This window comes from Microbulbifer flavimaris (genome assembly GCF_001641755.2).
GTDB classification, from domain to species: Bacteria; Pseudomonadota; Gammaproteobacteria; order Pseudomonadales; family Cellvibrionaceae; genus Microbulbifer; species Microbulbifer flavimaris.
In genome coordinates, this window is the sequence record NZ_LRFG02000002.1 from 519,042 (window position 1) to 980,414 (window position 461,373).

Here is a 461,373-nt window from a genome sequence, read left to right on the forward strand (position 1 = left end):
GGGCCAGCCGACTCCCTCCCCCCTTGCCGGGGGAGGAGAAGCCCCTCAGCCCTTTCCTTCGACCAAATCTGGACCAACAGTCACAGCTTTTCACCAGCGTTGGCGAAAACCGCAAACATTGCTACCAGTCTTGATATCCCCCTGCCACAGGGGGGAGTCAAAGGCGCGGCCTCTGCGCGACAATACGCAGTTACGACAAGTTTGCGCACAGTGGAGCCCATCATGCGGCAGCTTTACCTTTTGGCCCTGACTTTTGCCTGCCTGTCGGGCATTGCGACGACAGCATCAGCCAGCGAACCGGAGCGAGTAGAACCACCCTTCTGGTGGGCGGGCATGGCAGAGCAAAGCCTGCAGCTTTTGGTGTACGGACGGGATATCTCCCGGCTACAACCCGAGACGGACTCCGCGGATGTGACAGTGCTTGGCACTGAAAAGGTAGAGAACCCCAATTACCTGTTCATCAACCTCAATATTGCCGCCGATACCGATCCAGGCACCTTCACAATCGCCCTGAAGGAAAGGGGCAAGGCGCGCTTCCACTTCAGTTACACCCTGCGGCCGAGAAACCCCGGCTCCGCCTCCCGGCGCGGTTTCGACAGCCGGGATGCCATCTACCTGATTACCCCGGACCGCTTTGCCAACGGCAAACCGGAAAACGACAGCACGGCGGACACCCTGGAGGGCCCCAACCGGCAGCATCCCGGTGGTCGCCACGGCGGTGACATCGCCGGGATGCAGCAGCACCTGGATTACATCGCCGACATGGGCTTCACTGCCATCTGGCCCAACCCACTGGTGGAAAACAACCAGCCCACCTACTCGTACCATGGCTATTCGGCCACCGATCATTACCGTATCGACCCGCGTTTTGGCTCCAACGAAGAGTTTCGCAACTTTGTCGCTGCCGCAGGTGCCAGGGGCCTGGGAGTAATTCAGGATGTGGTGCTCAACCATATCGGCAGCGGTCACTGGTGGATGGAAGACCTTCCCGACGGTGACTGGCTCAATGGCAAGGGCATCAAAAAAGGCGAGTTTGAAATCACCAACCACAGCCGCTTTACCCCCGTGGATCCCTACGCGAGTGAAGTCGACAGGCGCGGCTTTTTGGACGGGTGGTTCGTGGATTCCATGCCGGACGTGAATCAACGCCATCCACTGGTGGCAAATTACCTGATCCAGAACACACTCTGGTGGATCGAGTACGCGGGCCTGAGCGGTATCCGCGCAGACACATACGCCTATTCCGATCCAGCGTTCCTGCAACAGTGGGCCTCAAGAATTCACCGCGAATACCCCAACTTCAATATCGTCGGGGAGGAGTGGACCCGCAGCCCTGCACTGGTCTCGCACTGGCAACTGGAAGAGGGTGAGGCAGTGACGGGAGGCCGCCTCAAGAGCATGATGGACTTCCCCCTGCACTATGCGCTGCGTGAGGGGCTGGCGGACAGTGAGAGCTGGAACAGCGGCCTTATCACCCTGTATGAGGGCCTGGCCCACGACTTCAAATATCCGAACCCCGATCGGCTCGTTATCTTCGGCGGCAACCACGATACCAGCCGCCTGTACAGCCAGCTGGATAAAGACCTGGACCTCTACCGCATGGCGGTCGCATACATTGCCACCATGCGCGGCATCCCGCAGTTTTTCTATGGCGACGAGTTGCTGTTTGAAAGCCCCAAGCACCGGGATGATGGCATCGTACGCAGCGACTTCCCCGGCGGCTGGCAGGGCGACAAAACCAATGGCTTTACCGGCTCCGGCTTGAGCGAGGCCCAGCGCCAAGCCCAGTCTTTCACCAGGGCGCTATTCACCTGGCGCAAGGACAACCCGGTGATCCACAGCGGGGCCCTGATGCACTTCGCCCCGTTGAACGACACCTATGTCTACTTCCGCTACAACGACGACAAGACCGTAATGGTGGCAATGAATAAGGGCCAGGAACCATTCTCCTTGCCCGCCGGCCACTTTTCCGAAGCAGTTAAAGACAAAAAGTCTGCAACTGACGTCATCAGTGGAGAGCAACATGCAATCGACAACCTGGTGATTCCTGCCCGTGGCGTGATGGTGCTGGAACTCAAGTAGACCGGGACAAATACTGTTGACCGATGCCGGGCTCCGGATCGGTTTACAACCTGTAGATCAATGGAGTAAAGCCCCGCAAGAGGGTAATAACCATAAGAGGCAATGATGATAGCCAAACCCCTAATGCGCACGTGCGCACTGATTGGCCTGGTAGGTGCTGGAGTTTTCCAGGCCGCTGTGGCCCGTGACTATATCGAACACACCCTGGACGGTGACGTTCTGAACCTCAGGCTCAGCGACGCGCAGGTGTCACTCACCCCGCTCAACGACGCGGCCATCGAGGTGCATTATCAACGCGAGGGCGTCAAACAACTGCCTTCGTTCGCCATTGCCTCGAATGATCATGCAGACGTCGATACTCACCTGGAGGAAACTCCTGATCAACTGATTTACGAACTCGGCGACCTCACCGCAGTGATCCAGAAGTCGCCGTTTGCGATTCAGTATTTTCGCGGTGAGGAGCCGTTGATCCAGGAGGAGAGCGGCTTTTTCGCCACCGAAACCATCCGCGGTTTCCGCTTCACCCTGGAAGAGGACGAGAAGCTGATTGGCGGTGGCCAGCGGGTGCTGGGTATGGATCGCCGCGGTAAGCGGCTGCCGCTGTATAACCGTGCTCATTACGGTTACACCACTGAATCCGAGCAGATGTATTTCAGCCTGCCGGCGGTCATGAGCAGTAACAAGTATGTGCTGCTGTTCGATAACAGCGCCACCGGCCACATGGACCTGGGTGCCAGCCGCGCGGACCTGCTCCAGTTCGAAGCGATGGCTGGCCGCACCGCCTACATCGTGGTGGCGGGTGAGAGCTATCCAGAGCTGATCGAGAACTACGTCGACGTCACCGGCAAGCAGCCACTGCCGCCGCGCTGGGCACTGGGCAACTTTGCCTCCCGCTTCGGCTACCGCAGTGAAGAGGAAGTCAGGGCGACGGTCGACAAGTTTGCCGAGGAGGATTTCCCTCTCGATGCCGTCGTGCTCGACCTCTACTGGTTTGGCCCCGACATCAAGGGCCATATGGGTAACCTGGACTGGGATCGCAATACCTTTCCGCAGCCGGAAAAAATGATGGCCGATTTCAAGGATCGTGGCATCAACACCATCCTGGTCACCGAGCCATTTATTCTCACTACCTCCAAGCGCTGGGACGAAGCGGTGGAGAACAACGTACTGGCCAAAAACCTTGCCGGAGAGCCCAAGCGCTTCGATTTCTATTTTGGCAACACTGGCCTGGTGGATGTTTTCTCCGGGGAGGCTGGCGACTGGTTCTGGAATGTCTACGACGGCCTGCTGAAGCAGGGGGTCGGTGGCTGGTGGGGTGACCTGGGTGAGCCCGAAGTTCATCCTTCCGACACCGTACACAAGATTGGTATGGCCGACGAAGTACACAATGCCTACGGTCACACTTGGGCGCAGCTACTGCACGACAAGCAGACAGCCCAGTACCCCGAGCGCCGCCCGTTTATCATGATGCGCGCCGGCTTCCCCGGTTCACAGCGCTACGGCATGATCCCGTGGACCGGCGATGTGGCCCGCGAGTGGGGCGGCCTCAAGCCGCAGGTAGAACTCGCCCTGCAGATGAGCCTGCTCGGTTTCGGTTACACCCACTCCGATCTGGGCGGCTTTGCCGGTGGCGAGGAGTTTGATCGAGAGCTCTATATCCGCTGGTTGCAGTACGGTGTCTTCCAGCCGGTCTACCGCCCCCACGCGCAGGATCACATTGCGTCAGAACCGGTCTTCCACGATCGCAAAACCCGCGATATTACCCGCGAGTTCATCAAGCTGCGCTACCGCTTGTTGCCTTATAACTACACGCTGGCGTTCGAAAACAGCCAGACCGGCCTGCCACTGATGCGCCCGCTGTTTTTCTCCGATGAAAGCAACCTGGAGCTGATCGACTACAAGGACGCCTACCTGTGGGGCAACGACTTCCTGGTAGCACCAGTTACCGATGCCGATATCGATGAGGTGACAGTGAAGCTGCCCGGCGGTGTCTGGTTCGACTACTGGAATGACGAGCAACACAGCGGCAACGAAACAAAAGTCGAGGTAGACCTGGAGACCATCCCCGTGCTGGTCAGAGCCGGCGCCTTTATTCCCACCATCGACGATATTGCCACTACCCGCGACTATTCCAGCGAACAGCTGACGCTGGATTATTACGCCCACCCCACGGCAGTAGAGTCGGAGAGCTATGTCTACGAAGATGACGGCAACACCGTCGACGCCTTCAACCGCGACCGCTACGCCAAGCTGAAGTTCTCTGCCAGGCGCGACGCCGACGGCATCCGTTTCGATTTCCATCGCGAGGGCGGTGGCTACGAGGGCGAGCCGTCACAGCGTTCCATCAGCCTCAATATTCACAACTGGACCGTGCCCGCCTCTCAGGTACAGCTCGGCGATCGGGCGATCGAAATCCATCAACGGGAAAGGGATTTCGAGCGCGCAACCGAGGGGGCCTGGCTGGACGCGCGCGCAAACCAGCTGCATGTGAAATTCTCCTGGGGTTACAGCCCCCAGTCACTGATGGTCAGCCACTAAGAATTCCCTGCCCTTCCCCTCGCGGGTGAAGGGCGCATGAGAAAATTGCAAAGGAAGGATAATGAAACTCAAAACCCTATTTGCCGCCAGCCTGATGCTCTCTGCGCTGGGCTGCAGCCAGGAAGAGCGCCCGGGCTCCGACGCGCAAAATGCACAGCCGCAGGCGGCACCCGAAGCGGTGACGCTGGTGGCAGAAAAACCGGTGATCTACCAGGTGATGACCCGCCTGTTTGGCAATACCAACGCGACCAACAAGCCCTGGGGCACCCTCGAAGAAAATGGCGTTGGCAAGTTCAACGACATTACCCCGCAAGCCCTGGAGGAAATCCGTGCGCTGGGCGCCACCCATATCTGGTACACGGGCGCCCTGCATCATGCACTAGTCGGTGACTATACCGAGTACGGTATCAGCAACGACGACCCGGACGTGGTCAAGGGCCGTGCCGGCTCTCCCTATGCGATCAAGGACTACTACAGCGTCAACCCGGACCTGGCGGAAAATCCGGCCGAGCGCCTGCAGGAATTCCGCGACCTGATCCAGCGCAGCCACGATGCGGGCCTCAAGGTCATCATCGATATCGTGCCCAACCATGTGGCCCGCGCTTATCAGTCCCTTGACAAGCCCGAGGGCGTGCGTGACTTCGGCGCCGATGACGATAAGTCCGTGACTTATGCCCGTGACAACAATTTCTATTACGTGGTGGGTGAGGACTTCAAAGTACCGGTGGGCGACGACTACCAGCCCCTGAACGGCGAGGCCCACCCGCTTGCGGATGGCAAGTTTGAAGAGAGCCCGGCCAAGTGGACCGGCAATGGCGCCCGTGCCCCGCAACCGGATATCAACGACTGGTACGAAACCGTCAAGATCAACTTCGGTGTGCGCCCGGATGACAGCAAGGACTTCCCGGAACTGCCGGAAAGCTTTGCTGAAAAGGGTTATGAAGAGCATGCAGCCTTCTGGGCCGATAAGGATGTACCGGACTCGTGGGAGAAGTTCCGTGACATCACCCACTACTGGCTGGATATGGACGTCGACGGTTTCCGCTACGACATGGCCGGCATGGTGCCGGTGGAGTTCTGGAGCTACCTGAACTCCTCAATCAAGTCCCGCAAACCGGAAACGCTGCTTCTTGCCGAGATCTATACGCCGGAGCGCTATCGCGATTACATCCACTTGGGCAAGATGGACTACCTCTACGACAAGGTGGGCACCTACGATGCCCTGCGTGCGGTCATGGAAGGCAAGGGTGAGATGGGCAAGGTTGTAGAAGTCCAGGAAAGCCTGACCGACATCGCCCCGCATATGCTGCGCTTCCTGGAAAACCATGACGAGCAGCGCATCGCCAGCCCGGAATTTGCCGGCAACGCCGAGATGGGCAAGCCGGGCATGGTGGTCTCCACCGCGCTGTCCGCCGCACCCACGCTGGTCTATTTTGGCCAGGAGCTGGCCGAGCCCGCCAGTGAGGATGCCGGTTTCGGCAAGGCCAGTCGCACCACCATCTTCGATTACTGGTCAGTACCCACGGTGCGCCGCTGGGTCAACGAGGGTGCATTCGATGGTGGGCAGCTGACTGACGAGGAAAAATCACTGCGTACCTTCTATCAGAAACTACTTAACTTCTCGATCGAGAGCGAGGCTCTTCGCGGCCAGTTTGCCGACCTTCACGAGTTCAATCGCGAGCAGGGCAAGGGCTACGGGGAGCAGCAGTACGCGTTCGCCCGCTGGTCGGACAATGAGGAGCTCGTGGTCGTTGCCAACTTCTCAGGCCAGGAAAAGGATGTGACCCTGGGCTTGCCGGCTGAGCTGGTGACAGCGTGGAAGCTGGATGACGGTAGCTATCGCCTGGTCGATCAACTGGATGAAACGACCGGGGCAGAGCTGGTCGTGAGCGAGGGCAAGGGCACCATTCAACTGCCGCTGGCACCTCTGGCAGGATACATCCTGAAAGTGCAGCGCTAGCACTGCTCTCCCTCTGCCGGAAATACGGGGCACCTGCCGGTGCCCCTGACTTTCGCTTGGCTACATCTCTCAGTGCCCCGGAGCACCCACCAAGCCCCCAAACACTCACTCTCCGCAGTGCTGTTCAAATCTTTTCCAGACCAGCATCTCGATCGCGCTCAGGCCAAGTCCGCTCACCATTGATTTCCCTCAAGGTCGACCCCACCTCTTGAGGCAGAATGGACCCCAAGTTGTCACGTGAGCCGGACATAATAGCCCTCACAGGCAGTCCGCTCCGCCGGCCTGAACCGGGCCGGATAGCTTTTTTATTTTCTTGCGTTGTAATCAGGAGGAAACATGCAACAGCAATCCACGATCTTTGTCGTCGTCGACCCCAATGATGAGCGCCACGTGGCTCTCGAGCGGGCAATTACCATCGCCGGGCTGCGCACGCCACAGCCACGGCTACAGATATTTGTCGCTGTCGACGGCGAAGCGGTGGATACCCGCGCGGTCAACGATCACCTGTTTCGGGACGAGTCCTGGTTCCGCGAGCAGATTCGACAGCCAGTGGCGGCAGCCGGCCTGGAGTGCGAAATTCAGGTGTGCTGGTCCAGTGACTGGCAGGGGGCCATCATCCAGGAATCCCGTCGCTGCAATGCGGAAATGATCTACCTGCCGGTGCACGCCAAAACCAGCCGCCGCTTCACCTTTGCCGAATCCAAGTGGCAGGTGCTCAAGCAGGCCCGCTGCCCGGTGGTGCTCATTCGCCCCGGAGCCAAAGCCCAGCGCAAGGTGGTACTGGCGACGGTGAATTACCAGGCCAAAACCGACAAACAGCGCCAGCTCAACCGCCAGATCACTGAACGGGCCCGCTATATCGCCGCCTGTTATGGAGCCGAACTGCACCTGGTGAATGCCTTCCTGGATTCTATGCTCTACCCGGACCGTGGCGCCTTGGCCAAGCTGGCCCGCAAAACCGGCGTACCTACCGAGCGCATTCACGTACAGCGTGGCTATACCAATGAAGTGGTGTCACGAGTCGCTGGCGAGGTCGATGCGGACCTGGTGGTGATGGGTACCCTGAACCAGTATGGAGAAACTGGGTCGCTGCTGCGCGGCAACACTGCAGAACGGGTGATCGGCGGCGTGGAAGTGGATGTGATGGTGTGCAATGAATTCACCAGCACAGAGGGCGTGGCAGATACCACCGCCCACAATACGGAAGAAAAGTTGACGGCCGTCAACTGACCGCCGCCATCGCATGAACGGGGAGCGCGGCCTTTTAGCCGCGCTCTCTTTCCGGAGCCAGGAGCACGAGCTCGAATCTGGTATTCAGCTTCACCTTGCCATCGCGAACAGTCACTCTTTTGTCGGAGTAGTGATCCCTCAGGCTGGTGCCGTCGGCAAAGACACCTTTCACCGAAACAGTCTTTGGCCCCCGCGGCGCATCCAGTGCTACCACTACTGAACTCTCACCCTCCAGGTTACGAGTGAAGGTGTAGGGTATTTTTGCAATCATGCGGTGCTCACCGGCCCCTACTGCAGGATGCGCCTGGCGGAACTGGCCCAGTTTCTGCCAGTGGGCAAGCAGTTCCCGTGTCTCCTCTTTCTCCAGATCCTGCCAGTTCATGGCACTGCGCAGCTGGGCGTCGCCCTTGGCTTCAGAGACGTTCAGCGGCCGCGCCAGTTCGTCACCGTAGTAGATCTGTACTGCGCCCGGCGCCAGCATCAGTTTGGTCGCCGCGGTGCGCGCCTGCTTTCGGTCACGATCGAAGGAGTTCATGTCGTCGTGGGAAGTCAGGTAGTTAAGCAGGCCAAGGCCGTCGAGGGGACCACCGTTCAGGTTCTCCGAGTAAGTGGAAAATAGGTCTTCCCAGTCTTGACCAGCACGCTGGGAGAAATCGAAATTGATCAGGCTGTCAAAGCCATAGCGGTAGAAGTCCACTTTGCGATCACCGAAGTCGTAATCGCGACCACGTGTCACACCAAAATCATTGGCGCCAAAACCGTAGACTTCGCCCACCATAAAGAAGTCATGATCGTCGAGTTCTCTCTGCGGATTTTCCGCCCGCCACTGTGCCAGTGCGTGACTCGCCTCTTTTTTCAGCAGCGTCCACACCTCTGGCTCCACATGCTTGGTGGTGTCGACGCGGAAGCCGTCCACACCGTAATCACGCACCCAGTCGGTGGCCCATTTCACCAGATAGTACTTGGGTGCACGGGGATATCCGGTACGCTCGAAAAACGCATCCAGCTCCGCCAGTTCTTGCTCCAGCCGTCCTTCGCGCTCCCACTTCTCCACCAGGTGCGGCGGCAGCTCAACCGGTTGCTCGCTCTCGGTCAGGATGTCCGGCAGGTTATCGACCAGAGTACAGCTGACGGTGCCGGCAAAGCCGGTCCAGTCACACACAGGAGTCGGGCGCACCCAGGATTTCGGAGCCAGTGGATCCTGCTCGGTCACCGGCCCGGTGTGGTTGATGACGATATCCAGCAGTACGCGAATACCGCGGTCACGCGCTTTCTCAATCAGCTCGGCCAACTCCGCCTCGGTTCCAAAGTTCCGATCAACCGCGGTCCAATCTCTGGGCCAGTAGCCGTGATAGGCATAGGTGCGCCCAGTGCCCTCATCGGTGGAGCCCTGGATCTGCTCGTATACCGGTGACATCCAGAGGGCGTCGACCCCCAGGTCATTGAAATAACCGGCCTCGAGTTTCTCGATCACGCCCCGGAGGTCACCGCCCATAAAACCGCGCAGGGGGTCGGCGTCATTTTTGCGGCCATAAGTGAGGTCATTGTCCGGATTGCCGTTGGCAAAGCGGTCCGGGAGCATGAAGTAGACAGTGGCGTTGCGCCAGAACGGCGCGGTTTCCGCCTTGCTCTCGGCCGACACGGCGGGAAGGCTTTGCGAAGCGGCCAGTAACAGGCCGGCACAGAGGCTGGTCAGTTTTCTCATTATGGGTCTTCTGCTCTCTCATATATGGCGGTGATGGGCGTTCCAGCACTGTCGCGCCCATAAATTGACCAGCCTACTGTAAACACCAGCCAGCCTATCGCATCCCCCGCTGTGGGGGCGTAGGAGGGTATGCCTTCGCGGGGCTAAGATGACCGCTTTGTCATCTTGAGATCCCCGCCATGCTTCGCCTGAATCGAGTCCAGCAAACCTCGGCAATGCTTCTGAGCCTGATTTTGCTTCTGGGCACGGGTAGTGCCTCGGCCGTAAACACTACCGCCAGCACACAGGTGCAGATACTGCCGCCCGTCCAGATGGGGCAGCTTGAGCGGGAACGGACTATCCGGGTGTATTTACCGGCCGGTTACCACACCTCCGGGCAACGCTATCCCGTCCTCTATATGCACGACGGCCAGAACCTGTTCGATGATGCCACGGCCTATGCCGGTGAGTGGGGCGTGGACGAAACCCTGGCCGCACTGCAGGCCGATCGCGGGCTCGCGCTGATCGTGGTGGGAATCGACCACGGCGGGGAAGCCCGCATCAACGAGCTCAAGCCATTCGATCACCCCGAGTACGGCCCCGGTGAGGGCGAGGCCTACCTGCACTTCCTGGTAGAAGAGCTCAAGCCACGCATCGACACTGAATTCCGGACACTGGCAGATCGGCAGCACACGGCCATTATGGGCAGCTCCCTCGGCGGCCTGATCTCGCACGTGGCCATTACACGCTACTCCGGGACCTTCAGTCGCGCCGGTATCTTTTCCCCCGCTTACTGGATCGCTCCAGAATTTTACCAGGAAGCCCGTCATCCCCTCCCGGCAGATAGCCGCCTTTATCTGCTGATGGGTGGCCGTGAGGGGGATGAAATGGTGTCCAATTACCGACGCATGACCGCGCTGCTAAAGGACACCCAGGACGCAGCCATTCTCCACCGCCTGGTGCCCTCGGGTGAGCACACAGAGCAATTCTGGCGGAACGAGCTCAAAGCAGCGATCGAGTGGCTGCTTTTCCACGAGAAGTCCCCGCGCTGACTGCATCGACTCAGCTTTTGCGGACTGAAGAGCCAGCCGTAACGCGGCTCCGAGCACAGTCTCCCCGACAGCTGCCCGCCACCGGGAACATTGTGCTGTAATGCGGTCTAAAGGTGCTGCAAGATGGCATATTGTTGCACCGAGCTATCGTTAAAAGGTCGACATCGCAACTGACCAGATAAAGCTGAGGAGACGGGGAATGTCGCAAGAGCAGTCAAGCAGGGGATGGATACTGGGGCTGGTTGTCGTGGCCGCCATTGCAGCTGGCGCTTATTTCCTTCTACGGGGTTCGCCAGAGCCAACGCCGCCCCCGGCGCCGGTTACCGAACCAGAACCGGAACCCGCCCCGGAAGTTGATCTCGAGCCGGAGCCTGAACCAGAGCCCGTACCCGAGCCGGCACCGGCCCCGGAACCGCAACGGGAGCTGCCCCCGCTCAACCAAAGCGATCAAGCTGCCCGGGGCGACCTGCTCAGCCTTGCACCTGATGGAGCACTGGGCCGATGGATCGTGTCAGATGAGGTAGTGCGCAAGTGGGTCGCCGCGGTGAATGCCGCATCCAGCGGCGAGATGATGGCCAAGAACCGTCCCTACAATAATCCTCCCGGCGATCTGGCCATCTCTGAGGAGGGCCCGACTGGCATGGTCCTCTCGGAAGAGAATTACCAGCGCTATGACCTGCCGGTGCGACTGTTCGCCATGGCCGATACCGGCAAGGCCATCAAACTTTACCAGTTCTGGTATCCGCGCCTGTCCGAGGCTTTTGGCGAGCTTGGTATGCGCGACAAGAACTTCCACCAGGTATTCCTGAAGGCCATCGACGTCGCCCTGGCCGCACCTGAGGCTGACCAGCCGATCCAGCTGGTGCGACCGTCGGTGTATTTCAAGTTCGCCGATCCGCAGATGGAAAAATTACCCGGGGTGCACAAGCTGATGATTCGTATCGGGCCGGAAAATGCCGCACGGGTGAAGGAGAAGCTGCGCGAGCTGAAGGCCGCGCTGGACAACATGCCGAAGCAAAACCAGTAATGTGAAGCGTGCCGTACTGGCTTGGCCGGCAGGCTCTGGCGGAAGCAGCGTCAGAGCCTGTCTGGCCCCCCTGCCAGCTTCTCACAGACTAGCTGGCCAACTTTCCGGCCCCACTGCTCATAGACACCCGGCCCCGGGTGAAATCCATCGCTTGCCATCAGGGTTTGGTCTGCAGAGAACCGCAGACTGAGAAATTCTACGTTGTTCTCTCCTCCCGCATCATCAAGAAGGCAAGCGTCCAGCTGGGTCGCTCTGCGCCCCAGGTACCAACGCAACGGTTGCGGCAAGGCGGGAAAGTCATGCACCGGCGGCAGACCGGAACAGACAATAAGCCGGGCACGGAAACGCGACCTCAGAAGCGCCCGCAACCGGCGCTGCTGCGCCCTCCACTGCTCTACCTGCAGCCCACTGGTCACATCATTTACACCGAGGGAGGTAATGACAACATCAAAGTCCCTGGACTCCATCTGCTCCACGGTCTCGATGGCTTCAGCCGTAGTCGCACCGGTGCGCGCAACCAATGCCCAATCGAGCCGATAAAAGGGTGATAGTGCTCTGATCACCTGCCCGAGCAGTGCCTCTGACTGGCTCGATGCTCCGACCCCAGCCGCGGCCGAATCGCCCAGAACCAATATACTCAGTTCCGCCCCCACACCCGAGCGTCCCCGGCGAGCTCCGCCCGGCTCAGGCAGGCGCGGTGTTCGCCTGCGCACCCACTGCCCCTGCAACAGAAGCAGTGGACCAAGCATCAGCGTGAGCAGCGTATCAGTGGTCATTTAGTTGCGTCCTGTCGGCTTGAGCCTGCCTGATGGCGCCCAAGAGAACTTCCCCTCATTAGCACCCCCGGGAGTTTACTCCAGCAAGTCCGACTTTAAGCGGACAAAAACTGACGGGAAAACTCGCAGGCTCTCCCAGCATCAATCACTGGGTTGCGAAACCAGGTCTTTTCACTGCGGTTGCAAATCAAGGCGAAAATACCGGCAGGCCGGATATCTCAATTCAGGCTCGCCAGAAATTTCTCGTGATCAGGAAGAGACTTCACTGTTCCATCGATGAGGGTGCGGAGGCTACCCATCAGGTCGCGGAGCTGTTCTTCCGAGAGATTGTCCGCAATCGTATGGTGATCCTGCGGGAAGATGCCCTGCCCGATCATCACCTGCTGCCAGGCCACCTCCGTAAACAGGTCATCATAGTCACGGAAGACCTTGCCCGTACGACGGAAAAGCTCAATTTTATGCTCCAGTGTTTGCGGAATGCTCATCGATTCACATTCTCGCCAGAATTCACTATCCCGCCGCTCATTGAGCTTATAGTGCAGGATGATGAAATCGCGAATCCGCTCAATCTCCACTTGCGACTGACGATTGAATTCAGACACTTCCTCCGGCTTGATGCCTTGGTGCGGAAATGACTTGATCAAGCGCGTCGCAGCGGACTGAATCAGATGGATGCTGGTCGATTCGAGCGGCTCGAGGAATCCACTGGACAGCCCGATGCTGACCACGTTTCTATCCCATTGCTTCTCCCGGCGCCCGGTGCGGAACGGTATAACCCGTGGTTCGGCCAGGGCCTCGCCATCCAGGTTCTTCATCAGCACTTCCCGCGCCTCATCATCACTCCAGTGTCTGCTCGAATAGACAATACCGTTACCGGTGCGGTGCTGAAGTGGAATACGCCACTGCCAGCCTGCGGCATGGGCGATCGACCGGGTATAGGGCACGATTGGCTTGCTACCGGCGCTGGGCACGGCCATTGCCCGGTCGCAGGGCAACCACTGTGACCACCCCTCGAAGCCGACCCCTAACGTTTTTTCGATCAACAGCGCAGCCAATCCGGTACAGTCGACAAACAAATCTCCCGACACGCTCTGCCCATCTTCCAGAAGAAGACTTTCTACAAAACCGTCCTGCGGGCGCACCTGAACACTCTTAACGGTCCCCTCGATGCGTCCTACACCTTTGCTCTCACTGTAATTCCGCAGGTACTGGGCATAGAGCCCCGCATCGAAATGGTAGGCATAGGAGATCCCGGGCAGGTTGGTACCTTTGATTTGTGCCAGATGCGCAAATTTGTTGTGAATGGCCGCCTGATAATTCAGGGAATAGTCCCAGAGGCTGGATTCATCGCCACTGGCCCGGCTTCGGCGCCAGAAGTGGTGAAAATCACAGAAGGGAAAGTTCTTACCGATGCTACCAAAAGCGTGCATGTAGCTATCGCCCTGACGCAGCCAGTTTTCAAACTGGATTCCCAGCTTGATCGTGCCCCTGGTGGCCTTCAGGAAATCCCGCTCATTGATACCAAGCGCCTGGTTGAAATTGATGATTGGCGGAATGGTGGCCTCGCCGACACCGACTGTGCCGATCTTGTCGGATTCCACCAGGGTGATATTGAGACTTTTACCGAGGACCTTCACCATCAGCGAGGCTGTCATCCAGCCGGCAGTGCCTCCACCCAGGATGACGAGGTTTTTAATATTCTGGTCGCTCACGATTTCCACCTGAAATACATATTTCGAATCAATGACTCAAGGCTAGCGAATTCCGCACAGGAGCGGTACCAAGATCCGAAATTTCAAAATCTGGAATTAGAAATAAAAAAGCCCTTGTAATACTGCTATTACAAGGGCTTTAGGTGGCTTAACGCCTAACTACCGGAATTACAGCTCGTAGCTGAAGCCCAGCAGGTAGATGCTGCCGTAGCTCTGGTAGTCACGAACCTGCAGAGAGTTATCGCCACTCAGGGTGGTGAAAGGCTCATCGGTCAGGTTCTGACCCTGCAGGTATACAGACAGACCTTCCAGGCCGCTGATGCCGGCTTCGGCGAAGTCGTAACCCAGCTGGACGTCGACGATGGTTTCACCAACCACGTCAACCTGCTGGGTGTCGAAACCTACACCGTAGACTTCGCCCTTGAAGTCGTCACGCTTGCGCATGCTGGCACGGGCGGAGAAGCCGTAGTTTTCGTAGTAAGCGGTCAGAGTCTGGATGCTCTCGGACAGGCCGGGCAGCTGGTAGTCGTTGCCATTCTGGTCCTGAATGTCAGTTTCCAGGCCGGTGTGGCTGGCCAGCAGACCGAAGCCGTCCAGGCTCTCGGAGAACATGTTGAACGGAAGCACTACAGACAGCTCGTAACCCTGCAGGGTGCCGCCACCGGCATTTATCTTGCCGTAACCGGTTGCGGTGGTGTTCTCAGGAACGATACCGGTCTCCGGGTCTGCTACACCTGCCAGGTCGACAATGTAGTTGTCGTCGAAGTGCCAGTTGCTGAGATCCTTCCAGAACAGCGCCGCCGAGAAGTAACCCTCTTCACTGAAGTAGTTCTCGTAGGACAGGTCAAGACCAATGGCTTCCTTCGGCTCAAGCTCCGGGTTACCACCGCTGACGCTCCAGAAATTGCCATTCTCATCAGGACGAGCGTTTTCGCCGCCACCGAAATAGTCAACCAGGATAGAAGCGTTCATCTCATCCATGCGAGCGCGGGAGATGGTCTTGGCGGCACCGAAACGAACTGTCTGCTGCTCGTCGATGGCCAGGGCCAGGTTCAGGCTCGGCAGGAAGTGGCTGTAATCGTGGGTGATATCGGTGGGAGAAGTCACCACCAGGCCATCGATGATCTGACCAGCTGCACCCTGGGACTGCTGCTCGGTGTAGACATAGCGCAGGCCAGCGTTACCGGTCAGCGGCAGGCCGGCCACTTCAGTCTCGAAGCCCGCCTGGGCGAATGCTGCGGTCACTGCCTCGCTCACAGACCAGGACTTGGTCAGGTGGCTGGTGTTGGTCAGGGACTCTGCCAGCAGGCTGTAGTAGCCGTCTTTGAGCATGGCAGCTGCGTCATAGGCGATCATGTCACCCATGCCGATGAAATCCAGTGACGCTGTACCAAGACGGTACTGCTCCGGCACTTCCAGCATTTCCGGGAAGTTGCTCAGGGTCATGAAGTAACCCTCAGACTTCTTGGTCTTCTCGCGGTCGCGGTAAGAAACACCGTAGGAAATTTCATTGACGATACCGGCTTCCACCATCTGGGTAGCTGCCAGTTTCAGGGAAGTCAGTTCATCATCGATTTCCGGGGTGTTCAGGAAGCCGTCCTGTCCGGTGTTTTCCAGCGGAGTACCGGTGATGCCCAGGCTGTCGTTCAGCGCTGCGCTCCAGCCCCAGGTCAGCGGACCGCCCAGCTGGATCAGGCTGTAGTCACTGTAATCCAGGTTGTGGTCGAACTTGGCACCAGTGTTGCCACCGTCGAAGGTGTAGCTCAGGTCGTCGGCGACACCGGCGTCGTTACCGCGGCCGGTACCGGCGTAGCTTTCGAAGCTCCAGATGTCACGCTCTACGGCTGAGTAGCTGGCATCGAACTCGAGCTGCAGGGTGTCGGAGAAGTCGTACTTGGTGTTGAAGCCGAAGTTGTTCAGCTCTGCTGCACGGGTCTCCAGATCGTTACGAACGACTACGCGCTGCCCTTCTGTGGTGGCGCCAGTGATGAAGCCGCTGGACGGATCAACAGTGGCGCTCTCCGGGCTGATGGAGCCCTGGCCCCAGGCAAACGGGATCTCGATACCGCGCAGGATCTTCTCGTCGGAGAAGTCTACGTACAGGGCATCGAAGGTCATGTTCAGCTTGTCATTCGGCTGCGCCTCAACCACCAGCATTACGCTGTCGCGATCCAGAACGGAGGAGCGCACGAACGGCTTGGCACCACCTAGGATGGAGTAAGTGTTGCCATCTTCAGCAGTGAATTCCGGGTAGCCCCAAGCATTCCAGCGCTCTTCCTGGTTCGGGGAGCTCATGGTGTTGAAGGCGAACGCCACACCAATGGTGTCGTCGGCGAACTGGTCGATGTAGGAAACGGTGGCGCGGTGGCCCTGGTCCTCACCATCGGGATTCAGCTTGTCGAAGCTGGTCATCTCGTACTGGGAGTTCACCTTGATGACACGCTCACCGCGCTCCAGCGGCTTGACGGTCTGCATGTCGATCACACCGGCGATGCCTTCAGCTTCGATGCTGGCAGTCGGGGTCTTGTAAACGGTCACACCGCTCATGATCTCAGACGGGTACAGGTCGAATTCCACACCGCGGTTGTCGCTGATGGAAACCTGCTCACGGCCATTGAAAGTGGTGGCACTTTCGTTTTCACCGAAACCACGAATGGAAACGCGGCTTGCGCGGCCGTCCAGGCGCTGAGCGGCCAGGCCGGGCAGGCGGGCAATAGACTCAGCAATAGAGGAATCGGGCAGCTTGCCGATATCTTCGGCAGAGATGGCCTCAACAACGGCCTTGGCGTCGCGCTTGGTGTCGATGGAGTCCATCACACTCTTACGGAAGCCGGTTACGGAAACTTCTTCCAGCGACGCTGCTCCTTCCTGTGCTTCCTGTGCGAAAACACCGACGGAGGTAACGGACGCTGCGATCGCTGCGGACAGCAGGGCTGGCCGGAAGCGCTTGTTGGATAGACTCATCATCTTCTCCCTGGACTTATCGTTATGGTGAGACCCTGCATCCTAGGCCCGCCTGATGTCCATATCATCCTCCCCCCATGGGGGAGGAGGTGGGAGGAGTCGCGCCGCCCCACAAGGGGGCGACCAGCACCACTCTAAGTCTTTGATTTGTTAAAGGTTTCTGTTTTTAAGCTCAGTTCTCTAGTGCCGCCGCCGCGCCGATCAATGCCTGGTAACCGGCATTGAGGGCGTAGAGGGGCACCGTTTTTATCCATTGCTCCACCCGCCCCTTGGCGAGAAAGCGCTGTTCAAATTCACTCTCCGGCAGCAATTCCGCGATGCGCGGCAGGATACCGCCGCCGATAAACACACCACCGCGGGCGCCCAGATACAGGGCGGTATCGCCGGCCACGCTGCCGAGAAAGTTGAGGAAATCCAGCAGGGTTTCCCGGCACAGGGCGTCGGAACCATCCAGCCCGCGCGCGCTCACATCCTGCGGCTGCAGATCCTCCGGCGCGCGACCGTGCATCTCACACACCGCGCGGTACAGGTTGACCAGGCCGCTGCCGGACAACACCCACTCGTTAAATACCGGGCGCTGGCTGCGCATCATGATCTGCAACAACTGCAGCTCCCGCTCGCTGACCACACCGAGGTTGGCGTGCCCGCCTTCACCGGCGATCACCTGCGGCTTGTCACCGGCAAATGCCAGTCCGGCCACACCGAGGCCGGTGCCCGGGCCGAGCACTGCCATCGGGGCGCCTTTCATTCTCGGCATATCCCGCAGTACGGTGTAGTCATTACTGCTGAGACGCGGCAGTGACTGCGCCAGCGCGGCAAAATCGTTGATCAGCAGCATCTGCTCCAGCCCAAAGGCAGACTGGAGCTCCTCGGCGCAGATCTGCCAGCCGAGATTGGTCATGATTACCCGGCCACCGGCGGCGTTGTGCTCTACCGGCCCCGCTGCGGCAATGCTGGCGCGCTGCGGCCGCGGTTGCTCGAGGCCGTCGAGCCAGTGCTGCAGGGCACCGGCAAAGCCGTCGAAGCGCTGGCAGTCCACCACTTTCAGCGCTTCCAGCGCGTAGCCGCCCTCTTTGGGTACGGCGATGGCAAAGCGGGCGTTGGTGCCGCCGATATCCGCTACGATGCTTGTCATGGCTTCTTGCTAATCCTTACTCACACTGCCTGTCACTGACTTTGCCCGGACACACGGGCGCTGCTGCCCGATCCGGCAAAGGCCGCGCAATTTACGCGGCTTCTGGTGAAAAATCCACCACCCCCAGGGGGCGTAGGCGCCAAAATTTGCTACCCCTTGACCGCACCGGAGGACAGACCGGAAACAAGGAAGCGCTGCAGGGCCAGAAACAGGAGGATCACCGGCACGGAAACCATGATCGAGCCGGCGGCAAAATAGCCCCACTCGGACGAATAATCGCTGACGAAAAACCGCAACCCCACCGGCACGGTATAGAGCGATTCATCGTCCATGAAGATGGAGGCCAGAATGAATTCATTCCAGGCGGTCATGAAAGAGAAAAGCCCGGTCACCGCAATCGCTGGCCGCGCCAGCGGCAGGATAATGCGATAGAAAATGGTCATCCGCGACGCGCCTTCCAGCAGTGCCGACTCCTCAATCTCGTAGGGCAAGGTGTCGAAGTAGCCTTTCAGCATCCACACGCAGAACGGCAGTGCGGTAATGGCGTAGACCAGGATCAAGCCTAGCCAGGAATTACCGAGCCCCAGCCACTGCACCACGATGACGTACAGGGGGATCAACATCAGCACCGCCGGGAACATCTGCGATACCAGGAACAACATCAGGCCGCGGTTGCGGCCCGGGAACCTGAAGCGGGAAAAGGCGTAGGCGGCGGTGCAGGAGAGCACCAGCCCGATCACCGTGGTGCCACCGGCCACCACCAGGCTGTTCAGCAGCCAGCGTATAAAAGGCTGCTCAGTAAGCACCGCGCGGAAGTTCTGCAGTGACCACTGCTCCGGCAGCGGCACCAGCGCCGCCATCTGGGCCCAGAAGCCCATATCCCGGGTGTCCTGCGCCAGCTGCAGGGACTGCTGGCCAGAAAAAGCGAGACTCACCACCCACAGCAGCGGATAGATCACCACCAGGGAGGCAAAGACCAGCAGGGCAAAGCGCCAGCTCAGCACATCCCGCAGTGCGCCCCGCAACACCCCCTGCGCGCGCTCGCGGTACGGCAAATCCAGCTCGGCCGCCACGGGCCTGCCCTGCACTTGGGAATTGCTCATCGGGCCGCCCCCCGGCCAGTTTCAAAAGCCCCACTGACCCGCGTCTGCCAAACGGCGTACATAAACAGCAGCGCCAGCACCACGATGGAATAAGCCGCGGCGTAAGCGTACTGGTATTTCTCGAAGCCGATGCGGAAGGCCTTGGTAATGAGAATATCGTTGGCGCCCGCCGGCGCACCGTCACTGACGAGGTAGATAACGTTGAACATATTGAAGGTCCACACCACCGACAAGATCACTGCCGGCACCAGCACGGGCCTCAGCAGTGGCAGGGTGATAGCGCGGAACTGGTACCAGCGACTGGCGCCCTCCACTCGCGCGGCCTCGTACAATTCGCGGGGAATGGCCTGCAGCCCGCCGAGGATGACCACCATCATGAACGGGATGCTGAGCCAGACATTGGTCACCAGCCCGGTGAAGAAGCTGGTACCCACGGAATCGAACCAGGCCACCGGGGCGAAGCCGAAAACCTGCAGCCCCTGGTTGATCACCCCGAACTGCGGGTGGAACATCCCCTTCCAGACAAGGGCGGTGATGTAATTGGGGATCGCCCACGGCAGGATCAGGATCAGGCGGAACCAGGTGCGACCGAATATTGGCTTGTTCAGCGCCAGTGCCAGCAACAACGCGAGCCCCACCGAGATGACCACATTGCTGGCGGTCCAGCAGACGGTCATGAAAAGGGTCCAGTAGAAGTTGTCGTAGTTGATGCTGCGCTGGCCACTCTCCCCATAGAAGAGATTCCAGTCGCCGAGGATCGACAGATAGTTATCAATACCGAGCCAGCGGGAAGCCAGCGGTGCGCTCTCGTTCAGCAAGGTGGTATCGGTAAACGACAGCAGGAAACCGTACAGGAGGGGAAAGAAGACCAGCAGCAGCATGCCCAGCGCTGCGGGCAGGATATAGAGGTAAGCGGTGCGATGCTGGCGCCAGCTACCGGCAATGGTCTCGCGCTGGCGCCACAGCGCCATGACCGCAACCAAAACCGCCAGCAGCAGGGCGAGCGACAGCCACAACGGCAACTCTTCGGACTGCGCGACCCGGCGCTGGGTATTCTCCAGCGCAGCCAGGTCCTTCGACAGCTGTTCCTGCAGGCGCTGCAATTCATCTGCGGGTTGTGCCGCCCCTTTCACCACTTTTTTCAGCACCGTTTCCAACGGCTTCCACAGCAGAGTCATCGCCGGGTGATTGGGGATCGGCACTGCCGTATCCAGCTGGCGACGGAAGGCCATAGTGACCGGATCGCTGGCGAGCTGAGGATTATCAAACGCCGCCAGGTTGGCCGGCAGATGGCCGCCCTCGAGGGCCAGCCGCTCCGCCGACGCCGTGGAAGTCAGGAAAGCCATCAGGCTCACTGCCGCCTGCTGCTGTTTGCTCCAGGGAGAGAGAAACAGCCCCTCTACCGCAATCCAGGGCGAGAGTGGGCGCTCACCCACCAGCCTGGGCAAGGGCGCCACACCAAAATCAATGGACGGATCAATTTCTCCCAGCAGCCACGGGCCGCTGATCACCATGGCCGCTCGGCCCTGGTTGAAGAGGTTGGTCACCAGGGTGCTGTTGGGCTCCTCCGGCAATACCCGATCATGGCGAGCCCAGCTCTCCAGCAACTCGAGGGAGCGAATGTTGGCCTCGCTGTCGAGGGCCAGCTCGCCGCTGTTATCGAATGGCCCCCTGCCCAGAGCGTTCATCAGCGCACCGTGGAAGAAAGGCTCCGTATAGCTGTAGGCGAGCCCGAAACGGCCACGCTCGCGACTCGTCAGCTGCTGTGCGCGGTCAATCATTTCCGCCACCGTGGCCGGCGGAGCGGACACCAGCGCGCGGTTGTAGATGAGCGCAGTGCTTTTGAAATTGAGCGGCAGACCGTAAAGACGCCCTTTGTAGCTCATGGCATCCAGCAGGCTCGGCGGGAAACGCTCCAGCACCCCTTCCGGCAGCAATGCCTCCATCGGCGCGATCATATGCCCGGTCTCCGACCAGCCGCCGATGCGATCATGGGCATATATGAAGAGATCCGGCCCCTGACCGCGGGGGAGGGCGGCAGAGAGCTTGTCGGGAAAACTGCCAAAGGGCACGGCGAGGGCGCGCACCGGCGTCTCGGGATGCGCGCGGTTAAATTCCTCCAGCAGCGCGTCCAGTGCCTGCCTCTCGGCACCACGATAGCCGTGCCAGAGCAGCAGCTCACGGGAATCCTGTGCGCCGACCTGCAGCGCACCGAGTCCCAGCAGCAGCCCCAGCAGCGGGGCCAGCAGACGCACCATCACGGGGTAATGAGCTCCGGCTGAGGGACAACCGCGGCACGCACTTCGCGCAGGCGCTGGCGACTCCGGGCATCGAACAGGTAGAGCGCAGCGGGATCAAAAGCCAGCGTCAGGCTCTCACCCGGGGTGAGCGCTCGCAGACCCGGCAGCCGCGCGACCAGGCGCTCGTCATCCTGCCCCAGGTGCACGAGCATTTCCGCTCCCAGGGTTTCCACCATCTCCACCGGCGCAGAGAGCCGCGGCCAGTGCGCCGGCGCCTCGGCGGCGGGACAGAGGGCTTCCGGGCGCACGCCCACCAGCAACTCTGCCCCGAAGCGGTCGAGCCCCTCGCGGGGAACGTGCATCAGGCGGTTTTCGAGGGCGTGCCCCAGATTGCGCACCGGCAGGATGTTCATGGGCGGCGAGCCCATGAAGCCGGCCACGAAGACATTGTCCGGATCGCCGTAGAGCTCCATCGGCGTGCCCACCTGCATCAGCTCACCGCCATTCAAAATGGCGATGCGGGAGCCGAGGGTCATGGCCTCTATCTGGTCATGGGTCACATAGACGGAAGTGGTGCCGAATTCCCGATGCAGACGGCCAATACTGGCGCGCATCTGTACCCTCAGCTCCGCGTCCAGGTTGGACAGAGGCTCATCGAAAAGGAATACCTGCGGATCCCGCACCATGGCGCGGCCCAGGGCCACGCGCTGACACTGGCCGCCGGAAAGCTGGCCCGGCTTGCGTTCCAGCAGGTCGGCAAGGCCCAGGGTTTCCGCCGCGGCCTCTACGCTGGTGCGGATCTGGCTTTCCGGTTGCTTGCGCACTCGCAGGCCAAATGCCATGTTCTCGAACACGGTCATATGCGGGTAGAGGGCGTAATTCTGGAAGACCATCGCCACATCGCGGTCTTTCGGCGGGACGTCATTGACCTTGCGGTCGCCAATCAAAAGTTCGCCGGCGGTCACCGACTCGAGCCCGGCGATCATGCGCAGGGTGGTGGACTTGCCGCAACCGGAGGGGCCGACAAGCACCATAAACTCCCCGTCCCGGATATGCAGATCGAGACCGGGCAGCGTCGGCGCACTATCGGCGTAGCGCTTCACTACGCCCTTGAAGTCAATACTGGCCACGGCAATACCTGTCACGGGCCCGCGGTCCGTCGGCAAGCGGCATCTGTCGGCTGGAAACGGTCATGGGCTTTTAGCTTTAAAGACTTGTTGTTGTCCGGTGCTCTGGGCAGTCCGGGCCGGTATTCATTCTCGGTCAGCCCCCCTGCTGGCGGCATCACCCCCTCCCGGGGCGTAGCTGGGCGGAATCGAACAATAATTGATCAACCCGTAAAAAGCAAAATGCGCCTCGTCCGACCGGTCATAGTCTACGCGGTCCGGCAGGCCCAGGCCTGTTCCTGTGGGGCAGACCGTGCCGGTCAAGAGAGCTTCTTCAGAAATACGCCGATCTCGCGCTCCACCTGAGCATCCCCCTTCTCCCGGGCGACTTGCAGCCCCCGCTCAAAAGCTTCCCGCGCCCTGGCTGTGTTACCGAGCGCCGCATGGCTGCGCCCCAGCAGTTTCCAGGCTGCCGAGTGATCCGGCATCTGTTCAACGCACACCGCCAGATGTTCAGCCGCCTCGCGGTATTCCCGCTCATTAAACAGCGCACTGCCCAGCCCGAACCGCAGCAGCGGCGCATCCTTACCCTCTGCCAGTTGTTTTCGCAGTCGCTCGATGATCGGATTGGTCATGGGGCCTCGCTCTGGTTCCGCGCTAGAATTTGCCAAGAATAACGCACAACCGGGGATCTCCATGAGAAGACTGTTTATGCCGCTGGCACTGGGGCTCGCCCTGAGCGGCACCGCTGCCGCACAGGAAAACACAAACCTGGAGCGCATGCTGGCGCAGACCGAAGACAAGGTCATCGAGTGGCGCCGCCATATCCACCAGAATCCGGAACTGGGCAATCGCGAGTTTGAGACGGCCAAGTATGTGACCAGGCATCTGGAGTCGCTGGGCATGGAAGTGGAGACCGGCATCGCCCATACCGGTGTCGTCGGCCTGCTGAAAGGCGGCAAGCCCGGCCCCACCGTCGCCCTGCGTGCCGATATGGATGCACTGCCCGTGACCGAAGAGGTGGACGTGCCCTTCGCCTCCAAAGTGACCACCGAATACAACGGTGAAGAAGTGGGCGTGATGCACGCCTGCGGTCACGACACCCATGTGGCGATGCTGATGGGTGCTGCGGAGATTCTCGCCGGCATGCGCGACGAGCTGCGCGGCAATGTGCTGTTCGTGTTCCAGCCCGCCGAAGAGGGTGCCCCCGAGGGCGAGGAAGGCGGTGCAGAGTTGATGCTGAAAGAGGGCCTGTTCAAAAAATACAAACCCGATGTGGCTTTCGGCCAGCACGTGACCTCCAGCCTGCCGGTCAACGTGATCGGTTACCGCTCCGGACCGCTGATGGCGAGTTCAGACAGATTCCGCATCATGGTTGAGGGCCGCCAGACCCACGGTTCCCGCCCCTGGGGCGGCGTCGACCCCATCACCACGGCAGCACAGATCGTGATGGGCGTGCAGACGATTGTCAGCCGCCAGATCGATATCACCAAAGAGCCGGCGGTGGTGTCCTTTGGCAAGATCGACGGCGGCGTGCGCAACAACATTATCCCGGACAATGTGGAACTGGTGGGCACCATCCGCAATTTCGACATGGATAACCGCCAGCAGATCTTCGAGCGCCTGAAGATCACTGCTGAAAACATCGCCCAGAGTGCCGGCGCCAAGGCCGATGTAACCATCTTCGAGGGCTATCCGGTAACAGTGAATGATCCGACTCTCACCGAGATGGCGGTGCCGGCGCTGCGTGAGGTGGCGGGGGAGCGGAGAGTGATGGAAATACCGAAGATCACCGGTGCGGAAGATTTCTCCTTCTTCGCCAACGAAGTCCCGGGTTTTTATTATTTCCTTGGCGTAACACCCAAGGGCACCGACCCTTCCAAGGCTGCCAGCAATCACTCACCGCGTTTTTATGTCGACGAAAAAGCGCTGAAAACCGGCACCGAGGCTCTGACCTTGCTGGCTCTGACTTACATGGCTAACAACAGCCAGTAAAGACTGGCCTCACTAACGAACCTCGAACAAAGAAAAAGCCACCGCAGTCCCCCGCGGTGGCTTTTTTATTTCACGAGCCTGTCGCCCTGTCGATAATCAAACGTCAGGCCGTGCTCTTCTGCGACGGGCGCCGACGCCGGCGTCGCGGCGTATCCTGGCCACCGTTGCCTGAGTGGCCACCGCGATTCCTGTCACTGCGACTGCGGTCTGCGCGACTGCTGCCGTTACGAGACTGGTTGGAACTCTTGCCGGCTCCGTTTCCACCATTACCTCTCGCACCCCGCCCGGCCTGCCCACCACGGGAACCGACCTTGCCAGACTCAGGGACCACATGATCCGGCTCAAAGCCGTCGATTTCCTCGCGGGCAATCGGCTTCTTGATCAGGCGTTCGATGTCGCGCAGTTGTTTGATCTCATCGGCACTCACCAGTGAGACCGCCTGCCCGCGGGCACCGGCGCGGCCGGTACGGCCGATACGGTGTACATAATCCTCCGGCACATTCGGCAGATCGAAATTCACCACCTGCGGCAACTGATCGATATCGATACCACGGGCAGCGATATCGGTTGCCACCAGAATCTGCACCTTGCCGCTCTTGAACTCTGCCAGTGCTTTGGTACGAGCATTCTGGCTCTTGTTGCCGTGAATGGCTGCGGCACGGATATTATCCGCTTCCAGCTGCTTCACCAGCCGGTTGGCGCCATGCTTGGTACGACTGAATACCAGCGCCTGATGCCAGTTATTTTCGCGGATCAGGTGGCTCAGCAATTTCTGCTTGCGGGCCTTGTCCACCGGATGCAGCTTCTGCCGCACAGATTCGGTAGTGCTGTTGCGGGGGCTCACATCGATTTCTACCGGATCATTGACCAGCCCTTTGGCCAGCTGGCGGATCTCCGGAGAGAAAGTTGCAGAGAACAGCAGGTTCTGACGTCTGGCCGGCAACACCTTCAGGATGCGCTTGATATCGTGGATAAAGCCCATGTCCAGCATGCGGTCGGCTTCATCGAGGACCAGCGCTTCCAGTTTGTCGAACCGAATCGCACGCTGGTTGTACAGGTCCAGCAGGCGACCTGGAGTGGCGACCAGGATATCGGCACCGCCGCGGAGGCGCTGCATCTGCGGATTGATCTTTACTCCCCCAAACACCACCGAGTGGCGCAGCGGCAGGTACTTGCTATAAAGCTGCACATTGTCAAAGACCTGTGCCGCCAGCTCACGAGTCGGCGTCAGCACCAGCGCGCGCACCTGGTTATTGCGCGCCGCGGTGCCCTGGGATAGCCGGTGCAGCAGCGGCAGGGTAAAACCGGCGGTCTTGCCTGTGCCGGTCTGGGCGGCGGCCATAATGTCGCCTCCGCGCATCACTGCCGGGATAGCCTGACCCTGAATGGGTGTGGGTTTCTCGTAGCCCTGCTCGGCCACCGCACGGGACAGCTCCGGAGCCAGTCCCAAATCTTCAAACAACATAAATTTCCTCAGGCCACATTTGCTCGCAGCCAAAGTGCCCCGCCAAGCAGCGGAGAAAGAATGAATCAGAGAAGCCGGGCGCTCTTGCCCGCTCTGCCGTCAAATAGCGGCCATACCGAGACCGAATCGGTGCGGCATTCAGTAGGGGTCCGGGGAGACTTCGTGGAGTGTTCCAGGGAGGGTACCGCCGGGTCACGGCGGTCTACAGATGACGCAGCTGACCTGTGGTCAGCGCGGGCACTATAGCACAGCCGCCCCGACTGCAAAGTTTTATTTTTTCTTTGACGGTCACCGCTTAGAAGCGGGACCACATAGCGAGGGACTGGTTAGTACCTAACGGCCTTGGCAGTGCAGCCTCAGCAGCTTAGTTTTCAGTCGAGACCGCAAAGCGGTCGGGACAGTAAGAAAGTTGATTTTTAACAACTGAACCAAGAAAAATTGCCAAGAATTGGCAGGGAGGTAGATATTATGTCTACCCATTATTATTGCGAAAACTATGAGCCGGAGACGGTCACTTTAGATGACGGCCGCAGCGTACAGATTCGTGCGGTTTGCCAGACCGACGGCCAGCTGGAAAAACAGTTGTTCGAAAGTCTTTCGCCCGAATCCCGCCGCGATCGCTTTATCGGTGGCAGCCACAAGGTCAGCAAACAGCTGTTATCGCTACTGACCGAAAATGATCACGATACGCATGAGGCCCTGATCGCCGTCACCGATGTCGATTCCAATCCCAAGGCGGTGGGGGTAGCCCACTACGCCTGTGACCCCGGCGGGCACTCCTGCGAGTGTGCTGTCGTGGTAGCAGACGACTGGCAACATCACGGGCTCGGCTCAATCCTGATGCAGCGCCTGACAGATATCGCCAAGCATCATGGTCTCGACCAGATCTATTCCATCGACTCGGCAGAGAACCATGCAGTAGAGCACTTGGCGAAGTCCCTCGGATTTCAATGTAAAGCTGATCCCAGGGATTACACGCTGCTGACTTACAGTAAGTATCTGCACCCGGATTACCTGGTAACTCGCCAGGCGGCATCCAGTGCGGCTTATCAGCGCTAAGGCAAGTATGTAAATGAAGACAACAGCCAGCGCCCATCCACGTCGCGGTGACGCGCTGGTAAACCCAGGTGAGGAAGATACAGACCGCAGTGAAAGAAAGGAGTTAATAAGGGCCCCAATTCCGGGGCCTTTCTATAAGCGAAAGACTGCGGCTCTAGCCAACCTCAGCGAGATTGCCCTTGCTCTCCAGCCACTGCTTGCGGTCCCCCGCGCGCTTTTTCGCCAGCAGCATATCCATGATCTGGTTACTGTCATCGCCGGCATCCACATACAGCTGCACCAGGCGACGGGTGTCCGGATCCATGGTGGTTTCCCGCAGCTGCAGCGGGTTCATTTCACCGAGGCCCTTGAAGCGGGTGACCTGCACTTTGCCCTTTTTCTTTTCCGCGCTGATGCGGTCGAGGATGCCCTGCTTTTCCGCTTCATCGAGCGCGTAGTAAACATCCTTGCCAATATCGATACGGAACAGCGGCGGCATGGCCACATACACATGGCCATTGGTGACCAGGGCACGGAAATGGCGCAGGAACAGCGCGCACAGCAGCGTGGCGATATGCAGGCCGTCGGAGTCGGCATCGGCGAGGATGCAGATCTTGTTGTAGCGCAAGCCCTCGAGATCATCGCTGCCCGGGTCGACCCCCAGAGCAACGGCGATATCGTGCACCTCCTGGTTGGAAAAGATCTCACCGGAGTCCACCTCCCAGGTATTCAGGATCTTGCCCCGCAGGGGCATGATGGCCTGGAAGTCGCGGTCACGGGCCTGCTTGGCGGAACCGCCGGCGGAATCACCCTCCACCAGGAACAGCTCCGAGCGGCTGGCGTCGCCGCTGGCACAGTCAGCCAGCTTGCCCGGCAGCGCAGGTCCCTGCGTGACCTTTTTCCGCGCGACTTTCTTGGCGGAGCGCAGGCGCTTCTGGGCGTTACTGATGCAGAGCTCGGCGAGCCGGTCGCCCTCTTCCGTGTGCTGGTTGAGCCACAGGCTGAAAGCGTCCTTGGCCACACCGGAAACGAATGCCGTCGCCTCGCGGGAGGAAAGTCGCTCTTTGGTCTGGCCTGAAAACTGCGGATCTGCAAGCTTGGCGGAGAGCACATAGGAGCACTGCGCCCAGATGTCCTCGGGGCCCAGCTTGACGCCGCGGGGCATCAGGTTTCGGATTTCACAGTACTCGCGCATGGCCTCCAGCAGGCCGGTGCGCAGACCGTTCACGTGTGTGCCGCCCTGGGCGGTGGGGATCAGGTTGACGTACGACTCCGCCGTGACCTCGCCGCCCTCGGACAGCCACTGTACCGCCCAGTCGGCGGCCTCGGTGGAGGCAGAGAAACTGCCCACAAAGGGTTCGCCTGGCAGGACTTCCCAGCCCTGGTTGGCAGCGGCAAGATAATCTTTCAGGCCGTCTTCGTAGTACCACTCGTCGGACTCGCCGTCCTGCTCGTTGATGAAAACAACCGTCAGGCCCGGGCAGAGGACCGCCTTGGCGCGCAGCAGGTGGCGCAGGTGGCGCACGGAGAACTTGGGCGAGTCAAAATATTGCGGATCGGGCATAAAACGCAGGCTGGTGCCGGTGGTGCGCTTGCCGCAGGTGCCGATCACTTCCAGATCCGAGGCCTTGTTGCCGTTCTGGAATCCCATGCGATAGACCTGGCCATCCCGCTGGATGGTGATTTCCAGCATCCTGGACAGGGCGTTCACAACAGAAACCCCAACGCCGTGCAAACCGCCGGAGAACTGGTAGTTCTTGTTGGAGAACTTGCCGCCGGCATGCAGCGTGGAGAGGATTACCTCCACCCCCGGGCGCCCCTGTTCGGGATGGATATCCACCGGCATACCGCGACCGTCGTCACTGACCGAGAGGGAGTGGTCCTTGTGCAGCACCACCTCCACCTTCTTCGCATGACCGGCGAGCGCCTCATCCACACTGTTATCGATGACCTCCTGGGCCAGGTGGTTGGGGCGGGTGGTATCGGTATACATGCCCGGGCGCTTGCGTACCGGGTCCAGTCCCGTGAGGACTTCAATATCTTCGGCAGAGTAATTGGCCATATTGTTATTTGTTTACTGCTGGTTGAATAAAAAATCGATGATGGCTTGGTGGTAGCGCTCAAAGCCCTGGAAGCTGTGATCGCCCCCCTCTTCGATGGTCTGGTGCTGATCCCGGTAAAAGGCTTCAGCCTCGCGACTGTCCAGGGTCTCGTCACCGCGCTGGGCGAGCAGCCAGTAGCGCCCCTTCAGCGGCCCGGAAATCTGCTGCTCCAATTGGCGCATGGTATCAACGTCCGCCCGGGTAAGGCGATACTCTCGATCCTCACCGCTGTATGGATGCAGTGTCTGTCCGAGATAGGCGGGCATAAAGCGCGCCGGATGCACCGCCGGGTTCACGATCACTGCCGGCAGACGATAGCGCTCACCGAGCACCGTGGCCAAAAAGCCCCCCATGGAGCTACCCACCAGCCCAATGGGTAGTCCCGCTTGCTGCTGGCGAAACCGTTCCAGCAATGTCGTCAGCGCTTCCATGGCAATGCCCGGGTGCGGTGACAGGTGTGGGGCGCAGAAGGTGACCTGTGGCTGGGCATCCGCCAGCCAGGCGCGCATCTGCTGGCACTTGAAAGACTGGGGAGAGGAAAGAAAGCCGTGCAGGTAGACCAGTAGCGGCCGCTGCTTGAGTTGTGATTCTGACATGGCCGGGGATTATATCCCGCCCACAGGGATAACAAAGCCCGGGGCTCAGATCCCCTTTGCTCCGGCGTCAGCGCAGGCTTTGATCGAGGCTGTCAAAAATGCGCCGGATATCCATGCGCATATCGGCCCAGAAGGCCGGCGGACTGAAGCGCTGCAGGCGTTCGCCGCCGGCACCGGCCAGGGTGCCACCGAACTCCCGGCGGTCGCGGAATTGCAGCACCGCATTGCCCTGACGATCGTAAAGCGTCCCTGCCAGAGTGCCGTAGGCGACGCTCTCGCTGAATACCTGTCGCAGACGGGTGGTCTGCTCCAGGGGCGCGGGCAGATAGAAGTTGTCCAAACGCAAGCGCAGCGTGTAGTCCGCCGTGCGGCTGTCGGGGGTCAACCGTCCGCCACGGCGGCCCAGAAACCGTTCGGCAAAGGCCTGCTCCATCACCTCCTGCAGTCGCGCGCGATCGCCGCTGCTCAGCTCGCGGTTGCGCAGTCCCAGAGGCTGCATCGACGAGGGTCTCTGCCGGCGATAGTCGATCTCCAGGGGGGCCACATAGACCCTGGCTCCACTCAAATCGAGGGCGAACACCGCGCTCACCTGATCCAGGCTGCTCGAGCGAGGCTGGAGCCCGTCAGAGCGCCCGCGGGGACCGGCATCCCCGATCATGGTGAGATGGGCAGAGGGGGCGGAGGCAGTCGCCGATCGCGACGTGGGTTCGGTGGCACAACCCGATAGCAGCGCCACTGTCGCCGCAGCGAGGATTCCGGAACCCACCCTGATCTTATCCAGCACGGTATCAGCGCTCCCATCAAAACGGCATTTAAATCATTGTAGGGCTTAATGCGCCAATCCACAGGCGAGGGAGGTTCGACGCGCGCGTCCAGGGGCCGTCGCCACTGTATCGGGGGGATCACAAAAAGGGGGAAACCGGGGGGCTCCGGCGCTTGACCGAAGGGTATCAATAACCGCCAGAAGTCAGGTCCACGCTGTACTCGGACACAACGACTCGCTCGACCCCGGTTTCATAGGAGCCATCATCGAATAGATCCAGCCAGCGATAACCGGGCATCTCTTCATCAACGGCGAAAGGACCACTGCCGGGGGTGAACTGTACTGACGTGGAGGGGGTGGCATGGAGACCGATGTGGCCGATGTGGCTGTCGAACTGCTGGTGCACATGGCCCCACACGATAGCGCGGACCTGGGGCGCTGCACTGACCACTTGCAGGAAGCGCTCGTGGCCCTGGCGCAGCATGTGGCCGTCGATCCAGTCGCTACCCACTGGTACCGGCTGGTGGTGCATCAAAATCAGCACCGGCCGCTCCGGTTCGCGCTGCAACAATGTCGCCAGCCGATCCAGCTGGCTCTGCGCAAGGCCGCCGCAAATCTGGTTCTCGACGCTGGTATCGAGCAGCAACAAGCGCCAGCGCCCCAGGGCAAGCTCCTCGGCGAAGCGCCCCGGTGCCAGCTGTTCCATGCGCCTGACCGCGTCATGATTGCCCGGCAACCAGTGCCAGGGCTTTTTCACCGATTCCATTCTCCTGAGGAAGCGGCGGTAGGCGGCCTCGGAGCCGTTGGCGGTGATATCGCCGGTGGCCACCAGCAGCTCTGCCTGCACCTGATCCCGCTCTATGCGACGCAGGACCTCATCCAGGGTGCGCCCGGTATCCAGCCCCAACAACTGGTAATCCGGCCGACCGCCGATATGGGGGTCAGTAAATTGGACCAGTCGATGTACGCGCCCTTTAGACTCTTCACTCACTTGTTTTACTCGCTTTTCAGTTCCCTCTGAGTGCCGCCCGGGGCGGCAGGAGGGAAAAGCGCAACTGGCTCCGCCCTCCGCACCGACAGCAGTCCCTTAAAGCCGCCGGCCATCCAATACCAATTCAAATTCAGTGCGACCATTGGCCAGGCAGTGGCCGAGCCATTCTCCCAAAAAGCGGTTGGCCTGCTGTCGCTCGTCCGCGCCCTCCATTCTCGCGCCCGGCCCCTGCTGGCCTTGCTTTCCGTGACCTCGATGCCCCTGGCGGGCAGCCATCGCCACCGGTTCCGGCAACGGGCCGCGCCCATCCACAGCTACTACCTCTGCCATACGGGCATCGTGGTAGAGCCGCACCGTCAGTCTCGGCGGTGCCATCCAGTGCTCCCCACCCGAATCCACCGTGGCGCTCAGGCTTACCTCCGTGGTGTAGCGGGAGCGCTCGAGCACGGCCAGTTCCAGAGCGCCGTGGGGCATCTGGTAGCGCCAGTGCCCCCTGGTGGGCAGCTCCGGCAGCAGCTTGCAAAGGCGCAGGTAGTTGGCATCACAGTCGGCGTGGTACGCCGGCAGATCCACCGTGTAGGCGGAGTTTGCGCGACTTTTGCGTACCAATTTGTCGACTTTGCGCTCAATGGTCGCCAGTTGTTTCCGTGGGGTCATTATTGACACTCCGGTTGGCTTGCCGCCGTGATTCAGATCTCAGTTTATGTGCGCGGCACCGTGTTTCAGCGCCCGGGCACCTCGTTGTGTGCGCCCGCACGCAATCGTGCTCGGTGACGCTCCAGCCACTGCAGGCTGATGATACTGGCGGCGTTATCGATGGGTGATCCCTCCGGCTCCCCTCCCTCCATGGCCGCGAGCACCTGCTCACAGGGCAGGACCCGCAGGCGTATATCCTCGTGTTCATGGGACACGCCAAAGTGGCCGCCCGCTTCGCTCAGGTCCACCAGGGCGCAGAACAGGTGCATGCGCTCGCTGCTGCCCCCGGGGCTGGGCAGGTAGCTGCGGATATAGCGCAGTTCCTCCACCGCGATTCCGGCTTCCTCCAGGACCTCCCGGCGGGCAACCTCCTCGAGCGTTTCGCCCTCTTCCACCATACCCGCCACCACCTCCAGGCACCAGGGGCCGCCGGCGCGCTCCAGCGCCCCGATGCGGAACTGCTCGGTCAGCGCCACCATGTCCCGTTCGGGATCGTAAAGCAGCACCCCCACTGCCGGGTCTCGCACGAATAGTTCACGCTGCATCTCGTCGCTCCAGCCACCCCGGAAGAGACGGTGCCGGAGTTTCAGCCGCAGCATGGTAAAGAAACCTTTGAAGACCGATTCCCGCTCCAGCACCTCTACCGCTGCTCGGGAAAAAGGCGGGCTGAGATCAGCGGGTTCCTGTCGACTTTTTTCCTCTACATCCCGATTCATGGCATTACGTCCGTTGCTGGCGTTTCGATTATTGGATTCTGCATGTCAGTATGGCGGGAAGCGGTTCAGTATCAGGGCAGCCTCGTTGTACAGGCGCTGCTGTTGCTCCTCCGGGCTGCGTGCGCCCATAGCGCGGGAGGGGATGCTACCCCGCCAGAGCGGCACCTGTTCCGGACTCAGCGCATCAATCACGAGGTGAACCTGCCGATACTGGCGCACATTGAGTGGCACCTGCCAGCCGAAACCCAAGGGGCCATGGCCTCCGTAGACGCCAAAACGATCTTCGTAGACCGCGACGCGCTCGGTCCCCTGCAATTGCACACGAACCAGGAAATCAGCCGCATCGGCGCTGGCGGCTGGGCGATAGCGCAGCTGCAGCTGTCCCTCAACCGCCTGGCGGGCGCGCTTCAGCTCCAGCGGCGCAACCGGGCCGCTGGCCAGGGGATCCAGTAGGTAATAGGTCTGCAGGCGGGAAAAATTGGCCTGGGGGTCGTAGTCGACCGCCACTGGCGGCGCCGAAGCGCAGCCGGCCAGCCACAGGCAGGCTGCTGCCAGCAGGGCCAGGGCGGTCCGCGGCGACCAGCTGGTACCGGCCGCCGGCTCAGCAATGACAGGGTTTCGAAAAAGCATCGGGGATCTCCTACGCACACTTCAGCTTAAGGAGCTCCGGCATCCCTGTCCGGGTTTGGGGCATTGTCCGGTTTTCCGCACCGGCAGGCAAAAGGCTCAGTAAGCGGGGGGCACATCTCGCAGCAGTTCCTGCACCGCAGTGTTCAGGACCCGGCGCCGCTCGTCGCGGTTCTCTGGACGGGCCAGCAACTTGGTGGCGTTACCGCCCCAGATCACCCGCCCACCGAGGCGACCCAACCCCAAAGTCAGCGTCACCCGCGGTGCACCCACCTGACTGGGCAGTTCCACCACGCCGCGCTGGGCATTGGAGTCAAACTGGGCATCCCAGCTGGAGTTCTCGGAATCGCTCGCGAACTCCTCATCGACAATGGCGACCTGGTAGTCCATCACCATGTCCGCCGCAGTGGGGTCCTCCACCAGACGGTAGCCCCGCGACTGCATCAGCGCGGCAACGGTGGCGCGCAACTCCTCGTCCAGTTCCACCAGCTGCGCCGCAGCCCCCGGGGTTTCACTCAGCGAGGACTGGCCCCAGGCGTAGGTGGAAAAAGCCACAGGCGCCTCTGCAGGCTGCACCCGCTCTACATCCATGGTTTCGCAAGCCAGTAGCGCCAGCGCGCCAAGCGCCAGAACGGCCAATCGACCGAGGGTTCCAAATTGCATAACGCTCTCCCTGTGTGTTCCTTGTCTCAAGCATCCAGTGACACTGCTCATGGGTTAGGTTGCAGTGTCATTTTGTCGGCGCTTCGCTGGCATATAGTTCTATTTTAGGACGCCAACCAAGCCACTCGGGTTCCGGTTCGGGATACAGTGGGTAATGACTGCCGGATTCCACCTCCCGCCCCATGGCCGGCCGCTCCGGTGTCGCAAACGCGATACCGCCATCCAGCAATGCCCGCGCCGACTCGGTATGGACTGTGATTCCGGTTCTCAGTCCGAAGTTCATATCGATGCCACTGGCGTTCCAGAATACCGTGTGCTCGCGCACCAGTGGGCGATAACGCGGTTCGATATAGACGTAGATGTACACCCGGTCCGCCAGCTCCCCCAGCGCGTAGCCGGTGACCTCGCCCACCTGCACCTGACGGTAGTAAACCGGGCTCCCGGTGCGCAGGGAGCCCCGTCGCGGCGCATTGAGAATGACCGTCAGCCCCGGGCGCATCAGGGTCTCCGCCAGATCCTGCCGGGGTGGCTGCAACTCGGCGGAAAACTCGGTCTGCGGCGCCCCCAGTCCCGGCTCGATGGCCAGGTAGCGGCCGGTGATCAGAGTGTCCACGTTGGCGACATTTTCCAGCCCGATTTCCGGCCCCACCACCCAGAGGCGAGCGCCCTCCCGCGCAAACTGTTCGGCGCGGTGAAACAGCGTGGCCCGCGCCCGCACTGTCGTCAGGTCCCGACCCAGCCGCAGGCGCCGTACTTCGCCCACCTGAATGCCGCGATAGCGAATGGCCGCCCCCTCCTTGATCCCCTCGGCCGAGGGCAGCTCGATGGTGATATCGAGCCCTTCCTCGAAGGCGTCTTCGCGACTCGGGTACAGTGGGAAGGTTTCGCCGCTCTTGGCCGGCGCAGAGTTCTCGCGCGCGCGACGGCTGCTGCCAAACGCGATCCCCCCGCGCACCAGTGACAGCAGGGAGTCCGCCTCCACCTCGAGCCCGGACAGGCTGGCACTGGCGCGCAGGCCGCTCACATTCCAGAAGCGCGTGCGGCTGTGCACCAGGTGCGCATAGCGAGGCTGGATGACCACAAATACCGTGACGCCGGAACCATCCCGGTTGAGCTCCAGGCCCTGCACGCGCCCAACCTCGATGCGGCGAAAGTAGACGGAAGCGCCCCGCTGCAGAGAGCCGGGGTCGCGGGCATTGAGCTTCAAATGCAGACCGGGTACACGGGGATCCCGCTGTGGCGCGTCGGCATAGGCGGAGAACTCCCGCACCGATCGCTCCCCACGCCGCAGGTCTACCTCGATGCGATTGCCCTCCAGCAACTGGCTGAGCCCGGAGGAGATATCGATGGTGGGCGAGGCCATCCAGAAACGGGTGTTGTCAGTGAGCAGGTCGTCGGTGATGGGGTCCATCAATACCTCGACCGCCATGCCGCTCAGGGTTGGCCTTGCCTTGGTATCGCTGACCTCGCCAACCTTGATGCCCTGATAGACCACCGGGGTACTGCCCGGTGTGACATTGACGCCTCGATCGAAATTGAGGGTAATGGGAATCCCCGCGTCGGCGTCGGCGAAACTGTCGTAGAGTGAAAATTCCTGGCCGTTCTTGGCCAGCGGTGACTGGCGCTGCTTTTCGGGCGTATAGAAGCTGACCCCGCCGGCGAGCAGGGATGCGATGGACTCCACATCCACCTTCACCCCACTGATGCCGCCCTCGATCGAGACACCCGAGCTGTTCCAGAAGCGGCTGCCACGATGCACCAGGTGGGCATACTTCTTGCGGATGAACAGCTCGATCTCCACTTCGGTATCGTTATCCGAGAGCCGGTAACTCTCGACCTCACCCACCTCCAGTTGTCGATAGTAGACCGGCGAACCCCGGTTGAGGGAGCCCAGTCGCGGGGCCCGCACCAGAACACGCAACCCCTCCCCCGACACCTGCGCCGGTGGCTGCGCGAGGGCGACGAACTCCCGCTGCGGGGCACCTGTACCGGGTTCCACGGCGATATAGTTACCCGACACCAGGGTCTCGAGACCACGGATCCCGGTGACCGAAAACTCCGGCCTCACCAGCCAGAAGCGACTGCCCCTGACCAGCAGGAATTCGGCACTCCGGTTGAACTCCACCTCGGCAAGCACCCCGTCGGCACCATCCAGCTCTTCGGCTCCCGGCACCAGGCGAAACTCCCGCACGACACCGATATCGACACCCGAATATTTCACCACCGTCTTGCCCTGCACCAGGCCATCGCCAGACGGGAAGAGGATCTCTGCGCGGATATCCCCCTGGGTAACGTCCTTGTACAGAAGCCAGACGGCGATGATGGCCGCAATCAGTGGCAGCAACCACACCAGCGGCAGGCCGCGGCTGCGCTTCAATTGCGCCTCGGGAATCTGCGACTCAGCCATCGCCCACCTCTTCGGCAGGCTCTCGGTCTCCCCCCGCACGCCAATCCTCAACCGGTTCTGAATTGCGGCGATATCGGGCATCCCAAAGCAGGCGCGGATCGAAGGTGCGCACCGCCATCATGGTCACGACCACCACAGTGGCAAAGGCAGTGCTGCCGGGACCGGCACGCACCTCGGCAATAGCGCCCATATTCACCAGCGCCACCAGAATGGAAATCATGAACAGGTCCAGCAGGGACCAGCGACCGATGGCCGCCACCACCCGGTAGACACGCATGCTCTGCATCGGGTTGCGCGGCCCGCGCCACTGAACCTGCAGCAGCAGGATCACCAGCCCCACCAGTTTCATCACCGGCACCGCAACACTGGCGATAAACACGATCAGGGCGATGCCCCACAGGCCATTGGCATAGAGCTCCAGGGTGCCGCCAATAATCGTGCTCGGCTCCCCAGAGCCCAGGTAAATGACCGTCATCACCGGCAGGATATTGGCGGGCACCAGCAGGAAGGTACCGGTGAGCACCAGCGCCCAGGTCAACATCAGGCTGCGCTCAATACGATCATGCACGGTGGCTCCACAGCGAGTGCAACGGCCGCGAGTCTCCCCGGGTGGCAATCGCATCAACTGGTGGCAACACAGGCAGGTGCAGAGGCCATTTTCCAGTGCGGCTTCCGCACGGCTCACGAGGTCACCTCTCCGGCCTGACTGGCCGCAGCCGCGGCCCGGCGTCGCGCCATGCGCCGCCACACCGATTGCTGGTCGAAGGACAGTAGCGTCAAGTTGGAGAGCACCATCAGGCCAACAAAGCAGTAGAGCCCGCTCTCCACCACCATCTTACCCAGGCTCTGCATCTTGATCAGAGCCACCAGCACACCGAGCATATAAACATCCAGCATGGCCCACTCCCTGATGTGCTGATACCAGCGCACCGCCCGGGATACCGGTCGATCCAGCGCTCCCCAGAGGCAGCCGAGACTGATAAACGCCAGCAGCAAGAAACGGGTAAATGGCGCCACCACACTGCAGAACAATACGAGAGAAGCCAGCCAGATGTAGCCGGCTTTAAACAGGGAGAAAACACCATTAAACAGCGTGTTTTCCGAGCCGACGATAATGATGGAGAAGTTCAGCAGCGGCAGGGTGGCGGCGGGAATGAAAAGCAGCAAGCCACTGATACTGAGCGCCGCTGTGTAGTGAATGCTGCGGGCAGGGTTGCGATTGATCAACGCGGCGCAGCGGGGGCAGACCAGCTTGCCACCGGGCGGGGCGGTGCAGTTGCCGAGCAACAGGTCGCACTCGTGGCAGGCTCGCTGCCAGCCACTGGCGGAATCGGTAGCACCCTGCTGCATCGGTGAGAAACACCCATTCGAATCGTTCGTGCATCCAAACGCAGGGCGGCGGCGTCTATAGAGGGACCACAAGCCGCCAACTGGCGTCGCCTGTGTCTCCCGGCCGCCCCCGCAGTGAGTAACCGCACATTCATGTCGGTTCAACGAAGATATACCAAAAAGGGGGCTCCGTCGCCTCGACGCCCCCACAGGTGGGGGGTACACTCTCGCGACTTGAAGGCCCGCCAGCGGGCCCGGCCAGTGGGGAGACTGGCATGTTTGAGACCGCATCCACCACAGGAAGTAGAGATCAATGAAAAGAATTGAGTCCACCCGCAGGCGCAGCAACAGCGCCCGTCGCCCCCTGAAATCACTGCTGGCGGCCGCCCTCCTGGGCCTCAGTGGCATGCAGGCCCAGGCCGACACCCTGTGGGAGATCTACCTGCAGGCACTGGACAACGACCCGCAACTGGCGGCGGATCGCGCTGCCTTTGAGGCTGGCCTGGAAGCCAAAAACCTGGGCCGCTCCGCGCTGCTGCCGCAGATCAATGGTAATGCCGAACACAGCAGCACCAGCTCCAACTCCACCCAGTTTGATTACACGTTCGGTCCGAACAACGTGATCTCCATCCCCAACAGTCGGAATACCGACGTCGATGATGAGGTGTACTCTGCACGACTGGACCAGGCCATTTTCGACCTGCCGGCCTGGTTCGGCTACCAGCAGGGCAAGTCCGTCAGCGAACAGGCAGCAGCAGAGTTCAGTGCCAACCAGCAGGAGATGATGCTGCGGGTGGCCACCACCTATTTCAATGTACTGCGCGCCTACGACGTCCTGGAAGCCGCCAAGGCGGAGGAGGAAGCCCTGGCCAAGCAGCTGGAGCAGACCCGCCAGCGCTTCGAGGTGGGCCTGACCGCGATTACCGATGTGTACGACAGCCAGGCGGCCTACGAAAACGCCGTCGCCCGCCGCCTGACCGCGGAAGACAACCTGCTCAGCAATTTCGACGCCCTGTCGATTCTCACCGGTACCGAGCACGACCAGGTGGCACCACTGGAGGACGGCTTTACCGTCGCCCCGCCGGAACCTGCCGAGCGCACCGCCTGGGTGGATTTCGCGTTACAGAACAATTTCGACCTGAAAGCGGCCAGCCTTGCCGCAGATGCGGCGCGCAGCAGCGCCCGCGCCGCGGCGGCCGAGCACCTGCCGACGCTGTACGGTTCCGTGAGCTACTCCGACTTCAGCCGTGAAGGCAGCTCGTCAACGTCTGTGCCCGGCGAACCCACGGTTGAACTGCCGATCAACACCTCGACCGAGAGCACCGTCACCGCACTGACCCTCAACGTGCCGATCTTCACCGGTGGCCGCCTGAGCGCCAGCCGCCGCGAGGCCCGTAACCTGTCGTTCCAGGCCCAGGACCTGCGCAACCTGGTACAGCGCAACACCATCCAGGATACCCGCACCCTGCACCGCAACCTGGTGACCGACGTGTCCCGGGTCAGAGCGCGGGAGCAGGCGGTGATTTCCGCCCAGGCGGCCCTGGAAGCGAACCAGGCGGGCTACGAGGTGGGCACCCGCAATATCGTCGACGTGTTGCTGGCCCAGCGGACCCTGTTCCAGTCCAAGACGGACTACGCCAACGCCGTTTACGACTATATCGACAATACCCTGCGCCTGAAGCGCGTGGCCGGCTTGCTGGCCCCAGCGGACCTGCAGGAGCTGGAAGCGAAGCTAAACCCGGCGACCCCGGTTGTCCGGGTCGGCGAGGCCGCTGCCACTGCAGCCGAGCCAACCAAGTAACGGCGCAGTGCGGCTGGCGATCAAACGCCAGGAACCAAAAGCGGGGCCCAGGCCCCGCTTTTTTGTTTCGCTCACTGACAGCTATTCAGCCTCCCCATTCCCGGCGATCAGAGCTGCACCGCCAGCGACTCGATTTCATCCACCAGCCGCCCCAGGGCACCGGAATTGGCCTCAGCGACCCGGCGACCGGCCGCACCATCCTGGCGCCGCTTCTCCGGATCCTGCAGCCACTCCCCCACGCTATCGGCGATCTCCTGTGCCGACTCGGCCACTCGCAGCGCCCCCGCGTCCATCAACAGCTCTGCCACCTTGCTGAAGTTGTGCAGGTGGGGACCACATACCACCGGGACGCCCCAGGCAGCCGGCTCGATCATGTTATGACCGCCCACCGGCACCAGGCTGCCGCCGATAAAGGCAATATCAGAGGCACCGTAAAAGCGCAGTAGCTCACCCATGGTGTCTCCCAGTAAAACCTGCTCGCCGGCGCTCACCCGTCCGCCGTCACTGCGACGACGACAGACCAGTCCACGGTCACGGCACAGCCGCGCGACGCTGTCGAACCGCTGTGGATGTCGCGGGACCAGCACCAGCAGCAAATCCGGGAAACGCTCGCGCAGGAGTGCGAAGGCGTCGAGGAGCAGCTCATCCTCTCCCTCATGGGTGCTTGCCGCCAACCAGACCGGGCGATTGCCACTGCCCCGCCACTGGTGACCGATGGCCTGGGCTTCGCTGGAAAGCCCGAGATCAATGGTGAGATCAAACTTGATATTGCCACTGGTGAGCAGACGCTCCTGCGGCAGCCCCAGGCGCACAAACCGCTCGGCGTCCGCAGGATACTGGGCGACCACCCGCGTAAGCCGGTTGAGCATGTTATGCGTCAAGCCCCGAAACCGGCCATAGCCTTCCGCCGACTTCTCACTGAGGCGCGCATTGGCCAGCAATACCGGAATATCCCGCCTCTCACACGACCGCAGCAAGTTGGGCCACAGCTCTGTCTCGATAATGATCAGCAGCCGCGGGCGCAAGCTTTCGAGAAAGGGCCGCAGACACTCCGGAAGGTCGTAGGGCAGGTAGAAGTGCAGCAGGCGCCCACCCAGTTTTTCAGCCAGAGCGGCACTCACGCGCTCGGAGCCCGTGGGCGTGGTGGTGGTAACCAGCCACTGCCAGTCCTGATGTCGACTGGCGAGGGTTTCGATCACCGGCACCGCGGCGAGGGTTTCCCCCACGGACACCGAGTGTACCCAGACCAAGGGGCGCTGACTCGCGCGCGGTGGAACCTGCCCCAGACGCTCGCGCCAGCGCTGTCGGTAGGCAGGCATGGAGCGTCCCCGCCACCAGAGGCGCAGTAAAATGATCGGCAGAGCGAGGCGCAGGAGCCAGGTGTAGAGAAACTGCATGCAGGCGTTGTGTACTCGGTTGAAAGCGCGCAAAGAGCGGCATTTTAACCGCCCGCGACCAATGCGTCGCCTGTGTCAGCTGTCGCCAGGGGCAGTCAGTCGAGAATAGCTGAGCCGCAGGGCGCAGGCAGGGTTCAGGAGTGTGCGCGGCGGTAAAACTGTGACTCTGCCCCCAGCACACCACAGGCCATGCCGGCAGAGCGACAGGCCCGCAGCCAGGCGCGTGAGCGCTGGCGGCTGGCGGCGACACTCAGTACGCAGGTCAGAGAGGCGGTGACCAGCTGCAGAAGGGCTGATGCAAACACATCGATGCGGCCGCGACCTGCCAGCAGTTTTTGCTGGGCCAGGGTGATGCCGACTGAATACTTGCGGCGAGACAACCAGCGCAGGGTGGCGCGGCACTCGGGTATATCCTCGTATACCACCGCTTCCGCACAATGGAGGATGGAGACCCCCTGCAGCGCTGCCGCAGTGAAGAACATCACGTCTTCGCCGCCGGCGAAGGGGCGCCCCTCGTCGAACCGCAACTGCAGCCGGCGAACCTCGGCGAGCGGGATCAGCACGTTATTGGTAGCGCAATACGGCAGGCGCTCGCCTGTGCGACGGCGTTTACGGGAAAAGAACATGGTGTAGTAATCAGGTGCCGATGCCGGCAGCAGGCTGATTACGCTGCCGCAGACCACGGTGTTTCCGCCCGCATCCTGCGCGAAGCCGAAGAGTTTCTGCAACCAGTCGCCAGCCACCCATTCGTCGTCGTCAATAAACACCAGGTAGTCGGCGCCCTTGGACTGCGCCTCATCGAGGCAGCGATTGCGCGCAAAGGGGATGCCGCGCCGGGGTTCGGCGGCGTAGTGAATCGGGAGCGGGAAGTCGGGCTGCAATCCCTCAACCAGCGGACGGGCACTTTGCGCGGGATCGTTGTCGACCACCGTCACCGATACCCTGACCCCGTCCGGCAATTCCGTGTTCGAGAGGCTCTCCAGTGCGCGGCGCAGCTGCTCCGGCCTGTGGCAAGTGCAGATACAGATATCCAGCAGTGGTTGCAACGTTAACTCCTGTCACCAGCCAAGCCACGGGAAGTGAGCCCCGATCGAGATTTTGGCAGCCTATACCCCCCCGGCGGGGATGTCTATAATACCCGGCTTTGCTTCGCCATTGGTGACACCGGCTTGCGCCGTGGCTGACCAATAGCGAAGCCCAGAGGCGTCGTCAGGACCAGTCCGGACACGCGCCAAACGCTAGCGCAGGATCCATCTCGCGCAATGTGCTCATTGTGAGGCCCCGATGAAAGTCATGCAGTTGCTGCCAGCGCTGAACTCCGGTGGTGTCGAGCGCGGTACGCTCGACCTCGCCCGCGCACTGGTGGCCGCAGGCCATGAATCCGTGGTGGTCTCCAGCGGCGGTCGCATGGTCGAGCAACTGGAAATCGAGGGCTCCCGGCATCTCGCCCTGCCGATTCACCGCAAGTCCCTACTCAGCCTGCGCCAGGTGCGCCCGCTGCGAGAGCTGATCCTGCGCGAGCAACCGGACATCCTGCATGTGCGCTCGCGGGTGCCCGCCTGGCTGACTTACTTCGCCTGGAAAAAGCTCCCCGCCCGGACCCGACCGCGCCTCGTGAGCACGGCCCACGGTCTTTATTCGATCAATCGCTACAGCGCCATCATGGCCAGTAGCGAGCAGGTTATTGCCATCTCCGAGTGCGTGCGCGACTACCTCACGTCGAATTACCACCGCTACCTGCAGCGGCCGCCGGAAATCATTTACCGTGGGGTCGACACCGCGGAATTCTCCCCCGAACTGACACCCCCCCGGGGTTGGCGGGAATCCGTGGAGGCTGAGTTCCCGGGATTGCGCGACCGTCGCTGGCTCCTGCTGCCGGGCCGGCTGACCCGCTGGAAAGGTCAGGAAGATTTTCTGCAGCTGCTGGCCGACCTGGATCGCGACGACCTGCACGGGGTAGTGCTGGGAGGTGCAGAAGCCAATAAGCAGCACTATGCAGAGGAACTGCGCCAGCGGGCGCTGGAGCTGGGCCTCGGGGAGCGTGTTTCTTTCGTTGGCCAGCGCAGCGATATCCGCTACTGGTACAGCGCCTCGACCCTGGTGTACAACCTGTCCAAGCGCCCGGAGCCCTTCGGTCGCACCGTGATTGAGGCGGCGGCCATCGGCACCCCGGTGATCGGCTACGATGTTGGTGGTCCGGCGGAGTCACTGAAGGCCTGCTTCCCGGAGGGCCTGGTCCCAGACGGCGACATTCAACAACTGAAAGAAAAAACGCTCGAACTCCTGCAGAGTGATGCTCGACCAGTTCTGCAAAGCGAATTCACCCTGCAAACCCAAGCCGAGCGAACCATCGCGCTCTACGCTCGGCTGCTGGCCGAAAAAGGGGGAACCGCGTGATCGACCTCAGTGGCCTCAGCCCATTTGCCAGCGGCGGCAACCGCCACTGTTACCGGCACCCCGGAGATCCACACAAATGTGTCAAGGTCATGCGCGCGGGCCGGATCGAGGAACTGCGGAATCGGGCGCCCTGGTACAAGCGCCTGGCGGGCGACAGCCGCTTTGACGACAACCTGCGCGAACTTGCCGGCTACCGGCAGCGAGCGCTGCGCGGGGCGGGCGATGAGAGCCAGGCCTGGCTACACCTGGCGCGCTGGCATGGCATTCAGGAGACCTCCGAGGGCCCCGGTGCGGTGACGGAGCTGATTGTCGATGAGCGCGACCAGCCGGCAATCACCCTGGAGCGCTACCTGCAGCAGCACGGTCTCGACAAACCCATTGAGGGGGCGCTCGAACGCTTTTCCCAGTGGCTGTTTGAAACCGGCATCCTGACCAAGAATATCCTGCCTCACAACCTGGTCATCCGCGATGAGCAGGGCCAGCCGGAGCTCTGCCTGATCGACGGCATCGGCTGCGCCGCCTTCCTGCCACTGGCGGAATATTTCCCGCGTTCCCGCAGGCGCTATATCCAGCGGCGGATCGATCGCATGTGGCGGCGCATCCGCTGGGAAATCTCCGACCGCAATATCACCTGGAAAGAGGCAGAGCGCAGCAGCCAGTAAGCGCTCACAGGTCAAAGCACTCGCAGGTTGAGAGTCTTGCGGCCACCTTCGATTGCCCGGACAGCAACTGCCCGGCAGATCAAACAAAATGGCCTCGCCAGTAGCGGGGGTCCATAATATTCAGTTCATGAAGGCTTGAATTGGTGCGCTTTGAGGGGCTTCCCACAAATATGATCTTGCCCGTGATAATGGCCGGCGGTTCCGGCTCCCGTCTGTGGCCTCTCTCCCGGCAGCTTTACCCAAAGCAGTTCCTGCCACTATCTGGCGAGCAAACCATGCTGCAGGAGACCTGCGCCCGGCTGTCCGGCCTGCAGCACCTACCTCCCCTGATTGTCTGTGGCGAGGAACACCGCTTTACCGTAGCCGAGCAATTACGCGCAATCCATCAGGACCACGGCGGTATCGTTTTGGAACCCGCCGGGCGCAACACCGCACCGGCAATCGCCCTGGCGGCGCTACAGGCCCTCGCCTCCGGCGAGGGAGACCCGCTGCTACTGGTGCTGGCGGCAGATCATGTCATCCGGGATCTGGACGCCTTCACGAAGGCCATTCAAAAAGCCTGCGAATCCGCGCAGCAAGGTGAGCTGGTCACTTTCGGCATCGTGCCCACCGCGCCGGAGACCGGCTACGGCTACATTCGCCGCAAAAACAGCAACGGCAATAACAGGCTCGACGCCTCGAGAGTGGAGCAATTCGTTGAGAAGCCCGATTGGGAAACCGCACAGAAGTACGTACAGAGCGGCGATTACTTCTGGAACAGCGGTATGTTCCTGTTCCGGGCCAGCCGCTATATCGAGGAACTGGGCCGGCACCGCCCCGCCATCCTGAGTAGCTGTGAGCGGGCCATGGCATCCGCGGCGGTGGATGTGGATTTCGTGCGCCCGGAGCGATCCATTTTTTTGCAGTGCCCGGATGACTCCATCGATTACGCCGTCATGGAAAACACCGCCGATGCGGTGGTGGTTCCGCTGGACTGCGGCTGGAGCGATCTCGGATCCTGGTCGGCCCTGTGGGAAGTCTCGGACAAGGATGACAACGGCAACACCGCCAATGGCGATGTCATGCTGTACGACAGTCGCAACTGTTATGTGCAGAGCGACCACAAGCTCATCGCCGCCATTGGCCTCGAGGACCTGGTAGTGGTCGAGAGCGACGACGCCATCATGGTGGCCGCCAAGGACCGGGTGCAGGACGTCAAGAAGGTAGTCGAGAGGCTGAAGGCAGAAAACCGCCCGGAGGCCATGGTGCACCGCAAGGTCTATCGTCCCTGGGGCTTCTACGATTCGGTGGACGCGGGGGAACGCTTCCAGGTCAAGCGGATTGTGGTGAACCCCGGGGCACAGCTGAGCCTGCAGATGCACCATCACCGCGCCGAGCACTGGGTGGTGGTCTCCGGGACTGCGCGGGTGACCTGCGGCGATGAGCAGCGCCTGCTCAGCGAAAACCAATCCACTTATATCCCGCTTGGCGTCAAGCACCGACTGGAAAATCCCGGTGCCATTCCCCTGGAGCTGATTGAAGTGCAGTCGGGCTCGTATCTGGGGGAGGACGATATTGTGCGTTTTGAGGACAAGTACTCGCGAAGCTGAACAGACCCGCGGTCAGCGCTTTCGCTTTAGGGAGCCGCTGTTAACAAAGAGCGGCGTCAATGCAGTGTTTCGAGGAACCGCTCGACCGCTGCAGCCCACTGTCCACTGCCGTGGGCCAGCTTGGTCGCGTTTTCCCCCATGCGCCGTCGCAGGTCAGCATCACCCAGCAGGGTAAGGATCTGGGCAGTGACATCGGTCTGGTCGCTCGCATCGCAAAGCAGGCCCGTCTCTCCCTCGATCACGGCATCGGCTGCGCCGCCCTCGCGCCCCGCCAGCGCCGGCACTCCGTACCAATTGGCCTCACGATAAACGATTCCGAAGCCCTCGACCGAGTCTCCCTCGCGCCGGGCGGGCATCAGGAACACCTCTGCGCGGGCAAACAGGGCCGCTTTCTGTTCCTCGCTCACAGCGCCGGCAAAGTGCACACAGTCGGCGACTCCCTCTGCCGCGGCCAGCGCCTCGAGCCTGGGCCGATCATCCCCCTTGCCGGCGATGATATAGAGTACATCCGGGTGCTGCTCGCGCACTTCCGGCAGCGCCCGAATCACCGCATCAACGCCTTTGCGCGGCTCCAGGCGCGCAAGCGTCAACAGCACCGGCGCACGCCCCGCAATCACCTGGTCCGCTGCGGCAAGTTGCTCCTGCTGTGCATCCGGCTGCGGACCGATGGGCGGATTGATTACCGTCAGGCGGGCGCTGTCCCCGAGATAAGGGCGGGCGAGATCGGCGGTGTAGGCGGAGTTGGCGATGACCACATCGGCCGCGGATAACGCCTGCCGGATACGCGCGCGCTTGGCATCACTGGGGCGGGCGGGAAATTCCATACCGTGGGCCAGCACCACCAGAGGCACATCCAGGTCGGCAAGCAGCTCGGCACTTTTCCAGGAATCCGCGAAAACGCCCTCGATGCCCCCCGCGCGGACCGCGGACCGCACGGCCCGAGCCTTGCGACGGCGCCGCCAGGATTTCACACCGCCAAAGAAACGCACCTGGTAAGGGCCGCTGACGGTGTCCTCAGCCCCTTCGACACGATCGGCCAACACCAGTACCTGATGCCCTGCACCGCCGAGATTACTGGCCAGCCCTTCCATGAGCATCTCGATTCCGCCCCGACGCGGCGGGAAACACTGGGTGGTAATCAGGATCATGCGTACCTCAAGAAAGCGGCTTCAATCTGTCAGTCGGTCACACCGACGCAGCAGGGCCCGGGCGCAGAGCACCTCCTGAGCGAGGGGTTCCCGCGGACCTGCCACGGGAATCGATACATCCTCAACCCTGTCCGTCAGCTGCTCCTGATCCACCAGACGCTGCACGGCGGCACGCACCTTGTTGGCTGGCCGACGGCTCGGCAAAGGAATCACGCCAACGCGCGCCTCGCTCTGCAGGGCCTCGAAAATCATCGACACACTGTCGCCGGTCACCCAGACCTGCTCCGCCTGCGCCAACTGCTCTGCCAGCCAGCCCGGCGGGCAATCCCGCCAGTGGCAGATCTCGCCCGCAGCAGCGGGCAGGCCAGACAGCGTGCCTTCGGGCGTGCGCCGACTGTCGGACAGGGTCCAGTCGAGAGGTTCAGCCAGCAGGCGCTGCAGGTGCTGGCGCACATCACTCGCGTCCCAGCTGAAGTGCTTGCTCGGCCCTCCAAGTAAAATTAGCCCCTTTCCCGGGCGGCGACGCCCGCGCGGCAGGGGTTCGGTCAGTGCCCCCTGGCTGAGGATCACATTCTGCAGCGGCGGGGGTCGATCGTGCTCAGGGATGATGGCGAAATCGAACCAGTGCAGAGGCAACGAGGGGCGCATCACCACCACACTGCGGCCGCCGAAATAACGGCGTGCAAACAGGACCGACCAGTGACTGCGGTGCCCGGCGCCGACGATGAAATCCGGTTGCGGAAGCGACGATAAATGTGGGTTGAGACCCCGGCGCAGGAGGGTGCCGAGCTTGGCGGCGGGTATGTCGTGGCAGTCCACCTCGCGCCCGCAGGCACGCAGACCGCTGACCAGCGCCGCTGTCTGTTTTTCATGGGCGCGATTACCGTCGAGAAAACGCCAGACCGTCAGCCGCACTTGGGAAACCCCGACTCTAGAGATAGGTATTACGCCGCCTCGGGCGCCGGCGCTCATGCTAACCGATCACCCCGGAGGATTGAAGCCGCCGCAGCGACAGGTCACCAGCGTCACAGCGTTACTATCTGGTCCCGCAGGCAGCTCGCACCATTGCCCGGGCGGTGAACAGCCCGACCCCCTGCAAATGGACGCGCTCTGGGCGCCACCGCTATAATCGCTCCCCTTGAGTCGAGACTATACCGAGACTAGCAAGTCGATAGCCGAGCCCTTAACGGGTCCATGATTTCCCGAGCCCGCTCTCCGGCGAGCCGCTCACCAGATTACCCAGTGTTACCCACCTTATGCGTATCATCCACGTCGATAACCATCAGCAGCGCAAGTACGGTCACACCTCCGTCAGCTGGGCACTCAAACTGTACACGGGACTGGTTCGTGCGGGACACAACGTCCTCGCCTTCAGCGACCGCGATGTAGCCGCGTTCGAGGCACCCTTTCGTATCCGGGAGCTGGTCAGCCGCAAGAAGGTCAACCAGCGCCTGCTGCAGAGCGTGGAGGCCTTCGAGCCGGACCTGGTGATCCTCGGTCACTGCGACCTGATCGACAACGAGACCTTTGCCGAGATCCGTCGGCTCCGCCCGCAGACCGTGATCGCCGCCTGCAATAACGATCCGCTGTTCGTGCCGAGGAACTCGGACAACATCGCCAAACGCTGCGAGATCGCCGATGCCATGTTCGTCTCCACCGGCGTTGAAGACCTGAAGCGTTACGAGGGCAAGCGGGCGAGCCTCTGGCACATGCCCAACCCGGTGGACCCCTCGGTGGAAACCGCAGACTGCAGCGCCCACAGCGACCTGGAGGTGGACCTGCTGTTCTGCAGCAAGGCCCAGGCCTACACCGAGCGCGGCAAGATCGTGCAGTACCTGAAAGAAAACCTGCCGGCGGATCTCAATTTCCGCACCCCGGGCATGTACGACCAGCCCACCCTATGGGGTCGCGACTACGACCATATCCTCGCCAACAGCAAGATGGGCCTGAACCTGAACCGCCAGGAGGGCTACCACTGGTATTCCTCCGCGCGCATGGCGCAGCTGGCCGGCAACGGTCTGCTGGTATTCACCCATGCGGGGGCGCGCTTCGAGGAGTTTATGCCGGCGGAGACCCTGGTCTATTTCGATAGCGAGGAATCTCTGTTGCAACGGATTGTCGAATTCCATTCCGACGACGACAAGCGTCGCGACTGGGCCGGCCGCTGCCGGGAGTTCTTCCATCGGGAAATCAATAACACCCTGTACGCCCAGTACATTGTCGAAACTTCCATGAACCTGCCATACAGCCACAATTATGTCTGGATCAAGTAGTACCACCAATCCACTTCGCGGACTCTATCGCCAACCCGACTCCCGCTGGGTTTCCGGGTTGATCACTTTTACCGGCGTCAGCCTGCTGCTGATGCTGATCGGTTTCCACCTGCTGCCCAACGTGGGCCGCATCCAGACCATCTTCTATCTGACCCTGCTGCCCGCCACCCTGCTGTTACTGGGCTGGCGGCGGGACTGGAGATTTCTGCGCTCCTGGCAGTTTGCCTGCTTTATCAGCGTACCCGTGGTGCTGGCGGTATCGACCCTCTGGGCAGACAACTCGACAGCCACGGTAGAGCGCGATGTCAGCTTCTACTTCAAGGTGCTGGCCTACTTCTTTCTCTTTTACTGCGCCCTCTACCTGGTGATGGAGCAGCGCGGCGAAGAGATGCTGCACCGGTGGTTGCGCTGGCTGATCGCGCTCGGCACGGTTTCCTGTGCCGCTTCACTGGTGGTGTATGGCCTCGATGGTGGCTTCAGCAAGCTCTATCGTATCGGCGGCATTTCCATGCAGAACAATATCGACAAGACGGCCATGCTGTACGGCTTTCACGTCATCTTCTGCTGCTACGGCCTGTCCCTGGACTCGCGTCGCTGGCGCGCACTATCGTGGCTGGGACTGGGCCTCGGCTGTGCCTATATCGTCGTTTCCCAGACCAAGATCCCCATCGTGATGGCCGCCTTTGCCATCTGCCTGGCGGCAGTCGTAAGTCGCTCCGTGGTGCTGCGTGTGCTGGTGCTGCTGGGGGCGGTCGCAGTCCTGCCTGCAGCCTATCTGCTGCTGTATGGCGACCTGCCGCTGTTGCACCGCAGTAATGCCTACTCAATCCGGCTGGAGCTGTGGGCCAAGAGCCTGGAGGGTTTCCTGCAGTCGCCGTGGATCGGCAGCGGCCTGGTGCACAAGCAGTTCATCGAGCTGCACACTGTACTGCCCCACCCACACAATTATTTGCTGGACGTGGCCCGCTTCGCTGGCCTGTTGGGAGTCGCGGCCTGCGTCTGGCAGGGTGTCGCCATCGCCTGGATCGGCCTGCGTAAAGACCAGCTGCTTAGCTGGGTGCCGGGAATGTACCTGATCTGGTTCGGCTTCGGCGTCATCGCCATGCTGATCTATGCCCAGCAACCGCTGGTAAAGCCCAGCTATATCTGGATCTTCTACTGGATCCCGCTGGCTGTACTGCTGGTGCGGGACCAGCTGACCGCCCCGAGAACAGAGACAGCGCGCAGCCAGGAGGCACGCCTGTCACAAACTAGCAATCACGCAACGTTAGAGTCGCACGGATGAATGTAACTGTATTTGGCACCGGCTATGTAGGCCTGGTGCAAGCTGCTGTGCTGGCGGAGGCCGGCAACAAAGTGGTCTGCATCGATATCGATGAGGACAAGATCACCCGGCTGAAGCAGGGTCATATTCCCATCTATGAACCGGGCCTGGAGCCGATGGTGAGAGAGAGTATCGCTACCGGCAATCTCTCTTTCTCCACCGATGCCGCTGTTGGTGTGGAGCACGGGGAATTGATCTTTATCGCCGTGGGCACCCCGCCGGATGAGGATGGCTCTGCGGATCTGCGCCATGTACTCACCGTGGCTGATACCATCGCCACCGACATGACAGTGAAGAAATACATCATCAACAAATCCACCGTTCCGGTGGGCACTGCCGACAAGGTGCGCGCGACTGTCACCAAACGCCTGACGGAACGCGGCCTCGCTGAATTGCCCTTCGATGTGATCTCCAACCCGGAATTTCTCAAGGAAGGCTCGGCCGTGGCGGACTGCATGCGTCCCGACCGCATCATTATCGGCACTTCGGAAAGAGAGTCCGAGCAGAAGCTGCGCCACCTCTATGCGCCCTTCAACCGCAACCATGAAAAAATCCTGGTGATGGATGTAAAGAGTGCGGAGCTGACCAAGTACGCCGCCAATTGCATGCTGGCCACCAAGATCAGCTTTATGAACGAGATGGCCAATATCGCCGACAAGGTGGGGGCCGACATCGAGGCAGTGCGCCGCGGCATCGGTTCCGATCCGCGCGTAGGCTACCAGTTTATCTATGCCGGCATCGGCTACGGTGGTTCCTGTTTCCCGAAGGACGTAAAGGCCCTGATCTCCTCAGCCGAACAGCTGGGCCTGTCGGCGGAAATACTCGCGGCGGTGGAATCCCGTAACGAGCAGCAGAAACACTACATGGCCGAGAAAGTGCTCGAGCATTTCGATGGCGACGTACAGGGTAAGGTGTTCGCCCTGTGGGGACTGTCCTTTAAGCCCAATACCGACGATATGCGCGAAGCCCCCAGCCGCGTGCTGATGGAACGCCTGTGGGAGAAGGGAGCCCGGGTGCGCGCCTTCGACCCGGAAGCCATGGAAGAGTGCCAGCGTATCTATGGCGACCGCGAAGACCTGGAACTCTGCGGCACCAAGGAAGCGGCCCTGAAGGGCGCCGACGCCCTGATCGTGGCCACCGAGTGGCAGCAGTTCAAAGCGCTGGATACCGCCGAAGTCAAAAACCTGCTGAGAGCACCGGTTGTCTTCGATGGCCGCAACCAGTACGAGCCGGAGGAAATGGAAGAGGCTGGCTTCTGCTACTACTGTGTTGGCCGGCCCGACACCAGCGCCTGCTGATTTCTGGTGTTTCGCGATCATCGATTAGCCCGGGTTTTTCCGGGCTTTTCTTTATCTGAATTTCTGAAGGGATGGCCCGGTGGCGGCGAGGCGCCGGGGGCGACCTCTCGAAAACGCATGAATACATCCCTGTAGCTCCGCTGTGACATCCCTGTCACAGACGGTTTCGAAAGGTCGCCCCCGACACCCCGCCTTCGATTCGAAATTGAGCGCACCACTCCACACCTGCAAGATGAAAACGCCACAACCGAACCAGACCGGTAGAGATACAACTCTCTGATCGGACCGGTCTGTAGTTGCTTGAAGAGTTTGCCCTTCGGAGCCACTGAACGATAAATCTAAGGCAGAGTACCGGGTGACTGGTTTCGAAACCGTCGGCGACAGGGACGTCGCCGCCGGAGCATACAGGGACGTACTTGTGCGTTTTCGAAACCAGTCACCCGGTGCTCAGCCGCCACAAAGCGCGCTTGCGGCCCCGGGGAGCAGTAGGAGATCTTCGAGGCTCAACCGCTGAGGAAGCGAGCCTTCCAATCCTGTTGAAACATCCTGCTCGGCACGCCTAAACAAAAAAGCCCGGAAAATTTCCGGGCTCTCGAATAGATCCAAACAATGATCAGGCGATCTTCGCCGTCACCTCCGGCGGCTGATCGACTACATCGGTCAGCCACCCGCGATGCGCCGCGCTGCGACCCTGCACCACGTCAAAGTACAGCTCCTGCAGGCGCCTGGTGATGGGACCGCGGCGGCCCGCTCCGATAGTGCGGCCGTCCAGCATGCGGATCGGCAGTACCTCTGCTGCGGTGCCGGTGAAGAAGGCTTCATCGGCGATATAAACCTCGTCGCGGGTAATACGCTTTTCAACCACCTGATAGCCACACTCGTGCGCAAGCTCGATGACGGTGCTACGGGTGATACCGTCGAGGCAGGAAGTCAGCTCGGGGGTATAGATCACGCCGTCGCTGACGATAAAGACATTCTCGCCACTGCCCTCGGCCACGTAGCCCTCGGGATCCAGCAGCAATGCCTCTTCACAGCCGTTGCGGATGGCCTCCTGCAGCGCCAGCATCGAGTTGATGTAATTGCCGTTGGCCTTGGCCTTGCACATGCTGATATTCACATGGTGGCGGGTGTAGGAGGAGGTATTTACCTTAATGCCCAGCTCCCGTGCTTCGGGGGTCATGTAGCTGGGCCACTCCCAGGCGGCCACGATTACATGGGTCTGCAGGGAATCGGCGCGCAGGCCCATACCCTCAGAACCGTAGAAGACCATCGGCCGCAGATAGGCTTCGCTCAGGTTATTCTCCCGCACCACCATGCGCTGTGCCTCGTTGAGGGTCTCAGCGTCATAGGGCATGGACATGTTCATGATCTTGGCGGAGCGAAACAGGCGCCGGGTGTGATCGTGGAGACGAAAGATACTGGCGCCGGCGTCTGTCTCGTAGGCGCGTACCCCCTCAAACACCCCCATCCCGTAATGCAGGGTGTGGGTCAGTACGTGAACGCGGGCATCCCGCCAGGGAACCAGCTCGCCATCAAACCAGATAACGCCGTCGCGATCGGCAAAAGACATGAGAAACTCCTACAAATCCGCAAATCGGATTCCTGAAAAACAGTTTATGCACAAAGCACAGCATCCGCAGAAGCGCTCACGCTTCAGCCGAAGAGCTGTTGCCAGTTTGTAGAAACGGTCTTTCTTTCCGCTTTGAACTGGTCACCGTCTACCACTCCCGGCAGCTGTTGTAATGCCAGGCGGTGACCCTCAGATCGGTAGGCTTTGTAGGCGTCGATCAGATGTCCGGCTTGGTGGGCCGACATCAGGCCTGCCTCATCGAGGCTTTCGAGGATGCGAATGTTATCGGTGTACCGCAGTATCGAAGGGGCTTTATACGCCCAGGCCAGAGCAGCATATTGAACCATAAACTCGATATCGACAATACCGCCCGGGCCCTGCTTCAGATCGAATGAATCCTTATTGCTCTTATCCAGATGCGCGCGCATTTTATCGCGCATCGCCACCACTTCCTCTCGCAATTTCTGCTCGTCGCGCTGCGAACAAAGCAAGTCGAGGCGCAGCTGGTCAAAATCGCCGCTCAGGCGCTCACTGCCGGCCACGGGGCGCGCTCGCACCAATGCCTGGTGCTCCCAGGTCCAGGCACTCTCCCGCTGGTATTTCTCGAACGCCGTCAGCGAGGTCACCAGCAGACCGGAATTACCCGAGGGCCGCAGGCGGGTATCCACCTCGTAGAGCGGACCGCTCAGGGTGCGGGTCTGCAGGATGTGGATCAGCCGCTGCGCCAGGCGGGTGTAGAAGCTGAGGTTGTCGATGGTCCGCTCGCCGCCGGTCGTTCCCTGGGGGTTGGCGTCATGCACGAAGACGATATCCAGGTCCGAACCATGGCCCAGCTCCAGACCGCCCAGCTTGCCATAGGCAATGATGACAAAGCGCATATCGTCGGCGCTGGCACCTTCCGGCTCGCCATGTTTCTCCACCACCTGCTGCCAGGCGAGTATCAACGCCTGCTGCAGGATGGCCTCGGCGAGCCAGGTCAGGGAGTCGCTCACCTTCATCAGTGGCAGCGCGCCGGTGACCTCCTGGGCCGCGATACGCAGCGCCTGCCCCTGTTTGAAATGGCGCAGGGCTTCCATCTGCGCCTCCAGGTCCTCCGGGTCCACCCGCAGCATTTCCCGGCGCAGCTCATCGGCAATTTCTGCCGCCGACGAGGGCGCCAGCAGGCGGCGACTGTCCAGCAGCTCGTCCAGCAGGATGGGATGGCGGGCCAGCTGGTCGGCAATAAAGGGGCTGGCACTGCAGAGCCGCAACAGCTGGCTCAGCACCGGCGGGTTCTCATTGATCAGTACCAGATAAGCACTGCGGCGCAGGACTGCGCGCACCAGCGGCAAGACCCGCTGCACCGCCAGCAGAGGCTTATCTTCCTGAGCCGCCGCCGCCAGCAGCAGTGGCATAAACTGGTCGAGCCGCTCCCGCGCGGCATTGGGCAGGGCACGCACCATGGGCGAACAGTGCAGCTCTTCGATGGGCTGCAGGGCCTCCTCGGCGGGCTCAAAACCGGCGCGTTGCAGGCTCAACAGGTTGACCTCGCGGCTCGACTCGTTGTCGCAACTGGCCCAGAGCCCCTCCCACTCCTCCGCCGCGCTCGGCTCGGCGATTTCCTCCGGCGGCGCAATGACGATATCGAATTCCCGCTGAATGAGCTGACGCGCCTCGGCCAGATCATCCACTAGCGCCGGCCAGCTGTCCCGGCCCAGGGCATAGGCCAGCGCTGCGCGATGTTGGTTTTCTGCGGGCAGGGTCTGAGTTTGCTGATCGCGCTCCGCCTGCAGCGCGTGCTCCACCCGCCGCAGCAGTGTGTAGGCCTGTGCCAGCGCTCCGGCGACACCCTTTTCCAGGTGGCCGTCCCGCTCCAGCAGGGGCAGCAGCTTGAGCAAGTTGCGCTCTCGCAGGGCGGGCTCACGGCCGCCCCGGATCAACTGGAAAGCCTGGGCGATGAATTCCACCTCGCGGATACCGCCGCGGCCTAGCTTGATGTTGTCCTCGAGTCCACGCGCCCGCACCTGTCGCTGGATCAGTCCCTTCATCTCCCGCAGGGCATCGATGGCACTGAAGTCGATATAGCGGCGATAAGTGAAGGGACGCAGCATTTCCATCAGTTCCGCACCGAGCCCGGCGTCGCCGGCCACCGGTCTCGCCTTGACCATGGCGTAGCGCTCCCACTCCCGCCCCTGGGTCTGGTAATAGTCCTCCATGGCGGCGAAGTGGCTCACCAGCGGCCCGCTATCCCCATAGGGACGCAGGCGCATATCCACGCGGAAGACAAAACCGTCGGCGGTCATGGCGTCCAGGGATTTGATGATGCGCTGCCCCAGGCGCTGGAAAAACTTCTGGTTTTCCAGTGCTCTCTCGCCATCGGTTTCGCCGGGCTCCGGATAGGCAAAGATGAGATCAATATCGGAGGAGAGGTTGAGCTCCCGGGCACCCAGTTTGCCCATGCCCAGCACCACCAGGGACTGCGGGTTGCCCTCGCTGTCACGGGGTTCGCCGTAACGGGCCACGAGGTCGCGATGATGCCAGTCGAGGGCAGTCTGGATACAGGTCTCGGCCAATTCGCTCAACCGGCCGCACACGCGGGGAATCTCCCACTGCCCTGCAAAGTCACGCCAGATCGCCTCGGCGGTCACTTGGTTGCGAAGGCGCCGCAGGGCACGATCCAGATCCGCCTCCTCGTCAATGGTGCGCATCCAGTCCGCATCGAGACCCAGGTCGTCACTCTCGAGCAGTTGCGGCAGCAGATCCGGCTGGCGACAGCACTGCTGTGCAAAGAAGTCCGAGCCCACGAGGCTGCGGGCGACAGCGAGCTGCGCCCCGGGAGCGCCCAGGGCCCGGGACACCCTGTCGACCCGCTCTTCACCCGCCGCCTCACACCAGCGCTGCCAGCGCTCCTCCAGCAGAGACTGCAAATCCGCGGGACAGTGGGCGGCGTCGAACATGGCGTGAATCATCCTTAAAGCATGGCCGGAAACAGAAAATTTGGGGTGCTGTGGTCGTGGCCGTCAGAAGGCAATATCCGGTGGCGGTGCCACTCGCAGCACCTCCGCCACCGTGGTGATGCCGGCAGCGACCTTTCTGGCACCGGAAAGGCGCAGACTGTTCATTCCCTCGCGCATCGCCTGGCGGCGCACCCCCTGCAGATCGCAGTCCGCTGTCACCAGTCCCTGGATCGACTCGGTGAATGGCAGTATCTCGTAAATCCCCTGGCGGCCGCGGTAACCGGTGTTGCGGCATTCGAGACAGCCCTCCGGGCGGTACACCACCCCGGGCTTGGGCGCTTTCCAGGGCTTGGTCAGGGCCTGCCAGTCGTCATCGCTGACACTGTCGGGCTGCTTGCAGGCCGGGCACAGGGTGCGCACCAGGCGCTGGGCCATCACGCCGAGTACGGAGGATTTCAGCAGGTAATGGGGTAACCCGAGATCCAGCAGGCGAGTCACCGCGGTGGGCGCATCGTTGGTATGCAGTGTGGAAATCACCAGGTGACCGGTGAGCGCTGCCTGCACGGCCATCTGGGCCGTTTCCAGGTCGCGGATCTCCCCCACCATGATGATGTCCGGGTCCTGTCGCATCAGCGTGCGGATACCGGCAGCGAAATCGAGACCGATAGCGTGGTGTACCTGGGTCTGGTTGAAGCTTTCCTCCACCATCTCAATCGGGTCTTCGATGGTGGAGACATTCACTTCGCTGGTGGCCAGCTGCTTCAGCCCCGTGTAGAGCGTGGTGGTTTTACCGGAACCAGTGGGACCGGTCACCAGCACGATGCCGTTGGGCCGGCCCAGCATCGTCTGCCAGCGGGCCAGGTCCTCGCCACCGAGACCCAGGTCGCTATAGGAGCGCGCCAGCACCTCCGGATCAAAGATCCGCATCACCAGCTTCTCTCCGAACGCAGTGGGCAGGGTGGAGAGACGCAGCTCCACCTCGCGACCGTCCGGGCGCTTGGTCTTGATGCGCCCGTCCTGCGGTTTGCGCTTTTCCGCCACGTTCATGCGCCCGAGAATCTTCAGGCGGCTGGTAACGGCGGCATTCACCTGGTCCGGCAGGTCGTGGATGGGGTGCAGCACGCCGTCGATGCGGAAGCGGATGCGGGCCACTTCCCGCCGCGGCTCGATATGGATATCACTGGCACGCTGGTCGAAGGCGTGCTGTAACAGCCAGTCGACGATATTGACGATATGCTGGTCATTGGCCTCCGGGTCCTTGAGACTGCCCAGCTCCAGCAGCTGTTCGAAGTTGCCACTGGAGGAGCTGCCCTTGAGACCGCTGGCGCCGGAGATGGACTTGGCCAGGGAATAGAATTCGACGCAGTAGCGCTGGATGTCCGCCGGGTCCGCCACCACCCGCTGCACCGAGCGGCCGCTGGTATGCTCCAGCTGCTCCTCCCAGCCGTGGGTAAACGGCTGCGCCGTGGCCACCAGCAGGGTGTCCTTGCTGGCCTCGACGCAGAGAATCTGGTGGCGCTTGGCAAACTGGAAGCTCATCACCTCGGTAATGGCCGCCACGTTTACCTTCAGTGGATCGATATGAAACAGGCGGTGTGAAGCGCTATCCGCCAGCCACTGGGTCAGGGTCTCGCTGTCCAGGAGCCGCCCGGGTGACTTCAGGTTCTCCAGTTCGCTGCTGGCGATATAGGAAAGCGGGTGCATCTGTGCCTGCTCGGCGGTGCGCGGCGTGCCGATCAGCCGGTTGGCATCGGTGCGGCTCACATAGCCCTCGGCCACCAGGTCCTCGAGCAACCCCGCCAGATCCAGCAACCTGTCCGCCAATTTGCTTACCGCCATAGGAAACACCCATCTTCTATTCTTTTGCTTGGAAGCCCCGGGTTTGCCTTACCCCGGGCGAAGCCGACGGGGCATTGTAGCCCCTATGGCGGCACACAGCAGTGCAATCTGTCCACCGGTTACCGTGATCACCACCGTTTAAGGTACCATGCGCGCCATCCCGATCCCGAGCCAAGGAGCTGACCATGGCCCTGACCAACATTGCCAACCTGTTTGGCCGCTCTCCGATCAAACCGATCAAAGAGCATATGGCGACCGCCCACGAGGCCTCCGCCGACCTGGTTCCCTTCTTCGAGGCCCTGATTCAGGGCGATCTGGCCAAGGCCGAGGAAATTCAGAAACGTATTTCCGCCGCCGAAAACCGTGCCGACGATATCAAGCGCGACCTGCGCCTGCACCTGCCGGACAGCCTGTTTATGCCGGTATCCCGCTCCGACCTGCTGGAGCTGCTGCACGCCCAGGACAAGATTGCCAACACCGCGCAGGATATCGCCGGCCTGTCCATCGGTCGCAAGATGGAGATCCCCGCCAAGCTGCACAACCAGATGGCCACCTTCGTCGAGAGTGCCGTCGTTACCTCCGCCCAGGCACTGCGGGCCATCAATGAACTGGACGAGCTGCTGGAATCCGGCTTCGCTGGCCGCGAAGTGGACATCACCCAGCGCATGACCGAGGAGCTGGACGACCTGGAGCGCAAGTCCGACAAGCTTGAGGTGGAAATTCGTGCCGCACTGTTCGAGATCGAGAAAGACCTGCCGCCGGTGGATGTGATCTTCCTCTACCGGGTCATCGAGTGGATCGGCGACCTGGCGGACTGCGCCCACGGCGTAGGCAACCGACTGCAGTTACTACTGGCGCGATAAGGGGGAAGTACGATGGAGATTATCAGTCAGTACGGGCATATCTTCCTGATCATGGCCTGTGTATTCGGCTTTTTTATGGCCTGGGGCGTGGGCGCCAACGATGTCGCCAACGCCATGGGCACGTCAGTGGGCTCCCGCGCCCTGACCGTCAAGCAGGCGATCCTGATCGCCATGATCTTCGAGTTTGCCGGCGCCTACCTGGCTGGCGGCGAGGTGACCTCCACCATCCGCAAGGGCATCATCGACTCGGAAATATTCTCCACGCAGCCTGAACTGCTGGTATACGGCATGCTGTCGGCGCTACTGGCCGCCGGCACCTGGCTGTTGATCGCCAGCATCCTCGGCTGGCCGGTCTCCACCACCCACTCCATCGTTGGTGCCATCGTCGGTTTCTCCGCCGTAGGTATCTCCGTCGACGCGGTGGCCTGGGGCAAAGTGGGCAGCATCGTCGCCAGCTGGGTAGTATCCCCCGTTCTGGCCGGCACCATCTCCTTCCTGTTGTTCCGCAGTGTGCAGCGGCTGATCCTCAACACAGAGGATCCTTTCGCCAACGCCAAGCGCTACATCCCCTTCTACATGTTCGCGGTGGGCTGGATGATCGCCATGGTCACCCTGACCAAGGGCCTCAAGCATGTGTTCAAGGACGCCAATATCCAGCTGAACTTCCTCCAGGATGCCGGCATCGCCGCCATTGCCGGCCTGGGCGTGATGGGGATCGGCATCGTGATGCTGAAGCGCGTCAAGCGCGATCCCAGCCGGGAGAAGGACAACCGCTTCTACAACGTGGAGCGGGTCTTCGCCATCCTGATGGTCTTCACTGCCTGCGCCATGGCTTTTGCCCACGGTTCCAACGATGTAGCCAACGCCGTCGGCCCGCTGGCGGCGGTGGTGAACACCGTACAGATGGGGGCCGTCACCGCCAAAGCCACCATGCCGTCCTGGATCCTGCTGCTGGGTGGTGCCGGTATTGTGGTGGGTCTCGCCACATACGGCTTCAAGGTCATGGCGACCATCGGCCGCAAGATCACCGAGCTGACGCCGAGTCGCGGTTTTGCCGCCGAGCTGGGCGCGGCGGCCACCGTTGTACTGGCCTCCGGCACCGGCCTGCCAATCTCCACCACCCACACCCTGGTCGGTGCGGTGCTGGGTGTAGGCCTGGCGCGGGGTATCGGCGCGCTGAACCTGCGCATGATAACCACCATCGCCGCATCCTGGGTGGTTACCCTGCCCGCCGGCGCCGGTCTCGCCATCCTGTTTTTCTTCTTCTTCAAGGGCATCTTCGGCTAGCCGCCGACCCCGCAGCCCTGTTAAAAAGGGGGAGCGACGCCAGTGCGTCGCTCCCCCTTTTTTTTACTCACTTTCCGGGACAGCCAAGACAGGACAGGAAATAGCCATGCAACTGCCCATATTCCAGGCGGACGCTTTTACCAGTGCAGTTTTCGGCGGCAACCCCGCGGCGCTGGTGCCACTGGAGCAGTGGCCTGAGGATCAGCTACTGCAGCAAATCGCCGCCGAGAACAATCTGTCCGAGACAGCATTCGCCGTAAAGGTGGACGGCGGATTCGAGCTGCGCTGGTTTACCCCCGTAGCGGAAGTGCCGCTGTGTGGCCACGCAACCCTCGCCGCAGCGCACCTGCTGTGGACCGAGCGAGGTTATCCAGCGGATGCGATTCACTTCTTCACCCAAAGCGGGCCTCTGGTTGCCAGGCGCGAGGGCAACCTCATTGCCCTGGATTTTCCGGCACAGGCACTGCGGGCAGTGGACGTGGAGTCGCCCTTTGCCGAGCCTTTTGGCGCAGCCCCCTGTGAAGCCTTCGCCGAGAATACCGACGGCGGCAAGCTGCTGCTGGTTTTTGCCGACACGGCGACAGTGGCCGATCTGCGCCCGGACTTCCGCGGCGTGGCGGCCCTGCCCCATCAGGGCGTGATCTGTACAGCGCACGGAGAGGACTGCGACTTTGTCAGCCGTTTTTTTGCCCCCAATGTGGGCATCGACGAGGACCCGGTGACCGGCTCCGCCCACACGCTCCTCACCCCGTTCTGGGCCGGTCGCCTTGGAAAAAAAGTGATGCGGGCGAGGCAGATCTCGGCCCGTGGGGGAGAACTGGAATGCGAACTGCGGGAGGATCGGGTCATTCTGCGGGGCGCGGCGGTCACCTACCTCCGCGGCGAAATTGTCATTGCGCGCTGACGTGAGCGGTTACCAGTAGTGATAGTGAAGCCGCTCCTCCTTGTGTGGCCCGGCGATGGTCCAGATCAATTCGATTTCACTACCGTGTAGCAACAGGTCCGCGGTGTAGCGATCGCGCCCGCACAGGTGCGGTGCCACCTGTCGCAGGCCGTGCGCGGTCACCGGTTCCAGTTCAAACAGCAGCACCGGCTCCTCGCGTCGCTGATGTTCCAGCCGCACACGGTGCTCCAATCGGCCCCAGCGATAGCGATTGCGCATCGGCAGTTTCAGGCCATCACTGCGGGTAAACTGCGCTGCTTCATCAAACAGCAGCAGCTCACCACAGCGTGACACCTCGACCTGGCCGCGCCCGTGTCCACGCCAGTCGGTTCCCGAGCCGGCACCATTGCTGGCGGTGAAGCTGAGTTCCGTGATTTTTGCAAGGCGAAACCATAACGCCTCGATGACTTTACGTTGATCAACCACCGGTTAGGAAACCATGTCGCTTCTGATTTTCGTCACTGTACTCTGGGCCTTTTCATTCAGCCTGATCGGTGTATATCTCGCCGGCCAGGTGGACAGTTATTTCGCCGTGCTGACCCGCATCGTGTTGGCGGGCCTGGTCTTTTTACCGCTGTTCCGCTGGCGCGGCTGTGACCGTCGCACGGCGCTGACGCTGGTGATTATCGGCGCCGTGCAGCTGGGGTTGATGTACCTCTTCTACTATCAATCTTTCCTGCTGCTGAGTGTACCCGAGGTTCTGCTGTTCACGATCTTCACCCCCGTGTATATCGCAGTTTTTTACGACCTGCTGGAGCGCCGCTTCTCGCCCTGGAACCTGGCCGTGGCCGCGCTTGCTGTGGCCGGAGCCGCAATCATTCGCTGGGACCAGCCCGCCGGCAGTTTCTGGCGCGGTTTTCTCATCGTCCAGGGGGCCAACATCTGCTTCGCCCTTGGCCAGGTTGCCTACAAACAGTTTATGCAGCGCCGCCCCGGCCTGCAGGCCCATACAGCTTTTGCCTGGTTCTACGTAGGGGCGGGCATTGTGGCCCTGTTGGCGTGGCTGCTTCTGGGTGAGCCTGACTACCCCAGCACCGCCGTGCAGTGGACAGTACTCCTCTGGTTGGGGCTGGTCGCCTCGGGACTGGGCTACTACCTGTGGAACCAGGGCGCCACGCGTGTCTCGGCCGGCACCCTGGCAGCCATGAACAACGCCCTGATTCCGGCGGGGCTGCTGGTAAATCTGTTAATCTGGAACCGGGATGCAGACCTCGCGCGGCTCGGCGTGGGTGGCGCCATCATCGTCACTTCCGTGCTGTTGAGCGAATGGCGAGTCCGGCAAAACAAACCCGGGAATACACAATCGGCAGGGAATCCTCATGGCTGACACGCTTCCATCTCTTAAGCAGCAACTGGCACAGTTGGTGGCGGCCCCCAGCGTCAGCGCCACCGATCCAAAGCTGGATATGGGCAACAGGGGTGTTGTGGAGCTGCTGGCGGCCTGGCTGGAAACCCTCGGCTTCAAGGTAGAACTGATACCTCTCCCGGACCAGCCCCACAAAGCCAACCTGATCGCCACGCTGTCCGCTGGCGGCCCCGCCGACGGTGGCCTGGTCCTAGCCGGACACACGGACACCGTGCCCTATGACGAGGGCCGCTGGAAGACAGACCCTTTCACCCTGGATGACCGGGATAACCGCTTCTATGGTCTCGGCAGCACCGACATGAAGGGTTTTTTCCCCATCGCCATCGAGGCAGCCAGGAGCTTTATCGACAAGCCGCTGCGCCAGCCGCTCATCATTCTCGCTACCGCTGACGAAGAAACCTCCATGGCCGGCGCCCGCGCCCTGGTGAAAGCCGGTCGGCCAAAGGCCCGCTATGCGGTAGTTGGTGAGCCGACCGGGCTGAAACCCATCCATATGCACAAGGGCATGATGATGGAATCGGTGCGGATCACCGGCCAGGCCGGCCACTCCTCCAATCCGGCCCTGGGCGCCAATGCCCTCGAGGCCATGCACGAGGCGATTGGTACGCTATTGCGAGTGCGGGCGGAGTGGCAGGCCCAATACCGCAATCCCGGCTTCGCCGTGCCGGTGCCAACCATGAACCTGGGCTGTGTTCACGGCGGGGATAACCCCAACCGGATCTGCGGCCATACCGAGCTGCAGTTTGATGTGCGCCCCCTGCCCGGCATGCACCTGGACGATCTGCGCGCGGAGCTGGACCGGCGACTGCACGCCGCGATTCAGGATGAAAAACTGACGCTCGATTACGGGCCGATTTTTCTCGGCACCGAGGCTTTCGCACAAGACCGGGAGTCAGAACTGGTCAGGGCCGCCGAAAAGCTCACCGGCCACAGCGCCGAGAGCGTCGCCTTCGCCACCGAGGCGCCCTATTTCAAGAGTATGGGCATGGATACGATCGTGCTGGGCCCGGGAGATATCGACCAGGCGCACCAGCCGGACGAGTACCTGGGGCAGGACAGGATCCAGCCAATGGTGCGGGTACTGCAGGGATTAATCGCCAAGTTCTGCCTGTGAGGATATAGTTTCCGGCTCGCACTTGCCCGAACCGGAATCGAGGAACCTCTGTTCCGGCCGGGTATCGATAAGGAAAATCAGATTGAGCGACAATAAAGCCCCTTTACACTGGTTCCGACACGCCGCGCCCTACATCAATGACCTGCGCAGCCGCACGCTGGTGATCGCTATTCCAGGCGATGCGCTGGAACACAGCAATTTTCGCAGCCTTATTCACGACATGGCCCTGCTGGCCAGCCTCGGGGTACGGCTGGTCGTTGTCCACGGTGCGCGCCCCCAGGTGAATCGTGCGCTGGCGGATCGACAGCTCGAGCAGCGCTTTCATGGTCGCAACCGGGTAACCGACCGCGAGACCCTGGAGGTCATCAAGGCCGCGGTGGGCAAGCTGCGTTTCGATATCGAGGCGGCTTTCTCCCAGGGGCTGCCGGACTCCCCCATGGCGCGCTCCGCGCTAAAAGTCATCTCTGGAAATTTCGTCACCGCCCGCCCGATCGGCGTGCTCGATGGGGTGGATCTCGGCTGGACCGGTCGTGTACGGCGAATGGAGGTCAACACCATCCGCCGCACCCTGGATCAAGGAGGACTGGTGCTGCTGTCACCACTGGGAACCTCACTCACCGGGGAATCGTTTAACCTCAATTACCTGGATCTGGCCGCCGAAGCTGCGCGGACATTGCAGGCCGAAAAACTGGTGATTTTTCGCGAGTCGCCACAACTGCAAGTAAACGACGAGCCGGTGCAGGAACTGAGCCTGGTCCAGGCAGAGCAGGCCGTCGCCAGCACCGACAGCGACGCCCTGCGCTGTGCAATCCGCGCCTGCAATGCCGGTACTTCCCGCACACATTTACTCAGCTACGCCCAGGACGGCGCTCTGGTACAGGAGCTCTTCAGCCGTGAGGGGACCGGGACCATGGTGTACCGGGATAGCTACGAAGTGGTGCGACGGGCGCGCATTACCGATGTGGGTGGCATTCTCGGCTTGATCCGGCCGCTGGAAAAGCAGGGCATACTGGTGCGCCGCTCCAGGGAAAAGCTTGAGGCAGAAATCGAACATTTCACCCTCGTGGAAGTGGACGGCACACCGGTGGCCTGTGCCGCGCTTTACCCCATCTCCGATCCGCAGGGTACGACCGTTGCGGCGGAGATTGCCTGCGTTGCGATCCACCCGGACTTTCGTGGCGGCGGGCGCGGGGCCAAGCTGTTACACCATCTGACACGCCAGGCCAGTGTGCTGGGGATCCCCGAGCTGTATGTTCTAACCACCCAGGCGGAACACTGGTTTATTGAGCAGGGATTTGAGCAGGTGGCGGTGCCGGACCTGCCTGCGGCACGACAGTCTTTGTATAACATTCAGCGCAACTCCCGGGTTTTGCGCAAGGTCCTTTGATTGGGCAACGCACTTGCCTCAACCCTCACGCAACGAAAGAAGCATCCTAATACACCCATAAATAACCAGACTATTTGCGAAATCATCCCGCCAGCGGCAGTTTTTTGTTAAGCTGTCGCACCTGTTTTACTCACCTTGCCGGATGAATTGTTATGCCTGCTTATCGCTCCCGCACTTCCACCGCCGGACGCAATATGGCCGGTGCCCGCGCCCTCTGGCGGGCCACCGGGATGAAGGACGACGACTTCCAGAAGCCGATCATCGCCGTCGCCAATTCTTTTACACAGTTCGTGCCCGGGCACGTACACCTGAAGGATATGGGGCAACTGGTCGCCCGCGAAATTGAGCGTGCCGGCGGAGTGGCCAAGGAGTTCAATACCATCGCCGTGGATGACGGCATCGCCATGGGACACGACGGCATGCTCTACAGCCTGCCAAGCCGCGAGATCATTGCCGACTCGGTGGAGTACATGGCCAACGCCCACTGCGCCGATGCGCTGGTGTGTATCTCCAACTGCGACAAGATCACACCGGGCATGCTGATGGCAGCCATGCGCCTCAACATTCCGGTGATCTTTGTTTCCGGTGGCCCGATGGAGGCCGGCAAAACCAAGCTGGCGGACCACAAGCTGGATCTGGTGGACGCCATGGTGATCGCAGCCACTGACTCCGCCAGTGACGAGGAGGTGGCCGAGTACGAACGCTCTGCCTGCCCAACCTGTGGTTCCTGCTCCGGTATGTTCACGGCCAACTCCATGAATTGCCTGACCGAGGCGCTGGGCCTGTCCCTGCCCGGCAATGGCACCATGCTTGCCACCCATGCGGATCGCGAACAGCTCTTCCTGCGTGCCGGGCGCGAAATCGTCAACCTGACCAAGCGCTATTACGAGCAGGATGACGAATCGGCGCTGCCACGTAGTATTGCCAACCGGGCCGCATTCGAAAATGCCATCGCCCTGGATATCGCCATGGGCGGCTCCACCAATACCATCCTGCACCTGCTGGCCGCGGCCCAGGAGGGGGAAGTCCAGTTCGACCTGTCGGACATTGACCGCATGTCGCGCAAGATTCCGCAGCTGTGCAAGGTGGCACCCAACACGCAGAAATACCATATCGAGGATGTACACCGGGCCGGCGGCGTGATGGCCATCCTCGGGGAGCTGGAGACGGCTGGACTGATCGATGCATCGCTGCCCACCGTCCACAGCAACTCAATGCGCAGCGCCCTGGACCAATGGGATATCCGTCGCACTGACGACCCGGCAGTGCACGAGTTCTATCGGGCCGGTCCCGCCGGCATTCCAACGCAAACCGCTTTCAGCCAGGACTGCCGCTGGACCAGCCTCGATGGCGATCGCCGCAGCGGCTGCATCCGCTCCGTGGAGCATGCTTTTTCCAGCGAGGGCGGGCTCGCGGTGTTGTTTGGCAACCTCGCACCCGGTGGCTGCGTGGTCAAAACCTCGGGCGTGGATGAATGCCTGTGGCAGTTCGAGGGGCCTGCTCACATTGTCGAAAGCCAGGAGACGGCGGTGCGGCACATCCTTGATGGCGAAGTGAAAGGCGGTGAGGCGGTCATCGTGCGCTATGAGGGCCCCAGGGGCGGTCCGGGTATGCAGGAGATGCTGTACCCCACCAGCTACCTGAAATCCAAAGGGCTTGGCCAGTCCTGCGCCCTGATCACCGACGGGCGCTTTTCCGGCGGCACCTCGGGCCTGTCCATCGGCCATGTATCACCGGAGGCGGCTTCCGGAGGCAACATTGCCCTGGTGCAAAACGGCGACACCATCCGTATCGACATCCCTCAGCGCAAGATTGAGATTGTCCTATCTGATGAGGAACTCGCACAGCGACGGGCAGCCATGCAGGAGAAGGGATCCCAGGCCTGGAAACCTGCGGAAAAACGTCCGCGCAAAGTCAGCACCGCACTGAAGGCCTACGCGATGCTGGCCACCAGTGCCGACCGCGGTGCAGTGCGCGAGATTGACTGAGCCCTGAATTCGAGGACTCAGACAGTAAGGCGGCGCACTGCGCCGCCTTTTTTTGTCAATAAAACTTCTGCTCGCTAGGACTTCACTCGGCCAGTTTGAACCGAATCCGATTGCGCACACCGTGGCGTATCACCGCCCTGCCATCTTCCATCTGTGGACGATATTTAAAACGTTGCACAGCTGCCAGTGCCGCGCGATTGAAAATCTCTGTGGCATTGCCTGCTGAATCGTAACCACCAATAACCACCGCGTTCTGCACGCTGCCACTCTTTCCGATACTGAATTCCACCACCACGTAACCCTCAATGCCCCTGCGCAGTGCCGAGGCAGGATAGCGGGGAGCGGGCTTGAATATCGGCACCGGCCCACTGGTAGATAGCACGGGCCCCTCGAACTCTCCGCCCGGGACAGGCGCGGCGATTTTGACCACTGATGTACTCTCCTCCACCCGGGTACGGTTTTTTAGCATGGGGGGTGGCTGCTGGGGGTCCTGCACCCTCACCGGGGGTTCGAATTTCTGCACCGTCGGCTTCAGGTCTGGCAAGTGAATATTCTCGACTTTAACAAAGTCGTCGGTGTCCGGTTCCGTATATTTTTTTGTGATCAACTGACTCATGGCCAGTAGCAACAGCAACGTGACAATCGCGGCCAGCATCCAGTTGGATAGCGAGCGCAGCAGGGGCTGGAAAACGGTGAAAACGGTGATGGGATTTCGCAGATAAGCTCTGTCCATAACACCTCTCCTCATTATTTTTTGGGGTGTCAATTGCGGCTGCCGGAGCGGCCGGATATGGAAAAGCTGATCAGCTACTTTAATTTATTAGTCGAAACTGGCGAATTTGCAAATAATTCTCAGTCAGAAGGTGGAAATCTACCAGGTCAAAGCCCTGATCCTCACCTTCATTGCCCGCACAGGCAAAAAAAAGGCCGCACTGCGTGCGGCCTTTTTTGCGAGAGTCCCTCCGGCAATCACATTACCAGCTGGTCCTCACGCTTCTTCTCGTTCTCTACGTAAGAGATCCACTGCTCGGCGAACTTCTTGGAGCGCTCGTCCTTCAGCGCTTTCTTCAGCTGCTTGAGAGCCTCGTCGTACTCTTTCTGGTTGGCATGCGCCATACCCAGCACGATGTACAACTGATCCGGGCGCTTGAGGCCGCCCTTGTTCAGTGCACGCTTGGCCATCGTTACGGCTTGCTCATTCTTGTCCAGGTCCAGGTAAATACCGGCCAGACGGGAGTAGAGCTCACCCTTGTCGGACAGCTTGGCCGCACCTTCGAGCTGCGGAATTGCCTTCTGCAGCTCCTGCGCCATCTGGTATGCCTGAGCCAGGGTTTCCAGGTTCTTGGAAGTGCGCTCGATCTTCTTCTGGTCGAGGCCCTTCTTGATCACCTTGGCACCCTTGTAAGGCATTTCGTTGCCCATGAAGAGATAGGCCATGTTCAACAGCTCTTTCTCTTTCTCCAGGGCACCCGCGATGTAGGCCGCCTCCATCATGTGCAGCTGGTCTTTTTCACGCTTCAGCTCACCGTACATGCCAGAGAGCTGCTTGTAGTACTCCCCTTTCGGGTAGTGCTTGACCAGCTTCTCCAGGATATCGGTAACCTTCTTGTAGTCGTTCTTCTCAAAATAGAAGTAACGCTGCAAGCCGTACCAGTTCTCCTTGGGCACCTTGCCCTCGCTCTCGTACATCGACACCGCTTTGTTGATGTCAGCGAGAGCCTTGCCTTCCTGGCCAGCCTGGTAGTAGACCTGGCCACGCAGGGCGTAGTCGGGGGCACCGACATTATCGGCACGGCTGAACCACTGGTTCAGGTAGTTGAGCGCGCTGTTCCAGTTTTCGGTAACGAAGTAGAGCTGGGCAATGGTCTTGAGCGTGTTCAGCTCGACGCCCACCGGGATGTTCTCCACACCCTGGGACAGTACTTTCTTGTACGCGTTGATCGCGTCTCTGTACCGCTCCATGCTGTAGTAGACAAAGCCGTAGAAGTAGTACATCTGCGCACGCTCGTACGCGTTGTACTTGTCAGCGCCGGCTTCCATGTCCCGCAGGGCCTGCAGGGCCGCGGGCCAGTTTTCAGCGTCGGCTGCTTCCTGGACCTTACCGAGCTTCTTGAACACGTTCTCCCGCATCGCCGGGACCTTGCGTGTCTCCTCGCTGCTCTGTGCCTCCGCCTGGGCGAAGGGCGCGGAAACGCCTACCGCTTCCAGGACGGTAACACTGACCGCGGGAGCCAAGACCAAGGGCAGCGCCACGGACGTTCGCAAGACGAATTTGGAGAATCCCTTCGTCATGGTCGTCAACTTCATATGCTTCCCCTTTAGTTCTCGGCCATATTAAAGCTGATTTTGGTCTTCACTCCGGGGACCTCAATCGGCTCACCATCGACCACCCGCGGCTTGTACTTGTACTTCAATGCAGACTTGATTGCCGCACGATTGAAGATGGTGGTCGGGCGGCCGTCATTGGTGAAGGCTTCCACAACCCGCGCATCTCGCACAGAGCCATTTTTGGTTACGGTGTATTCGACAATCGCATAGCCCTCGATTCCGCGCTGCAGAGCGCGACGGGGATACTGCGGCGCCACTTTCACGATGGGCAGGTAATCACCCTCGCTGGCGAAGCCGCCGATTCCGCCAACCTGTATACCACCACCGGTACGCGGTGCGGACATATTGATGGTGTCGTCCAGGTTAGGATCGTCGAACTCAGGTTCCGGCATTTCGGGGGGCGGCTGCTCCGGCTCCTCCGGCTTGTCCGGCTTGCTGGTGTCGTACTGGGTTTCGATCTTCTGCTCCGGCATGACGATGTCGGCAACCTTGATCTGCTCCTCCTCTTCGGGAGCACCGAGGTTGGCCTCGATCAGCGCATGCATGGTGAAGATCAGGGCAAAGGTGGTGGCGACTGCCAATACACCCGCCCCTAATAATCTTACCGGGTTCATAGCTGTTAACTCTTTTCTGTCGCGACCGAAACTTTCTCGATACCGATTCTCCTGGCGGCGTCCGCAATCAGGGCAACCTTCTCGATACTTGCTTCCTTATCGGGCTGAATCACCAACCAACCCTTGGGGTTTTCGGCATACAGACGCTCGAGGGTGACCTTCACCAAGCGATCATCTACCTGCTCTTTGGCAATCCAGATTTCGTCGTTTTCGTTAATCGCTACCAGAATAGAGGCGGCTTTGAGTTCTGCGGTTGTCGCTTCCGGCTTCAACACGTCGACGCCCGGCTCCTTGATAAAGGTCGCGGTGACGATAAAGAAGATCAGCATGATAAACACCACGTCCAACATGGGCGTGAGGTCAATTGCTCCAGCTTCTTCTTCTGCCGTTTTTTGTCTCTTGCTCATAGCAACTCTCTTAGCGAACTTCCTCGACGGAGCCCCTGCGGGACTCCGCGAGAGTTTCTGGCTTGGCTAAACCTTCACAGCAAATAAGCTACGCCTCGGCCTGGCTCATTGCCTTATGCGGTGCCTTAGTGATCCATCGTCAGATGGTCTTCCAGCAGCTGGGTTTCGCGCTCCGCTTTACCCTGGAGGTAAGTATTGGCAAACACGCCAGACAGTGCGGTCACCATACCCGCCATTGTCGGGATGGTAGCCATGGATACACCACTGGCCATCTGTTTGGCATCACCACCACCGGTAATCGCGAGAACTTCGAACACATTGATCATGCCCCAGACCGTACCCAGCAGCCCGAACAGGGGCGCCAGTGATACACAAGCCTGAATCATGTCCATGTTGTCCTGAATCTTCTCGGATACCCGGGAGATCAGCGCGTAGCGGATCTGGTGCGCACCCCAGGACTTGCGCTCGGGGCGCGCCTCCCACTGGTCGAGGGCACCTTGCACATCACCCTTCAAGCTCTTGTTGAAGTAGAAGATGCGCTCAAAGATCAGCGTCCACATAAAGAAGGTCAGGATGGCGATCAGAAGCAGTACTGGCCCGCCCGACGCCATAAAGGCGTTGACGGCGGCCCATGCGTCATTTAATGCGTGCATGTTGCCGCCTCCTCTTATTTACGCTCGGCGTTTTCCGCCACGATACCGGCACTCTGCTCTTCCAGAATGTGCAGGATACGCTTGGCGCGGCCGTTAACGATGGTGTGCATCAGTACGGTCGGGATCGCCACACACAGACCCAGTACGGTAGTTACCAGAGCGGAGGAAATACCACCGGCCATGGCTTTCGGGTCACCGGCACCAAAGATGGTGATTGCCTGGAAGGTGATGATCATACCGGTCACGGTACCCAGCAGACCCAGCAGCGGGGCGACCATGGCGATGATCTTCAGCAGGTTCAGGCCGGACTCGATCGCCGGGCGCTCCTTCAGGACCGCTTCTTCCATCTTAAGCTCGAGAGTTTCACCGTCCACGCCCTTGTTCTCTTCGGCAACGGCCAGAACACGACCCAGCGGGTTGTTGGTGTTCGGGGTGTCGGAGCGCAGCTGGGCGTTCACGCGGCTATTTACACCGGACAGCACGATCAGACGCCAGATAGCCAGCAGCATGGCGATCACACCAACAGCGGTGATGATATAACCAACGATCTTACCCTGGTGCCAGCGCTCAACAATGCTCGGGCTGTTGATCATGGCCTTCAGCAGGGAGCCACCGGTAGGACCAGTCGGGTCAACACCGAAAGCGGAGAAGCCGGTAGTGGCATTCTGCAGGTCTTGTGCCATGGACAGGTACTTGCCATCGGGCTGACGGATCAGCTCGGCCATTTTGTTGGCATCGGTCATTTCCAGGTACTTGCCGTTGGAAACCAGGTTGAAGTTACCAACGCGGACAACTTCCTGCTCCACCTGCTCACCGTCGGGCTTGATCACGGTGCCGTTGAACTTGACCACTTTGCCGGATTCAACGATTTCACGCTGCATCTCGTACCACAGACGCTCGATTTCCTCGATAGTCGGCAGCTTGGTCTGGGAGTTCATCTTCTCGATCAGGGTATCGAGGAACTCGGTACGGCCCGGGTACTGTGCGGAAACGATGGAGGACTCCATGTTGCCGCGCAGGTCGCCAGCGGTGGAAGTCATGTGACCGAACAGCTCTTTCAGGGAGCCCATGCGCTCGTCCAGCTGGTCGCGCTTCTGCTGAACCATCACTTCCTGCTCCTGGTACTTGGCTTCCAGGCGCGCGGAACGCTCTTCTTCGGCAGTGCGGGTTTGCTTGGCCTGGTTCAGCAGGGACTGCTGATTGGCCTTCTGGCGACGGAACTCCGCTTCGCGCTTTTTGTGCTCGGCAGATTCGGCGATTTTGGATTGACGCACCATTTGCAGCAGCTGGTCCAGGGACTTGGCTTCTTCCTGGGCCACTGCAGTGCTGTTGATCAGACCTGCCGCCAGTACTGCGGCCGTCATGGATACTAGGCGTTTGGCGATAGTGGTTTTCATTGCGCAGCCTCCGGAGCGTGGATCGGCATTGTCATGATGTCTTGAGTGGCCTGCTTACGAGCAATCTTCAGACCATTCTGAATGGCGCGGCGGTAGTCGCCAGCGTCGATCTCAACCCACGCTTTCTGCTCTTTGTCATACGCCAGGGAAACCTTGGAGTCAGTAGTCTGGGCAACCAGTGCGATACGACCGATTTGCAGAACGTTGACTTCGCGATCCTGACCGTCCACAACCAGGGTATCCCCGTAGCTGTCGATCTTACGCGCGTATTCGGCTTCAAAGTTGTACAGCTCCAGCACCTGACGGAATTTCTCCGCAACGGTGACGTCGGAACGGTCCATATTGTTCTTCACGCCCTGCAGGTTCGCCATGCGCTCTTCCAGCTTGAACGGTGCGTCCAGCTTGATGAACTGCTCCAGGCCGTCGAGCATGCGAAGAATCAGCGGCTGGATCTGGCGCTCGATCACGGTGACGTTCTCGATGGACTCATCCAGGTCCTTGATGACCGCCAGCTGGTTGGCCAGCTGCTTTTCGAGCTGGGCGTTGTAGACGCGCAGACCGTCGATCTCTTTGTTTACCACCTTGAAGTCCTGCAGCAGGCTGGTGGTTTCTTCGGCAATCTTGTCGATGCGCTTTTGGGACGCCTGAGCGGCAGCAGTTTTCTGCTGGCCAACAGCCAGGACGTTGTCGAGTGTATCCGCAGTGGCTACGCTGCCATAGAGTGCGCCGGCAGACAGCGCAGTGGTCAGCGCCACAGCCATGAATCGCTTGGTTTTCATTAGACCCCCCAGTGGGTTCAATATTTCACAACATGGTCGCGATGGTTTAGCTGCCACAACGCGGTGTGATTTTGGTTTGAAGACAGCTAAGAGCCGCACATTGTAAACAGCCGAATTGATTATTCAAATGCCGATTGACAGTCTCGGCCCGCGTGTGTAGCCAGGTAACACTTGGGTAACAAACCCGGGTCTGATGCACACAATTGCGGCGGTGCTCAATGTGAAAGCAGTCACGAAAACTATCAGAAAGGTTAAAAGTTGATCAAGTAGATTTTATTTTGACCTGTCGTACTGGACTAAGCAGTAGTTGTATTCGTCCCTGTCCGACGCCGAGTAACAATCCCGACGGGTTTCTGACCACCCACCCGCAAATTCCGGGAAGAAGGCATCGCCTTCCACGTCGGCATCCACTTCCGTGACATAGAGCCGCTTTGCCAGCGGCAAGGCTTGGCGGTAGATCTCCGCCCCCCCGATCACCATCACCTCCTCAGCGCCGCCCAGCCGGGCCGACTCCCCAGCCAGCCGCAGGGCCTCCTCCAGGCTGGTGACGACAGAGACACCCTCCGCGTGCCATTCAGCGTTGCGGGTGATGACAATGTTTAGCCGGCCGGGCAGCGGTCGACCGATGGATTCGAAGGTCTTGCGCCCCATGACCACAGGCTTCCCCATGGTCACTCGCTTGAAAAACTTCAGGTCGCCGGAGATGCGCCAGGGCAGGGCGTTTTCGCGGCCGATGGCGCGATTGCGCGCCATGGCGGCGATCATGGCAATGGGGACATCCTTCATCTATATAGCCACCGGTGCCGGGATATGGGGATGGGCCTCGTAGCCCTGAAGCTCGAAGTCCTCGAAGCGGAACGCAAAGAGATCATCGACCTCTGGATTGAGCCGCATCTGCGGCAGCGGCAGCGGCTCCCGTGACAGCTGCTCTTCTACCTGCTCCAGGTGATTCAGGTACAGGTGCGCATCGCCAAAGGTATGAATGAATTCCCCGGGCTGCAGATCGCAGACCTGCGCCAGCATCAGGGTCAGCAGGCTGTAGGAGGCGATATTGAACGGCACCCCCAGGAAAATATCGGCGCTGCGCTGGTACAGCTGGCAGGACAGCTTGCCGTCGGCCACATAGAACTGGAACAGGGCGTGACAGGGCGCGAGAGCCATACGGCCGGCGGCGGCATTATCCGCCGGGGAAACGCCCTCATCCGGCAGGTCCGCCGGGTTCCAGGCGCTGATGATCAGGCGGCGGGAATCGGGCCGGGTCTTCAACTGCTCCACCAGCTCCGAAATCTGGTCAATCTGGCGGCCGTCCGCTGTCGGCCAGGAGCGCCACTGGTGACCGTAAACAGGACCGAGATCGCCACTTTCGGTCGCCCAGCCATCCCAGATGCGCACGCCGTGTTCCTTCAGGTAGCCGATATTGGTGTCGCCTTTCAGGAACCACAGCAGCTCGTGAATGATCGAGCGCAGGTGGAGCTTCTTGGTGGTCACCAGGGGAAAGCCCTCGGCGAGATCGAATCGCATCTGGTAGCCGAACACGCTGATAGTGCCGGTGCCGGTACGGTCGCTCTTGCGGGTGCCGTTGTCGCGCACATGGCGCATGAGTTCGAGATACTGCTTCATCTTTATTCAGGTTCCACTCTTGGCCGCGGTGCGCCCTTCGGGCAGCGGCTGGGTACGGTAGCTCCACACCAGCAGGGCAATACCGGCGGCGATCATGGGTAAACTCAACAACTGGCCGCGGGTCATCCAGCCGAACAGGTCGAAGCCGATGTGGCCGTCCGGCTCGCGCACAAACTCCACCAGGAAACGGAACACACCGTAGAACAGCACGAACATACCGCCCACTGCCAACCGCGGTCGCGGCTTGCTGGAGAACCACCACAGTATTGCGAACAGCACCAGGCCCTCGAGAAATGCCTGGTAAAGCTGCGACGGGTGGCGCACCAGTTGCTCCGGATCCCGCGGGAATATCATGCCCCACGGCGCATCCGTGGGGCGCCCCCAGAGCTCCTGCCCGATAAAGTTGCCGAGCCGCCCGAGACCGAGGCCAATCGGCACCAGGGGCGCCACGAAATCAATCAGCGCGGGGAAAGTGGTGCCGATCTTGCGAGCATAGATAGCGGCGGCCAGCATCACACCGATGAGGCCACCGTGGAAGCTCATGCCCCCCTCCCAGACTTTAAACAGCGACAGAGGGTCGGCGACAAGCTGTGGGAAGTTGTAGAAAAACATGTATCCGAAACGACCACCGACCACCACACCGACAGCGCAATAGAGGATCAGGTCCTCCACCTCAGACTTGATCACCGGCGACCAGGACTTGCGGCTGCGGCGCAAAGCCAGCCACCAGGCGGCAATAAAACCGCCGAGGTACATCAGGCCATACCAATGCACCTTGAGCGGGCCGATGGCTACGGCGACGGGATCGATCTGCGGATAGGGAATCATCGGCTGTTCACTATGGTTGGCGTGTAGAATCAGGCGGAAATCTTACCAGAAGCCCGCAGCCGAGTAATGGCCTCACAGTCGCCCGCGCGACTGGCTATCATTCCCCCTCCGGAGCGAAAAGCCTGACGACCTATGTGCCTGCTGCTGTTTGCCTACCACTGCCACCCGAACTACCCGCTGCTGATGCTGGCCAACCGGGACGAGTTCTATCAGCGCCCCACTGAAGCAGCCGCCCCCTGGCCCGGGGGCCAGATGGTAGCCGGGCGGGATCTGGAGGGCGGTGGTACCTGGGCGGGGATTGCACCCGGCAGGGTGGCGGCGGTGACCAATATCCGGGAACCCCATATCCCCGGCCCACCCGATGCCCTGTCGCGCGGCGATATCCCGCGGGGATTCCTGCAGGGCGACAGCGCCCCCCTCGACTATGCCAATTCACTGCAGAGCGACCGCTACCGGGGCTTCAATACCGTCCTGTTCCGGCTGGGCGCGGATGACGAACTGGTCTGCGCCGGCAACCGACACCAGCCGTTTCGCTTCGCCCCCGGGGTTCACGGCATTTCCAATGGCGCCCCCGATGCCCCCTGGCCCAAGGTGGAGCGGGGACGCGCCGCCCTGGCCGAGCTGCTCAATGGCCGGGGCCCCGACCTCAGTCACGACAGTTTTGTCGAGCGGGCCATGGAGCTGCTACGGGATGAGCGGCCTGCGCCCCGCGGGGAACTGCCGCACACCGGCGTCGGCACGGACCTGGAGAAGGCCCTGTCGCCGATTTTTGTCCGCATCGAGCGAGGGGACTTCCCCGGCAGCATCGCCGGCGAGGCTCCCGGCCCCTATGGCACCCGCGCCAGCACAATAATTGCCGTCACCCGGGATGGCACTACCCAGCTCTGGGAACAGACCTATCAAGATGGCAAGCCCGCCGGCCAGATCCGCCAGTTCACCCTCTCCGCGACTCAGCAGGGCCACCTGTGACCAGTATTTCCCAGCCGGGCCATGCATTTTCCTAGGGTGAAATGATTCCAGCGCCAAGCAAATTTCGCATTTGTTGCCATACTTACTTTCACGGGTCCGATTTGGTTGAGTTTCGTGCCGCCAAGCCGGCCCATATAAGGAAAGTCGCGCGGGACGCATGACAATGGCGAGCCGTCGATAGATATCGACGAACAACAGGACCGGCTCGCCGCAGGTTGGGAAGGTATGAACGATCTGGCGCCCGGCTTCTAATCATGGATTCGCAGACCGGGCCCTGCAGCATCGCTGAGGTACCATGTCGTATTTCAACCCAGAGCGCCGCAAACGCAAGTCGCCTTTACCGCTGCTGATTCTCGGCAGCCTGTGCGTTTTTGCCCTTTATTACGCCTTTAGTGCAAACCAGAAAACCGTTCCGGTGCTACCCGAAAATGCGGTAAAGCAACACCTGATCCGCTGGCTGGTGGACAACCCGGAATCCTGGCCCGCACAGGACCCCATCTTCAACCCGGCAGCGGTCAAGCGTATCTATGAACGCACCGACTACCGGCTGCTCTGGTTCGACAACTACAGCCTGAGCGACACCGCCAATGACCTCATCAAGCAGCTGACTGCGGTCAGTTCCGGCAACCACAGCAGCATGGTGGGCTATCGCTATCACCTGGGCTATTTTGACCGCACGCTGCGGGATTCCCCCCAGCGGTTGCAAATGGCCGCCGTGCTGGACGTGCTGCTGACCGACGCTTTCGTGTCCTATGCCCAGGATACGCAGCTGGACAAGCTCAAGCCCCGCAGCCGCCCCAAGCGCGACGTCACTCCGGTAAGCACCCTGGAGACGGGCTTCCGCCTCGCCAGCCACCGCGTGGGCCGCCAGGGCTCCCCCAACCCGAGTGGGCGCCAGTATTTCCGTGGCTACAATCGCGCCGACACCAGCGGCAATAGCCGCTATCGTCGCGACTCGAACATCGACCGGTCGCAGCACTACTCCGGCAGCAACCGCTCTTCCTACCGCGCGCTGCCGCGCCCCTCTTACCGCAGCAACGCCACTGCGCGCCAGAACAACACCCGCTTTGCGCCCGGCGGCCTGCCGCCCCGCAACGGCTACCAGCGCTACCTCCGCAATGAGGGGGGAATGCCCACGGTGGGCCGGGTTCCGGAAAACAGCGAGGGACCCTATTACCCGGGCAATGACCCCTTTGGCAACGATGCCTCTGCCCTGCGCTATGAGCTGGATCGCTACCGTCAGATCGCTGCCAGTGGCCGCTGGCGCCCGATGCCCCGGGGTCCGGCCATGACCATCGGCGCCAAGCACCCCCACGTGGCCCTGCTGCGCGATATGCTGACCCTGTACGGGGATTACCGCGGCTACTACGGCTATGGCGGCGAACGCGACAAGTTCGATCGCGGCCTGCACGAGGCAGTCCTGCGCTTCCAGGAGCGCCACGGCCTCAAAGCCGACGGCATTGTCGGCCGCGAGACCCGCAAGCGCCTCAACCTGTCACCAACCGCGCGGATTCGCATTATCGAGACCAACATCCGGCGCCGGGAGAAGCTGCCGGCCGAGCTTGGCGAGCGCTTTATTCAGGTCAACATTCCCGCGTACCGCCTCAAATATGTGGAGAACGATCGCGTGCGCCTGTCCATGAAGGTGGTCGTGGGTAAACCCAAGCACGCCACACCGGAAATCAACACCCGGGTGAGCCGGGTGGTCTTCAACCCCACCTGGACGGTGCCGCGCAGCATCCTGGTCAAGGACATTCTGCCCAAGGCCAAGGCCGACCCCGGTGGTATGCAGCGCATGGGTTACCGGGTCGTAAACGGCAGTGGGGACCACCTGCCACTGACCCCGAAGAACCTGTCCGCCGCGCGCCAGGGCTCCTACCTCATGCGCCAGCTGGGTGGCGGGGAGAATATCCTGGGCAGGGTCAAGTTTGAGATCCCCAACAGCGATGAGATCTACCTCCACGACACCCGCGCCCGCAGCCTCTTCTCCCTCACCGAGCGGGGTTACAGCCACGGCTGCATCCGCCTGGAAAAACCCCGCCACCTGGCCGAGGCCCTGCTGAGCCCGGAGGGCGACTGGGACCAGTGGCGCATCGACCAGTTGACCGTGGGCGATGAAACCACCGAGGTGCGCCTCAAGGAGAACGTGAAGGTGTATCTCACCTACTGGACCGCCTGGGTGGACGGCCAGGGGCGCCTCAACTTCCGCCCGGACATCTACGGCAAGGACGGGTTGTCCGCCAACCAGTTCTGAACCCGTTGCCGGGGCGGAGCGCACGATCCGCCCCGGCGCCGATATTCCCACCGCTCGCCCGCCCTGCGGGCAACCCATCGCGCAAAAGACTTGGGGCCACCCCGGTCACAAGTTACTACTGTGAGCACGGCAACCCGTCAGCCTGACGCTTTCCGACTCACAGGGGTAAGTTATGGGTGTTGGCAATTCCCTCAATCACTTCCAGGTGCGCTCTCAGCATTGCAGTGCGGCGGCCCTGGCACTCTTCTTCCTTCTCGGCACAGAACCGCTGGTCGCCGGTGAGACACCGGAACCGGGGGCAGCGGCAGCGACAGAACTCACCAGTCCCGACCCGTTTACCCCCTACGGTCGCCAGCATGCGCTGATGCGCGAAGAGCTGGCCCGCTACCAGGCGCTCGCCGGGGGAGACCTGTGGCAGCCGCTGCCCAAGGGCCAGACACTGGCGCCCGGAGCCCGGGAACCGCGAGTGCTGCAGCTGCGCAGCCTGATGATGCTGTATGGCGACCTGCCCCTGCATGATCACGATGGCGGTGATGGCCGGCATGCCGATGAGTACGACCCCGACCTGCAGGCTGCGGTGCGCCGCTTCCAGCGCCGTCACGGCCTCAGGGAAGACGGCCTGGTGGACGAGCGCACCCGCGCTCGCCTGAATGTCGCGCCAGCCGACAGGGCCCACACCCTGGCGGCCAACCTCAGCCGCCTGCAGCAACTGCCCCGGGAACTGGGGCCCCGCTACATCCTGGTCAACATTCCCGATTTCAGCCTGAGACTGATGGAACAGGGCCGCGAGCAGTACCGCATGCGCGTCGTGGTGGGCAAGCCCAAACACGCCACACCACAGCTCTCCACCCGCATGACCCGCGTGGTCTTCAACCCCATCTGGCGGGTACCCCCCAGCATCGCCCTGAAGGAGCTGCTGCCCAAAGGCAGTGCTGCACTGCGTGCAAAGGGCTTCCGCCTTGTCAGCCACAGCGGCCGCTCGGTACCGTTCACCTCCGGTAATATCGCCGGTATCCGGCGCGGCAAGGTCAGCCTGCACCAGCGCGGTGGACCGGAGAATGCGCTCGGCCGGGTGAAGTTTGTGATTCCCAACCGGGACGCGATCTTTCTCCACGACACCAACAGTAAACACCTGTTCAAGCGCCCGCAGCGGGCCTTCAGCCACGGTTGTATCCGCCTGGAAAAACCGCTGGAGTTCGCCCGCATGATGCTGCTGGAACAAAACGAGTGGCAGCCCGCCCGCGCTGAACAATACCTCAACAGCGGCCGCACCCGCGCCGTTACCCTGAAGAAGCCCCTGCCGGTCTATATCGCCTACTGGACGGCCTGGGTGGACGAGGACGGCTTGCTGCAGTTCCGCCCCGACATCTACGAGCGCGACGGTAATAACAGCCAGAGCGCCAGTGAAAAGAGTGCGGGGCCGGAGCAAGACCAACCGGGGTGATGAGCCATGTCGCGCAAGCCATGCCGCTGGCATTTACTGGCGGCGACTATCGCAATCTCCATCAGCGCCCTCAGCGCCAGCTGGGCCGCGGAGCCTGGCGAGGGCACGGAAGAGCCAGCCCTGGATCCGGGCGCCGCGGCTCCTGCGCTGCACTCTGCCGCGGAACGCTACCGTGCCCTGATGGATCGCTGGAAGCCCCCCACCCCGGGACAACCCCTGTCACCGGGTGACCGCACCCCGCGCGTGGCAGAACTGCGGAACATCCTGAAACTCTATGGCGACTACCGCGGCACACCGGGCCCGCTTGCCGCCGACAGCCAGCCCGACTCCCAGCGCTACGACAGCGCCCTGTCCCGCGCGATCGAAAGCTACCAGCGGCGCCACGGCCTGGAGGTCACCGGTGATGCGGACCCCGCCACACTGGCACAGCTGTCCGTCTCACCCGCAGATCGGGCCGGGCAGCTGGAGGTGAATGCCGCGCGCTGGCAAAAACTGGCAAAGGGGACAGGCGACCGCTACCTGCTGGTCAATGTGCCCGCTTTTGAACTGCAACTGGTGGAGAAAGGCCGGGTAACCCTGCGCATGAAAACCGTGGTGGGCAAGACCAGTACACGCACGCCGATGCTGCGCAGCCGCGTGACCAATGTGGTCTTCAACCCCACCTGGACGGTGCCGCGCAGCATCCTCCTCACCGACCTGCTGCCAAAAGCGCGCAATAACCCGGAGGCCATGCACAAGCGCGGCTATCGCGTGGTCAATTACGGCAGCAGGGAAACCCGTCCGATCTCGCCGGAGACGATTTCAAGTGCCGCCGAGGGTCAGGCTACCCTGCGCCAGATCCCGGGGCACGGTAACTCTCTGGGGCGGGTCAAATTCGTGCTGCCCAACAAGCAGGCCATCTTCCTGCACGATACCCAGGCCCAGAGCCTGTTTGAGCATAACGAGCGCGCCTTCAGCCACGGCTGTATCCGCCTCAAGGAACCGGAGGAGCTGGCCTATGCCCTGCTGCGCCCCCAGGGTTGGGACCGCACGCGGGTAGCAGAAGCCACCACCGGTGACGAGACCCTCAACATTCGTGTCGAGAATCCACCGCGCCTGTTTATTTCCTATCTCACCGCCTGGATCGATGCCGACGGGCGCCCGCATTTCCGCCGCGACATCTATCAACAGGACTCCCGCGAGGCGCCAGAGAACGCCGGAGACCGCCGGGGAGAGTAGCGCCGCGCGCCTGTAAGCCGCCAATTCACTCGCTTACCGCCAAATTGAGTGCCTCCCGCACAAAATAAAACCCAGCAGTCACAGAAAAATGGAATTTCAGCACGAAAGGCCTAAATGACAACGTTGTCGCGGAAAATGGACCTTATTTCGACTGAAAAGCATCAGATGAGTCGGCAGCCCTTAGCCTAAAAGAAAAAAATTCCAAGGCGAGGGTTCAATCAATTCCTGATTACCGCTCTACGGTTTGTAACCAATGGTTATTTTTTGTACATTGACTCCCGAGCCCAACGGCAGTAACGCCACAGAGGGCTTGCCACGAGAACACCGAGAGGCGGAGATTAGGTTATGAAACAGGAAATGAAAAATCCTTCCAGACGTCGATTCCTGGCTGTGACAGGTGCAGCAGCAGCAACCGTCGCCGCCGGACCGACTTTCGCCAAAGTAGGCAACGCGCGTACCCTGAAGATGCGCAACCTGCACACCGGCGAGCGTCTGAGCGCAGCTTACTGGTCTGGTGGTAGTTATGACAGCGCTGGCTTGAAGCAATTCAACCGCCTGCTGCGTGACCACCGCGCCAACGAGGTAACACGCATGGACCCGAAACTGTTCGACATCGTGTACAAGCTGAAAGAAAAGCTGAACTTTAACGGCGAAGTGGAGATCATCTCCGGTTACCGTTCAGCCAAGACCAACGCCAAGCTGCGTGCCGCCGGCCGCGGTGTTGCCCGCCGCAGCTACCACACCCGCGGCATGGCACTGGACATCCGGATGCCGGGCATCAGCACCACGCGACTGAAAAATGCCGCGAAGGCACTGCGTGCAGGTGGTGTAGGTCACTACCCGAAGAGCGGCTTCGTACATGTGGACACCGGTCCCGTACGTAGCTGGTAAGCACCGCGGCCGGCCCGAGGGTCGGCTCCGCAACCAAAAAACCCCGGCAACAGCCGGGGTTTTTTGCTTTTCGCACAGGAGATTACGACCCATTACTGGTCCCGTACAGAGACCGGCGTCATGTCCTCCTCCGCAGCCGGCACCTCCACGGTACCGCTCATCAGGCCCGCGAGCGCCTCAAGTAACTGCCGCGCTTCGCCCAGTTCCTCCAGCTTGGCCAACTCGATGGGATCCTCCATCTTGAGCAAAAGCTCTTCCAGCGCTACGAAGCGTTCGGCCAACGCTTCCTGTTGGTAGCGATCCAGTAACAGCACAGAGAGCCCTGGTCCGCTCGCAGGCTGCCAGTTGGCCTGCAATGTCCTCAAGGCGGCCAGTATCGCCTGTTTGGAGTCCGCAGCCCGACTGCTCTCCACATCACTCTCGGAGCTTTCCGGCAGCCGGCGCAGCAACTCCTCATCCAGGACCTGGGTGTGGATCGCGCGAATCTGCTGGAGTCGCGCCACCGGGTCGAGTGCCAGAAAGGGACGAGAGAGATCGTTGGCCCCGTAGGGCAGACGCCGAGCCAGCTTGTCGAAATCCTCCGCCAGCGCCTCGGCCATCAGTCCGGTCAGCGCACGACGGCGGTTGGCGGCCAGGGCCTCGGGCTTTTCCCCAGCACTCACCGCGGTGAAATCACTCGCAGCACGCTCACTGGTCGGCCCCCAGAGCATCACCTCCAGCGCGTGAAAGCCGGTGCTGGCCTCTTCGTGCGCCGTGAGCCGGTGCTGGCGCCGGAGATTGGCGAGGGTCAGTTCCACCGCCGTGTCGTTGACGATGCCGCTCTCGGAGTACCCGGGCACGGTATCCAGGTAGCCCGGCTGCGCGGGCCAGCTGTCCACTGCCAGCAGGAGCTCACGGCCCTGTTCACGCATTGATGCGGGCGCGAAAGCGAGGCGAATGTAGGGCAAAGCCGCAGCAAACTCCCGGTGGGCATCGAGCCAGGCCAGCTTGGCGGCTTCAAGGTGGTCTTCAGAGGGCTTCTCCAACAGGGTCGCCACGGCACGGTTCAGGGCCTCGACCGCCGCCTGAGTGTCGGCGACCTGGGCCTGACCAGCGTCCCATATGGCGCGGGAAAGGGATTCCGCAGCCTGCGGGTCAACGGCCTCGACCGCCGGACCAGGTGTCTCCTCCGGCGGCGTCTCATCAGTTCGCTTGGCCTCGCAGGCACCGAGACCAGCCAGCGCGACCAACAACAGCGCCGCGCGGGCGCCCCCAATCATCGCTCTTATCACAAAATTCCCCAGTCAAGCCAAAACACGTTTGCCCCCGGACACACAACCGCGGACCGCGGGCAACTCACTCTTCCTCACGCAGGCTGATAATGGGCCAGCCGCGCTTCTCGGCCTCTGCCCGCAGCCGCGGGCAGGGATCCACCGCTACCGGGTGGTCCACCTCCTGCAACAGCGGCAGGTCATTGATGGAATCGCTATAGAACCACTTTTCGTTACCGCCAAACTCGGGGTTGTGGGCGAGCCACTGGTGCAGACGCACCACCTTACCCCCCTGGTAGCAGGGCTCACCGACAACCTTGCCGGTAAACCGGCCCTGCAATTCCTCCGGTTCGGTGGCCAACAAGCTGTCCACACCGAGGCGCTGGGCAATCGGCTCCACCACAAACCGGTTGGTAGCGGTAATGATCATAATATGGTGGCCCTGGCGACGATGCCGACTGATTAACTCTTCTGCGCGTGGCAACCAGATTTCACTGACCACTTCCTGCATGAACTCCCGGTGCAGGTTATTCAGCTGCGCCCTGGTCATCTGGGCCAGGGGCTCGAGGGCGAATTCGAGATAGGCGAAAATATCCAACTCGCCGCGCTGGTAGTCCCGGTAAAAGCGGTCGTTGGCGGAACGATAGCGCTCGCTATCGACATGCTCTCGCTCGACCAGAAACTCGCCCCAGGCGTGATCGCTGTCGCCGCCAATGAGGGTGTTATCCAGGTCAAAAATTGCCAGCTGCACGGCCGTGCCCCCTTTCAATATAGATGCAATGTGTGGTTTTTTCCGCCGGCGCGGTGTGCACCGACGGCGGCCATTTTACCCTCCCAGGGGAGTCCGCACACGACCGCAGTGGCGAATTGCCGTAATACCGTCGCTGTGGAACAATGCGGGACAAGTATGCGCGGCGGCAGGCCGTGCGACAGAGATATCGAGGACAGTATTTTGGGCGACGGTAAGCCGGCATCCGCCGGACGCAAGAACCGCCGCAGGTCCGCCAGGCCATCGAACCGCAATGATGCGCCCGCCAACAGCGGCCGCAAGAAAGGCGGACGCGGTGCCGACAACAGCAGCAACATCGATGCCGAGGGCTTCCGCCCCAATGTCGGCATCATCGTGTTGAACGACCGCGGCCAGGCGCTGTGGGCGAGACGGATCGGCGGCAAAGACGCCTGGCAGTTTCCCCAGGGCGGCATCAACCCGGGTGAGAGCCCCGAGCAGGCGCTCTATCGCGAGCTCTACGAGGAAATCGGCCTGACCCGGGACCAGGTGAGTCTGATCGCCTGTACTCGAGGCTGGCTCCGCTACCGGCTGCCGCAGCGACTGGTGCGCAGACGCTCCGAACCGCTGTGTATCGGCCAGAAACAAAAGTGGTTCCTGCTGAAGCTGGAGGCGGCGGAGAGCTCAATCAGCTTCAATAACGGCTACAAACCCGAGTTCGATCACTGGCGCTGGGTGAGTTACTGGCACCCGCTGACCAAAGTGGTGACCTTCAAGCGGGAGGTATACCGTCGCGCGCTCACCGAATTGGCGCCACAGCAAATACAATTGGAGAAGCGCTGGGAGCGGGAACAGGACTAGTCCCGCGGCACTTCCCCTACTCCATCGTTGGCGAGGACAGGCCTTTGCTCGGATCACTGCGCAGCATCGTTCAGGAAGTCAACGCGGCACGTGACCTGCCCGCAGTGCTCGACATCATCGTGCACCGCGTGCGCGAGGTCATGCAGACCCGCGTTTGCTCCGTTTACCTGCGCGACAAGCAATCCGGCTCCTATGTGTTGATGGCCACCGAGGGCCTCAATCCCGACTCCGTCGGCCAGGTCAGCCTGGAACCCGGTGAGGGCCTGGTGGGCAACGTGGTTACCCGGGAGGAACCCATCAACCTGGAGCGGGCCGAGGCCCACCCCGCCTACCAGTATTTTCCCGCCACCGGCGAGGAGCGCTTCAGCGCCTTTCTCGGCACCCCCATTATTCACCACCGCAACGTGCTGGGCGTGCTGGTGGTACAGCAAGCCGAGCAGCGCCGTTTCGACGAGGGCGAGGAAGCTTTTCTCGTCACTCTGTCTGCGCAGCTGGCCGGCGTCATCGCCCATGCGGAGGCGACCGGCGCACTGGCCACCATTGGCCAGCAACGCCGCGAAGCCAAGTTCACCGGCATCGCCGCCTCCCCCGGTGTCGCCATCGGCAGCGTCCACATCGTCGCCCCGCCGGCCAGCCTTTCCACTGTGCCCTACAGCTGCTGCATGGACGTGGAAACAGAGCTGGAACTCTTTCACCAGGCCCTGGTGGCCGCGCGGGAGGAGATCCGAGCGGTGGGTGAGCGGCTGAAGGACGAGCTCAACCGGGAGGAGCGCGCGCTGTTCGATGCCTATATCAGCATGCTCGACGACAGCTCCCTGGCGGTGGAGGTCTGCGACCGCATCCGCGGCCAGCAACTCAGCGCCAGCCGCGCCTGGGCAGAAGTGATGCTGGAACATGTGCGCCGCTTTGAAGCCATGTCCGACTCCTACTTCCGCGACCGCGCAGCGGATGTGCGCGATCTGGGCGGGCGCGTATTGATGCACCTGCGCCAGCAGCAGCAGAGCGAGCGGGACTATCCGGATAACGCCATTCTGATCGGGGAGGAGCTGACCGCCGCTGCGCTGGCAGACGTGCCACGGGAAAAGCTCATCGGCCTGGTTTCGATCAAGGGCTCCGCCAACAGCCACGTGGCCATTATCGCCCGCGCCATGGGATTGCCAGCGGTCATGGGCGCCCAGGAGCTGCCGTTTGAGCGCATCGACGGTGCGGAACTGGTGGTCGATGGCTATCGCGGTGAACTGTACGTACACCCCTCGACAGAACTGCGGCGCCGCTACGACTCCATCGTTGAAGAAGAGCGCGAAATCGCCCGGCACCTGGACCACCTGGCCGGCCTGCCCGGGGAAACCGCCGATGGGCACCGGGTGCGCCTGTGGGTAAATACCGGGCTGATGGCGGATGTGGTGCGCTCGCTGGAGCGGGGTGCCGAGGGGGTGGGCCTCTACCGCACGGAAGTGCCCTTCTTGCTGCGCGATCGCTTTCCCTCCGAGGAGGAGCAGCGGGAGATCTACCGCGAACAGCTGGAGGCTTTTGCACCGCGCCCGGTCACCATGCGCACGCTGGATATCGGCGGTGACAAGGCGCTGGCTTACTTCCCCATTGAGGAAACCAATCCGTTTCTGGGCTGGCGCGGTATTCGCGTCACCCTGGACCATCCGGAGATTTTCCTGGGCCAGGTCAGGGCCATGATGAAAGCCAGCCTCGGCCTCGACAACCTGCGCATCATGTTGCCCATGATCAGCGGGCTGGGCGAACTGGAGGCAGCCCGCAAGCTGGTGGAGCGGGCGCACCGGGAACTGGTGGACGAGGGCTACCGGATCGCCATGCCCCCCCTGGGAATCATGATCGAAGTGCCCTCTGCCGTGTACCAGGCCCGCGAACTGGCCGAACGCGTCGATTTCATGTCCGTGGGCAGCAACGACCTGACCCAGTATCTGCTGGCGGTGGATCGCAACAATAGTCGCGTGGCCAACATCTATCACGCCCTGCACCCGGCGGTGTTGCGCGCATTGCATCACGTGGTGCAAGCCAGTCACGTGGCCAATACCAAGGTGGGCATCTGCGGTGAACTGGCCGGGGACCCCGGCGGCGCGCTGCTGCTGGTGGCCATGGGCTACGACGTCCTGTCGATGAATGCCACCAACCTGCCCCGGGTGAAGGCGGCCCTGAGGGCGGTCACCAAGACCGATATGAACCACCTGCTCGAACAGAGCCTGAACCTGCAGTGCCCGGAGCAGATCGAGGAGACCCTGAGCAGCTACCTGAAGCGCGTCGGCCTCAAGTCACTTTTGCAGCCGATGTAGTTGCGGCCAGGCAGAATCCCTCCCGCAGCCTGCAAACCCCTTCAGACTGCGATAAAAAAAGCCGCACAGTTTCTGCTGCGCGGCTTTTTTGTTACCGGGACGGTCATCAGGGATGATCAGTCCTCCGCTTCCTCGCGGTAGGCATCGGCGTCCAGCATGTTGTCCAGTTCGCTGGTATCGCTGGGCTTTACGCGGAAGAACCAGCCGTCATCGTAGGGAGAGCCGTTCACGGTTTCCGGTGCGTCCTCGAGATCCTCGTTGATCGCAACCACTTCGCCGGAGATCGGGGAATAGATATCGCTGGCCGCCTTCACGGACTCGACAACACCGGCCTCATCACCAGCGGCCAGGGTAGCGCCCACTTCCGGAAGCTCCACATACACAACGTCGCCCAGTGCATCCTGGGCGTGATCACTGATACCAACGGTGACGGTACCGTCCTCTTCCAGCCGCGCCCACTCGTGACTGGACAGGTATTTCAGTTCGCTGCGAATCTCGCTCATTCTGTGTTCCCTCGATTAAGCTCTCTTGAATTGAGTTGTCAGCTGCAGGGGCGGGTGAGCTCTGGTTACGGCCAGCGCCGCGCCCCTGACAACGCGAATATGGTTTCAGATTACGGATTTCCCGTTGCGGACAAAGCTGGGCTTGACCACCTTCACCGGTACCAGTTTTTTGCGGATCTCCACCTGGGCTGTGTCGCCCACGGCCACCGGTACCCGCGCCAGGGCAATAGAGTAGCCCAGGGTTGGAGAGAAGGTTCCGCTGGTGATGATACCGCGGTCTTCCGTGCCGTCCACCACTACCGGCTGACCTGCACGCAGGACGCCGCGCTCCTCCAGGACCAGGCCCACAAGTTTTTCCTTCGGCCCATCTGCCTTTTCCTGCTCCAGCGGCTTGCGGCCGATAAAGTCACGCTCTTCGGGCTTCCAGGCAATGGTCCAGCCCATATTGGCCGCCAGCGGCGAGGTGTCATCGTCCATCTCGTGACCGTACAGGTTCATACCCGCCTCCAGGCGCAGGGTATCCCGCGCGCCCAAGCCACAGGGGGCAACACCGGCGTCCGCCAGCGCCTGCCAGAAACCGGGGGCGTCGTCGCCCGCGAGCATGATCTCCAGGCCATCCTCACCGGTATAGCCAGTGCGCGCCACGAACCAGTCGCCGCGAGCCACGCTCTCGAACACTTTCAGGCCGTCGATGATCGCGGCCCACTCGATCCCCAATACGGCCTTGGCCTTCTCCAGTGCCTCCGGGCCCTGGACAGCCACCATGGCAAGCTCCGGGCGCTCGGTCAGGGTCACGTCAAAATTCTGGGCCTGCTGCTGCATCCACGCCAGATCCTTATCCCGCGTTGCACAGTTCACCACCACCCGGTAGCCCGGGTCCCGCAGGTAGACAATCAGGTCATCAATAACGCCACCGTCCTCGTTCAGCATACCGGTGTACAGTGCCTTGCCTGGCTTGCCATCGAGCTTGGCCACGTCGTTGGCCAGCAGGTAGCGCAGGTAGTCCCGCGCGCCGTCGCCGTCGATATCGACCACGGTCATATGGGACACATCGAACATACCCGCAGCAGTGCGCACCTTGTTGTGTTCCTCGAGCTGGGAGCCGTAGTGCAGAGGCATATCCCATCCGCCGAAATCAACCATTTTGCCGCCCATGGCGACATGAGTGTCATACAGAGGCGTTCTGTTTCCCATCTTTTGTTCTCGAATCAGTGGCAAATAAAGCCGCGTATTCTACCGGCGCGGCGGCCAGCCTTTCCAGACGGCAATCTTCTGCAAGCCTAGCAGGCGCCGGGATGAAAACCTGCGCCAATCCGGGATCACCGACAAAACTGCTTGCAGTGCCGATGGCAGCGGGGAGAAGGCTTTGTCGAAGCGGCAATCCGGTATATAACGCGCCCCCTGCGCAGCCGGCGGTTGCCGCCCTCCCGCCCTGGAGTTCTCTTTGACCACAACGCTCGATCTGGCCCCGCCAGCACCCAACCCCTCTCTGGAGGAACCGGTGCTGGAGAGCATCGCCGGCGCCCTGCGCACGGACGGTTATATTGTGCTGCGCGCCCCACTGCCACCGGCCCTGCTGGGTGGCCTGCTGCGCCATTTTCGCTCCATCGACGACCGCCGCTTCAAGCGCGCGGGTATTGGCCGTGAGGACGAGCACCAGCTGGACCGCACCATTCGTAGCGACCGGGTTTTCTGGCTGGATCGGGGTAACGCCTACGTGTCGGCGTACCTGAACTGGATGGAAGAATTGCGGCTGGGCCTCAACCGGCAACTGATATTGGGCCTGTTCGATTACGAGTGTCACTACGCCTTTTACGACCGCGACACTTGCTACAAAAAACACCTGGACGCCTTTCACGGCAACACCAACCACGTACTCAGCACCGTGCTGTACCTGACCCCAAACTGGCAGCCGCGCGATGGCGGCGAGCTGGCGATCTACCCCTCGGTGATCCACGGCGATCCGGAGGCGGAAGCCCCGCTCCTGAAGGTGGCGCCGCGTTTTGGCCAGATGGTGATTTTCCTGAGCGAGGAGTTCCCCCACGAAGTGCTGCCGGTGCAGCGCCCGCGCTACAGTGTCACAGGCTGGTTCCGGGTCAACAACAGCACCGCCGCGCACCTCGACCCGGCACACTGAGTCATCCGCTCTTGTCCGTGGGCGGTTCCCGATCTGCCGACTCGCGCGGATCCTCCCCTGACGAAGTCTCCTGTTCACCCGAATCGTCATCGGGCTCCTGGGCGGTCTCATCCACTTTCAGGCCATAGCGCTTGGAACGCCAACGCCACAAGCGGCGGGCCAGGGCCTGGCGGTCAGCCGTCTTGTCTGCCTCATCGATAATCTCCTCGCCCAGCAGGGTCTCGAGCAGATCTTCGAGAGTCACCAGGCCTTCCAGGCTGCCGTATTCATCCACTACCGCGCTGATCTGCACTCGGCGGGCGAGCATTTTCTGGAACGCCTGGTAGATGGTGGCCGTCTCCGGCAGCATCAGCATATCCCGGCGGAATTGCGCCAGCTTTTCGTCGCGATCACCTTTGGCGTAAGCCAGCAACAATTCCTGCTTCAATACAAAACCGACAACGCAGTCGGGGTCGTTGCGCTCGTAGATGGGAATACGGGAGAAGCGGCTCTTCTCCACATCGTCGTAGGATTGTTCCACGGTGTCGTCCCGGGACAGGGAATAGACCACCGTGCGCGGGGTCATCACCTCCCGCACCGAGTGATCACGCAGGGTGAAGAAAAGGTTGCGCAGGATATTTGACTCGCGCTCTTCCAGCTGCCCTTCCGCCTGGCCGAGCTCTGCCATCACGGCAAACTCCTCGCGGCTGAAGCCGGTCAGTGTTGGACCGTGAGATAAACCGCGGGTCATCCACTCGGACATCTTCACAAAGGGGAACAACACCCACACCATAAAGCGCACCGTATAGCCGGTCACCGGTGCCAGCTGGCGCCAGTACACTGCCCCCAGCGTCTTGGGAATAATCTCCGAGAAAATCAGGATCAGCAGGGTAAGCACCGCCGAGATCAATCCCAGGTACTGGCTGCCAAACACCGCCGCAGCCTGGGCGCCGGCACCCGCCGCGCCCACCGTGTGCGCCACGGTATTGAGGGTCAGGATCGCCGCCAGAGGTGCATTGATATCATCCTTGAGACGGCGCAATACCCGCCCGGCGCGGTGCCCTTCCCGTTCCAGCAAACTGATGTAGGGCTTGGTCACGCTCAGGATGACGGACTCGGCGATGGAACACAGGAAGGAAAAACCCAGCGCAATCAGCACATAGACAATGAGCAGAGTCATGGAGCTTTCGTCGTTCCTCTCACTTCAGAAAAATTGCGGGTACCGCCAAACAGGCAGTAGAGCAGCGTCAGCAACAGACCGCTGACAAAGCCTCCCAGATGCGCCGCATTGGCCACGCCGACACCGAATATCAGGGTGAATAACCCGGAGGCACAAATGAGCAGCCAAGCGACTGCCAGTGTCACGATGCCCGGCGGCACATCGTGCCAGGCCGGTGCCATTCGCTGCAGCACCAGCACGGCGCCCACCAGACCGTAGACCACACCGGACATTCCACCGAATACTGTCTCCGGGGACCAGAGGTACTGGGCCAGGTTGGATACCGCAGCGCTCACCAGCACCAGAAGCAATAGCGGCAGGGTACCAGCGCGGGCCTCCAGGGAGCGGCCCAGAATCCACACACCGAGGGCATTGAACAATGCATGGGGCAGGGAAAAGTGCACCACCGCCGGCGACCACAAGCGCCAGAACTCACCGCGGGACCAGTGCCACGCCAGAGTGGAGGAAGCCAGCTCGAAATCCTCTCGCCGGTCGGGAAAAATCACCAGCCCCTGCACCAGGTTTTCCCGCAACAACAGCCAGCCGATAAAGCACAGGCCGATCAGCAACAGGCACAGGGGGGTTGTCCGCAGGGGCCAGTTCGGCAGTGGCGAGGGACTTACGGCATCCACTCTCACCTCTTCACCGGGCGGCGCGTGCCCCGGCTCCTCCCTCACCCCATCCGGTTGGGGAGGAACGTCGACCGATACTGAAGATTGCTCCGCATCGGCGGTCTCTGCCGCGGGCTCGATGCGCACGTCGGCGAGCCGGATTTCCCCGGCATTCCAGCGCTCCAGCACAGGGAGCAACAGCTGCTCGAAGCGCGGGTCCGGCGCCCAGAGCACCTGCCGGTTGTTTTCTTCGGTGATACGCAGGGGCAAGCGGGCGCGCGCGATGAATTGCGCCAATTCGCCGAGGTCTTTGTCGATGGGAAATTGATAGACAGCGGTCCAGTCGCTCAAGAGTCAGTCCGGGCCTTTACAGAATTGAGGCGAAAGCTCGATGACGAGCGCTGCCAGCGATATTGGGTTCGCCCAATGAAAAAACAAGCGCCTTGGCCGGGCTCATACCGCCATCGCGCGCAGGATGATCCTTTTTTTCAGCAGCGGGCTGGCATCCACCATACTCAATCCGGTATTGCGCAGCCAGCGCCAGTGCAGTTCGCCCGCGCCAAACAGCGATTTGAAAGTGCTCATCGCCTTCAGGGTCGCCGCGTTATCACCGCGACGGCGGCGCTGGTAACGGGCCAGCACGGAATGGTCAGATGGCTCCAGGCCACGCTTGAGGGCACGCTGGATTTCCTCGCTGAGAACACGCACATCCTGCAACCCGAGATTGACGCCCTGGCCCGCCAGGGGATGAATGGTGTGAGCCGCATCCCCCACCAGCACGGCTCCGGGGCCATAATACGCCTCGGCATGGCGCCCGCGCAGGGGAAAAGAGAAGCGCTCGCTGACCGACTCGATCGGGCCCAGGCGGCTCTCGAACGCCTTTTCGAGATTGAGCGCGAAGGCCGTGTCGTCCAGCATCAGCAGCTCGCGCGCCAGGTCATTGTCCGCCGACCAGACCACCGCGCAGTGATGCTCGTCGCCGAGACCGGCAAGCGGCAGAAAGGCGAGCGGGCCGGTGCGCAGGAAGCGCTGCCAGGCGGCATGTCGATGCTCCTGTGCACAGCGGGCCACACAGACCAGAGCGGTCTGGTGGTAGTCAGTATCCTTGCAGCGGATGCGCAACAGGTCACGCACCCGTGAGCGGGCGCCGTCGGCGCCGATCAGCAAGCGGGTCTCCACGATCTCGCCCCGGTCCTCGAGGCCTTCCACCAACTGCTCATCCCTGGGGCGGGACTGCAGGTGCCAATGGCCACAGTCGCGCCACCAGCTGTCGAGCCGGAAGCCGTCGATGAGCTCCACATTGGGCAGGGCCTCGAGCCGCGTCCGCAGCGCCTCGCTTACCACGCTGTTCTCGACAATATGACCGAGATTGGGCTGGTGTACATCGCGACAGCTGAAGCTGACAGAGCCGGTGCCCTCGGCATCCCAGACACGCATATCCGTGTAGGGGCAGGCCCGCACAGCAATGATGTCATCCCAGACGCCAACTTCCGCCAGCAGTTCCTGCGAGGCCTGGGTCAGGGCTACCACGCGGGGGTCGTAGTGGTCCGCCGGGACTGACGGGCGCTCAGCAGAGGCTTCCAGCACGGCGATGCGCAGTTGCGGATGCCGTACAGCCAGGAGCGCAGCCTGGGCCATGCCCACCATGCCGGCGCCGACGACAGCGATATCCAGACGGTTTCTGTTCATATTCTGACCATTTCGCGATTCTTGGCGCGTAATTGCCGCTGTTAACTGCACACCATTCACCTGGTAATGATACCCGGCCGACAGCGGTGCGGATTATTAAAGCCCAAAACCGGCTGCCTGACTCAGAAAACTGGCCCGCACCGGAGGCGCAATAGCGAGCCCCAGCAGGCCTAGCTGACGTGAGCCCCGAATCAGCGGATTACCCGAGGCAAACAACGGCGGGATCCGGTCGCTGAAACCAATGGTCAACTGCTGATCCAGTTGCCGCTCGCGGCCATAGCCTTCCAGTAAGTCTAGTGCGCCTGTGGAATCCTGCGCCAAAGACTCGCTACGTCGGTGTGACAGCGCTAGCGCGAGCGCCTCACAGTCCCGCAGGGTCAAATTAAAACCCTGTCCGGCCACAGGATGCAGAAAATGCGCACAGTTGCCCACCAGGACCAGGTGACGGCGCCACTGCTCCCGCGCCACACTGAGACTCAGGCGGTAAGAGGCCACCTCGCCGCTGCGCACCAGGCGCCCGGCCCGCCAGCCAAAGGCCCGCTGCACACGCGCTAGGAATGCCTTGCTGTCGAGGGCACAGAGGGCGTCTGCATCGGCCTCATCACAGGTCCAGACCAGCGCGGCACGGTGGGCGCCCTCCCGATCCGGTAATGGCAGCAAGGCCATGGGGCCGTTCTCGGTAAAGCGCTCGTAGGCCACTCCGCCGTGATCCCGCTGCAGACCGAGGGTAGTGACCAGGGCCTTCTGCCGGTATTCGACCCGCTCCGTCTCGATCCCCAGCTGCCGACACAGCGGCGAGTCGACACCGTCCGCCGCCACCAGCAGAGCGGCCCGCAGGTGCTGCTCTGCCCCAGCGCCATCCCGCCAGGACAGTCGCGCCCCGCGCTCATCAAAGCGCACCTGCCGCACCTCTGCCGGTGCAACGGCCTCAATGGACGTCTCCGCCATTGCCCGGTAAAGCACCGGGCCCAGGGCCGCGTTCTCCACTACGGCGCCAAACATGCCGTCGAACCGGGCGCGATCCTCCAGCGCCGCATCCAGCCGGGCGCCCAGGCCGCGCCCGCGATCACTGACATGGATCTCACGTATCGGCGCACAGTATTTTTTCAGTTCCGACCAGAGTCCGAGCTGTTCCAGCATTTGCAGGCTGCCGGCCGCCAGTGCCGTGGCACGGGTGTCGAAACTGGGCAGCGTCAGTCCGGTGCCGTTGCCGGGTAGCGGTTTCTGCTCCAGCAGCACCACCCGAAGATCGGGGCAGTACCGGGCGAGCATCAGCGCCAGGCTGGCACCCGCCATGCCACCGCCGACAATGGCGACGTCCACGTGCCGCTCCCCCGTGTTTGCGCCCGCGTTTGCGTCCGCTCGGCGGCTGTTTCCCATGTCCGCTGACTTCACCAAAGTGCCTCCTGAAACTCCCCCTGCCCCATGGCGTGCTCGATATCCGCCACCGTTTTCGGCGCCGCTGCCGATAGCACCCGCGCGCCGTCTTTGAGCAGGGCGACGTCGTCCTCGATACGGATGCCGATACCGCGGAACTGCTCCGGCACATCGGCATTCACCGGAATGTACAGCCCGGGCTCGATCGTCATCACCATACCCGGCTCCAGTTGTCGCCACTGCCCGTGCACGCGGTAATCCCCCACGTCGTGGACATCCATACCGAGCCAGTGCCCGGCCCGGTGCATATAGAACTGACGGTAAGCCCCCGACTGCATCAGCTCGCCCGGGTCGCCCCTGAGCAAACCCAGATCCACCAGCCCGCGGGTAATCACCTCGACACTGGCCATGTGGGGCTGGTCCCAGTGGTTGCCGCTGCGGACCTCTTCAATGGCCGCCAGCTGTGCCGCCAGCACCACCTCGTACAGGGCCCGCTGCGCGCCGCTGAAACGACCGTTTACCGGATAAGTGCGCGTGACATCGGCGGCGTAGCCGCGATATTCACAACCCGCATCCACCAGCACCAGGTCACCATTTTTCAATGCCATGTGATTGCTGCAGTAATGCATCACCAGCCCGTTGGTGCCACCGCCGACAATCGAGGGGTAGGCGGGCTCACGCGCGCCGGCGTCGGCGAAGGCATGGAGAATTTCGGCCTCGAGCTGGTACTCAAAAATTCCCGGGCGGCAACGGCCCATCGCGCGCCGGTGTGCCTCTGCGGTAATTTCCGCGGCCCGGGTCATCAAGCGAATTTCTGCGGCACTCTTGAACAGGCGTAACTCGTGCAGCAGGTGATCGAGATCCACCATCTCCGGCGCCCCGCCACTGGAGGGCGCCTGCTCGATCCCGCGCAAATAGCCCTGCAGTCGGCGATCCAGTTGCGGGAAGCGCCCCATGGTGAAGTAAATCCGCTCGCGGCCCTCCAGCAGCCCCGGCAGAATGTCATCGAGGTCGCCAATGGGAAAGGCATCGCAGAAACCGCATTCATCGGCGGCCCGTTCGGGACCGAGACGCGGGCCATCCCACAGCTCCTTCTCCGCATTGCGCTCGCGACAGAAAAGTATTTCCTCGCCGGATGCACGCCCGGGTGCGAGCACCAGCAGCGCCTCCGGCTCACGGAATCCGGTCAGGTAAAGGAAGTCGCTGTCCTGGCGAAAGGGGAAATAGGTATCACGGGAGCGCAGCTGCTCCCGCGCCGCTGGCACGATGGCGAGACTCCCCTCCGGCAGGCTCGCGATCAGCCGCGCACGGCGTCGTGCGTATTCCGCCTTGCCGATACCCATCAGTGCAGCGTGGCCCCTTTGCTGCCGCCAGCGGGCCGGGGCGCGGTCTCGGTAAAAATATTCATCACGGCCACGCGGAGGAACTCCTCAACTTGCAGCAGCTGGTTCTCCGTCTCTTCGCCCTCGGTAGCAGTATCGGCGTCCACCTGGCTGATCGCGCTGATATCATCCAGCGCCTCTTTGCTGGTGGGCGGCAGGTCTCCCTGAAAGCCGCCGACCCCGAAACCATGCAGGAAGCCCTGACACCACTGGGCCAGGGACAACGTGCGCTCGGTAATGCCGGTGTCCTCTGACAGCAGCAACTGGAAGTCGAAATTGCGATCCTCCAGCTGCGCCAGGCTTTCATCTGCGACCCGCTGAAACTCCGCGGACAAATCCGCGGGCACCGCATCCAGATCCAGTAGCTGGCCCAGCTCATCCTGCCAGCGCCCGCGATCGGGGCGGGCTCCTGCGGCTAGCACTCCACAGACGAAACCGTGTAGCTCACTGGGACTGGTATGCCCACCAGCGGCGAGGATTCCGTTGGCGAGTTTGTCGAATTCACTGAGGTTACTGGTCATCGTCACTGCCCGACTCTTGCTGAGACGCAAACACTGTACAGAGTTTGCGCAAACTGTCTTTTTCTGCCGCAATTACCCCGGATGTGGGCGCAAATGCGGCGCAGATAGGGAATGGGTGCACAAATTTGTGATTGGCCGCTCTGGCAGGGCAATTGACCCTCTCATGAGCCGGCAATATAGTAGCGGAATCCCTCGCAGTCTGTCGTGTTGCATGCATAAGTGGGTTGCTGACATCCAGCAGCCCTGGCGCCACGAAGTGCGGTGTCGGATCGGGACACCTCGAGGCGCAGTCAAAAAACGCAGGATTTATGGATAAGTTACAAGCGTTAGAAAGCACCGTGGAGTCGCTGATAACCCGCTGTCAGCAGCTGTCCGAGGACAACCGCGCGCTGCGCCAGCAGGAAGCCGACTGGCAGCGCGAGCGCCAGCGCCTGATTAAAAATAATGAAGTTGCCCGCACGCGGGTAGAAGCCATGATCAATCGCCTCAAGGGGCTAGCGCAAGATTCCTGATGGGTGACTCAGCCACAAAATCCGAAACCGTCACGGTCTCCATTCTCGACAAGGAGTACCGCGTGGCATGTGCAGACGACGAGCGCGCCGAACTCGAGGCCTCCGCACGCCTGCTGCATGAACGCATGACCCGAATCCGCGCCAGTGGCTCAGTGATCGGTCTCGAGCGTATCGCCGTCATGGCTGCACTCAACATCGCCCACGAACTCATCCAGGCCAAGGCAGAGTTGACCCGCGTTCCGCTGGAACAGGAAATGCTTGATCGCCTGCAGGACAAGGTCCAGTCCGCACTCTCCTCCATCGACACGGAAAAGGACTGACCAGCCGTCGAGTTGACAAACGGCGAAATCCTCGCGGGCTGAAAGCTGCGGCCTTAGCCTTTTAAAGGCATGAGGGTTATACTGCGTTTAAGCCCTGAGGTGTTGGCCAGTTGACAATGTCCTGAGCCGATACTTTTACCCTGGAGGTTTCCAGCGGATGTTGGTGTGCAAGTCCGCCATGCAGCGGAAAGCCTTATGCATTCCGGAGACCACCACCTTGAACTTAACGGTTCAAGGCTACGTCATCAGCCGCACGCTCGGGGTGTCCTAATTAAAGCGGTTCTTCCAATACAGAGAAAACACCGCAGCCGGGTTCCTCGCCAACCGTGTCAAAGATTACCGACCGCAGCGCCGACTTCCTCTCCGGCATTGATGCCTCCAGAATCGAAAGCAAGCCCCAGTTGAGGCGCCACATGCGCGCCGCCCGCAGGGCACTGGACGCCAATCAGCAGAGACTCGCTGGCCAGGCCATCGTCAACCGACTGAGTCACCACCCGACACTTCTGCGCGCCCGGCACATCGGCCTGTACTGGCCGATGGATGGCGAAGCGGACGTGCGCGGACTGGTGCAACGCTTTCCCGAAAAACGCTTCTACTTACCCGTCCTGCCCCACGCGCCGCACCCTCAGTTGCGCTTCGTGCGCTGGCACGGCCGGGCCCTGACCTATCGCAACCGCTACCATATTCCGGAGCCGGTGCGGGGCCACAGTCATCCGCCCGAGCAGCTCGACCTGGTGCTGATGCCCCTGGTGGCTTTTGACCCCAGCGGCGCCCGCCTGGGGATGGGGGCAGGCTTCTACGACCGCACCTTCGCCATACAGCACCTGCTGCCCGGGGCCGGCCCGCGCCTAGTGGGCATCGCCCACCAGCTGCAGTGCGTGCCCCGGTTGCCCACGGACAGCTGGGACATCCCGCTGCACGGCGTTGTCACGGAGAGTCACAGCTACCGCTGCCGCTAGACTCCACCGGCCGACAGGGAAACCCGCAGCCCAGATACAAAAAAGCCGAACGCTCGCGCGTTCGGCTTTTTTGCTTTGCGGTGGAGGCGTCGCGCTTAGCGCGTTACGACTCCCTGTTGCAGCGCTGCCGGGGGTTCCGCTTCCTCCGAGGAGAAAACCTCGGTGAGACCGGTACTGCTCAGCAGCACGCCCGCAACAAAGACAACCACAGCGATTGTCAGTGCATCGGGTTTCATGGGGACCATCCTGTAAGTAGGTATTGTTCTTTTGTTATGAGCATTTCACCCCGGGTTGGACTCCCGCTGACACGGAAGTTCCACAGCGGATGAAAATCTTGACCAACGGTGAAATAGTAACCGATTCTCGCTTAAATTTTGAGACACTTGTCTCATTTTTACTCACAATTATTCGACATCTGTGAATTGATGGTCTACCCGAGGGGTGTCCGGGGCCTTCCCGCCTGCCCCAACTGTCCTGGCTGCCCGACCAGTCAGCTGGCCAGAAAGAAGCTGTAGGCCGGGTTGTCGGTCTCGTCCCAGAAGGGGTAGTGCAACTGCTCCAGCAGGGTCCGCAGCGCCTCGCGCTCCTCCGACGGCACCTCCATCCCCACCAGCACGCGCCCATAGGCGGCCCCGTGGTTGCGGTAATGGAACAGGGTGATGTTCCATCGCCCCGCCAGCTGCTCGAGAAACTTGCGCAGCGCCCCGGGTCTCTCCGGGAATTCGAAGCGATAGACCACTTCATCGGCCAGTCCCGGCGCCCGACCGCCGACCAGGTGGCGAATATGGAGTTTTGCCATCTCATTGTCAGTCAGGTCCGTCACCCGATAACCGCCGTCGCTGAGGCGGCCCAGCAACTGGTGGCGATCGGCATCGGCGGCCACCTGCAGGCCAACGAAAATGTGTGCCTCGCCGCCATTGGCGTAGCGATAGTTGAACTCGGTAATAGCGCGGTCGCCGAGATCGCGACAGAACTGCAGATAGCTGCCCGGACGCTCTGGAATGGTCACCGCCAGCACCGCCTCCCGTTTCTCGCCGATTTCAGTGCGCTCACTGATATAGCGCAGGCGGTCGAAATTGGTGTTGGCACCGCTGCAGATGGTCGCGAGCGCCTGGTTACTGCCGCCCTGCTCCTGGATGTACTTCTTGAGACCCGCCAGCCCCACGGCCCCGGCCGGCTCGGCGATGGAGCGCGTGTCCTCGAAGATATCCTTGATGGCCGCGCAGACCTCATCGGTGGAGACTGTGATCACACCGTCCACGGTTTCCCGCAACACCCGAAAAGTCTCTTCACCAATCTGCGCAACCGCCACACCATCGGCGAAGAGCCCCACCTGCGGCAGACGCACGCGCTCACCCGATTCCAGCGCCACCTTGAGGCACGCGGCCTCCTCCGGCTCGACGGCAAAGACCTTCACCTCAGGGCGCACGTACTTGATATAGGCCGCCATACCGGCGGCCAGGCCGCCGCCACCAACCGGGATAAATACGGCATCCAGATGGCCGGGATGCTGGCGCAACAGCTCCATTCCCACCGTGCCCTGGCCCGCAATCACATCTGGATCATCGTAGGGGTGGACGAACACCAGACCGCGCTCTTCCACCAGCTGCCTGGCCAGCGCGGCCGCCTCGTCAAAGGTGTCGCCATGCAGCACCACCTCGGCGCCGCGCATGCGCACTGCATTGACCTTGATCTGCGGGGTGGTGGTGGGCATGACGATGGTGGCCCGTACCCCCAGCTGCGCCGCGCCCAGTGCCAGGCCCTGGGCATGGTTGCCCGCAGAGGCGGCTATCACCCCCTGGGCGCGCTGCTCCGCGGGCAGCTGCAACAACTTGTTGTAGGCACCGCGCACCTTGAATGAAAAGACCGGCTGCAGGTCCTCGCGCTTGAGCAGAATGCGATTGCCAAACCGGTGTGACAGCTGGCGCATTGGCTCCAGCGGGGTCTCGGTGGCGACATCGTAGATGCGCGCGTCTAAAATGCGCTTGATATAGGACTTGGGCATGGCGAAATTCAGCAGCCGTCTTTGTCAGATAGTGGTCGGTAGACAGGCACGGCCACAGACCCTGCCCGGGCTCGCCAGTCTAATCCTCCGCCAGCAGGATTGCCACCAAAAGGCTCAATCGGCGAGAGTTTTTCTCATCAAAAGCGCGATTTCCAAGAAAACATTGCACAGGACCAACAGCACCATGACCCAGGACGAACTGAAGCGCGCCACTGCACGCGCCGCGATCGACTATATCGCCCCCAAACTGGAGGCAGATGGCATCGTCGGCGTCGGCACCGGCTCCACCGCCAACTTCTTTATCGATATGTTGGCGGAGATCAAGGGGCGCTTTGACGGTACTGTGGCCAGTTCAGAGGCCTCCGCGGAGCGCCTCAAGTCCCATGGCATTCCGGTGTACGATCTCAATGCAGTGGATGGTATCCAGGTCTATGTCGATGGCGCAGACGAGGCCAATGCGGCGCTCGAGCTGATCAAGGGTGGTGGCGCCGCATTGACGCGGGAAAAAATCGTCGCCGCCTGCTCTGATGAATTCGTCTGTATCGCCGACGAGAGCAAGTGGGTACCCGTGCTGGGCACTTTTCCGCTGCCGGTGGAGGTCATCCCCATGGCCCGCTCGCTGGTGGCCCGGGAGATCGTCAAACTGGGTGGCGACCCGATCTACCGACAGGGTGTGACCACGGACAACGGCAATGTCATCCTCGACGTGCACAATCTGCATATTACCCAGCCCAGGGCCCTGGAAGAGGCAATCAACAACATCACCGGCGTCGTCACCAATGGCCTGTTCGCCCACCGCCCCGCAGACCTCCTGCTGCTGGGCACCGCCGCAGGAGTCAAGACCTTCACCGCCTCCTGAGGGCGCCCAGCCCGGGGGCAACGCCTGGCCAAGAGGGCCCATTCACAGACTGAGATTCGCCGGTAGCGAGAGACATGCAGCAAAACAATAACAATTGCCCGATCACAAGAGTGCTCCTGTTACTGCTGGCCGGCAGCCTGGCCGGCTGTGCCACCAGTCCGCCAAGCAACCCGGACGATATCTGCAGTATCTTCCGCGAGAAAAAGGGCTGGTACGGCGCAGCCAAGGATGCAGAGGAAAAGTGGGGGTCCCCGGTGGCTACCACCATGGCCTTCCTGCATCAGGAGTCGCGCTTTGTCCACGACGCCAAGCCGCCGCGGACCAGGATTTTGTGGATTTTCCCCGGCCCACGCCCGTCCGACGCCTACGGCTACTCCCAGGCCCTCGGCACGACCTGGCGCGGATACCAGCGCTCCACTTTCAATTACGGCGCCGACCGCGATGACTTCGACGACGCCATCGACTTTGTGGGCTGGTACAACAACACCAGTGCCCGCCAGTGCCGCATACGGCCTGACGATACCTATCACCTGTACCTGGCCTATCACGAGGGCCACGGCGGCTTTAATCGCCGCAGCTTCCGCAACAAGACCTGGCTCAAGCAGGTGGCCAGGAAAGTCTCCGCGCGATCACAGAAGTACCAGCGGCAACTGGCCAGTTGTGAAAGCAGTCTCACGCGGCGAAAAAAATTCCTGGGGATTTTCTGAGTCTCAGGAACTCATCGGCATAAGTGGCGCCCAATGACCCATTGGGGGCCTAAAAACTGTCTACCCTGACGGGACGAATCCCCACTTTTGCCCGGCAAAAGTCCGGCGTTTGCAGACCTGCCGCAGCGGGCACTCTCGCCATCCCCTAACTTCACCGAAGCCCAGCCAAAATGCTCCGAGGAGAGACGCCCATGAAAACCTCCCCTATTCTGTTCACGTTCCTGGCACTGCTGTTTGTGATTCCCCTGGCACAGGCCCAGGGCACCGCGCAGCCCGCTGCTCAGGCAGCGGCGAAATATACCCAGCCGCAACTGGAACAGTTTGCCAACGCCTACCGTTCAATCGTGATATTGAGCCAGGAGTACGCGCCTAAGCTGAAGGCCGCCGCGGACATCCAGGAGGCCGAGGCCATCAACCAGGAAGCGCAGGGCAAGATGGTCTCCGCGATTCAGGATGCGGGGCTGTCAAAAGAGGAGTACCAGCAGATCGCCACCAGCCTGAAATCAGACCCATCACTGGTAGAGCGGGTGAACCAGATCCTGCAGGAAAAGTCGGCGCAGGACTGACTATTCGGTTTCCGGGAAATATCGTATAGAAAAGCCGCGACTCCGGTCGCGGCTCCATGACGCTTCTACAGTCCTCACTCGAGGGTCACGTCCAGAACCTGGCAGATCTCTGCCAGGTGATCCCGCACCCAGTCCCGATCAAAAGACCCCCAGTCGTGCAGCGTGTAATAGCCGTCGTTGTTACGCACCCCCTCCTGCACGAACTCCACCTGCGTGCCATGCCCCGGCAGGCCTTTGGCAATAATGTCCTGCACCGTTCGCCGCGGCCAACCCGTCACCTCTTCCAGCGCGGGGTTGTTCGGCTTTGGCAAAGACTCGATCAGGTGGGCAATCAGCATTCTCCGGCAAATCGTCGGATTCAACTGGCTGGACAGTTCTGCGCTCATTCACGGCCTCTTGATATCGGTATCCGGATGCGGTCTTTGTACCACAGGGATGCCCCCTCCTCACCTCGCAGGCGCCAAACCTGACTTTCCCGCCCGCATTGCGCATAATCCCCTGACTCATCGGCACCAGCGCCGGGATGACAATAACAGCGAGGGCAACGTCGTGGATTCCGAAAACGCTACTGTCCCAGTAAAAGAACCGGGCATACTTGCCGCCGCCATCCGTGCCCAGTTGGCGGGAGCGGATGCCGCTGGCCTGGACAGCGGCCAGCTGTTGCGCGATGCGGGCATCGACCCGGCGGTGCTCGACCAGCCCGATGCCCGTCTCGGGCGCGAACAGGTAGCGCGGCTGCTGCGCCTCGAGTGGGATCTGCTCTCCGACGAATCCGGCGGTTTCCTCGCCCGCCCCTGGCTGCCCGGCACCTTCGCCATGATGGGCCACGCCTGTGTGAGCTGCCCCAACCTCCGCCGCGCCCTGCTGCGATCCAGCCGCTTCATCTCCATGGTCAGCGACGACCTGCAGATCAAATTGATCGAGGACGGAGAGGAAGCCCGGCTGATGATTCACCACGGCAACCAGAAGAACCTGCCCAACCAGATCTTTGTAGAGTCCCTGGCGGTTATCTGGCTGCGCTTCTTCAGCTGGCTGATCGATCGCACCATCCTGCTGGAACGCGTTCACCTGGCTTTCCCGCCGCCGGACTACAACGAGGACTACAGCGCAATGTTCCCGTGCCGGCACTACTTTCACCAGCAGGAAACCTGCCTGGTATTCAATACCCGTTACCTGCAAATGCCACTGGTGCGTGACGAGCAGCAACTGAGCGAATTCCTGGGCCGTGCGCCTGAGTGCCTGCTGACACAGTACAAGTCCGACAACAGCTTTACCGGTCGTATACGCCGCATGCTGATGGGGCAGCACGGGATCGAAAACCTCTCTCTCGATGATGTCGCCGAGCGACTGTTCACATCGCCGCAAACCCTGCGCCGCCGCCTGAAAGAAGAGGGCAACAGCTGGCAGGACATCAAGGATTCCGTGCGTCGGGATATGGCGGTTTACCAACTGAAAAAGCAGGAAACGGCGGTGGCCGAAATTGCCGAGCGGCTGGGCTTTTCCGAACCCAGCGCCTTCAACCGCGCTTTCAAGAAATGGACCGGCCTTGCCCCCGGCGCCTACCGGGAGAAATTCCGCGGCTGAGCGGATTCACCGCAGGAAGTTAACGTCGCCCAATAAAAAATCCCCGCCGTAGCGGGGATCTTTCATTCGCAGGCAATACTTTTTACTCGAAGGTCACCACCCGCACCGTGATTCTGCGGTTGCGCTGTTTGCCCTCGTCGGTGGCGTTATCGGCAACGGGTTTTGCCGAGCCCATCCCGGTAGCAGTAATGCGATTGCCATCGATACCCTTGTCAATCAGCATTTGCCGCACCACTTCCGCGCGCTGTTGAGACAGCGCCTGGTTGCGGATCTCGTCACCCTCGCTGGAGGTGTGCCCCTCGATCGCGACCGTCATACCGCTGCTCTCCTGCAGAATGCTCGCCAGCTCGTTGACGTCGGGAACCGATTCGCTGGTGGGTCGGGCGCTATCCTGGGCAAATTCAATCGTAAGGGGGAATTCCCGATTTGGGTCCCGGGCATCGCTCTTCAGGTAATCGCGGAAGCTACTGGCGAAACCGTCGCTGCTCGCCTGCCCCTCCATCCGGTCGCCACTCATGTCGCGGTCTTCACCGGTCATCACCTGTTTTTCCTCGAGTATCACTGCGCTGGGCTCCTCGTCATCCAGCGCCTCCCGCTTGGCACACATGTTCAATGCGTAGAGCGCGGCGAGCGCAATGAGAATTGGCCAGAACCATTTGGCAAAACCGGAACGGCCCGACTCCGCCTTTCTGACTTTCTGTGGACGGGGTTCCAGCGGCTCTGTGTGACCGTGGGTTTCCAGCGATGCACCCAGATTGCTGAAATCACTCACGCCGATTTCTTTCAGAAGGCCATCGGGAATCTTGTCCTTGATGTATTCCTTCTGACCGAACAGGAACGAGGCCAGGCCGCTGACATCGAGGTTCTTGCTCTTGACCAGTTTACCCAATAGTGACATCGCTACCGGCCCCAGCAGCTTCATCAGGCCACTACCGGTCTTGCCGTCCAGGTTGAGGGCGCCGGCGAGCAAGTCTACGGCGTTATTGGACTTGCCACCGAACAGCACGTCGAGGAGGCCCGCCCCCTTTTCCTGCAGATTGCTTACCCTGGCGGGATCCTGAAAAACATCAGAAATGGAAGAAAAGTCGAAGTCCTCGCTTTCCGTCACATGCTTGAAAACACTGGCCATTCCGGCCTTGCTGGTGGCCTTATTCAGCATGCCGGCAAGGAGGGTGGAACCACCGGTCCTGACTGCCTCCTGTTGCTGGTCCCCGGGCAACCCGATGGCGTTACCCAATGCCTCCAGCCCCTTGGAACCCAATTGGTTCAGGGCCATATCCAGGAAATTATCAGCCATGATGCAACCTCGTCGCTTAAAACCTCTAAACCACTTCCATCAGTGTAAGACAGGGTGGCAGCACACTTAGTCCTTATCTGAATAAGAAGCTCGTACACTGTTCCTCCAGGCTCTGCAGCGTCGCTCTATTGTTCTAACGGAGATTTACGCGCCGCAAGCGGATCCGGTGCCCCGGTGTCACCGGTGCTGTCGCCTTTGATCATTGCGGGGGGCACTCGCCCAGCTATGTTAGGGACACAAACAGAATAAAGAGGCTGCAACCATGACCCGAGAAGCGTTTATCTACGACGCGATCCGCACCCCACGCGGCAAGGGCAAACCCGGCGGTGCACTGTACGAGGTGAAGCCGGTTACCCTGCTATCCAGCCTGCTGCGGGAGCTGCAGAGCAGAAACCAGTTTGAAACCGCCACCGTCGACGACGTGGTAATGGGCTGCGTCACCCCGGTCGGTGACCAGGGTGCGGACATTGCCAAGACTGCCGCGCTGGCCGCCGGCTGGGACTGGGATAACGGCGGCGTGACTTTGAACCGTTTCTGCGCCTCCGGCGCCGAGGCGGTCAACCTGGCGGCGGCCAAGATCCGTTCCGGCTGGGAGGAGCTGATCGTTGCCGGTGGTGTGGAATCCATGTCCCGCGTACCGATGGGCAGCGACGGCGGCGCCTGGGCGGCGGATCCACGCACGGCGCTGGATACCGGCTTCGCCCCGCAGGGGATCGGTGCCGACCTGATTGCCACCCTGGCCGGTTTCAGCCGCGAGGATGTAGATGCCTTCGCACTTGCCTCCCAGCAAAAAGCCAGCGCCGCCTGGTCGCGCAACGCCTTTGAATGTTCGGTTGTCCCGGTGCGCGACCAGAACGGACTGCTGATTCTCGATCGGGACGAGTTGGTGCGCCCGGACACCTCCATGGAGGGCCTCGCACAGCTGAGGCCGGCCTTTGCCGGTATCGGCGAATTCGGCTTTGATGCCGTGGCCCGCCAGCGTTACCCGCAGGTGGAGCGTATTAATCACGTGCATACCGCCGGCAATTCTTCCGGCATCGTCGACGGCGCCGCCGCGCTGCTGGTAGGCAGTGAGGAAGCCGGTCAGCGCCTGAACCTGAAGCCCCGCGCGAGAGTCGTCTCTGCCGCCGTGGTGGGCACCGATCCCACCATCATGCTCACCGGCCCCGCACCGGCCACCCGCAAAGCCCTGAAGCTGGCGGGCCTCAGGGCCGAGGACATCGACCTGTTTGAGGTCAACGAGGCCTTTGCCGCGGTTGTCATGCGCTTCCAGCGGGAACTGGATGTGGATCCGGAGCGGATCAACGTCAACGGCGGCTCCATCGCCATGGGTCATCCCCTCGGCGCCACCGGCGCCATACTGATCGGCACCCTGCTGGACGAACTGGAACAGCGCCGGGACCGCTACGGGCTGGTGACGCTGTGCGTCGGCGGCGGTATGGGTGTGGCCACCATCATTGAACGGTTATAGGCGGGGGAAAAGAATATGAAATCCATTTGCATTGAAAAAGACAGTGACAATATCGTCCACCTGGTCCTCGACAATCCCAACGCTTCCGCCAACGTGATGGACGGCGACTTTACCGACTCCCTGCGTGAGGCGGTCAAGCAACTGCAGGGCGAGGACTACCGGGGCATTATCCTGCGCTCGGCCAAATCCACTTTCTTCGCCGGCGGCGATCTCAACGGTCTCTATGCGGCCAGGCGTGAGGATGCCGAGGCGTTTTTCCACGAATGCGAGGCGCTGAAGGCAGACCTGCGCTGGCTGGAAACCCAGGGCAAGCCCGTGGTGGCCGCCATCAACGGCGCCGCGCTCGGCGGTGGCTGGGAACTGGCCCTTTCCTGCCACCATCGCATCGCCCTCGACGACCGCAAGGTGAAAATCGGGTTACCGGAGGTGACCCTCGGCCTGCTGCCCGGCGGTGGTGGCTGTGTGCGCATGCCGCGACTGCTGGGCCTGCAAAACGCCCTGCCCTACCTGATGGAAGGCAAGCAGGTGAGCCCGCAGCAGGCCCTGGACGCAGGCCTGATTCACCAGCTGGCGGCCAGCCCGGAAGAGCTGCTCGACCACGCCCGCGCCTTTGTGCTGGCCAATAGCGAAAGCGACGATCCGGTCCTGCAACCCTGGGACCAGCGCGGTTATCGCATGCCCGGCGGCGATCCGCGCAATCCGAAAAATGCGCAACTGTTAGCAGCGGCCCCGGCGATGCTGGTTGAGAAAACCAGGGGCTGTTTCCCCGCGCCCGAGGCCATTCTCAGTGTGGCGGTGGAGGGTGCGCAGGTGGACTTCGAGACCGCCACCCGCATCGAGTCCCGCTACTTCGTCGAGCTGGCCTGCGGCCAGGTGGCCAAAAACATGATCGGCACCTTCTGGTTCGGCCTCAACGCCATCAAGGCCGGCGCCTCGCTGCCGGAATCGGTGCGCAACATGAAGACGGACCCGGTGAAAAGGATCGGCGTCCTCGGTGCGGGCATGATGGGAGCGGGGATCGCCTATGCCTGTGCCAGCAAGGGCGTCGAGGTGGTTCTCAAGGATGTGTCGATGGAAGCGGCGGAGAAGGGCAAGGGCTATACGGAGAAATCCCTGCAGAAGCGCCTCGCCCGCGGTCGTATGGACCAGGCGCGTATGGACGCGATACTCGGCCGCATCCAGCCCACGGATAAGGCAAGCGATCTCGACGGTTGCGAACTGGTAATCGAGGCGGTGTTCGAGGATCGCAAACTCAAAGCCAAAGTCACTGAAGAAACCGAGGCCGTACTGGCCGGGAGCGCCCTGTTTGCCTCCAACACCTCCACCCTGCCCATCACCGGGCTGGCGGAGGCGTCGAAAAGACCGGCGCAATTTATCGGTCTGCACTTCTTTTCCCCGGCGGAGAAAATGCCGCTGGTGGAAATCATCTGCGGGGACCAGACCAGTGAGGAAACCCTGGGCCGCGCTTATGCTTTTGTGCTGCAGATCGGCAAGACGCCCATTGTGGTCAACGACAGCCGTGGCTTTTTCACGTCGCGGGTTTTCGGTTGCTTCACCAACGAGGGTATCGCCATGCTCGGTGAGGGCGTGAACCCCGCCACCATTGAAAGCGCCGCCGCCCAGGCGGGCTTCCCTGTCGGACCGCTGGCGGTCAGCGACGAAGTGTCTCTCACCCTGATGAGCAAGATCCGCCAGCAGACCATTGCGGACCTCGAAGCCGAGGGCAAGAGTGCGCCCTCCCATCCGGCAGATAAGGTCATCGACCATATGCTGGAAGTGGGCCGCGCCGGCAAGGCTGCCGGGGGCGGCTTCTACAGCTACCCTGAGGACGGGCCAAAACACCTGTGGAAGGGGCTGGCAAGGGAATTCCCGTCGGAAGAGCAACCACCGTTTGAGGACGTGTGCGAACGACTGCTGTTTGCCATGGCCGTGGAGACCATCCGCTGCTACGAGGAAGGCGTGTTGCGCAGCGTGCGCGAGGCCAATATCGGTTCCATTTTCGGTATCGGTTTCCCACCATGGACCGGTGGTGCGCTGCAGTACGTCAACCAATATGGGCCGGCAGAATTCGCCGCACGCGCGCGGGAACTGGCCAGCCGCTACGGCGACCGCTTCAACCCTCCGGCGCTGCTGCGTCAGCTGGAGGAATCCGGCCAGCACCTTGCCGACGAATAAACACAAGATAACGGACAAAACCGGAGGGGCCGCACCGTGGCCCCGCAACTGTGGAGAACAGCGATGATCCCGAGAACCGTCTTCACCGAGGAGCACGAACAGTTCCGCGATACCGTGCGCAAGTTTCTGGAACATGAGGTTGCTCCCCACCATGCCCAGTGGGAAAAAGAGGGTCAGGTAGACCGCACCCTGTGGACCAAGGCTGGCGAGATGGGTTTTCTGTGTCCGCAGGCACCAGAGGCTTTCGGTGGCCTGGAACTGGACTTCGGCTACAACGCCATTGTCGACGAGGAGATTGGCCGCACCGGCTTCACCGGTATTGGCTGGGGCCTGCACTCCGATATCGCCGTGCCCTACATCGTCAACTACGGCACCGATGAACAGAAGGACAAATACCTGCGCCGCTGTATCAGCGGAGAGGTCGTCACCGCCATCGCCATGACTGAACCGGGTACCGGTTCCGACCTGCAGAGTGTACGCACCACCGCCGTGCGCAACGGCGATCACTATGTGCTGAACGGCTCCAAGACTTTCATTACCAACGGCCAGCATGCCGACCTGGTGATTGTGGTGGCCAAGACCGATCCCAACGCCGGTGCCGCCGGAGTGAGCCTGCTGCTGGTGGAAGCAGACAGCCCCGGATTCAAGAAAGGCACCAACCTGGACAAGGTGGGCATGAAAGCCCAGGACACCTCGGAGTTGTTCTTCGACGACGTGCGTGTACCGGCAGAGAACCTGCTTGGCGCCGAGGGCCAGGGCTTTATCTACCTGATGCAGGAATTGCCGCAGGAACGGCTCAGCGTCGCCATCAGCGCCATCGCCAACGCGGAGGCCGCCCTGGGCTGGACTGTGGATTATGTGAAAGAACGCAAGGCGTTCGGTCGCCCGGTTTCCAGCTTCCAGAATACCCAGTTCAAGCTGGCGGAGCTCTCCAGTGAATGCACGGCCATGCGTGTGTTTGTGGACCGCTGCCTGGAGCTGCACTATAGCAAGCAACTGGATGTGGCCACCGCCGCCAAAGCCAAACTGCTGGCCACAGATTTCCAGTGCAAACTGCTGGACGAGTGCGTACAGCTGCACGGTGGTTATGGCTACATGTGGGAATACCCCATCGCCCGCGCCTGGGCCGACGCCCGCGTGCAGCGCATTTACGCCGGCACCAACGAGATCATGAAGCTGATTATCTCGCGGGAAATGCTCAAAGACGGTTAATACCGTCCGCAGTGATCTAAAGGTGAAGACCAGGTTTCGCAATACACCAATGGATGCCGGCCTTCGCCGGCATGACGGGGTGATTGGTCGCACTTGCTGGCTATGGAGAAAAGCTTGGCGCTCAGCCAGGTCGTCGTCCCAGCGTAGGCCGGGACCCAGCGACACCCTGGCCGGCAACAGCGCTCTTCACTATCGGCATTACAGGTCGCACTGACGGGAAAACCCATCACGGAATTAAACCATGTTGCCAGATTCAGGCCCGCTTGCGGGCCTCAAGGTGCTCGACTTCTCCACCCTGCTGCCCGGCCCCTACGCCACCCTGTTGCTGGCGGATATGGGCGCCGACGTGCTGCGTATCGAATCTCCCCAGCGCCCGGACATGCTGCGCGCCCTGCCACCCTATTTCGGTGAGGGGAAGGATCAGGTGTCCGCGGCCCACGCCGGCATCAACCGCAACAAGCGCTCCCTGGCTCTGAACCTCAAAGACCATCGCGCCGGCGATATCGTGCGTCGCCTGCTGGCGGAGTACGACATCGTCATCGAGCAGTTCCGTCCCGGTGTGATGGAGAAGCTCGGACTCAGTTACGAGACGTTGCGGCAAACTCGTGAAGACCTGATCTACTGCTCGATCACAGGCTACGGCCAGTCCGGCCCGATGACGCAGCGCGCCGGCCACGACATCAACTACCTGGCCCTGTCCGGTCTCGCCAGTTATTCCGGCCGTGCCGACAGTGGCCCCAGCCTTTCCGGCACCCAAGTTGCAGATATCGCCGGCGGGTCCCACCACGCGGTCATGGCTATTCTCGCCGCGGTCTACCGCCGCCAGAACAGCGGCAAGGGCAGCCATATCGATATCAGCATGACCGACTGCGCTTTTGCCCTGAACGCCATCAGCGGCACCAACGCGCTGGCAGGGGGTGATCTGCCGGGGCTTGAACACGAACTGCTGAACGGTGGCAGCTACTATGATTACTATCGCACTGCCGACGGCCGCTACCTGTCTGTCGGCAGCCTGGAGCCGCAGTTCGCAACACGCTTCTTTGAAGGCATCGGCGAGCCGCAATGGGTCGAGCGGTTGATGGCCGACGAGCCGCCGGGGATTCTGAAGGCGGATATCGCCGGAGTCATTGCCAATCGCCCCCTGGAGCAGTGGGTGCAGGTATTCGCAGACATCGATGCCTGCGTCGAACCGGTGCTGGATTTCCAGGAGGCGTCAGACAGCGCCCTGGTGCGGGAACGAAAGATGATTTGCCACACAGACCTGGGCCATGGCGAAACAGTCGAACAGATCAACACACCGTTTTGTTTCGACGGCCACAAACCGGACTACCATGCGCCGGGGGCTCCACTGGGCCAACATTCGCGTGACGTGCTGCTGGGACTCGGCCTGGAGGACACAGAAATTGACTCACTGCTGGCGGACCAGGTTATCGCCTGACTGGCTATAGCGTGCCTGCCGAGGAAAAGGATGCCTTCACCAGTCCATGGCTCACCGTAAACCGCACCTGCCGGAAAAGATCTGTCCCGTCTGCGGGCGGCCATTCCGCTGGCGCAAGAAGTGGGAGAGAGACTGGGATGCAGTGATCTACTGCAGTGAGCGATGCCGCCGGCAGGCGCGCTCATCCGGAAGAGACCCATCGCGTCCCGGGGACTGTGATTCATGAACCTGGTCTGGTACCGCAATAATCTCCGCAGTATCGACAACCAACCCCTGGTAGAGGCCTGCCAGAGCCAGTCCCCGGTGGTCGCCCTCTATTGTTTCGATCCCCGCCAGTTTGAAAAAGACCGCTATGGTTTCATGCGCACGGGAAAATTTCGCGCACGTTTCCTGATTGAAAGCGTACAAACCCTGCGGCAGCAGCTGGCACAACTGAATATCCCCCTGCTCATCTACCGGGAAAAGCCGGAATCCATCCTGCCAAGGCTGGTACAGCAGCTCGGCGTCGAGAAAATATTCCTGCAGCGGGAATGGACCCGGGATGAAGAGCACGTACTGGGCTGCGTACGCCGGGCAGAGGGAATGAGCGCCGTCGAGTTTTACCAGGCCCTGGACCAGTTCCTCCTGCACCCGGATGACGTTTCCTTTGCGGTTCCGGCCGATGTGCCCCGCGTATTCACCAAGTTTCGCAAGCACGTGGAAAAAGAACTGAAGGTGCGCAAACCCCTGTCAGCCCCGTTGCCGCGCCCCACAGAAAACCTGGCCTCAGCAGAGCCGGCACGAAAAGAATCGTCCATACCCGACCTGGAGGGCCTCGGCCTGAAAGCGTTCACCTCCGACCCGCGCTCCGCCTTTCCATTCCGGGGTGGTGAACTGGCCGCACAGGAGCGCATTGACCAATACTTCTGGCAAACGGAGAACCTCAGGACATACAAGCACACCCGCAATGGGCTGGTGGGCACCGAGTACAGCTCCAAGCTCTCCCCCTGGCTCGCCAATGGCAGCCTGTCCGCACGGCAGGTCTACTGGCAGGTAAAAGAGTTCGAACGGCAAGTCGTCGCCAATGAAGATACCTACTGGCTGGTGTTTGAACTGCTGTGGCGGGATTTCTTTAAATACGTGTCACTCAAACACGGCGACCGGATCTTCCAACTGGGTGGCATCCTGCAGAAAGACTACGAGTGGCAGCATGCCCCCGCAGAACTGCAGCGCTGGATAAACGGCGAAACGGAGTATGACTTCGTCAACGCCAATATGCGCGAGATCGCCGCCACCGGCTGGATGAGCAACCGTGGCCGCCAGAACGTTGCCAGCTATTTTGCCCGCGAACGACAGCAAGACTGGCGTACCGGCGCCGCCTATTTCGAGAGTCTGCTACTCGATTACGACGTACACAGTAACTACGGCAACTGGATGTACAACAGCGGTGTCGGTAACGACCCTCGCGACCGCCACTTCAACATCAATAGCCAGGCGGAGCGCTACGACCCCGAGCATGCTTTTCGCAACCTCTGGCTGAAAGAATCCAACGGATAAACCTTAAACGGTAAAAAATGAAAACCCTGCGACTAATCCTGGGCGACCAGCTCAACCACAAGCACAGCTGGTACAAGAACGACAGTGACGAAACCCTGTATTTCATTGCCGAGATGCGTCAGGAGACCGATTACGTCAAACACCATATCCAGAAAGTGGTGGCCTTCTTCGAAGCTATGGAGGCCTTTGCCGGTTGGCTACGGGAGCAGGGCAAGAAGGTGGTCCACTACAAGCTGGACGGCAAGAACAATACCCAGAAGCTGGGCACCAATATCGCGGCGTTGATTAAAGAGCGCGGTATCGAGAAGTTCGAATATCAGCTGCCGGATGAATACCGGCTGGACCAGCAGCTCAAGCAACTGGCGGACGATCTCAGCGTCGAGTGCGAGGCCTTTGACACCGAGCACTTTATCACCAGCCGCGACGAGCTTGCAGAGTTCTTCGACGGCAAGAAGTCCCTGTTGATGGAAAGCTTCTACCGACATATGCGCAAGAAGCACGATGTGTTGATGACCGAGAATGACAAACCCCAGGGAGGCAAGTGGAACTTCGATCAGAGCAACCGCAAGAAATGGAAGGGACAACCGGAAATACCCCACGAGAAGGGCTTCCGCAAGGACGTGCGCAAGACCGTCAAACGCATCGAAGCTGCCGGCGTTGAGACGATCGGCAATATCGACCCGGATAACTTCAACTGGCCCACCACACGGGCAGACAGCCTCAAGGTCCTGCGTCACTTCTGCGAGCACTTGCTTGTGCACTTCGGTGACTACCAGGATGCCATGGATCCGGAGGAAACCTACCTGTTCCACAGCCGCCTCAGCTTTGCCATGAACAGTAAATTGCTCCACCCGACGGAAGTGATTGAGACAGTGATCGACTATTGGGAGAGCAACAAGTCGACAATCTCTCTCAACGAAGTGGAGGGCTTCGTGCGACAAATCCTCGGCTGGCGAGAATATATGCGGGGCATCTACTGGAAAGAGATGCCCGGTTACGCCCGCTGCAACCGGCTGGACAACCAGCAGGACCTGCCGGACTTCTACTGGACCGGTGACACAGAGATGAACTGCCTGCACCATGCCATCAAAAACAGCCTGGACCAGGCATACGCCCACCATATCCAGCGCCTGATGATCACCGGCAATTTTGCCCTGCTGCTCGGCGTCCACCCGGATCAGGTGGAGGAATGGTATCTAGGCATCTACATCGATGCCATCGAATGGGTGGAAATGCCCAATACCCGCGGCATGAGTCAATTCGCCGACGGCGGCCTCGTGGCCACCAAGCCCTATGTCAGCAGTGGTAGCTATATCGATAAGATGAGCAACTATTGCAAGGAGTGCCGCTATAAGGTGAAGGAAAAAGTCGGAGACGACGCCTGCCCATTCAACAGCCTTTACTGGAATTTTCTCGCAGAAAAGCGGAAAAACTTTGAGGGCAACCAGCGCATGGCAATGATGCTGAGCACGCTAGACAAGATGGACAAGGATGACCTGGATGATTTGCGCAAGCGGGCACGCAAGGTCAAACGCAATCCGCAAGAATTTTGACACTGCATTTCTTCAGCCGAAACTGGCGGGCTATACTCTCCACACCAACCACCCAACAGCAAGTTCGCTCACCTGAAGAAAATGGTCACCTCAGCCCATGCAGCAATCCCAGCCCAACAATCCCCTTCACGGCATCAAGCTTTCGACGATCGTTGAAGAGCTCCAGGAGCACTACGGCTGGGAGGGACTGGCGCAGCGGATCGATATCAACTGCTTCAAGAACGATCCCTCCGTGAAATCCAGCCTGAAGTTTCTGCGCCGGACCCCGTGGGCACGCAGCAAAGTAGAGGCCCTGTATCTGGCGACCTTTACCAGCGATAATCCCTGGAAGAAAGGCTGATTCATGTACTCTCTGCGGAGGTAATAGCAGGCAGCGTACTAACAGCGGTAGCCACCGACGGCATAAGCTCACTTCACTATGTCACCACTTCCTAATCCGACCACAACACCAGGACGACTCATCCGTGTCATTACTATTTGAAGAGATCGACAGTCAAGCTTCCCCCCTGGGAGAGATCTCCCTGCGCCGGCGCCGTATCCCGGCGCTGGGCGACCGCGACATCTATGAGGTCAAGCTGGGTGACGAATTCCTGATGTCGAGTATGTTTGTCGAGGCGGAAGAGGCCCTGTCCACACTGGGCCTTGCGGCAGTGCAGGGTGAAGATCTGCGCGTAGTTGTTGGTGGACTGGGCCTGGGTTATACCGCTGTGGCGGCATTGAAGGACCAGCGCATTTCCGAGCTGCTGGTGATCGAGGCCCTGGAGACGGTCATTGGTTGGCATAAGGATGAGCTGGTGCCGCTGGGGAAGATCCTCAATGCAGATGCGCGCAGTCGCTACGTGCACGGCAGCTTCTTCGATCTGGCTACAGCCATGGAAACCGGTTTTGACCCGGATAGCGCGGAAAAGAAGTTTGATGCCATTCTACTGGACATCGACCACTCCCCCACCGAATACCTGAATGAGTCCAACGCGGGTTTTTATACCACCGAGAATCTGGCGCGGATGGCAGAACAGCTAAAGCCCCAGGGTGTATTTGCCATGTGGTCGCAGAACCTGCCGGAAGAAAGCTTCGAGGCACTGCTGAGCACGGTCTTTGCGACAGTCAAATCCCATGTGGTCTCTTTCTATAACCCGTTCCTGAGTGGTGAATCGACAAACTCAGTTTATGTCTGCACCAAAGAGGCTTGATAACGAGCCAGCGACTGCTCGCCGCAGATGTGAGTCTCACGTGTTTTTCACAATGGGGCACCCGCCTCCTGGAACTGCAACTCCGCAAGGCGCTTGTACAGCGGCGAAATCTCTATCAGTTCTGCGTGCTTCCCCTGCGCGACTAACTGCCCACGATCCAGCACCGCAATGCTATCCGCATGCAGAATCGTGGCCAGCCGGTGGGCAATGATGATGGTGGTGCGGCCTTTCATCAGGGTCTGCAGCGCCTGCTGTACGTGGTGCTCACTCTCGGCATCCAGCGCACTTGTGGCTTCATCGAGGAGCAGAATTTTCGGGTCTTTCAGGATCGCGCGGGCAATAGCCAGGCGCTGTTTCTGGCCGCCGGACAGGCGCGCGCCCTGCTCTCCCAGGTGACTGTCGTAGCCATCCGGCAGCTGCTGGATAAACTCGTGGGCGTGGGCGGCCCTGGCTGCCGCAATCACTTCCCCATCGGTCGCATCCGGCCTGCCATAGCGGATGTTGTACCAGACATCGGCAGTAAACAGCGCCGGTTGCTGCGGCACGACTGCCAGTTGCCGGCGCAGGGTTCCCGTATCTATCTGTCGCAAATCCACACCATCCAGTGTGATGCGGCCGCCCTGAGGGTCGTAAAAGCGCTGCAGTAGCTCCAGCAGTGTTGACTTGCCCGCGCCGGAGGGGCCAACCAGGGCCAGGCTCTTGCCCGCTTCCACCAACAGATTTAGCCCCCTGATTGCAGCCTGATCTGGCCGGGAAGGGTAACTGAATTCCACGGCCTCAAATGCCACCTCGGCTTTGGCATCGTGCGGGAGCTGCTCGGTTACCGCCTCGTCCACACTCACGGGGATATCCGCCTCCACATTCAGCAGATCCACCAGCCGCTCGGTAGCGCCCGTGGCGCGCTGCAGCTCACTGTAGACCTCGGAAATGGTCGCCACGGCGGAGCCCATCAGCATGGCATAGAAGACGAAGGCGGCCAGGTCTCCGGCACTCATGCGGCCGGCAATCATGTCATTGCCCCCCACCCACAGCAGACCACTGACAGCACCGAACATCAGCAAGATCACGGTGGCGATCAATAGCGAGCGCTGGCGGATGCGCCGCCTGGCGACCTGGAATGCGGTTTCCACCTCGCGACCGAAGGCCTGCTTTTCATGGTCCTCGCGGGTGTAGCTCTGCACCGTCTTGATGTGCTGGATGATCTCACCGGCATAGCTGCCCACATCGGCAATCGAATCCTGGCTGGCCCTGGCCAGCTTCCGCACCCGACGACCGTAGAGGACGATGGGCAGCAGCACCAGCGGCACGCCCACCAATACCATCAGGCTCAGCTTGAGGTTGGTAAACAACAGCAGGGCCAGCGCCCCGACAAACATCAATGCACTGCGCAGGGCCATGGAAAAGGAGGTGCCAATGATATGCTGCAACAGAGTGGTATCAGTGGTGAGGCGGGACATGATCTCGCCACTGCGGTTGGTCTCGAAAAAGCTCGGGTGCAGGGTGACGATATGATCGAACACCGCCTTGCGCAGATCCGCCACGACTCGCTCACCCAACCAGGACACGAGATAGTGGCGCGCATAGGTGCCCACCGCCATCAGCAGGGCCAGCGCCATCAGCACCAGTACGGCATTCCCCAGCGCTGCGCTCGAACCCGCCATAAAACCCTGATCGACCAGGACCCTGATCCCCTGGCCGATGGAAAGGGTGATACCCGCCGTAAAGACCAGTGCCACACCCGCGGCGAAGAGGACTGCTTTGTAGGGCCGGATGAATTGCCACAACTGCGCCATCATCTCGCCGAAGCTCATGGTGGACGAGCCCCGCACAGTCGATTTTTCGAGCGGGTTGGCCACGTTGGGTTCTGCGGTCGTCGACATAGATTCCTACTGGTTACAGCGTGGTATTTGAGTGTGAGGCCTACCGCGGGTCTGAGTCGCAGGGCCATTCTTGCAGAATATGTATGGCGGTATTGACTTCGACCGCTTTACTGGGAATCAATAAGTCAGCCTGAAGTGCGTTTGACAGCCTGTGGCGTCAAACGTTGATCCGCTGGCGTTGTTTCGCCCTCTGTACTTGAAGCCGTAAACTTCCTCAAAGGAGAGCAATCGTGAAGCCACTGCTCGGCGGCTGCGCCTGCGGCCAGGTGCGCTATGAATGCACAGAAGGGCCCCTGGTCCAGTTTATCTGCCACTGCCGCGATTGCCAGCACACCAGTGGCGGCGCATTTATGGCCTTTATCTTCGTTCCGAGGGACAGACTCACCTACCTTTCCGGCAGCCTGCATCACTATGACGTGAGAGCCGAAAGCGGGCGCGAGTTGCGGCGCCAATTCTGCAGCGCATGCGGATCACCCATATCGGCGTATTGGCCCGGCGCCCCGATGGTCGAGCTACTCACCGTAGCTAGCCTCGATGACCAGAGTATTTTCACCCCCAGCCACGAGCTGTGGATGTCCCGCGCCGAGGACTGGCATCCCGTCCATCCGGAAACCATCAAGTTCAGCGAGGGGCCCGATGAAGAGCTGGTGCGTGAGCCCGTGCGGGCTTACTTCGCTGCGCGCGAAAAATAATGGCTGGAACGCATAGAACGGAATGGCTTTGGTATGGGCTGTGAGACGACTGATGACTTCCATTGATTGCCTGGGCGCCGCCAAACCGCAGCTGGTTTTGTATCTGCCCCACCGTCCCAATGCGCTGGCTGAGCTCATCAAATCACCCGGCAGCCGAGAACTGATGGACGCCAATTCCAACCATTGGCGCAAGATTGTGACGCTGCTGGCCAAGGTGGCGAGCCCCAATGCCGACGACTGGCGCCGCTTTCGGGATGAAGACCTGTTTGCGCACACGGCGCTCTGCTTTGCCCCTGCACTCACCGCCGGTGACAGCTGGCACTGGATCGGCGGGCAGCAAAACCTCAAGCGATTTAACCATCTGAGCCACAACGCACAGCCACTGCCGGATTGCGCATGTGTTCACGTCGACGCCGAAAAACGCCTATTGCTGACGCCCTATCCTGACTACCGGCAGCTCAGCAATGCAGTGGTCAATCACATCCGTACCTTCCTGGGTGAGCGCAGTTTCTACGGCAACTGAACGCTTTTCCACTACCGTTTGATCTCGCCAGTGACTACCTGAACATCAATTCCGGATTCACCATCGACTTCATCTCCAGAATGTTGCCATTGGGATCTTCGATAAAGAATGTCTCCTGCTCATACTCATCCCCCACAAAGCGCCGGTAGGGCTTGTCCAGATATTCCAGCCCGGCGGCCTCGATACGTTTTTTCAACGCCTGTAACTCGTCATCCGGCAGGTGTATGCCGAAATGAGGAACCGCAACGGCGCCCATATCTACATCGTGGCGAACGTTGGGTAATCTCTCCTCGCTCTGGTGCAGGGTAAGCTCATTGCCCCAGAAATTGATATCTACCCAGCGACCCTCTTCACCGTTACCGGGTTTGCAGCCCAGAACATCGCAATAGAAGGTTTTGGCTTTCTCCAGGTCGCCAGCGGGGATCGCAAGATGCAGACAATTAGATTTCACGGGGCCTCCTGTCGTTTATTATTCTTGACCTAGCAAAAGATCAGCGCTCGGTAATGGCGCAAGAGTATTTCCTGGGCTCGAAAAACCAATCATAGGGGAAGCTACCAGACTTCGCTCCTCTCCCCCAGCAAATCCCCCTGCAAAGTAACCGCCTAAGAGGAATAGCGTGCCGGATACTGTTTCACTGAAGCGATCACTCTCCCTGCCCGTAATCAGCTTTTACGGTATCGGCACAATTATCGGCGCCGGGATTTATGTCCTGATTGGCGAGGTAGGCGCTGCCGCAGGGCTATCCCTCCCTTATGCCTTCCTGCTCGCGGGCGTTATCGCGGCCTTTACTGCGCTGTCTTATGCGGAGCTGTCGTCACGCTTCCCCGTCAGTGCCGGCTCCGCAGCCTATATCTGGAAAGCCTGGCGCCGACCCTGGCCGGCCCAGGTGGTCGGCAGCCTGGTAGCAATCACCGGTATTGTCTCGGCCGCAACGATCGCCAATGGCTTTACCGGCTATCTGGGGCTCTTTATCGAGCTTCCCCACGCACTCGCCATTACCCTGCTGGTCGCTTTGCTGACGCTGATCGCGCTCTGGGGCATCAACGAATCCGCGCTCACCGTGACACTGGTGACATTGGTTGAGGTGGCAGGGTTACTGTTCGTGATCTATGTGAGCCACGATGCACCGCCAGCCAATGCGTGGAGGGAGATCTTTGCCCTGCCGGAATGGAATGCCCTGCCCGGGTTGCTCGTGGGCAGCTTTCTCGCCTTCTATGCCTTTATCGGTTTCGAGGATATGGTCAATACGGCGGAGGAAGTGAAGAATCCGCGCAAGTCATTACCGCGGGCGATCCTCATCGCAATCACTGTATCGACAGTGCTCTACATGACGGTGGCAGCGCTGGCCGTACGGATCCTGCCAGTAACGCAACTGGGGCAAAGTGACGCCCCACTGGCAAGCATGGTGACACAGGCAGGCTACTCGCCGGCTTTTATCGGCGTGATCAGTCTGTTTGCGGTCGTCAATGGCGCGCTGGTTCAGATCATTATGGCATCGCGCCTGTTGTATGGAATGGCAGTGAAGAACATGGCCCCGGCGATCTTTGCCCGGCTCAACGCCAGAACCCGGACGCCGATCTTGGCCACACTGTTGATCGGCGCGGTGATCCTGGCGTTTGCACTATGGCTACCCCTGGCCACACTGGCAAAGATCACCAGCTTTATCATGCTGTTGGTATTTTGCCTGGTAAATGCCGCGCTGCTGACCATCAAAAACCGGCGGGAAAAACCGGAAAATGCAGTGATCTGTTATCCGGCCTGGATTCCCGTCCTGGGTTTTCTGTCCTGCCTGGCGCTGATGATATTTGCAGTTGCCAGTTAGCGCAGCCCGGCCATCCGGTTACTGGATCATCTTGCGCAGCGAGCGCTCAATCTGACCGCCGCAATAATCTCTACCGTATTCCTCGCGCTGTCGTTCCAGAAAGTGCTGGATTGCTTTGCGGGATTCCACTCTCTGGCAGAGGGCGGCAATATGAGGGGCGTTTTCCCCTAGATCACTTTTCAATTCCGGGAAGGAGTAAACAAGCATTCCGAACAGCGCCGTAGTGGCGATATCGGCCACCGAGATACGGCTGCCCAGCAGGAAGCCCCCTTCCCCTTTCAGGCCATGGGCCAATCCCGTCTTTTCGAAGACTCGCATCCAGTCGGGTAAGCGGCTGTTGCGGAAACTGTCCCACGCGCCTTTCTCCCACATCACCTGACCGTTGCTGTTGGTGATTTCAATAAGCACATCATTGCAGTCAAGGATGGTTTTCAGGGCCAGCGTCAGAGTTTCGGCGCGCCTGGGCAGGTAGTCGTACTGATGCCCCAGATGCATAAGGCAGGCGGGCATCTGCGCGAAATAGGTTTCGCTTTTGCATTCATACAGATAGGGCGGGGCCATGCCGGGATTGTGGAGTTTGAGGCTGCGCTCCGGATAGATCTCCGAGGCGTCGCGCCGCTCGTACTGCGCACCCACTTCTTCCAGCATGAGCAGAATGAAGTTAGCGCGAAAGGGCAAATCCCAGTAATAGAGTTTGTAGTCCACAGAGCTCCTCCCCTAACCCTTCTCAAATCCAGTGCTTCCCAAAGCCAGCGCTTATCAGAAGACTGGACGACCAGTCCCATTTAAACCGTCCACGTTGCCGGCATCAGGTTGACCATCAAACCAGCCTCTGCGGTTAGGTTAGTTTCCCAAGCAGTCAGATGCCCGAAGGAAATTTGGCAACCCGTTTCTCAAGTTGCCACATTACTGGACCTTTTCATTCTGTTTGAAGGCGCGTGAAAGGCTGGTCACAAATGTGAAATAAATTGGAAAATGCGTCACAGATCCGGTAAATTCCGCGCTCATTTTTTAACCAGCTGTAGGCGGCACCTGCCCGCAGCCCCGGCGGGGTCCACCCTGCACTCCGATTTGCTGTCACCGAGGTACCCCGTGAACCTGTCGAAGTCCCTTCTTTTTGTAACTGCCGGCCTGGTATCCCTGACCGCCCGCGCCGAGATGCTCTGGAATGACAACAGCCTGAGCCTGCTGTACGGCGAGGACTACAAGGTCCACTACAGCCTGGACTCCGACGACTCCAGCCGCACGGTGATGACCTATGAGCATGTCAGCGGCCACAGCTGGGGCGACCTGTTCATGTTTGCCGACTACCTCAGTTCCAACGAGGGTTCAGAAGAGCTCTACACCGAGGTATCGCCGCGTCTGAGCTTGGGGAAACTGAGTGGTCGCGACCTGTCCTTCGGCCCGGTTAAAGATGTACTGGCGGCTGGCACCCTGGAAATTGGTCACTTCGACGACCCAGACAACCTCACTGTCACCGGCCCGAGCTTTATGAACAAGCTGGCTGGCGTTGGCTTTGACCTGGCGATTCCAGGCTTCAGCTTCTTCCAGGCCAACGTCTACCACCGCGACAACGACGACAAGGCGGCGAACGAGCAGCTCACACTGGCCTGGGGTCTGCCGTTCTCACTCGGCGGCGAGAGCTTCCTCTATGACGGTTTCCTCGACTGGGCCAGCGCTTCTGCCGATGCGCACCCGAGCCTGAACTTCACCTCGCAACTCAAGTACGACCTGGGTGCTCGCTGGGGCCAACCGAAAGCGCTGTATGCGGGTATTGAGTACGTGCACTGGAACGACAAGTTCGGCATCAAGGACGGTACTTTCGGTATCGATTCCAACGAGCGCAATGTGAACCTGCTGGTCAAGTACCACTTCTGATTCCCGACCGCTGACACTGGACACGAATATGACTGACATCCGTACTCCGGCATCTGCCAGCTCGCCCGCCCCGAAATCCGCGGCGCAGCCCCCCCTCCTGGAACGGCTGTTCAAGCTCTCTGAGCGGGACACCAACGTGCGCCAGGAAGTGATCGCCGGTGTGACCACCTTCCTGACCATGGCCTACATCATCTTCGTCAACCCCAACATCATGGCCGCGGCGGGCATGGACAAGGGGGCGGTATTCACGGCGACCTGCCTGGCAGCGGCCATCGGCTGCCTGATCATGGGTCTCTATGCCAATTATCCGTTTGCGCTGGCACCGGGTATGGGACTGAATGCCTTCTTCAGCTTCGTAGTCGTGGGTGAGATGGGTTACAGCTGGCAGGTAGCCCTGGGTGCGGTATTTATTTCCGGCGTGGTGTTCCTGCTGCTCAGTATCTTCAAGGTGCGCCAGTGGATCATCGACAGTATTCCCATGTCATTGCGCCAGGCACTGGCTGCTGGCGTGGGCCTGTTCCTGGCCATTATTGCCCTGAAAAGTGCCGGCATCGTGACTGCCAGCCCGGCCACCCTGGTGACGCTGGGCGACCTCACTTCCAGCGATGCCATCCTCGCCGGGCTGGGCTTCTTCGTCATTTCAGCCCTGGCCTATCGGCGCATGCTGGGCGCGGTGATGATCGGCATCCTCGTGGTGACCGTGATTGCCCTGCTGATGGGCAAGGTGGAATATGCAGGCATCCTGTCCGCACCGCCGAGTATGGCCCCGACCTTCCTGCAGCTGGATATTGCCGGCGCCTTTGAAGTGGGCATGATCAGCGTCATTTTCGCGTTCCTGTTTGTGGACCTGTTCGACACCGCTGGCACCCTGCTGAGTACTGCGGACCGCGCCAAATTGCTGAATGAGAAAGGCCAGCTGCCCGGTATGGGCAAGGCGCTGATGGCAGACAGCTCCGCATCTACAGTGGGCTCGCTGCTGGGCTCCTCCACCACCACCACCTACGTTGAGAGCACCGCGGGTGTCGCCGCCGGCGGCCGCACCGGCCTGACGGCCGTGGTCTGCGCGGGCCTGTTCCTGCTGGCCCTGTTCTTCTCGCCGCTGGTGGGGATGGTGCCGGCCTATGCGACTGCTGGCGCGCTGCTGTATGTTGCCGTGCTGATGACTTCCGGCCTGTCATCCATCGACTGGGACGATATCACCGAGGCCGCACCGGCCGTAGTGGCTGCGGTGATGATGCCGCTGTCGTTTTCCATCGCCAACGGCATTGCCCTGGGCTTTATCGCCTACGCCGTGATCAAGACCCTGAGTGGCCGCAGCAAAGATGTCAGCATCAGTGTTTACCTGCTGGCGGCACTGTTTACCGCCAAGTTCATGTTCTTCTGAGGGAGCGCTGTTATGGGTATCAACGTGAAAAAGCACTTTATCAGCGCGCAGCAACTCCTGACGGACTCCTACGCGCTTGCGGGAAAAATCTTCCAGAGCGGTTTTCGCCCCAACTACATCGTCGGTGTCTGGCGCGGCGGTGCGCCGGTGGGCATCGCGGTGCAGGAACTGTTGCATGTGATGGGCGTGGACGCAGACCATATCGCCATCCGCACCTCCTCTTACACCGGTATCGGCCAGCGCGACAAACACGTGCGCGTGCACGGCCTGACCTACCTGATCAAGCGCCTGGAATCCCACGACAACCTGCTGATCGTTGACGACGTGCACGATTCCGGCCTGAGCATCGACCAGACTATCAAGGACCTGCACGCGGCGTGCAAGAAAAACACCCCGGAAATCCGCGTGGCCACGCCCTACTACAAGCCGGAGAACAACAAGACCGAGCGCGAGCCCCACTACTACCTGCACAAGACCAGCGAGTGGCTGGTGTTCCCGCACGAGATCGACGGCCTGTCCCGCGAGGAGATTCTCGAGTACAAGCCGGAGCTGGCGCCTTATATCGACCGGATTGCTACTGCGGTCTAACCTCTTGGACCAGAGGGGCCACATCCGCGGCCCCTCCCTTCCCGCAATCCAGCACGAGTATTCTCATCCCCCGGCGTGCACAGCTGCCAAGCAGTCCCAGAGCGCCTTAACGATCCGCGACGGCTTCGGCGATATCCGCTGAATCGCCACAAAATCACACTGGTACTGATAGCGCTGCGGGCAGATCGCACGAATCTCACCCTTCTTCACAAATGACTCCGCATAGTGATCCGGCAGGTAGCCGATATAGCGGCCGGACTGCAGGCAGTGGACGATGGCCTCCTGGTCGTTGACGGTGATATCCCGCTCCAGCCCCAGTTTGTTGCCCACTTCCATATTTGGTGAGTGGTAGCCGAGGCCGGCATATTTGCAGTTCCTGATGGCGTCATCGTCGATGGAGATATCCGCAGTCTCGAACAGCGGGTGACGGTAACCGCAATAGAGATACATCTGCTCGTAGAACAGGTGCTGGTAGTCGAGACTGGGTGAGGCCCGATGAGTGGGGATCACTCCCAGCTGAAAGCGCCCCTCCATCACCCCGCGCTCGATCTCGTTGGTGGGCTCGATATGGATATCCAGGCTCACTTCCGGTGCCAGGTCATCGAACTGGCGCAGGGCCTCGCCGATCTGGGCGGCAGGGTTGGTGACCATCTTGTCGAACAGGGCGATGGCAATATGGCCGGTCATACGCTTGTGTACATCGGCCACCTCGCCGCGGAACGTCTCCAGGGAGGCGAGCAGTTTCAATGTCGCCTGGTAGATCTGCCGCCCCTCCTCGGTCAGGGCAAAACCGGCGCGGCCGCGCCGGCACAGGGTCACCCCCAGGCGCACCTCCAGATCCTTGATATGACGGCTGATGGTGGAGCGCCCCACGTTCAGCTCCAGCTCCGCAGCCGAGAAGCCCCCGGCCTCCGCTACGGCACGGAAGACCCGCAGCAACCGCAGGTCGATATCACTCAGCTGGCCCAGCAGGGCGGCCTGTTTGCGTCCCATCGGTCATCTCTCAAAACATAGTTTCATAAATATGAAACCAAACGTCGATAAATTGCAATTTATGCAACTTTGAAGCTCACCTAAAGTCACTGCCATTCCACAGTCATACCGAGTGTTTCCGGGAGAATAAGAATGAGTGACAAGTTCGCCGGGCTGACCCAGGCACAGCTGGACGCCCACTGGATGGCCTACACGGGCAATCGCCAGTTCAAGAAGGATCCGCGCATCATCACTGGTGCCGATGGCTGCTACTACACCAGTGCCGACGGCCGCCGCATTTTCGATGGCCTGTCCGGCCTGTGGACCTGCGGCGCGGGCCACAACCGCGCGGAAATTGCCGATGCGGTCAGCGAACAGTTGCGCACCCTCGACTACTCGCCCGCATTCCAGTTCGGCCACCCGAAGGCCTTTGAACTGGCCGAGCGCATCACCCAGTTCATGCCGGAGGGACTGAACCGGGTGTTTTTCACCGGCTCTGGCTCCGAATCCGCCGAGACCTCGCTGAAGATTGCCCGTGCCTACTGGCGCAAGAGGGGCATGCCCACCAAGACCAAGCTGATCGGCCGCGCCAAGGGCTACCACGGAGTGAACTTCGGCGGCATTAGCGTCGGCGGCATTGGCGCCAACCGCGCCCTGTATGGGACCGCCGTGGATGCCGACCACCTGGCCCATACCGTGCTGCCGGAAAATCGCTTCAGCAAGGGCATGCCGGAAGAGGGTGCCCACCTGGCCGATGAACTGCTGGAGCTGATCGCCCTGCACGATGCCTCCAACATCGCCGCAGTGATCGTCGAGCCCATGGCCGGCTCCGCCGGTGTTCTGCCGCCGCCCAAGGGCTACCTGCAGCGCCTGCGTGAGATCTGCGACCAGCACAATATCCTGATGATCTTCGATGAGGTGATCACCGCGTTTGGCCGTATGGGCGCCGCTACCGGTGCCGAGGCCTTCGGTGTTACTCCGGATATTCTCAACACCGCCAAGCAGCTGACCAACGGTGCCGTGCCCATGGGTGCGGTAATCGCCAGGCAAGAGATCTACGACACCTTCATGGAACAGGGTGGCCACGACTACCTGCTGGAACTGCCCCACGGTTACACCTACTCCGCCCACCCGGTAGCCTGTGCCGCAGCGCTGGCTTCCCTGGATATCCTGGAAAAAGAAAACCTGTTCAGCCGCGCTGGCGAACTGGCTACCGTGCTCGAAGAGCGTGTACACCAACTGAAAGGCCTGCCGCTGGTCACCGATATCCGCAACTGCGGTGTCGCCGCCGGCCTCACCATCGAAGCCGCACCGGGCGAACCGCTGCTGCGTCCCTACCAGATCGCCATGAAGATGTGGGAGAAGGGCTTCTATGTGCGTTACGGGGGCGACACCGTACAGCTGGGCATGCCGTTTGTCGCCGAGCCGGAGGAAATCGATCGCCTGGTGAGTGCGCTGGGTGACTGTATCAAGCTGGTGGCCGACAGCCAGTAAGCAGGCGCTAAAAGTAACCGGCCACCCCGGACACTGATACCCAGATTTCAGGGGGTCGAGCGCTTTTTATTTCAGACCACCGTCGTCATCCCGGCGCAGGCCGGGATCCAGTGTAACGAAGCTAAATGCCAGCGGGCATTGGATGCCGGATCAAGTCCGGCACGACGAGAAACAAATTTTATAGATCTAAAAAATAGAGAGGTTTACTCATGAGCATTGTGGGTCATTACATCAACGGTCAGGTCAATGAGGCCGCCGAGCGCACCCAGGACGTATTCAACCCGGCCACCGGGGAGGCGACCAAGCAGGTCGCCATCGCCGCCAAGGAAACCGTCGAAGAGGCCATCGCCGCGGCACAGGCCGCTTTCCCCGCCTGGCGCAACACGCCGCCGGCCAAGCGCGCCAAGGTGATGTTCAAGTTCAAGCAGCTGCTCGAGGAAAACGCGGAACAGATCTGCGCGATGATCGGCGAAGAGCACGGCAAGATCTCCCACGACGCCATGGGTGAGCTGACCCGCGGTATCGAGAACGTGGACTTCGCCTGCTACGCACCGCAGATGCTGAAAGGTGAGCACAGCCGCAATGTGGGCCCCAACATCGACTCCTGGAGTGAAATGCAGCCCTTGGGCGTGGTGGCCGGTATCACCCCGTTCAACTTCCCGGCCATGGTACCGCTGTGGATGTTCCCGCTGGCTATCGTGTGCGGCAATACTTTCGTGCTGAAACCGTCCGAGCGCGATCCGTCCGCCGCTATCTACCTGGCCCAGCTGCTGCAGGAAGCCGGCCTGCCGGATGGCGTCCTGAACGTGGTCAACGGCGATAAGGTTGCCGTAGACACCCTGCTGACTGCACCGGAAGTACAGGCGGTCAGCTTTGTCGGCTCCACGCCGATTGCAGAGTACGTGTACTCCACCGCCAGCGCACACGGCAAGCGCTGCCAGGCTCTCGGCGGTGCCAAGAACCACGCCATCATCATGCCCGATGCCGACATGGACAACGCCGTTGCCGCATTGACCGGTGCTGCCTTCGGTTCCTCCGGCGAGCGCTGTATGGCTCTGTCGGTTGCCGTCTGCGTGGGCGACGAGGCTGCGGATACGTTCATCGAGAAGATGAGCGGCGAAATGCAGAAGCTGAAAGTTGGCGCCTACAGCGATAGCAGCAACGATTTCGGCCCGGTGATCACCGAAGCACATATGAACAAAGTGAACGGCTATATCGCCAGCGCTGAGGAACAGGGTGCGACCATTGTGGTGGACGGCCGCAACCCGAAAGTGAAAGGCTTTGAAAACGGCTTCTTTGTCGGCGGTACCCTGATCGACAATGTGAAGCAGGGCATGACCTGCTACGAAGAGGAAATCTTCGGCCCGGTACTGCTGGTGGTGCGCGCCAAGAGCATGGAGGAGGCCATGCAGATGATCAACGATCACGAGTATGGCAACGGCACCTGCATCTTTACTCGCGACGGCGAGGCAGCGCGCTACTTCAGTGACAACATTCTCGTCGGCATGGTGGGTATCAACGTACCGCTGCCAGTGCCGGTTGCCTACCACAGCTTCGGCGGTTGGAAGCGTTCCCTGTTCGGTTGCCTGAGCGCTTACGGCCCCGACGGTGTGCGCTTCTACACCAACCGCAAGACCATCACCCAGCGCTGGCCGTCCAGTGGCGTGCGCGAGGGTGCCCAGTTCTCCTTCCCGAGTAACTGATCCCCGCACAGGGCTGAACTGCGCTCCCCTGGACCTTCCGGGGGAGCGAGCCCCAACCGAGGGTTTTAACATCAACAGCCACCATTTTGCCCTCAGCAACATTCCCCAGCTGAAGTGGTAGCGCTTGATATTGCTTGCCTGGAAGCTTTCCAGATCAGCAACGACCCGTTGCTACCCGTCTTTTTCAAATCTACCCCCGCACTCAGACCTCTTCTGAAACGCCTCCTTTTATGCATAAGAATAGAAATTTTTAGTATTTCACGGTTATAACGTCAGGCCCGTAGAATCCTCGCCCCGCAAAAGACCTTTTACCAAGCACCAGGCCCGAAAGTAGGATCAATGAGCAAGAAGATCGCCCAGCTGTCTGCCGCAGCACTCTCCGCAGCCGCACTGTTTACCGTGTACTGCGCCGAAGCCACCAATGGTTATTTCGTTGAAGGGGTAGGCCCGAAGGCGCAGGCAATGGCAGGCGTTGGCGTGGCCCTGCCACAGGATGCGCTGGCCGCTGCCAACAATCCGGCGGGTACTGATGGGTAACCGACTGGATGTGGGTTTCACCGTATTCAGCCCCGATCGCAGCGCGCGCATTCGCGGCAACCTGGCCGGTGCGGACGGCGATTACGATGGCAATGAGAAGAGCGATTTTGTCATTCCGGAGTTCGGCTATACTCGCATGCTCTCCTCACAACTGAGCTGGGGTGTTGCGGTTTACGGCAACGGCGGCATGAATACCGGCTACCGGAGCAATCCGTTCGCCGCTTTCGGCTCCAGCGGTGAAGCCGGGGTCGACCTGAGCCAGCTGTTTATCACCCCGTCACTGGCCTACCGCCCGACCCCGGATCACGCTTTCGGTATCGCCACTACCTTCGCGGTGCAGCGTTTTGAGGCCACCGGATTACAGGCCTTTGATAACCCGTTTGTTTCCGCCAGCGCGGGTAATGTTACCAATCGCGGCCATGACACCGCCCACGGCTGGGGAGTGAAGCTGGGCTGGATCGGTCGCCTGCGCGAAGACCTGAGCCTTGGCCTGACATGGTCTTCCCGTATCGAAACCGGAGAATTCGAGCGCTACGAGGGCTTGTTTGCCGACGGCGGCGGCTTCGATATTCCGGAAAACTACGCGGTCGGCCTGAGCTGGAGCGCCACACCGCGCCTGACCCTGGCCGCCGACTGGCAGCGTATCCTGTACAGCGATACCGGCTCCGTGGGTAATTCCCTCAGCCTGCTGTTCCAGGGCAAACCGCTGGGTGCCGATGGTGGCCCGGGTTTCGGCTGGCAGGATGTTGAAGTCTCCAAGCTGGGGGCAGCCTTCAGGGCTACTGATGACCTCACCCTCCGCGCCGGTATCAGCCACGCCGAGCAGCCGATTCCGGCAGAGGAGGCCTTCATCAATATTCTCGCCCCCGGCGTGATCGAAGATCACGTCAGCATTGGTGCTGACTGGCGCACGGCCCTGGGAGAGTTCACCGTGTCCTACGCCCATGCTTTCGAGGAGTCCGTACAGGGAGACAACTCCATCCCCGCTGCCTTCGGCGGCGGTGAAGCGGAGCTGACCATGAGCCAGGATATCCTGCGTTTCGGCTGGTCCCGCAACTTCTGATTCAGGCAAGGCCGCCTATCGGCGGCCTTCGATCTCGCCACAGATACACCCGAGCAAAGGGCAGATAAACCGGCTCATCCAAGCGCAAGTGAGAGCCCGCCTCTTAACTACCCACCTACCAGGCCCACACCTTCTCTTCAGAGTCAGCCCGCAGAGACTCCATCGTTACCGTCCTTTCCGTAGCTTCCATGGTAGCGGCTCGAATGTATGCGCAATTCGACAACCTCGAAGGCCTAATCCACTCGTGATATAAAAAACCCGAATGTAGCCCGGAGGCACCTCTCCAGTACCGCTGGAATTGAGGATGGACCGTCCATAGTTGACGACCAAGGGCAAAGCACCTCGAGACCCAGAACATAAATCGAGCGCTATATCGTCACCAATGAGCAGGCACTCAGCCCAGACTCTTCTGATAGCGATACTGTGTCGGTAGGGTCACTAAAGATCGCCCCAAAAGGCGGTAACAACAATATTCTGCAATTAAAGGACACATTATGATCGACTTTGAAAACAAAGGATTCTTCAAGCTAAAGCAGAATGCTGCCTTCGCGGCGAAAGTGGCACCACTGCTGCTCGATGGCGAGGAAGTGCTGGATTCCTTCAAGTCATTCCGTGATGGAGTGGTATTTACCAGCAAGCGCATTATTGCTGTTAACGTGCAGGGTCTCACGGGTAGCAAAAAGGATTTCACATCCCTGCCCTACAAAAATATCGTCGCCTACTCTGTGGAGTCATCCGGAACTTTTGACCTGGACTCAGAGTTGGAGATCTACTTTTCTTCACTCGGCAAGGTGAAATTCGAATTTACCGGCAGCACCAGGATGTTGGATATCTGTCACTATATTTCCAGGTTTGCACTGTAGTGGATCAGCGTGCTTTTAATCATACAAAGTGTGCAGGAAAATGCTTTGCCTGCCGATCTCGTGCAGCATGGCCAGCAGGCGGTACGGTATCGTTGGCGGTGATCGCCTTCGTGGTGATCAGTGCACTGGCGAACAATGTGGCCGCCTCGGACGACAAGGGGGGTAGTGATCATCCCCCCCTGCGCGTCCATAAAGCGGATGGAAACAGTTTTTTCTTATCCATCCCGGTGGAAGGCTCGCATCTCCAGATAGTTCCCGTACTGTCTGACACGGCAAGAGCCATGGGTGAGTGGGCGAAAATCCCGGCTGCACTTGCTGTCGTCAATGGTGGCTTTTTCTCCGGTGACAGGGCTCTCTCATTTGTTGCCCATCGCGGCCAAGTACTCGCAGAAAATGCCAGCTCGGTGAATCGCGGGGGCACCACATATCCTGTTATGCGCAGCGCTTTCTGGGTCGACCGTAGCGGTCAGCCAAAACTGGGGTGGATTTATCATCATCCCGGCGAATCGATTCCGCGGCAATACCGGACGCCACTGCCCTACTCCGGAAGCGATGATGCACCGTTGACTCCCCCCGCCCGTGCAAATGGACGTTCCCTTGATCTCGACTGGGGTATTGGCGGTGGACCACGCCTGCTCAAAGATGGCAGACCCTACCTGACCTTTCAGGAGGAAATCTTCTGGGGATCGGGTTTGCGGCTGGATGATCGTCGCCCCCGGACGGCAATTTGTATCACCAGCAAACAACATACCCTGATTTACGTCACGCGGAGCGCACGACTGGATGAACTCCCAGATAGACTCCTTCAGGTGGGTTGTGTCAATGCAATGAATCTCGACGGCGGCGGCTCCACAGCGCTGTACGTTAACGGTGAGAAAATCTTCGACCAGGGCCGGGCAGTGCCTGCTGTACTCATGCTCAGCAAGCGATCTACTGGCCGGAAATCCACGACAGAAAGGTAAGGCCTGCAATGCGCCTGATTCTTAGCCGCAAAGGTTTCGACTCCTCCGCCGGCGGCTGTCCGAGCCCGATTTTTCCTGACGGCACCCTGTACCCTCTGCCCATCCCCGATGCCAAATCGCGCATTCAGTACGACCAGATCCAGCATGGTGGCACCGATATCGGCGAGCTGGTGAATGACTTGACCCGGGGGCGCTATACCGGAAAACAGACAGCACACCTCGATCCGGATATGTACCCGGAGGCACTGGCGCGGTCACTGGAGTGGAGGCCATTGCTCGGCCAGACCGGCGCGGCGCAGGGACATTTGCGTCGCCAGGGTGTACAGATTGGAGACCTGTTTCTGTTCTTCGGACTGTTCAGACCCGTCGAATGCTCACTTGGCCACTGGCGGTTTGTAAAGAATGCAGCCGCACGGCATATCCTCTGGGGCTGGCTGGCAATCGGTGATATTCAGCAGGTGGATGAACTTAGCGAGACGAGTCTCCCGTGGGCACGCTACCATCCGCACTTTCAAATTGGCCCCGATCGCGCCAACACCCTGTATCTGGCAGCCGACCAGTTCAGGTTACCACGAGCCAAACAGTTCTTGCCGGGAGCCGGTATTTTTCCATCGGTATCCCCCCGCCTGGTACTGACAGCCCCGGATTCCTCCAAGCCTTCGCTCTGGCGGCTACCGGCATACTTTTTCCCCTTTCCGGACCGAACTCCCCTCAGCTATCACAACAAATGCGAGCGCTGGCTGCCTGGTGCAAGGAACCGGACACGGGGGTTCTGCCAGCTACAAAGTGCGGCAAGGGGGCAGGAATTCGTGCTCGATGCAGACCAATACCCGGAGTGTCGACAATGGATCTCCGGCCTGATCCGTCAGTTTGGCAGGGCGACAGTGGGTGTGTGATCTTGACACCTGAACACCAATTTCCGGAAAAGTAGTTTGTTTATGCGCCAGATAATCCGCACCCCCTCGCAGCAACAGGCGGCCACTGTGGAGCACAAAAACGCCGTGTGATACAACAAAATTAGAATAATGATCACAGGGATTACGCGCATGGATGAACGCTATTACCGGAGTCGACGGAGCCGAAGCGCTTACCGGCTGCTCATCGTATTGATTTTACCCCTGATCTGCTCTGCCTGTGGGCCTGACAATCCATCCGGAAGCACAGAGCAAGCAAAAGTTAATCCAGTGGTCGCCCAAGTTGGCGATAACGCCATCACTTTGGCGGAGGTGGACCAGAAAATCCGGCTCGAAAGGCACGACCTGGCCATCGCCGAATATGAATTGCGCTTCAACACCCTGAAGTCACTGGTGGAAAAACAGCTGCTATCGGCCAGAGAAGCAGGGAACGGTGGGGACAAGCCAACTGTTGACTGGCTACTACCCTACCCCCAGCCGCCCAGACTCACGATCAGCACCAGCGAGCGCAGACTGCGAGGCAATCCCGATGCGCCAGTGATTCTTGCGCTTTTCTGTTCTTATCAATCTGTGCACTGCGCTTCCACAAATCTCGTGATGCGCGAATTGCTCAATCGTTACGCTGGCTGGCTTTCGCTCGTACCTTTTGACTTCCCCATGCACTACCACCGGCAGGGCAAACGGGCCGCGCAGGCTGCTCGCTGTGCAGGGGACCAGGCAGCACCATGGTCATACGCAGATGGCCTCTACGCACGAGCCAAAACACTTGAGGAGAAGAGCTACCCGCTACTTGCCATTCAACAGGGTTTCCATGAAGGCGAGTTTACAAGGTGTCTGAAAAAAGCGGTATTCAGCGATGACATAGAGCAGGATATTGCATTGGCTCGCGATCTGGGGCTTCAGAGTGTCCCGGTTAGCTTTGTGAACGGGCTCTATATCAAGGGCCCCAAAACGCTGGACCACTACGCCATGTGGGTTGATCAGGAGCTCCTGCGCCTGGGGCACGATCCCGCATCACCCCACCCGCAAGCTGCACGCTGGCGACGTTCAACTGAAGGTATCCCCGAGACAGAGCTGCCCCTGGAGCTGACCGGGACCAGCGTCGCTTCCCGGGCGGATCAATCATCCGCGCTGATCCGTGTCCGGGGCGCGCAGGCCAAGTCGTTCACTCCCGGAGATACCCTCATGCCCGCAATCACACTCGAGCGCGTGCATGAACGCCACGTGATCCTGGACGTGGATGGCCGCCGGGAGCGCCTGATGCTGCGTGGATCGGACGGCGATTATGTACATGTACCCAAGACCGGCTCCACAGAGCGGGATGAGGAAACCCTGCGCCGCATTGAGCAGCCCGAAGGGGAGTCACGCAAGCTCGTTGCCCCGTCTGGGGTCTTACCGCTGGGGCAGCAGTGGCTGCAGGAACAGCTTCGCAATCGCGAGGACCTGGAGCAGAAGTTCGTCGAGGCCGAACTTGTGGTGGACGGCTACAATCTGCTTCGGCTTGAGGGTATTGAGAGTAATGAGTTCTTCACTGCCCTGGGGTTTGAGGAGGGAGACGTGGTGGTAAGGGTGAATGATACCTGGGTGCACAGCGGCCAGAATCAGCTCTGGGACGCATTGACCAGCGGTGAAGTCATTGATGTGACCTTTATGCGCAACGGCCTGCCCCAGCGTCTCCAGTATGTCGTCGAGGACAAGGGCTACTTTGAACAGCCCTCAGAAGGCGACAAGGACAGCAGCAGTGGCGACTCTGACTGAGCCTTGTCTGGTTAATTATCCGCTGCCACGGTTTTTCCGCTCCTAAAATGAGTAGGGCCCCGGCAGGGGCCCTGTTCACCGCGCTTCAGTTACTTGTCCGGATTACCGTTCCACATCAGGTCTGCCACGGTATTCTGGCCCTGGATGCTGGGGTGGAAGCAATCGCCACCATCGATATCATCCTTGCCAAACTGGAAGGTACCCACATTGGCCTGGTCCTGCCCGGAGTATTCCGCGACTACTTCAACGCCATTGAGGCCGTTATAGGAAGCAGCCTCCTGTTGCAGCACTTCGTTGTACAGCTGCTGCGCTGCCTCGATACCGGCGGAGCGGGTCGCAAAAGATTCACCGTTCATAGTGCCGCCATCCGTGGCGATCCGGCAAATACCAAATGACGACCAGGCGTTTTCACAGTTAACGCGCCAATTGCCGCTTTGCTTGGCAAGGCCTGCGGCCCGCAGGTCCTGAACCCGTGGTACCGATCCCAGCACGACTGTTGAACCCGCGGGAAGCCCGTTTACCAGCTTGTCGAGTCCCGCCTGTACCGCCCCGCGCCATTCGCTTTCGCTATAGAGTGGGTCCGTACAGTTGGCCGGGTCAATACAATCCCGATTGCAGATATCGTTGCCTCCGAGCACCACTTCAACATGATCCGCGACCACGGTTTCCGTGAGAATACGGTCAGCCTGCACACTGAAACTATCGCTGCCACCGCGCATCTCTGCACCGGAACGGGCGGCATTTTTGTTGGCCGCAACATTGGGGTCCAGCGCCTTGTACTTGTCATGGACACTGTTGACACTGCTATCCCAGCCATCAAACCAACTGTGTTCCGGTTGATCGCCTCCCAGCAGGCAGAAAAATCCGCCAGTGAAGAAGGTATTGCCGGTACAGTCCGCTGCGAACCCCATGGTAATACTGTCACCGGCTGCTGTTCCCTTCGCGGGTGCGGCAGAGGTGTTCAGGGATAACAGCGCAGTGGTCACAGCGAGGGAAATTAACAGACTTGCTTTCTGCATGATGTTTTCTCCGATCATCGGTTTTTATGCTTTTATTTTTCTTTAGCGGCGAACCGTAAAATATTAGCGGCGCTAAACCCGAATAAATAAAACAATCGTGCTGACCAGAGAGTCGACCATGCTGAATTGAGATCGGCCTCGCAAACCTGTCATCAGATACGTTAAGTTGATAGACGCAAAAATTTGAATTCAGCGCCAACTTGGCCGCAACATCCCCACCCAAAAGAAGAATGACCTGCCAACCGCGCGAGTCACGGTTCCAAGGTCAGTGGTACATGCAGGTAAAGAGAGTCGGCGAAACAGGCGGCATAAAAAAGCGCCCCATGAAGAGGGGCGCTGCAGGCCTGGTTGCAGGCCGGGGAAATTCGTCTGAAGTTCACATACCTCAGGCTGTCAGAGCTGTTGATTGCCGAGCTGCTCCTTGCGCGCCACGGAAAGATAACCCAGATAGCGGTCCCGGATCTTGCGGACATACTGGACCGGTTCGCGGCCGCGCACATAGCCGAAACGCGCCTGGCGATAATATTCCGGCTTGCTGAGCAGGAGCATCGCTTCCTCGACATGCCCAAACCAGCGATCCGGGTCCTTGCCGAGACTCTGTGCGAGCTTGCGCGCATCGCGAACATGTCCGTGACCGGCGTTGTAGGCCGCCAGGGTGAAATATATTCGCTGATCGAATTCGAGGCGTTTGGGAAAGCGATCCTCCAGCCAGTCCAGATAGGTAACACCCGCACGGATATTATTTTCTGGCTGGTAGAGGTCGCCAACGCCCAGCTCCCGCGCAGTGCGGGGCAGCACCTGCATCAGTCCGCGGGCATCGGCGAAGGATCGCGCCCGGGGATCGAATTGGCTTTCCTGATACATCTGTGCCACTACCATACGCCAGTCGCGATCCAGCTCGGAGGCATACCGCTTCACAATCGGATCGTATGGCGACAGCCTTTTGGCACTGCGGAGGCGATCCTGCAATGGTTCATGCCTGCGCTTGCTCTCTTTGAAATACTTGTTATAGGTGACGTTAAAGAACAGGCCACGGTATTTTGCGTTGAGGAAGCCGTTCAGCTTTTGCAACAGTTCCGATTGGTCATTGCGCACAGCCCAGGCGATATCCTGCTTTCCCGGAAGGGTCCCCACCACGGTAAAGTCATCGCGATAAGTGCGTTCAATATCAACCAGATGGGAATCGGCCACTGTAAACGGATAGTCCCCATTAGCGACTGCCTCTATCAGGTGCTCGGTGGTTGCACCCTCTACGGTGACAAGCTGCAGAGGCTTCTCTTGATTCTGGGCGAGTGTTCGCAGGTTGTCGTGATAACTGGTCAGAGGATTGACTGCAACCTGCGCTCCGGCCAGCAGTTCCTCTACACGGGTGGGGGAAGCTTTACGGCTCGCATGCGATGCCGCCGCGATAATTTGCTCCTCAACCTGCATATAGGACCGGGTGAAGGCGAGCCCCTGCTCACGACGCGCATCGGTGACGGTCAGGGATGCCGCCACCATATCCCCTAACCCCGCATTCAGCGCTTCCGCCAGGTCAACATCAGGGCCTGGAACAACCATACTGAGTCGTAGCCCCTGCTCTTTGGCAAATCGCTTCAGCAGGTCGTAATCAAACCCCATCAGCTCACCCTTCCACATAAAGTAGGAAGCCGGATGGTTACGGGTAAGGACTCTTAACGTGCGACTCTTTTTGATTTCTTCCCAATCTCGCAGGGGTCGTTCACGCAACTGGTCGGCGATCAGGTGCTCCTCGGTGAGAAACTCATTGAGAGCTTGCTCCAGATCGGGGGCTTTTTTCCGAACCGCCCAGGCAATGGCTCTCTGGGCATGCAGAGTTTCACTCACTGCCAGCTGCGGGTAATAGGGCAGCAGGGCATCAGCCAGGTTGCTATCCACCACGGTGGCGGGATACTCGCCAGAAGCGACCGCGCCCAGCAGGGAATCGTGATCCACCGGTTCGTCGAGATAGCGAATTTCAAACCGGCCGTTATTCGCCGTATCGTCGCCTGTGGCGGATGGAGAGTCACTTTTCTGGACTGCGGAAGCCAGTGAGTGCGCGAAGGCACTGCCACGCCGCACGGCTACCAACAGGGGCTCATCATTTCCTGCCGCTTGCATATCGGCACGAGTGACCAGCAATTCACGGACATATTGAAGCGGGCGGGTGAACGCCACTTCCTCGGCACGAAACTCCGTGCGGGTGAAGTTGATGGCAATGACATCACCGCGCCCTTCCGTCAGCGCCGGTATCAGGTCAGCGAAGCTCTGCACGTATACCCACTGGGGCTCGAGACCGCGGCTACGCGCAAATTTTTCCGCCAACTCGCGCCAGGTACTGCTGGGGAGGCCGTCCCGCGGCAGGGACAGGTCGGTAAGCCCGACCGGTGCCAACAGGCGCAAAGTCCCGTGCTCGCGAATCGAAGCGAGGTCACCTTGCTCGGTATAGTTTTCAAAAGCTGGTGGCTGCGGCTCTGCTGGCTCCACTGCTGGCGTCATTTCCTCTATACCCACCTGCGCGGACTGCCCTTCCTGCCCAACTTCACGGTCGCTTTTCCCACAAGCAACCAGAGTGAGCAGCGCTGCCATCAAGACAGACAGGAGAGTTATGCCTCTAGCAAACTTTCGATCCTTCACGGTTTCGCCTTTATGTTTATCGGATGCATTGTTTTTTGGAGTACCCATTAATGCACTACGGAAGAAATTGTGCAACGTCTCACAATTTTGCTGCCAAGTTTCATCTGGCATGTAAATTGCGGGGAACGCCATACAGACTATAAAAATAAATGTTGCGCTAGACGTCCTTTACTGGTCGGACAAGTACCCTCGCGACGAGTGGAAGGTGCTGCAGGTTGAATAAAAAAGTGGCTTTTCTGGTCGCGGATGTTACTGATCGGCTGTTCCATTCGCTTCACCGACCACAACAAAAGAGCTCACTCCACTTGTCCCTGCAAGCAGTGCACTAATCACTTTGCTGCAACTATTTTCCACCGATCCACGATCTTATTGAGGCACTACAGGGAGGCCTCAACATGATTCGGATTTGTTTACTGCTGGCAACACTGTTCCAGGTTGCCTGCGCATCAAACAATGCAGTGGAAGCGAGCCGCCAGGCTGGTATTGAGCCGGCGGCGCTACTGCAGGCGCCAACAACTTTGCTCGAAACTGCCAACGAGGAGGGCTCGGCAGGTAACAGGCTTTTTCTGGTAAGCGAAGAAATGCGCAGCTATCTACGGTCCAAGGCGAGGGGCAACAGCCCGGTGGAGCGCATGAATGCCGTACTTCAAGATCTGAAGACCCGCGGTGCCTATCTGCAGTACGACCTCAATCGAACGACTTCGGCAGCAGAGGCTTTTGCCCAGCAGCAAGGGAACTGCGTTTCCCACGCCGCGATGATCGTCGCCATGGCACGCCACGTCGGCCTCGAGGCCTATGTCAATCAGGGGGCGATCAATAGCAGCAGCCAGTTTTCGGAATCAGACAGCGGCGTGCGGTTTCGACAGAACGTGTCCCATATCAATGCCGTGGTGGTCATCGACGGCAGGCCATTTATCATCGAGCAGGACTATCGCATTTACCACGGTAAGAACCTGCACCGCCTGAGTGACCGGGAAGCCAAGTCCTTGTATCTAAACAACCTCGCCATGGAGGCCATGCTGCGGGATGAGATGGAGCTGGCTTTTGTGCATATGCGCAATGCGATCAACCTCGATGACGACTCCAGCGTTCTCTGGGGTGGACTCGGCACGGTCTATCGTCGCCTGGGCGCAATGCGACTCGCCCAGCAGAGCTTCATCCACGCGCTCAATCTCAATCCGCAGGACGGTATCGCACAGAACAACTTGCGCCTGGTGCAGAATCGCCTGCAGACGCAAGAAGCCTATGCGGACAGCCAGCTCTCCAGAAACAAAGACTCTAGCGCGCCCCATGCCGAGATGGAGATACAGCTGCTGGCGCAATAAGATCGTATGATAGGATTCAGGCGTTAGTGCTCAGGGCTGAGCGGTTACCAGCTCACGCTGCTCAGCCGTTACCTGCTCTGGGACCCCATCCCGGAAGGTGAAATAGGCCTCTGTCATCGCATCGGGTGCCTCGAGCTGGGGATAGTGCCCGATACCGCTGAGCTCGGTGATATTCGGCTTGTCAATCAACTGCCGAAAGCGTGCCACCATATGGGCGCCCGAGATGGGGTCGGCAATGCCGTTAACCAGCTTGACCGGCACATTGGCTTGCTGCAGTGCCCCCACCCACCGCGCTCGATTTTTTCGTCGCTGGGTCATATAGCCAATCAAGCGATGCATCACTCGATCACCGTTATTACAGCGGATCAACTCCCAGAAGCTCTCGATTTCCTGTTCAGACGGCGGCGTCTTTTCGCCAAAGATTTCCTGCAGATTGCTGGCCAGCTTTGCCTTGCTGGTAAGCCGGGAAACCAGCGGCCCGAGAGGCGACAACAACAAGCGCTGAATAAGCGCCGGACGATGGGTTTCCGGAAACAAGCCGCCATTCAACAGACAGACCGTCTGGATGCGAAGCCGACAACGACCCTGCCTGTCATCCTCACGCCTGCTGTTATCCCGAGCCAGCAACTCCTGGGTGACAGTGGCCCCGTAATCATGCGCGAGAACATGGTACTCCTGTATACCCTCACTGGAGAGCCAGGCCTCGATCAGGTCCGCTTGTTGCGCAATCAGGTAGGCGCAATCCCGGGGCTTGGCGGAGTCGCCGAACCCCAGCATATCCAGGGTGTAGAGCGAATAGCGTTCGGCCAGCGGATGCCAGACCTTGTTCCAGTCCCAGGACGACGTCGGAAAGCCATGTATCAACAGTAGAGGTGGCGCGCCCTCCTGGCCGCCACGACGAGTAAAGATCGAGCGGCCGGAAAAATTGAAAGTTGCACCTGCCGATCGCCAATCATTCAAATCGATCATCCGCCAGATCCCTCTCAGGCCTTTGCTGCATCATCAGCGAGTATTCTGCCTGTTAAGGTATCACAACAAAAAGCCCCGCACTCTCGTGCAGGGCTTAACTAACCACGGAACAGGATCGGGGGGGTTAACCTTCCTTTTGTGCGAGGATAGAAGTCTTTTGCTTCTTCTCCACTCCTTCCATCTCCACCAGCATATCCTTGATCTGCTTGTACTCGTCCTCATCGGTGAGGTCCATCAGCAGGGGCTGGGCAACCTGGGCGAAGTATTCCGCATCTTTTTTCTGGTACAGCTCCATGGCCAGCCACTGGGCGATATGGACCTGGCGCGGGGCGCGCAGATAGGCCTGCTCCAGCATCTCCAGGTATTTGTCACGGGGGTAGTCCAGCATTTCCATGCTCATGGCCAGTCCGTACCAGTGAGACGCAGTGTCTTCGTCGTTGTTAACAAGGTGTACAAACTTGTCGCGCGCCTTCTTCAGCTGATCACGGTCCCGCTCCGGTCCCGGCGTATACATCTGCCGGTTGAGCACCAGCCAGGCATCCGCTTTCTGGAACCAGAACTTGTTGCGGTCGTGCATGGGGATAGTTGAGAGCAGCTCCTCGGCGAACTCGAAGTCCCCTACCTGTATTGCCGCTTCGGCATAGGTAACAGTGAGCTCGGAGCTCTCCAGGCCCTCGGCCTGTGCGTACTGCAGCAATGCACCCAGGCCATCCGGATTGTAGCCCGACATCACCAGGAAGCGAGCCACCTCAGCCACCGCAGTGCGCGGGGAAAGCTGGCGCATGTCCGGGCTGACTTCCTTGAAGTCAGCCGGTACAGCACCGGCCGCCATCTCGAAGCTGCCGTCCTGGAACAATGCGTTATAGCGCTCTTCTACCTGCTCCAGCGTCACGCCGAAACTCTTCTCCAGCGCTTTTACCGGATCGTCTCCTCGGTTGTACGCTTTCACATAATCCTTGAACTGCTCCACCTTGCCGCTTTCCATCAGCAGCCAGTGCGTCAGCATCCACCCGCTGGCATAGACACGACCTTTCTCTTCATCCGGGGTATTGATCACAGTGGCACGCAGCAGCTCTTCCAGCGGCATCGGCGCGGTATAGATCAGGGTCAGGGCCCGTTCCTGGGGAATGGCACCCAGCTGATAACGCCCCGCCTCGGGAAAGGTCATGGTGGACATGAACTCGGCAAAACCCTCGCTGTACCAGTAGGGGTAGTGCACGGTGTTGCCGTTGTAACTCAGGTAGTGGGTGTACTCGTGAAAAAGGAATTCACGTGCTTTCAGCTGGCGCTTGCCGCTGCGGCCATCCAGATTCACCAGTGCATAGCTGCCCTGGGCGGTGGTGTCGAACAGGCCATTGGTGATTTCCGCCAGCTCGGGACCCACCAGCCCGGCGTAGGTCGTGCGGTCTGCTGCGGCATAGATGGTGAGCTTTTTGCCCCGGTCCTCTGTGTGCAGAAGCTTCAGCGCAACGGCGCGGTAGCGCTCCAGATCGCGGGCGAGGGTATCGATGGCTTCCGGGTCACCATTGGTGACGATACGGAAGTTCTCGGTGTCCACCTGGTACCAGGCATCGTCGGCCAGCTCCCGCGCGCTGCAGGCTGAAAGCAAAAAAGCGGAACAAATTACCAGCAGTGTGAGCGTTCGAGAAACCATATTCTGACCACCAGGGTTTGTTTCTTCTATGCCCTCCCTGGCCAGGATGAAGCCCACACATTACAGGTTTTGATTGATCAAAAAAAGAACAATTTTAGACGAGAACTGCACATCCGTCGGACTTTTTCCGACTGCTCAGAGGATGACAGTCCCGGCCACAGGGCAGATACGGGCCCCGCGACTTCGGCAAGAAGCTGACTGAACAGTTACAATCCGTTCAGCTCCCGCGAATGGAAGAGAGATAGAAACACCATGAAGCACACCGCCCTGCGCAGCCTGCTGGCGCTACCCCTCGCGGCCTTACTGGCCTGCAGCCCCGCCGAGGATGCGAACAAGCCATCCAGTAATGAGGAGATGCAGACCGCCACCGAAGTCCCCGAGACAGCCGAAGCGGAGGCACCTGAGAGAGCCGCCGGAATCCCCGACGAGGCTCCCGCCGGACGCCTGCCGGAGGGCGTTACACCGACCGCCTACCGGCTGGATCTGCTGATCGATCCGCGCGAGGACGATTTCTCCGGCAGTGTAGCGATCGATATCGACCTGGATTTCGATGCCAAGCATGTCTGGCTGCACGGCAAAAACTTACAGGTCAGCGCCGTCACTGCGGTGCTGGAGGATGGCAAAACGGTGGACGGCCAGTACAGCGAAGTGCTGGAAAGTGGTGTCGCCAGGGTCAGCTTCGCCGAACCCCTGCCCGAGGGCGCATTTACCCTGCGAATGGATTACAGCGCGCCGTTCGATCGCAACCTGGCGGGTCTGTTCAAGGTGGAAGAGCAGGGCAATGCGTATGCGCTGGCCAAATCCGAATCCATTCAGGCGCGCAAATACCTTCCCGGCTTCGACGAGCCCGGCCTCAAGGCACCGTTCGATATTACGCTGACCGTGCCGCAAGGCTATGCCGCCATCAGCAACGGCGCCGAGATCAAACGTGAGCCCGCGGGCGAGGGCCTGGAGAAGGTGACTTTCGCCACCACGCGCCCCACGCCCACCTACCTGCTCTCACTCTCTGTTGGTCCCTTCGATATGGTGGAGCGCGCGGCTATTCCGCCGAGCCAGTACCGCACCAAGCCCATCCCCCTGCGTGGCTTTGCCCGCAAGGGGCGCGGACAGGATATGAGTTACATCCTCGATATCACCCCGCGCATGGTGGAGATTTTTGAGAACGAGCTGAAGCGCCCCTACCCGTTCGAGAAACTGGATATTATCGCTGCACCGCAGTGGCCCAGCGGGGCGACAGAACTCTCCGCCGCCATCACCTACCGCGAACAGCGCATTCTGGTGGGGAACGACCCGGCACCCGGCGCACGACTGGCGCTGCTGCAGATCCACGCCCACGAAATCGCCCATATGTGGTTTGGCAATCTGGTGACGCCACCCTGGTGGGATGACCTGTGGCTGAAAGAAGGCTTTTCCACCTGGGGTACGCCGCTGGCACTGACCATCATGGAACCGGAGGGCGGCCACGAGCTCAATGCTGCCGAGGAAGCGATCAGCGCCATGCAGCTGGACTCCCTGGCCAGCACCCGCGCCATCCGTGAACCCATCGAGGACAATAACGAGATCCGCAACGCCTACGACGCCATTACCTATGACAAGAGCCTCGGCGTCATTCATATGGTGGACCAGTATTTCCGCCCGGAAAAATTCCGCCCGGCACTGGGCCGCTATATCGAGACCTTTGCCGATGGTGTCGCCAACTCTGAGGATTTCTATCGCGTTATCGGTGAGGAGACCAATACGCCAGAACTGACCGAAACCTTCCGTAGTTTTGTGGAGCAGAAAGGTGTGCCGCAACTGGATGTCACACTGGAGTGCGGTAACGGCGCCGCCCAGGTCAATATCAAACAGCAGCGCTACAAGCCGCTGGGCTCACCCATCGAGAGTGTCGCCACCAAATGGACCATCCCCGTGTGCCTGCGCAGTGATGCCGGCCGGCAGTGCGTAATGATGGAAGAGGCAGAGCAGACCCTGGCCATCAGCGGTGGCATCTGCCCCGAGTGGCTGCTGCCCAATGCCAAGGGCAGCGGCTACTACCGCTGGACTCTGTCACCGGAGCAGTGGCAGTCCCTGTTGGCGACTTTTGATGAGCTGACCCCCACTGAGGCGATGTCCGTGATCGACAGCGCCTTCGCCGCTTTTGAGGCGGGCACCCTGCCGGAAGCGACACTGATTGAAGTAATGAGGAAGTCGGCCAACTCGGATCGCCGCCAGGTGGTCAGTGCACCGCTGGGCCACCTGGAAAAATACCGTCGCAACTATGTGGATGATGAGCAACAACAGGCTTTCCTTGATTTCCTGCAATCCCTGTATCAGCCCGTACTGCAGCGCACCGAAGGAAGTGACGACAACGACGAGAAGCTTCTGCATAGTGAGCTGCAGAGCTTTATGGCCCTGACAGGGGATGACCCCGACACCCGCAAAGCCCTGACCGACAAAGCCATTGCTTTCACCGGCTTCAAGGGCGAGCAGGATAAAGCCGCGCTGGACTCCGACCTCTATGAGGCGGCCCTGACCGTCGCAGTTCAGGATGCCGGCGCCGACTTCCTGCCACATCTGGTGAAGATTCGCAGCGAGATCGACGACCCCCGCTTTGAGAACGCCAGCGCCAACGCCATCGGTGGCAGCAATGACCCCGAGCAACTGGAGCAGATCCACGAACTGGCACTTGGGGATGCGATCGGCCCCCGGGAAACCTTCGGCCTGTTGCTACATGCACTGGCCCAGCCTGCAGTGAAAGACCAGCACTGGCAGTGGTTGCAATCCAACTTCCCCACGATAGTGAAGAAAATCCCCGCCCAGTGGCGTCGTCGCACGCCGGGATTTGCACGCGCCTTCTGTGAGCCGGAGAAACTGCAGCAGTTGCAACAGCTGTTCGAGACACACGGTGCGCAGACTCCAGGCTACCGCCGCAGCCTGGACCAGACCGGTGAACAGATACAGCTCTGCATCGCCCTGAAAGACAGGGGTAAGGCGCTAGTCAATGCGCTGGCGCAGTAAGGAGGCACAGGCTGGATGCCGGCCTGCGCCGGCATAACGACCCCTATCCCGTCATCCCGGACTTGATCCGGGATCCAGTCCGCGGAAACCGATCTCCCGCGCAAAACTGGATATTGGCCTGTGTCGGCGTGACGAGCCTCATCCCATCATCGCCAACCTGACTAGGGGCACGGTTGCGGGGGCTGTCAGTCGAGTTCGACACCGCCAGCCCGCAGGGCGTCAGCCAGCGGTGCGAGCTGCTCTTCGTATTTACGCCAGTGTGCTACGGCCCGCTTGTACAGTGGCTGGCGCACCTGGGCAGAACTGGCAGTGGCTACCGCACTGCGATTCTTGTGGAATTCGCCACAGTCGGTTTCCCATTCCATCCCCGCCGTCTTGACCAGGGCCCTGGCTTCAAGATCGAAACCCTGCACCAGTTTTTCGTAGGACTGGAAGCGGATGCGATCACCCAGTAATTCTTGCCAGTGACGCTTGAGACGGTCATAGGCGAGGTAATAGGCGGCCAGGTCCTCAAAGCTGTACGAGAACGGATAGCCCATCTTGAACAGCGTCTTGTACATGGCAAAGCAGGCATCCAGCGGGTGGCGCTCCATCCAGATCATGGTAGCGCCGGGCATCGAGCGGGCAATCAGGCCCGCGTAGAGAAAATTCAGTGGCGTTTTGTCGATATGCTTTTCGGCACCTGAGGCAAAATTACTCAGCCGCCCGAGGTAACTGCCGGCAATCTTTTCCGGAGCCCAGTGGGCGGTCTCCTGTACCAGTCGCTCTTTCGGCAGGCTGCTACCGGCGAGCACCATCAATGCCATGGGGAGATCGGTGATCTCCCCGAAGCTGTCGCAGCGGCTGTGGCTGGAGAGAATGCGATCGACCAGTGTGGTCCCCGAACGCGGCAGACCAAAAATAAACACTGCTTCCTGCCCGGCGCTGGAATCGCAATTCACTGGTTCAAGACGGTTGTGATGCTCCGCAATAAGCGCCAGTGTTTTTTGATCTGACTCCACTCGATATTTCAGCATCGAGCGACGTTTCTCGGCACCCAACTGGAAATGCCGGAATGCCTGTTCGTACTCCCCGAGATCCTCGAACTCCTTGCCCAGTGCATAGTGAAGCTTCAAGTGCTCCATGGCCGGGAGTTTCTGGTTACGCAAGGTTCGCTGCAGCTGCTCGATATGGTTACTGTCAGCTGTTACCCGGCGCAGACCACTGAGTACGAGCAGTGCCTGTGCATCGTTGGGATCCTCCGCCACCAGGTCTTCCAGCACCTGCTCCGCTTCACTCAGCTCACCGATGGCGAGCAGGTTAACACCGAGATTGTAGCGGGCATCGCGATTACCCCCGCTGGCGAGCGGCCGATATATCCGCACCGCCTCCGCCTGTTTCTGTACCAGTGCATACAGTTCGGCACAGAGTCCACTGTGATGGTCATTCCCCCGGGCAAGCCGCGCATACTGATCGAGGAGGGCACTGGCCTCCCCATGTTCGCCAGTATAAATCAGGGTGCGTATAGCCAGGGGAAACAGGCCCACCTCCCGTGGATAGCTGGAAACTCCCTCGCGCATTATCGCAGCCGCATCGGCAAACATACCTTTTTTCAGCGCCTGATTGGCACTGTCAATGAAGGCTGCGGGGGTTTTATTTTTTTGGGTTTGTTCCACAAGCATATTGTTTCCCGGCAAAAAAAAGGGGCGCGAAGCGCCCCAGTTATAACAGCAAACGAGAGACTCAGAAAGTAATGCGCAGATTCGCACCAATGGTTCTCGGCATGGTCAGGAACTGCTTGGAACCATTACCGAAGTACTGCTGGGAGGGATCCGTGCCCATGTACTCCTCCTTGAACACACCAGTGGTACCCTCCTCATTGGTCAGGTTTTTCGCAAACAGGGTTGCGGTCCACCAGTCACCGGCCAGCCCCACATGACCATCCAGGAGCGAAAAGCCATCCAGCTCAGCAGCAAAGCGGGCGCTATCACTGGCAGCATTGGTGGCATCGGACTGGTAGTAAGCGGCCAGGCGGCTGACAAACTCCACATCACCGGCGCCGATAGGTGTGCTGTAGTCCAGTGCGGCAGTAAAGGTGCTCTCCGGGGTGCCGGGCAGGCGGGTGCCCGCGCTGGCAATCGGCCCATCGTAGCCGGGCGGCGTGAAATCGGAATCCAGTTCCGCATTGACATAGGCGTAGCCCAGGGTGTAGCTCAACTGGTCAGTGAGATCACCCTGCAGTTCAAGTTCCAGACCGGAGGTGCTGGCCGCATCTGCATTGCCTACCGCAAAGAAGCCCCACCAGCGCGAAGCGGTGTTCACCTGCACGTTATCCCAGTCGACGGCGAAGGCCGCGACGGTATAGCTAAATGACTCGGTCGTGCCTTTGATACCCAGCTCATAGTTGAGCACTGTATCCGACTCGTAAACCGACCAGCCCGAGTCCTCGCCAAAGAATCCCTCCGTGGGAACTGCGTTGGAACCTCCACGGCGGTAGCCTTCGGAAACCGTGGCGTAAGCCATGGTATCTTCACTGATGTCGTAAGAGGCGTTGACCTTGAACAGGACACCGTCGTCTTCCGTAACATTGGAATCGCGGAGCACCGGGAAAATGGCCCCAGAGCCATAGGCCGGGAAATCCATGTAAACCGACGACTCATATTCATTATCGAACTGGCGCGCACCGAGGGTCAGGTGCAGAGCATCGAGATGCCAGGTTACTTCCCCATAAAAGGCCAGCTCAGTGAAACTGTCATCCCGGGCGTAATCCCAGTCCTGGTCGCTGGCAACAATGCCCGGGCCCCAGGCTGCATCTGCCCATTGCTGGAAGCCGCGCACATAACTCTGCTGTGCCCCTGCGGTCTCCTGATCCATGTAGAAGGCACCGACGATCCAGTCCACGTTGCCCTCGGTATTGGATACCAGGCGCAGTTCCTGGATAAAGGCACTGTCTTCGTACTGGCGCACGGCCTCAGCCATAGGCCGGTTGTAGTTGTAATAGTAATCAGCAATCCAGCCGTTCTGGGCATAGAAGCCGGTGTTTTCAGAAATGGAGTCACCGGTGTGCTCGTAGTCGGAAGTGGAAGATGTCAGGGTGGCAAAGCCCAGGTCCACTTCGGCTTCAAGACTGGTCAGGCTGGCCTCGCGACTGGAGGGCTCCAGCTGGATGGAACCGTTTTCGTAATCATCATAGGACTGGCCCCAGCCATCCTGGCCGACGGTCTGCTGGCGGCGACCACCGATATCGTCCTCCTGCATCATGTGAGTCAGTAGGACCTCCGATGACTCGGTGGGACGCCAGAGGGCAGCGACTTTGCCGTAAGTGATTTCCACTGTATCGGCATCTTCCACAGACTTGTAGCTGGCATCGGGAGACAACACGCCGCTGGGGGCAGTCGGCACGCCGTTGCCGTCGAGTCGATAGACATTCACGTAATCGACGATACCGGCGTTATCGACAAAGCCACCGGACGCGCGAATGGCGAAATTATCGGAGATGGCAAAGTTGGCCACCATATCACTGGAGTAGTTGAGTCCATCGGAGCCGGCGGTGGAGGAGACTCCGGAACTGATATCCGCGGAGAAGCCCTCGGTGCTCGGTTTACGGGTGATATAGCGCACGGTGCCGCCCAGGGAGCCGGAGCCGTACAGGGTGCCCTGCGGACCGCGCAGCACTTCCACCCGTTCCAGGTCCTTGAGCAGGAAGTTGGCGTAGACCGGCGTGCTGTTCACATAGGTGGAGACAGTCGGTGCCGCTGCCACGGAATAATCACCCAGGGCGGCGCTGTCCACGTTGAGGCCGCGAATCATGATGCCGTTGATCACGCCGGAATTGCGGTTGCCCCGGTCGACTACCGCCACACCCGGGATATTGCGCATCAACTCGGCCTGCTCGGTAATCTGCGCCCGGGCCACATCCTCGCCGGAAACGGCGGAGATGTTGTAGGGCACGTCCTGGATGGTGGTTTCGCGGCTGGTGGCGGTGACGATGATCTCTTCCATCATCTCCCCATCCTGCGCGGTGGCGATCTGGGGCAACGTCAGTACATAACCGGTGGAAACGGCGGCAACCGCAGTTGCCAGCGCCTTTCTGCTGAACCCCTTTTGAGATTGCTCTTTCATGGTTCCCTCTGCTCTTTGCTATCCGGCCGTACCGCGCCGTTTTATGTTATCGGACAATGACTATCGCGCGTACTTGTTTAAAAAATTAGGGCCAGCCGACGCGCACTGACTGGTCCAGAAACTTCATTCACATCACTCACGATCAATCGGGGACTTTCAGCACTCCCAGCTCCCTGTAGGCTGCCGACTCTGCACCCTGCTCGTATTGCGGGAAGCGGACCTTGCCATCGCGGAAGCTCTTCAGCGTCTGTCCCAACCCTTTCATGCCGCGTTCGCGCACGCGCTGGACTTTGTCCAGGTCCACTTCGAAGGCAATGACTTCCTCATCCACAGAAGCCTCATGCACGGTCTCACCCTCCGGCCCCACGATAATCGAGCGCCCCACGCCCTGGGCGCCGCAGGAATTCACGTCTACCACGTAACACTGGTTGGTGATGGCGCTGGCGCGGACGATAGAAAGCTCATCGACGCGGTCGATAGTGTCGGTCTTGGTGGGGTGGATAATGATTTCAGCGCCCATCCAGGTCAGGGCCCGGGTTGTCTCCGGGAACCACATGTCGTAACAGATGGAGACTCCGAAACGGCCCACCTCCGGCACATCGAACACTACAAACTGATCACCGCCGGTAACGCCCTTTTCGTAGGGCAGGAACGGGTAGATCTTGCGATAGCGCGCCACCACATCGCCGTCCGGGTCGATGACCGGCGTGGTATTGAAGACGGCGCTGCCACATTTCTCGTACATGGAACCCGGCACCAACCAGATGCCCAGTTCCCGCGCACTGCGACAGAAAGCCTGCTCCTCCGGTGACGGCAGCTCCCGTGCGTGTTGCACTCCCACACCGCGCAGGGCCAGCTCCGGCAGGACCACCATCCGCACCCAGGGAAAGCGCAGCTTGGTTTTCTGGATCCGCTGTAGCAGCAATTCCAGGTTGTCGGCTTCGGCCAGCTGAAGCTGTAAAGCCGCGATTCCAAAGTGTTTGCGTGGATTGTTCATCGCCTGAAAATTCCTGCTTGTCGCTGCCGCTTTTCAGGGGGTTCGGCCCCCGCGTTTTTTTATCTGGATTTATCTTGGCGGAATGCCCACTGGCCCAATAGGTCCAGATGAGCCCCGACGATGAGTCCAAAGCCGCTTTTCTGGTCCCACACCCCGCCTGCTGTCCGGTTGGCACCATGGTCCCTGGCCATCTGGCCCTATCCTCACACCCCCAATCCGTTAGCGTTGCGCCAGGTGATAGGAATACACTGACCTCTCTGGACTACAGGAAGCAGTGCCATTGAGAGAGGCCTCGACAGATAACAGGGCAGAGCCCAGCCGGAGACAAGATGAGCGAAAATGCAGAGAGCTTGATCGACCGCGGTGAATTCACTCCTGCAAAGGGGATATTTGCCGGCGCACCAACTGTGAGCGCCCAGGGCTGGGCTGCCAGCATCCTGCTGGCCTTCCTCTCCTCAGCGGGCCTTTACTACGTCAACATCGCCCCGGTCATCTCGAATGCACTGATGTCTGGCGCGGGGCTGTCGGCAGCAGAGTCCGGAGATATCCTCTCGGCCAATTTCTTTGGGGCCGCACTCGGGGCTTTCGGTATCACTTTCCTGATTCGCTTTATTCCGCGCTGGAAGCCCGCAGCCTGTGCGCTCCTGCTGTCATCCATTGGCCTGGACCTGCTGACCATTTCTTTATCCGCTCCGGAGTCACTGGTTCCGCTGCGTTTCGTTCATGGGGTGTTGGGGGGTAGCCTCGTGGGCCTGGGTTTTGCGGTCATCAGCCGCAGCGGGATTGCTGGTCGCGCGTTCGGGATGTTGCTCGCTGTACAGTATCTGGGCGGGTTCATCGGTATCATCACCCTGCCTTCACTGGTGCCACAGTTCGGCGCTTACGTACCGTTCTACGCGTTGATTACCTTCAGCACCTGCACACTGTTGATGGTGATCTTCCTTCCCGCCTATCCCCTGCCTGCCGGAAAATCGACTCGTTCCATCCTGCCGAAGAAGCTTGTTCTCCCGGTTACGCCAATCCTGCTGACCCTTCTGGCACTGTTCTGTTTCCAGCTGGCCAACATGGCGCTGTTTGCATTTATTATTGACCTGGGCCACGCTTTTGGCCTCACCCCGGGCTATGTCGACCTCACCGTGGGCTGGGCGAGCTTCATCGCCATTTCAGGCGCCATACTTGCGGCGCACACAGGCGATCGCTTCGATCTCACGCGCCCCCTGGCCATCGCACTGGTCGCAACTGTGGCAGGTATTGCTTTGTTCCTTGCCAGCGCCAGCCCACTCGCCTTTTTCGCCGCTAATGTCATCACCGGCATTACATGGGCTTTCTGCGTGGCCTACTTGTTGACGATGGTGTCTCGCTTTGACGCGGCAGGGCAGATGGGAGCTTTCGGCGGTTTCGCTTCTAAAATGGGGCTGGCATCCGGGCCTGTCATTGCGGGCCGCCTGCTCTCAGGAGGGGGGGACTACTCTCAGCTCATCATCCTGGCATCCGTGTTGCTGCTGGTTTGTTTCGCGGCTTTACCAGCAGCGGTCAAACTGGACCATGCCGGGAACAACAGCGGTGCAGAAACCTAAGGATCTTCCCATGGTGCTTCCCGGGGGCCAACCCCCGGAAAGCACCACGGCTTTCATTGCTCAACATAAGTTGGTATCAGGAAAGGTGGGGACCGGGGCAGGCTGTTCACTCCCGAGCGAGGATGCCGGTATCGATCAGCTGGCCACTCTCGCCAAACCACTTGATCAGGTGGCCGTCCACCACCACGTGGAAACTGGCCGCGCGGCCGTAGGACCAGTTGCGCCACTGGCGCACCCACATATCACCACTCAGCCACCAGCGGCCGGTGTCTGTCTCGTCCACGTCCACGTCGTTGCGCGCATAGCCGAGCAGGGTACCGTCCTCCATCACCTGCACCCGGTAGGATTCGCCCAGTGCGTTGGTACCCAGCAGCACGGCACCGGGGAACTCTCGCTGCAGGTCAGCGGCGTACAGCCGCCGGCCGCGGGCATTGGCCAGCGTCTCTTCACCTGCGGAAACTTCGCCGTTGATCAGCTGCGCGAGGATACGCACCCCGGCCTCAATACGGTCCGCCTCGATGGCCGCATAGCCGAGGCGCAGCGCGTTGGAGTCCTTGACCACTTCCAGTAGCAGACCCTGCTGCTCGGCCTCTTTCTGCACCTGTTCAGCGCTGACATGCTCGGGCAATTCCAGCCAGCAGGCGGTGCCGGAACTGGCGCGGCGCGCCTGTAATTTGGGCAGGTGATGCATCAACGCCTCACCAAGGGCAGTCCAGCGCTCGCGCAACTGGCGGGTAATGCGGAAGATGGCCGCATCCAAGTGACCGGAGGCAATAAATTTTGCCAGCAGGCGCTGGTTGATGGCCGGCACCCGCTCCCGCAGCGTATAGCGCAGTGCCCGCAAACGCTGGATCACCGGCTTGGGCGCCACCACGAATGCCACCTGCATGCCGGGGTCGATGACGCGGGGGAACTGATACAGATAAATCACAGATTCGCCACCGCCCAGGCTTTTCAGTGGTGGCAGTGGATTGCCGTGATAACAAAACTCGTGGTCACAGTCGTTCTCGATAACCACTGCACCCTGATCCGCGGCGGCCTGCAACAACTGCCGGCGCCGCTCGAGACTGGTAGTCACCGCGGTGGGATTGTGGGCACTGGGCTGCAGGTACCAGCAGTGGCTGCTCTCCAGCACATTGTCGAGCAAAGGTCCGTCTGCATCCTGGGCAACCCCTTCAATGGCCGCGCCCGTGCGCCGGAAGATTTCCTCGGTCTCACTGCAGCCGGGTGACACCATCCCCAGCTTGCGGTTATTACCCAGCAACAGCTGCCCCAGGAGGTAACAGGCCTGTGGCAGGCCACTGGCCAGCAGCACCTGGCCCGGGTCCACATAGATACCCCGGCGTGGCAGCAGGCGTGTACAGATCTGCTCTACCAGCTGGCGATCATCTTCATTGCCGCCCAGGGTGGCCCACTGGGCCACCTCGCGGCCGGTGTAGATATCGCGAGTGCACTCACGCCACTCGGCGCCGGGAAACAACCGCGGGTCATATTCGTTGCTGACGAAGGGAAACGGGTACTGCAGCCAGTTGGCGGGGCGCACCCGCAGGGCGCGTCGACTGACGGAAACCGGGTTGCAATGTTGCCGCCAGAAGCTGCGATCAACCTCGCTGCTGGTCGAAGCGGGCAGGGCCTCACTGTGACTGATGACACCCTGCTCCTGCACCGCGCTGCTGACAAAAAATCCACTGCGCTCCCGGGTGATCAGGAAGCCATCGTCCACCAGTTGCTGATAGGCAAGCACGACCGTATTGCGAGCCACCCCCAGCTGTTCCGCCATGCGACGGGAGGACGGCATGCGATGGCCGGCGGGAATACTGCCGGAGAGGATACCCTGGATAATTTTTTCCCGGATCTGGGCCTGCAGGCTTTTCTCAGTCTGCGGGTCCAGAACGATCAGCGATTCGGCCATGACGGGCTCTTGATGGTGTGGGACACCCACTCAACGTGACGGGTATCTCAATTTATTATGCGCTGATAATGCCTTTAAGGCCGCGACCATGGCAAGCGACAGACTAGGCGGTGGTATGGCTCTCCGCCTCCTTGAAGCGCTTGCGCACACGGAAAGCAAACCAGATCAGGGGAAGCCCGAGGGCAATGGCATAGGCCCCGATCAACCACACCAGCGCCAGTGCCCCGGCACCTGGATTGACCAGGATGGCGATACCAAACAGCACCGACAGCATGCCCGCAGCGATCAACAGCCACTCACCGCGAATCTCCTTGCGCAGCCGAACAGCGCCGACGATCTCGAACAACCCGCGCACCAGAGCCCAGGCACCGATGAACAGCACCAGCACCAGTCCGGTTATTTGGGGATAAATAAATGTGATGATGCCGGCGGCCACACTCACCAACCCGACCACGATCAGCCACCACATGGGCGTCGATTTATGCCGGCCCTTGACTGCGGCAATGAGTGCGATGAAACCATCGAACAGGGCATAGACCCCAAACAGGATCACCAGGGTCAGCAGCGTAAGGCCGGGCCAGATGAAGGCCAGCAGACCGAAAATCACCGCGGCGACACCGCGCAGTAGCAGCAACCACCAGTTTTCGGCCAGCACACTCAGAATCGGCCGCTCTGGCAGTGGATAGGGCTCGGCAGGCATCGGGGAATCTCCGCGTTATATAACCCAGATACCCGAAGTGTAGACGGCGGCGCCAAAATACCCCCGCAACAAAAGAAGAGCGGCCCGCGGCCGCGACCACAGTCGACTCTGCAAAGACTGTGGTCGCGGCAACGGGCCGCTTGTTTTCAGTGTAGACACGGGCAGACCAGGCGGTCCACCCGGATAAAACTACGCCATGGACTTGATCACGCCGCGCAGCTTGTCGACGATGGCGTCAATTTCGTGCTCTTCAATGATCAGCGGCGGAGACATGCACAGGGCATCGCCGATGCCGCGCGCCATCACGCCGGCGTCCCAGGCAGCGGCAGAGGCCTTGGCCCCGAACTTGCCTTTCAGCTCCGCGGGTGCGCGCAGTTCGATCGCGCCGACCAGGCCGTAGTTGCGGATGTCGATCACGTTGTCCAGGTCCGCCAGGCTGTGCAGGGCGTTCTCCCAGTGCTTGCCAATATCGCCCGCGGCGCGGGTGAGCAGGCCCTCGCGCTCGTAGATATCCAGGGTCGCCATACCGGCCGCACAGGCCACCGGGTGCGCGGAATAGGTGTAGCCGTGGAAGAACTCCACCATGCCTTCCGGAGCCGCGTTCATCACGGTGTTGTAAATATGGTCCTGAACGAACACAGCCCCCAGCGGTACAGTGGCGTTGGTGATGCCCTTGGCGGAGGTCATCATGTCCGGAGTCACGTCCCACTCGATGGAGGCGAACGGGGAGCCGGTGCGGCCCCAGCCGGAAATCACTTCATCAAAAATCAGCAGCAGGTCGTGCTTGTCACAGATCTCGCGGATGCGCTTCAGGTAGCCCTTGGGCGGCAGCACCACACCACCGGCACCGGAGAAGGGCTCAATAATCACCGCGGCAATCTGGTCCGCACCGTGGAAAGTCACGAGACGCTCCAGGTCCTCCGCCAGCTCAATGCCGTGCTCCGGCAGGCCGCGACTGAAGGCGTTGCGCTCGATATCCAGGGTGTGGCGCATGTGGTTGGCCTTCACTGGCTGGCCAAAGGACTGGTAGTTGGGTGCGATGCCGCCTACGGAAATACCACCGAAGTTGACCCCGTGGTAACCCTTCTCGCGGCCAATGAACATGGTGCGGCTACCCTTGCCGCGCGCACGCTGGTATTGCAGGGCGATTTTCAGAGCGCTCTCCACTGCCTCGGACCCGGAGTTACCGAAGAAGACCTTGTTCAGGCCGTCCGGCGTGTGCTTTACCAGGCGCTCTGAGTATTCGAAGCTGAGCTCATGTCCGAAATTAAAGATCGAGCTGTAGTCCAGCTTTTTGGCCTGCTGGTGAATGGCGTCGGCGATCTCGGAGCGGCAATGACCCGCATTTGAGCACCACAGGCCGGCGGTGGCATCAATAATCTGACGGCCACTTTTCTCCATCAGGTAGATGCCTTCGGCGCGCTCGACAATGCGCGGCGCTGCCTTGAAGGTGCGGTTCGGGGTGAACGGCATCCAGAATGCGTCAGTTTTCATTTCGGACATGGTCTTTACTCCGGGTTTTCCCTTTGCGTTATTTCGTGGCGCAGTCACTGTGCGCCGTTTCATTTCAGTGTATTTCAACCGCCACCCTGGATTGAGTTCAGTGGCGATCACTGTTTTTTTCCGTCACCCCGTACTCGCTCCGGGATCAATCACATTGCCTCTGCCGACTAAAGCGAGACTGGATACCGGCCTGCGCCGGTATGACGATAGGCTGATAATCGTCACCCCGGACTTGATCCGGGGTCCAGCTCATCGCAGTTCCGGCGGGTCCGGTCAGGCGCCGAAACAGCAGTACTTGGTTTCGTAAAATTCCGCCATACCCTCGACACCGCCCTCGCGGCCGATACCGGATTCCTTGCTGCCGCCGAACGGTGCCACGGTCGTGGAGAAGACGCCCGCATTGCAGGCCACCATACCGTATTCCAGCGCTTCCACCACCCGGTTGGCTCGACGGATATTCTCGCTCATCACATAGGCCGCCAGGCCGTAAGGCGTATCATTGGCGCGGCGAATCACGTCGTCCTCATCCGTGAACTTCTGTACCGGCGCCAGCGGGCCGAAGATCTCTTCCCGCGCAATACGCATCTCGTCGGAGACGCCGGTAATCACGGTGGGGGCAAAGTAGTTCTCGCCCTCTGGCAAAAAGTCACCGCCAAACTCAACTTTGGCGCCAGCCCCGGCGGTTTCGCTGACCAGTTGTGCCACACGCTCTGCCGCACGACGGTGAATCAGTGGGCCCACAGTCACACCCTCGTCACAGCCGTGCCCCACTTTCATTTCGGCTACCGCCGCATGCAGTTTCTCCACAAATGCGTCGTGAACCGATTCATGCACATAGATGCGGTTGGTAGACACGCAAGTCTGGCCGGCGTTGCGGAACTTGGTGGCAACACAAGCGGACACCGCGGTATCCAGGTCGGCATCGTCGAACACGATAAAGGGCGCATTGCCGCCGAGTTCCATGGACATCTTCTTCACCCCGCTGGCGCACTGGGCCATCAGGATCTTGCCCACGGCCGTGGAGCCGGTAAAGGTGAACTTGGCCACCTGCGGGTGCTGCGTCAATACCTGGCCCAGTGCCGGGGCGTCGGATCCCACCACCATGTTGATGGTGCCGGCGGGCAGACCGGCGCGGGTGGCCAGCTCACACAGGGCCATGGCCGACAACGGCGTCTCACTGGCCGGCTTGATCACCACGGTACAGCCGGCTGCCAGGGCCGGGGCCGCCTTGCGGGTAATCATGGCGTTGGGGAAGTTCCACGGGGTAATGCAGGCCACCACGCCCACCGGCTGGCGAATGGTCTGCAGACGCATGGCCGGATTGTGGGTGGGAATGGTCTGGCCGTAGGCGCGGCGACATTCCTCCGCATACCACTCGATATACGAGGCGCCATAGAGGATCTCTCCCCGGGCTTCCGCCAGCGGCTTGCCCTGCTCCAGGGTCAGGATGAGCGCCAGATCGTCGATGTTGTCCAGAATCAGCTGATGCCAGCGCTTCAACACCGCCGCGCGCTCGCTGGCAGTCTTGCTCTTCCAGGTGGGGAAGGCTGCGGCGGCCGCCACCACGGCCTCCTGCGCATCGGCAGCAGTACCATCAGCGATCTCAGCCAGCAATTCCCCACTGGCCGGGTCCCGCACGTCGATACGCCCCGCCGCATCGCGCCACTCGCCGTTGATATAGTTCTGGGTTTTCAATAACTGCTTATCGGTCAGCTGCATCTGTGCGCTCCCTGTATTCACTGGCCTTTACCTCTATAGCCGGGATTCTGCAGCCGGCTGCAGCCGGAGAATAGTCATTTTTCTCCAACTAAAATTTACCTTTCTCAAACTTTACTCTAAGCTCGATCCGGCGCGGGCAAGTTGCCGCGAAATAGCAACGAGGAGTCGCGAAATGAGCGTAAAAACAGCCCTGGGCGGGCGGGTCAGCGATATGGACCTGCGATTGCTACGGGTGTTCCGCGAGGTGGTTCGCGCCGGTGGCCTGGCACCGGCAGAAGTCGCCCTTAATATCAGCCGCTCCACCATCAGTCTGCACCTGTCGGACCTGGAATCGCGTCTCGGCATGCAACTGTGCCTGCGCTCCCGTGGCCGCTCGGATTTCAAGCTGACCCCGGAGGGCGAGGCGCTCTACCAGGCAATCAGTGAGCTGGATGGCCACCTGGCCGCCTTCAGGAGCCAGGTCAACGCCATCCAGTCACAGCTCACCGGCAGCCTGCGTATCGTGCTGCCGGACGATGTGCTGGAGATGCCGCAGCTGGACCTGCCGGCCACCATTGCCCGGTTGCGCGAGCGCGCCCCACAACTACAGCTGGATGTGCAGCTGGCGGCACCCCAGGAGCTGGAACTGGAAATCCTGGCCGGCCGTGCCGATGTGGGCATCAACCCCCTGCACTCCCACCGGCCGGGGCTCGAATACAAACCGCTGTTCCAGCACCAGTCGCGGCTTTACTGTGGCAGCCAGCATCCACTGGCTAACAAGAAAGAGGTAAGTGAGGAGTTACTCACTGAGCAGGAACTGGCCGCGCCCAGCCACGCAGTGCTCTCCGGTGCTGCCCACCTGTATCGGCTGTTCCCGCATAAGTCGACCGCCAATCATATGGCGGCGCGCCTGGCGATGCTGCTCTCCGGAAAGTTTGTAGGCTTTCTGCCGGAGTACCTGGCCCGGCGCCATGAGGATACGGGTCAACTGGTGGCCCTGCGCCCGGACCGCTTCCACTACCAGATCCAGAATGCCGCCACCTTCAAGCGCAGTGCGGCGGATCATCCGGCGGTGCAGTTATTCCTGAAGGCACTGGTGGTCAATTCCTGATCGGAGCGGAATGCAGAATCAATTAATGCGTTGGAGCAATGCGCTGGACCTGTGAAGCACGCCGTGCGGCCGTCAGGGTGTTCGCCCGCGAGATTTGTAAAATGCCAGTCGCTGGGCTAAAAAGCGCCCTTGCCACCCCTGTTCCCCCTGTAAAAACAAAAGGCTTCCGCAGATGCGCCTCCTGACCGCAATCCTGACCCTACTGGCTTCGGTTTACACCTTCGCTGCCGATTCCGACCGACCTCAGTTCACCTTTACCGCCATCCCCGATCAGAACGAAGCGGAGCTGGTGCGGCGCTTCCAGCAGGTGGCCGAGTACCTGGGCGAAGAGCTTGGCGCGGACGTAAAGTACATTCCGGTAAAAAGCTACCCCGCGGCCATTACCGCATTTCGCAACAATCAAGTGCAGCTCGCCTGGTTCGGCGGACTGTCTGGCGTACAGGCGCGCAAGGCGGTACCCGGCTCCGAGGCTATCGCCCAGGGTTACGAGGACCAGTTTTTCAAGACTTACCTTATTGCCCACCGTGATGCAGGTCTTGAGGCCTCCGATGAATTTCCCAAAGCGATCGCGGGCAAGACACTGACTTTCGGCTCCAAGGGGTCCACGTCCGGACGCCTGATGCCCGAGTTCTACATCCGTGAGGCCTTTAACGAAGCCCCACGGGAGGTGTTTTCACGGGTGGGCTTCAGCGGCGACCACAGCCGCACCATTGCGCTGGTGCAATCCGGAGCCTATGAGGTGGGCGCGGTCAACTATGCCGTGTGGGACAAGGCGGTTGCCAGCGGCGAGGTGGATACGGATCTGGTTTCCGTTATCTGGACCACGCCGACTTATGCCGACTACCAATGGACCGTGCGCGGCGATGTCGACGAGCAGTTCGGTCCCGGATTCAAAGAGAAACTGACCCGGGCGCTGCTGAACCTCGAGGACGAATCAATCCTGCAGAGCTTCCCACGCTCCGGCTTCGTACCTGCAGACAATGACACCTACCAGGCGATTGAGAACACCGCCAAATCCATTGGTCTGCTCGACGACTTCTGATGACCATTCTGGTTGAGCTGAGTCAGTGCCGGCTGACTTATCCCAGCGATACCATGGGTGAAGCCGACTGGCTGGCTCTGGAAGTCGACCACCTGACGGTCCGGGCAGGCGAGCGGATTGCCCTGCTCGGCAAGAGCGGTGCAGGCAAGAGTACACTGTTGCGCCGCCTCCGCCGGGAGCTCGCCGGACAGACGAGCTGGTGCCCGCAGGAACCGGGCCTGGTGCCACAACTGAAAGTTTTCCATAACATTTTCTCTGGTGCACTGGACCGACACTCGGCACTCGTAAACCTGAGAAACCTCCTGCTGCCATCCCGCCGCCATCAGACCGAAATTGCACGGCTTGCAGAACCTCTCGGTATCGCCGATTTACTCTGGAGCAAGGCGGGAGAGCTCTCCGGCGGTCAGCAACAGCGGGTCGCCCTGGCCCGAGCCCTGTACCAGCATAAACCGCTACTGCTGGCGGACGAGCCGGTTTCCGCGCTGGACCGCATACAGGGAGAGGCCATCCTGAGACAGCTGCTGCAGCGTCATACCACCAGCATCATTGCCCTGCACAATGCACCACTGGCCTTGAACCTTTGCGACCGGGTTATCGCGCTGCGGGACAGGCGAGTACTCTTCGATCTCCCCACCAGCGAAGTGCATCCGGACAATATCCAGCGGCTCTACCAATGAGCACGGCAATCGGCTTTCTCACGCAAACACGCAGCCTGCGAAAACTGACCTTTTACTTTGCGCTGCTGGCTGTGGCGTGCCTGGCACTGGCGGATATCGATATCAGCACCGGAAGCCCCGGGCACGAGCTGTGGCTGATGGGCAGGGGATTACTAACCCCACAGGTACCGGACTGGCAGCAGTGGCTGGATGCGGTGATCTATACGCTGACCTTCTCCCTGCAGGGCGTGGTGCTCGCGGCCGCTGTCGGTTTCCTGTTTGCCGTTTACTATCACCTGACTTGGGTGCGGGTTGTGGCGGCACTGCTGCGCTCTGTGCACGAGGTGTTCTGGGCGCTGATCTTTATCCAGATCTTTGGCATTTCGACCCTTGCCGGTGTGCTGGCCATCGTGTTGCCCTTTAGTGGCACCATGGCCAAGGTCTATGGCGAACAGCTGGAGGAAATCGATAGCCGCCCGGCGAGGGCGGTGCACGACCGTGCGGAAAGCGGGCTCAGCCACTTTTTCTATACCCGCCTGCCACTTGCCCTGCATGCAATGCGCAATTACACCGCCTACCGGATGGAGTGCGCCATCCGCTCCTCGGTAGTACTCGGCTTTATCGGCCTGCCGACTCTCGGCTTTCACCTGGAGACGGCCCTGCGCACCGGCGAGTACTCCGCTGCCAGCGCCCTGCTTTTCACACTCCTCGCACTGATCTATTCCCTGCGCTACTGGTTTCGGGCAAGGCTGCTCTGGGTACTGGTGCCACTGGCGTTCTTTGTGCGCCCCGTTTCCGGGGACTGGCACAGTGCCAACTTCGCGCAGTTTCTCCGCGACTGCATCCCGGCCCCGCTGCGTGAAGACTGGGCGCTGGAGAAAAGTGGGCGCTGGTTGTTGTGGCTGGGCGAGCAGATCGGCGCCGGAGCGTGGAATACCGTGCTGTTGGCCCAGATCGTCCTGGTGCTGACCGGACTGTTCGCATTACTGACTTCCACCATGAACTCCTCGCACTTTGTCTCGGGCTGGCGGCGCCGGCTGGGAGACGGCTTTTTGCTGGTACTGCGCTCACTGCCGGAGTACCTGCTCAACTTTATTTTCCTGATCGTGCTGGGCCCCTCTATGTTGCCGGCCATCCTGGCCATGACATTGCATAATGGTGCCATCATCGGCCACCTGCTTGGCAAGCACAGCGATGAAGTGGCACCGGCTGTGATGGAGTCCGGCCCGCTCAGTCGCTTTGCCTACTTTTATGTGCCCACCCTGTACCAGCGCTTTCTCGCCTACTGTTTCTACCGCTGGGAGATCATTATTCGCGAGACCGCAATGCTTGGTGTGCTGGGGATTCCAACGCTCGGTTTTTACATCGACTCGGCATTTGAATTCCTGCGATTTGATGTGGCTCTGATCCTTATTGCCGCCAGTGCCGTGCTGACCCTTTGTGCGGACTCTATTGCCAGGCGTCTGCGACGGCAGTTTCTCCCCGCTTATTGAGGCGGCACAATAGGAGCTTTTGCCGGGCCTCTGAATCGCAGAGTCCAGGCACATTGAACAGGTGAAAGACAATGCTCAGGCTTTTTACCCTCGGCTTCCTGTTAGCCCAGATACAGATCGTCACTGCTATGGAAGTTTCCGCCGGCAAACTCGAGACACTGCCGGATTTCGAGTTCCGTGGCATAGCACCCCGCCCGGTACATATATGGCTGCCCGATGGTTATCCCGATCAGGCGCCTTATGCTGCCCTTTACATGCATGACGGCCAGATGCTGTTCGACGCCGACACAACCTGGAACAAACAGGAGTGGGGCGTCGACGAGGTAGCGTCTCAGCTACAGGCAGCGGGCGAGACGATCCCCTTTGTCGTTGTGGCGATCGAGAATGTGAGCGAGACACGTCACGGCGATTATTTCCCGCAGAAGGCCCGGGTATTGATGCCGGCCGCCGAGCGGGCGAAAGAGCACCCCTTCAATCAGGCAGAACTGCGGGCCGACCGGTATCTGCAGTTTCTCGTCGGGCAACTGAAGCCCTATGTCGACACCCACTATGCGGTTGCATCCGACCGGGCGCATACCGTCATTGCCGGCTCCAGTATGGGCGGCCTGATTTCGCTCTATGCAATGCTTGAGTATCCCCAGGTATTCTCAGCAGCAGCCGCCATCTCCACCCACTGGCTCGGTATCAAGCCTGATGACCAGCTGCCAGTGGCCGCCGCAATCCGCACCTACCTGAAGGAAAACCTGCCGGCGCCGGGCAGGCATCGCTTTTACTTTGACCACGGCACCGAGACACTGGACGCCCACTATCCGCCGTTACAGGAGAAAGTGGACACGATCATGGATCAGGCGGGCTATCGGAGCCCCGCCTGGCAGACACGGGTATTTGACGGCCACGCCCACGATGAAAACTCCTGGCGGGCCCGCCTGGCCGAACCGCTGCGGTTTCTTCTCGGCCGGGATCAACAAGCCACCGATGCAAAATAAACGCCCCGGAGAATTGCAGAAATGAGCCAACAAACACCGGTCACCACCTATTACCTGGAAATGCCCGATCCGGAACAGCTACGGGGAAAACCGCAACCACCCGAGCTCACGGTAAATGAGGCGGTGCTCAAAGAGTTTCGCTTTAATCGCTACCTGTACCAGCTCGTTGGGGAGCCGTGGCAGTGGGTGGACAAGCTCACCCTCTCCGACCAGGCATGGCAGGAATACGCGGAGCGGGACAGCCTCCGTACCTGGGTGGCGTATCACCGGGGGGCCATTGCGGGCTATTACGAGCTGGAGCGACAGAGTGACGGCAGTGTCCAGATCGCTTACTTCGGTTTGGCACCACGTTTCGTGGGCAAGGGGTTCGGCGGCTACCTGCTGACACATGCCCTGCAGTCTGCATGGGCATGGGATAGACCCCGCCGGGTTTGGGTGCATACCTGCAGCCTGGATCACCCGGGGGCATTGGGCAACTACGAGGCCCGCGGCATGAAAGTCTATAACATCGAAGAGGATTAGGCCGCGCGCCCGACGCAGCGCGCGGGCAATACAGGAGCGGCCTCTCGACCATTGAGTGGTCCCGAGCCATACACTAGGCGTTGAAATATCGAGTAAAGCCGAAGCGATGACGCAAAAGAGTAATGTAGTGCTCCTGGTGCCGGGTATCTTTGATCGCGGCCGGTCCATGCACCGGATGCAGGCGGCCCTGCAGGGCGAGGGTTTCTCGGCTCACTACATCCACCTGCGTTACAACTCGGCCTGGTACGGGGTGAAGTACTTATCCCGACAGCTGGAAGAGCGCGTCAGTGAGTTCGTGCAGCCCGGACACACCTTTGCACTGGTGGGCTTCAGTATGGGCGGTATCATCTCACGCCATTTTATGCAGGCGCGCGGCGGGCTGCCGCAGGTGCACAAGTATATCTCCATCGCCACTCCCCACCGGGGCAGCCTGTGGGCCAACCTGCTGCCATATCCCGGAGGTCGCCAACTGAAGATTGGCAGTCCCCTGCTGGCCGAACTGAATAGCGGCCTGGAGCAATTGCAGACCACTGATCCTGTCTCTATCTGGACCCGCTATGACGCTACGATCCTGCCCCACAGCAGCGCACTCCTGCCCCTGGGAGCCCACTATGAGGTCCCGGTAAAGCTGCACCGCTGGGCAGCACTGGATACCCGGGTCATCCAGCTTGTGACCCGGGAGTTACAACAGTCCATGGAACGCTGACAGGGGCCCACAAACTCGAGCGCAGGATTAATCCGGCGACTGATCCAGATCAAGCGATGGTCCGCCTGCTCGGGCTATAAAGTACCCGTGCCCCGTTGCCGCCCTGCGCTCCGTGGCAGTTACAGGAGAAAAACTATGAAGATTCAGAAGAATATGGGCGCGCTTGATCGCGGGCTGCGCCTGGCGGCTGTGGTCGTGATAGCGACGCTCGTCGTTACCGGAACTGCCACCGGTGTCACCGCCCTGGCCCTCGGCACCCTGGCAGTCATATTTACACTGACCAGCTCTGTGGGCACCTGCCCGCTATACCTCCCCCTCGGCCTGAATACCTGCGGGCGTTAAGGCTTTCCATGGGGCCGGCCACGAGCCGGCCCGTGTCGTCAGTTCCCCCCTTTCAGCCCCTCTGGCCCAATCGGCGTCATCGTTCTGGTGCTAACGCATCGGCTTCGTGGACCGCATCTTGTTATTGCTCTGTGCACCGAACCGCCCATCCAGCCTGCTGACTGTATCCAGTCCTGCGCTTAGCGGCGATTGCAGTCGTGCCATGTCGACAACAAGATAACGGGAACACGACCATGCTTCATTTCTCAAGTCCAGGCCGCCGGCCGGTGACATCTGCGCTGCTGCTTGCAGGCGGGCTACTACTCGCTCTGCCTGCCTACAGTGCCACCATATTCTCCGATGACTTTAGCGATGGCGACATCAGCGACTGGTCTACCAGCGGCAATGTGGATGCCTATAACAATGAGTCGATTCGCCTGCGGGATACCTCGACTGCGACACGCGGCCTTTCCACTGCCGGCTTCTCCTCAGTCTCCGTAGATTTCGCCCTGTCCGCATCTTCGCTTGAGAACGGTGAATTCTGCTACGCCGAAGTATCCACGGATGGTGGCAGTAGCTGGAGTAGCGTGCTCACCGTCGAAAACGGCCAGGACAACGGCACCATCTTTACCGGGAGTGGCTCACCGGCCGGAATCGATAACAATACCCAGGTCCAGGTCCGCTTTCGCGGCACGGGCTCGACGATAGGCGACTACTGTTATGGGCAGTCGGTAACTGTCAGCGGCACCAGTGGCGCCACCACCGAACCGGATATCAATGCTCCCGCCAGCCTCGACTTTGGCGATATTGCTCCGGGTAATACCAATACCCTGGGTGCAACTATCAGTAATACCGGCACCGCTGACCTGGTGATCAACAATGTCAGCGCACCATCCGCTCCCTTCAGTATTGCCAGCAACAACTGCGGCACGGTAAGTCCGTCCGCCAGCTGTCAGCTGACCATTGATTTCTCTCCGTCGGCAGATGGCAGCTATAGCAGCAGCATCAGCATTTCCTCCAATGATCCCGATGAGGGCAACGTGACCATCGCCCTGTACGGCAGCGCCAGCAGCGGCGGCGGTGGAGGAGGAGGCAGCGTGGAAAATTTCGATCCGCTCAGTGGGAGCGGCGCTGTCAGCCGCGGTGCACTGTCATTCAATACTCTCATCAACGGCAGCGACCCGGGTCAGCTGGTGAATTACAGCCACTATGCACTCCCCGCGAATGCCGCCATGCCCAGCAACCAGTTTGAAGGCAGCCTGGAGTTATTTGGCGAAGCAACCGGTGGCGCCTTCGACGAGCAAAAAGACACTTACCGCTACACCAGCAACCAGGACAGCACTCGCAAGCACCTGCCGGAATTCGATTTCGAACTGGTACAGACCGGTAGCCATATCTTCCCGGTCCAGCGGGGCTCCATCGCCAGCAGTCACCCGGAATGGGAATACATCCTCACACCCGGACGCGTGTGGGACGAGAATGGCGATAACGGCTACAGCCGTGTTGCCCTGCCGTTTGCATTGCAGCAGAAGAATGCCAACTGTATCCACAACGGCATGATGACATTTTTGTTCAAGGATGACGGCTCTGTGTCCGACGTGGCTTACCAGATCGCCGGGGAGACCTGCCTCTACTTCCAGGTGGACATGTGGGGCCAGCTGGACGCGAGCTATACACCGCACAGCGTCAATAATGCTGCCGCTCTGACTGCCGACTACCAGGCAGAAGTGAACGGACGCATGCCGGTCAAACCACTGAGCGCCCTGGCCCAGGACTACCCCGGCACCGACCCGAGCAAGTTCTCGCTACCTTCGGGTAAGGATGCAGCCAGTATGTCACTGGTGGGTTTCGTCATCGATGGCACCCACTACACCGGGGGTTGCGTATCGCGGCAGGGAGATTATCCCTACTGCGAGTCCATGCCGGTGCCGTCCTATTCCAGTGCCAAGTCAGTATTTGCCGGCAGCGCTCTGATGCGACTGGAAGAGAAATACCCGGGCACCTTTGGCCAGATCATTGGCAACTACGTTCCCGACTGCGCGAGTAACGGCAACTGGGATGACGTGACGTTCGAGAATGCCCTCGATATGTCTACGGGCAACTACAAGCTTGCCGGTTACATGAGTGACGAGGGCGCCAGCCACACGAACGATTTGTTCCTGCCGGAGGACCATGCGTCCAAGATCAGCTACAGCTGTACTGAATATCCGCGCAAGGCCACACCGGGTACCAAGTGGGTCTACCACACCTCCGATACCTACATTCTCGGCCGTGCCATGAACCAGTATGTGAAGGGTATTGAGGGCAGCAGCACGGATATCTTCACCGATATTGTGATCGACGAGGTACTGGCTCCGCTCGGCATCAGCCCCACCGCTCACTTTACCCGCCGCACTTACGATTCGGTGCAGCAGCCGTTCGCCGGCTGGGGGTTGATGTGGTTGCGCGATGACGTGGCCAAGATCGGCGGTCTCTACCGCAGTGGCAGCCAGTCGGTGCTCGATCAGGCGGAACTGGATGCGGCGCTGCAGCGCAACGCCGCGGATCGCGGCAACGACCCACTGGCGGACTACAAGTATAAGAACGGCTTCTGGGCCCACGAGATCAGTGCCAACCTGCCCGGGTGCAGTGGTGAGCTTTGGCTCCCGTTCATGTCCGGTTATGGAGGCATCAGCGTTCTGGTTTTGCCCAACGACACGCTCTACTACTACTTTGCCGACGACGATGCTTACACGTGGATGGACGCAGCCGTGGAATCACACAGTATCCGCAGCCTGTGCCAGTAGACTGATTTTCACACCTCCTCACAGGATAAATCAGGGGCGCATAGCGCCCCTCTTCTAAAAAAACCTACTGTCGATCGTCGACCGCACATTCTTGCCAAATACAATCCCGAATCACTGCGAGAAGAACCATGAAACCCCTCAAATCCCTGGCTACCCTGATGATGGTGTGCGCGTGCACGTCCTCACAGGTCAAGGCAGACACCCTGATGCAGGACAATTTCCAGAATGGCGATCTCGCCGGCTGGTCCACCAGTGGCACTGCCTACGCCAATTATTATTACGGCAACTATTCCCTCGGTCTGCGTGGAGTCGGCAGTAGTGCCAGTTACGCGCTATCTACCGTTGGATATGTGAACGTCAATATCTCCCTCGACATTTCCGCTTACGCACTGGAATACGGTGATCGCTGCATCGCTGAGGTTTCCAACGACGGCGGCAACACCTGGGTCAATGCCATAACGCTGTACAACGGGCAGGACAACAGTGCACTTTATAACGCCGCCAGTGTACCCATCGATGCGGATAACAAGAGTTCGCTATTGATCCGCTACCGCACCAGCGTCAACCAATACTATGACTACTGCTATGGCGACAATGTCTTGGTCACCGGTGACGTGGACACCAGCGGTGGCGACGACCCCGGTGGTGGCAATGACGACTTTTACGACGAGCTGACCGGCAGCGGCAGTGTCACCCGCACACTGCTGAGTTACAGCACTCTTATGAGTGGTGGCGATCCGGGCACACGTATCGATCTTTCCGGCTATGCATTGCCCGCCGATGCCGCCCATCCGCAAAATGCATTTGCCGGTACCCTGACCCTCAATGGTGAGGCCAGTGGCGGCGGCTTTTTTGAGCACAAGGACACCTACAATTACACCGGGGCAGCGGACGACACCCGCAAGCACCTGCCGGAATTCTCCTTTCAGTTTATCCAGACCGGTAGCCATATTTTCCCACTTGAGCGGGGCTCCATCGCCAGTACGCATCCCGACTGGGAGTACGTCCTGGCTCCAGGACGCGTATGGCAGGAAAACGGCGATAACGGCTACAGCCGGGTAGCAATCCCCTTTGCGCTACAGCAGCGCAATGCCAATTGCATGCATAACGGCGTGATGAGTTTCCTGTTCCGGGATGACGGCGCTGTCTCCAGGGTGGCCTACCAGATCAGCAGTGAGACCTGCCTGTACTTCAAGGCTGACTGGTGGGGCCTGCTGGATGCGAGTTACACCCCGGAAAGCATTGCCGGGCAGAGCCAGCTGATTGCCGACTACCAGGCGGAAATTGCCGCGCGCCTGCCGGTGAAGCCGTTATCCGCACTGAACACCGATTACCCTGGCACGGACTACACCTCTTTTGCCAGCCCCAGTGGCACCGATCCCAGCCATATCAGTACTGCCGGCTTCGTCATCGACGGTACCCATTACCGCGGGACATGCACTACCCGCAACGGGGATTACCCCTATTGTGAGTCGCTGTTGCTCCCGTCCTATTCCACGGCCAAATCACTGTTCGGTGGGGTCGCCATGATGCGACTGGAAAAGCAGTATCCGGGGGTACGCAACACCATCGTCAGCAGCTATGTAAGCAGCTGCAATAATGGCACCTGGAGCGATGTCACCCTGGACAATGTCCTCGACATGGCTACGGGCAACTACGACAGCAGCAACTACATGGAGGATGAAGGGGCGGCGCACACAGACAACCTGTTCCTGGTGGATAGCCACGCAAGCAAACTCAGCTACAGCTGCGGTCACTATGCCCGGAAAGCGGCGCCCGGCAGCCTGTGGGTCTACCACACTTCCGATACCTACATTGCCGGTTCGCTGATGAATGCCTATCTGCAGAACCAGCAGGGTGGTGATGCCGATATTTTCACTGACACATTGGTGGAAGATTTGTTGAAACCCATTGGCGTCGGCCCCACCGGGCAGTACACCCGCCGCACCTATGACACTGTGGCGCAGCCATTTACCGGCTGGGGGCTGATGTGGCTACCGGACGACATTGCCAAGATCGCCAGCTTCGTGGGCATCGACGATGGCCAAATCGGTGGGCAGCCTATGCTTGATGCTGCACAGCTCGATGCCGCGTTGCAGCGCTCGCCCACGGATACCGGCACGGTGCCTCTTGCCGACTATCGCTACAACAACGGCTTCTGGGCACATAATGTGGCCGGAAGCCTGACTGGCTGTAGTGGTGCACAGTGGATACCCTTCCTGTCCGGTTACGGTGGCATTACGGTAGTGCTTCTGCCCAACGACAGCGTCTACTACTATTTCAGCGACAACGATACTTACTACTGGCTGGAGGCAGTGCAGGAGGCCCATGGTATTCGCAGCGCCTGCCAGTGACTTTGCCAGCGGCAGTATTCAGCACTCAGATTCCTGTCTGCTGCATAACAAAAGGGGCGATCCATGGATCGCCCCTTTTTTATGTTGCCGGTTTTACCTGGCTACTACGCCTTTTCCTCATGGAATGGCTTGTGCAGTTCCACCGGCTTGGCCTGCTTTTTCCGCAGGCGAATATTGAGCATCTCCACACCCATGGAAAACGCCATGGCAAAGTAGATATAGCCCTTGGGCACATGCACCTCGAAGCCTTCCAGAATCAGCGTGAAGCCAACGAGAATCAGGAAGGACAAGGCCAGCATTTTCACCGTCGGGTGGCGTTCGACAAATTCGCCAATTGGCCTGGCCGCCACCAGCATGACGATCACCGCGAGAATAATGGCGATGGCCATGATGGAAATCTGGTCGACCAGGCCTACCGCCGTAATGACCGAATCCAATGAAAAGACAATATCCAGAATTGCGATCTGTACCAGCACCATACTGAAACTGGACACCTTTACGGCCCCCTCGCTGCCATCTACCCCCTCGAGGCTGTGATGAATTTCATGGGTAGCCTTGAACAACAGGAACAGGCCACCACCCACAAGGATCACATCGCGCCCCGAGATCTCGTGCCCGAACACACTGAACCAGGGCTCTACCAGCCCCATAATCCAGACAATGGAAAACAGCAGGGCCAGGCGCGTGATCATGGCCAGCGCCAGTCCGATAAACCGGGCCGGCTCACGCTGGTGCGGAGGCAGGCGGCCCACCAGAATGGAAATAAAGATGATATTGTCGATGCCGAGGACAATCTCCAGCGCCGCCAGTGTCGCCAGCGCCACCCATGCCTCGGGGCTTGCCATCCACTCAAACATTCGGAAGTTCCTTTTGCCGCCTTTGCTTCAGAGCGGCCTATTCTACGGCGACGATTCCAGCCAGGCCATGGCCTCACTTTCCTCTTCGAAATAGCGCGCTTCGCCGCCGATAAACCAGGAACCCACCTTGGCGGCCAGTTGCTGCCAGCGCTGGTTGCCAAGAATGGCTACTTTGCGGAATTCCCGACCGTGCTTCAGGCCGAGCTTGAGATCATCCCAGGCGGCCCGGGCTTGCCAGCCCTCGAGTTCGCGCGCATCGAGAAATACATCAATTTCGGGATCTTCGATGCCCTCCATGGCGGATTCCAGCATCGGCGCCAGGGACTGGTAGTCCTCATGGGTCAGTTTGCCGTGTACACGCAGGCTCAGGAAGAACTGCTCGCCGGTACGTTCCAGCCCGATCGCCAGGCCGTGTCTCTTGATGGTCATTACGCTCTCCATATCGATTGCAAGGGACTGGCTGGAGTATAAGTGGCGGGGAGTGCGGGGGAGGCGCTGCAGACAGAGTGGGGGAGGAAGCTAACGCCCGCGAAGTGGGTGGCGGGCGCCGGCGACCGGGTCAATGGCTGAGAATATCGACAATCTCGCGGGTGTGATGCATCAGGCGCACGATTTCTCCCTGGATGCTGATGGTGACGATCCCGTGCCGGTCTACCGGCTGGACGATGACGCCGTGGCGGTAGATCTCATGTTCGAGGATATGCCCCTTGCGCAGCTTCTTCTTCCAGCCAGGGGGCAGATCGCCACCGTTTTCGACTTTTTTCTGCAGCCCCGGCGGAAGGTCGTTGCCCGGTTTGGCCAGCACAGCGCTGGCTCCGGCAGCCAGGGAAATACTGATAACTGCTGCAATCGCAGGTTTGATCATGATGGCTTCCTCGCTCAATCAATCTGAGAGGTAATATTCGATCGTGGAGACCACCCGCACCTTTTTTATTTGCGGGTTGTTCTTGTCCCGATCACTGATGCTGAACTGCCCCTGAGAGGCACGCTTGATCTTCCCCAGCACGCTATCGGATCCTCGGCGAACTTCTGTGCGACCTGTCGCGCCTCGTTCGTGGCCTGCTCGATCATTTCCGGCTTGATGTCATTCAGGCCGGTAAAAATATATTCGACCTGACCCTGGTAGTTGTTCTGTGAGAAAGCGATGCCCTCACGCCCCAACTGCGCCAATTGATCCATCACCGCGCGCACCTTATCAACCTGCCGGGAGTACACCGTCACCGTCTGCAGGGCGGTATAGCGAAACTCGGGCCGTGCACCGGAGCTGTATTGCTGTGCCAGCCGGTCTGTCACCGCCGGCAGGGAAGCTGAAATCTCGCCGGCGGAAATGCCCTGCTCACCGAGAAAGCTTTCGATGCGCCCACTGCTGGCCGCGATCTGCCCATATAGCTCCTGCAGGTCATTGCTGGCAGCCGTGAACTGGATCGGCCAGATGACGATATTTGCGGGAACCTCCCGCTCAGCCAGCCCCTTGGCGGTCACCGTGCGCTCATAGCCCTTGAAGCGCTCCACCGCCTGGGTGGCAGACCAGCCCAGGATGGCCAGGCCCAGCAGCAGACCCGCACCCACAAGAAGCGCGGGCAGAGTATTTTTTGTTATCGTCATCGGAATTCTCCAAACTGCAGGCAGCCACTTTAGGCGCGCCAACCTAACCGTTTCTGAACGGTTGTGGTGGCTGGGCCCTTATTCGGCCGGCCGCGACTTTCCACAGTGCCAGCAGTAATCAAACGCTGCCCCGTTGTGCTCCCCACAACCGCGACACTGCCAGTCTGTATCGGGCCCCGGGTCCTCCCGCAGCAGTTGCAGTGCCCGCTCGTAATCCCGCTCCCGCTCGAGCCACAGCTCCGCCCACGCCTGGTGCGGTGCCAGCTCCCCGGTAGCTCCCTGGGCGTATTCGTTCTTGAGGAAAACCGCAATACCTGCGATCTCCAGCTTGCTCTTGGCCAGTTCGACCAGCAGGCGATTTTCGTGGGTGTAAATGAGTTTCATAAATAAAAAAGGGCCGCTGTTGCGGCCCTCAAGATACGTAGAAACAGGATGTCTGAAAAGGTAGATATCAGGAGATATCAATCCAGGTGGATTTCAGCTCGCAATACTTGTCCAGCGCATGCAGGGACTTGTCGCGGCCGTTGCCGGACTGCTTGAAGCCACCGAACGGCACCGTGATGTCGCCGCCGAAATAGTTGTTCACCCATACGGAACCGGCGCGCAGGTCGCGGGCCATACGGTGGGCACGGCTGATATTGTGGGTCCAGACACCGGCAGCGAGGCCGTAGATGGAGTCATTCGCAATCTGCAGTGCCTCCTCCTCGGTCTCGAATTCAATGACGGCCAGTACCGGGCCGAAAATCTCTTCCCGGGCGATGGTCATATCATTGTTCACACCGCGGAAGACCGTGGGCTCGTAATAGTGGCCGCCCTCGACCGCGCTGGAAGCCGCGCCACCACAAACCAGCTGGGCGCCCTCCTCTTTACCCTTGGACACGTAGTGTTCAACGGTATCGAACTGGTTCCTGTCGATCAGCGCCCCCATGACCGTATTCGGGTCCTGCGGGTGGCCGGGCTTGAAGCGCTCGCTGGCCTTTTTCACCTTCTCGATAAAGTCACCGGCGATGGATTTCTCCACCAGCAGGCGGGTGCCGGCGGTGCAGGTCTCGCCCTGGTTGAAGAATACCGCCAGCGCCGCCGCCTCGGCCGCCTTGTCCAGGTCCGCATCGGCAAACACGATGTTGGGACTCTTGCCGCCCAGCTCTAGGAAAGTGCGCTTCAGGTTGGACTGGCCGGAGTACTCGGTCAGGGTCTTGCCAACCTCGGTGGAGCCGGTGAAGGTCAGGCAGTCGATATCCATATGCAGACCCAGGGCCTTGCCGAGGCTGCTGCCCGGCCCGGGCAATACATTCAGTACGCCGTCCGGCAGGCCGGCCTCTTTCGCCAGGCCGGCGAGCTTGAGCGCGGTCAGCGGGGTGTTGGAAGCGGGTTTCAGGATCACGCTGTTGCCGGTGGCCAGCGCCGGGCCCAGTTTCCAGCAGGTGGTGGACAACGGGAAGTTCCACGGCACGATGGCAGCTACCACCCCCAGTGGCATGCGCTGCACCAGGGCCAGCTCGTCGGGACCGGTGGGCGCGACTTCGTCGTAGATCTTGTCCACTGCTTCACCGCTCCAGCGGATGGTGGTCACTGCGCCGGGCACATCCACATTCATGGTGTCGCTGATGGGCTTGCCGGCATCCAGGCTCTCCAGCAGGGCGATTTCGTCCCGGTTGGCCTCGATCAGCTCGGCGAAACGCACCATGACCTTCTTGCGTTCCATTGGCGGCATATGGGACCAGACGCCGGACTCGAAGGTCTTGCGGGCGACTTTGACCGCCAGCTCGGCATCTTCCGGACCACAGCTCGCAATCTGGGCCAGCTCGCGGCCATCGGCGGGACTGCGGGTCGCACGGGTCTCGCCGGACAGGGCATCCACGTACTCGCCGTTAATGAAGGCGCGGCCTTCGATCTGGAGGGATTCGGCCATCGCCTGCCATTCCTGCAGGGTCTGGGGGGTCTTATTTTGTTCCGACATGGCGCACCTCACGGTTAAAATTGAAGGATCATTCGGTTTATACCGAAAATGTGATCACAAATCAAAGAGCTCGGCATTGTAACGCGCAACCACTGCCACTGCGAAGCCGGGAATGACGGATACTGCGCCTTGAAAAGCTCCAGACTGTCGCGCAACCAGGCTCACTGACCGGTGGCAACTGCCTCGAAGGTGCCGGTCTCGCGGTTCTTGCACGCCCCCGGGATGGTGAAGACCCGGTTGTGGAACGCGATATAAAAGCCCGCCGGCAGCAGGCGCGCAGCCAGCAAGGCCTCGGTGACGTTCTGGCGAGCATCGGAGTCGATAAAGCCCATGGGCTTCATGGCGCCGGTAAAAACGACGGCGACCGGTGGCGTGCCCAGCTTCTCGAAGCAGTAGTCGGCGCTGTTGGACATGGTATCGGTGCCGTGCAGGATGACGATGGGGTCGCCGGTTTTCGCGGTGCGGGCCACCGCGTCGGCGATCTGCTGGCGGTCCGAATCGTCCATCTCCAGCGAATCCTTGTTCAGGACACTGTCCAGTTCCAGATGGGTGTAGGGCAGGCGCAGGCTGGCGATCAGTCCATCGCGGATGATGGAGGCGCGGTTGCGCAGGGTGCCGTCCTCCTCACAGTAACTCTTCTCGATGGTGCCGCCGGTGGTGAGGATACGGACGGTCTGGATGGGATTCAGGTCAGTCATCGCGCCACTTCTCTATCGTTTCCCTGGTGCGCCTTTTGGGCGCTGAAATTGGATGGTCAATGGCCGGAGGGTATTCCGGCCGGCGGCATCATAGTTGGCCAGCCCGTTGCTAACAATGGTAGCGCCCGCGGGCACCCGTCGCGGCAAAAGCACGAAGCGACTCAGGCGACGCTCGTTTCGACTCGCAGCCAGTCGTCCTCCAATTGCAGGACAAGGCGGTCACCGTGCAGCAGCTCCCCCACACCCGCCGGCGTACCGGTAAGGACGATGTCACCGGGTTCCAGGGTGAAGTAGCTGCTGGTATAGGCGACGAGGTCGAGGATTGGCGTCAGCATATGGGCAGTCTTGCCCCGCTGGCGGATTTGATCGTTCAGCCACAGGGTAAACGTCAGCGCATCCCAGTCCGGAAGCCAGTCCAGTTTCACGAACGGCGACAGGGGGCAGGCGCCATCGAAGGCCTTGGCTTTCTCCCACGGGTGGCCATCCGCCTTGAGCTGCGACTGCAATTCCCGCAGGGTGAGGTCCAGGGCCAGGCCCAGCCCGGCAATGGCGCCGGGCACCTCGACCGGATTGGCACCGGAGAGTTTCTGCCCCACCAGCAGCGCCAGCTCGCCCTCGAAATGACAACTGCCCCGCCCCGCCGGCAGGTGAATGGGTTCCGCCATCGCCACGGCAGCGGTGGCAGGTTTGATAAATAAAAGGGGCTCTTCGGGAATCGGGTTGTCGAGCTCTGCGGCATGCGCTGCGTAATTACGTCCTACACAGACTATTTTTCCAGTGGGCAGGTGACATTCACTGCCGCAGGTATATCGATGTTGGTACATACTACCGGCCCCATTAGGATGAACATTTCGTGTAAAGCTTTTACAGCCCCGTGTGTTATGATCGCGCCCTCGCCGGACTCCCGGTTGAGCGTACTGAATTTTGCTCAGGGGCGGATCGAACCCTGCCCGAATACGCTGCGGCAGGCACCTCGCATTTGATCATTCGTTGCCGGGATCGCCAGCCGAAACCGCAGAATCCAGCGCTTTTACTTTCTCCAAAACCGTTGCCCATAGTAGAGAGTGTTTATGGCTCCGCAAATCTCTTTGCAAAAAGACAAAATCCGTATTCTGCTGCTGGAAGGTGTGCACCAGTCTGCGATCGACCTGCTGGCTTCCCGCGGCTACACCAATGTGGAGTACCTGAAGACTTCGCTGCCGGAAGAGCAACTGATTGAGAAAATCGCCGATGCCCACTTTATCGGCATCCGCTCCCGCACCCAGCTGACCCGCAAGGTACTGGAGAGCGCCCCCAAATTGATTGCCGTGGGCTGCTTCTGTATCGGCACCAACCAGGTCGACCTGAAAGCCGCCACGGATCTCGGCATCTCGGTCTTCAACGCGCCTTATTCCAATACCCGCAGCGTAGCGGAGCTGATTATCGCCGAGACCATTCTGATGCTGCGCGGTATTCCGGAGAAAAATGCGGTGTGCCACCGCGGCGGCTGGCTGAAATCCGCCGCCGGTTCCTTTGAGGCCCGCGGCAAGACCCTGGGTATCATTGGTTACGGCGCCATTGGCTCACAGCTGTCGGTAATGGCCGAGGCCATCGGCATGCGCGTGGTCTTCTTTGACGTGGTCACCAAGCTGCCCCTCGGCAACGCCACCCAGATCCATTCACTGGACGAGCTGCTCGCGCAGTCCGACGTGGTCAGCCTGCATGTGCCGGAGCTGCCGTCGACGAAGATGATGATCGGCGCCGAACAGCTGGAGAAAATGAAGCCCGGGGCCATCCTGCTGAATGCCTCCCGCGGCACCGTCGTGGATATCGAGGCACTGGCGGCGGCACTGAGAAGCGGTCACCTGGCCGGCACCGCCATCGATGTCTTCCCGGTAGAACCCCGGGGTAACGAGGATGAGTTCCAGTCCCCGCTGCGCGGCATCGACAACGCGCTGCTGACTCCCCATATCGGCGGCTCTACCATGGAAGCGCAGGAAAATATCGGCGTGGAAGTGGCCGAGAAACTGGCAACCTATTCCGACAACGGCACCACTACCAGCTCGGTGAACTTCCCCGAAGTGGCACTGCCTGGCCACGCCGGCGTGCACCGCCTGCTGCATATCCACCAGAATGTGCCCGGCGTGCTCAGCGCCATTAACCAGGTGTTCTCGGAAAATGCCATCAACATCTCTGCGCAGTTCCTGCAGACCAACGAGACCCTCGGCTACGTGGTGATCGATGTGGATGCCGAGTACTCCGATCTGGCTCTGGAGAAGATCAAGAAGGTGCCCGGCACCCTCCGCTGTCGCGTGCTCTTCTGAGCGGCCGGCGTCGTTGTAGGCCCCGGCATCTACGCCGGGGCCTCCACTAAGGGCACTGACCCGCGCGGATTTTGCGAGTAGAATCCGCCGCGGCGCCCCATCCGCGCGATCCGCGGTGGCGCCCCTCCCTGTTGACCCAGACCAACGGCCAAAAGCCGCGAGCGACCTGTGCCCCATAAAGATTCTGCTGCCGCCGGCCTGCTTGCCGGTATCACCGCCTTCCTCATGTGGGGACTGGCGCCGCTGTACTTCAAGCTGCTGGACGGCATTTCCGCACCGGAAATCCTCGCCCACCGCAGTATCTGGTCACTGGCCCTGGCGCTGATCATTCTGGTGCTCATCGGCAAAATGCCGGACTTCATCGCCACCCTGCGCGATCGCAAGCGCATGGGGACACTGGCGCTTTCCACGCTGCTGATCGGCAGCAACTGGCTGGTGTTTATCTGGGCAATCACCAACGCGCACCTGCTCGATGCCAGCCTGGGTTACTACATCAACCCGCTGATCAACGTACTGCTGGGCGTACTGTTTATGGGAGAGCGCCTGCGACCGCTGCAATGGCTGGCGGTGGCGCTGGCGACCATCGGGATCGGCCACGAGCTGTGGCAATTCGGGGAGTTGCCGGTGGTGGCGCTGTTCCTGGCGCTGTCGTTCGGCTTCTACGGCCTGGTGCGCAAGCGCGCGCCGGTGGAGAGCCTGACCGGCCTCGCCATGGAAACCCTGTACATGCTCCCCATCGCGCTGCTCTACCTGCTTTGGAGCGACAGCCCCACCAGCAACCTTCTCGACAACAGCCTGCAACTGAACGGCCTGCTGCTGCTCGCCGGCCCGATCACGCTGCTACCGTTGCTGCTGTTCAACATCGCCGCGCGTCGACTGAATCTGTCCACCGTGGGCTTCCTGCAGTACCTGGCGCCAACGCTGATGCTTCTGCTAGCCACGCTGGTGTTCGGAGAGCCCTTCAATGAGGCCAAACTGGTGACCTTCGCCTTCGTCTGGATCGGCCTCGCCCTCTACACCACCGACGCGCTGGCACAGCGTCGCAAGACGCGGGCATTGCGGCGGGCGGCGCTCTAGTCGCCTCGCAGGAGAGACCTGTCCATTAATGTTTGACGGGAAAACCGGGACGGCTGGGGCTCAGCCGGATACTGCAAAATAAGCAGGGCACCGCTCACCGCCGGCTGCGGGGCAACTCCGTTAACCAGTCGTCCAGGGCCTTCAGGATCTGGTGACGAAAGGGTTGGGTCTCATTGATCATCTGGTGGCGGGCGCCACGGATAATCACCCGCTTGCTATTGGGGAACCGATCGCGGATCACGCGCATGTTGTAGCGCCACGAAACCGTCTCATCATCTGTGCCCTGCAGTACCAGGATGCGCTTATCGTTGCGCGCCGTTTTCGGGAAGGCATGCAGCCAGTCCACCATCGCGCCCAGCCAGCGCATCGACATCACATGGGACTGTAACGGGTCTCGGTGAGCCTGACGGCGGGCAAACTCCGCATCGTGAGTATTGATATTGAAACCACGGTTGGGCGCGACCATAAAGAAACGGCCCAGGTAGAACATCCACTTCCGCAGATGCCAGCGGGCCGGCCGGACCAGCGGTGCGAGCAGGAAGACCTTCTCAAACGGCTGCCAGGCGCTGTATTGCAGATACGCCAGCAACGCCGCCCCGCCTGTGCTCTGCCCCATGGCGTGCCAGGGCCCCGGCAGTTTGTCCCGGGCAATAGCCAGCAGGCCACTTAACACCTGCCGATACTGCAGGAAGGTATCGATTGCCACCGGTTCACCACTGGAAAGACCGTGACCCGGGAAATCGAAAATGACCACATTCAGGTTTCTCTCAAGGCCAAAGCGGATCGCCGCACCGTAAATGCCGGTGTGATCAAAGTAGCCGTGGCAGATAAAGAGGGTGCCGCGCGGCTCCTTTACCAGCCAGTACTGGGAAACCAACTCGAATCCCGCCGCCATAAAAGTGCCGACGCCGGTCTTCTCTGCCAGCGGGAAGTGCAGGTTGTAGAAACTGCGGTAGTCCTGCAGTTCAGGCAGCAGCGATTCCTCACCGCTGAAATCAAGGCGGGGCAATTGATCGCGCAAAGCCGTAAAGTCCGGTCGCTTCAGGACCGGGCTGTGCTCCAGGGTGGACAGTTCGCGCATTAATTCCATGGCGCCAATAGTACTGCATTTTGCGCCAGGAGTTCGCACATGAGAACAACGGGCATGGGCAGCCCGGGACTGATAGCGGGTTTGTCAGTCAGCTACAGGGTGGCACTCAGAGCGGCACATGAAATCGGCCAGGATAGATGAAGGGCGAGAGGAAGAGCGGAATGTGAGGAAGACAACCGGGAAGAGGGAGCCAGACTACCCTCGCCGATGCCGGGGGAGGCCCACCCTGTGGTAGGCCCCACCCAGGCGGTTCGCTTTACTTGATCTGCGGATCCAGCTCACCAGCCTCGTAGCGCTGATACATGGTTTCCAGGCTCACCGGGCGGATCTTGCTGGCATTGCCAGCGGTGCCGAATGCCTCGTAACGCGCCACGCAGATATCCTTCATAGCGGTCAGCGCCGCTTTGTAGAATTTGCGCGGATCGAACTCGGAAGGATTCTCGGCCAGGAATCGACGAGTGGCACCGGTGGAAGCCAGGCGCAGGTCGGTATCGATGTTGACCTTGCGCACCCCGTGCTTGATCCCCTCACAGATCTGCTCAACGGGCACCCCGTAGGTTTCCGGAATCTCACCGCCAAACTCGTTGATCACTGCCAGCCACTCCTGCGGCACTGAGGAAGAACCGTGCATAACCAGGTGGGTATCGGGAATCCGCGCATGGATTTCCTTGATACGGTCAATGGCGAGAATGTCCCCTGTCGGCGGACGGGTAAACTTGTAAGCACCGTGGCTGGTACCGCAGGCAATGGCGAGGGCATCCACTTTGGTCTTGGCCACAAAGTCCGCCGCTTCTTCCGGGTCCGTCAGCAGCTGGTCGTGAGACAGCTTACCCTCGGCGCCAATGCCGTCTTCCTCGCCAGCCATACCTGTCTCCAGAGAGCCCAGACAGCCCAGCTCGCCTTCAACGGAAACACCACAGGCGTGGGCCATCTCTACGGCACGACGGGTCACGTCGACGTTGTATTCATAGGAAGCCGGTGTCTTGCCGTCTTCCTGCAGGGAACCGTCCATCATCACCGAGCTGAAACCCAGCTGGATAGAGCGCTGGCACACCGCGGGACTGGTACCGTGATCCTGGTGCATCACCACCGGGATTTCCGGGAATTCCTCGATCGCGGCGAGAATCAGGTGGCGCAGGAAAGGGGCACCTGCGTACTTCCGCGCACCCGCAGAGGCCTGCACGATCACCGGGGAGTCGGTCTGGCGGGCCGCCTCCATGATCGCGCGCATCTGCTCCAGGTTATTGACGTTGTATGCGGGAACGCCGTAATCGTGTTCGGCGGCGTGATCCAGCAATTGGCGCAAGCTGATGAGTGCCATGGAAAATACCTTTCTCGTCTAATTGTAAATTCTGATTACGTTTTTTATTTCGCCCCAGCGGCGCAGGCCACTGAGACGGTATCTGGGTCAATCGTTGGCGCGGGATTCCAGCATCGCCACCGCCGGCAGCTTCTTGCCTTCCACGTATTCCAGGAAGGCGCCACCACCGGTGGAAATATAGGAGACCTGCTCGGCGATGCCGTATTTATCGACTGCTGCCAGAGTGTCACCGCCACCGGCGATGGAGAAGGCGTCGCTCTCGGCAATGGCTTTGGACAGGCGCTCGGTGCCACCACCGAACTGATCGAACTCGAATACGCCTACCGGGCCATTCCAGATAATGGTCTTGGCATCGCGCAGGATCGCCGCCAACTGCTCGGAGGACTGCGGGCCGATATCGAAAATCATATCGTCACTGGCCACCTCATCCGCAGGCTTGGTCTCGGCTGCAGCGGACTCACTGAACTCCTTGCCAGTGACCACATCCACCGGCAGCGGAATATCGCACTGCTCCATCAGTGCCTTGGCCGTATCGACCAGATCATGCTCACACAGGGATTTGCCAACCGGCTTGCCACTGGCGGCGAGGAAGGTATTGGCGATACCGCCACCGACGATCAGCTGGTCGACCTTGTCGGCCAGGGTCTCCAGCACCGTCAGTTTGGTCGACACCTTGGAGCCGCCGACGATAGCGACCATCGGCCGCGCCGGCTCAGCCAGAGCCTTCTCGAGCGCGTCCAGCTCTGCTGCCAGCAGCGGACCCGCACAGGCGACCGGCGCAAACTTGGCCACGCCGTGCGTGGAGGCCTGGGCGCGGTGCGCAGTGCCAAAGGCATCCATGACGAAGATATCGCACAGCGCTGCGTAAGCGCGGGCGAGCTGCTCGTCATCTTTCTTCTCGCCCTCGTTGAAGCGCACATTCTCCAGCAGGGCGACAGAACCGCTCTCCATCTGGACACCGTCGCGCCAGTCCTTGATCAGGGGAACCTCACAGCCCAGCAGCTTGCCCAGGTGGGCCGCCACCGGCGCCAGGGAGAACTCCTCGGCGTACTCGCCCTCCGTCGGGCGCCCCAGGTGCGACATCAGCAGAACACGAGCACCGGCATCGACGGCTTTGCGGATGGTGGGCAGCGCAGCACGAATCCGTGCATCGGACGTCACGACGCCAGCCTTAACCGGCACATTCAAGTCCTCGCGAATCAGCAGGCGCTTGCCCGCGAGATCCAGATCCGTCATCAGCTTGACCGCCATCACCAGTCCCCTCTGTTTTTGATAAACGATAAAAATTGGGCGCGGATTATAACAAGCGGAATGGCCCGCGCCGACCGGGAATTTAGCTGATAACGTTGTCAATAGCGATGAAAATTCTTTGCTGGCAAATTGTTTTCACGCAAGGCATCTCTTACCCTGTTTTTGTAATTTCACTACAACGCATATCCTGTAATTTCACTACATAAAACAGCGGAGACACTCTGGCAATGGGCAAGCGCAACAAGGTGCATTTCACTGGTGCGAACGGCCAGAGACTGGCGGGCATTCTGGAACTTCCAGACGGCGAGCCCCGCGCTTATGCACTGTTCGCACCATGCTTCACTTGCGGCAAGGATGTGCTCGCAGCATCGCGGATTTGCCGGCGCCTCGCAGAGCAGGGACTCGCGGTACTCAGATTCGATTTCACCGGCCTGGGAGACAGTGAAGGGCAATTCTCCGACACCAACTTTTCCAGCAACGTCGACGATCTGCTGAGCGCCTCAGAGTACCTGAAGCAGCAGCACCATCCGGTGGAACTCCTGATCGGTCACAGCCTTGGTGGTGCCGCGGTACTGGCAGCAGCCAGTCAAATTCCAGATGCCCGGGCCATCGTCACCATTGCCGCACCGGCGGACCCGGATCACGTCATCAAGCAGTTTGCCTGTGCCGTGGACACTATCGAGGAGCAAGGCGCGGCCGAAGTGAACCTCGCCGGACGCCCCTTTGTAATCAAACAACATTTTATCGACGACCTGGACCAGCGGGAGATGGGCTACATTCGCGAGTTGGATCGGCCGCTGCTCATCTACCACTCGCCGCTGGACCAGACCGTCTCCATTGATGAGGCCGCCGAAATCTATAATCGGGCCATGCATCCTAAAAGCTTTATCAGCCTCGATGAGGCCGACCACCTGCTCACCCGCCGCGACGATGCGCTGTTCGTTGCGGACACCCTGGCAGCATGGGCCGGGCGCTACCTGAGCGCAGATCAAGATGGAGAGAACTGATGGCGGGACTGGAAGAGCACGCCGCCTCTTGCCCCTACTGCGGCGAACCCATCACGCTTCTGCTGGACATGTCCCAGGGCTCCCACGATTACGTCGAGGATTGCCAGGTCTGCTGCCGCCCAATCAACGTCTCTGTCACGATTGACGGGGATGGCTCCGTATCAGTCACCCTGCAGGACGAAAACAGCGCGCTGTGAGCGCCTGCCCAGCCTGGCTCACTATCCCAATTGCAGCGCCCCCAGTAATGCCACTACATGCCCTCAACGCGCCAATTGAATATTCCCCTCGCCAACAATAAGAAAAATAATTTATTCTCCCTGCTGTCTTGAGTCACCCGGCTGGAAGCCCTGAAACCTTCGGGCAGCCAGTACCGCAATCAGCAGGAGACAATATGAAAACCGGAATCCACAGGACAGCACGGCTGCTGGCGACCTGCCTGGCAACATTAATTCTTGCCCTCGACGTATCCGCCGCAGCCGGGGAGAGAGAAAGCCGCTGCGAATTTCCCGTATTGCGCCCTGCCGAGAGACCGGAAGCCGTTGGGTTTTCCAGCGCGGGGCTGGCCAGGGTGGACCAGCTGATTGAGCAGGACATTGCTGAGGGCTTTCCCGGGGCCGCCCTGCTGATCATCAAGGACGGTCGCATTGTGAAAAACTCACAGTATGGTTTTCGACAGAAGTTCGACGGAGACAGACTACTGGCGAACCCGGCAAAAGTCGGCCGGAATACGCTGTTTGACCTGGCCTCGAATACCAAGATGTATGCAACCAATTTTGCCCTGCAGAAACTGGCCAGCGAGGGACATCTGGATTTGCAGGCCCCTGTGCAAAAATACCTACCGGAGTTTGCAGACCAAAAAGGCGACCCCATCCGCGGCAAAAATAAAGTGCGCGTAATGGATTTACTAAACCACTCAGCGGGTTTCTCCCCCGACCCTCAATACCACAACCCCAAAGTCGCGAAGGCATTGTTTTCCCAGGAGAGAGACAAGACCCTGCGCTTCATGCCCCTGTCACCATTAAGCTATGAGCCCGGCACCAAGACAGCCTATAGCGACACCGATTACATGCTGCTCGGCCTGCTGGTGGAGCGCATCACAGGACAACACCTGGATACCTATGTAGAACAACAGATTTACGCACCGTTGGGGCTGGAAAACACCAAATTTAACCCATTAAAAAAGGGCTATGACGTCAGCCAGTTTGCCGCGACTGAACGGATGGGCAACACCCGCAATGGGTCCATCGACTTCCCCAATATCCGCAGGCATACCCTCATTGGTGAAGTTCATGACGAGAAGGCGTTTTACTCTATGGGCGGCGTGTCAGGACATGCGGGATTGTTCTCTACTACCAGTGATCTGGCCGTACTGCTGCAGGTGATGCTGAACGGTGGCGGCTATGGCGATGTATGCCTGTTCGACCGCCCGACCATCCAACGCTTTACCAGCCCCTCTCCGGCAAATGCCACATTTGGTCTCGGCTGGAGGAGAAATGCCAACGAGGATATGCAATGGATGTTCGGAACTCAGGCGAGTGCAGAGGCTTATGGGCATACCGGCTGGACCGGAACCCTGACACTAATCGACCCGACATTCGATCTTGGCATCGTGCTGCTCACCAATAAAAAGCACTCGCCGCTCGTGGAGCCGGAAAAGGACTCGAACCGCTTTGCAGGAGATCTTTTTGCCACCGGTCGCTATGGTGCCGTGGCAACCGCAGTCTACGAGGCATTGCTGTCCGGAATTGATGAGCCTGGAAAATAATTTCGACAAACCGGGAAGGACAGGGCCTTCCCGATTGTTCGCCCGACCGATAAAATCCGCGCTTTCCAGAAAATCCCTTTGCCACCCACACTTTCCGGAGTACCCCCTGATGGAACAGGCCGCGAGCGATATCGTCTTCCAGAGCTACGGACGCTGCTGTAACAGCGAGCAATTTTTTGTCGACTTTTATGGTCGCTTTATGGGCACGTCGGACGAAATTCGAGCCCTCTTTGCGGAAACCGATATGAAGCAGCAGCGCCACCTGTTGCGCAACGGCATCATGCAGCTGGTTTTGCACGCTCGCGGCATGCCCGATACCAAGCTGCGCGCTCTGGGAGAGAGCCATTCCCGTCGCGGATACGGTATTCGGCCGCAGTGGTACAGCCTGTGGCTGCAGGCACTGCTGGATACGATTCGCGAGCACGATCCGGAGTTTGACTCAAGGGTGGAGTCGAGTTGGCGCGAAGCCATCGGGCCCGGTATCGAAGTGATCCGCAACGCTTATTAAAACTCCGAGGTGAAGCGCACCTCTCAGCCGTTCCGCTCCCGCGCTCTCCATCATCCGGCCGATGCACAGTCGGCCATTTGCCACCCCTCCTTACGCCCTGTATAAAGTTCAGGCACCTGTGATCATTGCCCGCTCCGAGGTTCCGCAGGCAAGCTATTACTTTCTGCCGGTGGCAGTGCGGATGATCCAGTTCCGAGCACAGCAAGAATAAGGAAATCCCATGAAAACCGTACGTCCGTTCTGGATCCCGGCGGCGCTCACACTCGCGTTGTCAGCCTGCGGGGAGCCTCAGCAGCCCGGCAGTGATTCCAGCCAGGCCTCAAGTGCCCCCCAGCCCCCGCTAACTGCCAGCCAAACCACTACCTCTCCGCTAGAAATCCCTTACCAGAAATTCACTCTTGATAACGGCCTGCGAGTAATCGTGCACGAAGACCGCAAAGCACCCATTGTCTCTGTGGGTGTCTGGTACCACGTGGGGTCCAAGGACGAGAAGCCGGGACGCACGGGATTCGCGCACCTGTTTGAGCACCTGATGTTCAATGGCTCGGAAAACTATAACGACGAATTCTTCAAGCCCTTTGAAGCTGCCGGCGCCACCGGCATGAATGGCACCACCTGGCTCGACCGTACCAACTACTTTGAGACTGTACCCAGCAATGCACTGGATATGGCGCTGTGGATGGAATCAGACCGTATGGGCCATCTGCTTGGCGCCATTACCCAGGAAAAGCTGGATGAACAGCGCGGGGTGGTGCAGAACGAAAAGCGCCAGGGACAGAACCAGCCTTACGGTAAAGTCTGGGAACAGATGCAGAAGGCAATTTTTCCCGCGGGGCACCCCTACTCCTGGACCACCATCGGCTCAATGGACGACCTGAATGCAGCCTCCCTGGAAGACGTACATAACTGGTTCAAGCAATATTACGGTGCAGCCAATACCGTCCTGGTGCTCGCCGGTGATATCGATGTAGCAACCGCGAAAGAGAAGACCCAGAAATACTTCGGTGATATCCCCGCCGGACCACCACTGATCAAGAAGGAAGCCTGGATTGCCAAGCGTGACGAATCCAAGCGCGAGAAGATGTTCGACCGGGTAGCCCAGTCTCGCATCTACAAGGTCTGGAATGCGCCATACATGGGTCATGAAGACACCAATGCACTCTCCCTCGCAGCGTCCGTTCTGGGTTCCGGCAAGAACTCCCGCCTCTACGAACGCCTGGTCTATAAAGACCAGATCGCTACCAGTGTGCAAACGGCATTTTATGAGTTTGAACTCGCCTCAGCTCTGCAGATCATTGCCGATGCCAGAGCGGGGGTTGAATTATCCGAAGTAGAAGCGGCAATTGAAGAGGAGCTCGCGCGCTTTCTTGAGGAAGGCCCGACCGAGGAAGAACTTGCCCGGGTCAACATGAGTGAGTATGCCGAAACTGCCCGCAACCTGGAACAGGTCGGCGGCTGGGGCGGCAAGGGTGTGATCCTGGCCCGCGGTGAGCTTTACCACGGCGACCCCAATGCCCTGTTGAAAGATATTGACGAGAAACGACAGCTTTCTCCGGAGCAAGTCCGCACCGCAGCGCAGGAGTGGCTGGCCACAGGCGACTATAACCTCGAGGTCCACCCCTTCCCCGAGTACAAGGTAGCCAGTGAAGGGGCAGACCGATCGAAATTACCCGACACCGGCGAATTCCCGACAGTGCCATTCCCGCAGCTGCAGACTTCAGAGCTCTCCAATGGCCTGAAGGTCGTACTTGCCGAGCGGCACTCTGTACCGATGGTCAACATGCACTTGATGTTCGATGCTGGCTACGCGGCAGATCTGGGACAGACCCTCGGCACCGCCGGATACACCATGTCGATGCTGAAGGAAGGGACCAGTAACCTCAGCTCACTGGAAATCGATGCTCGCCAGGAAATGCTCGGCGCGCGCATCTATGCCAATACCCAAATCGATGTCTCCAACGCGGGCCTCGAGGCACTGACCAGCACTCTGGATGAATCCGTCAAGTTATTCGCCGATGTGGTGATCCGGCCCTCTTTTGCTGAGGAAGAAATCGAGCGCAAGCGCACTCGCTGGCTGGCGATGATCGATCAGGAAAAGACCCGGCCACTGCAGATGGCACTGCGCACGCTGCCACCTCTGCTCTACGGTGAAGATCATGCTTATGGTGTGCCACTCACCGGCAGTGGTACCAAGGAATCGATCAGTTCGCTGACGCGAGAGGACCTGGTAAACCACCACCAGACGTGGATCCGTCCAGACAATGCAACCATGGTGGTTGCGGGCGATATCACCATGGATGCCCTGGTCGAAAAGCTGGAGCAGCATTTCGCAGACTGGCGCGCACCGGACATCCCCCTGCCGCAAAAGAACCTGGCCAGTGTCTCGCTACCGGAAGAGCCCCGCGTATTCCTGATCGATAAACCCGACTCGGAGCAGTCCATCATCATCGGCGGTCTGCTGGGCTCTTCTGACAGGATTGCCGAGAGCGAGGCCCTGGATATGATGAATGACATCCTCGGTGGCACTTTTACTTCACGCATCAATATGAATCTGCGTGAAGATAAAAGCTGGGCCTACGGTGCATTCTCCTTCCTGATCGACGCAAAGGGCCAACAGCCGTTCCTGGTTTACGCACCGGTACAGACGGATAAAACCAGTGAGTCGCTGCAAGAACTGCAAAAGGAACTGCGAGGTTATATTGGCAACGCACCCGCGGAGATGGCGGAGCTGCAAAAGGTCAAGGACAAGCGGATCAATGAGTTACCGGGACGTTTCGAGACCATCAATGCCATCCTCGGCGCAACCCGGGAGATGATCACCTACGAGCGCCCGCTGGATTATATGGATGGCTATGCAGAGCTGATCCGAAACGCCGACCTGGACACCATCCATACACTGGCCCGCGAAACCATCAAGCCGGATCAGTTCACCTGGGTGATTGTCGGCGACAAACGAAAAATCGCTGATGATATTCGCGGACTGGACATTGCCCCGATCGTCGAGATCGATGCAGACGGTAATCCAGTAAAAGAAGGCGACTTGGCCAGCGGCCAATAAGTTCTTTCACTATTCTTGAGCATGCTGCCGGCAAAAGCCGGCAGCATCACCTTTCCCCCTCCACTGCACGACAACCCCAGCTTTCCTTCTCTTAGGCCTGCTTCGGCTCCGCAACCCGCTAATCTCAGCCGTTCGTCATTGGCAGCCGGGCGTAATTGTGTGCATTGATTTCAATGCTTGAAGGTCGAGCACTCTTGAGGATTTAGAGTGGGCAGGAATAACAGGCACAAGTGTACCAATCAACATTCGTGGATCTACTTTCTTAACGAGTTCAACGGCACATTCCGCAAGGATTACCACGCCAATGTTATGGTCATATTTCAGGCTTGCAAAACGCTTCACAGGTTATGAAATTATCCGGCACCACCTGGAAAAACAGTGCTAATTTCAGGGCTCCTCCACCAGAGGTCTGTGTCCAGGAACCCAGATTACCCGCTGGGCAAAGGGGCACTGTTGGTGTGGTCAACAATAAATCATCATAAAGCCCACTCCGGAGCTATTTTCTATGAGTAAACTTTTCTCCGTGTTCACTGCCAGTGCGCTGGCCCTGGCAGTATCTGCGCAGGCCTCCGCCGCCGCAGATGAGCGCTACATCGTCAAATTCCAGGCTGGCAAAGGCGCCGCCATCAAGTCTCAACTGCAGAAGGCCGGCGGCCGCCCAGCGCTGTCACTGAACAAGCACAATGCGGTTGCCGCATATCTCCCGGAGCGCGCCCTGCGCGCCATGCAGAACAACCCCAATGTTGAGTACGTTGAAAAAGACGCCAAACGCTATCTACTGGCCCAGGAAGTGCCTTTCGGCATTCCCATGGTGCAGGCGGACCTGGTCAGTGACATGTCCGCTGGCAATCGTACTGTCTGTATCATCGATTCTGGCTACGACATCAGCCATGAGGACCTGTCCGGCAATGCCGTAACCGGCAGCAATGACAGCGGCACTGGCAACTGGTACGAGGATGAGAACGGACACGGTACCCACGTGGCCGGCACCATCGCTGCGATCAACAACAGCGTCGGCGTTGTGGGTGTGATGCCCGGTGCTAATGTCAATCTGCATATCGTCAAGGTATTCAATGCTGACGGCTGGGGCTACTCTTCCTCCCTGGTTGCTGCCGCTGACACCTGTGCCGCTAACGGTGCCGATGTCATCAACATGAGCCTGGGCGGGTCATTCAAGTCACGGACCGAGGATCAGGCCTTCGGTAACCTGCTCAGCCAGGGGGTACTCTCGATCGCTGCAGCCGGTAATGACGGCAACACCCGCCACTCCTATCCGGCCTCCTACGATTCCGTTATGTCTATCGCGGCTATCGATAGCAACAAGATGATCGCGGACTTCTCCCAGCAGACCAACCAGGTCGAACTGGCAGGTCCCGGTGTGGACGTACTGTCCAGTGTTCCGGTGGGCAGCGCGACGGTAAGCTCGGTGTCCGTGGGCGGCAGTGCCGTGGATTCATCGGGAATGGAAGGCAGCCCGCTGGGATCGGCCTCCGGTGCACTGGTTGACTGCGGCCTGGGCGAGTCTGCCTGTACCGATGCTGCCGGGGAAATCTGCCTGATCTCCCGCGGCAATATCAGCTTTGCCGACAAGGTTTTGAACTGTGAGGCCGGCGGCGGCGTAGGCGCCATCATCTACAACAACGAGCCCGGCATGCTGTACGGCACCATGGGTGAAGTTGCCACCAGTATCCCTTCAGTGGGCATTTCTGATACCGACGGCGCTGCGCTGATGGGCCAGCTGGGCACCTCCGCCACGGTTGCGGTCGAGGCGGGCGACTATGCCTACTTTAACGGCACCTCCATGGCCACCCCGCACGTGGCTGGCGTTGCAGCCCTCGTCTGGAGTCACTTCGAAAGCTGTTCCGCCAGCGATATTCGCTCGGCCCTGAATGCCTCTGCGGAAGACCTGGGCGCAGCCGGTCGCGATGACGCCTACGGTTACGGCCTGGTTCAGGCCAAGGCCGCCTTTGACTACCTCACCGCCAATGGCTGTGGTGGTGGTGATACCGGCGGTGGCGACACCGGTGGTGGCGGCGGTAACGGCGGTGGCAACGGTGGCGGCAAGCCCAAGAAAGGCTGATCGCTGTTGATCTCAGGATCACAAGGGGCCCTCGGGCCCCTTTTTCTTTTGCCTCTATCCTCGCAACGCCGTTATCTCTCCCGTTTTCTCTCCCGTTATCTCTCCCGTTATCTCTCCCGTTATCTCTCCCGTTATCGCGCCCGGACATCCACCCACCGAAAAAAGTTTTCGTCCGGTGCATCCATTCGGCATCCTCACCGCATCCTATCCATAACTGAGAACACAAGTGGATTTATCTGTCATGTGGAAACCCCTGTTGATGGCCGCGGCCCTGAGCGCCAGCGGTGCGGTGAGCGCCGATAACCTGCAGTTCGGCAGCGACGAGAGCGACAACTGCAATATTGATATCCAACACACTGTGCGACTGGGTCCGTCATTCATCGATGTGCGGGAGAGTACTGATGCACCCGACGTGCTGTTCCACTACGAAGTGCCTGGCGCGCTGCTGGTGGATGGAGAGACCATCGCACTGAACGACGAACAGCAGGCATTGATGGCCCGCTACTACGGCCAGATGCATGAGGCCAGCCGCAACCTGAGCCTGATTTCGCTGCTGGCCGTGGATGTCGCGCTGCACGGTGTCAGCATCGCGCTGACCACACTGGCGGGTCTGGACCACCCAAATGCCGAGGAACTGCGCCTGACCATGGCCGAGGTAGAGAAGCGAGCTTATCAGCGCTTCAGCGAACAGGATGGCGTTTACACACTGGGCACTGACGGCGTGGAAGATTTTGTCGAAGAGACGATCGGCGAGGACCTGGAGCCGCGCTTGGAGAAAATTGCGATGGATTCCGCCGGGACCATCGCCTGGAATGCGCTGAAAGCCGCCCTGACCGGTGGCCGCAGCATCGAAGCTCAGGCCGAGCAGGCAGCGGAAGCAGCAGAAGGTGCCATCGAGGAGAAAGCGGAAGCACTAGAAGCGATGACCGATAGCCTCTGTCGTCAGATGGAGGCCATCGACCAGACCGAGACAGAAGTCCATGCCGCCATCCCCCAACTGGCGAACTACGACCTGATTCAACTGGACTGATTTTTCATAGACCATCCGATCTTGACCCCTTCGGCCGCCCTGCGCGGCCTTTTTTTCGCATAAAAAAGGCGCCCCCCTATTCAGTTCAGGGGCGCCTTTTCTGCTTGGGATTCTCGTTCGATCAGATCGGGGAACCCGGCGGCATCGACTTCAGCTTCTCCCCTTCGGGTTCGAGCCTCCCTTCATTGAAGGCTGCGATACGCTGGGCCTGATAGTAATAGTGGGCACTGTAATTCTCGGGGTCATCGCCAAACAGTTTCATGCGCCCGATCCCCTGCAGCAAGCGTGTGAGCTCCATACTGGCGCTGGCCCGTACCGACTCCGGCGCTTGAGCATTGCCGCTCAGTGTCATCAGCTTGTGCACGTAGACATGATTCACCCGCTGGTGGATGGCTGCCTCCATGCCACTGTACTTGCCGGACTGCAAAGCCTTCTCTGTCAGCTGACCGAGCACTGAGGCGAAACCCGGCTGCCGATCGCTGCGGGCAGCCTGCTGCTGCAATCGCGCCGCACGCTCCGGGTTTAACAGGATATCCAGCGTATGACCGGCAGCGGCCTCGGCTGCGGCAATAGCGTCGAAGGTGACCCCGGTATAAGCGGGGAAGCTCTCTCGAGTCCGTGCATAACCATAGGCTTTGGGGGGAAGCAGATTCAGCACCGGCTCCGGCAAGCGCAGGAATTGCGGCTCAAGACTGCCTAACAGGGCGTCGATTGCCTGCTCCTGCCGCTCGGCTGGCACCATGGAGTAGCTCGCCTGTGCAGCGTCGTTCTGCAGATAGTCGTAGTCCAGGCCGCCGATCAACTTGCCTACTGCCTCCGCTTGATAGCGATGGCCGTAGTAAACCGGAACCAGGGTCTCCTCCAGCGCCGATCGGGGTGTATCGGGTCGATTGGCTGCAGTGGAGAAGTTTTCCAGAGCATGGGCGCGCAAGCGGGTCATGCGCTCGAATTCCTGCAGCGGGTCAGCACCGTTATCCCACAAATGAGAGGCTGCGTGGGCGTTATTGATGGTGCGCGAGTCCGGGTCTGAGATAAAACGCAGCCCCTCCTCTTGCGCTAACCTCAGCACGCTTTCCAGGTAGCCTGTCTCGCTTTCACCGCTGCCGTAACCGTACATGATGGCCAGTTTGTCCCAGCGGCCGATACCGGAGTCGTACGCCTCAGCCAGATCCAGCTCGCCGTCGTTCAGGGTCACCAATGGTGCCGGGTAATCCATCACCGAGGCCCGGCCCGCCGCACTGGCGGCAAAGTTGTGTGCCAGCCCCAGCGTATGCCCCACTTCATGGGCGGAGAGCTGGCGAATGCGGGCCAGCGCCATCTCCTTCAGTGCCGAGGTGTCCGCCTCATCCCCGGCATAGGGCTGCAGCAGGCCCTGGGCAATCAGGAAATCCTGGCGCACCCGCAGGGAGCCCAGAGTGACGTTGCCTTTGAGGATTTCCCCGGTGCGGGGATCTGCGATGGAGTATCCATAAGACCAGCCCCTTGTGGACCGATGCACCCAGTTGATGACGTTGTAACGTACATCGAGCGGGTCAGCTCCCTCTGGTAACAGTTTTACCTGAAAAGCATTTTTAAACCCGGCGGCCTCAAAAGCCTGGTTCCACCAGCTGGCCCCCTCGATCAGGGCACTGCGCACGGGCTCCGGCACCCCGGAATCCACATAGTAGATAATGGGCTCCAGCGGCTCATCGCTGCCGGCCTTCTTCTCCAGCCGGTGGCGGTAGATCAGGCGCTGATCCATGGGCTCGTCGATGGCCGTCGCATAGTCGCGATAGGTCATTGGAAAGTAGCCACTATTGCTGTGGAAACGGCGCGGCTGGTAATTCTCATCCGGCAGCTCCACCAGGGAGACATGCTGCCTCAGGGTCACCAGTGCCGCCGTAGGCACGACTTCTCGCACGTATTCACCGGAAGAGGTCCCGGCAAAAGTCAGGCTGGCCTCGAACTCGCTGTTTTTGGGGAAGTTTTTGGTGCGGGGCAGGTAGACTGCGGATTTGCCCTGGTCGAGGGAATAGCTCCCCTGGCCGGTGTCCTTCAGACGCGTAGCGATGCCGTGCTGATCACTCAGCAAGAACGGAGTAAAATCCACCAGGGCGCTACCCTGCTCTCCCGCCAGAACATCGAAGCCCCACAGTACCGACGAGGCAAAGGCCTCCTCAACGGCCCTGCGCTCGGCTGCATTGTCCGATTTTGCACGGAAACGGGTGTTCAGCTGGTGCAACAGGACCTTGTTGCCAACTCGCTCAAAGCGCACCAACCGGGTATCGCCCACCTGGTTGCGATCCAGCCCCACCGGGTTGGAGCCCAGCCCCTGGGCGAGCCCCGTCAGCAGCAGCAGCTCGCGATCAAACGCTTCCACCTGCAGCAAGACCCGCCCGCTGGCATTGTCCCAGTAGAAGTCATGGTAACCCTCGTGCCGTTCCATACCTTCCGTATATTCAGCAATACTGCCTGCCTGGGCCACGGCTCCCGTAAGCATCAGCACCAGTGCCCACAACGTGTTGCGCATGCGCATACACCCTCTCCTCGGTTCTCAGTTATTTATCCGGGCCAGTCTGGTACCCCGGCTCCCGTCAGCTGGCCGACAAGACTACCAGCTTCGCGGGCAAACGGCAGGACCAGCAGCATCAGCACCAGGGTCGCAGGCAGAAGCTATTGCGGCATCTGCGCAGGGCCCGCCCTGCGTGCAACGCTGCTTTGTGATTTAATCGGGCTCTCAAGAGTCTCTGAGTCCAATAGAAGTCATGCAACTGGAATTTATTACCGCAACTCTTTTCAATATCGGTGTCAATATCCTTTATACCGTCCTGGCACTGTTCATCGGCATGATCTCGCTGATCATCATCGATAAAAAGCTGCTGCGGCATGTGGATATCGAAGGGGAGCTCAAGAAAGGGAATATCGCCGTGGCCATTTTTGCCTCGACCATCCTTGTTTTTGTGGCCTTTATTATTTCCTTTGGGCTCAAGGGCTGAGCGCGATCGTCATGCGCACCTGGCTCCTCCTCAGCCTCGTCACCGCCGCACTGATGGCCCCGCACCTGGCCCTCAAGATGGGCGGGTACTACGATCGCTCTCCCGACAAGACGGCCGAAATGCTGACTGCAGAGCGGATGACTGCCACCGCATCAGGACAGCAACACCAAGATAGCCAGCGCGGCGTAGTGCGGGTTCAGGGTAGTAGCGAGCCGCTTACGGAAGACTTCCTCCATCGGGCCATCGCAACCCGAAGTGAGGAGGACAGTGCCTACGTATCCATCTGGCACTGGCGGGGCATTCGGGAGGCGACCGCCTCCGCGCGGGGCCTGGACCAGAAGCACCATTTTGCCAACAGCTACCTGGTGGGCTTCCAGCCCTTCAAGACCCGCGAACTGTGGGTGCCCCTTTATACACTGGCGACCCGCAAGGAGTACCAGTACGACCACCTGCAGTACGCCGGGCTGGCGGATATCTGGCAGACCTCACGGCAGGCTTTTTTCCAGAAACGAGGCGATTGCGAGGACCACGCCATCCTCCTCGCCGATTGGCTGATCAACCTTGGAGTCGATGCTCGTGTGGCCATGGGTACCCTGAAGGGAGAGGGGCATGCCTGGGTAGTGGCGATCGTCAACAACCGGGAATACCTGCTGGAAGCCACCAGCAAGCGACGCCAGAGCAGCTGGCAAGCCATGCCCCTGGCGGCGCTGGCGGAGGGATACGAGGTGGAGTTCCAGTTCAACCGGCACTTCTTCTGGGCCAAGCGCAGCAAAGAGCCCACCCGAACATACCGGGGCAATCACTGGGTAAAGAAGTCACAATTTATCCGGGGATAACCCAGCCCCCACACAAAGCATTGTAAGCACACCTTTTCGGATACCCACTCGTAAAGGAGGCCAGAAGAAGCTGGCCCCTGCTCCCAATGTTACTCAGTCACAGAGACTTCAGTCCCTTTGAGCGGCAAGCCCTCGACGGCCAGGGCTTCCCCCGAATCAGCTCGATTCAGCTCGATCTCTTCAAGCTCCAGCTGGTAAGTCCGGGTTACCGTCGTCGAGCCACCACCGCCACCGCTGCCGGAAGATTCACTACCGCCACTGCCACCACCACCGCATGCGGAGAGTGCAACAGCGAATAGCATCACCAGCCCGGTTCGTATAGTTTTAAGAGCCATTGCTATTCCTCCTTAAGGCGCCAGATCGTAAGCGATGATGAACTCATGCTCACCTGCCGAAAGCTCCAGGGGGTCACCCGTAATCATCAGGTTCAGGCGCCCATCATCCAGATCATAACTCCCTTCACCGAGCAGCTGATCCCCTGTATCGACAGCGCCATCCCGATTCACGTCCAGATACCAGCGGACTTTCTCCACACCGGTACTTTCATCACCCGTACCGGAGGCCTTGAACGTAATACTGCCGAGGGTCGTCTGCAGGTTGGTTGTCAATTGGAAGACCTGGAGCACCACATCCTGATCGCCCTTCACTGCACTTGATTGCTCAAGGGAAAGCGAACTTGCCGTCACACTCGCATCAAGGGTATCCCAATAGTTCGGGTCCAGAGGCTTGGAATCCTCATCATCCGCAACGCCATCGCCATCATCATCGGTATCCGCATTATTGCCAATGCCATCCATGTCGGTATCGACGGTCTCCTCCGGATCCAGAGGCAGGTCATCGTTGACATCTTCTACGCCATCATTGTCATCGTCAGTATCGGCATTGTTACCAATACCATCACCGTCAGTGTCTGCGGACTCTGACGGATCAAGAGGGAAAAGATCCTCAGAATCTTCTACACCATCATTGTCGTCATCAGCATCGGCATTGTTGCCGATACCATCAGAATCAGTATCTTCCCACTCGAGAGGGTCCAGCGGGAATGCATCTAGATCATCTTCTACGCCATCACCGTCATCATCAACATCACGATTGTCCCCGACACCATTCCCATCCGTATCCATGGATTCCGAGGGGTCTTCAGGGAATGCATCGAATTCATCAGCCACGCCGTCGTTGTCATCATCACCATCTTTGTTATTACCGATGCCATCACCGTCGGTATCCTGAATTTCTGTCGGATCAACCGGTAATGCATCGAGGGCATCAGTGACTCCGTCACCATCCAGGTCAACCTGCCCTGACGCACCTGCACCAAGCAGAAAAGCACCGTTAATGGTATTCACCAGCACATTTCCAGAGACATCACTTATGCTGACTCTAAGATTGACCTCCTCTGCAGAATTGAGCGCGGGAAGCGATGCTACATAACGCTCTGCTACCAACTCAGCCGGTAGTACCTGCCAACTACCATCAGAAAAACCAAGCTCTAGAGAGACCGCTTCCAACACCGAAGGTGACTCAACCGATAAGTGTAACTCAGAGACACCCTCTGCATAGGTGGAAAGCTCAGCACCTTCCCTCAGTTCCAGCATCGTAATTCGTGGAGTTTCAGACAGGGTAAGATTCGTTGTCGTCAACTCCGCGGTGGACTGATGCTGGCTACCATTCAGGTAGTTTGGATACTCGAAACGGACACTCAGAGCTGAACAACCGGTAAGCGAAAAAAGAAGCCCACTGGACAATGCACCTGACCCGGCAACCCATCCGTTGTCTAAGCATGTAGCAATATACGAGATGTCTTGGGGGTAATGGTTACCCCAGCTATCCATCACGGATGTCATGGATGCATAACCATTTAGATCAGGCTTGACCGAAACGACATTTTCCCGACTCTGCAACTCTGCCGACCAGAATCTGAACCCCTGACCCAGGATTATTGTTCCATGATCCCGCTCCACAATGAGATCGACCCGATCAATATCTGAATCACTTCTCCTGACTTTTCGGTAGCTTTCCGGTGAAAATGACAAGCCAGCGGTGTGTGCAAGGTTGTCAAAACTCTCATTCATTATCCTTAACTCAGGAAAAATAAGAGATGTATAGGGATTAACTTCATTGCCATTGAAGGTCAACAATAACGGCCCGTAATTGGCAGGCCCAACGCCGCCAGCGCCAGACACACCTCCTTGCACATAGCTCATCCCCATAAAAGTGAGCGAAAAGCCGGAAGCATCCCAACCGGGCCCATTGATCAACATCTTTGAGCCACTACTTTCTGGGAGTATGAAATCGACTGAAGTACTCAACCCCCTCTGATCTGATTTCAGCAAAAAAAAGTTTCGATCGGATGGACTACGATTCGGCTCTTCGAACAGCCCAAAATATTGAACACGGAACCCCTCTGTCAGCCCCACCATATTATGCGGAGCCCAGTCGCCCCCATATCCCACATTCCATAGCATGGTTTCGGGAGATGCCTCATGGGTTATCTGTAGTTTTTGCTCGAAGTACTGCAGAGGTGTACCACTTGGCATAACCGGACGATTGACGCTGTAACCAATATTTCCTGATTCAACGACAATCGGACCCGTTGCTGCCGAAATATTTTCCAATCCATGCAGCACTGACCAGTGGTCAACATTGAAGAGGCCTTGTAGCGGCGCATCCCGCACGGGAATGTAGAGCGCGGGTTCCTGACTCTCATAGCTATCGGTATATCCGGAGTATTCATGAGCGTCGTCGAAGAGCTTTGCCCAGTAGCTCCAGTAATCACCAGGTAGCCAGTTTTCCTGTAGCTTCAGCACCTCGGCACGATGAAAAGCGACAGGGATAGAAACGGAAGCGGCACCGGAAGTTACCGTGAGTCCTGAGCTATAGACTTCTGCAATATCATCCGGGATAGCTACTTGCCCGAGATTCACGTCCACAGACGCTGTCACGACCTGTTCTTCACCCGGCCCTACCTGTACTGGTGTCGGATCGCTGTTGACAGTTACCCCGGAAGGGAACCCACCCTGATCGAAAACGGAAAACTCCTGCGCCCCAGCCAAACTCCGAATCGTAATGGACCTGCTTTTCGATGAACCAGGTGCCTGACCAAAGTAACCCAGGTACAGTGTTGGAGGACTGACGAGATAGGTTGCCTGAGCAGCGAGCGCCACCTGTAATTGCCCATTACCGATTGCTTCGACCGAACCGTTCGCTACATCTGTATTATTGATGAGTAGAGCTTTGATTTCGGCTGAGGAAAGTTCAGGGTATAGCTGGCGCATCAGAGCGGCCGCACCGGCAACATGGGGAGCGGCGAAGGATGTGCCACTAAACCGGCCGAAAGTACCCGCCAGGTCGGTCGTTTCAATATCAACGCCCGGAGCAGCCAGCTCGGGCTTGACGGACGCCACACCCATGTCGGCATTTCCAGCAAACAGCCCGCGAGAGCTCCAGGATGCCACATTGCCATTCGAGTCAATAGCGCCGACTGTAATCACTTTATTGGCCGACCCGGGCGCATTGATCGTATTCACTCCATAAGCACCGTCATTGCCTGCTGCGGCAACAACAATTACGCCCGCATCCATAGCCAAATCGGCGGCCCTGGAAAGGCTCGACGTGCTTCCAGTCCAGCGTGAACCCAAGCTCAAGTTAATAACATGGGCAGAGTCGTCTGTAAGTGGATCACCATCGGGGTCGATCGCATGCTCCATCGCTGCAATTATATCGCTCTCGTAACCCCAGCCTTCCGCATCCATCGACTTGTACGCTAGAATTTTTGCGTCTGGCGCGACCCCTGTTAATGAACCACTAGCTGCTGCTACACCTGCTACCGCTGTTCCATGGGAATTGTCATCCATCGGATCGGCATCGTTATTAACAAAGTCATAACCGCCGATAACCTTACACATGGAACCCAGACAGCCACCGAGATCAGGATGCGTATAATCGATTCCTGTATCGATGATTGCAATCGTTACACCGATGCCGGTAACCGTCCGGTTCTGGGCGTCCTGCATCGCCCAGACAGTTGGCGCTCCCACCTGCTCGACGCTTGCATCGCCCAAAACTTTAAGACGTCTGTCTAGAGTGACGCCACTTACATCGGGAAGGGAGGCGATCTTCTTTACATCACCAGCGCGAATGCGAGTGGCGATGCCGTTTAAAGCCAGGGCGAAGTTTCTCTTGCTGGAGGAAATTAGCTTTTTCTGTTGAAGCTCACTGACAAATTGTCCGTGCTGAATCTCTAGATCTCGCCGAGCTTTGCTTGTTGCGGTGGCTTGTGCAGCCCGGCTGTGTCCCTGAGCCCTCTTTTCTGCAAGCACGGACAGAGCCGGTTTCTGTTTGAAATGGATTATGACCGAGACTTCTTCATCTGGTCGAAATTCCGCCAACCTCTTGGGTTTCTGCAACTCGGCATCAGACTGAGACGACTTTGCTGGTTCTGCAGTCTGCAGACGCTGCCCGCTTGGCTTAAGATCCGATGCAGTACAGACAGGAATCGCGATTGTAGAAACCGCGGAAAGCAAGATTGCTACAGCCAAGTTTCTGGCCATAAATCCCCCAATGTAAATTTTATTCTACGCCTGCCAAGCACATGACAGCCCCCAAGCGAGACTGATAGTACTACACTATTTCTCCGTCAAGCCGGTAGATTTGTGGACTGCATCACAGTAATGGCGCATGTCATGCACATTTGGATCACTAATATCCCCTGCGTCCGCTGCAATGGTGATAGTAGCGAGCCGCACGAGGCTTGCCGCTCCGTCAACTAACATCCCATTCTGGCCACCGGCATATCGAGCGCCCAATGTTGAAAGGAGCTCAAGCTCACCCGTAGGACTACCCCATCGTCCAATAACAAAAAAGCCGGCATCCAGGGATGCCGGCCAAGCAACGACCATCAACGAGGAGAGATTGTTAGAATTTTGCCGAGACCCCGGCAAAGATTCGACGACCGAACTGGTGAACGTCTCCCGGAAGCGCCTGCTCACCCCACTCGATGGATTGTTCTTCATCGGTCAGGTTTAACAGGTTCATAACGAGCGATACGTTGTCGGTCAACTGGTAAGAGAGATTGGCATCCAGCTGCCCGTACCCATCACGATACTGATCCAGCTCATTACGCCTGGTGCCGGTGTAGTACCGTGAGCGGTAGTTGTAAGCGAGCCGTGCAGATACACCGTAGTCCTCGTAATAAGCAGTGAGGTTGTAGGTATCCTTGGAGTTGGCCGGCAACTGCTTTTCAATACCGGCAGCCCGCTCTTCTTCTGTCTCCAGCATATCGGCATCTGAGTAGGTGTAGTTCGCCAGTACACCAAATCCATTACCAAAGTCATGCTGGAAATTCAGTTCTATACCCTGGTTGACACCGCCGATGCCATTTACCGGGATGGTGATGCGGTAATACCCGGGCCCATCTTCGCCGATGAGATCCTCGCCGACATCGGCAGTATCGATATAGGTATCGATGTCTTTATAGAAGTAGGCAACGGATACGATTGAGGAATCAGTGAAATAGTATTCGGTCGACAGGTCGTACTGTGTTGCGCGATAGGGCTCCAGATCCGGGTTGCCGCCGCTGCCAAAGCCATCGTACCCGGGCACCCAGATACTGTTGGCGAAACCACGGGTCATTTTCAGGTTGTCGTAATCCGGACGCGACAGGACCTTGGCCGCAGCAAAGCGCATCACCACATCGTCATTGATATCGTAAGCCAGATTCATGCTAGGCAGCACATTGGAATAATCGTTATCGATTTCAGCCGGAGTCATGGTCCAGGTATCGGGGTTCCAGGAAACAGGCTTGAAGAGCTGGAAGCCGATGCTGGTACCGCTGGTTTTGGCATAGCGCAGGCCGACATTACCGTGCAGCCTTTCATAATCGAAGTTGCCCTGCACGTAAGCGCTTGCTACCTGCTCCTGCAGCTCAAAGCTGTAATCAGGACGATAATTCGAACGGTACGTGGGCGTCTCCGCGGTCCAGGCTTGCCAATTGGCATAATTGAATTCATACAGGCCCTGCTGAGAATCGCTTGACCCTTTGAAGTCATCCGCTACAGATCCGTTGGCATAATTGTCGAGAGTTGTGATCCAGGGATCCAGGAACACGATCCAGACATCTTTATGGAGATTGGAGTCCTTGTTGTGGTCGCGATACTTCGCACCAATGTCAACAGAGGTGAACCATTGGTTGTCCAGCTCCAGATTCAGATCAAGCTGTGCGTAATTCTCTTGCTCGGAGTTATCGAAGATATTGCGATGGGTATACATCGTCGCATAGTCGGCGGGAGCAGGCGTATAAGTAAATGCATAAGTCGGCTCACCGCGAAGGTCAAATGAGGCATCGGCACTGGCCTCAAACTCAATCTGGTCATCGAGGATGTCACCCTTCGCTGCAGTCGTCCCCAGCTGAGCTGTCAGCGTATATCCCGCACCCTCGTATTCCAGCTTGAGGTTGTGTGCCCGTGTCTCATACCCACCTGTATTATTATTCGTGCTATACCACGATTCTTCCCGTTCACGGCCACTATTGGCATCAGCTGACAGGGAACCGGCAACCAGGACACCATCGACCAGAACGGGGTTCTCAATACCAGCTCCGGACGTGGCACCCAGAGTTCGAACACCATTGGTGATGGACTGATTCATCCGGTCCACCTGAGAGAAAAGATTGGTGAATTCGATGTTCAGGCTGTCAGTCGCTTGCCATTCCAGATTTGCGCTGACCGTCGATAGATCCTTTTCAGACTTGTAGCGGGTCGAACGGATGTTGTTGGGCAGGTAATACTGCAGGTTCCCATCTGCATCATTGACCGGCTGGTAGCCCTGATAGCCCAGACCATTGGTATCCCGCTGAATGCGGTTGTCCTTGCGGACGTAGCCCAGGTTGAAACCAAAGTCTCCCGCCTCGTTCTTCCAGTTATAAAAGCCGGACAGCGACGGGCTATTTTCCCCACTCGCTTCCTGATACATGTTCTTGACCGAGAAGGCGATGTGGTTCGATGCTGTTTCTAGGGGGGACCGGGTTTTGACGATCACCGTGCCGCCCACGGAACCCTCTTCAATCTTGGCCTGGGCGGATTTGTGTACCTCAAGTGTATCGATCAGCTCCGAAGGCAGCAGCGAGTAATTGAAGCTGCGGCTGGGCGGGTTGAGCACGCTCGCAGAAGCTTCCGCAGTGGCCACATGCTGGCCATTGAACAGCGTCATATTCAGGTGGGGAGCAGTGCCGCGGATGCTGACACGGTCCGCCTCACCCTCGGACTTCTCCACCGACACGCCCGCTACCCGCTGCAAGGCATCGGCAACCGTCTGGTCAGGGAACTTGCCCACGTCCTCGGCAGAAATGGCATCCACCATGGCATCCGCATTGCGTTTGATATCGAGGCTTTTCTTGACCGAGCCCCGGTAGCCCGTGACCTCGACTTCCTCGATGGCCGCTGCCGAAGGGGTGGTGTCGGTGTTGCCTTGCGCAAACGCAGGAAGCGCTGCCAGGGTGCCAATTGTAAGCAGGGAATAATTTGCGAGACGTATCGCACGTTGCAGTTTGTTCATGGACCACTCCGCTTTTTATCTAGTTGTGGAGGGCAGCCGAACCAATCCGCCCGACACAAATAAACTATTCCCACAGGCACCTTCCGTCAAGAATTATTCATTCTGGATCACTGCTTGTGAATATTTTGGCGCGTAAGTCAACCCATGGAGGCCTCAGGTGACAGTTTATTCGCCCCTGCCGCCCCGCAGCCGCGACAGGGGACACTAAAAGCCGTGCCGGGGAGGGCTCAAGTTGGGGCCGAACAACTGAGACAGACCAACACTCCTATGCTCATTCACCTGCTGGATCAGCGACCTCACCAACCTGCCGCGTCCACCACTTCGTGGCTGTCAACAGCGATACCGCGGCACGTGTCACTCCTGTAGTTAGCAGTTTCCTCTGCGATTTTCTGGGTGCGCACCGAGCTTCATGAGTGCGACGCCACAACGTGGGTTTGTCTCGGCTGCCAGTGGCCGATATGATCAATGAATAAATCGAAAAAAGGGACCGACCGTGAAAGGACGGAGTCTGACGCTGTTACTTCTCACTCTTGGAGCTTCCATGCTGGCCTCTGCCGATTGTGGCTTGTCGGCACCAACCAAAAGCTGTGAACCGATAGATGAGCTGTTGGCGGGAGCCGACGCTGGATATCCAATTTTAAACAGCGTCATGGCCGATCCAGAGCGATATCGGGTTCAGATTCTCTATACCCGGGTAGATCGCGACCGGAACAACAAACCGGTGTTGCGTAGCTATCAGTCCGGGCTAGACGCAAACCGTTACTTCTATCCAGCGAGCACGGTAAAACTGCCAATTTCGCTGCTGGCACTGGAATGGCTGGCTGAGCAGGACATTGATGGCCTGACCTCTGAAACCGGCATGCTCACAGATGCGGCCACACCAGCCCAGACTACCGCGCATCGCGACCCCACCGCAGAAAACGGCATTCCCAGCATCGCCCACTACATCAAAAAGATTCTTCTAGTCAGCGATAATGATGCCAGTAACCGCCTGTATGAGCTGCTGGGGCAGGATTACATTAACCAGAAACTGGCAGCCAAGGGGCTGAAAAACACACTGATCAATCATCGGCTGAGTACACGGATTTCCGAGGAAGAGAATCGTCAGTACAACCCGATTCGGTTTATCGGGCCTGAGGGGAACACCATCCTTGCAATTCCGGAGCGACGCAGCGATTACAGGTATATCAACACTGCCCGACCCGAGCTGGGACAAGCCTATATCAGTGCTGGCGAAAAGATCGAGGCACCGATGGACTTTACCAGCAAAAACCGCCTTGCCCTGGCCGATCTCGATGGCATCGTGAAGCGGCTGATTTTTCCACAGCTCTTTGCTGAAACGGAGCAGTTCCATCTGCGCAAAGAAGACCGGGCTCTGGTAATACGCTACATGTCGACACTGCCACCGCACAGCAAAAGCCCCAAATATGACTCCGGGGAATATCCAGAAAACTATTCAAAGTTTTTGATGTTTGGCGGAGAAGCCCGGAACATCCCTGACCACATTAAGGTGTTCAATAAGTCCGGCTGGGCATATGGGCATGTAGTTGATTCAACTTACATCATCGATCTCGAAAACCAGGTGGAATTCTTTCTGTCGGCCGTCATCTATGCCAATGAGAACGATACACTCAATGACGATGAGTATCAGATAGACGAGGTGGCTAAACCCTTTATGCGGGAGCTGGGCACCTTCATTTATCAGCATGAACTGGAACGCAGGCGCCCGAACAAGCCTGACCTCACCGCGATACGGGAAATCACCGGATCGTAATAAAGGACGCGATCATTCAACCGCAGATAACCGGCGATCGCGCCGGTTTTTTGACCCACGCCCTGCACGCCGCAGGGCATGCCCACCCAAGGCCGCCGGCTTGCCGCGGATTGGATACACTGACCTGAACCCAAGCACCAAATAACACCTTATCCGGGTGAATAATGCGGAGTGATCCACGACAAACGCTGGCTGCTGGAGAATCAAGGCGACAGGGCTTCGACACCCGGACAGGAACAACCCTAGAAAGGATTAATCGTATAGCCCTGCTGCTGCAATAGCGCGTGTGCTGTCATGGCTGAAAGTGCCATTTCGACTTCTGGCAACAGATCTTTAGGCTCGATGCCATGGTAGGCGGCCGACTGGCCACAGAGGATTACCCGGACATTGTTATCTGTCAGCCGAGCGAGCAGAGGCGCGTTGGGGTTGGCAGTTTGATACCTGTCCGCATACGCCGACTCATTCAGGAGATCAAAGCCAGCTTTACCATGCACCACCAGCGCCAGGCGAATCTTCTCCGGATCAATGCCCGCGCGAACATGCATATTCAGGAATCGCGCCAGGCTCTCAAATTTCCGGTTCTGCTTTTCCTGCCCACCCTCTTCAGCCACATCAAAGGCGACCATAAAGGTTTCCTTGCCGGACAACGGCTGGCTTTGCTCGACTTTGGCAACCGGGCCATAACCCTCGATAAGCGGTCCCGTTGTGAATTCGGCTGCGGTCGTAGACATGGCAAGGCTGGCGTATAGCGCCAGGGCAGGAACTTGTTTCAGGATCAGTTTTCGGGCCGGCATGGCTTCCCCTCTGGTTTATTATTTTTGGGTCGGCGGATTAGTAACTTCTCAGTAAGACTAAATCGGAATAGCTAGGGGCAGCAAATGCCAGCGACGGGTGCATCAGCGGCTGTTGAACTCACTGAAGCGCGCCTCGAGTGCCAATGCCAGGTCCACATGGCCTTTGGCATGTAGCAATTCAACCACGCACTCGGCTGTACAGAGCCCGCCGTCGCGCTGGTTTCTGCGCAGCAGGTAGGTGGACACACTCTGCGGCTTCAGGCTGACTTGCGGCGCAGACTGGAGGTAGGGCGTGCGATTGAACATCTTGCGGGCTTCCTGCCAGGTGCCATCCAGCAAAATGAAGTGCTCAAATTCATCGACGTGATGAGTCTGCTGGCCGGATTCTGTAGCGGGATACACCAGTGCCACCTGTCCGGCCGCAGCCAGGCTCTGCAGTTCAAGCGCTGGGTTCTTGCGCTCCCAGACAATCCGCTGCACCAGCATGCCTGCCGCAGCCATGGCGACAGAACCGGTATTCGTTGGCCGGTGGAGTTCCCGCTCGTGGGTGAGGAGGTAGATCTTCACAGAAATGAATTGTGGTTATTGGCGAGCCAAGGGTAGCGACTCAGCGCAATCCTACTGCTGCAGCGTTTTGGCGACATCCAGCATCCGGTTAGCAAACCCCCACTCATTATCGAACCAGATCAGCACCTTCACCAGCTTGCCGCCGGCAATCCGGGTCTGGCTGGCATCGACGATGCCGGAGCGGGGGTCGTGGTTATAGTCGCAGGAAGCGAGGGGCTCTTCGGTGTAACCGAGCACTCCGGCAAAATTGGTCTCTGCCGCCTTTGCCAGGACGCTATTGACCTCAGCCTGGGTGACGTCGCGGTGCAACTGTACAGACAGATCGATCGCTGACACATTGACGGTGGGAACACGCATGGCCTGGGCTTCGAAACGTCCGGCGAGCTCCGGGAGAATGCGCTCGATACCGCGGGCCAACCCGGTATCCACCGGGATAATGGAAGTGACCGCGGAACGGGTCTTGCGCAGGTCCGTGTGGTGGTAAGCATCGCTCACCGGCTGGTCGTTCATCGCGGCGTGAATGGTGGTGATCACCCCCGCATCGATACCGAAGGCTTTATCCAGCGCGGCAATCACCGGCACACTGCAATTGGTGGTACAGGAGGCGGCGGAGACAATCGTTTCCCGACCTGTCAGCACACTGTCGTTCACACCGTGCACGATGGTGGCATCCACATTGCGGCTGGCGGGCTGGGAAAACAGGACTTTTTTAGCCCCGGCTTTGAGGTGCAGTTCAGCCTTCGCGCGCTCGGTAAAACTGCCGGTGCATTCCAGCACGATATCCACAGCGCTGGCGGACCAGTCCAGCTCTTCCAGCTGCTCACGGTGCGTCACCGCGATGCGGTCGCCGTTAACGACCAGCGTGTCGTTTTCCACCGAGACGTCGCCGGCAAAGCGGCCATGGACGGAATCGTACTTGGTGAGGTGGGCAATGGTGGCACAGTCGGCCAGCTCGTTGATGGCGACAATCTGCATCCGGTCGCGCGCACCGGATTCGTAAAGGGCGCGCAGCACAGAACGGCCGATGCGGCCATAGCCGTTGATGGCAAGTCGGATAGTCATTGCGGGTCGGCCAACTTCGGCATCAGCTCTTCACCTCGGATACCGGATCCCGGCCTGCGCCGGGATGACAACTTCAGGGTTGTGCGTCGCGCCGGCGCAAGCCGGCGCCCAGTGACAACCATTTACTTCAGCAGCTTCTCAACAGAAGCGACGACGTTGCCGACCGTGAAGCCGAACTCCTTCATCAGCGCGCCACCCGGAGCGGACTCACCGAAGCTGCTCATGCCAACGATGTCGCCGTCGAAGCCAACGAACTTGTACCAGTAGTCGCGGTGCGCCGCCTCGACCGCTACACGGGCGCGGACATTGGAGGGCAGCACGGACTCACGGTAGGCCTCGTCCTGCTCCATGAACGCCTCGGCACAGGGCATGGAGACCACGCGGATCTTGCGATCAGAGAGCTGCTTTCTGGCCTCGACTGCCAGCTCCACCTCGGAACCGGTAGCGATAATGATCGCCTCAGGCTGGCCCTCGCAGTCGGCCAGCACGTAGCCACCGCGCTCGACCTGCTGCAGCTGGCCGGCGTCGCGCGGCTGCGGGGCCAGGCCCTGGCGACTGAATACCAGCGCGCTGGGGCCGTCGGCGCGGCTGATGGCCATCTTCCAGCTTACCGCAGACTCGGTGGCATCACAGGGGCGCCAGGTGTGCAGGTTGGGCGTGGAACGCAGGGCCGTCAGCTGCTCCACCGGCTGGTGGGTCGGGCCGTCCTCGCCCAGGCCGATGGAGTCGTGGGTGTAGACGAACACCACGCGCTGCTTCATCAGTGCCGCCATACGCACGGCATTGCGGGCGTACTCCATGAACATCAGGAAGGTTGCGCCGTAGGGGACGAAGCCGCCGTGCAGGGCGATGCCGTTCATGATCGCGCTCATGCCAAACTCGCGCACGCCGTAGTAGACGTAGTTACCGGAGGCATCTTCCTTGCTGACACCCTTGGAACCGGACCAGATGGTGAGGTTGGAACCGGCCAGGTCAGCGGAACCACCGAGGAATTCCGGCAGCAGCGGGCCGAAGGCATTCAGGGTGTTCTGGCTGGCCTTGCGGGAAGCGACTTTCTCCGCATCCTGCTGGCACTGCTTGATGTATTCGTCCGCCTTGGCAAGGAAGTCTGCCGGCAGCTCACCGCTCATGCGGCGCTCGAATTCCGCTGCCAGCTCCGGGAACTCCTCCCGATAATCGGCGAATATATCGCGCCACTCTTCTTCCTGCGCCTCGCCCTTGCCGCGGGCACTCCAGCCCTCATAGATTTCTTCGGGAACTTCGAAAGGCGCGTGATTCCAGTTGATCGTCTCGCGCACCAGGGCAATCTCGTCATCGCCGAGCGGGGCACCGTGACACTCCTCGCGGCCCTGCTTGTTGGGGGAGCCGAAGCCGATCACCGTCTTGCAGCAGATCAGGGTGGGCTTTTCGGTCTCCGCGCGGGCCTCTTCAATCGCCGCCTTGATGGCAGTGGAGTCGTGTCCGTCGACGCCGGCAATCACATGCCAACCGTAGGATTCGAAACGCTTGGGGGTATCGTCGGTGAACCAGCCCTGCACCTCACCGTCGATGGAGATGCCGTTGTCATCGTAGAAAGCGATCAGCTTGCCCAGCCCCAGGGTGCCCGCCAGGGAACAGGCCTCGTGGGAGATACCCTCCATCAGGCAGCCATCGCCGAGGAAGCAGTAGGTGTGGTGGTCCACCAGCTCATAGCCAGGCTGGTTGAACTGCGCCGCCATGACTTTCTCGGCCAGTGCCATGCCCACGGCGTTGGTGATGCCCTGGCCCAGCGGACCGGTGGTGGTCTCTACCCCGGGGGCATAACCGTACTCCGGGTGACCCGGGGTCTTGGAATGCAGCTGGCGGAAGTTTTTCAGCTCCTCGATCGGCAGCTCATAGCCGCTGAGGTGCAGCAGGGAGTAAAGCAGCATGGAGCCGTGGCCATTGGACAGCACGAAGCGGTCGCGGTCGGCCCAGTCCGGGTTGGCCGGGTTGTGCTTCAGGTAGTCGTTCCAGAGGACTTCTGCGATATCCGCCATGCCCATGGGGGCGCCGGGGTGGCCACTGTTGGCCTTCTGCACGGCATCCATGGACAGGGCGCGAACGGCATTGGCCAGCTCGGTGCGAGACGGGGTACGGGAAGTCATAGGGCTCAACTCTCTGGATCGGTTTGCGATGCAGGGCAACCCTGAAGATAGGCCAGACAGCAGCATTGAGGCCTGGCAGCAACGACAGGAATTGACCGGCGGTCTCGAAAAAGGAGGCGTATTTTCCCGCAATCAACCGCAGGGCGCAAAGGCAACCGGGCTTTTCGCGGCAATTTGACGCAACAAAGTTGCTCCGGCTTCCTGCCAGCAAGAGGCCGGAACTACATCAACACTTTTTTATACAGCTATATCAAAAGATTTTGATATAGAGGGCGAGCGCTGCTAAACTCGCCGCCATGTCATCCTCGCAGACTTCACCTGACGCACCGGAAACCCTTTCCGATGACCGGATCCCGCAGCTGGCCGCGCGCCTGAAGGCGGCGGGGGACCCCTTGCGCCTGGAGATTCTGCGACTGCTCAGCCAGGACTCTTACAGCGTGCTGGAACTGTGCCGGATCTTCGACTTGCGCCAACCAGCGCTCAGCCACCATCTCAAGGTACTGGCGCAGGCGGGCCTGGTGAGCAAGCGGCGCGAGGGCAACAATCTGTTTTACCGGCGCAGTGGCGACGGGCTGGAGGCGCTGTTTGGCAGCCTCGACCGCCTGCCGCTGCCAGCGGCACGGGCCGATGCCGTCACAGAAATCGCCAGCGAGCGGGCCGAGGCGTCACGACGTTTTTTTGCCGACTACGGCAACCGCTTCCGGGAACAGCAGGAGCTGATCGCCAGCTATGATGTGTACGGTCCGCAGGTAGCACAGCTGCTGCGGAACGGCGAAAGCGCCCTGGAAGTGGGGCCGGGAGAGGGAGAGTTCCTCGCCGAACTGGCGCCGCGCTTCGACACGGTCACCGCACTGGACCTGTCCCCCAATATGCTCGAACGGGCACAGGACTTCGCGCAGGGGCAGGGTCTGGGCAACATCGAATTCCTGCGCGGGGATACCCGCGAAGCCGCTGCGCGGCCCGCCAGTGTGGATAGCGTGGTGGTGAATATGGTGTTGCATCACACGCCAGAGCCGGAGCAGATTTTCCGTGACCTGGAGACCACACTGAAGCCCGGCGGCCAGCTGCTGGTCGCGGAGTTGCAGGCCCACCAGCAGGATTGGGCCCGGGATGCCTGCGGCGATTTGTGGCTGGGGTTTGCGCCGGAGCAGCTGACCTGCTGGGCAGAGCTGGCCGGCCTTGAAAGCGGGCGCAGTGTCTACAGTGCCCTGCGCAATGGCTTCCAGATTCAGATCAGGGAGTTCGTTAAGCCTGAAACCAGTTAAGCGCCCAACACGTATTGGGTGAAACCGTCTATTTTTTCATTCCGGCACCACGCCGGATTACCGATAAAGACAAAGCAAATTCAGATTTATCAAATCGCCGAGAGCGGGATAAATGGAGCGCCGCGGCGTCATCAATGGAGAGCACCTCATGAGTGAATACAGACTGTTTACCTCGGAGTCCGTGTCCGAGGGACACCCCGACAAGATTGCAGACCAGATTTCCGATGCGGTGCTGGACGCGCTGCTGGCCCGGGACAAGCATGCCCGCGTCGCGTGTGAAACGCTGGTAAAAACCGGTATTGCCGTCATCGCCGGCGAGATCTCCACTTCTGCCTGGGTCGACCTGGAAGACCTGGTGCGCAAGGTGATTACCGATATCGGTTACACCTCCTCCGAGGTGGGCTATGACGGCGAGACCTGTGGTGTCATCAATGTTATCGGCAAGCAGTCCATGGATATCGCCCAGGGCGTCGACCGCGCCAAGCCGGAGGACCAGGGCGCTGGGGACCAGGGCCTCATGTTCGGTTATGCCACCGACGAGACCCCGACCTTTATGCCGGCGCCGATCTACTATGCCCACCGCCTCGTAGAGCGCCAGGCAGAGGCGCGCAAATCCGGCCTGCTGCCGTGGCTGCGCCCGGACGCCAAGAGCCAGATCACCTTCCGCTACGATGACCAGGGCAAGCCCTGCGCCATCGACGCCGTGGTTCTCTCGACCCAGCACAACCCCGATGTCAGCCAGGAAGACCTGCGCGAGGCGGTACTGGAGCTGATCGTGCATCACACCCTGCCGTCCGAGTGGCTGCACGCCGACACCAAGTACCATATCAATCCCACCGGCAAGTTCGTCATCGGCGGCCCGGTAGGGGACTGCGGCCTGACCGGTCGCAAGATCATCGTGGACACCTACGGTGGTTCCGCCCGTCACGGCGGTGGCGCCTTCTCTGGTAAAGACCCTTCCAAGGTCGACCGCTCTGCCGCTTACGCGGGTCGCTACGTGGCGAAAAATATCGTCGCCGCCGGCCTGGCCAATCGCTGTGAGATCCAGGTTTCCTATGCCATCGGTGTGGCGGAGCCCACGTCTGTCTCCATCAATACCTTCGGCACCGGCAAGGTGAGTGAAGAGAAACTGATCGAGCTGGTCCGTGAGCACTTCGACCTGCGGCCCTACGCCATCTCCCGCGCGCTGGACCTGCTGCACCCCATGTACCAGCTGACCGCCGCCTACGGTCACTTCGGTCGCGAGCCTTTCGAGCACACTTACGAGTGGGTCGACAGTAACGGCGAGAAGCGCAGCGAAACCTTCACTGCCTTCCCCTGGGAAAAGACCGACAAGGCAGAAGCGCTGCGTGCGCACGCTGACCTTTAAACAGACAGCTATTCACGCGCAGGCACGGCCTGCGCACACAAAAATGAACAAGGTTTTGTAATGAATCAAATGAGCACCGAATTCAAAGACTTCAAAGTGGCCGACATCAACCTGGCCGACTGGGGGCGCCGCGAAATCGAAATCGCCGAAGGCGAGATGCCAGCACTGATGGCACTGCGTGAGAAGTACCATGCCGATCAGCCGCTGGCCGGCGCGCGCATCATGGGCTGTATCCACATGACCATTCAGACCGCCGTTCTGATCGAGACCCTGGTGGCGCTGGGCGCCGAAGTGCGCTGGTCTTCGTGCAACATTTTCTCCACCCAGGACCATGCCGCTGCTGCCATCGCCGCACGCGGCATCCCGGTTTTCGCCTGGAAAGGCGAGACCGAAGAAGAGTACGAGTGGTGCCTGGAACGCACCGTCGGTGCGGACGTAGCCGGCTGGCAGCCCAACATGATTCTTGATGACGGCGGTGATCTCACCGAGCTGCTGCATCGCAAATACGCCGAAATTCTCGACCAGTGCCACGGTATCAGCGAAGAGACCACCACCGGCGTTCACCGCCTGCAGGACATGCTTCGCGAAGGCACCCTGAAAGTACCCGCGATCAACGTCAACGACTCCGTCACCAAGAGCAAGAACGACAACAAGTACGGTTGCCGCCACAGCCTCAACGACGCCATCAAACGCGCCACCGACCACCTGCTGTCCGGCAAGAAGGCACTGGTAATCGGTTACGGTGATGTGGGCAAGGGCTCCGCCGCCTCACTGCGCCAGGAAGGCATGATCGTGAAAGTTTCCGAAGTCGACCCCATCTGTGCCATGCAGGCCTGCATGGACGGCTTCGAGCTGGTTTCCCCCTACATCGACGGCATCAATACCGGCAAGGCGGAATCCATCAATAAAGATCTGCTGGCCAACACCGATCTGATCGTGACCACCACCGGCAACTCCAATGTCTGTGATGCACACATGCTGAGCGCGCTGAAAAGCGGTGCCGTAGTGTGCAATATCGGTCACTTCGACAACGAGATCGATACCGCCTACATGCGCAAGCACTGGGAATGGCAGGAAGTGAAGCCGCAGGTGCACAAGGTCGTGCGCAATGCGGAAACCAACGATCACCTGTTGCTGCTCTCCGAGGGCCGCCTGGTGAACCTGGGCAACGCCACTGGCCACCCCAGCCGCATTATGGACGGCTCCTTCGCCAACCAGGTGCTGGCCCAGATCCACCTGTACGAGGAGAAGTTTGCCGAGCTGCCGGCGGACCAGAAAGTCTCTGCGCTGTACGTGAAAGTCCTGCCGAAGAAGCTGGACGAGGAAGTGGCCCGTTACATGGTGGAAGGTTTTGACGGCGTCATTACCCGCATGACTGAGGACCAGGCCAAATACATCGGCGTTTCCGTAGACGGCCCCTACAAGCCCGAGAGTTACAAGTACTGATTATCCCGTGACTGGATGCCGGCGCACCCGCCGGCATGACGATGCTGGTAGAGATCGTCATTCCGCATCGCCCGAACGCAGGCGAGGGCGGAATCCAGCCCGTCGAGGACTGGACGATTTACCATGACAAATAACACCCGCATCAGCTTCGAGTTTTTCCCACCCAAGACCCCGGAGGGACGGGAGAAGCTGTACAAGACCCGCGAGACACTGCAGGAATTCCAGCCGGCATTCTTTTCCGTCACTTATGGCGCCGGCGGCACCACGCGTGAAACCACCGCAGATATCGTCACCAACCTGCGCCGCGATGGGATCTCCATTGCGCCACATCTTTCCTTCGGTGGTGACAACGAGGAAACCGTTCAGGCATTGCTGAACCGCTATCAGGAAGCCGGTGTCGATCGCATCGTGGCCCTGCGCGGCGACATGCCGTCCGGAATGGGCGCGGTCGCCCAACTGGTCTATGCGAATGAACTGGTGGCGTTTATCCGTCGCCATTCCGGCGACCACTTTCACCTGGAAGTGGCGGCCTATCCGGAGATTCACCCGGAAGCTGAAAGCTACGATGCGGATATCGGTTACCTGAAAGGCAAGTTCGACGCCGGTGCCAATAGCGCGCTGACCCAGTATTTCTACAACCCGGATGCCTATTTCTACTTCCTGGATCAGTGTGAGAAGGCCGGGATCGACGCGCCCATTTACCCCGGCATCATGCCGATTACCAACTTCACCAACCTGGCGCGCTTCTCAAAGAATTGCGGAGCAGAAATACCCCGTTGGTTACGCCAGCGCATGGAAAGCTTCAGCAACCCGGAAGACATCCGCAAGCTGGGACTGGAGGTGGTCACAGACCTGTGCGAAACACTGCTGGAAGGCGGTGCACCGGGGCTGCATTTTTACACCATGAACCAGGTGGAGCCGACGGCGGAAATTCTTCGCTCGCTCAGTCTCGACTGAACTGCTCGCCAGCGCTTCCGGAGCCATTGATCTCCGGGAGCGCCTCAAGCTGGGCCTTGACTGGTTCCTTGCTCTCCCTTGTGCTTCTTTTTTCGATGCGCACCACCAGCCGCCGATTTTTTTCCTGCCCTCTCTGCGTGCTGTTATCGGCGATCGGCACGGTATCGCCAAAGCCCTCGGCAACAACGCGCTCCGGCGCTATGCCGCGGTCGACGAGAAAGTTCTTCACCCACTCCGCCCGCCACTGTGACAGGCGCTGGTTTTTTTCCGGCTCGCCCTGGCTGTCGGTATGGCCTTCAATCACGATGGTTACGGTCGGGAAATCCCGCATGATGACCAGAAGGGCCTCGACATCCGCCGTGGTATCCATTTTCGGGGTGGATCTACCGGGATCGAAATCCACCCCCAGTACAAACTCGCCTTCGCCGGAATCGCCTCGCAGATAGCGCACGACGGTATCGCCGAATGAGAGATCACTTCCACCGGCTAGCTCACCGGGAGTCGAGGGCTCCAGCGTGTACTTCTTGTGTGGATCGTCGTAGCAGGCAACCAGAAACAGAATTGCGATCAGAAACAGTGAATAGCGGCTCGGCACCATGACCGGGATCTCCCGTGGTGACATCGTTCGGGTGGCGTTGTTTTCATTGTAGACGAAGGACAGGGAACCGCAGCGGAAACAAGCAAAATGCCTGGGGGATTAAAGGTGATCGAGGACCGCCATCATATCCCGCACCACAACCGCCCCCTGCTCTTCCAGCTGGCCGGCCCGTCGCGGATGATGGCTGTAGCCGACCACCGGCATGCCGGCTGCCACAGCCGCCCTGACTCCGGCGATGGAGTCCTCCACCACCAGGCAGTGCTGCGGCTCGACATTCATGGATTGGGCCGCGTGCAGGAACAGGTCCGGCCAGGGTTTGCCACGCCCGACATCGTCGACACTGAAGATACGGCCATCGAAGTAGTCATAGAGGCCGGTGCGGTTCAGGGTCAGCCGCATCTTGTCATGGGAGCCAGAGGAGGCGACGCAGCTACGCAGATTCACCTGCAGCAGGTGATCGAGCAGGTCCTCGATACCCGCCACCGGCTCCAACTCCTCGTGAAAGGCCTCGCGAATGCGACGCTCGGTATTGCTGAAATAGTTGTCCGGTAACGGCCCGCCGTAACGGGTTTCAATTTCCACTAGGCAGTCTTTGGCCGGGCGGCCGCTGAACTGTTCATCCAGCTCCTCGGCGGTCGTCTGCATGCCGAGCTTGTTCATCTCCTCGGCCAAAATGCGGCAGACAATGGTTTCGCTGTCCACCAGCACACCGTCGCAGTCAAAAATGACCAGTTGCGTCGCAAACATACTCGCCTCACTCCCCTAGCTGGCGGACAACAGCAGAAGGCCCAGCAACACTCCCACGGCACCACCGACCCGCAGGAAGTTTTCATTACCCTGACTGATTTTTATCGCCAGTGCCTTGCTGCGCTCGAAACCGATAAACAGCATGTAGGCGCCTGCCAGCACCAGCAATACGCCAAGGGCATTGAAGAGGATATTCCAAGCGCGGGTATCGGCGATCAGCAACAGGATAAGGCCGACAATAATGCGCCCCCAGGCTGAAACCGCATAGCCGGTTTCGTTAAGTCGCTCGCTGAGGTTACGGGCCAGTTGCGGCTGCACGATGACAGCGATAGAAAGCCCAAGAATCGCGAGACCGAGCAACCACAAAGTCAACTTAACCATTATTCTCTCCCTGAGATAACTGTGTGCGGGGCAGACCTGAAGCGAATGGCAATCTCGCCACCGGTCAGAGGTCACCCCATTGATACTGCAACACGGACAGGGCTGCAACCGGCGCCGTCTCGGTGCGCAGCACCCTGGGGCCGAGCCGCAGGGCCGCATAGCCATTGGCCAGTGCCGCCTCGATCTCCTGTGCGGACAGACCACCCTCTGGACCAACCAGCAACTGGGCGGATTGGGGGCGCCCCTGTTCCCGCTCCAGCTCGCGCAGACTGGCGTCCGTACGGTGGTGCAGTACCAGCTTCAGACCCGCCTCGCCGTCGCCCTGCAGAAACTGCGCGAACTTCTGTGGCCCGGCGATCTCGGGCACGCGGTTGCGGGCACACTGCTCGCAGGCGCTGATGGCGATCTGCCGCCAGTGACCGAGCTTTTTCTGCAGCCGCTCACCGGTCAGTTTCACCTCGCAGCGTTCAGTAAACAGTGGCAGCACTCGCGCCACCCCCAATTCTGTCGCCTTCTGGATCACCCAGTCGAAGCGGTCGCCGCGGGATATCCCGATAGCCAATGTCAGCGCCAGCGGCGACTCGCGATCCTCACCGGAGAAATCCCCGAGGCGCACTGTCGCGCGCTTTCCGGTTGCCGCCAGTTCGCCGCTGTACTCGCCTCCTCGACCATCGAAGATAACCAGTGGGCGGCCCGCCTGCAGGCGCAGGACCTTGACCAGGTGACGACTGGCGCTCTCATCCAGCTCGACTTCACTGCGCCCGGCCAGGGGCTCGTGGGAATAAACACGCGGTACGCGCATTGAAGCTCAATCCTTGACTGGGAAGGGGATGATAAGAAAACGCCGACTCGGGGTCGGCGTTTTCTCTCAGGCAGATAGTTTAGGCGCTTTCCGGTGTGCCCGACAATTCCTCGGTGTGTTCACGCGGTCCATGCACCTTGGCGCGCAAAATCTCAATCACCTTGTAGAGATTTGGAACCAGGATCAGCGTCACCGCGGTGGCAAACAGGACTCCGAATGCGAGGCTCACCACCATCGGAATCAGGAACTTCGCCTGCAGGGATCGCTCGAACATAATCGGCACCAACCCCACGAAGGTGGTGATGGAAGTCAGAATGATCGGCCGGAAACGATCAGTGCCAGCCTGTTTGACGGCATCCAGCACTTCCATACCTTTGTCGCGCAGCTGGTTGATACGGTCCATCAAAACGAGGTTGTCGTTCACAACTACGCCAGCCGCAGCCAGGAAGCCCAGCATCGACATCAGGCTGATATCGTATCCTGTGATCAGGTGACCTACGATCCCGCCGAAGAACCCGAACGGCACCGCCGTAAGAATCAGCAGCGGCTGGGAATAGGAGCGGAACGCAATCGCCAACAAGGCGTAAATCGTGAACACTGACAGAATAAAGCCAGCCGCCAGGGCGAAGTTGAACTCTCGCTGGTCGCGCATCTGACCTGCCGTTTTCAGGCTGAACCCAGGGTATTCCCGCTCCCACTCAGGAAAGGCATTCTTGCGCAAATCCTGTAACACCTTGAAAGACTCAGTGGTGCCGGGTTCGATGTCTGCGGTTATGCGCACCGAGCGCTCGCGGTCGTTACGACGAATGGTGGTAAAGCCAGGCACGTAGACCGCATCGGCCACAGCACTAAAGGGCACCTCGCCTTCGCTGGTACGAATGCGGACGCGATCAATCTGGTCCTCCCCAGCGCGCTCTTCCTGGGGGTAGCGCACCATCACCCGGACATCCTCGCTACCCCGGGGAATGCGCTGCACTTCCTCACCGTAAAAGCCCTGGCGAACCTGGCGCGCAACATCGCCCAGCGTCACGCCCATATTATTGGCGTAGGGCTTGAGCTCGATTTCGATGTCCTGACGCGCACTGGACAGGTTGTCGCGCACGTCATACAGACCCTGGTAGGAGGCGAGTTTCGCTTTCACCGCGTCGGCGGCCCGGCGCAGCTCAGCCATGTCGCCAGAGCCTGTACTCAGGTGCAGGGCAAGGCTCGGGCCGGAGTTACTGATCGAGGATACGATACGCATGTCCTCGACGTTACCGGGCAGCTCGCCGATATATTCGCGCCAGCGCAAGGCCAGCTCCTTGGGCGATACATTGCGCTCCTCGCCGGGCACCAGCTGCAGGTTTACGTAGATGTTGCCACGCCAGAGGAACATGATGCTGTTCTGCAGGAACGGGCCACCGTTTTTGGACAGCATCTCCTCATCCTGCTCCAGGCGGTCGGCAGCGGCCACAAACTGCTTCATGACCCGCTCGGCTTCTTCGAAGGACTCACCCGCAGCCATGCTCGCATTCAGCCTCAACATATCGGAAGCGACATCCGGGAAGAAGCTGGTTTTCAGATAGCCTTCCTTGTAAATGAAAACTGCGGTGAGGAGGGCAAAGAAGAACACCGCCACAGTCACGCGACTATTGTCCAGGGTCTTATCCAGCAACGGCTGGTAGTAACTTTTGTTGGCAGTGCTGAGAGCACCGGCAAAGTGACCGCGCAGGGTCTGGAGCCTGCGGCCAATTCCCGAAGTCGCTCGCTTTTCCGGCTGCAAGCCAGACAGGTGCGCCGGCAGAATCAACAGCGACTCCACCAGTGAGAACAGCAGGCACAACAGCACCACCGCACCCAGTGTCAGCGCCTGGGAGGAAGCACCGCCGGGCAGGAACAGCATGGGTAAAAAGAACACCATGGTGGAAACCACGGCGAAGATCACCGGTTTGGCCACCTGCTTCACACCCGCTTCGGCAGCGGCCAGGCCTCTCATGCCATTATCGTGGGCGGCATGTACCGCTTCACCGACAATGATGGCGTCGTCGACGACGATCCCCAGAATCAGCAGGAACGCAAACAGCGACAACATGTTCAGGGTCACGCCGGTGAGCGGCAGCAGCCACAGGGCGCCCATGAAGGCGGTGGCGATACCAACTGTCACCCAAACTGCCAGTGCCGGACGCAGGAACAGCATCAACATCAGGAACACCAGCACCAGGCCGCCAGCGGCGTTCTTCAGCAGCAGACCCATGCGGTCGGCGTAGAGATTGGAATTGTCAGACCAGATCTCGAGCTGCATCCCCTGCGGCAATTCTTTGCGCACCTCTTCTACAAATGCGCGCACTCGCTCGGCTGTGGCCACCACATCCAGCGGCTCTCCCTGCAATACACGCAGGTTCATGGCCGGCTTGCCGTTAAATCGGATCACCGAGCCCTCTTCCTCAAAGCCATCGCGGATAGTGGCCACATCCCTCAGCAGCAGCACAGTGCCATCGGGGCGACTCAGCACCGGGATCAGGCCGAATTCGCGCGCAGTGTAAGCCTGGCCACGAGTCTGCACCTGGATATCGCCGCGGTCCGACCGAATCGTGCCCGCAGGCAGGTCCAGTGACGAACGACGCACCGCATTGGCCACATCGTCAAAGCTCAGGTTGTAGCGACGCAGGTCCACCTCTGAGACTTCGATCGACATTTCATCGGCGCGCTCACCCCAGATATCCACCTGACGCACACCGCGCAACAGTACCAGCCTGTCCCGCAGATTCACGGCGGTCTCTTTGAGCTGGCGCTCGGACACATCGCCACCGAGGGCGATATGCATCATCTCCTGCTCCCACTCCGACATTGCAACCACCGGCCGCTCGATGTCCTCAGGGAAGGTGTTGATACTGTCGACCTTGACCTTGATGTCATTCAGAAGACGCAGCTCGTCATAGCCCTCGGTCGCCTCGACACGCACCGTGGAGTGGCTGCGACGGGAGAAGGAACTGACTTCCTTGATACCTTTGATGTCGGTAATGGCCTGCTCGACCCGGACCGTCACCTGCTGCTCGACCTCCGCCGGGCCGGCACCCGGATAGGAGATATCAACGGCGACGGTGTTGGATTCGCCACTGGGGAATACCTCGCGGCCGACACTCATGATGCCGAAGACACCACCGATGAAGATCATGATCATCAGCAGGTTGGCGGCCTTGCTGTTGCGTACGAACCATCCGATCACACCATTCATGATCAGCGCGCCCCCTGTACGCTACCGCCGGCACGGGCAGTGACAGCCCCTTCTTCAGCAGGCTGTTCATTCAGCGCCTCATCACCCAGGATCAGGCCGGCCGGTTTTTCGTTCAGCGGATTGGCGGTAATGACCATGCCCTCGCGGGAGTAACCCAGGCTCGAGACCACCACGCGCTCACCGCTGGTGATGTCACCGCGTACCCAAACCTCTTCACCGACGGCCTGCAGCAGTTCCACCGTCTTGAAACGCAGTTTGTTCTCCTCGTCCAGCACCATCAGGTGATCACCCTCATGCAGCGCCTGGCGCGGCAGACGGGCCACATCGTCAAAGGTTTTACCGGCGATATCGGCCTCCACGAACAGGCCGTTCACCAGAGGCGCCTCACCCTCATAGGGGTTCTGGATCTGCGCCACTGCGTAGACGAAACGGCTGTTCGGATCGATATTGGCCTCAGTGCGCACCAGCTGGCCGCGCCACTCGCGCTGCTGGCCGGCAATCTGTGCACTAAGCCGCACAGCCGGACCATTTTCAAAAGATTTCCCCAGAGGCAGCTCCAGCAGGGCCAGCTGACGGTCCGTCAGCGGCAGGCGTACCTCGGCAATACCGATACTGTGAATCTTGGCCAGCCTGGTGCCCGGGGTGATGTACTGACCCAGATCGACAAAAGTCTCCACCACGCGGCCAGCAAACGGGGTCTTCAGGCTGGTGCGCTCCAGGTTCAATCTGGCCTGGTCGCGGTCGGCCCGGGCCGCCGCCACGGCGGCTTCGGCAGCGGCCAGTTGTGGCTTGCGCAGGAAGAGCGCGTTGGCCTCCTCGCTACCCAGATCGCGCCACTCCCGCTTGGCCTGCTTGGCCCGGCCCTGCTCCTGCGCCAGGTTGGCCCGGGCGTTGGCCAACTGGGACTCGGCACGGGTCAACTGGTACTGGTAGTCCGCCGATTCGATCTGCATCAGGGACTGGCCCGCAGAGAAGAAACCACCGGCAACAAAAGCCTCATCAACGTTCTCGATGGCACCACCAACCCGCGCCACCAACTCAATCTCGTGGCGCGCACGCACGGTGCCCTGACTGGGTACCAGCAAAGCCTCTCGACCCGGCTGGACATACATCACATCTGCGACCGGCGGAACACTTGCCTCGATGACTTTTTCCTCAGGCTTTGGCGCCATCACGGAAACAGCAACCAGCGATGCCACGCCGACAAGAACAACAATCCCAAAAAGTTTGTTTTTCGTGGAAATTTTCACAGATACCCTCAATCCAGAAGCGGACCCATAAGTGATCAAATTTTGACTAGTTGCGCATTCTACTGGACTTCGACGACAAAAGAACCGCTTTCAGCTGCAGGTCGTCGCAGCGGATTGCGGTTCGCCGCAAACCTTTCTCGCAGCGCCCGGCTCCCGCATAATGCCGCTCCTGAATTTGCCGGTAGCGCCATCCACAGCTACCGGTCCGAGAAGTACTCTCAGCAGAACGGATGTAGAAAATAAGATGCTGGATATCAACGCCCGAATCGCCGAAGAACTCAACGTACGCCCGCAGCAAGTAGCCGCCACCGTCGCCCTGCTGGACGAGGGCTCCACAGTCCCGTTTATCGCCCGCTACCGGAAGGAAGTGACCGGCGCCCTGGACGACACGCAGCTGCGGACCCTGGAAGAGCGCCTGCGCTACCTGCGCGAGCTGGAAGAACGCCGCGCCACCATCCTCAAAAGCATCGATGATCAGAGCAAACTTACGCCGGAACTGGCAGAACAGATTCAGGCAGCAGATACCAAGAACCGGCTGGAAGACCTCTATCTGCCCTACAAGCCCAAGCGCCGCACCAAAGGCCAGATCGCTATCGAGGCCGGCCTGGAGCCACTGGCCGACGCCCTCTTCGCCAACCCGGGGCTGAACCCGGAAGAGGAGGCACAGCAGTACCTGAACACTGACAACGAAGACGCCTCCCTGCACGTGAAGGACATCAAGGCCGCCCTCGATGGTGCCAAGTTCATCCTGATGGAGCGCTTTGCCGAGGATGCCGAGCTGCTGGGCAAGCTGCGCGATTTCCTCAAGCGCGACGGCCAGGTGAAGTCCAGGGTGCTCGACGGCAAGGAAGAGGAAGGCGCCAAGTTCCGCGACTATTTCGAGTACGCCGAAGACTGGGCCAAAGTGCCCTCGCACCGCGCGCTGGCAATCTTCCGCGGCCGCAACGAAGGAGTACTGGCCATCAGTATCGGCCTCGAGGGCGATGAAGAGCGTCCCGCCACCGCGGGGCACCCCTGCGAGGGCATGATCGCCAAGCAGTTCGACATCAGCGACCAGGGCCGCCCCGCGGACAAGTGGCTGGGTGAGGTGGTCCGCTGGACCTGGCGTATCAAGCTGCTCACCACCCTGGAAACGGACCTGATGGGCGAGCTGCGCGAGAAAGCAGAGGAAGAGGCGATCAAGGTCTTCTCCCGCAACCTCAAAGACCTGCTTCTGGCTGCGCCGGCGGGGCAGAAGGCCACCATCGGCCTGGATCCTGGCCTGCGCACCGGGGTGAAAGTGGCGGTGGTGGATGCCACCGGCAAAATGCTGGATCACACCGCTATCTTCCCCAATCCGCCGCAAAACCGCCTGCAGGAATCCGCCGCGGTCATCGCCGCCCTGTGCAACAAGTACAACGTGGGCCTGATCGCGATCGGCAACGGCACCGCCAGCCGCGAGACCGACAAGTTCGTCGGCGAGACCATCAAGCAGTACAAACTCTCTGCGCAGAAGGTGATGGTGAACGAGGCCGGTGCCTCGGTCTATTCCGCCTCGGAATTCGCCGCGCGGGAATTCCCGGACCTGGACGTGACCATCCGCGGTGCCATCTCTATCGCCCGCCGCCTGCAGGACCCGCTGGCGGAGCTGGTGAAGATCGAGCCCAAGTCCATTGGTGTGGGCCAGTACCAGCACGACGTGTCCCAGACCCAGCTGGCGCGCTCACTGGATGCGGTGGTGGAAGACTGTGTGAACGGCGTCGGCGCCGAGCTGAACTCCGCCTCTGCACCGCTGCTGTCCCGCGTGTCCGGCCTCAGTGCGTCCATCGCCAACAATATCGTCACCTATCGCGACCAGAACGGCGCTTTCAAGAGCCGCTCCCAGCTGAAGGAGGTGCCGCGGCTCGGCCCCAAGGCATTCGAACAGGCGGCGGGCTTCCTGCGCATCAACAATGGCGAGAACCCGCTGGATAAATCCGGAGTCCACCCGGAGGCCTACGTGGTGGTCAAACGCATCGCCGAGAAGAACGGCCGCGAGATCAACAGCCTGATCGGCGATTCCGGATTTCTGCGCAAGCTGAACCCGGAGGATTACACCGATGAAAAATTCGGTGTGCCGACGGTCACCGATATCATCGCGGAACTGGAGAAACCCGGTCGCGACCCCCGCCCGGAATTCCGCACCGCCAAGTTTGAGGAAGGCGTTGAAGAGATCAAGGATCTGCGCCCCGGTATGATCCTCGAGGGCACAGCCACCAACGTCACCAACTTTGGCGCTTTTGTGGATATCGGTGTACATCAGGACGGCCTGGTACACATCTCGGCACTGTCCGACAAATTCGTCAAAGACCCGCACGAAGTCATCAAGGCCGGTGATATCGTCAAGGTGAAGGTGATGGAAGTGGACGTGGCGCGCAAGCGCATCGGCCTTTCAATGCGCCTTTCCGATGAGCCCGGAGAACAGGGCAGCGGCGGCGTCAAGAAAGGCGATCACCGCGAGAGCCGCCAGGCCAGCCGCCACAACAATCGCAACCGCCAGCAACAGGGTGGCGGCAAGAGCCAGGGCAGCATGGGCGATCTGCTGATGGCGGCGATGAAAAACAAAAAATAGAACTGGCAAAAATCAAAAGGGCGATCATTTGATCGCCCTTTTTTTTCCCGGCGACTGCCGACCGGAATTCAGGATACCCGGTGCATGGCACAGATCTTGTTACCCGCGGGATCACGCAAATAAGCGAGGTACAGCTTCATACCAGACCCCTCGCGCACTCCGGGCGGATCTTCACAGGTAGTGCCGCCGTTGGCCAGCCCGGCTTCATGCCAGGCATCTGCTGCCTCCGGGTTCTCCGCCGCGAAGCCAATGGTGGTGCCGTTGCCGTGGGAAGCCGGCATGCCATCAATCGGCTTGGTCAGCGCAAAAATACCACCGTTACCAAAGTAAAAGCAGCGGCCCTTCTCATCGATGACACCGGGCTTGTAGCCCAGGGTTGCCAGGATCGCATCGTAGAACTTCTTCGATTCCTCGATATCATTTGCGCCAATCATTACATGACTAAACATCGTATTTCTCCATTGTTTCGGCCAACTGCACAGTACCCGCGGCCCTCAAGCCCGAGATCACGCCTTGCCTGTCCTCCTCGGAGCGGTCCTGGCTCAGTTTATACTGGCACTGGACTTCAGCAACCTTGATCTCAACACCGATGATGGCCCTGAGCATGGCTCCATCGAACTGCCCCTGCCAGGACTGCCCGACACTGGCTTCAAAATGCCGGGAAAGCGCATTCACGACGCCCTCGAGTCGCTCTTGGCAGTCAAACACACGGCAAGTGCCATAGATGTGCACAGACTGGTAATTCCAGGTCGGTACGCCCGCCTTCCCGTACCAACTTGGGGAGACATAGCCGTGGGCACCCAACATTGTGATGAGAACTTCCTGGCCGTCCAACTCTTGGCACTGGGGATTGCACCTTGCCAGATGCCCGGTAAGAGTTGCACGATCTTCCGAGAGGAGAAACGGCATATGCGTCGATGCCATCCGTCCTGCCACCGCGGATACAAGCTGGCCAAAACCATTCCTTTCGATGAAGGAGAATATTTCCTCGTCATCACGGACAACAAAACACTCCGGAATATACATTTCCTACCTTTCCACCAGGCCCAGCGGCCAAACATAACTCAAGTGCTGCACTTGCATTGATTGCCCAACTCAGAGCCATCGAGCCATCAATACAATTGCACCGCCATTCATCATCGGCAGCGAGGACACCACGGCCGCAAGCATCAAACGCTCTCTATTCAACAGAACCAAACCCGCCACAAATGCCACCAAAATAAGCGCCATCTACGCGAGAAATGCCCCTGTATGGGATCCACCAACAACAATACATTGATGACCTGCCGCATCACCTCATCGTCAAGCGTCACTCTGGGTTTCACACCGACCCATCTCAATGAGCAATCATTTTCTCGCGGTTGTAAACCACGATCGAGGCAATGCGCAGCGCGCCAAGCACAAAGATCAGGGCGGAAAAGGCATAAATCATCTCGGCTTTAATTTCATGCTTGAAGAGCAGGATCAGTATTTCCCGCAGAATGAACACGATAGCCGCGTCGATAATGAAGGTGAGGCGCAATTTATGCGAATTGAAGTATTCGACTAGCGACCTGGATAATTCAATCAGCACGTACAAGGTCAGCACATCGGCAATAATATCAATGTAATGACCCGTAATTCCCTCGAACGCCAGCAACTGCCAGGAAGTCACGAAAAGCTGCAAGGCACCGATGGCGATGCCAAGCATGATAAAAACCAGGATAATACCGAAGACGATATCGACCGCCTTATCAAAGTAGACTTTTACCTTTTCACCGAACATGGATACCCCACAAAAGATCAGCCCTCGTTATGCCAGAGTCATCCTGATAACACGCCAGCACGGTCGCAAAACGACTGCCGGCTGAGACAGGTGGCGCATCATAATCGAATTCACGCTGGAGTGGACGCTTCCCGCCGCCGCTTCAGGGACCCTTGGTCGGTGGAGCCTGCACCGTTACGGGAAAACACCCTCCGCAACACTCTTGCACCCTTGCGCCAGCCCAGTACCGCCTGTGCTGTCACAACCCCGCCGTACATGGCTCCGGCCACACCGCAGCTCATGATGTCCTGCCCGGTTAAATAGAGCCCTTTGACTCGCGTCTTCGGTCGCAACCATTTCTGGCTGAAACGCGACGGGTCGTGATCGAGGCCGTAGATCTCACCGTGCTCATAGAAACAGAAATGTTTCGTCGACAGGGGCGTGGACAGTTCGTAGTAGCCGATCTTCCCCCGCAGCTGTGGGAAGTGGTGGTACAGGTGCTCCAGCAGCCGCTGGCTGAATCGCTCCTTGAGCGCTTCGTAATCATCACCCCTCTTACCCCAGGTCTTGTCCTGCCACTGTGCGAACCACTCATAGGGGCCGGGAGCGACAATTTCGATGGTGGCGCGCCCAGGGTAGCGCTCGCTAAACGATGGGTCCTTGGCCGATGGGAAGGAGATATAGACCAGCGGAACCTCCTGTTCGGAATCGCTGAGGAACTTCTCGACATCACCACTGTAGTCCGCACTCGGGTAGACCCAGTAATTGGTTCTCGGGAGCCCCAGGTCTTCGGCTGTGTCCTGTAGCCCAATGTACAGGCAAAGGTGCGACATCGAGGGCTTTACTGTCTCCAGGTCACGGTGATAGCCGGCCTGCTCCGTAGCGCTCTCGGGAAGAAGTTTTTCAAAGGTATTGAACACACCTGCATTGGAAATAACGACGGGAGACCGGATTTCCGTGCCGTCTTTCATCCGCACGCCACAGGCGCGCTGCCCATCCATCAGGATGGTTTCCACTTCGGCATAGGTAAAGACTTCGCCACCTGCCACCTGTATCTGTGGAATGATGGTCGCAGCCATCTCACTGGCACCACCGACCGGATAATAGCCGCCGTACAGGTAGTGTTTGACGATCAGGGCGTGAATGATAAAGCTGCCCTCTTTGGGTGGCATGCCATTGTCACCCCACTGCCCAGTGAGTACGGCGATCAGCTTTTCGTTGTCGGTCAGCTCCCGCAGCACCTCGTAGGTGGTCTTGTTGAGATAATCCGGTAACTGTGATTTTTTCCACAGCGATAGCAAGCGTGCGCACCACCCTGGCAATATTTTCTCCAGCGTCAAAAACCGCATGGCCTTGCCAACGGCGGAAACACGCTCGAGATACCGTTCAAGGGTTTGCTTCTCACCGGGGAAGTGCTCCAGCAGCCCGGCAATAAACGCCTCGCGGCCCGCCCGCAGGTCGAATTGCTCATTACCCAAACAGATGCGGTCGTAGGTGCTGTCCATCGGTGCCCACTGCAGCTGCCCGGCGGAAAGGAAGTCGAACAGCTTGCGGGTCATGGTGGGGTGGCCGCCCACATCGCCGATATAATGCACCCCCACGTCCCACTCGTAGCCTTTGCGCTCGTAGGCGTGGGTCATGCCTCCGGCGGTATAGTGCTGCTCCAGCACCAGGACTTTCTTACCCCCAGCACTGAGCAGGGCGGCCGTCGTCAGGCCGCCGATGCCGGAACCGATCACGATGGCGTCATAAGGGCCATCCAGGCGATTGGCGCGGTAGCGTTTGCCCACACGAGTGTGCGGGCGGCGCATCGATACATTGTTAGCTGCGTCCCGATCAGGCATTTCGGTACCTTTTTTCATTATTCTTCCTGCCACTCTAATGACACCCCACAGCATGCGCAATTACCAGTCAGCTCGTGCGGCTTGACCTCGGCTACACTTTTCCCTCGATTTAGCGAGGATGACAAGGAGAGATATGAAAACGCTATACACGGCATTCGCAACGGCCAGCGGAGGCCGGGACGGCAAGGCCAGGACTGATGACGGCAGGCTGGAGGTAGACCTCAGTGTGCCCGAGGAAATGGGCGGCGATGGCGGCAAGGGCACCAACCCGGAACAGATGTTCGCCGCCGGTTACGCGGCCTGCTTTATTGGCGCGATGAAATTCGTCGCCGATAAGGAAAACCTCGAGGTACCCGAGGAGGCCAGTGTCCGTGCGGAGGTGGGCATCGGCCCCCAGGACAAGGGCTTCGGTCTCGATATCGACCTGCACATCAAGCTGCCGGGTATGGACAAGGTCGACGCCGAGAAAGTCGCAAACCGCGCCCACGAGGAGGTGTGCCCCTACTCCAACGCCACCCGCAACAATGTGGATGTGCGATTACATATCGACACTTGAGGAAACCGGAGTAGCCGGAGCAAGGCCTGCACGATGAGCAGGCCCCGGTGCCCGGCCGGGGCTCAGTGGCCCACTACCCCGTTGGCCACCTGGAAGCCGATACGCGCCGCGGTACGCGCGGCGTGATCTTCGATATCGAAGTACGGGTTGAATTCGGCCATATCCGCCAGGCAGACCTTGCCAGACTCCAGCACCGTGTCGAGCAGGGGTTCGAACAGCTCCAGCGGCACACCGCGGGCAGCCGGGGCACTGACGGCGGGCATCACCGCCGCCGGGAATACATCGAGACAGATGGTGAGGTAGACAAAATCCACACTGTCGATGAATTCCGCGATTCGCTGGCGGGACTGGTCCAGCGCCCAGGGAGTGATTTCCCGATCGCGGATCACCTTCACCCCCAACTCATCAGCGCGATTGTAGAGCGCTGGCGTATTGGCGGCATCGGAAGCGCCCACACAGAGGTAATTGAACGGCTTGCCATTGATCTCGCACTGCTCGGCGATCTGGTAAAACGGCGTGCCAGAGGAACCCTTGGGTTTTGGCAGCCGGAGATCCAGGTGCGCATCAAAATTGATGATGCCGAGGGTTTTCTCCCGCTGCTGCTCGCGCATCCAGCGGGCGATGCCCTGGTAGCTGCCGAAGGCGATCTCGTGGCCGCCACCCAGCACCAGCGGGAAGTGACCGTCGCTTAGCAGCTCGGTAATTCGTGCGCCGAGCAGTGACTGGGCCGATTCCAGGTCCTCCTTTTCCACCCGCACATTACCGGCGTCGTACAGCGGCGTATCGAAGGTGGCGGGCAGGTTGGCCATGGCCATGCGCAGGATGCGTGGCCCCTTGGCGGCACCGATGCGCCCCTTGTTGCGGCGCACACCCTCGTCCGAGGCAAACCCCAGAATCGCCAGGCCCGGCGCGCTGTCCAGCTGCAACGGCGTGATGCGCTGGTGCCAGCGCTCGCCGGCCTTGCCGTCCTCGCGATCGGTGCGACCGCTCCACAGGCGCATATCAGCCAGCTGTAACATTTCTGCCTCCAAAGTAAATCTTGGCCGGTTTCAGGGCACCGAATTCGTAGGCCAGCTGGTCCGGGGTGTCCATGGGCCAGAGCACCATATCTGCCCGCAGTCCCGCCCTCAAAACGCCGCGGGAACAGCACAGGCCCAGGGCCCGGGCGGCAGAGCGGGTGACACCTGCCAGCGCCTCGGCAGGTGTGAGGCCAAACAGGTTGCAACCCATATTCATCATCAGGCGCAGCGAAGCAATCGGACAGCTGCCCGGGTTCAGGTCCGTGGACAGCGCCATGCACACGCCGGAAGCCCGCAGGGATTCCACCGGCGGGACCCGGGTCTCCTTGAGGGTATAGAAAGCGCCGGGCAACAGCACTGCCACGGTGCCATTCTCGGCCATGGCCGCCACATCCATATTGTTGATGTATTCCACGTGATCCACCGACAGGGCACCGGCATTGGCTGCCATGGCGGTGGCGCCGCTCTGGCTCAGCTGTTCCGCGTGAGCTTTCACCGGAAGCTCCAGCTCCTTCGCACAGTTGATCACACGCTGGCACTGGTCGACGGAAAACGCGATGGATTCGCAAAACATATCCACCGCATCCGCCAGCTGCTCTTTGGCTACTGCCGGCAGGATCTCTTCGCAGACCAGGTCGATATATTCATCCGCGCGGCCGTCGTATTCCGGCGGCAGGGCATGGGCGGCGAGACAGGTGGTGACGATGTCTACCGGATAGTGCTGGGCCAGGCGGCGCGCGGTGCGCAGTTGCTTGAGCTCCGTGTCCAGCTCGAGACCGTAACCGGACTTGATCTCCACAGTGGTCACGCCCTCGGACAGCAGGGCCTGAAGCCGCGGCTCTGCCGCCCGGTACAAATCCTCGGCACTGGCCGCCCGGGTCGCCCGCACCGTGGACAGGATACCGCCGCCCGCGCGGGCCACTTCCTCGTAGCTCTCACCGCCGAGGCGCCGGGCGAATTCAGAGGCACGGTGACCGCCGTAAACCAGATGGGTGTGGCAGTCGACCAGGCCCGGGGTGATCCAGCAGCCCTCGCCGTCCACCACGTCGTCAGCGGCACAGTCCGGCAGCTCATTACGGGGGCCGATCCAGACAATGCGGCCACCGGTCACAGCGATAGCCACATCCTCAATCGCCCCATAGCCCCCGGGGATCGAGGGATCCATGGTGGCGGCATTGGCATTGGTAATCAGCAGGTCACAGCGTTCAGTCATTGGCTCTCTTTTCCCGGCGCTTTCGCACAAGCAGCCCGCAGGCATCAGGGCGGCGCGGTTTTCCTTTTTCTAACCATAGACGCTCGCCCCGGGGCCGAGCGGAATTATCGAGTGCGGACGGGCTGGCGATCCCGATCGCCGGGCCCTACCAATAGGGGCGACACAGCGGACACCTGTGCCTACTGCGGTCCGCCGACAATCTTGACAGCAGCGGACCCGGACAACATAGTAGCCGCACTATTTGTATATACAAGCATATACAAGCCAAGACGAGACTGTACCGAAGTCCATGAATACTGCAAGAGAACCGGTGAACCAGGGCAACCAGCCCCGCTATGCGGCCATCAAGAGCCATATCCGCGACCGTATCGAGGCGGGCGACTGGCAACCCCATACCCGCGTGCCGTCGGAGAACCAGCTGGCCGAGGAGTTCCAGGTGAGCCGTATGACCGCACGCCGGGCACTGAGCGAACTCACCGATGAAGGCGTGCTGGTGCGCTCCCAGGGGCTGGGCACCTTTGTCGCCGAACCCAGGCCGGCGGGCTCACTGATGGAAATCCGCAACATTGCCGATGAAGTCTCGGCCCGCGGCCACAGCTACAGCAGCCGCATCCAGCGCCTGGAGGAAACCGCCGCATCGGCAGCCGTGGCCCTCGCCCTGGGTCTGGCGGAGACTGCACCCGTGTTTCACTCGCGCATCGTGCACTGCGATAACGACGTGCCGATTCAGTGGGAGGAGCGCTTTACCAATCCCGCCCTGGCACCGCAGTACCTGCAGCAAGACTTCTCCGTCTCAACGCCCAACGCCTACCTTTCTGCCGTGGCCCCCCTCACAGAAGTGGACACCACAGTAGAAGCCATTGCCGCCGACGAGGAGATCGCCCGCGCACTGGAGATCACAGCCGGTGATGCCTGCCTGCAGATCTGGCGGCGCACCATGAGTAGCGCCGGCGTGGTGAGTTTTGCCCGCCTCGTACACCCGGGCAACCGCTACCGTCTCGGTGCCCAACTGAGATTCTGATGATTCATAGCGCTGCTGCAGATGACAGCAGAGCGACAGGACGACAACCGAACTTTTCCGCGAGGTGAACCATGACAACCGATAAACGCCACGACCCCAGCCGCAAGATTGCGGCACCCACCGGCACCGAGCTGAACGCCAAGAGCTGGCTCACCGAGGCCCCGCTGCGCATGCTGATGAACAACCTGCATCCCGATGTGGCGGAGCGCCCGGAGGACCTGGTGGTTTACGGCGGTATCGGCCGTGCCGCACGGGACTGGGAGTGCTACGACAAAATCGTCGAGGTGCTGAAGCGCCTGGAGGACGACGAAACCCTGCTGGTGCAATCCGGTAAGCCGGTGGGCGTGTTCAAGACCCATGCCGATGCGCCGCGTGTGTTGATTGCCAACTCCAACCTGGTGCCGCACTGGGCTAACTGGGAACACTTCAACGAGCTGGATAAGAAAGGCCTGGCGATGTACGGCCAGATGACCGCCGGCTCCTGGATCTACATTGGCTCCCAGGGCATCGTGCAGGGCACCTACGAAACCTTTGCCGCAGTAGCCCGCAAGCACTTCGATGGCGAGGCCCCAAGCGGAAGCGGAGCAAGAGGGAAATGGGTTCTCACCGGCGGCCTCGGTGGCATGGGTGGTGCCCAGCCGCTGGCAGCGACCATGGCCGGCTTCTGCATGATTGCGGTGGAGTGTGACGAAACCCGCATCGACTTCCGCCTTCGCACCGGTTACGTGGACAAAAAAGCCACCAGCCTCGACGAGGCGCTGGAGATCATCAATGCAGCCAAGGAAAAGGGCGAAGCCGTTTCCGTCGGCCTGCTCGGCAACGCTGCCGACGTCTTCCCCGAGATCGTCGAGCGCGGTATCCAGCCGGATGTGGTCACCGACCAGACCTCCGCCCATGACCCCCTGAACGGCTATCTGCCCAAGGGCTGGACCATGGAGCAGGCCGCCGAGATGCGCAAACGGGACGAAGCGCTGGTGGTCAAGGAAGCCAAAAAATCCATGGCCATCCAGGTACAGGCCATGCTGGATCTGCAGGAGCGCGGCGCCGCCACCCTCGATTACGGCAACAACATCCGCCAGATGGCCTTTGAGGAGGGCGTAAAGAACGCCTTCGACTTCCCCGGATTTGTACCCGCCTATATTCGCCCGCTGTTTTGCGAGGGTATCGGCCCCTTCCGCTGGGCCGCCCTGTCCGGCAATCCGGAGGACATTTACAAAACAGACGCCAAAGTGAAGGAGCTGATTCCGGACAACCCGCAACTGCACAACTGGCTCGACATGGCCCGCGAACGCATTCAGTTTCAGGGCCTGCCCGCACGCATCTGCTGGGTTGGTCTGAAAGACCGCGCCCGCCTGGCGCTGGCGTTTAACGAGATGGTCGCCAGTGGCGAACTGGAAGCGCCGGTGGTTATCGGCCGCGACCATCTGGACAGCGGATCCGTGGCCAGCCCCAACCGGGAGACCGAAGCGATGATGGACGGCTCCGACGCGGTTTCCGACTGGCCGCTATTGAATGCCCTGCTCAACACCGCTTCCGGTGCCACCTGGGTATCCCTGCACCACGGCGGCGGCGTGGGTATGGGCTTCAGCCAGCACTCCGGCGTGGTCATCGTCTGCGACGGAACCGAGGCGGCGAAGAAGCGCATCGAGCGTGTGCTGTGGAACGACCCGGCCACCGGGGTGATGCGCCATGCGGACGCGGGCTATGACATTGCCAAAAACTGTGCACGGGAGCAGGGGCTCGACCTGCCGATGCTGAAGGACTAATACCCGGCAACCCAATTACTTACTGCGTCATGCCGGACTTGATCCGGGGTCCAGCAGGAGAGCCCGACGAAACTAACGCGCTCCGACACTGGGCGCTGGCCTGCGCCGGCGTGACGAAAAACCTAAAATTTTTTCGGTGAAAAGTTTTATGTACAAGCTGGAAATCAACCCGGGCCAGCTGGGCCTGGCAGAACTGCGCCGCGTGGCACGCGAACCGGTTCAACTCTCGCTGGCGAAAGATGCCTACCCGGCCATCGAGGCCTCCGCGAGAACCGTCGCCCAGGTCCTGAGTGAGGGTCGCACCGTCTACGGTATCAATACCGGTTTTGGTCTGCTGGCCAACACCCGTATCGAAAAAAATGACCTGGAGAACCTGCAGCGGGCCATCGTGCTGAGTCACGCCGCTGGCACCGGCGCCTTTATGAGTGAGGCGACGGTGCGCTTGCTGATGGTGCTGAAAATCAACTCCCTCGCCCGTGGATTTTCCGGCGTGCGCCCGCAGGTTATCGAGGCATTGATGCAACTGGTCAATGCCGGTGTCTTCCCGGCAATCCCGGAGAAGGGTTCCGTCGGCGCCTCCGGTGACCTGGCCCCACTGGCGCACATGAGCGTCGTACTCCTGGGCGAGGGCGAGGTCTTTATTGATGGCGAGCGCAAGCCCGCGAGTGAGGGACTGAAGAAAGCCGGCCTGGAACCCATTGTGCTGGCGCCTAAAGAAGGGCTGGCGCTGCTGAATGGCACCCAGGCTTCCACGGCATTTGCCCTGCTGGGGCTTTTCTCCGCCGAGGACCTTTTTGCCGGCGCCGTGGTGACCGGCGCGCTGACCCTCGAGGCCGCCAAGGGCTCCCGCCGCCCGTTTGACGATCGCATCCACGCGGTGCGCGGCCAGAAGGCCCAGCGGGAAGTAGCGGCAAGCTACCGTGACCTGCTGGAGGACAAGAGCCAGATCGGTGAATCACATCAGTTCTGCGAAAAAGTACAGGACCCCTATTCCCTGCGCTGCCAGCCCCAGGTGATGGGTGCCTGCCTTCAGCAGATCCGCTTCGCCGCAGAAGTGCTGCTGGCGGAAGCGAACGGGGTTTCAGATAACCCGCTGGTGTTTACCGACGCGGAAAACCCGGAAAATTCCGACATCATTTCCGGGGGCAACTTCCACGCGGAACCAGTCGCCATGGTGGCCGACAACCTCGCCCTGGCTCTGGCGGAAATCGGCTCGCTGTCCGAACGCCGCATGGCATTGCTGATCGACACCAACCTGTCCGGCCTGCCGCCATTCCTGGTGGAAAACGGCGGAGTGAATTCCGGTTTCATGATTGCGCAGGTGACGTCTGCCGCACTCGCCAGTGAAAACAAATCGCTGGCGCATCCGGCCAGCGTGGACTCATTGCCCACCAGCGCGAATCAGGAAGACCATGTCTCCATGGCCACATTCGCCGGCCGCCGCCTGCGGGATATGGCCGACAATACCTGCGGTATTCTCGCGGTGGAATTGCTGGCCGCCTGCCAGGGACTGGATTTCCGCGCGCCGCTGAAGAGCACGGAAAAACTGGAGAAAGCCAAAGGCAAACTGCGGGAGCGTGTGCCGTTTTACGATAAGGACCGCTACTTCGCCCCGGATATCGAAGAGGCCAAGCAGCTACTGGCCAGCGCCGTCTATCTGCCGTTTTTGGATACAGGACTTCTGCCAAGCGGCAGCTGAACATCAGCGTACTATTTTCTTTTGCCCTGCCATAAGGCGTCGGTTTCATCCGGCGCCTTTTTTATTTCCTCAAAACAAACAAATCGACGCCACGGATCTTCCTCCCCGCGCTGGCAGCGCTTTGCGGGGTCATCGGCTTGTGCAATGCTGGCTTCGCAGTAACAGGAGGTTCAGCACAATCACAAAGGAATTCACAATGCAGACGACAATAAAGAGTTCACTGGAGGTTCTGGGGGCGGTCTCCCTTGCCCTGTTGATTTCAGCCTGTGCGCCAGACAAGGAAGCCAGTACTGAGAAAGCTGCCGCGCCATCGAAGGCGTCAACAGATGAGATCCAATTGATCGATCGTGAAGTGCTATTTGGCAACCCAAGCCGTTACCAGGGCCGCCTGAGTCCAGACGGCACCATGATGAGCTTCCGCGCCCCGCTGGATGGCGTCATGAATCTCTGGGTTGCGCCCGCTGGCGATATCGATGCAGCCGAGCCAGTCACCAGAGACAAGGGCCGCGGTATTCCGAGCCACTTCTGGTCGAAAGACAGCAGTCACCTGCTCTATATTCGCGACGAGAATGGTGATGAAAACTGGCACCTTTATGCCATCGACCTGAATAGCAAGAAAATTACCGACCTGTCGCCCTACGAGGGTGTGCAGGCCCAGATGATTGCGCAGAGCGAGTCTCACCCCGGCATCGTCATCGTCGGAATGAATGATCGCGATCCGCGCTGGCACGACCTGTACAAGGTCAGCCTGAGCACTGGCAAGCGTGAGTTGCTGCTTGAGAATGAGGGATTCGGCAGCTTTTACTTCGATCATGACCTGAAGCTGAGGTTGGCGACAGAGGCCACTTCCAGCGGGGGCTACCGGGTTTTCGAGTATGCAGAGGAGGACTGGCTGGAGGTTTTCGAAGTCGGGTTCAAGGACACGCTCACCACACAGATCCTCGGTTTTGACGCCGATAACGATGGCTTCTACATGCTCGATAGTCGCGGCCGGGACAAGGCGGCACTGGTCCATCACACGCTGGATAACAGCCACTCGATCCTGCTGGCCGAGTCGGAAAAAGCGGACATTGCCAGCGTGCTGATGCACCCCCGCAAGCATACGCCCATTGCGTATACCGTGGAGTACAAAACCAACGAATGGATTCCCCTCGACGGATCCTATATGGATGATTTCGCCAGCTTGAAAGGCCAGGTGGAAGGGGATTTCTCTATTCTTGGCTCGACGCTGGATGCCAGCCAGTGGGTGCTTTACAGCAACCGTTCCGATGCCTCACCCAAGTACCAGGTGTTTGATACCCGCACTGACACACTGTCCACGCTCTTTGCCACCCAACCAAAACTTGACTCACTCCCGCTGGCGAAGATGTATCCGCAGGTCATTCCCGCCCGGGATGGCAAAGAACTGGTCTCCTACCTGACACTGCCAACTGGCCTTGACCAACAAGGCTCTGTTCAGGAACCCGTACCAATGGTAATGCTGGTGCATGGCGGGCCCTGGGCACGGGACAGCTACGGGTTCAATTCCCAGGCACAGTGGCTGGCCAATCGCGGCTATGCAGTTCTCCAGGTCAACTTCCGGGCCTCCACCGGGTTCGGTAAGGCATTCATCAATGCCGGTAATGGCGAGTGGGCTGGCGCCATGCACGACGACCTGATCGATGCTGTCGACTGGGCCGTCGCCGAGGGCATTACCTCGCCGCAAGATGTCGCCATCATGGGTGGCAGCTACGGGGGCTACGCGACACTGGTCGGGTTGACCTTCACCCCGGAGCGGTTTGCCTGTGGCGTGGATATTGTCGGCCCTTCAAACCTGAACACCCTCCTTGGTTCCGTTCCGCCTTACTGGGAAAGTTTCCGCAATACGCTACATGCTGCGGTGGGCAACCCGGAAACCGAGCAGGGCAAAAAAATGCTTGAGGAGCGCTCCCCACTCAACCGCGTGGACAAGATCGTCAAGCCGTTGCTGATTGGCCAGGGCGCCAACGATCCCCGGGTTAAACAGGCCGAGTCCGACCAGATTGTTGCGGCGATGGAGAAGCGGGAAATCCCGGTGACTTACATTCTCTACCCGGATGAAGGTCACGGCTTCCAGAAACCCGAGAACCGCCTCTCGTTTTTTGCGGCTTCCGAAGCGTTTCTGGCTGACTGCCTGGGCGGACGCTACCAGCCCATCGGTGACGACCTGAAAGGTTCCAGCATACAGGTTGTGCACGGTGCCAATTTTGTACCGGGGCTGTCCGAGGCCCTGGAGCAATCCAACATCATCGCGACCAACTCGGTCGACGCGGCGGAGTAATCGCCAACTTCCACCCCGCTGCCAGGCGGGGTGGGAGCCCACTCCCCCCCACCTTAATATTCCCGCCTGTCCTGGCTGCGAATTTCCATATGTCGCCTCTCAAAGTGGCCTCAATGAGGAAATTTGCGCCATAGCTGCTAATCTGAAAAGTAGACGCTGTACCCGCCAGAAGGCGTGGAGGTCGCTTATGAATCCGTTGCCCCGCAAACCGTGGGGAGTAGGCTCCACATTCGCTCTTGTCGCTGTATTGGCCGCATCAGGCTGCGCCGACTCGGGTTATTCATCCGGTTCCAGCAGTGGTTACTATCGAGTCGACGGTCGCTACTACCACTGCCATCCGGGTGGGGTCTGCCACAACGCCCGCCACGCGAATTATTACTTCATCGGCGGCGTTTATCGTCCGCGTCCGGGCCATTTCCACCACCGGCCGCCACATCACCACCGACCACCCCATCACCATGTCAGGCCCCGGCCGCTACCGGCCAGACCCAGACCCCGCTGAGTGCCTTTCCGCGCTCAGCTAACCCCGAGGCAAGCGACACCTTTGTGACGCAGGGAATGCCGTGATCCGAGGAGTTACCAACCGGAGACGACATCATGAACAGAATCCTGAAGACCGGGCTGATCGCCACAACGGTCTGTACCGCACTGACCCTCGGGGCCTGCGCTTCCGACGGTTACTATTCGGGTGGAAGCTACTATTCCAGCTACCCGTACTACTCACGGCCCTACGCCTATCCCTCAAGTAGCGTCCACCTCTATTATTCTTCGCCGCGCTATTATCGCTATCGGCACCATCCCCGGTATCGCCACTATTATCGCCACCACCACTATCGTGGTCATCGTCACTATCGCGGCCATCACCGCTACCACAGCCGCCCGAGTTATCGACCGGGCCGGCCGGCACATCGCCCGAGCCATGGCGGTGCGCATCGCCCGCGGCGCTGAAGCCATAGCTTTAGACAGGATGTAGCTGCTTCATACCTTGGTCATACAGACCGCCCCCGCCACCACTGCTAGGATTTTGAAAAAATGAGCAAGGAAGCTCCGCGCCCCTGGTGCGGAGCATTCACAGTAGCCGCGGGGGGTGCAAGTGCAGCGGAATTCAGATCAAGCCATCCTGGTGACCGGATCCACAAGTGGTATCGGGCTCGCCATTGCCAGAAGAATGGCTGAGGCGGGGTATCCAGTCATGCTTCACGGGCTCGCTTCCGCCAGCGAGGGATCCGCGCTGGTGGAGGAGTTTCAGGAGCGCTATCGCGTTAAATGTGGCTTCAGCAGCGCCGATATCAGCAGCGAAGAGGGCTGCATCCAGCTGGTGGCAGACAGCCGTGAGGCGCTGGGACATCCTGCCGTGCTGGTCAACAACGCGGGAGTGCAGTTCACGGCCCCGGCCCATGAGTTTCCCGCAGACCAGTGGCAACGCATCCTGTCCATCAACCTGAGCTCCGCTTTCTTCCTCAGTCGCGAGCTCCTGCCAGACATGCGTGAAAGTGGCTGGGGCAGGATCATCAATATTTCCTCCGTGCATGGACTGGTCGCCTCGGAAAACAAGGCGGCTTACTGTGCAGCAAAACATGGCCTGATCGGGCTGACGAAAGTCCTGGCCCTGGAAAACGCCGATTGCGGTGTGACCGTAAATGCCATCTGCCCGGGCTGGGTGGAGACGCCGCTGATCCAACCACAGATCGAACGCATCGCGCAGGAAGAATCCGTCGACCTGGACCAGGCCCGCACCCGCCTGATCGGCGCCAAGCAGCCCCTGGCAAAGCCCACCAAGCCCGATGCAATTGGCTCCCTGGTGCACTTCCTCTGCGGCGAGCATGCCGCCACCATCACCGGCGCCTCAATGCCAGTGGACGGAGGCTGGACCGCGCAGTAGCATGATGGGCAGCCGGCACCGCCGGCGCCCATTCATCACTCCAGAAGCGCGCCGTGAATTACAAACTGCTGATTGCCGACGATCACCCTCTCTACCGCGATGCACTGGCCACGACGGTCAGTGCCAAGCTGCCCGAATGCGAGCTTCTCCAGAGCGAAGACCTGGAATCCACCCTCTCCCGCCTCAATGAAACCGAAGTTGATTTGCTGCTTCTGGACCTGAATATGCCCGGCAGCGAGGGCTTTAACGGCCTGGCGCAGATTCGTAACGGTTTTCCCACAGTGCCAGTGGTTGTGGTCTCTGGCAGCGACAAGAACAGCGTTATCCGCCAGGCCGCGGGTTTTGGGGCCAGCGGCTTTCTCTCCAAGACTGCGCGCCCCGAGGAGATCATCGACTGCATTCAACAGGTTCTGGCTGGCGAGGAATACTTCAGCGCGGAAGCAATGGAAGAGGAGGGCGAGAGCGAGCTGGCCGAACGCCTGGCGAGACTCACGCCCCAGCAGTTGCGCATCTTCCAGATGATTGCCCAGGGCCTGCTGAATAAACAGATTGCCTTCGAGCTGGATATCACCGAACCCACAGTCAAGAGCCATGTCACCGCGATCCTGCGCAAGCTGGAGCTCCGTGACCGCAAGCAGCTGATCCGCGAGGCCCAGGCGCTAACGCAGCTCTGAACCGCTGCAATTTGACCGCAGCTCACACCCGCAATGTTATTGCGGCAGGCAAGTCCCGCACTCTCCTTTCAATCACCAATGACCAATGTCCCTGCGCTGGTTTCAGCACTGAAACAGCACCAGCGCGTCGCCTTCACAGATCAAACGCCCACCTTCACCAATACAGCGGGTTTCCAGATTGACCAGCGCCTTGTCGGGGCGCAGCCGGGTCACGGTTACCGTCGCTGTGAGCGGCTCGTCGACCCGGGCCGGCTGGTGAAACTGCATATGCTGTTTCAGGTAGTTGGTGCCGTGCCCCGGCAACTCCTCACCAAGCAGGTAGGAAAAGAGCCCGGCAATCAGCGGCTCGGGCACTTCTGGCCACTCGCTTTCAATACTGGCCAGCCGGCACCATTCGTTAAGTGCCTCGCGACCAAACCGGCGACTCACCGAAGCGCTGTCCCCTGTACGAAGCTTATTGAAGCGCGGCAGGCTCATCTGGCTCTCACTCATGCTTTACCCTCCCCGGCCAACGCCAGCTGGCAGCGACCTTCAAGGCCCCGTTGCCCATCCGCTTTGACTACGGTCGTGGTCAGCTCGACGCCGCTATCGGTTACCGCTTCCTCCACCAGGGTCACCGTAAACAGCTCGTCGGTATAGGTGGGTGCGGGAAACTTGAGGTCCTGGTTTACCAGTCGTGATCCGGGATAATGGTCCTCGATCACACCGCGCAGGACACTGAACAGCAACATGCCGTGCGAGACAGTGGCACCGAAACGGGTACCGGCGGCGTAAGCCGGGTCCACGTGGATGGGATTGTGGTCGCCGCTCAGGTCGGCAAAGCGGTTGAAATCTTCCTGGCCCAGGGAGAACTGCTGGCGGATCACCCGCTGCCCCCCGGTGCTTATTTCCTTAATGTCCTGCAGCGTCATCACGTAACTCCTGTTTGATCACTTTACCCAGGGCATTGCGGGGCAAGGCGGTGAGCGCCTCGAACGCTTTGGGGACCTTGTAACCTGCCAGGCGTGCCCGACAGAACGCCCGCAGCTCGTCGTCCACCGGTGCCTGCGCTCCGGATTTCACACCGAAGTATGCCTTGCCGACTTCACCCCAGCGCTCGTCGGGCATACCAACCACGGCGACCTCGGCAATGGCCGGGTGCTGCTCCAGCACCTGCTCCACCTCGGCCGGATAGACATTCTCCCCGCCGGAAATGTACATGTCTTTCCAGCGATCGACGATGTAGTAGCACCCATCCTCGTCACAGCGGGCCACGTCACCGCTGTGCAGCCAGCCATCGGCCCGGATTGCTTCCGCAGTGGCATCTGGCCGGTTCCAGTAACCCGGTGTGACATTCGGGCCGCGGATCAGTAACTCGCCCGGCTCGCCATCGGGGACATCGCGACCATGTCGATCGACGATGCGTACCTCGGTGAGTAACTGCGGCCGACCCACGGAGCCTATCTTGTCGATTACCAGCTCTTCATCGAGCAAAAATACAGTCGGGCCGGTTTCGGTCATGCCCATACCGGTGCGAACCCGAATACCCTCATCGGCATAGCGCTTTGCGACCGGCAGCGACAGCGGTGCACCGCCACAGCCCCAGGAGCGCACCCGCTTGAGCCGCGCGCCATCGAATCGCGGATGATCCAGCAGTGCCCGATACACGGCCGGTACGCCGAAAAAGATGGTCGCCCGGTCCTGCAGCACCTGCAGCGCCTGGTCCGGATTGAAGCTGCGCGATACCAGCACGCAGCCGCCCACCAAAAATACCGCTGACGAATACAGGTTGATGCCCGCGGTGTGGAACAGGGGAAGTACGTTCAGCAGTACGTCATCACCGGTCAGGTTGACCGCGAGGCCAACGTTCAGGTGGTTTGCCAGCATCATCCGAAACGTCTGAATCACCCCCTTCGGGCGTCCGGTCGTGCCAGAGGTATACAGCAGGTACCACGGCGTATCCGGGTTTTTCTCCGCATGTGGATTCAGGTCAGGCGAGCTGTTGGCCAGATCGCTGTGGTAATCGCGCTGCCCCGCACCGACACCATCCAGGGCCACCAGGGTTATCGTATCCCAGCGTTTACCGAGGCTGGCCGCGACCTCGGCAAACTCCCCGCCGAAGATCAGCGCACGGGGGTCACAGTCATCCAGCAGCACTTCCAGTTCCGGCTGCGCCAGGCGCCAGTTGAGCGGCACCAGGATCAGGCCGGCCTTTGCACAGCCAAATAACATCGCAAAAAATTCCGCACGGCTGTGGCCGAGGTAGGCGAGGCGGTCGCCCTCCTGCAGGCCCCAGTGCTCGCGCGCGGCTGCCGCCAGGCGTGCGGCGCGCTCATTCAGCTGGCGGTAGTCATAGCACTCACCGCTGTCGAGGTCCTCGAGTGCCGGTCGGTCCGGTGTTACCCGCGCACGCTGGGCGAGCAAGTCGAACATTTCCATAGGTATCTCCGTTATTGTTATCTGCCCGGGCTCACCGCAAGTACACCCCGGGCAATGATTGCCATTAATCGCGGTCGAGAAAGGCTGCCATGCCCCGATCCGCTTCATCGCCATCGATCAATTCCAGAAAGTGTCGCAGTTCGGCCTCCAGCGCCGGGGCCACCCGATTCACATCGGGGCGCGTGAGCGCCAGGGTATTGCGGACGCTGCCACCACTGACGTCACGCAGCCGGCGCGCCAGCTGCATGGCTTTGCCCGATACATCGCCGTCTTCCTCCAGGTACTGGACCAGCCCGAGTTCCAGAGCCTCCCTGGCATCGATGCGGCGGTTGGTGAGTTGCACGTCCAGTGCACGACCGCGACCGATTCGCTCCGGCATCATTGCGCTCCAGCCACCATCCGGACTGAAACCAACGGCGGTATACCAGGGGGCGAAATGCGTGCTGGGACCGGCCACGGCAATATCACAGGCGAGCACCAGTCCAGCCGAGCCGCCGGTGACCATGCCGTGTACCGCCGCCAACGAGGGCAAAGGCAGGCGCAGCAGGTCGAGCATCGCCTCATTGAGCGCCCCGACAAGCCGCCTGGCATAGGCACGGCGCTCCCCTCGAGCCAGCTCGTAAAAAGCTGCTACATCACCGCCACTGGAGAAGGATCGGCCCTCTGCGCGCAGCACCAGTGCCCCGGGGCAATCCTGTCGGCAACGGGCCAGCGCCTCGCGCAGTTCGTCCAGCAATACCGGCACCAGGGCGTTGTGGCGCCCGGGGCGATTGAGCGTGATGGTGGCGACCCCATCCTGCAGCTGGTAGAGCACGCTTGCGTTTTTCAAGATTTTTCCCTGCCTCCACCTGCCGCCAGACCGTTGCGCAACAGATCCGAAACCGTCGCCACGATATCGTCAAAATCCATTTCCGTTTCCCACAGGGCGTAACGCAGGCCGATAAAATTTGATATTCCCATCAATGCCCAGACCCGCACCTCATCGTTTCCGGAGCGAATTTCCCCCCTGTCAGTGGCACGGGCCAGCATTCGCACGTAGCGCTCGCCAAAGGACTCGTAATAACGGCGGTAGATGGACTCATCGACAAACTGCGCCTCCTGCAGCACCCGGTACAGCGCGGGGTTGTCACGCAGATACTGGAGAAAAGCACGCAAGCCTTTTTCCTCCGCCTCCAGGCGATCCCCTGCGTCGGCCGTTTCCCGCTCCAGGTGCGCACGCAGGCGGCGCCCCATCTCCTGCACCAGTTCGCGCAGGGTCTGCTCTTTGCTGGAGAAGTAGGTATAAAAGGTACCGGAAGCCACACCGGCAGCCCGGGTGATATCGGCGATACCCGCGCGGTGATAGCCGAGCGTGCCAAACGTCTCTTCCGCCGCTTTGAGAATGCGCGTGCGGGTCCGTTCGCCACGGGCGGTTTTGGGCAACCCGGGGGCGGTACCGACGATGGAGGAGGGGGAATCTGGGCTCGTCATGGAGCGCTCACCTGCGACTATTGAAACCTGAATCAGTATTCATGTTACGGCAACAGTACGACGCTGAAACTCATACCTTGGTCATAGCCGGGCGATACCTGAACCGGACCCGGCGCTTTCAGCAACCGGTGTGAAGAACTGGCCCGGCAGGGGCTAGGCAGGGAAATCAGAGAGAGCAAAGAGAACAGAGAGAAAACAGAGAGAACAGGAGGGGACAGCAGCCACCGGTGACAGACGTCACCGGCAGCGAAATGATGGCCTGTTAATCTGCGAGTCCGCGCACGAACTCCGCGGTGTGACGGTAGAAACGCTCACAGTCCGCCGTCACCATAGACTCCAGGTTCAGGAACGCATGGATCTGCTGATCGAAGTGCAGCAATTCTGAGTCCACTCCTGCGTCCTTGAGCTTCTCAAGGTAGGCGAGGCCCTCGTCCCGCAGCGGGCAGAATTCCGCTGTTACCATCAGTGTCCTCGGCAGGTTCGAAGTGAACTCGCCGTACAGTGGGGAACAGGCACGGCGGTTCTCCACCCCCTGGAAATAATTGTTGAAGTACCAGCCAATCTTTTCTTTTTCCAGCAGGTAACCGCGGCCATTCTCGTCGATGGACGGCAGCTGCATGGTGTAGTCGAGACTCGGGTACACCAGCACCTGGGCCACGATATTGTGGCATTCGTGCTGCAGCAGTGTGCTGGCACTGGCACAGAGGGCGCCGCCACCGGAATCCCCCATCAGGATCCAGCGGCCACCATGTTCAATGCCCTTGCGATCCAGTGCCGGACCAATACCGCGCACTACCGCCAGCAGGTCCTCAAGCCCAGCCGGGTAAGGGTTTTCCGGGGCGAGCCGGTAGTCCACAGAGATGACCGTGCGCTTGCAGTGCTGCGCGATACGACGGCAAATCGGGTCGTAGACCGTCACACTGCCGGCCATATGGCCACCGCCGTGGGCATAGATGATCGCCGGGCCACCATCGTTTTCTTCCGGGCGATAAATACGCACCGGCACGGCGTAGCGGCTGCCGGGCACAGTGGTGTCGACTGCCGGCATTTCCGGGCCCGCCTCGACAAAGCCCCGGGTCAGGTTGGCGAGGCTCTCACGGGCGTTGGTGGGCGTAGGCTCAAAGCCGGCGGCCTTCAGCTGGGCCACCATGGCATTGATGTTTTCCAGCCATTCAGCCAGTGCCGGATTAAGCTGTCGCGCTTTCTGCATTGTCCGATTCCTCTTTCACATCGCTCTCGGGCTTTTTGCCGCTCTCCGGCAGCATGAAGGAAAATACAAACAGGGAGGCGGAGCAGGCCACAGCGAAGTAGGCCGCCAGCGCCGGCTCCCCAGTCATGTCTGCCATCAATCCGGCACCGTACATCAGCACTGTCTCGACGCCGTAAGAAATGGACCAGAACATGGCAAAAGTCACCGTGATCCGACCGGGAGTCATACCTGGCAGCTCTTGCGGCAGGGTCACCAGTGCAGTCATGGGCAGGAACATGAAGAAGCCTGCAAGCGCTGCCGCCGTGTAAGCAATCACCGGGTTGCGGCTCAGCACCATCATTGCCGCGAAGATCACCAGCGCCAGGCCGGCGTAGCGCAGCACCGGCAGACGCAGGGGGTAGCGGCGGGTAACCATGATACCGGCCACGGTGCCCACCATACCGGCGGCAATCATCACGGCCGACAGGTGGTTACTGGCCACCGCAAAACCGTCGATCAGCGGGAAGAGGGCAAACACCGCGATGTAGCAGAAAAGCACACCGCAATAGGCGAGCGGCAGCCACCAGTTGAAGCCTTCACGAATGCCCTCGCGCAGGCCGTATTTCTCCTCCGGCTGGCCCTGGTTGGCAGCACCGGACAGGGAAAAGTCCTCTGCAGACAGCCACCACAGAACGGCCAGCGCCACCACCATGACGCCATAGAGCGCCACTACGGACTGCCAGCTGCCCATCCAGGCGGCCAGGGCGCCGGTGGAAAGCAGGGCGATCAGGTTACCGGTATTGAAAGCTGCGGCATTGACGCCATTGATCAGCGGGCGCTCTTCGGCAGCAAAATAATGCAGCACCACCGGATTGAAGTAGACGATCGCCAGCGCACCGCCGAGCCCGAGGGCCAGGCGCGACCAGAGCCAGCCGATGTAATCGCCGGCCAGCGCACCCACGCCGCCCGCTGCGATGAGCAGCACTGCGATGGTAAAGGCCCGCTTTACACCCAGGCGCACCAGCAGCATGGCGGCGGCGAGGTTGCCGACAATCTTGGCGATGGTGATGACGTTACTGCCCCAGGTGGCGTTGGCCAGGCCGGCCTCGCCAAACGAAGCCTGCACGCTAGGGGTCAGGATGGCACCGGACACCCACGACGCCGCGAACAGCGCGTAGGCGGTGAACATCAGGATTTCTAGTACATATTTCTTCATAGCAACTTCCAGAAGGCTGCGCCCAGCTCACTGCGCCGGGCATTCTTATTAAACGTCACACTACCCAGTGCGCGACCACCACCCTATACGACCTTGGTCGCAGGGTCGCGACGCCCACTCTTTTGCTGCGCCTGCAGCAGTGCTCGCAGCGCCCCCGGGCGCAGCGGTTTCTGCAGGAATTGCCAGCCAGCGCGCTGGGCACGGTTCTTTACCAGATCGGTGTTTTCCGCCGAGATGATCACGCAGGGCACGGTCGCACCCCAGCGCGCCATCAGTTCCCGCGCCAAGGCAATACCGTCGGTGCTGTTCCCCAGGTGGAAGTCCATCAGCAGCAGGTCCGGCTGCGCCAGTTCCAGCGCAGACTCCCGATTCGGTGCGCTCTCGACCTGACAACCCCACCCCCCCAGCAATGCCTCCATGGCCTCCAGGATGGCCGGCTCGTTATCGACACACGCCACGCGCAGGCTCAGGGAGGACTTCGCCGGCTGCAACTGGGTCGGCGCAGCGGTGCGGCGGGCCAGCGGGCGCGAGCGCGGCAGCCGCACGCGGAAGACACTGCCGTGACCAGTGCGGGAGGTAAGACTGATGGGCGACTGCAGCAGGCGACACAGGCGCTCCACGGTAGCGAGACCCAGGCCGTAGCCATGCTCCCGCTGCACCTCCCGCTCCGGCATATCCAGGCGACAGAACTCGCGGAAGATATTGCGCTGCTGGGACTCGTCGATACCACAACCGGTATCCCAGACCTCCAGGGAAACCCGGTCACCCCGTTCTCGGGCTACCAACAGCACACCGCCACTACGGGTGTACTTCACGGCGTTGTCGAGCAGGTTCTGCACCACCCGACGCAACATTTTCTCGTCGCTGTGCACCCACAGGTCGGTGGGCCGATAGCGCAGCTCGATACCCCGCGCCTCCGCCGCAAGACGGGCCTGGGCCACGGCATTGTCCAGTACCGGCTCCAGCGCCATGGCCTGCATTTGCGGGTGAATATCGCCGGCATCCATACGGGCGATTTGCAGCATATCGGTGATGAGCTGCTCCGCCGCCGCCAGCGCGCTATCAGCGCGGGTGAGCAACCGGGCGCTGTCGCTATCCAGCTGCCGCGCACTGAGCGCATCCAAGAACAGGCGAGTGGCATTGAGGGGCTGCACAAGATCGTGGCTGGCGGCAGCGAGGAAGCGTGTCTTGCCGGCGCTGGCGGCATGCAGCTCGCTGTTGAGTGTCTGCAGCTCGGCGGTGCGTGCGACCACCTTCTGTTCCAGCGAGTCCCTGACTTCCGTCAGCTCACCCAGGGCCCGCTGATAATCGGACACATCGGTGTAAGTGGTCACAAACCCGCCACCCGGTAGTGGGTTACCGCGGATCTCCAGCACCGTACCGTCCGTGCGGTGGCGCTGAACCCGGTAGGCTGTGCCGGCACGCAAGTGGTCTACGCGCTTCTGTACGTGCATCTCCACCGCGCCGGGACCACACTCGCCGCGACTCGCGTTGTAGCGCACCAGCTCCGCCACCGGCTGGCCCACGTAAATCATCGAGCTCGGGTAACTGAACAGCTCTACGTAGCGGCGGTTCCAGGCCACCAAGTTCAGGTTGGCATCGACCACGGAAATGCCCTGGTCGATATTGTCGATGCTGCTCTGCAGCAGTCCGCGACCAAACTGGTAGATAGCGCTGGCCTGCTCCAGTGTCTGCGGACTCACCTCGGCACTGTTGTGCTGCCGCACCAGGCGCCGGGCACTGGTGCTGCCGACAATCCCCGCCAGGATCTTTTCCACCGCATCCCGGTAGTCCTCCGCCGAGGCCACGTTACGGCCACCTGCCTCGCTGGAGATGCCGGCGAACGTGCGCTCGGCAGCGTCGCGGCCAACGAAGCGGGCCAGCAATTCACGCAGGCGGATTTTGTTTACCGGGGTCTCATCGCGCTTGCCGCTCTGGGGCTGCCAGCGGTGCAGCGCCAGTGACACTGACACCAGTAACAGGCTGTTCAAACCCAGGCCGAAGACCGTAGTGATGGACAGCGCACTCCACTCGAGCCCGAGAATTCCCGCGATCAGGTCGGCACTGCCCACCGCTGCCGGCAGGGCGGACAGGCCCCAGATCAGCGATCCGACCGAGAGACCGGCGATCACACCGGCAGCCCGCAATTTGGGCCAGTGGGAAGGCCACCAGGCCGCCGCGATCATGGCCGGCGCCAGCTGCCCCACCAGTGCCAGGGACAGCAGCCCGAAGGTGCCCAGGCGCACCCCGGCACCGATGCCCTCATTGACCGCGAAGGCGGCCAGCATGATCAGGGCAATGATCACCCGGCGCACCCGGCGCAGATCCGTGCCCAGCACCTCGCCCGCCGGGCGCGCCTGCAACCGCTGCAGCCACCAGGGCACCACCATGGTGTTGGCGATCATGGTGGAAAGCGCGATGGTGGCAATGATCACCATGCTGGAACCGGCAGACAGGCCGCCGATAAACGCGAGCAGTGCCAGGGCAGACGAACCACTCTCCACTGGCAAACCCAGCACGAAACGCTCCGGGTTGCTGTAACTGTCCGGCAGCCACATCAGCCCGCCGTAGCCGACAATCAGGATGGCTACCGAAAGAACACCCAGATAGAGAGGGATAAGCTTGCGTACCGGCCCGATGTCCTGCTCGCCGTCACTTTCGATCATCAGGATGTGGAACTGGCGCGGCAGGCAGAACATGGCCGCCATACCCAGCACCACCACAGCCAGGTAACCCGTATCCGCCGGGCGCGACTCGGCCAGTGCCCGCACCTTCTCGCTGTCGAGGCCCTTCCGCACCAGGTCGGCAGCGCCATCGAAGGCACCGCCCACAACGAACCAGGCCACTGCGACAAAAGCGCCGATCTTGACCAGCGCTTCAAAGGCCACCGCCAGCAACATGCCATTGCGGTGCACACTGCTGTCGATATGTCGCGTGCCGAACAGCAGTGCAAACAGCCCGAGTGTGGCACTGACAGTCGCCGTCACCAGCACCGGACTGATATCGCCACTACCGGCCAGCAACAGGAAGCTGTCGGCCACTGCCCGCAGCTGCAGTGCCAAGTAAGGCAGCACTGCCACCAGCGCCAGAATCGCCACCCCCGCCGCCAGCCACTGGGAGCCGCCAAACTGGGCACTGATGAAATCCGCAATCGACGTGGAGCCCTGCTGCTTGCTCATGCGGACAAAGCGGGCCAGCAGCGGGGCCCCCACGATCAGCATCAGGCTGGCACCGACAAAGGTCGGTGGCAGTATCCAGCCCTCCTCCACCGCCTGGGCCGGAGTACCAAAGAACATCCACGCACTGGTGTAGGTACCGGCCAGAGCCAGTAACAGCGGCTTCAGCGGTCTGATCCGCTGCTCCGGCATGCGATCGCCCCAGAAGGCGATGGCAAAAAGCAGCAGTAAATAGGCCAGGGCCACGACGGCCAGGGTAGTCAGGCTGAACAAGCGGGCTCTCTCTCAGTTTTTGTTATTTGGCGCCACGCTTCCGCGAACGGGCCGTGGCGTCAATTGACAAGTCTTCACCCATGACAGGGCGGGGTTTTGCCGGTTATTCTTCGCTGTAGATTTTTCCGCCAATTTCATGAGCCTATCAATGCTTTTGGTCAAAGAATGGGCGGCTAAACCAACATTCTGAACCTTAACCCATTGGCTGTTTTTTGTCCTCCCCCGGACCACACGGGGCCGTCATACCTTGGTCTAACAGGCAATTGGACTTCGAGCGGATACAGTGACTATCCGCGAGATTTATAAGAACCATAAATAATTTGGTGAATGGAGAGAGTCACAATGAGAGCAATCAAGTTTCATCCCCTTGCTGCCGGCGTCATGCTCGCCTGCGGTGCCAGCTTTACCTACGCCGAACCGGCCCTGGAAGAAGTGACCGTTACCGCGCAGAAGCGCGAACAGTCCCTGCAGGAAGTACCGGTGGCGGTAACTGCAATTAGTGAAGACCAGCTAGTTCAGGCTGGTGTCAGCGACCTGACCGACGTACAGAAGCTGTCCCCCAACACTACCCTGCAAGCGAGCCGCGGTACCAACTCCACACTGACCGCATTTATCCGTGGTATTGGCCAGCAGGATCCGCTGTGGGGCTTTGAGCCCGGCGTTGGTATCTATGTGGATGATGTCTACATCGCCCGCCCGCAGGGTGCCGTACTGGACATTCTCGACGTTGAGCGCGTGGAAGTACTGCGTGGCCCGCAGGGCACTCTCTACGGTAAGAACACCATTGGCGGCGCAGTGAAATACGTCACCAAGAAAATGTCCGGTGATACCCGCGTATCGATTTCCGGCGCCCTGGGCAGCTACAGCCAGAATGACCTGAAAGTGGCCGGCTCCACCGAGATCGCCGATGGTGTTTATCTGGGTGGCGCTATCGCCAGCTTCCAGCGCGATGGCTACGGTGAAAACGTCATCACCGGCGACGAGCAGTACAACAAGGACATCGTGAGCGCCCGCGTTGCACTGGAATTCAACCCGAGCGACGCCCTGTGGGTACGCGTAGCTGCGGACCAGACCACTGACAAGTCTGCACCCAAGCATGGCCATCGCTTTGCACCCGGCTTCGGTGGCGAGCCAGTCCTGGATAGCGTTTACGATACCGAGTCCAACATGCTCTACGACAACCTCGTAGAGACCAGCGGCGCGTCCCTGACTGCGGAATATGAGCTGAATGACAGCATCACCCTGAAGTCCATCACCGCCTACCGCCAGGGTGAAACCGAGACCGCGATCGATTTCGATAGCGTCAATTATCCTTACTTCGACGTACCGGCCTTCTACGAGGACGACCAGACCACGCAGGAATTCCAGCTGATCTGGGAAGGAGACAACGCTGACCTTGTAAGTGGTGTCTACTATTACACCGGTACCGCTGCTGGCGCCTTCGATGCGGTGCTGGGCTTCCAGGAGTTCAACCCGCTTGTTGGTATCCCGCTGACCCAGAACGTAGCTGGTTCCGTGGACACCACCAGCCTGTCCGCCTATGCCCACTACAACTGGCAGTTCGCTCCCGACTGGAACCTGAGCCTGGGTGGACGCTATACGAAAGATGAGAAGGATGCTGAAGTCTTCAAGGCCAACTACTTCGGCCTGTATAGCCCGACCTTCCAGGACAAGTACTACCCGGAAGGTGATCCCACCTTCATTCTGGGTGCACCGCTGACTGACTACGCCAATAGTGACAGCTGGGGCGAATTCACTCCGCATATTGGTCTTGACCACCAGATCAATGACGACGTGATGGTTTACGCAGGTTACAGCGCCGGCTTCAAGAGCGGCGGCTTCGACATGCGCGGTGACGCCAGCCAGCTGCCGTCCACGGTAGATGGCTTCGATCCGGAAACTGTGGACACCTACGAGTTTGGTGTTAAGTCTGACCTGTTCAACAACCGTCTACGCCTGAACGCTGCCGCCTTCCGTGCGGACTACAAGGACATGCAGGTTACCGTTCAAGAGTTCAATGCCGCAGGTGGTTTCACCAGTGCCGTGCTGAACGCCGGTGAATCCCGCATTCAGGGTATCGAGGTAGAGGCCACCCTGGCCATGACCGACAACCTGCTGGCCAACCTGGCCCTGGGTTATGCCGATACCGAATTCCTGGAGTTCATCACTGGCGGCGTCGATGTATCCGATCAGCGCGATCTGCAGAACACCCCGGACACTACTGCCATGTTCCAGCTGAACTACTCAGTGCCGATGAACAGCGGTGCGGAAATCGTGATCAACCCGACCGTGTCCTACCGCGCAGATACCCAGATCTTCGAGGTTCCGAGCATCCTCGACCAGGAGGCCTATACACTGGTGGATATGACGGCCACCTTCTACAGTGCTGACGGCAACTGGCAAGCTGGCCTGGTTGGTAAGAACCTGACCGATGAGGAATACCGCATCGCCGGTTATGGCTTCGGTGGCCCGTTCGACACTGGCTTCTACGGCGCTCCGCGCACCATCGCTCTCACCGGTAGCTACAACTTCTAATCCAAATCTCACAGGTTAGGAAGTTACTCGGGGGTCAGGTTGACCCCCAGCTCCTTGAGCAAAAGCCTTGGCCGCGAACAGAAATGTTCGCGGCTTTTTTGTTTTTGCCTGTGGGCCTCAGAACTGGCAAAGCCTGACCGGCAAGGAAGCAGACATAACTCAGGTGGCACGGACGCAGCGCACGAGCGTCTTGGTTTCCAGCTCTTCCTCGATACAGTTGAATTTCTGACCGTTCACGGTCAGGGATTTTGGGGCTCCTTCGGACGCGGTTGTGGAACAACCGGCAACTCCTGTCGCCATGGTCGCTGCCAGCAGAATAAAACAGAATTTCTGCACTGCAGTTACCTCGAAAAATGGTTGGCAGGACGGTAACTTCCATCCTCACGTTTCAGCCTAGAGGAAGCAGCCGTCAAAGTGTGGTGATTCGCGCCATTTTGCAAAAAGTGGCGACAGGGAGTTTTGAAGCAGATTCAGCGAGGAGGCATTAGCGGCTTTTGGGCCCACCCGGTCACGCCACCTGCACAATACGCAAGGTATCGGTGCTGCCTCCCACATCCTGGTGATAGCCACGAGAGACCAGCACAAAGTCACCGGGCTTCAGATAACGACGTTTTTTGAGATAGGCGATCGCCTTGCGATCCCGCTCGACACCATCAAGTCCCTCCACCTGCATCAGCACCGGATCCACGCCCCGGTACAGGGCTACCCGGTTGCAGGTCGATGGATGGCGGCAGAATGCGAAAATGGGAATATAAGAGCGGACCCGTGACATCAGCCGGGCCGTATTGCCGGTCTCGGTCTGGCAGATGATGGCGCGGATATCGCGGCAGTGATTGGCGATCGCCATGGCCGCCATGGCAATGCACTCGTCGCCGGCCGGATAGTTGTCCTGCATCACCCGCGGCGGCCGCCGGGTGGCTCGGTGCTTCTCGGCACCGACAATTACATCCGCCATATGCTCGACCGTTTCTACCGGATAGTCGCCGGCCGCCGTTTCGGCCGACAGCATCACTGCATCGGTACCATCGAGCACCGCGTTGGCCACGTCACAGACTTCAGCCCGGGTGGGTACCGGGCTGGAGATCATGGACTCCATCATCTGCGTGGCGGTGATGACGATGCGACTGAGATGACGGGCGCGACGGATCAGGTGCTTCTGCACCCCCATCAGCTCTGCCTCGCCAATTTCCACCGCGAGATCACCCCGGGCAACCATGATCGCATCACTGGCAAGTATCAACTGGTCCAGTTGTGCCTCATCGGCCACAGCTTCCGCGCGCTCAACCTTGGCCACGATATGGGCGGAACCACCAGCGGCGTGGAGAAGTTGGCGCGCCCTGCTCACATCGGCGGCATCTCTGGGGAATGAGACGGCCAGGTAGTCCAACTCCAGTTCTGCAGCGACTTTGATATCCCGGCGGTCTTTCTGGGTCAGTGCCGGCGCTGTCAGGCCGCCACCGAGTTTGTTGATGCCCTTGTTGTTGGAGAGCCAGCCGCCCACTTCCACCAGGGTATTGAGCCGCTTTCCCTCGACTGTCTGCACCAGCAGGCGCAGCCGTCCATCGTCCAGTAGCAGAACATCGCCGGCATGGCAGTCGCTGGCAAGCTCGGAATAATCCACTGACACCCCTTCGGAATTGCCGGCACCATGGCCCCAGTCGGGGTCAAGCACAAACGGCTCCCCCTTCTCGAGAAAAGCGCGCCCCTCGCTGAATCTTCCGACACGGATCTTGGGGCCCTGAAGATCGCCGAGGATTGCCACATGGCGGTTCTGGCGCCGGGCCTCCTCTCTCACCCGCGCGACGCGGCGACGATGGTCATCGTCATTGCCATGGGAAAAGTTCAAACGGACGGTATCCACACCGGCAGCAATCAGCTTGACCAGGATATCCGCCTTGTCCGAGGCCGGACCGAGGGTGGCAACGATTTTTGTACGTCGGATCATGCGCAAAAACATCCCTGTGATAGCGGCAGCTTTCCGCCCTTGACTGCCTCTATGAGCATAGCCTGTCGTCTATTCCCACTCATTGCCGCCAGTAACAACTAAGCTTGGTGCAGGATGGGTGCACAGGGAACGCTGCCGCCCCTTTTCTCGTGGGCGCAGGAAAGTGAGGTTGTAATGAGCAAATTTGGACTGTTGTGGCTGGCCGGGCTGACACTGGTCATTGCCGGCTGTCTGGGCCTTGGCACAGATCAGCCCCAGGTGATTCAGACAGCGGGCAGCCTGAACTCTGTCTGCGGCAATAAATGGGAGCTGAGGCGGCTGCGGGTCAATGGCGAAGCCGTGGCCATTGAGGAAAACTCGCGCTTTACCTTCCTGTGCAACGCAGAAGGCAGTGTGATGGGCAAGAGCGGTATCAACACCTATCGTGGCAGCCTGCAGATCACCGACAATGGCCTGATGCTGTGGGACACCTCCAGTTTTGCCTCTACCAAGATGGCCGGTCCCGAGCCGCTGATGCAAAAGGAAAACACCTACCTTCGAGCCCTCGCGGGCACCCGACAGGCATTTACCAAATCCGGTGGCGGCCGCCTGATCCTGAGGGACGCCTCCGGGGACATCTATATCGAATATGTCAGGGTTGAGCCTTGAACCCGGCCACAGACCCAGACCACTTTTTGTAGTTAAATATGGCAGACACTTCACCACAATAATGAGAATTGTCCCATGTTGCTCCGGCCCGCAGTTGTTGCCGCCTTTGCACTTCTTCCCGCTTTGAGCGGCTGTGGAATGCTCGGTGACAGCCCCACCGATCCGCCATTGGCAACGCAATCGGTTTGCGATCACCAGTGGCTTCTGAAAAGCCTGTCAGTAGAGGGGCGCGAACACCGCTCCCGGCTGCTGTGGAAAAAACTCTGGCGCGACCGCCCGTATTTTACCTGTGATGAACTCGGTTACGTGCGCGGCAGTGGCGGCAGCAATCCCTACCTGGGTCGCTTCAGCCTGCAGGATGGCGGACAGATTTTGTGGTCCCAGGCCCCCAAAATATCCCGCATGGGCGACGTGCGTGACAGCAGTGAACTGGAGCAGGACTACCTGCGGGCATTGCCACAGACCGACAATCTCAGCGTGGAAGGCGATGCACTGATTCTGGAGAGCGAGAGCGGCACCACCAGAATCGAATTTCGGCGCACAGAGACGCCACCCCCACCTATCACGAATCCCTGAATTCGATTTTCCCTGACACAAAAAAATGGCGGCTCGAGAGCCGCCCACTTTTCTTGTTATCAAAATGCCATCGAACCGGGACGAGAATTCCCACCCAATGTTCACCCCGCCGAAGCGACGGGAAACGCAAGTCAAAGAGAATAGAACAACGATTCCGCTCTCAAGTTGATCACGGACCGGTCAAGCCGTTCGTTGTGAGGACATAGTAGCGCTGAGCCGTGACAAACAAATGACAGTAAGGGGGGCTACCGTCGATTGGCCTTCAACGCCGCCGCTGGTGGCGCTCCAGGTTATCCTGGCGTTTGCGCTCGCTTTTGCGCAGTAATACATAGGTAGCCCCGAGGCCACCGTGTTGTTTCTGCGCACTGTGGAAGGCGAGCACCTCCTCCAGTTGCGGCAACCAGGCGTTGACACAGCTTTTCAGCAGCGCCGGCTGCTTGCGCCCCTCACCCTTGCCGTGGGTGATGAGTGCGCAGCGCACGTCAGCTTCGAGACAATCGCGCACGAATTCGAAAACCGCCCGCCGCGCTGACTCGACAGAGTGGCGGTGCAAATCCAGCCGGGCATCCACCCGGTACTTGCCCAGTCGCAGATTGCGATAGACACCGTTCTGCACGCCGTCGCGCTTGAATTCCAGCGGGTCCCAGGGATCCACCGGATCGATAAATTCCCCCGCCAGGGGATTCAGTTCCTGGCCTTCCTCACGGATCGCTGCCTCCCGCCGGGCGCGCAGGTTGAGTCCGGCCTCCTGTTGTTTTTTCAGGGGCACACGGCGCTCGCGGGCCAGAGGTTTCACATCCCCCAGCTGGCCGAGTGCTTCCTGAAACAGGTTGTTATCGTCTGCCACTGTACTACCTCCCCCCAGTGAAACGTCTTATGGGTCCAGAAACAGGTCCACCGCCAGGTCATCGGCATTGTCGGGGTTATGTGCGTAATCGGTAAAGTCCGTCACGCCGCGCTCGCGCAGCAGCTCCTCATCGATCAGCTGCTGGCCCGACAACTCGTTATTCGGGGTCTGCAGGATCTCGAAGGCGGCATCGGCCATGATCATTGGCTTGCGGCTCTGCTCGAACATTTCCCGGCTGCCCACGGCAAACTCAATGGCGGCGGTGGCCACCAGGGTCCGCGGCCACAATGTGGTGACGCTGACACCCGCCTCCCGCAGCTCTTCTGCCAGGCCCAGGCTGAGAATGCTCATGCCGAACTTGGACAGCGCATAGGGGGCACAGGGTCCAAGCCATTTGGGCTGCAGGTTGAGGGGCGGCGACAGGCTGATAATGTGGCCGTGCCTGGATTTTTTCAGGTACGGAATGGCCAGGTGTGCGGTGAGGTAAACCGCGCGACTGTTGATGCTCTGCATCAGGTCATAGCGCTTGGGCGGCGTGCTCTCGACATTGGTGAGATTGATCGCGCCGGCGTTATTGATCACCGCATCGATACCGCCAAACTTTTCGGCCGCCTGTGACATGGCATCGGCGACCTGATCCTCCTCGCGGACGTCCACCTGCAGCGGCAGCGCCTGGCCGCCGATGGCCTCCACCTCTTCAGCCACGGAAAAAATGGTTCCCGGCAGTTTCGGGTGGGGCTCCGCGGACTTGGCCGCAATGACGATATTGGCCCCGTTGGCCGCACACTTCAGCGCGATGGCGCGACCGATGCCGCGACTGGCGCCGGTGATGAAGACCGTCTTGCCCTTGAGGGCGCCGGTATTCCTGGTCAGGGTAGCGAAAGCTTCGGTTTCACTCATCGGACAGCTCCACGGTAGGTTGGTCGGCACTTACCACGGCCGGGGCATAGATATCCTTGAACAGTTGCGGCATTCGCCGCGGCCTGCCGGACGACAGCTCGATGCAGACCAGTTGCCACTGGGCGCGCAGTATCAGGGCCCCGTCGGCGGGGCGAAACACCTGGAAGCGGCGGGTCATGTTGAGCCGCCCATCCACCCGTGTCAGCCAGGTACCGAACAGCAGTTCGTCGCCCTGCTTCGCCGCCAGTATATAGTCGTACTCCGCGTGACGGATCGCCATGCCGCGGTCAAGGTCCTGGTAATTGGCCACTTCCAGTCCCAGCTCGGCGCTGTGGGCCCAGCCGGCCTGCTCGCACCAGCGCACATATTCAGCGTTATTGGCGTGGTGCAGGCCGTCCACGTGCTCGGCACCCACGGTAATGGACTGGGTGTAGGGGTGCGGCAGATCCCACTGCATGTCGACTTTCTCCGGTTACTGGTCCCGAGCCTATGTGATCCACCCGGTGCCCTCAAGCCCGGTAGCGGATGGCCCACCAACAAAAAAGGCCCCGGATGGGGCCTTTTCGCGTCGAGAGAGGGGAGCCGCTTAGGCTTCGGCCTTCTCTTCCTTGGCGCCTTCGGCCTGCTGCTGGGCCTGGGCCAGAGCGGAGGCGAACAGGGCGTCGAAGTTGATCGGCGGCAGCATCAGGGCCGGGAAGGAACCCTTGGTCACTGCGTTGTCCACCACTTCGCGGGCGTAGGGGAACAGGATCTGCGGGCAGGCAGTGTTCAGCACCTGTGCCAGCTGCTGACCTTCCAGGCCCTTCACGGTGAACAGGCCAGCCTGCTTCACTTCCACCAGGAATGCCGCTTCGTCTTCCAGGTTGACGGTGATGGTCAGGGTCAGGGCGACCTCGTACAGATCTTCATCGATCTTGGAGGTCTTGGTGTTCAGCTCCTGGTTTACCTGGGGCTTCCACTCTTTCTTGAAGACCTCGACACCCATCGGGGTCTCGAAGGAGAGGTCTTTCAGGTAGATGCGCTGCATCGCGAATTGTACGTTTGAAGCTTCTGCGTTAGCCGCTGCGCCGTTTTGTTCTTCAGCCATGTTACTGCCTGTTCTTTATTTAAATGTTTCGTTTTGCCTTCCGTGAGAAAGACTCCCTGTTAGAGTCTTTCAAGTGGGGCCATTGAAAGCCGTTTCAAGGCCGGAATATTCTGCCGAGGTGTTTTTGTCCGCCGGTGACGGGCTCTGCCTCAGGCGTTGAGGAGCTTGTCCAGCTGGCCGCTGCGCTCGATAGCCATCAGCTCGTCGCAGCCGCCCACATGCTGGTCGCCAACCCAGATCTGCGGCACGGTGTGCTTGCCCGCCTTGGCGGTCATCTCCGCGCGCAGGTTGGGATTGCCGTCCACTGCTATCTCGTCGTACTTCACGCCCTTCTTGTCCAGCAGGTACTTGGCCCGCACACAGAAGGGACAGAAGCGAGTAGTGTAAATCACGACGTTTTGCATAATCTTTACCGCAACTCCTCGGTAGAAAATTTTGTCGGCGCTGCCTGTCAGCTCTTGACCAGGGGCAGGTTCTGGTTAGCCCACTCGCTCATGCCACCCTGCAGGCGGCGCACCTGGAAACCCTCGCGCTTGAGCAGACGGCCCACGGCACCAGCGTGCTGGCCGAGTTTGTCTGCCACGATCACGGGCTTCTCCTTGTACTTTGCCAGTTCGCCGATACGTCCGGCCACATCCCCATGGGGAATATGGACAGCATCCACAATGTGTCCGGCACTGAATTCACTGCGGTCCCGCACATCCAGCACCAGGGCACCGTCGACATTGATCAGTCGTGTTACCTCGTGCACGGAAGCCGGTGTGCCGGCCCGGTGGCGCTCGGAGAACGCAAATACATAAAGCAAAAGCACCAGCAAGCTGACCAGCAGCCACTGTTCGCTCATAAAGACGAAAAAGTCCACTCCGCCCCCAACTCTCTCTGTTGTTGTTTTACCGCAGCCCCATGCCGCGGTGCGGCGGCAGTATACACGATTGTGGCGAATTATTAACCAGAGATAGCGTGTCCCACCGGTCGGGCTGCACCTGACCGGGGCCACGGAATCAGGTTAAAATCCGCGTCCGCTTCCCATTCACCGGCACAGGACCCCTCGAACATGGCATCTGCGCAGTCTCACCCCCAGCATCGACCCCTGGTTCTGCTGATCCTGGATGGCTTCGGCCACAGTGAAAACCCCGAGCACAATGCCATTCACGCTGCCAAATCTCCGGTCTGGGACAAGATCTGGGCCGAGCGCCCGCATACCCTGATCCAGACTTCCGGCATGGCGGTGGGCCTGCCGGAGGGGCAGATGGGCAATTCCGAGGTGGGGCATATGACCCTGGGTGCCGGTCGGGTCGTCTACCAGAACTTCACCCGCATCAACAAGGCGATCGAGGACGGCGACTTCTTCCGCAACCCGGCCTATACCGGCGCGGTGGATAAAGCCGTCGCCAACAATGGCGCCGTGCACATCATGGGATTGCTGTCCGAGGGCGGCGTGCACTCCCATGAGGACCACATTGTCGCCATGGTGACCCTGGCCGCACAACGGGGCGCAACGCGCATCTACCTGCATGCATTCCTGGACGGCCGCGACACGCCGCCGCGCAGTGCAGAGCCCTCTCTGCAGCGGCTGATGCAGGTCTGCGATTCTATCGGCAATGCCCGCATCGCCACCCTGGCCGGGCGCTACTTCGCCATGGACCGGGACCAGCGCTGGGACCGCACCCAGTCGGTCTATGACATGCTCACACGGGGCGAAGCAGAGCACCGTGCCGAAGATCCACTGGCGGGGCTGGCCGCCGCTTATGAGCGCGGCGAGAACGATGAATTCGTGGCACCCACCCTGATCGGTGAGCCGGCGCCGATTGCCGATGGCGACGCGCTGATCTTTATGAACTTCCGCCCGGACCGCGCCCGCCAGTTGAGCCGCGCATTTACCGAGGCTGACTTCGATGGCTTCAAGCGTGAGGCCACGCCGAAGCTGGCGGACTTCGTCATGACCACCGAGTACGCCGGCGATATCCAGGCCAGCTGTGCCTTCCCCCCGGAAAACCTGATCAACTCTTTCGGCGAGTATGTTGCCGGCCGCGGCCTCAACCAGCTGCGCATCGCCGAGACCGAAAAGTACGCCCACGTGACCTTCTTCTTCAGCGGTGGCCGCGAGGAACCCTATGCCGGCGAAACCCGCGAGCTGATCAAGTCCCCCAACGTGGCTACCTACGACCTGCAACCGGAGATGAGCGCACCAGAAGTGACCGAGAAGCTGGTAGCGGCCATTGAGAGTGGTCACTACGACGCCATCATCTGCAACTACGCCAACGGCGATATGGTCGGCCACACCGGCGTGTTCGAGGCGGCGGTCAAGGCCGTGGAAGCGCTGGACAGCTGCGTGGAGCGGGTGGTGGGCGCCGCCCTGGCCGCCGGTGGCGAGGTGTTGATCACCGCCGACCACGGCAACGTGGAAGAAATGTACGATGCGGGATCCGGCCAGGTGAGCACTCAGCACTCCACCCTGCCGGTACCTTTCGTCTATATTGGCGAACGCAAGCTGAATCTGCGTGACGGCGGCAGCCTCGCCGACGTCGCGCCGACCATGCTGGTACTGATGGACCTGCCGCAACCGGCAGAGATGACTGGCCACAGCCTGGTGCAATTCGACCAATGAGAACCGTTACCGCAACCCTCTTATCACTGCTCCTGCTTTTGGCCTGGCCGGCCCTGGCCCAGGAAAGCACCGACGCGGAACAGCAGGCGCGCCTTAAGGAAATCAAGGAACGCATTGCCACCCTGCAGGAAGAGCTCAATGAGGTGCGCAGCGAGCGCGACCAGCTGCTCAAGGACCTGGAGGAGAACGAAAAGGATATTTCCGAGCTGCACCAGCGCATCGATCGCATCAAGAACGATATGCGCAGCCGCACCGACAAGCTCAAGGAACTGAAAGAGGAGCAGCAGCAGCTGGAAGAATCGCGGCGAAGTATGCAGCGGCGGGTCGAGCAGGAAGTCGCCGCCGCATATCGACTAGGGAAACAGGAGCAGATCAAGCTGCTCCTGAACCAGCAAGACCCGCAGACCATCGCCCGCCAGCTCCGCTACCACGAATACTTCCTCCAAGAACGCACCCGCGTCATCGACGACTACCTCTCCACCCTGTCCTCGCTACAGACGGTCTCCTCCAGCATCCAGCATGAACGGGACACCCTCGATGCCGAGCGCCAGCGGCTGCAGTCCCGGGAACGGGAGCTGGTCAGTGCCCAGCGGGCCCGCCAGAAAACCCTGGACCGACTGGCCGCACGCCTCGCGGACAAGAGCGGCGAACTGAAGCAGCTGAACGGCGACCGCACCCGCCTGCAGCGGCTGGTGGATGAAGTCGGGCGGGCCATCGCCGCACTGGTGAGCCCACAGGACCAACAACCGTTTGCCAGGCAGCGCGGCCGCATGAGCTGGCCGGCCAAGGGACGGCGGGCCAATGCATTCGGACAGCGTCGCGCCAATGGCATCACCTGGAAGGGCGTCAGTATTCGCGCCAGCGCCGGGGAACCTGTGCGCGCCATCCACCGCGGCCGTGTGGTGTTTTCCGATTATCTGCGCGGCCAGGGCATGCTGATGATCCTCGACCACGGTGATGGCTATATGAGCCTTTACGCCCACAACCAGTCCCTCACCCGCAGTATCGGCGAGTGGGTCGAGCGCGGCGATATGATCGCGCGGACCGGTAACAGCGGCGGTATCGAGCACACCGGTGTCTACTTTGAAATCCGCCATCGCGGCAAACCGCAGGACCCCACCATCTGGTGCCGCGGCTGAAGCAAAGGCTTCCGGCAGACCGGCCACCGTTGGCCTGCGCGCCAACTTGAAAACCTGCAGGAGACCCCGGGTCTACACTTTGGCAAAGAAGCGTAGAAATAAGGCCGAGGTCTCCACCTATGTTCACTCCCAAAGCGCTGACTACACTCATCGGCGCCGCCGCCCTGACCGCTCTGCCCCTGATGGGGCTCAGCGAAGTGGATCCCACCGAGAACCTGGTGCCTAACGCCAGCTCCCGCCTGCCGCTGGAAGACCTGCGCAGTTTTGCCAAGGTTTTCGAACAGATCCGCCAGGGCTACATCGAAGAGGTGGACGACAGCACCCTGCTGGAGTATGCCATCAAGGGCATGCTGCAGGGGTTGGATCCACATTCCTCCTACCTGGACCGGGAATCCTTTGACGACCTGCAGGCCAATACCACCGGCGAGTTTGCCGGCCTCGGTATCGAGGTGGGGATCGAGAACAACCACATCACCGTGGTGACCCCCATGGACGACACCCCAGCCGCCCGCGCGGGGCTGAAGGCCGGGGATATCATCCTGCGCCTGTCCGGCAAATCCATGCGGGGCGTCAGCCTCGATGAGGCCGTCGAGCGCATGCGCGGCCCCAAGGGCAGCACCGTCACCCTCACCATCGCCCGCAAGGGCTACAAGGAGCCCTTCGAGGTCACCCTCAAGCGGGATACCGTGCGCGTTCGCAGTGTGCGCGGCCGTATGCTCGATGATGGCTATGGCTACGTGCGTATCAGCCAGTTCCAGCTCGGCACCGGCGAAGACGTGGTGAAGGCGGTCAATAAACTGCAGGACAAGGGTGCGCTGAAAGGGCTGATCATCGACCTGCGCAACAACCCTGGTGGCGTACTGCAATCCTCCGTGGAAGTGGTCGACGCCTTCCTGGAAGAGGGATTGGTGGTCTACACCGAGGGGCGCACAGAGTCCTCCCAGCTCAGCTATTCCGCCGAGCCCGGTGATATCACCTCGGGGGCACCGATCGTGGTACTGATCAATGACGGCTCCGCCTCCGCTGCAGAGATCGTCGCCGGAGCGCTACAGGATCACCGCCGTGCCGTGGTGATGGGCACCGACAGCTTCGGCAAGGGCTCGGTACAGACCGTCATCCCCATCAACAGCGACCGCGCCATCAAGCTGACCACCGCCCTTTACTACACACCCAATGGGCGCTCGATCCAGGCCCAGGGGATCACACCGGATATCCTGGTAGAGCGGGTCAAGATCACCCGCCTGGAAGGACCGGCCCGCACCACCGAGGCGGATCTGGCCGGTCACCTGGGCAATGGCAATGGCGGTGAGGAGCGCAACGCGGAGGATCGCAAGAAAGCAAAAGCAGGGCGTGAAGACTGGCTGGATCGCGATAACCAGATCTTCGAGGCACTCAATGTCTTGAAAGGCCTCAACCTCTACGCCGGTCGCGACCGCCAGCTGCGCGAGCGCGTGGCCCGCGCCGACTGACTCGCGGATTTGCAACCAGCGCCGGCGCGGCTCCGGCGCTCAAGCTGAAAAGGGAGCCTTCAGGCCCTCAGCTGTGAGAGAACACCGGGCTCTCAGCCGTATCGAGGTAACCTTCGCGACAGGACGTCGCGATGCTGCGGACAGGGATGTATATGGAGCAGTACCGCAAGGGCGAGCAGGGGCGCCCGATCCCCCCGCGTTCCGACCGTTTCTACAAAGTCGGTGATGACTGGTATTTCCAGGTACGGGGCGGCACCTGCTTTGGACCCTACCCGTGCCGGGCATCAGCCGACCAGGCCGTGCGGCTCTACTTTGGACTGCCTCTGGAAGACGGTTCGCGCGGCTCCTCTTCCAGCCCAACCAAACAGAACCCCGCCAAAGGCGCCAATGTTCACCCTTTTGGCAGTCGACGTGCGCATCGCTGGCGCAGAGAGCAGAGACGCTGACTCCCTGTCACGAGAGAAAAGCGCTGCAGTGAGCCCGGTGATCGCCTCCTGCTTGGCGCTTTACCTTTCTCCTGGAGCTACAAGCGTTACACCCGCATCTCGATACCGGCGCCCTGCATATATTGTTTGGCTTCGGCAATGGAGTATTCACCGAAGTGGAAGATGCTGGCCGCCAGTACGGCATCGGCACCACCCTCAAGCACACCGTCCGCCAAATGCTGCAAATTCCCCACACCGCCGGAGGCAATCACCGGCACCGGTACCGCGTCAGAAATCGCGCGGGTCAGGGCCAGGTCGAAGCCGTTCTTGGTGCCGTCCCGATCCATGCTGGTCAGCAGGATTTCTCCCGCGCCCAGGTTGGACATTTTTTTCGCCCATTCCACTGCGTCGATGCCAGTGGGCTTGCGACCACCGTGGGTGAAGATCTCCCACTTGCCCTCTGCGACCTGCTTGGCATCAATGGCGACGACGATGCACTGGCTACCGAAACGCTCCGCAGCCTCGCGCACGAAATCGGGATTTTTCACCGCGGCGGAATTGATCGCGGTCTTGTCGGCACCGGCGTTTAACAGGTTGCGGATATCCTGCAGAGTGCGCACCCCGCCACCGACTGTCAGTGGAATAAATACCTGCGAGGCCATCTGTTCGACGGTGTGCAGGGTGGTATCCCGGTCTTCATGGGTGGCGGTGATATCGAGGAAGGTAATTTCATCCGCACCTGCCTCGTTGTAGCGCCGGGCGATTTCCACCGGATCACCGGCATCGCGGATGTCGACAAAGTTCACGCCTTTGACCACGCGGCCGGCGTCGACGTCGAGACAGGGAATAATGCGTTTGGCGAGGGCCATAATATTTAATTTATCTGGGTTGTTTCAGGTTTGCGGCTCAGCCCGTATAGAGGGCCCAGGGGCGTCGGCGCACCGGGATAGGCATTTTGAAAACGTATGAATACATCCCTGTAGCTCCGTCGGTAACATCCCTGTTACCGACGATTTCCAAATGCCTATCCCGGCACTCCAACTTAAAATCCAGGTTTTGCACACGCTGGAAGTAATATTTATTTCTTCCAGCTATCACACAGCTTCTGCGATTCTGCGAGGTCCAGCTTGTCCTCGTAAATCGCCCGGCCGGTAATCGCGCCGTAAATATCCCCGGCCTCCAGTAGCTGCTCGATATCGGCGATGCAGCTGACGCCGCCGGAAGCGATGATGGGGATCTGCACTGCGCGCGCCATCTCCTGCGTCGCCGGGATATTCACACCCTGCATCATGCCGTCGCGGGCGATGTCGGTGTAAACGATAGCGCTCACACCGCAGTCTTCGAAGCGCTTGGCCAGTTCTGTAGCCTGCTGGTCGGAGACTTCCGCCCAGCCCTCGGTGGCCACCAGGCCATCCTTCGCATCGAGGCCGACGATGATGTGGCCTTCGAATTCGCGGCAGGCTTCTTTCACCAGATCCGGGTTCTTCACCGCGGCGGTACCGATAATGGCCCAGGTAACCCCGGCATCCAGGTAGCGCTCGATGGTGGGCAGGTCGCGGATACCGCCGCCGATCTGCACCGGCAGCTCTGGGAACTCCTTTGCGATAGCGGTTACGGCTTCACCATTAACCGGGTTGCCGGCAAAGGCTCCGTTCAGGTCCACCAGGTGCAGGCGTCGGGCACCCTGGTCGACCCAGTGGCGAGCGGTGGCCAGTGGATCGTCGGAAAACACGGTGGCATCTTCCATTTCGCCCTGGCGCAGGCGCACGCACTGGCCGTCCTTCAAATCGATGGCAGGAATTACAATCATGGTTCGGTCTTACTGTCGGCGTTGGTGTTGAGGGCGCAACCGCGATCAGGCGCGGCCGTCCCAGGCGACGAAATTCTTCAGCAGCTGCAGGCCGGCGTCGGCACTCTTTTCCGGATGGAACTGGGTGGCGAATACATTCTCCCGCGCGACCGCGGCAGCCAGGGAAACGCCGTACTCGGTTTCTCCCGCGAGGGACTCATTGCCTTCTGCCGGCACGTAATAGCTGTGCACAAAGTAAAAGCGGCTGCCGTCGGCGATACCATTCCAGAGCGGGTGGTCGCGCCTCTGCCACACCTGGTTCCAGCCCATGTGAGGGACCTTTAAACGCTCGCCGTCGCTCTTCAGATCATTGCCGAAGAACTGCACCGGCTGCGGGAAGAGTCCCAGGCAGTCGACTCCCGCGTTCTCTTCACTGCGGCGCATCATGATTTGCATGCCCACACAGATACCCAGCACCGGCAGGCCCGCGTCGATGGCGCCGCGCAACAGGGGCTCGAAACCGGCCTCGGTAAAACCGGCCATGCAGTCGCGAATCGCCCCGACGCCGGGCACCAGCAGGCGGTCGGCACCTTCCGCCTCGGCGGGGGAAGTCGCCAGGATCACCTGGTCAGCGGGGGCAACTTTCTGCAGGGCGCTGGCAACCGAATGCAGGTTGCCCATACCGTAATCCAGTACCGCGATACGCTGCATAACTCAGAGCACCCCTTTGGTAGAGGGCATGGTGCCCGCCATGCGGGGATCCGGGGTCAGGGCCATGCGCAGAGCCCGCCCGAACGCCTTGAACACGGTTTCCACCTGGTGGTGGGCGTTGTGACCCTTCAGGCAGTCGATATGCAGGGTTACCAGGGCGTGGTTCACGAAGCCCTGGAAGAATTCGTAGAAGAGCTCGGTGTCGAAGTTGCCGATGCGCTTCTGGGTAAAGGGCACGTCCATGACCAAGCCCGGGCGGCCGGAGAAGTCGATCACCACCCGCGACAGGGCCTCGTCCAGGGGCACATAGCTGTGGCCATAGCGGGTCATGCCCTTTTTGTCCCCCACTGCCTCGGTAATCGCCTTGCCGAGGGTGATGCCGATGTCTTCAACGGTGTGGTGGTCATCGATATGCACATCGCCCTTGCAGGTGATGTCCAGGTCGATCATGCCGTGGCGGGCAATCTGGTCGAGCATGTGCTCGAGGAAGGGTACGCCGGTGTCGAACTTGCCGCGCCCCTCGCCGTCCAGGTTCAGGCTGACCTTGATTTGGGTTTCTAGGGTGTCGCGGTTGACGCTGGCCTTGCGCATAGGGACCTCGTCCTTTCTTTGCTGCAATGAGACAGAAGGCGCGGATTATAGGATCAAATGGCGCCGCTGTGCGCGGATAGTGACAGATGAAACTTGATTCGGCGCCGCCAGCCCATATGATACGCACCATGATCACTCAATTCCGCCAACAGTCCCGGCTCTGGGCCTCCCTGTTCGTGCTGCTAGCCATGCTCGCAGCGCAACCGGTATTGGCGGAACACGTGCACTTCGTGGATACCTCCCACGAGCTCTGCGACATCTGCTCCAACCAGATGCCCGCCGCCCCAGGCAGCGAGTACCAGGCCTTCGTGCCCTCTGGCAGCTATTTGTACGTCGCCCAGGCAGCCCCGGTTCCCCGCGACTGTCAGCCCGAGCGCCAGAACGCCCGCGGTCCCCCCGCCTACCTGTCCCAACACTGATAACAACCCCTTATCCGTATTTTCGGCGCTCCGCCCCTGCGTGATCGCAGGCCGTGGGTTGCGCCCTGTGACAGGTATAAAAATCGTGAACAAGACCAGCAAACTGGCCCTGGCAATTGCCGGCGCCCTGACTGTACCCGCATCTGTAACTTTTGCCGCCGGTGAGCGACTGGAAGAAGTCAATGTGACCGTCTCCCCGCTGGAGAAGCCCGTCGACGCCGTGGCGGCGCCAGTGTCCGTGCTCTCCGGTGAAGCCCTGCGTGAGGCCGCCTCCGCTACCCTCGGTGACACCCTCAAGGGTGAACTCGGCGTAGCCAATGCCTCCTTCGGCAGTGGCGTTGGCCTGCCGGTCATCCGCGGCCAGAGTGCCAACCGGGTGAAGATCCTCAGTGACAACATGGACACTGCCGATGCCTCCAACACCAGCGCCGACCATGCCGTCGCCATCGAGCCGCTACTGGCCCAGCGCATCGAGATCCTGCGCGGCCCCGCCACCCTGCGTTACGGCAGCGGTGCTATCGGCGGCGTGGTGAATGTCATCGACGGACGCATCCCGACCAGCATTCCCGAGCAGACCGAGGGCGCCCTCGAAATGCGCCACAACAGTGGCAACGACCAGGATGCAGGCGTTTTCCGCCTCAACGGCGGAGCCGGCCAGCTGGCCTGGTATGTGGACGGCGTATACCGGGAGAACGACGACACCCGGATTCCCGGTCTGGCGATCCTCGAGCACGAGGGTGAGCACGGTGAAGAGCACGCAGGCGAAGAACTCGCCGGCGAGGAACACGGGCACGAAGAGGAATTCAACACCGACGGTTTCGTCGGCAATACCAGTGCCCGCGCCCACAGCTACAGCGGTGGCGTGTCCTGGATTGGTGAGCAGGGCTACGTTGGCCTGTCCGTGAACCGCCTGGAAAACAACTACGGTATTCCCCTCGGCACCCACGAGCACCACCATGAAGAGGAGCACGCGGGTGAGGAGCTCGCCGGTGAGGAACATGGCGGGGAGCACGGTGAAGAGGGCGAGGAGAGCGTGCGCATCGACCTGGCACAGACCCGCTATGACATGAAGGGCGAGCGCCGCCTGAACGACGAATACTGGGACAAGCTCAGCTTCCGCCTCGGTTACAACGACTACGAGCACGTTGAGCTCGAAGAAGGCGAGCCGGGTACCCGCTTCACCAACGAAGCCTGGGAGAGCCGCGTCGAGCTGACCCACGACGCCGGTGGCGAGTGGCGCGGCGCCTACGGCCTGCAGTTGTCCGACAAAGACTTCGCCGCCGTTGGCGACGAGGCCTTTATCCAGCCCAGCAACACCCGCGCCGCTGGCCTGTTCGCCATGAAGGAGCGTGCCTGGGGCGACTGGCATCTGGATATGGGTGGCCGCGTAGAGCGCGTCGAAGTGGACCCGGAATTTGCTGACAGCCGTGACTTCAACCTGCTCGGCCTCAGCTCCTCGCTGCAATACTTCCTCGCCGAGCACCAGCACGTCAGCCTCGGCCTGACCGGCGCCGAGCGTGCACCGGTTGCGGAAGAGCTGTTCGCGGAAGGTGCCCACCTGGCGGAGGCACGCTTTATCGAGGGCGACGCGGATCTCGACAAGGAGCAATCCTTCAACCTGGAGCTTGGCTACCACCACCACAACGAGGAAGCCAGCGGCTGGCACGCGGCGCGCTTTGAAGCCAACCTGTTCTACAACCATGTAGCGGATTACATTTACGCCGCCAACACCGGTGAGGAGAACCTGGAAGAAGAGCTGCCCATCTACGCCTACAACAACCGTGATACGGTGTTCTACGGCGCCGAAGCCTCCCTGCGCTTCCCCTTCGCCGGCGGCCACTATGTGGAACTGTTCGGTGACAGCGTGCGCGCCAGCTTTACCAGCGATCTCGCGCTTCATCACGAGGAGCACGAAGAGGCGGAGCACGAGCACGCCCATGAGGAAGGCGAGGGCCGCGAGTACAGCACCGACGTGCCGCGCATGCCGCCGCTGCGGGTTGGCCTGGCCTTTGGTGGCGACTACGCCCAGTGGAACTGGGAACTGCGCACCACCAAAGCCTCAGAGCAGGAGCGCGCCGGCGCCTTTGAGGAGGCCACCGACGGCTACACCCGCATGGACCTGACCGCGCGTTACAACGTCAAGGTTGGCACCAGCGACGCCGTCCTCTTCGCCAGCGCCCGCAACCTGCTGGACGAGGAAATCCGCAACTCCACCTCCCTGCTGCGCGATTTCGCGCCGGAAATGGGTCGCAGCGTCGAAGCCGGCGTCCGCTTCCTGTTCTGATCCCGAGGATTTTTTCCTCTCTGACGGCCCCCGTGTATCGGCACGGGGGCCGTTTCTCCTACAATACCCTCGAAATAACACCGATAATTGCGGCGATCGCCCGTGGATTGAGGGAACACCTACCCCCACCTGGCGTCTCAGTAGACTGACTGAGAGTCGCAAGCTGACGCACCCGCGTCACCGACCATCAAAAACATAGGGATTTGCTGCTTCATGGCCTGGATCAAGCGCACTTTTGTTGCCCTCCTCATTGTCGCCCTCTTGCTGGCCGGCGCCGCCGCCTGGCTGCTGATGGGTATCGACGTCAACCGTTACAAGCCGCAGCTCGAACAGCTTGCCGCCAAGCAGGGCATCGCATTGCGGCTGGATGGCGATATCGGCTGGCAGATCTGGCCAAACATCGCGCTGGAACTGGAAGGCGTGCAACTCGCGCCGTTGCCGCAACCGGACCAGCCCCTGGTACAGGCGGACAAGGTCGCCGTGGGCGTGGCACTGATGCCGCTGTTGCAAAAGCGCATCGAGGCCCAGGAGATCCTGCTGATGGCCCCGCAGATCGACCTCGTCGTCAACGAAGAGGGCCGCGGCAACTGGGAGGTGCTCACCGAGGCCATGGAAGCCCAGCGTGAGCAGCAGGCCGGGGAGCCACCCCAACTGGAAGTGCCCACCGAGCCAGCGGAGCCCGGCAGCCAGCAACTCGACCTGGCGCTGGAAAAGCTGCGGCTGGAGGACGGCCGCATCAGCTATCGCGATGTCGCCAATGACAGCGAGTATCAGCTCAGCCAACTGGCCGTTACCGCCGACAACCTGGTCCCCGGTGGCGAGCCCGGCCAGCTGCAGGCCACTGCAGAGGTCACTGGCAGTGCGCTCGAGCAGCCCGTCACCCTCAATATCAACAGCACTCTGGCCCTGGACGAGGGCCTCAACGGCCTGCGCCTGCAGCCGCTGGAACTCACTGCCAGCAGCGGTGAAGCCGCAGCCAAGCTCTACCTGCGCGGCAGCCTGCGCCGCGCAGCTGCAGACAAACCGTGGCAGGTTCAGCTCAGCGTCAACGCCGAGGCCCAACCCCTGCGCCCCTGGTTCGCGGTCACCGGCAGCGAGCTCAAAACCCAGAGCGGTGCCGTACTGGATAAGCTTACCTTCGAGACCAGCATCGAGGGTACCGATCGCAAACTGGATATGACCCCCCTGCAGCTGCAGCTCGACGAAACGGTATTCACCGGCAGCGCCCAGTTGCGCAACGCCGACATGCCCGGCATCGACCTGACCCTGCGTGGCGGTGAACTGGTGCTGGATGACTACCTGCCGCCACCGCCTCCGGAAGCGGAGACAGAAGAGGCCGAGCCTACCGAGCCGGCACCTCCGACACCGCTGCCGCTCACCGCTATGCGCGGCTTCAATGCCAACCTGGACCTGTCCCTGGACCGACTGCAGGCAGTCCAGGTGATTATGGACCGCCCCCAGCTGCAGGTGACCGTGGACAACGGCCTGTACCAGCTGCAAAAGCTCAGTGCCGACCTCTACGGCGGCCAGCTGAGCACCAACGGCCAGTTCAACGCCCGCGGCCAGTCCGCGGTGGCGCGCGTCAGCGGCGGTCTTGCCGATGTAGAGATTTCCAAGGTGCAGAGTGCGCTGTTCCCCAGCGAACGGGTGCAGGTCTCGGGCAAGAGCAGCCTGACCTGGTCCGGCGAGACCGGCGGCGTGGACACGCTGGAGCTGCAGAAAAAGCTCCGTGCCGCTGTACAACTTTCCAGCGAGCAGCTGTACCTGTCACCGTTTAACCTCGAAAAAGGCATGTGCCAGCTGGTGAGCTTCGTCGAGAAAACCCCACTGCCCGAACGCCAGTGGGAAAACCGCACCAGCCTGCAGGACCTGCGCGCCAATATCCTGGTGGAGGGCGACAAGGTGCAGGTTCAGGAAGTGCTGGCCGGCGTCGAGAATATCGCCCTGACCGGTGACGGCATTGTTAACCTGGAGCAGCAGGACTTTGACTTCGCCCTGGGTCTCTCCCTGGTGGGCGAAAAGACCTCCGCCGATGGCTGCTCGGTGCAGAACAGCCGCTGGCGCAACCGCCCCCTGCCCCTGCGTTGCAAGGACAAGTTTGAAGATGCCGGCGCCGGCAGCTGCAAACCAGACAGCCGCCGCATGGACGACCTGATCCGCGACGAACTCAAGTACAAGGCAGAGAAAAAGTACGGCGACAAGGTCAAGGAGAAGGTTGACGACCTGAAGGACAAGTTCAAGGGCCTGTTCAATCGCGGCGACTGATCCCGGATCACAAACGCGGGCCCAATCCCGCAAGGGCCCCTCCAGAGAGCCTGCATCCATATGGCAATCCCAAATGGCTTGCAGGATCTCCACCAGGTAGAAAGCACCACGCACTCCTGGACCCCGGCCTGCGCCGGGGTGACGCCCTCCGCATTTCCAGCCTGCTTTCCAGCAAAGCCAGCCAGTCTCCCTGGCCAGGGCGCCGAGCCAGCAATCTCTGTCGTCGTCCCGGCGCAGGCCGGGACCCAGGGACCACCAAACCCTCCACCACGCCCAAGCCACAGCCGGAAAGGCAAGCAACCAGCAACCGCCCAACCCACTCTGGTAAACTGGCGACACTCCACGCAGCAACCCGCCAACTCAATGCCCTCGAAGATGTCCCCCAGTCAATTCCAGCAAGCCGTACTCGCCTGGTTCGACCAGCACGGGCGCAAAGACCTGCCCTGGCAACAGGACATCAATCCCTACCGGGTGTGGGTATCGGAAATCATGTTGCAGCAGACCCAGGTCACCGCCGTGATTCCCTATTTCCAGCGCTTTATGGAGAGCTTCCCCACATTGGATGCGCTCGCCACCGCACCGCTGGATGCCGTACTGGCCCACTGGAGCGGTCTCGGTTACTACGCCCGCGCCCGCAACCTGCACAAATGCGCACAGCAGGTGGTGGAACAGCACGGTGGTGAATTTCCCCAGGATGTAGAGGCCCTCACGGAGCTGCCGGGGATCGGGCGCTCCACTGCCGGCGCCATCGCCAGTATCAGCATGGGGATCAATGCGCCGATTCTGGACGGCAACGTCAAGCGGGTTCTGGCGCGCTTCCGTGCGATCGAAGGCTGGCCCGGCCAGACCCGCGTCGCGCAATCCCTGTGGGAACTGGCAGAGCAATACACTCCGGAGAGACGCTGCAACGACTACACCCAGGCCATGATGGATCTGGGCGCCACCGTCTGCACCCGCAGCCGCCCCCGCTGTGACGCCTGCCCGCTGGCCGAACACTGCATTGCCCGCACCCAGGGCAACCCCCAGGACTACCCCGGCAAGAAGCCCAGGAAAGAAAAGCCCGTCCGCACCACCACCATGCTGCTGCTCGAGCACGATGGCGCCCTCTACCTGGAACAGCGCCCACCCAGCGGTATCTGGGGCGGACTCTGGTGCCCGCCGCAGCTGGAGGAAGACGATGGCGGCGAAGCCAGCGCGCAGGAATGGCTGGCGATTCGGGATCTTCAGGCCGCAGAGCTGGAAGCCATACCATCCATGCGCCATACCTTTACCCATTTCCACCTGGATATCACCCCGGTCTGGGTTCAGCTGCTGACCAGGCCGACTCAGGTGGCAGAGGGATCTGGGGACTGGTATAAACTGCGCCAACTCAACCGCCCGCGGGCGGCCCAGGAACTGGGGCTGCCGGCCCCCATCGTCAAACTGGTGCACCAGCTGGAAGCCTTCAGGGCCCCACTGCTGACGCCCCAGGACCAGACCGGCGCCTGAAACGAGGAGAGACCCATGTCGAGAACTGTATTCTGCCGCAAGTACCAACAGGAACTGGAAGGCCTGGACGCACCGCCCTTCCCCGGGCCCAAGGGCCAGGACATTTTCGACAACGTCTCCAAGAAAGCCTGGGCGGAGTGGATGGCACACCAGACCATGCTGATCAATGAAAAGCGCCTCAACATGATGGAGCCCTCCAGCCGCGCCTACCTGGGTGAACAGATGCAGAAGTTCCTGAGCGGCGAAAGCTATGACGAAGCCGAGGGCTACGTGCCACCTGAGGACAAAAACGACTAAATAGTGAGCGCTCACTCACAAGAAAAACTATTTATCAATCAAGGGCTTGACTCGGCCCCGGGGAGCAGGTTTAATACGCGCCTCGCAACCGGGACAGCCCCGAAAATTGCGAAGCCCGGATAGCTCAGTTGGTAGAGCAGGGGATTGAAAATCCCCGTGTCGGTGGTTCGATTCCGCCTCCGGGCACCATACAAAACAGGCCTCATCCGAAAGGATGGGGCCTTTTTTGTACGGTTCGCGGGGGCAGGATGAGAACCACCGATGTGGTTCAACCAAACGCGAGAGCGTTTGGCAACGAGCGCACAGCGCGAAGCCCGCAGGGCTGGAATAGCCCTTAGGCTATTCCAATTCTTCCGCTTCCGGGCAACCCTAGCCGGCACCACGACAGCACCAACATGCACCGCGGTTCGACTAATCGCGACAGCGATTTTGCAACGAGTGCGCCAGCGCGAAGCCCGCAGGGACACAATAGCCCCTAGGCTATTGTGATTCTTCCGCCTCTAGGCAAACTCCTCCTGATCTCTCGAAAGCCTCTAGAACCACCCGGCTCGACCAAAAGCGCCAGCGTTTTGCAACGAGCGCGCAGCGCGACCATCCGGCAGCCTGCTAACTGAAAAAGCGAAACCGCCCGAAAAGCTCCCTTAAGGACTCGAATAACGATCGTCATGCGCAGCTAATTATTTAAATTAGGCCACAGCTGCTGCAAATGTTGCATAAAGATCCCCGGGGAGCGGAACGTCAAGCTTCCATGTAATACCCATTGGCCTTTCCGACTCATGCTTCACATATGTGGCAGGTCCCAAAAACCAAAAAGCCCGTTCGCCGCTATTTTCCCGAGCAAAAAGCATAATAGACGAGCCCTGCTCTACATGATTGCGATAGCGTCTTCCTGTCTGACTATCCTCAGTCGTTAACGACTGCGTCTCCCAATGGATAAGTTCGCGGCTAATTGCATAATCACGATAGCGCGTTGTCGGAGAAAAATTCCCTTCCGACTTATCGAGGGTAAAAGCGCAAATATCCGACTTCTCGCTATCAACCCACAACACACCCTCACGCCAAGATGGTGTCTTTGCTTTATCGCCAACACTGGTCTTACCCACAAAAAGTAGACACCATAACTATGCGCATCTGCGCTCATACTCTGCTGGACTTATGTAACCCAGTGTAGAGTGCCTACGTACCCTGTTATAGAAAACCTCGATGTATTCGAACACCTCAGATTTCGCCTGACTGATGCTCTCAAAGCTCGTTGCGTACACCAGCTCAACCTTAAGACGACTGAAGAACGACTCCATCGCGGCATTATCCCAGCAGTTGGCCTGACGGCTCATACTGGGACGACACTTATTGGCCAAGAGCACGTCCTGATAGCCCTGAGCACGATACTGCACCCCCCGATCCGAGTGCACAATCAGCCCAGGTTTCGACTCTCTCCGGCCCAGTGCCATCTTCAGGGCTCTCTGCGTGAGTTCTTCTGTCATTTGCGAATCCAGTGCCCAACCCACTATTCGACGTGAGTACAGGTCCATGACCACTGCCAGATACAACCATCGGTCCCGGACCCAGATGTAGGTGATATCGCTGGTCCAGCGTCGGTTTGGCCGATCAACCTGGAAGCATCGTTTCAACAGGTTGGCTGAGACGTTGACCCGGCTCTCGACCGGCCGGCTATAGCGAAAGCCTTTGCCGTTCCTCGCTCGGATATGCTCTCTATGCATGATTCCAGCGATATAGTTGGTTGAACAGGGTATCCCTGCCTCAATCAGCTCCTGCGTGATCCTAGGAGCACCATAACGTGCCTTAAAGGCTTTGAAGGTGTCCCTCACTTTATCGGCAATACGCTTCTTGCGAATAGACCGCGGGCTCTCCGCTCTGCCCAACCACCGGTAATAGCCTGACGCAGACACTTCTAAACACCGACACATCAAGCGGACTGGGAAAACTCCAACGTGCTCACGTATCAGTGCGTACTTTACTCTTGGTGGTTCGCAAAGTACGCAGCTGCCTTTTTTAGAAACTCGACCTCCTGGCGAGCTTCATGCAGCTCTCTCTTCAGGCGCCGTACCTCGGCACTTTCCTGCTTGGAGTAATCGACGCCATCCAGGCTATTGAACTGCTTCTCTGAGAGCCGATTGAACTGTCGTCGCCAGTTGTAGATTTGCTGAGCGCTTACACCCAGCTCTCGCGCCACTGAGGCAGTGGTAGCACCGGGCTTCTCCGCCCGCTTGACCGCTTCTCTGCGGAACTCTTCCGTATACGCCTGAGTTCTCTTCTTACCCATGGTACACCTCCGTGTTAGGCCGAAACCTAACTATACAGGGTGTCTACTAAACGCGGGTAAGTCTTACACCAAACGCCGACAAAATTTCAATTCTTGTATAGCGTCCATGTATCTGCAGAGGCACATTATCATGCGAACTGATCGAGCAGTGGACATGATTTATTTTACCGAGCAAAAATGAGAATAATTCCCGAAGCTCAGCCAACACCTGAGGATGCTGCCACAGCAGTGAAACTCCCTGACTAAGGGACATATCCCTTCCTAAAACTTGATCACACATCGATGCGACCAGCATGCGCGTCATTCTCTTTTTGGACACAGAGAGTAAATCTAAATTCGGTTTCTGAGGAGCGCTAAGCAAAGCAATATACAAACGCAACCGCTTCTCATCATCAACGTGCAGCATACGACCAATAGCACGTCGCAATACTTTCTCATGCGGACCAGCATCTAAAACATCATTATCTACTGCTTCTAACAAATCAGACCATGACTTATTTGTTACGTATATATCTGATAGCTCCAATCCAGTTTCATTGAGATATACTGCCATTTTTGGGGCGTGCCCAGCCGCTATCAGAGTGCGCAGCTCTTGAATCTTTTCACTCCATCGACTAGGAACTGCTGATTTCAAGCTTTCTAATACAACCTTACTGGCAATCGCGTCTAACTCCATATGACAACCAGCAGGCAAATAAGGAAAACCGCTCTTGACTTGCGACTCGACATACTTTCGTGAGCCACCCAAAAGCGCGGAGAGGCGCCTATCAAAGCGAAACTCTCGACGATGTAATCCCACAAAATCGAGAATGGTACAAAGCAATTTATCTTTACTCTTTCGTAATCCACGCCCTATCTGCTGTAAAAATAACGTAGCACTCTCTGTTGGTCGCAGTAGCAGCAGCGTATCCACAGAAGGAACGTCCACGCCTTCGTTAAACAAATCCACTGAAAATAGAACTTGGACTCTTCCATCCGCTAGCATACGTAGGGAATCGCGCCGTTCTTCTTCCGGAGTTTCACCCCAAACTGCGGCAGACTTAATTCCCGCCTTATTAAATTGATGAGCCATAAATTGTGCATGCTTGACACTAACGCAGAATCCCAAAGCCTTCATGGAAAATGGGTCATCTACTCGCTTGGCGACCTCTTTTATTACAATGCACGCCCAGGCTTCACTCGAGGTATAAAGTCTACTTAGCTCATTAATGTCATAACCCCTACCACGACTCCAGGGAACAGCCTTTAAGTCCATTCCATCATGAATACCATAATAGGAAAAAGGAGTTAGGCGATGCTGATCAATGGCATCCCACAAGCGCAGCTCTGCAGCGATACGGCCGTCAAACCATTCAAGAATCGACAAACCGTCCACACGCTCTGGAGTGGCCGTAAGACCTAGCAACTCCAGCGGCTCAACATGCGACAATAAATTCTTATATGAAGGCGCTGCCGCGTGATGAAACTCATCGATAATCACCACATCGAAATGATCAACATCAAGATTAGAAAGTCCCGCTGCATTCAACGATTGAATTGAGGCAAAGACATGCTGAAAATCTTTAGGCCGATGATTACCCACCCATTTCTCGCCAAATACCGGGTCACGTAGCGCATACCTAAACGTAGCAATACTTTGATCTAAAATTTCTTCACGATGCGCCACAAACAGTAATCGGCATCGGGGCAAGACATCTCTTAATCTTGAATAATCAATCGCCGCCATAACCGTTTTTCCAGTACCTGTAGCCGCTACCAGTAGATTACGGCGATGACCTTGTTGCCGAGAAACAGCAACTTGCTCGAGAAGTCGCTCCTGAAAAGGCTCCAATCTCAGCTCAATTGGACTAAGAATAATTGCAGGTCCAGACGCCTGAGCACATTTCGTTTCTTTGATGAATTCTTTGCTGTCAAATAATCTGAAGTCGCCCCCTGCCCAATACGCATCAAATACTGAGCTCATCTTACGCAGGACACTAGGATTCCGTAATCCTGAGACACGCATATTCCACTCCATCCCGCTAACTTGAGCTGAATGGGTTAAGTTAGAGGAACCAATATAAGCCGTAGAGGCACCTGAGGCACGATGGAAATACCACGCCTTAGCATGTAATCTCGCTGCGGTGGTATCATAAGAAACTTTAATCTCAGCGCCCAAAGACTGCAGTTGTTCCAATGCCTCCAACTCAGTTGAACCGGTATAGATTGTCGTCAACACCCGTAGGTTAGGCTGCTTTTTTGCACGGAGGCAGTGGCGTTTCAAACTGTCTATAAATGGGCGAATGCCACTGCGACGAATAAACGCCATGACAATATCAATGCGATCTGCCGAATCAATCTCAGTGGAAATCTGGGATCCCACCCTCGGCTCACCAGGGGAGTTAGTCAGCAGAGTCGTATCAAGCAAGGGCGTTAGTGGCCGGCTCATTTCAGATACAGAGCCATCTGGCTTAAAAGAAGTGATTGCTGATAAAAATTCTCCACCATCAGTAGGCTGATCACCCAATACACCAGCCCTGCCAATAGCTCTATCGATATTGGATACTAACTCACGTACCAAGCTCACACCGACATCGACCCTATTCTGGTCGCTCACTGCTAGCAATGCCCGTTCAATCACACTACTCAAATGCAATGCTAAACGATCAGCAACCTCAGAAGGATGTATTTTCTGGGTTTGCACAGCAACTAAATCATGGTTTAGCGCTCTTAATTCTTGAATTAAAGAATTTGTAAGGATCGACTCATAAAGGCCAACATTCGTATTTCTATTATCCATTTTCTTGAATATACCCATTTGATTTTGAAGAACTGGAACAGACAGCCATTTCTGTTAGCTCTTTATATCGATCAAGCAAAGGGATATCTGCTGGCGCCCACTCAATAGTGTTAAGCTCATTAAGAGCCAACCAGCACATTGCATCGTGATCTATCAATCGAAAATCACCAGAAAAACACTTGACCTCATAAGCCATTAATCGAATAGCTTTCGCCCCGTAGTCGAAAATATTTTCAGAAATCAATGAGCCTATTCTTGCCTTAATATTTAACTCTTCTTCTAATTCACGCGCCAAACACTGCTCAGGAGTTTCGCCTTCTTCCAACTTTCCACCGGGGAGTTCCCAGAGGCCAGCTAAATGTTTACCCACCCTTCGCCTAGCAGCAAATATTTTGTTCTCTTTGCAAATGATTGCAGCGGCCACATCGATTTGTTTTTTCATATTTAAAAATCTATGGATGACTAACTTTTGAAGCCTGCGGCCTCGAACTATCAATATGCTCCTTAATGGCAACCTTACAGATAACAGGAAACTTTTCGCACTCAGAGTGCTTCACTATAATCAATTAAAGCATCGTGCTCCGGACATCAACCCGAAATAGAAACCCATTTGACATGATTGAATTTTGCGAACTATTGAATCAAATATAGGCACACACTCGAATATACCCAAGCACAGCCATCATCAAATGTATTTAATTCATATCCAGGAGCAACGCAGAGGTCAACACAGCACTGCCTAAGGCATCTATTCGTCACTGCCCAACTGCTTCTCCAGCGACTGCCTGGCCAAACCGATGACATAGTTCAAGTCACTGGGGTCATCCAGACGAACCTCCACATTGCCATTACCCCAGCGGCCCACACCAGTGACATCGCGGCATAGCCCGCGGGGATCATCGACTTCCGGGTAGTCCATGTTCAGGGAAATTCGCAACCCCCTGGCCTGCGGCACAACATCCACAAAGTTGGTTTCCGCTTTATAGGCGACATAGAGCTTAAAAAATGACTCGGTGACACACTCGTCCAACTGCAGCAGGCGGGTGCGCAGTATCTCGAATAGCTCACGCGTACGGCCGTCCTGCAGGTGCTGGTGGTCATCAATGGTATAGGTGGTCGTGTCCGGCTCCACCTTCCGGTATTGCTGCAGGGTCTCGGCAGGCAGGTTGGGCGCAGCCCAGATTTGTATGGCTCCCTTGGCCAGGCGTTCAGCGCGCGCCTGGATGGCCGCCTCGCTCCACTTTTCGCACTGGCCCAGTCCTTCGTTGAGTCTGAGCGGGCTCTGCCGGAAACCGCCGTCCATATCGCGCTTGTCTTTAAACGACTTGTCGCTGTACTCGGAGTTGTAGCCGGTCAGGGTGAGGTTGCCGAGTGTGTGCAGGTACTGCTCATGGATACGCTGCCAGTCCTCCCCCAGGTCCATGCGCCACTGGGCGCTGAGCTCCTGGTTCTGCGGCATGATGTGCTCAATAGTGTAGTCATTAACCGGCACCCGCTCCTTGCGCCCGTGGTTCTCAAAACGACGCAGCCAGTAGGAGCGGCGGTTGAACTTATACAGGTTGCGCACCTGCATCTGGCGCATGAATTCGTCGTCCTTGGGGAAGCGACGGTAAGAGGGCAGCAGCTGGAAGCTGGCCTTGACGCTCTCCAGGTACTGATCCTTGTCTACACCCTTCATCAGCGTGGCAAAGGTCTGACGTTGGGAGTTGGTGGGGATATCACAGACGGCGCGGCGGAATACATAGCTTTCCACCAGGCGCGCGACCGCAAGAAATTTTTCATGGTCGAGCAGGCCATCGGTGAAATCTTTGTAGGCCTCCATCAGGAACGGGTAGGTTACATCAGCGCGCAGCTCGCGGATATCGTGGAACACCTCGTACAGGTGCGGGTCTTTCTCACCACCGAGGGCGATTCGGCAGTAGTAGCTGGCGTACTCCCTGAGGGAGATCAGCAGGGTTTCCACCTCATGCCCGCGGGAATAGGCCTTGAACTGGTCGTAAACCTCCGCCTTTTTCAGGCGGGTGTTGCCGGTATGGATCACTAGGTAAAAGCGCATAAACTCATCGAAGCGCTCGCTGTAGTTCTCGGCTCCGAATTCCACCTCCATCGGGCGCCAGAGGTCCTCATATAGCCGGGTCTGCAGATCATGCTCCAGCCCCATCAGCACATAGTTGCGGATCAGGTCGGCCTGAGTGAGCGCCTTGCCTGTGGAGTTCATGCTCTCGAAGATCATCTGCGGGTTGTCGATACCCTGCTGCAGGCAGACATCGACAATCATCAGCTTTTTGATGCCCTTCCAGATGTTGTCCAGGCTCTCCTGAGCGATCCGCTCGGCAAAGAACTGATAATTCTCCGCGATGCGCAGAGACCCATCGTCTCCGATGGGCTTACCATCCAGCAGCCGGATCAGTGAATCTTTGTCGGTCTTGGTCAGGAGCATGCGGTAGGCCGCCTCGCCCTTGCCGTAACGGTTCTTGAGGTAGTAATCCTCCAGCTGAGCGGCGGAGATGGGTTCATCGATGTCCTCGCGCTCCAGATGGCTCTTCAGCGCGAGCAACAGCAGTGTCATAGTGGTGATTCGCTGTTGGCCATCGATCACCAGCCAGCGCGGGATCGCCGCATCGACATTTGTCTCGGGGATATAAACGGCGGAGCCGATAAAGTGGCTGTTGAGATCGGGGTTGCTGCCTACGCGAACGATGTCATCCCACAACTGCTGGCACTGGCTGATTTCCCAGCTGTAAGCCCGCTGGAAGATAGGGATTACAAACTGTTTGGAGCCTTCCAAAAGCTGCGTGAATTGAAGATCTTGAGCTTTCATTATTTTCCTTCTTATCGACTATCCTGCGTGCCTCAGCTAACTGCAAGAGTGACCCTGCTATTGAGCTGAGCAGCCCAGTTGCCCGGCAAACATCAGCGGCCTCAGGCAACAAACAAGTCTATCGGCTAGATTTCAATCGGCACAAAATCGCAAACCCGATGTTTCGTTCCGGCCGAGATAAGGCATAAAGATTAATACTCACGCCATATTGACACAAACTTGTGAGGCCTATCACGCAGAATCCGTGATAAACAACACCCGTTTTTAAGCGCTATCACTTCTGGCCAGCGCAGGAAAATTGAAGGTGTGTAAGATTTGATCACCACATGTAAGTGACCAGCAGAAGTGGTTCAGCTCGAATTAAGGTTTGACTGCGTAACCTCAACGCCAATCGTCACTCTTAAGGCAGCTAAGGTGTTAGGCTGACCTGTACTGGCGAAAAGTTCTGCATAACTCATTATCCGTCCAAAGAATAAGGAGCCTCACTATGAAAAAGGCAATCCCGTACCTGGTAACAAGCTTGGTTCTCTCCGCCCCGGCCCTGGCTCAGCAGCCCGAAGCCGCCGGCAAGGAGATGAAGGAAACCAAAGTTCCCGCAGAAGCCAAGGCGCGCGTTGCCGAGCACCGCGAGATGGCAGAAGGTAAGCGCCAATTGGAAGCAGAAAAGCGCGCCAAACAAGCCAAGATTCAGGCGAAGAAGGAAGAGAAGCGCCTGATGGCTGAAGAAAAGGGCCTGGCTGCCGAGGGCAATAGTTCCGAAGCGGAAGAAGCCCGTATGAAAGCCGAGAAGGACAACAAGGGTATGGCAAAGCAGGCTGAGAAAAAGGCCGAACAGGAGCGAAAGGAACTGGGCAAGGGCTCCGAACAGGGTCAGGCAGCCCGGGAAGAGAACAGCAAAAAGTGGTGGCAGTTCTGGAAGTAATTGCCGGACTCACCCACTGATAAAAATAAAGGGCAGCCCGATCTGGGCTGCCCTTTCTCGTTTTGTCACTGTGCCAGCGTTTCAGCTGCGCCAGGCTGCATTGTCGATCCCTGGAAGGGTTCGATATAGAGAGACCGATAACGCTTAACCAGCTTTTTTTGCCTCAACTGACCGAGTATCAGGCTCAGCAGAGGACTCAAGCGGTAAGAGCTTTTACCTGCGCCCCAGCGTTTCAGGTAACGCTTGATAATCGCCATATTTGCCAGGCCCGATAACGTTTTGTCTTTCCATTTCGCGGTGGGGATTTCGGGCCGGAAGTCTGCCCTGTGTTGCCAACGAAGCGGCAAGTCCGGTTGCACTGCCAATGCACTGGCAATTCCCACCAGGTCCACCCCGGCAGCGAGTACTCGCTCCACAGTATCCAGGCCGCGGATGCCACCCGTCGTCATCAGCGGTACTTCACTGACTTTTGTCAGCGCCTGGGCAAATTCAAGGAAGTAGGCCTCCCGCGCGAGTGTGCTGTCATCGGCAGTGCGCCCCTGCATTGCCGGCGCCTCGTAGTTGCCACCGGAGATTTCAATCAGGTCGACGCCTGCCCGGTTCAGCATCGCCACCACGGCCGCGGCATCCTGCTGATCGAATCCGCCGCGCTGGAAGTCGGCCGAATTGAGCTTTACTGCTACAGCAAAGTCCTTGCTGACCTTGGCCCTGATACCCCGCACCACTGCCATCAGCAGGCGTGCCCGATTTTCAAGCGAGCCACCCCATGGATCCTGCCTCTGGTTGACGCGAGGCGAGAGAAACTGGTTGAGCAGGTAGCCGTGAGCGGCATGAATCTGAACACCGTCAAAACCGGCGCGCTCGGCCTGCTGTGCCGTGTTCACAAACCGTTGAATAACATCCAGGATCTCCGCCTCGTCCATGGCTTTGGGCACCGGGAACATCTTTGAATGCTTGCCCAGATTGAGCGCGATAGCGGATGGCGCCAGCGCTTTGCCCCCCATGGCCTTGAACACCTGCCGGCCCGGGTGGCTGATCTGCATCCAGACCCGGGTATTGTTGTGTTTTGCCTCGAGAGCCCAATGATGGAAGGGCGCTAGGTCGGTGTCGTCCTCCAGCGCCACACCACCGGGACCGGTCATCGCCAGCTTATCCACCATCACATTGCCGGTGATAATCAGGCCGACGCCGCCCTCCGCCCACTGGCGATAGAGCCGCAGCATCTCACCCCCCGGGGCCAGGGTTGCTGCGCCCAGATTCTCTTCCATCGCGGCCTTCACCAGACGGTTCTTGAGTTGCTGGCCGTTGGGCAGACGGATTGGCTCGAACGCAGGTTGAGTCGCTGCCATTGGGTTTACCTCCTGGTTAGTGGGGGCCCTAGCAGGGCTTCTCCAGTCGTGGCTGCAAGACTAAACTTAAAGCCAACTTTAAGTTCAAGCCTGTCTCGCTTTTTTACCAGACGGTGTTGCATGACCATAAGAATCGGTGCCGTTGCCTCTGAAACCGGAGTCCCCGCCTCCACCATCCGCTATTACGAGCAGCTCGGCCTGCTGCCGGGCGTGACCCGCACGGCTGGCGGCAGCCGACGCTATTCTGAACAGGCGGTCCTGCGCCTGCAGATGATCCGCGCCCTGCAGGCGCTGGGTTTCTCCCTGGAGCAAATGCAGGTGTTCTTTCAGGACGAGGGCGGCGATCTCGAACACGAGCAGGTATTGACGGCCATAGACGGTCAGCTGGAATCGTTGCATGAACTGATCAAGAGCCTGCAAACCAAGCATCGCGCGCTCAAGGGGATCTGGGCATTACTGGAAAAGACCTGGGAGGCTGGTCGCTGCATGGCGGATGATGAGCTGCAGGCTCTGGTGGGGTCCGTCCTCCCCACCATTCACGACAAGAGCTAAGCGGGGCTACCCCAGGTCCTGAGCTGCGTGCGCTATTTTGAAGCGCAGTGGGAGACAGCACAGGTGACAGAGGCACAAGCAGCCGGAGGTGAGAGTGAACGACGAGCACGACCTGAACCGATTTATCCAGGCACAAGCCGATAGTTACGCACAGGCACTATCTGAACTGAGAGAAGGTCAAAAGCGCAGTCACTGGATGTGGTATATCTTCCCTCAGATTCACGGTCTTGGCCGCAGTGCCACTGCGCGGCACTACGCTATCAAAAGTCGCGGCGAGGCACTCGACTACCTGCAACACGCCATTCTCGGTGCGCGACTGCGGGAGTGTGCTGAAGCCCTGCTCGACTTGGAGGGAAGAACCGCCCATCAGATTCTCGGCAGCCCCGATGACTTAAAGCTCAAGTCATCCATGACTCTCTTTGATGCGGTTGCCGAGGGGGAGCCGGTTTTCTCTCGGGTGCTGGACAAGTACTATGGCGGGGAAAAAGACAGCGCCACGCTGGAGATACTCTCCAGTGATTCCCAGAAACATGGCCAGGCCCAAAAGGGGTAGTCCCCATCGCGCCTTGTCAGCTTGATCTTCCGGAAGCAGACCATGCAACTGACGCCCTTTCACCTCGCGATTCAGGTTCGGGATATCGATGAAGCCCGGGAGTTCTATGGCCACAAGATGGGCCTGCCGGAGGGCCGCAGCGCCGAGCACTGGATCGACTTCAACCTGTTCGGCCATCAGCTGGTTACCCACCTCAACCCCGCGATCGGTTCCCACGGCAAGGTGGCGGCTGTGGCAAACCCGGTGGATGGACACGGTGTCCCCGTGCCGCATTTCGGTGTGGTAATGAACTTTGACGACTGGCAAGTTTTCGCCGAGCGGGCCCGGGGCTTTGTCGAGGAATTCCTGATCGAGCCCTATATCCGCTTCGCTGGCAAACCCGGGGAACAGGGCACCATGTTCTTTCAGGACCCGAGTGGCAACGCACTGGAGTTCAAGGGCTTTCGCGATATACAGGGCGCACTGTTTGCCACCTGAGCTTGGCTGAAACCACCATCACTCCGCCCCGCAAGGAACACTACCAGCTGATCAGCATGACTGCCGCTGGCTGCAATAGGAACCATGCTCGGGACACCCGATAGCGGTCGCCCGGACCCACCCCACACTTCTGCAGGTTCCCACAGCTCTGTCACTAAATCACTTGGCTTTTGGTGCCACTTATATCGAGAGTCAGGCGCGTTGGCGCCAAAAAAAGCTGACTAAGCTGACTTTTGTCCTCTAATGGCAACCCCAGTTGGCCAATACGGGCGTATTTCGACTGGACTTCTCGCTGCGAAATAATCAAAAATATTTGATCTTGTGATGAAGGTCACGGTTTGCTGGTGACTCGTGGCACATTTGACCGCGCCTCTATCTTGGAGGGCGCGATACTGAACAAGCAGGTTTCACTACCGGCCGACTGACCCCGTAACCGGGCAACGACAGCTGCCGACGACAGAAGAATAAGTAACAGCATGAAACCAACAACGCACGCGCTGAAATCCGTCTGGGATGCAGCCAGAGAGCACCTGAGTGCCGAAAGCGCGGATAACGATCTCGTGCAGCTCGATAATCGCCTGGCGTCCGCGTTCTGCTGTGGGCCCAATTATCATTTCGTGCTGGATTTTTCCGGCATGCAGCCAGAGCATGGGACTCCTTCTATTCGGCACGTCAGCCCGTCGATCAAGAGCGTGCTTGGCCTCGATCCTGGGCAAGTGGTATTGCAGGATATTCTCGACCGGATGCACCCGGACGATACCGAATTTGTGGCCCGTGCAGAGCAAGCGGCATTTGATTTTATTTATGGGCGCATAGCGGCGGACAAACGCCCGAAGTACAAGGTTTCCTACTGCTTCCGGTTCAAGACTGCGGAAGGGAACTACCAGCTATTCAACCACCAGGCCATGATTCTCACTACCGATCCGGCCGGACGCCTGGCCCGGTCCCTGTGTATTCAAACCAATATCCAGCACCTGACGGAGCAAAATAATCACTGCATTTCTGTGATCGGCATGTCCGGCGAACCCTCGTACCTCAACCTGGATATCTCTCAAATGAGCGCCCCGACGCCGGTATCCGGGGTGCTGTTTACCGAGCGGGAAATGGAAGTGATTCGCCTGATGTCAAAGGGACTGACCAGCCGGGATATTGCCAAGACGCTGTGCATTGCCGCCAATACCGTCAAGAATCACCGCAAGAATATCCTCAACAAATCGGGATGCAGGAATGCCGGCGAACTGATCACCCGCTGCATCACCGAGGGCATCCTCTAGCAAAGTCACTTGCAGACACGGCGCTGCACTTCGCCTTGCGACGCAATTATTCTTGGCCTGCGGCGACAAATCCCAGCATTTATTCGTGTTGAGGCAGGATTAACCAGAAAAAATAGCCCCAAAGGGCTATTGTACGATGCGCCACATGCCAGACAATAAGTACCGAGCCTCTGAATCCCCGAAACAGTTCTGGAGGCTCAGTGGAACAGGGACGTTCCACTCACTGCGGGCCCCATGCAGGGCAACCCGGGCAGAGCCGGATAGCCTGTCAGGCCATCAGACCGCCATCGGCGCCGCTACTTCATCCCGCTTTTCCGCCCCGAACAGGCATTCCACCAGCTGCAGCGCGAATGCCATCGCCGTTCCCGGCGCCTGGCTGGTTACCAGTTTTCTGTCCACGCACACCGGCGCTTCACTGGCAGCGCGGGCCTGCTGATACAGGTCCGCCAGAAAGTTCTTGTGGCAGGTTGCCTCGTAGTCCGTAATCAGGCCATTGCGGCTGAGCACCACAGCCGGCGCTGCGCAAATGGCACCCACCCAGCGATCGTTTTTCAGTTGTGCCGCCAGTAATTCCAGTAGCGGCGCACAGCCCCCCAGATGCTCGGCTCCCGGCATACCGCCCGGCAGGGCAATCAGGTCCCACTCGGTATCGAGACAATCTCCAATCGCGCAGTCGGCCTTGAGCTGCACATCGCGCGAAGCGCGCACCAGCAGCTCGGGGGCAACCGAGGCCAGGGTCACGTCGGCGCCGGCACGCCGCAACACATCGACAATGGTGACGGTTTCAATTTCCTCGCTGCCATCTGCCACCGGGACCAGAACCCTTGTCATCAGCTGCCTCCTGCAAAATGTTTGATGCTGTCACTTATAGCCAAACAGACCAGAAGAGGCGAATAACATTGGCGCCGAATTGGTAGGCGGGCTCTTCACCCGGCAGGATGTCGCTATTGGGACCGTGCACGGTGACGTCGCGGAAATTGTCGTAGTCGAACAGTATGTGGTCCCAGTACAGATTCACGCTGTTCTTGCGATTCAATAGCGACCAGCGTTCCGGCAGGACATAGGAAACGCCAATACCGAAGGCAATGGTATTGAAGTCACTGAGTTCCTTGTCACGGGCACGGAAATTGGTGGCATCAACGTAGGGGAACAGGTCACTGTAAAAGTCGGCGCCATTCTGCTGATAGAAGCGCAGCTTGCCTTCGAGGATCCACTGGTCCTGTTCTTCCAGCGGGTGGGTATAGCGGAATTCCAGGTTGTCGGATTCGATACCCCAGCTGTCAGCGTAGCGACGATACTCACTTTGCACCGCCGCCCGGTATGGCAGGCGGTACTTGGCACGGATCGCTACGGCATCACTGTTTCTGGTGGTGGGGTAGAGCTCCCGCTGGTAGCTGAAGCCGGTGCCGGAAGAGGGGTCGAGAAAGCGCACGCTGCGATAAGGGTTATTGAGAAAGCCCTCATCCGCCACGGTTTCCACACTCACTTCGGCAATCAGCTTCTGGGTGAGGATCTGGTTCCAGCTCAGGGTATAGCGACGATGCTGCGCCTCGGCAGCGAAGTTGTCGTCACCGTTGCGGTAGACATCATCGCTGCCATAACTGATCTGCAAACCAAGGGTACTCAGGTCACCAAAAAATGTCTGGCTCACACCAAACGCCATGGTTTCGGCCTGGTAGTCGTTTTCGGAGCTATTGGTGTAACCAACGCTGAGGGTGGTTTTTTCCACCAGGTAATCGGCACCCACCGAGTACTCGTCCCGCTGCTCCGAATAGGGGCTGGCAGTGGCCTCCACGTCGATGGAGGCTCCGGAAATCATATCCACGTAATAGTTGGCGGAGACCGAAACCGACTCACTGACGTTTTTGCGCACCAGGAAAGATGGACCATCGATGGTCACACCGCCGCCACTGTAGGAGTGGTACATGGAATCGGCGCGCTCTTCCGGTAGCACCGCGGCAGTCGCTGCCGCAGGTGCCAGCAGCAGGGCGACAAATACCGGGGCCAGGCGACAATGCAGCGCTCTTGAAGTGCGAGAGAAGTACGAGCTCCACCGGCGTCCGGTAAGGGGAGCGCGGTAGCCGCGAAGCGATTTTTCAGTTGCAGCCACAGCCACCTCCCGTGCCCCCTTCGGCACCTCGCGCCGCCTCACGCGCCTCATACACGTGATTCATATAACCCGCCGCTACCGGATCCCGCTCGAAGCCCATGATCGGGTCAGCCAGATACTGGCGCTCGTAGGGCTGCACCCAGGGGTTGATGCTGCAACCAGTGCTGAGCAGCGCGAGCAACAGGAGACATGTAGCGCGGATCATGGCCTTACTCCCGGATCAGTTCTTTGATGATCTTCTTGTAGGCAGCCTCATCCCCGTCGCGATAGCCGCGGTGGATGTGGCGTACATTGCCGTCCCGATCGATAAATACGGAACTGGGCATGGCGTCCACCCCGTAAAGCTTGCTCACGTCGCTCTTGCTGTCGAACAGGATCGGGAAGTCGACTGGGATGCGCCGCAGCATTTCTTCGGCATCCGCTCGCTCGGCATCGACGTTGACACCCCAGACCTGGAAACCCGCCGCCTCGTAGCGATCGTGCAGGGCATCCAGCAAGGGCATTTCCTTGCGGCAGGGGCCGCACCAGGAAGCCCAGAAGTTCAGCATGATCACATCGCCGCGCTGTTCAGCCAGGCGCAGGTTGTCGCCCTGATGGGAGGCCAGGGTGAAATCCGGGGACGGCTCTGCGGCACTGGCATGGGCGGCAACCGCAGCCAGCAGTAGGGTGGCGATAAAACGCAACATGTTCTTTTTCCTCACCGATCAAAAATAAACAGAGAGCCCAACCTGGGCAGAGAGATTGTGTGTGGTCTGCAGCTCACCAAACAGTTCGTGTTCGAACACGTGATCGCGCACGTCAAGGCGCAGAGAAAGCCAGTCTGCAGGCAATATGCGGGCACCGACACCAAAGTTGTAAGTGAAGTGATCCTCGTCGGCAAAGCTGCTGTTGCCAACACCACCAATCAGGTAGAGATTGCTGTTCAGTGCCCAGCGGTCGAACAGGAAGTACTCCCCCGGGAACAGGTTCCAGGCCAGTGACAAATTATAAAATTGCATCTCGCGCTGCTCGTCGGTGAGCAGTGGTGCGGAGCCACTCAGGCGCTCGAAGCTGGATTCACCCAGCTCCGTCTGCCCGTAGCCGACCTCCATAAACAGGTCTTCATTGATGTGGTAGGCCAGGGCACCGCCGTAGACGGGGTTGGAACCAAAGTCCTCCACATTCATCACCCCGCCGAAGGTCGAGAGCTCAAAGTCCTCGGTATCGATATCCGCCTCGCGGATTTCCCGGCGCTCCAGGTCCGGAGACACCAGCCCGCCAAGCGGATCATCTTCCTGCGCGTTGACCGGTGCAGCCAGCAGTACTGCCAGTGCGGCTACATAAATACATCGAAGCCCAGTTTCCACTCGATAATCTCCTGATTGTTTTCCCGCGAGGTGAGCAGGTAGTGATTGGCCACCTCGGCCCGCAGGGCAAAGCGCCGTGCAATAAAAGTCTTGAGACCGAAGCCGGTCAGCATGGCCGTGTCCTGACGATCTTCCGTGGCCACGATGGTGGCATTGGGCGAGGTGATGTTGATCCCCGTACCCAGCATGAAGTAAGGCGACACCCGCCAGCGGGGGAAAGGTTGATGCAGCACAGCTACCTGGTAGGTCTGGCTGTCGGAAAACTGCCCCACCGCCTGGGTCGCACGCAGCTCACCGGAGAGGTTGGCAGTGAAGCGGTACCCCAGGTTCACCCCCATGGAATCGGCACCGGCGAAGTCGCCATAGGTGAAACCCAGCTGCAGGGTCTGGCTGCGGTGATCGCGGAAATCCACCCGATCGATGCGCAGCGGCTCCCCCTCCGGGCTGAAAATGTCCGCCAGGTCCGCCACCCGAACCCAGCCGGTATGGCCGCGGCGGGTAGTGACTTTTACCCAGTCGGTGCGCTGCTTCAGGAGCCAGACAATTTCCCCGCGCTCCAGCGCATGAAAGATCGGGTAGCCGCGGCCCGGGCCGGTGTAGACATTCACATAGGGGGCATCCACAGATACCGGCTCGGCATCCTCGGGCACATGCTGCGGAAATTGCACCCCGGCGCTGGCCACTGAGCCAAACAGTGTGGTCAAACTGAGAAGCAACATGCCAGAAAGGAGACGGCGCGGACTACTTGATCGCATGACTCAGTTCACCGGTGCCGCAAAGGGGTCGTTGTAATACTGGGCACCGATATCGATCCACTCCGCGATCAGTCGCAGCTCTGCCGGATCCAGGTAGCCTTCGTGCGCACCGCCTGTGGCGAAAGGCACAAACAAGCGGCTGCTGCTGGAAAAATTCCCCACCAGCCGGTCGATCTCTACCACAACCATGACGGGGATCGGATCCCCGTTCGCGTCCAGGATCAGGTTGCCGTCAGCGTCGGTTTCGAAAACCAGGTTGCCGTCGTCGTCCCTTTCCTGCACCAGCACTTCCTGGAGTGCCCCGTCCACCAGTTCCTGGGTCGGGTTGTCGAAAACTAGCTCGACATAAGAGGTCAGCCAGTCGGCGTTGGTCGGTGACGGGGTTGCCGACAGATCCAGCTGGGCCGCCGGAACACGTGGCATACCGTTGGCATCGCGGTTGGAGTGACACTGTGTACAGGTGCGGTCCTCCAGCACGGTACCAGCGGCATCGGTCACCTCCCGCACCTTTTCCCACAATGGCTGGATATGGCTCGGGTAGTGAATCACGCTGCGGCAAGTCGGACCCCAGTTATCGAGACAGGTAATCGAAACCGGCTGCGGTGTTTCCAGGTCGGCGTAGGCGACCAGGGTTGCCGGATCCTTGGCGCGCACGGCGGCATCGGTCCAGAGGTCGGCATAGGCAATATCCCGCTCAGGCGTCGCCTCTCCGGCGATGCGCGCCAGCACCTGGGCCATGGTCTCCCCCATATCCGCCACCAGCGCCGGCTCGGTATTCGGGAAAGGCGCGCCGGAAGTGGGGGCGCCGCTCCAGGCGGGCTCGGGTGCCTTGTCCGGGCGACCGTGGGGCACTTCACTGTCCGGGGTATGGCAGCCCTGGCACTTGCGCACTTCACCGGCCCGCAATTGCATCCAGCTGCGGTGCCGGCTGACCAGTTGCCGACCATCCGCATCGACGACCGAAAAAGCCAGCGGAATATCAGCGGGCACTTTTACCCGTACGGAGCCGTCCGGCTGAATCGGCGTGTAGCCCAGTATCTCGCGCATACCATTGGCGCGGTTGCGACCAAAGGCGGAGCGATCAAAGTCGAGCACGTCGTCATCGGGAATACCCGCCGCTTTGATGACACGCAGGAAACGGGCCGGACGTTCCGCAGCCGTGGTCTGCGCGGGATCGGCCAGCGCGGCGATATCCACCACGGCTTCCCCGTCAAAGTCGTACACGCTGCGGATATCGAGGATGGCCTGCCCATCGCGCACCAGATCGCTATCCACGTCCACACCGGGGACCGGCGGTGGCAGGTAAGTGGGCTCCGTGCGCGGCTCCAATGTCACCCCTTCGGAAACCATTTCCCCCTCTTCCACGACGACAATGGGCAGCTGGGTGCCGGCCTCGTAGTCATAGATCCACAGGCCGTACAGGGGGTCGGCGGGGAGAATATCCGGGATGGCCAGCCATTCGTCGGTACAGGGCTGGGGCAATTCCGTTTCCGGGTCCAGCACCCGGCACTCACTCCAGGCCACCAGCAGTCGGCTGGTGCCATCGTAGAACGGCCAGGCGGCGGCGAAGAGTCCGTGGGGTGACAGGGTACCGTCGGTAATGACTTCCTGAACGGAAATCGAGGCCTGCCCGACCAGCTCGCCTTCGCCCTCCGGCAGGCTGTAGGCCTCGGTGTAGTTGACGCTGTCGATGGCCACCAGGTCGCCGCCGTAGCTGAGCCCCTCAGGCGCGCGCAGGGTCACCAGCAGGCGACCGTCCGGCAATTCTCGCGGCCTGGAGAATGCGGCATCGGTGCCGCCGGTGCCGGTCTGCTGGCTGTGGTAACCATAGTGGAAGGCGAGGTCGGTGCCGTCTGGCTCGATGGTATACAGGCTGAGGTTGTCCACCCCGCCCATATTGTCCCAGCGATTGAACAGGATACGGCCGTCGTTCAGTACCGTGGGGTTCAGGTCGTGGCTCTGGTTATAGGAAATCTGCTCGATGTTGCTGCCGTCCGCGTCCATCACGTGCAGCACGAATGCCTCGTTGCGGAGCTCTTCGGTGAGGGAGGAAAACTGCGGCTTGTTGTCGTCCAGTAAAAGCGCGCGGCTGCGGCGCTGGCGGGTGGAGGAAAAGACAATGCGTCCGTCCGGCAGGAAAGCGGGAGCAATATCGTCACCGGCCTCGGCAATCAGGTCCGACTCAATCACCCGGCGCAGACTGTTGTTTTCGCGGTCATAGAGCCAGATATTCCAGTTGGGCTGCTCGTCTTCATCCGCACCCTCGATCTCCGGCGCACGCAACGCGAACAGCAACTGCTGGCCATCCGGGGACACATTCAGGTCCTTGACGTCATAGCCGCCGTCAAACAGCTCACCGGTCAATACCTGTTCCGGCGCGCTGGGCGTGGCCCTGTCTTTCAGGATGAGTTCGGCCCCGGGATTGAAAGCGGCGGGATCGTAGATATCGTCGGCAACCAGGGTGCCGTCATCTTCGAAATTGAGGGAGCGGCGCACGAATGCCACCGGGTAATCGATAACGACCGGGTCCTCGGCCTGTTCACCACCGCCATCGCCACCGTTACCCCCGCCGCCACTGCAGGCGCCGAGGAGAATGAGCGCCGGCAGTCCCCAAAAATATTTCATTATTGTTGCCACTGTATTGCCGGCCCTGGAAACCTCTCTTGATTCCGGACAAATTCTCTCCAGTGCCGTTCCGACACTCAAGGAATACTCACGCGTTTTGCCAACTGGCACTCACTTCTTTTGTCACCCTCTGGCAAAAGCCGGGTGAGCACTTACCATCACCCCCACTCCAGATAAACAGCTGACGACTGACTCGATGGAAAAGCAACCGCTCAGAGGGCGCAGGTTCTGCCGCGCCGCGGTCGCTCTGTGGGGTGCGGGCCTTTGGTCTGCCCTCGCCGGTGCGGCACCACAGGACCAGGCCCTGCAGATGCACAGCCGGCTTACCGGCATATCGCCATCCGAGGCAGTGCTACAGCAGATGGCCCAGGACATCGCCAACGGCAATCCCCACGATGCCGCCTACCGGGCGATGGAAAACGATGCCTTCTATAACGTGACCCTGAAAAATATCGCCACGCCGTGGACCAACCGGGACCGGGATGTCTTTGCGCCCCTCAACGACTACACTGCGACCGTCATCGGCGCCGTACGGGATGACCTGGACTTCCGTGAGATTCTTTACGGCAACCTGCTTTATACCGGGGACAGCGGCCTGGGGCTGCCCGGCTACAACAACAGCAACAACGATCACTACGAGGCACTGGAAGCAGCCGGCTTTTCCCTGAAGGACAGCCTGGTCAGACAGAGCCAGTCGGCGGTGACCGGCCTGCCGGCCGAAGCCACTGCCGGAGTGATGACCACCCGCGCCGGGGCGAAGGCGTTTTTTATCGCCGGTACCAACCGGGCCATGTTCCGCTTCACCATGCTCAATCACCTGTGCCGCGACATGGAGCAAGTACAGGACAGCACCCGCCCGCCGGATCGCATTCGCCAGGATGTGAGCCGCAGCCCCGGCGGTGACAGCCGCGTATTCCAGAACAACTGTGTGGGCTGCCACAGCGGCATGGACCCCATGGCCCAGGCCTTTGCCTACTATGACTTTGTCTACGACGCCGACAACGACCCTGAGGGCCGGAACGGCCGCCTGGATTACAACAACGTCGGTGAGACCGACCCGACCACCGGCACGCGGGTGAAAGCCAAGAACCATATCAACAGCGCCAACTTCCCCTACGGCTACATCGTGCCGGACGACCGCTGGGACAATTACTGGCGTGAGGGACCGAACCAGCACCTGGGCTGGAGCAGCAGCCTGCCGGGGGGCGGCAACGGCGCCAAGTCACTGGGTGAGGAGCTGGCCAACAGTCACGCCTTTGCCCAGTGCCAGGTCAAAAAGGTATTCCGCCAGGTGTGCCTGCGCGCCCCGGAAGATGCCAGCGACCGCGCCCGTATTGATGCCATTACCGATGACTTCAGCAACAGCGGCTACAACCTAAAGCAGGTTTATGCCGATGCTGCGGTTTACTGTGCGGGGGAGTAGAAAAGATGATCAGTGCACAACCCGCAAGTCTCTCTTCCGAATCAGTGGCGGCTCCGCTACGGGCAGAGCCGTCCGGGACACGCCGTGAATCCATCCCTGGAGGCTTGTCTGCGAGGTCCCTCTCGCAGACAGTCCCGTACGGCTCTGCCCGTAACGGCACCTTCCCCTCCCTCACACGGCTTCGCTCCGGGCTGACTGCTTCCGGGCTCTTCTTTGCCGCTCTGGTTCTATCCGCCTGTTCCGGCGGCAGCGGCCAGGACACCGAACAGCAGCCCAACCTGAACCCGGAAACCGACGACACCAGCTATTCCGGGCCGGCACCGGCGACGGAAGAGGTGCAGCAATACAAACGCTTTATCTGGGACAACCTGGCGGCGGAAAATCGCTGTGGCAGCTGCCATATCGAGGATGGCCAGAGCCCGCAATTCGTGCGCGGTGACGATATTAATCTCGCCTTCGATGAGGGGCGTAGCCTGGTCAACCTCACCCAACCGGCGGAATCGCGCCTGGTGACCAAGGTGGGCGGCGGCCACAACTGCTGGCTGGCCAGTGCCAGTGCCTGTGCAGAGATCATCACCAATTACATTCAGGAGTGGGCCCAGGAGAGCGGCAGCCTGGTCAACAGCATCAGCCTTACCGCGCCGGTGGAACGCGAGGTGGGCGCCAGCAAGAGCTTCCCCGCTTCCGGCGGCAACTTCTCCAGCACCGTCTACCCGCTGCTGCGCACCTATTGCGCAGGTTGTCACAGCGAGGATGCCGGTACTGCGCAACAACCCTATTTTGCCAGCGCCGATGTGAATGCCGCCTATGAGGCAGCTCGCAGCAAGATCAACCTGGAAAACCCGGCCGATTCACGCTTTTCCGTGCGCCTGGGCAAGGAGTTCCATAACTGCTGGAGCGATTGTGCATCCGACGAGGCAGAAATGACTGCGGCGATTCAGGCCTTTGCCGATGCCATCCCCCTCACCGAGGTGGACAGCAGCTGGGTGATCAGCAAGGCGTTGCTGTTGACCGATGGCATCGTTGCCAGCAGCGGTGGCCGGATCGAGAACAATGCCGTCGCCCTGTACGAGTTCAAGACCGGCACCGGTACCACCGCCTTCGATACTTCCGGCGTGAATCCGGCCGCCGACCTGACCCTTTCCGGTGACGTGGAGTGGCTGGGTTCCTGGGGGATCCAGCTCAAGGGCGGCAAGGCACAGGCAGCCACGGCCAGCAGCAGCAAGCTGTTCGATAGGCTGACCGCCAGCGGCGAGTACAGCATCGAGACCTGGGTGGCACCGGCCAATGTTTCCCAGGAGGGACCCGCGCGCATCGTCACCTACTCCGGTGGCAACGATATCCGCAATTTCACTCTCGGCCAGGCCATGTACAACTACGTGTTCCAGAATCGCAGTGACAGCACCGATGCCAACGGCATGCCGGCACTGATCACCGCGGATATGGATGAGCGGGTGCAGGCGACCCTGCAGCATGTGGTGGCCACGTATGATCCCATCGAGGGCCGCAAGCTCTACGTCAACGGCGAGTTCACCGGCGACATGGATCCTGCGGAGGTGGATGGTCTGAATACCTGGGATGATACCTTTGCGCTGGCGCTCGGCAGCGAGGTATCCAATGACAATGCCTGGGAGGGCTCGATCCGCCTGCTGGCGATTCATTCCCGCGCGCTCTCGGCAGAAGACATCGCCAACAATTTCGATGCCGGTGTGGGTGAGAAATACCTGTTGCTGTTCAAGGTGGACGAGCACACCGGTGTGCAAGACAGCTACATCATGTTCACCACGCAGCTGTTCGACAATTACGGCTACCTGTTCAGCGAGCCCAAATTCATCAGCCTGGACGAGAACGCCTCTATTTCCAGTATTCCCATCGAGGGTATGCGCATCGGCATCAACGGTCGCGAGGCCGAAGTGGGTCAGGCCTGGGCCGAGCTGTCCGCTACGGTGGATACTGCCAATTATGTGCCCGGTGAGGGCCAGCTGCTGTCGAGGCTCGGCACCATCATCACCCTGGACAAGGGGCCGGAGTTCGACGAGTTCTTCCTGACGTTTGAACGCATCGGCAACAGCTCGTTTGCGCGTGTCGAGCCCACCCCCGCACCGCCGGCAACCCCGGCTGACCTGATACCCCAGCCCCGTATCGGTCTGCGCCGGTTCGAGCAGATCCACGCGGCACTTTCCCGTGCCACCGGTATTGCCCAGAGCCACCCCGACGTGGCTGAAACCTGGGAAAAGGTGAAACGCCAGTTGCCGGTGGAGAGCGATATCCAGGGCTTCCTCGCCGCACAACAGATGGGCATTACCCAACTGGCCGTGAAGTACTGCAGCACCCTGGTGGATTCCGCGGCGCGGGACAGTTACTTCCCCGGCTTCGACTTCTCTGCCCCGGCGGACACCGCCTTCGATTCGGCAGCGGAAAAGGCACAGATCATCGATCCGCTGGTGAAGAACCTGCTGGCCCACGAGATGACCTGGCAGCACGACGGTGTCACCTCACAGCTGTCCACCGCGCCGGATCTGACCTCGATTGAAGGCGAGCTGTCGTCCCTGATCGATCGCATGACCGCCTGTGGCGGCAGCTGCGCCGCAGACCGGACACCCACAACGGTGAAAGCGGCCTGTGCGGCGGCGATGGGCAGCGCCATGATCCTGATTCACTGACCGCTGTCACTATGACCGGACGCGAAAGGTCAGCGGCTGTCGTCCTCCTGGCAAAAAACCTGATCGGTAAATATTTGCCAAGAGCCCGACAGCCGCTGGCCCGCCCGAACAACTTTACCGGCATCTCGAGTTGAGAAATTATCCGGACAGAAACTATGAGCAAGAAAAAACATTTCGACCTGGACCAGCCGCTCAAACACCCGGACCACCACCGTCCGGTATCCCGGCGGGATTTTCTTGCCCAGGGGTTCCGCGCTGGCCTTGGCACGGTACTGGGCGGATCGGTGTTCAGCCTGTTTGCCAATCCCAACCAGGCACATGCCGCGCTGTCCTCGGACCTGGAAGCGCTCCGTGAGATGTGCGGCGTCAGCGCCACCGGCGCCGGCAAGATCCCGTTTATCTGTTTTGACCTGGCCGGCGGGGCCAATATCGCCGGTTCCAATGTACTGGTCGGCCAGCGCGGCGGACAGCTCGACTTCTTAAGCACCGCAGGCTACGGCAAGCAGGGCCTGCCCGGCGATATGGTGCCATCGCTTGTCGACGCCGCCGGCAACAGCTTTATCAACGAGGACCTCGGCCTCGCCTTCCACAGTGACAGCGGCATGCTGCGCGGTATTCTCGACAAGATCTCTGCCGGCACCGCGTCGGCCACCAACGGCGCCGTGATTCCCGCACGTTCCGAAAACGATACCGGCAACAATCCCCACAACCCCATGTACGGGATCAACCGCGCGGGCGCCGACGGCTCGCTGCTGGCCCTGATTGGATCCAGCACCAGCGAATCCGGCGGCAACTCCATGGCACCCATGGGCATGATCAATCCGGAGGTGCGCCCCACCAAAGTGGACCGCTCGACCGATGTCACCGGGCTGGTGGATGTGGGCGATCTGGTCGGCCTGCTCAGCCAGCAGGATACGGTGGCGGTGATGGAATCCATGTACCGGCTGTCCGATGCCAAACTGGGACGGGTGAATACGCGGGTCAATGCCGATGCGGTAATCAAGGACCTGGTGAAGTGCGGCTACATGAAAAGCGCAGACCTCGCCGACCGCTTCGGCGATCCCAGTGCACTCAACCCGGAACTGGATCCGGATATCGTCGGCCCTGCGGGTATTTTTACCAGCGCCGAATTGAGCAACGACCGGGAATTCCAGAAAACCGCTTCGGTCATGAAGCTGGTGATCAACGGTTATGCCGGTGCCGGCACCGTGACCATGGGCGGCTACGACTATCACACCGGCGACCGTGCCACCGGCGAGATCCGCGACCTGCGTGCGGGCCGCTGTATCGGTGCCTGCCTGGAATATGCGGCCCGTATCAACCGGCCGGTCATGATCTATGTGTTCAGCGATGGCTCGGTATTCAGTAACGGCATGATCGATGACTCCATCGAGGGCCGCGGCAAGGGTGTCTGGACCGGGGACAACCAGCAGACCGCCGCTTCTTTCTTCCTGGTCTACAACCCCGCCGGTCGCCCGCAACTGCTGGGCGGAAACGCCACCGAGCAGGCCCTGCACCAGCAGCTGGGCTATATGCGTCCGTCCGGGGATGTGGAAACCGCATCCAGCCCCGCCGCCAACAACGTCAACCTGCTGGTGGAGACGGTGGTGCTCAACTACTTGGCGCTGCACGGGGAGCAGGGGAACTTCGCCAGCCTGTTCCCCAACCACGGTCTGGGCAACAGCACCCTGATGGATTCCATGACCGCCTTTGCGCCGATTGTCTGATGTTTGTGTTCTGTTTAAAGCGCCGCATCGCTGCGGCACTGTCCGTTGTTTTATGCATGGTGGCTGCGACCGGTGCCCAAGCCGAGTGGCACTACGAAAAACAACCGATCATGGGTACCGAGGTCAGCGTGCAGTTGTGGCACGAGGATGCGGCACGGGCGGAGAAACTGATTGATCAGGTGGTGGCGGAATTTCGCCGCCTGGATAAAGCCCTGTCACCCTACAAGCCGGACAGTGAACTCTCCCGGGTCAACCGGCTGGCGGGCAAACAGCCGGTGCAGCTCAGTGAAGAGCTCGCCGCGCTGATTGATAAATCCCTCTGGTATAGCCATCAGACCGATGGCGCCTTCGATATTTCCTACGCCACTCTCGGTCGCCTCTACGACTTCCGTGGCGGCAAGCAAGCAGGTCAGGCAGCCACCGAGGCATTGCTGGAAGCACTCAACTATCGCAATCTGCAATTCGACCCTGAAGCTGGAACCCTGCGCTTTGCGTATCCGGAGACGCAGATAGACCTGGGGGGCATCGCCAAGGGTTATGCCGTCGACCGGGCCATTGCCATTCTGGCGCGTGCCGGCATCACCAATGCCAGCGTCAGTGCCGGCGGCGATGCGCGCATGCTCGGGGATCGTCGCGGCAAACCCTGGCTGGTAGGGATTCGCCACCCGCGGGATCGCTCCCGCAATGCCGCGGTCATCCCGCTGAACGATACCGCCATCTCCACTTCCGGGGACTACGAGCGATTTTTTATCAGCGACGACCAGGCGCGGGTGCACCATATTTTCGACCCCAGCACTGGCCATCCAACAGAGACCGGCGCCGCTGACAGCGACAAACTGATCAGCGTCAGTGTGATCGGCCCGCACGGCTTCGATACCGACCCCCTTTCCACCAGCGTTTTTGTACTGGGCAAGCGCAAGGGCCTGGCCCTGATCGAGCGCCTGCCTGGTTTTGAAGCCGTGGTCATCGACAGCAATCGCAAACTGTTTTTCAGCAGCGGACTGGGCCAGCCGGGAGAAGCGCGACCCGACCGGGGAACGGGTTCTGGCAGCAAATAGACAGGGCGAGGCCATTGTCACAGTAATTTGCCAACGCCGTCACACCGGAAACATGATCCCCTGAGATAATTCACCGATAACTACAGGCCGCCAAGCCGCAGAAAATTACCGCGAGACCACTGCCCCATGTGCCGTTGTATCCAGATCCTGCTTGTTTCTCTCGTCGCCGCCATGTCTGCCACTGCACAAGCCCAGTCGGAGTTTTCCGCCGGGGAGCTGGAAACACTGAAGACCCAGGTGCTGAAACTCAACCGTGACCTGCTGATCCTGGAAGAGGACCTGCTCTACCCGGCCCAGAGCCAGGTGGCCATCTATGTCTCCATGGATGTGGGCAATTACTTCCAGCTGGATGCGGTAAAACTGCTGATCGACGAACAACTCACCGCCAGCCACCTCTATACCGAGCACCAGCGGGATGCCCTCATCCGCGGCGGTATCCAGCCTCTGTACAAAGGCAACCTGAAAGCCGGCAATTATGAGTTTTCCGCTTTCTTCACTGGCATAGGCCCACAGGGACGCGAGTACAAGCGGGCCGCCAGTCTCGAACTGGAAAAAACCGACGAACCCCTGGTGCTGGAGCTGCGCATTGCCGATTCCGTCGGCAAGCAGCAGCCGGAATTCGAGCTGGTTCCATGGCCCGCTCCCTGAGCCCCGGGGCACGCATCATGTCATTTCGACACACCCTGTCGGGGCTAGCGCTCGCCACCGCCATCGGTTTCTCCGCGGGTGCCCCGGCACAGGCCGCTGAGAAATTCCAGCAGGCCCAGGACATGCCCTATGGCGTTGCCCTGTATGACTATTTCCAGGGGAATTACTTTGACGCGCTCTCCACCTTGATGGTGGCGGAGAGGCGGGGCAGCATCCAGACCCACAGCGACAATGCTGCCCTGATCGAGGGCGGCATCAGCCTGGGTTTCGGGCTCGGCGACCGGGCCGCGGAACTGTTCCAGCGGCAGCTGGAGCTCAGTGCCAACAATCCGGACAAGCTCGCCGCACAGCGGGCGCTCGCCTGGCGCCGATTGGCCGAGCTCAGTTACCGCCGTAGCGACTGGGCTCTCAGTGCAGACCAACTGCAAAAGTCGGGCATCGCCAGGCAGACACCGCTGGCAGTGAATCTGGCCCTGCGGGAAAACGCGCTGGACCGGGCAGCGGAATTGCTCGATAAAGAAGACGACTATCCGCTGGCGGAACGGGTACTCGGTTTTCTCAACCTGGCGGCGGCACATGCACGTGCAGAACATTTTTCAGCGGCGATCCCCTACTACCATCGCGCCGCCGCCCTCGCGGAAGACGGCGCCGAGGATGACCGAGAGCTCGCCATCCTTCGGGACAGGGCCAATATTGGCGCCGGCTACAGTTTCGCACTGCAACAACAATTCGAACCGGCACTGGCGGAATTTCGCCAGGTGCGATTAGAGACCCCCTGGGCGCCCAGGGCGCTGCTTGGCCTCGGCTGGGCCGCAAGCCAGGCCGGCCAGCCCGACGCTGCCGCCGATGCCTTTCTGTTCCTGCAGCAGCATCACCCCCACACCGCCGAGGCGCGGGAAGCGCTGGTAGCACTGTCCCATGCCTACGAGCAACTCAACCAGCCCACAGCGGCGCTGGCAGGCTACCAGCGGGCAGAGGCGCGCCTGGAAAAAATCCTTGCCGACCTGAAGGCACTGGAGGCCCAGGTTTCTACACAGCAATTCCATGTGCAGGCCGGTGCGGACCGGCAGCGTTACGGTTGGCTCCAGGTCGTGGAAACTCCCGAGTTTTTACGCGATCACCAGCAGCCACTGCAGCGAATCCTTGAAAGCGACAGGTTCCAGTTGCGACTGTCGGAACTGCGGGACCTGCGACAGTTATCCGGTGTCATCACTGCATGGCAGTCGAAACTGCCACAATTCGCACAGCTGATCAGTGCCCGTGGCGAGCGGCGGCGGGATATCGTCTCCAGCTTCAACAGCGCCCAGTACGACCAGCAACTGGATATTGCCCGCGCGCGTTACCGCGCGCTGGCCGATGGCCTGGCAGAAGTAAAGCGAAAGCGCGACGGTCTCACCCTGCTTGCGCAAACGGAAAGCGAAACGGCGGAACTGCTGGAAATTTTGGAGGACGCGCAACAGAGACTTACCGCCCTCGAAAACAGCGGCAAAGTGCGCGAATACCAACGCCAGACTGTCGAGCGCGCCCGCGGCCTCCTCCTGTGGCAGGCCAGTCAGCAATATCACCACAACCTGTGGCAGCAGCAGCAGGCGCTGACGGCATTGGAAACGGAGCTGCAACGCGCCGACAAGAATGCCGACAGCACCGCCAGAACCGCCAGCCTCGCCCCACAGCTCAGCGAGCTGCGCGGTCGGGTCGATACCGCCGCTCCGCAGTTGGCCCGACAGCAGTCCAGGTTGCTGCAAGCGGCGGGTCAGATAGAAGCGTCCATCCGGCGCGATGTTCTCGCCGAGCTCTCGCGGCAGCGACAGCAAACAGTCCAGTACCTGGCACACAGCCGCCTGGCCATTGCGCGACTGCAGGACGAGGCCCTGCAGGGCACCGCCCCCACTGCCACACCGGAGGCGAGCGATGGTTGATCACTGCTGTCTGCCACCCGGTGCTCGCCGAGAGCAAGGGTCAGCCCAGAATGCCCCTGGCCTGCGCCTCCGCCCGCGGCTGCTGGCCCTGGCCATCTGCCTCGGCAGTGCCGCCTGCAGCAACCAGACAGTGAAGACCCTGGCAGACCTGCCACCGGCAACTCTACCAGCGGAGACGGTTGCCCAGCCTGCACCGGTGGATGTCGCCACCCTGCAGCGAAGCTACGAGCGCGCACTGGTCACCTCGACGGATCCCCATCAGCGCCGGCAAATCGAGTTGCGCCTGGCGGACCTGGAAATGGAGCGACTCGAACAACTGCAGGCCGATGATCCCGCCAGCGCGGTGTCTTACCGCAGCGCCGTAAAGCGCTACGAGGCGCTGGCCGCGGCGATGCCGGAAGATGACTATGTGCTCTACCGCCTCGCCAGGGCGCGGGCGATCGACGGCGACCCAAATTCCGCGCTGCAGGCGCTCGATCACATTGCCAGCGTCGCGCCCGGATCACCGTTTATGGCGGAAGTGCTGTTCCGCCGCGGTGAGGCGGCATTCAATCGCCGCGATTATCGGGCAGCGGCTGAAGACTTCGAACGGCTGCTCGCACGCGGTGACAGCCCCTTTTCCGACAATGCCCGCTATATGCTCGGCTGGTCCCAGCTCAAATCCAGCGAATACCCCCGCGCCGCCGGGACCTTTCTCGACCTGCTGGATCAGTTGAGCGCGCAGGGCCCGCTACTGGAATTGCCCAGCGGCCAGCGACGACTGGCGGAGGACAGCCTGAGGGGACTGTCCCTGACCTTCAGTTACCAGGGCGGCGCCGATGCCATCGAAACCGCCAGTCCGCAAAGTGCCGGGCGAGACTATCAACACCTGCTCTATCGCGCTCTGGGGGACTGGTACACGGATAAAGAGCGCTTCCGGGAGAGCGCCGATACCTTCCTGGCGTATGTCGAGCATTATCCGCACAGCCCCGAGGCTCCGGCATTGCACCTGCGAGCCATCGAAACCCTGCAAAACGCTGCCCTGACGGAAGAAATTCAACCCGCCAAACGCGAGTTTGTTCAGCGCTACGGTATTCGCAGCGCCTACTGGCAGGACGCCGATGAGAGCCAGCGTACGCGGCTGCGGGAATGGCTCAAACCCTGGCTGGTGGAACTGGCAAAATTCGATCACGCCCGTGCCCAGGCCCTGACGGGGGAAGCGGGCAAGTCAGCGGCACAGCAGCGGCAACTGCGCGAAGAGGCGCAGGGTGCATACACGGCAGCGGCGACCCTGTATCGCCAGTATGAAGAGACTTTCCCGGATGATGCCAGCACACCTGAAATGGTCTTCCTGCTGGCGGAGTGCCTGACCCAGCTGGATGATCAGGGCGGAGCCTGGGAGGCCTACAGCCGGGTGGCGTGGCAATACCAGGACAAACAACGGGCAGCCGAAGCGGGCTATGCCGCGGTACTGGCTGCTGCGGAAATGTCCCGCCGCACCCCCTCCCGCGCAAACCAGGGGGCTGAATCCACCTGGCAGCATAGGGACATCGCAACCAGTCTGCACTTCGCCGAGAGCTGGCCTGCACACCAATATGCGTTGCCAGTGCAGCTGGCCGCCGCGGAGAAATTATTGGGGCGCAACCAGTGGCCAGAGGCTATTGCCGCTGCGGAAAAAGCGGCCGGTTGGCAACCTCCGCCCAACCGGGCGCAGCAACAGAACCTCAATTTGGTACTCGGCCATAGCCACTTCGCACTGAAAGCCTATGCCGAGGCCGAGCGCGCTTATGGCAAAGTGCTGTCACTCAGTCAGCCAGAGGATCGCCTCTATGCCGTGGCCCGCGAGCGCCTGCAGGCGGCCATCTATCAACAGGCCCAGCTAGCCCTGGCGGCCGGCGATCAGGAGGCGGCGATCGGGCACCTGCTGCGGGTGCGCCAGGGCGGCCGCACCGAGATCGCCGCCACGGCCCAGTATGACGCCATCAATCTGCTGATCGAGATGCAGGCCTGGACCCGTGCCAGTGCGGAACTGGCAGATTTCAGGCAGCAATTTCCGACGCACGCGCTCACACCCACCCTGGCCGCCAAGGCGGTGGTGATTTTCCAGGCCCTGCAGATGCCGGGCGCTGCCGCCGGTGAGTTTCTGCGGCTTGCACAGCAGGATGCGGATAGCGAGGTGCGCCGGCAGTCACTGTTCATGGCCGCAGAGAGCTTCCAGCAGGCCGGTGATCAACAGCAGGCGATCGCCACTTACCGCCAGTACAGTGAACGCTGGCCGCAGCCAGCGGAACAGCGACTGGAAGCGCAATACCAGTTGCTGCAACTCCTCGGAGAAAAAGATCCGCAACGGAATCGCTGGTTGCGCACCCTGGCCGGGAACCCGGTCAAGACCGAGCGCGGACGTTACCTGGCCGCTTCCGCCCAGAGTGAACTGGCGGAGCAACACTATCAGGACTTTGCCCGTATCACTCTCGGCCTGCCGCTGGATCAAAGCCTGGGTCGCAAGCGGGCAGCGATGGAAAAAACCGTGGCCGAATACCGCAAGGTGCTGCAATTCAACATTGCCGAATTCACCACCCAGGCCAGCTTCCGCCTGGCGGAAGTTTATCGCCAGCTGAGCCGTGACCTGATGGAGTCCCAGCGCCCCCCGGGTCTGGATGCACTGGCACTGGAACAATATGAAATCCTACTGGAGGAGCAGGCCTTTCCCTTCGAGGAAAAGGCAATCGAGCTGCATGAAGCAAATATCCAGCGTACTACTGATGGTATCTACGACGACTGGATCAAGCGCAGCTTTGATTCCCTGGGCAAACTGCTGCCGGCCCGGTACCAGAAAGACGAAAAACTGATCGGGTGGAGTGATGCATTGCACTGATCGAAATAGCCGAATGCCAAGATTGAGATTTGCCCGGCTTTTGCTGGTTGCGACGCTCGCACTACTATCGGCCTGCGCGTCTGTCGATGAGAAGACCGGACAAAGTGCAGGAGCGGCCAGTGGTGCAGCCTCCATCCCGAATCCCTATCTGCAGCAGGAAGAGAAAGCACCGCAAGCGGCGCGGGAAAAGATGGAAAAGGCCCGGGTCTTGCATGAATCTGGTGACCAGACGGCAGCCGCCAGCATGCTGCGTTCGATTACAGAGCAATGGCCGGAGCTGTCCGGCCCGTGGCTCAACCTGGGCATCCTGCAAGCACAACTGGATGACAGTGTCGCCGCTGAGGCGAGTTTCCGCAGCGCCATCGCCGCCAATGACAATAACGTTTTTGCCCGGAACCAGTTAGCCGCACTGCTGCGGGAAGATGGCAAGTTTGCCGAAGCGCAGGCGCACTACCGGGAGGCGCTTGACCGCTGGCCGGACTACGGCGATGCCCATCGCAATCTGGGTATCCTGCTGGATCTGTACCTGCACCAGCCGGAGGAGGCGCTGGTGCACTATCGCAAGGCCCAGGCACTGGAAGAAGAACCCGACCGGCAGCTGACCGGTTGGATTGTGGATCTGGAGCGACGCCTGCAATGAAATTTTTGACACGCAATAGAAGGGCGGTGCACGCATTCTTTTTCCTGGCGACATCGAGCGTCCTGTTAGCCGGGAAAGCGGTCGCCGAAGATGTGGTGGAGCTGGAATCAACAGTGATCGGCAACCAGGAGCAGCCCAAAGTGCTGTATATCGTGCCGTGGAAATCGGCTGACAGCCTGCAACGGATCGACAGTAATCTGCCGCGGGTGCTCGATGATGTTTTTGAACACCGGGAGTACAGTGAGTTTCAACGGGAAATCGAGCTCAAGGGCAAAGAGTTAAAGAAAGCTGAAGAGCAATGAGCTCGACGACTTGGCGATAGCAAATGCTAAAGCGGCAGAGACCCTGATGGTATCGGGCCGGAAGGCCTTTCCGGACTGTCTGCGCGAGGGGCCTCGCAGACAAGCCTACAGGGAGGTATTTACGGCGTGTCCGGAAAGGCCTTCCGGCCTGATGCCAACGCTCACGAGTTGGACGCTACCAACCAAATTACCTGCACCCGGTGAACAAACCGGGGGCAACCAGAACCCTGATCAGTTAGTTTTTAGCGGAGTAAAAAAAATGGAACTCACTCAGGCGCTACTGCGCTTCTTTCAAAACGGTGGTCCTTTCATGTATCCCATCGCACTGGTGCTGGTGATCGGCCTGGTGATGGTGATCGAGCGCTGGGTGTTCCTCTCCATGGCCAAGCGCTCCAACCGCAAGGCTTACCAGCAGGTGCTGCCACTGCTGCAAAAACGCAACTATGGAGGCGTGCTGCAACTGGCACAGGGCAATAAAGCAGCCATGGGGCGCATTGCCGCTGCCGGTGTCGGCACGCTGCAGCATGCCAGGAAAGACGAGAATATCGCCCTGGCGATTGAAGAAGGCATCCTCGAAGCGGTGCCGCGTCTAGAAAAGCGCACCAGCTACCTGGCGACCCTGGCCAACATCGCCACGCTGCTGGGGCTGCTCGGCACCATCATGGGCCTGATCGCCGCCTTCACCGCCGTGGCCAATGCAGATCCATCTGAAAAGGCGTCGATGCTTTCGTCCAGTATTTCCGTGGCGATGAACACCACTGCCTTCGGCCTGATGTCCGCCATTCCCCTGCTGCTGGCCTATTCCATGCTGCAGAACAAGACCAACGAAATTGTCGATAGCCTGCAGATGGCCGGCGTGAAGTTTCTCAACTTGCTGTCCATGGGCAGGGCCCAGATCGCCGAGCAGCGCGCGGCCAAAAGCTGACGGAGCGGGCACATGCTCAAATTGAATATTCGACGGCGCGGCCCGGCGGATACGGAGCTGGACATCACCTCATTTATGAGCCTGATGATCATCCTCGTACCGGTGCTGCTGCTCAATATGGTGTTCTCGCACATCTCGGTACTCAAGCTGAATCTGCCTGCGCTGAGCGACAGTACAGCGGCCGCAGAGGAGAACCGGCAACTGGAAGTGGTGTTGCGGGAGAGCCATATCGACATCAACTACCCGGCGGGCATTCGCGTCAAGCGTATTCCCAATGTGGACGATGCACCGGACTTCGACACCCTGTCGACGGTACTGCAGGAAGTAAAACGGCAGCTGGCACAGGAAGATATCGAGAAGCGCGACCTGGTGATCCTCTCCGAGGTGAACACTCCCTACCGGACGCTGGTAAAAGCCATGGACACCGCCCGCAGTTACCGCGCGGTAGTCGCCGCATCCGTGGTCGACGCCGAGCTGTTTCCGCAAATCTCCCTGGGCGACGCCCCCGCACCACTCAGCACTGCGGGAGGGCAATAAATGAACCTGAATGTGGGTGCCAAACTGCAGGCACGGAAAGAGAAGCAGAAACAGCAGCAGTCTCGGCTCAACCTGGTTTCACTGATGGATATCTTCACCATCCTGGTGTTTTTCCTGCTGGTGAACTCCTCTGATGTGGAAGTCCTGCAGACCGACAAGACCATCAAGCTGCCGGACTCCACCTCCCAGCAGAAGCCGGAAGTCACCACTGTCGTGCGGGTGAACGGTGAACAGTTATTTGTGGGCGATCGGCTGATTGCACGGCTCGATGAGATCGACCGGGACGCCGAGCAGATCGCCCCGCTGCTGCAGGAGTTACAGCACCGGGCACAGCGAGCCGGTGAACCGAGCGAACGGGAACAGGAAGCCGGCCGTCCTATCACCATCATGGGGGATGAGCAGGTGCCCTATCAGCTGCTGAAACAGATCATGCAGACCTGTGCCGCCGCTGACTTCCGCGATATGTCGTTTGCCGTCAACCAGACGACACCACAAGACCCGCCGGGGGTCGGCAGCTGAGATGACAACTGCAGTACAACAGCGACCCCTCGCCTGGTCGATGCTCGACACGGCGCTGCCCTGGTCTGCCTCCGAGGAGGAGGACCGCCGCTTCAACCGGCTGCTGCGTGGCGGCCTGATCGGGCTGGTAGCCGTCGCGCTGGTGATCAGCCTGGTGCCGGTACCCGAGCTCAGCCGTGAACAGGCGGAGCGGGTGCCCCCGCAACTGGCGCGGGTCCTGCTGGAAAAGAAAGCCATACCGGAGCCTGAACCCAAGCCGGTGCCAAAGAAACCGACCAAAAAGGCCGAGCCCAAGGCGGAGCCAAAACCGGAGAAAAAGCCACAACCCAAGCCGGAGCCGGCAAAGCCCAAACCTGCCGAGCCACCGGCGGCCCGGGTAGAACTGGCGCGGGAGCAGGCCCGCAACAGCGGTCTGCTACAGATGCAGGATCAGCTGATGGCCATGCGGGAAACGGTTGATGTGGCCGAGGTGAGCAGCACCCAACTGGCCAGCGGTGAAACCCGCGCGGCCAAAGTGGACCGCGCGGTGATCGCCGATCGCGCCAAGACCCGCAGTGGCGGCGTGAATACCAGCGCACTGAGCCGGGATACCGGCGGCGGTGCCCTGGCGGCCCGCGAGACCACGGTGGTTGAGAGCGCGGCCGCGGAGACTGCAGCGCGCTCAGCCGGCAGAGAGGTGCGACGGGAGCGTTCGGCCAGGGCGGAGTCGACCATCCGCAGCGTGATGGAAGCGAACAAGGGCGCGATCTATGCGATCTACAATCGCGCCCTACGACGCGATCCCACCCTGCAGGGGAAAGTAACCGTGAAGCTGGTCATCGAGCCGAACGGCAGTGTCTCGGCGGTGGAGCTGGTGTCCAGCGAGCTGGGCAGCCCGGCCCTGGAGCGCAAGCTGCTCGCCCGCATCCGCCTGATCAATTTCGGTTCGGCCAACGTCGAGCGGACCACGCTGAATTACTCCATCGACTTCCTGCCTTCATAAGGTGGGATTGATGCGCCGTTGGCCTCGACGACCTCAGTTGAGGTCAACGGCATACTGGCGCAGCAACTCCAGCGGTATGATCTCCAGCGCCTTCACATGGGTGCGCTGCAGGTAGACTCGCGGTGCCATATCGTACTTCTGGGCTTCCAGCCAGCGAGAGGCGCACAGACACCACTGGTCCCCGGGGCGCAGCCCGGAGAAGCCGTATTCCGGCATTGGCGTGATGAGGTCATTACCGCGATCGCGGGAAAACAGCAAAAACTCCTCGCTCACCTCAACGCATACCGTGTGCGATCCGTAATCCTCAGGCCCCGTGTTACAGCAGCCATCGCGAAAAAAGCCGGTTACCGGGTCCATGCTGCAGGGCAGCAACGGATCGCCGAAGACGTTTCTGGAATCATCCATTTGCACGGTTAGTCTCGCTCCTGTTGTTCAGTCTCGGGGAGAAACTGCAGATCCACAACCCGCCACCGGGCGCCCTGGCGCTCCAGGGATAGCTGCAGTTGCGGGTCGCCTTCCGGGCCGTAATCGGCGTGGACCCGGTTGAGGCCGGCAAAACGCCAGCCCAGCAGCCGCCAGCCATCAGTGACTTGCTCACTGCCCTCATCGCCGGGCGCGGGCGGCTCACTGCGCCGGTAGAGTTCGCGCTCAAAGGCCAGCAGGCTCTCACCACCGCGCAGCAGCTCTGCGATGCCCTCGGGGGTCACCAGCTGCCGCAGGATCGGACCAATCAGCAGGTTGGTACCGGCGCTGAGAAAATCGCTGAGCTCCGGCGGTACCTCATCCCCCATGGAGCGACGCAGATCCTCCTGCAGCCCCGCCTTTAAATTATCGCGCAGGGTGGGAAAATCGATATAACCGGCGAGGCGCTCCACATCGTCCTCCGCCGCAGTGCGCTCGATCCGTTCGACGGTATACCAGGGCAACGCGATATATCCACCGAGCGCGAGTAGCACGGCCAGAACAAGCAATTTTTTCACGGGCACTCCTCGACTTCCGCCAGATTCGGCCAATGGTAGCCTCAGCCGGGCTGCCATGCATCTGCCGTCTTTACAGCCGATGGGACCACCGCAACCGTTGCCCGCATGAGAGCACGGCGGCACAATAGCAATATGGGCCAGATCACATAAAAGCCACCGCTGCCATGCAACCTCTTCGCACCCTACAACGGACACGGCTCCGGCCCGCAGCAAGGCTCTCGGCCGTACTGCTGCTGGCGCTGTTCCTGGCGGTGCGCGGCCTGGTGCCCGCCGGCTACATGCCAGCCGCCGTGGCCTCCGGCAGCCTTTACGGGCTCTGTCACGGCGATGCCCGCAGTGCGTTTCTTCTGCAGTCCCTGGCAGCCGCCGCCGAGCCCGCCGGCGGCCAGCACCACCACCACAATCACCACCAGGGTCACCACGGCGACCCGCTCGCATCCGCAGACACCCCGCATAGCGGCCATGATCACAGCCCGGCCACCGGGCAGGCCTTCGCCGATAACCACTGCAGTTTCGCCGCCAGCGCGGCACTGGCTGTCGCGGTCCCACCGCTGTACTTCAGCGATACTGCTCAGGCCGGGTTCAATAACGCCCAGCGCTTAAACGGCTTTCTTCCCGCTCCACACTTTCTTCGCCCCCAGGGCCGCGCGCCACCCACCCCGGTTTCTTCCTGACCCAATCACAAATAATTTTTCTAGCGTCCGCCGCCAAGTGCCGGCGCGCGCTCTGTTCGCGACTGCCTCCCTGAGGGGAGACAGTTGCCCCTGTGTGGAAGAAACCATGAAGAAATACTTTTCCCGAAGGAACGGCACCGTGCCGTTGCGTCGCAACCGGCAACGGCTGCCGGGTCCCGCCCGCTCGCTACTGAGCCTGGCTATCGCTCTATACGCCGTCGAGGCCGTCAGCGCTTCGGAGAGCGAGACGCTTGAGCAGGTCGTTGTCACCGGTGCGGTGATGCATAGTCCGCTCACCGTGATCACTGATCCAAAAAAGCCCCGCCAACCGTTACCGGCCAATGACGGAGCAGACTATCTGAAAACGATTCCGGGTTTCTCGGTGATCCGCAAAGGTGGCACAGACGGTGACCCGGTACTGCGCGGCATGGCCGGCTCACGCCTTGCGGTGTTGGTCGATGGCGAAGTCATTCTGGGAGGCTGCAACAACCGCATGGACCCACCCACCGCCTATATTTTCCCGGAGAGCTTGGATGTAATTCAGGTGATCAAGGGGCCGCAAACCGTCCGTCATGGTCCGGGCAATTCCGCCGGTGTAGTGCTGTTCGAGCGGGAGGAGGAGCGACCCGGTGAAGAGCAGTGGAGTGTTTACTCGAGCCTGTTGACCGGCAGCGCGGGTCGTCACGATGGTTTGCTTGATGCCCGCTACAGCGCGCCGGAGCTTTCCGTCCACGGCTCCCTGTCAGCCGCCTCCGCCGATGACTACGAGGACGGCGACGGTGTCACCATTCACTCTCGCTACGAGCGCTGGCAGGGGCAGGCCAGCCTGGCCTGGACCCCGGATGACGATACCCGCTACAGCATCAGCAGCGCCCGCAGTGATGGCGAGGCCGCCTATGCGGACCGGGGCGTAGACGGCAGCCGTTTTGCCCGCGAGCACCACAGCGCCAGTGCCAGCTGGGAGAACCTGGGGCAAACCGTCAAGGCGCTGGAAGTGCAGGGCTATCTCAATTATGTCGATCATGTGATGGATAACTACAGCCTGCGGCAACCGGCCGGGCCCATGGCCAACCCGGTGGCGATGAACCCGGATCGGGAAACCCGTGGGGCAAAGGCGGAACTGACACTGGCGTCCTCGTCTGCCACAGAGCTGGTGGTAGGCCTGGACAGCCAATTCAACGCCCACACCAGCCGCAACACCATGAACCAGCAAATGTTGAATTACCGACAGTTGCGCCGCAATCCGGATGCTGAGTTTTTACAGACGGGACTCTTTACCGAGTTGAGCTGGCAGCAGAGTGACGCGCGACAATGGATTGGCGGGTTGCGATTGGACGATTGGCAGGTAACAGATCAGCGCCCCGGGGTGATGCTGTCGATGATGGCCACGGCGCCGAACCCCAGCGCCGGGCGGGAGCGTGATGAACTGCTGAAGAGCGGCTTCCTGCGGCACGAAACGCAGCTGGGAGAGGGCAACTCCACCCTCTTTGCCGGTCTCGGCCATAGTGAGCGCTTCCCGGATTACTGGGAAATGATCGCCAGGGAAACAACCGACTCTGTCAGCGCCTTTGCGATCAATTCGGAAAAGACCTCACAGCTGGATATCGGCGGGCTCTACAACGGCGATCGTCTGTCTGGCAGCCTGTCCGCTTTCTACAACCGTATCGATGACTACCTGCTGATCCAGTCTGGTTATGAAAAACCAGTGATGGGCGGCGGCACCATGATGAACATGCCCGCGACTCGCACAACCAGTATCGTTCGCAATATCGATGCGCGCTCCTGGGGGCTGGAGCTGGACGTTCAATATCAGTTGCACGATTACTGGCGGACGGAATTGACCCTCGCCTCTGTCCGCGGTGCCAACGATACCGATGACACCACTCTCGCCCAACTGCCGCCACTGGAGGCGCGCCTGGCGCTCAATTACAGCCGGGGGGCATGGGGTGCGGGGCTGCTGGTACGGGGTATCGCCAGCCAGGACCGGGTCGATCCGGGCAAGGGCAATATCGCCGGGCAGGATATCAGTCCGACGGATGGTGCGACTGTTTTATCGGTGAACAGTAGCTGGCAGCCCTCTCAGACATTGCAGCTGACAGCCGGTATCGACAACCTGCTGGACGAAACCTATGCGGAACACATCAGCCGCGCCGGCGCGCTGGTGGCAGGGTTTGAACAGCTGCAAAGGGTCAACGAGCCAGGACGCACGCTGTGGCTAAAGGGCATCGTCCGCTTCTAGCGTGACAACATTAACCAGACCAAAAACGGCGTCCGGCTCTGGTGCCGGGCGCCGATCTCCATGGAATACTGCGCATTCGAGGCAGCTGTAGACTCAGAAACGATAGGCAAAATTGACAGTGAGCCCGCGCAGGTGGCCCAGGTCGAAGCCCGCCACTTTACCGACATCGTTGTACATGTATTCCACCGAGGTATCGAAGTCCCGCGTCCAGCGATAGCGATAGCCGACACCCGCATTCCAGTAATTGTCGTAGCCGTTATCCTCGACAATCACCGGCAGGCCGCCGCGGATCACCTCGTCCACGTCGACTTCGCTGTAGTTCCAACCCGCCATCCAGTACAGGCAGTGCACGTCGCAATTCAGGGTAAAGTCCACCTTGAAGTTGATACCGTACTGGTCAATATCCACGCCACCGTCATCAAAATTCGTGTAACGCAGTTCTACCTGCCACAGGCCGATGCTGGGTGAGATACCCACACTGCCGTAGCCATAAAAATCCTGGTCATCATTGATCTGCAGTTCGCCCTGGCCGAGCCCGATGGTACCGACGACTTGATATTCGCCGACACAGAAGCCTTCAATCGGGTTGTTCCATTCCACTGCCCCGGCGGACAGGGAGAAGAGCAGGGCGAGCGCACCGACAATTTTTTTCATGCCTTTCCTTCCTTGGTCAGAGAATTCCCTTTGAGCCTTTTCAGTTGGAGGTTATGAGTTGGATTTGGGGAGTGGCTGTTCGTGGTCCACATCGATCATGGCCCAGATACCACCCTCGTAAGCCGGATTATTGCGCAGCGCATCGATCTCGCTGCAAGGTGGAGGTGTCTCGCCGGCAGCGTGCATATCGTCCAGGCGCTGGAAGATCGTCTCGGCCATCTTCTGCAGGGTCGCATCGAGAGTCTCGGCGTGGCAGTGGCAGTGCGGGAGGTCCGGAGCGATGGCCCCGAAACCTGCGTATTCGATGTTGTGAACCACAACCGGATAACGCATTGGAGTTACTCTTATTTGATTAACTCACCAAGCGTAGACGGTATTTATTTTTTCGTGGCAAACGGAGCAATGGATTGCGCGCTTTTTAGAAAGCGTTTACCAAAAAAATCGAAGGCGGGAAAACAAAATACTCAGCGGGGCATGCGCCCGAGCAGCGCGCGCCGACAATAAATCATTTCTTTGTAGGTTTGCAGCAGGGAGATATCGAGCTCCCCGGCAGCACCCTGCAATTCGTCCATCTGCCGCTGCAGCCACTGGATCTCGGATTCCAGCTGGCGGCGCATTTTGCGAGTCTCACTCTCGCTGACATTCACATGGACGCTACGGAGATCGGACATCGGGCAACCTCGGAGGGGCACCGCCCGGGGAACCGGGCGGTGGACACAGAACCTATCTGAAAGGCTAGCCCAAAAATGACTACTTTGTGAGCAATGCGCGCCAGTCGAAACCGGTATCGCCGATCACGTAGAAATACGGGTTCAGCAGCGAGTCCTTGCGGTTGTAGCGCAGCAGTTCGAACTGGTCGTCGACGACGGTTCCACCGGCTGCCTCCACCACGGCCTGGGCCGCGGCGGTGTCCCACTCGCAGGTGGGCGCCAGGCGCGGATACAGATCCGCCGCACCCTCGGCAACCAGACACAGCTTCAGTGAGCTGCCCATGTTCTTGCACTCCACAGCGCCGAGCTCCGACTCGATCCGCTCCACCAGCTGATCGACCGCTCCGGCGCCGTGGCTGCGGCTCGCCACCAGTTCCACCGGCTGGCGACTTTCCAGGCGCGGAGCCATGGGCCGCACGCTGATGGGCGCTTCGCCACTGGCATCACGCTTGAACGCGAACTTGTCGCCACTGCCATTCAGATCGCGACAGCCGGCATAGATGATGTTCAGGACCGGTACGTAGACCACCCCCAATACCGGCTCGCCGTTGTCGATCAGGGCAACGTTCACGGTGAACTCGCCGGTGCGGCGGATGAACTCTTTGGTGCCATCGAGGGGATCGACAATCCAGTAACGCTGCCAGCTGCTGCGCTGCTCGAAGGAGGGCATTTCCTGCTCCTCTGACAGTACCGGCACCCCTTCAATCAGCTCAGCCAGCGCGGAGGCCAGCACACGGTGGGCGGCCAGATCGGCGGCGGTCACCGGGGAATCGTCGGCCTTGGTATCCACCGACAGCTCCTCGCTGCTGTTGTACACCTCGAGGATCGCCTCACCGGCGCGCTCGCAGATCCCGATCACGCGCTCCAGCAGCGCCTTGCTTTCCAGCCCCTGTGTCATAACCACTCCAGCTCCCGGTCCGACTGCTGGCGGACCCCATTTATCATTGTCACCGCACCACCGCGGTGGCGCGAAAAGCGGGCATTATACGCGCCGGCCGGCTCCCTTCCCACGGCACCGGCCACAGTACTCGCAGGAATCAGGCCGGGAACAGGTCTTCGATGGATAGATAACGCTCGCCGGTGTCGTAGCTGAACACCAGCACGCGGGCGCCGGGGGCGAATTCCGCCTCGCGCTGTTTCACCGCAGCGAGGCTGGCGCCGGAGGAGATACCGACAAAGATCCCCTCCTTGCTGGCACACTGCCGGGCCATCTCAAAGCTGTCTTCCTCGCTCACCTGGACAGTGCCATCGAGGGTATCCCGGTTGAGGATCTCGGGGACAAAACCCGCGCCGATACCCTGCAGCCGGTGCAGCCCCTTCTCGCCGCCACTGATGACCGGGGACTTTTCCGGCTCCACCGCGTATGTCTTGAGCCCCGGGAAATGCTCCTTCAACACCTCGCTGCAACCGGTAATGTGGCCGCCGGTACCGACGCCAGTGATCATATAGTCGAGACCCTCGGGGAAATCATCGAGTATCTCTTTCGCCGTCTGTTCCCGGTGTATTTTCACATTGGCCGGGTTGCGAAATTGCTGCGGCATCCAGCTGTTCTCGTGCTCTTGCAGCAGTTCTTCGGCCCGCTCGATGGCCCCGGGCATGCCACGCTCCTTGGGAGTGAGCACCAACTCCGCCCCCAGCGCTTTCATGATCTTGCGTCTCTCTATGGACATGGACTCCGGCATGGTCAGGATCAACCGGTAACCGCGGACTGCCGCCACCATCGCCAGCCCGATACCGGTGTTGCCGGAGGTAGGCTCGATGATGACGCCACCGGGCTTTAGCGCGCCGCCCTGTTCGGCCTCCTCGATCATGGACAGGGCGATGCGATCCTTGATGCTGCTGCCGGGATTGAACCGCTCCACTTTCATCCACACCTCGATGTCGGGCCGAAACAGGTGATTGATGCGGACGTGTGGCGTATTGCCGATGGTTTCGAGAATATTGTCTGCCTTCATGGGCGAAGCTCTCCTTTCCGATTGCATCTTTTTGTACTGGCAGTGACGCTGCCACGATTCCATGACCGAGACCACGGGTGATTGCGCGGCCGCTGTGTTTCACGAATACTGCCCCAAACCCCTCGTCCCTTTCCCATAGCCCCTTGAGAAAACCAAGAAGAAATAGAAGAAAGATACCGACATGACCATGACTTCCGCCGCAACATCTCCCACTGTCTCCAATGGGCTCGTCCTGCGCAAACTTTTGCCCGCCGCTTTTGCTCTGCTGGCGGGGCTCTATATTTTTCTCGATGCGGCGGGCGGCCAGGCCCTGTGGATGCCAGCGCTCAAGGCCGCGCCGATTGCCGTGCTCGGTATCATGGCGGCCCTGATGCTGCGCGGTGTCACACGTACCCTGACCCTGGTCGCACTGGCATTTTCCGCCCTGGGGGACGTGCTGCTGGCACTGGATTTCCCGCTGCAATTCGTGATGGGCCTGGCCGCGTTCCTGATCGCACAGGTGGTTTACGCAGCAAACTTCCTGCGCGGCGCCCAGTTCCGGAGTCAGCGCTTTGCGATGCGGGCGCTGCCGTTGTTGCTGGCCACGAGCCTGCTGGCCTCGCAACTACTGCCTGCCGCGACTGAACTGGCGCCAGCGGTGCTCTGCTACCTGCTGGCGATCACTGCCATGGCCCTGGCGGCTGCCGCCCATCGTGGCAACTCGGGCCTGCTGTACGCTGGCGCTATCATTTTTGTGGTCTCCGACACCCTGATTGCCGTGAATCGCTTCCTGCTGCCGCTGCCACTGGCCGGAACCGCGATCATGGTCACCTATTATGGTGCCCAGCTGGCGCTGCTGTACGGAATAGGGCGCGCGCGGGCATAATAGGCAACCGGTGATTTTTTAACCGCCGGCGCACTGTGACTGCGCCGGCCACCAACGAGGTACAGGTTTTCATGCTGGACTGGCGAGGCGTCGACACCGTGCTGCTGGATATGGACGGCACACTGCTCGACCTGCACTACGACAATCACTTCTGGTTCAACCACCTGCCCAGGCGCTATGCCGAAACCCATGGCATGACGCTGGCCCAGGCGGAACAGGCGCTGGTGGAGGAAATCGAGGGCCGGCGCGGCACCCTGGAGTGGTACTGCCTGAATTTCTGGTCCCGGGAACTGAAGATGGATATCCCCGCCATCCTGCGGGAAATCGAGGATCGAATCGCCGTGCGCCCCCACGTTGAGGACTTCCTCAGCGGGCTGCAGCAGATGGACAAGCGTGTGCTGCTGGTCACCAACGCCCACCCCGATGGCCTGACCCACAAGCTGGAGCGCACCGGCATCGACCGCTGGATGGACGGCATCGTCTCCTCCCACGACCTGGGCTACGCCAAGGAGAGCGCCGACTTCTGGCCGGTGCTGCGCGAGCACTCGGAATTTGACCCCGCCCGCACCCTGTTCGTGGACGATAACGAGCAGGTGCTGGCCGCCGCCCGCGATTACGGCATCGCGTATCTGCTGTGCATCCTGCAACCGGACAGCCGCGGCCCGCTGCGTGACATCAGCGACTTCCCGGCGATCCTGCACTTCAACGAGATCATCGAAATCGCTCCCAAGCACCCCAAGTAGCCGGGTGGGCGAGGGGAGGTCGTGCGGGACACGCTGTGAATACATCCATGTACGCTTGTAATCGGCATCCCTGCCTCATACAGTTCCGCACGACCTCCCCTCACCCACCCTAGAGATTGCTCCCAATCCCCCATGGAAAAAGTCCGTATCGACAAGTGGCTCTGGGCCGCCCGTTTCTTCAAGACCCGCAGTATCGCCAAGCAGGCCATCGAGGGTGGCAAGGTCCACGCCGACAGCCAGCGGGTAAAACCCAGCAAGGAAATCACCACCGGCACCACCCTGGTGATCCGCAAAGGCTGGGATCAGTTGGAGGTGGAGGTGGTTGCCCTGTCCGACCAGCGCCGCGGCGCCGATATCGCCCAGACGCTGTACCGGGAGACCGAGGCCAGTGTGGCCAAGCGCGAACAGGCCCGCATCGAGCGCCAGGCCAGTAATGCCGGTATCCGCAGCGACCGCCCCAACAAGAAGCAGCGGCGCCAGATTCACCGTTTCCTGCGCGAGCAGGACTGATCCGGTGCTCCGTCGCGGCTGACGCTGCGTAGTAATCCACGGCAGCTGCTAAACTGCCAGCCACAAAGATAAAAGACCGCGATCCGCCGCCTATGATGAAAAGAATCTTTGCCCTCGTCGCCCTCTCCCTGCTGGTGATGCAAACCGCCAACGCCGACAGCCGCGAACACGAGCAGCTCAAGCGCTCGATCATCAAGATCTACACCACCGCCGCCGCCCCGGACTACTTCAACCCCTGGGCACTGCTGAATGCCAAGCAGCTGTCGGGCTCCGGTGCGGTCATCGACGACCAGCGCATCCTCACCAATGCCCACGTGGTAGCCAACGGCAGCTTCATCCAGGTGCAGCGCCACGGTGATGCGCAGAAATTCCGCGCCCGGGTGGAGTTCGTCTCCCACGAGGCGGACCTGGCACTGCTCAGCGTCGAGGATGCAGACTTCTTCGAGGACACCCGGCCACTGGATCTGGGGGAACTGCCTGACCTGCAGGAAGAGGTCACCGTTTACGGCTACCCGATTGGCGGTAAATCCCTGTCCATTACCCGCGGCGTGCTCTCCCGCATCGAGCACCAGTACTATGCCCACGCCGAAAGCTACCTGATGGCCGGCCAGATCGACGCTGCCATCAACCCCGGCAACAGCGGCGGGCCGGTGATTTCCGATGGTCGCATCGTCGGCGTCGCCATGCAGACCAACAACAGCCAGGGTGCCGAAAACCTGGGCTACTTTGTGCCGCCCAGCGTCATCCGCCATGTACTCAAGGACGCCGAGGACGGTGCGCACGATGGTTTCCCGGAGCTGGGCGCCGTGACCCAGAGCATGGAGAGCCCGTCCCTCAAACAGGCAGCCGGCCTGGCCGAGGACCAGGAGGGCGCCCTGATCGTGAAGGTGTTCCACGATGCCCCGGCGGCATCCGTCCTGCAGCCGGGTGATGTGCTGCTGGAAGTGGATGGCTACCCGGTGGCCGCAGACCGCACCGTGGAGTGGCGCGAAAATCAGCGCACTAATTACCACTACGCGGTGGACCAGTACCATGTGGGCGACCGGCTGCCGGTGCGCTTCTCCCGCGAGGGTGAGGTCCGCACCGCTGAAGTGACCCTGGGCTCGGCTCCGACCTCGCGCTCACTGGTGGTGGGGGAGCAGTTCGACCAGCGCCCGCGTTACTACATCTACGGTGGGGTGGTGTTCGTGCCGCTGAATATGAACCTGATCAAGCGCTGGGGTAACAACTGGCACTCCAAGGCGCCCATCGATTACCTGCACGCCCGCAACCGCTGGGGCGATGCGGGGCGCAGCGAACTGGTGGTAGCCCTCAAGGTGCTGCCGGCCGGCGTGAACCTGGGCTATCACGACTGGAAAAACTGGATTATTGATTCTGTGAATGGCCAGCCGGTGAAGGATTTCAATGAGTTTGCCCAGCAGATGGAAAGCAACGAAAAGCCCTACGTAGACCTGCGCGACGACTCCGGCTACCGTATGGTCCTGAACGCCGCGGCGGCGCGCACCCAGGAACCGATGATCCTGCAGACCTACCACATTCCGCACCGCCACTCCCCGGGACTCTTCAGCACTCTGGCGCAGGATTCCGGCGAGTAACCGGCGACCTGCACCACGGCCCCCTGCGGCCGCCAGGGAAGCACCGGGAGGAAGGGATGATCAGAACAGTTTTACTGGCCCTGACGGTCGCCGCAGCCAGTGCGGCGACGGTGGCCGATGAGCTCTACCGCTGGGTGGATGAGGACGGGCGGGTACACTTCGGAGATCGCCCGCCGGTCAGCGCCGAGGCCGAGGATGTCGGCGGTGAACTCACCCCCATCAACAGTGCCGATGCCACACAAGCGGCGGCCACCCCCCGAAAACGGGAAACGTCCTCGGATCTGGAGCGCCAATACCGGCAGCGCCAGAAACAGCGGCTGCAGCGACAGCAGTCCCAGCGGGCGGAAGCCTGCCGCCAGGCCAAGCGCAACCTGCGCATCCTGCGCGGGCCGGTCATCGTGCTCGATCAGAACGGCCGCGAAGTGCGGCTCAGTGAGCGCGAGCGCCAGCAGCGGGCCGCCGCGCTGGAGCAGCAAATCCAGCAACTGTGCGGATAAACCCCTGCCCGCCACCCCAGCTACCATTTAGGGACCCGGCCCTCTAAAATCGCCGCCCCGAGCGGCGATGCCCGTTCGCCCCACAGATTTGCCGAGGCCACGAGTCCATGTCCGATCAGCTGGAACGCTTTATTCTTTCCAAACACGATATCCGCGGTCAGGTGGTTACCCTCACCGATGCCTATCGCGCGGTACTGGAGAACAACCAGTTTCCAGGGCCGGTACAGCAACTGCTGGGCGAGTTCCTCGCCGCTGCCTGCCTGCTCTCCACCACGCTGAAGTTTGAGGGGCTGCTGGCACTGCAGGCCCGCGGCCAGGGCGATGTGCCCCTGATCATGGCCGAGTGCACCCACCACAGCGACCTGCGCGGCATCGCCCGACTGGCGGAAGGGGCCAGGATTGAGGAGGGCGCCTCCCTGCAGCAGCTGATCGGCGAGGGAGGAGTGCTGGCTATCACCGTGGAGCCGGAGCAGGGCGAGCGCTACCAGGGCATCGTGCCACTGGAGCGGGAGACGCTGGCCGAGTGTCTCGAGGACTACTTCACCCAGTCGGAACAACTGGCCACCCGCTTCTGGATCGAGTCCAGCCCCAGCACGGTGGGCGGCATCATGTTGCAGGTACTGCCGGGCAACAACGCGGCCACGGCGGCCGAAAACGCCGACGCCTGGGAGACTGCCCAGCACCTGGCGGAGACAGTGACCGCAGAGGAGCTGCACGACCTGCCTCACAACCAGCTGTTGCACCGCCTCTTTCACCAGCTGAATCCGGAGGCGCTGGGCACCGCCAACATTCGCTTCAAGTGCAGCTGCTCCCGCGAGCGCAGCGCGCGGGCACTGGTCTCCATGGGCCCGGAAGAGGTCTATCAGCTGCTGGAGCAGCAGGGCGGCGAAATTCAGGCGGACTGTCAGTTCTGCAACACCCAGTATCGTTTCGACCGCGAGCAGATCGAGACGTTGTTCAACGCCCCGCCCCACACACTGCACTGAGCCCCCGCAAACGGATTGCGCCCGGTTTCGACCGGGCCTGCCCGGCACACCGCCAGCCGCCGAATTCGCGCCAAAAATTCACCAAATCAATGTAGTAAAACTACATCATCGCCTTTTCAAATAAAGCGGCACAAAATTTCACAAGACAACGCTGTCATTGGTCAAAAAACAGCCTTCCTGAGTATCCCGTCAAATTGAAGTTTGCCATAATTCTGCCCCCCGATTTTCCCGGCGACGCCTCCCGTATGCGTCGCCCTACTATGTTTTGGTCCTACAACTTCACGGGTAATCGACGAATGGCACAGATGGACGACACGGCGCAGGTTCTGAAAAACCTCGCGTCGGCGAAACTGATTGAAGAGGCGATCCTGCGCGGCGAGGGCAAGCTCTCCGACACCGGCGCCCTGGTAACCGAGACCGGCGCGCGCACCGGCCGCTCCCCGGCAGACCGCTTCGTGGTGGAAGAGCCTTCCACCAGCGACAGCATCGAGTGGGGCAAGGTCAACCGCCCCTTCCCGCAAGACAAGTTCGATGCCCTGTGGAGTCGCGTGGAAGAGTTCGTGTCCTCCTCTGACTCCTTCGTGCAGCAGCTGCACGTCGGCCAGCACGAAGACCACTACCTGCCGGTGCTGGTGACCGCGCAAACCGCCTGGCACACCCTGTTCGCCCGCAACATGTTCATCCGCCCGGACAAGTACAACCCGAAGGCCAAGGAAGAGTGGCGCATCCTGCACGCGCCGAACTTCGTCTGCGAGCCAGAGCGCGACGGCACCAACTCCGAAGGCGTGGTCATCATCAACTTCGCCCAGCGCAAAGTCCTGCTGGCAGGCATGCGCTACGCCGGCGAGATGAAGAAGGCCATGTTCTCGGTGCAGAACTTCCTGCTGCCGGAAAAAGATGTCATGCCGATGCACTGTGCCGCCAACGTGGGCAAAGACGGCGATGTCTGCCTGTTCTTCGGCCTGTCCGGCACCGGCAAGACCACCCTGTCTGCCGATCCGGAGCGCTACCTGATCGGTGACGACGAACACGGCTGGGCCAAGGGCGGCGTCTTCAATATCGAGGGCGGCTGTTACGCCAAGACCATCAACCTGAGCAAGGAAAACGAGCCGGTTATCTGGGACGCGATCCGTTTCGGCGCCATTGTCGAAAACGTGGTGACCGACGAGGTCGGCACACCGGATTATCACGACACCAGCCTGACCGAGAACGGTCGCTGCTCCTACCCTCTGGAGCACGTGGTCATGCGCCAGCCCGGCAACCAGGCCGGCGAGCCGAAGAACGTGATCTTTTTGACCTGCGACGTTTCCGGCGTACTGCCGCCGGTATCCATCCTGTCCAAGGAAGCCGCGGCCTATCACTTCCTGTCCGGCTACACCGCCCGCGTGGGCTCCACCGAACTGGGCGCGGAAGCGGGTATCCACCCGACCTTCTCCACCTGCTTCGGTGCGCCGTTCATGCCGCGCGCACCGCGCGAGTACGCCGATCTGCTGATGAAGCGTATCGAGGACTTCGGCTCCAAGGTCTACCTGGTTAACACCGGCTGGACCGGTGGCTCCGGTGACAACGGCAAGCGCTTCCCGATCCCGGTCACCCGTGCCGTGATCGCCGCGATTCAGAGCGGTGCCCTGGAAGGTGTCGAGACCGCGCACCTGGAAGCACTGAATCTGGACATCCCGCTGGAGGTCCCGGGTGTCGACAACAGCTACCTGAACCCGCGTGAAGCGTGGTCTGACCAGGCCGCCTATGACGAGCAGGCCAAGAAACTGGCCCAGCTGTTCGCCGAGAACATCGAGAAGTTCCAGGTGAGCGATGACGTGAAGGGCGCCGGCCCCCGCGCCTGAGACTGAATCCCAATCAGTCCGAGAGGCCCCCGCAGAGCAATCTGCGGGGGCCTTTTTGTTTGCGGCTATAGTGAATAAAGAGAGTGATTGAAGAGGCGCCGCGCGCCAGTGCGGCGAAGTAGTACTCAGACGCCATCGGATGCCATGTCCGCAACAGACCGCTTTACCCTGCTCAGCCGCCAGGTCCACCACCAGTGGCGGGCCGAGCGCACCAACTGGCTGGTACTGATCGGCATTACCTTGCTGCTGGTGCTGATTACCGCCGTGATGTGGGGGCTGCTCTACCTGCAATCCAAAGAGCGGCCCTACATTGAGGTGCGCGGCTACCGCGTTGCCAATGAGGAGACCTTCAAGCAGTACCTCCGCCAGGGCAGTCATCGCGCCCAATTCGCCGAATTCACCACTTTCCTGCGGGAGGCCGACGTCGACCTGAAACTGCTGCCGCCCCGGGGTCTGCTGCGCCAGGGTTCCGACTGGATGCGGATCAATGAGCCCCCCTTTGCCATGCCGCCGCGTCGCGACTGGCCCAATATCGTCGCCACACTGCAACTGATTCGCGATGAGGTGGTTCCCAGCATTGGTCCGGTGGTGATCGTTTCGGCTTACCGCACAGCCCGTTACAACCGTAAATTGGGGGGCTCAGCGCAGAGTCATCACCGGGACTTTTGCGGTGTGGACCTGGTGCCCAGGTCCAATATCAGCCGCCGTGAATTGATCAATGAATTGCAGGCGATGCATGCACGGGTCGGCCCGGAGAGCAGGGCAGGGCTCGGCATCTATTCCGGCGTGCGCTTCCATATCGACACCTGCGGCTACCGCCGTTGGTAATGCTTTTCTTCAGGAGCAAAATCGGCAATGGACATCAAAGAGAGTCCCGATCACGAGTGGATCGATATTCATATCGAGCGGCGCCGGGCCATCTGGATTACCGCGCTGATCCTGGTGGGTATTCTGCTGCTGGTGGTATTCACGGTGGAAAAAGTCCGCGAGCTCGCCGAGCGCGTGGTCACACCGCGAGAGATCATTCCTGTGGAAAAAATTCCCGAAAAGCTGGTGATCCCCGATGTCTACGATGTGAAGGGTTATGCCGCTGCTTCTCCCAAAGCCTTCGAAAAATTTCTCGACCAGAGCGACGCCCGGCCGAGGTATACACGCCTGCAGCACTTCCTGTATATCAACAAAGTCGATGGCGTGGTGCCGTCCTATTCGCTCCTGCGCCAGGGCAGTGACTGGCAGCAAGTGGGCGAGCCGCCCTTCGCCATCCCCCCGGAAAAGAACTGGGGTTCCATGGTAGAGACTCTGCGCCTCCTGCAGAAGGAAATCATCCCTGTTATCGGGCCGGTGACAGTGCTCTCTGGCTGGCGCACCACCCGGTACAATGCCAAGGCCGGTGGCTCCAAGCGCAGCAAGCACATGCATTTCTGCGGGCTGGATATGGTCCCCGAGCGGGATTACACCCGCGCAGAGCTGGTACCGATGCTGAAGAAGATTCACCGCCGGGTGGGCAAAAAGTGGAACATGGGACTCGGCATTTACCGCGGTGTCCGCTTCCACGTCGATACCTGCGGCTATCGGAGCTGGTAATCGACACTGCGCACTGCGTAAACTAGTCCGGTCATTCAACAACAATAATTGAGGGACCCCCGGTGCAAGCAAAGATGGAACAGCGCTCGTTCGTCGTCGCCCTGCTGCTGGTATCTGTGGCTTTTGCACTGCTGCTGAAGCCCTTCTTCACACCCATTTTCTGGGCCTGTGCCATCACGGTGATTTTCTTCCCGGTGTACCGCCTGCTGATGGAACGGTTCCCGAAGTGGCCGAACCTGATGGCACTGCTGACGCTGGTACTCTGTGTAGTGCTGGTGGTCATCCCGGTGCTGGCCGTGGCCAGCTCATTTGTCAATGAAGCCGTCAGCCTGTTCCAGAAAGCCCAGACCGGCCAGATCGACCTGTCGAAACAACTGGAACAGGTACGCTCGGCCTTTCCGGGTATCAGCGCATTCTTCGAGCGCTTCGGCATGGACTTTGACCAGTTCAAAGAGCGGATTCTGAACTGGCTGATGAATGCTGGCAGCTTTATTGCCAAAAATGCCATTGCGCTCGGTCAGAATACGATGAACTTCTTCCTGATGCTGGGCCTGATGCTCTACCTGACCTTCTTCCTGATTCGCGACGGGGAGTGGTTGGTGGATCTACTGATTCGCGCCCTGCCACTGGGAGACGAGCGCGAACGCCTGCTGCTGGACAAGTTTGCGGAGGTGACCCGCGCAACCATCAAGGGCAACCTGGTGGTCGCGATTACCCAGGGCACCCTCGGTGGCCTGATCTTCTGGGCGCTCGGCCTGCCGGCACCGCTGCTCTGGGGTGTGGCAATGACACTGCTGTCGCTGCTGCCGGCGGTGGGGGCGGCGATTATCTGGTTCCCGGCGGCAATCTTTCTCTATGCCACCGGTGAGGTCGTCAAGGCTTCGGTGCTGATGGCGTTTGGTGTCGGCGTCATCAGCCTGGTGGACAATTTACTGAGACCGATCCTGGTGGGCCGGGATACCAAACTGCCGGACTACCTGGTGCTCTTCTCTACCGTGGGAGGCCTGATGATGTTTGGCATCAGCGGCTTTGCCATCGGTCCATTGCTGGCAGCGCTGTTCATGGCATTCTGGCAGATCTTTATGCGGGAGTTTATGGGCTCTCACGCACCTGACGAGGAGATTGTAAACCCGGGGCCCGGCTAGTGCTGCCGGGTGCTGCCCCCTCCAGTCGACGCTGTTGCTCCCGCTGCAGCCGCAGGTTGAGCTCGCGTAGTGGTCGCTGATCCACCAGCAGCACCCCCTCTGTCGAACGGTCCAGATCGGCAATCAGGAGAATGACGGTAGCGAAAGTCAGCGCCAGCGCCACCGCTATCTGTGGTGAGCCGCCACGGCTGATACCAAACTGGTAGCCAATCACCATCATCGCCAGCCCAGTCATGAAATACATCGACATCCAGATGGGGCTGGGAATGCGATACTCCAGTGCCACAACCACCCGCGAATAGTGATGGCGGATCACCTCGATCAGCGGATCCACAAACTGCCGCAGGTAACCGGCGTTATAGCCCTGCTCCACATGAGCATCGACAATGGACCACAGCTGCCGGTGCAGCTCCTCCACCTGGGCGAGCGCTTCTGCATCGATCTTACGCTCCCTGGGGTCATAATCACGGAAATCTGCATACTCTGCCAGCAGGGCCCTCGCCCGCAGGGTCTGTTCCGGTGTTAAGAAATCCGCGCGCAGATAGGCATTATTGATCGCATTTACCTCCCCTAACATCAGCGCCTTTCGGTCGGCAAAGCGACTGGCTGTCGTATTGAAGGTAAACGCGAGCAGGAATGCGAGCAGACCCAGTGTCGCTCCCACGGCACTGCCAATGGAGGACTCCCGTTGTTCCCCGTGCTTTCTCCGGTAATGACGGCCGAGCCAGCCTCCGAAGAAGAGTGCGGTCAGCACAAAGCAGATCGTGAAGATATAGATAAGCGATAGTGGCAATGTATGAAAGAGATTCTCAGCTTGCATGCATTCGTCCGTTTTCAATGCCAGAAGCCTGCCCGCGGTGCAAAAAGGCGATCATGATGAGATCCGCCACAAGGACTACTCCTGCGACTTTTTCGCCTCGAGCTGGCGCTGCTGCAGGCTGGCACTCAGCTCAGCCATGGCACTGTTATCTACCGTCAGAAAGCCCTCTCCTGCACGATCCAGATCGGCGATGAGGAGAATCACAAGGGAAAATGACAGTGCCAGCGCCAGGGCAACCTGCGGTGAGCCGCCACGCGCCACGCCCAACTGAAAGCCAATACCAAACATCGACAGTCCGGTGATGGCGTAGAGCGCCATCCAGATTGGCGGTGGTATCTGGTAACGGCCTCCCACCTCTACCCTTCGTGTGTGGTAATCGATGACACCGTTCAATGGCTCATAGAATGCCTTGAGTTTTTCCGGATCAAAGCCCTCATCGACATGCACCGAGACAATGTCCCATAGCTCCTCGTGGATTTGGGTACTACGCTCGATGGAACGCAGGTACTCTGGCAGCTCAATCAGCAGTGGGTTGAAATCCCGGGCAGCCGCATACTCTGCCAGCAGTGCCCGGGCCTGGCGCTCACCACTTTTACTCAGGAAGTCCGCACGTAAATAGGCGGTGGCAATCGTGTTTACCTCCTCAAGTAACAGTGCCTTGCGCTGGGCAAAACGCTCAGCCGTCATGTTGAATGTGAAAGCGAGCATAAATGCCAACAGCCCCAACGTGGCGGCTACTGCACTGCCCACGGATGTGTCTCTGGGCGCTCTGCCCTTGCGTCGTGCCCTGCGCCCAAGGAAGAAGCCGAACCCGAGCGTGGCGATCACCAGCAGTATCGACAGGAGGTAAAGACCGCCGAGATGCAGGGTTGAAAAGGGATCTGACAGGTTCATGCATGCTCCGCGAATGCCCTACTTATTCTGGACCAGGGTCCTGTCATTTTCCTGTGATGGCTGCGGCTCCTTGTGTCCTGCAGCTTTTTGTCCGAGCAGGCGGATGGCGGCAACAGCAAATCGCCGTCCCAGTTCCCGATAGCCGCTCGGAGTGAGGTGGAGCGCGTTCACCTGTCGCTCCCCGTCGGCGCCCAAACCATCATTTAGGTCATCGGTGTTGACCCAGCTCCCCAGTGGCAGGCCATCCGCCACCCGCATCTGTGCCTCCCGGACCCGCTGCCAGTCCAAACTGCGCGGCCCATCGAGACCGTGGTCACTGATACGGCCAATAACAAGCCCGATGTCGTGCCGCGCCAGGTCTTGCTGCAGTGCGGCTAGCAGTGCACGGAGCTTTTCTTCGTAGTATGCGCCGAGCCCCTCCCGTGCATCCCGCTCACCCTGCATCCAGATAAACGTCACACTATCGAAGTCATACAGGCCGCCAGTTTCAGCCTCTATCCTGCCTAGCAGTTGCCGGTAGAGGGGCCCCCGACCCATCGCAGACAACGACCGCCCCGGGCCTGAAACCCAGCGCCGAATCGGCTGGCCACCCCTGGCGTCCTTGATCACCAAGAGCTGGTCAGCGGGCAACGCCGCCTCCAGCAGCGGCGTGAACAGCCGCGCGGCGTCCAGCCGTTCCATATTTGACTGTCCGGCAAGAATGAATAAGTGCCGCTTGTTGCCTTCCGCCAGGGCGCTGGCAGCAAACAGTAATAAAACGACGATGATGGCGAATTGCCGCATAGCATCTTTCCCATCCACTGGGTCTACTTCGTCCATCTGAGGTTAAAAAATGTCTTCAGCCCGTGAGCTGGCAGTCGTGAGAGTCTTGCTATTCCCTTTCACGCCTAGATGGCATGCAGTACGCACCTTCATATATAGACGCTCGTCGCGTGGTATCGCCTGCTCCATCACAAAATAATCACCAAACATCAGCGGCTCGCGAATAGCGGTAGCTGGTGCCATTGGCGGCATTTCCGTATATTGCCGCTTAACTGTGATGTTTAGAGCGAGAACACTGCCCATGAAGCGTGCACAGCTTATCCTTCCTTTGCTTCTGCTATTGACGGCCTGTGCGGGGCATCAAGCCAGGACTGTCGAGGAGCCGTTGCCCGGGGGCGTCGTTTATCCACCCGTCTCGCTCTTCTATAAGCACCCCAGTGACCAGCTGCGCGAGGAATGTGCAGCGTTTCGCGCCCGCTCGCTGTTACACCACTGTAATGAGAATGCGTTTGATCTCACCGGACTGCACAAAGCGCTCTCAGAGAGCGGTAAATTCCAGCAGCTGTCTCTGGCACAGAATGAACAGGCCTACCAGGCGCTGATCTCAATCGCAGTACTCGATGAAGAGTCGGGCAAAGAGATCGGCAATGCTGCACTTTCCGGTGCCACTTTGATGATGCTGCCGATCGTGATGGAAAAAACATTACGAGCAGAAGTCGTCGTGACCTGGGCAGAACTACCGATTAAGCGTTACGACTACACGCTGCCGCTGGAGTACTCAGCCTCACTCTTCAATAGTGAAAGTTACCAGGACAAGCTCACTGCTACCCTGGGCCAGCAGTTTCTCAGAGATCTCGAGCGGGAAAATATATTTACCGGCGCTTACCTGCTGGAAGCATTGAATGCCAGTGATTATGTGGCCGGCCTGCAAGTTCCGCAGGCCATCGGCGACTATCTGTTTGACGAAAAGGTCATCTACAACAACCCATTTTACGGTGCGCAGCTCACGTTCCAGCACCAGCAATTCGCCTTCGACAGAGCCGAGGTGTTTGTCTATCCGATCCGCAAGACGGAATGGAAAGATAGTGCGGCCATTAGCCGGGAAGAAGCAGAAAATCTCCAAAAAGAACTGCGACTTATGGAGCGTGAGGGTCAACTGGCATCCGTAGATCTCAGCGAGGTTCAGTCACTACAATGGAAGCTTGGAACAAACGAATATTCTGGCAGTTTCTATGGCAATACGCTGACCGATCTCCAAGGTACACAAGCAAGCAGCGCCACTTACATATTCACCAAGGGGGACAAGTTCATACGCATCCGCGCTATCTTTCCCACCCTGGAAGGAAGTGCCGAAGCCAATCGGCCGGATGGGTTTGTCCGCGCACTGCTACAGGAGATGGCATTGCCGGCAGAATCGCCCTTCATGGCACGATTGCGGCAGCAGCAGCGGGAATTGGCAGCGGATATCTGAAGCGAACTTTATGCAAATATTAGCCAAAGTGTCTCAGATGCCATGCAATGGCTCGTAGTTCAATTATGGTACCAGCTGCACCAGCAGTAAGTTATCAAAGTGATGGCCAAGAATCGCTTACCAGTAAATTGCCGGGCAAGTGAAGAGCAATCATCAAAATGATTCCTCAGGGCAGCACAAAAATGGAGGTGGTGAGTTACCTGAGGGAAAGTGAGAAAGGCTAGCCATTTCCCCGACTAATACAGCGACCAGACATCATCCATTACTACGGCACAAAAGATATGAACCAGCGCGGTATATCTGCAAGCCCAACCAAACCATACTGCCAATCAAAAAGCCCTGCAGCAGAAAGAGCAAAGGGCTAATAAAAACAATCAGCATGGCGATCTTCCAATCGAAGCCCACTGTCACAAAGGGAAAAACTGGAATCAGGAGCAAGGAAAAGAAATAACAGAAGCAGAACCAGCCTAGGGCTGTGGTTCTAATCACTGAATCCAAGTTCTTCATATGAACACCCTGAAAGTAAACATCTCATACGGGCAAGTGCCACTGTATCAATCAGGCAGCTTTTGATTCTTATCTTCCGCTTCAAATAGGGCCACGATACATGGGTCAACATCGTTTAATCGTCCGGCGCTTCTGGCCTTATCGAAACACGCAGCAGCTGATGCACGATCGAGGTTCTTCACCGCTGTAACAGGGATTTCCGCTTTACATAGATTGAAGAACAGGTGCCTATGGGCCCGGCTGTCTAGCAAAAAATTAGGGTGCACTTGAGCACGATAAGGGTATGCAAAAAGGGCGATCGCTGCCTCCTCATCGAGGTCCAGCTGCTCTTGATAAGTAGATGCCATGGCAAGTGCAAATTCTAACTGCGCGGCTTCATTTTTGGGCTCTTTTGACATCCGCTCGGCCATTCTCATGACAGCAGCAGAACCAGCTGCTTGAGCATGTTTCTCGCAGTATGTGCCCTTCAGCAGCTCTTGGTTTTTTTCATCCGCAAAAGACAGGCCTGCCGCGAAATATAGAGTAATTCCGATCCATGTACTCCTGAAAGCTTTCAAATTTGATCCTTTTTCTTGAACTATAGCGTCGCCAGCAGGGGCAACTTTCGGTGTACATTTTTTGCACAAAGATGGTGGCGCGATGATCTTGCCAGAATGCGTAGAAGACGAGCCACTTATTGAGGTATCACCGATTCGCAATAACCTGCTCGGTCTCGATATGGCTGACCCACTACGCCAGGACTTCTCGCCTTGTTGATGCAGAATCTCCCTAGCTGCAGTGAACTTTCTAGCCATACTCAGAGAGTTGCCGCTATGACTCTGCCTAGAGAAATTCCTAATGCAAAAGTAAAAATTCCAATAGAGATGACACCCAAAACAATTAATGCATTTTTCTCATGGTCTTCAGCCGTAGACCACCTTTTTTTCAGTGATTCCTTCAAAGCCTCTCCTTGCTGAGTAATCGGCTTCACGTCATATTGCCGCCGCATAGGCTAGCGAGCGTATTTGCGATTCCAGCACAATTTTCAGCACTAGAATTCCGGCATCTGCTATTTCTGAACTAACTACTCTACAGTTTCTTCCGGGCTTTTTGCTGACCGGCCTTTCTTATCAAGACCTAGAAGAAGCGGAAGCAGAGCTGCCATCACCACAAAGAAAAAAAACTGTATAGATGCACTGTCCGTGAGCGCAACACCTAAGAGAGCCGCACTGAACATCATGCTCAAGCCAAGAAACCTAGGAGCCATTGTTGACTTATATTTTTCGGTGCTCATTAAATCTTTTCCTCCGTGATATCAGTCAATCGTAAAATGAATAAAACGGCCCCCTTTGGGGCGGACTTGCTGTGAAGCAGCTGAAAGGCCGCCCCATCTCAGCAGGTGTTATACCAGTAGACTACTCAATTGATATAAACCACCAGAGCTAACCGCGACACACAGTAGAAGTATCTCAACCATGGTCGCAAGCCGAGAAGCTCGCCGGCTCAAAAATTTATCTTTCGCTACCCGCACTGACATATAGGCTAGCGCAATCATAGCTGGCAGCAGCCAGGACGCATAGCCCGAAATATAGCGATCACCGCGGCCTCGATGGGACGGAATATAGACTTCACCTACAAAGGCTCCATACAGGCAATCTGCAAAAAGAAACCACAGCACAAAACCGTAGGCGATATAAGCTTTTAAGGAAAAAAATCTTTAGTTAGTAGCTTATTGTTCATTAAATCCCCAACGATCTTTGCGGATGTGGCCATTGCTTTAAAAATTGTGCTAAGGAGGCAGCGTAGCAAGCCGCAAAATATTCGCATAGTGCTGGGACACCCGCGAATACCCTTAGAGGCAGAGTATCCTGCCCGCTATTGTTATGCATCGATGATAAGGAAAAATACATACGCCACCGCACCAGCCAACGGTAGCCATAGTAAAGGTGAACAATATACCGGAACCGGGTCAGGCTTACCTAAACGATGCCTTTTTGACTCCCACCAAGGGAAAAACGTCATCAAGAAAAGGAATGTAAGAATACTCGCAAGAACTGACCACAGAACGATGTAGGCATAAGTGATGTCATGATCGCTGCTGATTGCTTTCGCAATACATTGCCCAAACCCAACACCGAGAGGAATCAGCACGTAGTTTATAGAACGCCTTAAGAAATCCTTTTTCATATCTAACACGATATCCAAGATTAATAACGCCGCTAATAGCAGTAATTTAAATTGATTCCAGGCGAAGCGTAATGCCGCTTTAATTTATTCGCCTGCTTCGCTCGGTCAAGTGTGTCAGTACTCAGGCAGAAAGTAGCCCGCCCGTTGTAGCTCTTGGATTTTAATTTTAGCAAGGTAATAGAATCCAGGGGCAGCAATAGCAGCGTAGCCGGCAACCACATAGCCAAATGCCCAGGTCGATTCCTTAATGGCAAAGCGCGCATCATCGACAAGAAAGATCAACGGTGCCACGAACAAAGGACACGAAGCCAGGTACACAACCATGCTGAGCACTAACTTTACAATTCCAGCACTGAATTTTGCTATACAAAGAAGTAAGTGAACGTAAGCGTATGCAGTAACAAACACTACGGGAGCACCAATAGCGATAGTTTTAAAAATCTCTATGATCATAGTTTCACATAACGCCGCGCTCAGCCGCGGACAATTCTGGGCGATTTATGCGCGATAATGGGAGCGCAGAGACCGCACATAAAGTGTATAAGGTTGGCCGTCGGTCTGCAGCGCCTTGTTATGGTTCATTCCATTCTGGGACGAGCTCGGTGCTTATAGTATCTATACCAAAATAGCTCCCGGTTATTTCAAAGTCTCTGGCGGTAATCTTTCCAAAAACTGGGATCGCAAGGCCACTGACTTGGCTCTCCTTTAGACAAAACTTAAGACGGCCACAATTGTGATACCCTTGAAATATGTATACGTATAGCGATTTTAGAGGACGCTGCTGACGTTCTAGCTCAGTTAGCACCCTAAATGGCCAGCTGCTGTACCTCGCATTAAATATATTGAGCACCTTAAGCTTTGGAAGATTCTTTGTTGCCAGAAAACGGCGCTCAAAATGGTCCCAGTCCCAAACTCCAACCGATATTTCTTTTAGGAAAGACTTATTTTTGCCCAAGCAAAGTTGGCTAAACTCTGGCCAATCAAGAACCTCCTTCCCTAAAAATTTTCTCGACATGACCTAACCATAACAGTTTATTCTTTTGCGAGGTGATATCTGACCGCGCTCCTAGATGGCGCTAGGGGCACCCATATATGATCACACGTGGCCATATCTGGCTACATGAAAAATAATTTCCGCCAGGCAGCTCCTTTTTACCCTCCCTTATCCGCACCACATTAACGTCCGTACCAAGTACGAGCATATTCTTCATTAACGTTGGCCATTCCGACTGAAACAAAAAAGCCGCTCACGGGGAGCGGCTTTTTCAGTGTGATAAAGACAAGACAGGAAATGGTTCGCTATTCGCCTTCACCATTCATGCCCAGCTCCTTGAGCTTGCGGGTGAGGGTATTGCGGCCCCAGCCGAGCAGTTCCGCTGCATCCCGTTTGCGCCCGGCGGTGTGCTTGAGGGCGATCTCGATCAGGGCTTTTTCGAATGCCGGTACCGCCTCGCTGAGGATTTCCCGCCGACCTGCCGCAAGGGCCTGGTCGGCCCAGAGGCGCAGAGATTTCTGCCAGTCCTGCGGCGCCGCGGTGCTGGCGGTCTGCTGCTGGAGTTCCTGGGGCAGGTCCTCGACATGGACTTCGCGGCCGGAGGCCATGACAGTAATCCAGCGGCAGGTATTCTCCAGCTGCCGTACGTTGCCGGGCCAATCGAGGTTGGCGAGGTACTCTTCCGTGTCTTTCAGCAGGATTTTCGGCTCCACCCCCAGGTCCTTGGCGGCGCTGTTGAAGAAATGGCGCACCAGGCGGGGGATATCCTCACGCCGGTCGGCCAGGCGCGGGATGTGTATGCGAATGACGTTGAGGCGGTGAAACAGGTCTTCGCGGAACTTATGTTCCGTGACCAGTTTTTCCAGGTCCTGGTGGGTGGCGGCAATGATCCGCACGTCCACCTTCACCGGCGTGTGGCCGCCAACACGGTAAAACTCACCATCGGCGAGGACGCGCAGTAACCGGGTCTGGGTCTCGGCGGGCATATCGCCGATCTCATCCAGAAACAGGGTACCGCCGTCGGCCTGTTCGAAGCGGCCGGCACGCTGGGTTGAGGCACCGGTGAACGCGCCTTTCTCATGGCCGAACAGTTCCGATTCCATCAGGTCTTTGGGAATCGCGGCCATATTCAGGGCAATGAACGGCTTGCTCTTGCGCGGGCTGTGGTTATGCAGCGCCTGGGCCACCAGCTCTTTACCGGTGCCGGATTCGCCGTTGATCAGCACGGTAATATTGGAGTGCGACAGGCGCCCAATCGCGCGAAACACCTCCTGCATGGCCGGCGCTTCACCGATGATTTCCTTGCTGCCAATGACCTGCTCCACGGCCACTGGCTCATCCGCCTGCTGCTCGCTGGCATGGGCGAGGGCGCGGCGGGTCACCGCGACTGCTTCATCCACATCGAACGGCTTTGGCAGGTATTCGAAAGCACCGCCCTGATAAGCGGCCACGGCGCTGTCGAGATCCGAGTGGGCGGTCATGATAATGATCGGCAGTGCCGGGCGCTCCGCCTGGAACCGCTGCAGCAGTTTGAAGCCATCCGAGCCGGGCATGCGGATATCACTGATCACCACATCCGGGGAGTCGCTGTAAAAATCATCCAGCGCACTGTCGCCACTCTCGTAACACTTGGTATCGATTCCTTCGCGGGAGAGCGCCCGCTCCAGTACCCAGCGAATTGATCGGTCGTCGTCAATAATCCAAACGCGGTTGCTCATATTTCTCGGTTCCGTAGGCGTCTATTCGTTGTCCAGGGGCAGGTAAATCTGAAATACGCTCTGCCCCGGGCGGCTGTCGCATTTGATCAGGCCGCGGTGCTGATTGATGATGTTCTGGGAGATGGAAAGCCCGAGTCCCGAGCCTTCGGCGCGGCCGGAAATCATCGGGTAGAAAATACGCTCGCGAATGTCCTCGGGAATACCGGGGCCGTTGTCCTCGATGTCGATGCGACAGACAAGGGGGCAGCAGCGGCGGCCGATGGTAAAGCGGCGCTGGATACGCGTGCGCAGGGTGATCTCACCAGCGGCCAGGCCAATGCTTTCGTCGATGGCCTGCATGGCGTTGCGGGCGATGTTCAACAGTGCCTGGATCAGCTGCTCGTCGTCGGCGGGAAACTCGGGAATGGACGGGTCGTAGTCGCGGCGGATCCGCAATTCGCCGTCGCACTCCGCATCGATCAGCTGCGCCACCCGCTCCATGATTTCGTGAACGTTGGTGGCCTCCATCGAGGCCGGCTGGTTGGGGCCCAGCAAGCGGTCAACCAGGTTCCGCAGGCGGTCTGCCTCGTCGATGATGATCTGGGTGTACTCCGCCAGCTCCTCGTCAGGCAGCTCACGCTGCAGCAGCTGTGCGGCGCCGCGAATGCCGCCGAGGGGGTTTTTCACCTCGTGGGCCATGCCCCGCACCAGGTTACGGGTGGTCTCCTGGGCGCTGAGCAAAGCGTCTTCCCGTGCGATGCGCAGCAGCCGGTCCATGGGCTGCACCTCCACCAGCAGCAGGCCCAGCTCGGCAACCGGACTCACGGAGTAATCCACGGTGCGGCGCTCGAGATTGTGCAGCAGCCAGTCGGTGCGGCGCACGGTGTAGCGCTCGCCACTGGCCAATGCGGCCCGCATCGCCTCCTGCGCAGCCTCAGTCTCCCGCACCAGTTCCCGCAGCGGGTGGCCTTCGACTCGCGCACTGGATGCCGCCAGCAGATCTTCGGCGGCAGAGTTCAGGTAGCAAAGCAGCAGGCTGTCATCCAGAACCAGCACGGCGGTGGTCAGGCTGTCCAGCATGTAGCGCAGCTGGCGGTCATTGAGCATGGCGAGTTTCCGATTCAATGGTGGCGCGGCGTGCCATTCCTAAAGCGGTCGATAGATTGCGGTGCAAAAAGCAAACCAAAATGGCGCACGGTGTGGTTTTTGGGGAGTGGCTGCCTATCCATACGCGCCAAACACGGGCACAAGACGCTTTCAGGCGGGGGCCGGCCAAGACGGCATTGCCCCACACAGGGCCAAAGGCCGGCAGCAATGGGCAACAGAGGGCAGCCATTCAGTTTCGCACCATTGTGGTGCATTGCTCAGAAAAAATACAGCGCCGTGACCGGATGACAGGTCAGGTACATAGCGGCCGGCGCCAGCAGGAACCCGCTGGCGAAAAGGTCGGAAAGGGAAGAGAGGCTTCAGTTACCGCCGCGCGGCTGTTTGGGGCGCGACAGGGCCGGTGCGGCTGGCGAGCGAGGCGCCTTCGGTGCCTGGGCACCGGGGAAGTCCGGCACCTGGTCACCGGGCCGCTGCACATACAGATTGATGATCTGCGAGCGGGCCAGCACGTTGCCCCCCGGGTCCGTCAGCACCGCCTGCAGCGTGTGGCTGCCCCGCTCCAGCGCGGAGATATCCAGGCGATTCCCCGAAGAGCTGCCCAGCCAGGGCTGCCCATCCACCACGGCGAATACCTGGTGCCCCTGGGGTGGCAGTGGCTCGATAGCCACCTGCATCACGATAAAGCGCTGCCCGGGCGTGATGGTAGCGCCGTTCGTCGGGCTGACGATGGCGAAATTCACCGGGCCCGCATAGGCTCGGGGCCGGTCATCCGTGTCCTGTTTTTTGGGTGACAGCTTGCGATTGGGCATGGGCCGTGGCTGCACATTGACTGGCCCCAGCTCAATGCGCTCTGCCTTGCCATCCGGGGGTGGCGTGTCGGTGAACACCACGCTGCCATCCGGCCCCACCGTCTTGTAGACCACACTACCGCTGGAAGCCGACTCATCCGAGCCGTCACTGCCGGCGAGTGCCGGCGCGGCAATGGTTAACAGCGCAATCAACAGTCCGTAGTGTTTCTTCATGAAATCCTGCTCGTGGACACAACCACGCCTGACAATGAATGGATGTCCCGCTATTTACAATCTCTATTTACAACCTAGTGTACCGCCAACAAAAAAGCCCGCACCTGGAGGGTGCGGGCTTTTGGCGTTAAATGCGACCGGCATCACGGGGACACCGGGGCGGCATTAAACGGAGTAGTACATCTCGAACTCGACCGGGTGAGTGGTCATGTTCAGACGCTCTACCTCTTCTCGCTTCAGCTCGATGTAGGCATCGATGGCGTCGTCGGAGAATACGCCGCCTTCGGTCAGGAAGGCGCGGTCCTGATCCAGTGCCTCGAGGGCCATTTCCAGGCTGGAAGCAACGGTCGGGTACTCGGCCACTTCTTCCGCCGGCAGGTCGTACAGGTCCTTGTCAGCCGGATCGCCCGGGTGGATCTTGTTCTTGATGCCGTCGAGACCGGCCATCAGCATGGCAGCGAACACCAGGTACGGGTTGGCGGTCGGGTCCGGGAAGCGGGCCTCGATGCGCTTGCCCTTCGGGCTGGCAACGTACGGGATGCGGATGGACGCAGAGCGGTTACGCGCGGAGTACGCCAGGATAACCGGCGCCTCGAAGCCCGGTACCAGGCGCTTATAGGAGTTGGTGGAAGCGTTGGCAAAGGCGTTGATCGCGCGAGCGTGCTTGATGATACCGCCAATGTAATACAGGGCAGTCTCGGACAGGCCGGAGTAACCGTCGCCAGCGAACTGGTTCACACCGTCCTTGCTGAAGGACTGGTGAATGTGCATGCCAGAGCCGTTATCACCTACCAGCGGCTTGGGCATAAAGGTGGCGGTCTTGCCGTATGCGTGCGCAACATTGTGTACGCAGTACTTCAGGATCTGTACTTCGTCAGCCTTCTTCACCAGGGTGTTGGCGCCAACACCGATCTCACACTGGCCGGCGGTGCCCACTTCGTGGTGGTGTACTTCGATCTCCAGGCCCATCTGCTCCATCGCGGAACACATGGCGGCGCGCACGTCGTGCAGGGAGTCGACCGGCGGAACCGGGAAGTAACCGCCTTTGACGCCCGGACGGTGGCCGATGTTGCCTTCCGGATGCGGCATGCTGGAAGACCAGGCAGCTTCTTCGGAGTTGATCTTGTAGAAAGCGCCGGCCATGTCCGCGCCCCAGGTGATGTCGTCAAAGACGAAGAACTCGGGCTCCGGACCAAACAGGGCGGTATCACCCAGGCCGGTGGACTTCAGGTACTCCTCGGCGCGCTCGGCGATGGAACGCGGGTCGCGCTCATAACCCTGACCGGTGGAAGGCTCGACGATGTTACAGCGCAGGATCACGGTGGATTCGTCGGTGAAGGGGTCCAGTACGGCAGTCTCGTCGTCCGGCATCAGGATCATGTCGGACTCGTTGATGCCCTTCCAGCCAGCGATGGAGGAGCCATCGAACATCTTGCCTTCTTCGAAGAACTCGCCGTCAATCTCGGAAATCGGCAGGGATACGTGTTGTTCTTTACCTTTGGTGTCGGTGAAGCGCAGATCTACCCACTTGGCCTCACTCTCTTTAATCAAACCGAGCGTTTTCGCTGACATTGCAGTCCTCCAGGTCTTGGAAAAATATTGAGTTGCGACAGCCCTTTTGCTGGCGTGTGCTCTTCTGTCGTAAAGGTCCACATGCGCGACCTTTATTTAGCCAGTAACAAAGCAAGGAGTGTGCCAAATTGGGGCAGCGGCGCCAGATGGCGCTCCAGCGGGGCCGCATGGCGTGGTCTTGGTCAGAATAGATGCAACCGGCGCAGCTGGCCACCACTTGTTGCACCATAATGGCGCGCATTCGCGCGTATACGCACAATCCGAGTGCACGACCAGTTGGCAGCCCGCTGGTTTATAATGCAGCGTTTTCCCAGCAAAGCGGTACAACACAGGTTCCCATGCACTTTGTCGTCAAGTTCTTCCCAGAAATCACCATCAAGAGCAATCCGGTGCGCAAGCGCATGTCCAAGCAGCTCAAGGACAACCTGCGCATCCTCCTGCACCGCGTGGACGATCGCATCAAGATCCTCAAGGACTGGGAGAAAATCGAGGTAATTGCCCCGGATGCGGTGGCGCACCTGGCCGAGCGCATCGAGGAGGTGCTGGCCCATACCCCCGGCATCGCCAACTTTGCCCGGGTGCAGCAATTCCCCCTGGGTGACCTGCACGACATGTACGAGAAAACGCTCTCTGTCTGGGGTGACAAGCTCGATGGCAAAACTTTCTGTGTGCGAGTGAAGCGCAGCGGCCAGCACGACTTCCAGTCTCTCGACGTCGAGCAGTATGTCGGCGGTGGTCTGAACAAAAACACCGGCGCCGCCGGCGTGAAACTGCGCAACCCGGATATCACGGTCAAACTGGAAGTCCGTCATGACAAGCTCAATGTGGTGGAAGAAGTGCACCAGGGGCTCGGCGGCTTCCCGCTCGGCACCCAGGATCCGGTGCTGTCGCTGGTGTCCGGCGGCTTCGACTCCATCGTCGCCAGTTATATGACCATGAAGCGCGGCATCCGCACCCACTTCCTGTTCTTCAATCTCGGCGGCCGCCAGCATGAGCTTGGGGTCAAGGAAGTGGCCTACTACCTGTGGAACCGCTACGGGTCCTCCCACCGGGTAAAGTTCGTGTCCGTGCCCTTTGATGAGGTGGTGGCGGAGATCCTCACCAACGTAGACGACTCCCATATGGGTGTGATCCTGAAGCGCATGATGATGCGCGCAGCGACGGTGATCGCCAACGAACTGAATATGGATGCGATCGTCACCGGCGAGGCGATCGCCCAGGTATCCAGCCAGACGCTGAAGAACCTGTCAGTAATCGATAGCGTCACCGACACCCTGGTCCTGCGCCCGCTGATCGTGAGCGACAAGACCGACATCATCCGCACTGCCCGTGAAATCGGTACGGAAGAATTCGCGGCCAACATGCCGGAGTACTGCGGTGTCATCTCCGTGAAGCCCACCACTAAAGCCAAGCGCGAGCGGGTCGAGGAGGAGGAGAGCCACTTTGACTTCACCGTGCTCGATCGGGCCGTCAGCAACCGGGTAATGCAGAACATCGACCAGGTAATGGAAGAAGTTCAGGGCGAAGTGCCCGAGGTGGAAGTGGTCGGCGAAGCCGGCGATGCGGTGATCATCGACATCCGCCACCCCGACGAGGAGGAGATGGACCCGCTGGAGCTGGAAGACAGCCAGGTGAAAGTGATTCCCTTCTACCGCCTGAACAGCGTCTTCGGCAAGCTGGATCCGGAGCAGAAGTACCTGCTGTATTGCAGCCGCGGCGTGATGAGCAAACTGCACGCCTCGCACCTGATCGATGAAGGCTACCGCAATGTGGCTGTGTTGCGGCCGCACCTGCCCCACCGCCCCGAGTAGGGGCACTTTCGTCAATTTACGCCTTAACGTGGCCCCCCCGGGAACGGTCCGGGCGAGCGCGGGACGGAGCAACCACACTGCTTTTTTGCAACCGCTCCGGGAAACTTAGCGTTTGATGACAAGCGAATTATTTCGCTGCACAGGAGGCAGCGCCCCCTGTTCCTGAAAATCAAAACCATGTGAGCAGCCTGTCAAGCCGGGGGATTCATTCCGGGGGCGGTAGCGGCCAAAAAAGGACCCGCATCCCGACCGCTTCCACCCCCCCGTATCAGAAGATACGTCGGCTCCACCCCTTCAAAAGACAAAACAACATGCTGTGACTCTGCAGCCAGCGTGATTTATTTCTGCCAGCCTGCAACTTTGTAACAGTTTGTGACTTTTTGATCTGGTGGTCCCGCTCGTCGGGCAGGGTTGTGGTAAAAGAGACGCTGACCGATTTGTCCGCTTCCCGGAATATGTACAGAAGAACTCTAATAACATTACTGTTGCTGGTTGCTCACGGTGCCGCCCAGGGCACTGAGATCAGCGCGCCCGAGTGGAAGCTCTCCCTGGTGAGCGGCCGCGGCTTGATCGAGAATCCCCTCGATGGGCGCGAAGATGGCGAAACCTTTTTACTCCCCGCATTCAGTTATTACGGAAAACGTTTCTTCGTCAGCAACCTGACCGCGGGCTACAGCCTGGTCGAGAACAAGCGTTTTTATATCGACCTGATCGCACAACCGAATGAAGACGGCCTGTTCTTCCAGCTGGACAAGCCAGAGGTGGCTGCCGGATCGGTAACGTCTTTCGTGCAACTTCGGGAAGCCACTGAAGTGAGTGAAATCGATCGCAGGATTTCGCTGATGGCCGGCCCCAGCGGCACCCTGGTCACTGAGCTGGCCGATGTCTCTTTTTCCTGGCTGTACGATGTCACCGGTGTACATCATGGCAGCGAGACCCATCTGAGTATCGACAAGCAGTACCCCCTGTTTGACGGCGCTATTGGGTGGGGAATCGGGGCAGTACAGAAAGATACTGACCTCGTCCGCTACTACTACCATTTCACCGAAGAGGAAGCCGGGGTTTTCGCCAGGCGCTACGCCGCCGTGTATCCGCCCGGGGACGTCACCGACCAGTATGTGCGGCTACAGTTCTCTTATCCCATCGGCAAGGGCTTTGCCGTCCGACTCGCCGGCCGCTACAGCTATTTTGACCTCGACGGCAGGCTTCCCCGCTTCATCGAAAAACCCGAGACACTGAGCTGGTTTGCGGGGATTCAGTATTCCATCGGTAACGGGCGATGAAACTCTTTCGCTCACTTCTGCTGTTACTCTGCGCGACCCTGGCTGTGCCGGGGATGGGCAATGCGGCCGAACTGAGCCTCACGCCAACGCTCTGCGCCATCAACGACGGCGAGGATCACTGCGCAATTTCGGTGAGTGTCAACTTCACTGCCGAGGATAAAAGCCGCTACTGCCTCAACATTGCCGACAAAGGGCTGGTGCGCTGTTTTAGCGGCAATCCGCAAACCCAGATAGATATCTATGTCACCGCCGATACCGACACGAGGTTTCTGGTAACGGCGGCGGAAAGTGGGGAAGAGGTGGCGTCGGCCACACTGAAAGTGGCACGCTATCGACCTACACGCCACCAGCGACGTTACGGTTGGGGCCTGCTGTGACCACAACGGGCTACCGCATTCTGTTGCTGGAGGACGACGAGCAACTGGCCGCGCTGATCTGCCGCTTTCTTGGCGAACGCGGCTGCATCGTCAGCCATGCGGGCAATGGCAATGATTTCCTCAAAGCGCTGCATCACCGGGAATACGACCTGATTCTGGCAGACGTCGTTCTGCCCGATGCCAGTGGATTCCGCCTGCTAGAGCAATGCCGGCATCAGCTGACATGCCCGCTCATTTTCATCAGTGCCCTGAGTTCGGTGCAGGACCAGGTCAGCGGCCTCGAACTCGGCGCCTGTGATTACCTGGTCAAGCCTGTTGATCCGGAACTGCTCTGGGCAAAAATAGAAGCGAATATGCGCAACACGCGCAAACCAGCGCCCGCATGCTCCGATATCCGCTTCGGCCCATTGAAAGTCGACCTCACCAGTCGCGAAGCAAGCGTCGGCGGCGAGCCGCTGCAGCTGACTGCCAACGAGTTTGATCTTCTGCTGATTTTTGCCGAGCAGCCGTCGGAGCTCCTGAGTCGGGAATATCTGTTCCGGCGCGTCATCGGCCGCGAGTTTGATGGTCTCGATCGCGTAGTCGATATGCGGGTCAGCCGGCTGCGCAAGAAACTGGAAGCTTTTACTGATGAAGTCGCCATCCGCTCCGTTCGCGGCCGCGGTTACGCGCTCTGCTCTGCCAGGGGCAGTCACTAATGCGCGCCCAAATGCTGCGCCTGCTGGGCATGATGGCGCTGGCACTGGTAGTCGTCTTTACCGCCATCAGCGCCTTGTACGAAGAGTATTCCAGTGGTCCGGACGACTATATGATCAGCGCCACCCAGCTGGCGCAGGCGCTGCAGCACAGCGAGACACCGCTGGCGCAAAGCTACCCCCTGGATGCCGTCCACTTTCCCGCTGAATTGATGTCGCGGCTGCAGGCCGGCGCCACTGTCGGCCTCGATGATGGCAGTCAACAGGTGCGCTTTTACCGGTTGAGTGACCAGCGCATTCTCGAAATTGGCCCCTTTGACCAGCAGGCGCCGGAAAGCATCACCCAGTGGCGATTATTGTTTATCGGCAGCATCCTGCTGGTGCTACTGCTGCTGATCTGGCCCATGTTCCGCGACCTCAACCGGTTGCAGACGCTGGCAATCCGGTTCAGCAAGCGTCCATTCCGGATGCCGGCACCCAGCAACCGCCGTTCGACGATCTACCCACTGGCTGAAACCTTCAGGCGTGTATCCAACATCGTGCTGGGCTACTGCCAGATGAACCAGGACCTGGCCCGCACCATTGCCCATGAGATTCGCACGCCCCTGGCTCGGGTGAAATTTCAGCTGGCGCTGGATGACAAGGGAGCAGAGAGCAAGCAGGTCATCACCCGTGCGGTGGGCGACATCGAACAGCTGGTGGACAAGTACCTGAGCTTCTCCCGCGTCGAAATCCATGAGGAGTTCATTACCCGCAAGAGGGTCTGCCTGGAGAGCTTCTTTGACGATCTGGCTTCATCGCTGGAAACGCACTGCCCGGAACTCGAGCTCGGCTACTACTTTCCCGACGGCGAAGCCTGGTTCGAGCCGGACACACTGGCGATTGCCATTCAAAACCTGGTCACCAATGCCCGTAAGTATGCGCACAACCGGGTCGACCTGCGGTTCGACTCCAGCGAACGGCACTGTCGGCTGACGGTGGACGATAACGGCCCCGGCCTGGCCGGTGATGCCCTGGAGCTGACGGACGCCTTTACCCGCTCTGCCACCGATGACCAGGGATATGGTCTCGGGCTCTACATTGTGAAGAAGGTCATGATGTGGCACGACGGCGAACTCAAGCTTGGACGCTCCCCCACCCTGGGCGGAACCCGCGCCACGCTCAGCTGGCCCAATACCCCCTGATGCTTCCCATTCTCCCCGGATACTACGGGCCTAACGGTCGGTATCCGTGGTGGCGTTGAGCTGCCCAGTTTCGAGTTTCACCCCATCCAGCTGCCGGAAACGGTCGAGAATCTGTGGGTAGATTCCCCTCATGTCTTCGACAATCTTGCTGCGCCAGCGACCTGATGAAGGGTAAAACATTTCCTGATAGCGGCGCTGTACTTCGGCGCGATCCTGCGTCGTCTGGAAACCGTGAAAGTGCCCCTGGTTTTCCAGCATTGTCCGATGCAGTGACTCCACCCCACCTTTGGTAGCGAGGCTATCCATTGTGCCAAACTCCAGAATAATCGGCACAAAACGCTTTTCCGCTGCCAGCAGCTTCCCCGCGAAGCCAATCAGGTCACCCCGGATCGGGAAAAACCCGGACTCCCGGGAAGGCCACACCATCTCATAGTCCTGAAAAACCCACGCCATATCGCGCTTCATCTGCTCTGTGGCAGGATTACCCGGGTAGAAATGGGTTTCGCCGCGCGTGCCAAAGCCGGTATGCAAATCGACAAACAGAATGCTTTGGTAAGAAGCCGCCTTGTCAGTCAGAAGCTGCCGTAGAAATGCCTGCTGAGGCTCAAAACTTGAGCCACCGTAATAAAACCCCTGCGGGTACTGATATTGCCCGCTGAGTGCGGCTTCCTGAATTGCATCGCGGCTGTTGCGCACCAGCTTCAGCGACAGGCGCTCGGCAAAAAACCGGTTTTCCCACTGACTCAAATCCACCGGGGTTTGCGGCAACAGAAATTCTCGCAACTGTCTGTAACCCTGATTGTCACTCGCAAACAGAGCGGCGTTTGTATCCAGGTTGCGATTCAGGTCGACATTGTTTTCCGTTGCCCTTCGTCCATATTTGAAGCCATATGGATTGAGCGCATGCAACATCAGTACGTCAAAGTCTCCGGGCAGTTGGCCGGCGCGCAACATATCCACAAATAGCTGCTGCATTGCCGCGCCGGTTGGCGCCTCCATACCATGCACACCGCTCACAAGGACGACCAGGCGCGCTGCATCGCTACGGAAATGCAGCCAGTCCAGGGTCAGATCCTCATCGGGGGAGGGCACCTTAAAAAGGCCCCCCTGTACCCGGTATCGCGGTGGTGCCAGCGTGCGTAGCTGTCGAAACCGTTCACGGCTCTGCCCGTAATTGTCAGGGAAATAGCCCAGGCTCTCGGGGTTCACATCTACGCCCTGCAACGCCTCCGGCTGATAGCCCTGCTGCGGCATTAGTGCCCTGTCAACGAGCCAGGCAACCGCCACCAACACACCGAGGATCCATGCAAAGCGCTTCATATTGCCGTCCCGCCGACACACCAACCGAATGCGAAAATCATCGCACACCAGAAAAACCGCCGCACGCAGCGTGCTATTCATAAGCGGTGGCACTTCATCCTGGACCTGAAAGCCAAGTACAGCCTGAAGCGCCCACGGCATGACTGGGAACAACCGGCGTCGGCTTGCCCCGCCCCAGCAGCACGCGGTTTCCTCCTTTTCATGGTGGGCGCATCAGCTTTGCCCAGGATTCACCAGCGGATTCGGCCGCCGGTAATGGAAAATTCCCTCGTCTGGCCGAAAAAAGCGGGCGAGCTGGCGGTTTTTTGTTCGATTTTTGCTCCCAATTGTCACGCTTGGCCACTATAATCGCCGCCTTTGGCCGGATACCCGCTGCCTGTCAGCCCCGCCCCGATTGACTTGACGCGCCAGTCAGCAAGCTGCGCGCACTACCCCCTCAGAGGTTCACTGTGATAGACAACCTGCGCAATATTGCGATCATCGCCCACGTAGACCACGGCAAGACCACCCTGGTGGACAAGCTGTTGTCCCAGTCCGGCACCCTGGACCGCCGCGACGCCGACGCGGAGCGCGTGATGGACTCCAATGATCAGGAGCGTGAGCGCGGCATCACCATCCTGGCCAAGAACACCGCCATCCGCTGGCACGACTACCGTATCAACATCGTCGACACCCCCGGACACGCCGACTTCGGCGGCGAGGTGGAGCGGGTGCTGTCCATGGTCGACTCCGTCCTGCTGCTGGTGGACGCGGTGGACGGCCCCATGCCACAGACCCGCTTCGTCACCCAGAAGGCATTCGAGCAGGGCCTGAACCCGATCGTGGTCATCAACAAGATCGACCGTCCCGGCGCGCGCCCGGACTGGGTCATGGACCAGGTATTCGACCTGTTCGACAGCCTCGGCGCCACCGACGAGCAGCTGGACTTCCCGGTGGTCTATGCCTCCGCCCTGAACGGCATCGCCGGTCTCGACGACACCGATATGGCCGACGACATGACGCCGCTGTTCCAGATGATCGTGGACAAGGTCGAGCCGCCGAAAGTGGACCAGAGCGGCCCCTTCCAGATGCAGATTTCCGCACTGGACTACAACAGCTACGTGGGCGTGATTGGCGTCGGCCGTATCACCCGCGGCACGCTGAAGCCGAACCAGCAGGTAGTGGTACTGGACCGTGACGGCAACTCCCGCAAGGCCAAGGTCCTGCAGGTCATGGGTTACCTGGGCCTGGAGCGCGTGGAAGTGGAACAGGCCAGCGCCGGCGACATCGTCTGCATCACCGGTGTAGGCGAGCTCAACATCTCCGACACCCTGTGTGACCCGGAACTGCCGGAAGCACTGCCCGCCCTGAGCGTGGACGAACCCACCGTGAGCATGACCTTCCAGGTCAACGACTCGCCGTTCGCCGGCCAGGATGGCAAGTTCGTCACCTCCCGCAATATCAAGGAGCGCCTCGATCAGGAGCTGATCCACAACGTGGCACTGCGGGTCGAGCAGGGCGATTCTCCGGATAAGTTCAAGGTTTCCGGCCGTGGCGAACTGCATCTGTCCGTTTTGATCGAAACCATGCGTCGCGAAGGTTTCGAGCTGGGCGTATCGCGCCCGGAAGTGGTGCAGCGTGAAATCGACGGCGAGATCCAGGAGCCCTACGAGGAAGTGGTCATCGACGTCGAGGATCAGCACCAGGGTTCCGTGATGGAAGAGCTGGGCCTGCGCAAGGCGGAGCTGACCAACATGGAGCCGGACGGCAAGGGCCGCGTGCGCCTGACGTTTATCGTGCCGTCCCGCGGCATGATCGGCTTCCGCTCACAGTTCCTGACCATGACCAGTGGCTCTGGCATCATGACCAGCATCTTTGACCACTATGGTCCGGTGAAGATGGGCGACGTGGCCAAGCGCACCAATGGTGTGCTGGTATCCATGGTCAATGGCAAGACCCTGGCCTACGCGCTCTATGCGCTGCAGGACCGCGGTCGCCTGTTCCTGGGCCACGGCGAGGACATCTACGAGGGCCAGATCGTCGGCATTCACTCCCGCGCCAATGACTTGGTGGTAAACCCCACCAAGGCCAAGCAGCTGACCAATGTGCGTGCAGCCGGCACCGATGAGGCCCTGACCCTCACCCCGCCGATCCGCCACACCCTGGAGCAGGCGCTGGAATTCATCGAGGACGATGAGCTGGTGGAAGTGACTCCCAACCACATCCGCCTGCGCAAGAAGATCCTGCAGGAAAATATGCGCAAGCGCGCCAAGAAGTAAGCGCTTCCATACCAAAGAAAAAAGGCGGGCCAAGTGCCCGCCTTTTTTCATTTGCTCCCGCCAGGTGCCCTCGATGGCGACCCGGCCAGCGTCTTCATCCGGATTCGGCAAAAAACTGTTTTTCCACCCGCCGCCATTCGGCCAGGGCCGCCCGGGTGTGCAGGCAAACGGTCAACTGCTCGAATCCTGCAGCCCTCGGCACCAGCACCTCCAGGGCGCGATGCGCAGCAATGCTGTGCGGGAAGCGGTTGGTACCGGCGCCCAGGGCGGGAAATAACAACGTGCGAATGCCTTTGGCCTGGGCCAGGTCGAGTACGCTCTCATAGCATTGCCCCAACTGCGCCAGCGCTTTGGCACCCCACTGATCGCCGCTGCTCCACTGGGGAGTGACCGTATGAATCAGGTAGGAAACGGGCAGGCCGTAGGCTCTCGTCAGGCGCGCCTGACCCACTTCGCACTCAGGCTGCAGATCACAGGCAGCTTCCAGCGCGGCGCCACCGCGCTCAAAAATCTGGTCGGAGAGGCCGCGACCGCGTATCAGGTGTTTATGGGCCGGGCAGACCAGTCCGCCGGCACGGATTGTCAGGATGTCACCGCTTGTCAGTTTGATCACTGTCACCGCTTACCGATTCCGTCGCTCACCCAGCTGAAACTATAGCCGCCGGCCTTTGGCACCGCCGGTTATCCACTTATACTGTGGCCTCGCTCTGAAGCCGGCTGCATGGCCGCTGCCACAACCAATAAGAATTCGCCGCCGGGGCAGGGCGGAATGGGCCAGAGGGACAGCAAGGCCCAGCTTGCACAGGGACCTCCATGATTCCAGGTTTACCCAGCGACACCTACGATTTCTCGAGCCCGGTGGACCAGGTTCGACGAATCGAGCTGCGCCGGCGCATCCTGACATCGGGCTATATGCTGCTCTTTGCCATGGCCATTACCGGCGCCATGGCGGTAATGGCGCTGACCAATGGCGAGCTGCTGCTGTCCGGGGTGCTGTTTGGCATCGCCGGTATCATCCTCGGCGTCTATGTGGCGATCAACCTGGTCGGCCAGAGCAGCAAGACCCCGCTTCTGGTGGGCCTGCTGTTACTGGTGCTGTACTTCTACCTGCTTCTCTCCGGCGGTGTGAAAAATACCGGCCTGATGTGGGCTGTCACCCTGGTCCCGGGCTTCATCAATCTGTATGGCTATCGAGCCGGCACCGCCACCCTGCTGGCGGTGGGCGGGGCGACGGCACTGATTCTCTTCTACCCGGAATTCCCCGGCCTCACCGCCGAGTATGACACCGCCTACCGGGCGCGCTTCCTCGCCGTGTTCGGGGCGCTGACCGCCTTGACGGCACTACTCGACAGCAGCCGCCAGCAAACCCAGCAGCTGCTGCAACACCTGACCGAGGAGCTGGAAGCCCGCGCCAGCACCGATGCACTCACCGGGCTCGTCAACCGCCGTGAGGCCTATCGCGCCATGAACGAGCTGGAACGGCGCGACCACCAGATGGCGGGGCGCTACACGGTGCTGGTCGGGGATCTGGATAACTTCAAAACCATCAATGACGAGCACGGGCACGGCTTTGGCGACCAGGTACTGCGCGACGTCGCCCGCATACTGCAGGAAAACACGCGCGTGGGCGATATCGTTTCCCGCTGGGGAGGCGAGGAGTTCCTGATTCTCCTGCCGAACACCGATCTGGAAGGCGGCGGCGTGCTGGCAGAGAAACTGCGGGAAAAAGTGCAGGCCCTCAGTGAGACTTACGACGAGCCAGTGCAGGTTTCCATCAGCTTTGGGGTGGCGGAAGGCAACGCACACGAGTACACCCATGGACAGCTGCTGGCCGAGGCCGACGCAAGGATGTACCGGGCCAAACACACCGGTCGCAATCGGGTCGTCGCCGCCTGAGCCAGACGGCAAAACGCGGCCCGTGAGAGGCCGCGCCATGCCGTCAGATGGTGGACCATGCTGGCTCAGAAGTGCCAGCGCACCCCGCCTTCGAGAAGCCAGCTCTCGGTTTGCACATCGAAGTTCGCCGGCAGCAGACTGCTGCGCACCTCAACGTCGTCGGTCTCCCGCCAGCGCAAGCCACCGAAAAACGTCAGCTCATCGCTGCACAGGTAATTGATACCTCCCATTAACTGCCAGGCGAACACACTGTCGTCATCGTCGATAATGCGTACGTTGGACGGTTTGTAGTCCACATCCACCCAGGCATTACCGGCCCCGACACCGATGTAGGGCTGCCATTGGCTACCGGTATCCCAGTCGTAAAAGGCATTGAAGAACAGGTAGTCGGTGCTGAACTCACCCTTGCCATCGCGGACGACTTCGCCAACCGTTGCACCCAGCTCCGTGTCGAGCCCCTCGATCAATACCGAGGCGTCCAGGTCATCAATATTGCCGACGCCACCAACGCGGACGTTGCCGTGTGAGTCGACATCGTGTTCCGCATAGGCGTATTCCACCTCAAAGCGGAACGCATCCACCTGATAGCCCAGGGCCAGGTTCACACCCCAGCCACTGTCCACGTCCGTATTCCAGCGCACGCGGGTGCCTCGCTCCAGCAGTACGTTGACGGGACCACCGGTGATAAAGTCACGGGTAAAGCGCCCGTTCGTATCCACGTCATCCATATCGTTGTAGCTGAGAGAACCGCCGAGGTAGAGCCCGTCCGCCTGGGCACCAAATGACAGTGCTCCTGCCGCAATCGCGGTACAGAGAATCCTTTTGCGCAACATAGTCACATCCTGTTGATTGAAATGGGCAGAGATCCGTACGGTCTCCCTTTAACGGTAGATCTTTGCCATTGCCGGTGGACGCAAAATAGGCGCGAGTTTGTGGGATTCTGTCAGGGGTTTCTTTGTTTTGCGGAGGGTGAGCAGCTGGCAGGACTGTGGCGGGCAGATAGTATTCGGTTATTGCACGGTTACTTTACAAAGCTGCAAGTGAGGAAGATGGTCCATCCATGGACCATCCTCCCACAATCACTCACCTGGCTTAGAACTGCCAGCGGGTACCGATTTCCGCCACCAGGCTATCCATCTGTACCTCGAATTCGGCGTCGAACAGATCTGCATTCACCTGAATGTCATCAGTCTGGCGCCAGCGCAAACCGCCAAACAGGCTCAGCTGCTCGCTCATCTCGTAAGTAGCGCCACCCATCAACTGGTAGGCAAATACGCTGTCATCGTCGTTGATGATGGTGACGCCGGACGGGCTGTAGTCCACATCGATAGACGCATTACCAATACCGGCACCAATGTAAGGAGTCAGTGCAGTGCCCAGGTCGAAGTCGTAGTAAACATTGGCAAACAGGTAGCTGCTGTCGAACTCACCCTCGCCGGCGGCAACCAGGTCACCAACGCTCACACCCAGGTTGGCCGGTGCACCGCTGACCAGCACGCCAGCATCCTCACCGGTCAGATCGATGCCGGCCGCGCTGACGCTATCGTGGGACTCAACGTCGTTCTGGGCGCTGGCATACTCCGCCTCGAGGCGGAACTGATCGATCTGGTAGCCCAGGGCGAGGCTGAAAGTAGTGCCGCTGTCGACCTTGGTGTCCCAGCCCACATTGGTACCGGCCGGCAGAGCCACACCTGCCGGAATCGTGGTGCCCGGGCCGGTGACAAACTCACTGCTGAAGCTGCCGCTGGTGTCGGTATCGTCCATATTGCTGTAACCGATATTACCGCTGACATAGATACCCTCCGCAGACGCGGAAACGGCGAATACGGAACCGGCAATTGCACAGAACAATTTCTTCTTGCTGAACATGATCACATCCCTCTGTTGTTGATAGTGACCGGAGGTACGGCCTCAATCTAAATGCAGATCACGAACCAATGGGCAAAAACAGGAAAACGTGAAAACCCGCGAATTTTTAAAAAATTTTTAATTAGCAGATGATCCGGGCAACTGAGAGCACCGTAACCGGCTTTTTATGTAGCGGGATTAATCGAGATAGTGACCATCGGTAGAAGACCAGCTACTGCCTGCACGGCCCGGCAAATACCTGGGGCCCACTCACTGACAAGCCCTGCTAACCGGTGACCAGGAAGCGCAGTAACCAGCCCGTCAGATAGGCCAGTCCCGCTGCGGCACCACCGAGCAACAGGGTTTTCAAGCCGGAAAAAATTGCACTGCGCTGCCGGCCAAGGGTCTTGGCCATACCAATAAAGAAGAACATCAGCCCAGCCAGTATCGTGCTGAGCAGGAACTGCAGATCGAGACCAAGGGCCGGCATCAGGTAAGGAAACAGCGGCGCCGCACCGACCAGGACAAAAGCGAGAAAAGTGATCACCGCCGAGCGCAGCGGATTGCCCTCGGCCTGGCCGATACCATATTCCTCGTTGAGCATGGTCTCGATCCAGAGCTTGCGATTGCCGGTAATGGTGACAACGATTTTCTCCAGCGTATCACCGTGGAAGCCCTTGGCGGCGAAGATCTGCCGCACCTCCTCGCGCTCCCCCTCCGGGACCTTGGCGATATGCTCCTCTTCCGTGCGACGCGCCGAGTCGGCATACTCCCGCTGCGCATTGACCGCCTCGAAGTTGCTGACCGCCATGCTGAAGCCATCGGCAATCAAGTTGGCGAGCCCCATGATCAGAATCACCGCTGCGGGGAGCCCGGCACCAAAACCGCCCGCGACAATTGCAAAGGTGGTGACGCAACCATCGATGGCACCCAGGACGAAGTCCGAAGTGTTCTGTGACGGTGGCGGCCGATGTAGCCGCCGGGCGATATTCTCCCGCCGGTGTGAGCGGATCAGGGCCTCGGTGTCTTCCTTTTTCATTGCCGGCCACCTCCCTGTGTGGCGCTGCCGTGGCATGTCAGCCCCGCTTTCTCCAGCGGGGCCAGTTCGAAACTTGCTGTCCGCCTCGACTCCGGGAGGCTTTATTTGATGATAAAACTCACCTGATCCACACCGGTATTACCTGTGCGTGGATCATGGGCGTAAACCAGCAACTGGTAGACGCCAGGGCTGTCGGGTTTCAGTTGCCCGGCGAAAGTATTGGTGTCCTCGAGCACGAGGGGAACGGTGGCAAAATCCTTGCCATCTTTTTTTATCAGTGCCGCCACTTCCATTTTGCTGCCATCCCAGAGGCCACCGTCACTAATCGGGCAACCGCACATCATCACCACATTTGCGCGGATATCGAAAGGGGCATCGGACATCTGGGTATAACGGTGTGTCTGCGGACTCAGCACATCCACCACCATGCCGGGAATCTCAACCACGAGTCCTTCGCCCGCCAGGTGTTTTCCGGGCACCAGCCAGACCTGGGTCTGGGCCGCCACCCGGGCCTGTTTCTTGATATAGGGTGCCAGCACCTCAACCGTCACAAACACCGGCTCACTCAGCTCCAGGGTTGTGCGGAAGGCCGCGGCCCCCTCGGCAATGGACTGGTGGCGACGGTGGGGTTGCTTCATGATCAGGTCGGTATTGCCGGTGCTGCCCTCGGTGAGCCCCTCGGCGAGAATCTTGCCACTCTCGGCATTGCGGATACGCACCATGGCCCCGCCCATGGAAGTACCGATGAACTTGGCGTCCTTGGACTTGGCCCGCACGACGATCTCCGTGGGTTCCGGTTCCGCCGCGGCCGCGAGTGGCAGTGCCAGAAGGCTCGCGAGCAGAAAAGTCATCAGCTTGAGTGATTGCATCGTTGTCCCCTTGCAAGAATTCATTTTGAGGTCTGGTATTTCAGCATCCCGCCTCTCTATCCGCCAGTGCCAGCTCCAGCCGCCGGTCCGGTATCAACCATAAGAGTGCAGTCAGTACATAGAGTGCCAGCGAAACCCATTCCCACAGAAATGACAGTGCAATAGCCGGCAAGTAAAGCACTGTCGCCAGCCAGCCCTTCCAATTGCGACCGATGGGATGCAGCAGCCTGGCCTGGGAAGTGAGAGAGGCCAGCACCAGCTGCCGTAGAATCCAGTAGGAAATGGCCGAAAGCAACAGCACCATACCGTACAGGGCGGCCGGACCCGGTGCGAAGTGGTTCTCCCCCATCCAGCCGGTGGCAAATGGAATCAGTGAGAGCCAGAAAAGCAGATTCAGGTTGGCCCACAGAATCGGCCGGTTAACCCCGATCGCCGCCTGGAAGAGGTGGTGGTGGTTACTCCAGTAAATGGCCAGGTAGATAAAGCTCAGTACATAGGTCAGAAAAACCGGAATCACCGGCAGCAATTTATCCGCACCCACCCCGCTCGGCACTTCCATGTTCAGGACCATGATGGTGATGAGGATCGCAATGACTCCGTCGCTGAATGCTTCCAGTCGGTATTTCTTCATCGGGTACTTCCCGGTACCTGTTGATCCACAATCGCCGTCAGCAAAATTTCCCGGCCAGAAAACAAACAGGCCGGGCAAAGCCGGCCTGTTGTCTGGATTACTGCGCGGGCGCGGCTGTTACTGCACTGGCTCCAGACGATAGAGCCCGGCGTCGCTCTGGTCGTTCAACAAGTAAATATAGCCATCGCCCGCCTGGCGGACATCACGGATACGGCCGATGGCACCGTCCAGCAACACCTCGGTGTTTTTCACGTTGCTGCCATCGATCACGATGCGTAGCAGCTTTTCACTGCCGAGGCCGCCGGCCAACAGGTTACCCTGCCACTGTGGGAAATACTGGCTCTCTACCTGGGCCAGGCCTGAAGGCGCGAAGCGCCCCTCGTAATAGTGCTGGGGGTCCTGTACACCCGGCACGGAGGGAACGCCGATGGCTTCGTCGCGGCTGTATTCCTTGGAGCGGGTCGCCTTGGGCCAACCGTAGTTCTTGCCCGCCTCAATCAGGTTCAGCTCATCGCCGCCACGGGCGGCGTGCTCGCTGCCCCACACCTGGTCATCCGCGGTCACCACGAGTCCCTGGATATTGCGGTTGCCGAAGCTGTATATCTCATCCAGTCCGGCCTTGTCACCGGCAAAGGGATTGTCCGCCGGGGCCTCGCCAGAGGCAGTGAGGCGCAGCACGCTACCGGCATGATCCTCGATGTCCTGCGCGCGCTCGCGCACTACACCGCGGTCACCGATGGTCATCATCAGGGTGCCATCCTCGCGCCAGGCGAGTCGTGAGCCATAGTGACGGCCGGGCTGGGAAAAGCGGTCCTGTACAAACAGCTCCTCGAAACCGGTGAGCGCGTCACCCTTGAGCTTTGCGCGGCCCATGGCGGTGGCGGTGCCCTCATCACCTGCTTTGGAGTAGGTGAGGTAGATCCAGTCATGCTCACCATCGCCGTACTGCGGGTGTAGCACCACGTCCAACAGGCCTCCCTGGCCCACCGCCGATACTTCCGGCACGCCATCCAGGTAGGTGACCTTACCGTTATCCACCAGTGCGAGGCGACCGCGGCGCTCGGTCACCAGAGAGCGCCCATCCGGCAACTGCGCCACCGCCCAGGGATGATGCAGGCCGGAAGCCAGGCGCACGATGCGAAAATCGTGCTGATCCGTATCGATACGCTCTTCTACTACCTCGGCGGCGGTGGCCGCGATACCACCTGTCAGCGTCAGCACCGCCAGGCAGCGGGTCAGAAATAATGCCACTCGGTTCATGAATCGGGTCTCCTTCACTGCAGAATTCATGCTGCCCCGAATGCTAAAGGGCCGCCGGACAAAAAACAAAGCGGGCCACCCGGCCGGGTATAAAAAAGCCGGGCATGTGCCCGGCTCTGGTTACGCAGGAATGCGTGTTTTCGATCAGCCCTGCTGGACCTCTTCGATCCAGCGGTTGACCCGCTTCTCCAGCATCGGCAGCGGCAGGGCGCCACCACCTAGCACGGTGTCGTGGAAGCCGCGGATGTCGAACTTGTCGCCGAGCTGCTGTTTCGCCCGCTCACGCAGTTGCTCGATCTTCAGCATGCCGATCTTGTAGGAAGTGGCCTGGCCCGGCAGGGTCAGGTAACGGCGCACTTCGGAGCGCACGGCGCTCTCCGGGATGGCGGAGTTTTCCAGGAAGTATTCCACTGCCTGGTCCTGGCTCCAGCCCTTGGCGTGCATGCCGGTGTCCACCACCAGGCGGATGGCGCGCCACATTTCGGCGGTCAGGCGGCCGAAGTCCTTGTAGGGATCTTCAAACTGACCCATCTCCTTGGCGAGCTTCTCGGAGTACAGGGCCCAGCCCTCGATGTACGGCGTGAAGTGCGCCTGGGTGCGGAACTGCGGAATGCCCTCCAGCTCCTGCGCAATGGAGATCTGCATGTGGTGACCGGGGCTGCCCTCGTGGTAAGTCACGGTTTCCATGTCGGTGGTGGACAGGGCACTCATGTCGGACATATGTACATAGTAAGTGCCCGGACGGGAACCATCGGGAGTGCCGGACTGGTAGTGCTGGGCACCGCCCGGCACTTCGCGGAACGGCTCAACGCGCTTCACCACCAGCTCTGCCTTCGGCAGGATACCGAAGTATTCCGGCAGCTTCTTCTCGATGTCCGCCAGGAAGTCCCGGGTCTCCGTCAGGTAGCCCTCGCGACCCTCGTCGGTGTTGGGATAGTAAAACTGGTCATCGGTGCGGATAAAGGTGAAAAATTCCTGCAGGTTGCCTTCGAAGCCTACCTGCTCCTTGATCGCCTCCATTTCCTGGCGGATACGGGCCACTTCCAGCAGGCCGATCTCGTGTACCTGATCGGCGGTGAGGTCGGTGGTGGTGTAGTTGGCCAGGCGGTTGTTGTAGTAGGCCTCGCCATTCGGCAGGCTCGAGGCACCCTTCGGTTCCTCGCTGGCGTTTTCGCGATCCCCCTTCAGCCAGGCGATGTAATCATCGTAAACCGGCTTGAAGTTTTCCCTCAGGCTCTTCTCCACCTGGGACTGCATCTGCGCGGCAGTTTCATCATCGATCTTGCCGTCTTTCTTCAGCGACTCGATCTTGCCCTTGGCATCGGAGTAGAGCGGGGCCTCGCCTTCACCCTCAAACGGCGCGCCGGTAGTGACTTTCTGCGCACGCTCGATGGCCAGGTCGTAGGCGAAGCGCGGCGGGCGGATGCCATCTTTGGCTGACAGCTGGGCACGTTCCAGCATCTGTCCCATGGCGCGGCTGATGCCTTCGATACGGGCGATGTAGGCCTGCATGTCTTCCTCAGTCTCCACCTTGTGGATGTTGATCAGGAAGTTGGGCAGGGACGCCTCGGGACCACCCAGCTCACCGGCGAAATAGGAGTGGCGCTTGAAGGGCTCAGCGGCCTTGGCCTGCTCGTACTGGAATACCCACAGGTCATAGGATTCCTTGCCGGCCTTGGTGAGCTTGTCGTAATCGAAGTTGTTCTTCAGCTCCTCGACGGTCTTGGCCTTCCAGGCCAGTTCGCGGGCATCCGCCTCCTCGCTCATGTCATCGATCTGGTCGTACTGGTCCTTGCGGCCCAGGTAGCTGAGCTGGATCGGGCTGAACTGCAGCTGCTCCTCATAGCGGTCGTTGAACCACTCGGTCAGGCGCGCCGTCTCCGCCGCGGGATCGGTGGCCTGGTCCTTCGCCGGCGCAGCGGCCTCGGAAACCTGGGCGCTCTGCGCCTGTTGCGCAGCATCTGCGGCCTGGTTCGGATCTTCACCCTGGCACCCACTCAGGATGGCCAGAGCCAACAGGCTGGGAATCAGGGGGCTATGCAGCTTGGTTCGCATCTTGGTGCCTCGCTCAAAATATGCACAGAAAAAACGGCGCTTACTTTGACACGAAACGTAAGTGGAGTCGATTCCGACGCCCGCAAAGCCGCTACTTTCTGCGCCGAAGCGAGCTTCCTGTGGGATCAGCCCTAGCTGCGTTCGGGGCCGGTGCCCGCCGGCGCCAGTGGCCTCAGTGGCGCAGGGATCAGCCGGCGGGTCGACGCTGGACGGTTACTCGTTGAGTGGTTACTCGTGGACGACTTTCTCTTTCGGTGTTTCCGCCGTCTGGTTGATGATATGCAGCTCCCGCTGCGGGAAGGGGATGCTCAGCCCCTCACGCTCCAGCGCCGGCTTCAGCTGCTTCATCAGTGACCAGTACACTTCCCAGTACTCGTCCGTGCGGGTCCAGGCGCGCAGGTGCAGGTTTACGGAGCTGTCCGCCAGTGCGCGCACCGCGAAGGCGGGCTCTGGCTCGGGGAGAATGCGCGATTCATCGGCCACCAGCTGGCGCAGCACCGCCATGCCTTTCTCGATGTCGTCCTTATAGGCGATGCCGGCGATGATCTCGATACGGCGGGTGGCATTGCGGGAGTAATTGATCAGGTTCTGACCCCAGACATTGCTATTCGGCGCGGAGATACAGAGCCCGTCCACCGTGTCCAAGCGGGTGGTAAAGAGCCCCACCTCGCGAACCGTACCCAGCGTATCGCCGAACTGGATGGTGTCGCCGACCCGGAAAGGACGCAGGCCAAGCAGAATGAAACCGGCAGCAATATTCTGCAGGGTGTCTTTGAGGGCCAGGCCTACCGCGATACCGGCGGCACCCAGCAGAGCCACCAGGCTGGTGGTGTTGACTCCGAAGCGGTCGAGCACCACCAGGGCACCGATCGCATACACCGCCCAGACCACCATGTTGCTCAGCACCGGAATCAACGTCGCATCCAGGCGGCCGGACAGCCGGCGCACGCCCCGGCGCGCCAGGCGCGCGGCGATATAGGTGACAAGCAGGATCAGCAATGCACTGCCGAGCTTCAGGGCTCCGGCCATCATCAGCGGCCAGTATTGGTCGGTAAGCTGTTGCAGGTCCATGGAGTCCTCCTTTGGCAATAGGCGTCAGCCCTGCAGCATACGCCAACTCCCGGGCAATCGCAGCGGCTCAGAGGAGGTTTTTGGTCCTCGCCTCCTCGACACAGAGGCGGTGAGCCGGGCAGGTTACCAGATGGTCGTTGACCATACCGGTGGCCTGCATATGGGCGTACATAATGGTGGAACCCACGAAACTGAAGCCCGCTTTCTTGAGGGCTTTGCTCATGGCATCGGATTGCGAAGTGGTGGCAGGGATCTCGGCCATGGTGCGCGGTTGGTTGACGATGACCCGCCCTCCGGTGAACTGCCAGAGAAAATCTGACAGCGGTTGCCCGCGCTCGCGCAGCGCGAGGTAGGCCCGGGCGTTTTTGACCGCAGATTCCACCTTCAGGCGGTTGCGGATAATGCCCGGGTCCCGCAGCAATTTTTCGATTCTTTTTGGGGTGTAGCGGGCAATTTTTTCCGCATCGAAGTTATCGAGCAGCCGCCGGTAATTTTCCCGTTTGTTCAACACCGTGATCCAGGACAGCCCCGCCTGGGCGCCCTCCAGAATCAGGAATTCAAACAGCTTGCCATCATCAGTGACCGGCCGCCCCCACTCCTCATCGTGGTACTGCTGATACAGCGGTGTCGACAGACACCAGTCACAGCGATGTTCGCTCATTATTTTCCTCGCTGCTTTTGTTCGACTACTGCGCGCCGGAGAAGAAGTAATGCTGGATCAACTGCAATACCAGCAGGGTCATCACCAACAGAAAAATGATATTGCCCCGATTCACGCCGATATCTCCTTCGCCACTTCCTTCTGATTGCCCTGGAGCAAGCCCTGCCCAATCAACCAGTCGCGACTCTCGCGCAGCATACGCTCCAGCGGAACATCACCGCGGTACCCGAGCTCTCGTCGTGCCTTGTCGCAGTTGGCCGTCACTCGCCGCGTAATCAGGGCGGCCTTTTCCGGTGTGATTCTCGGCTCTTTGCCGGTAACACGTGAAAACAGGTCGGATAGCTGTCCCACCAAGTGAATGACCGCCGCCGGGGTCGTACGCTCGGGAACCGGCTTGCCCAGTAATCGGGCGATCTCGCTGAAAAACTCCAGGAAACTGGCATCGATTCCGGCGAGGATATAGTTCTCCCCGCTGCGGCCCTTCTCGTAGGCAGCGATATGTGCCTTCGCCACCTCGGCCGCATGGCAGAAGGAACCATTGCCCGGCGGCACTCCGGGCAACTGATCGTCCTGGATCAGAAAAAACGTCTGGGCCCAGCTACTGGTATCGTATTTGCCGACAATCGCACAGGGGTTCAGGAAAACCGCATCCAGCCCTCTCTCGATCTCCTTGCGGACCGCCAACTCTGCGCGCTTCTTGGTATAGAGATAACCGTAGCGGGGATCATCGGCCAGCTGCGGGCTCTGCTCATCGATGGGGCGCTTCTGGTAGCCGTAGGCAGAGATAGAGCTGGTCACCACCATCCGCCCGACCTTCTTTTCCCGAGCAACGCGAGCGAGATTGGCCGAACCCTCGACATTGTCCCGCCACTGCTGCTCGCGTCCTCCCCGCCACATGCTGGTATTGGCAGCCACATGGAATACCGCATCGATGCCCTCCGGCACCGCACGGTGCAGGGAATCCATGTCATTCAGGCTTCCCGGCACCAGCTCCGCACCCAGTGATTCCGCAAGCCGGGTGTCCGAGCCCTGCCGGTGCATGGCGGTCACACGCCAGCCCTCTGAGAGCAGCTGCTCGATCAGGTTGGCACCGAGGAAACCGGTACCGCCGGTGATAAACGCATGTTTCATTGGCTTTGAGCTCTTATTGACCTTACTTGTACTAGCTAAGCTCGGGGCGGGAAGGCCAGAAACCTTCTTGAGAAAAAGCCTGATCGGCAAATATTTCACAAAAAGGTTTCTGGCCGTCCCTCACACCTATAGCCTTGCCCCCTGAATAGACATCCTGAGTTTGCGAACCAAGCTACCATTCATTGGAATCTCGCGATACTGATTCATAAAAGCGCGGGTGACCTCCCGGGAAATATTTGCCGATCAGGCTTTTTCCCGGGAGGTCACCTGCGCTTTTCCACTAGATTTGCTGGCCGCAACACCGTGGATGTATCAATCGACTTTCATACCCAGCTGATCCGCCAGGAATACATACTGGTTGGTAAAGTCTTCCACCTGCATCCACACCGGCTTGCCGGCACCATGGCCCGCTCGGGTTTCCACGGCCAGGTAAATCGGATTCTCACAGCCCTGATCCCGCTGCAGCGCGGCAGCAAATTTGTAGCTGTGCCAGGGTACCACGCGATCATCGCGGTCGGCGGTGGTGATCAGCGTGGCGGGATAACATTTGCCTTTTTCCGTGTTGTGAACGGGTGAGTAGGCATGGAGCGCTTCAAACTCCTCCCTGTTTTCACTCAGGCCGTAGTCGCTGGACCACTGGCGCGCATTGGCGGACGCCGTGTGGTAACGCAGCATATCCAGCACCCCCACAATAGGCAGCGCCACGGCGAACAGATCCGGGCGCTGGACCATGGTTGCCCCGACCAGCAGACCACCGTTGGAACGGCCCATGATGGCCAGCTTGTCTTTCGAAGTTACTTTTTCATCGATCAGCCATTCGGCCGCGGCGATAAAGTCATCGAAGACATTTTGCTTCAGGGTCTTGGTGCCGGCCTTGTGCCAGTCAGCACCGTACTCACTGCCACCGCGCAGATTCACCATGGCCAGGGTGCCGCCCATATCCAGCCAGCCGGCGAAGCGGGTATAGAACTGCGGCAGCTGTGCCGCATTGAAACCGCCATAGCCGTATAGCAGCGTCGGGTTAGTGCCGTCGCGCTTCATATCCTTGCGATGCACAAGGAACATGGGGACACGGGTGCCGTCCTTGCTCTCAAAGAAATGCTGGCTGACGGTGAGCTCGGAGAAGTCCGCCGGGTAGTCCGGGGTTTTTACTTTCTCGCTTTTACCCGTTTTGACGTCCAGTTTGTAAATCGCGGGCGGAGTGAGGAAATTGCTGAAGGCATAGTAGGTTTCGGGATCGTCGGGCTCCCCGTAGAAGCCCTCTGCGGTGCCCATGCCCGGCAGCTTCAGTTCATACTGTTGTTTGCCATCCAGGTCGGTGACCACCACCTTGGACCTGGCATCCTCCAGGTAGTGGAGCACCAGGCGCTCACCGACCAGACTGGCTGACTGCAAGGCATTTTTTTGCTCGGCAACCAGCTCATTCCAGTCTTCTCGTTGGGGTTTGTCCAGATCAATGGCGATCACGCGGCCGTTGGGAGCGTCTGCATTGGTCTCGAAGAAGAAAGTCTTGCCGCTATTGCCCAGATAACTATAGAGCGCGTCCCAGTCATCGAGCAGCTTCACGACCTTGCCATCTTTTTTCCGCAGATCGCGGTAGTAGATGGCGTTACTGTCGTAACCATCGAAAATGGTAAAGACCAGGTAGTTACCGTCGTGGCTCAACTGCCCGTCTGGGTTACGGGTGGGATGGTCGGTGATTTCATAGACTAGCTTGTCATCACTCTGCGGCTGCCCCAGCTTGTGGAAATATACGGCCACCTGCTTACTGTCGTCGGCAGAGCCATCCGCATTGAATGGATAGCGGCTGTAATAAAAGCCTGACTCGTCCTTGGCCCAGCTGACGCCGCTGAATTTGATGCCGGTCAGCACATCCTCGAGATCACTGCCGCTTTTCAGATCCCGCACGTGGTAGTCGGTCCAGTCGGTGCCGCCATCCGAGGTGCCGTAAGCCAGGTAACGGCCTTTGGGGCTCACCGCGTAACGCTTGGCGGCAATGGTGCCGTCCTCACTCAGTTTGCGCGGATCGAGGATCGTGTCCGCCTCGCCTTTACCCAGGTTATCGGTGCGGTAGAAGACACTCTGGTCCCAGGTACCGTCGTTGTACTCGTAGAACACCTTTCCGGCCTTCTTGTAAGGCACGCCGTACTGTTCGTACTGCCAGAGCTCAGTAAGGCGATCGTTGATTTTCTGCCAACCGGGCAGCTGCTTCAGCGCCGGCAGAGAGAAATCGTTCTGGGCGGCCACCCACTTATCCACTGCGTCGGACTCGAGGTCTTCGAGCCAGCGGTAGGGGTCGCTCACCTTGGTGTTGAAGTAGTTGTCGACCTGCTCGACGGTTTTTGTCTCGGGGTAGTCGCCTGCGGCGAACGCCAACCCACAGGTCAGCGCGCCCGCAGCCAGCGCCATCAGCTGTTTTTTCATGAAGTCGGTTCCGGTTTTGTCTCGCCAAACAGTTGGTTAATCTAGGGGATTTCGTGGACCGGTGCCACAGTGTGGCAAGGCAGCAAGAGGAGAACCTGCGGTGAGGGGACTGATTCAGCGTGTCAGCCATGCAAAAGTGGATGTGGCGGGAGAAACGGTCGGCGCCATCGAGCACGGCCTGTTACTGCTACTGGGTGTGGAGGCTCGGGACGATCGCGGCACGGCAGATAAACTGCTGCAGAAAGTGTTGCACTACCGGGTGTTCGGCGACGAGAACGGCCGCATGAACCGCAATGTGCAGCAGGCCGGGGGAGGGCTGCTCGTGGTCAGCCAGTTCACCCTGGTGGCGGATACCGCCCGTGGCCTGCGCCCCAGCTTCAGCAAAGGCGCCAGCCCGGCGCAGGCCGAGGCCTTGTATGACTATTTCGTCGAGCGTGCCCGAGCTCAGTTGTCTCCCGTGGCCAGCGGGGTATTCGCAGCAGACATGCAGGTCTCACTGTTGAATGATGGCCCGGTGACCTTCCTGCTGGAGTCCTGATAGTTCGCCGCCAGGGTGTCCAGGCGTCGATTGCGCTCGTCTTTGTCCAGCTTGCCGAGTTTCTCTGTCGCCCGGTAGAAATCCTCCCAGCCATCGCTCTGCCTGTAGAGCTGCTGGAAGGCCGGCACCCGCGACTGGTACTCGGAAACCAGGGCCAGGGTGGCGTTGTTGGTTTTCTCGATATAGGCCCGGTAGCGGTTCGGGTAAGCCCAGCCGGCAGAGAGCTCACGATAGCACTGGCGTAACTGTGCCAGCGTACCCGCTTTCTGTTGTCGCTGAACGTCCCTGGGCTGGTCGCTATCGTAAATCGCCTTCAGCTGGCGCCGGGCCGTCATCATCAGGGCGTTGACCGCCCTGGCCTCGGCGATGCGATTGGCCGCCGGCCCGTCGATCCCGTGTCGACGTCGCCAGTCCGGCAGTGCCAGCTGGGCCACTGCGGTGGCAAAGCTTTCGTTGAATTGGGTGTCCCCCGATATATAGACCCGTCGATGAGCCAGCTCGTGGAACAACAGGCCCGCGAGCCGTTCCGGGGGCCAGTGAACAAAGCTGGACATGACCGGATCATCAAACCAGCCCAGGGTGCTGTAGGCCGGTACCGGCCCCAGGTAGACATCGTAACCTTCACCAGCCAGTTGCTCCGCCTTATCCCGCGCCGACGACTTGCGGAAATAGCCCCGGTAACTGGCACAGCCGGCGATGGGGTAGCACCAGCGCTTGGGCTTGAGGGAAAACTCCGGTGCTGCCAGCACGTTCCAGACCGGGTAATCGTCTTCCAGCTTCACGTAAGCGCCGTAGGCGCGACCCACCGGCAGTTTCAATTCCCCGGAGGCGTAGGCCCGGATGGACTGTACCAGCGCCAGTTGCTGCTGCAGTTTCGCGTCTGTATCCGGGGCTGCGGCGATATCCTCGATGGGCTCCCGCGCCGCCAGGATACGCATTTGCCCGGTGGCTGCCTGGGTGTAATAGCCGGCAGTTTCACAGCCCAATAACAGCAAGGTGGCCATTACAGGGGCCAGCAGGCGCCAAGAATAGTGCCAGTCAATCCCTTCCCTGCTGCTATACACTTGGTAGTCCATTCATTCTTCTGGTCAGTTTCGGGGAGGGCAGCCATGGAAACGGCAGCCGCCGCCAATGGGATACCACCTGTGGCCGCCGTATTGACGGTGTTTGCGCTGGTGTTCGCCGCCATCGGCTGGCTGCGCCTCATCCTTGCCGGTTTTCGCGAGGGCACGCTGTTCGGACTCGTGGCGCTGTTTCTGCCACCGCTCGCCCTGATCGGGCTGGTCCCCCGGTGGCGCCAGCACCGGGAGATCTACGCTCTCGCCCTCGGCGCTCTGGTTTTCATCAGCATAGCGGGAATTTTTTAGGTTTCCCGTGCTCCAAAGCGGGTAACTTTTGCAAGACAACACCCTGGACTGTTCATGCTACGCCGTGTTTCCACCGCCCTGATCCTGATTGGCCCTCTCCTGACTGCCTGTGAGGGCGGTGGCCGGGAGATCGATACCGTGATTCGCACGGTAAACTACGAGTGCGCTGATGGTACACGGCTGCAGGTCAAGTACGGCAAGCCGGAGAGCGGGCCGTCAATGGCCATGGTCACGTTTGATAACAAGCTGATCCCCATGCACCAGGAGCCGGCGGCGTCCGGCGTTCTGTTCGTTGCCGACAAGGGGCATCCAAACTATCGCTGGCACACCAAGGGTCAGACGGGCATGCTGATGCTGCAGAAGAATGGCAACAGGGATTTCGACGTGGTCCTGGGGGACTGCGAGAGCGTCCAGCAAGGCGCAACCGGTGAGTCACAGGACTAGACTGGCCCTCCTGCAAGCCATACCAATCGTGCACTCCTGATTGGGCCCAACCCCGACTCCGTGGGCTGGCGGGCTATCAGCTCGCTACCTTTGCGCCGCGGTTCGCCAAACGGGCCCTGCCACTTCCAGGCCTGACGGCCGCCCCACCCGATACGCCGGGCGGCCATTTATTCATCTCCACCCCCTATCCCGCGGGGGCTTGATCCAGATCAGTATTGAGACCGCCGCTGGCCATAGACTGGGCACCAGATAGCAGTAACTCCGAAAGAAAAGGAGCCCAACATGGTTGCACTAATCGATCTCTTCACCAGCTTTTCCGGCCTGCTCAGCCTCGGCATTATCGGCTTTATCCTGTTGATGGCGGCTTATATTACCCGCATGGTGCTGCGCAAGATGGACGAGGGCGCCTGAGCCCTCCACTGTGCGTGGGATTCAATAATCTCAGTTGAGAGCCTCGTCGGTGGCGCCGGTAAAGTGCCGCCGGGGAGTGGATAACGAAGCTCATCAATGGCGCACTGGCGGTGCGGCACTATTGCAGGCCTGCAATTATGGTGGGGGCACGCGTTCGGGAATGCCCGTCCGACGTGGCGCAAACTCCACGTTGACCGCCAGGCAACCCGTGGCCGGCACCCGATCGGCTTCTAGCCGTCCGCCCCTTCTTCAGCGGGCTTCCGCTTGATCCAGCGACCGATCACAATACCCAGCTCGAACAGCAACCACATTGGCACTGCCAGCAGTGACTGGGAAATCACATCCGGCGGTGTCAGCAGCATTCCCAGCAGGAAACAGCCCACGATCACATAGGGGCGCTTCTGCGCCAGGGTTTGCGGATCAACGGCACCACTCCAGATCAGCAGCACCGTGGCGATGGGAATCTCAAACGCGAAGCCAAAGGCAAAAAACAGCTTCAGCACCAAGTCCAGGTAGCGGCTGATATCCGGCAGGACCTTGATTTCCGCGTGGGCCGAGCTGACAAAGAAATCAAACAGGATCGGGAAAACCACGTAGTAGGCAAACGCCATACCCGCGTAAAACAGCACCACGCTGGACACCAGCACCGGCACCGCCAATCGTTTTTCGTTCTGGTAAAGTCCCGGCGCGATAAAGGCCCAGGCCTGGTACAGCACATAGGGAATGCCGAGAAAAAACGCCAGGATAAAAGTGGTTTTGAATGGGGTGAAAAATGGTGAGGTCACCTCGGTGGCGATCATGCCCGCACCCTCGACGAGGCGCTCCTGGAGTGGGTCGGCGACGAAGTCGTAGATCTCGGTGGCAAACGGCACCATGCACAGGAAAATCACCACCACCACCAGTAATGTCTTGAGGAGGCGGTCGCGCAGTTCGATCAGGTGATCGATAAATGGCTGATGCTTCTGCTCGCTCATGCGGATTTGTCTTCGTCCTTGGTTGAGCGGGGCTCGTCTTTAAAATGGTCCGGGTGGTGGGGGTTGAATTCCGGGTCCCCGTGGTCGTGGAGGTGTTCAGGATATTCCGGATCCTCCAGCTCCTCGTCTTCCTCCTCCGGAAGGTGCTCTGAGGTTTCTCGGCCCCCCTCGTCCTCCGGAAGATAGTCCGACGCCTCGGCGCGGGAGGTTTCCGGTAACTCGACCTCGTCGGCACCGGCTTTTACTTCTGACTCCCGTTGCGCGCCGGGCTCAGCCAGCGGCTCCCGCACGGAGGCTTCCAGTTCCCGCCGACTCTCCTCCAGCTCCCGGCGGCTCTCCTCCAGCTCACGCATGATGCGTTCATTGTGGAGCTCGCGGCGGATATCGTCAGCACCGACTTCGCGTTCCAGCTCCTCGCGCGCGTTGTGCAACGTGCGTTTGAGCCCGGACCACCAGCGGGCCGTCGTGCGTATCGCATCCGGCAACCGCTCCGGACCGACCACCAGCAGGCCGACGATGGCGACGAGCATCAGCTCGAAAAAACCGATATCAAACACGCGTGCGCTCTCGGTTTACTTGTCTTGAGACTGCTGGTCTTTGTGCTTGTCGGATGCACCCTTGGCCTTCTCGGCTTCATCGTGCTCCAGGCGCTTGGTCTCCTTGGGCTTGTCCTCGTCCTCTTCAGACTCGTCGGACTTGCCCTCGTCCTTCATGGCTTTTTTGAAGCCTTTGATGGCGCCGCCCAGGTCACCGCCGAGATTCTTCAGGCGCTTGGTGCCGAACAGCAGCAGCACGATGACCAGAATGATGAGCAGCTGCCAGATACTGATGCCGCCAAAACCCATAACTTACTCCTTCAAGATCCAGTTGTTCCGGTGCCCCAGGGCGCCGTTCGCTATTGTTTTTGCCCTTGCTCCTGCTTGGCAGTGCGCGCGGCTTTTTCTTCCAAGCCCGAGAGGCCGAAGCGGCGCCCCAGCTCGCGCAATACGTCCTGTGAATCGGCTCCCAGGTGAGAAAGCATCACCAGGGAGTGAAACCAGAGGTCGGCGGTTTCGGCGATCATCGCCTGCCGATCGCCGCCGTGTTCCACATCCTTTGCGGCGAGGATCACTTCCGTGGCCTCTTCGCCGACCTTTTCCAATATCTTGTTCAGGCCCTTGCGGTGCAGGCTGGCTACGTAGGAGCCCTCCGCATCCGCGGTGTTTTTGCGCTCCTCGAGCACGGCATCCAGTTCGCGCAGCAGGTCACTCATAGATGTCATCCGGGTTCTTGATTACGGGCTGGTTCACCTGCCACCGGTCGCCATCCAATACCCGGTAAAAGCAGCTGGTGCGCCCGGTGTGACAGGCAATGCCACCGCGCTGTTCGACGATCAGCAGCACCGTGTCGCCGTCGCAATCGAGACGGATCTCACGGATCACCTGCTCGTGACCGGAAGACTCACCCTTGCGCCAGAGCTTACCGCGGGAGCGGGACCAGTACACCGCCCGGCCCTCGCTGGCGGTCAGCTGCAGTGACTCACGGTTCATCCACGCCATCATCAGCACGCGGCCACTCTTGTAGTCCTGCGCTATGGCGGGCACCAGCCCGCCGTCATTCCAGCTCACGGCGTCGATCAAGCCGTCTACTGTCGAAACCTCTGTCACTGCTTTGCCTGTCACTTATCTCTTGATTGTAGGTTGCTCCCGCGGGCGGGCGCAGTGGGCAAGCCGAAAGCGCCGCGCCTAGGGCCACAGCGCCAACGCCAGCGCGGCCACTGCCATGGCCCAGCCTGCCGGCGGCATTGCGGCCAGCCACTGGGGCGCCGCCACCACCGCCGCACCTGCGGCGAATACTACCGCGGCCACACGACGCAAATAGCGGCTGCGCCCGCGCCGGTTGGACGACTCCAGCGCATTGCCAATAGCCTGCAACTGGGGCGCCAGTTCCCGCGATTGATCCAGGGCCGAATAGACCATCTGTGGCAGCTGCGGGAACTTCTCCAGCCACTCGGGACCGTAGCGTTTGATCTCACCCAGGATGGTCCGTGGGTGAATGCGGTCGCGCATCCAACGCTCCAAAAATGGATGGGCAGTCTTCCACAGATCCAGCTCGGGATAAAGCTGCCGACCGAGCCCCTCGATATTCAGCAGGGTCTTCTGCAGCAGCACCAGCTGCGGCTGCACCGCCATGTCGAAACGGCGCGCGGTCTGGAACAGGCTGATCAGTACACGGGCGAAGGAAATCTCCCCCAGCGGCTTTTCAAAGATCGGCTCGCAGACGGCGCGGATCGCCGCCTCAAAGGTGTTGATGGGGGTATCCGCGCGCACCCAGCCACTCTGCACGTGCAATTCCGCCACCATGCGGTAATCGCGACGGAACATGGCCAGCAGGTTGCGGGCCAGGTAGTACTGGTCCTCCCGCGACAAACTGCCGACGATGGCCGTATCAATGGCGATGTACTGGGGCCGTTCGGGATGCTGGCGGGACACAAAAATATTGCCCGGGTGCATATCGGCGTGGAAGAAGTTGTGCTCGAACACCTGCTTGAAGAAGATCTCCACACCGCGTTCCGCCAGCAGCTGCATGTTGGTGTGCTGTGCCCGTAGTTGCTGCAGGTCCGTGACCGGAATGCCGTCGATGCGCTCCATCACCATCACGGTCTCGCGCGTGTAATCCCAGTGGATTTCCGGCACATATAGCAGGGGCGAACCGGAGAAGTTGCGCTTCAGCTCGGTGGCATTGGCAGCCTCGCGCACCAGGTCCAGCTCGCCCTCAATGGTGTGGCGGTAATCCTCCACCACCTCCACCGGTCGCAGGCGGCGGCCGTCGGGGACGTAGCGGCGGATCCAGCGGGCAATTACCGCCAGCAGGCGCAGGTCCTGTTCGATGATCTTATCAATCCCCGGGCGCAGGACTTTGACCACCACGGATTCACCGTCGGGCAGCACGGCGCCGTGTACCTGGGCCACCGAGGCGGAAGCCAGCGGGGTGTGGTCAAACTGGGCAAACAGGCTGTCGATCGGGGCTTCCAGCGCCGATTCGATACGGGCAATACACTGGTCCGTGGGGTAGGGCGCCACGTTGTCCTGCAGGTGATTAAGTTCCTCCACCACATCCGGAGGCAACAGGTCAGGCCGGGTGGAAAGCAGCTGGCCAAACTTGACGAAGATGGGCCCCAGGGCCTCCAGCGCCCGGCGCAGGCGCGCACCACGGCTCAGCTTTGGCTCAGGGAACAGACGCAGTGGCGCCCAGAGCACCCGCATCCACAGCGGCCGCTGCGCGTCCGGCAACAGGGTGTCCAGCCGGTAGCGCAGGAAAACACGGGCAATAGTGAGGCTGCGTGCCGCCGGCATATTACGGCGCCTCCCGCGGGGACAGTTTCTGCTTCAAAATGCGCAGGCGCGCCTCCAGCCGGTCGGTGGCCAGTGCCAGGTCTGCCACGTCCTCCGCAAACGCCTCGAACTGGGCCCGCGGTGGTGTCAGCTGCCACTCTTCGCTGACAGCCTCGGCGGCGGCCCGGGGCGCCGCGCGGAGGTTTTCCCGCAGCCAGCGGTCGGCGGAGCGCAGGGCATCGCCCAGGGTATGGGCGGGCACATCGCCAACCAGCCGGGCCAGCGGCGCCTCCCAATCGATATCCAGGTCGTGCAGTATCTGCTGTAGCTGCTGCAGCAATCCACTGGAGCCAGTGATAGATACACCCAGCTTGGCCGGGGTGGCCCGGTCATCCTTCAACAGGCGCAGCAGGGCAATGGGTGAGCCGGTCAGGCGCGTATCCACCTGCCCCTCCCAGTGCTGGCGCAGGCGCACCTCCTCCCCCTCCACGCAGAGGATCAGCTCCAGCTGCGGTGCGGTTAGGTCCAGCGCCAGCGCGCGACCGTCGAGAGCCCGCAGCCGGGTGCGGGTGGCCGGGTCGTATTTCAGCGCGGTGTTGATCGCAGTTTCCAGCGCGGCATCGAAGCCAGAGCGGAAGGTGGGGTCCAAGGCAGCTTTCCTTCTATCCAGACCGGTTGGTAAAGCAGCGCGCCCTATCTGGCGCTGCTGGCATCAAGTCAGGGCTTGATGCCTTTGTGCAGAGACACGATACCACCAGTCATATTGTGGTACTCGCAATCAACGAAACCGGCATCCGCCATCATCTGCTTGAGGGTCTCCTGATCCGGGTGCATGCGGATGCTCTCCGCCAGGTAGCGGTAGCTGTCGGCATCGTCCGCCACCAGCTTGCCCATAAATGGCAGCAGCCGGAATGAGTACTGGTCGTAGACCTTCTCCAGCAGCTTGGACTGCGGCTTGGAGAACTCCAGCACCAGCAGGCGGCCGCCGGGCTTCAGCACCCGCAGCATGGAACGCAGGGCCAGGTCCTTGTCGGTGACATTGCGCAGGCCGAAGGCAATGGTGATGCAGTCGAAGGTGTTGTCCGGGAAAGGCAGGTACTGGGCATCCGCCTGTACCGGCACCACGTTGCCGGCAATGCCCCGGTCCATCAATCGATCGCGCCCTACCCGCAGCATGGACTCGTTGATGTCCGCCAGCACTACCTGGCCCTCGGGCCCCACGATACGGGAGAAACGCGCCGTCAGGTCACCGGTACCACCGGCAATATCCAGGATCGTCTGCCCCGGACGGGCACCGGACAGCTCGATGGTGAAACGCTTCCACAGGCGATGGATGCCACCGGACATCAGGTCGTTCATGACGTCATAACGCGCCGCTACCGAGTGGAACACATCCGCCACGCGGCCGGCCTTCTCCTCCACCGGAACTTCCTGGTAGCCGAAATGGGTCGTCTTGCGGTCGGTCATAAATGCGCCTGCTGAGCCTGATTCAGGGGTGGCATTGTACATGGGCGCAACGCCGAGCACTAAGCGCTTGTTTGGCCAGGGGGGTAGAGCTCCCTCACCGGCCCCCGGGGCTGAAGGCCAACCACGGTTGGGGCGGCACACTGGTCGCCGCGTCGATCTCGATGCTAATCAAAAATTATTGAGGAAAAGTCCTGGCTAGACGTCAAAACAGGTGTGACCGCTTGGAGCGGTCTGACACATAAGAACAAAATGCCACGATTTTCCTACCAGGGGTTCTCAATTATGAAAGGAAATCTACTATCAATGGCGATCCGCGGTGCAATTCTCACCGCAATCGGCACCACTCCCGTTTTCGCTCAGGAGGAAACCTCCGACGAAAACCAGAAAGTATCTGATCAATCAATCGAACAGATCACCGTTACCGGCTCGCGCATCACCCGCCCGAATGCGGTAAGCCCCACCCCGGTTACCTCACTCACCTCTGAGGACATCAACCTCGGTGGCGATGTGAACCTGGGTGACGTCCTGAATGATCTTCCCGCACTGCGCTCTACCTTCTCAGGCAACAATTCCGGTCGCTTTATCGGCACCGTTGGCCTGAACCTGCTGGACCTGCGTGGTATGGGAACTTCCCGCACCCTGGTACTGCAGGATGGCCGCCGCCATATCGCCTCCTCCATCGGCACCTCCGCGGTGGACGTGAACACTATCCCCGAAGACCTGCTCGAGCGCGTTGACGTAATCACCGGCGGCGCATCCGCAATTTATGGTGCGGACGCGGTTACCGGTGTAGTGAACTTCGTGATGAAGGATGACTTCGAGGGCGTAAAGATCAGCGCCTACGGCAGTGATACCGACAACGGTGGTGCTGAAACCACCGAAATGAGCATTACTTTCGGCCAGAATTTCTTCGATGGTCGCGCCAACATTGCCGGTAGCATCCAGACTTCCAATCGCGACGATGTCTATGGCTACGACCGCGAGTGGATCACCAAAGGCTGGGGCACCCTGCGCAATCCGGAAAATACCGGTCCTGAGGACGGCATCCCGGACCGCATCGTTGTCCAGGACTACACCCTGCCCGTGCTGAGCGAAGCCGGCTTCGCATACACTGGCCTGGGCCTGTTCACCTTTGACGAGGACGGCACCGCCCGCCCGGTAGAATACGGCAGTGTTTGTGACTCCTCAGGCCGCTGCAGTGGCGGTGATGGTTATCGCTGGATCGGCCAGTACCAGATGTATCCGCGCACCGAAAACACCAATGTATTCGTGAAAGGTCACTATGACCTGACCGACTCCATGCAGCTGTTCGCGGAAGCCAAGTACGTGAATAACGAAGCTGAGAGCTTTGGCCAGGCCAGCTTCAGCTACGACATCTACTCCGCAACCAATCCTTACCTGGATGGAGATTTCTCACAGGCCCTGGTTGATGCTGGCATCCCAGCATTTGGCATGTACCGCATGCATTCCGACCTGGGCTACCGCGGCAACCTTGCCGAGCGCGAAACCCAGCGTTACGTACTGGGCCTGAAAGGTGATATCGACGGTAACTGGAATTACGAGACGAGCCTGGTCTGGGGCGAGTACGACGGCAATGTCCGCTACTTGAATAACCGCAATAACGCCCGCTTCGCTGAGGCCATCAATGCCATCGAGCTGAATGGTGAGATTGTCTGTGCCGATGCGGATGCCCGCGCCAATGGCTGTCAGCCGCTCGACCTGTTCGGTGAGAACCGCGCCTCCAAGGAAGCCATCGACTATGTCATGCTGCAGGATACCGGCTCGTATGAAAATATGACCCAGATGGTAGCCTCAGGCTTTGTCAGCGGTGACCTGATCAACCTGCCTGCGGGACCGCTGTCCGTAGCTGGTGGTTTCGAGTACCGTGAAGAAACCAGCACCGTTGATTACGACGATATCATCAAGAATGGCGAGACGTTCATGAACGCGCTGGCCCCGACCGACGGTGAGTATGATGTCAGCGAAGTTTATGTGGAGGCATCCGCACCGCTGCTGGGTGGTCTGCCGGGCGTTCAGAGCCTGACGTTTGATACCGCTTACCGAGCTTCTGACTACTCCACCATCGGTAGCACCGGTGCGTGGAAGGCGGGCCTCGACTGGACTGTCTACGACGACCTGCGCTTCCGCGCCACCGCTTCCGAAGCCGTTCGCGCACCGAACATCGACGAGCTGTTCGCGCCCCTGGGCCAGAATTTCTTCAATGTCGATGACCCCTGTGACGCAGACGAGATCCCGTACGCTCCGGATCCCGCCCTGCGCGCGGCTAACTGTGCGGCACTTGGCCTCGCTGCGGACTATCAGTCTCCCTGGAACGAGGGCCCGACCCTGCCCGGCTTCAGCGGTGGTAACGAGAACCTGCAGGAAGAGACTGCAACCACCTTCACCTACGGCCTGGTCTTCACTCCCGGCTTTGCCGAGGGCCTGACCTTCACCGTTGACTACTGGGATATCGAAATCGAAGATGCGATCTCCTACTACGGTGGCCAGACCATCCTCAATAAGTGTGTGGACGGCTCCTCCATCAACAACGCGTTCTGTGGCAACATCGAGCGCGCTGCGAATGGCGACCTGGTGTCCCTGACCAGCTCCGCACTGAACGCATCTGCCCTGACCGCACGCGGTATCGACTATGAAGTGCGCTACCAGTTTGCACTGGCTGACGTGTTCAATTCTGATGATCTGGGTAGCCTGACCTTGAGCCTGCTGGGTACGCATCTGCTCGAACGGAATGACTACTCCTTCCAGGACGACCCGTCAGACGTCGATCAGATCGACGGCGAGCTGGGTGACCCGACTAATACCTTCATCAGCAATGTCACCTACCGCTACGGCAACCTGTCCGTGAACTGGCGCCACCAGTACATCGACAGCATGGCCCTGTTCGGCCTCGGTGACTCCCGCCCTGAGAGTGCCGCTCCGCCCTATACCGGCGAAGTGGGCTACAACAGCCTGCAGACCCGCTACCTGTTCCAGGACAGCCTCGAGGTCTTCGGCGGCGTCAATAACATCGAGGATACTGCCCCGCCGGCCTACCTGACCGGCACCGGCGGCGGCTCCGGCATGTATGACACTCTGGGCCGCACTTTCTACCTGGGTGCTAACTACACCTTCTAAGAAGCAGAGACTTCGCAAGGTAAGGGCGGAAACGCCCTCATTGAGCCGCATCTCCGGATGCGGCTTTTTTATTGCTTTCTCAAATCGCATCATCACGAAGCTAGACTGTCATGGCTACCAACGGAACGGCTTCGTATATGAGCTATTCATTTAAGGCAAAGAAACCGCCTCGAGAAAATCTGCATAAGATCGCTCAGAGCCAAGTCTTCCTGGCCACTTCTGAACTGGCGGAGTTGCCTGACGAAAAAGCAGTGCACCAGGTGCGCAAACGTTGCAAGAAAATGCGGGCGCTGCTGCGGCTTATCCGATACAAGGCCGACGGTCTGTATCGGTATGAAAATGCCCAGTTCCGTATCCTGGCGAACACGTTGTCCGGTAGCCGGGACGCTGTCTCTCTGCGAGATGCGCTGCTCAAGCTGGCTCCGGCAAAGTATCCGCAGATCGAGGCGTTTCTTGTACAGCGTGCAGAGTATAAAAGTGACGAGCAGGCGCTGGAGGATGCCACCCTGCAGTTGCAACAGGCAGCACAGCGGATCGAAGAGTGGCCGTTGCGGTCGCTGCGATGGAAACATGCGCGCAAGGGCTACGTGAAGGGATATCGTCGGGCTCGCAAGGCCATGAAAGAGGCATTCGCCGAGGACAGTCCCGAGCGCTTTCACGAATTTCGTAAACGGGTGAAGGATCACTGGTATCAAAGCCGATTATTGGCAGAGCGGCACAGGACGCGTGTCGGTCGACGACAGAAACCGCTGAAAAAACTTGCCAAGGCACTGGGGGACTGGCGCGACCTGCACCTGCTCTGTACCTTCCTGGCGCCTAAGAGTGATCAATTTTCCGGCGAATTGATTGCATTACTCGACTGCGCCAATTCCCGCAGCGACGAACTGCGCCAGGAAATTGAATGTCTTGCCGGGGCGCTATTTGACTCGAAGCGGTTTGAATGGTGAGTGTCAGCTTTCACAGATAATCCCCTCACCAGAATAAATCGCAAACCACCAACCACTCCCAGCGCTTTTTGGCATAATAGCCTTCCAAAAATAAACAGGGAACGAATTGCCATGCTGGACTGGCTCAATCTGCATATCGCCTACTGGCACTGGCTGGTGCTGGGGCTCCTGCTCGTCACGGCTGAAATCTTCGTTTCAGGATTTGTCCTTTTCTGGTTTGGCCTGTCGGCGCTCACCATGGGTGTACTGCTACTGGTGATCGATATGCCCATCACCCTGCAGCTTCTGCTCTGGGCCGGCATTTCACTCGCCTTTCTGCTGGCCTGGTTCAAGTTTATCCGCCCACAGTGGAAGGATCGCACCACTGCGGGTATGGCTGCGGAAGCGCTCTCGGGGCAAGTTGGCCTGGTCATCGAGTCCAATCAGGGGCGCAGCCGGGGTCGATTGAAATTTCCGGCCCCCATCCTCGGCGAGGACGAGTGGCAGTTTATCTGCACCGAAGAGGTTGCCATCGGTGATCGTGTGCGTGTGAACGATATATCAGGCAACACCTTGATGGTGGTTCGCCACTAACAATCACAATCACAATTTTTATTGAATCCCGGGGGAGGGAGAAGTAGTGGAAGGTTTATCAGTCATTCTGGCGCTGGTGGTATTGGTGGTGATTACCATCGGCATGGGCGTGCGCATCGTGCCGCAGGGATCCAAGCACATCGTGCAGCGCCTGGGTAAATACCATACGACACTGACACCGGGGATGAATGTCATCATTCCGTATGTGGACCAGGTGCCCTACAAGGTGACCACCAAAGATATCGTACTGGATATTCCGTCACAGGAGGTCATCACCCAGGATAATGCCACCATCATTGCCAATGCCGTGGCCTATATCAATATCGTCTCGCCGGAGAAGGCGGTGTACGGTGTTGAGGATTACGAAATCGCCATCCAGAACCTGGTGCAGACGGCACTGCGCTCGATCATCGGTGAGATGTCACTGGACTCGGCACTGTCCTCCCGCGATCTGATCAAGGCCAAACTGAAGGAAGGCATCTCTGACGATATCGCTGACTGGGGTATCAACCTGAAGACCGTCGAGATTCAGGACATCAACCCGTCCCAGACCATGCAGGCCGCAATGGAAGAACAGGCCGCAGCCGAACGTCAGCGCCGTGCTACCGTCACCCGCGCCGAGGGTGAAAAGCAGGCCGCCATCCTCGAAGCCGACGGCCGCCTGGAAGCCTCCAAGCGCGACGCCAAGGCCCAGGTCGTTCTCGCCGATGCCAGCCGCGAGGCCATCGAGCGCGTCTCTTCCGCCATTGGCGAGCAGGAGATGCCGGTGATGTACCTGCTGGGTGAGCGCTATATCTCCGCACTGTCAGAGCTATCGCAATCCGACAATGCCAAGAACGTGATTCTGCCGGCGGACCTACCCCAGGCTGTGAAGGGGTTGCTCAATCGATAGGGCAGCAGGGCCGGGACGGATAACGCCCGGCCGTCCTTTTTATTTAAGCCCTCACTACAGCCTCACTTCGAGCCGGAAATCTCCGTTCCAGGCCAAGCGAGAAACCCTGATCCTACCCGTTTGGCATTGATCCGTTTACAGATAGCTGACGCACCCTCCTGAAAATCTCCTCCCGCACATTGGGATCTGCCATTGCCCCGGTAGAGAACTGGACGGCATACCACAGCACAGATAGATATTCATAGATTACTCGCCAATGCTGCAGGCGCCGCCAGTCTGAGGCGGCTACGGGGCGTTGGAGGTAATCAGCCAGTAAACACTCCTGTTGCGGCTCCCCCATTTTGTGTTCTTCAATGATGACCGCCAGCTCATAAAAGGGATCGCCCATGGCAGCATATTCCCAATCGAGCGCATAGACCCGCTCCGCTGCCGTACAGATCAGATTTCCCCGTGAGAGGTCATTGTGACAGAGAGAGTCCCCTTCACTCAGGGCCCTGGCCTGATCAATGTGCTTCCTGACGACTTTATCAAGCGCACTCAGAGCTGGATAAAACCCGGATTGAGAATTGACGGATTGCCAGTACGCTTCAATTTTTTCTTCGATATTGAGTCGGGTATCGATAGCGGGTAAAGCGTGAATTCCACGGAGCAGTGCTGCCAACCGCTGCAAGGCTGTGGGTTCCTCGCTCCGCCATGACACCCCCTCGATATACCGGGTCACTAGATATTGTCGTAGCGGATCACAATGAATCAATGGCGCGCACAATCCCGCCGCATCGGCGTGCCGTAACGCGTCCGCCTCCGCACTGCGATTCAGATCCAGCGCCCGACTGATGGCCGAGTTCCGGCGCAATACCAGTTGCCCCTGCGAGCTGGCGAGCAAGTAACTTTGGTTGGTCAACCCGCCGTCCAGCGGCTTGATTACCCTGGGCTCCGTATCGCTCCAGAGGCTCCAGTCACCGGGAATAATGTCTCGCAGATTTCTAGTCATGCAATTGCGACTTCTGCATAAACATCAGGCGATTGCGGCCTGACTTTCACGGCTCTGTTGTTCGCGCTGATAGATCGCAAGCCACTGGAAAAACCCGATAACTACCAGCACCACATAAATGAGGAACAACAGTGCTGTGAGATAGAGCTCGCGATCCAGGTAAAGGTAAATAGAGACACCATCGATCACGAACCAGTAAATCCAGTTTTCCAGCACTTTGCGGGCCACCATAACGGTGGTGATGACGGCGCCCCAGGTGGTGAAAGAGTCGAGATAGGGCAGGGCGGCACTGGTGGTGGTATCCAGTACATACCCAAAGATCAGCGTCAAAGCACCGACCGCGCCGAAGACAAGAAGGTGAGTTCTTAGTGGCCAGCGGTGGATATGCAGGTCTCGCTGCTTATCCCGATGATGTCGCCACTGCCACCAGCCGTAGACGGCCATGACCAGATAGAAAATCTGCAGGGCGGATTCCATCAGCAGATTGACGTCCCAGAACAGGAACGTATAGATCGCGGTACTGGCGAAAGCGGCATACCAGCAACTGATCTTCTCGCGCATCGCCAGTAACAGGTAGGCAAGTGCGAGAATCACTGCAATGATCTCCCACGAAGACATCGCCGCGAGAGCAGCGGCGATAGCGCTGCCAATTTCCTGATTAATCATCGCTGGCTACCGGGGCAAGATTGCCCTCGATGAATTTGCACACAAAAATCGCACGTCCGTGTTTTTCATAGGAAGCGCGTATCTCCTGCTTCAGGATATCCATCACCAGTTCGTAGTCACCGAAAACCTGGGTGCTCATGGTATTGGTAATGACCTGCAAATCCGGATGGCGATTCAGGCGATCGATAAAATCCTGGATACTGGGAATATACTCGTCTTTTAACGGGTACTTACTGATTTCAACAGAGAGTTTCATGGGTTCTAGCCCCCAACGGTTGTCTCGTATTTCCGGGCGGATAATGCCGCCCGGATTTCCTCCAGAGCCCGACAAAAAGCCTGGTTAAAAGGTATATGAACCAGAAATACCGGCAACGCGTGGCTCGCCAAACTGGTAGTAGGGCTCCGGTGCGTAAAAATTGTCCGGGTTGTTGCCGAACTGGTTACTGAAATAGAAGCCCCGGGTGTAGTAGTCCTCGTCTGTCAGGTTCCGCCCCCACAGGGAGGCCTCCCAGTTGTTGCCCCGATAAGTCAGGCGGGCATTGAACAGCTCGTAGGCGACTGATTTCTCATCGTGGCTGTTTGAGAAATAGAAAGCATCTTTCCCTTCCACCTCCAGCCGTAAGACAAGGTTGGGTGTGAAGGAAAACTCGGTGCCGGTAAAGAACTGATAATTCGGGGCATGGGCTACGTCGCGGCCACCGAGGTCTACCGGTGCCAGGGCAATGCCACTGGCATCGTCCCTCGCATCCACGTGGGAGGTGCTTTCGAAACCCTCGAATTCCGCATTCAGCCAGCCAGCAGAGGCAAAGAAGCGCAGGGAGTCGCTAGCGAGATAGTTCAGCTCCACTTCCAGGCCGGTGGTTTCGCCGCCGGCAGCATTGGCGAGAAAATCATCGAAAGAAAAGTCACTGGGGTCAAAGATAGACTGCTTGGCCTGAACATCACTGCGATCCTGGTAAAACGCCGCCAGCTGTGCCTGCAGTCGGTTGTCCAGCCAGGCGCCTTTGATGCCCAGCTCATAGTTGAGCAGGTGCTCGGTATCAAACTCGAACACCTCATTGCTGATGGCCGGATTTGTCGCGGAGGCGGAGATGATCCGCCCGTTCACACCACCCGCCTTGTAGCCGCGTGACACGGTGCCGTAAATGAGTGTGCTTTCGGCGAAGGCATATTCCAGAGTGACATTGCCACCCCAGAGATTTTCATCGTTACCGGACTGCACTGCCAGCGAATCAGAATAATCGGCATTGCGCTGTTCCAGACGCAGTCCGGTGACCAGCGCAAGAGAATCACTCAGGGAGGTTCTCAACTGGCCGTAAAGAGCAGCGTTATCCGTATCGTAGCGGCTATTGAAGCTCTGGTTACGCACCAGGTCCTCGCTTTCGTCACGGAAGTAGACCCCGGCCACCCAGCTGCTGCGCCCATTGAACAGCCTGGAATTGTCTGTGGAGAGCAGGCGCAGGTCGGCGCTGACGTTGGCTTTATCCCGCAGGTAATTGTCAGTAGTACTGTATTCCCAGGGATGGTAACCGACATAGGTCCAGTCCTCGTCATAACCATATTCGGTATCGGAGTCGGCCACGCTCAGGGTGCCTTCCAGCGTAACCCGTTCACTGCCGCCCCATCGGGCAATGAGCGAGCCGGCAAGAGTCTGCTGCCGATCCCAACCGGGCTGGTCGGAGAGCGTGGTGCGCGTGTTTTCCAGCGAAAAGGCATCGTAACCATTGTCGGCATCGATATAGAGGGCGGTGAAGTCCAGCTGTAGATCATCACTGGGCTGATAGCGCAGTTTGCCGCGCACCACTGACTCATCGATGTCGTTGGTATTTTTCCGCTCGAGAAAGTCGTTCTCGATATAGCCATCCGACTGCTGTTTCTGAGCCGCCAGCCGGTAGCCCAGCTGATCATTCAGGGCACCGCTGCTCACCGCAGCCAGCGTGCGGCCATTGTATTCCGCCACCTCTGCCGAGACCCGGTTCATGGCGGTTTCGGACGGCGCCTGACTGGTCATGTTGATCAGGCCGGCCAACGCATTGGCGCCGTAAACGGTACCCTGCGGGCCACGAAGAATTTCTACCTGGCCGATATCCAGGGTGCTGGCCGCAAGGCCCAGACCGGTGAAGTCGATCCCGTCGATGATCAGGCCAACGGAGGGATTCACCGGGTCGATAAACTGGCTGCGCTCGCCAATACCGCGAATCTGCACGAAACGGCCGCGGGAGGCGCCGGCGGAGAAATTGACGTTGGGCGCCAGATTCAGCAGTTGTTCCAGATTAGTGGCACCGCGGGCGGCGATAGCGGCGCTGTCCAGCACGGTGACGCTGGTGGGCAGCTCGAGCTGTTTGGTCTCGCGGAGCTGGCCGGTCACCACTATTTCTTCCAGGCCCGTAGGTTCGGACTCAGCGGCCGCGATTACCTGCCCGGAGGACAAAAAGCCGGCGACGAGGATTGACCAGGCAATCGGATTTACTGCAGATGGGATATTCATGGTTCTCTCTCAATCGAATAAGTGAAAGAGACCCGGAATGCGACGTGGAGAGGGTAGTTGTTCGAGTCCGTTCAATTCAGGTCCGGTCGCCCCCATGGCGGTGGTACCTGGTGTGAACAAGCCCTGACCTATTCCTACGCCGGTATTAACCGGATCAGGTTCAAGGGTTCGCTGGCTGGAATCACTCAGATCCAGTTCGCATCTCAGGCCGAAGCCACCCCTTAGGTTTTGCGGGCGCGATGATAACAGGATTTGTCTCGAGGTGTCATTTGAGTGGCCAATCCTTGCCCGGCGCGCTTCGCTGTCCTGATCAGAGCTTGTAGCCGCTATCGTCGAGTGCTGCAAAAAAGCCTCGCCAGTGTGACCGCTGGCGGGGCTTTTTTCGACTGGGCGAGCTCTCTAAATCACTGCGGCAGCAACCCGCCGGCGCGGGCCATCACATGGAAGATATAGCTCTGCTCTTTGGTGCCAGTCAGGAGGTGTGCGCCCGGGCCACGGGCCCAGATACCCACATCCTCACCGGCATGGGTCTCGCCACCCAGTGGCACCATTGCTTCCTGATGAAAACCGGGCGCAGTGGTATCCACCGCAGTCAGGTCCTTGCGCCCCGCGTCCACCGGCAGGCCGTAACGGACATCGGCATCGGTCTCGCCAGCAAGATCGGCGAAACCGCGGCCATTAGCATAGCTCAGAGTGGTAAACGGCAGGCCGTCTTCCGCCGTTGCGGGTACAGACTCGGGCTCACCGCGACTGTTATTCACCACCACCTTGCCGAGGATCGGGTTGCCCCGAGTCGGGTAGCCGGAGATGGTCAGCACATGGCTGTGGTCCGCGGTGACGATGATCAGTGTGTCGTCGGCACTGGTGGCTTCCATGGCTACCCTGATCGCCTCGGCAAACTCCACCGCGTCAGTCAGGGCGTTGTAGGCACTGCCGGCGTGATGGCCGTGGTCGATTCGGCCAGACTCCACCATCAGGAAGTAGCCGTCCGCATCTTTGTCCAGCAGCTGCAGGGCCTTGCCGGTCATTTGCGAGAGGGAGGGTTCACCGGCCACGTCGTTGCCCCGGTCCACCTCGTAACGCATATGGGAAGACGCAAACAGGCCGAGCAGCTTGTCAGTGGCGGCAACATCAATACTGTCGAAGCCGGATTGGTCTTCGATGTAGACGGCGTTGGTACCGCCGTCGCTATAACGCTGCTGCCATTCCTGCACCAGATTGCGGCCATCCTGGCGCCGACCGGGCTTGCCCTCCAGGTCTGTTTCCGTCGCGGGCAGGAAATGGCGACGACCACCTCCCATGGCCACGTCGATACCATCACCCGCCTCGAGCGCCACCATCTGCGCGGCGATATCCACACAACCCTTCTCCCGGGCCTCATTGGAGAGACCGTCATCGGACTCCCAACCGCGCTCCGGCACCTTGGCGTAGGTGGCCGCCGGCGTGGCGTGGGTGATGCGTGCGGTACTGACCACTCCGGTACTCTTGCCCAAGGCTTCGGCCAGTTCCAGTGCGGTGACCAGTGGGCGCTGCTGACTGGCAACGCAGTCACCGCGGGGCACGTCCTCGGCCACATTCAATACGCCGGCCCTGGTTTTGACTCCGGCCATCATGGCAGTCGCGGTACCGGCGGAATCCGGGGTCTGCTGATTGGTGTTGTAGGTCTTGATCAGGCCGGCAAAGGGCATCTCCTCAAAGCTGAGCTGGTACTCCTCGCCACTCATGCCTTTTTGCTGACCAGCCAAAATGCGCGCGGCGGTGACGGTGGAAATACCCATGCCATCGCCCACAAACAGGATGATATTTTTCGCTGCGCCCGGAGTGTTGTTGATCACCTGCTCACGAGCGGCTTCCACATTTTCCTGGCCCTGGCTGAACCAGGGGCTATCCAGTTGCTGGGCCGGCAGGGAGAGGTTTGCAGCCTGGGTTGGCGCTGCTGCGGCCTCGTCGGTGGATTTGCCGGTACGATCGGTACAGGCGGAGGCGAGCACCGCGACAATCGTGGCGGCAAGAAAATGTTTGGCTGGCATACACAAGTCTCACAAACTTCCGATCTGGCGTTAGCCGCACGGCGATCCCGCGCAGGCTAGAGACGAAGCATGCTAGCGCAATGAGACAACTGGCAACAGGCGAACAGCTTTTTATCAGCCGATAAACTTAACCGCACTCTCATCCGGGTCACGCCCCTTGCCAGCCTGCTCGAGCCGATTCAGGTAGGCCTGCCAAAACGCCTCCTGTTTTTCACACAGCTCTCGCAGATAGCTCCACGTATAGATACCGGTATCGTGGCCGTCGTCGAAATCGATTTTCAATGCATAGCGGCCCGCGGCTTCTACCGAGTTAATACCAACATGGAGTTTGCCGTACACCAGCTCCCCCTCTCCGGCGCCATGACCGCGCACCTCGGCGCTGGGGGAATACACCCGCAGGAGTTCCGCCGGCAGGGTGTACTCCCCATCGGAGTACACCAATTGCAGGCTTTTTTCCCCGCGGTGTAAGCGAACTTTCTTCGGCTGCATTTACAGGATGAACCGGGAAAGATCTTCGTTCTGGCTCAGCTCACCCAGGTGACTGTCCACGTAACCCGCATCGATGGTCACCGTCTTGCTTTCGCCATCGCCGGCGGAGAAAGAAATTTCCTCCAGCAACCGCTCCAGCACAGTGTGCAGGCGGCGGGCACCGATATTTTCGGTGCGCTCGTTCACCTCGAATGCCACCTCGGCAATGCGACGGATACCGTCGTCGGCAAATTCCAGCTGCAATCCCTCGGTGGCCAGCAGTGCCTTCTGCTGCTCCGTCAGCGAAGCCGATGGCTCGGTGAGAATGCGCTGGAAGTCTGCGGATGTGAGCGAATCCAGCTCCACCCGGATCGGCAGGCGCCCCTGCAGTTCCGGTATCAGGTCGGAAGGCTTCGACAGGTGGAAGGCGCCGGAGGCAATAAACAGGATGTGATCCGTCTTGATCATGCCGTGCTTGGTCGTGACCGTGGAGCCCTCGATCAGTGGCAACAGGTCCCGCTGCACACCCTCACGGGACACATCGGCACCGCCGGTGTCCTGGCGCTTGGCCACTTTGTCGATCTCGTCGAGAAAGACGATGCCGTTTTGCTCCGCCGCACTGATGGCCCGGCCCTTGATCTCCTCATCATTGACCAGCTTGCCCGCCTCTTCGTCGGTCAGCTGCTTCATGGCCTGCTTGACGGTCAGCTTGCGCTTGCGGGTCTTGCCCTGGGACATGTTGGAGAACATGCCCTGCAGCTGATTGGTCATCTCTTCCATGCCCGGGGGCGCCATGATCTCCACCCCCATGGGGGACAGGGCCATCTCGATCTCGATTTCCTTGTCGTCCAGCTCGCCTTCACGCAGTTTCTTGCGGAACAGCTGGCGGGTGCTGGAATCGCGCTCGCTGGGATCGGTGCTGCGCGCCGGTGGCAGCAGGGCATCGAGCACCCGGTCTTCGGCGGCGTCCATGGCGCGCTGCTGAACACCCGCCATGGCGCGCTCGCGCTCGAGCTTGATAGCCACTTCCACCAGGTCGCGGACAATGGATTCCACATCGCGGCCCACATAGCCCACCTCGGTGAACTTGGTCGCCTCGACCTTTACAAATGGCGCGCCGGCGAGCTTCGCCAGGCGGCGGGCAATCTCGGTCTTGCCCACACCGGTGGGGCCGATCATGAGGATGTTTTTCGGGGTGATTTCTGGCCGCAGCTCTTCGTTCACCTGCATCCGGCGCCAGCGGTTGCGCAGCGCGATGGCCACCGCACGCTTGGCCTCTTTCTGGCCGACGATGTGGCGGTCGAGTTCGTGGACGATTTCGCGGGGGGTCATTTGGGACTCGGACATGGAATTCTCTCTACCTGATAGCACTCGCGGGCCACGGATGGCCCGCGCGCAAATCTCTGATTTGCGGGAGCCGGGGCGGACATGCGCCGACCCGGCGTTTTCTGTTGAATGCAGGATGCATTCAACAGAACTTAAAAGCTCAATTCTTCAATGGTGTGGTTCTGGTTGGTATAGACGCAGATGTCGCCGGCGATCTTCAGGCCCTGCTCGACGATGGTGCGCGCATCAAGATCGGTATTTTCCAGTAGCGCGCGGGCTGCGGACTGGGCGAAGGGTCCGCCCGAGCCAATGGCGATCAGGTCGTTCTCCGGCTGGATCACGTCGCCGTTACCGGTGACGATCAGGCTGGCGGTCTCATCCGCCACTGCCAGCAGGGCCTCAAGGCGGCGCAGGGCGCGGTCGGTGCGCCAGTCTTTCGCCAGCTCTACCGCGGCGCGGGTCAACTGGCCGCCGTGGGCCTCAAGTTTGGCCTCGAAGCGCTCGAACAGGGTAAAGGCGTCGGCGGTGCCACCGGCGAAACCGGCGATGACCCGGTCCTTGTAGAGGCGGCGCACCTTGCGGGCATTGCCTTTCATGACCGTATTACCCATGGATACCTGGCCGTCACCGCCGATGACGACCTTGCCGTTGCGCCGGCAGGAAAGGATGGTGGTTCCGCGAAACTGTTCCACTATGGACCCCTAGTCGGTTACTCCTGCGGCTGCAGGGGATCGGTTCAGAACCATGTAAGTGTGGTCAACCCGGCCGCTTTTCAACTCAGACGCTCCAAACCTCTATAATGCGCGCCCCCAGTAAAGACTAATTCACCGCCGGAGCCGAGCATGACCAAGTTGTCCCCCCGCTTCTACACCCTGGTGTTTGCGCTGATCATGTCCTGCCTGATGTCGCTGCTGATGTCCGGGGTGATCACCGCGATCAACACCGGCTTCGATCCCGGGTTCCACCTGCGCTGGCTGCGCGCCTGGGTGGTGGCGTGGCTGGTGGCCTTCCCGCTGGTTTCCTTTATCGCGCCCCTGGCGCACCGTGCTACCCGTCGCCTGGTGGAGACAGGTTCCACGCCCTGAAACCGGGAAGCCAAACGAAAAGCGCCCCGCGGTGCGGGGCGCAAATTGAGTGCTCAGGTGAGCCACTGCATCAGCGTTTATTCGGCCGCTTGAGCACCAGCGGCATCAATTCATGTTCGGCCAGGATCTCCCGCGCCTTGGCCACGCGGGAGCGACTCTCGTAGGGGCCGACCAGCACCCGGTGCCAGGTCCCGCGGCTGTCGGTGGCGGTCTCTACGTTGACATCCAGATTGGCAAGGGTGAGCTGAGCCCGCAGCCGCTCCGCTTCGGCGGAGTCGCGGAAAGAGGCGGCCTGCAGGATATAGACCAGGGCGGGCTCGACCGCTACCGGGGCCGGTGCCGTGGTTTCCGCCGGCTCCGAATCCCCGGGCGCACTGCGGCGACGGACCGGCTGCGCCGTTTTGGGGGGCGGCACCGCCACCTCATTTTCCTGCAGCAGGGTGTAGAAATCGAAACGGGGCTTGGACTCCTGTTCCGCCGGCTGGCTTTGCACTGCCTGCGGTTTTTGCCCGCCCGCTGCCGGGGCATCGTTCTGCAGGCCGTTCAGAAACAAAATAAACACTGCAAAGCCGCCGGTGAAATTCCCCAGTACAAACCAGACCCAGGCGGGCTTGCTTCCGTTATTGCTGCGGCGACTGGCATTGCGGCGACTCATAGATGTGACTTCTCTGTCTGCGGGATTGTTATCGGTATTGCGGTGCTCTGGCGGCAAATTGTAACGCTATTCCAGTTCCGGTGCGCCGCCTGCCTCCGTGGCAGTCAGGCCAGTGACCGGCTCAGGCCAGCTCCTGCGCATCCATATCCACCGCCCAGCGCAGGCGGCGGTTACGGTAGCCCTCGGCCCAGGTGCACAGGCGCGCCAGCAATGGCGGCAGGTCGGCACGCTGTTCGGCGGTGATCTGCAGGTAGAAGCGGAAACGCCCGGATTTGCGCTCCAACAACGCCGGTACCGGCCCCAGGTATTGCAGCTGCGGCGACGACGGCGCCAGGGACTCGAGCATCGCCCGGGCCTGCTGGAGAAAATCCTGTGCCCAGCGCGGCTCCTCGCACTCGGCGCGCAACAACGCCATCGCCCGCACCGGCGGCAACCCGGCGGAGGCGCGGTCACGAAGCAACTGCCGCGCATAGGGGCCGTAGCCTTTTTCCAGCAACAGCTGCAGCAGCGGGTGCTCCGGATAGCGGCTCTGTACCAGCACTCGCCCGGCCAGCTCACCGCGCCCGGCGCGCCCGGCCACCTGTTCCAGCAGCTGGCCCATGCGCTCGGAAGCGCGGAAGTCGGCACTGAACAGACCGCCGTCGGCATCCTGGATGACGACCAGCGTGACTTTCGGCAGGTGGTGGCCCTTCGCCAGCATCTGGGTACCCAGCAGCAGGCAGGGCTCGCCATCCCGGGCCGGCGCCAGCAGGCGATCCAGCGCCTCCTTGCTCGAGGTGGTATCGCGGTCGACACGAATCACGGGATAGTCGGCAAAACGGTTGGCCAGCAACGCCTCGCTGCGCTCAGTGCCGCCACCCAGTGCGCTGAGGGCGCGGCTGTGACACTGGGGGCAGCTGTCTACCAGCGGCCGGCGGTAGTCGCAGTGGTGGCAGCGCAGACTGCGTTCACGACGATGCAAAGTAAGCTTGCTGGAGCAGTGGGGGCAGTCCGCCAGCCAGCCGCAGTCATCGCAGGCCAGTGCCGGGGAGAAACCGCGGCGGTTGATAAAGACCAGCGCCTGCTCACCCCGCGCCAGGGTTTCGCCGATATGCCGCAGCACCTGGGGCGCAAAGCCCTCTTCCAGTTGCTGGCCTAGGGTGGGGACCACGTGGATCTGGGGTGGCCGCGCGTTGCCGGCGCGATAGCGCAGGCGCAAGTGCTGGTAACGACCATTCAGCGCGTTGTGCAAGCTCTCCAGGGACGGCGTGGCCGAGCCCAGTAACACCGGGATGTCTGCCATCCTCCCCAGCACCACCGCCAGGTCGCGGGCGGAGTAACGGACCCCGTCCTGCTGCTTGAAGGAGCCGTCATGCTCTTCATCAACGATCACGGCGCCGAGGCGCGGCAGCGGCGTCAGGATCGCCGAGCGGGTGCCGATCACGATATCCGCCTGGCCGCCGGCGGCGGCCAGCCAGGCCTGGGCCCGCTCACCCTCGGCGAGACCCGAGTGCAGGGCGGCAATGCTGCGGCCGGGGAAGCGGGCCGCGATACGGCGCAGGGTCTGCGGAGTGAGACCGATTTCCGGCACCAGCAACAGCGCCTGGCGGCCCGCTTCCAGTACCCGGTCCATCAGGCGGAGATAGACCTCTGTCTTGCCGCTGCCGGTGGTGCCCTCGAGCAGGGAGGCGGAAAAACCGGCCGTGGGGATTTCAGCCAGTACCTGCCGCTGTTCCTCATTGAGTGCCGGCGGTGGTGTCGGCTCGGCAGCGGGCAGGGGCGGGGGCACCGTTGGGCCGGCCTTCCAGGCCACCAGGCCGCGATCCAGCAGGGCGCGGATCACCGCCGCGGTGATACCCTCCGCCCGCAGCGCTGTCCTGCTCTGGGGACCTGCAGATAGCAGAAGCTGCAGCAACGCCTGCTGCTTCGGTGCCCTGCCCAGCGCGGATTCCGGCAGGCCCTTGCCCTCGACAGTAAGCGCCAGCCACTGCTCTGCCCAGTGGTCGGACGGCTTGCCCTTGCGCAGGGCCGCCGGCAGGGCGGCACTGTAGAGCTCACCGGGCGGGGCCTGGTAATAGGACGCAGCCCAGCGCATGAATGCCCGGCTGCGGTCGTCGAACAGCGGCCGATGGTCGATCAGCTCCAGGGCCGGCTTCAGATTTTCGTGTGAGGACTCACTGACCCGAGTGACCAGTACCGCCACCAGCTTGCGCCCACCAAAGGGCACCCACAGACGCTGACCGGGCACCAGGCTGGCGGGGTCGACACCCTCTGGCGGCAAATAGTCGAATAGCCGGCGCAGGGGTACAGGCACCGCCAGTCGCAGGATGTCGCCCTGTAGTTTTGCCTGCTCCAACACTCGCTCCCCAACTGCCCACGCCAACCGTTGACGGCCCAATCACGGGCCGCCACTCCAGGCGCGCTAGTGTACTGCCTGAAAGAGGAGCTGCCGACCACAGAGTATTCCTGCGGTTGCGGCACAGGCCCTCGCTTTGCTACTTGATCGCCCGCGCTATTCTGATAGTATGCGCCGACTTTTTAAGCAGCCCGGACCCCCGGATCCCCCGGCGGCTCCTGTACCAACGACGATTCCGTGCTCGGCAAGTGACCGGGTGGCGGACTCGAAAAGAGGCCATCATGAAGAACGATATCCACCCGAATTACGTCGAAATCACGGCAACCTGCTCCTGCGGCAACAGCATCAAGACCAAGTCCACCCTGGGCAAAGACATCCAGCTGGACGTGTGCTCCCAGTGCCACCCGTTCTACACCGGCAAGCAGCGCGAAGCGAGCACCGGTGGCCGCGTCGACCGCTTCAAGAAGCGTTTCGGCAGCCGCATCTCCAAGTAAGGTCGGGGATCGTCAGAGCGCTCCGCGCCATGTCGAACCTTTCGTCGCCCGCCGCCCTTTTCGGGCGGTTGCGACAGCCGAAGAAGGCACCAGGGGTCTCAGCCCTCGGTGCCTTTTTTTGTGCCTGCCTGTCCTTGGCACTGCCCGCGGCAGCCGACTGCGTGCTGGGTCCGGCGGATGAAATCGTCGCACTCAAAGATGTGCAGGACGGCGACACCCTGTTGCTGGAAGACGGCCGGCGGGTGCGGCTCATCGGCGTCAATGCACCTGAACTGGGCCGCGATGGCCGGGCAGCCCAGCCGCTGGCGCAGGAAGCACAGGAATTCGCCCAGCTTTTCCTGGAGGATGGGGATCTGGAACTGGTCTACGACCGGGACCGGCGCGATCGCTACGGTCGCGTGCTTGCCCACGTCTACAACCATCGAGGCGAAAGCCTGGAAGCGGCGCTGCTGGCTGCCGGTCTCGCTTTTCACGTCGCCATTGCCCCGAATCTCGGACTGGCGGAGTGCCTCGCGGAGCGACAGGCGGAAGCCCGCCGTGCCGGCCGGGGTGTCTGGGCGCCCGGGACCTGGCCGGTACTGCGCGCCAGTGAGGTGCGCCCGGGGGATGGCGGTTTTGTACTCCTGCGCGGGCAGGTGCTTGAAGTGGACCAGAATCGCTTCGTCTGGCTCGAACTGGACGGGCCCGTCGCCGTCAGATTGCGCCGCGACAGGGAAAATGGCCAGCTGGTCAGGCGCGATTGGCAAGACCGGGAAATAGAGGTAAAAGGCTGGCTGGTGGACCGGGGAGCGAAATATGCATCCCGCTTTCCGCAAAATAAACGCTGGTATATTGCCGTGGATTCCGAATTTACTATCGAAATTAGTAGAAAATAACCCCCGACTTGCCCGGCGCGCCTTGTCCCCCCAATCCGCTCTCGGTTATTCTCAGCGCCCCCGCAGTAAACCAGCCGGCTGTCCCGCGCCGGCAGAGAACGCAAAGAGATAATTTCCACGATGACGGATGCAAAGCGCCAGGCAGCGCTGGATTACCACGCCCTGCCCACACCGGGCAAACTCTCGGTTGAACTCACCACCCCGGCCCAGACCCAGGAAGATCTCTCCCTGGCCTACAGCCCCGGTGTGGCGGAGCCGGTCCGCGAAATCGCCAAAGATGCGGAGGCGGCCTATCTCTATACGGGCAAGGGCAATCTGGTGGCGGTGATCTCTGACGGCAGTGCCATTCTCGGCCTCGGCAACCTGGGCCCGCTGGCCTCCAAGCCGGTAATGGAGGGCAAGTCCCTGCTGTTCAAACGCTTTGCCGACATCAACTCCGTCGATATCGAAGTCGATGCGCCCAGCCCGGAACAGTTCATCCAGACTGTGGCGAACATCGCCAACACCTTCGGCGGTATCAATCTCGAGGACATCAAGGCCCCCGAGTGCTTTCACATCGAGGAAGCGCTGATCGAACGCTGCCAGGTTCCGGTGTTTCACGACGACCAGCACGGCACGGCCATCGTCACCGTGGCGGGGATGCTGAACGCACTGGAAATCCAGAACAAGCGCATCGAGGAAGCGCGCATTGTTTGCCTGGGTGCCGGTGCCGCAGCGACCGCCTGCTGCAAACTTTTGCTGGCGGCGGGCGCGCGCAAGGAACAGATCACCATGCTCGACAGCCGCGGGGTGATTCACTCCGGGCGCACTGACATCAACGCCTATAAGGGTGAGTGGGCGCGAGACACCGATATGCGCACGCTGGACGATGCCATCGATGGTGCCGACGTTTTCCTGGGCGTCTCCGGCCCGGACCTGCTGTCCGCCGAGCAGCTGGCCAAGATGGCGCCGCGCCCGATCGTGTTCGCCTGCTCCAACCCCAACCCGGAAATTGCCCCGGAGCTGGCCCACCGCACCCGCGACGACCTGATCATGGCCACCGGGCGCTCGGATTACCCCAACCAGGTGAACAACGTGCTCTGCTTCCCGTTCATCTTCCGCGGGGCCCTGGACGTGCGCGCCGTGCGCATCAACGAGGCGATGAAACTGGCGGCGATCGAAGCCGTCCGCAAGATCGCCCACCTGCCGGTACCCGACGCCGTGCGCGAGGGCTACGGTGGTATCGAGCTATCGTTCGGACCGGAATACATCCTGCCCAAACCCACGGATCCGCGCCTACTACCAGAAGTTGCGGCAGCAGTGGCCCGGGCAGCGGTCGACAGCGGGGCCGCTCGCCTGCCGTATCCGGAACACTATCCGCTGGCGCCGCTCTGAACCACGCACACGCCCCGGCTTGAGCCGGGGCAACCCCCTCGCTACACTGCTCTTCTGAATCGGCATGAGAGTTTTCCCACCGCATGAGTCACGTCTACGTGCTGACCAATCAGCACCAGCAATTCCTGAGCAAGAGCAACGAATGGATTGATGGCCGCGACGCCAACCGACTGTTCCGCAGCGAACACAAGGATGTCGCCATCAACCAGATGTTTGAGGCCAACACCCGCGACGTCAATCTGCGCATCGAGCTACTCGAATGCCCGACAGGCCCGAAGGGGCACCCACAGGTGCCTGCCGAAGCACTCGGCGACCCGGAAATCGAGCCGGGCGCTCCCGAAGAAATGCCGCCGGGGAGCAATCCTGAGGTGAACCCGGAGCCGGCACCGGAGGTTGAGCCGGACGGTGCACCGGAAATCACACCGGACGAGCCCCCGGAGATTACCCCGGAGCAGCCCCCAGAGGACATGGCCCAGTCCGGGTCCGCCGCCTGAACGACTTGAGTTGCCACGCACCGCCCCCATATCGGTGCGAATGCCACTTCCGCCGCCGTCGCCGGCGGATTCTGGTTATGGCGGCCTGATGGCGCCATCAGCCTCAGTAAGGAGTTTCGAGTGCCCAACCACCTGGCCGCCCTGGCCCAGCCCAGTCACCTGCATTTGCTAAAGGGCATTCGCCGCGGAATCGAAAAAGAAAGCCTGCGTGTCGCAGCGGATGGTGCCCTGGCGCTCACGCCGCATCCGGAGACACTGGGCTCCGCGCTCACCCACGATTCCATCACCACGGATTTCTCCGAGGCGCTGTTGGAATTCATCACGCCCCCGGTCGCCACACCGGAGGCGGCGCTGGAAGACCTGGACCGTATCCACCGTTACACCTATCGCCACATCGGCGATGAGCGCCTGTGGGTCAACAGCATGCCCTGCCGCCTGGGCGCCGATGGTGACATTCCGGTAGCCCGCTATGGCAGCTCCCATAGCGGCACCATGAAAACGGTTTACCGCCTCGGCCTCGGGCTGCGCTACGGGCGTACCATGCAGACCATTGCCGGTATCCACTACAACTTCTCCCTGCCAGACGAGTTCTGGCGCTGGCTGCACGCCCAGGAACGCAGTGACGAATCGCTGGGAGATTTCAAAACACGCCGCTACTTTGACCTGATCCGCAATTTCCGCCGCCACTACTGGCTGCTGATCTACCTGTTTGGCGCGGCACCGGCGGTCTGCAGCTCCTTCGTCGAGGGCCGGGAACACAGCCTTGAGCCATTCCATGGCGACGGCCACAGCCTGCATGCACCACATGCCACCTCGCTGCGCATGGGCGACCTCGGCTACAACAGCGATGCGCAGAAGTCGCTGATCGTCTGCTACAACGACCTGGCCAGCTATCTCTCCACCCTGTGCGCGGCCATCAGCCGACCCTATCCGGCCTATCACAAGCTCGGGGTCAAAAATGAAGAGGGCCACTATCAACAGCTCTCCACCGGACTGCTGCAGATTGAAAACGAGTTCTACTCACCGATTCGGCCCAAGAACCCCGCGCGCATGGGCGAGACGGCCCTGTCGGCCCTCGATAACCGCGGTGTGGAATACATCGAGGTGCGCTGCCTCGACCTGAACCCCTTTGCGCCACTGGGTATCGACGCGCAACAGATGCGCTTTATCGACAGTTTCCTGCTGCACTGCCTGTTGCAGGAAAGCCCGAAAACCGATGAAGACGACTATCGCGCGGTGCAGGAAAACCAGGACCGTATCGTTTACCGGGGCCGTGATCCCGAGCTGCAGCTGATCCATAACGGTGGCGAAATTGCCCTGTCCGAGTGGGCCGAAAAGCTGTTGTCAGAAATGCAGCCAATGGCCGACCTGCTCGACCGCGCCTGGGAGAGCGGCGACTACCAGGCGGCCGTGGATGCCCAGCGGGCCAAGGTTCGGGGCGAAGCCAAGACGCCGGCCGCCCGCGTGCTGGCAGAAATGGAAGAGCATGGGCAGAGTTTTTCCCAGTGGGCAACGGAGAAGGCGGAACAGCACCGCAACTACTTCCTCGAGCGCCCCCTGGATAGCGCTGAAAGTGAACACTTTCAGCAGCAGGCGCGGGACTCCCTGCAACGCCAGTCTGAAGTGGAAGCAGCGGATACCGGCAGCTTTGAGGATTACCTGGGGCAGTACTATGCCCAGTACATCTTCTGCCAGCGCTGAGCACCGGCAGAGCGGGGGGGAGCCGTGAACTACCTGGCGCACCTGCTGCTCTCCGGTCCGGATCCGGACTGGCGCCTTGGCGGGCTGCTCGGGGATTTTGTCAAAGGCCCGCTCTCCGGCGAGCGGCCAGCCGCCATCGAGGCCGGCATCCGTCTCCATCGCCGCATCGACGCCCTCTCCGATACACATCCCGCCTACCGTGCAGCGCTGCTGCAACTGGACCCCGAGTGGCGCCGCTACGCCGGTATCGCCCTGGATATCTGGTTCGATCACCTGCTCTGCCGACAGTGGTCACACTGGCATCCGCAACCGCTGGATCTCTACTGTGCACAGTGCTGGCGAGACTTTCGCGCCCGCAGCCGGTATATTCCGCCGCGCGCGCAGACATTTATGGACCGGGCCGAGCAGTTCAGGCTGCTGGAGAGCTACGGCGATGTACAGGTGATCGAGCGAACACTGATGCGGGTTGGCCAGAGGCTTCGCCGTCCCGTGCCCCTCGAAGACACCCTGCCGCAACTGCTGGCCGCGCGCGATGCGATGGAACCGCAGTTTGAAGCACTGTTCAAAGACTTGAATCGCGAAGCCGAACGCTTTCGCCAGGATTATTCAGGGCCCCATTCAGCATGAGTCTTCCCAATCCCCGTATTACCTTTCTGCTGGTATTTCTTGCCGTCGTCTTTTTGTTGGGCGCCGCCTTTTATCTCGAGTACGTCCAGGGCCTGGAACCCTGCCCGCTGTGCATCACGCAACGCATCATGCTGCTGGGTGTGGGCCTGGTCTCCCTGATCGCCTTTCTGCACAACCCGGCCACAATCGGACGGCGCTTCTACGGGCTGCTGGTTTCCCTGTGGGCGCTGGGCGGCCTCTATTTCGCCGGTCGCCAGTTGTGGCTGCAAAGCCTGCCGGAGGACCAGGTCCCCGCCTGCGGCCCGGGCATCAGCTATATGATCGATGCGTTCCCTGCCAGCCAGGTGATCAAGACCCTGCTGACCGGTGACGGCAACTGTGCGGAAGTGCAGTGGACCTGGTTGGGACTGAGCATTCCAGGCTGGTCTGCAGTGGGCTTTACCGGCCTGATCGCTTTCGGTGCCTGGCAGGCATTTCGCAAGCAATAAAATCCCATCCATACTGCTCGCTCAGTGGGCCTGCCAAACGTTACATTCAAACGTGCTCTTAGCTGGCTGGCAGGTGCCTTCACCCTGCTGGCCTTCGAAGGCCTCGGTGTTGCACTGGGGCGGTGGCTGGAACTACCGGTGCCCGGTGCAGTGCTGGGCATGGTGCTGTTACTGCTCGCGCTGCTGGTGTACGGCAGCGTCCCCACTGGGCTGGCTGCGGTCAGCGGCTTGCTGCTGCGATCGCTCGCGCTTCTGTTCCTGCCCGCCGCCGTCGGCGTTTACTTCCTGCGTGGCTTTGCCACATCAGATTGGCTGGCACTGCTCGCCGCCACCACTGTCGGCACCCTGCTGAGCTTCCTCCTCACTGCGCTGCTTCTGCAGCGGCTCCTGCGCAGGGAGAGTCCCGGGGAAGACAGTGACTGAATTGCTCGTCTCACCGCCATTCATACTGGCGCTCAATTTCTTCGCCTTTCTGCTCGGTCTGGCTATCTACCGCCGCAGCGGCACACCGCTGCTGCACCCGATCGTCGGCGCCAGCGCCTTCACTGCCCTCGCTCTGTGGCTGCTGCACATTCCCTACGGTGACTACCAGCGGGCCAGCGGGTTGCTGTACGCCCTTCTCGGGCCTGCGGTGGTGGCACTGGCGGTCCCCCTGCGCCAGAACCTGCCCATCATCCGGCGGGCAGCCTGGCCACTGCTGGTGACGCTCGTGGTGAGCGCGGCGCTGGCCCCGGTGGCAGGCGTGCTGATCGCCCTGCTGCTAGGCGCCGCCAAGCCCATCTTGCTGGCGCTGAGCGGTAAGGCTGTCACAACCCCCATTGCCCTGGGACTGGCCGAGAAGGTGGGAGCGGCGGCGAGCCTAACGGTGGGTATCGTCGTCTTCAGTGGCGTGGTGGGCGCGGTGCTGGGGCCACCCCTGCTGTCGCGCCTGGGTATCCGCGACCAGCGCGTGCTGGGTTTTGCACTGGGCATTAACGCCCATGCCATCGGCACGGCTCGTGCGCTGGAAATCAGCGCCCTGTGCGGCGCCTTTGCCGCATTGTCGATGGGCCTCTGCGGCGCACTCACCGCCTTTGCCCTGCCATTTTTTCTCGGTCGCTAATCCGGGAAGCAGTCGCGCATTCTGGCGGCCAAAACCGCAGCGTTCTTGCCGGCGGCGGGTCAATCACCTATCTTCCAATGACCTCTTCCGCTCGCCGGCGGTGGGACTCGCAGCCGGCCGAGTGACAGCAGTAAATGGAATAACAGGAAGCCTGGAGATGCTGGAAAATTGTAAGTCTGCGCGCGAGCGCTGGGGTGGGGTAAGCGAGATCATCGACCGTTGGCTGCATACGCGCCAGGCGCTGATCATCAGCTTCTGCGGTCTGTCTGGCAAGAAAACCTTTACCGACGGCGACCAGGAATGCGAGGAGCAACTGCGCGAGCTGTGCCAGAACCTGATCGACTACGTCTCCGCGGGGCACTTCGAGGTGTATGAGCAGCTGGTGCTCGAGGGGCAGGCCTTTGGTGACCAGAACGGGCTCGAGCAATCCCGCGAGCTTTACCGGGAGATCGACGCGACCACCGATATTGCCGTCGACTTCAACGACAAGTATCTGGAAACCGATGACCTCTCCAGCCTGCAGTCCGACCTCTCCCAGCTGGGCGAAGCACTGGAGACCCGCTTTGCCTCCGAGGACCGCATGATCGCGGTGCTCCACACCGCGCACAAGAACCAGATCGCCTGAGCCGAATCGGTGCGCGCGGTGGCCATCGTCGCGCCCACCCTTTAGAGCGCCCTTGCGCCCCTGTATCAGGGGTGAGTATCCGGGACACAAAAAAGGGCGAACCGTGGTTCGCCCTTTTTCTGTTCAAGCCTGAGCGGTATTACTGCTCAGACTCGCCCTCTTCAGACTGGGCTTCCTCGCCACCTTCTTCCTCACCAGACTCCTGCCCGGACTCGGTTTCACCACCGCCAGCAGAAACGTTGGCCTTGTGCAGCTCCACCTCGAAAATCAGGGTCTCGTTCGGACCGATCAGGCCACCGGCGCCACCGGGACCATAGGCCAGTTCCGCCGGGATGTAGAGCTCCCACTTGGCTCCTTCTTTCATCAGCTGCAGCGCTTCCGTCCAGCCCTTGATCACACCGCCGACCGGGAATTGCACCGGCTCACCGCGGGCGTAAGAGCTATCGAACTCGGTGCCATCGATCAGGGTACCGCGATAGTCCACCTCAACGGTGCTGTCAGCGGTGGGGGAGTCGCCGCTGCCTTCCCGAACGACCTTGTACTGCAGACCGGAATCAGTGACGACAACGCCGTCTTTCTTGGCATTCTCCTCGAGGAAGGTTTTGCCCTTGGCCGCGTTGTCCTCTGCCGCAGCTTTGAACTCTTCTTCCTGCTTCTGCAGCATCTCCTGCTGCTTGCTTTGCATCTGCTCCTGGAATACCGCGATTACCTGCTGCTTGTCTTCGTCGCTGAGGCGGGATTCACGGCCCTGGGCGACATCATCCAGGGCCATCAGCACGACCTGGGGGTCCAGGGCAACGTCCTGGGACTCCAGGCGCTTGGCCATGTCCTCGGCGATGATGTAGCTGACTTTCTGCTCCTGGGTTTCCAGTGCCACCTCGGCAGCTGCACCGGATTCCTGCTTGCTACAGCCGGCCAGAGAGAGGCCCAGGGCAACCGCAGCAGCCAATCGATATTTATTCATGAAGATTGTCTCTTAGTCCGTGGTGTATTTATTTTCCTGTATCGGCGGGTGGGGCAGGGCATCATCCTGTTCACCCCATTGCCGCCGGCACCCTTGCCAGCTCTTCTAGCACCTACTTGGTAACTTTATCGAGCGATGGGTTCCCGGCAAGTCTAACCCATGCCCGATGACGCTGCACACCGCCCCCATTGCGAGGTCAGGGCGGCGCTGGCAGCCCTCAGCAGGCATCGCCGACACGATGTGAAATGATTCGCTATTTTTCGCGTTTTTTACTTTGCTGACAGGGATGCACTTCACAAACAACAACGCTATCATCCCTGCTCGAGCTGCTGTTGTTCTGAATCGCAGAGGTGGTCTAACGAGTTCGGGACAACGGTTCAGTGCACGAACCAGGGATCGCGGCAAGCGCCGCACGTTCGCCGGACGCCCATTCCGGCCGCACCGAATCGATAATAAACCTCAGGATATTCACTCATGGCTGCCAAAAGAAAAGCTGTCAAAAAAGCTGCAAATCCGGTCGCAGAACTGGAAGCACAAATTGCAAAACTCTCTACTCAACTGGACAAGGCCCGCACCAAGCAGGTCGCCGACTCCGGCAAAGAGGTCAAGAAAACCACCAAGGCTCTGACTGCGGCCAAGAGCAAACTGTCCAAAGCAAAGGAACAGCTGGCAAAGGCCCGCGCAGCTGTGCGCAAGAGCAAAACCGCCGCTGCACAGAAGCGTGTTGATACCGCAGCCGCCAAAGTCGATGACCTGAAGGCAGCGGTAGACCAGGCCAAGGATGCCGCAGACCAGGCCAAGCAGGCGGAGGCCACTGCCAAGCAGGAATTGAAAGCTGCCGAGAGCATCGCCAAGGTGGCAGCCAAAGCTGAAAAAGAGGCAGCAAAGGGCACTGCCAAGAAGAAGACAGCCCGCAAGAGAACCGCCAAGAAGGCTGTAACCAAGAAAGAGACTGCAAAGCAGCCGGCGGCGAAGGCGAAGAAAGCCACAACAAAGAAAGCTGCAACCAAGAAGGCGGCTGCCAAGACCACCAAATCCCCGGCTGCCAAAAAGCCCGCAGCCAAAAAAGCGGCTGCCGGCAAAAGCGCAGAGAAGAAGACGGCAGCCAAGAAATCGCCTGCCAAAAAGGCAGTGAAGAAGGCCCCAACGAAGGCCGCTGCCACCGGGAAGCCCGCGCCCAAAAAAGTCGAGACGGCAAAACCAGACAGTGGCAAGGCGCCCGCAGCGGAGCAGAAGCCGGCAGAACCCAAGCCCGCGACCGAGATGCCGAAGCCGGAAGCCGAATCACCCACCAGCAGTGCCCCACTGTTGGGCAAGACCCCGGAGACCCGCCCCTTCGGCACGCCCAAGCCGGTTGAGCACAAGCCGAGCATTACCCCGTCGACTCCGGCCAACAGCCTGTTCTCCAGCGAGGACTCCGGCGAGAAGTAACTACTGCTTCGCTGCCCGGTAAGCCGATATCAGGCCCGCCCAGCGGGCCTGTTTTTTTTGCGGGATGCCATAATGCTGTCCTGCCAATACCAGAGGTGAGCGTTCACCGGGCCAACGTTCCTGCTCCAATTGGCGGTCCAGCTGCCAAAGTGCGGACAGCTGGCGCTGCTCCAGGCGCTGCTCACAGTTTTTGCTCCAGCCATAGAGGCGCGCGGTGTGCGGGCGCATGCGGCCCAACCAGCGGCGCAGCTGGCGGACACTGGCAATCATGCTGCGACGCGGTGTCAGGCCGCGATCCGCCACGCGCCACCCCTCCTCACTGAGCGCCCGCCCCCCCATCTCCCGGTAGCTCGCCCACAGCATCAGGCAGACATCGGCATCGTAGCGGTCCTGGCAATCCAGCAGGAAGGGCGCAACTTCGTCGTGGCCATAGAAATCGAGACTGAACTGCCACAGGGGATTATCGAGAGGGTCTGCTGCAGGTTCCGGTCGGGTCATGGAGGAGCCATCGCAATTCAGGGTCACAGGGCCTAAAATCCGGACCCTTGATTTCAGGCGTCAGGTGCCGGCCCGTATCGATTGAGCGCGGCACCCCGGAGAGCCCGCACGCCAGTTAGTTTAGTGTACGAACTCGCACTTGCTGCGCTCTCAACGGGCCGCCGGGTCCGAGACTGTACACTAGCACCCAAGGCAGTGAGCACGAGAGGTTTTTGTTTGATTAATTTGCACGGCGTCTCCCTGCAGCAGGGCGGTCGCGAACTGTTACGAAACGCCGACTGCCGTATTTTCCCGGGCCACAAGGTGGGCATCATCGGCGCCAACGGCTGCGGCAAGTCAACACTGTTCCGACTGCTGCTGGGCAAGCTGGACAGCGATGCCGGAAGGGTCGAGGTGCCCTCCACCTGGCGCATCTCCCATATGGCGCAGGAGGTCGAGGCAACCGACCGCTCCGCCCTCGACTACGTCCTCGACGGCGATGCCGAACTGCGCCAGCTGCAGCGCGCCATCGATGCCGCGGAACAGGCCGGTGACGGCGATGGCCGGCACCTGGCCGAACTGCACGAGCGGATGGCCGCGATCGACGGCTACAGCGGCCCGGCGCGTGCCGCACAGCTGCTCGATGGACTCGGCTTTTCCCACGCCGACCAGCAACGGCCCGTCAGCAGCTTCTCCGGTGGCTGGCGTATCCGACTGAACCTGGGCCGTGCGCTGATGTGTCCGGCCGACCTCCTGCTGCTCGACGAACCCACTAACCACCTGGACCTGGATGCGACCCTGTGGCTCGAGCAGTGGCTGCAGCGATTTCCGGGCACCCTGTTGATCATCTCCCACGACAGGGACTTCCTCGATGCGGTCGTAGACGGCATTGTCAGCTTTGAGCAAAGCCAGCTGGTGCATTACAGCGGTAATTACAGCGCTTTCGAGCGCGCGCGGGCAGAGCGACTGGCCCAGCAGCAGGCCCAGTACGATAAGCAGCAGGCGGAACGGGCCCACATGGAGGACTTTGTGCGCCGCTTCCGCGCAAAAGCCACCAAGGCGCGACAGGCCCAGAGCCGGCTCAAAGCCCTGGACCGCATGGCGCAGATCGCCCCCGCACACGTGGATTCACCATTTCGCTTTACCTTGCCGGCGGCGGAGAAAAACTCAGATCCGCTCATCGACCTGCGTGACGCCGATATTGGCTACGGGGACCACCCCGTGCTGCGCCGCGTGCAGCTGGGCATCCAGCCGGGCCGTCGCATCGGTCTGCTGGGTCCTAATGGCGCCGGCAAATCGTCGCTGATCAAAACCCTGGCGGGAGAGCTGGCGCCGGTAACAGGCGAGCGCCTCTGCGGCGAACACCTGGCCATTGGTTATTTTGCCCAGCACCAGCTCGAGGCCCTCGATGTAAAAGCCTCGCCGGTGCTCCACCTGCAGCGGCTGACCCCTGAGGCGAGCGAGCAGTCCCTGCGGGACTTCCTCGGGGGTTACGGCTTTGCCGGCGACCGCGCCTTCGAATCGGTCAGCGGCTTTTCCGGTGGCGAGAAAGCGCGCCTGGCGCTCGCCATTCTCGCCTGGCAGCGACCCAACCTGCTGTTGCTCGATGAGCCCACCAACCACCTGGACCTGGAAATGCGCCACGCACTGACGCTGGCGCTGGCGGAATTTCCCGGCGCCGTGGTGCTGGTTTCTCACGACCGGCACCTGCTGGCCAACACGGTGGACGAATTCATCCTTGTGGCCGAGGGCCGCGCTGAACCCTTTGACGGCGATCTCGAGGACTACAAGCAGTGGCTGCTGGCATTCAACCGTGAACAGCGCCGGCGGGACGAGAACCCAACCGCCGAGAACCGCCCCAGCGAGGACCGGAAGGAACAGCGCCGGGCCGCCGCGGCGCTGCGGGAAAAGCTCAAGCCACTCAGCAATCGCCTAAAGCAAGTTGAAAAGCAGATGGCAAAAGCTGAGCAGGCGCTGGCAGGGCTGGAAGAGCAACTGGCCGATGAAGGACTCTACAGTGGCGGGCAGCAGGACGAGATTGCGCGCCTCAACCGGGCCCAGGCCGAGCAGCGGGAAACCCTGGAGGCGCTGGAGATGGAGTGGCTGGAAATCAGTGAGACCCTGGAGGCGGCCCGCAGCCAGTGACGGCGAGATGAACGCCGCAAGTGCCCGCTACTGCGGGCAGCCGTCCTCAGTCACAGCCACCCCGGTCTGGGTGCGCGGACAGAGGTCCAGGTAGTTCGGCACGCCGTCATAGTCCCCGTCCATCGGGCAGCCATCCGGGCCCACGGCAATGCCCGGCGGCGTCTGCGGGCAGCGGTCTACACCGTCGGCATAACCGTCGGCATCCGAATCCCGCACTACCACCGGGTACTCATACCACTGGTAGCCAATGGCCACTGACAGGAAGCCATCGACACCGCCCTCCTCAACACCCTGGAAAGCGCGGATATCTGCGCGGGTCTGCCAGCGGGGCCCCAGCTGGTACTTGATGCCGAAGCCGGCGTTGATAATGGTCTGCCGCCGGTGCCAATCCTCTTCAAACTCTTCCAGCTCGTCGCGGCCGAAAGAGCCATTGTATTCGGTACGGATTTCGCCCACGCCGAACGCAACATAGGGCTGCCACACACAGGGCGCGCCACAGAAATTGCCGAGGAAGTGGTAGAAGAGGTCCAGGTGGTAGTTGTAGACATCCACCTTCTCGTCGATGCCCTTGATGTCCGCACTGAAATAATCGATCACCCCCTCCATGGCCCAGCGATCGGTGATGCTGTAGCCGAGGCCACCGCCACCGCCAGTGCTGTGACTCAGCTCCAGATCGAATTCCTGAAACGGTGTGCCGTCCAGGCGGTCGCTGTCAAACCAGTAGCGGCCGCCATTCAGGTAGAGGTTGAGGGTGGTCTCCCGATCGGCGACCGCGACATCCGCCGCCAGGGCGAGCAGGGATGACAGGAGGAGAACGGACGGGCGACTTCTTGTCATTGTAGGCTCCGGAAGTTCCTTGACCGGCACGGGGTCTGTTTGAAGATAGCAGACATTCCCCACCGCGCAACGCGCGCCAAATCCCTGACGATCAGCCCATAGAACAACTTCCACTGCGACCCGTTCTGCCCAGGGCGTTGCTGAAGACCCCCCTACTTGCTCCGGCAGGGGACTCTGCCGGCAGGCACTATTTCAGCTGGTACAGCAGGTCCCAGACGCCGTGGCCCAGCCGCTGGCCGCGGCGCTCGAACTTGGTCTCCGGGCGAAACTCCGGCCGCGAAGCGTACTGGCCGGCACCGGCGGTATTTTCCAGCGCCGGTTCCGCCTCCAGTACTTCCATCATGTGCTCGGCATAATTTTCCCAGTCCGTCGCCAGGTGCATCAGCCCGCCACCTTTCAGCTTGCTGCACAGCAGGCGGATAAATTCCGGCTGCACGATCCGGCGCTTGTGGTGCTTTTTCTTGTGCCAGGGGTCCGGGAAGTAGAGCTGAAAGCGGTCCAGCGAGCCATCGGGGATGCAGTCATTGAGGACATCGACGGCATCGGCCATATAAACCCGCAGGTTCTTCAGGCCGAGCTTGCCGGCATTGTTGATCAGCCGGCCGACACCCGGAGGGTGCACCTCGATGCCGATAAAGTCCTTGTCCGGCTCAGCTTCCGCCATGGCCAGCAAGGAATCGCCCATGCCAAAGCCGATCTCCAGCACCAGCGGCGCCTCGCGCCCGAAAGCGGCAACGGCATCCAGAGGGCCGTCGAACAGGGACAGGCCATAGGTGCCCCAGTAGGTATCGAACGCGCGGCGCTGGCCCTCGGTCATACGACCGGCTCGGATCACATAGCTGCGAATGGATTTTTTTTTGTACTCGGTGCGGTAGGGGAAATCTTCCGCCGACTCGTCTTGCATGGTTGGCGACCTCTGCTTTGCAAGCGGTTCAGGGTTCAGTCTAGGCCCGGCTGGGGGATGTTATTCACCCAGTCGGAGTGCGGCGATACAGAGCGCTGCCCAGCCACCGATCATGGCAAGCCCTCCCAGTGGCGTCACCGGGCCGAGCCAGCGGGGTCCGCCAAAGGTGAGCCCATAGAGACTGCCCGAAAACAGCAAGACGCCAACAGCAAACAGGGCGCCGGCTGCCACCAGGGAGGTTTTCTCCCCCCAGTGCTGCATCAGTAGCACGACGCCGAAAAGGGCCAGGGTGTGCAGCATCTGGTACAGCACACCGGTCTTGTAGGCCTCCAGCAGATTCTCCGCTACCCGCCCGCGCAGGCCGTGGGCACCAAAGGCACCGAGAATCACACCGCTGCCGCCGAGCAGGGCGGCGAGAAACAGATAGAACTTGGTCATATCCAACTCGTCGTTGTGGCTGTGTCGTCGCTGAGTGGGCGCGGGAGGATACCGGAAAAGCGCTTTAGCCGACATAAAAAAACCGCGCTGATGCGCGGTTTCTGTAGCTGAAGTCGGTGCTGGTGATCAGGCCTCCATGGCCGCCCGCACTTTCTTCATGGCGTTCTTTTCCAGCTGGCGGATACGCTCGGCGGAAACACCGTATTTCTCGGCCAGCTCGTGCAGAGTGGCCTTCTGCTCGCTCAGCCAGCGGGACTCGATGATATCGCGGCTGCGCTCGTCGAGACCCTCCATCGCCAGTGACAGGCTGTTGATGCTGGTTTCCTGCCAGTTGTCGCGCTCGAGTTGCGCGGCCGGATCGAAACGGCGGTCCTCGAGATAGTGGGCCGGCGCCTGCCAGGCGGAGTCATCGTCGTCGTCCACTCCCGCGTCGAAGGCCGCATCATGGGCGGAGAGGCGACCCTCCATTTCATAGACGTGGGACACGTCCACATTCAGGTCTTCGGCCACAGCCTTGGCCTCATCGTGGGTGAGCCACGCCAGCTTCTTCTTCTGGCCACGGAGGTTGAAGAACAACTTGCGCTGCGCCTTGGTGGTGGCGATTTTCACGATGCGCCAGTTGCGCAGGATGAACTCGTGGATTTCCGCCTTGATCCAGTGCACGGCGAAAGAGACCAGGCGCACCCCCTTTTCGGGGTTGAAACGCTTCACTGCCTTCATCAGGCCGACGTTGCCCTCCTGGATCAGGTCGCCCTGATTGAGGCCGTAGCCGGAGTAGGACTTGGCGATGTGCACCACGAAACGCAGGTGCGACATGACCAACTGGCGTGCTGCCTCTAGGTCCTCGCGATAGTAGAGGTCTTCGGCCAGCCGCTTCTCCTCCTCAGCGGAGAGCACCTCGAAGCTGCTGACCGTCTGGATATAGGCACCCAGGTTGGCGCCCGGAGACAGGGTATGGACTGGCTGTAAGCTGGTTCCCATTCAGGTCTTTCCTCCTACCTGTTCTTGTAGCCGGCATGCCGGCCGCCGCTAAACCACCCGGACAGCGGGTGCTGCGGTCTATTGCGGCCCAGTGTAGCACTAGCAGGGGCGGCGGCGAAAGCCCGCCTCATCGATTGGCAAACCGTTGAATTACGGGGCCTTGGAGCGGTTATCCACAGGGAAAGTTCCCCACCGTGGCGATATTTTTGATCGATAGCTCAATTTGCATCAACGGGGTTCGATCGCCCTCAAATGACGTGCCACGGCAACCCAGGCGCCACAGAGGCCCAGCAGGGCAGCGCCGCCACCGAGGCCGAGCAGATAGGCCGGGCCCGGCCCCTGCAGAGCATAGCCGCTACCGTAAGAGGCAGCGAGCCCGGCCACCGGCCCCGCCAGCAGGCCGACACCCACCGCCACCAGCAGCCAGGCCAGCAAGCCACCAAACAGGCCATACCAGAGACCGCTGTAGAGAAAGGGGCGCCGCACGAAAGCATCGGTGCCCCCCACCAGCTTGACCACCAGGATCTCATCCCGGCGATTCTCGATATGCAGGCGAATCGTGTTCACCACCACCAGAATCACCCCCAGCGCCAGCAGCAGGCCAAAGCCGAGGGAGAGACGCTGCCCCAGCTCCGTGAGCCGCGCCAGGCGCTGTACCCAGGCCATGTCGAGCACCACCGAGTCCGTGAGGGCACTCTCCCGCAACTGCGCCGCCAGCTGTTCCAGCTCGGTCTCGGCCACGTTGGCCGGGCGCACCAGCAACACACCGGGCAGGGGATTGGCACCCAAGTCGACGATGGCATCACCGAGACCGGAGGTCTGCTGGAATTCCGCCAGCGCTTCCTCGGGGGAGATATAGGTCACCTCGGCCACCGCCGCATTCCCGCGCAGGCTCTCGGTAAAACGCTCCACCGCCGTCGCCCGCGCCTCACGGCGCAGGAACACGGAGAGCTGCGGCTGACCGTCCCAGCCGGCGACCGCCCGCTGGAAGTTACCCATGCCCAGCTGCAGGGAGGCCGGCAGGGCCAGGGCGATGGCAATCACCAGCGCTGTCATGGCACTCGCCATCGGCGTGGCAAAGAAGCGCCGCAGGGCTTCCGCGGCCATCTCGCGATGGTGACCCAACCAGCTGTGCCAGCGATCGGAAACGCGGGTGCGCGCTGTGACTGCACCCGCAGCCCGCTGGGCGCGAGCATCGGCGGCTGGCGCGCGGGCGGCAGAGGTGCGCGCGGCGCCTCTCGGGGGATTACGGGTAGGCTGCTTCACGGGCCGGTATTCCGTCATAAATCAGTTGTCCCGCCTGCAGGGTCAGTACACGCTCGCGCATGCGGGCGATGAGTTCCAGGTCATGGCTCGCCACCAGCACGGTGACACCCACGGCGTTGAAGTCGGCGAACAGCTGCATGATCTCAGACGACAGTTGCGGGTCCAGGTTACCGGTTGGCTCGTCCGCCACCAGCACTGCGGGCTTGTTGACCACCGCCCGCGCGATGCCGATGCGCTGCTGCTCACCGCCGGACAGCACGATGGGATTGTGTCGTTCCTTGTGCAGCAAGCCCACCTTGTCCAGCGCCGCGCGCACCCGCCGACCCACTTCGCGGCGGCTGCAACCGGCGACGGCCAGTGGCAGGGCCACATTCTCAAACACGCTGCGGTCAAACAGCAGCTGGTGGTTCTGGAAGACAATGCCGAGATTGCGGCGATAATAGGGGATCTGGCCGTTGCGCAGGCGGCCGATGTTCTGGCCCGCTACCAGGATACTGCCGCGGGTCGGGCGCTCGATGGCGGTGAGCAGCTTGAGCAGGGTGCTCTTGCCGGCACCGGAATGACCGGTGAGGAACACCAGTTCACCGCGACCGATCTCGAGACTCACGCGCACCAGCGCATCCTGGCCGGATGCGTAGCGTTTGTTGACGTTGTCAAAAGTAATCATGGTCGGCCGCTGTTATTGTTGTCGTTTGCGGGCGAATCGTTAGCCCTGGCCACCGCGGTCGAACAGGGCGGAGACAAAGTCCCGCGCGCGGAAGGGTTGCAGGTCTTCCGCCTGCTCACCCACACCGATGAAGCGTACCGGAATACCGAAGCGTTGCGCCAGCGCGAAGATAATGCCGCCCTTGGCGGTGCCATCGAGCTTGGTCAGCACCAGCCCGCTGACACCGGCGGCATCGCGGAACTGGGACGCCTGGCTGATTGCATTCTGGCCGGTGCCTGCATCCAGCACCAGCAGCACCTCGTGGGGCGCAGAATCGTCCAGCTTCGCCATCACCCGTCGCACCTTGGAGAGCTCCTCCATCAGGTTGGACTTGGTGTGCAGCCGGCCGGCGGTATCGGCGATCACCACGTCCACGCCGCGGGACTGGGCGGATTGCACGGCGTCATAGATCACCGAGGCGCTGTCCGCGCCAGTGTGCTGTGCCACCACCGGTACCTTGTGGCGCTCACCCCATACCTGCAGCTGCTCCACCGCCGCAGCGCGGAAGGTATCGCCCGCCGCCAGCATCACCGACTTCCCCTCACCGAGGAAGCGATGGGCGAGCTTGCCGATGGTAGTGGTCTTGCCCACACCGTTGACACCGACCACCAGGATGACAAAGGGCTTCCTGGACGCGTCCACCTCAAGCGGTGCCTCAACGTTCTGCAGCAAACCGGCCAGTTCGTCCTGCAGGGCCCTGTAGAGGGCCTCGCCGTCATTCAGTTCACGGCGGGATACCCGCGCGGTGAGGCGATCGACAATCTCAGTGGTGGCCTCCATACCAACGTCCGCCATCAGCAGCTGTGTTTCCAGCTCCTCCAGCAGCTCGTCATCGATTTCCTTCGCGCCCAGAAACAGATTGCCCATACCCTCGGCAAACTGACTGCTGGTGCGGCTGAGGCCGCGGCGAATACGGGCAAAGAAACCTTCTTTCTTTGCCGGCTGGGGCTGCGGTTCTGCCGGCGCCCGGTCGGATTCCTCCGCGGCAGCCTGCCGCTTCTCGGCGGTTTCCTCTTCAGCCCTCTCTGGCGCCTCCTCCGCAGTTTCCGCCTCTGGCAGCCCGGCCTTGGTGGCCGCTGCAGGAGACTGTTCCTCCTCTGAAAGCGCCGGCTCAGCGGATTCTGCCGCAGATTCTTGCCCGGGCTCTTCGGGGCCGGATTCCGCGGGCACTTTTTCCTCGGGGCTGGCCTCGGCGTCCTCGGGCTTGGGCTTCTTTTTTCGCAGGAAGTCAAAGATCATGTCTGTGTCCGGATGTACCGCTGGCGGAAAGGCGCTAATCTTAGCACCGCTCACCAAGCCAGACAGCCAGGAATCCGTTTTGTCCCGTAGCCGCGCGCACAAACCCTCTCGCCGACCCGTCTCTACGCCCTCCCGTGTAACCTCCCAGCTGCGCATCATTGGCGGTGAGTGGCGGGGCCGCAAGCTACAGTTTGCCCCGGTGGAGGGGTTGCGCCCCACTGGCGACCGGCTGCGGGAAACCCTGTTCAACTGGCTGCAGTTCCGGCTGCCCGGATCCCGCTGCCTGGACTTGTTTGCCGGTTCGGGCGCCCTCGGACTGGAGGCGCTCTCCCGCGGTGCCGGTGCGGTGGATTTTGTCGAACTCAATCGCCAGGCGTCTCAGACCCTGAGCAACCAGCTACAGCTGCTCGAGTGCAACCGGGGCCGGGTGCATAACTGCAGCGCCGCCCAGTTCCTGCAGGGCGCCAGCGGTACCCCGGCCCCATACGATATTGCGTTTATCGACCCGCCGTTTGCCGGCGATTTGTGGACAGAGACACTGTCGGGCCTGGCACCCCTGCTGGCACCCGGCGCGCTCGTCTATGTGGAGAGCCCGCGGGACGCTGTGCTCACCGTACCGCCGTCGTGGCAGCTGGAAAAGGAGAAGCGGGCAGGCCAGGTATGCATGCGACTGCTGAAGGTCGGTACCAATGAAAGGGCTGGGTGACACGGCAGAAACCGCGGTGCTTTTGAGCCCCAACGGCAAATTGTTTACCATGCGCGTCCCGTTTCGCCGGCAACACAGTTTTGGCTCATGAAGAAAGTCGTCTACCCCGGAACCTTCGACCCCATTACCAATGGCCATTTGGACCTGGTGCAGCGGGCCTGTCGCTTGTTCGATCACGTCATCGTCGCGGTCGCCGCCAGCACCCGCAAGAACCCGCTGTTTACCCTGGATGAGCGAGTCGAACTGTCCCAGCAGGTGCTGAGCCACCTGCCCAACGTGGAAGTGATCGGCTTCGATATTCTGCTGGCGGACCTGGTGCGACAGGTTGACGCCTACGGCGTACTGCGCGGTCTGCGCGCCGTCTCCGACTTTGAGTATGAATTCCAGCTGGCCAACATGAATCGCCAGCTGGCACCGAACATGGAGAGCCTGTTCCTGACCCCAGCGGAACACCTGTCCTATATTTCCTCCTCGCTGGTGCGTGAGATTGCCTCCCTTGGTGGCGACGTCACCAAGTTCGTACCGCCGGCAGTGGAAGAGGCGCTGCAGCAGAAGTTCCGCTGAGTCGCCGGCCTGGCCGCTCGAGCGCAGGCTCCCCGTCCCGCTACCTGTTACACTCCGGCAGCTCAGTGAGCTACCGGAGTCCTACGTGCGTTACCTGATCCTCACTCTTGCCCTGCTGTCCGCTACTGCCGGTGCGCAGGAAGAAATACAGCCCGAAGCGGCCACAGGCCGTTCCGTAGTCAAGGCGGCTACTGCCAGCGAATTCATGGCCGTGACCGCCAACCCCCATGCCACCCGCGCCGCAGTGGATATACTCGCCCGCGGCGGCACCGCCGTGGACGCCGCCATTGCCGCGCAATTGGTACTGACGCTGGTGGAACCGCAATCGTCCGGGATCGGCGGCGGCGCCTTTATGCTGAGCTTCCAGGCCGGCGACCAGTCCCTGCACTACTTCGATGGCCGCGAGACAGCGCCGGCGGCGGTCAGCAGTGAACATTTCATGCAAGATGGCCAGCCCCGGGGCTTTCTCGAGGCGGTGATCGGCGGCCACTCGGTGGGCGTGCCCGGTGTCATGAGGATGCTGGAACTGGCCCATCAGCGGCAGGGCAAGCTTCCATGGCCGTCGTTGTTCGAGCCGGCCATCGCGTTGGCAGAAGCCGGCTTCGAAGTGTCACCGCGACTGCACCTGTTACTGGAAAAAATGCCGCGCGTCGCGGTGCGCCCGGCGATCCGCGACTATTTCTTTGACGAGGGCGGCGAGCCGCTGCCCGTCGGCCACCGGCTGAAGAATCCGGCTTACGCAGACACCCTGCGCATCCTGGCGAAAGAGGGGGGCGATGCCTTCTACCGTGGCGCAATCGCCGAGGCGATTGTCGAGGCGGTGCGCAACGACCCGGAAAACCCCGGCTTGATGACCCTGCAGGATCTCGCCAAATACCAGGCCGTGGAACGGGAGCCGCTGTGCAGCGTATTCCTGCAATACCGGGTGTGCGGTGCCGATGCCCCGTCTTCCGGTGGCAGCACCGTGGGCGCGACTCTGGGGATGCTGGAGCAGTTCCCGCTGCACGAGATGGAGGCCGGCAGCGCAGCCCTCACGCATCTGTTTATTGAAGCTTCGGAACTGGCCTTTGCCGACCGCAATACCTATCTCGCCGACCCGGATTTTGTCCAGGTACCCACTCGGGCACTGGTGGCCCCGGAGTATCTGGTGCGCCGGGCCAAGTTGATCTCATCCGGGCAGGCCAGCAAGGCAGTGCCCGGCGTGCCGACACCGGCAACGCCCAAACGCCAGCAGTCCACATCGCCGGAGCTGCCCAACACCAGCCACCTGGTGATTGTCGACCGCTACGGCAACGGCGTCAGCATGACCAGCAGTATCGAGACCGGCTTTGGCTCGCGCTTGCTGGTCAGGGGTTTCCTGCTCAACAACCAGCTTACGGATTTTTCCTTCGTGCCGGAAAAGGCCGACGGCAAGCTGGTGGCCAACCGGATTCAGCCGGGCAAGCGACCCCGCTCTTCCATGTCTCCCACCATCGTGTTCGATCGCGATGGTGAGATGCGCCTGCTGGTGGGCTCCCCGGGAGGCTCGCGCATCATCAACTACACTGCTCGCACCATTCTCTACCACCTGGCACTGGGCATGCCGATCGCCGAGGCCGTTGCGGCCGGCAATATCGGCGCGATCGGCGGGCGCGTCGAGCTGGAGCCGGACTTTTTCAGCGCGGACACTGTAAGAAATCTGCAGGAACTCGGACATACCGTGATGCAACGCAACCTCAATAGCGGCATTCACGCGATTGCACTCACTGATGGCAAGCTGTTTGGCGGCGCGGATCCCCGCCGCGAGGGTAATGCCGCGGGCCGCTGAGCTGCCTCTTTTACGAATGGGAGAAAATCATGCGCGCCTACACACTGCTGCTGTTACGAATCAGCCTCGGCCTCTTGCTGGTGATCTGGGGGGTCGACAAGCTGGTCAATGTGGATCACGCGATCGCGGTATCCAAGCGTTTCTATCTCGGCATTATCAGCGCACCACTGGCCTGGAATATCTTCGGTGGCCTGCAGGTATTGCTCGGTACAGCGGTGATTCTCGGTCTGTGGCGGAAATTCACCTACCCGGTGCAGGCTTTGATCAACGGCGCTACCTTGCTGGGCGTCTGGCAATCGGTGGTCGACCCGTGGGGATGGGTGCTCGAAGGCAGCAACGTGCTCTTTTACCCATCGCTGATTATCTTTGCCGCCTGTTTGGTCCTGTGGGCATTCCAGTCCGATGACCGGCTGTCACTGGATCGCCGGCGGTAGGCAGGGCCAGCCAATGTCCAATCCCTGGCTACTGCTTTTCATCGCCGGACTGCTGGAGGTAGGCTGGGCGATTGGCCTCAAGTACACAGACGGCTTCAGCCGCCCGCTGCCCAGCGCACTGACCATTATCACCATGGTTGCCAGTTTTTATTTTCTCGCGCAGGCGCTGAAAGTAATCCCGGTGGGCACAGGCTACGCGGTATGGACGGGGATAGGCGCCGTCGGTACCGCAATTCTCGGCATCGTGTTGTTCGCCGAATCGACCGCGCTGCCGCGCCTGCTCTGCATCGGGCCGATCATCGCGGGCATTATCGGTCTCAAGCTGACATCGCCCGCCTGACCTCGTTACTGCGCCTCCGCCGCATCGTAGACCAGCTCGCCCTTGTAATAGGTACGCATTACCCGTGCCTTGTGCAGTTCCTCTGGCGCCAGCTGGAATAGATTCTGATCCAGCACGATCAGGTCACCCCACCTGCCCACTTGGATACTGCCGGTTTCTTCCTCCAGACGGTTGGCGATCGCACCATTGACGGTGAAGGCTCTGAGCATCCGCGCCAGGGATACGCGCCCGCCGGAAGCGGATTCGCCATTCGCACTTTCCGCCGGCGCGTCCACAGCACGCCGGGTCAGGGCCACCTGGATAGCGGATAGGGGATTGCCGACGGCCTCGCCGTGACAACCGCTGGCCGCAGCTACGGTGACCCCCTTCTCAAACAGGCGCAGGATCGGATATTGCCTGTCCGCACGCTCACGGCCAAGATTGGGTACGGCGACCTGGTTGAAAAGATCCTGTCGGGCAAAGCATGCCGGCTGCATCAGGGCAATAGCCTGCGTTTCGACAAACAGGTTCAGGTCGTCCGGATCCAGCAGCTGAATATGTGCGATGCTGTTGCGGAAATCTTCGGGCCCATTGATATCGCGGGAGTGGACAAAGGCGCGCAGTGCCATATGAACGGCGCCGTCACCGATCGCATGAACCTGTGCCTGCAGGTTCTCAGCGTTGATACGCTTGACCTGCTGATTCAGTTTCTCCTGGCTGATCAGGGACTCGCCCCGGTAGTCCTCGCGATGTGCGTAGGGTTTCTTCAACACCGCTGCCTCTGTGCCCACCCTGCCATCCGTCCGCAGCTTGACGGACTGCAACCGAAAATCATCATCCTGAAATTTTTTACTGTGCTCGGCCAGCTCCTTGATAATCCGCTCGGGCATGGTGCCATCGATTTCGAAGGATGCCCTGACGCGAACGGTCAGCTCACCAAGCCCTGCCATTTTCTGAAGAATGCTGAGTTTTCGGGCATCCGTCCTGGGCTTGAAGCGCGCATCGTGGATCGTGGTGATACCCTGCCGATGCAAGGCCGCCTGCAGTGCCTCGATCTCTGCGCGGTAAGCCTCCTCACTCTTCTGGGGAATGATGCGCTCCAACAGGGCGATGGCACTCTGTCCCCGCATGACACCGATGGGCAGTCCGTTGGGGTCTCGCTCAATCACACCATCGGGCGGGTCCGGTGTATCCATATTGATGCCGGCGGCGGCAAGGGCCTCGGAGTTAGCCCAGATGGCCTGGTGATCACTGGAAAACAGCACGATAGGCACCGTATCACTCACCTGATCCAGCTGGCCTTTGTGGGGAGCCCCCTCGCCGAAGGCGGTGCCGCTCCAGCCCTTGCCAACAATGACCTGTCGCTCCGGGTTCTGGTCCAGGAATTTGGCAACAGCCTCGAGGTAGCCCTCAATGGTTTTGGCGCCGTAGAGATCGACAGTCTCTGCCGGCCCGCCAGCTTGCGTATTGGCATCGATGAAACCCGGCAAGACCATCCTGCCCCCCAGGTCCTCTTCACGAGTGGCCGGACCAACAAATGGCGTGACGCCCTCCTCTCCACCCACAAAAGCGATTCGGCCATCACGTATCGCCAATGCCTGGGCGATGCGGGAATCCGCATCGACGGTGTAGATATAGGCATTGCGCAACACCAGGTCCGCTGGTGGCACGGTTTCTTCCGCCGGTGTTTTCTCTGCCTGGGGTGGGCGCTCAGGGGCACGCTCCGTGTCGCGTCCGCAACCCACCAGCGACAACAAGGTGATGCAAATCAGCAGTATTCGTCCCATGGAGTCCTCTTCCCGGTTGAATGCCCCCTTTGTGTGGGCCGTCCGGCCTCACCGGGCACAGTATAGGAGAGAGGTCTGGGACTTCAGCGCTGGCAGCGACGGCAGAAAAACGTGCTGCGCTGGCCCAGCACCTGGTCGCGCACCGGTCGCCCACATCGGCGGCAGGGCTCGCCAGCGCGACCGTAGACGTTCAGCTGCTGAGCGAAGTAGCCCGGCTGGCCATCACCGCCGACAAAGTCACGCAATGTGGTGCCGCCTTGCTTGATGGCGTTAGCCAGCACCTGCTTGATGGCATCGGCCAGGCGCTGGTAGCGGGTGCGGGAGATGCCGCCGGCGGGGCGATCCGGGCGGATACCGGCCAGGAACAGGGCCTCACTGGCGTAGATGTTGCCCACGCCGACGACGATGCGGCCATCCATGATGAACGTCTTCACCGACTGGCGCCGGCCGCGGGAAGCGCTGAACAGGTAATCGCCGTTGAAATCCTCGGACAGGGGCTCGGGCCCGAGGTGCGACAGCAGGTCGTGGGCGGAGGGATCGCCGGTGGTCCACAGCAGGGCGCCAAAACGGCGCGGATCGTGATAGCGCAGGTGCCAGCCGCTATCCAGAATCCAGTCGATGTGGTCGTGCTTGCGCACCTCCGCACCCGACTCCACCAGCCGCAGGCTACCGGACATGCCCAGGTGCCAGATGGCACAGCCGCGATCGGTGTGAACCAGCAGGTATTTGGCGCGGCGTTCCAGGCGCAGGATCCTGGCACCGGCGATATGCTGCTCGAAGTCCGCATCCACCGGCCAGCGCAGGCTGCGCTGGCGCACCACGGCGGAACGCACGACGCGCCCCTGCAGGTGGGGAGCCAGGCCGCGGCGCGTAGTTTCTACTTCGGGGAGTTCTGGCATCCGATCTCTTTCCGAACTACTGATTCCTGCAGGTATTGGGGTGGCGGCGCTGCTACCGGGGCCTGAATGAAAAAAGCCCGGTAAAAACCGGGCTTTTTTAGTGCAGGGAGGGCAATTACTTGATCTTGCCTTCCTTGTACATCACATGCTTGCGAACGACGGGATCGTACTTTTTGATCTCCATCTTTTCCGGCATGTTGCGCTTGTTCTTGGTGGTGGTGTAGAAGTGACCAGTGCCAGCACTGGAATTCAGACGAATTTTCTCACGCATTGTTCTGTCTCCGATATCTCAGCAGCTTGCTGCTAACTTAAACTTTTTCGCCGCGGGCGCGCAGCTCGCTCAGCACGGTGTCGATGCCTTTCTTGTCGATCACGCGCATGCCTTTGGCGGAGACGCGCAGCTTCACAAAGCGCTTCTCGGATTCAACCCAAAAGCGGTGGCTGTGCAGGTTGGGCACAAAGCGACGCTTGGTGCGGTTTTTGGCGTGGGAAACGTTGTTACCGGTGACCGGGCGCTTACCGGTTACCTGACATACCTTGGACATCTGTTGGCCTCTTCAAAACTCTCGTGCCCGCATGACAGGGTGTGCGGGGACATCTATTCGGGATTCTAATCCGGTTCCTGGGCGGCGGCGGAAACTGTTCAGAATCTGGCCCGGCCGCAAAGAGCGGCGTTTTATACCAGAACAGCCCCCGGGGGGCAAGTTTTGTACAGCGATCTTCTCGATTTCAGAGAGGCGGGCGTCGATGCCAGCCATTGGCTCGACGGCGGAGCCCCGCGTGAACCGGCCCGCCTACAAGAGCCCCTGCTCGGCGAAAGACAGCGCCGCGCCCTCGCCCACGATCATATGGTCGAGGACCTTGATATCCACAAGCTCCAGGGCCTGCGACAGCCGCTCAGTTATCCACAGGTCCGCCTGACTCGGCTCACTGACGCCGGACGGGTGGTTGTGGGCCAGGATCACCGCCGCCGCACCCCGCTGCAGGGCCGCCTGCACCACCTCGCGGGGATAGACACTGGCGGCGTTGAGGGTGCCCTCGAACAGCTCTTCAAAGGCGATCACCCGGTGCTGGCTGTCCAGGTAGAGGCAGCAGAACACCTCCCGCCGCCGGTGGCGCAGCTGGGCAGCGAGGAAATCCCGCACTGCATCGGGGCTGCAGAGGGCGTCCGAGCGCTGGAGTGTCTCCGCCAGGTGCCGGCGCGCCATCTCCAGTACGGCCTGTAACTGGACATACTTGGCATCCCCCAGGCCCTTACCGCGACAGAAATCCTCCCGCCCGGCTTCCAGCAGCGGCCGCAGGCCGCCGAAATCGGCCAGTAGCTGGCGAGCCAGGTCCACCGCTGACAGGCCCGGCAGGCCCGTGCGCAGGAAGATCGCCAGTAATTCCGCATCGGACAGCGCGCTGGCGCCCCGCTGCAGCAGTTTTTCCCGCGGCCGCTCCGCCGCCGGCCAGTCCGTAATGGCCATGGTCTCCTCCCTGAGTCCCGCTTGCCTGATAACATATGGCGCATCAATGCTAATCTTACCCGTTCCTTCAACTCCGGAAACAGCGCCCATGTCGTCTCTGGCCAATAAACGCATCCTGCTGGGTATCAGCGGTGGTATTGCCGCCTATAAAAGTGCCGACCTGGTGCGGCGCCTGAAAGAGCGCGGCGCCGACGTGCGCGTGGTCATGACAGCCGGCGCCCAGGAGTTCATCAAACCGCTCACATTCCAGGCCCTGTCCGGCCACCCGGTGCATACAGACCTGCTGGATCCCGCTGCCGAGGCGGCCATGGGGCACATCGAACTGGCCAAATGGGCGGAACTGATCCTCATTGCTCCGGCCAGCGCCCAGGTGCTGGCCAAGCTTGCCGGTGGTATGGCCGACGATCTGCTCAGCACCCTGTGCCTGGCCAGCGAGGCGACCCTGGCTCTGGCGCCGGCCATGAACCAGGCCATGTGGCGCCACCCGGCGACCGCGGCCAATGTGGACACCCTGCAAGCCCGCAACACGCTCATCTGGGGTCCCGCGGCCGGCAGCCAGGCCTGCGGCGATGTGGGCCCGGGACGGATGCTGGAGCCGGAAGCGCTGGTGGCGGAGGTCGAGTCCCTGCTGCAGCCCCGCGCCGACCTGCGCGGCAAGCACTTCGCCATTACCGCCGGACCGACGCGGGAGTCTCTCGACCCGGTGCGCTACCTCACCAACCACAGCTCAGGCAAAATGGGCTTTGCCCTGGCGGCGGCGGCCCGGCGAGCAGGGGCGGAAGTCACCCTGATCGCCGGACCGGTCAACCTGCCGACCCCAGCCGGGGTGAAGCGCGTCGATGTGGTGGATGCCCGCGAGATGCAGGAAGCCGCCGAGCGCGCCGCCGACCTCTGCGATGTGTTTATCGCTGCCGCGGCCGTGGCCGACTTTCGCCCGGAGCGGATAGCGCAGGAGAAGATCAAAAAGAGCGATGGCAGCGATCGCGACACCCTCGCGCTGGTGAAGAATCCCGACATCGTCGCCGGTATCGCGGCACGCAATGAAAGAAGACCATTTACCGTGGGCTTCGCCGCAGAGACAGAAAAAGTCCTCGAGCACGCCGCGGGCAAGCTGTCACGCAAGAAGCTGGACATGATCATCGCCAACGATGTGAGCGAGGCAGACAGCGGCTTTAACAGCGAGCGTAACCGGGTGACGGTCCTGGATCCGAGCGGTCGCACCGAGCTGCCCCAGTCACTGAAGACGGCCCTGGCGGAACAGCTGATCGGGATGATCGCCGCCCAGGCATTCTCACAATAACAACAAGCGTTTCTGGATTTATCGTGGTTTCAAAACTCAATAACGCCCTGTCTTTCCATCGCCGGCTCGCACTGCCGGCGCTGTTGTGCACCGCCGTCTGGCTCGGCGGCGCCGCCCTGCTCGACCGCTGGGTGATTAGCCCCTACAACGCAGCCTCGATCGCAGAGGCGGCCTCGGCTAGAGCCGAAAGTGAGGCCGCACAGCTCGCGGCCATACTGGAAAAACAGAAACGGCAACTTCAAGCACTCGCCGCAGGTGCCTTTCGCACGGCAAAGGAGAACAGGTTCGATGCGGGGAGCAGGGAGCGCCTGCAGTTCTTCTCGCAAAGCGAGTTGCGCGTCGGCGCGGGCTCGGCCCCCCAGCTCAATTTCGCCCTGCTGGACCTGATCAAGCGCACCCTGGAAGAGGGGCCGCAACCGGTGGAAATATTGCGCACCGGCAGCAACAGCAACTGGCAGCAACACCAGGCGGCCGCAAGTGGTGAAGGTGTGGTGTTGCTGACGCGTTCGTTTGACCACCTGCAACCCGCCCTGGAAAGCCTGGCGGACAGCGCCGGCGAGCGGATGCTGCTGCAGCAGTTCCCCGGTGGCCCGGCGCAAACCCTCTGGCAGGCGGGGCAGGGCAGCGGCCTGACCGCCAGGGCGCCGGTGGCAGGTTCCCATCTGACCCTGGCATTCCAGCCCGGTGCCACCTTTGCCAGCGACAACAGTATTGGTGCCGGCTGGATCTACAGTGTGGGGCTGCTCGGCCTGCTGGTTTCCCTCGGCGCCCTGTGGCGATTCGTGCACCGCTATACCCAGGCACCGTGGGAGCAGCGGGGCAAGCGTCCGCGCCAGGCCGGGGGGGCCAGGGGAGGAAGGGCATCGGTCCCCGCCGGAGCATCGGCACCAGAGTCCGCCACTGTCGAGCCGACTTCGGCTCGTGATCAGGTGGGGGATACCATGGAATTCCCCGAAGAAGTGTTTCGCGCTTACGACATCCGTGGCCTTGCCGGTTCGCAGATCAACGAGCCCTTTGCCTATCAGCTGGGCCGCGCCCTCGGCACGCTGGCGCAACACGCCGGTGAGGAGCTGCTGATGGTGGCCCGCGACGGCCGTAACAGCAGCGAGCTGCTGAGCCGCTGCCTGGTGGAGGGCATTCTTGACACCGGCTGCAACGCAGTAGACCTGGGACTGGCACCCTCGCCCCTGCTGTACTTCGCCTGCGCCCGGGGCACCAACAGCAGCAGTGGCGTGATCGTCACCGCCAGCCACAATCCGGCAGAGTACAACGGCTTCAAGATCGTGCTGAAGGGCCGCTCCCTGGCCGAAGACAAGTTGCAGAAACTGCGCACCCTGATGCAGAGCGGACCGTTCGACAGCGGCGAGGGCAGTTACCGCGAGCAGGACATCCGCGAGCACTATATTGACGAGATCTTCAATGATGTGGCGCTGGCCGGGCAGCCGCGACTGGTGATCGACGCCGGTAACGGCGCTACCGCCAATCTGGCACCGCAGCTGTTCGAGCAGCTGGGCTGCAGCGTCACTCCGCTCTTCTGCGAGGTGGACGGTAACTTCCCCAATCATCCCCCGGATCCGTCGCGCCCCGAAAACCTGCAGGCCCTGATCGACAAGGTTGCTGAAACCGGTGCGGAGCTCGGCGTGGCACTGGACGGTGACGGCGACCGGGTGACCCTTGTTTCCGGCTCCGGGCGCATTGCCTGGGCAGATCAGCTGGTGATGCTGCTGGCCCGCGACGTACTGGCCCGCAATCCCGGTGAAGACATCGTCTTCGATGTGAAGTGCAGCCGCGTGTTGAATGAGCTGGTCAACCAGTACGGTGGTCGACCGGTTATGTGGAAGACCGGCCACGCACCCATGAAAAACAAAATGCAGGAGACCGGGGCAATTCTCGGCGGTGAGCTGTCAGGCCATATCTTTATCAAGGACCGCTGGTTCGGTTTCGATGACGGCATGTATGCCGCGGCCCGGGTTCTCGAAATCATGGCGCTGCGTGAGCAGAGCCTGGATGAATTGCTCGATTCGTTGCCGCAGATGGCCAGTACGCCGGAAATTCTGCTGCCGGTGGAAGAGAAGGACAAGTTCGCCCTGATCGAAAAGCTCAAAAAGCAGGGGCAGTTCAAGGGTGCAGATATCAATACCATCGACGGTCTGCGCATCGAGTTCCCGGAGGGCTGGGGGCTGGTAAGGGCCTCCAATACGGGCGCCGCCCTGACGCTGCGCTTTGAGGCAGAATCCCATGAAGCATTGCAGCGCATCTTTTCCACGGTACGAGAGCAGCTGCAGGCAGTGGCCCCGCAGCTGTCGCTGCCCGACCTCTGAGAGCCCCGCCGGGCAAACAGGCCCGGCCAACTGAATACTGGATAGGAAAGTCCGATCATGTCACTGGATCCCAAATCCGCCCTGCGCGTTGCCCAGGTCCTCAACGAAGCGCTGCCCTACATCCAGCGCTTTACCGGCAAGACCGTAGTGGTGAAGTTCGGCGGTAATGCCATGGTGGATGAGGCACTGCAGAACAGCTTTGCCCGCGACATCATCCTGATGAAACTGGTGGGAATGAACCCCGTCGTCGTCCACGGCGGCGGTCCGCAGATCGGCGACCTGCTGGACAAACTCAACATCGAGTCCCGCTTTGTCGACGGCATGCGGGTCACCGATAGCGAGACCATGGACGTGGTGGAGATGGTGCTCGGTGGCACCGTCAACAAGCAGATCGTCAACCTGATCAACAAGAACGGTGGCCGTGCCGTTGGTGTGACCGGCAAGGATGGCCTGCTGATCCGGGCGAAGCAACTGCAGATGCAAAGTGAAGCCGCAGGCCTGCACGCGTCGGAAATTATCGATATCGGCCATGTGGGCGAAGTGGAGCATGTGGATACGGCGGTGATCGATATGCTGATCCACGGTGACTTTATTCCGGTGATCGCGCCGATCGGCGTCGGTCAGGATGGGGCCTCGTACAATATCAATGCCGACCTGGTCGCCGGTAAAATCGCCGAGTTCCTGCACGCGGAGAAGCTGATGCTGCTGACCAATGTGGCAGGGCTGCAGGACAAGAGTGGCGAAGTGCTCACCGGGTTGACCACCTTGCAGGTGGATGGGCTCATCGCCGACGGCACCATCTACGGCGGCATGTTGCCGAAGATTTCCTGCGCTCTGGATGCGGTGAAGGCGGGCGTGACCTCTGCCCACATCATCGACGGCCGCGTGCCCCACGCGGTGCTGCTGGAGATCTTTACCGATACCGGCGTCGGCACCCTGATTACCGATAACGACGGGTGATCCGTACAAGCGGCAAGCCAGTAATTGAAGCGACGCCGGCGAATCGTTAGGATTCCCGCGCCCGCCCTGTAATTTGCGCGGGGCGATAACAAGAACCGATGTTCCCGGCAGCCGCCGGGTGAAAGGCAGTCAATGAGTAGCGAAAAAATCAACCGGCGCCAACAGATCCTGCAGGCACTGGCCCATATGCTGGAGGCCAGCCCCGGTGCGCGCATTACTACCGCGGCACTGGCCAAGGAGGTGGGTTTCTCGGAGGCGGCGCTGTATCGCCACTTCCCCAGCAAATCGAAGATGTTCGAAGGACTGATCGAGTTTATCGAGGAAACCATCTTCAGCCGGGTGTCCCTGATCCTGCAAGAAGAGCCCTCGGCGCTGGTCCGCTGCCAGAAAGTCCTGCACTTGCTGCTGGCATTCTGCGAGCGCAATCCCGGTATCACCCGACTGCTGACCGGCGACGCACTGACCGGGGAAACCGAGCGCCTGCACGGGCGCATCCTGCAATTCTTTGACCGTTTGGAAACCCAGATCAAGCAGATCCTGCGTGAAGCCGAGCTGCGGGAACAACTGCGGCCGGCAATCCCCCTGGGCAGTGCTGCCAACCTGCTGCTGGCCAGCGCTGAGGGCCGTATCGTTCAGTACGTTCGCAGCGGCTTCAAGCGTAAACCCACCGACAACTGGACGGAGCAGTGGCCGGTGCTGGTGGCAGGGTTCTTCCGCGAGCCGGCCATGGTACCGGCCCGCTGATCCGGCGGGACCGGGGCGGACTCAAGAGGGGTAAGAGGGGCGCCGGCTGACTACTTACCGGCGATCTGGGTAAAGCGCTCTGCGGCGCGGTCGAACTCCTTGTCGACACGGGCCGCCTCCTGTTCACGGTGCTCCATTCGCTCGTGCAGTACCTTCATTTCCTGACGCAAATTGGCTATCCGCTCCAGCAGTTCCGGCGCCACCTCGTCCCCATGACGCTGGGTACGGGCGGCAACGGCCTCCGCCTGCTCGATTTGCAGCTCGATACTGGACAGGTTGGAGCGCAAAAGCGCCATATCCTGTTTGACTATTGCCAGTTTGCGGGACCTGGCGCTCTCTATGTCGGCCAGGCTGCTGTAGCGACGCAGCAACTCCATATCCGCCTCGCGCTGGGCCTCTGACTGTCGCTTTCGCTTCAGCTCCTCGCCGCTCAGCTGCGGCGGCACCACCTCGAGCACCCGACCAGAGGGGCTCAATACCTCGTAACCGCCGGGGGCATAGCGTGGTGGCACCACGTCGTCGAGCACCTGGATGCCGTGCTCATTGGTATAACGGAACAGCACCTCTCCCTTTCCGGGCAGGGCACGGCTCTGCTCAGCACTGATAGCAGTATTCGAAGCCGAAACTGCCAGGCATCCGGCCAGAATGTAGGGGGCAAACCTCATCGCGGTTCTCTTTGATCTCTGACAACGCAGGGGGCGTCGCCGCGCTAGTCCCGGGCGGCCACGCCGTAACGCCGCCGGTAATCCACAATTTTCTCCAGAGTATCACCCTGTCGCGGCGTATCCTCAAGGTAGCTGATGATGTCATCCAGCTCCACGATACTGATCACCGGAACCTTGAACTCACTCTCCACCTGCTGGATGGCGGATAGCTCAGTCTCCTCACTGGCCCGCTCCTGGCGATTCAGGCCGATGACGACGCCGGCGGGCTCAGCACCCTGGGCGCCGATAATATCCATCACTTCGCGCACCGCGGTACCCGCAGTAATCACATCATCGATAATCAAGACCTTGCCTTCCAGCGGCGCACCCACTAAGGTTCCGCCTTCGCCGTGATCCTTGGCCTCTTTGCGGTTGTAACAGAAAGGCTTATCCACGCCTTTCTGTGCGAGCGCCACGGCAGTCACCGCCCCGAGCGGAATACCTTTGTAGGCCGGCCCGAAAATGACATCGAACTCTACTCCAGAGGCAAGAATCGCCTCGGCGTAGGCCTGCCCGAGTGCTGCCAGGGCGGCACCGGAGTGGAAGCGGCCGGCATTGAAAAAATAGGGACTTTGACGACCCGACTTCAGGGTGAACTCACCAAAACAAAGCACCTGATGGTCCAGGGCCAGTTGGATAAAATCGCGCTGATACTGCTGCATGGAAATTTGGAAACTATTGGCTAAGGTGAAGGGAGACCTCCCCACGGGAAGCTGCGGGAGGGGTATGCACATAATGTTACTAATGATACACAGTCCGCTGGTAAGGGGCTAATAATGCGAATCGTGAGTTTGTCGGTTGACGGCATTCATCAGGCGGCTCAGCGTGGCCTCTATGACTGGCTAGCGGAACAGGACGCGGACATCATCTGCCTGCAGGACTTGCGCTCGCTGGAACCGGAGCTCGATCACCCGGTTTTTCACCCCGACGGTTACTACAGCTACTTCTTCGACTCCGGTACTCCCCACGAGAACGGGGTGGCCATCTACACCCGCAGCCAGCCCAAGGCCATCATCTTCGGCATGGGTTTCGCCAACGGTGAGGACATGTATGGCCGCTACCTGCAGGCGGACTTCGAGCGCCTCAGCGTGGGGTCACTGTTGGCACCTATCGCCAAGGATGAGGGCTCGCTGGAAAAGAAGGTACAGTTCTTCGATGATATGCAGGCACATCTGATCAAGATCAGCCGCAAGCGCCGGGACTTCATCTTTTGCGGAAACTGGGGCATGGCTCACCGTCGCGCCGATGTGCAGAACTGGCAGGACCACCAGGATACACCCGGTTTCATGCGCCATGAGCAGCGCTGGCTGGATCAGCTGTTCAACGAAATCGGCTATGTAGATGCCTTCCGCAAGGTGGTGAAGGATGCGGACGAATTCAGCTGGTGGCCCAGTGGCACGGTGGGCGAGGGCGATGGCTGGCGCACCGATATGCAGGTGGTCTCTGCCACGCTGAAAAACCGCATCGAGTACGGCGCCATCAACAAGAACGTGAATTTTTCCAGTCACCTGCCGGTGATCATGGATTACGACCTGGAAGTCTGATCCCGCCTGCGGCGGACGGGAAAACCCGCCCGCCTCTCGTCACTTGCCCGGCTACTCTTCCAGCGCTTTGCGCTGCATTCCGATCAGTTCGTCGATACCCGACTTAGCCAGCGCCAGCATCTGCGCAAACTGTTTCTCAGTAAAGGGCGCACCCTCTGCCGTGCCCTGCACCTCGATCATGCCACCGTCTGCGGCCATCACCAGGTTCATATCCGTGTCGGCGCGGCTGTCCTCGGGGTAATCCAGGTCAAGCACCGCCTCACCCTCGTAAATGCCCACGGAAACCGCCGCCACCATATTTTTCAGCGGATCGGTGCTGATCAGCTTTTCCCGCTGCATGAAACGCAGCGCATCCACCAGTGCCACGCAGGCACCGGTGATCGCCGCGGTGCGAGTGCCACCATCGGCCTGAATCACATCGCAATCCAGGGTGATCTGATTTTCACCCAGCAGCTCGAGGTCCACCGCCGCCCGCAGGGAGCGGCCGATCAAGCGCTGAATCTCCACGGTGCGGCCTCCCTGTTTGCCGCGGGCCGCCTCGCGCGCCATACGCGAACCGGTGGAGCGGGGCAGCATGCCGTACTCCGCCGTAATCCAGCCACTGCCCTGACCGCGCAGGAAGCGCGGCACCTCGGCTGCGACCGAGGCGGTGCAGAGCACCTTGGTATCCCCGAATTCCACCAGCACCGAGCCCTCGGCGTGGCGGGTGTAATTGCGGGTGATACGCACGGGGCGCAATTGCTCTGGTTTCCGGCCGCTGGGTCGCTGCATGTACTCACCTCGAATTCTTGTGGCTAAAAGTCGACAGTATAACCCCACGGCAGGACACACCCGAGCCCTCGCCCGGGTCCCCGGAGCGCTGTGCTATGATGCCCGCCCAGCTCCATCCAGCCGCAGGGAAGAATATTATGGCCAGTAAAACTGTGCGCAGCATGACGGCTTTCGGCCGCGCCGAATCCCCTTACGATACCGGTATCGCCACCTGGGAACTGCGCTCGGTCAATCACCGCTACCTGGAGCCCCACTTCCGCCTGCCGGAGGCGGCCCGCTCCCTGGAGAGCCAGCTGCGCGAGCGACTGCGCAAACAGCTCGCCCGGGGCAAACTGGAGCTGACGCTCTCACTCAAAAGCAACCCCGGTGAAGAAACCACATTGCAGGTGGACGAAGACCTGGCGCGGGCAGTCGTCGACGCCGCCAAACGGGTCTCCCCCGGAATCGACACACTGCCATTGAATCCGCTGCAAGTCCTGCAGTGGCCCGGCGTGATTGCCGAACCCGAAACCGACACTGAAGCGCAATCCCGGGCCATTCTCGATGCGTTCGACGCCGCGCTGTCACAGCTGAGTGAAAACCGCGCTCGCGAGGGCGCCGAACTGCGACGCTTTATCGAACAGCGCCTCGACGCCATCAGCGAACAGGTAGCCAGCGTGCGGGCGCTCTTGCCACAAATCCTGCAGGCGCAGCGCGAGAAACTGCACAGCCGCCTCGAAGAACTACTTGGCGAACTGGATGCCGAACGCGTGGAGCAGGAAATCGTACTGTTGGCCCAGAAGGCCGACGTGGATGAAGAACTCGATCGGCTCGACGCCCATGTTACCGAAGCCCGGCGTGTGCTGGCCGGGGGTGGTCCTATCGGCAGGCGCCTGGATTTTCTGATGCAGGAATTCAACCGCGAGGCCAATACCCTGTCGTCCAAATCGGTGGTCACGGATACCACTCAGGCCGCCGTAGAACTCAAAGTGTTGATTGAGCAGATGCGGGAGCAGGTGCAGAATATCGAGTAATAAACGTGCTTGATTTTCGAAAAGGGCCGCAACGGATTATGCGGCCCTTTTTTGTGCCCGCGGTTTAAGTTGATCTGCCACTCCAACAAGTCGCGCTCTACACGCTCTTCGACGCCCAAGCCCTCCGGTATTTTCTGCAAGCATTGAAAATTAATGCTGCGCCACCCTCCGAGAACCGCTTCCCGAATTTTTTTCATTGCCCTTAAGACATTCGATAAACACTCGATTTTGGCGCGTAATGGAAAGAGTTGTCCCTTTTTACACTGTGGTAGCCGCGAGTTTTATCGTCAAACCATCACCTCGCAGTAAACCATGCAACACAATTGGGTGGGCTTGCTGCGCGGTGCACCGCCCAGGATCTCCGTGGTGTTAAAAGCGACGGTCGAAACCAACGCCGTCGATAAAAATAATCAAGGAGCAACTCAAATCCATGAAATTTTCTAATCTCTTCAAGTGTCCATCGCTGGCGGCACTTGGCACAGTTACGGCTCTGTGCAGCGCACTAATCACGACCAGCACCGCCGTTCATGCCGTTGAACCGGGCCTGTCTTCTGCAACTGTTGCGGCGCCGGAAGTGGTAACCGATCGCATCATCGTCAAGTACAAAAACAATATGCCGGGCGCCAACGCCGCCGTCATGTCGCAAACTGCCATCGATCGCGTCTCGCAGATGGCCGGTCATCGCTTCGCGCACGTGCGCAAACTGGCGACAGGAGCACAGGTGCTCAAGGTGGAGAAGCGCACCAGCAAGTTCGAGCTCGATGCCATCATCCAGCGACTGCAACAGGACCCGATGGTGGAATATGTCGAACCCGACCGGATCATGCAGCCGATGGCGACACCAAATGATCCCTACTACAACCAGCAATGGCACTACTTCGAAAGCACCGGCGGCCTGAACCTGCCTTCTGCCTGGGATGTTACCCAGGGCGCAGGAGTTGTCGTAGGTGTGATCGATACCGGCTACCGGCCCCACGCAGATCTGAACGCAAATATTCTGCCGGGCTACGACATGATTTCTGACACCACCGTCGCTCAGGACGGTGACGGGCGCGACAGTGATGCCAGTGATCCTGGCGACTGGTCACCGGCCGGCGCTTGCGGTGCCGGTCAGCCTGCCCGTGATAGCAGCTGGCATGGTACCCACGTGGCAGGCACAGTCGCCGCCGTCACCAATAATGGCAATGGTGTGGCCGGGGTCGCCTATCAGGCGAAGGTAGTGCCCATTCGCGCGCTGGGCCGCTGTGGTGGTTACACCTCTGATATTGCCGATAGCATTATCTGGGGGGCCGGTGGCAGCGTCAGCGGCCTGCCATCGAACCCGAATCCCGCCCAGGTGCTGAACCTGAGCTTGGGCGGTGGCGGCAGCTGTGATTCGACCACCCAGAATGCCATCAACACCGCCCGCAGCCTGGGCACTACCGTGGTGGTGGCTGCCGGTAACTCCAATGCCAACGCAGGCAATTACAGTCCCGCCAGCTGCTCGGGGGTAATCACCGTCGCCTCTACCAACCGTGCGGGCGGGCGGGCTTACTATTCCAATTACGGCAGCGTGGTGGATGTGGCGGCCCCCGGCGGGGAGACTTCCGTTTCCTCCAACGGCGTGCTGTCGACCCTGAATAGTGGCAGCCAGGGACCCGGTGCCGACAATTACGAGTTCTACCAGGGAACCAGCATGGCGGCACCCCATGTCTCCGGTGCAGCGGCCTTGCTGTATGCCATGGATGGCAGCCTGACGCCCAGCGAAGTGGAGTCGATCTTGACTGATACTGCGCGCAGCTTCCCGGCGGGTTGCAGTGGCTGTGGTGCGGGAATTGTGGATGCGGCTGCTGCGGTCGCAGCTGCAGCCGGGGACCCCGGACCCGAACCCGGAAACGGGGAACTGCAGAATGGCGTCGCGGAGACGAACCTCTCAGGTAACAGCGGAACAGAGCTCTTCTTTACCCTGGAGGTACCCGCCGGTGCGACCAACTTGAGCTTCCAGATCTCCGGTGGCAGTGGGGATGCAGACCTCTACGTACGATTTGGTTCTGCACCGACCACCAGCAGCTACGACTGTCGGCCCTACCTGAACGGCAACAATGAAACCTGCTCCATCAGTAACGTGCAGGCCGGCACCTATCATGTGATGGTGCGCGGTTACACCAGCTTTTCCGCTGTCAGCCTGGTGGGCAGCTTCGACGAGGGAAGTGGGGGCGGTGGTGCCACCGGCTGGACCGAGAACAATCTGTCCGGTGACGCCGGCTCCTGGCAGCATTTCACCCTGCAGGTGAATTCCGGTATGGCGGCGCTGGACGTCATCATGTCCGGTGGCAGCGGAGATGCCGATCTCTATGTGCGGTTCGGCTCCCAGCCAACCACCAGCAGCTACGACTGTCGCCCATACCGCTGGGGCAATAACGAAACCTGCTCAATCAGCAATCCCCAGTCAGGTACCTGGTATATCAGTGTGCGCGGCTATCAGGCCTATTCCGGCGTGACGCTGGAGGCACAAGCGGCCCCCTGACGGTCCTCTGACCTTCGAGGCCGGCATGCCGCCGGCCTCTTCCTGCATCTCTCATTATTTCAATGTCCACGCCGCTGCCTGCTGACGACATTCCCCCGTCCTGCTTTTTCCATCCTTTCATTGGTCAGCAAGACGTTTGTGCCGCCGGTGATCACCAGTGACATCCCTTCTTTTGACCCGCGATCCCACGCAGGCGCGCATTTCCGGCGCAAGCGCGCTATATGTGATGAGACTCGGGAGAAATCTATGCCCTCTACTACGGTACCGACTTGTCGTCCTGTTGCGGGTCACTGGATTGCTGCACTGCTGTGCACGTTTCTGTATTCACTGGCAGCGTCGACGGCAGCGCAAACGCCGCTGACCCTGGTGGAGGCCATTGACCGCACCCTGAATGAGAATCCCCAGTTGGCAGTATTTCGCTTTCGGGATGCGGCTTTGCGTGGTCGCACTCTCTCTGCAGCGCAACGCCCGCCGCTACGAGTCCGTGGCGAATTGGAAAATCTTGCCGGGAGCAGCGGCGCCCCTGACACAGAATTGACTGTGGCGCTCTCATCGGTAATCGAATTGGGCGGCCAGCGCCAGGCACGCATTAATGCAGCGCAGGCGAATACCGATCTGCTCAGTATTGAAGAACAGGTTCAGGCGCTCGATTTGTTGGGTGAAGTCATACGGCGCTATGTAGACGTGTTGGCGGCAGTCGAGCTGGTCGGACTGGCCACCGATTCCGCGGAAATCGCGCGCGAGGCGGTAAGCGCCGTCAACCGCCGGGTGAAATCGGCCGCCGCGCCGCAAACGGAGCTGCTGCGCGCCGAGGCCGCCCTGGCAGAGGCGCGGCTGACGCTGCAGGCAGAGGGGCGCAAACTGGAGTATCACAAGCGTGCTCTCGCCGCCCTCTGGGGAGCGACGTCACCAGAGTTTAACGTGGATACCCGTGCGCTCTATCGCATAGAGGCCGGGACCGACTTTAGTGAACTCTATGCCCGCGCGCAGGAGAATCCGGCCCTTGCCCGCTTCGCCTCCGAGGAGCGCCTGCGCGCGATGGAAGTGCGCATGCGGGAAACCGAGTCCAATCTCGACGTAGGCTGGGCAGTTGGTGTACGCCGCTTTCAGACCACCGATGAAACGACCTTGGTGGCTGCGATTGAGGTGCCGCTTTTCTCCGCCCGGCGCAACGCGGGGGCCGTGGCATCGGCGAGGGCCGAACTGGAGCGGATCGCCGCCGACCGCGAGGTGGCCAGGCTGAGAATCTACAGCCATCTTTACCGGGCCTACAGCGGCCGCGAGCAGGCAGTCGCGGCAGTCAACAGCTTTGATCAACATGTTATTCCGGCACTTCGCGCGGCGCTGCAGGAGGCGGAGAAGGGCTACCGGAGGGGACGCTACCCCTATCTGGAACTCGTATCGGCACGGCGGGAATTAATGGTGGCGAAGCGGGCAAAGATCGAATCGGCGGCCGCCGCCTTGCGCTATGGCGCGGAGATTGAGCAGCTCACTGCCGCACCGCTACTGCCCGCCGCGGGAATGACCAGCAAATAAATTCACCTGCCATCACGGACGAGCGGTGGCGAGAACACCGCAAAGCGAGTGCCGTATTGAGAGTGTCGGATTGAGAATATCGGATTGAGAGTGCCACTATGAAAGCCGATGTCATTTCGAGTCGCTTCTTTACGGCACTGGTGTGCAGCGTTGCGCTTTGGGCGGGATCCGCCGGCCCCGCGGCTCCGGCGGATCCCGCCGATGATGCCAATTACATCGACGCTGGAAGCACAGAGCAGCACAAGGGCCCCCATGGTGGCCGACTGCTGCGGGACAATGATCTCTCGGTGGAGCTCCAGCTGGTAGAGCGGGGCAAGCGTGCCGAATTCCACGCCTGGATCACAGCCGATGGCGACCCCCTTGTCGCCGCCGGCGATGCCAACCTGTCGATGGAGCTAATTCGTCTCGGTGGTGAAGTGGAACGCTTTCGCTTTTCCCCCGCGGGAGAGCACTGGCGGAGCGAGGCCGCCATTCGAGAGCCGCACTCTTTTGACATCCATGTGTTGCTGATCCGGAACGGGGAGCGCAGTAGCTGGCGCTATCCCTCCCACGAGGGGCGGGTCCAGATTCCCGACACCATGGCCAAGGAAAACCGTATTGAGACAGCAATCGCGGGGCCAGGAGAAATTCGACGCTCACTGATACTGTACGGGAGGACCACCGTAGCCCACAAAGATGTCCGCCACGTGCGCGCGCGCTTCCCCGGACCGGTCACCGAGGTATTTGCGCATCTGGGCGACCGGGTGCGCCGGGGCGAGAGACTGGCAGTGGTCGAATCGAATGACAGCCTGCAGAGTTATCCCCTGACTTCGCCCATCGACGGGCTGGTTATCGAGCATGAAGTTGGCAGCGGTGAATTCACCGGCGATCGCGTGCTGTTCACCATAGCCAACTACAACACCCTGTGGGCCGAGCTGCATGTTTTTCCGCGCCAGCAGGCTGAAATCAAAAGGGGCCAGCGCGTCACATTGAGCAGTGACCAGCGCCGTGTAGAAACCGTTATTCACGATGTACTGCCGGGTATGCATGGGCAGCCCTTCCTGCTGGCGCGCGCCTCTTTCGACAACTCCGGAAAGAACTGGCCACCTGACCTGCTGGTGGAGGGCAGGGTGACCGTGGAAAAAGTCCCCGCTTCGGTCGTGGTGGAGAACCGGGCCCTGCAACCTTACCGCGACGGCTTTGCGGTATTCGTGAAAGTCGGCGAGACCTACGAGGCCCGTCCGCTGCAGCTGGGGGCCCGGGACGACCGCGCAACCGAGGTGCTGGATGGGCTTGAACCGGGCGATCACTACGTCACCGCCAACAGCTTCCTGATCAAGGCGGATATTGAAAAGTCTGGTGCGTCTCATGATCATTAAGGAGGCCTGGAATTGATCGAATCGATTCTGCGCCTCTCGATAGCACGCCGTTACCTGATGCTGTCTCTGACCGGGCTGGTGATCGCTCTCGGCCTGTGGAGTTACCAGCGGCTGCCCATCGATGCGGTGCCAGACATCACCAACGTCCAGGTACAGATCAATACTGAAGCACCGGGCTATTCACCGCTGGAAGCAGAACAGCGCATTACCTTTCCCGTGGAAACGGCGCTCGCCGGTTTACCGCGGCTCGAATATACCCGCTCTCTTTCCCGCTACGGACTCTCGCAGGTAACCGTCGTCTTCGAGGATGGAACGGATCTCTACTTTGCGCGCAACCTCGTCAACGCTCGACTCAACACCATAAAAAGCCAGCTGCCAGCTGGACTCGAACCGGAGATGGGACCGATTGCCACCGGGCTTGGGGAAATTTTCATGTACACGGTGGAGGCCCTGCCAGAAGCGATTGCACCTGACGGCAGGCCCTATGACGCCATGGATCTGCGGGAAATCCAGGACTGGATAATCCGCCCGCAACTGGCGTTGGTGCCTGGCGTCACGGAAGTGAACACGGTGGGCGGATTTAATAAGCAGTACCACGTGACGCCGGACCCCCGGCAACTGCTTGCCTTCGACATTGCCCTGGGCGAAGTCGGCGAGGCGCTTCGACGTAATAACGATAATCGCGGCGCCGGCTATATCGAAACCAATGGCCGGCAACTGCTGGTGCGCTCACCGGGTCAGCTACAGAGTATCGAAGACATTGAAAATGTGGTGGTGGCGGTGCGGACGGGGACACCGGTGCGTGTCGCCGACATTGCCGAAGTCGCCATCGGCAGGGAGCTGCGTACCGGTGCCGCGACTCGCGATGGTCGCGAAACGGTGCTCGGTACCGCCATGATGCTGGTGGGTGAAAACTCCCGTGCTGTGGCGCGGGATGTTGCCGCGGCGCTGGAGGCCATCAGACCCTCGCTGCCAGAGGGCATCAAGTTGGAGGCAGTGTATGACCGCACCAGCCTGGTAGACAAAACCATCGCCACGGTACGAAAAAACCTGCTGGAGGGCGCGCTGCTGGTTATCGCCGTGCTTTTTTTATTGCTGGGAAATTTCCGCGCCGCACTGATTACTGCCGCGGTAATCCCGCTGGCGATGCTCGCCACCATAACCGGTATGGTCCAGGCCGGCATCTCCGCCAACCTGATGAGCCTGGGCGCGCTGGACTTTGGCCTGATCGTCGATGGGGCAGTCATCATCGTCGAGAATGCCGTGCGTCGCCTGCGGCAGGCGCAGGAAGAAAAGAATGGCGCGCTCATTCTGGAGCAACGCCTCGAGGTGGTTTTCCAGGCGACCAATGAGGTCATACGTCCGAGCCTGTTCGGCGTGCTGATTATTACCGTGGTCTATATTCCGCTGTTTTCCCTCACCGGAGTGGAAGGCAAGATGTTCCACCCCATGGCGGCAACGGTCGTGATGGCATTGCTGTCCGCGCTGGTCTTTTCACTCACTGTTGTGCCGGCCGCGGTGGCAGTGTTCCTGCGCGGAAAAATTCGCGGGCGGGAGAGCCGACTGGTCACTGGTGTGAAGACCGTTTACCGGCCCCTGCTACTGGCAGCAATGAAAGTGCGCTGGCTGGTGCTCGGCGGGGCGCTGGCGCTGGTGATCTTTTGTGGCTGGCTGGCTTCCACTCTCGGCTCGGAGTTTATTCCCGAACTGGTGGAGGGGGATATTGCCATGCACGCCCTGCGAGTCCCCGGCACCGGGCTGGAACAGGCGGTGGAAATGCAGGAGGTACTGGAACGGCGCCTGCGCGCTTTTCCCGAGGTGGATAAGGTGGTTGCCAAGATCGGCACACCAGAAGTAGCGACGGACCCGATGCCACCAAATGTGGCCGACAACTTCATCATCATGAAGCCGCGCTCGGAATGGCCCGATCCCGACAAGTCGCAGGCACGGCTGGTGGAGGAACTGGAGGAGGCGGTACTGCAGGTTCCCGGCAACAACTACGAGTTCACCCAGCCGATCCAGATGCGCTTCAATGAGCTGATATCGGGCGTGCGCTCGGACCTGGGCATCAAAGTTTTCGGTGATGATCTGCAGCGGCTGCTCGATTCCGCCCGGGACATTCTGTCTGTCGTGGACACCATCGACGGTGTGGCGGATGCCCGTATCGAACAGGTCGAGGACCTGCCTGTGCTCTCGGTAGTCCCGGATCGGACGCTGCTTTCACGTTACGGCCTGGACCTACAGGCGCTACAGGAGCTGGTGACCACGGCGGTGGGGGGAGAGGTGGCTGGCCTGATCTACGAGGGCGATCGCCGCTTCGAGCTGGTGGTGCGGCTGCCGGAGTCGATCCGCCGCAACCTGGATCATCTCGGCAATCTGCCGGTGGCACTGCCCGACGGAGGTTATGTGCCGCTGAACGAGGTGGCCAGTCTGCAGATGACACCCGCCCCGAGCCAGATCAGCCGTGAAAACGGCAAGCGCAGAGTAGTCGTGACCGCCAATGTCCGCGACCGGGACCTGGGCTCCTTTGTCGAGGAGGCCAAGAATCGCATTGCCAGTGAGGTGCAGTTACCGCCGGGTTACTGGCTCGATTACGGTGGCACTTTCGAGCAGCTCGAATCCGCCAGCCGGCGCCTGGCCTTGGTGGTACCGCTGACACTGGCGCTGATATTTGCTCTGCTCGTCACCGCCTTCGGTTCGGTGCGGGACTCGCTGATTATTTTCACCGGTGTGCCGCTCGCTCTCACCGGCGGCGTACTGTCGCTGTGGCTGCGCGACATGCCACTGTCGATTTCCGCCAGTGTGGGCTTTATCGCGCTGTCCGGTGTCGCCACCCTGAACGGCCTGGTGATGCTGGCGTTTATCCGCGAACTTTGGCGGGAGCAGGGCGAGCTGGAGCCCGCCATTATCGAAGGAGCATTGATCCGGGTGCGGCCGGTATTGATGACGGCGCTGGTGGCGAGCCTGGGTTTTGTACCCATGGCGCTCAACACCGGCACCGGAGCCGAAGTGCAACGCCCCCTTGCCACAGTGGTCATCGGGGGCATCATCTCATCGACATTGTTGACCCTGTTTGTGCTGCCGCTGCTCTACCGCATCGTGCACAGCCGCGATCGGCAGTAACGAAAAGCCAGCTAGCCGATTATTTGCCCGCCTCCAGCACCACCCGGTAACGGGCATCGCCCTTTTTCAGATGAGCGATGGCATCGTTGACCTTGCTCATTGGGAACATCTCCACCTGCGGTTCAATCTTGTGGCGGGCGGCAAACTCGAGCATCTGAGTGATGGTATCTGGGCTACCCACAGGGGAGCCGGAGACCTGCCGCTGGCCCAAGATCAACTGAAACACGTTGATATCCAGCGGGTCGGTAGTGGCGCCGACGAAATGCAACCGGCCCTGTGGCTTGAGCGTCGACAGGTACAGGTTCCAGTCCAGTTTGGCGTTGACGGTAGAAAGGATGACATCGAAGCGCCCGGCAGCCTCGCCCACGGCATCCTCATCACGGGAATTGATCGTGTGGTGTGCACCCAATTCCAGCGCCTCATCACGCTTGGAGTCACTGGAGGTCAGAGCGGTTACTTCGCAGCCCCAGGCGTTGAGGAACTGCAGTGCCAGGTGGCCCAGACCACCAATGCCGATCACGCCGACCTGACTGTTGGGCTTGATATCAAACTGCACCAGTGGATTGAACACGGTGATCCCGGCACAAAAGAGAGGGCCCGCCTTGGACGGGTCGATGGAATCTGGAATGGGGATCACGGCCTCGGCTTCTGCGCGCACTTTGTCGGCAAAGCCACCGTGGTGGCCGACAATCGTGAAGGTCGCCTCGCCACACAGATTCTGGTTGCCGGAATTACACGAGTGGCAATGGTTGCAGTATGCGGAGTGCCAGCCGAGTCCCACCAGCTGGCCCTCCTGCAGGTGGCTGACCTGCTCGCCAACCTGGCCGACGCGACCAACCACCTCGTGGCCGGGCACCACCGGGTAATCGGACATACCCCACTCATCATCGATGATGCTCACATCACTGTGGCAGAGGCCGCAGTACATGACCTCGATTTCAACTTCGCGGGGCTGAAGCTTCCCCGGGTCATATTGGTAAGGGGATAACTCTCCACCGGCTTCTTTCGCGGCATAGGCATTGATCATCGTCAGCTCCCTCGTTGTATGGATTGGGTCGTCACTGCTCAGTCGGGGTGTTACGGCGCCACAGTCCCTTCAGACCTGCGGCGCCGCCGGTGTCATGGAGAATCAGCGCACAAATGACTGGAACTGCTCGTCGACCGGTGTCTGGGCGAAGTGGTTGATATAGTTGCTCATCACCTTCTGCGCCACGCCCACAATGATCTCCAGCAGGTTCTGCTGAGTGTAGCCGGCGTCGTAAAAGCGCTGCAGCACATCGTCGCTGACGACACCGCGCTCACGCACGATGGCGAGGGTGGTGTCCCGCAGTACTTCCAGCTTGTCATCACCCAGCGGCTCGCCATCGCGCAAAGCGTCATTGAGCTTTGCGTCTACTTTCATTGCCCTGGCGATCGCGCTGTGCGCCGGCACACAGTAATGGCAGTCATGCTCCACATTGATGGACTGCCACACCACGGTCTTCTCCTCTGCGGAGAACGAGGTATTCAGGAACTGCTCGTGCAAGTCCTGGTAGGCCGCCAGCGCTGTCGGCGCCTCCGCCATAATGGCGTGCAGGTTGGGAATGGAGCCGAAGGCGTCGATGGACTTCTGCAGCAGCGGTTTGCTGGCCTCGGGTGCGGACTGCTGATCGTGAATCTCAAACTCTTTCATGGGGATACCTCCAGTTCTCTCTGGGATCGCAAGCAGCAAAATTGAACGACTGCTCAAGTACGGGCACATTAACCCATCTTGAGCACTTGCTCAACAGTGGGCGCATTTGCCCCTGATGAACCGGGGAGATATTATTTGAGCAGCTGTTCAAGGGGCGGGAATCATCATGGCCAACACCGCAAAATTTGATCGCCGCGAGGTGCTGGAAAAAGCCACCCGGCTGTTCTGGCAGAAAGGCTTCCACGCCACTTCCACCCGTGACCTGCAGCAGGCCATCGATATGCGTCCCGGCAGCATCTATGCTGCTTTTGGCAGCAAGTCTGGCCTTTTTCGCGAAGTTCTCCACTTTTACGCTGATGATATGGCCCGGCGACTGCAGGGCTGCATGGACGGTGAAGACGCGACCATCGACGGGCTGCGCGCCTTCTTCCGCCAGATCCTCCTGCAGGGCGGTGACAATGCGCCCAGCGAGCTCTGCCTGCTGGCCAAGTCCCTTTCCGAGCTGGAGAAGGACGAAGCAGAGCTGCTGCAGGAAACCCGGACCCTGCTGGCCGCCACGGAGGAGAATTTCCGCCGCCATGTCGAGCGCGCCGTGGCCGCAGGAGAGCTGTCCGAACAGGCCAGCCCGGCCCTGCTGGCACGGCAGCTCCAGGTAGAGCTGATCGGACTACGCAGCTACCTGCGCGCCACCGGTGACCGGGAGGCGGTTGGCGAGCTGGTGGACAACCTGTTCTGTGGCCTCTTACCCGCCGGCCGCTAGCCCGGCTGATGTGCCAGCGGTCTACACGGCGGCCTGAAAGCTAACGGATTTCAAAATCTGCCCCCTGTGGACATATGCCCCGGGCACGGCCTGTGGCATCGTTGATACCATCGACGGGACAACAATAAACAGAGGTTGCCGTGAATCTCGTTACCCTGGCCATTCCCTTCTTCTTGCTCGCCGTGCTGGTGGAACTGGCGCTGGATCGCCGCTATGGCTGGGGCCTGTATCGCCTCAATGACGCCATCGGCAGCCTGGGCGCAGGCATCATGAGCCGCATCACCGGCCTGGTCCGCAAGGGCGTGTTCCTGCTGATTTACATCCCGCTCTTCGAGCTGCTGCAGCCCTACTACCAGGCCGTAGGCTTCAACTGGTCCATGGAAAACCCCTGGCACCTGCTGCTGGCGGTGGTTGCCTACGACTTCTGTTACTACTGGAAGCACCGCTTCGCTCATGAGATCAACATCTTCTGGGCCGACCACCTGGTGCATCACCAGAGCGAGGACTACAACCTCACCACCGCCCTGCGCCAGCCCTGTGGAGGTCTGCCGATCGGCTGGATCTTCTATACGCCGCTGCTGCTGATCGGCCTGCCGTGGGAGCTGCTGGTAACTGCCGGCGCCATCGACCTGATCTACCAGTTCTGGGTGCACACGCAGAAGTTCCCCAAGGTGCGCTGGATGGAGTGGATCCTGGTCACGCCCTCCAACCACCGGGTCCACCATGCCCAGAACAAGGTGTACGTGGACAGAAATTACGGTGGCGTCTTCATCGTCTGGGACCGGCTGTTCGGCACCTATCAGGAGGAGCTGGAGACTGAGCCCTGTATCTATGGGGTGCGCAAGGCGCTGAACTCTTTCGACCCCCTGGCTGCCAACCTGCAGCATTACAAGCGCATGGCGCTGGATGCCTGGCACACCAAAAACTGGTGGGACAAACTGACACTGTGGTTCCGGCGCACCGGTTACCGGCCCGCGGATGCAGAGGCCGCCATGCCGGTGCCGTCCTCCGACCTCACCGACTTCCGGCGCTATGACCCCCAGATCAGCGCTGGCCAGCGCTACTACGCGCTCGCACAACACGTCATTTACTCGGCAGCCACCCTGGTCCTGATCTGGTATGCCGCAGAACTCAGCTACGGCCAGCTGGTGGCTGCCGTCGGGCTGCTCGGCGCGGGACTGGTGATCAACGGGCGCATCCTCGACAACCATCGGCTGGCGCGACCGGCAGAGCTGGTGCGTCTGGCGGCTCTCCTCGGCACCACACCGTTGCTGCCGGCGGCGCTTGGACTGGGAGTCGCCATCTATGCCGCCCTGAGCGCACTGGCCTGGTGGCGGTTGGCATTTGCAGACAAAGGCGCTACAGTCGCCCTCGTTAGCGATTAGCAACAGGGAGTAACAACTGGCCACAGTGGGTATGTGGTGGCCGGAAGAGCTCCCGCTGGGCGGCCCCGGCCGGGTTCGACCGCGCATGCAGTACCGCGCGGACGAAACTCCCAACACTTCCCCCCCCCAACCGGCCGGGGTTTAGCCTCCCCCTACAGCGCCCACCTCCCCGGGCCAGGGTTTTCACCCGCCACTCAATCTCTGCTCCAGTTCGTTATAATGCGCGACGCATTTGCATCGGAAACAGGATCAGTTGTGCAGACAGGAACCCTCTACACCGTCTCCGCGCCCTCCGGCGCTGGCAAGACCAGTCTGGTCAAGGCTCTCGTGGACAGCGACAGCCAGGTCACCGTGTCGGTATCCCACACCACCCGCGCCCGGCGCCCCGGTGAAGAGGACGGCGTCAACTACCATTTCGTCGATCGCGAGGCCTTCCTCGCTATGCTCGATCGCAACGCCTTCCTCGAGCACGCCCAGGTTTTCGATAACTTTTACGGCACCTCCCGCGACTGGGTCGAGGAAACCCTGGGGAGCGGCCGCGACGTTATTCTGGAGATCGACTGGCAGGGAGCCGCCCAGGTGCGCCGTATCCTTCCCGATACCGTCGGTATCTTTATCCTGCCCCCCTCCCAGGAAGCGCTTCGTGAGCGACTCACTGGTCGCGGCCAGGATGATGAGAGTGTGATCGAGCGCCGCATGGGGCTCGCCATCGATGAAATGTCCCACTTTGTGGAGGCGGATTACCTGGTGATCAACGATGATTTCCAGGTTGCGCTGGCCGAGCTGCAGTCGATCCTGGTGGCCCAGCGCCAGCGCCTGGAGCGGCAACAGCAACGCCATAGTCAGTTGCTACAGGCGCTGCTGAAGCGCGATTGAGCGCCAACCCCGCTTTGAGTGGCGCCGCTGACGTCTGGTCGATTTACGTACACCGCCGGCTGGGTTAAGATTGCCGGTCCCGCGCCGGAGGAGCCGCCGGCATCCGCGCGCCCCGAATTCGCCCATCCCGGGCACTGCAATGGAACCGAGATTTTATGGCACGTATTACCGTTGAAGATTGCCTCGACAACGTCGACAACCGCTTTGAACTGGTGATCGTGGGCAGCAAGCGCGCCCGCCAGATCGCCACCGGTGGCAAAGACCCGCTGGTGCCCGAAGAGAACGACAAGCCCACCGTACTCGCGCTGCGCGAGATCGCCGAGGGACTGGTAGACGCCAGCATCCTCGACCAGGTGGACGAGGAGGAAGCCCCGATGGAGCGTCCGTCCGCTCCGGTCTACCTGTCCGAGCAGGATCTTTAATCCCCACTCGCTTGAGTTCTAACCGAGAGGCGCGCGCGGCTTTGCATACCATCGACAGTCTGGCCCACCGCCTCTCCTCGTATCTCCCCCCCGACCAGATCCAGATTGTCCGCCGCGCCTACTTCTACGCAGAACAGGCCCACGACGGGCAGCAGCGCCGCTCCGGCGAACCGTACATTACCCATCCGCTGGCGGTAGCCACCATCCTCGCCAGCATGCATATGGATCACCAGAGCCTGGCTGCCGCCATGCTTCACGACGTGATCGAGGACACCGGTATCCCCAAGGCGGCGCTGGCGGAGCAGTTCGGCGGGGAAGTGGCGGATCTGGTGGACGGCGTCTCCAAGCTGACCCAGTTCGAGACCGACAGCCCGGCGGAAAAGCAGGCGGAAAACTTCCAGAAAATGGCCCTGGCCATGGCGCGGGATATCCGCGTCATCCTGGTCAAGCTGGCCGATCGGCTGCACAACATGCGCACCCTGGGCGCACTGAAACCACAGAAGCGTGTGCGCATCGCCCGCGAAACCCTGGAGATCTACGCACCTATCGCTCACCGCCTGGGCATGAACGATGTGCGCATCGAATTCGAGGACCGCGCCTTCTTTGCCATCTATCCTCTGCGGGCCAGCCGCCTGCGTGCGGCACTGGTCGCGGCGCGCGGCAACCGCAAGGAGCTGCTGGAGAAGATTCAGAACGCCATCGAGGTGCGCCTGCAGCGGGAGGGCATCGACGCACTGGTGATCGGCCGCGAGAAGCACCTGTTCAGCATCTACCAGAAGATGCGCGCGAAGAAGAAGTCGTTCAAGGAAATCATGGACGTCTACGCCTTCCGTATCATCGTCGACAGCGTCGACACCAGCTACCGCGCGCTGGGTGTGATGCACAACCTCTACAAGCCGGTGATCTCCGAGTTCAAGGACTACATCGCCATTCCCAAGTCGAACGGCTACCAGTCGCTGCACACGGTATTGCTGGGTATGCACGGCGTGCCGATCGAGGTGCAGATCCGTACCAAGGAAATGGACGAGATGGCCAATAGCGGTATTGCCGCCCACTGGCTGTACAAGGCTTCCGGCGACGAGGTGATCAATACCGGCGGCACCAGCCAGGTGCGCGCACGGCGCTGGGTGCAGGGCCTGCTGGAAATGCAGCAGCGCGCCGGCGACTCGCTGGAATTCATTGAGAACGTGAAGATCGACCTCTTCCCCGACGAGGTCTACGTGTTCACGCCCAAGGGAGAGATTATCGATCTCCCCGCAGGTGCTACCGCGGTCGATTTTGCCTACATGGTGCACACGGACATCGGCAACACCTGCGTTGCGGTGCGCATCAACCAGCGCCTCGCACCATTGTCGCAGCCGCTGCAGAGCGGTCAGAAGGTGGAGGTCCTCACCAACAAGAAGGCGCAGCCCAATCCCAACTGGCTCAACTTCGTCGTTACCGCGAAGGCGCGCAGTGCCATTCGCCACTTCCTCAAGCACCAGCGCCACCACGATTCCGTGGCCCTGGGCCGCCGGCTGCTGGAAAAGGCACTGGGCAAGTTCGACACCGCGCTGGACGAACTGAGCGAAGAGCAGATTGAGCGCGGCGTGCGCGAGGCCAAATGTCTCTCGCTGGAGAACCTGCTCGAGGAGATCGGCCTCGGCAACAAGGTGGCGTTTTCCGCGGCCAAACTGCTTGCGCCACCCGACAAGGAGGAGGCGGGCGCAAGCAACATTTCCTCCCCGCTCACCATCGACGAGCAGGAGGGCATGCTGATCAGCTTTGCCCGTTGCTGCCGGCCGATCCCCGGCGACACCATCATCGGCCATATCAGCTCCGGCAAAGGGGTGGTCGTGCACCGGGAGTCCTGCCGCAATACCGCGGATTTCCGCGAGCATCCGGAAAACATCATGGCGGTCAACTGGTCGCCGGATGTGAAAGGCGAGTTCCTCGGCGATGTCAGGGTCGAGGTGGAGTCCGAGCGCGGCATCATTGCGCGCTTGGCGACGCGGATCACGGAAGAGGGCGCCAGTATCGAGCAGATTCACGTGGACGAGAAAGACGCACGCAACAGTGTCATCTCCCTCACCCTGGAAGTGAGCAACCGCGTGCAACTGGCACGGGTGATGAAACGGCTGCGCAACCTGCCGGCGGTGATTCGTATCGCGCGACCCGGCTGATTTTGTGATGGCAGCCAGTCATCCGGCAGCCTTGTGACAAAAGTCTCGCTTTCTGTTTAGCCCCGCCCCGGCCACGCTCCCATTCCCCCGACAGGCGCGCTATATTTGCCCGCTTTCTTTTTCAGCAAGTGGTGGAGTTACCCATGACCAATCGCGCCGTAATAAAAACTGACAAGGCGCCCGCCGCCATCGGCAGCTATTCCCAGGCCGTCAAGGTGGACCATACCGTGTACCTCTCCGGCCAGATCCCGCTGGATCCACAGAGCATGGAGATTGTCAGCGCCGATTTCACCGAGCAGGCGCGGCAGGTGTTCCGCAATTTGCGCGCAGTCTGCGAAGCAGCCAATGGCAGCCTCGGCCACATCGTCAAACTGAATCTCTATCTCACCGATCTCAGTGACTTTGCGGCCGTGAACGAGGTAATGGCGGAGTTCTTCGAACAGCCCTATCCCGCACGTGCCGCCGTCGGCGTCAAAGAGCTGCCGAAGGGAGCACTGTTCGAAGCGGAAGGGGTGATGGTGATCTGACCGACCAGAACGGAGGTCGCGGCAGGGGGTTAGCAGGCCATGGGGCAAATCCGGTTAGGGAAGTCGCCATCTGGCCCGCTAGTCCAGGTCCAGCAAAGCACTATAGCCGGCCCGGTAATCGGGGTATTTGAGCGTATAACCGGTGGCGAGCATGCGCCGGTTGCGGAGCTTCTTTGACCGACGCTGGCTGGTAGTGACGTACTCGCGCAGATGCGCCCCGGTATACCCCATGGAGCGTGCCAGCCATTTCTGCAGGTCGTGCATGGGCACCGGCTCATTGTCCGTACCGATATAGACCCGGTCTGGCGCCCAGCCCGCCTTGTGGCGCTCGATCAGGTGGGCGATGAATCCCGTGCAGTCATCGACATGGATGCGGTTGCTGTATTGCGGCGGTTCCGGTGGCGCGCAACGGCCCGCGCGAACCTGTGACAGCAGACGATCGCGACCCGGGCCATAAATTCCCGCAAAACGCAGCACTACCGCCTGGGGCAAGGCGCTGGAGATCACCTCCTCCGCCGCCAGCAGGGTATTGCCCTGAAAGCCGTTTGGCACCGCGGGAGTCTCCTCATCAATCCACTGGTCCCCGCCCTGGCCGTAGACCCGCGAAGAGGAGACCCAGATCACCAGCCGCGGCGGCTTTTCCAGCCGGGGCAGAGCTGCCGCCAATGCAGTGGCGGTATCCAGGTAGGCGCGACGATAGCCACTCTCGGTGTATTCATCCGGTGTGAAAGTGGCGAGTACGATATCGGCCCCGTCCGCCAGCAGGCGGGAGATGTCTTCCTCGCGCGTGGCGTCACCGCGGCGCCAATTGACCACATCGGCCCGGCGTTTGCGCGCCAGAGCCACCAGTGGATTCCGGCGCACGCCGTAAACGGTATAGGATTTTTTATCCAGCTGCAGGGCCAGCCGAGCCCCCAGGTCTCCACAACCGAATATCCAGAGTTTTTCTTTTGGCATAAACAGTCCGCGCCAAGTTGCGAGTCAAACCGCACCCCCCACTTGCCGCAATCCCCTCAACAAAACAACCTTGCCCGGCACCGCGCATGCAGCACCGGGCAAGGCTTGTGGTTTCCACTCCCGGGCACTCACGACCGACCGCTCTCCTTGCGGTGCCGCGCTCCGGGAGACGCGCCCTCAGCTGCCCCGACGGCGAAGAGCGCGAAAGACAAACAGAAAAATCAGCGCACCAATGGTCGCCGTGACAATGTCACCGAAACCGAAACCGGTCACGGGACCACCAATACCGACCAGGGAACCGAGCCAACCGCCAATAAAGGCACCGACAATGCCGATGACGATTGTCACGACCCAGCCGCCCGGATCAGGGCCAGGCATGATCCACTTTGCCAACGCACCGGCGATCAGTCCGAGAATAATCCAGGAGAAAATGCCCATGGGATTGCTCCGCTCACTTTGTTCCTACACATATAGCAAAATTTTGCGCCGTGTTCGCTGATAAAGGTCCACAAATAGCAATTTTTACTAACAAACCATTGACGTATCGCCGGTCAGACTTGTCGTTGGCCGCCGGCCATTATTTATGAATAATAGCTATGGCCACTTAACTGCTGATTGCTTCCCTTATGACGCTCAACGAACTGCGCTACATCGTCACCCTGGCTCAGGAACAGCATTTCGGCCGCGCTGCCGAGCGCTGCTTCGTCAGCCAGCCGACCCTCTCCATCGCGGTAAAGAAACTGGAGAAGGAGCTGGACGTAGCCCTGTTCGAGCGCTCCAAGACCCGGGTGCAGGCCACTCCGCTGGGTGAGCGTATCGTCGCCCAGGCCCAGCTGGTGCTGGAGCAGGCCTCGGCCATCAAGGACATTGCCAGCGCCGGCAAGGACCAGCTCTCCAGCCCCCTCTCTGTGGGTGCAATTTTTACCATCGGGCCCTACCTGTTTCCCCACTTCATTCCGCAGCTGCAGCGAATGGCACCGGAGATGCACCTCTATGTCGAGGAGGGATATACCGCGACCCTGCGCCAGCGCCTGCGCAAGGGGGAACTGGACGCCATCATCATCGCGCTGCCATTCACCGAGCCGGATGTGGTCACGCAGCCGCTCTACGACGAGCCTTTCGTTGTCCTGATGCCCGCTGGCCACCCGCTGGCGAAGCAGGACAGCATTTCGCCGGATCAGTTATCCGAGGACAACGTGCTGCTGCTGGGGGAGGGGCACTGCTTCCGCGACCAGGTGCTGGAAGCCTGCCCGCAGTTGCAGCACTCGATCGAGAAAGAGTCCGGCAGCGGGCGTATCCGCACTGCGGCCGACGGCAGCTCCCTGGAGACCCTGCGCCATATGGTTGCCTCCGGACTGGGCATTACCGTGCTGCCACTGTCCGCCGCCACCGCCTCCCAGTACGCCAGCGGCCTGCTGGAGACCCGCCCCTTCTCGGCGCCCGCACCGCAGCGCACCGTGGCTCTCGCCTGGCGCGCCAGTTTCCCCCGCCACCGGGCCATCGACATCCTGCGCGATGCCATCAGCCAGTGCCAACTGGGGGAGCGGTGACGGATCTCGCTGCGCTTCCCGTCACAACCCTCAAGGGCGTCGGGGAAAAATTCGCCCAGGTGCTGGCAAAACTGCATATCTCGTCCGTGCAGGATCTGCTTTTTCACCTGCCCCTGCGTTACCAGGACCGCACCCGCGTCACCCCCATCGCCGCACTGACACCGGGACTGGATGCGGTGATCGAGGGCGAGGTGCGCGCCGCCGACGTGGTCTTCGGGCGCCGGCGCAGCCTGCTGGTGCGGCTCCAGGATGGCAGCGGCACCCTCACCCTGCGCTTTTTCCACTTTTCCGCCGCGCAGAAGAACCGCTTTGCCCGGGGCACGCGACTGCGCTGCTTCGGTGAGGCCCGCCGGGGCTCAGCCGGTTTGGAACTGGTGCATCCGGAAACGGAAATACTGGGGGCTGACACCTCGCCGACGGAGGACACCCTCACCCCCATCTACCCGCTGACGGAAGGCGTCAGCCAGGCTCGCCTGAGGGGCCTGGTGCAGCAGGCACTGGACATGCTGTCCGAGGGCGGCGTCACCGAGCTGCTGCCAGCCGGCTTGCTGCCGCACACCATGCAATATCCTCTCGCCGGGGCGTTGCGCTACCTGCACAGTCCGCCAGCGGGCACAGACCTGGCCCAATTGGCGGAAGGCCAGCATCCGGCGCAGCAGCGCCTGGCTCTCGAGGAGCTGCTCGCACATCACCTGAGTCTGCTGGCACTGCGCCGGGACAGCGATCACATCCGGGCACCGGCACTGCCCGGCGACGCGGGCCTGGAGCGGGATTTTCTCGGCCGCCTGCCATTCTCCCTGACCGGCGCCCAGCAGAGGGTCTGCGCCGAAATCGCCACGGACCTGGCGGGCAGCCGCCCGATGATGCGCTTGCTGCAGGGGGATGTAGGGGCGGGAAAGACTCTGGTGGCGGCGATGGCTGCTCTGCGCGCGATCGGCTCTGGCACCCAGGTAGCGGTAATGGCACCGACGGAAATTCTCGCCGAGCAGCATCGGCGCAATTTCAATGGCTGGCTGGAGCCCCTGGGTATCCGGGTGGCCTGGCTCACCGGTAGTCTCAAGGCGGCAGAGCGACGCGAACAGCTCGGCGCCATCGCCAGCGGCGACGCACAACTGGTAGTGGGTACTCACGCACTGTTCCAGGCCGACGTGGTCTTCCATCACCTGGGGCTGGTGGTCATCGACGAACAGCACCGTTTCGGCGTACGCCAGCGGCTGGAGCTGCGAGAAAAGGGCGCCGGCGCCGCCGGCTCCGTGCGCGTACAGCCCCACCAGCTGATCATGACCGCCACCCCGATCCCGCGCACCCTGGCCATGTCCGCTTTCGCCGACCTGGACTGTTCGGTGATCGATGAGTTGCCACCGGGCCGCCAGCCCATCAATACGGTGGCGATCTCCAACGAGCGCCGCGGCGAGGTGGTGGAGCGGGTTCACAATGCCGTGGCCCAGGGCCGCCAGGCCTACTGGGTCTGCACCCTGATCGAGGAATCGGAGACCCTGCAGGCCCAGGCCGCTGAATCCACAGCCGAGGAACTGGCCGCCGCACTGCCGAGCAGCCGTGTCGCCCTGGTGCACGGGCGCCTCAAGCCGGACGAAAAAGAGCGCGTGATGAGCGCCTTCAAGGCCGGCGAGGTGGACCTGCTGGTAGCCACGACGGTCATCGAGGTGGGCGTCGATGTGCCCAATGCGAGTCTCATGATCATCGAGAATCCGGAACGGCTGGGACTGGCCCAACTGCACCAGCTGCGCGGCCGGGTCGGCCGGGGCTCGGTGGCCAGCCACTGTGTTCTGCTCTACGGCACACCGCTCTCCCGCGGGGGCAAGGCCCGCCTGCAGGCCCTGCGCCAGCACAGTGACGGCTTTGCCATCGCCGAGGAAGACCTGCGCCTGCGCGGGCCGGGCGAGATTCTCGGCACACGCCAGACCGGCGAAATCCAGCACCGCATCGCCGATCTGCAGCGGGATGCGCACCTGCTACCGCAGGTGCAGCGCATCGCCGCCTCACCCGACCTGCCGCAATCTTTGCGGCAGCAGCTGGTGGCCCGCTGGCTGCAGAACAAGCCCCGCTTCGCCGAGGCCTGACCGGCCGGACACTTCCCGATACCAAAACTCCTGTTGTGGTCACCAATATTTTTGCGCTCGACCGCCGGTGGTGGCAGCCTGACCGATAAGCCACATAACAATAAGCGGTCCCAGCCGCAGGCAAAATCGAGAGAGAACGGAGACCACCATGGAAGACTCACGGAGCGATCGCGCGAGGTCCGGTCCCCTGCGGACACTGCTCGCAATGCTGGGCTCAGCGGCATTGTTGCTGTCCAGCGCGCAGCTCAGTGCGCAGGACGGTTTTTTCAGTGACGACGGACAAACCCCCAGTGTCACCCTTACCAGCAGCCAAATCCGACTGGATGTCCCCACCCCGGTCAGCGGCAATGACCTGGCCCTGTTGCTGGCCCAGGCCGGCAGCGGCGGCCTCAGCCAACTGAAAAATGAGGCCGCGGCCCGATTTTCCGCGCACCTCCGACAGGCCATGGCGGAGCGCCTGCGCGAGCACCTGAGCGACGAGGATGTACCCCTGGTTCAGCAGGGCGGCTTTCTCACGTTGCACACGCACTTCGACGCGGGTATCAGCAAGCAGCTGACAGACCTGAAGAATTCCGATCGCCATGAAACAGAGCGGGGCACGCTGCTGGTCAGTGGTGAATTCCGCTACTGGCTGTCATCGGTCAGCGGGGAAACCCTGCAGGAAAAGCGCATAGACCTTGGGGACCTGCGCCTGGAGAACCGCTACCGGGTGCGAACCAACCACCGCAGCGGTGAGATCGAAGACAGCACGGACGAGGCCATCGAGGACATGCTGGAGGAGATGGCGGACCAGTTGCTGGACCGCATCGAAGACCAGCTGGAGGCGGACGAATTGCGGCAGATCGCGCGCCTCTGACCGCATCCCCGACCGTGAAACCCTCGGCGACATCGGCAATGTCGCCGGCAAAAAGTAGGAGGCGCAACGCTCCATAGACTTTTCAGTCAGGGATTGCTTTTGCTTCCTTGTCCGCGCAGTGGCAGCCTAGTCACCTGTCCGACCAAATGTTGAGGTCTGGTCAGAATAACAATAGCCACACTTCAGGGAGAGTACAGTGATCAGGTTCGCAGCCCGCAGGCTGGCCATGGCCGGCTTGCTTTTCGTCTCGACCACTTCCGCCCAGGCACAGGGCTTCCTCGGTATGGGCGACGATACGCCAACGCCGAGCGTTTCTTTGCAGTCACCCTCCATCAATCTCAATATCCCAATGCCGGTGAACAGTGCCAACCTGACGCTACTCCTGGCCCAGGCCGGTGACGGCGGCAGCCTGACAGCGCTCAAGGAGGCCAAGCTGCGGCGCTATCGCCAACACCTGCAGGTGGCGCTGGGTAGCGAGTTGCGGCAATTCTTCCTCGACGAGGAGGTGCCGCTGGTAGAGGGGCGCGGGCAGCTTTCCCTGGGAACGGATTTCAGGCTTACGGTCGTCAAGCAACTGGGGGATATGCGCAGCGAGGGTGGGGTCGACCTGGAGCAGGGCAACATGGAAATGTCGGGGACCTTTACCTATCGTCTCATCGATGCAGGAGGGCGCACGCTGCAGGAGGAATCCCTGGATATCGATCGCCTAAGACTACGGGAAAAGTATCTGGTCCGGGTACAGCGCGGCGGCAATCAGGTGGAGGACACCACCGACCAGGCGATCCTGAACCTGCTCTCGACCCTCTCCGGCAAAGTGCTGGCGCGAATCGACGGCGATCTCGAGGCCGATGAACTGCGGGACCTGGTTCGAGACTGAGCGACACCACTTCTGATTAAGGCAGAAACGAAAAAGGGTCGCTGTTGCGACCCTTGTTGTTGATACCCCTTCACCGGGGATTCTTCACCGGGGACTCAGGCATCAGCCCCCTCAGCCGGGGGACTGCTCCACACGGCGGCCGTTGGCGGCGCTGTCATAGTTGCGATCGTAGAAGACCTCCTCGGAAAAGGCGCCCTCACTCTTCGCCACGATGGTGCTCACCACCGAGTCGCCGGTGATATTCACTGCAGTGCGCACCATATCCAGCAAACGGTCAACGCCCATCACGATGGCAATGCCTTCCAGCGGTAGCCCCACCTGCTGCAATACCATGGCCAGCATAATCAGGCCGACGCCGGGCACGCCGGCAGTGCCGATAGAGGCCAGGGTGGCGGTAAGCACCACGGTCAGGTACCCGGCCAGCCCGATATCGATCCCGTACAATTGCGCGATAAAGGCTGTGGCCACGCCCTGCATGATGGCGGTGCCGTCCATATTGATGGTGGCACCCAGCGGTACCGTGAAGGCCGCCACTTTGTTATCCACCCCCAGGCGTTTCTCAACGGTGGACAGGGTGACGGGAATGGTGGCTGCAGAGGAGGCGGTACTGAATGCGAATACCATGGCCGGGCGCATCTTCTTCAGCAGCTCCAGCGGGTTGAGGCCGGAAAGCAGCTTCAGCAGCAGGGAGTAGAATCCCAGTCCGTGCAGTGCCAGCGCCCCCAGTACCACCAGGAAGTATTTTCCCAGCTGGAAGATGGCGTCGACACCGAGCTGGGCAATCTTATTGGCCAACAGCGCGAAGACACCGTAGGGGGCAAACACCATCAGCACCCCGACCATACGCATGATCACATCATTGAGGTCATTGAAGAACGAGGCCATCCGCCGGCCCGGTTCGCCGCAGCGGGAAATGGCGTAGCCCATCAGCAGAGCGAATACGATGATCTGCAACATGTTGCCCTTGGCCATGGCATCCACCGGGTTGGTGGGGAAGATATCCACCAGCACCTCGGACAGCGGCGGCGACGGCTTGGGCTCGAAAGTGGCATCCGCCTGCAGCCCCTCCATGCCGGCACCGGGCTGGAATACGAAGGCCAGGAACAGCGCCAGGGTGATCGCCGCAGCAGTCGTGAGCATGTACAGGGCCAGCGTCTTGCCCGCCAGCACCCCGACCCGGCTGCCCTCGGACAGGGCGCAGGCGCCGCAGATCAGAGAAACCAGCACCAGCGGCACCACCATCAGTTTCAGCGAGGCGATAAAGATCCGGCCGACGATATCGAACAGGCCCCCGGTCAGATAATTATTGATAAAGCTGGTAAAGCCACTGCCGAGTATCTGGGTCGAGTCGAGAAAGTTGAACAGTACTCCGACGACAATGCCCAGCAGCATCGCCAGCACAATCTTGGTGGTCAGGCCCATAGGAATTATTTCTCCGGAAGCTTCCGTTATTCTCTTTTGGTAGTGCGCATCATAGAGGAGCCGCCGCCGCCGAGTACAGCCGGGAGCGCCTGACCTCGCCGCCGCCAGCCGTTACAATGGCGGCTTTGGCCTTTTGATCCTGCTGCGGGGTTCGCGTTGTATCACTCTCCATTTCTACCGGCTGCGGACTGGCAAGCCCAGCCTCTGGAATCCCTGCATGAGTCGCCGCCGGCGGAGCTGCTGCCCTGGCTGCTGCACCCGGGCTCCCTGACGGCGGCACTGAAGCACCTCAGCGGCGGCGACTTCGCCGTGCGGGTTCTGGACCAGAGCTGGCAGCAACCCACCCTGGAGGAGCGCCGTACCCTGGGACTGCGGGATCGCCAGCGGGCGCTGATCCGCGAAGTACTGCTGTTTGGACGCGGCCGACCCTGGGTCTATGCCCGCAGTGTGCTGCCAATCCGCAGCCTGCAGGGCAAGTCCCGCTACCTGCGCAGCCTGGACAGCCGGCCGCTGGGAGAATTGCTGTTCAGCGAGGCGGGCATTCGCCGCGGCCCCATTACCCTGAACCGACTCGAACGCAATCCCCGCAGCGAGCTGGCGCTACTGGAGGGCGAGTGCGGCAGCGCCTGGGGCCGCCGCTCCACTTTCTGGCTGCGCGACAAGCCATTGCTGGTGGCAGAGACCTTCCTGTCCGCGTTTGCGGATGAGAACACCGCACTGCCGCGCCCGCAGGAACTGATAACCAGGGAGAAAACCACGTGATCAGCCAAGCCCTTTCCCGCCGCTGGCCCGCCGCGCTGCCCTACTGGCAACTGGCCCGCCTCGACCGACCCATCGGTTCCCTGCTGCTGCTGTGGCCCACCTGGTGGGCGCTGTGGCTGGCAGCCGGTGGCTGGCCGGGCCTGCACCTGTTTGCAGTTTTTACCCTCGGAGTACTACTGATGCGCGCGGCCGGCTGCGCCATCAACGATTACGCCGACCGTCACATCGACGGCCATGTGAAACGCACCGCTGCGCGACCGCTCGCCACCGGTCGGGCGACCCCCCGTGGGGCACTGCTGCTGTTTACCGGCCTCTGCCTACTGGCTTTCCTGCTGGTGCTCACCACCAACCGGCTCACCGTACTGCTGTCCCTGCCGGCGGTGGCACTGGCCTTCTGCTACCCCTTCGCCAAGCGCTACACCCACTTGCCTCAGGTGGTGTTGGGCGCTGCGTTCAGTATGGGCATCCCCATGGCGTTTGCCGCGGCTACCGGCGAAGTGCCCGCGGTGGCCTGGCTGCTGTACACCGCCAACCTGCTGTGGACGGTGGCTTACGACACCTTCTACGCCATGGTGGACCGGGATGACGATTTGAAAATCGGCGTCAAATCCACCGCAGTACTGTTCGGCGAGATGGATCGGACGATGACGGCGGCGCTGCAGCTAATGGTGCTGTTCGCGCTGATGCTGGCCGGCCAGCGCTTCGAACTCGGGACTATCTACTACCTGGGCCTGGCAGTTGCCGCCTGCCTGTTTGGCTACCAGCAGTGGCTGATCCGCAATCGCGAGCGTGATGCCTGTTTCCGCGCCTTCCTGAATAACAACTGGGTCGGTGCGGCGGTTTTTGCCGGCATCGCGCTGCACTACCTGTCCGTGTAGCCGCAACACAGTAATGACCGATAGGTCAGCAATGTGTGGATAAGTTGGCGCCGGTCATATATTTGTAATGGAAATGCCGTTAAATAGCCGCAACCGAAAAAGGGCATGGCAGGCAGATGCAGAGCAAAACTATCCTGATCGTCGACGATGAATCCGCAGTGCGGGACATGCTGCGGGTAGCGCTGGAAATGGCCGATTACCGTTGCCTTGAGGCGGAGAATGCCCAGGAGGCGCACGCCCTGATCATCGACGAGAAACCCGACCTGATCCTGTTGGACTGGATGCTGCCCGACGTATCCGGGGTGGAACTGGCCCGGCGCCTGAAGCGCGATGAACTCACCTCGGCCCTGCCGATCATCATGCTCACCGCCAAAGGTGAAGAGGACCACAAGATCAAGGGTCTGGAAACCGGTGCCGATGACTACATCACCAAGCCCTTCTCCCCGCGGGAACTGGTGGCCCGCCTCAAAGCAGTGCTGCGCCGCGCCGGCCCGTCCACGCCGGAAGAGCCCCTCACCGCCGGCCAGCTGGTGCTGGACCCGATCAGCCACCGCGTCACCATCAACGGTAAGTCCGTGGATATGGGCCCGACAGAATTCCGCCTGCTGACTTTTTTCCTTTCCCATCAGGAGCGTGCCTATAGCCGCTCCCAACTGCTCGACCATGTCTGGGGTGGCAACGTGTATGTGGAAGAGCGCACTGTGGATGTGCACATCCGCCGGCTGCGCAAAGCACTGGCCGTAGGCGGCCACGACCGCTACATCCAGACAGTGCGCGGGACCGGCTACCGCTTCTCCGTGCAAACCGCGGAAAAAGTGTGACAAACTTGCCCGGACTGATTTGAACCACTGTCCGGCGCGCTTCTGCTGTAGCGTGAATGAAAATTCGGTACGGCAGATACTTAATGCCGCCCGCCTGCACACGGAGACCGCAAGGCACCATGCTGGAACGCAGTATCGGCGAATTCTCCCGTTTCCTCGTTATCGCCCTCGGCTTCACCGTCTTCGGTTTTGCCACAGGCCTGTGGCTGCTCGGCCTGGCGCTGGCACTGGCCATTTACCTGCTCTGGATACTGCTGCAGCAGACCCGGTTTGACCGCTGGCTCAGCAATGGCCGGCAGGGGCCGGCACCCACTAGCTTCGGCATCTGGGGCGAGATCAGCGATGACTTTTATCGCATGCAGCGCCGCCACCGACGGGAAAAGCAGAAACTCCACGCCATGCTCCGCCGGGTGCAGGACAGCACCAGTGCCCTGCGCGAGGGCATTGTTGCGCTCGAGGACGACGGCAACCTGGCCTGGTGGAATCCCGCCGCAGGAGATCTCCTCAAGCTGCGTGCCGACGACGCGGGGCAACCGCTGATCAATTTCATGCGCGATCCCACGTTTGTGCGTTACGTGCATGATGCCAATATGCAGGGCCCGCTGACATTGCCAGCGCCGGGTAACGATGCCCGTACCCTGCAGCTGGAAATCACCCGCTACGGCAGGGACGAGGCGCTGGTGATCGTGCGGGACGTCACCCGGCTGCATAACCTCGAGCAGATGCGGCGGGATTTCGTCGCCAACGTGTCCCACGAATTGCGCACACCGCTGACCGTGATTGCCGGCTACCTGGAAACCCTGGAGGGCAGCGGTCAGGCCCCCAAACCCTGGCAGCGACCACTGGCGCAGATGCGCGAGCAAACCACCCGCATGACCTCACTGGTCAACGACCTTCTGTTGCTGGCGCGGCTGGAAACGTCCGAGCGCGATACGGGCCGGGAGCAGGTGCCCGTGTGCGAGCTGGTAGAGAGGGTGGCGCGTGAGGCACGCAGCTTGAGCGCCGACCGCCACAATATCGTGGTGGATTGTCCGCAGGACGCTGTGCTGACAGGGGATGCCGGCGAGCTGCACAGTGCTTTCGCCAACCTGGCACTCAATGCGGTCAAGTACAGCCCCGACGGGGGCGATATCCAGCTGCGCTGGTCGATGGACGAGCGGGGAGGGCACTTCTCGGTGCGCGATAGCGGCATCGGCATCGACCCCATCCATATTCCCCGCCTCACCGAGCGCTTCTACCGGGTCGACGCCGGGCGCTCCCGGGAGAGTGGCGGCACCGGCCTTGGGCTCGCCATCGTCAAGCATGTGCTGCTGCGCCACAGCGGCGAATTGAGTGTGGAAAGCAGGCCGGGCCGGGGCAGTACCTTTGCGTTGCACTTCCCGCCGCACAAGCTCACCTCCACGGCAGAGACCTGACCCCCAGCCCTGGCGAAGAGCGGGCGCACAGGGTCATGGGCCTGTTCGGGCCGCTACTCCAGCTCTTTCACCGGCACTTCTTCACCCCCGCTGGTATATGTGGGGGTTTCACCCTCGCTGATGGCGTTGCACTGGCGCCGCAACACGACATGGTGCAGGCGCATGTCGCCGTCGCGCAGCAACAGGTGCTCGCGCCCGTCGTCATCCACCGGCAGAACCTCATTGCTCACCAGGGCATCGCGCAGGGTGCGCAGGCGTTTAACATCGCGGTAGCGATTGAGGTCGTTGGACAAGCGCAGCTTCATGCGCTCGCACTCGTGCAGTGCTGCGGCTTTTTCGCGGTATTTACCAAAGAAAAATACCGCCGCAATGGCGAAGGCTACGCTCACTCCAATCTCTAACCACTCGGGCATCTGAGTTCCCCTCCGTTACTCTTCAGTGTCTTGTTGCATTTGTATCGTGGACCGCCGCCAGACGACCAACCGGTTGTTTGCCGGCATGGCGATGGTTTCGCTGCGGACCATGCCCACAGCGAGCGCCAGCGCATCGAGCCAGTCGAGATCGCGAATACCGCTGGCGGGATCCCGCTGGCGCAGCCAGGCATCAAATTCCCGGTTGCTCTCCGCCCCGAAGTCATCCCCATCGCGAAATGGCCCATAGGCAATCAGCCGGCCACCGGGCGCGAGCACATCCGGCAGGGCGCGAAACAGGGACTCCACCGCAGTCTCTGACAGGATGTGCAGGGTGTTGGCGGTAAATACGGTATCGACCGTCAGCGCTGGCCACTCAGCCTCTACATCCAGCGCCACCGGCGGCGGCAGGTTGGCGGACGGGCAGGCTTCCAGCCAGCGACGAATACCCGTCAGCTTCCCCGCCAGGTCCGAGGCCTGCCAGTCTAGATGGGGAAACTCGGGAGCAAAATAAACGGCGTGCTGGCCGGTGCCGCTGCCGATTTCCAGCAGCTGGCGGCTTTCCGCCAGCAGCCGGCGCAGCGCGGCCAGGATAGGATCGCGGTTGCGCGCGCAGGCCGGTGCATCGGGCAGGCCGGCGTCGCTCACTGTGCCTCGTCGCGGGTGAAGACCCAGTCGTTGCCCTCGGACAGAGAGGCATTGAAGGCGTAGCCACCGCTGTCGAAGCCCTTCAGCTCCTCGGCTTTTTTCACCCGATTGTCGATGGCCCAGCGGCTCATCATGCCGCGGGCTTTCTTGGCAAAGAAGCTGATCATCTTGTACTGGCCGTTTTTCAGGTCCCTGAAATGCGGGGTAATGATATCGGCTTCCAGTGATTTCGGTTTCACCGCCTTGAAGTATTCATTGGAAGCCAGGTTCACCAGCTCGCGGCTCTTCAGGCTTTTCAGTTGCGCGTTGAGGGCCTCGGTAAGGGTCTCACCCCAGAATTCGTACAGATTCTTGCCGCGGGCATTCGCAAATTTGGTGCCCATCTCCAGCCGGTAGGGCTGCATCAGGTCCAGGGGCCGCAACAATCCGTAAAGGCCAGAGAGCATGCGCAGGTGCTTCTGGGCATAGGCGAAATCCCGCTTGCCCATGGTCTCGGCTGCCAGCCCGGTATAGACATCGCCCTTGAAGGCCAGCAGTGCCGGGCGGGCATTTTTCCCGGTGAACGGGCGCTTCCAGTCCTGGAAGCGGTCATAGTTCAGCACACCCAGTTTGTCGGAAATTTTCATCAGGCTGGATATATCCTGGGGGCTCAGAGCCCGCAGTTCTTCGATCAATTCGGCAGAGTCATCGAGAAAATCCGGCTGCGTGGTTTCCAGGTCCGGAATATCGCTCTCGTAATCGAGGGTCTTGGCCGGGGAGATCACTATCAACATAGGGTTCGACTGTCCTGTACGAGTGGGGTGTGGGTAATTACGGCTCCGGCTTACTCCGGCTTGAGGATGTCCTGCCACCAGTTCAGCGGTGTCTGGCCATCGTTGGGGTCGTAGACATTGCCGTAGTACCAGACACTGTTGGCGCCGTCGCAGGCACTGTTGAGAATCTGTTCGATCTTGTCGAAGCCGCAGCTCACATGGATGCTGTAAACCAGCAGGCGCGGCGTCTCCATGTCCAGCTCGCCGCCGAGCTTCTCCAGCTGCGGTGTCAGCTGGTCAGAGAGGGCGGTGCTGTTGCCGCGGCAGAATACGCGGATCGCCAGGTTACCCGAGCGTTTCACCAGCTCGAACTGCTGGTCTTCCTTGTTCACCTTGATGGTATCGCCACTGGCGATGCCCTTGATAAACGCGGGCGAGCGCACCAGCTGGCAGCTGTTGTCCTCGTTGACGCGCACCTGCAGCCGCTCCACCACCGGCTCGCCGTCCGGATTGGTACCGGCGAACAATTCAATTATCTGCAGTGCCGTCATAACCTCTCTCCCGGGACTGTGTAAAATGAGTCGCATAAAACCGAGCATTATACAGGGAGGCAACCATGATTCCGCGCCTGATCACCTGCTGTGCCCTCACAGCGTCCCTCCTGGCCGGCTGTGCCGTCAACCCGGTCACCGGAGAGCAACAGCTATCGTTGATTTCCCAGGGCCAGGAGGTGGCGCTGGGGGAGCAGCAGTACCCCATCAACCAGCAGCAGCAGGGAGGCGAGTATGTGGTGGACCCGGCCCTGCAGGACTATGTCAGTCGCGTGGGCCAGAAGCTCGCCAAAGTATCCGACCAGCCGCAGCTGCCCTATGAGTTCGTGGTGCTCAACAACTCGACGCCCAATGCCTGGGCGCTGCCCGGGGGCAAGATCGCGGTGAACCGCGGCCTGCTGACCCTGCTCGATGACGAGGCCGAACTGGCCGCCGTGCTCGGTCACGAGATCGTCCACGCAGCCGCGCGCCACTCCGCCTCCGCCATGTCCCAGCAGCAGGTACTGGGGGCCGGCCTCGCAGTCCTGGGTGCCACCACCCAGAATACCGCCTATGGCGACCTGGTGGCCCTCGGCGGGCAGCTGGGCGGCTCCGCCTACATCGCCCGTTACGGCCGCAGCAACGAGCTGGAGGCCGACAAGTACGGCATGAAGTATATGGCCGCCGCCGGCTACGATCCCGAGGGGGCCGTACGGCTGCAGCAGAAGTTCGTCCGGCTGAAGGAAGGGCGCCAGTCCGGCGCGCTGGAAGCACTCTTCGCCAGCCACCCGCCGTCCCAGGCGCGCGTGAACGCCAATATCGAGTACGCCAAGCAACTGCCGGACGGCACCAGCAACCGTGCCGCCTACCAGCGTGCCATCGCCCAACTCAAGCGGGATGCCGACGCCTATGATAATTACGACCAGGCCATGAAGGCAGCCGCCAACAAGCAGTACGACCAGGCGCTGGGCCTGGTGCGCCGTGCCCAGCAGCAACAGCCACGGGAAGCGGCCTTTTTCCAGCTGGAGGGCGACCTGCTGACCCAGAAAGAGCAGTACCAGGCTGCCTACAAGGCCTACGACAGCGCCGTGCAGAAAAACCCGGGGCTCTTCTCCCACTGGCTGAAACGCGGGCTGGTTGCCGCCAAGCTGAACAATTACACCGATGCAGAGCGCGACCTGACCCGGTCACTGCGCTATCTGGAAACGCCCCACGCCCACTATTACCTGGGCCAGGTGTATGAAAAGCAGGGTGAGGTAAGGAACGCCTACAGCCACTACCAAACCGCTTCCAAGGCGGGGGGTGAGATCGGATCAGCGGCACAGGCGCGCATGCAGGCACTTTCCAACAAGGGGTAGAAAAATCTCGCTGTGTGAGCGAGAAAGCCGGAGTCTGAAACAAGGTCGCTCCAGGCGGCCTTTTTTCTCCCGGCAGTGGCGGTCAATTGCCGGGTTCGACCACCCAATCCGGCTCCTCGAATTCCCCTATTGGTGTCACCTCCACGAACGGGGCGGCACTGCGGATAATTTCATCGATCTTGGAATCGTGGCTGGCTTCCATCGCATCCCGGTCTGCCTTGCTGTCCCAACTGGCGATCGCCAGCAGCTTGTCCGGCTCACCGATCTTGCGTCGCAATTCGGTGCCAAGGGCGCCGTGATGCTTTTGGATCAGCTCCGAGGCGCGAACCCACGCACTCGCATATTCCTCGGCGGTATGGCCTTCCTTGATCCTGACCTCGAACAGATATTTCATCTTTCAGGCTCCTCCATTAAAAAAGGCCGCTTAAGCGGCCTTTTTCTTCTTCGTCATTGCACGCAATCAGGCATTCTTCAGGTTGCTTTCGTGCCCGTGGCGGATATCCGCACCTTCCACCAGGTACACCACCTGCTCGCAGATATTCTTGGCATGATCTCCGATGCGTTCCAGTGAACGCAGAGTCCACAGCACGTTCATGACACGGGAAATACTGCGCGGGTCTTCCATCATATAGGTGACCATCTCACGCACGGCGCTGCGGTAATCCATGTCCACCTGCTCGTCCTCGGCCAGGGTGCTCATCGCCGCTCTTACGTCAAAGCGGGTATAGGCATCCAGAGCGTCATTCAGCATCTTGCGCACGGCGTTGGCGATATGGCGAATCTCGGTATAGCCGCGGGGAGCAGTCCCTTCGTCGGTCAGGGCGATGGCCATCTTGGCGACCTTGCTGGCCTCGTCGCCGACACGCTCAAGATCGCGGGCGATGCGGATGATGGACATGACCATGCGCAGGTCAGAGGCAGCCGGCTGGCGCTTGGCAATGATCAGCGTGGCGTGCTCGTCAATGGCCATTTCCCGCCGGTCGATCTCCTCTTCGATGCGCAGCACTTTTTCTGCCAGCTCGCTGTCAGCGTTGGCCAGGGCCTCCACCGCGTCGGCAACCTGGCGGGTAACCATACCGCCCATCTCCAGCATCTCGGTTTTGATGCTCTCGAGATCTTCGTTGAACTGGCGGGATATATGTTGATCGAAATGCATTTCCATAATTTGTTCGCTTCTGTTAGCGCAATACTAGTCCAACGGATCAGCCGAAGCGGCCAGTGATGTAGGCCTCGGTCAGCTCATGCTGCGGGTTGGTAAAGACCGTCTCTGTATCGTTCACTTCCACCAGGTGACCCAAGTGGAAATAGGCAGTGCGCTGACTGACCCGGGCTGCCTGTTGCATGGAGTGGGTGACGATGGCGATGGTGTAGTTCTCTCGCAGCTCGTCGATCAGCTCCTCGATGCGGGCGGTGGCGATCGGGTCCAGGGCAGAGCAGGGCTCGTCCATCAGGATCACTTCCGGGCTGACAGCAATTGCACGGGCGATACACAGGCGCTGCTGCTGACCGCCAGACAGTCCGGTGCCGGGCTTGTCCAGCCGGTCTTTTACTTCATTCCACAGGCCCGCACGGCGCAGGCTGTTCTCGACGATCTCATCCAGCTCGGCGCGACGGCTGGCGATACCGTGAATCTTCGGGCCGTACGCGACATTCTCGTAAATGGACTTGGGAAAGGGGTTGGGCTTCTGGAATACCATGCCCACCCGCGCGCGCAGCGGCACCACGTCGACTTTCGGGCCGTAGATGGGATCGCCATCGAGAGTGAAGTCACCCTCAACGCGACAGCCGTCGATGGTGTCATTCATACGATTCAGGCAACGCAGGAAGGTTGACTTACCACAGCCGGAGGGACCGATCATGGCAACCACTTCATTGCGGCCAATATCCAGGCTTACATCGTGAATGGCCTGGGTCTCGCTGTAGAAGACGTTGACGTTGCGCATCTTCAACTTTGCATTGTCGCAGAAGGGTGCGCCGACGGTTTCGCCCACTTTGGTCTGGCTATCCACAGTCTTTTTTTCCACGGTTTGGGGGTTAGCCGGCTCGCTGTAGCCGGTGGCATCCAGGGTCATGGTGTTCATCAAGTTGATCCCAGTCTATCAGCCGCTACCAGCGGCGCTCGAGTTTTTTGCGCAGCAGTACTGCACTGGTGTTCATCACGATCAGGAAGCTCAGCAGCACCATGATCGCGGCGGAAGTGCGCTCGACGAAGGCGCGCTCCGGGCTGTCAGCCCACAGGAAAATCTGTACCGGCAGTACCGTAGCCGGATCAGTGATGCCGGCCGGTACGTCGACAATAAAGGCCACCATACCGATCATCAGCAGCGGTGCGGTCTCACCCAGGGCCTGCGCCATGCCGATAATGGCGCCGGTGAGCATGCCCGGCATCGCCAGTGGCAGCACGTGGTGCAGGACCACCTGCATGCGCGAGGCCCCCATGCCCATGGCCGCCTCGCGGATGGACGGCGGTACGGACTTCAGGGCGGCGCGGCTCGAAATAATGATGGTGGGCAGCGTCATCAGGGTCAGCACCAAACCACCGACGAGTGGCGCCGAACGGGGCAACTCGAAGAAGTTGATGAAAATGGCCAGACCCAGCAGGCCGAACACGATGGACGGTACCGCGGCGAGGTTATTGATGTTCACCTCGATCAGGTCGGTCCAGCGGTTCTTCGGTGCGTACTCTTCCAGATAAATAGCCGCAGCCACACCGATGGGGAAGGACAGCGCCAGTGTCACCAGCAGGGTCAGCAGGGAGCCCACCAGAGCCGCGCGGATACCCGCCTGCTCCGGCTCACGGGAGTCACCGTTGGTGAAGAAGGTGGTATTGAAGCGCTTTTTCAGCTCTCCACTGTCCCACAGGGTCTGCACCCAGGCGGCCATCTCGTCGGAAGTACGGCCGCGGAAACCCTCAGCGGAATCGTCGAGACTCTTGAGGAAAGTATCCACGTCATCATCCGCAGCAAACCATACCTTCTCGGTCTGCCCGAGCAGGGCCGGATTTGCCTGCAGTCGGTCGCGCAGGGTGAAGGGCGCCCCGGTAGAGACCAGGGAATAGAGCTCGCGCTTCTCGCTGCGGCCGCTGACCCCGGGAAAACGCTCGCGCAGGGATTGGCGAATGACACCGGTAAAGTTGGCCCAGGTGAGACTCTCTTCGTTTACCTCCTCGATCCCCAGCACCGCAGGGTCGTAGGTGACTTCCAGCTGTACCGCAGTCTGTACGAACGCGCCGCTGCCCTTGCTGAT

General features: G+C 60.3%; 414 protein-coding genes, 1 tRNA gene, 1 other RNA gene and 1 riboswitch (1 of these 417 cut by a window edge). Of the genes, 201 read left to right on the forward strand and 215 right to left on the reverse strand.

The genetic code is table 11. The features are described from left to right. Positions 1 to 222 precede the first annotated feature (222 nt). The 4 genes from AWR36_RS07100 (at position 223) to AWR36_RS07115 (ending at position 7,810) form a co-directional block, all read left to right on the forward strand. Positions 223 to 2,082, forward strand: a complete 1,860-nt coding sequence (locus AWR36_RS07100; protein ID WP_067083970.1) for a glycoside hydrolase family 13 protein — start codon at positions 223 to 225, stop codon at positions 2,080 to 2,082. Between the two features lie 105 nt (positions 2,083 to 2,187). Beyond that, positions 2,188 to 4,620 carry a glycoside hydrolase family 31 protein gene (locus AWR36_RS07105; RefSeq protein ID WP_067083972.1) on the forward strand — a complete coding sequence of 811 codons (2,433 nt, stop codon included), beginning with the start codon at positions 2,188 to 2,190 and terminating at the stop codon, positions 4,618 to 4,620. A 61-nt stretch (positions 4,621 to 4,681) separates the two neighbouring features. Then, positions 4,682 to 6,580, forward strand: a complete 1,899-nt coding sequence (locus tag AWR36_RS07110; RefSeq protein ID WP_067083128.1) for an alpha-amylase family glycosyl hydrolase — start codon at positions 4,682 to 4,684, stop codon at positions 6,578 to 6,580. A 336-nt stretch (positions 6,581 to 6,916) separates the two neighbouring features. After that, positions 6,917 to 7,810: a universal stress protein gene (locus AWR36_RS07115; RefSeq protein WP_067083130.1), complete on the forward strand. Its 894-nt coding sequence runs from the start codon at positions 6,917 to 6,919 to the stop codon at positions 7,808 to 7,810. 34 nt (positions 7,811 to 7,844) lie between these two features. Here the strand turns inward: AWR36_RS07115 and AWR36_RS07120 are convergent, their stop codons facing one another. Continuing rightward, positions 7,845 to 9,515 carry an alpha-amylase family glycosyl hydrolase gene (locus AWR36_RS07120; protein ID WP_067083133.1) on the reverse strand — a complete coding sequence of 557 codons (1,671 nt, stop codon included), beginning with the start codon at positions 9,513 to 9,515 and terminating at the stop codon, positions 7,845 to 7,847. A 179-nt stretch (positions 9,516 to 9,694) separates the two neighbouring features. On the opposite strand from AWR36_RS07120, the gene AWR36_RS07125 reads away from it, so the two are divergent. Both AWR36_RS07125 and AWR36_RS07130 read left to right on the forward strand, forming a co-directional pair. Then, positions 9,695 to 10,546, forward strand: a complete 852-nt coding sequence (locus AWR36_RS07125) for an alpha/beta hydrolase (RefSeq protein ID WP_067104547.1) — start codon at positions 9,695 to 9,697, stop codon at positions 10,544 to 10,546. A 199-nt stretch (positions 10,547 to 10,745) separates the two neighbouring features. Then, positions 10,746 to 11,573, forward strand: coding sequence for a DUF3014 domain-containing protein (locus tag AWR36_RS07130; RefSeq protein ID WP_067083138.1), 828 nt, complete (start codon positions 10,746 to 10,748; stop codon positions 11,571 to 11,573). Positions 11,574 to 11,623: 50 nt separating this feature from the next. Here AWR36_RS07130 and AWR36_RS07135 read toward each other — a convergent pair whose 3' ends face one another. The 8 genes from AWR36_RS07135 to AWR36_RS07170 form a co-directional block, all read right to left on the reverse strand. After that, positions 11,624 to 12,349, reverse strand: coding sequence for an SGNH/GDSL hydrolase family protein (locus tag AWR36_RS07135; protein WP_067083141.1), 726 nt, complete (start codon positions 12,347 to 12,349; stop codon positions 11,624 to 11,626). A 218-nt stretch (positions 12,350 to 12,567) separates the two neighbouring features. After that, positions 12,568 to 14,061, reverse strand: a complete 1,494-nt coding sequence (locus AWR36_RS07140; protein ID WP_082679508.1) for a tryptophan halogenase family protein — start codon at positions 14,059 to 14,061, stop codon at positions 12,568 to 12,570. Between the two features lie 168 nt (positions 14,062 to 14,229). Next, positions 14,230 to 17,025, reverse strand: coding sequence for a TonB-dependent receptor (locus AWR36_RS07145; protein ID WP_067083144.1), 2,796 nt, complete (start codon positions 17,023 to 17,025; stop codon positions 14,230 to 14,232). A gap of 172 nt (positions 17,026 to 17,197) precedes the next feature. Continuing rightward, positions 17,198 to 18,160 carry a glucokinase gene (gene glk, locus AWR36_RS07150; RefSeq protein WP_067083147.1) on the reverse strand — a complete coding sequence of 321 codons (963 nt, stop codon included), beginning with the start codon at positions 18,158 to 18,160 and terminating at the stop codon, positions 17,198 to 17,200. A gap of 149 nt (positions 18,161 to 18,309) precedes the next feature. Beyond that, the gene (locus tag AWR36_RS07155; RefSeq protein WP_082679458.1) at positions 18,310 to 19,263 is read right to left on the reverse strand and encodes a sugar ABC transporter permease; all 954 of its coding nucleotides are present in this window, start codon (positions 19,261 to 19,263) and stop codon (positions 18,310 to 18,312) included. Beyond that, positions 19,260 to 21,521, reverse strand: a complete 2,262-nt coding sequence (locus AWR36_RS07160) for an extracellular solute-binding protein (protein ID WP_067083150.1) — start codon at positions 21,519 to 21,521, stop codon at positions 19,260 to 19,262. Before AWR36_RS07160 ends, AWR36_RS07155 begins: the two co-directional genes overlap by 4 nt. Then, positions 21,521 to 22,648, reverse strand: coding sequence for an ABC transporter ATP-binding protein (locus AWR36_RS07165; RefSeq protein ID WP_269767041.1), 1,128 nt, complete (start codon positions 22,646 to 22,648; stop codon positions 21,521 to 21,523). The genes AWR36_RS07160 and AWR36_RS07165 overlap by 1 nt, the downstream gene beginning before the upstream one ends. 281 nt (positions 22,649 to 22,929) lie before the next feature. Next, positions 22,930 to 23,244 carry a tetratricopeptide repeat protein gene (locus tag AWR36_RS07170; RefSeq protein WP_197409245.1) on the reverse strand — a complete coding sequence of 105 codons (315 nt, stop codon included), beginning with the start codon at positions 23,242 to 23,244 and terminating at the stop codon, positions 22,930 to 22,932. A gap of 61 nt (positions 23,245 to 23,305) precedes the next feature. Here AWR36_RS07170 and AWR36_RS07175 point away from each other — a divergent pair, with 61 nt between their 5' ends. Further along, positions 23,306 to 24,604 (forward strand): amidohydrolase, encoded by a 1,299-nt coding sequence (locus tag AWR36_RS07175; protein ID WP_067083153.1) that lies wholly within the window; start codon positions 23,306 to 23,308, stop codon positions 24,602 to 24,604. 103 nt (positions 24,605 to 24,707) lie between these two features. Here the strand turns inward: AWR36_RS07175 and AWR36_RS07180 are convergent, their stop codons facing one another. Further along, positions 24,708 to 26,069: a DEAD/DEAH box helicase gene (locus AWR36_RS07180; RefSeq protein ID WP_067083155.1), complete on the reverse strand. Its 1,362-nt coding sequence runs from the start codon at positions 26,067 to 26,069 to the stop codon at positions 24,708 to 24,710. Between the two features lie 468 nt (positions 26,070 to 26,537). On the opposite strand from AWR36_RS07180, the gene AWR36_RS07185 reads away from it, so the two are divergent. Continuing rightward, positions 26,538 to 27,128 carry a GNAT family N-acetyltransferase gene (locus AWR36_RS07185; RefSeq protein ID WP_067083157.1) on the forward strand — a complete coding sequence of 197 codons (591 nt, stop codon included), beginning with the start codon at positions 26,538 to 26,540 and terminating at the stop codon, positions 27,126 to 27,128. Positions 27,129 to 27,282: 154 nt separating this feature from the next. Here AWR36_RS07185 and parE read toward each other — a convergent pair whose 3' ends face one another. The 11 genes from parE to AWR36_RS07240 form a co-directional block, all read right to left on the reverse strand. Beyond that, positions 27,283 to 29,169 (reverse strand): DNA topoisomerase IV subunit B, encoded by a 1,887-nt coding sequence (parE, locus tag AWR36_RS07190; protein ID WP_067083158.1) that lies wholly within the window; start codon positions 29,167 to 29,169, stop codon positions 27,283 to 27,285. A gap of 12 nt (positions 29,170 to 29,181) precedes the next feature. After that, positions 29,182 to 29,805 carry a YqiA/YcfP family alpha/beta fold hydrolase gene (locus tag AWR36_RS07195; protein ID WP_067104549.1) on the reverse strand — a complete coding sequence of 208 codons (624 nt, stop codon included), beginning with the start codon at positions 29,803 to 29,805 and terminating at the stop codon, positions 29,182 to 29,184. Between the two features lie 67 nt (positions 29,806 to 29,872). Continuing rightward, positions 29,873 to 30,589: a hypothetical protein gene (locus tag AWR36_RS07200; RefSeq protein ID WP_141398490.1), complete on the reverse strand. Its 717-nt coding sequence runs from the start codon at positions 30,587 to 30,589 to the stop codon at positions 29,873 to 29,875. 166 nt (positions 30,590 to 30,755) lie between these two features. Next, complete coding sequence (gene cpdA, locus AWR36_RS07205; RefSeq protein WP_067104550.1) at positions 30,756 to 31,559, reverse strand: 3',5'-cyclic-AMP phosphodiesterase; 804 nt, start codon at positions 31,557 to 31,559, stop codon at positions 30,756 to 30,758. Between the two features lie 96 nt (positions 31,560 to 31,655). Continuing rightward, complete coding sequence (locus AWR36_RS07210; RefSeq protein ID WP_067083162.1) at positions 31,656 to 32,216, reverse strand: DUF1249 domain-containing protein; 561 nt, start codon at positions 32,214 to 32,216, stop codon at positions 31,656 to 31,658. 65 nt (positions 32,217 to 32,281) lie between these two features. Beyond that, positions 32,282 to 32,971 carry an NUDIX domain-containing protein gene (locus AWR36_RS07215; protein WP_067083164.1) on the reverse strand — a complete coding sequence of 230 codons (690 nt, stop codon included), beginning with the start codon at positions 32,969 to 32,971 and terminating at the stop codon, positions 32,282 to 32,284. Positions 32,972 to 33,016: 45 nt separating this feature from the next. Beyond that, the gene (locus AWR36_RS07220) at positions 33,017 to 33,601 is read right to left on the reverse strand and encodes a DUF4136 domain-containing protein (RefSeq protein ID WP_067083166.1); all 585 of its coding nucleotides are present in this window, start codon (positions 33,599 to 33,601) and stop codon (positions 33,017 to 33,019) included. Positions 33,602 to 33,697: 96 nt separating this feature from the next. Next, the gene (locus AWR36_RS07225) at positions 33,698 to 34,261 is read right to left on the reverse strand and encodes a DUF4136 domain-containing protein (RefSeq protein WP_067083168.1); all 564 of its coding nucleotides are present in this window, start codon (positions 34,259 to 34,261) and stop codon (positions 33,698 to 33,700) included. 67 nt (positions 34,262 to 34,328) lie between these two features. Further along, complete coding sequence (locus AWR36_RS07230; protein WP_067083170.1) at positions 34,329 to 36,668, reverse strand: PqiB family protein; 2,340 nt, start codon at positions 36,666 to 36,668, stop codon at positions 34,329 to 34,331. Beyond that, positions 36,661 to 37,353, reverse strand: coding sequence for a paraquat-inducible protein A (locus AWR36_RS07235; RefSeq protein ID WP_231745276.1), 693 nt, complete (start codon positions 37,351 to 37,353; stop codon positions 36,661 to 36,663). The genes AWR36_RS07230 and AWR36_RS07235 overlap by 8 nt, the downstream gene beginning before the upstream one ends. Then, positions 37,350 to 38,018 (reverse strand): paraquat-inducible protein A, encoded by a 669-nt coding sequence (locus AWR36_RS07240; protein WP_067083172.1) that lies wholly within the window; start codon positions 38,016 to 38,018, stop codon positions 37,350 to 37,352. Before AWR36_RS07240 ends, AWR36_RS07235 begins: the two co-directional genes overlap by 4 nt. A 292-nt stretch (positions 38,019 to 38,310) precedes the next feature. Here AWR36_RS07240 and AWR36_RS07245 point away from each other — a divergent pair, with 292 nt between their 5' ends. Then, entirely contained in the window at positions 38,311 to 39,798 is a 1,488-nt protein-coding gene (locus tag AWR36_RS07245; RefSeq protein WP_067083174.1) for a TolC family outer membrane protein, read from the forward strand. Between the two features lie 107 nt (positions 39,799 to 39,905). Here AWR36_RS07245 and waaA read toward each other — a convergent pair whose 3' ends face one another. Both waaA and AWR36_RS07255 read right to left on the reverse strand, forming a co-directional pair. Continuing rightward, positions 39,906 to 41,195, reverse strand: a complete 1,290-nt coding sequence (gene waaA / locus AWR36_RS07250; RefSeq protein WP_067083176.1) for a lipid IV(A) 3-deoxy-D-manno-octulosonic acid transferase — start codon at positions 41,193 to 41,195, stop codon at positions 39,906 to 39,908. 134 nt (positions 41,196 to 41,329) lie between these two features. After that, on the reverse strand, positions 41,330 to 42,241 hold the full coding sequence (locus AWR36_RS07255) for a glycosyltransferase family 2 protein (protein WP_067083178.1): 912 nt from the start codon (positions 42,239 to 42,241) through the stop codon (positions 41,330 to 41,332). Between the two features lie 238 nt (positions 42,242 to 42,479). Here AWR36_RS07255 and AWR36_RS07260 point away from each other — a divergent pair, with 238 nt between their 5' ends. From AWR36_RS07260 to AWR36_RS07270, 3 genes are all read left to right on the forward strand, one after another. Further along, entirely contained in the window at positions 42,480 to 43,592 is a 1,113-nt protein-coding gene (locus tag AWR36_RS07260) for a glycosyltransferase family 4 protein (protein ID WP_067083181.1), read from the forward strand. Continuing rightward, positions 43,589 to 44,254: a YrbL family protein gene (locus tag AWR36_RS07265; RefSeq protein ID WP_067083184.1), complete on the forward strand. Its 666-nt coding sequence runs from the start codon at positions 43,589 to 43,591 to the stop codon at positions 44,252 to 44,254. Before AWR36_RS07260 ends, AWR36_RS07265 begins: the two co-directional genes overlap by 4 nt. Before the next feature lie 170 nt (positions 44,255 to 44,424). Then, on the forward strand, positions 44,425 to 45,843 hold the full coding sequence (locus tag AWR36_RS07270; RefSeq protein ID WP_067083187.1) for a mannose-1-phosphate guanylyltransferase/mannose-6-phosphate isomerase: 1,419 nt from the start codon (positions 44,425 to 44,427) through the stop codon (positions 45,841 to 45,843). A gap of 56 nt (positions 45,844 to 45,899) precedes the next feature. Here the strand turns inward: AWR36_RS07270 and AWR36_RS07275 are convergent, their stop codons facing one another. Continuing rightward, the gene (locus tag AWR36_RS07275) at positions 45,900 to 46,991 is read right to left on the reverse strand and encodes a glycosyltransferase family 4 protein (RefSeq protein WP_067083189.1); all 1,092 of its coding nucleotides are present in this window, start codon (positions 46,989 to 46,991) and stop codon (positions 45,900 to 45,902) included. Between the two features lie 21 nt (positions 46,992 to 47,012). Then, positions 47,013 to 47,906, reverse strand: a complete 894-nt coding sequence (locus AWR36_RS07280) for a mitochondrial fission ELM1 family protein (protein WP_176491111.1) — start codon at positions 47,904 to 47,906, stop codon at positions 47,013 to 47,015. A 341-nt stretch (positions 47,907 to 48,247) separates the two neighbouring features. Between AWR36_RS07280 and AWR36_RS07285 the strand changes: the two genes are divergently transcribed. From AWR36_RS07285 to AWR36_RS07295, 3 genes are read left to right on the forward strand one after another with little or no spacing between them, the layout of a single operon-like run. Then, positions 48,248 to 49,264, forward strand: a complete 1,017-nt coding sequence (locus AWR36_RS07285; RefSeq protein ID WP_067083192.1) for a glycosyltransferase family protein — start codon at positions 48,248 to 48,250, stop codon at positions 49,262 to 49,264. Beyond that, entirely contained in the window at positions 49,248 to 50,549 is a 1,302-nt protein-coding gene (locus AWR36_RS07290; protein ID WP_141398491.1) for an O-antigen ligase family protein, read from the forward strand. The genes AWR36_RS07285 and AWR36_RS07290 overlap by 17 nt, the downstream gene beginning before the upstream one ends. Next, the gene (locus AWR36_RS07295) at positions 50,546 to 51,886 is read left to right on the forward strand and encodes a UDP-glucose dehydrogenase family protein (RefSeq protein ID WP_067083196.1); all 1,341 of its coding nucleotides are present in this window, start codon (positions 50,546 to 50,548) and stop codon (positions 51,884 to 51,886) included. The genes AWR36_RS07290 and AWR36_RS07295 overlap by 4 nt, the downstream gene beginning before the upstream one ends. 613 nt (positions 51,887 to 52,499) lie before the next feature. On the opposite strand, the gene AWR36_RS07300 is transcribed toward AWR36_RS07295, so the two are convergent. From AWR36_RS07300 to AWR36_RS07310, 3 genes are all read right to left on the reverse strand, one after another. After that, a complete protein-coding gene (locus AWR36_RS07300) occupies positions 52,500 to 53,456 on the reverse strand; it encodes a branched-chain amino acid transaminase (RefSeq protein ID WP_067083198.1) in 957 nt (318 codons plus the stop codon). An 83-nt stretch (positions 53,457 to 53,539) separates the two neighbouring features. After that, entirely contained in the window at positions 53,540 to 56,392 is a 2,853-nt protein-coding gene (gene glnE, locus AWR36_RS07305) for a bifunctional [glutamate--ammonia ligase]-adenylyl-L-tyrosine phosphorylase/[glutamate--ammonia-ligase] adenylyltransferase (RefSeq protein WP_067083989.1), read from the reverse strand. Positions 56,393 to 56,455: 63 nt separating this feature from the next. Further along, complete coding sequence (locus tag AWR36_RS07310; protein ID WP_067083200.1) at positions 56,456 to 58,231, reverse strand: GspE/PulE family protein; 1,776 nt, start codon at positions 58,229 to 58,231, stop codon at positions 56,456 to 56,458. Between the two features lie 185 nt (positions 58,232 to 58,416). Between AWR36_RS07310 and AWR36_RS07315 the strand changes: the two genes are divergently transcribed. The 3 genes from AWR36_RS07315 (at position 58,417) to AWR36_RS07325 (ending at position 61,285) form a co-directional block, all read left to right on the forward strand. After that, entirely contained in the window at positions 58,417 to 59,094 is a 678-nt protein-coding gene (locus AWR36_RS07315; protein ID WP_067083203.1) for a TIGR00153 family protein, read from the forward strand. Positions 59,095 to 59,106: 12 nt separating this feature from the next. Further along, the gene (locus AWR36_RS07320) at positions 59,107 to 60,381 is read left to right on the forward strand and encodes an inorganic phosphate transporter (RefSeq protein ID WP_067083206.1); all 1,275 of its coding nucleotides are present in this window, start codon (positions 59,107 to 59,109) and stop codon (positions 60,379 to 60,381) included. A 106-nt stretch (positions 60,382 to 60,487) separates the two neighbouring features. After that, positions 60,488 to 61,285, forward strand: coding sequence for a PhzF family phenazine biosynthesis protein (locus AWR36_RS07325; RefSeq protein WP_067083208.1), 798 nt, complete (start codon positions 60,488 to 60,490; stop codon positions 61,283 to 61,285). 9 nt (positions 61,286 to 61,294) lie between these two features. Here the strand turns inward: AWR36_RS07325 and AWR36_RS07330 are convergent, their stop codons facing one another. After that, the gene (locus tag AWR36_RS07330) at positions 61,295 to 61,750 is read right to left on the reverse strand and encodes a DUF6314 family protein (RefSeq protein WP_067083211.1); all 456 of its coding nucleotides are present in this window, start codon (positions 61,748 to 61,750) and stop codon (positions 61,295 to 61,297) included. A gap of 13 nt (positions 61,751 to 61,763) precedes the next feature. Between AWR36_RS07330 and AWR36_RS07335 the strand changes: the two genes are divergently transcribed. From AWR36_RS07335 to ilvD, 4 genes are all read left to right on the forward strand, one after another. Then, entirely contained in the window at positions 61,764 to 62,651 is an 888-nt protein-coding gene (locus AWR36_RS07335) for a carboxylate/amino acid/amine transporter (protein WP_067083213.1), read from the forward strand. Further along, positions 62,644 to 63,804, forward strand: coding sequence for an acetylornithine deacetylase (gene argE / locus AWR36_RS07340; RefSeq protein WP_067083215.1), 1,161 nt, complete (start codon positions 62,644 to 62,646; stop codon positions 63,802 to 63,804). The genes AWR36_RS07335 and argE overlap by 8 nt, the downstream gene beginning before the upstream one ends. Positions 63,805 to 63,886: 82 nt before the next feature. Beyond that, positions 63,887 to 65,191, forward strand: a complete 1,305-nt coding sequence (argA, locus tag AWR36_RS07345) for an amino-acid N-acetyltransferase (protein ID WP_067083217.1) — start codon at positions 63,887 to 63,889, stop codon at positions 65,189 to 65,191. Between the two features lie 152 nt (positions 65,192 to 65,343). Continuing rightward, complete coding sequence (ilvD, locus tag AWR36_RS07350; protein ID WP_067083219.1) at positions 65,344 to 67,179, forward strand: dihydroxy-acid dehydratase; 1,836 nt, start codon at positions 65,344 to 65,346, stop codon at positions 67,177 to 67,179. A gap of 82 nt (positions 67,180 to 67,261) precedes the next feature. Here the strand turns inward: ilvD and AWR36_RS07355 are convergent, their stop codons facing one another. The 10 genes from AWR36_RS07355 to lgt form a co-directional block, all read right to left on the reverse strand. Continuing rightward, complete coding sequence (locus AWR36_RS07355; RefSeq protein WP_067083222.1) at positions 67,262 to 67,912, reverse strand: energy transducer TonB; 651 nt, start codon at positions 67,910 to 67,912, stop codon at positions 67,262 to 67,264. Between the two features lie 236 nt (positions 67,913 to 68,148). Next, on the reverse strand, positions 68,149 to 69,486 hold the full coding sequence (locus AWR36_RS07360; protein WP_067083224.1) for a tetratricopeptide repeat protein: 1,338 nt from the start codon (positions 69,484 to 69,486) through the stop codon (positions 68,149 to 68,151). Between the two features lie 11 nt (positions 69,487 to 69,497). After that, positions 69,498 to 70,121 carry an energy transducer TonB gene (locus tag AWR36_RS07365; protein WP_067083227.1) on the reverse strand — a complete coding sequence of 208 codons (624 nt, stop codon included), beginning with the start codon at positions 70,119 to 70,121 and terminating at the stop codon, positions 69,498 to 69,500. A gap of 5 nt (positions 70,122 to 70,126) precedes the next feature. Further along, complete coding sequence (locus tag AWR36_RS07370) at positions 70,127 to 70,528, reverse strand: ExbD/TolR family protein (protein WP_067083230.1); 402 nt, start codon at positions 70,526 to 70,528, stop codon at positions 70,127 to 70,129. 125 nt (positions 70,529 to 70,653) lie between these two features. Continuing rightward, positions 70,654 to 71,181: a MotA/TolQ/ExbB proton channel family protein gene (locus AWR36_RS07375; protein ID WP_067083233.1), complete on the reverse strand. Its 528-nt coding sequence runs from the start codon at positions 71,179 to 71,181 to the stop codon at positions 70,654 to 70,656. Positions 71,182 to 71,195: 14 nt separating this feature from the next. Then, complete coding sequence (locus AWR36_RS07380; RefSeq protein WP_067083235.1) at positions 71,196 to 72,578, reverse strand: MotA/TolQ/ExbB proton channel family protein; 1,383 nt, start codon at positions 72,576 to 72,578, stop codon at positions 71,196 to 71,198. Continuing rightward, positions 72,575 to 73,357, reverse strand: coding sequence for a DUF3450 domain-containing protein (locus tag AWR36_RS07385; RefSeq protein ID WP_067083237.1), 783 nt, complete (start codon positions 73,355 to 73,357; stop codon positions 72,575 to 72,577). Before AWR36_RS07385 ends, AWR36_RS07380 begins: the two co-directional genes overlap by 4 nt. 273 nt (positions 73,358 to 73,630) lie before the next feature. After that, positions 73,631 to 74,143: a type 3 dihydrofolate reductase gene (gene folA, locus AWR36_RS07390; protein ID WP_067083240.1), complete on the reverse strand. Its 513-nt coding sequence runs from the start codon at positions 74,141 to 74,143 to the stop codon at positions 73,631 to 73,633. Continuing rightward, a complete protein-coding gene (locus AWR36_RS07395; protein WP_067083242.1) occupies positions 74,144 to 74,977 on the reverse strand; it encodes a thymidylate synthase in 834 nt (277 codons plus the stop codon). Positions 74,978 to 74,983: 6 nt separating this feature from the next. Next, positions 74,984 to 75,805 carry a prolipoprotein diacylglyceryl transferase gene (gene lgt / locus AWR36_RS07400; protein ID WP_067083244.1) on the reverse strand — a complete coding sequence of 274 codons (822 nt, stop codon included), beginning with the start codon at positions 75,803 to 75,805 and terminating at the stop codon, positions 74,984 to 74,986. Positions 75,806 to 75,937: 132 nt separating this feature from the next. Between lgt and AWR36_RS07405 the strand changes: the two genes are divergently transcribed. From AWR36_RS07405 to AWR36_RS07425, 5 genes are all read left to right on the forward strand, one after another. Next, a complete protein-coding gene (locus AWR36_RS07405; protein WP_067083246.1) occupies positions 75,938 to 76,774 on the forward strand; it encodes an NRDE family protein in 837 nt (278 codons plus the stop codon). Between the two features lie 295 nt (positions 76,775 to 77,069). Beyond that, positions 77,070 to 79,028 (forward strand): L,D-transpeptidase family protein, encoded by a 1,959-nt coding sequence (locus AWR36_RS07410; protein ID WP_067083248.1) that lies wholly within the window; start codon positions 77,070 to 77,072, stop codon positions 79,026 to 79,028. Positions 79,029 to 79,200: 172 nt separating this feature from the next. Then, entirely contained in the window at positions 79,201 to 80,472 is a 1,272-nt protein-coding gene (locus AWR36_RS07415) for a L,D-transpeptidase family protein (protein ID WP_067104552.1), read from the forward strand. A 6-nt stretch (positions 80,473 to 80,478) separates the two neighbouring features. Next, positions 80,479 to 81,690, forward strand: coding sequence for a L,D-transpeptidase family protein (locus tag AWR36_RS07420; RefSeq protein ID WP_067083250.1), 1,212 nt, complete (start codon positions 80,479 to 80,481; stop codon positions 81,688 to 81,690). A gap of 345 nt (positions 81,691 to 82,035) precedes the next feature. Beyond that, positions 82,036 to 82,581, forward strand: a complete 546-nt coding sequence (locus AWR36_RS07425) for a DUF882 domain-containing protein (RefSeq protein WP_067104554.1) — start codon at positions 82,036 to 82,038, stop codon at positions 82,579 to 82,581. A 92-nt stretch (positions 82,582 to 82,673) separates the two neighbouring features. On the opposite strand, the gene AWR36_RS07430 is transcribed toward AWR36_RS07425, so the two are convergent. Both AWR36_RS07430 and AWR36_RS07435 read right to left on the reverse strand, forming a co-directional pair. Beyond that, positions 82,674 to 83,852: an imelysin family protein gene (locus AWR36_RS07430; RefSeq protein WP_231745277.1), complete on the reverse strand. Its 1,179-nt coding sequence runs from the start codon at positions 83,850 to 83,852 to the stop codon at positions 82,674 to 82,676. Between the two features lie 64 nt (positions 83,853 to 83,916). Next, positions 83,917 to 84,582, reverse strand: a complete 666-nt coding sequence (locus tag AWR36_RS07435; RefSeq protein ID WP_067083998.1) for a histidinol-phosphatase — start codon at positions 84,580 to 84,582, stop codon at positions 83,917 to 83,919. A gap of 201 nt (positions 84,583 to 84,783) precedes the next feature. Here AWR36_RS07435 and AWR36_RS07440 point away from each other — a divergent pair, with 201 nt between their 5' ends. Both AWR36_RS07440 and ptsP read left to right on the forward strand, forming a co-directional pair. Next, entirely contained in the window at positions 84,784 to 85,419 is a 636-nt protein-coding gene (locus tag AWR36_RS07440) for an RNA pyrophosphohydrolase (protein ID WP_456299170.1), read from the forward strand. Positions 85,420 to 85,463: 44 nt separating this feature from the next. Next, entirely contained in the window at positions 85,464 to 87,722 is a 2,259-nt protein-coding gene (gene ptsP, locus AWR36_RS07445; protein WP_067083254.1) for a phosphoenolpyruvate--protein phosphotransferase, read from the forward strand. A 116-nt stretch (positions 87,723 to 87,838) separates the two neighbouring features. Here the strand turns inward: ptsP and gcvH are convergent, their stop codons facing one another. Further along, positions 87,839 to 88,225, reverse strand: coding sequence for a glycine cleavage system protein GcvH (gcvH, locus tag AWR36_RS07450; protein ID WP_067083256.1), 387 nt, complete (start codon positions 88,223 to 88,225; stop codon positions 87,839 to 87,841). A 105-nt stretch (positions 88,226 to 88,330) separates the two neighbouring features. Then, positions 88,331 to 89,419, reverse strand: a complete 1,089-nt coding sequence (gene gcvT, locus AWR36_RS07455; RefSeq protein WP_067083258.1) for a glycine cleavage system aminomethyltransferase GcvT — start codon at positions 89,417 to 89,419, stop codon at positions 88,331 to 88,333. Between the two features lie 250 nt (positions 89,420 to 89,669). Between gcvT and AWR36_RS07460 the strand changes: the two genes are divergently transcribed. Beyond that, positions 89,670 to 90,362 carry a 2OG-Fe(II) oxygenase gene (locus tag AWR36_RS07460; RefSeq protein ID WP_067104556.1) on the forward strand — a complete coding sequence of 231 codons (693 nt, stop codon included), beginning with the start codon at positions 89,670 to 89,672 and terminating at the stop codon, positions 90,360 to 90,362. 1 nt (position 90,363) lies between these two features. Here AWR36_RS07460 and AWR36_RS07465 read toward each other — a convergent pair whose 3' ends face one another. From AWR36_RS07465 to AWR36_RS07490, 6 genes are all read right to left on the reverse strand, one after another. Then, on the reverse strand, positions 90,364 to 91,521 hold the full coding sequence (locus AWR36_RS07465) for a CNNM domain-containing protein (RefSeq protein WP_082679464.1): 1,158 nt from the start codon (positions 91,519 to 91,521) through the stop codon (positions 90,364 to 90,366). Next, the gene (locus tag AWR36_RS07470) at positions 91,518 to 92,522 is read right to left on the reverse strand and encodes a rhomboid family intramembrane serine protease (RefSeq protein WP_067104558.1); all 1,005 of its coding nucleotides are present in this window, start codon (positions 92,520 to 92,522) and stop codon (positions 91,518 to 91,520) included. Before AWR36_RS07470 ends, AWR36_RS07465 begins: the two co-directional genes overlap by 4 nt. Before the next feature lie 102 nt (positions 92,523 to 92,624). Continuing rightward, entirely contained in the window at positions 92,625 to 93,860 is a 1,236-nt protein-coding gene (locus tag AWR36_RS07475) for a UbiH/UbiF/VisC/COQ6 family ubiquinone biosynthesis hydroxylase (RefSeq protein WP_067083261.1), read from the reverse strand. 96 nt (positions 93,861 to 93,956) lie between these two features. Further along, complete coding sequence (locus tag AWR36_RS07480) at positions 93,957 to 95,183, reverse strand: FAD-dependent oxidoreductase (protein ID WP_231745278.1); 1,227 nt, start codon at positions 95,181 to 95,183, stop codon at positions 93,957 to 93,959. Positions 95,184 to 95,251: 68 nt separating this feature from the next. Next, positions 95,252 to 96,580, reverse strand: coding sequence for a Xaa-Pro aminopeptidase (gene pepP / locus AWR36_RS07485; protein ID WP_067083263.1), 1,329 nt, complete (start codon positions 96,578 to 96,580; stop codon positions 95,252 to 95,254). Beyond that, positions 96,580 to 97,140, reverse strand: a complete 561-nt coding sequence (locus tag AWR36_RS07490; protein ID WP_067083266.1) for a UPF0149 family protein — start codon at positions 97,138 to 97,140, stop codon at positions 96,580 to 96,582. The genes pepP and AWR36_RS07490 overlap by 1 nt, the downstream gene beginning before the upstream one ends. Before the next feature lie 308 nt (positions 97,141 to 97,448). Here AWR36_RS07490 and AWR36_RS07495 point away from each other — a divergent pair, with 308 nt between their 5' ends. From AWR36_RS07495 to AWR36_RS07510, 4 genes are all read left to right on the forward strand, one after another. Next, positions 97,449 to 97,652 carry a TIGR02449 family protein gene (locus AWR36_RS07495; protein ID WP_067083268.1) on the forward strand — a complete coding sequence of 68 codons (204 nt, stop codon included), beginning with the start codon at positions 97,449 to 97,451 and terminating at the stop codon, positions 97,650 to 97,652. Beyond that, on the forward strand, positions 97,652 to 97,972 hold the full coding sequence (locus AWR36_RS07500) for a cell division protein ZapA (RefSeq protein ID WP_067083270.1): 321 nt from the start codon (positions 97,652 to 97,654) through the stop codon (positions 97,970 to 97,972). The genes AWR36_RS07495 and AWR36_RS07500 overlap by 1 nt, the downstream gene beginning before the upstream one ends. Positions 97,973 to 98,060: 88 nt before the next feature. After that, positions 98,061 to 98,240: non-coding RNA, 6S RNA (gene ssrS, locus AWR36_RS07505), on the forward strand. 58 nt (positions 98,241 to 98,298) lie between these two features. Next, positions 98,299 to 98,931, forward strand: a complete 633-nt coding sequence (locus AWR36_RS07510) for a 5-formyltetrahydrofolate cyclo-ligase (protein ID WP_231745279.1) — start codon at positions 98,299 to 98,301, stop codon at positions 98,929 to 98,931. Positions 98,932 to 99,026: 95 nt separating this feature from the next. Here AWR36_RS07510 and AWR36_RS16200 read toward each other — a convergent pair whose 3' ends face one another. Together AWR36_RS16200 and ilvA are read right to left on the reverse strand one after the other, a co-directional pair. After that, positions 99,027 to 99,167 (reverse strand): hypothetical protein, encoded by a 141-nt coding sequence (locus tag AWR36_RS16200; RefSeq protein WP_176491096.1) that lies wholly within the window; start codon positions 99,165 to 99,167, stop codon positions 99,027 to 99,029. 254 nt (positions 99,168 to 99,421) lie between these two features. Continuing rightward, complete coding sequence (ilvA, locus tag AWR36_RS07515; RefSeq protein ID WP_067083272.1) at positions 99,422 to 100,936, reverse strand: threonine ammonia-lyase, biosynthetic; 1,515 nt, start codon at positions 100,934 to 100,936, stop codon at positions 99,422 to 99,424. 184 nt (positions 100,937 to 101,120) lie between these two features. Here ilvA and rpiA point away from each other — a divergent pair, with 184 nt between their 5' ends. The 3 genes from rpiA to AWR36_RS07530 all read left to right on the forward strand — a co-directional run bounded on the left by rpiA (position 101,121) and on the right by AWR36_RS07530 (position 103,068). Then, entirely contained in the window at positions 101,121 to 101,795 is a 675-nt protein-coding gene (rpiA, locus tag AWR36_RS07520) for a ribose-5-phosphate isomerase RpiA (protein WP_067083275.1), read from the forward strand. A 74-nt stretch (positions 101,796 to 101,869) separates the two neighbouring features. Then, entirely contained in the window at positions 101,870 to 102,502 is a 633-nt protein-coding gene (locus tag AWR36_RS07525) for a transglycosylase SLT domain-containing protein (protein ID WP_067083277.1), read from the forward strand. A 191-nt stretch (positions 102,503 to 102,693) separates the two neighbouring features. After that, positions 102,694 to 103,068, forward strand: a complete 375-nt coding sequence (locus AWR36_RS07530; protein WP_067083280.1) for a DUF4168 domain-containing protein — start codon at positions 102,694 to 102,696, stop codon at positions 103,066 to 103,068. Between the two features lie 74 nt (positions 103,069 to 103,142). Here AWR36_RS07530 and AWR36_RS07535 read toward each other — a convergent pair whose 3' ends face one another. After that, on the reverse strand, positions 103,143 to 103,454 hold the full coding sequence (locus AWR36_RS07535; RefSeq protein ID WP_067083282.1) for a helix-turn-helix domain-containing protein: 312 nt from the start codon (positions 103,452 to 103,454) through the stop codon (positions 103,143 to 103,145). A 163-nt stretch (positions 103,455 to 103,617) separates the two neighbouring features. On the opposite strand from AWR36_RS07535, the gene AWR36_RS07540 reads away from it, so the two are divergent. After that, positions 103,618 to 104,652, forward strand: a complete 1,035-nt coding sequence (locus AWR36_RS07540) for an AraC family transcriptional regulator (RefSeq protein WP_067104615.1) — start codon at positions 103,618 to 103,620, stop codon at positions 104,650 to 104,652. Positions 104,653 to 104,734: 82 nt separating this feature from the next. Here the strand turns inward: AWR36_RS07540 and AWR36_RS07545 are convergent, their stop codons facing one another. Then, entirely contained in the window at positions 104,735 to 105,949 is a 1,215-nt protein-coding gene (locus tag AWR36_RS07545) for an OmpA family protein (RefSeq protein WP_067083285.1), read from the reverse strand. 262 nt (positions 105,950 to 106,211) lie between these two features. Here AWR36_RS07545 and AWR36_RS07550 point away from each other — a divergent pair, with 262 nt between their 5' ends. The 9 genes from AWR36_RS07550 (at position 106,212) to AWR36_RS07590 (ending at position 116,524) form a co-directional block, all read left to right on the forward strand. Next, on the forward strand, positions 106,212 to 107,420 hold the full coding sequence (locus AWR36_RS07550; protein ID WP_067083288.1) for an acetyl-CoA C-acetyltransferase: 1,209 nt from the start codon (positions 106,212 to 106,214) through the stop codon (positions 107,418 to 107,420). A gap of 15 nt (positions 107,421 to 107,435) precedes the next feature. Further along, on the forward strand, positions 107,436 to 109,595 hold the full coding sequence (locus tag AWR36_RS07555; protein WP_067083289.1) for a 3-hydroxyacyl-CoA dehydrogenase NAD-binding domain-containing protein: 2,160 nt from the start codon (positions 107,436 to 107,438) through the stop codon (positions 109,593 to 109,595). Positions 109,596 to 109,658: 63 nt separating this feature from the next. Then, positions 109,659 to 110,807: an acyl-CoA dehydrogenase family protein gene (locus AWR36_RS07560; protein WP_067083292.1), complete on the forward strand. Its 1,149-nt coding sequence runs from the start codon at positions 109,659 to 109,661 to the stop codon at positions 110,805 to 110,807. 241 nt (positions 110,808 to 111,048) lie between these two features. Next, positions 111,049 to 112,245, forward strand: a complete 1,197-nt coding sequence (locus AWR36_RS07565) for a CaiB/BaiF CoA transferase family protein (RefSeq protein WP_067083294.1) — start codon at positions 111,049 to 111,051, stop codon at positions 112,243 to 112,245. Positions 112,246 to 112,291: 46 nt separating this feature from the next. Further along, positions 112,292 to 112,471: a DUF2256 domain-containing protein gene (locus AWR36_RS07570; protein ID WP_082679467.1), complete on the forward strand. Its 180-nt coding sequence runs from the start codon at positions 112,292 to 112,294 to the stop codon at positions 112,469 to 112,471. Next, positions 112,468 to 113,781, forward strand: coding sequence for a DASH family cryptochrome (locus AWR36_RS07575; protein WP_067083297.1), 1,314 nt, complete (start codon positions 112,468 to 112,470; stop codon positions 113,779 to 113,781). The genes AWR36_RS07570 and AWR36_RS07575 overlap by 4 nt, the downstream gene beginning before the upstream one ends. 17 nt (positions 113,782 to 113,798) lie before the next feature. Then, positions 113,799 to 115,334 (forward strand): cryptochrome/photolyase family protein, encoded by a 1,536-nt coding sequence (locus AWR36_RS07580; protein WP_067083299.1) that lies wholly within the window; start codon positions 113,799 to 113,801, stop codon positions 115,332 to 115,334. 97 nt (positions 115,335 to 115,431) lie between these two features. Next, positions 115,432 to 115,674, forward strand: a complete 243-nt coding sequence (locus AWR36_RS07585; RefSeq protein WP_067083301.1) for a VF530 family protein — start codon at positions 115,432 to 115,434, stop codon at positions 115,672 to 115,674. Between the two features lie 124 nt (positions 115,675 to 115,798). Continuing rightward, complete coding sequence (locus AWR36_RS07590) at positions 115,799 to 116,524, forward strand: polyamine aminopropyltransferase (RefSeq protein WP_067083304.1); 726 nt, start codon at positions 115,799 to 115,801, stop codon at positions 116,522 to 116,524. Between the two features lie 47 nt (positions 116,525 to 116,571). Here the strand turns inward: AWR36_RS07590 and AWR36_RS07595 are convergent, their stop codons facing one another. Then, complete coding sequence (locus tag AWR36_RS07595) at positions 116,572 to 118,335, reverse strand: ABC transporter transmembrane domain-containing protein (protein ID WP_067084013.1); 1,764 nt, start codon at positions 118,333 to 118,335, stop codon at positions 116,572 to 116,574. A 299-nt stretch (positions 118,336 to 118,634) separates the two neighbouring features. Between AWR36_RS07595 and AWR36_RS07600 the strand changes: the two genes are divergently transcribed. Next, positions 118,635 to 119,096, forward strand: a complete 462-nt coding sequence (locus AWR36_RS07600) for a GFA family protein (protein WP_067083307.1) — start codon at positions 118,635 to 118,637, stop codon at positions 119,094 to 119,096. A 52-nt stretch (positions 119,097 to 119,148) separates the two neighbouring features. Then, positions 119,149 to 119,619, forward strand: coding sequence for a DUF6942 family protein (locus tag AWR36_RS07605; protein WP_067083309.1), 471 nt, complete (start codon positions 119,149 to 119,151; stop codon positions 119,617 to 119,619). Positions 119,620 to 119,653: 34 nt separating this feature from the next. On the opposite strand, the gene AWR36_RS07610 is transcribed toward AWR36_RS07605, so the two are convergent. Then, complete coding sequence (locus AWR36_RS07610) at positions 119,654 to 120,070, reverse strand: VOC family protein (protein ID WP_067083311.1); 417 nt, start codon at positions 120,068 to 120,070, stop codon at positions 119,654 to 119,656. Between the two features lie 166 nt (positions 120,071 to 120,236). Here AWR36_RS07610 and AWR36_RS07615 point away from each other — a divergent pair, with 166 nt between their 5' ends. Further along, positions 120,237 to 121,442: an APC family permease gene (locus AWR36_RS07615; protein ID WP_067083314.1), complete on the forward strand. Its 1,206-nt coding sequence runs from the start codon at positions 120,237 to 120,239 to the stop codon at positions 121,440 to 121,442. Positions 121,443 to 121,460: 18 nt separating this feature from the next. On the opposite strand, the gene AWR36_RS07620 is transcribed toward AWR36_RS07615, so the two are convergent. Continuing rightward, on the reverse strand, positions 121,461 to 122,147 hold the full coding sequence (locus AWR36_RS07620) for a glutathione S-transferase (protein WP_067083316.1): 687 nt from the start codon (positions 122,145 to 122,147) through the stop codon (positions 121,461 to 121,463). Positions 122,148 to 122,534: 387 nt separating this feature from the next. Here AWR36_RS07620 and AWR36_RS07625 point away from each other — a divergent pair, with 387 nt between their 5' ends. From AWR36_RS07625 to AWR36_RS07635, 3 genes are read left to right on the forward strand one after another with little or no spacing between them, the layout of a single operon-like run. Further along, positions 122,535 to 123,320: an outer membrane protein OmpK gene (locus tag AWR36_RS07625; RefSeq protein WP_067083318.1), complete on the forward strand. Its 786-nt coding sequence runs from the start codon at positions 122,535 to 122,537 to the stop codon at positions 123,318 to 123,320. 28 nt (positions 123,321 to 123,348) lie between these two features. Further along, positions 123,349 to 124,704: an NCS2 family permease gene (locus tag AWR36_RS07630; protein WP_082679470.1), complete on the forward strand. Its 1,356-nt coding sequence runs from the start codon at positions 123,349 to 123,351 to the stop codon at positions 124,702 to 124,704. A gap of 24 nt (positions 124,705 to 124,728) precedes the next feature. After that, complete coding sequence (locus AWR36_RS07635) at positions 124,729 to 125,292, forward strand: phosphoribosyltransferase (protein WP_067084017.1); 564 nt, start codon at positions 124,729 to 124,731, stop codon at positions 125,290 to 125,292. Positions 125,293 to 125,355: 63 nt separating this feature from the next. Here AWR36_RS07635 and AWR36_RS07640 read toward each other — a convergent pair whose 3' ends face one another. Then, positions 125,356 to 126,285: a LysR family transcriptional regulator gene (locus AWR36_RS07640; protein WP_067083320.1), complete on the reverse strand. Its 930-nt coding sequence runs from the start codon at positions 126,283 to 126,285 to the stop codon at positions 125,356 to 125,358. 132 nt (positions 126,286 to 126,417) lie between these two features. Between AWR36_RS07640 and AWR36_RS07645 the strand changes: the two genes are divergently transcribed. From AWR36_RS07645 to AWR36_RS07675, 8 genes are all read left to right on the forward strand, one after another. Next, positions 126,418 to 127,758: an aspartate aminotransferase family protein gene (locus tag AWR36_RS07645; protein ID WP_067083322.1), complete on the forward strand. Its 1,341-nt coding sequence runs from the start codon at positions 126,418 to 126,420 to the stop codon at positions 127,756 to 127,758. Between the two features lie 209 nt (positions 127,759 to 127,967). Continuing rightward, positions 127,968 to 129,461: a CoA-acylating methylmalonate-semialdehyde dehydrogenase gene (locus tag AWR36_RS07650; RefSeq protein ID WP_067083325.1), complete on the forward strand. Its 1,494-nt coding sequence runs from the start codon at positions 127,968 to 127,970 to the stop codon at positions 129,459 to 129,461. A gap of 339 nt (positions 129,462 to 129,800) precedes the next feature. Then, complete coding sequence (locus AWR36_RS16295) at positions 129,801 to 129,998, forward strand: hypothetical protein (protein WP_197409246.1); 198 nt, start codon at positions 129,801 to 129,803, stop codon at positions 129,996 to 129,998. Next, the gene (locus tag AWR36_RS07655; RefSeq protein WP_197409247.1) at positions 129,991 to 131,061 is read left to right on the forward strand and encodes an OmpP1/FadL family transporter; all 1,071 of its coding nucleotides are present in this window, start codon (positions 129,991 to 129,993) and stop codon (positions 131,059 to 131,061) included. Before AWR36_RS16295 ends, AWR36_RS07655 begins: the two co-directional genes overlap by 8 nt. 494 nt (positions 131,062 to 131,555) lie before the next feature. Then, complete coding sequence (locus AWR36_RS07660; protein ID WP_067083328.1) at positions 131,556 to 131,924, forward strand: PH domain-containing protein; 369 nt, start codon at positions 131,556 to 131,558, stop codon at positions 131,922 to 131,924. Continuing rightward, on the forward strand, positions 131,924 to 132,886 hold the full coding sequence (locus tag AWR36_RS07665; RefSeq protein WP_141398493.1) for a phosphodiester glycosidase family protein: 963 nt from the start codon (positions 131,924 to 131,926) through the stop codon (positions 132,884 to 132,886). The genes AWR36_RS07660 and AWR36_RS07665 overlap by 1 nt, the downstream gene beginning before the upstream one ends. Before the next feature lie 8 nt (positions 132,887 to 132,894). Then, the gene (locus AWR36_RS07670; RefSeq protein WP_067083333.1) at positions 132,895 to 133,782 is read left to right on the forward strand and encodes an Nmad3 family putative nucleotide modification protein; all 888 of its coding nucleotides are present in this window, start codon (positions 132,895 to 132,897) and stop codon (positions 133,780 to 133,782) included. A gap of 288 nt (positions 133,783 to 134,070) precedes the next feature. Then, positions 134,071 to 135,558, forward strand: coding sequence for a thioredoxin domain-containing protein (locus tag AWR36_RS07675; protein WP_067083336.1), 1,488 nt, complete (start codon positions 134,071 to 134,073; stop codon positions 135,556 to 135,558). Positions 135,559 to 135,647: 89 nt separating this feature from the next. On the opposite strand, the gene AWR36_RS07680 is transcribed toward AWR36_RS07675, so the two are convergent. After that, complete coding sequence (locus AWR36_RS07680) at positions 135,648 to 136,577, reverse strand: SGNH/GDSL hydrolase family protein (RefSeq protein WP_067084019.1); 930 nt, start codon at positions 136,575 to 136,577, stop codon at positions 135,648 to 135,650. Between the two features lie 393 nt (positions 136,578 to 136,970). Further along, positions 136,971 to 139,073: an MltF family protein gene (locus tag AWR36_RS07685; protein ID WP_067104617.1), complete on the reverse strand. Its 2,103-nt coding sequence runs from the start codon at positions 139,071 to 139,073 to the stop codon at positions 136,971 to 136,973. Between the two features lie 533 nt (positions 139,074 to 139,606). Between AWR36_RS07685 and AWR36_RS07690 the strand changes: the two genes are divergently transcribed. Continuing rightward, on the forward strand, positions 139,607 to 140,536 hold the full coding sequence (locus tag AWR36_RS07690; protein ID WP_067083341.1) for a transglutaminase-like domain-containing protein: 930 nt from the start codon (positions 139,607 to 139,609) through the stop codon (positions 140,534 to 140,536). Positions 140,537 to 140,566: 30 nt separating this feature from the next. Here AWR36_RS07690 and AWR36_RS07695 read toward each other — a convergent pair whose 3' ends face one another. Together AWR36_RS07695 and AWR36_RS07700 are read right to left on the reverse strand one after the other, a co-directional pair. Further along, a complete protein-coding gene (locus tag AWR36_RS07695; protein ID WP_067083344.1) occupies positions 140,567 to 141,505 on the reverse strand; it encodes an alpha/beta fold hydrolase in 939 nt (312 codons plus the stop codon). Positions 141,506 to 141,629: 124 nt separating this feature from the next. Further along, complete coding sequence (locus AWR36_RS07700; RefSeq protein ID WP_067084021.1) at positions 141,630 to 143,159, reverse strand: hypothetical protein; 1,530 nt, start codon at positions 143,157 to 143,159, stop codon at positions 141,630 to 141,632. A 252-nt stretch (positions 143,160 to 143,411) separates the two neighbouring features. On the opposite strand from AWR36_RS07700, the gene AWR36_RS07705 reads away from it, so the two are divergent. After that, entirely contained in the window at positions 143,412 to 146,156 is a 2,745-nt protein-coding gene (locus tag AWR36_RS07705; RefSeq protein ID WP_067083346.1) for a M1 family metallopeptidase, read from the forward strand. Between the two features lie 185 nt (positions 146,157 to 146,341). On the opposite strand, the gene AWR36_RS07710 is transcribed toward AWR36_RS07705, so the two are convergent. The 3 genes from AWR36_RS07710 to AWR36_RS07720 all read right to left on the reverse strand — a co-directional run bounded on the left by AWR36_RS07710 (position 146,342) and on the right by AWR36_RS07720 (position 151,254). Further along, positions 146,342 to 147,811, reverse strand: coding sequence for a tetratricopeptide repeat-containing sulfotransferase family protein (locus AWR36_RS07710; protein ID WP_176491112.1), 1,470 nt, complete (start codon positions 147,809 to 147,811; stop codon positions 146,342 to 146,344). Between the two features lie 67 nt (positions 147,812 to 147,878). Beyond that, positions 147,879 to 150,257 (reverse strand): TonB-dependent receptor, encoded by a 2,379-nt coding sequence (locus AWR36_RS07715; protein WP_067083351.1) that lies wholly within the window; start codon positions 150,255 to 150,257, stop codon positions 147,879 to 147,881. A 142-nt stretch (positions 150,258 to 150,399) separates the two neighbouring features. Next, positions 150,400 to 151,254: a carbon-nitrogen hydrolase family protein gene (locus AWR36_RS07720; protein ID WP_067083354.1), complete on the reverse strand. Its 855-nt coding sequence runs from the start codon at positions 151,252 to 151,254 to the stop codon at positions 150,400 to 150,402. 329 nt (positions 151,255 to 151,583) lie between these two features. Here AWR36_RS07720 and AWR36_RS07725 point away from each other — a divergent pair, with 329 nt between their 5' ends. Next, the gene (locus tag AWR36_RS07725; protein ID WP_067083357.1) at positions 151,584 to 152,831 is read left to right on the forward strand and encodes an MFS transporter; all 1,248 of its coding nucleotides are present in this window, start codon (positions 151,584 to 151,586) and stop codon (positions 152,829 to 152,831) included. A 106-nt stretch (positions 152,832 to 152,937) separates the two neighbouring features. Here AWR36_RS07725 and AWR36_RS07730 read toward each other — a convergent pair whose 3' ends face one another. From AWR36_RS07730 to AWR36_RS07745, 4 genes are all read right to left on the reverse strand, one after another. Beyond that, positions 152,938 to 154,743: an aminotransferase-like domain-containing protein gene (locus AWR36_RS07730; RefSeq protein ID WP_067083360.1), complete on the reverse strand. Its 1,806-nt coding sequence runs from the start codon at positions 154,741 to 154,743 to the stop codon at positions 152,938 to 152,940. Between the two features lie 103 nt (positions 154,744 to 154,846). After that, positions 154,847 to 155,443: an HdeD family acid-resistance protein gene (locus AWR36_RS07735; RefSeq protein ID WP_067083362.1), complete on the reverse strand. Its 597-nt coding sequence runs from the start codon at positions 155,441 to 155,443 to the stop codon at positions 154,847 to 154,849. Between the two features lie 189 nt (positions 155,444 to 155,632). Next, positions 155,633 to 156,946 carry an aminotransferase class III-fold pyridoxal phosphate-dependent enzyme gene (locus tag AWR36_RS07740; protein ID WP_067083364.1) on the reverse strand — a complete coding sequence of 438 codons (1,314 nt, stop codon included), beginning with the start codon at positions 156,944 to 156,946 and terminating at the stop codon, positions 155,633 to 155,635. 273 nt (positions 156,947 to 157,219) lie between these two features. After that, a complete protein-coding gene (locus tag AWR36_RS07745) occupies positions 157,220 to 158,665 on the reverse strand; it encodes an NAD-dependent succinate-semialdehyde dehydrogenase (protein ID WP_067083366.1) in 1,446 nt (481 codons plus the stop codon). 172 nt (positions 158,666 to 158,837) lie between these two features. Here AWR36_RS07745 and AWR36_RS07750 point away from each other — a divergent pair, with 172 nt between their 5' ends. The 10 genes from AWR36_RS07750 (at position 158,838) to AWR36_RS07795 (ending at position 170,621) form a co-directional block, all read left to right on the forward strand. After that, positions 158,838 to 159,755 (forward strand): LysR family transcriptional regulator, encoded by a 918-nt coding sequence (locus AWR36_RS07750; protein ID WP_067083368.1) that lies wholly within the window; start codon positions 158,838 to 158,840, stop codon positions 159,753 to 159,755. A 172-nt stretch (positions 159,756 to 159,927) separates the two neighbouring features. Next, on the forward strand, positions 159,928 to 160,797 hold the full coding sequence (locus AWR36_RS07755) for a putative selenate ABC transporter substrate-binding protein (RefSeq protein WP_067083371.1): 870 nt from the start codon (positions 159,928 to 159,930) through the stop codon (positions 160,795 to 160,797). After that, positions 160,797 to 161,474, forward strand: coding sequence for an ATP-binding cassette domain-containing protein (locus AWR36_RS07760; protein WP_096866623.1), 678 nt, complete (start codon positions 160,797 to 160,799; stop codon positions 161,472 to 161,474). Before AWR36_RS07755 ends, AWR36_RS07760 begins: the two co-directional genes overlap by 1 nt. Further along, on the forward strand, positions 161,471 to 162,946 hold the full coding sequence (locus AWR36_RS07765; RefSeq protein WP_067083374.1) for a PhnE/PtxC family ABC transporter permease: 1,476 nt from the start codon (positions 161,471 to 161,473) through the stop codon (positions 162,944 to 162,946). Before AWR36_RS07760 ends, AWR36_RS07765 begins: the two co-directional genes overlap by 4 nt. A gap of 71 nt (positions 162,947 to 163,017) precedes the next feature. Then, the gene (locus tag AWR36_RS07770) at positions 163,018 to 163,932 is read left to right on the forward strand and encodes an alpha/beta hydrolase (protein ID WP_067083376.1); all 915 of its coding nucleotides are present in this window, start codon (positions 163,018 to 163,020) and stop codon (positions 163,930 to 163,932) included. A gap of 21 nt (positions 163,933 to 163,953) precedes the next feature. Beyond that, a complete protein-coding gene (locus tag AWR36_RS07775) occupies positions 163,954 to 164,454 on the forward strand; it encodes a GNAT family N-acetyltransferase (protein ID WP_067083379.1) in 501 nt (166 codons plus the stop codon). A 106-nt stretch (positions 164,455 to 164,560) separates the two neighbouring features. Further along, positions 164,561 to 165,160: an esterase/lipase family protein gene (locus AWR36_RS07780; RefSeq protein WP_067083382.1), complete on the forward strand. Its 600-nt coding sequence runs from the start codon at positions 164,561 to 164,563 to the stop codon at positions 165,158 to 165,160. Between the two features lie 135 nt (positions 165,161 to 165,295). Next, entirely contained in the window at positions 165,296 to 165,502 is a 207-nt protein-coding gene (locus AWR36_RS07785; RefSeq protein ID WP_197409248.1) for a YgaP family membrane protein, read from the forward strand. A 233-nt stretch (positions 165,503 to 165,735) separates the two neighbouring features. Further along, positions 165,736 to 168,267 carry a choice-of-anchor D domain-containing protein gene (locus AWR36_RS07790; protein ID WP_082679473.1) on the forward strand — a complete coding sequence of 844 codons (2,532 nt, stop codon included), beginning with the start codon at positions 165,736 to 165,738 and terminating at the stop codon, positions 168,265 to 168,267. A 128-nt stretch (positions 168,268 to 168,395) separates the two neighbouring features. Beyond that, positions 168,396 to 170,621, forward strand: coding sequence for a serine hydrolase domain-containing protein (locus AWR36_RS07795; protein WP_067083388.1), 2,226 nt, complete (start codon positions 168,396 to 168,398; stop codon positions 170,619 to 170,621). A gap of 104 nt (positions 170,622 to 170,725) precedes the next feature. On the opposite strand, the gene AWR36_RS07800 is transcribed toward AWR36_RS07795, so the two are convergent. From AWR36_RS07800 to AWR36_RS07835, 8 genes are all read right to left on the reverse strand, one after another. Next, positions 170,726 to 171,478: a TerC family protein gene (locus AWR36_RS07800; RefSeq protein WP_067083391.1), complete on the reverse strand. Its 753-nt coding sequence runs from the start codon at positions 171,476 to 171,478 to the stop codon at positions 170,726 to 170,728. Between the two features lie 42 nt (positions 171,479 to 171,520). Further along, positions 171,521 to 171,907, reverse strand: coding sequence for a SpoIIAA family protein (locus AWR36_RS07805; protein ID WP_067083393.1), 387 nt, complete (start codon positions 171,905 to 171,907; stop codon positions 171,521 to 171,523). Positions 171,908 to 172,037: 130 nt separating this feature from the next. Next, the gene (locus tag AWR36_RS07810) at positions 172,038 to 172,343 is read right to left on the reverse strand and encodes a hypothetical protein (RefSeq protein WP_067104623.1); all 306 of its coding nucleotides are present in this window, start codon (positions 172,341 to 172,343) and stop codon (positions 172,038 to 172,040) included. A 65-nt stretch (positions 172,344 to 172,408) separates the two neighbouring features. Next, a complete protein-coding gene (locus AWR36_RS07815) occupies positions 172,409 to 173,083 on the reverse strand; it encodes an SIMPL domain-containing protein (protein ID WP_231745280.1) in 675 nt (224 codons plus the stop codon). A 78-nt stretch (positions 173,084 to 173,161) separates the two neighbouring features. Beyond that, positions 173,162 to 173,467: a putative signal transducing protein gene (locus AWR36_RS07820; protein ID WP_067083399.1), complete on the reverse strand. Its 306-nt coding sequence runs from the start codon at positions 173,465 to 173,467 to the stop codon at positions 173,162 to 173,164. 67 nt (positions 173,468 to 173,534) lie between these two features. Further along, positions 173,535 to 175,043, reverse strand: a complete 1,509-nt coding sequence (locus AWR36_RS07825) for an aldehyde dehydrogenase (protein WP_067083401.1) — start codon at positions 175,041 to 175,043, stop codon at positions 173,535 to 173,537. Positions 175,044 to 175,204: 161 nt separating this feature from the next. After that, positions 175,205 to 175,741 (reverse strand): asparaginase domain-containing protein, encoded by a 537-nt coding sequence (locus AWR36_RS07830; RefSeq protein WP_067083404.1) that lies wholly within the window; start codon positions 175,739 to 175,741, stop codon positions 175,205 to 175,207. A 161-nt stretch (positions 175,742 to 175,902) separates the two neighbouring features. Beyond that, complete coding sequence (locus AWR36_RS07835) at positions 175,903 to 176,565, reverse strand: fumarylacetoacetate hydrolase family protein (protein ID WP_067083407.1); 663 nt, start codon at positions 176,563 to 176,565, stop codon at positions 175,903 to 175,905. 246 nt (positions 176,566 to 176,811) lie between these two features. Between AWR36_RS07835 and serA the strand changes: the two genes are divergently transcribed. Both serA and rarD read left to right on the forward strand, forming a co-directional pair. Next, positions 176,812 to 178,044 (forward strand): phosphoglycerate dehydrogenase, encoded by a 1,233-nt coding sequence (gene serA / locus AWR36_RS07840; protein WP_067083409.1) that lies wholly within the window; start codon positions 176,812 to 176,814, stop codon positions 178,042 to 178,044. Positions 178,045 to 178,212: 168 nt separating this feature from the next. Continuing rightward, positions 178,213 to 179,121 carry an EamA family transporter RarD gene (rarD, locus tag AWR36_RS07845; protein ID WP_082679474.1) on the forward strand — a complete coding sequence of 303 codons (909 nt, stop codon included), beginning with the start codon at positions 178,213 to 178,215 and terminating at the stop codon, positions 179,119 to 179,121. Positions 179,122 to 179,215: 94 nt separating this feature from the next. On the opposite strand, the gene AWR36_RS07850 is transcribed toward rarD, so the two are convergent. The 3 genes from AWR36_RS07850 to AWR36_RS07860 form a co-directional block, all read right to left on the reverse strand. Beyond that, complete coding sequence (locus AWR36_RS07850; protein WP_231745281.1) at positions 179,216 to 180,202, reverse strand: alpha/beta hydrolase; 987 nt, start codon at positions 180,200 to 180,202, stop codon at positions 179,216 to 179,218. 265 nt (positions 180,203 to 180,467) lie between these two features. Then, entirely contained in the window at positions 180,468 to 181,532 is a 1,065-nt protein-coding gene (fba, locus tag AWR36_RS07855; protein ID WP_067083415.1) for a class II fructose-bisphosphate aldolase, read from the reverse strand. 87 nt (positions 181,533 to 181,619) lie between these two features. Then, on the reverse strand, positions 181,620 to 182,783 hold the full coding sequence (locus AWR36_RS07860; protein WP_067083417.1) for a phosphoglycerate kinase: 1,164 nt from the start codon (positions 182,781 to 182,783) through the stop codon (positions 181,620 to 181,622). A gap of 227 nt (positions 182,784 to 183,010) precedes the next feature. Here AWR36_RS07860 and AWR36_RS07865 point away from each other — a divergent pair, with 227 nt between their 5' ends. From AWR36_RS07865 to AWR36_RS07895, 7 genes are all read left to right on the forward strand, one after another. Then, positions 183,011 to 183,790: an alpha/beta hydrolase family protein gene (locus AWR36_RS07865; protein WP_096866624.1), complete on the forward strand. Its 780-nt coding sequence runs from the start codon at positions 183,011 to 183,013 to the stop codon at positions 183,788 to 183,790. Then, complete coding sequence (locus AWR36_RS07870) at positions 183,790 to 183,987, forward strand: CPXCG motif-containing cysteine-rich protein (RefSeq protein WP_067083422.1); 198 nt, start codon at positions 183,790 to 183,792, stop codon at positions 183,985 to 183,987. The genes AWR36_RS07865 and AWR36_RS07870 overlap by 1 nt, the downstream gene beginning before the upstream one ends. 194 nt (positions 183,988 to 184,181) lie before the next feature. Beyond that, positions 184,182 to 185,555 carry a penicillin binding protein PBP4B gene (gene pbp4b / locus AWR36_RS07875; protein ID WP_067083425.1) on the forward strand — a complete coding sequence of 458 codons (1,374 nt, stop codon included), beginning with the start codon at positions 184,182 to 184,184 and terminating at the stop codon, positions 185,553 to 185,555. Positions 185,556 to 185,664: 109 nt separating this feature from the next. Further along, complete coding sequence (locus tag AWR36_RS07880; RefSeq protein WP_067083428.1) at positions 185,665 to 186,063, forward strand: globin; 399 nt, start codon at positions 185,665 to 185,667, stop codon at positions 186,061 to 186,063. Positions 186,064 to 186,283: 220 nt separating this feature from the next. Next, positions 186,284 to 189,121, forward strand: a complete 2,838-nt coding sequence (locus AWR36_RS07885; protein ID WP_067083430.1) for a M16 family metallopeptidase — start codon at positions 186,284 to 186,286, stop codon at positions 189,119 to 189,121. Positions 189,122 to 189,626: 505 nt separating this feature from the next. Continuing rightward, a complete protein-coding gene (locus AWR36_RS07890; RefSeq protein WP_067083432.1) occupies positions 189,627 to 191,201 on the forward strand; it encodes a S8 family serine peptidase in 1,575 nt (524 codons plus the stop codon). A 241-nt stretch (positions 191,202 to 191,442) separates the two neighbouring features. Further along, positions 191,443 to 192,231: a DUF2884 family protein gene (locus tag AWR36_RS07895; RefSeq protein WP_082679475.1), complete on the forward strand. Its 789-nt coding sequence runs from the start codon at positions 191,443 to 191,445 to the stop codon at positions 192,229 to 192,231. Positions 192,232 to 192,352: 121 nt separating this feature from the next. On the opposite strand, the gene AWR36_RS07900 is transcribed toward AWR36_RS07895, so the two are convergent. Then, a complete protein-coding gene (locus AWR36_RS07900; protein WP_067104560.1) occupies positions 192,353 to 194,746 on the reverse strand; it encodes a zinc-dependent metalloprotease in 2,394 nt (797 codons plus the stop codon). 229 nt (positions 194,747 to 194,975) lie between these two features. Between AWR36_RS07900 and AWR36_RS07905 the strand changes: the two genes are divergently transcribed. After that, positions 194,976 to 195,206 (forward strand): DUF350 domain-containing protein, encoded by a 231-nt coding sequence (locus AWR36_RS07905; RefSeq protein WP_067083437.1) that lies wholly within the window; start codon positions 194,976 to 194,978, stop codon positions 195,204 to 195,206. 11 nt (positions 195,207 to 195,217) lie between these two features. Next, positions 195,218 to 196,042 (forward strand): transglutaminase-like domain-containing protein, encoded by an 825-nt coding sequence (locus tag AWR36_RS07910; protein WP_067083440.1) that lies wholly within the window; start codon positions 195,218 to 195,220, stop codon positions 196,040 to 196,042. Positions 196,043 to 196,131: 89 nt separating this feature from the next. Here AWR36_RS07910 and AWR36_RS07915 read toward each other — a convergent pair whose 3' ends face one another. The 3 genes from AWR36_RS07915 to AWR36_RS07925 all read right to left on the reverse strand — a co-directional run bounded on the left by AWR36_RS07915 (position 196,132) and on the right by AWR36_RS07925 (position 203,593). Then, positions 196,132 to 196,377 carry a hypothetical protein gene (locus AWR36_RS07915; RefSeq protein ID WP_141398494.1) on the reverse strand — a complete coding sequence of 82 codons (246 nt, stop codon included), beginning with the start codon at positions 196,375 to 196,377 and terminating at the stop codon, positions 196,132 to 196,134. A 12-nt stretch (positions 196,378 to 196,389) separates the two neighbouring features. Beyond that, entirely contained in the window at positions 196,390 to 200,592 is a 4,203-nt protein-coding gene (locus tag AWR36_RS07920; RefSeq protein WP_082679476.1) for a S8 family peptidase, read from the reverse strand. Positions 200,593 to 200,956: 364 nt separating this feature from the next. Further along, positions 200,957 to 203,593, reverse strand: a complete 2,637-nt coding sequence (locus AWR36_RS07925; protein WP_067083450.1) for a TonB-dependent receptor — start codon at positions 203,591 to 203,593, stop codon at positions 200,957 to 200,959. A 541-nt stretch (positions 203,594 to 204,134) separates the two neighbouring features. On the opposite strand from AWR36_RS07925, the gene AWR36_RS07930 reads away from it, so the two are divergent. Beyond that, entirely contained in the window at positions 204,135 to 205,367 is a 1,233-nt protein-coding gene (locus tag AWR36_RS07930) for a serine hydrolase (RefSeq protein WP_082679477.1), read from the forward strand. A 242-nt stretch (positions 205,368 to 205,609) separates the two neighbouring features. Here AWR36_RS07930 and AWR36_RS07935 read toward each other — a convergent pair whose 3' ends face one another. From AWR36_RS07935 to tkt, 4 genes are all read right to left on the reverse strand, one after another. Beyond that, entirely contained in the window at positions 205,610 to 206,161 is a 552-nt protein-coding gene (locus AWR36_RS07935; protein WP_082679478.1) for a DsrE family protein, read from the reverse strand. A 102-nt stretch (positions 206,162 to 206,263) separates the two neighbouring features. Continuing rightward, a complete protein-coding gene (locus tag AWR36_RS07940) occupies positions 206,264 to 206,728 on the reverse strand; it encodes a tRNA-uridine aminocarboxypropyltransferase (RefSeq protein WP_067083456.1) in 465 nt (154 codons plus the stop codon). A gap of 51 nt (positions 206,729 to 206,779) precedes the next feature. Then, the gene (gap, locus tag AWR36_RS07945; RefSeq protein WP_067083459.1) at positions 206,780 to 207,790 is read right to left on the reverse strand and encodes a type I glyceraldehyde-3-phosphate dehydrogenase; all 1,011 of its coding nucleotides are present in this window, start codon (positions 207,788 to 207,790) and stop codon (positions 206,780 to 206,782) included. A gap of 122 nt (positions 207,791 to 207,912) precedes the next feature. Continuing rightward, positions 207,913 to 209,916, reverse strand: a complete 2,004-nt coding sequence (gene tkt, locus AWR36_RS07950) for a transketolase (RefSeq protein WP_067083461.1) — start codon at positions 209,914 to 209,916, stop codon at positions 207,913 to 207,915. Between the two features lie 296 nt (positions 209,917 to 210,212). Between tkt and AWR36_RS07955 the strand changes: the two genes are divergently transcribed. From AWR36_RS07955 to metF, 4 genes are all read left to right on the forward strand, one after another. Further along, positions 210,213 to 211,181 carry an ArsR/SmtB family transcription factor gene (locus tag AWR36_RS07955; protein WP_067083463.1) on the forward strand — a complete coding sequence of 323 codons (969 nt, stop codon included), beginning with the start codon at positions 210,213 to 210,215 and terminating at the stop codon, positions 211,179 to 211,181. A 148-nt stretch (positions 211,182 to 211,329) separates the two neighbouring features. Beyond that, complete coding sequence (metK, locus tag AWR36_RS07960; protein WP_067084030.1) at positions 211,330 to 212,550, forward strand: methionine adenosyltransferase; 1,221 nt, start codon at positions 211,330 to 211,332, stop codon at positions 212,548 to 212,550. Between the two features lie 60 nt (positions 212,551 to 212,610). Beyond that, complete coding sequence (ahcY, locus tag AWR36_RS07965; RefSeq protein ID WP_096866625.1) at positions 212,611 to 213,996, forward strand: adenosylhomocysteinase; 1,386 nt, start codon at positions 212,611 to 212,613, stop codon at positions 213,994 to 213,996. A 123-nt stretch (positions 213,997 to 214,119) separates the two neighbouring features. After that, the gene (gene metF / locus AWR36_RS07970) at positions 214,120 to 214,953 is read left to right on the forward strand and encodes a methylenetetrahydrofolate reductase [NAD(P)H] (RefSeq protein WP_067083466.1); all 834 of its coding nucleotides are present in this window, start codon (positions 214,120 to 214,122) and stop codon (positions 214,951 to 214,953) included. Here the strand turns inward: metF and AWR36_RS07975 are convergent. The 6 genes from AWR36_RS07975 to AWR36_RS08000 all read right to left on the reverse strand — a co-directional run bounded on the left by AWR36_RS07975 (position 214,940) and on the right by AWR36_RS08000 (position 221,867). Next, positions 214,940 to 215,551, reverse strand: a complete 612-nt coding sequence (locus AWR36_RS07975; RefSeq protein ID WP_067104562.1) for an OmpA family protein — start codon at positions 215,549 to 215,551, stop codon at positions 214,940 to 214,942. The two genes, metF and AWR36_RS07975, sit on opposite strands and share 14 nt — an antisense overlap. A gap of 99 nt (positions 215,552 to 215,650) precedes the next feature. Continuing rightward, positions 215,651 to 216,298 (reverse strand): HAD family hydrolase, encoded by a 648-nt coding sequence (locus AWR36_RS07980; RefSeq protein ID WP_067083468.1) that lies wholly within the window; start codon positions 216,296 to 216,298, stop codon positions 215,651 to 215,653. Positions 216,299 to 216,313: 15 nt separating this feature from the next. Further along, complete coding sequence (locus tag AWR36_RS07985; RefSeq protein ID WP_067083471.1) at positions 216,314 to 216,679, reverse strand: hypothetical protein; 366 nt, start codon at positions 216,677 to 216,679, stop codon at positions 216,314 to 216,316. Between the two features lie 64 nt (positions 216,680 to 216,743). After that, the gene (locus tag AWR36_RS07990) at positions 216,744 to 217,481 is read right to left on the reverse strand and encodes a 16S rRNA (uracil(1498)-N(3))-methyltransferase (protein WP_067083473.1); all 738 of its coding nucleotides are present in this window, start codon (positions 217,479 to 217,481) and stop codon (positions 216,744 to 216,746) included. A 79-nt stretch (positions 217,482 to 217,560) separates the two neighbouring features. Further along, complete coding sequence (locus tag AWR36_RS07995) at positions 217,561 to 220,695, reverse strand: efflux RND transporter permease subunit (protein WP_067083476.1); 3,135 nt, start codon at positions 220,693 to 220,695, stop codon at positions 217,561 to 217,563. A 2-nt stretch (positions 220,696 to 220,697) separates the two neighbouring features. Next, a complete protein-coding gene (locus AWR36_RS08000; protein ID WP_231745282.1) occupies positions 220,698 to 221,867 on the reverse strand; it encodes an efflux RND transporter periplasmic adaptor subunit in 1,170 nt (389 codons plus the stop codon). 322 nt (positions 221,868 to 222,189) lie between these two features. Between AWR36_RS08000 and AWR36_RS08005 the strand changes: the two genes are divergently transcribed. After that, a complete protein-coding gene (locus AWR36_RS08005; protein ID WP_067083481.1) occupies positions 222,190 to 224,535 on the forward strand; it encodes a Tex family protein in 2,346 nt (781 codons plus the stop codon). Between the two features lie 68 nt (positions 224,536 to 224,603). Here AWR36_RS08005 and AWR36_RS08010 read toward each other — a convergent pair whose 3' ends face one another. The 4 genes from AWR36_RS08010 to AWR36_RS08025 form a co-directional block, all read right to left on the reverse strand. Further along, positions 224,604 to 224,984 carry a VOC family protein gene (locus tag AWR36_RS08010; RefSeq protein ID WP_067083484.1) on the reverse strand — a complete coding sequence of 127 codons (381 nt, stop codon included), beginning with the start codon at positions 224,982 to 224,984 and terminating at the stop codon, positions 224,604 to 224,606. Continuing rightward, entirely contained in the window at positions 224,977 to 225,561 is a 585-nt protein-coding gene (locus AWR36_RS08015) for an FMN-binding negative transcriptional regulator (protein WP_067083486.1), read from the reverse strand. The genes AWR36_RS08010 and AWR36_RS08015 overlap by 8 nt, the downstream gene beginning before the upstream one ends. A 310-nt stretch (positions 225,562 to 225,871) precedes the next feature. Continuing rightward, positions 225,872 to 226,300 (reverse strand): phosphate-starvation-inducible PsiE family protein, encoded by a 429-nt coding sequence (locus AWR36_RS08020; protein ID WP_067083489.1) that lies wholly within the window; start codon positions 226,298 to 226,300, stop codon positions 225,872 to 225,874. A gap of 110 nt (positions 226,301 to 226,410) precedes the next feature. Beyond that, entirely contained in the window at positions 226,411 to 228,141 is a 1,731-nt protein-coding gene (locus AWR36_RS08025; protein ID WP_096866626.1) for a phytoene desaturase family protein, read from the reverse strand. 115 nt (positions 228,142 to 228,256) lie between these two features. Between AWR36_RS08025 and AWR36_RS08030 the strand changes: the two genes are divergently transcribed. Next, positions 228,257 to 228,679, forward strand: coding sequence for an organic hydroperoxide resistance protein (locus AWR36_RS08030; RefSeq protein WP_067083492.1), 423 nt, complete (start codon positions 228,257 to 228,259; stop codon positions 228,677 to 228,679). Between the two features lie 62 nt (positions 228,680 to 228,741). Here AWR36_RS08030 and hutG read toward each other — a convergent pair whose 3' ends face one another. Further along, on the reverse strand, positions 228,742 to 229,698 hold the full coding sequence (gene hutG / locus AWR36_RS08035) for a formimidoylglutamase (protein ID WP_067083494.1): 957 nt from the start codon (positions 229,696 to 229,698) through the stop codon (positions 228,742 to 228,744). Next, entirely contained in the window at positions 229,682 to 230,911 is a 1,230-nt protein-coding gene (hutI, locus tag AWR36_RS08040) for an imidazolonepropionase (protein ID WP_067083497.1), read from the reverse strand. Before hutI ends, hutG begins: the two co-directional genes overlap by 17 nt. A 289-nt stretch (positions 230,912 to 231,200) precedes the next feature. Between hutI and hutC the strand changes: the two genes are divergently transcribed. The 7 genes from hutC to AWR36_RS08075 all read left to right on the forward strand — a co-directional run bounded on the left by hutC (position 231,201) and on the right by AWR36_RS08075 (position 240,252). Next, positions 231,201 to 231,932 carry a histidine utilization repressor gene (gene hutC / locus AWR36_RS08045; protein WP_067083499.1) on the forward strand — a complete coding sequence of 244 codons (732 nt, stop codon included), beginning with the start codon at positions 231,201 to 231,203 and terminating at the stop codon, positions 231,930 to 231,932. A gap of 71 nt (positions 231,933 to 232,003) precedes the next feature. Next, the gene (gene hutU, locus AWR36_RS08050; protein WP_067083502.1) at positions 232,004 to 233,698 is read left to right on the forward strand and encodes a urocanate hydratase; all 1,695 of its coding nucleotides are present in this window, start codon (positions 232,004 to 232,006) and stop codon (positions 233,696 to 233,698) included. A 148-nt stretch (positions 233,699 to 233,846) separates the two neighbouring features. After that, positions 233,847 to 235,397, forward strand: coding sequence for a histidine ammonia-lyase (hutH, locus tag AWR36_RS08055; RefSeq protein WP_067083504.1), 1,551 nt, complete (start codon positions 233,847 to 233,849; stop codon positions 235,395 to 235,397). 196 nt (positions 235,398 to 235,593) lie between these two features. After that, the gene (locus tag AWR36_RS08060; protein ID WP_067083507.1) at positions 235,594 to 237,696 is read left to right on the forward strand and encodes a S9 family peptidase; all 2,103 of its coding nucleotides are present in this window, start codon (positions 235,594 to 235,596) and stop codon (positions 237,694 to 237,696) included. A gap of 597 nt (positions 237,697 to 238,293) precedes the next feature. Further along, on the forward strand, positions 238,294 to 238,644 hold the full coding sequence (locus AWR36_RS16100) for a hypothetical protein (protein ID WP_141398496.1): 351 nt from the start codon (positions 238,294 to 238,296) through the stop codon (positions 238,642 to 238,644). 145 nt (positions 238,645 to 238,789) lie between these two features. After that, on the forward strand, positions 238,790 to 239,578 hold the full coding sequence (locus AWR36_RS08070) for a 3-hydroxybutyrate dehydrogenase (protein WP_197409249.1): 789 nt from the start codon (positions 238,790 to 238,792) through the stop codon (positions 239,576 to 239,578). A gap of 53 nt (positions 239,579 to 239,631) precedes the next feature. Then, positions 239,632 to 240,252 (forward strand): response regulator, encoded by a 621-nt coding sequence (locus tag AWR36_RS08075; protein WP_067083511.1) that lies wholly within the window; start codon positions 239,632 to 239,634, stop codon positions 240,250 to 240,252. Positions 240,253 to 240,354: 102 nt separating this feature from the next. Here AWR36_RS08075 and AWR36_RS08080 read toward each other — a convergent pair whose 3' ends face one another. From AWR36_RS08080 to AWR36_RS08115, 8 genes are all read right to left on the reverse strand, one after another. Then, positions 240,355 to 240,744 (reverse strand): hotdog family protein, encoded by a 390-nt coding sequence (locus tag AWR36_RS08080; RefSeq protein WP_067083513.1) that lies wholly within the window; start codon positions 240,742 to 240,744, stop codon positions 240,355 to 240,357. Continuing rightward, the gene (locus AWR36_RS08085; protein WP_067083518.1) at positions 240,741 to 241,163 is read right to left on the reverse strand and encodes a MaoC family dehydratase; all 423 of its coding nucleotides are present in this window, start codon (positions 241,161 to 241,163) and stop codon (positions 240,741 to 240,743) included. The genes AWR36_RS08080 and AWR36_RS08085 overlap by 4 nt, the downstream gene beginning before the upstream one ends. Then, entirely contained in the window at positions 241,144 to 242,670 is a 1,527-nt protein-coding gene (locus AWR36_RS08090; RefSeq protein WP_067083520.1) for an acyl-CoA synthetase, read from the reverse strand. The genes AWR36_RS08085 and AWR36_RS08090 overlap by 20 nt, the downstream gene beginning before the upstream one ends. A 64-nt stretch (positions 242,671 to 242,734) precedes the next feature. Continuing rightward, positions 242,735 to 243,499 (reverse strand): enoyl-CoA hydratase/isomerase family protein, encoded by a 765-nt coding sequence (locus AWR36_RS08095; RefSeq protein ID WP_067083522.1) that lies wholly within the window; start codon positions 243,497 to 243,499, stop codon positions 242,735 to 242,737. After that, complete coding sequence (locus AWR36_RS08100) at positions 243,496 to 244,140, reverse strand: TetR/AcrR family transcriptional regulator (protein ID WP_067083524.1); 645 nt, start codon at positions 244,138 to 244,140, stop codon at positions 243,496 to 243,498. The genes AWR36_RS08095 and AWR36_RS08100 overlap by 4 nt, the downstream gene beginning before the upstream one ends. Before the next feature lie 262 nt (positions 244,141 to 244,402). Then, the gene (locus AWR36_RS08105; RefSeq protein ID WP_067083527.1) at positions 244,403 to 245,350 is read right to left on the reverse strand and encodes an alpha/beta hydrolase; all 948 of its coding nucleotides are present in this window, start codon (positions 245,348 to 245,350) and stop codon (positions 244,403 to 244,405) included. Beyond that, complete coding sequence (locus AWR36_RS08110) at positions 245,328 to 246,545, reverse strand: MFS transporter (protein ID WP_067083529.1); 1,218 nt, start codon at positions 246,543 to 246,545, stop codon at positions 245,328 to 245,330. Before AWR36_RS08110 ends, AWR36_RS08105 begins: the two co-directional genes overlap by 23 nt. An 83-nt stretch (positions 246,546 to 246,628) precedes the next feature. Beyond that, positions 246,629 to 249,994, reverse strand: coding sequence for a hybrid sensor histidine kinase/response regulator (locus AWR36_RS08115; RefSeq protein WP_067083532.1), 3,366 nt, complete (start codon positions 249,992 to 249,994; stop codon positions 246,629 to 246,631). Between the two features lie 342 nt (positions 249,995 to 250,336). Here AWR36_RS08115 and AWR36_RS08120 point away from each other — a divergent pair, with 342 nt between their 5' ends. Next, positions 250,337 to 252,529 (forward strand): TonB-dependent receptor, encoded by a 2,193-nt coding sequence (locus AWR36_RS08120; RefSeq protein ID WP_067083534.1) that lies wholly within the window; start codon positions 250,337 to 250,339, stop codon positions 252,527 to 252,529. Between the two features lie 159 nt (positions 252,530 to 252,688). Here AWR36_RS08120 and AWR36_RS16205 read toward each other — a convergent pair whose 3' ends face one another. Beyond that, positions 252,689 to 252,865 carry a hypothetical protein gene (locus AWR36_RS16205; RefSeq protein WP_156417396.1) on the reverse strand — a complete coding sequence of 59 codons (177 nt, stop codon included), beginning with the start codon at positions 252,863 to 252,865 and terminating at the stop codon, positions 252,689 to 252,691. 172 nt (positions 252,866 to 253,037) lie between these two features. Next, complete coding sequence (gene pyk / locus AWR36_RS08125) at positions 253,038 to 254,474, reverse strand: pyruvate kinase (RefSeq protein WP_067084036.1); 1,437 nt, start codon at positions 254,472 to 254,474, stop codon at positions 253,038 to 253,040. A 174-nt stretch (positions 254,475 to 254,648) separates the two neighbouring features. Here pyk and AWR36_RS08130 point away from each other — a divergent pair, with 174 nt between their 5' ends. Next, positions 254,649 to 255,122, forward strand: a complete 474-nt coding sequence (locus AWR36_RS08130) for an META domain-containing protein (RefSeq protein WP_067083536.1) — start codon at positions 254,649 to 254,651, stop codon at positions 255,120 to 255,122. Positions 255,123 to 255,197: 75 nt separating this feature from the next. Continuing rightward, on the forward strand, positions 255,198 to 255,698 hold the full coding sequence (locus AWR36_RS08135) for an META domain-containing protein (protein ID WP_082679480.1): 501 nt from the start codon (positions 255,198 to 255,200) through the stop codon (positions 255,696 to 255,698). Positions 255,699 to 255,960: 262 nt separating this feature from the next. Here the strand turns inward: AWR36_RS08135 and smrA are convergent, their stop codons facing one another. The 6 genes from smrA to AWR36_RS08165 all read right to left on the reverse strand — a co-directional run bounded on the left by smrA (position 255,961) and on the right by AWR36_RS08165 (position 259,376). Next, entirely contained in the window at positions 255,961 to 256,545 is a 585-nt protein-coding gene (gene smrA / locus AWR36_RS08140; protein ID WP_067083540.1) for a DNA endonuclease SmrA, read from the reverse strand. A gap of 27 nt (positions 256,546 to 256,572) precedes the next feature. Then, positions 256,573 to 257,445, reverse strand: coding sequence for an SDR family oxidoreductase (locus AWR36_RS08145; RefSeq protein WP_067083543.1), 873 nt, complete (start codon positions 257,443 to 257,445; stop codon positions 256,573 to 256,575). Beyond that, positions 257,438 to 257,902, reverse strand: a complete 465-nt coding sequence (locus tag AWR36_RS08150; protein WP_067083545.1) for an acyl-CoA thioesterase — start codon at positions 257,900 to 257,902, stop codon at positions 257,438 to 257,440. The genes AWR36_RS08145 and AWR36_RS08150 overlap by 8 nt, the downstream gene beginning before the upstream one ends. Before the next feature lie 129 nt (positions 257,903 to 258,031). Then, positions 258,032 to 258,532, reverse strand: coding sequence for a protein-export chaperone SecB (secB, locus tag AWR36_RS08155; protein WP_067083547.1), 501 nt, complete (start codon positions 258,530 to 258,532; stop codon positions 258,032 to 258,034). A gap of 149 nt (positions 258,533 to 258,681) precedes the next feature. Next, positions 258,682 to 258,936 carry a glutaredoxin 3 gene (gene grxC / locus AWR36_RS08160; protein WP_067083549.1) on the reverse strand — a complete coding sequence of 85 codons (255 nt, stop codon included), beginning with the start codon at positions 258,934 to 258,936 and terminating at the stop codon, positions 258,682 to 258,684. 47 nt (positions 258,937 to 258,983) lie between these two features. After that, positions 258,984 to 259,376 (reverse strand): rhodanese-like domain-containing protein, encoded by a 393-nt coding sequence (locus AWR36_RS08165; RefSeq protein WP_067084038.1) that lies wholly within the window; start codon positions 259,374 to 259,376, stop codon positions 258,984 to 258,986. Between the two features lie 210 nt (positions 259,377 to 259,586). Between AWR36_RS08165 and gpmI the strand changes: the two genes are divergently transcribed. From gpmI to AWR36_RS08185, 4 genes are all read left to right on the forward strand, one after another. Continuing rightward, positions 259,587 to 261,140, forward strand: coding sequence for a 2,3-bisphosphoglycerate-independent phosphoglycerate mutase (gene gpmI, locus AWR36_RS08170; RefSeq protein WP_067083551.1), 1,554 nt, complete (start codon positions 259,587 to 259,589; stop codon positions 261,138 to 261,140). After that, positions 261,137 to 262,279, forward strand: coding sequence for a murein hydrolase activator EnvC family protein (locus tag AWR36_RS08175; RefSeq protein WP_067083553.1), 1,143 nt, complete (start codon positions 261,137 to 261,139; stop codon positions 262,277 to 262,279). The genes gpmI and AWR36_RS08175 overlap by 4 nt, the downstream gene beginning before the upstream one ends. Before the next feature lie 119 nt (positions 262,280 to 262,398). Continuing rightward, positions 262,399 to 263,748 (forward strand): S41 family peptidase, encoded by a 1,350-nt coding sequence (locus AWR36_RS08180; protein ID WP_067083555.1) that lies wholly within the window; start codon positions 262,399 to 262,401, stop codon positions 263,746 to 263,748. Positions 263,749 to 263,879: 131 nt separating this feature from the next. Further along, a complete protein-coding gene (locus tag AWR36_RS08185; protein ID WP_141398497.1) occupies positions 263,880 to 264,194 on the forward strand; it encodes a DUF6316 family protein in 315 nt (104 codons plus the stop codon). 86 nt (positions 264,195 to 264,280) lie between these two features. Here the strand turns inward: AWR36_RS08185 and hisF are convergent, their stop codons facing one another. From hisF to hisB, 4 genes are all read right to left on the reverse strand, one after another. Then, positions 264,281 to 265,042 (reverse strand): imidazole glycerol phosphate synthase subunit HisF, encoded by a 762-nt coding sequence (hisF, locus tag AWR36_RS08190; RefSeq protein ID WP_067083559.1) that lies wholly within the window; start codon positions 265,040 to 265,042, stop codon positions 264,281 to 264,283. Positions 265,043 to 265,251: 209 nt separating this feature from the next. Continuing rightward, a complete protein-coding gene (gene hisA / locus AWR36_RS08195; RefSeq protein ID WP_067083562.1) occupies positions 265,252 to 265,983 on the reverse strand; it encodes a 1-(5-phosphoribosyl)-5-[(5-phosphoribosylamino)methylideneamino]imidazole-4-carboxamide isomerase in 732 nt (243 codons plus the stop codon). A 45-nt stretch (positions 265,984 to 266,028) separates the two neighbouring features. Then, positions 266,029 to 266,673: an imidazole glycerol phosphate synthase subunit HisH gene (gene hisH / locus AWR36_RS08200; RefSeq protein WP_067083565.1), complete on the reverse strand. Its 645-nt coding sequence runs from the start codon at positions 266,671 to 266,673 to the stop codon at positions 266,029 to 266,031. Between the two features lie 3 nt (positions 266,674 to 266,676). Continuing rightward, entirely contained in the window at positions 266,677 to 267,264 is a 588-nt protein-coding gene (gene hisB, locus AWR36_RS08205) for an imidazoleglycerol-phosphate dehydratase HisB (RefSeq protein ID WP_067083568.1), read from the reverse strand. Positions 267,265 to 267,392: 128 nt separating this feature from the next. Between hisB and AWR36_RS08210 the strand changes: the two genes are divergently transcribed. The 6 genes from AWR36_RS08210 (at position 267,393) to AWR36_RS08235 (ending at position 274,206) form a co-directional block, all read left to right on the forward strand. Then, positions 267,393 to 267,683 (forward strand): hypothetical protein, encoded by a 291-nt coding sequence (locus AWR36_RS08210; protein ID WP_141398498.1) that lies wholly within the window; start codon positions 267,393 to 267,395, stop codon positions 267,681 to 267,683. 85 nt (positions 267,684 to 267,768) lie between these two features. Next, positions 267,769 to 269,967 carry a TonB-dependent receptor gene (locus AWR36_RS08215; RefSeq protein ID WP_067083572.1) on the forward strand — a complete coding sequence of 733 codons (2,199 nt, stop codon included), beginning with the start codon at positions 267,769 to 267,771 and terminating at the stop codon, positions 269,965 to 269,967. A 213-nt stretch (positions 269,968 to 270,180) separates the two neighbouring features. Then, on the forward strand, positions 270,181 to 272,232 hold the full coding sequence (locus tag AWR36_RS08220; protein ID WP_067083574.1) for an AsmA family protein: 2,052 nt from the start codon (positions 270,181 to 270,183) through the stop codon (positions 272,230 to 272,232). Between the two features lie 375 nt (positions 272,233 to 272,607). Then, complete coding sequence (gene mutY / locus AWR36_RS08225) at positions 272,608 to 273,720, forward strand: A/G-specific adenine glycosylase (RefSeq protein ID WP_067083576.1); 1,113 nt, start codon at positions 272,608 to 272,610, stop codon at positions 273,718 to 273,720. 15 nt (positions 273,721 to 273,735) lie between these two features. Further along, on the forward strand, positions 273,736 to 274,017 hold the full coding sequence (locus AWR36_RS08230) for an oxidative damage protection protein (protein ID WP_067083578.1): 282 nt from the start codon (positions 273,736 to 273,738) through the stop codon (positions 274,015 to 274,017). A 113-nt stretch (positions 274,018 to 274,130) separates the two neighbouring features. Continuing rightward, positions 274,131 to 274,206 (forward strand) — tRNA-Phe (locus AWR36_RS08235). A gap of 497 nt (positions 274,207 to 274,703) precedes the next feature. Here AWR36_RS08235 and AWR36_RS08240 read toward each other — a convergent pair. From AWR36_RS08240 to AWR36_RS08265, 6 genes are all read right to left on the reverse strand, one after another. Next, the gene (locus AWR36_RS08240) at positions 274,704 to 275,120 is read right to left on the reverse strand and encodes a DUF3427 domain-containing protein (RefSeq protein ID WP_082679481.1); all 417 of its coding nucleotides are present in this window, start codon (positions 275,118 to 275,120) and stop codon (positions 274,704 to 274,706) included. Positions 275,121 to 275,138: 18 nt separating this feature from the next. Next, the gene (locus AWR36_RS16495) at positions 275,139 to 275,984 is read right to left on the reverse strand and encodes an IS3 family transposase (RefSeq protein WP_369814732.1); all 846 of its coding nucleotides are present in this window, start codon (positions 275,982 to 275,984) and stop codon (positions 275,139 to 275,141) included. Between the two features lie 8 nt (positions 275,985 to 275,992). Continuing rightward, entirely contained in the window at positions 275,993 to 276,301 is a 309-nt protein-coding gene (locus AWR36_RS08250) for a transposase (protein WP_067083582.1), read from the reverse strand. Positions 276,302 to 276,347: 46 nt separating this feature from the next. Then, positions 276,348 to 279,080 (reverse strand): DEAD/DEAH box helicase family protein, encoded by a 2,733-nt coding sequence (locus AWR36_RS08255; RefSeq protein ID WP_176491114.1) that lies wholly within the window; start codon positions 279,078 to 279,080, stop codon positions 276,348 to 276,350. Then, positions 279,073 to 279,522, reverse strand: a complete 450-nt coding sequence (gene mutT, locus AWR36_RS08260; protein ID WP_067083585.1) for an 8-oxo-dGTP diphosphatase MutT — start codon at positions 279,520 to 279,522, stop codon at positions 279,073 to 279,075. Before mutT ends, AWR36_RS08255 begins: the two co-directional genes overlap by 8 nt. A 306-nt stretch (positions 279,523 to 279,828) precedes the next feature. Further along, complete coding sequence (locus AWR36_RS08265) at positions 279,829 to 281,901, reverse strand: DUF262 and DUF1524 domain-containing protein (protein ID WP_067083587.1); 2,073 nt, start codon at positions 281,899 to 281,901, stop codon at positions 279,829 to 279,831. Positions 281,902 to 282,388: 487 nt separating this feature from the next. Here AWR36_RS08265 and AWR36_RS08270 point away from each other — a divergent pair, with 487 nt between their 5' ends. Then, the gene (locus AWR36_RS08270) at positions 282,389 to 282,823 is read left to right on the forward strand and encodes a hypothetical protein (protein WP_067083590.1); all 435 of its coding nucleotides are present in this window, start codon (positions 282,389 to 282,391) and stop codon (positions 282,821 to 282,823) included. A gap of 65 nt (positions 282,824 to 282,888) precedes the next feature. Here AWR36_RS08270 and AWR36_RS08275 read toward each other — a convergent pair whose 3' ends face one another. Continuing rightward, positions 282,889 to 284,172: an NADH:flavin oxidoreductase/NADH oxidase family protein gene (locus tag AWR36_RS08275; RefSeq protein ID WP_067083593.1), complete on the reverse strand. Its 1,284-nt coding sequence runs from the start codon at positions 284,170 to 284,172 to the stop codon at positions 282,889 to 282,891. Between the two features lie 120 nt (positions 284,173 to 284,292). Between AWR36_RS08275 and AWR36_RS08280 the strand changes: the two genes are divergently transcribed. The 4 genes from AWR36_RS08280 (at position 284,293) to AWR36_RS08295 (ending at position 287,028) form a co-directional block, all read left to right on the forward strand. Beyond that, positions 284,293 to 284,724: a MerR family transcriptional regulator gene (locus AWR36_RS08280; protein ID WP_067083595.1), complete on the forward strand. Its 432-nt coding sequence runs from the start codon at positions 284,293 to 284,295 to the stop codon at positions 284,722 to 284,724. A 94-nt stretch (positions 284,725 to 284,818) separates the two neighbouring features. Continuing rightward, positions 284,819 to 285,277, forward strand: a complete 459-nt coding sequence (locus AWR36_RS08285; RefSeq protein ID WP_067083598.1) for a DUF1810 domain-containing protein — start codon at positions 284,819 to 284,821, stop codon at positions 285,275 to 285,277. Positions 285,278 to 285,319: 42 nt separating this feature from the next. Further along, positions 285,320 to 285,754 (forward strand): VOC family protein, encoded by a 435-nt coding sequence (locus tag AWR36_RS08290; RefSeq protein ID WP_067083600.1) that lies wholly within the window; start codon positions 285,320 to 285,322, stop codon positions 285,752 to 285,754. Positions 285,755 to 286,230: 476 nt separating this feature from the next. Next, the gene (locus AWR36_RS08295; RefSeq protein ID WP_067083602.1) at positions 286,231 to 287,028 is read left to right on the forward strand and encodes a LuxR C-terminal-related transcriptional regulator; all 798 of its coding nucleotides are present in this window, start codon (positions 286,231 to 286,233) and stop codon (positions 287,026 to 287,028) included. A gap of 276 nt (positions 287,029 to 287,304) precedes the next feature. On the opposite strand, the gene AWR36_RS08300 is transcribed toward AWR36_RS08295, so the two are convergent. From AWR36_RS08300 to AWR36_RS08330, 7 genes are all read right to left on the reverse strand, one after another. Then, the gene (locus AWR36_RS08300; RefSeq protein WP_067083605.1) at positions 287,305 to 287,859 is read right to left on the reverse strand and encodes a DJ-1 family glyoxalase III; all 555 of its coding nucleotides are present in this window, start codon (positions 287,857 to 287,859) and stop codon (positions 287,305 to 287,307) included. Positions 287,860 to 287,893: 34 nt separating this feature from the next. After that, positions 287,894 to 289,036: a DUF3570 domain-containing protein gene (locus tag AWR36_RS08305; protein ID WP_369814733.1), complete on the reverse strand. Its 1,143-nt coding sequence runs from the start codon at positions 289,034 to 289,036 to the stop codon at positions 287,894 to 287,896. Positions 289,037 to 289,124: 88 nt separating this feature from the next. Then, positions 289,125 to 289,343 carry a DUF4266 domain-containing protein gene (locus AWR36_RS08310; protein ID WP_067083607.1) on the reverse strand — a complete coding sequence of 73 codons (219 nt, stop codon included), beginning with the start codon at positions 289,341 to 289,343 and terminating at the stop codon, positions 289,125 to 289,127. A 4-nt stretch (positions 289,344 to 289,347) separates the two neighbouring features. Continuing rightward, a complete protein-coding gene (locus AWR36_RS08315) occupies positions 289,348 to 289,824 on the reverse strand; it encodes a TlpA family protein disulfide reductase (protein ID WP_067083609.1) in 477 nt (158 codons plus the stop codon). An 18-nt stretch (positions 289,825 to 289,842) separates the two neighbouring features. Then, positions 289,843 to 290,484 (reverse strand): outer membrane beta-barrel domain-containing protein, encoded by a 642-nt coding sequence (locus AWR36_RS08320; protein WP_067083611.1) that lies wholly within the window; start codon positions 290,482 to 290,484, stop codon positions 289,843 to 289,845. After that, positions 290,454 to 291,188 carry an SH3 domain-containing protein gene (locus tag AWR36_RS08325; protein ID WP_231745283.1) on the reverse strand — a complete coding sequence of 245 codons (735 nt, stop codon included), beginning with the start codon at positions 291,186 to 291,188 and terminating at the stop codon, positions 290,454 to 290,456. The genes AWR36_RS08320 and AWR36_RS08325 overlap by 31 nt, the downstream gene beginning before the upstream one ends. Before the next feature lie 54 nt (positions 291,189 to 291,242). After that, entirely contained in the window at positions 291,243 to 293,864 is a 2,622-nt protein-coding gene (locus tag AWR36_RS08330; protein WP_067083616.1) for an HzsA-related protein, read from the reverse strand. Positions 293,865 to 294,060: 196 nt separating this feature from the next. Here AWR36_RS08330 and AWR36_RS08335 point away from each other — a divergent pair, with 196 nt between their 5' ends. From AWR36_RS08335 to AWR36_RS08395, 13 genes are all read left to right on the forward strand, one after another. Then, the gene (locus tag AWR36_RS08335; RefSeq protein ID WP_067083618.1) at positions 294,061 to 295,287 is read left to right on the forward strand and encodes a DUF1585 domain-containing protein; all 1,227 of its coding nucleotides are present in this window, start codon (positions 294,061 to 294,063) and stop codon (positions 295,285 to 295,287) included. 5 nt (positions 295,288 to 295,292) lie between these two features. Then, positions 295,293 to 297,950 carry a LamG domain-containing protein gene (locus tag AWR36_RS08340; protein WP_082679484.1) on the forward strand — a complete coding sequence of 886 codons (2,658 nt, stop codon included), beginning with the start codon at positions 295,293 to 295,295 and terminating at the stop codon, positions 297,948 to 297,950. Positions 297,951 to 298,105: 155 nt separating this feature from the next. Then, a complete protein-coding gene (locus tag AWR36_RS08345) occupies positions 298,106 to 299,677 on the forward strand; it encodes a general secretion pathway protein GspF (protein WP_067083621.1) in 1,572 nt (523 codons plus the stop codon). After that, positions 299,677 to 300,735, forward strand: coding sequence for an FAD:protein FMN transferase (locus AWR36_RS08350; RefSeq protein WP_067083623.1), 1,059 nt, complete (start codon positions 299,677 to 299,679; stop codon positions 300,733 to 300,735). Before AWR36_RS08345 ends, AWR36_RS08350 begins: the two co-directional genes overlap by 1 nt. A gap of 126 nt (positions 300,736 to 300,861) precedes the next feature. Further along, a complete protein-coding gene (locus AWR36_RS08355) occupies positions 300,862 to 301,383 on the forward strand; it encodes an AraC family transcriptional regulator (RefSeq protein ID WP_067083625.1) in 522 nt (173 codons plus the stop codon). 17 nt (positions 301,384 to 301,400) lie between these two features. Continuing rightward, on the forward strand, positions 301,401 to 303,302 hold the full coding sequence (locus AWR36_RS08360; protein ID WP_141398499.1) for a hypothetical protein: 1,902 nt from the start codon (positions 301,401 to 301,403) through the stop codon (positions 303,300 to 303,302). Further along, positions 303,295 to 306,156 (forward strand): tetratricopeptide repeat protein, encoded by a 2,862-nt coding sequence (locus AWR36_RS08365; protein ID WP_082679485.1) that lies wholly within the window; start codon positions 303,295 to 303,297, stop codon positions 306,154 to 306,156. Before AWR36_RS08360 ends, AWR36_RS08365 begins: the two co-directional genes overlap by 8 nt. Positions 306,157 to 306,169: 13 nt before the next feature. Further along, positions 306,170 to 306,796: a tetratricopeptide repeat protein gene (locus AWR36_RS08370; RefSeq protein WP_176491115.1), complete on the forward strand. Its 627-nt coding sequence runs from the start codon at positions 306,170 to 306,172 to the stop codon at positions 306,794 to 306,796. Further along, positions 306,793 to 307,098 (forward strand): hypothetical protein, encoded by a 306-nt coding sequence (locus tag AWR36_RS08375; protein WP_067104568.1) that lies wholly within the window; start codon positions 306,793 to 306,795, stop codon positions 307,096 to 307,098. Before AWR36_RS08370 ends, AWR36_RS08375 begins: the two co-directional genes overlap by 4 nt. A gap of 259 nt (positions 307,099 to 307,357) precedes the next feature. Beyond that, complete coding sequence (locus AWR36_RS08380; RefSeq protein ID WP_067083634.1) at positions 307,358 to 308,023, forward strand: MotA/TolQ/ExbB proton channel family protein; 666 nt, start codon at positions 307,358 to 307,360, stop codon at positions 308,021 to 308,023. A 21-nt stretch (positions 308,024 to 308,044) separates the two neighbouring features. Continuing rightward, positions 308,045 to 308,560, forward strand: coding sequence for an ExbD/TolR family protein (locus AWR36_RS08385; protein WP_067084045.1), 516 nt, complete (start codon positions 308,045 to 308,047; stop codon positions 308,558 to 308,560). Further along, positions 308,561 to 309,079, forward strand: coding sequence for an ExbD/TolR family protein (locus AWR36_RS08390; RefSeq protein ID WP_067083636.1), 519 nt, complete (start codon positions 308,561 to 308,563; stop codon positions 309,077 to 309,079). A gap of 1 nt (position 309,080) precedes the next feature. Next, the gene (locus tag AWR36_RS08395; protein WP_067083638.1) at positions 309,081 to 310,061 is read left to right on the forward strand and encodes an AgmX/PglI C-terminal domain-containing protein; all 981 of its coding nucleotides are present in this window, start codon (positions 309,081 to 309,083) and stop codon (positions 310,059 to 310,061) included. A 33-nt stretch (positions 310,062 to 310,094) separates the two neighbouring features. Here AWR36_RS08395 and AWR36_RS08400 read toward each other — a convergent pair whose 3' ends face one another. Together AWR36_RS08400 and AWR36_RS16210 are read right to left on the reverse strand one after the other, a co-directional pair. Next, positions 310,095 to 310,466 carry a DUF2237 family protein gene (locus tag AWR36_RS08400; RefSeq protein WP_067083640.1) on the reverse strand — a complete coding sequence of 124 codons (372 nt, stop codon included), beginning with the start codon at positions 310,464 to 310,466 and terminating at the stop codon, positions 310,095 to 310,097. Positions 310,467 to 310,474: 8 nt separating this feature from the next. Further along, entirely contained in the window at positions 310,475 to 311,041 is a 567-nt protein-coding gene (locus tag AWR36_RS16210; protein WP_067083642.1) for a DUF2939 domain-containing protein, read from the reverse strand. 164 nt (positions 311,042 to 311,205) lie between these two features. On the opposite strand from AWR36_RS16210, the gene AWR36_RS16215 reads away from it, so the two are divergent. Beyond that, on the forward strand, positions 311,206 to 311,715 hold the full coding sequence (locus AWR36_RS16215; RefSeq protein WP_067083644.1) for a hypothetical protein: 510 nt from the start codon (positions 311,206 to 311,208) through the stop codon (positions 311,713 to 311,715). Between the two features lie 106 nt (positions 311,716 to 311,821). Further along, complete coding sequence (locus AWR36_RS08410; protein WP_082679487.1) at positions 311,822 to 313,954, forward strand: TonB-dependent copper receptor; 2,133 nt, start codon at positions 311,822 to 311,824, stop codon at positions 313,952 to 313,954. Between the two features lie 93 nt (positions 313,955 to 314,047). On the opposite strand, the gene AWR36_RS08415 is transcribed toward AWR36_RS08410, so the two are convergent. The 5 genes from AWR36_RS08415 to cysK all read right to left on the reverse strand — a co-directional run bounded on the left by AWR36_RS08415 (position 314,048) and on the right by cysK (position 317,273). Then, positions 314,048 to 314,608 (reverse strand): outer membrane beta-barrel protein, encoded by a 561-nt coding sequence (locus tag AWR36_RS08415; RefSeq protein WP_067083647.1) that lies wholly within the window; start codon positions 314,606 to 314,608, stop codon positions 314,048 to 314,050. A gap of 51 nt (positions 314,609 to 314,659) precedes the next feature. Next, on the reverse strand, positions 314,660 to 314,941 hold the full coding sequence (locus AWR36_RS08420; protein ID WP_067083650.1) for a type II toxin-antitoxin system HicB family antitoxin: 282 nt from the start codon (positions 314,939 to 314,941) through the stop codon (positions 314,660 to 314,662). 131 nt (positions 314,942 to 315,072) lie between these two features. Next, positions 315,073 to 315,279, reverse strand: a complete 207-nt coding sequence (locus AWR36_RS16105) for a hypothetical protein (protein ID WP_141398501.1) — start codon at positions 315,277 to 315,279, stop codon at positions 315,073 to 315,075. A 79-nt stretch (positions 315,280 to 315,358) separates the two neighbouring features. Beyond that, on the reverse strand, positions 315,359 to 316,216 hold the full coding sequence (gene cysQ / locus AWR36_RS08425; RefSeq protein WP_067083652.1) for a 3'(2'),5'-bisphosphate nucleotidase CysQ: 858 nt from the start codon (positions 316,214 to 316,216) through the stop codon (positions 315,359 to 315,361). A gap of 139 nt (positions 316,217 to 316,355) precedes the next feature. Continuing rightward, on the reverse strand, positions 316,356 to 317,273 hold the full coding sequence (gene cysK, locus AWR36_RS08430) for a cysteine synthase A (RefSeq protein WP_067083654.1): 918 nt from the start codon (positions 317,271 to 317,273) through the stop codon (positions 316,356 to 316,358). Between the two features lie 181 nt (positions 317,274 to 317,454). Here cysK and AWR36_RS08435 point away from each other — a divergent pair, with 181 nt between their 5' ends. The 10 genes from AWR36_RS08435 to AWR36_RS08480 all read left to right on the forward strand — a co-directional run bounded on the left by AWR36_RS08435 (position 317,455) and on the right by AWR36_RS08480 (position 327,042). Next, positions 317,455 to 318,138 carry a lysoplasmalogenase gene (locus AWR36_RS08435; protein ID WP_067083656.1) on the forward strand — a complete coding sequence of 228 codons (684 nt, stop codon included), beginning with the start codon at positions 317,455 to 317,457 and terminating at the stop codon, positions 318,136 to 318,138. 71 nt (positions 318,139 to 318,209) lie between these two features. Beyond that, a complete protein-coding gene (gene yrfG, locus AWR36_RS08440) occupies positions 318,210 to 318,881 on the forward strand; it encodes a GMP/IMP nucleotidase (protein ID WP_067084049.1) in 672 nt (223 codons plus the stop codon). 132 nt (positions 318,882 to 319,013) lie between these two features. Further along, complete coding sequence (locus AWR36_RS08445; protein ID WP_067083658.1) at positions 319,014 to 319,391, forward strand: RNA-binding S4 domain-containing protein; 378 nt, start codon at positions 319,014 to 319,016, stop codon at positions 319,389 to 319,391. Positions 319,392 to 319,483: 92 nt separating this feature from the next. Then, a complete protein-coding gene (locus AWR36_RS08450) occupies positions 319,484 to 320,986 on the forward strand; it encodes a S1C family serine protease (protein ID WP_067083660.1) in 1,503 nt (500 codons plus the stop codon). Between the two features lie 56 nt (positions 320,987 to 321,042). Beyond that, positions 321,043 to 321,483: a DUF4124 domain-containing protein gene (locus tag AWR36_RS08455; protein WP_067083663.1), complete on the forward strand. Its 441-nt coding sequence runs from the start codon at positions 321,043 to 321,045 to the stop codon at positions 321,481 to 321,483. Positions 321,484 to 321,590: 107 nt separating this feature from the next. Next, positions 321,591 to 322,469, forward strand: a complete 879-nt coding sequence (hslO, locus tag AWR36_RS08460) for an Hsp33 family molecular chaperone HslO (RefSeq protein WP_067083665.1) — start codon at positions 321,591 to 321,593, stop codon at positions 322,467 to 322,469. Between the two features lie 296 nt (positions 322,470 to 322,765). After that, positions 322,766 to 324,313 (forward strand): phosphoenolpyruvate carboxykinase, encoded by a 1,548-nt coding sequence (locus AWR36_RS08465; RefSeq protein WP_067083668.1) that lies wholly within the window; start codon positions 322,766 to 322,768, stop codon positions 324,311 to 324,313. A gap of 144 nt (positions 324,314 to 324,457) precedes the next feature. After that, entirely contained in the window at positions 324,458 to 325,141 is a 684-nt protein-coding gene (locus AWR36_RS08470) for a D-Ala-D-Ala carboxypeptidase family metallohydrolase (RefSeq protein WP_067083670.1), read from the forward strand. Between the two features lie 27 nt (positions 325,142 to 325,168). After that, positions 325,169 to 325,897: a D-Ala-D-Ala carboxypeptidase family metallohydrolase gene (locus AWR36_RS08475; RefSeq protein ID WP_067083671.1), complete on the forward strand. Its 729-nt coding sequence runs from the start codon at positions 325,169 to 325,171 to the stop codon at positions 325,895 to 325,897. 62 nt (positions 325,898 to 325,959) lie between these two features. Further along, complete coding sequence (locus tag AWR36_RS08480) at positions 325,960 to 327,042, forward strand: AI-2E family transporter (protein WP_067083674.1); 1,083 nt, start codon at positions 325,960 to 325,962, stop codon at positions 327,040 to 327,042. Here AWR36_RS08480 and AWR36_RS08485 read toward each other — a convergent pair. The 3 genes from AWR36_RS08485 to AWR36_RS08495 all read right to left on the reverse strand — a co-directional run bounded on the left by AWR36_RS08485 (position 326,990) and on the right by AWR36_RS08495 (position 329,539). Beyond that, the gene (locus AWR36_RS08485) at positions 326,990 to 327,862 is read right to left on the reverse strand and encodes a bestrophin-like domain (RefSeq protein WP_067083676.1); all 873 of its coding nucleotides are present in this window, start codon (positions 327,860 to 327,862) and stop codon (positions 326,990 to 326,992) included. The genes AWR36_RS08480 and AWR36_RS08485 overlap by 53 nt on opposite strands. A gap of 75 nt (positions 327,863 to 327,937) precedes the next feature. Beyond that, a complete protein-coding gene (locus AWR36_RS08490; protein WP_067083678.1) occupies positions 327,938 to 328,756 on the reverse strand; it encodes a bestrophin-like domain in 819 nt (272 codons plus the stop codon). An 18-nt stretch (positions 328,757 to 328,774) separates the two neighbouring features. Next, positions 328,775 to 329,539: a sialate O-acetylesterase gene (locus AWR36_RS08495; protein ID WP_067083680.1), complete on the reverse strand. Its 765-nt coding sequence runs from the start codon at positions 329,537 to 329,539 to the stop codon at positions 328,775 to 328,777. A 280-nt stretch (positions 329,540 to 329,819) separates the two neighbouring features. Between AWR36_RS08495 and AWR36_RS08505 the strand changes: the two genes are divergently transcribed. Beyond that, positions 329,820 to 330,989, forward strand: a complete 1,170-nt coding sequence (locus AWR36_RS08505) for a hypothetical protein (RefSeq protein WP_141398502.1) — start codon at positions 329,820 to 329,822, stop codon at positions 330,987 to 330,989. A 255-nt stretch (positions 330,990 to 331,244) separates the two neighbouring features. Here AWR36_RS08505 and AWR36_RS08510 read toward each other — a convergent pair whose 3' ends face one another. The 10 genes from AWR36_RS08510 to glnA all read right to left on the reverse strand — a co-directional run bounded on the left by AWR36_RS08510 (position 331,245) and on the right by glnA (position 340,054). Then, on the reverse strand, positions 331,245 to 331,496 hold the full coding sequence (locus tag AWR36_RS08510; protein WP_067083686.1) for a hypothetical protein: 252 nt from the start codon (positions 331,494 to 331,496) through the stop codon (positions 331,245 to 331,247). Positions 331,497 to 331,543: 47 nt separating this feature from the next. Continuing rightward, the gene (locus tag AWR36_RS08515) at positions 331,544 to 332,194 is read right to left on the reverse strand and encodes a hypothetical protein (protein WP_141398503.1); all 651 of its coding nucleotides are present in this window, start codon (positions 332,192 to 332,194) and stop codon (positions 331,544 to 331,546) included. A gap of 98 nt (positions 332,195 to 332,292) precedes the next feature. Continuing rightward, on the reverse strand, positions 332,293 to 332,466 hold the full coding sequence (locus AWR36_RS16220; protein WP_156417397.1) for a hypothetical protein: 174 nt from the start codon (positions 332,464 to 332,466) through the stop codon (positions 332,293 to 332,295). A 93-nt stretch (positions 332,467 to 332,559) separates the two neighbouring features. Continuing rightward, the gene (locus AWR36_RS08520) at positions 332,560 to 332,769 is read right to left on the reverse strand and encodes a hypothetical protein (protein WP_067083690.1); all 210 of its coding nucleotides are present in this window, start codon (positions 332,767 to 332,769) and stop codon (positions 332,560 to 332,562) included. Between the two features lie 587 nt (positions 332,770 to 333,356). Further along, positions 333,357 to 333,662 carry a hypothetical protein gene (locus tag AWR36_RS16110; RefSeq protein WP_141398504.1) on the reverse strand — a complete coding sequence of 102 codons (306 nt, stop codon included), beginning with the start codon at positions 333,660 to 333,662 and terminating at the stop codon, positions 333,357 to 333,359. A gap of 114 nt (positions 333,663 to 333,776) precedes the next feature. Continuing rightward, positions 333,777 to 334,115, reverse strand: a complete 339-nt coding sequence (locus AWR36_RS08525; RefSeq protein ID WP_067083692.1) for a hypothetical protein — start codon at positions 334,113 to 334,115, stop codon at positions 333,777 to 333,779. Positions 334,116 to 334,961: 846 nt separating this feature from the next. Continuing rightward, entirely contained in the window at positions 334,962 to 336,374 is a 1,413-nt protein-coding gene (gene glnG / locus AWR36_RS08535; protein WP_067083696.1) for a nitrogen regulation protein NR(I), read from the reverse strand. 21 nt (positions 336,375 to 336,395) lie between these two features. Beyond that, the gene (gene glnL, locus AWR36_RS08540; RefSeq protein WP_067083698.1) at positions 336,396 to 337,460 is read right to left on the reverse strand and encodes a nitrogen regulation protein NR(II); all 1,065 of its coding nucleotides are present in this window, start codon (positions 337,458 to 337,460) and stop codon (positions 336,396 to 336,398) included. A gap of 359 nt (positions 337,461 to 337,819) precedes the next feature. Beyond that, the gene (locus AWR36_RS08545; protein WP_067083700.1) at positions 337,820 to 338,482 is read right to left on the reverse strand and encodes a DUF4124 domain-containing protein; all 663 of its coding nucleotides are present in this window, start codon (positions 338,480 to 338,482) and stop codon (positions 337,820 to 337,822) included. A 165-nt stretch (positions 338,483 to 338,647) separates the two neighbouring features. Then, a complete protein-coding gene (glnA, locus tag AWR36_RS08550; protein WP_067083702.1) occupies positions 338,648 to 340,054 on the reverse strand; it encodes a glutamate--ammonia ligase in 1,407 nt (468 codons plus the stop codon). A gap of 338 nt (positions 340,055 to 340,392) precedes the next feature. Between glnA and thiI the strand changes: the two genes are divergently transcribed. The 5 genes from thiI to AWR36_RS08575 all read left to right on the forward strand — a co-directional run bounded on the left by thiI (position 340,393) and on the right by AWR36_RS08575 (position 345,404). Continuing rightward, the gene (thiI, locus tag AWR36_RS08555; protein ID WP_067083705.1) at positions 340,393 to 341,865 is read left to right on the forward strand and encodes a tRNA uracil 4-sulfurtransferase ThiI; all 1,473 of its coding nucleotides are present in this window, start codon (positions 340,393 to 340,395) and stop codon (positions 341,863 to 341,865) included. A gap of 455 nt (positions 341,866 to 342,320) precedes the next feature. Continuing rightward, on the forward strand, positions 342,321 to 343,148 hold the full coding sequence (locus AWR36_RS08560; protein WP_082679489.1) for a MipA/OmpV family protein: 828 nt from the start codon (positions 342,321 to 342,323) through the stop codon (positions 343,146 to 343,148). After that, a complete protein-coding gene (locus tag AWR36_RS08565) occupies positions 343,145 to 343,525 on the forward strand; it encodes a DUF3019 domain-containing protein (RefSeq protein WP_067083709.1) in 381 nt (126 codons plus the stop codon). The genes AWR36_RS08560 and AWR36_RS08565 overlap by 4 nt, the downstream gene beginning before the upstream one ends. Then, positions 343,522 to 344,223, forward strand: coding sequence for a response regulator transcription factor (locus AWR36_RS08570; protein WP_067083710.1), 702 nt, complete (start codon positions 343,522 to 343,524; stop codon positions 344,221 to 344,223). The genes AWR36_RS08565 and AWR36_RS08570 overlap by 4 nt, the downstream gene beginning before the upstream one ends. After that, positions 344,223 to 345,404, forward strand: coding sequence for a sensor histidine kinase (locus AWR36_RS08575; RefSeq protein WP_067083712.1), 1,182 nt, complete (start codon positions 344,223 to 344,225; stop codon positions 345,402 to 345,404). The genes AWR36_RS08570 and AWR36_RS08575 overlap by 1 nt, the downstream gene beginning before the upstream one ends. Before the next feature lie 30 nt (positions 345,405 to 345,434). Here AWR36_RS08575 and AWR36_RS08580 read toward each other — a convergent pair whose 3' ends face one another. Further along, complete coding sequence (locus AWR36_RS08580; RefSeq protein ID WP_176491116.1) at positions 345,435 to 346,724, reverse strand: M14 family metallopeptidase; 1,290 nt, start codon at positions 346,722 to 346,724, stop codon at positions 345,435 to 345,437. 449 nt (positions 346,725 to 347,173) lie between these two features. On the opposite strand from AWR36_RS08580, the gene typA reads away from it, so the two are divergent. Continuing rightward, positions 347,174 to 348,982 (forward strand): translational GTPase TypA, encoded by a 1,809-nt coding sequence (gene typA, locus AWR36_RS08585; RefSeq protein WP_067083715.1) that lies wholly within the window; start codon positions 347,174 to 347,176, stop codon positions 348,980 to 348,982. A 94-nt stretch (positions 348,983 to 349,076) separates the two neighbouring features. On the opposite strand, the gene AWR36_RS08590 is transcribed toward typA, so the two are convergent. After that, complete coding sequence (locus tag AWR36_RS08590; RefSeq protein ID WP_067104633.1) at positions 349,077 to 349,595, reverse strand: macro domain-containing protein; 519 nt, start codon at positions 349,593 to 349,595, stop codon at positions 349,077 to 349,079. A 200-nt stretch (positions 349,596 to 349,795) separates the two neighbouring features. Here AWR36_RS08590 and AWR36_RS08595 point away from each other — a divergent pair, with 200 nt between their 5' ends. Continuing rightward, entirely contained in the window at positions 349,796 to 350,878 is a 1,083-nt protein-coding gene (locus AWR36_RS08595) for a GGDEF domain-containing protein (RefSeq protein ID WP_067083719.1), read from the forward strand. Between the two features lie 65 nt (positions 350,879 to 350,943). Here the strand turns inward: AWR36_RS08595 and AWR36_RS08600 are convergent, their stop codons facing one another. The 11 genes from AWR36_RS08600 to AWR36_RS08650 all read right to left on the reverse strand — a co-directional run bounded on the left by AWR36_RS08600 (position 350,944) and on the right by AWR36_RS08650 (position 363,867). Next, positions 350,944 to 351,711, reverse strand: coding sequence for an outer membrane protein (locus AWR36_RS08600; protein ID WP_067083721.1), 768 nt, complete (start codon positions 351,709 to 351,711; stop codon positions 350,944 to 350,946). 259 nt (positions 351,712 to 351,970) lie between these two features. Further along, entirely contained in the window at positions 351,971 to 352,747 is a 777-nt protein-coding gene (locus AWR36_RS08605; protein WP_082679512.1) for an outer membrane beta-barrel protein, read from the reverse strand. 265 nt (positions 352,748 to 353,012) lie between these two features. Continuing rightward, the gene (locus AWR36_RS08610) at positions 353,013 to 353,765 is read right to left on the reverse strand and encodes a VIT1/CCC1 transporter family protein (RefSeq protein WP_067083725.1); all 753 of its coding nucleotides are present in this window, start codon (positions 353,763 to 353,765) and stop codon (positions 353,013 to 353,015) included. A 101-nt stretch (positions 353,766 to 353,866) separates the two neighbouring features. Then, on the reverse strand, positions 353,867 to 354,634 hold the full coding sequence (locus AWR36_RS08615; RefSeq protein WP_231745284.1) for a hypothetical protein: 768 nt from the start codon (positions 354,632 to 354,634) through the stop codon (positions 353,867 to 353,869). Positions 354,635 to 354,674: 40 nt separating this feature from the next. Further along, positions 354,675 to 355,265: a TMEM175 family protein gene (locus AWR36_RS08620; RefSeq protein ID WP_067083727.1), complete on the reverse strand. Its 591-nt coding sequence runs from the start codon at positions 355,263 to 355,265 to the stop codon at positions 354,675 to 354,677. 117 nt (positions 355,266 to 355,382) lie between these two features. Further along, positions 355,383 to 356,525 (reverse strand): PQQ-dependent sugar dehydrogenase, encoded by a 1,143-nt coding sequence (locus tag AWR36_RS08625; RefSeq protein WP_067083729.1) that lies wholly within the window; start codon positions 356,523 to 356,525, stop codon positions 355,383 to 355,385. A gap of 144 nt (positions 356,526 to 356,669) precedes the next feature. After that, entirely contained in the window at positions 356,670 to 358,580 is a 1,911-nt protein-coding gene (locus AWR36_RS08630; RefSeq protein WP_082679492.1) for a DUF885 domain-containing protein, read from the reverse strand. A 228-nt stretch (positions 358,581 to 358,808) separates the two neighbouring features. After that, positions 358,809 to 359,651, reverse strand: a complete 843-nt coding sequence (locus AWR36_RS08635; RefSeq protein WP_082679493.1) for a mechanosensitive ion channel family protein — start codon at positions 359,649 to 359,651, stop codon at positions 358,809 to 358,811. Between the two features lie 67 nt (positions 359,652 to 359,718). Next, positions 359,719 to 360,312 (reverse strand): DNA-3-methyladenine glycosylase I, encoded by a 594-nt coding sequence (locus AWR36_RS08640; protein WP_067083731.1) that lies wholly within the window; start codon positions 360,310 to 360,312, stop codon positions 359,719 to 359,721. 111 nt (positions 360,313 to 360,423) lie between these two features. Beyond that, positions 360,424 to 361,443: an SDR family oxidoreductase gene (locus tag AWR36_RS08645; RefSeq protein WP_067083733.1), complete on the reverse strand. Its 1,020-nt coding sequence runs from the start codon at positions 361,441 to 361,443 to the stop codon at positions 360,424 to 360,426. A 312-nt stretch (positions 361,444 to 361,755) separates the two neighbouring features. Then, positions 361,756 to 363,867: a prolyl oligopeptidase family serine peptidase gene (locus AWR36_RS08650; RefSeq protein WP_067083736.1), complete on the reverse strand. Its 2,112-nt coding sequence runs from the start codon at positions 363,865 to 363,867 to the stop codon at positions 361,756 to 361,758. A 100-nt stretch (positions 363,868 to 363,967) separates the two neighbouring features. Here AWR36_RS08650 and dtd point away from each other — a divergent pair, with 100 nt between their 5' ends. Further along, entirely contained in the window at positions 363,968 to 364,405 is a 438-nt protein-coding gene (gene dtd / locus AWR36_RS08655; protein ID WP_067083738.1) for a D-aminoacyl-tRNA deacylase, read from the forward strand. On the opposite strand, the gene AWR36_RS08660 is transcribed toward dtd, so the two are convergent. Next, positions 364,312 to 365,481, reverse strand: a complete 1,170-nt coding sequence (locus AWR36_RS08660) for an aminopeptidase (RefSeq protein ID WP_082679494.1) — start codon at positions 365,479 to 365,481, stop codon at positions 364,312 to 364,314. The genes dtd and AWR36_RS08660 overlap by 94 nt on opposite strands. Before the next feature lie 33 nt (positions 365,482 to 365,514). Between AWR36_RS08660 and AWR36_RS08665 the strand changes: the two genes are divergently transcribed. The 3 genes from AWR36_RS08665 to AWR36_RS08675 all read left to right on the forward strand — a co-directional run bounded on the left by AWR36_RS08665 (position 365,515) and on the right by AWR36_RS08675 (position 366,627). Beyond that, on the forward strand, positions 365,515 to 365,772 hold the full coding sequence (locus AWR36_RS08665) for a hypothetical protein (protein WP_067083739.1): 258 nt from the start codon (positions 365,515 to 365,517) through the stop codon (positions 365,770 to 365,772). A gap of 54 nt (positions 365,773 to 365,826) precedes the next feature. Next, positions 365,827 to 366,216, forward strand: a complete 390-nt coding sequence (locus tag AWR36_RS08670) for an MliC family protein (RefSeq protein WP_067083741.1) — start codon at positions 365,827 to 365,829, stop codon at positions 366,214 to 366,216. Between the two features lie 282 nt (positions 366,217 to 366,498). Then, on the forward strand, positions 366,499 to 366,627 hold the full coding sequence (locus AWR36_RS08675; protein WP_082679495.1) for a DUF3149 domain-containing protein: 129 nt from the start codon (positions 366,499 to 366,501) through the stop codon (positions 366,625 to 366,627). Between the two features lie 230 nt (positions 366,628 to 366,857). Here the strand turns inward: AWR36_RS08675 and tatC are convergent, their stop codons facing one another. The 8 genes from tatC to ubiE all read right to left on the reverse strand — a co-directional run bounded on the left by tatC (position 366,858) and on the right by ubiE (position 372,382). Next, positions 366,858 to 367,601, reverse strand: a complete 744-nt coding sequence (gene tatC, locus AWR36_RS08680; protein ID WP_067083743.1) for a twin-arginine translocase subunit TatC — start codon at positions 367,599 to 367,601, stop codon at positions 366,858 to 366,860. Beyond that, positions 367,598 to 368,158, reverse strand: coding sequence for a Sec-independent protein translocase protein TatB (gene tatB / locus AWR36_RS08685; RefSeq protein ID WP_067083745.1), 561 nt, complete (start codon positions 368,156 to 368,158; stop codon positions 367,598 to 367,600). Before tatB ends, tatC begins: the two co-directional genes overlap by 4 nt. 15 nt (positions 368,159 to 368,173) lie before the next feature. Next, positions 368,174 to 368,446: a Sec-independent protein translocase subunit TatA gene (gene tatA, locus AWR36_RS08690; RefSeq protein ID WP_067083747.1), complete on the reverse strand. Its 273-nt coding sequence runs from the start codon at positions 368,444 to 368,446 to the stop codon at positions 368,174 to 368,176. Positions 368,447 to 368,496: 50 nt separating this feature from the next. Beyond that, positions 368,497 to 368,853, reverse strand: a complete 357-nt coding sequence (locus AWR36_RS08695; protein WP_067083749.1) for a phosphoribosyl-ATP diphosphatase — start codon at positions 368,851 to 368,853, stop codon at positions 368,497 to 368,499. After that, a complete protein-coding gene (gene hisI, locus AWR36_RS08700) occupies positions 368,846 to 369,262 on the reverse strand; it encodes a phosphoribosyl-AMP cyclohydrolase (RefSeq protein ID WP_231745285.1) in 417 nt (138 codons plus the stop codon). Before hisI ends, AWR36_RS08695 begins: the two co-directional genes overlap by 8 nt. 63 nt (positions 369,263 to 369,325) lie before the next feature. Next, positions 369,326 to 370,936, reverse strand: a complete 1,611-nt coding sequence (gene ubiB, locus AWR36_RS08705) for a ubiquinone biosynthesis regulatory protein kinase UbiB (protein WP_067083753.1) — start codon at positions 370,934 to 370,936, stop codon at positions 369,326 to 369,328. 1 nt (position 370,937) lies between these two features. Continuing rightward, positions 370,938 to 371,564 carry a ubiquinone biosynthesis accessory factor UbiJ gene (locus AWR36_RS08710; RefSeq protein WP_067083754.1) on the reverse strand — a complete coding sequence of 209 codons (627 nt, stop codon included), beginning with the start codon at positions 371,562 to 371,564 and terminating at the stop codon, positions 370,938 to 370,940. Between the two features lie 68 nt (positions 371,565 to 371,632). Then, on the reverse strand, positions 371,633 to 372,382 hold the full coding sequence (ubiE, locus tag AWR36_RS08715; RefSeq protein ID WP_067083756.1) for a bifunctional demethylmenaquinone methyltransferase/2-methoxy-6-polyprenyl-1,4-benzoquinol methylase UbiE: 750 nt from the start codon (positions 372,380 to 372,382) through the stop codon (positions 371,633 to 371,635). 282 nt (positions 372,383 to 372,664) lie between these two features. Between ubiE and AWR36_RS08720 the strand changes: the two genes are divergently transcribed. From AWR36_RS08720 to AWR36_RS08735, 4 genes are all read left to right on the forward strand, one after another. After that, positions 372,665 to 375,517: a TonB-dependent receptor plug domain-containing protein gene (locus AWR36_RS08720; RefSeq protein WP_067104570.1), complete on the forward strand. Its 2,853-nt coding sequence runs from the start codon at positions 372,665 to 372,667 to the stop codon at positions 375,515 to 375,517. A gap of 110 nt (positions 375,518 to 375,627) precedes the next feature. Next, positions 375,628 to 376,464 carry a CHAD domain-containing protein gene (locus AWR36_RS08725; RefSeq protein WP_082679497.1) on the forward strand — a complete coding sequence of 279 codons (837 nt, stop codon included), beginning with the start codon at positions 375,628 to 375,630 and terminating at the stop codon, positions 376,462 to 376,464. Positions 376,465 to 376,575: 111 nt separating this feature from the next. Beyond that, positions 376,576 to 377,037 carry an NfeD family protein gene (locus AWR36_RS08730; protein ID WP_067083763.1) on the forward strand — a complete coding sequence of 154 codons (462 nt, stop codon included), beginning with the start codon at positions 376,576 to 376,578 and terminating at the stop codon, positions 377,035 to 377,037. A 46-nt stretch (positions 377,038 to 377,083) separates the two neighbouring features. Next, a complete protein-coding gene (locus AWR36_RS08735) occupies positions 377,084 to 377,929 on the forward strand; it encodes an SPFH domain-containing protein (protein ID WP_176491117.1) in 846 nt (281 codons plus the stop codon). 112 nt (positions 377,930 to 378,041) lie between these two features. Here the strand turns inward: AWR36_RS08735 and AWR36_RS08740 are convergent, their stop codons facing one another. The 8 genes from AWR36_RS08740 to hslV all read right to left on the reverse strand — a co-directional run bounded on the left by AWR36_RS08740 (position 378,042) and on the right by hslV (position 386,590). After that, positions 378,042 to 378,920: a choline/ethanolamine kinase family protein gene (locus AWR36_RS08740; protein ID WP_067083765.1), complete on the reverse strand. Its 879-nt coding sequence runs from the start codon at positions 378,918 to 378,920 to the stop codon at positions 378,042 to 378,044. Positions 378,921 to 378,944: 24 nt separating this feature from the next. After that, on the reverse strand, positions 378,945 to 379,586 hold the full coding sequence (pnuC, locus tag AWR36_RS08745) for a nicotinamide riboside transporter PnuC (RefSeq protein WP_067083767.1): 642 nt from the start codon (positions 379,584 to 379,586) through the stop codon (positions 378,945 to 378,947). Continuing rightward, complete coding sequence (locus tag AWR36_RS08750; RefSeq protein ID WP_067083769.1) at positions 379,579 to 379,842, reverse strand: hypothetical protein; 264 nt, start codon at positions 379,840 to 379,842, stop codon at positions 379,579 to 379,581. The genes pnuC and AWR36_RS08750 overlap by 8 nt, the downstream gene beginning before the upstream one ends. 84 nt (positions 379,843 to 379,926) lie before the next feature. Then, entirely contained in the window at positions 379,927 to 382,074 is a 2,148-nt protein-coding gene (locus AWR36_RS08755; RefSeq protein WP_067083771.1) for a TonB-dependent receptor, read from the reverse strand. 114 nt (positions 382,075 to 382,188) lie between these two features. Beyond that, positions 382,189 to 382,306, reverse strand: a riboswitch (TPP riboswitch). A 172-nt stretch (positions 382,307 to 382,478) separates the two neighbouring features. Beyond that, complete coding sequence (locus tag AWR36_RS08760) at positions 382,479 to 384,104, reverse strand: alkaline phosphatase (RefSeq protein WP_067083773.1); 1,626 nt, start codon at positions 384,102 to 384,104, stop codon at positions 382,479 to 382,481. Between the two features lie 114 nt (positions 384,105 to 384,218). Next, a complete protein-coding gene (locus tag AWR36_RS08765) occupies positions 384,219 to 384,593 on the reverse strand; it encodes a gamma-butyrobetaine hydroxylase-like domain-containing protein (protein ID WP_067083775.1) in 375 nt (124 codons plus the stop codon). Further along, positions 384,594 to 385,919 (reverse strand): ATP-dependent protease ATPase subunit HslU, encoded by a 1,326-nt coding sequence (gene hslU, locus AWR36_RS08770; protein WP_067083776.1) that lies wholly within the window; start codon positions 385,917 to 385,919, stop codon positions 384,594 to 384,596. Between the two features lie 131 nt (positions 385,920 to 386,050). Continuing rightward, positions 386,051 to 386,590, reverse strand: a complete 540-nt coding sequence (hslV, locus tag AWR36_RS08775; RefSeq protein WP_067083778.1) for an ATP-dependent protease subunit HslV — start codon at positions 386,588 to 386,590, stop codon at positions 386,051 to 386,053. A gap of 150 nt (positions 386,591 to 386,740) precedes the next feature. On the opposite strand from hslV, the gene AWR36_RS08780 reads away from it, so the two are divergent. Continuing rightward, the gene (locus tag AWR36_RS08780) at positions 386,741 to 386,983 is read left to right on the forward strand and encodes a DUF2798 domain-containing protein (RefSeq protein ID WP_067083780.1); all 243 of its coding nucleotides are present in this window, start codon (positions 386,741 to 386,743) and stop codon (positions 386,981 to 386,983) included. Positions 386,984 to 387,053: 70 nt separating this feature from the next. Here AWR36_RS08780 and AWR36_RS08785 read toward each other — a convergent pair whose 3' ends face one another. Together AWR36_RS08785 and AWR36_RS08790 are read right to left on the reverse strand one after the other, a co-directional pair. Then, a complete protein-coding gene (locus tag AWR36_RS08785) occupies positions 387,054 to 387,638 on the reverse strand; it encodes an SPOR domain-containing protein (RefSeq protein ID WP_067083782.1) in 585 nt (194 codons plus the stop codon). 121 nt (positions 387,639 to 387,759) lie between these two features. Continuing rightward, positions 387,760 to 389,976 carry a primosomal protein N' gene (locus AWR36_RS08790; protein WP_332835513.1) on the reverse strand — a complete coding sequence of 739 codons (2,217 nt, stop codon included), beginning with the start codon at positions 389,974 to 389,976 and terminating at the stop codon, positions 387,760 to 387,762. A 278-nt stretch (positions 389,977 to 390,254) separates the two neighbouring features. On the opposite strand from AWR36_RS08790, the gene rpmE reads away from it, so the two are divergent. From rpmE to AWR36_RS08840, 10 genes are all read left to right on the forward strand, one after another. Continuing rightward, the gene (gene rpmE, locus AWR36_RS08795; RefSeq protein ID WP_067083784.1) at positions 390,255 to 390,467 is read left to right on the forward strand and encodes a 50S ribosomal protein L31; all 213 of its coding nucleotides are present in this window, start codon (positions 390,255 to 390,257) and stop codon (positions 390,465 to 390,467) included. A gap of 161 nt (positions 390,468 to 390,628) precedes the next feature. After that, positions 390,629 to 391,342, forward strand: a complete 714-nt coding sequence (locus tag AWR36_RS08800) for a thermonuclease family protein (protein ID WP_231745286.1) — start codon at positions 390,629 to 390,631, stop codon at positions 391,340 to 391,342. A 120-nt stretch (positions 391,343 to 391,462) separates the two neighbouring features. After that, positions 391,463 to 392,716 carry a malic enzyme-like NAD(P)-binding protein gene (locus AWR36_RS08805; protein ID WP_067083788.1) on the forward strand — a complete coding sequence of 418 codons (1,254 nt, stop codon included), beginning with the start codon at positions 391,463 to 391,465 and terminating at the stop codon, positions 392,714 to 392,716. Positions 392,717 to 392,799: 83 nt separating this feature from the next. After that, positions 392,800 to 393,210, forward strand: a complete 411-nt coding sequence (locus tag AWR36_RS08810) for a hypothetical protein (RefSeq protein ID WP_067083790.1) — start codon at positions 392,800 to 392,802, stop codon at positions 393,208 to 393,210. A gap of 120 nt (positions 393,211 to 393,330) precedes the next feature. Beyond that, positions 393,331 to 394,911 carry a glutamate--cysteine ligase gene (gene gshA / locus AWR36_RS08815; protein WP_067083792.1) on the forward strand — a complete coding sequence of 527 codons (1,581 nt, stop codon included), beginning with the start codon at positions 393,331 to 393,333 and terminating at the stop codon, positions 394,909 to 394,911. Positions 394,912 to 394,935: 24 nt separating this feature from the next. Then, a complete protein-coding gene (locus tag AWR36_RS08820; protein ID WP_067083793.1) occupies positions 394,936 to 395,538 on the forward strand; it encodes an acyl carrier protein phosphodiesterase in 603 nt (200 codons plus the stop codon). After that, the gene (locus AWR36_RS08825; RefSeq protein ID WP_067083795.1) at positions 395,535 to 396,026 is read left to right on the forward strand and encodes a disulfide bond formation protein B; all 492 of its coding nucleotides are present in this window, start codon (positions 395,535 to 395,537) and stop codon (positions 396,024 to 396,026) included. The genes AWR36_RS08820 and AWR36_RS08825 overlap by 4 nt, the downstream gene beginning before the upstream one ends. Before the next feature lie 24 nt (positions 396,027 to 396,050). Continuing rightward, positions 396,051 to 396,449 (forward strand): CidA/LrgA family protein, encoded by a 399-nt coding sequence (locus tag AWR36_RS08830; RefSeq protein WP_067083796.1) that lies wholly within the window; start codon positions 396,051 to 396,053, stop codon positions 396,447 to 396,449. Further along, positions 396,442 to 397,128 carry an LrgB family protein gene (locus AWR36_RS08835; protein ID WP_067083797.1) on the forward strand — a complete coding sequence of 229 codons (687 nt, stop codon included), beginning with the start codon at positions 396,442 to 396,444 and terminating at the stop codon, positions 397,126 to 397,128. The genes AWR36_RS08830 and AWR36_RS08835 overlap by 8 nt, the downstream gene beginning before the upstream one ends. Before the next feature lie 157 nt (positions 397,129 to 397,285). Then, on the forward strand, positions 397,286 to 397,753 hold the full coding sequence (locus AWR36_RS08840; RefSeq protein ID WP_067083799.1) for an Rsd/AlgQ family anti-sigma factor: 468 nt from the start codon (positions 397,286 to 397,288) through the stop codon (positions 397,751 to 397,753). Positions 397,754 to 397,892: 139 nt separating this feature from the next. On the opposite strand, the gene AWR36_RS08845 is transcribed toward AWR36_RS08840, so the two are convergent. After that, positions 397,893 to 398,717, reverse strand: a complete 825-nt coding sequence (locus AWR36_RS08845) for an FKBP-type peptidyl-prolyl cis-trans isomerase (protein WP_067083801.1) — start codon at positions 398,715 to 398,717, stop codon at positions 397,893 to 397,895. 474 nt (positions 398,718 to 399,191) lie between these two features. Between AWR36_RS08845 and AWR36_RS08850 the strand changes: the two genes are divergently transcribed. Further along, on the forward strand, positions 399,192 to 400,148 hold the full coding sequence (locus AWR36_RS08850) for a hypothetical protein (protein ID WP_067083803.1): 957 nt from the start codon (positions 399,192 to 399,194) through the stop codon (positions 400,146 to 400,148). Here AWR36_RS08850 and AWR36_RS08855 read toward each other — a convergent pair whose 3' ends face one another. Further along, positions 400,149 to 400,673, reverse strand: a complete 525-nt coding sequence (locus AWR36_RS08855; RefSeq protein WP_231745287.1) for a TIGR02444 family protein — start codon at positions 400,671 to 400,673, stop codon at positions 400,149 to 400,151. 189 nt (positions 400,674 to 400,862) lie between these two features. On the opposite strand from AWR36_RS08855, the gene AWR36_RS08860 reads away from it, so the two are divergent. Continuing rightward, the gene (locus AWR36_RS08860) at positions 400,863 to 402,770 is read left to right on the forward strand and encodes an ATP-binding cassette domain-containing protein (protein WP_067083808.1); all 1,908 of its coding nucleotides are present in this window, start codon (positions 400,863 to 400,865) and stop codon (positions 402,768 to 402,770) included. A gap of 27 nt (positions 402,771 to 402,797) precedes the next feature. Here AWR36_RS08860 and AWR36_RS08865 read toward each other — a convergent pair whose 3' ends face one another. The 7 genes from AWR36_RS08865 to ftsY all read right to left on the reverse strand — a co-directional run bounded on the left by AWR36_RS08865 (position 402,798) and on the right by ftsY (position 409,141). After that, positions 402,798 to 403,607, reverse strand: a complete 810-nt coding sequence (locus tag AWR36_RS08865) for an outer membrane beta-barrel protein (RefSeq protein WP_067083811.1) — start codon at positions 403,605 to 403,607, stop codon at positions 402,798 to 402,800. Positions 403,608 to 403,794: 187 nt separating this feature from the next. Further along, the gene (gene trmB, locus AWR36_RS08870; protein WP_067083814.1) at positions 403,795 to 404,511 is read right to left on the reverse strand and encodes a tRNA (guanosine(46)-N7)-methyltransferase TrmB; all 717 of its coding nucleotides are present in this window, start codon (positions 404,509 to 404,511) and stop codon (positions 403,795 to 403,797) included. 60 nt (positions 404,512 to 404,571) lie between these two features. Continuing rightward, entirely contained in the window at positions 404,572 to 404,949 is a 378-nt protein-coding gene (locus AWR36_RS08875; RefSeq protein ID WP_067083816.1) for a DUF423 domain-containing protein, read from the reverse strand. Positions 404,950 to 405,075: 126 nt separating this feature from the next. Further along, positions 405,076 to 405,930, reverse strand: a complete 855-nt coding sequence (rpoH, locus tag AWR36_RS08880; protein ID WP_067083820.1) for an RNA polymerase sigma factor RpoH — start codon at positions 405,928 to 405,930, stop codon at positions 405,076 to 405,078. A 228-nt stretch (positions 405,931 to 406,158) separates the two neighbouring features. Then, positions 406,159 to 407,196, reverse strand: coding sequence for a permease-like cell division protein FtsX (gene ftsX, locus AWR36_RS08885; protein ID WP_067083824.1), 1,038 nt, complete (start codon positions 407,194 to 407,196; stop codon positions 406,159 to 406,161). After that, positions 407,177 to 407,863 carry a cell division ATP-binding protein FtsE gene (ftsE, locus tag AWR36_RS08890; RefSeq protein WP_067083825.1) on the reverse strand — a complete coding sequence of 229 codons (687 nt, stop codon included), beginning with the start codon at positions 407,861 to 407,863 and terminating at the stop codon, positions 407,177 to 407,179. The genes ftsX and ftsE overlap by 20 nt, the downstream gene beginning before the upstream one ends. Positions 407,864 to 407,902: 39 nt before the next feature. After that, a complete protein-coding gene (gene ftsY / locus AWR36_RS08895) occupies positions 407,903 to 409,141 on the reverse strand; it encodes a signal recognition particle-docking protein FtsY (protein ID WP_231745288.1) in 1,239 nt (412 codons plus the stop codon). Between the two features lie 79 nt (positions 409,142 to 409,220). On the opposite strand from ftsY, the gene rsmD reads away from it, so the two are divergent. The 5 genes from rsmD to sugE all read left to right on the forward strand — a co-directional run bounded on the left by rsmD (position 409,221) and on the right by sugE (position 412,992). Further along, positions 409,221 to 409,847 (forward strand): 16S rRNA (guanine(966)-N(2))-methyltransferase RsmD, encoded by a 627-nt coding sequence (gene rsmD, locus AWR36_RS08900; protein ID WP_082679516.1) that lies wholly within the window; start codon positions 409,221 to 409,223, stop codon positions 409,845 to 409,847. 87 nt (positions 409,848 to 409,934) lie between these two features. Beyond that, on the forward strand, positions 409,935 to 410,411 hold the full coding sequence (gene coaD, locus AWR36_RS08905) for a pantetheine-phosphate adenylyltransferase (protein WP_067083827.1): 477 nt from the start codon (positions 409,935 to 409,937) through the stop codon (positions 410,409 to 410,411). A gap of 85 nt (positions 410,412 to 410,496) precedes the next feature. Continuing rightward, positions 410,497 to 412,218, forward strand: a complete 1,722-nt coding sequence (ggt, locus tag AWR36_RS08910) for a gamma-glutamyltransferase (protein ID WP_067083828.1) — start codon at positions 410,497 to 410,499, stop codon at positions 412,216 to 412,218. 29 nt (positions 412,219 to 412,247) lie between these two features. Beyond that, complete coding sequence (locus tag AWR36_RS08915; protein ID WP_067083829.1) at positions 412,248 to 412,652, forward strand: DoxX family membrane protein; 405 nt, start codon at positions 412,248 to 412,250, stop codon at positions 412,650 to 412,652. 13 nt (positions 412,653 to 412,665) lie between these two features. Next, positions 412,666 to 412,992, forward strand: a complete 327-nt coding sequence (sugE, locus tag AWR36_RS08920; protein WP_067083831.1) for a quaternary ammonium compound efflux SMR transporter SugE — start codon at positions 412,666 to 412,668, stop codon at positions 412,990 to 412,992. 5 nt (positions 412,993 to 412,997) lie between these two features. Here the strand turns inward: sugE and AWR36_RS08925 are convergent, their stop codons facing one another. The 5 genes from AWR36_RS08925 to radC form a co-directional block, all read right to left on the reverse strand. After that, positions 412,998 to 414,758, reverse strand: a complete 1,761-nt coding sequence (locus AWR36_RS08925) for an amidohydrolase (protein ID WP_067083833.1) — start codon at positions 414,756 to 414,758, stop codon at positions 412,998 to 413,000. An 83-nt stretch (positions 414,759 to 414,841) separates the two neighbouring features. Then, a complete protein-coding gene (gene mutM, locus AWR36_RS08930; RefSeq protein WP_067083835.1) occupies positions 414,842 to 415,657 on the reverse strand; it encodes a bifunctional DNA-formamidopyrimidine glycosylase/DNA-(apurinic or apyrimidinic site) lyase in 816 nt (271 codons plus the stop codon). A gap of 115 nt (positions 415,658 to 415,772) precedes the next feature. Then, complete coding sequence (gene rpmG, locus AWR36_RS08935; RefSeq protein ID WP_020413983.1) at positions 415,773 to 415,928, reverse strand: 50S ribosomal protein L33; 156 nt, start codon at positions 415,926 to 415,928, stop codon at positions 415,773 to 415,775. A gap of 37 nt (positions 415,929 to 415,965) precedes the next feature. Further along, entirely contained in the window at positions 415,966 to 416,202 is a 237-nt protein-coding gene (gene rpmB / locus AWR36_RS08940) for a 50S ribosomal protein L28 (RefSeq protein ID WP_067083837.1), read from the reverse strand. 249 nt (positions 416,203 to 416,451) lie between these two features. Next, positions 416,452 to 417,126 carry a RadC family protein gene (gene radC, locus AWR36_RS08945; RefSeq protein WP_067083839.1) on the reverse strand — a complete coding sequence of 225 codons (675 nt, stop codon included), beginning with the start codon at positions 417,124 to 417,126 and terminating at the stop codon, positions 416,452 to 416,454. An 88-nt stretch (positions 417,127 to 417,214) separates the two neighbouring features. Between radC and coaBC the strand changes: the two genes are divergently transcribed. The 4 genes from coaBC (at position 417,215) to slmA (ending at position 422,451) form a co-directional block, all read left to right on the forward strand. Further along, entirely contained in the window at positions 417,215 to 418,426 is a 1,212-nt protein-coding gene (gene coaBC / locus AWR36_RS08950; RefSeq protein WP_067083841.1) for a bifunctional phosphopantothenoylcysteine decarboxylase/phosphopantothenate--cysteine ligase CoaBC, read from the forward strand. Between the two features lie 23 nt (positions 418,427 to 418,449). Next, entirely contained in the window at positions 418,450 to 420,747 is a 2,298-nt protein-coding gene (locus tag AWR36_RS16350; RefSeq protein ID WP_067083843.1) for a phosphomannomutase/phosphoglucomutase, read from the forward strand. Between the two features lie 57 nt (positions 420,748 to 420,804). Then, a complete protein-coding gene (argB, locus tag AWR36_RS08960; protein WP_067083845.1) occupies positions 420,805 to 421,707 on the forward strand; it encodes an acetylglutamate kinase in 903 nt (300 codons plus the stop codon). A 132-nt stretch (positions 421,708 to 421,839) separates the two neighbouring features. Then, positions 421,840 to 422,451 carry a nucleoid occlusion factor SlmA gene (slmA, locus tag AWR36_RS08965; RefSeq protein WP_067083847.1) on the forward strand — a complete coding sequence of 204 codons (612 nt, stop codon included), beginning with the start codon at positions 421,840 to 421,842 and terminating at the stop codon, positions 422,449 to 422,451. Between the two features lie 50 nt (positions 422,452 to 422,501). On the opposite strand, the gene AWR36_RS08970 is transcribed toward slmA, so the two are convergent. Together AWR36_RS08970 and pyrE are read right to left on the reverse strand one after the other, a co-directional pair. Further along, positions 422,502 to 423,116, reverse strand: coding sequence for a hypothetical protein (locus AWR36_RS08970; protein WP_067083849.1), 615 nt, complete (start codon positions 423,114 to 423,116; stop codon positions 422,502 to 422,504). A gap of 44 nt (positions 423,117 to 423,160) precedes the next feature. Continuing rightward, positions 423,161 to 423,817 (reverse strand): orotate phosphoribosyltransferase, encoded by a 657-nt coding sequence (gene pyrE, locus AWR36_RS08975; RefSeq protein WP_067083851.1) that lies wholly within the window; start codon positions 423,815 to 423,817, stop codon positions 423,161 to 423,163. 114 nt (positions 423,818 to 423,931) lie between these two features. On the opposite strand from pyrE, the gene AWR36_RS08980 reads away from it, so the two are divergent. Continuing rightward, positions 423,932 to 424,699 (forward strand): exodeoxyribonuclease III, encoded by a 768-nt coding sequence (locus AWR36_RS08980; RefSeq protein WP_067083853.1) that lies wholly within the window; start codon positions 423,932 to 423,934, stop codon positions 424,697 to 424,699. 51 nt (positions 424,700 to 424,750) lie between these two features. Here AWR36_RS08980 and rph read toward each other — a convergent pair whose 3' ends face one another. Continuing rightward, on the reverse strand, positions 424,751 to 425,470 hold the full coding sequence (gene rph / locus AWR36_RS08985; protein WP_067083854.1) for a ribonuclease PH: 720 nt from the start codon (positions 425,468 to 425,470) through the stop codon (positions 424,751 to 424,753). Between the two features lie 137 nt (positions 425,471 to 425,607). On the opposite strand from rph, the gene AWR36_RS08990 reads away from it, so the two are divergent. The 5 genes from AWR36_RS08990 (at position 425,608) to AWR36_RS09010 (ending at position 435,006) form a co-directional block, all read left to right on the forward strand. After that, positions 425,608 to 426,483, forward strand: a complete 876-nt coding sequence (locus AWR36_RS08990) for a YicC/YloC family endoribonuclease (RefSeq protein WP_067083855.1) — start codon at positions 425,608 to 425,610, stop codon at positions 426,481 to 426,483. 430 nt (positions 426,484 to 426,913) lie between these two features. Further along, positions 426,914 to 428,989 (forward strand): S8 family peptidase, encoded by a 2,076-nt coding sequence (locus tag AWR36_RS08995; protein ID WP_067083856.1) that lies wholly within the window; start codon positions 426,914 to 426,916, stop codon positions 428,987 to 428,989. 246 nt (positions 428,990 to 429,235) lie between these two features. Next, positions 429,236 to 430,525 carry a TolC family protein gene (locus tag AWR36_RS09000; protein ID WP_067104574.1) on the forward strand — a complete coding sequence of 430 codons (1,290 nt, stop codon included), beginning with the start codon at positions 429,236 to 429,238 and terminating at the stop codon, positions 430,523 to 430,525. A 98-nt stretch (positions 430,526 to 430,623) separates the two neighbouring features. Further along, positions 430,624 to 431,883 carry an efflux RND transporter periplasmic adaptor subunit gene (locus AWR36_RS09005; protein ID WP_067083858.1) on the forward strand — a complete coding sequence of 420 codons (1,260 nt, stop codon included), beginning with the start codon at positions 430,624 to 430,626 and terminating at the stop codon, positions 431,881 to 431,883. A gap of 12 nt (positions 431,884 to 431,895) precedes the next feature. After that, complete coding sequence (locus tag AWR36_RS09010; protein WP_067083860.1) at positions 431,896 to 435,006, forward strand: efflux RND transporter permease subunit; 3,111 nt, start codon at positions 431,896 to 431,898, stop codon at positions 435,004 to 435,006. 19 nt (positions 435,007 to 435,025) lie between these two features. Here the strand turns inward: AWR36_RS09010 and ahr are convergent, their stop codons facing one another. Together ahr and AWR36_RS09020 are read right to left on the reverse strand one after the other, a co-directional pair. After that, positions 435,026 to 436,033 (reverse strand): NADPH-dependent aldehyde reductase Ahr, encoded by a 1,008-nt coding sequence (gene ahr / locus AWR36_RS09015; protein WP_067083861.1) that lies wholly within the window; start codon positions 436,031 to 436,033, stop codon positions 435,026 to 435,028. A 102-nt stretch (positions 436,034 to 436,135) separates the two neighbouring features. Further along, a complete protein-coding gene (locus AWR36_RS09020; RefSeq protein WP_067083862.1) occupies positions 436,136 to 436,678 on the reverse strand; it encodes a carboxymuconolactone decarboxylase family protein in 543 nt (180 codons plus the stop codon). Between the two features lie 166 nt (positions 436,679 to 436,844). On the opposite strand from AWR36_RS09020, the gene AWR36_RS09025 reads away from it, so the two are divergent. The 6 genes from AWR36_RS09025 to AWR36_RS09050 all read left to right on the forward strand — a co-directional run bounded on the left by AWR36_RS09025 (position 436,845) and on the right by AWR36_RS09050 (position 442,810). Next, positions 436,845 to 437,438: a TetR/AcrR family transcriptional regulator gene (locus tag AWR36_RS09025; protein WP_067083863.1), complete on the forward strand. Its 594-nt coding sequence runs from the start codon at positions 436,845 to 436,847 to the stop codon at positions 437,436 to 437,438. 140 nt (positions 437,439 to 437,578) lie between these two features. Further along, complete coding sequence (locus tag AWR36_RS09030; protein WP_067083864.1) at positions 437,579 to 438,823, forward strand: sterol desaturase family protein; 1,245 nt, start codon at positions 437,579 to 437,581, stop codon at positions 438,821 to 438,823. Between the two features lie 219 nt (positions 438,824 to 439,042). Continuing rightward, positions 439,043 to 439,699: a guanylate kinase gene (gene gmk, locus AWR36_RS09035; RefSeq protein ID WP_067083865.1), complete on the forward strand. Its 657-nt coding sequence runs from the start codon at positions 439,043 to 439,045 to the stop codon at positions 439,697 to 439,699. Between the two features lie 155 nt (positions 439,700 to 439,854). Beyond that, entirely contained in the window at positions 439,855 to 440,121 is a 267-nt protein-coding gene (rpoZ, locus tag AWR36_RS09040; RefSeq protein ID WP_067083866.1) for a DNA-directed RNA polymerase subunit omega, read from the forward strand. A gap of 41 nt (positions 440,122 to 440,162) precedes the next feature. Next, positions 440,163 to 442,283, forward strand: a complete 2,121-nt coding sequence (gene spoT, locus AWR36_RS09045; RefSeq protein ID WP_067083867.1) for a bifunctional GTP diphosphokinase/guanosine-3',5'-bis pyrophosphate 3'-pyrophosphohydrolase — start codon at positions 440,163 to 440,165, stop codon at positions 442,281 to 442,283. A gap of 143 nt (positions 442,284 to 442,426) precedes the next feature. Further along, positions 442,427 to 442,810 carry a RidA family protein gene (locus tag AWR36_RS09050; RefSeq protein ID WP_067083868.1) on the forward strand — a complete coding sequence of 128 codons (384 nt, stop codon included), beginning with the start codon at positions 442,427 to 442,429 and terminating at the stop codon, positions 442,808 to 442,810. A 78-nt stretch (positions 442,811 to 442,888) separates the two neighbouring features. Here AWR36_RS09050 and AWR36_RS09055 read toward each other — a convergent pair whose 3' ends face one another. Both AWR36_RS09055 and AWR36_RS09060 read right to left on the reverse strand, forming a co-directional pair. Next, complete coding sequence (locus AWR36_RS09055; protein WP_067083870.1) at positions 442,889 to 443,767, reverse strand: sugar nucleotide-binding protein; 879 nt, start codon at positions 443,765 to 443,767, stop codon at positions 442,889 to 442,891. Between the two features lie 177 nt (positions 443,768 to 443,944). Continuing rightward, positions 443,945 to 444,205, reverse strand: a complete 261-nt coding sequence (locus tag AWR36_RS09060; protein ID WP_067083871.1) for a GlsB/YeaQ/YmgE family stress response membrane protein — start codon at positions 444,203 to 444,205, stop codon at positions 443,945 to 443,947. Positions 444,206 to 444,393: 188 nt separating this feature from the next. Here AWR36_RS09060 and AWR36_RS09065 point away from each other — a divergent pair, with 188 nt between their 5' ends. The 4 genes from AWR36_RS09065 to AWR36_RS09080 all read left to right on the forward strand — a co-directional run bounded on the left by AWR36_RS09065 (position 444,394) and on the right by AWR36_RS09080 (position 449,131). Then, positions 444,394 to 445,317, forward strand: a complete 924-nt coding sequence (locus tag AWR36_RS09065) for a hydrogen peroxide-inducible genes activator (protein WP_067083872.1) — start codon at positions 444,394 to 444,396, stop codon at positions 445,315 to 445,317. Further along, on the forward strand, positions 445,314 to 447,398 hold the full coding sequence (gene recG, locus AWR36_RS09070; protein ID WP_197409250.1) for an ATP-dependent DNA helicase RecG: 2,085 nt from the start codon (positions 445,314 to 445,316) through the stop codon (positions 447,396 to 447,398). Before AWR36_RS09065 ends, recG begins: the two co-directional genes overlap by 4 nt. 148 nt (positions 447,399 to 447,546) lie before the next feature. Continuing rightward, a complete protein-coding gene (locus AWR36_RS09075) occupies positions 447,547 to 448,254 on the forward strand; it encodes a hypothetical protein (RefSeq protein ID WP_067083874.1) in 708 nt (235 codons plus the stop codon). 196 nt (positions 448,255 to 448,450) lie between these two features. After that, positions 448,451 to 449,131 carry a hypothetical protein gene (locus tag AWR36_RS09080; RefSeq protein WP_067083875.1) on the forward strand — a complete coding sequence of 227 codons (681 nt, stop codon included), beginning with the start codon at positions 448,451 to 448,453 and terminating at the stop codon, positions 449,129 to 449,131. Between the two features lie 111 nt (positions 449,132 to 449,242). Here the strand turns inward: AWR36_RS09080 and AWR36_RS09085 are convergent, their stop codons facing one another. Further along, entirely contained in the window at positions 449,243 to 450,553 is a 1,311-nt protein-coding gene (locus AWR36_RS09085; protein ID WP_067083876.1) for a dicarboxylate/amino acid:cation symporter, read from the reverse strand. Between the two features lie 156 nt (positions 450,554 to 450,709). Between AWR36_RS09085 and AWR36_RS09090 the strand changes: the two genes are divergently transcribed. The 4 genes from AWR36_RS09090 to phoR all read left to right on the forward strand — a co-directional run bounded on the left by AWR36_RS09090 (position 450,710) and on the right by phoR (position 454,429). Continuing rightward, positions 450,710 to 451,315, forward strand: a complete 606-nt coding sequence (locus AWR36_RS09090) for a chorismate--pyruvate lyase family protein (RefSeq protein ID WP_067083878.1) — start codon at positions 450,710 to 450,712, stop codon at positions 451,313 to 451,315. Next, positions 451,312 to 452,193 (forward strand): 4-hydroxybenzoate octaprenyltransferase, encoded by an 882-nt coding sequence (ubiA, locus tag AWR36_RS09095; protein WP_096866629.1) that lies wholly within the window; start codon positions 451,312 to 451,314, stop codon positions 452,191 to 452,193. Before AWR36_RS09090 ends, ubiA begins: the two co-directional genes overlap by 4 nt. A 116-nt stretch (positions 452,194 to 452,309) precedes the next feature. After that, a complete protein-coding gene (gene phoB, locus AWR36_RS09100) occupies positions 452,310 to 453,014 on the forward strand; it encodes a phosphate regulon transcriptional regulator PhoB (RefSeq protein ID WP_067083879.1) in 705 nt (234 codons plus the stop codon). 119 nt (positions 453,015 to 453,133) lie between these two features. Further along, positions 453,134 to 454,429: a phosphate regulon sensor histidine kinase PhoR gene (phoR, locus tag AWR36_RS09105; RefSeq protein ID WP_067083881.1), complete on the forward strand. Its 1,296-nt coding sequence runs from the start codon at positions 453,134 to 453,136 to the stop codon at positions 454,427 to 454,429. 53 nt (positions 454,430 to 454,482) lie between these two features. Here phoR and AWR36_RS09110 read toward each other — a convergent pair whose 3' ends face one another. Genes AWR36_RS09110 through AWR36_RS09125 form a run of 4 tightly spaced genes read right to left on the reverse strand, consistent with a single transcriptional unit; the run spans position 454,483 to position 456,790 of the window. Beyond that, positions 454,483 to 454,818 (reverse strand): hypothetical protein, encoded by a 336-nt coding sequence (locus AWR36_RS09110; RefSeq protein ID WP_231745289.1) that lies wholly within the window; start codon positions 454,816 to 454,818, stop codon positions 454,483 to 454,485. A 39-nt stretch (positions 454,819 to 454,857) separates the two neighbouring features. Then, entirely contained in the window at positions 454,858 to 455,487 is a 630-nt protein-coding gene (locus AWR36_RS09115) for a DUF938 domain-containing protein (RefSeq protein ID WP_067083885.1), read from the reverse strand. Next, positions 455,484 to 456,260, reverse strand: a complete 777-nt coding sequence (yaaA, locus tag AWR36_RS09120) for a peroxide stress protein YaaA (RefSeq protein WP_067083886.1) — start codon at positions 456,258 to 456,260, stop codon at positions 455,484 to 455,486. Before yaaA ends, AWR36_RS09115 begins: the two co-directional genes overlap by 4 nt. Before the next feature lie 50 nt (positions 456,261 to 456,310). Next, entirely contained in the window at positions 456,311 to 456,790 is a 480-nt protein-coding gene (locus AWR36_RS09125; RefSeq protein ID WP_067083887.1) for a DUF4265 domain-containing protein, read from the reverse strand. A 65-nt stretch (positions 456,791 to 456,855) separates the two neighbouring features. On the opposite strand from AWR36_RS09125, the gene AWR36_RS09130 reads away from it, so the two are divergent. After that, positions 456,856 to 458,127, forward strand: a complete 1,272-nt coding sequence (locus AWR36_RS09130; RefSeq protein WP_067083888.1) for a M48 family metalloprotease — start codon at positions 456,856 to 456,858, stop codon at positions 458,125 to 458,127. Between the two features lie 82 nt (positions 458,128 to 458,209). On the opposite strand, the gene AWR36_RS09135 is transcribed toward AWR36_RS09130, so the two are convergent. From AWR36_RS09135 to pstA, 4 genes are all read right to left on the reverse strand, one after another. Next, positions 458,210 to 458,521: an antibiotic biosynthesis monooxygenase gene (locus tag AWR36_RS09135; protein ID WP_067083890.1), complete on the reverse strand. Its 312-nt coding sequence runs from the start codon at positions 458,519 to 458,521 to the stop codon at positions 458,210 to 458,212. A gap of 66 nt (positions 458,522 to 458,587) precedes the next feature. Beyond that, positions 458,588 to 459,289: a phosphate signaling complex protein PhoU gene (gene phoU, locus AWR36_RS09140; protein WP_067083891.1), complete on the reverse strand. Its 702-nt coding sequence runs from the start codon at positions 459,287 to 459,289 to the stop codon at positions 458,588 to 458,590. A 40-nt stretch (positions 459,290 to 459,329) separates the two neighbouring features. After that, positions 459,330 to 460,070 (reverse strand): phosphate ABC transporter ATP-binding protein PstB, encoded by a 741-nt coding sequence (gene pstB, locus AWR36_RS09145; RefSeq protein ID WP_231745293.1) that lies wholly within the window; start codon positions 460,068 to 460,070, stop codon positions 459,330 to 459,332. 163 nt (positions 460,071 to 460,233) lie between these two features. Further along, a protein-coding gene (gene pstA / locus AWR36_RS09150; RefSeq protein ID WP_067083894.1) for a phosphate ABC transporter permease PstA crosses the window boundary here: on the reverse strand, positions 460,234 to 461,373 show its 3' portion. 147 nt of this gene lie beyond the right edge of the window; only the last 1,140 of its 1,287 coding nucleotides appear in the window; the start codon falls outside the window, past its right edge — the gene reads right to left on this strand; the stop codon is at positions 460,234 to 460,236.

What these genes read in the sequence shown, in the direction of transcription:
- rpmG (WP_020413983.1), bottom strand. Translation starts at nt 415,928, where the DNA reads ATGCGTGAGAAAATTCGTCTGAATTCCAGTGCTGGCACTGGTCACTTC.
- AWR36_RS08105 (WP_067083527.1), bottom strand. Translation starts at nt 245,350, where the DNA reads ATGCAGAAAGCGCGACAGCTTAATCCGGCACTGGCTGAATGGCTGGAA.
- AWR36_RS08865 (WP_067083811.1), bottom strand. Translation starts at nt 403,607, where the DNA reads ATGACAAGAAGTCGCCCGTCCGTTCTCCTCCTGTCATCCCTGCTCGCC.
- hutI (WP_067083497.1), bottom strand. Translation starts at nt 230,911, where the DNA reads ATGACTGAACGCTGTGACCTGCTGATTACCAATGCCAATGCCGCCACC.
- AWR36_RS08980 (WP_067083853.1), top strand. Translation starts at nt 423,932, where the DNA reads ATGCGAATCGTGAGTTTGTCGGTTGACGGCATTCATCAGGCGGCTCAG.
- AWR36_RS08720 (WP_067104570.1), top strand. Translation starts at nt 372,665, where the DNA reads ATGAAAGGAAATCTACTATCAATGGCGATCCGCGGTGCAATTCTCACC.
- coaBC (WP_067083841.1), top strand. Translation starts at nt 417,215, where the DNA reads ATGTCGTCTCTGGCCAATAAACGCATCCTGCTGGGTATCAGCGGTGGT.
- mutY (WP_067083576.1), top strand. Translation starts at nt 272,608, where the DNA reads ATGTCCCCCAGTCAATTCCAGCAAGCCGTACTCGCCTGGTTCGACCAG.
- AWR36_RS07745 (WP_067083366.1), bottom strand. Translation starts at nt 158,665, where the DNA reads ATGCAGCTGACCGATAAGCAGTTATTGAAAACCCAGAACTATATCAAC.
- AWR36_RS07270 (WP_067083187.1), top strand. Translation starts at nt 44,425, where the DNA reads ATGATCTTGCCCGTGATAATGGCCGGCGGTTCCGGCTCCCGTCTGTGG.
- glnE (WP_067083989.1), bottom strand. Translation starts at nt 56,392, where the DNA reads ATGTTCGACGCCGCCCACTGTCCCGCGGATTTGCAGTCTCTGCTGGAG.
- AWR36_RS08605 (WP_082679512.1), bottom strand. Translation starts at nt 352,747, where the DNA reads ATGTTCAGCAAGAAGAAATTGTTCTGTGCAATTGCCGGTTCCGTATTC.
- AWR36_RS07535 (WP_067083282.1), bottom strand. Translation starts at nt 103,454, where the DNA reads ATGAGCGCAGAACTGTCCAGCCAGTTGAATCCGACGATTTGCCGGAGA.
- AWR36_RS07725 (WP_067083357.1), top strand. Translation starts at nt 151,584, where the DNA reads ATGAGCGAAAATGCAGAGAGCTTGATCGACCGCGGTGAATTCACTCCT.
- AWR36_RS08365 (WP_082679485.1), top strand. Translation starts at nt 303,295, where the DNA reads ATGGTTGATCACTGCTGTCTGCCACCCGGTGCTCGCCGAGAGCAAGGG.
- AWR36_RS07385 (WP_067083237.1), bottom strand. Translation starts at nt 73,357, where the DNA reads ATGAAAACCAAGCGATTCATGGCTGTGGCGCTGACCACTGCGCTGTCT.
- AWR36_RS09050 (WP_067083868.1), top strand. Translation starts at nt 442,427, where the DNA reads ATGACCAATCGCGCCGTAATAAAAACTGACAAGGCGCCCGCCGCCATC.
- AWR36_RS08255 (WP_176491114.1), bottom strand. Translation starts at nt 279,080, where the DNA reads ATGGATAATAGAAATACGAATGTTGGCCTTTATGAGTCGATCCTTACA.
- AWR36_RS07980 (WP_067083468.1), bottom strand. Translation starts at nt 216,298, where the DNA reads ATGTTTGCGACGCAACTGGTCATTTTTGACTGCGACGGTGTGCTGGTG.
- AWR36_RS08310 (WP_067083607.1), bottom strand. Translation starts at nt 289,343, where the DNA reads ATGATCCGCGCTACATGTCTCCTGTTGCTCGCGCTGCTCAGCACTGGT.
- AWR36_RS07865 (WP_096866624.1), top strand. Translation starts at nt 183,011, where the DNA reads ATGGGCAAGCGCAACAAGGTGCATTTCACTGGTGCGAACGGCCAGAGA.
- ftsE (WP_067083825.1), bottom strand. Translation starts at nt 407,863, where the DNA reads ATGATTACTTTTGACAACGTCAACAAACGCTACGCATCCGGCCAGGAT.
- pepP (WP_067083263.1), bottom strand. Translation starts at nt 96,580, where the DNA reads ATGGGTATCGGCAAGGCGGAATACGCACGACGCCGTGCGCGGCTGATC.
- rph (WP_067083854.1), bottom strand. Translation starts at nt 425,470, where the DNA reads ATGCAGCGACCCAGCGGCCGGAAACCAGAGCAATTGCGCCCCGTGCGT.
- AWR36_RS08300 (WP_067083605.1), bottom strand. Translation starts at nt 287,859, where the DNA reads ATGACAAGGGTTCTGGTCCCGGTGGCAGATGGCAGCGAGGAAATTGAA.
- AWR36_RS08620 (WP_067083727.1), bottom strand. Translation starts at nt 355,265, where the DNA reads ATGAAGAAATACCGACTGGAAGCATTCAGCGACGGAGTCATTGCGATC.
- AWR36_RS16215 (WP_067083644.1), top strand. Translation starts at nt 311,206, where the DNA reads ATGCAACCTCTTCGCACCCTACAACGGACACGGCTCCGGCCCGCAGCA.
- grxC (WP_067083549.1), bottom strand. Translation starts at nt 258,936, where the DNA reads ATGCAAAACGTCGTGATTTACACTACTCGCTTCTGTCCCTTCTGTGTG.
- AWR36_RS08810 (WP_067083790.1), top strand. Translation starts at nt 392,800, where the DNA reads ATGAGTCACGTCTACGTGCTGACCAATCAGCACCAGCAATTCCTGAGC.
- AWR36_RS07775 (WP_067083379.1), top strand. Translation starts at nt 163,954, where the DNA reads ATGAGCCAACAAACACCGGTCACCACCTATTACCTGGAAATGCCCGAT.
- AWR36_RS07530 (WP_067083280.1), top strand. Translation starts at nt 102,694, where the DNA reads ATGAAAACCTCCCCTATTCTGTTCACGTTCCTGGCACTGCTGTTTGTG.
- cysK (WP_067083654.1), bottom strand. Translation starts at nt 317,273, where the DNA reads ATGAAGGCAGACAATATTCTCGAAACCATCGGCAATACGCCACACGTC.
- AWR36_RS08350 (WP_067083623.1), top strand. Translation starts at nt 299,677, where the DNA reads ATGTTTGTGTTCTGTTTAAAGCGCCGCATCGCTGCGGCACTGTCCGTT.
- glnA (WP_067083702.1), bottom strand. Translation starts at nt 340,054, where the DNA reads ATGTCAGCGAAAACGCTCGGTTTGATTAAAGAGAGTGAGGCCAAGTGG.
- AWR36_RS07220 (WP_067083166.1), bottom strand. Translation starts at nt 33,601, where the DNA reads ATGCTTTTTCGAAACCCTGTCATTGCTGAGCCGGCGGCCGGTACCAGC.
- lgt (WP_067083244.1), bottom strand. Translation starts at nt 75,805, where the DNA reads ATGATTCCCTATCCGCAGATCGATCCCGTCGCCGTAGCCATCGGCCCG.
- AWR36_RS07655 (WP_197409247.1), top strand. Translation starts at nt 129,991, where the DNA reads ATGGGTAACCGACTGGATGTGGGTTTCACCGTATTCAGCCCCGATCGC.
- AWR36_RS08085 (WP_067083518.1), bottom strand. Translation starts at nt 241,163, where the DNA reads ATGACGCTGCAGGACATTAAGGAAATAAGCACCGGGGGGCAGCGGGTG.
- AWR36_RS08805 (WP_067083788.1), top strand. Translation starts at nt 391,463, where the DNA reads ATGACGGATGCAAAGCGCCAGGCAGCGCTGGATTACCACGCCCTGCCC.
- AWR36_RS08345 (WP_067083621.1), top strand. Translation starts at nt 298,106, where the DNA reads ATGAGCAAGAAAAAACATTTCGACCTGGACCAGCCGCTCAAACACCCG.
- AWR36_RS08450 (WP_067083660.1), top strand. Translation starts at nt 319,484, where the DNA reads ATGATGAAAAGAATCTTTGCCCTCGTCGCCCTCTCCCTGCTGGTGATG.
- AWR36_RS07680 (WP_067084019.1), bottom strand. Translation starts at nt 136,577, where the DNA reads ATGCAGAAAGCAAGTCTGTTAATTTCCCTCGCTGTGACCACTGCGCTG.
- AWR36_RS07705 (WP_067083346.1), top strand. Translation starts at nt 143,412, where the DNA reads ATGAAGCACACCGCCCTGCGCAGCCTGCTGGCGCTACCCCTCGCGGCC.
- AWR36_RS08250 (WP_067083582.1), bottom strand. Translation starts at nt 276,301, where the DNA reads ATGGGTAAGAAGAGAACTCAGGCGTATACGGAAGAGTTCCGCAGAGAA.
- AWR36_RS08525 (WP_067083692.1), bottom strand. Translation starts at nt 334,115, where the DNA reads ATGATCATAGAGATTTTTAAAACTATCGCTATTGGTGCTCCCGTAGTG.
- hslO (WP_067083665.1), top strand. Translation starts at nt 321,591, where the DNA reads ATGTCCGATCAGCTGGAACGCTTTATTCTTTCCAAACACGATATCCGC.
- AWR36_RS08120 (WP_067083534.1), top strand. Translation starts at nt 250,337, where the DNA reads ATGAGAGCAATCAAGTTTCATCCCCTTGCTGCCGGCGTCATGCTCGCC.
- AWR36_RS07585 (WP_067083301.1), top strand. Translation starts at nt 115,432, where the DNA reads ATGCAGCAATCCCAGCCCAACAATCCCCTTCACGGCATCAAGCTTTCG.
- AWR36_RS08130 (WP_067083536.1), top strand. Translation starts at nt 254,649, where the DNA reads ATGAGCAAATTTGGACTGTTGTGGCTGGCCGGGCTGACACTGGTCATT.
- AWR36_RS09125 (WP_067083887.1), bottom strand. Translation starts at nt 456,790, where the DNA reads ATGACGGCACTGCAGATAATTGAATTGTTCGCCGGTACCAATCCGGAC.
- AWR36_RS08760 (WP_067083773.1), bottom strand. Translation starts at nt 384,104, where the DNA reads ATGCCAGCCAAACATTTTCTTGCCGCCACGATTGTCGCGGTGCTCGCC.
- AWR36_RS07100 (WP_067083970.1), top strand. Translation starts at nt 223, where the DNA reads ATGCGGCAGCTTTACCTTTTGGCCCTGACTTTTGCCTGCCTGTCGGGC.
- AWR36_RS08600 (WP_067083721.1), bottom strand. Translation starts at nt 351,711, where the DNA reads ATGTTGCGCAAAAGGATTCTCTGTACCGCGATTGCGGCAGGAGCACTG.
- AWR36_RS08020 (WP_067083489.1), bottom strand. Translation starts at nt 226,300, where the DNA reads ATGTTCGGTGAAAAGGTAAAAGTCTACTTTGATAAGGCGGTCGATATC.
- AWR36_RS07570 (WP_082679467.1), top strand. Translation starts at nt 112,292, where the DNA reads ATGGCTCACCGTAAACCGCACCTGCCGGAAAAGATCTGTCCCGTCTGC.
- AWR36_RS08780 (WP_067083780.1), top strand. Translation starts at nt 386,741, where the DNA reads ATGACCAAGTTGTCCCCCCGCTTCTACACCCTGGTGTTTGCGCTGATC.
- rpoH (WP_067083820.1), bottom strand. Translation starts at nt 405,930, where the DNA reads ATGGGAACCAGCTTACAGCCAGTCCATACCCTGTCTCCGGGCGCCAAC.
- AWR36_RS07695 (WP_067083344.1), bottom strand. Translation starts at nt 141,505, where the DNA reads ATGATCGATTTGAATGATTGGCGATCGGCAGGTGCAACTTTCAATTTT.
- folA (WP_067083240.1), bottom strand. Translation starts at nt 74,143, where the DNA reads ATGAAGGATGTCCCCATTGCCATGATCGCCGCCATGGCGCGCAATCGC.
- AWR36_RS08315 (WP_067083609.1), bottom strand. Translation starts at nt 289,824, where the DNA reads ATGTTGCGTTTTATCGCCACCCTACTGCTGGCTGCGGTTGCCGCCCAT.
- AWR36_RS07715 (WP_067083351.1), bottom strand. Translation starts at nt 150,257, where the DNA reads ATGAAAGAGCAATCTCAAAAGGGGTTCAGCAGAAAGGCGCTGGCAACT.
- AWR36_RS07955 (WP_067083463.1), top strand. Translation starts at nt 210,213, where the DNA reads ATGTCATCCTCGCAGACTTCACCTGACGCACCGGAAACCCTTTCCGAT.
- AWR36_RS07905 (WP_067083437.1), top strand. Translation starts at nt 194,976, where the DNA reads ATGCAACTGGAATTTATTACCGCAACTCTTTTCAATATCGGTGTCAAT.
- AWR36_RS07245 (WP_067083174.1), top strand. Translation starts at nt 38,311, where the DNA reads ATGAAAAGAATTGAGTCCACCCGCAGGCGCAGCAACAGCGCCCGTCGC.
- AWR36_RS08185 (WP_141398497.1), top strand. Translation starts at nt 263,880, where the DNA reads ATGCTGCGGACAGGGATGTATATGGAGCAGTACCGCAAGGGCGAGCAG.
- AWR36_RS07230 (WP_067083170.1), bottom strand. Translation starts at nt 36,668, where the DNA reads ATGGCTGAGTCGCAGATTCCCGAGGCGCAATTGAAGCGCAGCCGCGGC.
- AWR36_RS07700 (WP_067084021.1), bottom strand. Translation starts at nt 143,159, where the DNA reads ATGGTTTCTCGAACGCTCACACTGCTGGTAATTTGTTCCGCTTTTTTG.
- AWR36_RS08145 (WP_067083543.1), bottom strand. Translation starts at nt 257,445, where the DNA reads ATGAGTGAAACCGAAGCTTTCGCTACCCTGACCAGGAATACCGGCGCC.
- AWR36_RS08875 (WP_067083816.1), bottom strand. Translation starts at nt 404,949, where the DNA reads ATGACCAAGTTCTATCTGTTTCTCGCCGCCCTGCTCGGCGGCAGCGGT.
- AWR36_RS08275 (WP_067083593.1), bottom strand. Translation starts at nt 284,172, where the DNA reads ATGGCAGCGACTCAACCTGCGTTCGAGCCAATCCGTCTGCCCAACGGC.
- AWR36_RS07375 (WP_067083233.1), bottom strand. Translation starts at nt 71,181, where the DNA reads ATGCACGCATTAAATGACGCATGGGCCGCCGTCAACGCCTTTATGGCG.
- AWR36_RS08740 (WP_067083765.1), bottom strand. Translation starts at nt 378,920, where the DNA reads ATGACTAGAAATCTGCGAGACATTATTCCCGGTGACTGGAGCCTCTGG.
- gap (WP_067083459.1), bottom strand. Translation starts at nt 207,790, where the DNA reads ATGACTATCCGACTTGCCATCAACGGCTATGGCCGCATCGGCCGTTCT.
- AWR36_RS08730 (WP_067083763.1), top strand. Translation starts at nt 376,576, where the DNA reads ATGCTGGACTGGCTCAATCTGCATATCGCCTACTGGCACTGGCTGGTG.
- AWR36_RS07735 (WP_067083362.1), bottom strand. Translation starts at nt 155,443, where the DNA reads ATGCCTGCCGAGCCCTATCCACTGCCAGAGCGGCCGATTCTGAGTGTG.
- mutT (WP_067083585.1), bottom strand. Translation starts at nt 279,522, where the DNA reads ATGAAAAAACAAATCGATGTGGCCGCTGCAATCATTTGCAAAGAGAAC.
- AWR36_RS08520 (WP_067083690.1), bottom strand. Translation starts at nt 332,769, where the DNA reads ATGAGCACCGAAAAATATAAGTCAACAATGGCTCCTAGGTTTCTTGGC.
- AWR36_RS07910 (WP_067083440.1), top strand. Translation starts at nt 195,218, where the DNA reads ATGCGCACCTGGCTCCTCCTCAGCCTCGTCACCGCCGCACTGATGGCC.
- yrfG (WP_067084049.1), top strand. Translation starts at nt 318,210, where the DNA reads ATGCTGGACTGGCGAGGCGTCGACACCGTGCTGCTGGATATGGACGGC.
- hisF (WP_067083559.1), bottom strand. Translation starts at nt 265,042, where the DNA reads ATGGCCCTCGCCAAACGCATTATTCCCTGTCTCGACGTCGACGCCGGC.
- AWR36_RS09130 (WP_067083888.1), top strand. Translation starts at nt 456,856, where the DNA reads ATGATTCCGCGCCTGATCACCTGCTGTGCCCTCACAGCGTCCCTCCTG.
- glnG (WP_067083696.1), bottom strand. Translation starts at nt 336,374, where the DNA reads ATGAGCAACCGCGTTTGGATTATTGACGACGACCGATCAATTCGCTGG.
- pstB (WP_231745293.1), bottom strand. Translation starts at nt 460,070, where the DNA reads ATGCGCAACGTCAACGTCTTCTACAGCGAGACCCAGGCCATTCACGAT.
- AWR36_RS08395 (WP_067083638.1), top strand. Translation starts at nt 309,081, where the DNA reads ATGACAACTGCAGTACAACAGCGACCCCTCGCCTGGTCGATGCTCGAC.
- AWR36_RS08230 (WP_067083578.1), top strand. Translation starts at nt 273,736, where the DNA reads ATGTCGAGAACTGTATTCTGCCGCAAGTACCAACAGGAACTGGAAGGC.
- AWR36_RS08675 (WP_082679495.1), top strand. Translation starts at nt 366,499, where the DNA reads ATGGTTGCACTAATCGATCTCTTCACCAGCTTTTCCGGCCTGCTCAGC.
- AWR36_RS09065 (WP_067083872.1), top strand. Translation starts at nt 444,394, where the DNA reads ATGACGCTCAACGAACTGCGCTACATCGTCACCCTGGCTCAGGAACAG.
- parE (WP_067083158.1), bottom strand. Translation starts at nt 29,169, where the DNA reads ATGGCCAATTACTCTGCCGAAGATATTGAAGTCCTCACGGGACTGGAC.
- AWR36_RS07360 (WP_067083224.1), bottom strand. Translation starts at nt 69,486, where the DNA reads ATGAAGTTGACGACCATGACGAAGGGATTCTCCAAATTCGTCTTGCGA.
- AWR36_RS08995 (WP_067083856.1), top strand. Translation starts at nt 426,914, where the DNA reads ATGAAATTTTCTAATCTCTTCAAGTGTCCATCGCTGGCGGCACTTGGC.
- hisB (WP_067083568.1), bottom strand. Translation starts at nt 267,264, where the DNA reads ATGCGCAAGGCCAGCGTCAACCGCGACACCCTAGAAACCCAAATCAAG.
- AWR36_RS07760 (WP_096866623.1), top strand. Translation starts at nt 160,797, where the DNA reads ATGACCATTCTGGTTGAGCTGAGTCAGTGCCGGCTGACTTATCCCAGC.
- hutU (WP_067083502.1), top strand. Translation starts at nt 232,004, where the DNA reads ATGACAACCGATAAACGCCACGACCCCAGCCGCAAGATTGCGGCACCC.
- AWR36_RS07285 (WP_067083192.1), top strand. Translation starts at nt 48,248, where the DNA reads ATGCGTATCATCCACGTCGATAACCATCAGCAGCGCAAGTACGGTCAC.
- AWR36_RS08010 (WP_067083484.1), bottom strand. Translation starts at nt 224,984, where the DNA reads ATGTTTAGTCATGTAATGATTGGCGCAAATGATATCGAGGAATCGAAG.
- AWR36_RS07640 (WP_067083320.1), bottom strand. Translation starts at nt 126,285, where the DNA reads ATGGGACGCAAACAGGCCGCCCTGCTGGGCCAGCTGAGTGATATCGAC.
- AWR36_RS08495 (WP_067083680.1), bottom strand. Translation starts at nt 329,539, where the DNA reads ATGCGGCAATTCGCCATCATCGTCGTTTTATTACTGTTTGCTGCCAGC.
- AWR36_RS07465 (WP_082679464.1), bottom strand. Translation starts at nt 91,521, where the DNA reads ATGACTCTGCTCATTGTCTATGTGCTGATTGCGCTGGGTTTTTCCTTC.
- AWR36_RS09075 (WP_067083874.1), top strand. Translation starts at nt 447,547, where the DNA reads ATGGAAGACTCACGGAGCGATCGCGCGAGGTCCGGTCCCCTGCGGACA.
- AWR36_RS16110 (WP_141398504.1), bottom strand. Translation starts at nt 333,662, where the DNA reads ATGAAAAAGGATTTCTTAAGGCGTTCTATAAACTACGTGCTGATTCCT.
- hslU (WP_067083776.1), bottom strand. Translation starts at nt 385,919, where the DNA reads ATGTCCGAGTCCCAAATGACCCCCCGCGAAATCGTCCACGAACTCGAC.
- AWR36_RS07105 (WP_067083972.1), top strand. Translation starts at nt 2,188, where the DNA reads ATGATAGCCAAACCCCTAATGCGCACGTGCGCACTGATTGGCCTGGTA.
- argB (WP_067083845.1), top strand. Translation starts at nt 420,805, where the DNA reads ATGTCACTGGATCCCAAATCCGCCCTGCGCGTTGCCCAGGTCCTCAAC.
- AWR36_RS07130 (WP_067083138.1), top strand. Translation starts at nt 10,746, where the DNA reads ATGTCGCAAGAGCAGTCAAGCAGGGGATGGATACTGGGGCTGGTTGTC.
- AWR36_RS07555 (WP_067083289.1), top strand. Translation starts at nt 107,436, where the DNA reads ATGAAATCCATTTGCATTGAAAAAGACAGTGACAATATCGTCCACCTG.
- AWR36_RS08750 (WP_067083769.1), bottom strand. Translation starts at nt 379,842, where the DNA reads ATGAAACTCTCTGTTGAAATCAGTAAGTACCCGTTAAAAGACGAGTAT.
- AWR36_RS07490 (WP_067083266.1), bottom strand. Translation starts at nt 97,140, where the DNA reads ATGACCAGTAACCTCAGTGAATTCGACAAACTCGCCAACGGAATCCTC.
- AWR36_RS07895 (WP_082679475.1), top strand. Translation starts at nt 191,443, where the DNA reads ATGTGGAAACCCCTGTTGATGGCCGCGGCCCTGAGCGCCAGCGGTGCG.
- phoB (WP_067083879.1), top strand. Translation starts at nt 452,310, where the DNA reads ATGCAGAGCAAAACTATCCTGATCGTCGACGATGAATCCGCAGTGCGG.
- AWR36_RS08360 (WP_141398499.1), top strand. Translation starts at nt 301,401, where the DNA reads ATGTCATTTCGACACACCCTGTCGGGGCTAGCGCTCGCCACCGCCATC.
- glk (WP_067083147.1), bottom strand. Translation starts at nt 18,160, where the DNA reads ATGACAAGCATCGTAGCGGATATCGGCGGCACCAACGCCCGCTTTGCC.
- AWR36_RS07975 (WP_067104562.1), bottom strand. Translation starts at nt 215,551, where the DNA reads ATGGTGCCGAGCCGCTATTCACTGTTTCTGATCGCAATTCTGTTTCTG.
- hutH (WP_067083504.1), top strand. Translation starts at nt 233,847, where the DNA reads ATGTACAAGCTGGAAATCAACCCGGGCCAGCTGGGCCTGGCAGAACTG.
- AWR36_RS08100 (WP_067083524.1), bottom strand. Translation starts at nt 244,140, where the DNA reads ATGACGAGCCCAGATTCCCCCTCCTCCATCGTCGGTACCGCCCCCGGG.
- AWR36_RS07580 (WP_067083299.1), top strand. Translation starts at nt 113,799, where the DNA reads ATGAAAACCCTGCGACTAATCCTGGGCGACCAGCTCAACCACAAGCAC.
- AWR36_RS07295 (WP_067083196.1), top strand. Translation starts at nt 50,546, where the DNA reads ATGAATGTAACTGTATTTGGCACCGGCTATGTAGGCCTGGTGCAAGCT.
- AWR36_RS07755 (WP_067083371.1), top strand. Translation starts at nt 159,928, where the DNA reads ATGCGCCTCCTGACCGCAATCCTGACCCTACTGGCTTCGGTTTACACC.
- AWR36_RS07885 (WP_067083430.1), top strand. Translation starts at nt 186,284, where the DNA reads ATGAAAACCGTACGTCCGTTCTGGATCCCGGCGGCGCTCACACTCGCG.
- AWR36_RS08375 (WP_067104568.1), top strand. Translation starts at nt 306,793, where the DNA reads ATGAAATTTTTGACACGCAATAGAAGGGCGGTGCACGCATTCTTTTTC.
- AWR36_RS09020 (WP_067083862.1), bottom strand. Translation starts at nt 436,678, where the DNA reads ATGAAAGAGTTTGAGATTCACGATCAGCAGTCCGCACCCGAGGCCAGC.
- AWR36_RS08565 (WP_067083709.1), top strand. Translation starts at nt 343,145, where the DNA reads ATGAAACTCTTTCGCTCACTTCTGCTGTTACTCTGCGCGACCCTGGCT.
- AWR36_RS07355 (WP_067083222.1), bottom strand. Translation starts at nt 67,912, where the DNA reads ATGGACAGAGCTTATCTGCGAAATCCCATCACCGTTTTCACCGTTTTC.
- hisA (WP_067083562.1), bottom strand. Translation starts at nt 265,983, where the DNA reads ATGATTGTAATTCCTGCCATCGATTTGAAGGACGGCCAGTGCGTGCGC.
- AWR36_RS07175 (WP_067083153.1), top strand. Translation starts at nt 23,306, where the DNA reads ATGAGAAGACTGTTTATGCCGCTGGCACTGGGGCTCGCCCTGAGCGGC.
- AWR36_RS08840 (WP_067083799.1), top strand. Translation starts at nt 397,286, where the DNA reads ATGCTGGAAAATTGTAAGTCTGCGCGCGAGCGCTGGGGTGGGGTAAGC.
- AWR36_RS07125 (WP_067104547.1), top strand. Translation starts at nt 9,695, where the DNA reads ATGCTTCGCCTGAATCGAGTCCAGCAAACCTCGGCAATGCTTCTGAGC.
- AWR36_RS08060 (WP_067083507.1), top strand. Translation starts at nt 235,594, where the DNA reads ATGCAGACGACAATAAAGAGTTCACTGGAGGTTCTGGGGGCGGTCTCC.
- AWR36_RS07740 (WP_067083364.1), bottom strand. Translation starts at nt 156,946, where the DNA reads ATGTCCGAAATGAAAACTGACGCATTCTGGATGCCGTTCACCCCGAAC.
- AWR36_RS08640 (WP_067083731.1), bottom strand. Translation starts at nt 360,312, where the DNA reads ATGAGCGAACATCGCTGTGACTGGTGTCTGTCGACACCGCTGTATCAG.
- AWR36_RS07315 (WP_067083203.1), top strand. Translation starts at nt 58,417, where the DNA reads ATGGCCCTGACCAACATTGCCAACCTGTTTGGCCGCTCTCCGATCAAA.
- sugE (WP_067083831.1), top strand. Translation starts at nt 412,666, where the DNA reads ATGTCCAATCCCTGGCTACTGCTTTTCATCGCCGGACTGCTGGAGGTA.
- AWR36_RS08575 (WP_067083712.1), top strand. Translation starts at nt 344,223, where the DNA reads ATGCGCGCCCAAATGCTGCGCCTGCTGGGCATGATGGCGCTGGCACTG.
- AWR36_RS07870 (WP_067083422.1), top strand. Translation starts at nt 183,790, where the DNA reads ATGGCGGGACTGGAAGAGCACGCCGCCTCTTGCCCCTACTGCGGCGAA.
- AWR36_RS08645 (WP_067083733.1), bottom strand. Translation starts at nt 361,443, where the DNA reads ATGAAACATGCGTTTATCACCGGCGGTACCGGTTTCCTCGGTGCCAAC.
- trmB (WP_067083814.1), bottom strand. Translation starts at nt 404,511, where the DNA reads ATGCAAGACGAGTCGGCGGAAGATTTCCCCTACCGCACCGAGTACAAA.
- AWR36_RS07860 (WP_067083417.1), bottom strand. Translation starts at nt 182,783, where the DNA reads ATGGCGGTCAAGCTGATGACGGATCTGGATCTCGCGGGCAAGCGCCTG.
- AWR36_RS07415 (WP_067104552.1), top strand. Translation starts at nt 79,201, where the DNA reads ATGGGTGTTGGCAATTCCCTCAATCACTTCCAGGTGCGCTCTCAGCAT.
- AWR36_RS07575 (WP_067083297.1), top strand. Translation starts at nt 112,468, where the DNA reads ATGAACCTGGTCTGGTACCGCAATAATCTCCGCAGTATCGACAACCAA.
- AWR36_RS07380 (WP_067083235.1), bottom strand. Translation starts at nt 72,578, where the DNA reads ATGAAAACCACTATCGCCAAACGCCTAGTATCCATGACGGCCGCAGTA.
- AWR36_RS08485 (WP_067083676.1), bottom strand. Translation starts at nt 327,862, where the DNA reads ATGCAAGCTGAGAATCTCTTTCATACATTGCCACTATCGCTTATCTAT.
- AWR36_RS07765 (WP_067083374.1), top strand. Translation starts at nt 161,471, where the DNA reads ATGAGCACGGCAATCGGCTTTCTCACGCAAACACGCAGCCTGCGAAAA.
- ftsY (WP_231745288.1), bottom strand. Translation starts at nt 409,141, where the DNA reads ATGATCTTTGACTTCCTGCGAAAAAAGAAGCCCAAGCCCGAGGACGCC.
- AWR36_RS08465 (WP_067083668.1), top strand. Translation starts at nt 322,766, where the DNA reads ATGGCACAGATGGACGACACGGCGCAGGTTCTGAAAAACCTCGCGTCG.
- AWR36_RS07785 (WP_197409248.1), top strand. Translation starts at nt 165,296, where the DNA reads ATGAAGATTCAGAAGAATATGGGCGCGCTTGATCGCGGGCTGCGCCTG.
- AWR36_RS07605 (WP_067083309.1), top strand. Translation starts at nt 119,149, where the DNA reads ATGACTTCCATTGATTGCCTGGGCGCCGCCAAACCGCAGCTGGTTTTG.
- AWR36_RS07310 (WP_067083200.1), bottom strand. Translation starts at nt 58,231, where the DNA reads ATGGCGGTAAGCAAATTGGCGGACAGGTTGCTGGATCTGGCGGGGTTG.
- AWR36_RS08290 (WP_067083600.1), top strand. Translation starts at nt 285,320, where the DNA reads ATGCAACTGACGCCCTTTCACCTCGCGATTCAGGTTCGGGATATCGAT.
- AWR36_RS07730 (WP_067083360.1), bottom strand. Translation starts at nt 154,743, where the DNA reads ATGGCCGAATCGCTGATCGTTCTGGACCCGCAGACTGAGAAAAGCCTG.
- AWR36_RS07475 (WP_067083261.1), bottom strand. Translation starts at nt 93,860, where the DNA reads ATGAACAGAAACCGTCTGGATATCGCTGTCGTCGGCGCCGGCATGGTG.
- gpmI (WP_067083551.1), top strand. Translation starts at nt 259,587, where the DNA reads ATGGCATCTGCGCAGTCTCACCCCCAGCATCGACCCCTGGTTCTGCTG.
- AWR36_RS07195 (WP_067104549.1), bottom strand. Translation starts at nt 29,805, where the DNA reads ATGTCAGAATCACAACTCAAGCAGCGGCCGCTACTGGTCTACCTGCAC.
- AWR36_RS07900 (WP_067104560.1), bottom strand. Translation starts at nt 194,746, where the DNA reads ATGCGCATGCGCAACACGTTGTGGGCACTGGTGCTGATGCTTACGGGA.
- AWR36_RS07560 (WP_067083292.1), top strand. Translation starts at nt 109,659, where the DNA reads ATGATCCCGAGAACCGTCTTCACCGAGGAGCACGAACAGTTCCGCGAT.
- AWR36_RS08330 (WP_067083616.1), bottom strand. Translation starts at nt 293,864, where the DNA reads ATGAAATATTTTTGGGGACTGCCGGCGCTCATTCTCCTCGGCGCCTGC.
- hisH (WP_067083565.1), bottom strand. Translation starts at nt 266,673, where the DNA reads ATGCAGCGTATCGCGGTACTGGATTACGGTATGGGCAACCTGCATTCG.
- AWR36_RS07525 (WP_067083277.1), top strand. Translation starts at nt 101,870, where the DNA reads ATGCAGCAAAACAATAACAATTGCCCGATCACAAGAGTGCTCCTGTTA.
- AWR36_RS09005 (WP_067083858.1), top strand. Translation starts at nt 430,624, where the DNA reads ATGAAAGCCGATGTCATTTCGAGTCGCTTCTTTACGGCACTGGTGTGC.
- AWR36_RS08470 (WP_067083670.1), top strand. Translation starts at nt 324,458, where the DNA reads ATGTCCGCAACAGACCGCTTTACCCTGCTCAGCCGCCAGGTCCACCAC.
- AWR36_RS09055 (WP_067083870.1), bottom strand. Translation starts at nt 443,767, where the DNA reads ATGCCAAAAGAAAAACTCTGGATATTCGGTTGTGGAGACCTGGGGGCT.
- radC (WP_067083839.1), bottom strand. Translation starts at nt 417,126, where the DNA reads ATGGCCATTACGGACTGGCCGGCGGCGGAGCGGCCGCGGGAAAAACTG.
- AWR36_RS07180 (WP_067083155.1), bottom strand. Translation starts at nt 26,069, where the DNA reads ATGTTGTTTGAAGATTTGGGACTGGCTCCGGAGCTGTCCCGTGCGGTG.
- hutC (WP_067083499.1), top strand. Translation starts at nt 231,201, where the DNA reads ATGAATACTGCAAGAGAACCGGTGAACCAGGGCAACCAGCCCCGCTAT.
- AWR36_RS07215 (WP_067083164.1), bottom strand. Translation starts at nt 32,971, where the DNA reads ATGAATCGGGATGTAGAGGAAAAAAGTCGACAGGAACCCGCTGATCTC.
- AWR36_RS08410 (WP_082679487.1), top strand. Translation starts at nt 311,822, where the DNA reads ATGAAGAAATACTTTTCCCGAAGGAACGGCACCGTGCCGTTGCGTCGC.
- AWR36_RS07210 (WP_067083162.1), bottom strand. Translation starts at nt 32,216, where the DNA reads ATGACCCCACGGAAACAACTGGCGACCATTGAGCGCAAAGTCGACAAA.
- AWR36_RS07145 (WP_067083144.1), bottom strand. Translation starts at nt 17,025, where the DNA reads ATGAGTCTATCCAACAAGCGCTTCCGGCCAGCCCTGCTGTCCGCAGCG.
- tatA (WP_067083747.1), bottom strand. Translation starts at nt 368,446, where the DNA reads ATGGGTTTTGGCGGCATCAGTATCTGGCAGCTGCTCATCATTCTGGTC.
- ilvD (WP_067083219.1), top strand. Translation starts at nt 65,344, where the DNA reads ATGCCTGCTTATCGCTCCCGCACTTCCACCGCCGGACGCAATATGGCC.
- AWR36_RS08670 (WP_067083741.1), top strand. Translation starts at nt 365,827, where the DNA reads ATGCTACGCCGTGTTTCCACCGCCCTGATCCTGATTGGCCCTCTCCTG.
- AWR36_RS07185 (WP_067083157.1), top strand. Translation starts at nt 26,538, where the DNA reads ATGTCTACCCATTATTATTGCGAAAACTATGAGCCGGAGACGGTCACT.
- AWR36_RS08030 (WP_067083492.1), top strand. Translation starts at nt 228,257, where the DNA reads ATGAAAACGCTATACACGGCATTCGCAACGGCCAGCGGAGGCCGGGAC.
- AWR36_RS16200 (WP_176491096.1), bottom strand. Translation starts at nt 99,167, where the DNA reads ATGAAACCCGATGCACTGACAATCGCTGTGGTTGTCTTTGTTGCGGGC.
- AWR36_RS08765 (WP_067083775.1), bottom strand. Translation starts at nt 384,593, where the DNA reads ATGCAGCCGAAGAAAGTTCGCTTACACCGCGGGGAAAAAAGCCTGCAA.
- fba (WP_067083415.1), bottom strand. Translation starts at nt 181,532, where the DNA reads ATGGCACTCATCAGCTTGCGCCAATTGCTGGATCACGCCGCCGAACAC.
- AWR36_RS07275 (WP_067083189.1), bottom strand. Translation starts at nt 46,991, where the DNA reads ATGATCCTGATTACCACCCAGTGTTTCCCGCCGCGTCGGGGCGGAATC.
- AWR36_RS07915 (WP_141398494.1), bottom strand. Translation starts at nt 196,377, where the DNA reads ATGGCTCTTAAAACTATACGAACCGGGCTGGTGATGCTATTCGCTGTT.
- AWR36_RS08725 (WP_082679497.1), top strand. Translation starts at nt 375,628, where the DNA reads ATGGCTACCAACGGAACGGCTTCGTATATGAGCTATTCATTTAAGGCA.
- AWR36_RS07790 (WP_082679473.1), top strand. Translation starts at nt 165,736, where the DNA reads ATGCTTCATTTCTCAAGTCCAGGCCGCCGGCCGGTGACATCTGCGCTG.
- AWR36_RS07720 (WP_067083354.1), bottom strand. Translation starts at nt 151,254, where the DNA reads ATGAACAATCCACGCAAACACTTTGGAATCGCGGCTTTACAGCTTCAG.
- rpoZ (WP_067083866.1), top strand. Translation starts at nt 439,855, where the DNA reads ATGGCACGTATTACCGTTGAAGATTGCCTCGACAACGTCGACAACCGC.
- AWR36_RS07935 (WP_082679478.1), bottom strand. Translation starts at nt 206,161, where the DNA reads ATGCCGGCCCGAAAACTGATCCTGAAACAAGTTCCTGCCCTGGCGCTA.
- AWR36_RS07170 (WP_197409245.1), bottom strand. Translation starts at nt 23,244, where the DNA reads ATGACCAATCCGATCATCGAGCGACTGCGAAAACAACTGGCAGAGGGT.
- AWR36_RS07110 (WP_067083128.1), top strand. Translation starts at nt 4,682, where the DNA reads ATGAAACTCAAAACCCTATTTGCCGCCAGCCTGATGCTCTCTGCGCTG.
- AWR36_RS08650 (WP_067083736.1), bottom strand. Translation starts at nt 363,867, where the DNA reads ATGAAAAAACAGCTGATGGCGCTGGCTGCGGGCGCGCTGACCTGTGGG.
- AWR36_RS16100 (WP_141398496.1), top strand. Translation starts at nt 238,294, where the DNA reads ATGAACAGAATCCTGAAGACCGGGCTGATCGCCACAACGGTCTGTACC.
- AWR36_RS07155 (WP_082679458.1), bottom strand. Translation starts at nt 19,263, where the DNA reads ATGAGCAATTCCCAAGTGCAGGGCAGGCCCGTGGCGGCCGAGCTGGAT.
- AWR36_RS08545 (WP_067083700.1), bottom strand. Translation starts at nt 338,482, where the DNA reads ATGAAGAAACACTACGGACTGTTGATTGCGCTGTTAACCATTGCCGCG.
- AWR36_RS07780 (WP_067083382.1), top strand. Translation starts at nt 164,561, where the DNA reads ATGACGCAAAAGAGTAATGTAGTGCTCCTGGTGCCGGGTATCTTTGAT.
- AWR36_RS16295 (WP_197409246.1), top strand. Translation starts at nt 129,801, where the DNA reads ATGAGCAAGAAGATCGCCCAGCTGTCTGCCGCAGCACTCTCCGCAGCC.
- AWR36_RS08665 (WP_067083739.1), top strand. Translation starts at nt 365,515, where the DNA reads ATGGAAACGGCAGCCGCCGCCAATGGGATACCACCTGTGGCCGCCGTA.
- AWR36_RS08015 (WP_067083486.1), bottom strand. Translation starts at nt 225,561, where the DNA reads ATGTATATTCCGGAGTGTTTTGTTGTCCGTGATGACGAGGAAATATTC.
- AWR36_RS08625 (WP_067083729.1), bottom strand. Translation starts at nt 356,525, where the DNA reads ATGAACCGAGTGGCATTATTTCTGACCCGCTGCCTGGCGGTGCTGACG.
- AWR36_RS08340 (WP_082679484.1), top strand. Translation starts at nt 295,293, where the DNA reads ATGATCAGTGCACAACCCGCAAGTCTCTCTTCCGAATCAGTGGCGGCT.
- AWR36_RS07290 (WP_141398491.1), top strand. Translation starts at nt 49,248, where the DNA reads ATGTCTGGATCAAGTAGTACCACCAATCCACTTCGCGGACTCTATCGC.
- AWR36_RS09025 (WP_067083863.1), top strand. Translation starts at nt 436,845, where the DNA reads ATGGCCAACACCGCAAAATTTGATCGCCGCGAGGTGCTGGAAAAAGCC.
- AWR36_RS07365 (WP_067083227.1), bottom strand. Translation starts at nt 70,121, where the DNA reads ATGAACCCGGTAAGATTATTAGGGGCGGGTGTATTGGCAGTCGCCACC.
- AWR36_RS08785 (WP_067083782.1), bottom strand. Translation starts at nt 387,638, where the DNA reads ATGAGTCGCCGCAATGCCAGTCGCCGCAGCAATAACGGAAGCAAGCCC.
- AWR36_RS08755 (WP_067083771.1), bottom strand. Translation starts at nt 382,074, where the DNA reads ATGAATATCCCATCTGCAGTAAATCCGATTGCCTGGTCAATCCTCGTC.
- coaD (WP_067083827.1), top strand. Translation starts at nt 409,935, where the DNA reads ATGAAGAAAGTCGTCTACCCCGGAACCTTCGACCCCATTACCAATGGC.
- AWR36_RS07550 (WP_067083288.1), top strand. Translation starts at nt 106,212, where the DNA reads ATGACCCGAGAAGCGTTTATCTACGACGCGATCCGCACCCCACGCGGC.
- AWR36_RS07395 (WP_067083242.1), bottom strand. Translation starts at nt 74,977, where the DNA reads ATGAAGCAGTATCTCGAACTCATGCGCCATGTGCGCGACAACGGCACC.
- AWR36_RS07645 (WP_067083322.1), top strand. Translation starts at nt 126,418, where the DNA reads ATGAGTGACAAGTTCGCCGGGCTGACCCAGGCACAGCTGGACGCCCAC.
- AWR36_RS07930 (WP_082679477.1), top strand. Translation starts at nt 204,135, where the DNA reads ATGCTGGCCTCTGCCGATTGTGGCTTGTCGGCACCAACCAAAAGCTGT.
- argE (WP_067083215.1), top strand. Translation starts at nt 62,644, where the DNA reads ATGGCTGACACGCTTCCATCTCTTAAGCAGCAACTGGCACAGTTGGTG.
- AWR36_RS07320 (WP_067083206.1), top strand. Translation starts at nt 59,107, where the DNA reads ATGGAGATTATCAGTCAGTACGGGCATATCTTCCTGATCATGGCCTGT.
- pbp4b (WP_067083425.1), top strand. Translation starts at nt 184,182, where the DNA reads ATGAAAACCGGAATCCACAGGACAGCACGGCTGCTGGCGACCTGCCTG.
- AWR36_RS07225 (WP_067083168.1), bottom strand. Translation starts at nt 34,261, where the DNA reads ATGCAATTTGGAACCCTCGGTCGATTGGCCGTTCTGGCGCTTGGCGCG.
- AWR36_RS07835 (WP_067083407.1), bottom strand. Translation starts at nt 176,565, where the DNA reads ATGTACCAACATCGATATACCTGCGGCAGTGAATGTCACCTGCCCACT.
- AWR36_RS08220 (WP_067083574.1), top strand. Translation starts at nt 270,181, where the DNA reads ATGGCCTGGATCAAGCGCACTTTTGTTGCCCTCCTCATTGTCGCCCTC.
- AWR36_RS08915 (WP_067083829.1), top strand. Translation starts at nt 412,248, where the DNA reads ATGCGCGCCTACACACTGCTGCTGTTACGAATCAGCCTCGGCCTCTTG.
- AWR36_RS07405 (WP_067083246.1), top strand. Translation starts at nt 75,938, where the DNA reads ATGTGCCTGCTGCTGTTTGCCTACCACTGCCACCCGAACTACCCGCTG.
- AWR36_RS09085 (WP_067083876.1), bottom strand. Translation starts at nt 450,553, where the DNA reads ATGGGCCTGACCACCAAGATTGTGCTGGCGATGCTGCTGGGCATTGTC.
- AWR36_RS07420 (WP_067083250.1), top strand. Translation starts at nt 80,479, where the DNA reads ATGTCGCGCAAGCCATGCCGCTGGCATTTACTGGCGGCGACTATCGCA.
- AWR36_RS08110 (WP_067083529.1), bottom strand. Translation starts at nt 246,545, where the DNA reads ATGAAGAAATATGTACTAGAAATCCTGATGTTCACCGCCTACGCGCTG.
- AWR36_RS07425 (WP_067104554.1), top strand. Translation starts at nt 82,036, where the DNA reads ATGAAACAGGAAATGAAAAATCCTTCCAGACGTCGATTCCTGGCTGTG.
- AWR36_RS07850 (WP_231745281.1), bottom strand. Translation starts at nt 180,202, where the DNA reads ATGCGCGAACTGTCCACCCTGGAGCACAGCCCGGTCCTGAAGCGACCG.
- AWR36_RS07880 (WP_067083428.1), top strand. Translation starts at nt 185,665, where the DNA reads ATGGAACAGGCCGCGAGCGATATCGTCTTCCAGAGCTACGGACGCTGC.
- AWR36_RS09135 (WP_067083890.1), bottom strand. Translation starts at nt 458,521, where the DNA reads ATGAAATATCTGTTCGAGGTCAGGATCAAGGAAGGCCATACCGCCGAG.
- hutG (WP_067083494.1), bottom strand. Translation starts at nt 229,698, where the DNA reads ATGTTACAGCTGGCTGATATGCGCCTGTGGAGCGGTCGCACCGATCGC.
- gmk (WP_067083865.1), top strand. Translation starts at nt 439,043, where the DNA reads ATGCGCGACGCATTTGCATCGGAAACAGGATCAGTTGTGCAGACAGGA.
- AWR36_RS09000 (WP_067104574.1), top strand. Translation starts at nt 429,236, where the DNA reads ATGCCCTCTACTACGGTACCGACTTGTCGTCCTGTTGCGGGTCACTGG.
- AWR36_RS07820 (WP_067083399.1), bottom strand. Translation starts at nt 173,467, where the DNA reads ATGAAACTCATTTACACCCACGAAAATCGCCTGCTGGTCGAACTGGCC.
- AWR36_RS08455 (WP_067083663.1), top strand. Translation starts at nt 321,043, where the DNA reads ATGATCAGAACAGTTTTACTGGCCCTGACGGTCGCCGCAGCCAGTGCG.
- AWR36_RS08135 (WP_082679480.1), top strand. Translation starts at nt 255,198, where the DNA reads ATGTTGCTCCGGCCCGCAGTTGTTGCCGCCTTTGCACTTCTTCCCGCT.
- AWR36_RS07825 (WP_067083401.1), bottom strand. Translation starts at nt 175,043, where the DNA reads ATGTCGGAACAAAATAAGACCCCCCAGACCCTGCAGGAATGGCAGGCG.
- AWR36_RS07135 (WP_067083141.1), bottom strand. Translation starts at nt 12,349, where the DNA reads ATGACCACTGATACGCTGCTCACGCTGATGCTTGGTCCACTGCTTCTG.
- AWR36_RS08695 (WP_067083749.1), bottom strand. Translation starts at nt 368,853, where the DNA reads ATGAGTGACCTGCTGCGCGAACTGGATGCCGTGCTCGAGGAGCGCAAA.
- ahcY (WP_096866625.1), top strand. Translation starts at nt 212,611, where the DNA reads ATGAATCAAATGAGCACCGAATTCAAAGACTTCAAAGTGGCCGACATC.
- ilvA (WP_067083272.1), bottom strand. Translation starts at nt 100,936, where the DNA reads ATGCCCAAGTCCTATATCAAGCGCATTTTAGACGCGCGCATCTACGAT.
- AWR36_RS07545 (WP_067083285.1), bottom strand. Translation starts at nt 105,949, where the DNA reads ATGGCTGATAATTTCCTGGATATGGCCCTGAACCAATTGGGTTCCAAG.
- AWR36_RS08615 (WP_231745284.1), bottom strand. Translation starts at nt 354,634, where the DNA reads ATGCAATCACTCAAGCTGATGACTTTTCTGCTCGCGAGCCTTCTGGCA.
- AWR36_RS07565 (WP_067083294.1), top strand. Translation starts at nt 111,049, where the DNA reads ATGTTGCCAGATTCAGGCCCGCTTGCGGGCCTCAAGGTGCTCGACTTC.
- rpmB (WP_067083837.1), bottom strand. Translation starts at nt 416,202, where the DNA reads ATGTCCAAGGTATGTCAGGTAACCGGTAAGCGCCCGGTCACCGGTAAC.
- AWR36_RS07670 (WP_067083333.1), top strand. Translation starts at nt 132,895, where the DNA reads ATGCGCCTGATTCTTAGCCGCAAAGGTTTCGACTCCTCCGCCGGCGGC.
- AWR36_RS07160 (WP_067083150.1), bottom strand. Translation starts at nt 21,521, where the DNA reads ATGGTGCGTCTGCTGGCCCCGCTGCTGGGGCTGCTGCTGGGACTCGGT.
- AWR36_RS07690 (WP_067083341.1), top strand. Translation starts at nt 139,607, where the DNA reads ATGATTCGGATTTGTTTACTGCTGGCAACACTGTTCCAGGTTGCCTGC.
- AWR36_RS08415 (WP_067083647.1), bottom strand. Translation starts at nt 314,608, where the DNA reads ATGAAAAAAATTGTCGGTGCGCTCGCCCTGCTCTTCTCCCTGTCCGCC.
- AWR36_RS08380 (WP_067083634.1), top strand. Translation starts at nt 307,358, where the DNA reads ATGGAACTCACTCAGGCGCTACTGCGCTTCTTTCAAAACGGTGGTCCT.
- AWR36_RS08970 (WP_067083849.1), bottom strand. Translation starts at nt 423,116, where the DNA reads ATGAGGTTTGCCCCCTACATTCTGGCCGGATGCCTGGCAGTTTCGGCT.
- AWR36_RS07660 (WP_067083328.1), top strand. Translation starts at nt 131,556, where the DNA reads ATGATCGACTTTGAAAACAAAGGATTCTTCAAGCTAAAGCAGAATGCT.
- ubiB (WP_067083753.1), bottom strand. Translation starts at nt 370,936, where the DNA reads ATGCCGGCGGCACGCAGCCTCACTATTGCCCGTGTTTTCCTGCGCTAC.
- waaA (WP_067083176.1), bottom strand. Translation starts at nt 41,195, where the DNA reads ATGCAGTTTCTCTACACCTGGCTCCTGCGCCTCGCTCTGCCGATCATT.
- AWR36_RS08210 (WP_141398498.1), top strand. Translation starts at nt 267,393, where the DNA reads ATGATCACTCAATTCCGCCAACAGTCCCGGCTCTGGGCCTCCCTGTTC.
- AWR36_RS08580 (WP_176491116.1), bottom strand. Translation starts at nt 346,724, where the DNA reads ATGAAGCGCTTTGCATGGATCCTCGGTGTGTTGGTGGCGGTTGCCTGG.
- AWR36_RS07260 (WP_067083181.1), top strand. Translation starts at nt 42,480, where the DNA reads ATGAAAGTCATGCAGTTGCTGCCAGCGCTGAACTCCGGTGGTGTCGAG.
- AWR36_RS08355 (WP_067083625.1), top strand. Translation starts at nt 300,862, where the DNA reads ATGTGCCGTTGTATCCAGATCCTGCTTGTTTCTCTCGTCGCCGCCATG.
- AWR36_RS08335 (WP_067083618.1), top strand. Translation starts at nt 294,061, where the DNA reads ATGGAAAAGCAACCGCTCAGAGGGCGCAGGTTCTGCCGCGCCGCGGTC.
- pnuC (WP_067083767.1), bottom strand. Translation starts at nt 379,586, where the DNA reads ATGATTAATCAGGAAATTGGCAGCGCTATCGCCGCTGCTCTCGCGGCG.
- AWR36_RS08090 (WP_067083520.1), bottom strand. Translation starts at nt 242,670, where the DNA reads ATGGAAATGTTCGACTTGCTCGCCCAGCGTGCGCGGGTAACACCGGAC.
- pyrE (WP_067083851.1), bottom strand. Translation starts at nt 423,817, where the DNA reads ATGCAGCAGTATCAGCGCGATTTTATCCAACTGGCCCTGGACCATCAG.
- AWR36_RS07325 (WP_067083208.1), top strand. Translation starts at nt 60,488, where the DNA reads ATGCAACTGCCCATATTCCAGGCGGACGCTTTTACCAGTGCAGTTTTC.
- metF (WP_067083466.1), top strand. Translation starts at nt 214,120, where the DNA reads ATGACAAATAACACCCGCATCAGCTTCGAGTTTTTCCCACCCAAGACC.
- AWR36_RS08025 (WP_096866626.1), bottom strand. Translation starts at nt 228,141, where the DNA reads ATGAAAAAAGGTACCGAAATGCCTGATCGGGACGCAGCTAACAATGTA.
- AWR36_RS08510 (WP_067083686.1), bottom strand. Translation starts at nt 331,496, where the DNA reads ATGAAGAACTTGGATTCAGTGATTAGAACCACAGCCCTAGGCTGGTTC.
- phoU (WP_067083891.1), bottom strand. Translation starts at nt 459,289, where the DNA reads ATGGAAATGCATTTCGATCAACATATATCCCGCCAGTTCAACGAAGAT.
- AWR36_RS08005 (WP_067083481.1), top strand. Translation starts at nt 222,190, where the DNA reads ATGCTGGATATCAACGCCCGAATCGCCGAAGAACTCAACGTACGCCCG.
- gcvT (WP_067083258.1), bottom strand. Translation starts at nt 89,419, where the DNA reads ATGGGAAACAGAACGCCTCTGTATGACACTCATGTCGCCATGGGCGGC.
- yaaA (WP_067083886.1), bottom strand. Translation starts at nt 456,260, where the DNA reads ATGTTGATAGTGATCTCCCCGGCCAAGACCCTCGATTACGAGAGCGAT.
- AWR36_RS07685 (WP_067104617.1), bottom strand. Translation starts at nt 139,073, where the DNA reads ATGACGCCAGCAGTGGAGCCAGCAGAGCCGCAGCCACCAGCTTTTGAA.
- AWR36_RS07410 (WP_067083248.1), top strand. Translation starts at nt 77,070, where the DNA reads ATGTCGTATTTCAACCCAGAGCGCCGCAAACGCAAGTCGCCTTTACCG.
- AWR36_RS07335 (WP_067083213.1), top strand. Translation starts at nt 61,764, where the DNA reads ATGTCGCTTCTGATTTTCGTCACTGTACTCTGGGCCTTTTCATTCAGC.
- mutM (WP_067083835.1), bottom strand. Translation starts at nt 415,657, where the DNA reads ATGCCAGAACTCCCCGAAGTAGAAACTACGCGCCGCGGCCTGGCTCCC.
- thiI (WP_067083705.1), top strand. Translation starts at nt 340,393, where the DNA reads ATGCACTTTGTCGTCAAGTTCTTCCCAGAAATCACCATCAAGAGCAAT.
- metK (WP_067084030.1), top strand. Translation starts at nt 211,330, where the DNA reads ATGAGTGAATACAGACTGTTTACCTCGGAGTCCGTGTCCGAGGGACAC.
- AWR36_RS07810 (WP_067104623.1), bottom strand. Translation starts at nt 172,343, where the DNA reads ATGATCAAACCTGCGATTGCAGCAGTTATCAGTATTTCCCTGGCTGCC.
- AWR36_RS08925 (WP_067083833.1), bottom strand. Translation starts at nt 414,758, where the DNA reads ATGGGACGAATACTGCTGATTTGCATCACCTTGTTGTCGCTGGTGGGT.
- pyk (WP_067084036.1), bottom strand. Translation starts at nt 254,474, where the DNA reads ATGATCCGACGTACAAAAATCGTTGCCACCCTCGGTCCGGCCTCGGAC.
- rpmE (WP_067083784.1), top strand. Translation starts at nt 390,255, where the DNA reads ATGAAGAACGATATCCACCCGAATTACGTCGAAATCACGGCAACCTGC.
- AWR36_RS08000 (WP_231745282.1), bottom strand. Translation starts at nt 221,867, where the DNA reads ATGGCGCCAAAGCCTGAGGAAAAAGTCATCGAGGCAAGTGTTCCGCCG.
- serA (WP_067083409.1), top strand. Translation starts at nt 176,812, where the DNA reads ATGGCTCCGCAAATCTCTTTGCAAAAAGACAAAATCCGTATTCTGCTG.
- AWR36_RS08990 (WP_067083855.1), top strand. Translation starts at nt 425,608, where the DNA reads ATGGCCAGTAAAACTGTGCGCAGCATGACGGCTTTCGGCCGCGCCGAA.
- AWR36_RS07595 (WP_067084013.1), bottom strand. Translation starts at nt 118,335, where the DNA reads ATGAGCTTCGGCGAGATGATGGCGCAGTTGTGGCAATTCATCCGGCCC.
- AWR36_RS08175 (WP_067083553.1), top strand. Translation starts at nt 261,137, where the DNA reads ATGAGAACCGTTACCGCAACCCTCTTATCACTGCTCCTGCTTTTGGCC.
- AWR36_RS07120 (WP_067083133.1), bottom strand. Translation starts at nt 9,515, where the DNA reads ATGAGAAAACTGACCAGCCTCTGTGCCGGCCTGTTACTGGCCGCTTCG.
- AWR36_RS08560 (WP_082679489.1), top strand. Translation starts at nt 342,321, where the DNA reads ATGTACAGAAGAACTCTAATAACATTACTGTTGCTGGTTGCTCACGGT.
- AWR36_RS08080 (WP_067083513.1), bottom strand. Translation starts at nt 240,744, where the DNA reads ATGAGTGAGAGCCAGATGAGCCTGCCGCGCTTCAATAAGCTTCGTACA.
- AWR36_RS07300 (WP_067083198.1), bottom strand. Translation starts at nt 53,456, where the DNA reads ATGTCTTTTGCCGATCGCGACGGCGTTATCTGGTTTGATGGCGAGCTG.
- secB (WP_067083547.1), bottom strand. Translation starts at nt 258,532, where the DNA reads ATGGCTGAAGAACAAAACGGCGCAGCGGCTAACGCAGAAGCTTCAAAC.
- AWR36_RS07500 (WP_067083270.1), top strand. Translation starts at nt 97,652, where the DNA reads ATGGGTGACTCAGCCACAAAATCCGAAACCGTCACGGTCTCCATTCTC.
- ubiE (WP_067083756.1), bottom strand. Translation starts at nt 372,382, where the DNA reads ATGACCGACCGCAAGACGACCCATTTCGGCTACCAGGAAGTTCCGGTG.
- AWR36_RS08635 (WP_082679493.1), bottom strand. Translation starts at nt 359,651, where the DNA reads ATGGACCTGCAACAGCTTACCGACCAATACTGGCCGCTGATGATGGCC.
- AWR36_RS08630 (WP_082679492.1), bottom strand. Translation starts at nt 358,580, where the DNA reads ATGCGAACCAAGCTGCATAGCCCCCTGATTCCCAGCCTGTTGGCTCTG.
- AWR36_RS08295 (WP_067083602.1), top strand. Translation starts at nt 286,231, where the DNA reads ATGAAACCAACAACGCACGCGCTGAAATCCGTCTGGGATGCAGCCAGA.
- AWR36_RS07800 (WP_067083391.1), bottom strand. Translation starts at nt 171,478, where the DNA reads ATGTTTGAGTGGATGGCAAGCCCCGAGGCATGGGTGGCGCTGGCGACA.
- AWR36_RS07890 (WP_067083432.1), top strand. Translation starts at nt 189,627, where the DNA reads ATGAGTAAACTTTTCTCCGTGTTCACTGCCAGTGCGCTGGCCCTGGCA.
- AWR36_RS08850 (WP_067083803.1), top strand. Translation starts at nt 399,192, where the DNA reads ATGGCTGCCAAAAGAAAAGCTGTCAAAAAAGCTGCAAATCCGGTCGCA.
- AWR36_RS07990 (WP_067083473.1), bottom strand. Translation starts at nt 217,481, where the DNA reads ATGCGCGTACCGCGTGTTTATTCCCACGAGCCCCTGGCCGGGCGCAGT.
- AWR36_RS07815 (WP_231745280.1), bottom strand. Translation starts at nt 173,083, where the DNA reads ATGACGATAACAAAAAATACTCTGCCCGCGCTTCTTGTGGGTGCGGGT.
- AWR36_RS07925 (WP_067083450.1), bottom strand. Translation starts at nt 203,593, where the DNA reads ATGAACAAACTGCAACGTGCGATACGTCTCGCAAATTATTCCCTGCTT.
- AWR36_RS08400 (WP_067083640.1), bottom strand. Translation starts at nt 310,466, where the DNA reads ATGGATGATTCCAGAAACGTCTTCGGCGATCCGTTGCTGCCCTGCAGC.
- AWR36_RS08165 (WP_067084038.1), bottom strand. Translation starts at nt 259,376, where the DNA reads ATGAGCGAACAGTGGCTGCTGGTCAGCTTGCTGGTGCTTTTGCTTTAT.
- AWR36_RS08370 (WP_176491115.1), top strand. Translation starts at nt 306,170, where the DNA reads ATGCCAAGATTGAGATTTGCCCGGCTTTTGCTGGTTGCGACGCTCGCA.
- phoR (WP_067083881.1), top strand. Translation starts at nt 453,134, where the DNA reads ATGCTGGAACGCAGTATCGGCGAATTCTCCCGTTTCCTCGTTATCGCC.
- cysQ (WP_067083652.1), bottom strand. Translation starts at nt 316,216, where the DNA reads ATGACACAGGGGCTGGAAAGCAAGGCGCTGCTGGAGCGCGTGATCGGG.
- AWR36_RS07920 (WP_082679476.1), bottom strand. Translation starts at nt 200,592, where the DNA reads ATGGCCAGAAACTTGGCTGTAGCAATCTTGCTTTCCGCGGTTTCTACA.
- AWR36_RS08180 (WP_067083555.1), top strand. Translation starts at nt 262,399, where the DNA reads ATGTTCACTCCCAAAGCGCTGACTACACTCATCGGCGCCGCCGCCCTG.
- AWR36_RS07650 (WP_067083325.1), top strand. Translation starts at nt 127,968, where the DNA reads ATGAGCATTGTGGGTCATTACATCAACGGTCAGGTCAATGAGGCCGCC.
- AWR36_RS07985 (WP_067083471.1), bottom strand. Translation starts at nt 216,679, where the DNA reads ATGGTTAAGTTGACTTTGTGGTTGCTCGGTCTCGCGATTCTTGGGCTT.
- AWR36_RS07830 (WP_067083404.1), bottom strand. Translation starts at nt 175,741, where the DNA reads ATGACTGACCTGAATCCCATCCAGACCGTCCGTATCCTCACCACCGGC.
- AWR36_RS07795 (WP_067083388.1), top strand. Translation starts at nt 168,396, where the DNA reads ATGAAACCCCTCAAATCCCTGGCTACCCTGATGATGGTGTGCGCGTGC.
- tatC (WP_067083743.1), bottom strand. Translation starts at nt 367,601, where the DNA reads ATGAGCGAGCAGAAGCATCAGCCATTTATCGATCACCTGATCGAACTG.
- AWR36_RS07115 (WP_067083130.1), top strand. Translation starts at nt 6,917, where the DNA reads ATGCAACAGCAATCCACGATCTTTGTCGTCGTCGACCCCAATGATGAG.
- AWR36_RS07240 (WP_067083172.1), bottom strand. Translation starts at nt 38,018, where the DNA reads ATGCAGCAGGGTGCTACCGATTCCGCCAGTGGCTGGCAGCGAGCCTGC.
- AWR36_RS08825 (WP_067083795.1), top strand. Translation starts at nt 395,535, where the DNA reads ATGAGTCTTCCCAATCCCCGTATTACCTTTCTGCTGGTATTTCTTGCC.
- AWR36_RS08595 (WP_067083719.1), top strand. Translation starts at nt 349,796, where the DNA reads ATGATTCCAGGTTTACCCAGCGACACCTACGATTTCTCGAGCCCGGTG.
- AWR36_RS07750 (WP_067083368.1), top strand. Translation starts at nt 158,838, where the DNA reads ATGAGCGTAAAAACAGCCCTGGGCGGGCGGGTCAGCGATATGGACCTG.
- AWR36_RS08505 (WP_141398502.1), top strand. Translation starts at nt 329,820, where the DNA reads ATGAAGCGTGCACAGCTTATCCTTCCTTTGCTTCTGCTATTGACGGCC.
- AWR36_RS08660 (WP_082679494.1), bottom strand. Translation starts at nt 365,481, where the DNA reads ATGGACTACCAAGTGTATAGCAGCAGGGAAGGGATTGACTGGCACTAT.
- AWR36_RS07630 (WP_082679470.1), top strand. Translation starts at nt 123,349, where the DNA reads ATGACTGACATCCGTACTCCGGCATCTGCCAGCTCGCCCGCCCCGAAA.
- AWR36_RS08445 (WP_067083658.1), top strand. Translation starts at nt 319,014, where the DNA reads ATGGAAAAAGTCCGTATCGACAAGTGGCTCTGGGCCGCCCGTTTCTTC.
- tkt (WP_067083461.1), bottom strand. Translation starts at nt 209,916, where the DNA reads ATGACTTCCCGTACCCCGTCTCGCACCGAGCTGGCCAATGCCGTTCGC.
- ahr (WP_067083861.1), bottom strand. Translation starts at nt 436,033, where the DNA reads ATGATCAATGCCTATGCCGCGAAAGAAGCCGGTGGAGAGTTATCCCCT.
- AWR36_RS08435 (WP_067083656.1), top strand. Translation starts at nt 317,455, where the DNA reads ATGACCATGACTTCCGCCGCAACATCTCCCACTGTCTCCAATGGGCTC.
- slmA (WP_067083847.1), top strand. Translation starts at nt 421,840, where the DNA reads ATGAGTAGCGAAAAAATCAACCGGCGCCAACAGATCCTGCAGGCACTG.
- AWR36_RS08475 (WP_067083671.1), top strand. Translation starts at nt 325,169, where the DNA reads ATGGACATCAAAGAGAGTCCCGATCACGAGTGGATCGATATTCATATC.
- AWR36_RS08845 (WP_067083801.1), bottom strand. Translation starts at nt 398,717, where the DNA reads ATGAATAAATATCGATTGGCTGCTGCGGTTGCCCTGGGCCTCTCTCTG.
- AWR36_RS08280 (WP_067083595.1), top strand. Translation starts at nt 284,293, where the DNA reads ATGACCATAAGAATCGGTGCCGTTGCCTCTGAAACCGGAGTCCCCGCC.
- rpiA (WP_067083275.1), top strand. Translation starts at nt 101,121, where the DNA reads ATGACCCAGGACGAACTGAAGCGCGCCACTGCACGCGCCGCGATCGAC.
- AWR36_RS08390 (WP_067083636.1), top strand. Translation starts at nt 308,561, where the DNA reads ATGAACCTGAATGTGGGTGCCAAACTGCAGGCACGGAAAGAGAAGCAG.
- AWR36_RS07805 (WP_067083393.1), bottom strand. Translation starts at nt 171,907, where the DNA reads ATGACCATCAAGAGACACGGCCTGGCGATCGGGCTGGAACGTACCGGC.
- AWR36_RS08265 (WP_067083587.1), bottom strand. Translation starts at nt 281,901, where the DNA reads ATGAAAGCTCAAGATCTTCAATTCACGCAGCTTTTGGAAGGCTCCAAA.
- AWR36_RS08150 (WP_067083545.1), bottom strand. Translation starts at nt 257,902, where the DNA reads ATGCAGTGGGATCTGCCGCACCCCTACACCCAGTCCATTACCGTGGGT.
- AWR36_RS07770 (WP_067083376.1), top strand. Translation starts at nt 163,018, where the DNA reads ATGCTCAGGCTTTTTACCCTCGGCTTCCTGTTAGCCCAGATACAGATC.
- AWR36_RS07995 (WP_067083476.1), bottom strand. Translation starts at nt 220,695, where the DNA reads ATGAATGGTGTGATCGGATGGTTCGTACGCAACAGCAAGGCCGCCAAC.
- AWR36_RS09060 (WP_067083871.1), bottom strand. Translation starts at nt 444,205, where the DNA reads ATGGGCATTTTCTCCTGGATTATTCTCGGACTGATCGCCGGTGCGTTG.
- gcvH (WP_067083256.1), bottom strand. Translation starts at nt 88,225, where the DNA reads ATGAGCGAGATTCGCAGCGAACTGAAATACCTGTCCAGTCACGAGTGG.
- AWR36_RS08490 (WP_067083678.1), bottom strand. Translation starts at nt 328,756, where the DNA reads ATGAACCTGTCAGATCCCTTTTCAACCCTGCATCTCGGCGGTCTTTAC.
- AWR36_RS08610 (WP_067083725.1), bottom strand. Translation starts at nt 353,765, where the DNA reads ATGAAAAAGGAAGACACCGAGGCCCTGATCCGCTCACACCGGCGGGAG.
- AWR36_RS08270 (WP_067083590.1), top strand. Translation starts at nt 282,389, where the DNA reads ATGAAAAAGGCAATCCCGTACCTGGTAACAAGCTTGGTTCTCTCCGCC.
- AWR36_RS07370 (WP_067083230.1), bottom strand. Translation starts at nt 70,528, where the DNA reads ATGAGCAAGAGACAAAAAACGGCAGAAGAAGAAGCTGGAGCAATTGAC.
- glnL (WP_067083698.1), bottom strand. Translation starts at nt 337,460, where the DNA reads ATGCTCAATGACCGCCAGCTGCGCTACATGCTGGACAGCCTGACCACC.
- AWR36_RS07495 (WP_067083268.1), top strand. Translation starts at nt 97,449, where the DNA reads ATGGATAAGTTACAAGCGTTAGAAAGCACCGTGGAGTCGCTGATAACC.
- AWR36_RS08420 (WP_067083650.1), bottom strand. Translation starts at nt 314,941, where the DNA reads ATGCGTTATCCGGTTGTGGTTCACAACATCGAATACGCAGGTTTCGGG.
- AWR36_RS16105 (WP_141398501.1), bottom strand. Translation starts at nt 315,279, where the DNA reads ATGTCCGATCTCCGTAGCGTCCATGTGAATGTCAGCGAGAGTGAGACT.